331 protein-coding genes, 1 tRNA gene and 2 riboswitches (1 of these 334 running past the window's edge) are annotated in these 384,187 nt (G+C 39.2%); of the genes, 156 read left to right on the forward strand and 176 right to left on the reverse strand.

Annotated elements, in window-relative coordinates:
- Positions 1–402, forward strand: partial view of an anti-sigma factor family protein gene (locus tag ACTJKC_RS07910; RefSeq protein WP_440790969.1) — the 3' portion only. Its footprint begins 78 nt before the window's first position; 402 of the gene's 480 nt are visible here — the last part of the coding sequence; its start codon lies off the left edge, out of view; it ends in the stop codon at positions 400–402.
- 88 nt (positions 403–490) lie between these two features.
- On the opposite strand, the gene ACTJKC_RS07915 is transcribed toward ACTJKC_RS07910, so the two are convergent.
- The 6 genes from ACTJKC_RS07915 to ACTJKC_RS07940 all read right to left on the reverse strand — a co-directional run bounded on the left by ACTJKC_RS07915 (position 491) and on the right by ACTJKC_RS07940 (position 7,449).
- On the reverse strand, positions 491–1,018 hold the full coding sequence (locus tag ACTJKC_RS07915) for an RBBP9/YdeN family alpha/beta hydrolase (RefSeq protein ID WP_440790970.1): 528 nt from the start codon (positions 1,016–1,018) through the stop codon (positions 491–493).
- Positions 1,019–1,105: 87 nt separating this feature from the next.
- A complete protein-coding gene (locus ACTJKC_RS07920) occupies positions 1,106–1,297 on the reverse strand; it encodes a cold-shock protein (RefSeq protein WP_010599196.1) in 192 nt (63 codons plus the stop codon).
- A 105-nt stretch (positions 1,298–1,402) separates the two neighbouring features.
- Positions 1,403–2,329, reverse strand: coding sequence for a hypothetical protein (locus ACTJKC_RS07925; protein ID WP_440790971.1), 927 nt, complete (start codon positions 2,327–2,329; stop codon positions 1,403–1,405).
- Between the two features lie 61 nt (positions 2,330–2,390).
- A complete protein-coding gene (locus ACTJKC_RS07930; RefSeq protein WP_440790972.1) occupies positions 2,391–3,266 on the reverse strand; it encodes a phosphodiester glycosidase family protein in 876 nt (291 codons plus the stop codon).
- 326 nt (positions 3,267–3,592) lie between these two features.
- Positions 3,593–6,109: a zinc-dependent metalloprotease gene (locus tag ACTJKC_RS07935; protein WP_344853340.1), complete on the reverse strand. Its 2,517-nt coding sequence runs from the start codon at positions 6,107–6,109 to the stop codon at positions 3,593–3,595.
- 92 nt (positions 6,110–6,201) lie between these two features.
- Entirely contained in the window at positions 6,202–7,449 is a 1,248-nt protein-coding gene (locus tag ACTJKC_RS07940) for an aspartyl protease family protein (RefSeq protein WP_440790973.1), read from the reverse strand.
- A 50-nt stretch (positions 7,450–7,499) separates the two neighbouring features.
- Here ACTJKC_RS07940 and ACTJKC_RS07945 point away from each other — a divergent pair, with 50 nt between their 5' ends.
- From ACTJKC_RS07945 to ACTJKC_RS07955, 3 genes are read left to right on the forward strand one after another with little or no spacing between them, the layout of a single operon-like run.
- Entirely contained in the window at positions 7,500–8,828 is a 1,329-nt protein-coding gene (locus ACTJKC_RS07945; protein ID WP_440790974.1) for a D-alanyl-D-alanine carboxypeptidase, read from the forward strand.
- Positions 8,828–9,868, forward strand: a complete 1,041-nt coding sequence (locus tag ACTJKC_RS07950; RefSeq protein WP_440790975.1) for an aminotransferase class I/II-fold pyridoxal phosphate-dependent enzyme — start codon at positions 8,828–8,830, stop codon at positions 9,866–9,868. The genes ACTJKC_RS07945 and ACTJKC_RS07950 overlap by 1 nt, the downstream gene beginning before the upstream one ends.
- A gap of 37 nt (positions 9,869–9,905) precedes the next feature.
- Positions 9,906–10,406: a phosphoglycerate mutase family protein gene (locus tag ACTJKC_RS07955; RefSeq protein ID WP_440790976.1), complete on the forward strand. Its 501-nt coding sequence runs from the start codon at positions 9,906–9,908 to the stop codon at positions 10,404–10,406.
- 195 nt (positions 10,407–10,601) lie between these two features.
- On the opposite strand, the gene ACTJKC_RS07960 is transcribed toward ACTJKC_RS07955, so the two are convergent.
- The 4 genes from ACTJKC_RS07960 to ACTJKC_RS07975 all read right to left on the reverse strand — a co-directional run bounded on the left by ACTJKC_RS07960 (position 10,602) and on the right by ACTJKC_RS07975 (position 14,899).
- Positions 10,602–11,285 carry a M15 family metallopeptidase gene (locus tag ACTJKC_RS07960; protein WP_440790977.1) on the reverse strand — a complete coding sequence of 228 codons (684 nt, stop codon included), beginning with the start codon at positions 11,283–11,285 and terminating at the stop codon, positions 10,602–10,604.
- A 155-nt stretch (positions 11,286–11,440) separates the two neighbouring features.
- Positions 11,441–12,667, reverse strand: coding sequence for an alanine dehydrogenase (locus ACTJKC_RS07965; protein ID WP_344853346.1), 1,227 nt, complete (start codon positions 12,665–12,667; stop codon positions 11,441–11,443).
- 73 nt (positions 12,668–12,740) lie between these two features.
- A complete protein-coding gene (tsaE, locus tag ACTJKC_RS07970; RefSeq protein WP_344853347.1) occupies positions 12,741–13,157 on the reverse strand; it encodes a tRNA (adenosine(37)-N6)-threonylcarbamoyltransferase complex ATPase subunit type 1 TsaE in 417 nt (138 codons plus the stop codon).
- A gap of 188 nt (positions 13,158–13,345) precedes the next feature.
- Positions 13,346–14,899, reverse strand: coding sequence for a PglZ domain-containing protein (locus ACTJKC_RS07975; RefSeq protein ID WP_440790978.1), 1,554 nt, complete (start codon positions 14,897–14,899; stop codon positions 13,346–13,348).
- A 111-nt stretch (positions 14,900–15,010) separates the two neighbouring features.
- Between ACTJKC_RS07975 and ACTJKC_RS07980 the strand changes: the two genes are divergently transcribed.
- The 10 genes from ACTJKC_RS07980 to ACTJKC_RS08025 all read left to right on the forward strand — a co-directional run bounded on the left by ACTJKC_RS07980 (position 15,011) and on the right by ACTJKC_RS08025 (position 23,612).
- Positions 15,011–16,234 (forward strand): HD domain-containing protein, encoded by a 1,224-nt coding sequence (locus tag ACTJKC_RS07980; protein WP_440790979.1) that lies wholly within the window; start codon positions 15,011–15,013, stop codon positions 16,232–16,234.
- Between the two features lie 122 nt (positions 16,235–16,356).
- Positions 16,357–17,433 carry a UDP-3-O-(3-hydroxymyristoyl)glucosamine N-acyltransferase gene (gene lpxD / locus ACTJKC_RS07985; RefSeq protein WP_440790980.1) on the forward strand — a complete coding sequence of 359 codons (1,077 nt, stop codon included), beginning with the start codon at positions 16,357–16,359 and terminating at the stop codon, positions 17,431–17,433.
- Positions 17,423–18,835, forward strand: coding sequence for a bifunctional UDP-3-O-[3-hydroxymyristoyl] N-acetylglucosamine deacetylase/3-hydroxyacyl-ACP dehydratase (locus ACTJKC_RS07990; protein WP_025141732.1), 1,413 nt, complete (start codon positions 17,423–17,425; stop codon positions 18,833–18,835). The genes lpxD and ACTJKC_RS07990 overlap by 11 nt, the downstream gene beginning before the upstream one ends.
- On the forward strand, positions 18,835–19,620 hold the full coding sequence (gene lpxA, locus ACTJKC_RS07995; RefSeq protein ID WP_025141731.1) for an acyl-ACP--UDP-N-acetylglucosamine O-acyltransferase: 786 nt from the start codon (positions 18,835–18,837) through the stop codon (positions 19,618–19,620). The genes ACTJKC_RS07990 and lpxA overlap by 1 nt, the downstream gene beginning before the upstream one ends.
- 47 nt (positions 19,621–19,667) lie before the next feature.
- Positions 19,668–20,150, forward strand: coding sequence for a GNAT family N-acetyltransferase (locus ACTJKC_RS08000; protein WP_440790981.1), 483 nt, complete (start codon positions 19,668–19,670; stop codon positions 20,148–20,150).
- Between the two features lie 6 nt (positions 20,151–20,156).
- Positions 20,157–20,771, forward strand: a complete 615-nt coding sequence (locus tag ACTJKC_RS08005) for an ABC transporter ATP-binding protein (RefSeq protein ID WP_440790982.1) — start codon at positions 20,157–20,159, stop codon at positions 20,769–20,771.
- A gap of 522 nt (positions 20,772–21,293) precedes the next feature.
- The gene (gene efp / locus ACTJKC_RS08010) at positions 21,294–21,854 is read left to right on the forward strand and encodes an elongation factor P (protein ID WP_344853354.1); all 561 of its coding nucleotides are present in this window, start codon (positions 21,294–21,296) and stop codon (positions 21,852–21,854) included.
- Positions 21,855–21,986: 132 nt separating this feature from the next.
- Complete coding sequence (gene efp, locus ACTJKC_RS08015) at positions 21,987–22,547, forward strand: elongation factor P (RefSeq protein ID WP_344853355.1); 561 nt, start codon at positions 21,987–21,989, stop codon at positions 22,545–22,547.
- Positions 22,548–22,882: 335 nt separating this feature from the next.
- Complete coding sequence (locus tag ACTJKC_RS08020) at positions 22,883–23,443, forward strand: 5-formyltetrahydrofolate cyclo-ligase (RefSeq protein WP_440790983.1); 561 nt, start codon at positions 22,883–22,885, stop codon at positions 23,441–23,443.
- Positions 23,444–23,453: 10 nt separating this feature from the next.
- Positions 23,454–23,612: a hypothetical protein gene (locus ACTJKC_RS08025; RefSeq protein WP_440790984.1), complete on the forward strand. Its 159-nt coding sequence runs from the start codon at positions 23,454–23,456 to the stop codon at positions 23,610–23,612.
- 260 nt (positions 23,613–23,872) lie between these two features.
- Here the strand turns inward: ACTJKC_RS08025 and ACTJKC_RS08030 are convergent, their stop codons facing one another.
- The 3 genes from ACTJKC_RS08030 to ACTJKC_RS08040 all read right to left on the reverse strand — a co-directional run bounded on the left by ACTJKC_RS08030 (position 23,873) and on the right by ACTJKC_RS08040 (position 26,944).
- Positions 23,873–24,850, reverse strand: coding sequence for a formimidoylglutamase (locus ACTJKC_RS08030; RefSeq protein ID WP_440790985.1), 978 nt, complete (start codon positions 24,848–24,850; stop codon positions 23,873–23,875).
- Complete coding sequence (hutI, locus tag ACTJKC_RS08035; protein ID WP_440790986.1) at positions 24,843–26,081, reverse strand: imidazolonepropionase; 1,239 nt, start codon at positions 26,079–26,081, stop codon at positions 24,843–24,845. Before hutI ends, ACTJKC_RS08030 begins: the two co-directional genes overlap by 8 nt.
- 95 nt (positions 26,082–26,176) lie before the next feature.
- Complete coding sequence (locus ACTJKC_RS08040) at positions 26,177–26,944, reverse strand: exodeoxyribonuclease III (protein WP_440790987.1); 768 nt, start codon at positions 26,942–26,944, stop codon at positions 26,177–26,179.
- A gap of 170 nt (positions 26,945–27,114) precedes the next feature.
- Here ACTJKC_RS08040 and ACTJKC_RS08045 point away from each other — a divergent pair, with 170 nt between their 5' ends.
- Positions 27,115–27,360: a hypothetical protein gene (locus ACTJKC_RS08045; RefSeq protein ID WP_440790988.1), complete on the forward strand. Its 246-nt coding sequence runs from the start codon at positions 27,115–27,117 to the stop codon at positions 27,358–27,360.
- A complete protein-coding gene (locus ACTJKC_RS08050) occupies positions 27,335–27,625 on the forward strand; it encodes a type II toxin-antitoxin system RelE/ParE family toxin (protein ID WP_440790989.1) in 291 nt (96 codons plus the stop codon). Before ACTJKC_RS08045 ends, ACTJKC_RS08050 begins: the two co-directional genes overlap by 26 nt.
- On the opposite strand, the gene ACTJKC_RS08055 is transcribed toward ACTJKC_RS08050, so the two are convergent.
- Positions 27,618–28,340 (reverse strand): peptidylprolyl isomerase, encoded by a 723-nt coding sequence (locus ACTJKC_RS08055; protein WP_440790990.1) that lies wholly within the window; start codon positions 28,338–28,340, stop codon positions 27,618–27,620. The two genes, ACTJKC_RS08050 and ACTJKC_RS08055, sit on opposite strands and share 8 nt — an antisense overlap.
- A gap of 94 nt (positions 28,341–28,434) precedes the next feature.
- Between ACTJKC_RS08055 and ACTJKC_RS08060 the strand changes: the two genes are divergently transcribed.
- The 8 genes from ACTJKC_RS08060 (at position 28,435) to ACTJKC_RS08095 (ending at position 34,044) form a co-directional block, all read left to right on the forward strand.
- Positions 28,435–28,836, forward strand: a complete 402-nt coding sequence (locus tag ACTJKC_RS08060) for an HYC_CC_PP family protein (protein ID WP_440790991.1) — start codon at positions 28,435–28,437, stop codon at positions 28,834–28,836.
- An 84-nt stretch (positions 28,837–28,920) separates the two neighbouring features.
- Positions 28,921–29,457, forward strand: coding sequence for a heavy-metal-associated domain-containing protein (locus tag ACTJKC_RS08065; RefSeq protein WP_440790992.1), 537 nt, complete (start codon positions 28,921–28,923; stop codon positions 29,455–29,457).
- 1 nt (position 29,458) lies between these two features.
- Positions 29,459–30,271: a hypothetical protein gene (locus ACTJKC_RS08070; protein WP_440790993.1), complete on the forward strand. Its 813-nt coding sequence runs from the start codon at positions 29,459–29,461 to the stop codon at positions 30,269–30,271.
- An 11-nt stretch (positions 30,272–30,282) separates the two neighbouring features.
- Positions 30,283–30,786 carry a DUF3347 domain-containing protein gene (locus tag ACTJKC_RS08075; protein ID WP_440790994.1) on the forward strand — a complete coding sequence of 168 codons (504 nt, stop codon included), beginning with the start codon at positions 30,283–30,285 and terminating at the stop codon, positions 30,784–30,786.
- A complete protein-coding gene (locus ACTJKC_RS08080) occupies positions 30,786–31,346 on the forward strand; it encodes a helix-turn-helix domain-containing protein (protein ID WP_440790995.1) in 561 nt (186 codons plus the stop codon). The genes ACTJKC_RS08075 and ACTJKC_RS08080 overlap by 1 nt, the downstream gene beginning before the upstream one ends.
- A gap of 217 nt (positions 31,347–31,563) precedes the next feature.
- Positions 31,564–32,136, forward strand: a complete 573-nt coding sequence (locus ACTJKC_RS08085) for a YceI family protein (RefSeq protein ID WP_440790996.1) — start codon at positions 31,564–31,566, stop codon at positions 32,134–32,136.
- 124 nt (positions 32,137–32,260) lie between these two features.
- On the forward strand, positions 32,261–33,085 hold the full coding sequence (gene ygiD, locus ACTJKC_RS08090) for a 4,5-DOPA dioxygenase extradiol (protein ID WP_440790997.1): 825 nt from the start codon (positions 32,261–32,263) through the stop codon (positions 33,083–33,085).
- Positions 33,086–33,324: 239 nt separating this feature from the next.
- Positions 33,325–34,044 carry a heavy-metal-associated domain-containing protein gene (locus ACTJKC_RS08095; RefSeq protein ID WP_344853371.1) on the forward strand — a complete coding sequence of 240 codons (720 nt, stop codon included), beginning with the start codon at positions 33,325–33,327 and terminating at the stop codon, positions 34,042–34,044.
- A 110-nt stretch (positions 34,045–34,154) separates the two neighbouring features.
- Here ACTJKC_RS08095 and ACTJKC_RS08100 read toward each other — a convergent pair whose 3' ends face one another.
- The 3 genes from ACTJKC_RS08100 to ACTJKC_RS08110 all read right to left on the reverse strand — a co-directional run bounded on the left by ACTJKC_RS08100 (position 34,155) and on the right by ACTJKC_RS08110 (position 36,676).
- Complete coding sequence (locus tag ACTJKC_RS08100) at positions 34,155–34,631, reverse strand: DUF6265 family protein (protein WP_440790998.1); 477 nt, start codon at positions 34,629–34,631, stop codon at positions 34,155–34,157.
- Positions 34,628–35,152 carry a YfiT family bacillithiol transferase gene (locus ACTJKC_RS08105; RefSeq protein WP_440790999.1) on the reverse strand — a complete coding sequence of 175 codons (525 nt, stop codon included), beginning with the start codon at positions 35,150–35,152 and terminating at the stop codon, positions 34,628–34,630. Before ACTJKC_RS08105 ends, ACTJKC_RS08100 begins: the two co-directional genes overlap by 4 nt.
- A 126-nt stretch (positions 35,153–35,278) precedes the next feature.
- A complete protein-coding gene (locus ACTJKC_RS08110) occupies positions 35,279–36,676 on the reverse strand; it encodes an aldehyde dehydrogenase family protein (protein ID WP_440791000.1) in 1,398 nt (465 codons plus the stop codon).
- A gap of 131 nt (positions 36,677–36,807) precedes the next feature.
- Between ACTJKC_RS08110 and ACTJKC_RS08115 the strand changes: the two genes are divergently transcribed.
- The 5 genes from ACTJKC_RS08115 (at position 36,808) to ACTJKC_RS08135 (ending at position 42,745) form a co-directional block, all read left to right on the forward strand.
- Positions 36,808–37,986: a hypothetical protein gene (locus tag ACTJKC_RS08115; protein WP_440791001.1), complete on the forward strand. Its 1,179-nt coding sequence runs from the start codon at positions 36,808–36,810 to the stop codon at positions 37,984–37,986.
- Between the two features lie 828 nt (positions 37,987–38,814).
- Positions 38,815–41,199, forward strand: a complete 2,385-nt coding sequence (locus ACTJKC_RS08120) for a prolyl oligopeptidase family serine peptidase (protein ID WP_440791002.1) — start codon at positions 38,815–38,817, stop codon at positions 41,197–41,199.
- A 342-nt stretch (positions 41,200–41,541) separates the two neighbouring features.
- Positions 41,542–42,174 carry a peroxiredoxin gene (locus ACTJKC_RS08125; RefSeq protein ID WP_025141704.1) on the forward strand — a complete coding sequence of 211 codons (633 nt, stop codon included), beginning with the start codon at positions 41,542–41,544 and terminating at the stop codon, positions 42,172–42,174.
- A 14-nt stretch (positions 42,175–42,188) separates the two neighbouring features.
- Positions 42,189–42,497, forward strand: coding sequence for a thioredoxin family protein (locus tag ACTJKC_RS08130; RefSeq protein ID WP_109925589.1), 309 nt, complete (start codon positions 42,189–42,191; stop codon positions 42,495–42,497).
- Positions 42,497–42,745: a DUF6952 family protein gene (locus tag ACTJKC_RS08135; protein ID WP_010599336.1), complete on the forward strand. Its 249-nt coding sequence runs from the start codon at positions 42,497–42,499 to the stop codon at positions 42,743–42,745. The genes ACTJKC_RS08130 and ACTJKC_RS08135 overlap by 1 nt, the downstream gene beginning before the upstream one ends.
- A gap of 423 nt (positions 42,746–43,168) precedes the next feature.
- On the opposite strand, the gene ACTJKC_RS08140 is transcribed toward ACTJKC_RS08135, so the two are convergent.
- The 5 genes from ACTJKC_RS08140 to ACTJKC_RS08160 form a co-directional block, all read right to left on the reverse strand.
- Positions 43,169–45,754: a phosphoenolpyruvate carboxylase gene (locus ACTJKC_RS08140; protein ID WP_440791003.1), complete on the reverse strand. Its 2,586-nt coding sequence runs from the start codon at positions 45,752–45,754 to the stop codon at positions 43,169–43,171.
- Between the two features lie 262 nt (positions 45,755–46,016).
- Complete coding sequence (locus ACTJKC_RS08145) at positions 46,017–47,564, reverse strand: DHA2 family efflux MFS transporter permease subunit (RefSeq protein WP_344853381.1); 1,548 nt, start codon at positions 47,562–47,564, stop codon at positions 46,017–46,019.
- A gap of 7 nt (positions 47,565–47,571) precedes the next feature.
- Positions 47,572–48,651 (reverse strand): HlyD family secretion protein, encoded by a 1,080-nt coding sequence (locus ACTJKC_RS08150; RefSeq protein WP_344853382.1) that lies wholly within the window; start codon positions 48,649–48,651, stop codon positions 47,572–47,574.
- Between the two features lie 8 nt (positions 48,652–48,659).
- A complete protein-coding gene (locus ACTJKC_RS08155) occupies positions 48,660–49,979 on the reverse strand; it encodes a TolC family protein (protein WP_440791004.1) in 1,320 nt (439 codons plus the stop codon).
- Positions 49,976–50,602: a TetR/AcrR family transcriptional regulator gene (locus ACTJKC_RS08160; RefSeq protein WP_344853384.1), complete on the reverse strand. Its 627-nt coding sequence runs from the start codon at positions 50,600–50,602 to the stop codon at positions 49,976–49,978. The genes ACTJKC_RS08155 and ACTJKC_RS08160 overlap by 4 nt, the downstream gene beginning before the upstream one ends.
- A gap of 396 nt (positions 50,603–50,998) precedes the next feature.
- Between ACTJKC_RS08160 and ACTJKC_RS08165 the strand changes: the two genes are divergently transcribed.
- The gene (locus ACTJKC_RS08165; protein ID WP_010599342.1) at positions 50,999–51,184 is read left to right on the forward strand and encodes a hypothetical protein; all 186 of its coding nucleotides are present in this window, start codon (positions 50,999–51,001) and stop codon (positions 51,182–51,184) included.
- A 156-nt stretch (positions 51,185–51,340) separates the two neighbouring features.
- The gene (locus ACTJKC_RS08170) at positions 51,341–51,910 is read left to right on the forward strand and encodes a DUF2911 domain-containing protein (protein WP_440791005.1); all 570 of its coding nucleotides are present in this window, start codon (positions 51,341–51,343) and stop codon (positions 51,908–51,910) included.
- Positions 51,911–51,961: 51 nt separating this feature from the next.
- Here the strand turns inward: ACTJKC_RS08170 and ACTJKC_RS08175 are convergent, their stop codons facing one another.
- From ACTJKC_RS08175 to ACTJKC_RS08215, 9 genes are all read right to left on the reverse strand, one after another.
- Complete coding sequence (locus ACTJKC_RS08175; protein WP_440791006.1) at positions 51,962–52,432, reverse strand: hypothetical protein; 471 nt, start codon at positions 52,430–52,432, stop codon at positions 51,962–51,964.
- A gap of 156 nt (positions 52,433–52,588) precedes the next feature.
- Complete coding sequence (locus ACTJKC_RS08180) at positions 52,589–54,043, reverse strand: RagB/SusD family nutrient uptake outer membrane protein (RefSeq protein WP_440791007.1); 1,455 nt, start codon at positions 54,041–54,043, stop codon at positions 52,589–52,591.
- An 11-nt stretch (positions 54,044–54,054) separates the two neighbouring features.
- Positions 54,055–57,177, reverse strand: a complete 3,123-nt coding sequence (locus ACTJKC_RS08185; protein ID WP_440791008.1) for a SusC/RagA family TonB-linked outer membrane protein — start codon at positions 57,175–57,177, stop codon at positions 54,055–54,057.
- A gap of 289 nt (positions 57,178–57,466) precedes the next feature.
- Positions 57,467–58,333: an AraC family transcriptional regulator gene (locus tag ACTJKC_RS08190; protein WP_344853389.1), complete on the reverse strand. Its 867-nt coding sequence runs from the start codon at positions 58,331–58,333 to the stop codon at positions 57,467–57,469.
- A 4-nt stretch (positions 58,334–58,337) separates the two neighbouring features.
- Complete coding sequence (locus ACTJKC_RS08195; protein WP_440791009.1) at positions 58,338–58,703, reverse strand: VOC family protein; 366 nt, start codon at positions 58,701–58,703, stop codon at positions 58,338–58,340.
- A gap of 105 nt (positions 58,704–58,808) precedes the next feature.
- Complete coding sequence (locus ACTJKC_RS08200) at positions 58,809–59,435, reverse strand: response regulator transcription factor (RefSeq protein ID WP_440791010.1); 627 nt, start codon at positions 59,433–59,435, stop codon at positions 58,809–58,811.
- A 34-nt stretch (positions 59,436–59,469) separates the two neighbouring features.
- Positions 59,470–62,340 (reverse strand): ligand-binding sensor domain-containing protein, encoded by a 2,871-nt coding sequence (locus ACTJKC_RS08205; RefSeq protein WP_440791011.1) that lies wholly within the window; start codon positions 62,338–62,340, stop codon positions 59,470–59,472.
- A 108-nt stretch (positions 62,341–62,448) separates the two neighbouring features.
- A complete protein-coding gene (locus ACTJKC_RS08210) occupies positions 62,449–64,818 on the reverse strand; it encodes a phosphocholine-specific phospholipase C (protein WP_440791012.1) in 2,370 nt (789 codons plus the stop codon).
- 291 nt (positions 64,819–65,109) lie between these two features.
- Complete coding sequence (locus ACTJKC_RS08215) at positions 65,110–66,615, reverse strand: glycerophosphodiester phosphodiesterase family protein (RefSeq protein WP_440791013.1); 1,506 nt, start codon at positions 66,613–66,615, stop codon at positions 65,110–65,112.
- 282 nt (positions 66,616–66,897) lie between these two features.
- Here ACTJKC_RS08215 and ACTJKC_RS08220 point away from each other — a divergent pair, with 282 nt between their 5' ends.
- The 5 genes from ACTJKC_RS08220 to ACTJKC_RS08240 all read left to right on the forward strand — a co-directional run bounded on the left by ACTJKC_RS08220 (position 66,898) and on the right by ACTJKC_RS08240 (position 77,119).
- The gene (locus tag ACTJKC_RS08220) at positions 66,898–70,215 is read left to right on the forward strand and encodes a DUF4175 family protein (protein ID WP_440791014.1); all 3,318 of its coding nucleotides are present in this window, start codon (positions 66,898–66,900) and stop codon (positions 70,213–70,215) included.
- A gap of 174 nt (positions 70,216–70,389) precedes the next feature.
- Positions 70,390–70,827: an rRNA maturation RNase YbeY gene (ybeY, locus tag ACTJKC_RS08225; protein ID WP_440791015.1), complete on the forward strand. Its 438-nt coding sequence runs from the start codon at positions 70,390–70,392 to the stop codon at positions 70,825–70,827.
- A gap of 605 nt (positions 70,828–71,432) precedes the next feature.
- The gene (locus ACTJKC_RS08230) at positions 71,433–73,295 is read left to right on the forward strand and encodes an ABC-F family ATP-binding cassette domain-containing protein (protein WP_440791016.1); all 1,863 of its coding nucleotides are present in this window, start codon (positions 71,433–71,435) and stop codon (positions 73,293–73,295) included.
- 199 nt (positions 73,296–73,494) lie between these two features.
- Positions 73,495–75,357, forward strand: coding sequence for a tRNA uridine-5-carboxymethylaminomethyl(34) synthesis enzyme MnmG (gene mnmG, locus ACTJKC_RS08235; protein WP_440791017.1), 1,863 nt, complete (start codon positions 73,495–73,497; stop codon positions 75,355–75,357).
- 121 nt (positions 75,358–75,478) lie between these two features.
- Entirely contained in the window at positions 75,479–77,119 is a 1,641-nt protein-coding gene (locus ACTJKC_RS08240) for an Ig-like domain-containing protein (RefSeq protein ID WP_440791018.1), read from the forward strand.
- Between the two features lie 114 nt (positions 77,120–77,233).
- Here the strand turns inward: ACTJKC_RS08240 and ACTJKC_RS08245 are convergent, their stop codons facing one another.
- Both ACTJKC_RS08245 and nadB read right to left on the reverse strand, forming a co-directional pair.
- Positions 77,234–77,746 (reverse strand): gamma carbonic anhydrase family protein, encoded by a 513-nt coding sequence (locus tag ACTJKC_RS08245; protein ID WP_440791019.1) that lies wholly within the window; start codon positions 77,744–77,746, stop codon positions 77,234–77,236.
- A 71-nt stretch (positions 77,747–77,817) separates the two neighbouring features.
- Positions 77,818–79,404 carry an L-aspartate oxidase gene (nadB, locus tag ACTJKC_RS08250; protein ID WP_440791020.1) on the reverse strand — a complete coding sequence of 529 codons (1,587 nt, stop codon included), beginning with the start codon at positions 79,402–79,404 and terminating at the stop codon, positions 77,818–77,820.
- 408 nt (positions 79,405–79,812) lie between these two features.
- On the opposite strand from nadB, the gene nadA reads away from it, so the two are divergent.
- The 3 genes from nadA to thiL all read left to right on the forward strand — a co-directional run bounded on the left by nadA (position 79,813) and on the right by thiL (position 83,373).
- Positions 79,813–80,853, forward strand: coding sequence for a quinolinate synthase NadA (gene nadA / locus ACTJKC_RS08255; protein ID WP_425273488.1), 1,041 nt, complete (start codon positions 79,813–79,815; stop codon positions 80,851–80,853).
- A 108-nt stretch (positions 80,854–80,961) separates the two neighbouring features.
- A complete protein-coding gene (locus ACTJKC_RS08260; RefSeq protein WP_440791021.1) occupies positions 80,962–82,200 on the forward strand; it encodes a dicarboxylate/amino acid:cation symporter in 1,239 nt (412 codons plus the stop codon).
- Between the two features lie 132 nt (positions 82,201–82,332).
- On the forward strand, positions 82,333–83,373 hold the full coding sequence (thiL, locus tag ACTJKC_RS08265; RefSeq protein WP_440791022.1) for a thiamine-phosphate kinase: 1,041 nt from the start codon (positions 82,333–82,335) through the stop codon (positions 83,371–83,373).
- Between the two features lie 326 nt (positions 83,374–83,699).
- On the opposite strand, the gene ACTJKC_RS08270 is transcribed toward thiL, so the two are convergent.
- Entirely contained in the window at positions 83,700–85,085 is a 1,386-nt protein-coding gene (locus ACTJKC_RS08270; RefSeq protein ID WP_440791023.1) for a DNA recombination protein RmuC, read from the reverse strand.
- 118 nt (positions 85,086–85,203) lie between these two features.
- On the opposite strand from ACTJKC_RS08270, the gene purU reads away from it, so the two are divergent.
- Entirely contained in the window at positions 85,204–86,043 is an 840-nt protein-coding gene (gene purU / locus ACTJKC_RS08275; RefSeq protein ID WP_440791024.1) for a formyltetrahydrofolate deformylase, read from the forward strand.
- Between the two features lie 458 nt (positions 86,044–86,501).
- Here the strand turns inward: purU and ACTJKC_RS08280 are convergent, their stop codons facing one another.
- A complete protein-coding gene (locus tag ACTJKC_RS08280; RefSeq protein WP_440791025.1) occupies positions 86,502–86,816 on the reverse strand; it encodes a hypothetical protein in 315 nt (104 codons plus the stop codon).
- An 83-nt stretch (positions 86,817–86,899) separates the two neighbouring features.
- On the opposite strand from ACTJKC_RS08280, the gene ACTJKC_RS08285 reads away from it, so the two are divergent.
- Positions 86,900–87,595 carry a zinc metallopeptidase gene (locus ACTJKC_RS08285; protein ID WP_344851359.1) on the forward strand — a complete coding sequence of 232 codons (696 nt, stop codon included), beginning with the start codon at positions 86,900–86,902 and terminating at the stop codon, positions 87,593–87,595.
- Between the two features lie 558 nt (positions 87,596–88,153).
- Here ACTJKC_RS08285 and apaG read toward each other — a convergent pair.
- The gene (apaG, locus tag ACTJKC_RS08290; RefSeq protein WP_025141661.1) at positions 88,154–88,540 is read right to left on the reverse strand and encodes a Co2+/Mg2+ efflux protein ApaG; all 387 of its coding nucleotides are present in this window, start codon (positions 88,538–88,540) and stop codon (positions 88,154–88,156) included.
- A 35-nt stretch (positions 88,541–88,575) separates the two neighbouring features.
- The gene (gene dusB, locus ACTJKC_RS08295) at positions 88,576–89,583 is read right to left on the reverse strand and encodes a tRNA dihydrouridine synthase DusB (protein ID WP_440791026.1); all 1,008 of its coding nucleotides are present in this window, start codon (positions 89,581–89,583) and stop codon (positions 88,576–88,578) included.
- A gap of 43 nt (positions 89,584–89,626) precedes the next feature.
- On the opposite strand from dusB, the gene ACTJKC_RS08300 reads away from it, so the two are divergent.
- From ACTJKC_RS08300 to ACTJKC_RS08310, 3 genes are read left to right on the forward strand one after another with little or no spacing between them, the layout of a single operon-like run.
- Positions 89,627–90,553: a lysostaphin resistance A-like protein gene (locus ACTJKC_RS08300; RefSeq protein WP_440791027.1), complete on the forward strand. Its 927-nt coding sequence runs from the start codon at positions 89,627–89,629 to the stop codon at positions 90,551–90,553.
- Positions 90,534–90,740: a putative signal transducing protein gene (locus tag ACTJKC_RS08305; RefSeq protein WP_029274925.1), complete on the forward strand. Its 207-nt coding sequence runs from the start codon at positions 90,534–90,536 to the stop codon at positions 90,738–90,740. Before ACTJKC_RS08300 ends, ACTJKC_RS08305 begins: the two co-directional genes overlap by 20 nt.
- 47 nt (positions 90,741–90,787) lie before the next feature.
- Positions 90,788–91,597, forward strand: a complete 810-nt coding sequence (locus tag ACTJKC_RS08310) for a phosphatidate cytidylyltransferase (RefSeq protein WP_344851362.1) — start codon at positions 90,788–90,790, stop codon at positions 91,595–91,597.
- A gap of 111 nt (positions 91,598–91,708) precedes the next feature.
- Here the strand turns inward: ACTJKC_RS08310 and ACTJKC_RS08315 are convergent, their stop codons facing one another.
- From ACTJKC_RS08315 to metE, 3 genes are all read right to left on the reverse strand, one after another.
- On the reverse strand, positions 91,709–92,377 hold the full coding sequence (locus ACTJKC_RS08315; protein ID WP_440791028.1) for a class I SAM-dependent methyltransferase: 669 nt from the start codon (positions 92,375–92,377) through the stop codon (positions 91,709–91,711).
- 62 nt (positions 92,378–92,439) lie between these two features.
- Complete coding sequence (locus tag ACTJKC_RS08320) at positions 92,440–92,826, reverse strand: acyl-CoA thioesterase (protein ID WP_025141655.1); 387 nt, start codon at positions 92,824–92,826, stop codon at positions 92,440–92,442.
- A gap of 113 nt (positions 92,827–92,939) precedes the next feature.
- Positions 92,940–95,273 carry a 5-methyltetrahydropteroyltriglutamate--homocysteine S-methyltransferase gene (metE, locus tag ACTJKC_RS08325; protein ID WP_440791029.1) on the reverse strand — a complete coding sequence of 778 codons (2,334 nt, stop codon included), beginning with the start codon at positions 95,271–95,273 and terminating at the stop codon, positions 92,940–92,942.
- A 195-nt stretch (positions 95,274–95,468) separates the two neighbouring features.
- Positions 95,469–95,673: riboswitch (cobalamin riboswitch) on the reverse strand.
- 623 nt (positions 95,674–96,296) lie between these two features.
- Between metE and ACTJKC_RS08330 the strand changes: the two genes are divergently transcribed.
- Both ACTJKC_RS08330 and ACTJKC_RS08335 read left to right on the forward strand, forming a co-directional pair.
- Positions 96,297–98,993, forward strand: coding sequence for a M14 family metallopeptidase (locus ACTJKC_RS08330; RefSeq protein WP_440791031.1), 2,697 nt, complete (start codon positions 96,297–96,299; stop codon positions 98,991–98,993).
- A 95-nt stretch (positions 98,994–99,088) separates the two neighbouring features.
- The gene (locus ACTJKC_RS08335; protein ID WP_440791033.1) at positions 99,089–99,805 is read left to right on the forward strand and encodes a DsbA family oxidoreductase; all 717 of its coding nucleotides are present in this window, start codon (positions 99,089–99,091) and stop codon (positions 99,803–99,805) included.
- 175 nt (positions 99,806–99,980) lie between these two features.
- Here the strand turns inward: ACTJKC_RS08335 and ACTJKC_RS08340 are convergent, their stop codons facing one another.
- Together ACTJKC_RS08340 and mfd are read right to left on the reverse strand one after the other, a co-directional pair.
- Positions 99,981–100,199 (reverse strand): DUF3820 family protein, encoded by a 219-nt coding sequence (locus ACTJKC_RS08340; protein ID WP_025141651.1) that lies wholly within the window; start codon positions 100,197–100,199, stop codon positions 99,981–99,983.
- Positions 100,200–100,201: 2 nt separating this feature from the next.
- Entirely contained in the window at positions 100,202–103,540 is a 3,339-nt protein-coding gene (mfd, locus tag ACTJKC_RS08345; RefSeq protein WP_440791036.1) for a transcription-repair coupling factor, read from the reverse strand.
- Between the two features lie 230 nt (positions 103,541–103,770).
- Between mfd and ACTJKC_RS08350 the strand changes: the two genes are divergently transcribed.
- From ACTJKC_RS08350 to ACTJKC_RS08370, 5 genes are all read left to right on the forward strand, one after another.
- Positions 103,771–104,073, forward strand: coding sequence for a DUF2752 domain-containing protein (locus ACTJKC_RS08350; protein ID WP_440791038.1), 303 nt, complete (start codon positions 103,771–103,773; stop codon positions 104,071–104,073).
- A gap of 5 nt (positions 104,074–104,078) precedes the next feature.
- Positions 104,079–104,465, forward strand: coding sequence for a TM2 domain-containing protein (locus ACTJKC_RS08355; RefSeq protein ID WP_029985343.1), 387 nt, complete (start codon positions 104,079–104,081; stop codon positions 104,463–104,465).
- A gap of 168 nt (positions 104,466–104,633) precedes the next feature.
- On the forward strand, positions 104,634–105,731 hold the full coding sequence (locus ACTJKC_RS08360; RefSeq protein ID WP_440791041.1) for a Nif3-like dinuclear metal center hexameric protein: 1,098 nt from the start codon (positions 104,634–104,636) through the stop codon (positions 105,729–105,731).
- Positions 105,731–106,474 (forward strand): zinc ribbon domain-containing protein, encoded by a 744-nt coding sequence (locus ACTJKC_RS08365; protein ID WP_344851370.1) that lies wholly within the window; start codon positions 105,731–105,733, stop codon positions 106,472–106,474. Before ACTJKC_RS08360 ends, ACTJKC_RS08365 begins: the two co-directional genes overlap by 1 nt.
- 171 nt (positions 106,475–106,645) lie before the next feature.
- Positions 106,646–108,133 carry a tetratricopeptide repeat protein gene (locus tag ACTJKC_RS08370; protein ID WP_440791044.1) on the forward strand — a complete coding sequence of 496 codons (1,488 nt, stop codon included), beginning with the start codon at positions 106,646–106,648 and terminating at the stop codon, positions 108,131–108,133.
- On the opposite strand, the gene ACTJKC_RS08375 is transcribed toward ACTJKC_RS08370, so the two are convergent.
- The 4 genes from ACTJKC_RS08375 to rsfS form a co-directional block, all read right to left on the reverse strand.
- A complete protein-coding gene (locus tag ACTJKC_RS08375; protein WP_344851372.1) occupies positions 108,130–109,206 on the reverse strand; it encodes a 3-oxoacyl-ACP synthase III family protein in 1,077 nt (358 codons plus the stop codon). The genes ACTJKC_RS08370 and ACTJKC_RS08375 overlap by 4 nt on opposite strands.
- A gap of 249 nt (positions 109,207–109,455) precedes the next feature.
- The gene (locus ACTJKC_RS08380; protein WP_440791046.1) at positions 109,456–110,100 is read right to left on the reverse strand and encodes a LutC/YkgG family protein; all 645 of its coding nucleotides are present in this window, start codon (positions 110,098–110,100) and stop codon (positions 109,456–109,458) included.
- Between the two features lie 63 nt (positions 110,101–110,163).
- On the reverse strand, positions 110,164–112,173 hold the full coding sequence (ftsH, locus tag ACTJKC_RS08385) for an ATP-dependent zinc metalloprotease FtsH (RefSeq protein WP_344851374.1): 2,010 nt from the start codon (positions 112,171–112,173) through the stop codon (positions 110,164–110,166).
- Between the two features lie 27 nt (positions 112,174–112,200).
- Complete coding sequence (rsfS, locus tag ACTJKC_RS08390) at positions 112,201–112,575, reverse strand: ribosome silencing factor (RefSeq protein WP_440791049.1); 375 nt, start codon at positions 112,573–112,575, stop codon at positions 112,201–112,203.
- Between the two features lie 44 nt (positions 112,576–112,619).
- Between rsfS and ACTJKC_RS08395 the strand changes: the two genes are divergently transcribed.
- From ACTJKC_RS08395 to pfkA, 4 genes are all read left to right on the forward strand, one after another.
- Positions 112,620–113,396: a biotin--[acetyl-CoA-carboxylase] ligase gene (locus tag ACTJKC_RS08395; protein ID WP_440791051.1), complete on the forward strand. Its 777-nt coding sequence runs from the start codon at positions 112,620–112,622 to the stop codon at positions 113,394–113,396.
- 7 nt (positions 113,397–113,403) lie between these two features.
- Complete coding sequence (locus ACTJKC_RS08400; protein ID WP_440791053.1) at positions 113,404–113,853, forward strand: protein-disulfide reductase DsbD domain-containing protein; 450 nt, start codon at positions 113,404–113,406, stop codon at positions 113,851–113,853.
- A gap of 147 nt (positions 113,854–114,000) precedes the next feature.
- Positions 114,001–115,695 (forward strand): protein-disulfide reductase DsbD family protein, encoded by a 1,695-nt coding sequence (locus ACTJKC_RS08405; RefSeq protein ID WP_440791055.1) that lies wholly within the window; start codon positions 114,001–114,003, stop codon positions 115,693–115,695.
- Entirely contained in the window at positions 115,688–116,671 is a 984-nt protein-coding gene (pfkA, locus tag ACTJKC_RS08410) for a 6-phosphofructokinase (protein WP_440791058.1), read from the forward strand. The genes ACTJKC_RS08405 and pfkA overlap by 8 nt, the downstream gene beginning before the upstream one ends.
- 85 nt (positions 116,672–116,756) lie before the next feature.
- On the opposite strand, the gene ACTJKC_RS08415 is transcribed toward pfkA, so the two are convergent.
- Complete coding sequence (locus ACTJKC_RS08415) at positions 116,757–117,080, reverse strand: heavy metal-binding domain-containing protein (RefSeq protein ID WP_025141635.1); 324 nt, start codon at positions 117,078–117,080, stop codon at positions 116,757–116,759.
- Positions 117,081–117,258: 178 nt separating this feature from the next.
- On the opposite strand from ACTJKC_RS08415, the gene ACTJKC_RS08420 reads away from it, so the two are divergent.
- Positions 117,259–120,339 (forward strand): VIT domain-containing protein, encoded by a 3,081-nt coding sequence (locus ACTJKC_RS08420; RefSeq protein WP_440791060.1) that lies wholly within the window; start codon positions 117,259–117,261, stop codon positions 120,337–120,339.
- Positions 120,340–120,385: 46 nt separating this feature from the next.
- Here ACTJKC_RS08420 and ACTJKC_RS08425 read toward each other — a convergent pair whose 3' ends face one another.
- Positions 120,386–120,907, reverse strand: coding sequence for a 5' nucleotidase, NT5C type (locus ACTJKC_RS08425; protein ID WP_440791062.1), 522 nt, complete (start codon positions 120,905–120,907; stop codon positions 120,386–120,388).
- 144 nt (positions 120,908–121,051) lie between these two features.
- On the opposite strand from ACTJKC_RS08425, the gene ACTJKC_RS08430 reads away from it, so the two are divergent.
- Together ACTJKC_RS08430 and rimM are read left to right on the forward strand one after the other, a co-directional pair.
- Complete coding sequence (locus ACTJKC_RS08430; protein WP_344851381.1) at positions 121,052–121,624, forward strand: 30S ribosomal protein S16; 573 nt, start codon at positions 121,052–121,054, stop codon at positions 121,622–121,624.
- 140 nt (positions 121,625–121,764) lie between these two features.
- Positions 121,765–122,292: a ribosome maturation factor RimM gene (rimM, locus tag ACTJKC_RS08435; RefSeq protein ID WP_440791064.1), complete on the forward strand. Its 528-nt coding sequence runs from the start codon at positions 121,765–121,767 to the stop codon at positions 122,290–122,292.
- Here the strand turns inward: rimM and ACTJKC_RS08440 are convergent.
- Positions 122,289–123,353, reverse strand: coding sequence for a serine hydrolase domain-containing protein (locus ACTJKC_RS08440; RefSeq protein WP_440791066.1), 1,065 nt, complete (start codon positions 123,351–123,353; stop codon positions 122,289–122,291). The genes rimM and ACTJKC_RS08440 overlap by 4 nt on opposite strands.
- 138 nt (positions 123,354–123,491) lie before the next feature.
- Between ACTJKC_RS08440 and trmD the strand changes: the two genes are divergently transcribed.
- The 3 genes from trmD (at position 123,492) to ACTJKC_RS08455 (ending at position 125,898) form a co-directional block, all read left to right on the forward strand.
- The gene (gene trmD / locus ACTJKC_RS08445) at positions 123,492–124,166 is read left to right on the forward strand and encodes a tRNA (guanosine(37)-N1)-methyltransferase TrmD (protein WP_025141629.1); all 675 of its coding nucleotides are present in this window, start codon (positions 123,492–123,494) and stop codon (positions 124,164–124,166) included.
- 138 nt (positions 124,167–124,304) lie between these two features.
- A complete protein-coding gene (gene rplS / locus ACTJKC_RS08450; protein ID WP_057930964.1) occupies positions 124,305–124,652 on the forward strand; it encodes a 50S ribosomal protein L19 in 348 nt (115 codons plus the stop codon).
- Between the two features lie 70 nt (positions 124,653–124,722).
- Positions 124,723–125,898 carry a mechanosensitive ion channel family protein gene (locus ACTJKC_RS08455; protein ID WP_440791069.1) on the forward strand — a complete coding sequence of 392 codons (1,176 nt, stop codon included), beginning with the start codon at positions 124,723–124,725 and terminating at the stop codon, positions 125,896–125,898.
- A 608-nt stretch (positions 125,899–126,506) separates the two neighbouring features.
- Here the strand turns inward: ACTJKC_RS08455 and ACTJKC_RS08460 are convergent.
- The 3 genes from ACTJKC_RS08460 to ACTJKC_RS08470 form a co-directional block, all read right to left on the reverse strand.
- On the reverse strand, positions 126,507–127,166 hold the full coding sequence (locus ACTJKC_RS08460; protein ID WP_440791071.1) for a phosphatidylserine decarboxylase family protein: 660 nt from the start codon (positions 127,164–127,166) through the stop codon (positions 126,507–126,509).
- Between the two features lie 55 nt (positions 127,167–127,221).
- The gene (gene hpt, locus ACTJKC_RS08465) at positions 127,222–127,764 is read right to left on the reverse strand and encodes a hypoxanthine phosphoribosyltransferase (RefSeq protein ID WP_344851385.1); all 543 of its coding nucleotides are present in this window, start codon (positions 127,762–127,764) and stop codon (positions 127,222–127,224) included.
- Positions 127,765–127,956: 192 nt separating this feature from the next.
- Positions 127,957–130,119 carry a transglycosylase domain-containing protein gene (locus ACTJKC_RS08470; protein WP_440791073.1) on the reverse strand — a complete coding sequence of 721 codons (2,163 nt, stop codon included), beginning with the start codon at positions 130,117–130,119 and terminating at the stop codon, positions 127,957–127,959.
- A 131-nt stretch (positions 130,120–130,250) separates the two neighbouring features.
- On the opposite strand from ACTJKC_RS08470, the gene ACTJKC_RS08475 reads away from it, so the two are divergent.
- Genes ACTJKC_RS08475 through ACTJKC_RS08485 form a run of 3 tightly spaced genes read left to right on the forward strand, consistent with a single transcriptional unit; the run spans position 130,251 to position 132,297 of the window.
- Positions 130,251–131,327 (forward strand): Mrp/NBP35 family ATP-binding protein, encoded by a 1,077-nt coding sequence (locus ACTJKC_RS08475; protein WP_344851387.1) that lies wholly within the window; start codon positions 130,251–130,253, stop codon positions 131,325–131,327.
- Positions 131,328–131,362: 35 nt separating this feature from the next.
- Positions 131,363–131,608 carry a NifU family protein gene (locus ACTJKC_RS08480; RefSeq protein WP_025141622.1) on the forward strand — a complete coding sequence of 82 codons (246 nt, stop codon included), beginning with the start codon at positions 131,363–131,365 and terminating at the stop codon, positions 131,606–131,608.
- Positions 131,609–131,661: 53 nt separating this feature from the next.
- Positions 131,662–132,297 (forward strand): hypothetical protein, encoded by a 636-nt coding sequence (locus ACTJKC_RS08485; protein ID WP_440791076.1) that lies wholly within the window; start codon positions 131,662–131,664, stop codon positions 132,295–132,297.
- 445 nt (positions 132,298–132,742) lie between these two features.
- On the opposite strand, the gene def is transcribed toward ACTJKC_RS08485, so the two are convergent.
- From def to ACTJKC_RS08505, 4 genes are all read right to left on the reverse strand, one after another.
- Positions 132,743–133,303, reverse strand: coding sequence for a peptide deformylase (gene def / locus ACTJKC_RS08490; protein WP_025141620.1), 561 nt, complete (start codon positions 133,301–133,303; stop codon positions 132,743–132,745).
- A gap of 150 nt (positions 133,304–133,453) precedes the next feature.
- Complete coding sequence (locus ACTJKC_RS08495; protein WP_440791079.1) at positions 133,454–134,686, reverse strand: M16 family metallopeptidase; 1,233 nt, start codon at positions 134,684–134,686, stop codon at positions 133,454–133,456.
- Between the two features lie 26 nt (positions 134,687–134,712).
- Positions 134,713–135,165 (reverse strand): hypothetical protein, encoded by a 453-nt coding sequence (locus tag ACTJKC_RS08500; RefSeq protein WP_344851390.1) that lies wholly within the window; start codon positions 135,163–135,165, stop codon positions 134,713–134,715.
- Positions 135,166–135,281: 116 nt separating this feature from the next.
- Positions 135,282–137,432, reverse strand: coding sequence for a S9 family peptidase (locus ACTJKC_RS08505; protein ID WP_440791081.1), 2,151 nt, complete (start codon positions 137,430–137,432; stop codon positions 135,282–135,284).
- A 331-nt stretch (positions 137,433–137,763) separates the two neighbouring features.
- Here ACTJKC_RS08505 and proB point away from each other — a divergent pair, with 331 nt between their 5' ends.
- Together proB and ACTJKC_RS08515 are read left to right on the forward strand one after the other, a co-directional pair.
- Positions 137,764–138,843, forward strand: a complete 1,080-nt coding sequence (gene proB, locus ACTJKC_RS08510) for a glutamate 5-kinase (RefSeq protein ID WP_440791083.1) — start codon at positions 137,764–137,766, stop codon at positions 138,841–138,843.
- Between the two features lie 93 nt (positions 138,844–138,936).
- Positions 138,937–140,184 carry a glutamate-5-semialdehyde dehydrogenase gene (locus tag ACTJKC_RS08515; RefSeq protein ID WP_440791085.1) on the forward strand — a complete coding sequence of 416 codons (1,248 nt, stop codon included), beginning with the start codon at positions 138,937–138,939 and terminating at the stop codon, positions 140,182–140,184.
- Positions 140,185–140,312: 128 nt separating this feature from the next.
- Here ACTJKC_RS08515 and ACTJKC_RS08520 read toward each other — a convergent pair whose 3' ends face one another.
- Both ACTJKC_RS08520 and ACTJKC_RS08525 read right to left on the reverse strand, forming a co-directional pair.
- A complete protein-coding gene (locus ACTJKC_RS08520) occupies positions 140,313–141,695 on the reverse strand; it encodes an MBL fold metallo-hydrolase RNA specificity domain-containing protein (RefSeq protein WP_440791087.1) in 1,383 nt (460 codons plus the stop codon).
- An 82-nt stretch (positions 141,696–141,777) separates the two neighbouring features.
- On the reverse strand, positions 141,778–142,128 hold the full coding sequence (locus tag ACTJKC_RS08525; RefSeq protein ID WP_440791089.1) for a hypothetical protein: 351 nt from the start codon (positions 142,126–142,128) through the stop codon (positions 141,778–141,780).
- A gap of 93 nt (positions 142,129–142,221) precedes the next feature.
- On the opposite strand from ACTJKC_RS08525, the gene ACTJKC_RS08530 reads away from it, so the two are divergent.
- A complete protein-coding gene (locus tag ACTJKC_RS08530) occupies positions 142,222–142,473 on the forward strand; it encodes a hypothetical protein (protein ID WP_344851396.1) in 252 nt (83 codons plus the stop codon).
- A 50-nt stretch (positions 142,474–142,523) separates the two neighbouring features.
- Here ACTJKC_RS08530 and ACTJKC_RS08535 read toward each other — a convergent pair whose 3' ends face one another.
- From ACTJKC_RS08535 to ffh, 6 genes are all read right to left on the reverse strand, one after another.
- A complete protein-coding gene (locus ACTJKC_RS08535) occupies positions 142,524–142,898 on the reverse strand; it encodes a hypothetical protein (protein WP_440791091.1) in 375 nt (124 codons plus the stop codon).
- Positions 142,899–143,129: 231 nt separating this feature from the next.
- A complete protein-coding gene (locus tag ACTJKC_RS08540; RefSeq protein WP_440791093.1) occupies positions 143,130–143,744 on the reverse strand; it encodes an XAC2610-related protein in 615 nt (204 codons plus the stop codon).
- A gap of 25 nt (positions 143,745–143,769) precedes the next feature.
- Positions 143,770–144,489, reverse strand: coding sequence for a hypothetical protein (locus ACTJKC_RS08545; protein ID WP_440791095.1), 720 nt, complete (start codon positions 144,487–144,489; stop codon positions 143,770–143,772).
- 13 nt (positions 144,490–144,502) lie between these two features.
- On the reverse strand, positions 144,503–145,171 hold the full coding sequence (locus tag ACTJKC_RS08550) for a hypothetical protein (protein ID WP_440791097.1): 669 nt from the start codon (positions 145,169–145,171) through the stop codon (positions 144,503–144,505).
- 79 nt (positions 145,172–145,250) lie between these two features.
- Positions 145,251–146,789 carry a YifB family Mg chelatase-like AAA ATPase gene (locus ACTJKC_RS08555; RefSeq protein ID WP_440791099.1) on the reverse strand — a complete coding sequence of 513 codons (1,539 nt, stop codon included), beginning with the start codon at positions 146,787–146,789 and terminating at the stop codon, positions 145,251–145,253.
- A 393-nt stretch (positions 146,790–147,182) separates the two neighbouring features.
- Positions 147,183–148,520: a signal recognition particle protein gene (ffh, locus tag ACTJKC_RS08560; protein WP_344851429.1), complete on the reverse strand. Its 1,338-nt coding sequence runs from the start codon at positions 148,518–148,520 to the stop codon at positions 147,183–147,185.
- Positions 148,521–148,743: 223 nt separating this feature from the next.
- Between ffh and ACTJKC_RS08565 the strand changes: the two genes are divergently transcribed.
- Entirely contained in the window at positions 148,744–151,164 is a 2,421-nt protein-coding gene (locus ACTJKC_RS08565; protein WP_440791101.1) for a DUF5916 domain-containing protein, read from the forward strand.
- Positions 151,165–151,323: 159 nt separating this feature from the next.
- Here ACTJKC_RS08565 and ACTJKC_RS08570 read toward each other — a convergent pair whose 3' ends face one another.
- On the reverse strand, positions 151,324–152,313 hold the full coding sequence (locus ACTJKC_RS08570; RefSeq protein ID WP_440791103.1) for a helix-turn-helix domain-containing protein: 990 nt from the start codon (positions 152,311–152,313) through the stop codon (positions 151,324–151,326).
- 96 nt (positions 152,314–152,409) lie between these two features.
- On the opposite strand from ACTJKC_RS08570, the gene ACTJKC_RS08575 reads away from it, so the two are divergent.
- Positions 152,410–153,141, forward strand: coding sequence for a hypothetical protein (locus ACTJKC_RS08575; protein ID WP_440791105.1), 732 nt, complete (start codon positions 152,410–152,412; stop codon positions 153,139–153,141).
- Positions 153,142–153,143: 2 nt separating this feature from the next.
- Here the strand turns inward: ACTJKC_RS08575 and ACTJKC_RS08580 are convergent, their stop codons facing one another.
- From ACTJKC_RS08580 to ruvX, 7 genes are all read right to left on the reverse strand, one after another.
- Positions 153,144–154,148: a DUF3078 domain-containing protein gene (locus ACTJKC_RS08580; RefSeq protein ID WP_440791107.1), complete on the reverse strand. Its 1,005-nt coding sequence runs from the start codon at positions 154,146–154,148 to the stop codon at positions 153,144–153,146.
- A 93-nt stretch (positions 154,149–154,241) separates the two neighbouring features.
- Complete coding sequence (locus ACTJKC_RS08585) at positions 154,242–154,565, reverse strand: hypothetical protein (RefSeq protein WP_344851434.1); 324 nt, start codon at positions 154,563–154,565, stop codon at positions 154,242–154,244.
- Positions 154,562–155,314 (reverse strand): hypothetical protein, encoded by a 753-nt coding sequence (locus tag ACTJKC_RS08590; protein WP_440791110.1) that lies wholly within the window; start codon positions 155,312–155,314, stop codon positions 154,562–154,564. The genes ACTJKC_RS08585 and ACTJKC_RS08590 overlap by 4 nt, the downstream gene beginning before the upstream one ends.
- 48 nt (positions 155,315–155,362) lie before the next feature.
- Complete coding sequence (locus tag ACTJKC_RS08595) at positions 155,363–156,205, reverse strand: glucosaminidase domain-containing protein (protein WP_440791112.1); 843 nt, start codon at positions 156,203–156,205, stop codon at positions 155,363–155,365.
- Positions 156,206–156,380: 175 nt separating this feature from the next.
- Entirely contained in the window at positions 156,381–157,055 is a 675-nt protein-coding gene (locus tag ACTJKC_RS08600; RefSeq protein ID WP_440791114.1) for a glucosaminidase domain-containing protein, read from the reverse strand.
- Between the two features lie 160 nt (positions 157,056–157,215).
- Positions 157,216–157,854, reverse strand: coding sequence for an O-methyltransferase (locus ACTJKC_RS08605; RefSeq protein ID WP_440791116.1), 639 nt, complete (start codon positions 157,852–157,854; stop codon positions 157,216–157,218).
- A 7-nt stretch (positions 157,855–157,861) separates the two neighbouring features.
- Positions 157,862–158,278: a Holliday junction resolvase RuvX gene (gene ruvX / locus ACTJKC_RS08610; RefSeq protein ID WP_344851439.1), complete on the reverse strand. Its 417-nt coding sequence runs from the start codon at positions 158,276–158,278 to the stop codon at positions 157,862–157,864.
- A 534-nt stretch (positions 158,279–158,812) separates the two neighbouring features.
- Here ruvX and ACTJKC_RS08615 point away from each other — a divergent pair.
- From ACTJKC_RS08615 to ACTJKC_RS08635, 5 genes are all read left to right on the forward strand, one after another.
- Positions 158,813–159,961, forward strand: a complete 1,149-nt coding sequence (locus ACTJKC_RS08615; protein ID WP_440791118.1) for a DNA polymerase III subunit — start codon at positions 158,813–158,815, stop codon at positions 159,959–159,961.
- Position 159,962: 1 nt separating this feature from the next.
- Positions 159,963–161,492 carry a regulatory iron-sulfur-containing complex subunit RicT gene (gene ricT / locus ACTJKC_RS08620; RefSeq protein ID WP_440791120.1) on the forward strand — a complete coding sequence of 510 codons (1,530 nt, stop codon included), beginning with the start codon at positions 159,963–159,965 and terminating at the stop codon, positions 161,490–161,492.
- The gene (locus ACTJKC_RS08625) at positions 161,461–161,952 is read left to right on the forward strand and encodes a gliding motility lipoprotein GldH (protein ID WP_440791122.1); all 492 of its coding nucleotides are present in this window, start codon (positions 161,461–161,463) and stop codon (positions 161,950–161,952) included. The genes ricT and ACTJKC_RS08625 overlap by 32 nt, the downstream gene beginning before the upstream one ends.
- A 165-nt stretch (positions 161,953–162,117) precedes the next feature.
- The gene (locus ACTJKC_RS08630; protein WP_440791124.1) at positions 162,118–162,597 is read left to right on the forward strand and encodes a carboxypeptidase-like regulatory domain-containing protein; all 480 of its coding nucleotides are present in this window, start codon (positions 162,118–162,120) and stop codon (positions 162,595–162,597) included.
- Positions 162,598–162,621: 24 nt separating this feature from the next.
- Positions 162,622–164,976 (forward strand): TonB-dependent receptor plug domain-containing protein, encoded by a 2,355-nt coding sequence (locus tag ACTJKC_RS08635; protein ID WP_440791420.1) that lies wholly within the window; start codon positions 162,622–162,624, stop codon positions 164,974–164,976.
- Positions 164,977–165,098: 122 nt separating this feature from the next.
- Here ACTJKC_RS08635 and ACTJKC_RS08640 read toward each other — a convergent pair whose 3' ends face one another.
- Positions 165,099–166,400: a UDP-N-acetylmuramoyl-tripeptide--D-alanyl-D-alanine ligase gene (locus ACTJKC_RS08640; RefSeq protein WP_440791126.1), complete on the reverse strand. Its 1,302-nt coding sequence runs from the start codon at positions 166,398–166,400 to the stop codon at positions 165,099–165,101.
- Positions 166,401–166,484: 84 nt separating this feature from the next.
- Between ACTJKC_RS08640 and ACTJKC_RS08645 the strand changes: the two genes are divergently transcribed.
- The 6 genes from ACTJKC_RS08645 (at position 166,485) to ACTJKC_RS08670 (ending at position 179,712) form a co-directional block, all read left to right on the forward strand.
- On the forward strand, positions 166,485–168,980 hold the full coding sequence (locus ACTJKC_RS08645) for a M14 family metallopeptidase (protein ID WP_440791128.1): 2,496 nt from the start codon (positions 166,485–166,487) through the stop codon (positions 168,978–168,980).
- Positions 168,981–169,212: 232 nt separating this feature from the next.
- A complete protein-coding gene (locus ACTJKC_RS08650; protein ID WP_440791130.1) occupies positions 169,213–172,431 on the forward strand; it encodes a SusC/RagA family TonB-linked outer membrane protein in 3,219 nt (1,072 codons plus the stop codon).
- Positions 172,432–172,449: 18 nt separating this feature from the next.
- Complete coding sequence (locus ACTJKC_RS08655; protein ID WP_440791132.1) at positions 172,450–173,877, forward strand: SusD/RagB family nutrient-binding outer membrane lipoprotein; 1,428 nt, start codon at positions 172,450–172,452, stop codon at positions 173,875–173,877.
- A 502-nt stretch (positions 173,878–174,379) separates the two neighbouring features.
- A complete protein-coding gene (locus tag ACTJKC_RS08660; protein WP_440791134.1) occupies positions 174,380–177,574 on the forward strand; it encodes a SusC/RagA family TonB-linked outer membrane protein in 3,195 nt (1,064 codons plus the stop codon).
- 23 nt (positions 177,575–177,597) lie between these two features.
- Positions 177,598–179,103 (forward strand): SusD/RagB family nutrient-binding outer membrane lipoprotein, encoded by a 1,506-nt coding sequence (locus ACTJKC_RS08665; RefSeq protein WP_440791136.1) that lies wholly within the window; start codon positions 177,598–177,600, stop codon positions 179,101–179,103.
- 24 nt (positions 179,104–179,127) lie between these two features.
- A complete protein-coding gene (locus ACTJKC_RS08670) occupies positions 179,128–179,712 on the forward strand; it encodes a DUF1735 domain-containing protein (RefSeq protein ID WP_440791138.1) in 585 nt (194 codons plus the stop codon).
- A 136-nt stretch (positions 179,713–179,848) separates the two neighbouring features.
- On the opposite strand, the gene ACTJKC_RS08675 is transcribed toward ACTJKC_RS08670, so the two are convergent.
- Entirely contained in the window at positions 179,849–180,535 is a 687-nt protein-coding gene (locus ACTJKC_RS08675; RefSeq protein ID WP_440791140.1) for a hypothetical protein, read from the reverse strand.
- Between the two features lie 356 nt (positions 180,536–180,891).
- Here ACTJKC_RS08675 and ACTJKC_RS08680 point away from each other — a divergent pair, with 356 nt between their 5' ends.
- The 8 genes from ACTJKC_RS08680 (at position 180,892) to ACTJKC_RS08715 (ending at position 196,382) form a co-directional block, all read left to right on the forward strand.
- The gene (locus ACTJKC_RS08680) at positions 180,892–184,032 is read left to right on the forward strand and encodes a SusC/RagA family TonB-linked outer membrane protein (protein WP_344851453.1); all 3,141 of its coding nucleotides are present in this window, start codon (positions 180,892–180,894) and stop codon (positions 184,030–184,032) included.
- A 24-nt stretch (positions 184,033–184,056) separates the two neighbouring features.
- A complete protein-coding gene (locus ACTJKC_RS08685; protein ID WP_440791143.1) occupies positions 184,057–185,538 on the forward strand; it encodes a RagB/SusD family nutrient uptake outer membrane protein in 1,482 nt (493 codons plus the stop codon).
- A 483-nt stretch (positions 185,539–186,021) separates the two neighbouring features.
- Positions 186,022–186,210, forward strand: a complete 189-nt coding sequence (locus ACTJKC_RS08690) for a hypothetical protein (protein ID WP_440791145.1) — start codon at positions 186,022–186,024, stop codon at positions 186,208–186,210.
- A gap of 159 nt (positions 186,211–186,369) precedes the next feature.
- Positions 186,370–189,528 carry a SusC/RagA family TonB-linked outer membrane protein gene (locus tag ACTJKC_RS08695; protein ID WP_440791147.1) on the forward strand — a complete coding sequence of 1,053 codons (3,159 nt, stop codon included), beginning with the start codon at positions 186,370–186,372 and terminating at the stop codon, positions 189,526–189,528.
- Between the two features lie 18 nt (positions 189,529–189,546).
- Entirely contained in the window at positions 189,547–191,028 is a 1,482-nt protein-coding gene (locus tag ACTJKC_RS08700) for a RagB/SusD family nutrient uptake outer membrane protein (RefSeq protein WP_440791149.1), read from the forward strand.
- A 273-nt stretch (positions 191,029–191,301) separates the two neighbouring features.
- Positions 191,302–194,430: a SusC/RagA family TonB-linked outer membrane protein gene (locus tag ACTJKC_RS08705; protein WP_440791151.1), complete on the forward strand. Its 3,129-nt coding sequence runs from the start codon at positions 191,302–191,304 to the stop codon at positions 194,428–194,430.
- Positions 194,431–194,448: 18 nt separating this feature from the next.
- A complete protein-coding gene (locus ACTJKC_RS08710; RefSeq protein WP_344851459.1) occupies positions 194,449–195,924 on the forward strand; it encodes a SusD/RagB family nutrient-binding outer membrane lipoprotein in 1,476 nt (491 codons plus the stop codon).
- Between the two features lie 8 nt (positions 195,925–195,932).
- On the forward strand, positions 195,933–196,382 hold the full coding sequence (locus tag ACTJKC_RS08715) for a hypothetical protein (RefSeq protein ID WP_344851460.1): 450 nt from the start codon (positions 195,933–195,935) through the stop codon (positions 196,380–196,382).
- 64 nt (positions 196,383–196,446) lie between these two features.
- On the opposite strand, the gene ACTJKC_RS08720 is transcribed toward ACTJKC_RS08715, so the two are convergent.
- A complete protein-coding gene (locus ACTJKC_RS08720) occupies positions 196,447–196,854 on the reverse strand; it encodes a DoxX family protein (protein ID WP_440791153.1) in 408 nt (135 codons plus the stop codon).
- Between the two features lies 1 nt (position 196,855).
- A complete protein-coding gene (locus tag ACTJKC_RS08725) occupies positions 196,856–197,755 on the reverse strand; it encodes a S66 peptidase family protein (protein ID WP_440791155.1) in 900 nt (299 codons plus the stop codon).
- Between the two features lie 40 nt (positions 197,756–197,795).
- Between ACTJKC_RS08725 and metG the strand changes: the two genes are divergently transcribed.
- Entirely contained in the window at positions 197,796–199,904 is a 2,109-nt protein-coding gene (gene metG / locus ACTJKC_RS08730; RefSeq protein ID WP_440791157.1) for a methionine--tRNA ligase, read from the forward strand.
- Positions 199,905–199,968: 64 nt separating this feature from the next.
- Here metG and ACTJKC_RS08735 read toward each other — a convergent pair whose 3' ends face one another.
- Entirely contained in the window at positions 199,969–200,691 is a 723-nt protein-coding gene (locus tag ACTJKC_RS08735; RefSeq protein WP_440791159.1) for an SDR family oxidoreductase, read from the reverse strand.
- Positions 200,692–200,967: 276 nt separating this feature from the next.
- Here ACTJKC_RS08735 and ACTJKC_RS08740 point away from each other — a divergent pair, with 276 nt between their 5' ends.
- From ACTJKC_RS08740 to ACTJKC_RS08760, 5 genes are all read left to right on the forward strand, one after another.
- Complete coding sequence (locus ACTJKC_RS08740; protein WP_344851464.1) at positions 200,968–201,213, forward strand: GIY-YIG nuclease family protein; 246 nt, start codon at positions 200,968–200,970, stop codon at positions 201,211–201,213.
- Positions 201,204–201,275, forward strand: a tRNA-Arg gene (locus ACTJKC_RS08745). Before ACTJKC_RS08740 ends, ACTJKC_RS08745 begins: the two co-directional genes overlap by 10 nt.
- A 310-nt stretch (positions 201,276–201,585) precedes the next feature.
- The gene (locus ACTJKC_RS08750) at positions 201,586–202,632 is read left to right on the forward strand and encodes a sensor histidine kinase (RefSeq protein WP_440791162.1); all 1,047 of its coding nucleotides are present in this window, start codon (positions 201,586–201,588) and stop codon (positions 202,630–202,632) included.
- Positions 202,633–202,650: 18 nt separating this feature from the next.
- Complete coding sequence (locus ACTJKC_RS08755) at positions 202,651–203,376, forward strand: LytR/AlgR family response regulator transcription factor (protein ID WP_344851478.1); 726 nt, start codon at positions 202,651–202,653, stop codon at positions 203,374–203,376.
- A 115-nt stretch (positions 203,377–203,491) separates the two neighbouring features.
- Entirely contained in the window at positions 203,492–204,364 is an 873-nt protein-coding gene (locus tag ACTJKC_RS08760; RefSeq protein ID WP_440791164.1) for a S41 family peptidase, read from the forward strand.
- Here the strand turns inward: ACTJKC_RS08760 and ACTJKC_RS08765 are convergent, their stop codons facing one another.
- The 4 genes from ACTJKC_RS08765 to ACTJKC_RS08780 all read right to left on the reverse strand — a co-directional run bounded on the left by ACTJKC_RS08765 (position 204,365) and on the right by ACTJKC_RS08780 (position 207,084).
- A complete protein-coding gene (locus tag ACTJKC_RS08765) occupies positions 204,365–205,474 on the reverse strand; it encodes an alcohol dehydrogenase catalytic domain-containing protein (RefSeq protein ID WP_440791166.1) in 1,110 nt (369 codons plus the stop codon). It abuts the gene before it with no gap.
- Position 205,475: 1 nt separating this feature from the next.
- Positions 205,476–206,606, reverse strand: coding sequence for a lanthionine synthetase LanC family protein (locus tag ACTJKC_RS08770; protein WP_440791167.1), 1,131 nt, complete (start codon positions 206,604–206,606; stop codon positions 205,476–205,478).
- A 72-nt stretch (positions 206,607–206,678) separates the two neighbouring features.
- Positions 206,679–206,867, reverse strand: coding sequence for a class I lanthipeptide (locus ACTJKC_RS08775; RefSeq protein WP_344851482.1), 189 nt, complete (start codon positions 206,865–206,867; stop codon positions 206,679–206,681).
- 25 nt (positions 206,868–206,892) lie between these two features.
- A complete protein-coding gene (locus ACTJKC_RS08780) occupies positions 206,893–207,084 on the reverse strand; it encodes a class I lanthipeptide (protein WP_344851483.1) in 192 nt (63 codons plus the stop codon).
- Positions 207,085–207,317: 233 nt separating this feature from the next.
- Here ACTJKC_RS08780 and ACTJKC_RS08785 point away from each other — a divergent pair, with 233 nt between their 5' ends.
- Positions 207,318–210,467: a lantibiotic dehydratase gene (locus tag ACTJKC_RS08785; protein ID WP_440791170.1), complete on the forward strand. Its 3,150-nt coding sequence runs from the start codon at positions 207,318–207,320 to the stop codon at positions 210,465–210,467.
- Between the two features lie 105 nt (positions 210,468–210,572).
- Here ACTJKC_RS08785 and ACTJKC_RS08790 read toward each other — a convergent pair whose 3' ends face one another.
- From ACTJKC_RS08790 to pdhA, 8 genes are all read right to left on the reverse strand, one after another.
- Positions 210,573–211,250, reverse strand: coding sequence for a metal-dependent hydrolase (locus ACTJKC_RS08790; RefSeq protein ID WP_344851485.1), 678 nt, complete (start codon positions 211,248–211,250; stop codon positions 210,573–210,575).
- 92 nt (positions 211,251–211,342) lie between these two features.
- Positions 211,343–211,648 carry a YbaB/EbfC family nucleoid-associated protein gene (locus ACTJKC_RS08795; RefSeq protein WP_440791172.1) on the reverse strand — a complete coding sequence of 102 codons (306 nt, stop codon included), beginning with the start codon at positions 211,646–211,648 and terminating at the stop codon, positions 211,343–211,345.
- A gap of 23 nt (positions 211,649–211,671) precedes the next feature.
- A complete protein-coding gene (locus ACTJKC_RS08800) occupies positions 211,672–212,655 on the reverse strand; it encodes a hypothetical protein (RefSeq protein ID WP_440791174.1) in 984 nt (327 codons plus the stop codon).
- Positions 212,656–212,659: 4 nt separating this feature from the next.
- Entirely contained in the window at positions 212,660–213,889 is a 1,230-nt protein-coding gene (locus ACTJKC_RS08805; RefSeq protein WP_440791176.1) for a serine hydrolase domain-containing protein, read from the reverse strand.
- A gap of 68 nt (positions 213,890–213,957) precedes the next feature.
- Entirely contained in the window at positions 213,958–214,509 is a 552-nt protein-coding gene (locus ACTJKC_RS08810) for a cupin domain-containing protein (protein ID WP_440791178.1), read from the reverse strand.
- Positions 214,510–214,725: 216 nt separating this feature from the next.
- Positions 214,726–216,504 carry a DUF885 domain-containing protein gene (locus ACTJKC_RS08815; protein ID WP_440791180.1) on the reverse strand — a complete coding sequence of 593 codons (1,779 nt, stop codon included), beginning with the start codon at positions 216,502–216,504 and terminating at the stop codon, positions 214,726–214,728.
- A 140-nt stretch (positions 216,505–216,644) separates the two neighbouring features.
- Positions 216,645–218,324 carry a pyruvate dehydrogenase complex dihydrolipoamide acetyltransferase gene (locus ACTJKC_RS08820; protein WP_344851490.1) on the reverse strand — a complete coding sequence of 560 codons (1,680 nt, stop codon included), beginning with the start codon at positions 218,322–218,324 and terminating at the stop codon, positions 216,645–216,647.
- A 30-nt stretch (positions 218,325–218,354) separates the two neighbouring features.
- Positions 218,355–219,350 carry a pyruvate dehydrogenase (acetyl-transferring) E1 component subunit alpha gene (gene pdhA, locus ACTJKC_RS08825; protein ID WP_344851491.1) on the reverse strand — a complete coding sequence of 332 codons (996 nt, stop codon included), beginning with the start codon at positions 219,348–219,350 and terminating at the stop codon, positions 218,355–218,357.
- 495 nt (positions 219,351–219,845) lie between these two features.
- Between pdhA and ACTJKC_RS08830 the strand changes: the two genes are divergently transcribed.
- The 3 genes from ACTJKC_RS08830 (at position 219,846) to ACTJKC_RS08840 (ending at position 221,962) form a co-directional block, all read left to right on the forward strand.
- Positions 219,846–220,403 (forward strand): C40 family peptidase, encoded by a 558-nt coding sequence (locus ACTJKC_RS08830; protein ID WP_316844818.1) that lies wholly within the window; start codon positions 219,846–219,848, stop codon positions 220,401–220,403.
- A gap of 231 nt (positions 220,404–220,634) precedes the next feature.
- Positions 220,635–221,732, forward strand: a complete 1,098-nt coding sequence (locus ACTJKC_RS08835) for a CapA family protein (RefSeq protein ID WP_440791184.1) — start codon at positions 220,635–220,637, stop codon at positions 221,730–221,732.
- 44 nt (positions 221,733–221,776) lie between these two features.
- Positions 221,777–221,962, forward strand: a complete 186-nt coding sequence (locus ACTJKC_RS08840) for a hypothetical protein (RefSeq protein ID WP_440791186.1) — start codon at positions 221,777–221,779, stop codon at positions 221,960–221,962.
- Positions 221,963–222,084: 122 nt separating this feature from the next.
- Here ACTJKC_RS08840 and ACTJKC_RS08845 read toward each other — a convergent pair whose 3' ends face one another.
- Positions 222,085–222,270, reverse strand: coding sequence for a hypothetical protein (locus ACTJKC_RS08845; protein ID WP_113950816.1), 186 nt, complete (start codon positions 222,268–222,270; stop codon positions 222,085–222,087).
- A gap of 111 nt (positions 222,271–222,381) precedes the next feature.
- Here ACTJKC_RS08845 and ACTJKC_RS08850 point away from each other — a divergent pair, with 111 nt between their 5' ends.
- Entirely contained in the window at positions 222,382–223,320 is a 939-nt protein-coding gene (locus ACTJKC_RS08850) for an SPFH domain-containing protein (protein WP_440791188.1), read from the forward strand.
- 152 nt (positions 223,321–223,472) lie between these two features.
- Here ACTJKC_RS08850 and ACTJKC_RS08855 read toward each other — a convergent pair whose 3' ends face one another.
- The 4 genes from ACTJKC_RS08855 to ACTJKC_RS08870 form a co-directional block, all read right to left on the reverse strand.
- Positions 223,473–225,638 (reverse strand): carboxy terminal-processing peptidase, encoded by a 2,166-nt coding sequence (locus ACTJKC_RS08855; RefSeq protein ID WP_344851495.1) that lies wholly within the window; start codon positions 225,636–225,638, stop codon positions 223,473–223,475.
- A 288-nt stretch (positions 225,639–225,926) separates the two neighbouring features.
- Positions 225,927–226,610, reverse strand: coding sequence for a hypothetical protein (locus ACTJKC_RS08860; RefSeq protein ID WP_344851496.1), 684 nt, complete (start codon positions 226,608–226,610; stop codon positions 225,927–225,929).
- 29 nt (positions 226,611–226,639) lie between these two features.
- Positions 226,640–227,482, reverse strand: coding sequence for an isoaspartyl peptidase/L-asparaginase (locus ACTJKC_RS08865; RefSeq protein ID WP_440791191.1), 843 nt, complete (start codon positions 227,480–227,482; stop codon positions 226,640–226,642).
- 64 nt (positions 227,483–227,546) lie between these two features.
- Positions 227,547–228,446, reverse strand: coding sequence for a cyanophycinase (locus tag ACTJKC_RS08870; RefSeq protein ID WP_344851498.1), 900 nt, complete (start codon positions 228,444–228,446; stop codon positions 227,547–227,549).
- A gap of 269 nt (positions 228,447–228,715) precedes the next feature.
- Between ACTJKC_RS08870 and cphA the strand changes: the two genes are divergently transcribed.
- Positions 228,716–231,331 carry a cyanophycin synthetase gene (gene cphA, locus ACTJKC_RS08875; protein WP_440791193.1) on the forward strand — a complete coding sequence of 872 codons (2,616 nt, stop codon included), beginning with the start codon at positions 228,716–228,718 and terminating at the stop codon, positions 231,329–231,331.
- Between the two features lie 121 nt (positions 231,332–231,452).
- Here cphA and ACTJKC_RS08880 read toward each other — a convergent pair whose 3' ends face one another.
- The 15 genes from ACTJKC_RS08880 to ACTJKC_RS08950 all read right to left on the reverse strand — a co-directional run bounded on the left by ACTJKC_RS08880 (position 231,453) and on the right by ACTJKC_RS08950 (position 242,462).
- A complete protein-coding gene (locus ACTJKC_RS08880; protein WP_025141493.1) occupies positions 231,453–231,908 on the reverse strand; it encodes a ferritin-like domain-containing protein in 456 nt (151 codons plus the stop codon).
- 110 nt (positions 231,909–232,018) lie between these two features.
- Complete coding sequence (locus tag ACTJKC_RS08885) at positions 232,019–232,936, reverse strand: sugar transferase (RefSeq protein ID WP_440791195.1); 918 nt, start codon at positions 232,934–232,936, stop codon at positions 232,019–232,021.
- Positions 232,937–233,018: 82 nt separating this feature from the next.
- The gene (locus tag ACTJKC_RS08890; protein ID WP_440791197.1) at positions 233,019–233,429 is read right to left on the reverse strand and encodes a GxxExxY protein; all 411 of its coding nucleotides are present in this window, start codon (positions 233,427–233,429) and stop codon (positions 233,019–233,021) included.
- Between the two features lie 333 nt (positions 233,430–233,762).
- The gene (locus ACTJKC_RS08895) at positions 233,763–234,524 is read right to left on the reverse strand and encodes a class I SAM-dependent methyltransferase (RefSeq protein ID WP_440791199.1); all 762 of its coding nucleotides are present in this window, start codon (positions 234,522–234,524) and stop codon (positions 233,763–233,765) included.
- Between the two features lie 12 nt (positions 234,525–234,536).
- Complete coding sequence (locus ACTJKC_RS08900) at positions 234,537–235,184, reverse strand: FkbM family methyltransferase (RefSeq protein WP_440791201.1); 648 nt, start codon at positions 235,182–235,184, stop codon at positions 234,537–234,539.
- Positions 235,181–236,506, reverse strand: coding sequence for a flippase (locus ACTJKC_RS08905; RefSeq protein WP_344851503.1), 1,326 nt, complete (start codon positions 236,504–236,506; stop codon positions 235,181–235,183). Before ACTJKC_RS08905 ends, ACTJKC_RS08900 begins: the two co-directional genes overlap by 4 nt.
- A gap of 75 nt (positions 236,507–236,581) precedes the next feature.
- Complete coding sequence (locus ACTJKC_RS08910; protein WP_440791203.1) at positions 236,582–237,193, reverse strand: hypothetical protein; 612 nt, start codon at positions 237,191–237,193, stop codon at positions 236,582–236,584.
- A 41-nt stretch (positions 237,194–237,234) separates the two neighbouring features.
- On the reverse strand, positions 237,235–237,753 hold the full coding sequence (locus ACTJKC_RS08915; RefSeq protein WP_440791205.1) for a hypothetical protein: 519 nt from the start codon (positions 237,751–237,753) through the stop codon (positions 237,235–237,237).
- A gap of 31 nt (positions 237,754–237,784) precedes the next feature.
- Positions 237,785–238,474 (reverse strand): YjjG family noncanonical pyrimidine nucleotidase, encoded by a 690-nt coding sequence (locus ACTJKC_RS08920; RefSeq protein WP_440791207.1) that lies wholly within the window; start codon positions 238,472–238,474, stop codon positions 237,785–237,787.
- A gap of 155 nt (positions 238,475–238,629) precedes the next feature.
- Positions 238,630–238,794 carry a hypothetical protein gene (locus tag ACTJKC_RS08925; RefSeq protein ID WP_344851507.1) on the reverse strand — a complete coding sequence of 55 codons (165 nt, stop codon included), beginning with the start codon at positions 238,792–238,794 and terminating at the stop codon, positions 238,630–238,632.
- Positions 238,795–238,833: 39 nt separating this feature from the next.
- On the reverse strand, positions 238,834–239,301 hold the full coding sequence (locus tag ACTJKC_RS08930; protein WP_440791210.1) for a DUF6934 family protein: 468 nt from the start codon (positions 239,299–239,301) through the stop codon (positions 238,834–238,836).
- A gap of 83 nt (positions 239,302–239,384) precedes the next feature.
- A complete protein-coding gene (locus ACTJKC_RS08935; protein WP_440791212.1) occupies positions 239,385–239,702 on the reverse strand; it encodes a low molecular weight protein tyrosine phosphatase family protein in 318 nt (105 codons plus the stop codon).
- Between the two features lie 48 nt (positions 239,703–239,750).
- Positions 239,751–240,395 (reverse strand): uracil phosphoribosyltransferase, encoded by a 645-nt coding sequence (upp, locus tag ACTJKC_RS08940; protein WP_440791421.1) that lies wholly within the window; start codon positions 240,393–240,395, stop codon positions 239,751–239,753.
- A gap of 158 nt (positions 240,396–240,553) precedes the next feature.
- Complete coding sequence (locus ACTJKC_RS08945; protein ID WP_440791214.1) at positions 240,554–241,822, reverse strand: DUF7033 domain-containing protein; 1,269 nt, start codon at positions 241,820–241,822, stop codon at positions 240,554–240,556.
- Positions 241,823–241,955: 133 nt separating this feature from the next.
- A complete protein-coding gene (locus ACTJKC_RS08950) occupies positions 241,956–242,462 on the reverse strand; it encodes a DUF6702 family protein (RefSeq protein WP_440791216.1) in 507 nt (168 codons plus the stop codon).
- A 193-nt stretch (positions 242,463–242,655) separates the two neighbouring features.
- On the opposite strand from ACTJKC_RS08950, the gene ACTJKC_RS08955 reads away from it, so the two are divergent.
- From ACTJKC_RS08955 to uvrB, 3 genes are all read left to right on the forward strand, one after another.
- Complete coding sequence (locus ACTJKC_RS08955) at positions 242,656–243,240, forward strand: HupE/UreJ family protein (protein WP_344851512.1); 585 nt, start codon at positions 242,656–242,658, stop codon at positions 243,238–243,240.
- Between the two features lie 11 nt (positions 243,241–243,251).
- A complete protein-coding gene (locus ACTJKC_RS08960; RefSeq protein WP_440791218.1) occupies positions 243,252–245,624 on the forward strand; it encodes a M1 family metallopeptidase in 2,373 nt (790 codons plus the stop codon).
- Positions 245,625–246,043: 419 nt separating this feature from the next.
- Positions 246,044–248,086 carry an excinuclease ABC subunit UvrB gene (gene uvrB, locus ACTJKC_RS08965; protein ID WP_440791220.1) on the forward strand — a complete coding sequence of 681 codons (2,043 nt, stop codon included), beginning with the start codon at positions 246,044–246,046 and terminating at the stop codon, positions 248,084–248,086.
- Between the two features lies 1 nt (position 248,087).
- Here the strand turns inward: uvrB and ACTJKC_RS08970 are convergent, their stop codons facing one another.
- Complete coding sequence (locus ACTJKC_RS08970; RefSeq protein WP_440791222.1) at positions 248,088–248,987, reverse strand: RDD family protein; 900 nt, start codon at positions 248,985–248,987, stop codon at positions 248,088–248,090.
- 151 nt (positions 248,988–249,138) lie between these two features.
- On the opposite strand from ACTJKC_RS08970, the gene ACTJKC_RS08975 reads away from it, so the two are divergent.
- The 4 genes from ACTJKC_RS08975 (at position 249,139) to ACTJKC_RS08990 (ending at position 251,575) form a co-directional block, all read left to right on the forward strand.
- A complete protein-coding gene (locus tag ACTJKC_RS08975; protein WP_440791224.1) occupies positions 249,139–250,431 on the forward strand; it encodes a DUF3472 domain-containing protein in 1,293 nt (430 codons plus the stop codon).
- Between the two features lie 55 nt (positions 250,432–250,486).
- Positions 250,487–250,684 (forward strand): YwbE family protein, encoded by a 198-nt coding sequence (locus tag ACTJKC_RS08980; protein WP_183767082.1) that lies wholly within the window; start codon positions 250,487–250,489, stop codon positions 250,682–250,684.
- Positions 250,684–251,220 (forward strand): hypothetical protein, encoded by a 537-nt coding sequence (locus ACTJKC_RS08985; RefSeq protein ID WP_440791226.1) that lies wholly within the window; start codon positions 250,684–250,686, stop codon positions 251,218–251,220. The genes ACTJKC_RS08980 and ACTJKC_RS08985 overlap by 1 nt, the downstream gene beginning before the upstream one ends.
- 103 nt (positions 251,221–251,323) lie before the next feature.
- Positions 251,324–251,575 (forward strand): DUF4834 family protein, encoded by a 252-nt coding sequence (locus tag ACTJKC_RS08990; RefSeq protein WP_440791228.1) that lies wholly within the window; start codon positions 251,324–251,326, stop codon positions 251,573–251,575.
- Positions 251,576–251,660: 85 nt separating this feature from the next.
- On the opposite strand, the gene ACTJKC_RS08995 is transcribed toward ACTJKC_RS08990, so the two are convergent.
- Genes ACTJKC_RS08995 through ACTJKC_RS09005 form a run of 3 tightly spaced genes read right to left on the reverse strand, consistent with a single transcriptional unit; the run spans position 251,661 to position 254,507 of the window.
- Complete coding sequence (locus ACTJKC_RS08995) at positions 251,661–252,995, reverse strand: paraquat-inducible protein A (RefSeq protein ID WP_440791230.1); 1,335 nt, start codon at positions 252,993–252,995, stop codon at positions 251,661–251,663.
- 33 nt (positions 252,996–253,028) lie between these two features.
- Positions 253,029–254,354, reverse strand: a complete 1,326-nt coding sequence (locus ACTJKC_RS09000) for a paraquat-inducible protein A (protein WP_440791232.1) — start codon at positions 254,352–254,354, stop codon at positions 253,029–253,031.
- 18 nt (positions 254,355–254,372) lie between these two features.
- Complete coding sequence (locus ACTJKC_RS09005) at positions 254,373–254,507, reverse strand: hypothetical protein (protein WP_344851521.1); 135 nt, start codon at positions 254,505–254,507, stop codon at positions 254,373–254,375.
- A gap of 197 nt (positions 254,508–254,704) precedes the next feature.
- Here ACTJKC_RS09005 and ACTJKC_RS09010 point away from each other — a divergent pair, with 197 nt between their 5' ends.
- The 8 genes from ACTJKC_RS09010 to ACTJKC_RS09045 are packed head-to-tail and all read left to right on the forward strand — an operon-like array spanning position 254,705 to position 264,108.
- Positions 254,705–254,863, forward strand: a complete 159-nt coding sequence (locus ACTJKC_RS09010) for a hypothetical protein (protein WP_344851522.1) — start codon at positions 254,705–254,707, stop codon at positions 254,861–254,863.
- Between the two features lie 16 nt (positions 254,864–254,879).
- The gene (locus ACTJKC_RS09015; protein WP_025141471.1) at positions 254,880–255,572 is read left to right on the forward strand and encodes a helix-turn-helix transcriptional regulator; all 693 of its coding nucleotides are present in this window, start codon (positions 254,880–254,882) and stop codon (positions 255,570–255,572) included.
- Positions 255,569–256,636, forward strand: a complete 1,068-nt coding sequence (locus ACTJKC_RS09020; protein ID WP_440791235.1) for a hypothetical protein — start codon at positions 255,569–255,571, stop codon at positions 256,634–256,636. The genes ACTJKC_RS09015 and ACTJKC_RS09020 overlap by 4 nt, the downstream gene beginning before the upstream one ends.
- Positions 256,611–257,825, forward strand: a complete 1,215-nt coding sequence (locus ACTJKC_RS09025; RefSeq protein WP_440791237.1) for a lanthionine synthetase LanC family protein — start codon at positions 256,611–256,613, stop codon at positions 257,823–257,825. Before ACTJKC_RS09020 ends, ACTJKC_RS09025 begins: the two co-directional genes overlap by 26 nt.
- Before the next feature lie 10 nt (positions 257,826–257,835).
- Positions 257,836–260,217 (forward strand): TonB-dependent receptor domain-containing protein, encoded by a 2,382-nt coding sequence (locus tag ACTJKC_RS09030; RefSeq protein ID WP_440791239.1) that lies wholly within the window; start codon positions 257,836–257,838, stop codon positions 260,215–260,217.
- Between the two features lie 42 nt (positions 260,218–260,259).
- On the forward strand, positions 260,260–261,174 hold the full coding sequence (locus ACTJKC_RS09035; RefSeq protein ID WP_440791241.1) for an LLM class flavin-dependent oxidoreductase: 915 nt from the start codon (positions 260,260–260,262) through the stop codon (positions 261,172–261,174).
- On the forward strand, positions 261,167–263,395 hold the full coding sequence (locus tag ACTJKC_RS09040; RefSeq protein ID WP_440791243.1) for a peptidase domain-containing ABC transporter: 2,229 nt from the start codon (positions 261,167–261,169) through the stop codon (positions 263,393–263,395). The genes ACTJKC_RS09035 and ACTJKC_RS09040 overlap by 8 nt, the downstream gene beginning before the upstream one ends.
- Before the next feature lie 2 nt (positions 263,396–263,397).
- Positions 263,398–264,108, forward strand: a complete 711-nt coding sequence (locus ACTJKC_RS09045; RefSeq protein WP_440791245.1) for a hypothetical protein — start codon at positions 263,398–263,400, stop codon at positions 264,106–264,108.
- 176 nt (positions 264,109–264,284) lie between these two features.
- On the opposite strand, the gene ACTJKC_RS09050 is transcribed toward ACTJKC_RS09045, so the two are convergent.
- The 4 genes from ACTJKC_RS09050 to ACTJKC_RS09065 form a co-directional block, all read right to left on the reverse strand.
- The gene (locus ACTJKC_RS09050) at positions 264,285–264,623 is read right to left on the reverse strand and encodes a hypothetical protein (protein WP_113950801.1); all 339 of its coding nucleotides are present in this window, start codon (positions 264,621–264,623) and stop codon (positions 264,285–264,287) included.
- Between the two features lie 156 nt (positions 264,624–264,779).
- Positions 264,780–265,598, reverse strand: coding sequence for a TonB family protein (locus ACTJKC_RS09055; protein ID WP_440791247.1), 819 nt, complete (start codon positions 265,596–265,598; stop codon positions 264,780–264,782).
- Positions 265,599–265,650: 52 nt separating this feature from the next.
- On the reverse strand, positions 265,651–268,455 hold the full coding sequence (gene polA, locus ACTJKC_RS09060) for a DNA polymerase I (RefSeq protein ID WP_440791249.1): 2,805 nt from the start codon (positions 268,453–268,455) through the stop codon (positions 265,651–265,653).
- A gap of 105 nt (positions 268,456–268,560) precedes the next feature.
- Complete coding sequence (locus ACTJKC_RS09065; protein ID WP_440791251.1) at positions 268,561–269,259, reverse strand: CPBP family glutamic-type intramembrane protease; 699 nt, start codon at positions 269,257–269,259, stop codon at positions 268,561–268,563.
- A gap of 57 nt (positions 269,260–269,316) precedes the next feature.
- Between ACTJKC_RS09065 and ACTJKC_RS09070 the strand changes: the two genes are divergently transcribed.
- Positions 269,317–269,997: a hypothetical protein gene (locus ACTJKC_RS09070; RefSeq protein WP_344851531.1), complete on the forward strand. Its 681-nt coding sequence runs from the start codon at positions 269,317–269,319 to the stop codon at positions 269,995–269,997.
- A 48-nt stretch (positions 269,998–270,045) separates the two neighbouring features.
- Here the strand turns inward: ACTJKC_RS09070 and ACTJKC_RS09075 are convergent, their stop codons facing one another.
- From ACTJKC_RS09075 to trmB, 4 genes are all read right to left on the reverse strand, one after another.
- Positions 270,046–270,609: a DNA-3-methyladenine glycosylase I gene (locus ACTJKC_RS09075; RefSeq protein ID WP_440791254.1), complete on the reverse strand. Its 564-nt coding sequence runs from the start codon at positions 270,607–270,609 to the stop codon at positions 270,046–270,048.
- 195 nt (positions 270,610–270,804) lie between these two features.
- Positions 270,805–271,158, reverse strand: coding sequence for a carboxymuconolactone decarboxylase family protein (locus ACTJKC_RS09080; RefSeq protein ID WP_440791256.1), 354 nt, complete (start codon positions 271,156–271,158; stop codon positions 270,805–270,807).
- 60 nt (positions 271,159–271,218) lie between these two features.
- Positions 271,219–271,554, reverse strand: coding sequence for an MGMT family protein (locus ACTJKC_RS09085; protein WP_344851534.1), 336 nt, complete (start codon positions 271,552–271,554; stop codon positions 271,219–271,221).
- On the reverse strand, positions 271,554–272,204 hold the full coding sequence (gene trmB / locus ACTJKC_RS09090) for a tRNA (guanosine(46)-N7)-methyltransferase TrmB (protein ID WP_440791258.1): 651 nt from the start codon (positions 272,202–272,204) through the stop codon (positions 271,554–271,556). The genes ACTJKC_RS09085 and trmB overlap by 1 nt, the downstream gene beginning before the upstream one ends.
- Before the next feature lie 112 nt (positions 272,205–272,316).
- On the opposite strand from trmB, the gene fcl reads away from it, so the two are divergent.
- Positions 272,317–273,243, forward strand: coding sequence for a GDP-L-fucose synthase (gene fcl / locus ACTJKC_RS09095; RefSeq protein ID WP_440791260.1), 927 nt, complete (start codon positions 272,317–272,319; stop codon positions 273,241–273,243).
- Between the two features lie 53 nt (positions 273,244–273,296).
- On the opposite strand, the gene ACTJKC_RS09100 is transcribed toward fcl, so the two are convergent.
- Positions 273,297–274,424 carry a glycoside hydrolase family 130 protein gene (locus tag ACTJKC_RS09100; RefSeq protein ID WP_440791262.1) on the reverse strand — a complete coding sequence of 376 codons (1,128 nt, stop codon included), beginning with the start codon at positions 274,422–274,424 and terminating at the stop codon, positions 273,297–273,299.
- A 229-nt stretch (positions 274,425–274,653) separates the two neighbouring features.
- On the opposite strand from ACTJKC_RS09100, the gene ACTJKC_RS09105 reads away from it, so the two are divergent.
- The gene (locus ACTJKC_RS09105; protein ID WP_344851538.1) at positions 274,654–275,586 is read left to right on the forward strand and encodes a hydrogen peroxide-inducible genes activator; all 933 of its coding nucleotides are present in this window, start codon (positions 274,654–274,656) and stop codon (positions 275,584–275,586) included.
- 134 nt (positions 275,587–275,720) lie between these two features.
- Here ACTJKC_RS09105 and ACTJKC_RS09110 read toward each other — a convergent pair whose 3' ends face one another.
- The 5 genes from ACTJKC_RS09110 to ACTJKC_RS09130 all read right to left on the reverse strand — a co-directional run bounded on the left by ACTJKC_RS09110 (position 275,721) and on the right by ACTJKC_RS09130 (position 278,479).
- Positions 275,721–275,960 (reverse strand): hypothetical protein, encoded by a 240-nt coding sequence (locus tag ACTJKC_RS09110; RefSeq protein WP_440791264.1) that lies wholly within the window; start codon positions 275,958–275,960, stop codon positions 275,721–275,723.
- A gap of 15 nt (positions 275,961–275,975) precedes the next feature.
- Entirely contained in the window at positions 275,976–276,437 is a 462-nt protein-coding gene (locus tag ACTJKC_RS09115) for a hypothetical protein (protein WP_440791266.1), read from the reverse strand.
- A 99-nt stretch (positions 276,438–276,536) separates the two neighbouring features.
- Positions 276,537–277,145 carry a superoxide dismutase gene (locus ACTJKC_RS09120; protein ID WP_223191005.1) on the reverse strand — a complete coding sequence of 203 codons (609 nt, stop codon included), beginning with the start codon at positions 277,143–277,145 and terminating at the stop codon, positions 276,537–276,539.
- Positions 277,146–277,403: 258 nt separating this feature from the next.
- Positions 277,404–277,871, reverse strand: coding sequence for a nucleoside deaminase (locus tag ACTJKC_RS09125; protein ID WP_440791268.1), 468 nt, complete (start codon positions 277,869–277,871; stop codon positions 277,404–277,406).
- Positions 277,872–278,143: 272 nt separating this feature from the next.
- Positions 278,144–278,479, reverse strand: coding sequence for a tRNA-binding protein (locus tag ACTJKC_RS09130; protein WP_440791270.1), 336 nt, complete (start codon positions 278,477–278,479; stop codon positions 278,144–278,146).
- 182 nt (positions 278,480–278,661) lie between these two features.
- On the opposite strand from ACTJKC_RS09130, the gene ACTJKC_RS09135 reads away from it, so the two are divergent.
- From ACTJKC_RS09135 to ACTJKC_RS09145, 3 genes are all read left to right on the forward strand, one after another.
- Complete coding sequence (locus ACTJKC_RS09135; protein ID WP_440791272.1) at positions 278,662–280,143, forward strand: xylulokinase; 1,482 nt, start codon at positions 278,662–278,664, stop codon at positions 280,141–280,143.
- A 128-nt stretch (positions 280,144–280,271) separates the two neighbouring features.
- A complete protein-coding gene (xylA, locus tag ACTJKC_RS09140; RefSeq protein ID WP_440791274.1) occupies positions 280,272–281,603 on the forward strand; it encodes a xylose isomerase in 1,332 nt (443 codons plus the stop codon).
- A gap of 203 nt (positions 281,604–281,806) precedes the next feature.
- The gene (locus ACTJKC_RS09145) at positions 281,807–283,483 is read left to right on the forward strand and encodes a sodium/sugar symporter (protein WP_440791276.1); all 1,677 of its coding nucleotides are present in this window, start codon (positions 281,807–281,809) and stop codon (positions 283,481–283,483) included.
- A gap of 364 nt (positions 283,484–283,847) precedes the next feature.
- Here ACTJKC_RS09145 and ACTJKC_RS09150 read toward each other — a convergent pair whose 3' ends face one another.
- The 7 genes from ACTJKC_RS09150 to ACTJKC_RS09180 form a co-directional block, all read right to left on the reverse strand.
- The gene (locus ACTJKC_RS09150; protein ID WP_344851545.1) at positions 283,848–284,231 is read right to left on the reverse strand and encodes a hypothetical protein; all 384 of its coding nucleotides are present in this window, start codon (positions 284,229–284,231) and stop codon (positions 283,848–283,850) included.
- 1 nt (position 284,232) lies between these two features.
- Positions 284,233–285,465, reverse strand: a complete 1,233-nt coding sequence (locus tag ACTJKC_RS09155; RefSeq protein WP_440791278.1) for an ABC transporter permease — start codon at positions 285,463–285,465, stop codon at positions 284,233–284,235.
- Positions 285,466–285,606: 141 nt separating this feature from the next.
- Positions 285,607–286,245 (reverse strand): MBL fold metallo-hydrolase, encoded by a 639-nt coding sequence (locus ACTJKC_RS09160; RefSeq protein WP_440791280.1) that lies wholly within the window; start codon positions 286,243–286,245, stop codon positions 285,607–285,609.
- 36 nt (positions 286,246–286,281) lie between these two features.
- Positions 286,282–286,869, reverse strand: coding sequence for a gliding motility lipoprotein GldD (locus ACTJKC_RS09165; RefSeq protein ID WP_440791282.1), 588 nt, complete (start codon positions 286,867–286,869; stop codon positions 286,282–286,284).
- Positions 286,870–286,944: 75 nt separating this feature from the next.
- A complete protein-coding gene (locus ACTJKC_RS09170; protein WP_440791284.1) occupies positions 286,945–287,688 on the reverse strand; it encodes a shikimate dehydrogenase family protein in 744 nt (247 codons plus the stop codon).
- A gap of 210 nt (positions 287,689–287,898) precedes the next feature.
- Complete coding sequence (locus tag ACTJKC_RS09175; RefSeq protein ID WP_344851550.1) at positions 287,899–288,666, reverse strand: phosphosulfolactate synthase; 768 nt, start codon at positions 288,664–288,666, stop codon at positions 287,899–287,901.
- Between the two features lie 60 nt (positions 288,667–288,726).
- On the reverse strand, positions 288,727–290,130 hold the full coding sequence (locus tag ACTJKC_RS09180) for a tetratricopeptide repeat protein (RefSeq protein WP_344851551.1): 1,404 nt from the start codon (positions 290,128–290,130) through the stop codon (positions 288,727–288,729).
- Between the two features lie 250 nt (positions 290,131–290,380).
- Between ACTJKC_RS09180 and ACTJKC_RS09185 the strand changes: the two genes are divergently transcribed.
- Positions 290,381–290,836, forward strand: a complete 456-nt coding sequence (locus ACTJKC_RS09185; protein ID WP_440791287.1) for a nuclear transport factor 2 family protein — start codon at positions 290,381–290,383, stop codon at positions 290,834–290,836.
- Positions 290,837–290,854: 18 nt separating this feature from the next.
- On the opposite strand, the gene ACTJKC_RS09190 is transcribed toward ACTJKC_RS09185, so the two are convergent.
- Positions 290,855–291,502 (reverse strand): hypothetical protein, encoded by a 648-nt coding sequence (locus ACTJKC_RS09190; protein ID WP_440791289.1) that lies wholly within the window; start codon positions 291,500–291,502, stop codon positions 290,855–290,857.
- 281 nt (positions 291,503–291,783) lie between these two features.
- Between ACTJKC_RS09190 and ACTJKC_RS09195 the strand changes: the two genes are divergently transcribed.
- From ACTJKC_RS09195 to ACTJKC_RS09205, 3 genes are read left to right on the forward strand one after another with little or no spacing between them, the layout of a single operon-like run.
- Positions 291,784–294,894 carry a SusC/RagA family TonB-linked outer membrane protein gene (locus ACTJKC_RS09195; RefSeq protein ID WP_440791291.1) on the forward strand — a complete coding sequence of 1,037 codons (3,111 nt, stop codon included), beginning with the start codon at positions 291,784–291,786 and terminating at the stop codon, positions 294,892–294,894.
- A gap of 17 nt (positions 294,895–294,911) precedes the next feature.
- Complete coding sequence (locus ACTJKC_RS09200; protein WP_344851555.1) at positions 294,912–296,414, forward strand: SusD/RagB family nutrient-binding outer membrane lipoprotein; 1,503 nt, start codon at positions 294,912–294,914, stop codon at positions 296,412–296,414.
- Positions 296,415–296,427: 13 nt separating this feature from the next.
- A complete protein-coding gene (locus tag ACTJKC_RS09205) occupies positions 296,428–297,321 on the forward strand; it encodes a DUF1735 domain-containing protein (protein ID WP_440791293.1) in 894 nt (297 codons plus the stop codon).
- A 449-nt stretch (positions 297,322–297,770) separates the two neighbouring features.
- On the opposite strand, the gene ACTJKC_RS09210 is transcribed toward ACTJKC_RS09205, so the two are convergent.
- A complete protein-coding gene (locus tag ACTJKC_RS09210) occupies positions 297,771–300,281 on the reverse strand; it encodes a M1 family aminopeptidase (RefSeq protein ID WP_440791295.1) in 2,511 nt (836 codons plus the stop codon).
- A gap of 124 nt (positions 300,282–300,405) precedes the next feature.
- Here ACTJKC_RS09210 and amaB point away from each other — a divergent pair, with 124 nt between their 5' ends.
- Positions 300,406–301,947: an L-piperidine-6-carboxylate dehydrogenase gene (gene amaB, locus ACTJKC_RS09215; protein WP_440791297.1), complete on the forward strand. Its 1,542-nt coding sequence runs from the start codon at positions 300,406–300,408 to the stop codon at positions 301,945–301,947.
- Between the two features lie 136 nt (positions 301,948–302,083).
- Here the strand turns inward: amaB and ACTJKC_RS09220 are convergent, their stop codons facing one another.
- Together ACTJKC_RS09220 and ACTJKC_RS09225 are read right to left on the reverse strand one after the other, a co-directional pair.
- Positions 302,084–302,722: a GIN domain-containing protein gene (locus ACTJKC_RS09220; protein ID WP_440791298.1), complete on the reverse strand. Its 639-nt coding sequence runs from the start codon at positions 302,720–302,722 to the stop codon at positions 302,084–302,086.
- Between the two features lie 241 nt (positions 302,723–302,963).
- Positions 302,964–304,775 (reverse strand): DUF4153 domain-containing protein, encoded by a 1,812-nt coding sequence (locus ACTJKC_RS09225; RefSeq protein ID WP_440791300.1) that lies wholly within the window; start codon positions 304,773–304,775, stop codon positions 302,964–302,966.
- Between the two features lie 137 nt (positions 304,776–304,912).
- Here ACTJKC_RS09225 and ACTJKC_RS09230 point away from each other — a divergent pair, with 137 nt between their 5' ends.
- The 4 genes from ACTJKC_RS09230 (at position 304,913) to ACTJKC_RS09245 (ending at position 310,629) form a co-directional block, all read left to right on the forward strand.
- Entirely contained in the window at positions 304,913–307,717 is a 2,805-nt protein-coding gene (locus ACTJKC_RS09230; RefSeq protein ID WP_440791302.1) for an outer membrane beta-barrel protein, read from the forward strand.
- A 2-nt stretch (positions 307,718–307,719) separates the two neighbouring features.
- Positions 307,720–308,502, forward strand: coding sequence for a GLPGLI family protein (locus ACTJKC_RS09235; RefSeq protein ID WP_440791304.1), 783 nt, complete (start codon positions 307,720–307,722; stop codon positions 308,500–308,502).
- 51 nt (positions 308,503–308,553) lie between these two features.
- Positions 308,554–309,123, forward strand: coding sequence for a Crp/Fnr family transcriptional regulator (locus ACTJKC_RS09240; protein WP_440791306.1), 570 nt, complete (start codon positions 308,554–308,556; stop codon positions 309,121–309,123).
- Positions 309,124–310,194: 1,071 nt separating this feature from the next.
- Positions 310,195–310,629, forward strand: coding sequence for a carboxymuconolactone decarboxylase family protein (locus ACTJKC_RS09245; RefSeq protein WP_440791308.1), 435 nt, complete (start codon positions 310,195–310,197; stop codon positions 310,627–310,629).
- A gap of 256 nt (positions 310,630–310,885) precedes the next feature.
- Here ACTJKC_RS09245 and ACTJKC_RS09250 read toward each other — a convergent pair whose 3' ends face one another.
- Positions 310,886–311,680 carry a rhamnogalacturonan acetylesterase gene (locus ACTJKC_RS09250; protein ID WP_440791310.1) on the reverse strand — a complete coding sequence of 265 codons (795 nt, stop codon included), beginning with the start codon at positions 311,678–311,680 and terminating at the stop codon, positions 310,886–310,888.
- A gap of 3 nt (positions 311,681–311,683) precedes the next feature.
- Positions 311,684–313,324 (reverse strand): glycoside hydrolase family 43 protein, encoded by a 1,641-nt coding sequence (locus ACTJKC_RS09255; RefSeq protein ID WP_440791312.1) that lies wholly within the window; start codon positions 313,322–313,324, stop codon positions 311,684–311,686.
- Positions 313,325–313,633: 309 nt separating this feature from the next.
- Here ACTJKC_RS09255 and ACTJKC_RS09260 point away from each other — a divergent pair, with 309 nt between their 5' ends.
- The 11 genes from ACTJKC_RS09260 (at position 313,634) to ACTJKC_RS09310 (ending at position 329,609) form a co-directional block, all read left to right on the forward strand.
- Positions 313,634–314,590 carry a pectinesterase family protein gene (locus ACTJKC_RS09260; RefSeq protein ID WP_440791314.1) on the forward strand — a complete coding sequence of 319 codons (957 nt, stop codon included), beginning with the start codon at positions 313,634–313,636 and terminating at the stop codon, positions 314,588–314,590.
- Between the two features lie 158 nt (positions 314,591–314,748).
- Positions 314,749–316,419: a glycoside hydrolase family 28 protein gene (locus ACTJKC_RS09265; RefSeq protein ID WP_440791316.1), complete on the forward strand. Its 1,671-nt coding sequence runs from the start codon at positions 314,749–314,751 to the stop codon at positions 316,417–316,419.
- A gap of 6 nt (positions 316,420–316,425) precedes the next feature.
- Complete coding sequence (locus ACTJKC_RS09270; RefSeq protein WP_440791318.1) at positions 316,426–318,357, forward strand: glycoside hydrolase family 88 protein; 1,932 nt, start codon at positions 316,426–316,428, stop codon at positions 318,355–318,357.
- A gap of 320 nt (positions 318,358–318,677) precedes the next feature.
- Entirely contained in the window at positions 318,678–319,706 is a 1,029-nt protein-coding gene (gene pelA, locus ACTJKC_RS09275; RefSeq protein ID WP_440791320.1) for a pectate lyase, read from the forward strand.
- Between the two features lie 116 nt (positions 319,707–319,822).
- Complete coding sequence (locus tag ACTJKC_RS09280) at positions 319,823–321,334, forward strand: tagaturonate reductase (RefSeq protein WP_440791322.1); 1,512 nt, start codon at positions 319,823–319,825, stop codon at positions 321,332–321,334.
- 1 nt (position 321,335) lies between these two features.
- Complete coding sequence (locus tag ACTJKC_RS09285; protein ID WP_440791324.1) at positions 321,336–322,982, forward strand: UxaA family hydrolase; 1,647 nt, start codon at positions 321,336–321,338, stop codon at positions 322,980–322,982.
- A gap of 202 nt (positions 322,983–323,184) precedes the next feature.
- Positions 323,185–324,585 (forward strand): glucuronate isomerase, encoded by a 1,401-nt coding sequence (uxaC, locus tag ACTJKC_RS09290; RefSeq protein ID WP_440791326.1) that lies wholly within the window; start codon positions 323,185–323,187, stop codon positions 324,583–324,585.
- Positions 324,586–324,699: 114 nt separating this feature from the next.
- Positions 324,700–325,755 (forward strand): PfkB family carbohydrate kinase, encoded by a 1,056-nt coding sequence (locus tag ACTJKC_RS09295; protein ID WP_440791328.1) that lies wholly within the window; start codon positions 324,700–324,702, stop codon positions 325,753–325,755.
- Positions 325,748–326,410 carry a bifunctional 4-hydroxy-2-oxoglutarate aldolase/2-dehydro-3-deoxy-phosphogluconate aldolase gene (locus ACTJKC_RS09300; RefSeq protein ID WP_440791330.1) on the forward strand — a complete coding sequence of 221 codons (663 nt, stop codon included), beginning with the start codon at positions 325,748–325,750 and terminating at the stop codon, positions 326,408–326,410. The genes ACTJKC_RS09295 and ACTJKC_RS09300 overlap by 8 nt, the downstream gene beginning before the upstream one ends.
- 22 nt (positions 326,411–326,432) lie before the next feature.
- Positions 326,433–327,872 carry an MFS transporter gene (locus ACTJKC_RS09305; protein WP_344851576.1) on the forward strand — a complete coding sequence of 480 codons (1,440 nt, stop codon included), beginning with the start codon at positions 326,433–326,435 and terminating at the stop codon, positions 327,870–327,872.
- Positions 327,873–327,983: 111 nt separating this feature from the next.
- Entirely contained in the window at positions 327,984–329,609 is a 1,626-nt protein-coding gene (locus ACTJKC_RS09310) for an NADP-dependent glyceraldehyde-3-phosphate dehydrogenase (protein WP_440791332.1), read from the forward strand.
- 129 nt (positions 329,610–329,738) lie between these two features.
- Here ACTJKC_RS09310 and ACTJKC_RS09315 read toward each other — a convergent pair whose 3' ends face one another.
- The 5 genes from ACTJKC_RS09315 to ACTJKC_RS09335 all read right to left on the reverse strand — a co-directional run bounded on the left by ACTJKC_RS09315 (position 329,739) and on the right by ACTJKC_RS09335 (position 338,496).
- Entirely contained in the window at positions 329,739–330,479 is a 741-nt protein-coding gene (locus ACTJKC_RS09315) for a rhamnogalacturonan acetylesterase (protein ID WP_440791334.1), read from the reverse strand.
- 5 nt (positions 330,480–330,484) lie between these two features.
- Positions 330,485–331,507 carry a pectinesterase family protein gene (locus ACTJKC_RS09320; protein ID WP_440791336.1) on the reverse strand — a complete coding sequence of 341 codons (1,023 nt, stop codon included), beginning with the start codon at positions 331,505–331,507 and terminating at the stop codon, positions 330,485–330,487.
- 227 nt (positions 331,508–331,734) lie between these two features.
- Complete coding sequence (locus tag ACTJKC_RS09325) at positions 331,735–333,384, reverse strand: fibronectin type III domain-containing protein (protein WP_440791338.1); 1,650 nt, start codon at positions 333,382–333,384, stop codon at positions 331,735–331,737.
- 19 nt (positions 333,385–333,403) lie between these two features.
- Positions 333,404–335,248: a RagB/SusD family nutrient uptake outer membrane protein gene (locus ACTJKC_RS09330; protein WP_440791340.1), complete on the reverse strand. Its 1,845-nt coding sequence runs from the start codon at positions 335,246–335,248 to the stop codon at positions 333,404–333,406.
- 17 nt (positions 335,249–335,265) lie between these two features.
- Entirely contained in the window at positions 335,266–338,496 is a 3,231-nt protein-coding gene (locus ACTJKC_RS09335) for a SusC/RagA family TonB-linked outer membrane protein (protein WP_440791342.1), read from the reverse strand.
- 263 nt (positions 338,497–338,759) lie between these two features.
- Between ACTJKC_RS09335 and ACTJKC_RS09340 the strand changes: the two genes are divergently transcribed.
- Complete coding sequence (locus ACTJKC_RS09340) at positions 338,760–339,776, forward strand: LacI family DNA-binding transcriptional regulator (protein WP_344851583.1); 1,017 nt, start codon at positions 338,760–338,762, stop codon at positions 339,774–339,776.
- Positions 339,777–339,934: 158 nt separating this feature from the next.
- Complete coding sequence (locus ACTJKC_RS09345) at positions 339,935–341,119, forward strand: class I SAM-dependent rRNA methyltransferase (RefSeq protein WP_440791345.1); 1,185 nt, start codon at positions 339,935–339,937, stop codon at positions 341,117–341,119.
- An 835-nt stretch (positions 341,120–341,954) separates the two neighbouring features.
- Here the strand turns inward: ACTJKC_RS09345 and ACTJKC_RS09350 are convergent.
- On the reverse strand, positions 341,955–342,206 hold the full coding sequence (locus ACTJKC_RS09350; RefSeq protein ID WP_440791347.1) for a DUF6814 family protein: 252 nt from the start codon (positions 342,204–342,206) through the stop codon (positions 341,955–341,957).
- A gap of 10 nt (positions 342,207–342,216) precedes the next feature.
- A complete protein-coding gene (locus ACTJKC_RS09355) occupies positions 342,217–343,740 on the reverse strand; it encodes an MFS transporter (protein ID WP_440791349.1) in 1,524 nt (507 codons plus the stop codon).
- A 150-nt stretch (positions 343,741–343,890) separates the two neighbouring features.
- On the opposite strand from ACTJKC_RS09355, the gene ACTJKC_RS09360 reads away from it, so the two are divergent.
- On the forward strand, positions 343,891–344,781 hold the full coding sequence (locus ACTJKC_RS09360) for a bestrophin family protein (RefSeq protein WP_440791351.1): 891 nt from the start codon (positions 343,891–343,893) through the stop codon (positions 344,779–344,781).
- 303 nt (positions 344,782–345,084) lie between these two features.
- Here the strand turns inward: ACTJKC_RS09360 and ACTJKC_RS09365 are convergent, their stop codons facing one another.
- From ACTJKC_RS09365 to ACTJKC_RS09380, 4 genes are all read right to left on the reverse strand, one after another.
- On the reverse strand, positions 345,085–345,627 hold the full coding sequence (locus ACTJKC_RS09365) for a TlpA family protein disulfide reductase (protein WP_440791353.1): 543 nt from the start codon (positions 345,625–345,627) through the stop codon (positions 345,085–345,087).
- Positions 345,628–345,695: 68 nt separating this feature from the next.
- Positions 345,696–346,982, reverse strand: coding sequence for a hypothetical protein (locus ACTJKC_RS09370; protein ID WP_440791355.1), 1,287 nt, complete (start codon positions 346,980–346,982; stop codon positions 345,696–345,698).
- Between the two features lie 139 nt (positions 346,983–347,121).
- Positions 347,122–347,649, reverse strand: a complete 528-nt coding sequence (locus ACTJKC_RS09375) for a hypothetical protein (RefSeq protein WP_440791357.1) — start codon at positions 347,647–347,649, stop codon at positions 347,122–347,124.
- On the reverse strand, positions 347,642–348,199 hold the full coding sequence (locus ACTJKC_RS09380) for an RNA polymerase sigma factor (protein WP_344851591.1): 558 nt from the start codon (positions 348,197–348,199) through the stop codon (positions 347,642–347,644). Before ACTJKC_RS09380 ends, ACTJKC_RS09375 begins: the two co-directional genes overlap by 8 nt.
- 783 nt (positions 348,200–348,982) lie before the next feature.
- On the opposite strand from ACTJKC_RS09380, the gene ACTJKC_RS09385 reads away from it, so the two are divergent.
- From ACTJKC_RS09385 to aspS, 4 genes are all read left to right on the forward strand, one after another.
- Positions 348,983–349,387, forward strand: coding sequence for a hypothetical protein (locus ACTJKC_RS09385; RefSeq protein ID WP_440791359.1), 405 nt, complete (start codon positions 348,983–348,985; stop codon positions 349,385–349,387).
- 90 nt (positions 349,388–349,477) lie between these two features.
- The gene (locus ACTJKC_RS09390; protein ID WP_344851593.1) at positions 349,478–349,702 is read left to right on the forward strand and encodes a DUF2798 domain-containing protein; all 225 of its coding nucleotides are present in this window, start codon (positions 349,478–349,480) and stop codon (positions 349,700–349,702) included.
- A 13-nt stretch (positions 349,703–349,715) separates the two neighbouring features.
- Positions 349,716–350,285, forward strand: a complete 570-nt coding sequence (locus ACTJKC_RS09395; RefSeq protein ID WP_440791362.1) for a Crp/Fnr family transcriptional regulator — start codon at positions 349,716–349,718, stop codon at positions 350,283–350,285.
- 158 nt (positions 350,286–350,443) lie between these two features.
- On the forward strand, positions 350,444–352,189 hold the full coding sequence (gene aspS, locus ACTJKC_RS09400; RefSeq protein ID WP_440791363.1) for an aspartate--tRNA ligase: 1,746 nt from the start codon (positions 350,444–350,446) through the stop codon (positions 352,187–352,189).
- A gap of 156 nt (positions 352,190–352,345) precedes the next feature.
- Here aspS and ACTJKC_RS09405 read toward each other — a convergent pair whose 3' ends face one another.
- From ACTJKC_RS09405 to ACTJKC_RS09435, 7 genes are all read right to left on the reverse strand, one after another.
- Positions 352,346–352,783, reverse strand: coding sequence for a hypothetical protein (locus tag ACTJKC_RS09405; RefSeq protein ID WP_344851597.1), 438 nt, complete (start codon positions 352,781–352,783; stop codon positions 352,346–352,348).
- Positions 352,770–353,147, reverse strand: a complete 378-nt coding sequence (locus ACTJKC_RS09410) for a phage holin family protein (RefSeq protein ID WP_440791365.1) — start codon at positions 353,145–353,147, stop codon at positions 352,770–352,772. Before ACTJKC_RS09410 ends, ACTJKC_RS09405 begins: the two co-directional genes overlap by 14 nt.
- Before the next feature lie 54 nt (positions 353,148–353,201).
- Positions 353,202–353,468, reverse strand: coding sequence for a YtxH domain-containing protein (locus tag ACTJKC_RS09415; protein WP_025142262.1), 267 nt, complete (start codon positions 353,466–353,468; stop codon positions 353,202–353,204).
- Between the two features lie 74 nt (positions 353,469–353,542).
- On the reverse strand, positions 353,543–354,592 hold the full coding sequence (locus ACTJKC_RS09420; protein ID WP_344851599.1) for an AI-2E family transporter: 1,050 nt from the start codon (positions 354,590–354,592) through the stop codon (positions 353,543–353,545).
- 52 nt (positions 354,593–354,644) lie between these two features.
- Positions 354,645–356,063, reverse strand: coding sequence for a sigma-54-dependent transcriptional regulator (locus ACTJKC_RS09425; protein ID WP_440791368.1), 1,419 nt, complete (start codon positions 356,061–356,063; stop codon positions 354,645–354,647).
- 158 nt (positions 356,064–356,221) lie between these two features.
- Positions 356,222–357,001 carry an enoyl-CoA hydratase/isomerase family protein gene (locus tag ACTJKC_RS09430; protein ID WP_440791370.1) on the reverse strand — a complete coding sequence of 260 codons (780 nt, stop codon included), beginning with the start codon at positions 356,999–357,001 and terminating at the stop codon, positions 356,222–356,224.
- 3 nt (positions 357,002–357,004) lie between these two features.
- The gene (locus ACTJKC_RS09435; RefSeq protein WP_344851602.1) at positions 357,005–357,424 is read right to left on the reverse strand and encodes a cobalamin B12-binding domain-containing protein; all 420 of its coding nucleotides are present in this window, start codon (positions 357,422–357,424) and stop codon (positions 357,005–357,007) included.
- Positions 357,425–357,572: 148 nt separating this feature from the next.
- On the opposite strand from ACTJKC_RS09435, the gene ACTJKC_RS09440 reads away from it, so the two are divergent.
- The gene (locus ACTJKC_RS09440; protein WP_440791372.1) at positions 357,573–357,959 is read left to right on the forward strand and encodes an SRPBCC family protein; all 387 of its coding nucleotides are present in this window, start codon (positions 357,573–357,575) and stop codon (positions 357,957–357,959) included.
- A 920-nt stretch (positions 357,960–358,879) separates the two neighbouring features.
- Here the strand turns inward: ACTJKC_RS09440 and ACTJKC_RS09445 are convergent.
- The 6 genes from ACTJKC_RS09445 to ACTJKC_RS09470 all read right to left on the reverse strand — a co-directional run bounded on the left by ACTJKC_RS09445 (position 358,880) and on the right by ACTJKC_RS09470 (position 363,973).
- Complete coding sequence (locus tag ACTJKC_RS09445; protein WP_440791374.1) at positions 358,880–359,209, reverse strand: hypothetical protein; 330 nt, start codon at positions 359,207–359,209, stop codon at positions 358,880–358,882.
- A gap of 269 nt (positions 359,210–359,478) precedes the next feature.
- Positions 359,479–360,543: a type I restriction endonuclease gene (locus ACTJKC_RS09450; protein ID WP_440791376.1), complete on the reverse strand. Its 1,065-nt coding sequence runs from the start codon at positions 360,541–360,543 to the stop codon at positions 359,479–359,481.
- An 11-nt stretch (positions 360,544–360,554) separates the two neighbouring features.
- Positions 360,555–360,959, reverse strand: a complete 405-nt coding sequence (locus ACTJKC_RS09455) for a YegP family protein (protein WP_440791377.1) — start codon at positions 360,957–360,959, stop codon at positions 360,555–360,557.
- A gap of 345 nt (positions 360,960–361,304) precedes the next feature.
- Positions 361,305–361,970 carry a response regulator gene (locus tag ACTJKC_RS09460; RefSeq protein ID WP_344851642.1) on the reverse strand — a complete coding sequence of 222 codons (666 nt, stop codon included), beginning with the start codon at positions 361,968–361,970 and terminating at the stop codon, positions 361,305–361,307.
- An 11-nt stretch (positions 361,971–361,981) separates the two neighbouring features.
- Positions 361,982–363,625: an ATP-binding protein gene (locus ACTJKC_RS09465; protein WP_440791379.1), complete on the reverse strand. Its 1,644-nt coding sequence runs from the start codon at positions 363,623–363,625 to the stop codon at positions 361,982–361,984.
- A gap of 150 nt (positions 363,626–363,775) precedes the next feature.
- On the reverse strand, positions 363,776–363,973 hold the full coding sequence (locus tag ACTJKC_RS09470; RefSeq protein WP_440791381.1) for a hypothetical protein: 198 nt from the start codon (positions 363,971–363,973) through the stop codon (positions 363,776–363,778).
- A gap of 366 nt (positions 363,974–364,339) precedes the next feature.
- On the opposite strand from ACTJKC_RS09470, the gene ACTJKC_RS09475 reads away from it, so the two are divergent.
- Positions 364,340–365,377 (forward strand): hypothetical protein, encoded by a 1,038-nt coding sequence (locus ACTJKC_RS09475; RefSeq protein ID WP_440791383.1) that lies wholly within the window; start codon positions 364,340–364,342, stop codon positions 365,375–365,377.
- Positions 365,378–365,422: 45 nt separating this feature from the next.
- Here the strand turns inward: ACTJKC_RS09475 and ACTJKC_RS09480 are convergent, their stop codons facing one another.
- The 8 genes from ACTJKC_RS09480 to thiS all read right to left on the reverse strand — a co-directional run bounded on the left by ACTJKC_RS09480 (position 365,423) and on the right by thiS (position 372,912).
- Positions 365,423–365,974: a hypothetical protein gene (locus ACTJKC_RS09480; RefSeq protein ID WP_440791385.1), complete on the reverse strand. Its 552-nt coding sequence runs from the start codon at positions 365,972–365,974 to the stop codon at positions 365,423–365,425.
- A gap of 489 nt (positions 365,975–366,463) precedes the next feature.
- Positions 366,464–367,510, reverse strand: a complete 1,047-nt coding sequence (gene moeB / locus ACTJKC_RS09485) for a molybdopterin-synthase adenylyltransferase MoeB (protein WP_440791387.1) — start codon at positions 367,508–367,510, stop codon at positions 366,464–366,466.
- Positions 367,504–368,628 (reverse strand): 2-iminoacetate synthase ThiH, encoded by a 1,125-nt coding sequence (thiH, locus tag ACTJKC_RS09490; RefSeq protein WP_344851636.1) that lies wholly within the window; start codon positions 368,626–368,628, stop codon positions 367,504–367,506. Before thiH ends, moeB begins: the two co-directional genes overlap by 7 nt.
- Positions 368,615–369,385: a thiazole synthase gene (locus ACTJKC_RS09495; RefSeq protein ID WP_440791389.1), complete on the reverse strand. Its 771-nt coding sequence runs from the start codon at positions 369,383–369,385 to the stop codon at positions 368,615–368,617. The genes thiH and ACTJKC_RS09495 overlap by 14 nt, the downstream gene beginning before the upstream one ends.
- Before the next feature lie 11 nt (positions 369,386–369,396).
- Positions 369,397–370,032, reverse strand: a complete 636-nt coding sequence (locus tag ACTJKC_RS09500; protein WP_440791391.1) for a thiamine phosphate synthase — start codon at positions 370,030–370,032, stop codon at positions 369,397–369,399.
- Entirely contained in the window at positions 370,029–370,643 is a 615-nt protein-coding gene (locus ACTJKC_RS09505) for a thiamine phosphate synthase (RefSeq protein WP_440791393.1), read from the reverse strand. The genes ACTJKC_RS09500 and ACTJKC_RS09505 overlap by 4 nt, the downstream gene beginning before the upstream one ends.
- Positions 370,644–370,649: 6 nt before the next feature.
- Positions 370,650–372,533: a phosphomethylpyrimidine synthase ThiC gene (gene thiC, locus ACTJKC_RS09510; RefSeq protein ID WP_440791395.1), complete on the reverse strand. Its 1,884-nt coding sequence runs from the start codon at positions 372,531–372,533 to the stop codon at positions 370,650–370,652.
- A 175-nt stretch (positions 372,534–372,708) separates the two neighbouring features.
- Entirely contained in the window at positions 372,709–372,912 is a 204-nt protein-coding gene (gene thiS / locus ACTJKC_RS09515; RefSeq protein WP_440791397.1) for a sulfur carrier protein ThiS, read from the reverse strand.
- A 63-nt stretch (positions 372,913–372,975) separates the two neighbouring features.
- A riboswitch (TPP riboswitch) is annotated at positions 372,976–373,064 on the reverse strand.
- 391 nt (positions 373,065–373,455) lie between these two features.
- On the opposite strand from thiS, the gene ACTJKC_RS09520 reads away from it, so the two are divergent.
- The gene (locus tag ACTJKC_RS09520; RefSeq protein WP_440791399.1) at positions 373,456–375,042 is read left to right on the forward strand and encodes an ABC-F family ATP-binding cassette domain-containing protein; all 1,587 of its coding nucleotides are present in this window, start codon (positions 373,456–373,458) and stop codon (positions 375,040–375,042) included.
- A 48-nt stretch (positions 375,043–375,090) separates the two neighbouring features.
- Positions 375,091–376,383, forward strand: a complete 1,293-nt coding sequence (locus tag ACTJKC_RS09525) for a leucine-rich repeat-containing protein kinase family protein (protein ID WP_440791401.1) — start codon at positions 375,091–375,093, stop codon at positions 376,381–376,383.
- A 117-nt stretch (positions 376,384–376,500) separates the two neighbouring features.
- On the opposite strand, the gene ACTJKC_RS09530 is transcribed toward ACTJKC_RS09525, so the two are convergent.
- A complete protein-coding gene (locus tag ACTJKC_RS09530; protein WP_440791403.1) occupies positions 376,501–377,163 on the reverse strand; it encodes a DUF1349 domain-containing protein in 663 nt (220 codons plus the stop codon).
- 173 nt (positions 377,164–377,336) lie between these two features.
- Here ACTJKC_RS09530 and ACTJKC_RS09535 point away from each other — a divergent pair, with 173 nt between their 5' ends.
- Entirely contained in the window at positions 377,337–377,903 is a 567-nt protein-coding gene (locus ACTJKC_RS09535; RefSeq protein WP_316826460.1) for a Crp/Fnr family transcriptional regulator, read from the forward strand.
- Positions 377,904–378,037: 134 nt separating this feature from the next.
- Here the strand turns inward: ACTJKC_RS09535 and ACTJKC_RS09540 are convergent, their stop codons facing one another.
- The 3 genes from ACTJKC_RS09540 to pepT form a co-directional block, all read right to left on the reverse strand.
- Positions 378,038–378,469 carry a DoxX family membrane protein gene (locus ACTJKC_RS09540; protein ID WP_440791405.1) on the reverse strand — a complete coding sequence of 144 codons (432 nt, stop codon included), beginning with the start codon at positions 378,467–378,469 and terminating at the stop codon, positions 378,038–378,040.
- A 94-nt stretch (positions 378,470–378,563) separates the two neighbouring features.
- Positions 378,564–379,430, reverse strand: coding sequence for an aldose 1-epimerase family protein (locus ACTJKC_RS09545; protein ID WP_440791407.1), 867 nt, complete (start codon positions 379,428–379,430; stop codon positions 378,564–378,566).
- A gap of 195 nt (positions 379,431–379,625) precedes the next feature.
- Positions 379,626–380,879 carry a peptidase T gene (pepT, locus tag ACTJKC_RS09550; RefSeq protein ID WP_440791409.1) on the reverse strand — a complete coding sequence of 418 codons (1,254 nt, stop codon included), beginning with the start codon at positions 380,877–380,879 and terminating at the stop codon, positions 379,626–379,628.
- 149 nt (positions 380,880–381,028) lie between these two features.
- Here pepT and ACTJKC_RS09555 point away from each other — a divergent pair, with 149 nt between their 5' ends.
- Genes ACTJKC_RS09555 through ACTJKC_RS09565 form a run of 3 tightly spaced genes read left to right on the forward strand, consistent with a single transcriptional unit; the run spans position 381,029 to position 384,060 of the window.
- Entirely contained in the window at positions 381,029–381,670 is a 642-nt protein-coding gene (locus ACTJKC_RS09555) for a hypothetical protein (protein ID WP_440791411.1), read from the forward strand.
- A 30-nt stretch (positions 381,671–381,700) separates the two neighbouring features.
- Positions 381,701–383,440, forward strand: a complete 1,740-nt coding sequence (locus tag ACTJKC_RS09560) for a M14 family metallopeptidase (RefSeq protein WP_440791413.1) — start codon at positions 381,701–381,703, stop codon at positions 383,438–383,440.
- A gap of 5 nt (positions 383,441–383,445) precedes the next feature.
- Complete coding sequence (locus tag ACTJKC_RS09565; RefSeq protein ID WP_344851622.1) at positions 383,446–384,060, forward strand: rhomboid family intramembrane serine protease; 615 nt, start codon at positions 383,446–383,448, stop codon at positions 384,058–384,060.
- The last annotated feature ends 127 nt before the right edge of the window (positions 384,061–384,187 follow it).

Raw genomic sequence — 384,187 nt, forward strand, 5'->3', positions numbered from 1 at the left:
AAAATTGAGTCTGATACTGAAATTAAATCGCTTTATGAGGATCTGCTAAAGCTTAATTCGGCATTTGGTGAACTGGATCTTGATGAACCATCGATGTCTTTTACACGAAATGTAATGGAAAGCGTGGCTTCGGAGCCTGCACCTGTAGCCATGAAAACCCAGGTTGATAAAAAGATTATTTATGGTATTGGCGGCTTTTTTGTAATCTCTTTACTGATTTTGTTTGGTTATGTACTTTACAACTCGGACCTAAGCATGCCTGAATTTAATTTTAATACTCGTTTAAACTTAAATTTAGATAAATACATAACACCGACAGTGCTGTATAGCTTCTTATTTTTCGATTTGGTGATAGGATTGGTATTTCTTGATCAGTTTTTGAGGAAAAAGATGCATAAATAGGAAATTTATCTTTTATGTGCCCGCAGATCAAAATGATTTACGCTGATTGACTTTAATCTGCGTTTTCTGCGAAATCTGCGGGAAACTTTTAATCCAGTTTTTTCAAAATCTCCAGCCCTTCCGGCCATTCGCCAAAACCGGCATCAGTATTAATATGCCCTGCTGCCCCTATATTAATGAATTCGCTGCCCCAATGTTTGGCAAAAAACTCAGCCCTTTCTAAAGTTACCCATTCATCATTTGTACTGGCTACTACAATGGTTTTAAAGTTGATTTTATCTAATGGCACACGGTCAAAACCGACGGTTGGGAAAGTATATACCGGCGCTTCCAAATCACTTGGCGCAACGAGTAATGCTCCCTTAATTTTCTTTTGATATTGTTTTGCCCAGTTGGCAATAGCGGTACAGCCTAAACTATGGCCAATTAAAATCACTTCATCCAGATTATAACCATTTAGAGCAGATTCTATATTTTCAATCCAATCCTGATTAGCAGGCGCATCCCAATCTTTTTGATTGATGCGGATAAAATGATCTCCTGATTTTTCGAAATGGGTTTGCCAATGGTCTGGACCTGAATTGCCCAAACCCGGAACAATAAAATAATGAGTCATAAAGATTTTTAAAGGGGATTATTTAGACGACCAAAAACAAAAAAGCCCCGACTGTAATCGAGGCCATTTGTAAATATGATAAATAAATTAAATTACTTTCACATTAACGGCATTTAAGCCTTTTTTACCGTTAGCAACTTCGTACTGTACTTTGTCGTTTTCACGGATTTCGTCGATAAGACCTGTTGAATGAACAAAAATTTCGCTATCGCCATTCGCAGGGATGATAAAGCCAAAACCTTTAGTTACATTGAAGAATTTTACTGTGCCTTCTTGCATTGTATTAAATATTAAAATTAAGTACGCAAGGTAAGTTTTAATTTTTAAAATCAAAATAAAATTTTAACATTTTTTTAACGTTAAAATTTTGTAAATATCAGATTACTAAGGCTTTTTATTTGCCTTCCCAATCATGGTTAAGGTAATTTCGCTGTTGTGCGGAACGCCTAATGTTGTTCCGGGCGCCACGTTAAAAAGATTCCTGACATAGATATCGGCAATGCCCTGAGCCACCTTTTTTTTGGCCTCCACATTTTCTGGTAACACGTTATAAATGGTTTTTATATGTATGCCCCCCTGAAAATCTACAACGGCCGCAACCTGATAAGCAAAATCTTTATAAGCTTTATCAATCCTGATGATATATTGCGGAAACATGTAATCGTAAGCTTCTGTGCGGTTGTTGGTACGATCTACTGTGCTTATTTTTTCTACCCTTGCAATTTTACTTTTGGGTATAAACTGAACCGGATCTGTGGCAGCGAAAGCGCTATCGCTATTCAGGTTAACTTTGGCCGAACGTTTTTCGATAAAAGCAGTGTCGGCCTTGGTCGGTTTTTGTAAGTCTTCGGCTTTAGCCTTGAGCTTGTTTTTAATGTAATCCTGCGCATAAAAGGTCATGTTTACATCCGAGCGTACATCAGAGGCAATCACCTTTCCATCAACCTGGATCCGTTGAAAAACCAGACTGTCTTTACTGATGTGTTTTACCTTAAAAAATTCTGCTGCGAAATTATACACATTACCGTGATCGTATTGCAGGTAAAAATTCTGCATTCTATGTTTCTGAGGGCTCCAGGCCGACATGGTATCTTCTTTAACCACTTCGATTATCCACGATGGTTTTTGCATAAAACCTTCCTTATTAAAAGAATATCCATCTTTAAACCGGCGTTTTACTTCAACATAACGGATGCCTTTAACAGGTTCAAAAGTAAAATCCCGAAGTGTTGGATCGCTGGTTTTAGTACCCATTTTACAGGCACTGAGCAGGAGTACGAAGAAGGAAAGGTATATGGTATTTTTAATCATTTCAACAAAAATATTTGGCTAAAATAAGTTTTTTTTAAGGCTTGTTGCTGTTAAAGGAGTTTTATCTTTTAGCCTGTTTCTTCACTAAAATAACATTGGCTACTTTCCGCTGGCCTTCGTGGTCCCATTTTTTATTATCGGTTGGATAATTGATTACGCCGCCATCGGGCATTCCATTTACCCATAAAGTAGTAGAACCGCCACCATCAAAATTTATGGAAGAAGTGCAGCCCAGCCAGCGCATTAATTTGGTGAGCTCGAACAAACTCATCCCTGCCGAATTATCGTTTCTTCCATCAACGGTCAACAAAATTACCCTTCCGTTGGGCTTTATGCCGAGGCAGGTACGGGGATGACGCAAGCGGTTAAAACCAGCGGTATCTAAAGTTTCATCAATATTATTTAAGGTTAATAACGGTCCGTTAAGCAAAATGTTCTGTTCACTTAACTTTGTTTCCCAATCAGCTGATCCATCCCATTTTTTAATGGAGATTTTTCCATTATCAATTACGATTGCTGCTTCCTGATGCCTGGCTCTATTTCCGTTTTTATCTAAGCGGTTGGTATTGATTGTTTTTCCGTTTACACGCACAAAATCTACCGATCCTCCGTTTTTTACATCAAAAAAATTGCCATTTACCGCAGCAATCGCGGTATCTCTTAAGCCGAAATTACTGGTGGTAATCAGTTCCTTTTCTTCTGCACCAATGGCAAATACGGCTCTACGACCTGTATTTTTTATTTCCAGGAAAGAGATGTTTTCATTAGCGGCAAAAAGGTTTTTATGATCGAAATGATGCCTGAATAATACAACCTGTCTGGCCACCCGGTTTTTCTGCCATTTGGTTTTTAAAACCGTAATAGAATCGGCATTTTGGCCATATGCTGAGGAACCAAAAGTAAATAGTATAAGCGCAAAAAATAGTTTTTTAAGCATAACCGTGTTTTGCGATAAAATTAAAAAACTGTTGTGTGTTTAAGTTAAAGCATCAAGAATTATACAAAGAGTATTTAATAATAGATTCGTCATTTCGAGCGCAGCCGAGAAATCTTTGTTCAAAGATCTCTCCATTCCGTTGCTCTGCAGTCGAGATGACGAACCTTTGATTGAAAACCTGTTAGGTTTGTGCAAATAAAAAGCGGAGTAATCAATTTAATGATCTGCTCCGCTTTTTTGAATTTTGAATGAGTGAGTTTTGAATGATTGAATGGCGCATCACAATTCAATCATTCTCTAATTCAATCATTCACTAATTCTATCATTTATTTCTTCGGATCCAAAATATCTTTAATACGGATACTTAAATCTTCGTAATGTGCTTTTGTAATCGCATCGCCTGCAGCAGCCCTTGCTTTGGTGGTAGCCAATAAAGTTTTTAACTCTGCCCTAACCAATGGCCTGATATCTGATAAACCAACGTTAATTGGCGTTAAGCCATAACTTGCTGCATACTCTACAGGGAAACCTACCGGAAGTTCCGATTCTTTGGTCATTAAATCCTGCAAACGGTCTACATAGGCACGTTGTAAGTTGCGTTTAAAGGCATCTGCCCTTCCGGCTACAAATACTGATGATCTTAAATCTGTAAATAATTCTGGTAAGGTATAAGCTTTTGCCGAGCCATTTTTGGTTTCGTTATCCAATAAACGGGCAATACGTGGTGCTGATAAAAGGTTGCCCAACGTATTGGTTTGAACGCCTTTAATGCGGTTTAACAATACACCGTTATCAAATTTACTTAACTGTTCGTTACTGATTAACCACAATGGCGTAGTAAATAATTGCTGGTTAAAGAAAGTGATGGCTTCTTTTTGTTTTGCTTTAGGCAGGTAAGCGTAAACCGGACCGCTTTGCTCGTAAGTTTTAAAGTTTTCGCTTAAACCACCAACGTTTGTAGCTACATGGCCCATATAACGGTTAAACTGACCAACAATTTCGGTATATATTTCTTTTAAATCACTATAATCTTTTCCTTTTTGGTAAGTCCATTTTTCTACGTTAGGTAAAATGCGTTTTAAATTGGCAATACCGTAAGTACTGGCTTTCATTGCATTATCACCTAAATCTTCACTCTGTAAACGTGGGTCTAAGGAAGTACCCTGGCGGCCATAGAAATACAAAGGATTACCTGCGTTTTTCAAGGTCCACTGATCTAAAATTTCTTTTTCCTGCTCAGCGGTTTTGTTGCCCGGAATCCATGAATAGCCCCATTTTACCACCCATTTATCATACTCGCCAATTTGAGGGTGAAGTTTGGTTACCCCGTCACCTGGCTGTGCAATGTAATTGAAACGGGCATAATCCATAATAGATGGCGCCGTACCATGTTTATCGGTAAAGGTTTTAGAACGTAATGAATCAACAGGATAGGCATAACTAGAACCAAAGTTGTGCGGTAAACCTAAAGTATGGCCAATTTCATGCGATGATACAAAACGGATCAGTTCGCCCATTTGCTCATCTGTAAATTTAGCTTTGCGTACATCAGGATTAATGGCTGCAGTTTGTACAAAATACCAGTTGCGCAATAAATTCATTACGTTGTGGTACCAACCGATGTGTGTTTCCAAAATCTGTCCGGTACGCGGATCGCTGATGTGTGGTCCGTAAGCATTTGCAATATCAGAAGCAAAATAACGCACTACTGAATACCTTGAATCTTCTACACTGAACTGAGGATCTTGCTGCGCGGTAGGCGCTTCTTTACCCATAATCGCATTTTTGAAACCTGCAGCTTCAAAAGCTACCTGCCAGTCGTTAATCCCCTGGATCAAAAACGGCACCCATTTTTTTGGTGTTGCAGGATCGATGTAAATTACAATCGGTTTTACCGGTTCTACCAACTCACCACGTTTATAAGCGTTGGTATCTTTAGGGACCAGGTTCCAGCGGTGAATATATGCTGTACGCTCTGCTTTTTGGGCATTGGTTCCGTAATCAATCTGCGATTGACCGAAGAAACCTACCCTGCTGTCCATAATCCTTGCTTTTACCGGGATTTTTGGCAACAATAACATCGAAGTATTAAATTCAAAAGTTACCGCAGCATTGCTGTTATCGGTTGGAGATTCTGCCGCACGGTAAGTTTTAGCCGTCTTTACTTCAACATTGATCGGGAAAGTTTTTACGGTATCGATGTAAGAGCGGGTAGCATCGTACATGGTTACTTTATAGGCCTTACGGATCTGATCGGTAGCGCCGATGGCCATCACATCACCGTTATAAAAATCGGTAACATCAATTACTACACCAGTGGTATCTTTATTATAGGCTTTAATATCGAAACTGGCTAAAATCTGCGCCAGGTTAGAGTTTTGTACCGATTCGTACATATCGCTGTTTGGATCGGCCTTGGTTGAATAGCTTGGTACGCGGATGTACACCTGTTTCCCTCTACGTTCCCATTTCCAAACCTGTTCGTTTAATTCTTCACCGCCATATTGCTGGTTGCCCACCTTTACACCTGCAGGCACTTTTGCCAAACGGGTAACCACAAGCATTTCGCGGTTAATCATCGAATCAGGAATCTCAAAGTACCATTTATCATCTACCTTATGGGTTTTGAACAAACCGTTTGTAGTTCTTGCTTTTGAGGTAATTACTTCCGAAAATGGTTTAATGCCTTCTTTCTTTGGCGCTGCAGCCGGGGCCGCTGCTGGCGTTGCGGGAGTTGCGCCCTTTGTGGTTTTTGACTTCTTCTGAGCATATACCGAACCTGATCCGGCTACACCAAGTACTACGATACCTGCAAAAGCAAGTACCCTAAAGTTTTTCTTCATGTGTATATAAAAGTTAGTTTGCTTGATAATAAGAGGTTAAAGTTAGAGCCTTGTTACATAGCAATTGTTTTGTAACCGGAAAATTACGCTAATTAAATCCTTTTTTCAAGCCGTACTACTTTAAAAAACACTTCTTTACCCCTATAAATCTCAAAAATAACACTTCTTTCAGCCTTCGATTTAAACAAATCGGTAAGTTCGTTTAAGGTATAGCTCTCAACTCCTTTAAAATTGACGCCGATAATTTCGTCATCGGGGCATAATCCTGCCTTTTCTGCTGGACTGTTTTCGTCAATTTCTCCAACAAGGACCCTTTTATATTCCTTCTGATCGAGATAAATAACCATTCCCACCATATCGTGCTCAAAAGGTGCTTTGCTAAAGCCATTTGGTTTAACGTAAATAAAACCTTCTTCGTAATTAAACTGGATATTGAATTTCCGCAGCAAATCGGCACCTAAATTCCCGTTCCGTTTGGATAAATCTATTTTTTCTGCAATCGTTTTAAAATCCGGGAATCCGGCAACAACATCCTTAAAAACATAGTTTCCCAGGCTAAATTTACCCACCCGGCCAATGTAACCTTTTATCTGTCCGCTAAGGCTCATGCCCAAATTGGCTTTGATTTTTTTCTCCGGCATAGGAAATTCAGCGCCCTGCAACATTTCGAGCGATAAGGCATGGCTGGCACCGGTATCCATTAAAAACCGGGCATTAACCGAATTTCCATCCGGAAGCTCAACATTACCAATAACGTAAGGTTTCTGGTTTTCGATCTCAATCGGGATTTTCTTTCCGCGGTATTTAACCTTTGCATCCCGATCATAAATAATCAAGCGGTTTTCGCTGTAGCGGATATCTACAATAAAACTGTTAAAAAAGCTATAACCCAATAGACCGTAGATTTTGAGTCCCAAATGTCCGGATAAATTAAAAAGATCTTCTTTTAAAATGGCCGTCGGAATGTGTTCTATAGCAGCACTGCCCACCTTTACATCCAAACTTTGAGAAACATAGGCTTCAACCGTTTCGATGCCCAGCCCCGAAACTTTAATTTTACGGAGCATGTTAAAGTTTAACGAATCGATAATAGACGGATCGGTAATAATCATCGGTCCCACACCCGTATCCAGCACAAAATCAAAAGGCCCTTTTCCATCTACATAAACAGGAATAACAATCAGGTTTTTAATGCATTTAAAAGGAATGGATTGCTTTTGGCGGTTCCTTTTAAACAGGAATTCCTGCCCCGAAACAGAAAATACAAGAAATACCATCCCCATGCAAATGGTCAGTTTACGTAAACAGATTATTACACCGGAACTATATTTGGTTAACATTAAACTAAATTTAATAAATTAGTTGATAATTATATCCCTAAATTTAGAAGATGTTCCGGTTAAAAAATCAAAATCCTATTTTTCTTGTCTTCACACTATCCATTTGCTTATTAGCAGGCTGTTCTACCAATAAAATCATTTCCAGAAACGTAGCTAAGGAATTTAAAAACTCGCAGGTAATTAAACAATACCAGGTTGGTTTTGCACTTTACAACCCTACCGATAAAAAGATGATTTTTGAGAAAGATGCCGATAAATATTTCACCCCGGCCTCTAACACGAAACTTTACACTTTTTTTGCCAGTTTAAAAATGCTGCCAGATTTAATGCCGGCATTAAGATATATCGAACGGAACGACTCGCTGATTTTTTGGGGAACAGGCGACCCCTCATTTTTACAGGTTGCCGTGAAAGATAAATCGGCTTATAATTTTCTTCTCGAGTCCAATAAAAAACTGTTTTTTGCCCCGGGACGATATTCAGGCACTTTTTTTGGCGATGGCTGGGCCTGGGATGATTACGATTATTATTATCAGCCCGAAATTACCGAAATGCCGGTTATGGATAACATGGTAACTTCTACTTATGCCGGTCCGAATAAAATAAACATCGAACCCAGGGTTTTTGCTCCATGTTTTAAAGCAGATTCGACCAAAACCACAGGAAATTTTCAGGTTACCCGCGATTTTCTGACCAATAGCTTCCATTATCCTGCCGTTGCAGTAAAACCAGGTTACAACCAGCAAAATCCTTACAAAACCAGTGCTCAGGTTACCGTTGAAGTATTAGCTGATACCTTGCACAAGCCTGTTGGCCTTATTAATCTTAAAATCCCGGCAGATGCCAAAACTTTACAGGGTGCAAAACGCGATTCGGTTTTAAAACACATGATGCTGCCCAGCGATAATTTTATTGCCGAACATTTATTGCTGGTATGCTCCAACCAGATTGGCGATACCTTAAGTACCGTAAAAGCCATTAACTACATTACCAAAAACTACCTTTCTTTTCTGCCTGATAAAGTTAAATGGGTAGACGGATCGGGTTTATCGCGACAAGATTTATTTACGCCGCGTGATAATGTTTATTTGCTCGATTCTATTTATAAACTGGTTAATAATCCGGAAAAACTTTTTGATATGTTGCCTGCCGGAGGAAAAAGCGGCACTTTAAAAAGCGCCTATCCAAAAACCGACAAACCATTTGTTTATGGAAAAACAGGATCGCTTGGTGGTGTTCATAACCAGAGCGGTTATGTTTTGACCAAAAAAGGGAAAACTTATATCTATTCGTTTATGAATAATAATTTTGTAAAACCAACGGCAGAAGTAAGGGCCGAAATGGTGAGAATTGTAACTTATATACATGATAATTTTTAATGCCGGATTTTAAATCGATCAATCAGCCTTTTTCGAACACCATAAATATTGATGGAAATTCCTACCTGTATTTCGGCGGAACGGCCTATCTGGGGATTCCACAAAATCAGGATTTCATTAATCTTTATATTGAAGGAATCAAAAAATTTGGTTTAAATAACGGCACCAGCCGTACCAACAATATTCAATTGGGTATTTATGATGAAGCGGAAAGAGTGGCGGCAGTACGCTACGGAGCAGAAGCGGCACTGATTACCTCCAGCGGATATTTAGCGGCACAGCTTATGGTTAAGGCTTTATCTGTGTCAGGTAAGGTAATTTATGCCCCTGCTACGCACCCTGCACTCTGGTTAACTGATCAGCCGGCACATCAGCAAGCGTTTAATGATTGGAAAAAGGAAACGGTAAGCCTGATCAATGCTGCTGAAGAAAAAACCTGGGTTTTGGTCAGCAATTCGATGAATAATCTTATCCCAGAAATTTATGACTTCGATTTTGTAAAAGAAATCCGCAGCGATAAAAATATAATACTGGTTGTTGATGATTCGCATGGAATAGGCGTAAATAATAATGGAATGGGTGTCATTGTAAATCTTTCCAAACAAGAAAATATCGAAAATGTAGTGGTTGCCTCTATGGCAAAAGCATTAGGGGTAGATGCTGGTATTGTTTTGGCCTCCAGTAAAATTATCGATAAACTTAAAAGTACAAATACTTTTATTGGCGCTTCTCCACCTAGCCCCGCCGCACTTTATGCATTTATCCATGCAGAGGATATATATAACAAAGCATTAAACAAACTGAAAAACAACATGGCAGTGTTTGAAAAAGCATTAAATCTTACCTGGGAGTTCGAATGGGATTTCCCGGTGTATCTGCCGGGTGAGGCAAATTTTTCACAACGTCTTTTGCAAAAGCAAATCCTGATTTCGTCTTTCCCTTATCCAAACCCTACCGACGAAATTTTAAACCGCATAGTGCTTTCTGCCTGGCATGAAAAAGAAGATATCGAAAAGCTAATCGCTGCCATCAATTTTTAGCCTTTCCTTATCCAATTAATTTTTGAATATTTAAAACATGAAAAAACTGATTGTATTCCTGTCGTTAAGCCTGTTTTTTGTCAATGTAATTTCTGCACAAACCACTACCGTGTGGATTGTCAGGCATGCTGAAAAGGATAAATCAAATCCACAGGATACTGACCCAAGCCTATCAGATGAAGGGAAAATCCGTGTTGCCGATTTAGCAAAATATTTAAAAAAGGTAAAATTTGATGTTGCTTTTACCACGCCAACCAAAAGAACTCACCAGACGCTGGATTCATTGGTAATCCCAAAAGTAATCGATTATAAAGACATAAAATCGCTTGTTGACAGCATTAAAACCAATTATGCAGGCAAAACGGTGATGGTGGCTGGTCATTCTAATACCGTACTCGAAATTATTGAAGCCCTTGGCGGTAAAAGACCAAAAGAAGAATTAACCGATGATGATTACGATTATATTTTTGAATTATCAGTTAAAGAGGATAAAGCAAGGGTTAAAATGGATCAATACGGCAGGCCGCACCATTTGTAATTCAAGTGATGTCTGGTATTACCAGCTGACGCTTAACATATTAAAGATCTAATAAATAGTGTAGGATGGTACAGCTTACTCCACAGGTAGATAATTTAGTTTAGGCCGGTTATTATACTACGAATAGATTTCTCCGTTTCGCTGCGCTTCAGTCGGAATGACGCAACGAATTGTTATACTCCCAACAGCAATGAACTACAATTTCTCGAAAGGAATATCCATTAAATCATAGTTTTTCCAGTTTGAAAAATCATAATGCCACCATTCGTTTTCTAACACATTCATCTGGTATTTAGCCATAATCGCAATCAGGAAATCGCGGTTTTTCTTAGCCTCCGGAGATACCTTTTCATATTTTGCCGCCGCTGCAGCCGAAAAACTATCATAAGGCGTTGGCATTACCAATTCTTTACCTGTTTTCAGGTTAATCAGCGTTAAATCTACCGCACAGCCCCGGTTATGTTTAGATCCTTTTGCCGGGTTAGCCACAAAATTTTTGTCGCTCGCTTTTTTATAAAACTCAACGGTAATGGCATATGGACGGTATCCATCGAATATTTTTAAGCCATATCCTTTTTTATTTAATTCATTCTGGATTTTCTTTAAAGCCGCTACAACAGGTTTCCTGGCAAAAGCCCTCGCCTGTTTATACATTACCTGCTGCATAAAATTATTTTTGGTTGCGTAGCGGATATCGAGCTTAATGTTTGGAATTGCTTTTTTGATTTCAACCAGCTCATTATTTGGATTCGATTTTACATAGGCTTGATATTGAGTGTAAGATTTAACTACAACAAGTTTATTTGCTGCGATAGGTTTGTTTTGAGCAGAACCCGAAATAGAGATAAGGAGGAAAAACATCAATAAATTGAGTTTCATAAACGGCTATATTTAGATGGCTTATTATTTTTCTAACATCTACAGACTTAGATAAAAAGGGACGTCATCTCGACTGAAACGCAGTGGGATGGAGAGATCTGTTTATACAGATTTCTCGACTGCGTTGCACTCCGCTCGAAATGACGGATTATGAACTACTGATTCGAAACCACCAACAGTTCTAAATCTTTGAAAGGCAAATTAAACATATCGGCCAGATCTTTATTGGTACAATTTCCCTGGTAAATATACAGTGCTTCACGAATCCCCGGATTGTTCCAAACCATGTTCATCAAACCTCCGTATTCTCCAATATCTAGTAAAATAGGCGCAAAAATATTCGTTAATGCATAAGATGCCGTTCTTGGCACGCGCGAGGCGATATTGGGCACACAATAATGAATCACATCATATTTCCGGAACACCGGATTGGTGTGGTTGGTTACTTCAGAGGTTTCGAAACAGCCTCCCTGATCGATGCTCACATCGATTACCACCGAATGCGGTTTCATCCGCGCAACGGTTTCTTCCATCACCACACAAGGGCTACGGCCATGGCTGGCACGAATGGCACCTATTACCACATCGCAGGTTATAATGGCCTTATTTAATACGATTGGCTGCATTACCGAGGTAAAAACCCTGCTGCCCAAATTATTCTGTAAACGGCGTAAGCGGTAAATAGAACTGTCAAAAACCTTTACCTCAGCACCTAAGGCCAAAGCCGTCCTTGCGGCATATTCGCCAACCGTTCCTGCACCTAAAATCACAATTTCAGTGGGTGGAACACCGGTAAAACCGCCTAACATTAATCCCTTACCACCAGTTACATTGCTCAGGTATTCGGCAGCGATTAATATAGAGGTAGAGCCAACTATTTCGCTCATGGCCCGTACCACGCTTAAAATATTACCTTCGTCGCGGAGATTTTCAAAACATAACGCATTAATTTTTTTATGCATCAAAGCTTTAAGGTAATCCTGTTTTAAAGTTCCGGTTTGTAAAGAAGAAATCAGCGTTTGGCCTTTGTGCATCAGCTCAATTTCTTCTAACATGGGTGGTGCAATTTTCACCAGGATATCGGCGTCGAAAACTTCCTTTTTATCGTAGGCAATTTTGGCGCCTTGCTCCGCATATTCGCTATCAGAAAAATTGGCTGCTATACCCGCTCCGGTTTCCAAAACCACGCGGTGACCATTATTTACCAGTAAAGCTACTGATAGAGGCGTTAGCGCAATTCTATTTTCCTGGAAAGAAATTTCTTTGGGTATTCCTATATAAAGGCTGTTTTTCTTTTTGCTGGTTTCTAACTTCGCTTCTTGCGTTTGTAATAAACCCTGACGAGCTATATCGGCCATTCCTTCGCGTAATCCTGTAGCCATGTTGAATTAATATTTTGGTAGTTTTAGGTTGTTCAAGGTACGGAAAATCTGTTAATTTATTGATAACTAATTGTTATACCTTCAAAAGCCTGAATAATCTGCGGTTCTCGTCCACTACATTTATTTCTACTTTAATGTAGTTTTCTGGCAGTAGTTCCTCTACCCTTTCCGGCCATTCGATTAAACAAGTACCACCACCGTAAAAATATTCCTCATAGCCTAAATCATACGCCTCGCGGATATCTTTTATCCGGTAAAAATCGAAATGAAACACTGGTCCATTCGGACTTTCATATTCGTTAACGATAGAATAGGTTGGGCTCGAAACTACATCTTCGATTCCTAAATGCTTACAGAAATTTTTAATAAAAGTGGTTTTCCCGGCACCCATATCGCCTTCGAAAATGAAGACTTTCTCACTGCCTGCAAAATCTGAAAGTTGTTGCGCCACAACAGGTAAATCGGCTAAACTATTTACTTCGATATCCATTTTAAAAGAATAAAGGTAAAAGTAACACATAATTGCATTGCTTTTGCCTAATATACATCGTCATTTATCGACTGCGTACTATCCGTCCTCTCGACTGGAACGCAGTGGAACGGAGAGATCTACCTCGAGATAGATTTCTCGACTGCGCTGCTCTCCGCTCGAAATGACGAGATCATGAGCGGAGTAAACTACCTCGGAGAGTAAGTCACCACCGGAATAATCATTTCTTCTAACGAAATTCCGCCATGCTGAAAGGTTTCGTTGTAATAGTTTACAAACTGGTTGTAGTTGTTCGGATAAACAAAATAGCTATCCTCCCTTGCAAAAATATAACTGCTGCTGATGTTAATCTTAGGCAACAAGGCATCGTGTGGATTTTTGATTAAAAACACCTCTTTCGCATTAAAATTAAGGTTTCTGCCCTGTTTGTAACGTAAATTGGTGTTGGTACTTCTATCGCCGATTACTTTAACCGGTTTTTTAACACGAATGGTTCCATGATCTGTAGTAATGATCACCTTAACCTGCTTTTGAGAGATTTTTTTCAATAAATCCCAAAGCGGCGAGTGCTCAAACCATGATAAAGTTAACGAGCGGTAAGCTGCATCATCGTTTGCCAGCTCTCTAATCATTTGCATATCGGTACGTGCATGGCTCAGCATATCAACAAAGTTGAAAACAATGGCGTTAAAATCGTTCTGCAACAAGTTATTGGTCTGATCTAGCAGGTCTTTCCCCTGCTCAAAAGTTAAAATTTTATTGTAGCTGAATTTACAATCTTTTCTTAAGCTCCGTTTAATGTTATCGGCCAGAAATGCTTCTTCATGCATGTTTTTTCCACCTTCATCATCATCATTCTGCCAAAGCTGAGGAAAGCGTTTTTCCATGTCCAAAGGCATCATGCCAGAGAAAATTGAATTACGGGCATATTGCGTGGCCGTAGGCAAAATACTGGTGTACATATCTTCTTCATCAATCCTGAAATATTCAGAAATTAACGGATTGATGATTTTCCACTGATCGTAACGTAAATTATCAATCAGGATAAAAAATACAGGGGTGGTATCGTTAATATGCGGAAAAGCCTTTTTCTTCAACAGTTCATTCGAAAGTAAAGGTGCCTTATCCTTATTCTTAATCCAGTCGAGGTAATTTTCTTCAATAAATTTGGTAAACTGTGTATTGGCTTCCTGTTTCTGCATGGTTAAAATTTCATGCATCTGCGGATCATCTAATTTTTCTAATTCCAGTTCCCAGAAAACGATTTTTTTGTACACATCAACCCACTCTTCGTAATTAAGCCTGTCGCCTAAAGTCATGCCCAAACGGCGGAAATCCTGTTGATAAGCCATTGATGTTTTTTCGCTCACCAAACGTTTATTATCAATCAGCTTTTTTATGGTAAGCAAAACCTGTTTAGGGTTTACCGGTTTGATCAAATAGTCGTCAATTTTACTACCAATCGCATCTTCCATTAAATTTTCTTCCTCGCTTTTGGTAATCAAAACCACCGGCACATCAGGATTTAAATTTTTAATGGCCGAAAGTGTTTCGATACCACTCATCCCCGGCATATTTTCATCTAAAAAAACCAGGTCGAAATGGTCTTTTCCAAATGCTTCCAAAGCGTCGTTTCCATTGGTAAATGTGGTTACATTATAACCTTTATCATTCAACAATAATATATGTGGTTTCAACAGGTCGATTTCGTCATCGGCCCATAATATCTTAGTTTCTTGCATGTTTTTGTAAAAATAGGTATGTATTGCCCTTAAATTTTGGCAGGTAAATCAAACTGTGAATAAAAATAGCAATTTTTGTACCGTATCTATCTATTTAACTATTTTTAACGATTGAACAAGAAGAAAATAATAAATGATCCGGTTTACGGTTTCATCAGTATTCCATCAGAATTGGTTTATGATGTAATTTCGCATCCCTATTTCCAGCGTTTGCGTTACATTAAACAACTGGGGATGACGCATTTGGTATATCCGGGCGCTTTACACACCCGTTTTCATCATGCATTGGGTGCCATGCATTTAATGAGTCTGGCGATTAATCTTTTAAAAAGCAAGGGACATGTCATCACCGAGGGTGAAGAAGAAGCCGCCATTTTGGCCATTTTACTGCACGATATCGGCCACGGGCCTTTTTCGCATGCTTTAGAACATTCGTTGGTCACCGGAATCAGGCATGAAGATATTTCAGCAAAGCTGATGAACGATCTGAATGTTCATTTCGAAGGAAAATTGAGTCACGCCATTGAAGTTTTTAACGGCACTTACCATAAAAAATTTCTTCATCAGCTGATTTCAGGTCAGCTGGATTTAGATAGAATGGATTACCTCAACCGCGACAGTTTTTTTACAGGTGTTAGTGAAGGCGTAATCAGTTTCGACAGGATTATCAAGATGTTTAATGTTTATGATGACGACCTGGTTATTGAAGAAAAAGGCATTTATTCGATTGAGAAATTTTTAATTGCCAGAAGGCTGATGTACTGGCAGGTGTACCTGCATAAAACGGTAATATCGGGTGAAATGATCCTCGTAAAATTATTAGAACGGGCTAAAGAACTATCGGTTGCAGGAACAGATTTATTTGCTTCGCCCTCGTTAAACCATTTCTTAAAAAACGACATCAGCGAAGCCAACTTCTTTGCCCAGCACGAAAACCTGGAGCATTTTACCAATCTGGATGATCAGGATATTTATGCAGCAGTGAAGGTTTGGGTTAAACATCCCGATAAAATTTTGTCTACGCTGTGTAAAATGCTTACTTCAAGGAATCTTTACAAAGTAGAAATGGGCAATGAAAAAGCAAGTGATGACCGGGTGAGCTTTCTACAGGATGCAGCTGTTAATTTACTGGAGATTAAACCCGAAGAAGCCAGGTATTTTGTTTTTACCGATTCGATCCAGAACCGGGCCTACAACGCGGGTGTTGGAAATATCAAGATTCTGATGAAAAATAACGATATTGTAGATATTGCAAAGGCATCAGATTTATCCAATCTCGAGTCGCTGCAGAAAACTGTAGAAAAATATATCCTCTGTTACCCCAGGGGCATTTAAGCTTATTTAACAAAATATTTAACTTTTACTGCCGTTTTAAGTCTTATTATTGTGTAAAATATACACCACTTAACCCTAGCAGGTTTTTTTGTTCATATCAATTTAACATATACCTTTGTACGATGCAATTTACTGCCACGCAGATAAGTCAGTTTTTGAACGGTTCCATTGATGGCAACCCAGATGTAGCCGTTACCGAACTTTCTAAAATAGAAGACGGGAAAGAGGGCTCTTTGTCCTTTCTTTCTAATCCTAAGTACGAAAACTTTTTGTATTCTACTCAGGCGTCAGTTGTTATCGTATCAAAAAATTTCGCGCCTACACAGCCTTATACCAGCACTTTAATCCGTGTAGAAAATCCATATAGCGCCTTTACCATTTTACTGGATAAATATAACGAAGCCGTAAACGCACAGGCAGCGCAATCGGGCATCGACAAGCAGGCTTTTGTACACCCAACAGCAAAAATTGGTAAAAATGTATTTATAGATGCCTTTGCTTACGTTGCCGAAAATGTAGAAATTGGTGACGGATGTAAAGTAAATGCGCAAACTTTTATTGGCGCAAACTCTAAAATTGGTGAAAACAGCACCTTTTTTCCAGGTGTTAAAATTTATCACAATTCAGTAATTGGCAAAAGGGTTACCATCCACTCCAACACCGTTATTGGTAGCGATGGATTTGGTTTTGCCCCTCAAAAAGACGGTACTTACAATAAAATCCCGCAGATTGGAAACGTCATTATTGAAGATGATGTAGAAATTGGTGCAAATACCGCGGTTGATCGTGCTACGATGGGATCGACAATTGTGAAAAAAGGAGCCAAAATAGATAACCTGATCCAGATTGCCCACAATGTGGAAATTGGCGAAAACACCGTTTTAGCAGCACAATCTGGCATATCGGGCAGTACAAAAGTTGGCGCTAACAGCGTTGTTGGCGGTCAGGTGGGTATAGCAGGACATTTAACTTTGGCCAAAGGCACACAGATTGGTGCACAGGCCGGTATCAACTTTAACATTACAGAAGAAAATAAACAATGGCACGGAAGCCCGGCGCAGCCTTTGCGTAACTGGATGCGTGCCTCCGTAATTTTCAAACATCTCCCGGATGTAGAAAAAAGAATAAACGCGCTCGAAGAGGAACTGAAAAGGCTTACAGCTGAACTGGAAAAGAATACAATAAACAATGAACGTTAGACAAAAAACGATTAAACAGGAAATATCAGCATCTGGTGTAGGTTTACACACCGGCGCTAATGTGACTTTAACATTTTGCCCAGCCCCCGAAAATCATGGCTTTAAATTTCAGCGCATCGATTTAGACGGGCATCCGATTATCGAAGCCGATGCAGATAACGTAACTGATACTTCACGCGGAACAACCCTTACCCAAAACGGCGCCAGCGTAAGCACCGTAGAGCACGTAATGGCTTCACTGGTGGGTATGGACCTTGACAACGTGCTGATCAAACTAGACGGACCTGAAACCCCGATTATGGATGGTAGTTCTATCCAGTTTGTTGATTTACTGGAAGAAGTAGGCACGGTTGAACAAAATGCCGATCGCGAATACTTTACCATTCCCCATAACATTACCTATACCGAAGAAGACAGAAAAGTAGAAATTGTGGCCATGCCGTTAGACGATTATCGTTTTACGTGTATGATTGATTATAATTCTCCTGTTTTGGGTAGTCAGCATGCTGGTATTAATACCATTGCAGAGTTTAAAAAAGAAATTGCTTCCTGCCGTACTTTCTGTTTCTTACACGAATTAGAATACCAGTTATCGCACAATTTAATTAAAGGCGGCGATTTAAATAACGCCATTGTAATTGTAGATAAAGAAGTTACCAAAGATGAATTAAGCCATCTGGCTAAATTATTTAACCGCAAAGACATTGATGTTGCCCCACAGGGAATTTTGAACAACATGGAATTGCGTTACCAAAACGAACCCGCCCGCCATAAACTTCTGGATATGATTGGCGATTTAGCTTTGGTTGGTATGCACTTAAAAGGCCACATTATGGCCGCCCGCCCGGGCCACGCGGCAAACGTTGCTTTTGCAAAAAAGATTAAAGCAGCCATTAAAAAAGAGAAAAACAAAAAAATACAGAAGGTGTACGATCCAAGTGCAAAACCATTGTATGATGTGGTTCAGATTATGGATATTTTGCCTCACCGTCAGCCATTTTTATTTGTAGATAAAATATTAGAACTTTCTAAAAACCATGTGGTAGGCGTTAAAAACGTAACCATGAACGAAGAGTTTTTTAAAGGGCACTTTCCTGGCGCACCGGTTTTTCCAGGCGTAATCCAGATTGAGGCCATGGCACAGGTTGGTGGTATTTTAGTTCTAAGCACCGTTCCTGATCCGAGGAATTACTTAACGTATTTCTTAAAAATAGATAACGTACGATTTAGGGCACAGGTTTTACCTGGCGACACCATCGTTTTCCGCTGCGATTTACTTGAACCGATCAGAAGAGGCATTGCCCAGATGAAAGGTGTAGGTATGGTTGGCGAAAAAATCGTTGTAGAGGCCGAAATGATGGCCCAAATTTCAAAAATTAAACAAGCAGAACCCGCCCAATAATGATACAACCTTTAGCATATATACATCCTCAGGCAAAAATTGCCGAAAATGTGGTAATCGAACCCTTTGTAGTGATACATAAAGACGTTGTAATTGGCGAGGGCACGTGGATCGGATCGAACGTTACCATTATGGATGGTGCACGTATCGGTAAAAACTGCCGCATTTTTCCTGGCGCCGTTATTTCCGGCGAGCCTCAGGATTTAAAATTTGCCGGCGAAATCACTACTGCAGAAATTGGCGATAATACCACCATCCGCGAGTGTGTAACCATTAACCGTGGTACTAAAGATAAATGGAAAACCACCATAGGAAGTAATTGCCTTATCCAGGCTTATTCGCACATTGCGCACGATTGCGAGGTTGGCAATAACTGTATCTTCTCTAACAGCACTACTTTAGCTGGCCACATTACCATTGGTAACAATGTAGTACTGGCTGGTTTGGTTGCGATACATCAGTTTGTTAAGGTAGGCTCGTATGCTTTTGTAACCGGTGGTTCATTGGTACGTAAAGATGTACCTCCTTATGTTAAAGCAGCCCGCGAGCCACTTTCTTATGCCGGTATCAACTCCGTAGGTTTACGCAGAAGAGGTTTTACCAATGAGCAGATTGACGAAATACAGGAAATTTACCGCGTACTTTTTGTAAAACACAATAATGTAACCAAAGCTTTAGACATGATCGAAGCCGAATTTAAACCAACGGAAATCCGTGATGAAATTGTTGATTTTATCCGTAATTCTAACCGTGGGGTAATGAAGGGTTTTGGCATGGGCAGTTAAGCAGAAAGCTTAAAGACCAAAGCTGAAAGCTAAAATTTTGATTTTCAATGAGTGATTTAACGCTAATCAGAACAGATTCAGAAAATGCCGGTTTTAGACAACTGGTAACTTTGCTGGATCAGGATTTAGCTGTTAGAGATGGCGACGATCATGCTTTTTATGCTCAGTTTAACAAGGTTGATGCCATTAAAGAAGTGATTGTTGCCTGCCATAATGATGTACCCGTTGGTTGTGGTGCCATAAAACCTTTCTCTGCAACTGAGGCTGAAGTAAAAAGGATGTTTGTGCATCCTGATTACCGGAAACAGGGAATTGCAGCCAAAATTGTAACCGAACTGGAAAATTGGGCAGCTGAAACGGGCTTTACTGCAACTGTGTTAGAAACCGGCAAAAAACAACCTGAAGCCATTGCGCTCTACCAGAAAATAGGATACCGCATTACGCCAAATTATGGCCAATATATCGGAGTTGATAACAGCGTTTGCATGATTAAACTCCTTAACGCTGACCACCAAACGCCAAACGCTTAGCCCAAAATGAATATCTCTTTACAAAATGTTGGCAGAAGGTTTAATAAGGAATGGATTTTCAGGAACCTGAGCACCGAATTTACATCGGGTAATAGTTATGCCATACTGGGGCCAAATGGTTCGGGTAAATCGACTTTGTTAAGTGTTCTAAATGGTAGCCTCTCTCCTTCTGAAGGGAAAATTACATTTTCGGATACTGCAGAAATCCCTGTCGAAAATATTTACCGGTACATTAGTCTTGCTGCTCCTTACCTCGAACTGGTTGAAACCTTTACGCTAAAAGAGATCATTGATTTTCATTTTAAGTTTAAAAATTTTGCGCCTGGCCTCGATGCTAAAAAGCTGATCGGCGTATTGGGTTTAGAAAAAGCTGCAAATAAAGAAATTAAGTACTTCTCATCAGGCATGAAGCAAAGAACCAAACTAGCTTTGGCCTGTTGCACCGATACACCAATTTTATTTTTAGATGAACCGACCAGCAATTTAGACGTTCAGGGAATAAACTGGTACCGCGAACTGATTGAAAATTTTGGAAAAGACCGTTTAACAATAATTGGCTCTAACCAGATCCAGGAATACGATTTCTGCACCACACAGCTGCAAATATCAGATTACAAGTAGTTTACTGCTCCTGAAACCCATCTTCATAACGTCTGTTTTGTCATACATTTGTACTAAAAATAAATTTTTAAAAAAATATTTTGCAATTAAGAAATAGTTTGTACCTTTGCACCACCAAAAAGAGAAACAATTATTTAATTTATCTCTAAAGGAAACGTTAATATTTTCCGCAATGCGGAATCAAAAATATAGCCGTAAATGGCAAAGAGTTTTTCATAGTTTAGTTTGAGGTTTAGGTTGATTATGCCTTTGGAGTGGTTCCCAAAGGCATTTCTTTTATACGGAGGTTTTTTGTTGTGTAAGTGGCATTTATTGATGTACAAGCCCCTCGTTTCTAAACCCGATTGCACGAAAATACTTTTTGGTGGAGCCTCTTCTATAAACTTACAGATGCAATTGCAAAAAGATTGAAGGGAAAGCGGGACTGCGCTACCCGATTAATGCTGGTTTTGCTTTTCAAATCAATATGCATTTTTTAACTTTGATTTTTAATCATCAACAAAACAACATTTCATTTTAAAAATGGCAAAAGCATCAGAAATATGGACCGGAAGTGTTCTTCGTATTAACGGAGAGTTGGTATCAGTTGAAGAATACATCCACCGCACCCCAGGAAATTTAAGAGCCTTCTACCAGGCCCGTATGCGCAATATAAAAACAGGTAAGATTGTGGAATATCGTTTCCGCCCGGATGAAGAAGTTACCTTTGCCCGCGTAGAAACCAATGACTATCAATACCTTTATGAGGATGGCGATTATTTAGTGGTAATGGATAATGAGACTTTTGAGCAGCACAACATCCCTAAATTTCTTTTTGGAGATTCGATCAGGTTTTTAAAAGAAAGCATGACCTTAACGGTTGCCTTTGAAAGTGAAGAGCCGATTATTGCACGCCTGCCAAACAGTGTTGAGCTTATTGTAACCTATTCTGAACCTGCGGTTAAAGGCGATACGGCAACAAGTGCGCTTAAGCAGGCAACTGTAGAAACAGGAGCTGAAATCAGGGTTCCTTTATTTGTTAATGAAGGTGATAAAATTAAAATTGATACGCGTACCGGTGAGTATATGGAGAGGATAAGATAAACCTGGTTAATGGTTTAAATTTTCTTAAGCACTAAGCCTTATGCCTTAAACCTTTATAGGTTTTTATTAAAATAATTTTACCTTTGCCGTCACGAAAAACTAAAATAAACCCCCAATTTGGGATAACACAATATGGCAAAAGCATCAGAAATTAAAACAGGCAACATCCTTCGTATTAATAACGAACTGGTTACTGTTGACGAATGGAATCACCGTACGCCAGGAAAAGGTGGCGCATTTTATACAGGTAAATTCCGTAACATTAAATCGGGCAGAATTGTTGAAGCACGTATGAATACCGACGAGGCTGTAGAAATTTGCCGTGTTGAAACTAACGATTACCAATACCTGTATGAAGAAGGTGATTATTTAATCGTGATGGATAACAACACTTACGAGCAATTTAATGTTGACAAAGCTTTATTTGGTTCGGCGATAAAATTTTTAAAAGAAGGCATGAACATCATTGTTTCGATGGAGAGTGAAGAAGCCATTATGGCTCAATTACCAAACTTTGCAGAATTTGAAATTACGTATTCGGAGCCGGCTGTTAAAGGTGATACTTCTACCAATGCATTAAAAGCAGCAACATTAGAAAACGGTGTTGAGGTTAAGGTACCGATGTTTGTAAACCAGGGCGATAAAATTAAAATTGATACCCGTACCGGCGATTACGTGGAGCGTGTAAAATAATTTAAATTCAATATTCTGAAGCCTCTGAAATTAATTTTTCAGAGGCTTTTTTGTTTAAACAGGTTTCGGAAACCTGTGAGGTTTATACCCATAATGCTAAATAACCGTATTTTTTAAAATGTATCCAGGTAATTCAGGCGGTCATTTTTTTTAGAAAATCAGGGTTCGGTGTGCTTGGGCTACTACAGTCCCGCTATTCGCTTCAAATCCCTGGCTCGTGCCTCACCTTCGGATTTTACGCTACTATCGGGTTTATTTAACCAAAGCCTTTAGGTTTTGGGTCACAAAACTTTTCTCGAAAACCTGCGGGGTTTGAAAAATATTATCTTTGTTTTATGCTAAAAGCCGAAATCAGAAAACAAGCGTTAAAAGACAGGTTGCTACTAAACGACTCATTGTACCATGGGTTAAACGAATCGCTTTTAAAACAGTTTAAAACACTCGATTTTAGCCAGATTAAAACCATTCATATCTTTTTACCCATCACCGAAAAAAAAGAGCCGAATACTTTTTTATTGATCGAATGGCTGAGTAAAACCCATCCCGAAATTAAAATTATTGTGCCAAAAGCCGATTTCGAAACGGCTTTGATGACCCACCATGAATATCTGGGCGAAGATGACCTTAAAAAAAACCTTTACAACATTCTGGAACCACAAAAAGGAAGCCTCCATGAAGGAGAAATAGACTTGGTAATTATTCCGCTTTTGGCATTTGATAAGCAAGGCTACCGCGTAGGTTATGGCAAAGGTTTTTATGATCGTTTTCTACAGGATATAAATGCTCAAAAAATAGGCTTATCTTTGTACCCTGCTATCGAAAAAATAGATGATGTGAATGAACACGACATCAAATTAGATTTTTGCATAACACCAACAGAAATTATAAAACTTTAAGCTTACCGGCATGCCACAGGAAATCGTTATTAAAACAGAAAAACAATACGAAGACAACATGATTGCGGTATTCGAATTACAGGAAAAAGAAGAATTAACTGCCGAAGACCTTAAACAGATCGATTTAATGTTAAAGGCTGGTGAAAAATATGAAGCGGAGCACCTGTAAGGGTTCATTAGTTCAGTGACCATGGTTTGTTGGTATGGGCGCGCTTCATAAAAATGCCCTTATCCTATCTGATGGCAGATTAAACAAAAGCGTTGTCATCCCGATATCCCCATTTCGTCATCTCGACTGTAGCGTAGCGAAACGGAGAGATCTATCTCAAGACAGATTTAGCTTCGCTGAGCACTTACGTGGTTCCCGGCAATGTTACCGATGTTAAATCGGTACAAGTTTCACTCCGCCCGAAATGACGGCACGGGAGGCTAAACCTTAGCCACATGTGCTTTCACAAAATCACTCACCAAATAAGCAATCAATTTAGACGTGAGCTTACTCACCCTTCCATCAAGCATCCTTGTGGCACCTTCGCAAATGTGTAAATAAGAAAATTTCTTAGCGTTGGTTAAAATCAGCTTTCTGACATCATTGACGGCAAATCCCGATGGCGTTTCTGCACTCGAAAGCACATTTTGAATACAATCTAAGTCGATCTCTAAACCAGCAGCTTTCCCTAATTCATCAAAAAAGCCGCCGGCATCGTCACCCATTAAAATATCATCGAAAAATATAGCCTTTAGCCTGGCGTTGTTTTCAACCTGGCTTAAAATCGCTTCATTATTGTAATTCTGATGCAGACCATACATAAAATAATGATTAAGATAATTTTCTGTAAGTGCATAAGAAAACCCGTTTCCGCTATGTCTTCCTTCCAGTTCTCTTAAATCGGCATGCGCATCTATGTTTAATACATCAATTGGAGTTTTGTATGCCAGCGAAGTCCCTTTAATGATGCCATAAGCATTGTTGTGCCCACCGCCAATTACCACCGGGATTTTGCCTGCAGAAACAATTTTTTCGATGACCGGATAAACCAGTTCGTCAATTTCTGCTACTTTATTCCTTAAACCTTTAATAGAAGAATCTTCAGGTTCGTTGATTTCGAAATGGCCTAAAACCAAAATTTCTGCACCATTTAAAAAGCGGTTACTTTGAATATTGAGAAAAGCAGCTAAAGCAGGTTTCCATGCCGAAGCGGCGCCAGCAATACCAGCGTTTGCCCGTACCCCGATATCTTCCGGGATGCCCAACAATACAAATTTTGAGTGGTTCGCTTTTAATCCTTCAATTGATATTGCCTCATACTGGTATGTTTTAACCCTTTCGCCAAGTTTAATTTCGCCATTACGATGGATAATCAAATGGTTAATGTCGCTCTGCGAATATATTTTAAGGTTATCCATGATAAATTTCACCGTTTAAAATCACCGTATCAACCTGGTTTTCACCAAAACTATACGGCAAATAGGCAATTGAAGGCATTGGTTTGGTAATAAATAAATTTGCTTTTTTACCAATTGTAATGCTTCCATAATCTTTACTTATTTCCATTGCCGCTGCGCCATTTAAAGTGGCTGCATTGATGGCCTGCTCCGGAAACATCTTCATTTTAATACAACCAAGCGAAACCACAAAATTCATATTTCCTGAAGGTGTTGATCCCGGATTATAATCGGTAGCTAAAGCCACAGGCAAATCTGCTTTAAGAAAGCTTTTGGCATCTGCAAATGGAATACCCAGGTAAAACGAACAGGAAGGCAATAACGTTACAATGGTATTAGCATTTCTTAAGGTATTGATGGTTTCTTCGTTACTTTCTTCCAAATGATCAACCGAAACGGCCTTATTTTTTACGGCAACTTCGATAGCGCCTGAAACGGAAAGCTGATTGGCATGTAATTTTGGTTTCAAGCCATATTTTGCTCCGGCTTTGAGTATCTGATCTGTTTCTTCGACGGAGAAAAATCCTTTTTCGCAGAAAACATCAATATAATCGGCCAGGTTTTCTTTGGCAATTAGCGGCAACATTTCATTAATAATCAAGTTAATGTAACCCTGGTGATCATTTTTAAATTCGGCAGGGAAAGCATGAGCAGCCAGAAAAGTTGCTTTTATAGGTATCGGAAAGTGATCTTTTAACCTGCGGATTACCCGGAGCATTTTGATTTCACTTTCAGTAGTTAATCCGTACCCGCTTTTAATTTCAACCGCTCCTGTTCCCTGAAAAATCATCTGTTTTAACCTCACCGCAGCACTTTCAAACAATTCATCCTCTGATGCATTTTGGAGTTTACCCGCCGAATTTAAAATTCCGCCACCTGCCGCAGCAATTTCCTCGTAGGTTTTCCCCTGTATCTTCATGGCAAATTCTTCTTCGCGGGAAGCCGCAAAAACAATATGAGTATGGCTATCGCACCAGGAAGGGAAAACGTAGCGGCCTTCGGCATTGTATGTTGGAAGAGATGTAAGGGAAGATGGAAAACTATTCATTTTTCCAAAATCTTTAATCAGGCCATCTTCCAGCAAAAGCCAGGCATTTACGAGAACAGGCAATTCACCGAGTTCGCTACCACTGAGCACTAATTTATCTTTAGGATGCAGGCCAACAAGCCCTTTTATATTTATGATTAGCATTTATGGGATGGTTAATTGTTCAAACCGTATAAATTGATTAATTGAGTATTGCGGACAGTTAACCAGTTTAAACAATTAACCGATTAACCCAAAACCTAATCTATTTCCAATAGAACCGGACAATGATCAGAATGTATGGCATCGGGTAAAATCCTTACATTTTTAAGGCGGCTTTCCATTGGTCTTGTAGCCAGGTGGTAATCGATACGCCAACCCAGGTTCTTCCCCCTTGATCCTGCCCGATAACTCCACCAGGTGTAATGATGCGGGTCTTTATTAAAATGACGGAAGGTATCGATAAAACCATTATCTAAAAATAACTGCATCCACTCCCGTTCTTCGGGTAAAAAACCAGATGAATTGGCATTCGATTTTGGGTTATGGATATCAATGGCGGTATGGCAGATGTTATAGTCGCCACTTACAATTAAGTTTGGGAACTCTTTACGCAGTTCGCCGATATATTCATCAAAAAACCGCATAAATTCGTACTTTTTAACCTGTCTTTCATCTCCGCTCGAACCTGATGGCATATAAAGGCTCATTAATGAAAAATCTTCAAAATCAGCCCTCAAAATTCTTCCTTCTTTATCGATCCATTCTTCTCCGCATCCAAATGCTACATGGTTAGGTTTAATTTTCGATAAAATGGCCACGCCGCTATATCCTTTTTTCTCTGCCGGAAACCAATAATGATGATAGCCCAACTGCTCAATCAGCGCAATAATTTCCGGGATTTGTGAAGGCATGGCTTTTACTTCCTGCAAACAGACCATATCAGCATTTGTAGCCTGGAGCCAGCCAAAAAAGTTTTTGGTACTTGCCGCCCGGATTCCGTTTACATTATAGGAGATGATTTTCATCAGTTAAATATATTTATCAATGGCGATGAAGCGATCATGATTTTTATGCCCGCTCAGCAGGTAAATCATAATGGTTTCATTCAGTAAATTTCAATTGTTGTGGGCGGTAAATTTAGAAATTAATTGAATAAATGCTTAGTAATTGAGAATTGCTTTCGTTAAATTTGTTTATGAGCATCGAAGAATTAAAAATAGAAATCGCAAAAAAGGTTTTCGAAACAGATGATGAAAATCTTTTATCAGAGCTGGACATGCTTTTAAACTACAATGAAAAGGTTGTGTTGGACGAATTGCCTAAACATGTTCAGGAGGGAATTAAAAGAGGGTTACAACAAGCTAAAGAGGGAAAACTAATCCCATATGACGAAGTAAAAAAAGGCTTTCTGAAAAATGGCACTAACCGTTTCTTTTTCTGAAGAAGCATACGAAACACTACTTGGCATTGGGATTTTTATAGAAAAAACCTGGGGTTACGATTATGCTGAAAGTTTTATAGAAAGTGTTTATAAAAAAATTGATCTCATTGTCTTCTTGCCCTTTATCTACGATCCTATCTCATTAAATAGCCAAGTAAGAAAAGGCGTAATCTCAAAACATACTTCTTTTTATTATCAAGTTTATCAAGAAGAAATTAGAATTCTGTTCTTCTTTGATAACAGACAAGATCCTTTAATTACATAACTATTTTATCTTTCAAAGATCCCTGTAACAACTGTTTCTCCAACTTTTTCGCTTCTCTCCTCTTCAAAACCGTAATCTCCATTTTTGCATCCTGTTTTGGACGGTTGTTTTTATCGGTTTCGATTACTGCAATCTTATCTACCAGATCCAGGCCAGCTACAATTTCGCCATAAACGGTATAATTACGGTCTAAGTGCGGGGTGCCTCCAATTGTTTTGTACACCTCACGCTGCCATTCAGGAATTTTAAATTTCAGGCGTTTTTCTTCCACATTATTTAACTGCTGATCGGTAAAAACCTTTCCCTGAACCAGGTAAAACTGGCTTCCGCTTGATGCTTTTGCCGGATTAACGTCATCACCTTCCCTTGCTGCTGCCAAAACCCCTTTTTTATGGAATAAACTATCATTAAATTCTGCAGGAATCGTATATTTTGGTCCGCCGTTGCCTAACAACGAATCTGGTTTGGCATTCCTCGAATCCGGATCGCCCCCCTGGATCATAAAATCTTTAATCACCCGATGAAATAAAAGATCATTGTAATACCCTTTTTTAACCAGTTTCAAAAAGTTATCGCGGTGCAATGGCGTTTGATTGTACAATTTAACAATGCACTCGCCATATGCTGTTTTAATACGGACATATTGATTTTTAGGTTTCGCAGCGAAAGCGGAAAGCACTGAAAAAGCGCAAAGGAACAATAATATTTTCTTCATTTAGCCGGTGTTTGAGGCTAAAATAAACTAAAAAATGAAATTCAGTAAATATTTCCGCGCATTATTCGATAATTTTTGCTTTACCTTTGTGCTAATGAAGTTAAAACAAAAAATAGCACTTTCTTTGGCTGTATTTTATGCAGTTAGTGTTATGGGTTTGGCTTTAAGCCTCCATTTTTGTGGGGGTAAACTAGAAAATGTTAAACTCTTTAGCAACGAACTTTCCTGCAAATTCTGTAAGGAGATTCCTGCTGAGAAGAAAGATGATGGTTGCTGCAAAAACACACAGGTAACAGTTAAGGTTAAAGATAGTCACCAGGTGGAGGCACAGGTACAAATGCCTAAATTGTTTTCTATCCAACTTTTCCTGCATCCTCCGGTTTTAGAATTTCTGACCAACATCACTCCGAAGTTTTTTAGTAAAATCTCAAACAAAGCACCACCATTATCCTCGCGGGTTGCTTTGCATGTTTTCAATTGCATTTTCAGGAATTAGGATTAAACATCAGCTCGTAATGCACATTTCTTGTATTTGGACGGGCTCAATGTGACATTTTCTTAAATTCTAATTCAAAAAATCATGAAAACAATAAAAATTTTCAGCATCATTATGCTATTCTTTGCCGTTAATGTTTCGGCACAACAAATATCTACAGCCGATTTACAGGTAACCGGTTTAACTTGTTCCATGTGTTCAAACGCCACACAAAAATCTTTAGAAACCCTGGGCTTTATTAGTAACGTTAAACCAGATTTAAATAAAAACATCTTTGTTTTAACCTTTAAAAAAGACGCGAATGTTAATCTAGACCTGGTTCGTAAAAAAGTTCAGGATGCAGGTTTTTCTGTTGGCAGCTTAACTGCAAACTTCAATTTTAACGATGTTAAAGTAGACGACAAAGGTCAGGCGGTTGTTAATGGCAATGTGTACCGTTTTGTAAATGTAAAAGATAAAACGCTTAGTGGCACAATAAAGGCGAGTGTGGTTGATAAAGATTTTATTTCCGGTTCAGCATTCAAAAAACAAGCCTCAACTGCTAATTCCGACGCTTATGCAAGTGGCACCGGCGTAGTAAACGGCAAAAAAACGCGCATTTATCACTTGGTTCTTTCTTAGGATGAGGCGGATATTCATACTGGCGCTGATGCTTATCGGTGCTTATAAAAGTGTTTCTGCACAAGAACTATATGTGTTTACAGAGCCTGCGAGCAATATGCCGAAAAAATCGATCGGCGTAAGGATTACCAACGAAGGCATGTTCAACTATCCGGGTTATGTAAGCCGCACTATTCCGGAGGTGATGATCGGGTTCAGCAAAAACCTGATGATGCATGCCCAGGCTTTTCTTTCTGACATGGATGGTAAATATCGTTTAGAAGGTGGGAGTTTATATGCTAAATACCGGTTTTTATCGTTGGATGAAGCACACAGCCATTTCAGGGCATCGGCTTTTGGAAGGATTAGTACCAGCAGACGGCCAACTTATACGCGCGACATTAACCTTGAAGGCGACAATAGCGGCGTTCAGGGAGGATTGATTTTTACACAACTGCTGCATAAACTGGCGCTATCATCAACCTTAGGTTATGCCCACGCTTTCGAAAACAGCGACAGGCAAATTGCAGGGATGCCTCAACCAAAAAATATGCTGTCCTACAGCTTATCATCGGGTTATCTGGTTTTACCTGTCGTTTATAAGGATTACAAACAGCCCAACTTTAATGTATATTTAGAGTTACTGGGCAAAACCGATCCGGGCAGCGGCCAATCTTACCTGGATATAGCCCCAGCCCTACAGATGGTTTTAAACAGTACAACCCGAATCGATTTTGGCTATCGTTTTCAGGCAACGGGAAATATGGATAACCGGTACACCAAAAATATGTACCTGCTCAGGGCAGAATTTAATTTTTTTAACGTTTTAAAATAGAATATAATCACATGAAAAAAATATTAGGATTAGTTGCCATCATCACAATCGCAACAACAACATTCACTTACGCACAAAGCAAAACAGACGCAGCCTTAAATCAGGTATTAACAGCCTATTACGATGTAAAAAATGCCCTCGCAACCGACAAAAAAGACCTGGCGATAGAAAAAGTGAAAATTTTATCGGCAAATGTAAATGCAGTTAACCATAAAGATTTACCAACGGATCAGCATAAAATATTTATGGAACAAGCTGCGATTATCAAAAGCAAATCGGCTCAGCTTGCGGGTTCGAACGACATTAAAACACAAAGAAAAGCTTTTGAAGGGATTTCTTATGCGATGATTAAAACGCTGAAGGGTTTAAAATTTAACAGCCAAACCGTTTATGTTCAGCATTGCCCCATGGCGAAAGCGAGCTGGTTAAATGAAAAAGAAAACATCGAAAATCCATATTATGGAAGTATGATGTTCGATTGTGGTGATGTTTCCGAAACGATAAAACCGAACTAATGAAGCTGCATATCAAAAATATGGTATGCAACCGTTGTAAAATGGTGGTTAAGGCTGAGCTCGAAAAGCTTGGCTTTAAACCGCTATTGGTTGAGCTTGGCGAAGTTACTTTGGCTAAAAATATCACTCCCGAAGATAAAATCAGAATTTCAGATGGCCTTAACCATTTCGGATTCGAACTATTGGAAGATAAGAAAACCCAGATAGCCGAGCAGGTTAAAACGGCTATTGTTAATTTAGTACATTATACCAGGGAACCCTTAAAAATCAATCTTTCTGCCTATCTAAGCGATCAGTTAAAACAGGAATACGGCAGTTTAAGCGGTATTTTTTCGGAGGTGGAAAATCAAACGATTGAGAAATATTTCATTGCCCAAAAAATAGAGAAAGCAAAAGAAATGCTTACCTACGGCGAACTTACCCTGAGCGAAATTGCTTATCAGCTTAACTATAGCAGCGTAGCACACTTATCGGCACAGTTTAAAAAAGTAACTGGTATTACGCCTTCGGTTTATAAAGCAGGTTCTGCAGACAGCAGGAAAACACTGGATGAGGTATGAGGAGGATGTAAAATGGAAAAGGTAAGATGGAGGATTGGCTAAAATTTATGGTCAATGGTTAGATAGATCATGGTTGATAGCCAATGGGCCCATCGTCTATGGACCATGAACCAAAAAACCATTAATCGATTAACCCCCTCTGTCCAATTTCTTACCATAAGTCAAGACTGATCAACTGGTAATCAGCTAATTTTGTACCTAAATAAAATCACCAGGTATGAAAAAATTATTCTTATTTCTGATCGCTGCCTCAATCAGTGTAGCATCATTTGCACAAACAAGCTGGAAAATAGATCCAATGCACTCGTTTGTTAACTTTTCAGTTAAACACATGGGCATTTCTTTTGTTGATGGTTCATTTAAAAAATTCGACGGAACGGTTACGGCTTCTAAACCAGATTTAACTGATGCTAAAATTAGCTTTACGGTTGATGTAAACAGCATTACTACAGGTGTTGAGATGAGGGATGGCCATTTAAAAACAAACGATTTCTTTAATGCAGAGAAGTTCCCTACGATGAAATTTGAAGGTACATCTTTCAAAAAATTAAGTGGCAATAACTATGAATTGAATGGTAAACTGACCATCCGCGATGTAACCAAAGATGTAAAGTTTGCTGTGGTTTATGGTGGAACAGCTAAAGATCAGCAAGGCAATACTAAAGCCGGTTTTGGCGCTACTACGACCATTAACCGTTTAGATTATAACATTAAATATGATCCAACAGGTGCTGGTGTTGCAAAAGATGTTGCCATTAAATTGAACCTGGAGTTTGTTCAGGCGAAATAATTGATTAAGATCGTTATTAATCAATTTTGATGATCTAATAAACTTTTTAATTAAATCTGTCACATTGAGCTTGTCGAAATGCATATAGGTGCTTCGACAGGCTCAGCATGACAAAAACGATACCATGTCCACATTATCTCAATTCAGAAACTTTACTCAGCGTTTGCCTCAAACGGATTTAATGCCAACGCTTTTTATTGGACATGGCTCTCCAATGAATGGTATCGAAAATAACGAGTTTAGTCAGAGCTGGATTGATTTAGCCAAACATATACCTGTTCCAAAAGCCGTTTTAGTGGTATCAGCACATTGGTACACCCATGGCACTTTTGTTACCGCGATGGATTTCCCGACTACCATCCACGATTTTGGTGGGTTTCCGCAGGCACTTTTCGATGTGCAATACCCTGCTCCCGGCGATCCGAATTTGGCTGCAGAAATTCCCGGATTAATTCACGCTATACCAGTGGGCTTAGACCACGACTGGGGCCTGGACCATGGCACCTGGACAGTGGTAAGGCACATGTATCCTAATGCAGATATTCCGGTATTGCAATTGAGTATCGATTACACTAAATCTCCTGAACAGCATTACGAAATTGCCAAAGAAATTTATGCGCTCCGCAAAAAAGGCGTATTAGTTATCGGGAGCGGAAACATGGTACACAACCTCCGCATGTTAAGCTGGGAGATGATTAACGGTGGTGGTTACGATTGGGCAAATGAGATGAACGATAAGTTTAAAAACTTAATTGCCAACGGAGATCATCAGCCTTTAATTAACTACCGTAACCTTGGTACCGATGCGATGCTGGCCATCCCTACTCCGGAGCATTATTTACCGCTTATTTACACCCTCGGATTGAAAAACGATAAGGAAGAGATTGCGTTTTTTAATGACAAAGCCGTTGGCGGTTCGTTAACAATGACGTCTGTTTTGGTGGGGTAGTAGGTTTAGGGTTTATCAAAACTGCGTCATCTCGACCGTAACACAGTGGAGCGGAGAGATCTAACTCTAGATAGATTTAGCTTCGCTGAGCACCTGCGTGGTTCTCGATTGCATTACACTCCGCTCGAAATGACGGCATCTGGTGGAATCACAGAAACTAAAATTCTATAAAACATTATGATTATTCTGTAACGCTTTTGGCCCCTTAAGTTGGTAAATTTGCTTAAAAGAATTTCATCATGACACATACCTATCAACTCACGGGCATGACCTGTGGCGGTTGCGAAAATAAAGTTAAAAGTAACCTGCTCGTTTTACCAGATGTAACCTCGGTTGAGGTTTCGAAAGATACCAATTCTGCTACCATTAGCATGGATAAACATATTGGATTAGATACCCTTCAGCAAGCTTTGGGTGGCGCCGACAGCAAATATCAGATTTCAGCTGCGCATCATAGTGAAGCGCTGGAAGAAGCAAAATCATGGGCAGAAACCTATAAACCCATCTTATTGATCTTCGGATATGTTACCGCAATATCTTTAGTGGTTTCATGGCAAAATGACGCCATTAATTTTATGGTGTTTATGCGCATATTTATGGCAGGTTTTTTCCTCACCTTTTCTTTCTTTAAAATGCTCAACTTAAAAGCTTTTGCCGAAAGTTATGCCATGTACGATATTGTAGCAAAAAAATTCAGTGCGTGGGGTTTTATTTACGCTTTTATAGAATTGGGACTTGGTTTGTCATTTGCCTTAAACCTATCCCCTGTTGTTGTAAACTGGGTTACTCTCATCGTAATGACAGTAAGTATCCTTGGCGTTTTGGAAAGTGTTTTAAACAAAAAGAAAATTCAGTGTGCCTGTTTAGGTGCTGTTTTTAATTTGCCCATGAGCACCGTAACCATTGTTGAAGATGCGATTATGATTGCTATGAGCGCGGCGATGTTGGTTTTGATGTAGGTTAGATCCTCTCTTTTAACATGATCGTCACCCTGAATTTATCTCAGGGTCTTTCATGCTAGAAAGATGCTGACCCCCCGATGTAAAATCGGGACAGCATGACGAATCGTTTACTGCCGCTTATACCTAAACTCAGATTTTCGGCTTTTGCCATTTAGCTCACCATCAATCCAGGCGAGCATTTCTGTTTTACCCAGGTTTTGATAAACTATTCTCTGCGGAAAATCGTGATCCTTATTTTCGAAAATATAAATCTGGTTCTTTGTGGAGATAAGCTTAAAACAAACCTCTTTACCCTCATTCTGATTAGCGACAGTTGAGCAATAGAAAATATCTTTTCCTATTGTTCTAATTTGCAAAGTTTCGGTAAGTACACTATCGCCTTTTCCATTAATGCGGTAGCTCTTGCCCTTGAGCATTTTATCGGTGCCCTCGCTCCATTGCTCTATAATTTTACTTTTAGGCGTTTGCACTTCCCATGAACCCAAAACAAATGAAAAGACTTCTGATGAATTTTTTTGGGCTTTAACATCGCTAAAAAAGCCAACCATGAATAAGATCATGGAAAATGAATAGATTCTCTTCATTTTGCAACAGTATTGGTAATGTGCGCCAAATGATGTTTTCCATGCCAGGCGTACATGCCCAGCATATTGGCTAAAGTGAGCTCCTTATTATGTGCCGGATGGATATATTTTCTCTGGTAGTCTTCTACTTGCAATGTTTTTAAAAAAGCAACCCAGCGCTGATGCAACCCGGTTAATAAATCAATAGAGAAATTGATGTCACCATTTTTAGCTTCTTCAGTTTCAGCCCAGCGTTCCTCATAATACGGTCTGATTACCGGAATATCCTCTGTTATGGCCTGCTTAAAACGGATATAGGCATTGATGTGGCTATCGGGAATATGGTGAACAACCTGCCTTAATGTCCAGCCTTCGGGGCGATAGGTCTGATTTAATTCTTCATCCGTTAAATTTTCGGTAGCCTTTTTAAGCTGGCCGGGTAGTGCTTCAATTTCAGAAATCCAGGTATCAATCTGTTGCTGATCGAAAATATCAGGCATTGAAAACTGTCCGATCGGGTATTTTAACTGCTCTATATCCATGAACCCAAAATAAGATTTTTAAGGAGAATTATCTGTTTCTAAAAACTAATAAATAGTTGAAAGGCTGGAAAGTTGAAATCTAACCTTCAACCATGATAACATTCCAACATTAAAACAACCTCCCAATTACATCAGCTTCTTCAGCCATTTCAACAAACCCATTTTTTTGCCATAAGGAGGATAAATCATGCTGGTCATCCCCAATTTTGATTGAAAAACAACCGCTCTTTCGTGCGAAAAGGTTTTGAAGCCAAAAACCCCGTGACAACTTCCCATCCCGCTACTGTTTACACCGCCGAAAGGCAAATTAGGGTTACTGATGTGAACCAGTACATCGTTTACACAAGTCCCACCGGCACTGGTTTGGTTAATAATTTTATGCTGGTTCTGCTTGCTACCTGAAAAGATGTAAAGCGCCAGTGGTTTACTTTTACTATTCACTAAATCAATAGCCTCCTGTACATTTTTAAAAGTAATTACAGGTAAAACAGGTCCAAATATTTCTTCCTGCATGATGTCGCTTTTTTCATTTACAGAAGTTAAAAGCGCAGGCAACAGGGTCAGATTTTGCTCATCTTTTTCACCACCAAAAGCCAATACCGCTCCATCAGCAACAGCATCGTTCATTAATTTATTTAAACGTTTAAACTGTTTTTCACTGATGATTTTGGCATAATCCTTTTGGTTAATTTCAGCCCCTTCGAAAAACATTTTCTGAACTGCAGTTTTATAATCTCCAACAAAATCATTTAGCTTACTTTCTTCGATCAAGACATAATCGGGGGCAATACAAGTTTGGCCGGCATTAACCAATTTACCCCAGGCAATTTTTTCGGCAGCTTTTTTAATATCGCAGGTTTCATCTACAATCACTGGCGATTTCCCCCCAAGTTCCAAGGTTACTGAGGTCAGGTTTTTCGCAGCAGCTTCCATCACCACTTTGCCTATGGCGGTGCTTCCTGTAAAAAAAATGTGATCAAACGGGAGTTTTAAAAGTTCGGTAGAAACACCAGCATCGCCTTCAAAACAGGCGATTTCTTTCGGATCAAAAGTGGTTGTAATCATTTTATTAATTACACCCGCTGTTGCTTCGCTTAATTCGGACGGTTTAAGGATGACGCAATTCCCTGCTGCAATTGCAGAAACCAAAGGACTCATCATCAATTGTAGAGGATAATTCCAGGGGGCAATAATCAGGCAAACACCTTTAGGTTCGTAATAAATTTTATTACTTGCAAAAAGATTACTCATGGTTCTGCCGGCAGATTCAGGCTTCATCCAGCTCCTCAGTTTTTTGATGGCAAAATCTATTTCTGCATAGGTAAAATACAGTTCGGTTACGGCACTTTCGAAACGGTTTTTGCGAAGGTCCTTTTCTAAAGCAGCAAATATTTCCTCTTCGGCATTTTCCAGAGCCAGCTTAAGTAATTTTAGCTTCCCAATGCGGGTTTTAGCATCCGTTTTACGTAAATCGAATTTATGTTTTTGCTGTAAATCGAAAACCGGTTTTATCTGTTGTTCCATAATTATCTGACACTAATCTCTTTTACCCAAATCGATCTTGCCTGTTTATGCATTAAATTTAGTTAAAATGCAGCCGTTTCATTAAAAATTCATTCATTTAAAGCATATTGCAGCAAATTTTAATAATAAAGATGAAAAGGTTGTTTTTTGTTTTCGCATTCATAATTCCTCTGGTTATCCATGCCCAAACCATAAAAACAGATGTACTGGTTATTGGCAATGGCGATGCCGCTTATGCTGCGTCTTTTCAGTCCTTTAAGTCGGGTGTAAAAACCATCCTGCTCACCCAAAAAGAACAATTGGATTTAAATAAAATAGCCCCGACCAACAAGGCTTTTTATCAGAACTTTTTAAAGCGCGAAACCGAAAATGCGAAAAGCTTAGAAACCCCAAAGCCTAAGCCCGATAAGAAAAACCGGCCAAAAGTAACGGTGACAGATAGCACTTTACTTTTAAACGTGATCAATAACACACCCTACACCGAAATTAAACGATCTGGCAGTGGCTGGGAAGTAAAACTCACAAAAGATAAAAGTATTAAAGCAAGGATTCTTTTGCTGGCCGATAACCCTAAAAAATTGATTGCCGCATTAAAAATCACAACTTTAAATCCGGCGAAACCAAGCCCGTTAAATTATAACGAAAATACCTACCGAACCACAGTGGCAAGTATTGCTTCAACAGGTGCTAATTTTTTATCATTATATAGCTTGTTGATTCCCAACCAGGAAAATCTCTTATATATTCCTGCCGAACAATCCGAATTTGGGTCGGCAGCGGGAGCCACTGCAGCCTATGGTGCATTTTATGATATTAAAACCAGTTTATCAAATTTAAAAGGAATTCAGGGCGAACTATTAGCATATAAACATGCATTAATGCCCTTTGAAGATATAAAACCCACCGATTCGAATTGGCTGGCCATCCAAAAAGTAGGCATTACCGGAATTATCAAAGCAGAACTCAAACAGGATAAAGCTTATTTCAAACCTGAAAAAGAAGTAACTTATAACGAAATTAAAGAACCGGTTAAAGAATATTATTTCAAAGCTCAAATCTGGTTCGATGATCATCAGAATATCCCAATTAATTTAGAAAACACCATTTCTATGGTGTGTTATGTGGGCAATAAATCAGTTGATGCTACGAAAGATGCATTGCAGAAAAACTGGAATAAAAATTACAGGTTCAACTCCAGATACGACCTTAAAAAAGTGTTAACCAGACGCGAATTTGCCACCATCATTAACGAATTCCTCGAACCTTTTGATAAAGTTAACGTAGATAAAACCGGGAGAGTTATCCGTTAGTTTTTGCCACAGATTTGCTCAGATAAACACAGATTTTAACCTTAATGCAAAGGATTATCTGTGTTCATCCTTGTTATCTGTGGTTAATTGGTAAGACAGAAGTAGATAAAACCGGAAGGATGATCCGCTAGTTTTTTACCACAGATTTGCACAGATAAACACAGATTTTAACCTTAATACAAAGGATTATCTGTGTTCATCCTTTTATCTAGTTAATGCGTAAGGCAGAAGTAGATAAAACCGGAAGGGTGATCCTTTAGTTTTTGCCACAGATTTGCACAGATAAACACAGATTTTAACCTTAATGCAAAGGATTATCTGTGTTCATCCTTTTTATCTGTGGTTAATTCAGAAGGCAGAAATAAATAAAACCGGAAGGGTGATCCTTTAGTTTTTGCCACAGATTTGCACAGATAAACATAGATTTTAACCTTAAGGGAAAGGATTATCTGTGTTCATCCTTTTTATCTGTGGTTAATTGGTAAGACAGAAGTAGATAAAACCGGAAGGATGATCCGCTAGTCTTTTTTGCCACAGATTTGCACAGATAAACACAGATTTTAACCTTAATACAAAAGGATTATCTGTGTTCATCCTTTTTATCTGTGGTTAATTCAGAAGGCAGAAATAAATAAAACCGGAAGGGTGATCCTCTAGTCTTTGCCACAGATTTGCACAGATAAACATAGATTTAAGCATAATTGCAAAAAATGATCTATGTTCATCCTCTTTATCTGTGGTTAATTTATATGGCTGAGGTTGTAACATTTCCATTTCCTTCTAAAATTAGGTTGTGCTTTACCTAAATTGCATCCAAACCTAAAATTCATGAAGAAATATTTACTTTTCCTTTTGCTTTGCACAGGCGAATACACTTTTGCGCAACAACTGGCCCCTTTAACCGTTGAAAAAATTATGCGCGACCCAAAATGGATGGGTATTGCACCCACAAATTTCCGCTGGACGGCAGATAGCAAAACCCTTTATTTTAACTGGAACCCCGAAAATAAAACCAAAGAAGAATTATTTAAAGTTTCGGCAACTTCTGCAAAACCTGTAAAAGCGGTTGAAAAGGAAGATGAAAAACAATTGAGCTTAAACTATACCTATAATGCCGACCGCAGCCTGGGCCTGGTAGAAAAAAGCGGCGACATCTATCTGAAGAATTTTAAAACGAATAAAGAAACACGCCTAACCAACACACTCGAAAGAGAAAACAGTCCTGTTTTTTTGACCAATGGAAACGTTGTTTACCAGTTGGGCGATAATCTTTTCGACGTGGACTTAAAATCGGCCGAAACCAAACAGCTTACCAATTTTGTTAAAGGCAAAAAAGCAGGAAGACCAGAAGCCAAGCCCCTTACCGAACAAGACAAATGGTTAAAAGCAGAGCAAACGGAACTTTTCGATATCATTAAAAAGCGAAATGCAGAAGCCAAAAACGGTTCGCGTGGCGGAAGAGGCCGCTTTGGTGGTGCCTCCGGAGATACAAAAACTTTAAAAGAACTTTATACTGAAGATAAGTTTCTCAATGGGGTAGTTATCAGTCCGGACGGACATTTTATAACCTACAAACTCACCACCCCTGCTCAGAATAACCACAATACCATTGTTCCGAATTACGTAACCGGATCTGGTTATACCGAAGATATTCCTGGCCGGACCAAGGTTGGCGAAAACGAAAATACCTCACAGGGTTTTATTTATGATACGCAGCGCGATACAGTTTACGCCATCCAAACTTCTACCATTACCGGCATAAAAGATCTTCCTGATTACCTGAAAGATTACCCAAAAGAATTGGATACCTTAAAAAAGAAAAATGCCGACAGGCCTGTAAATTTCTTTGGCCCGATCTGGAACGACAACGCAAGTGCAGCCATTGTTGTAGCTACTTCCATAGACAATAAAGACCGCTGGATTTTGAAACTGGATGCTTTGACAGGTAAATTTTCTTTAATAGATCGCCAGCGCGATGAAGCCTGGATCGGCGGTCCTGGCATTAGCGGTTTTTACCAGGGCAGCACTGGGTGGATCGATAATAACCGTTTTTATTATCAAAGCGAGGCTACAGGCTATTCGCACTTATATGTGGCAAATGTAAATACGGGAGACAAAAAACAGCTCACTTCGGGTAAATGGGAAGTACAATCGGTACAGCTCTCAAAAGACAGAAGTACGTTTTACATCAAAGCAAATAAAGAGCACCCGGGCATTACCAATTTCTTTAAAATCGGTGTTAATGGAGGTGAACTTGTTCAGATTACCACCATGAAGGGTTTGAATGACATCACCCTTTCGCCCGACGAGAAATACATTGCCATCAATTATTCTTATATGGATAAACCCGGAGAATTATATCTCCAGCCAAATAAAGCCGGAGCTAAAGCCGTACAGGTTACGCAATCAACCTCTGCAGAATTTAATTCTTATAAATGGCGTCAACCCGATATGGTTACCTTTAAAAACCGCTACGGAGCCGATGTATATGCAAGGGTTTATAAATCGGATCATCCGCACCCGAACCATCCTGCTGTTGTGTTTGTGCATGGTGCTGGCTATTTACAGAACGTACATTTTGGCTGGAGCACCTATTTCCGTGAGTTTATGTTCAATAATTTACTGGCCGATAATGGTTATACGGTAATTGATATCGATTATACCGGAAGTTCTGGTTATGGCCGCGATCACCGTACGGGCATTTACCGCCACATGGGTGGAAAAGATTTAACCGACCAGGCCGATGGCGTTAAGTTTTTGGTAGAGAAATATGGCGTTAATCCAAAACATGTGGGTTTATATGGCGGCTCTTATGGTGGCTTCATCACGTTGATGGCCATGTTTAACGAATCGGACGTTTTTGCCAGTGGCGCTGCTTTACGTTCGGTTACCGATTGGGCGCATTACAACCATGGTTATACCTCTAATATTTTGAACGAACCATTTAATGATCCGATTGCCTATAAAAGAAGTTCACCGATTTACTTTGCGGATAAATTAAAAGGCAACCTGCTAATGGCACACGGCATGGTTGATGTAAATGTACACTTTCAGGATATTGTGCGCATTACACAGCGTTTTATTGAGTTGGGCAAAAACAACTGGGAACTTGCGGTTTATCCGGTAGAAGATCATGGTTTTGTTGAGCCAAGCAGCTGGACGGATGAGTATAAAAGGATATTTAAATTGTATGAAAATACGTTGAAGAATTAATTTTTTCACACAGCTCGTCATTGCGAGGAGGAACGACGAAGCAATCTTACAGCGATCGCTACTAGCGCGTGCTTTAGGATTGCTTCGTGCCTCGCAATGACGAGTTTTTTATAGAGCTTCTTGATGGTAGACATAAAAGTCTCCGCAACAGATTTCTCGGCTGCGTTGCACTCCGCTCGAAATGACGCAATCTATAAAATAGAACCCTGCTATATCTCCGGCAAACAATATAGTTTTCGTCTATATCGTTATCAATAAATACAATTAACAATTAGTGGATCGGGGTTGATTGGCTCCTCTTTTAGCCTTACCTTTGTGCCAACAAAATTAAAGACAAAAATTATGGCAATAGTAGGTAAAAAATTCCCGAGTGTTAGTATTGATGCAATGTCAGACATGGGTGATGACTTGAAAATCAACGTATTTGAAGAAGCTGTAAACAAAAATAGTAAAGTGTTATTATTCTGGTATCCAAAAGATTTTACTTTCGTTTGCCCTACAGAATTACACGCTTTCCAGGCTGCTTTACCAGAGTTTGAAAAAAGAAATACCATTGTAATCGGTGCATCTTGTGATACCAACGAAGTTCACTTCGCATGGTTAAATACGCCAAAAGATAATGGTGGTATTGAAGGTGTTACTTACCCGATTTTAGCTGATACCCACAGACAATTATCTGGTATCCTTGATATTTTAGATCAGGAAGTTAACTACGATGAAGAAGGAAACGAATCTTTCTCAGGTTCAAATGTTTCTTTCAGAGCTACTTATTTAATCGACGAAACCGGTAAAGTTTTCCACGAAAGTGTTAACGATATGCCACTAGGCAGAAACGTTAAAGAATATTTACGTTTAATTGATGCTTATGCTCACGTTCAGAAACATGGCGAAGTTTGTCCTGCAAACTGGGAAGAAGGAAAAGAAGCAATGAACGCAAACAGAACCGGTGTAGCTGAATATTTAGCCGCTAACTAATTAAACAAAACGTTATGTTTTTAGAATTAACAGAAGATAATCTTCAACAATACCTGGCCGATAACTCAAAGGTGATGGTTCAGTACGCTGCATCGTGGTGCGGAAACTGCAGGATCATGAAACCTAAGTTTAAAAAACTGGCTTCGGAAAATGAAGATGTAGCTTTCCTGATTGTTGATGCCGAAAAACTTCCAAACTCACGCAAATTTGCAAACGTTGATAATTTACCAACTTTCGCAGCTTTTGAAGGTGGCAATTTGGTAGATCAGGTGCAAACCAACAAGGCAGAAGGTTTAATTGAACTATTTAATAAGATAAAGTAATGAAGATTCCGGTTATAAGACAATTGTTTCAAAACACCACTCCGGCTCAACTGGAGACCACTTTAGAAGTTTTAGAAGCTTTCTGCGAATTTAGAGGTGTTAGTGAGCACGAGGTTGATGTAGCGGGCGAGATGATTACCAATATCTGCGGTGCGCTTGAAGTGCACCAGATGGTAAGCGAAGGTGCTGCCGAAAAAGATGCGCTAAATGCTTTTGGCCAAAAAGTGATGGGTTCGATTGATCGGTAATCGTCTTAAAGCTTAATCTCGCTTTTTCGAAATATAAAATCCCTTGCAGATGAAAAATCTGCAGGGGATTTTTGTTTATACGCGATTTCGTCATTGCCAAAACTTAAACTTCTATTGATTGCCCTAAACTAAAAACCGTCATCTCCGAAAACGCAGTGGAGCGGAGAGATCTATCTCGAGACAGATTTAGCTTCGCTGAGCACTGCGTGGTTCTCGACTTCGTTGTACTTCGCTCGAAATGACGAAGCTTTGAGAATGACAGCACAATAATAAAAAAGGTCTGTGCGGACACAGACCTTGGATAAAGAATGAGGTGCTAACGCTCATTTCTAACGAGCGTTGAATAGTTTATCGTTTACAAACGATAGAATCGTATTGCTATTTACGCACTCGTTTGGAAACGAGCGAAAACGTCTTTCAATACTAAGCTAAATTCCTTCCCGCATTTACGATACCGAATACCGTTCTTACCGCTAGCTTTTCTAAAGCGTGCTGGTCTTTCTCGCTCTGATCGTGCTGCAGTTTCTCTAAAGCGAAATGCTGGATTAAAACTAATGGCAGGATAATTCTCTCACGCGTAGCAATCGATTTTTTATCCACCGGATAGTTGGCCATTAAAGTTTGCTGTCCTGATAGTTTTAAGAGCATCTCTTTGGTTAATTTAAATTCTTCATGTAGTTGAGTCCAAAAGGCACCAAATTCTTTGTCGTTGGCTAAATGAGCCGTAATTACAAAGTCCGATTTGCTCATGCTCATCATACAATTATCTACAATGGTTTTCAGGTAATCAGAATCCTGATAAACCTTAACCACTTTATCCCAATTACCGGCTTTTTCCTGAGTGCTCAAGGCTGTTCCCATTCCATAGAAACCAGGTACATTTTGTTTCAGCATACTCCAGGCGGTTACAAAACTGATGGCCCTTAAATCTTCAAGCTTCATTTCGCCACCACCATTCCTTTTTACCGGGCGACTGCTAATATTAGCCTGCGATAACAGTTTTAAAGGAGATAATTTCTCTAAATAACTTACAAATAATGGGTGCTCACGCAAATCGACAAAGGCTTTATAACTTTCTTCAGCCATTTCATCAAGCAGGGCTTTATTTTCAGGATCCAACAGAATATTGTGCTTTTCTTTTAATCCAGAGGTTAATCCGGCATTAATTAATTGTTCGATATTAAATTCAGCACTTTCTACCGAACCATATTGCGAACTGATGGTTTGCCCCTGAACGGTTAACTGCATGTTTTTATTGGCAATTTCTTTACCCATTGAAGCATAAAAACGGTGTGTTTTACCTCCACCTCGTGCAGGCGGACCGCCACGGCCATCAAAAAATGCAAGCTGAATATTATGTTTGGCCGAAACTGCAGAAAGCGATGTTTTTCCGTTAAAAATAGACCAGTTGGCCATTAGGTAGCCACCATCTTTGGTACTGTCAGAATAGCCCAGCATAATATCCTGTTTATTGCCACGGCTGGCCAAATGTGCTTTATAAAATGGATTACTGTACAATGTATCCATAATATCCGCAGCGCCTTTTAAATCGTTAACGGTTTCGAAAAGCGGTACAAAATCAATCGTCAGCGATTCTTTACTCCAGCCATTCCAAAGGAAAAGCTCAATCAATTGAAGAATGTCGCTCGCCTGCTGGCAATTACTAATGATAAAACGGTGGCAGGCTTTTTCGCCGTTGCGTTTCTGAATACCTTTAATTTCTTTAATTACCTCAATGGTATCCTCAATTAAAGCATCAGGTTCACTTGCATAAACAATAGTTGCTTCTTTAAAAGAAATCAGGTTTAGTTTTTCTGCTTCTGATAACTTATCATAATTAGCAGGATATAAAGAAGAAATCGGTTTATTTTCACGGCAATACGCATGTACACTTCTCAACACACGGCTATCCTGGCGGATATCCAGCGAAGCAAAGTAATTGCCGTATAAATCTATTTTACGGATCAGGTCGTTAACTAAATCCACAAATAAACCATCGTGTTCTGCCAGTAATGTTTCTTTAATTTTATTGAGGTTATCCCTTAATTCATCAGAAATATCATGAAGTTCGCAGGTTTGATCGAAAGCATTTTGATAGAGTACATCATGCAGTTTGGCGATATTTTCTTCAACACCCCTAAAAGTGATACGACGTTTAATTACCCTGAAATCGCGGTAATAGCAGCGGAAGAGGATTTGTCGCAACATTTTAGAAACTTCCAGGGTTGTATCGGCATGTATATTCGGATTTCCATCCCTGTCACCTCCCGGCCAGAAACCGAGTTCCAAAATTTTCTTGGTTTCGAGGTTATATTCGTCCAGATTCTGGTCTATTTCTTCCTGAATATTGGCCGCAGCAAAATAAAAAGTATTTTCGAGGAACCAGGCCAGGTTTAAAGCCTCATCAACCGGTGTTGGCGATTTTTTATTAAAAAATGGTGTTTTACCCAGTTGCTGCAAAAGCGAGTTCATCGAGATAATATCATTATCCCTGATGGCCTTGGTTAAATCGGTAATGATGGCCAATACACTGCCCGGATAAAACTGGGTGGGGTGCGCGGTTAAAACCAAACGAAGTGAAAGCTCATCAATCAGTTTCTCAATTTTTGCCAGCACAGGCTTATTATCGGCATTTTTCTTTAAAATAAAGGCCAGTGTACTTTGCTCATCGGTAGTATTTAATTTGGTAAAAGAAGCGTCTTCTACGGCATCAAAAAGCACTACCTGACGTTCGATATACTGGATAAAACGGAAAAGAAGGTCAATAATATCCTTGCGCTCGGTATAGCTGGTGTACTTGGCAAAAAATTCTTCGATAATCTGTGCGGGTTTCTCTCCGTTAGCAATGCCTTCTTCACAGCTTTTAAAGAATAAGGGAAGCAATGTTCCGGTATCCTTAATTTTGTAAAAAGGCAAGGTGAGAAATAAACTGTTAAATAGTTCGAATTTTGAGATGACCTCATTATTAAAAATAGATTCTCGTTGCGTTGTTAAACGAAGTTTGGGCATAGCTTAGGCAGTAGTTTTGTTTACCGTAATACTACAAAAAATGCATAAGGTATTAAAATTCTAAGGCTTACAATTTGGAAAATTGTAGAATAAATTTTAATTTTAGAATCTTATTTGGCCACTATGTGGTTAAGTAAGAACATTTGCAATGTTTAAGGGCATTGCATTGATTGTTAATTTTTTGGGTTAAAACAGCCGATGTAATAAAATACACCGGCTGTTTTTGTTTTTTGCCATTATTTATGGCATTTCTTTGCAAATTTTAGTGCACATCGGCAGGAATGTTTGCATTTTTCTTAAACTTTTGAAGATAGAGCAGTGGGATCGAGAACAACATAATCAATCCGGCTACCCAGTAAGCATCATCATAAGTAAGCAACATGGTTTGTTTGGTTACAATTCCTTCCATCGCTTTTGCTGCCATAATTTTGGCATCGAACAAGGTTTGTCCTTTTGCCATAAAACCTTTAATCAAAATATTAAAGCGCTCTACAAATGGCTGGTTATAATCATTCACATTCGACAATAAAACGCTTCTGTGGAAACCCGAACGGATGTGTATTAAAGTAGTTAAAGCGGCAATACCAAATGAACCGCCTAACTGGCGCATCATGTTGTTTAAACCAGAACCCTGACCAATTTCCGGTCCCTTCAGGTCTTGGATAGCCAATGTGGTTAAAGGCACAAACAATAAGGCCATACCCACACCCCTGATTACCAAAGGCCAGAAGAAATCGCCTGTTCCTGATTGTAGTGTCGAATTACTTAACATCCAGCAGAACACGAAGAAGGCAAACATCCCGAAAGTGGCCATAATTTGCGCCGGAACACCTTTTTTAAGCATAATACCAATAAAAGGCATCATTACAATGGTACATAAACCACCCGGGAATAAGATTTCTCCGGTTTGCAACGGAGAAAATCCTAACAGGTTCTGACAAAATACCGGAAACACGAATACTGAGCCATATAAACCGAAACCTAAAATAAAGGAGGTAAACATACCCACAGAAAAACTCCTGTGCCTCATAATTTTAAAATTCACAATCGGGTGGTCAGTGGTCAGCTCCCGCCAGATAAACAGCAGCAAGCCAAATACCGAAGCAACGGCCAATGCAGTAATATATGGTGTAGAGAACCAGTCTTCACTCTCTCCTTTTTCTAATAATGTTTGTAAGCTACCTACTGCAATAGCCAGTAACGCGATACCCCACCAATCGACAGGTTGACCCTGCCCTTCTTTAGGGGTTGCCCGAACAAAGGTGTACGTACAGTAGGCCGCGAGTATTCCGACGGGAATATTCACATAAAAGATCCACGGCCATGAACTGATTTCCAGGATATACCCACCAATGGTTGGTCCTACTGTTGGTCCAACTACCGCACCCAAACCAAACAGGGCTGTTGCGATACCCACATCTTCACGTGGCCAGGTTTCGATAAGGATAGCCTGCGCTGTTGATATTAAACCACCACCGGCCAGTCCCTGAATAATCCTGAATAAAATAAGTTCATTTAACGAAGTGGCGTTTCCGCATAAAAAGGAAACGAGTGTAAAAACGATGATGGAGGTAAGAAAATAATTTTTCCTGCCGAACCGGTTACCCAACCAGCCCGACATTGGCAATACGATAACGTTTGCTACCGCATAGCCGGTGGAAAGCCAGGCCACATCCTCAAGGGTGGCGCCCAGGTTTCCCTGTATCTGTGGAATTGCCACGTTTACGATCGTTGTATCAATCAGCTCTAACAAAGAAGCTGTGATTACCGTAAATGTAATAATCCACTTTTTTAAACCTACTTCGGCCATTTTAATATTATTTAGTAGATACTGAAGCTTTAACGCTCATTCCGGGACGTAATTTAGCCAGCAGTTCTTTTGATGGATGGATTTTGATTTTTACCGGAACACGTTGAACAACTTTAACGAAGTTACCAGTAGCGTTATCAGGAGGCAATAAAGATCCTTTAGCACCGGTAATCGGAGAGAAATTATATACTTCACCTTCAATTTTTTCGTCAGGATAAGCATCAACTTCGATTTCTACTTTAGAACCTTCCCTGATTTTTTCTAATTGGGTTTCTTTAAAGTTTGCGGTTACATAAATACTTCCGTCGTTCACTACAGAGAATAAAGACTGACCAGCCTGAACCAATTGTCCTTTTTGAACATTCTTTTTAGAAACAATACCCGTTGCCGGAGCTTTGATATCGGTATATGATAATTGAAGTTTAGCAAAATCGATATCACTCTGGCGCTGGCTGATTACGTTGCTGCTTACTGCCAGTTGCGATTGTGTGGTACCAACTTGTTTAACCGCAGCATTGTATTGATCTTGCGCTGCCTGATAGGCTGCAATAGCAGATTGTCTTGCTGCTTCAGCAGATTCTTTGTTGGCTTTTGCCTGATCGAAAGCCTGTTGTGTTATCGAACCATCTTTAACCAGATTTTCATAACGGTTATAATCTTTCTGCGCTAAATTAACTTTAACGTTTGCAGCCGCAACATTTGATTTTGCAGCATCAACGTTTGCTTTTGCAGTACCTGTATTGGCCTGGGTAGCCGCAATTTGCGATTGTGCCACACCAACACCTGCATTTGCACCTTTCTGGCCAGATTGGGCCTGCTCTAATTTAACTTTGTAATCGTTATCATCAAGCTTCACTAAAATCTGCCCTTCGGTTACGTGCGTATTTTCTTCAAAATTAATATCCTTAACATAACCACCAACACGAGCAACAACAGGACTGATATCGCCATCAATCTGAGCATCATCCGTATCTACGTGTTTGCTATAATAACTCCATTCGGTAATTCCGAAGATTATACCGATTACTAGTAAAACACCTAAAATGATGGGTACTACTATGTTCTTTTTTTTCTTTTCAGTTGTCATTGCTGTATTTATTGCGTTATTTTTCCTGTTGATTTTAATAGTGTATAGTAAGCCAAACCTGCATCTGCCTTTGCTATCTCTAAGTTTATTTTTGCCTGGTATAATAAAGTTTCTGCATCGATTCTATCGGTAACAGAAGCCACATTGTTTTTATATTTAGATGCCAATAATTTATCGTTCTCTGTTGCCTGGGCTATTGAAGTTTCCAAAACCTGGATTTTGTTCATGGCCACCTGGTAACTTTGAAAGTTTTTATTGATATCGGTTTTTACCTGATCAGATAAAATATCTTTCTGAATGGTAATTTCGCTCTGTTCAATTTTAGCCTGGCTTACTTTGTTTTTGTTTGTCCAAAGGTTTCCGAAATTCCATGAAACCGTTGCGCCTAATGTAACCGGCATTAAGTACTGGTTTGTTGGCGGAATAAAATTGCCGCTTGGGTTAATGTAGTACAGGTTTGCACCAACACCAACGGTAGGTAAAGTATTTGCCTTAACCGTTTTGATGTTAAAATCGGCTACTTTGTTCTGTACATCGAGTTGTTTTAACTCCTGGCGGTTAGCCATGGCCTGACCAATGTATTCGTTTAAAGCGCCTGGTGTTTTTAAACCAAGGGTGGGATCAACAATTTTAACTTCAGTATCTTCAGGTAAGCCTAAAAGGATATCTAAATTGTAGTTGATTACCTTGCGGTTGCTCTCGATATCCATTTGAGTTAACGTAACGTTTGCCTGTTGCAACTGGAAACGCAGTACATCATTTTTGGTTACAATGCCCTGTTCGAAGAAACGTTGTGCCTGTTTAATCTGTGCAGCAATCGACTCTAAATTCTGATCAACCACTTTTCTGCTCTGTAAAACCTTGTATAAAGAATAATAAGTATTGATTACGGCATAAGTAATTTCTTCTTTGCTTTTATCGGCATCCAAACGTGCAACTTCGGCCAGTAACTTGGTCGATTCTTTTGCATATTTTAATTTACCGCCACCATATACCAGTTCCTGTACTGCTGCTGTACCTACAAAAGCATCTGCCCTTTTCGGTAATTGCAGGGTCGATCCTCCACCTGGCAGAGAAAACGTGCTGGTTGGGATTTCAGCGTGGTTGTACATAAAACTTGCAGTACCGGTAGGCAAAGCATTGTCTTTAACAACTGCCAGCTGAGCCACTGCCTGATCAATTTTGTTTTGGGAGAGTTTTAAGTTTTTACTATTGGCTATGCCAAGTTCTATTGCCTGATTGATATTTAATTCCTTACTGCTCTGTGCAAATAAAGCCGCCGGAACTAATGATGCCACAAGCATTAATCTAATTGATTTGGGTATCATCTTTTTGTTGTTAAATAAACTGTTGTTAGATCTTGTAAGTGAGCTACTGCCCTGTCTTTAATAATTTTTTTGTCTTTCGGATTACTCAGATCGAAGTTGGAGCATGATATAACCTTATGGGGAGCAATAACGATGTTGGTAATGGTGCCCATAATTGTAGCGATTACCATCCGCACATCTACTTTATTAAAAGTGCCATCTTCTATCCCGTCGGTAATAATGCGATCAATAAGCTGCATGTTATGGCTCATGGCATCTTTAATCTTATCGTACATTTCGGGCCTTTGGGTTAAAGACAGTTCGCGGTGCATCATTTTGTGAAATGCAGTGTTATTCAGAATTCTGTTTACATAGCCTTCAATAACTTTATGCAATTTTTCTAATGCAGAGATCTTATCCTCGTTGATGATTTTTAACTGAGAAGCAAAACCAGCAATACGCTCGTTCATGATCTCCACAAAAACGCCTTCTTTCGAACCGAAATAATAATTTATCATTGCCATGTTCGCTCCAGATTCTTTGGCAATCTGGCGGGTAGAAGTTCCCTCATACCCTGTTTCGCAAAACAGCTTTTCAGCTGCGTCGAGAATGGCCTGTTTTTTATCTACTTTTTCTGTTTTCATTTCTTTTTGACGGCACAAAATTAATCAAACGATTGATTAACTTCCAAATGTTTTGGTACTTCTTTTACATTATCCTGATAAAACACTGGCTTTTAATAAAATAATCGATTCTAAACTAAATACCGGCTATTCATATTAGGTGATATTCTTTATTTAGCCTTTATCATTTATAGGGCAACAACAGCAAAAAACTGAATATCTCTTATGTAGTGAAATCTATTAAGATTTCTTTCGTTTTTGATACCATTAAATTTTTATCAGATTATTCTGGCAGTTCACTTTTATAATTGTACCGTTTATAAATTAGCCCGAACTGATAATTAATTGGATAATTCGGCTGATTGTCAAATTAAAATTTAAAATAAATATTAACTTTGCCTCCAAATAACAAAAAACATGAGTGTACAAGAAAACAGCAACAATAATTTCAACTGGTTATATTATGCTTTAGGTTTATTCTTCGGAGTTTTAACAGGAGCAATTATTACACAAAACTATATTTTCGCTTTATTAGGCGGTGTTTTAGGTTTGTTAACTGCAGGCTTATTTTTAAACGCTATTGTAAAAGGAAGAAAGTACTAATTTCTTTTAGCTTTTTACCTTCACATCCTATTAAAATTTATGCCCTGTTTAAGGGCTAGATGATTTAATTTCAAAGTAAATGGAACCGTTAAGATTTTACCAATAAGCGTAAAACCATAATTGTTTTATTACTACAAGAAAACAAACTACACCTAAATGAAAAATATCTTCATTGTTGTTTTCGCTTTTATATGCTTTAGCGCAAAGGCACAACAGGCCGGCACCGCTGAGGTAAAATTCCCTGTTGCAGACCCAAGTCCGGCAGATATTGTGTATTTTCCGCTTAATGCCCCAAAGGTGAAAGCCGGAGATCCGACCAAACCTATTATCAAAATCGTTTATTCACGTCCGCAGAAAAAAGGGCGCGATATTTTTGGTGTTTTAGAGCAATACGGAACAGTATGGCGCTTTGGTGCTAACGAAAGTACAGAAATTCATTTCTTTAAAAAGGTGAGCATTGGTGGTAAAAAAATTAAAGCAGGTACTTACAGCTTATTTGCCATTCCTAACAAAGATACCTGGACCATTATAGTAAACAGCGAAACCGATAAATGGGGTGCTTTTACTTATAATCCATCAAAAGATATTGTACGTGTAAATGTGCCGGTTAAAACACTGGCTAAACCGATAGAATATTTCTCGTTAACTTTTACACCGGTTACGGAAGGTGCAAACCTGATTATTGGCTGGGACAGAACGCAGGTAGAATTACCGATTGGTTTTTAAGAAAAAACATAGAAAAATATAAAGTCCCGGTTTTGGCCAGGACTTTTTTGTTTAACGGGAAGTTGAAACCAGCTTTCTGGCTTCGCTTTCGCTGGAAATAAATACTTTATACACCTGGCTGATTTTCCATTCGCCATCTTTATTTTTTTCGATGATGACAAAGTTTTGCTGTGCACCATCAAATAATTCATAATTAATATCTACACGGGCAATTACCAGTGCGTCGCTTTCTGAAACGATGGTAGAGCTGATGTTGCAATCGCGCTGTACCACCCCCTCGTTTTTCTTCATCTCGCTTAAAATCTCACTGGCTTTATGTTTAATTACCCTTACATCTCTGTTTGAGGTAAAAACGGCATCCTCACTTAAAACAGCTTTCAGCTTCTTATAATCAGAGTTAATGTAACTGTCCATATAATAATTGATCACTGATTTATGACTCGCAGTAGGCTTTTCGGTAGCCAAAACCTGATTGGTGATTGTAGTACCTAGTAATAAAATCACTAAAGCTTTTAGTTTCATAACTATTGGTGTTTTTTTTTATTAAAGTTCGGCCAGATTGCAACAAAATAATATGCTGATAACACCTTAATGATGAGGTAACTAAAATATGATGTAAAGCAAAAAGCCCTCCTCAAAATAATTGAGAAGGGCTGGGGTTTATTAATTTTAAAGGTATTAATAGCCTGGGTTTTGTTGTGGTTTTAAAACCGGATTTGCATCCAATTCTGATTGTGGGATTGGAGAAACCAACCTGTTATCGCCAGACGGGAAGTTTACAATTTTCCAGTGTACGGTAGATCCGGTTCGGTTAACGCCCTTGTTTGTGCGTAGTAAATCGAAAAATTTATGTCCTTCGCCATATAACTCTTTGTTGCGTTCTAACAATATTTCTTCGATCAGGACATTGCCTGTATTGGCCGAAACAGCTGTTGCAACGCCGGCCCTTTGTTGTATCGCTAATAACGCTTGTTTTGCTGCCGGCTCGTTACCCAGGCGGGCCTCAGCTTCAGCCTCGATCAGGTACATTTCGGCAGAACGCATCAATACCTGGTTGTTAGCGGTAGTGGTGGTAAAATCGAACTTATTAATTAAGTAACCCTCACCTCTTCTTCTGTAAGCGCCGGTGCTGGGATCGGCGGTTATACTGCTTTTTACCAAAAATTGTTTTTTGCGTTCGTCGTTTGCGGCAAATGAGTTAAAAAAATCATCAGTAACCCTAAAACTGGAGTAACCCGAATTGTAAGGATCGTAAAATGATGAAACCGCTAAGAAACCCTGATTGTCATCTGTACGAACACTAATACCATAAATCCATTCGGTAGTGGGCGTATTAAAACCGGTTAATAATGCCGCAGCACTACTTAATGATTTTCCTGCGCGTGCCAGTTTAGCATAACGGCTTGCTTCGGCCCAGTTTCCCATATTCAGATATACCCTTGCCAGTATCCCCTGAATGGCTGCAGTGCTCATTCTATAAACATTGGTATTTTTTGCCGGTAAATTTATTTCTGCATATTTTAAATCATCAATAATAAAAGCGTAAACATCTTTTACTTTATCCCTGCCTGGTGTAGGATCGTTAGGGCCAAGTGGTGCCTTAACAATCGGCACGCCCAGTGCATCAGGATTAACGCTGTAAGGTTTTGCAAACCAGCGGATTAACCAGAAATAGGTATATGCCCTTAATGCCCTTGCTTCTGCCAGGAATTCGGTCTTTTGTGCGTCGGTTATCGGTGCAGTGGGGATATTGGCAACAAACTGATTGGCATTAGCAATCACTTTTCCGCTGTACTCCCACCAGGCACCCACATCTGAGTTGCTAGAGGTTTCTATAAACTGATATTGCGCTACAAAACGGTTATAATTTGATGCACCGCTCACAATCAGCACATCGTTACCTTTAACATCTGCGCTTAAAATCATATTATTGGTATAACCCGAAAAGGTGGTTAAATCGTAAATACCCGTCATGGCAGCCTGAATTTTGGCTAATGATGAAAACGTTTCTTTCGAGTTGATCTGTTGGGTAGGGCTTACCTCCAGAAAATCTTTTTTACAACCGGCAAGGTTTACCAATAACAACAGGCTACCGATGTAAAATGTGGTTTTATATATTTTTATATTTTTCATTTTTCTCTAAATTAAAATCCAACATTAAGGCCCAGCGTAAATGTTTTAACATTTGGAATATCATTATTTGTTAAACCGGTAAGCGCAGACTCCGGATCCATACCTTTATGTTTTGCAAGTGTAAACGGATTTTCTGCTGTTAAATAAAGCCTAAGCGTTGATAAATGGATGGTTTCTAACCAGTTTTTCTTTAATGTATATCCTAAGGTGATGTTTTTAACACGCATAAAAGATCCATCGTAAAGGAAACGGGTAGATTGGTTGTTTCCTAAATCGGTATTGGCAATTACAAATCTTGGTACATCTGTTACATCACCAGGTTTTTGCCAGCTGTTAAAATTATCAACCGACAATTGTTTACCAACATTGGCACCTCCGTGCATTAAATTGCCATAAAGGGTATCATAGATTTTTCCCCCGGTTGAGAAATAAGTATATACACTTAAATCGAACTGCTGATACTTAAAGTTGTTACTAAAACCGCCTGTAAATTTAGGCAATGCCGAACCGAAGTTATTGTACCTTGTGGCTGTAGACCATGTTTTAGTTGTAATTCTATTGCCTGTTGCCTGGCCATTTACCACTTCATCCATATACCACATCGGCCTTCCGTCAGCCTGGTCTACGCCTGCATACTCGCGTAAATACCAGTCGTATCTGCTTCCTCCTACAGTCCACCTTTTGGTCGCGTCATCAGCATCAATTACCTCAGCCTGTGTCATTTTATTGATCTTGTTTTTGTTCGAAGTAATGTTAAATGAAATATTCCAGTCGAAATCTTTTGTCTTTACCGGATTTGCATTTAATAACACCTCTACACCATAATTATCCATCGAGGCTAAATTGGTTGTTAAATTACGAAAGCCTGTGAGCTGAGAAACCGGCTGACTGAATAATATGCCTTTTGAACCGCGTTTGTAATAAGAAACCTCTCCACTTAATTTTCCTTTAAAAAGGGCAAATTCTAACCCTAAATCAAGTGTCGAATTTTCTTCCCAGCGTAAATCAGGGTTTGGCAATTGAAAATAATTGATTCCTGATTGCCCGTCGTAGTTTTTACCTAATGAATATAAACCTTGTGAGGCATATCTTTCAATCCTGTCGTTACCCGAAGTACCATAACTTCCCCTTAATTTTAACTCATCAAGCCAGGTTACATTTTTAAGGAAATCTTCTCTTCCGATTCTCCATGCACCACCTACTGAATAAAATGTTCCGTATTTATGATCTGCCCCAAAAACAGAAGAACCATCTCTTCTTAAACTTGCCGACAGGTAATATTTAGTGTCGTAATTATACTCTAAACGGGAGAAATAAGAAGATAATCTTTTTTGCGTATAGTAAGATTGTGTTGTATTAGGGGTTGATGCCGCAATTAATTCGCTGGTTCCGGGAAAAGGAAAGCCGGTTGCCTGTGCATAAGTGTAATCTTGTTTGGTACGGTAAGCCTCCTGACCCAACAATACATTAAAACTATGTAAGTTGAAAGATTTGTTATAGGTTAAGGTATTTTGAAAAGTTACGGTTACATCTTCTTTTGAATAACGGTACCCCCTGCCCTTTACACTAAATCCATCACCATGCTCCATGTTATAGAACTGGCGTTCGCGGTTATTGATATAATCAACAGCCACCATTGTTTTAGCGGTAAAATCTTTTAAAAATTTAACTTCTGCGTAAGGGCTCGATATTACCCTGTTGGTAATGGTATTGTACTCGTTTAATTTTGATAAGCCAACCGGGTTAAAATCGGGCGTAACCGGATTGACATAATTGTAAACCGGATTTCCAGCCAAATCGAATACTACATTACCATTCGCATCGCGTACATAAAGCGGATAAATATTTGCAGTTTGATCGGCAAAGTTTACCGGGTTATCAGAACCGGTGCTGCCAGCAGGCGTATTTTGTTGCGTACGGGCCAGGCTATTGTTTATGCCAATTTTCAAGAAATCTGTTACCTCGGTGTTAATGTTAAATTTGCTCGAGTAACGGTTAAAATCTGAACGGATTACAATACCATTTTGCTCGAAATAGCCACCGGAGACGAAGAATTTAGTTTTTTCGTTACCACCACTGGCCGATAAATCGATGTTTTTAGTTACCCCTCTGCGCTGTACCTCCTTACGCCAGTCTGTATCGTAAAGTAAGGCTGCCCCATTGGCCAGTACACCATTTGCCGCATAAGGATTAGCGGTATTATATGGGTTTACAACCAGTTTGCCATTGGTTAATCCATTTGCTGCTGTAGCTGCAGCATCAGGGGTTAAACCTGCCGCCAGGCGTTGTGCATAATATACATCCCAATAGGTTTTATAATATTGGGTGGCATCCATCACCTCAGGTTTATCAACTGCTTGGTAAGAATATCCTGTATAAGCACTCAGGTTTAATTTGGTTTGGCCTGCTTTACCTTGTTTTGTAGTGATTAATACCACTCCGTTAGCCGCTCTTGATCCGTAAATGGCTGCAGCCGTTGCATCTTTTAATACCGTTAATGAAGCAATATCATTAGGGTTGATTGACGAAAGCACATCAGATGTTTGCGCTACATTACTCAAATCTCCGTTGGTAATGGCAATACCATCTACCACATAAAGTGGCGTACTGGATGCGGTAAAGGAGCCAACGCCACGAATGCGTACGGTAGAGGTTGCACCCGGCTGACCAGATACGCTGGTAACCTGTACACCTGCTGCTGCACCTTGTAAGGCTTTTTCAAAAGAAGTAACCGGACGATCCTGTAAAACTTCGCTTTTAACTACCGCTGCTGATCCGGTAAAATTTTCCTTCTTCACCGTTCCGTAGCCGATAATCATTACATCCTGCAGGTTTTTAGAAGACGATACCAGGCGTACAGTTAATGTTTCGCCGGTTATGTTTACTTCCTGTTCGGTGTATCCTACGTAGCTTAACACCAAAGTTTTTGCGTTTGCAGGCACAGAGATCGAAAATGTTCCCTGCCCGGTGGTTTGGGTTAACTGTGCTGTTCCTTTTATTTTAATTGATACACCAGGCAATGGCAGGCCATCATCTGCATCAACCACTTTTCCGGTGATTGTTTTATTCTGCGCCAGTGCGTTGAAATAAGACAAAACCGTCACCATTAAAATCAATAGTAATTTTTGTTTCATGTTGAGAAATAAATAGTTAGTAATTAGTTTATCGTTTAGTTTTTAGCCGGGATGCATGAAACCAAATCAATAAGCAATTTAGGTGCTATCAAAACCTCAAAATGTGCGAAAATCACCATTTTTAATAATCAGGGGCCATAAACGCAAAAAAGCAAACTCCAATCCTGGCAGTTTGCTTTTTTAATCATTATTAACCTAAACAGGAAAAAACTTCTACAAATTGTCCTGCAAGAGCTTCAAAAATAGTTTCATCCTGATATAGAAAATATGCAGAAATCACTATTTATATTTAATTCAGCTTACTCTTTTTATACTTTAAAGGAGTAATATTGAACGTATTTTTAAATAACCTGATGAATGAACTCGGGCATTCAAAACCCACCAAACCCACTATTTCGTTTAACGAATAGCTTGTAGTTTGTAATAATCTTTTGGCCCGGTTTAACCTGAGCTGCATCAAAAACTGGTAAGGACTGATTTCGTACGCTTCCTTAAACGTCCTCAGTAAATGGTTAACCGATAAACAGGCCTGTTCGGCTATATTTTCAAGCGTGATATTCTGGTTATAATTACTGCTGATGTACTCTTTAGCCAATGTTAACCTTTTTAAAACCTCCTCACGCGTTTTGGTTTTAATAAAACTGAGTTTATCCAGTTTCTGCACCACCTCCCGATCATAAATTTTATAATAATTTAAAAGGCAGTGATACATGTATTCATTAATCAGCATTTCGTCTTTTAAACCTTTATCGAGCTGGTTTTTAAGGTGCTGTACGTTAAAGCGCATATCGCCGGTAAAGGGATATAAAGATTCTGTAAATGCCGGCCTGCTTTTAACCTCTTTCCCATCCAGTAAATTTTCGTGGCTGGCGGAGAGGGTATGATGAAAATCACTAAAAAAGTGCTCACCGAAAGAAACCGAAAATGTATTTACCGGGTTAATCGAATCTATTTTACTGCAAAAGTTTGTTCCGGCGTTTACCACCGCAAAAGTATCGGGGTAAATGCTAAATCTTCTTTTATTAATTTCGCAGTCTTCGGCACCGCTAAAAACGAATTTTATGGTATAGGCATCATTCTGTTGCTCATAAATGGCATCGCAGGTGCTTTCGCTTACAATTTTATTTCTGTTGCTCAGTTCTTTGACGTACCTCATGCCATTAATCCTCATTATAGTTACGTTGTTCCAAAATGATAAATTCGTTCCCATAGGGATCAGAAAATGCGGCACTTAAACCCTCAGTTAAATAAGACGGTGTTTTTTTAAAAATCACTCCCCTCGATTTTAACCTGCAATAATCTTCCAGGCAATCATCACTTTGCAATACAATTTTATTGGTCTGGTTTTGATGCTTATGCTCCGAAAGAAAAATACTGGTTTTATCATCAGCCTTAACCAATATCCCCTTTTCCTGTCCGGGAAATATGGTTGCTTCAGTAGGCATCCCTAAACAATTGGCATAAAAGGCATCTGCATCATTTAGCTGCTGTACTTGCACATAAAAGAATTTTGCAGATGGGCTCATTATTCCGTTCAATTGTATGGTGTAAAATTAAACTGAAATTGAACGGGAAGGATCACCCAAAAAGGGTGATTTTAGCATTATTTTTTCAAATGGTATTGTTATAACTTAAATAAAACGCTTTTCTTTCGCTGTTTTAATGGCTTCGGCCTTTGAGTTTACATCGAGTTTGATGTAGATATTTTTGACATGGCTCCGCACCGTTTCCTGGTCGATAAAAAGATCATTGGCAATTTGGGGCTTGGTTTGTCCGTTGGCTATCCGGTCTAATATTTCGGTTTCTCTTTTGGTTAAGGGCGAGTTCAGGTTTTTTTGGAAAGAATGCATCACAATCCGGGCAACATTGGTGCTCATGGCGCCACCACCCGTACTTACTTCCCTAACTGCATCGATAATTTTTGCCGCACTTGAGTTTTTGGTCAGGTAACCGCCCGCCCCCATGGTTAGGGCCTCGAAAACCAGTTCAGGCGAATCAAATACGGTTAAGATGATGATATGGGCATTTGGCAAAGTTTTTTTAATAAACGGCAATGCCTGTAAACCGTTTGTGCCTGGCATCTGGATATCAAGCAGGATTACATCGGGTTGGTCGATTTCCAAATGTTTTTTAGCCAAATCGTATGATGCGTAAGAATTTACCACAGCAAAGTCTTCAACATCATTCAACAGCGATTCGTAGCCCATTCTTAAAATATCATCGTCTTCTATTAAAACGATTCGTAAACTTTGGTTCATTTTAGGTGTGTTTAATGGTTAGACGGCTTTTATGCTATTTTGTGACAGGAATTCTTGTAGAAATTGTGGTGGTGGTACCTTTTCCCTTAATTGAAGAAATCTGGAAGGTAGATTTTATCCGTTTACAACGGGTTTGAATGTTGTTTAACCCCCTGCCCCGCTCTACCGATTCGAGGTCAAATCCTGTGCCATCATCTGTAGTTAAAATATTGATGGTGTGGTGGTCTGTTTCGATCACCATAATGAGTACCTGCGTGGCTTTTGCATGTTTTAGTACATTATTCAGCATTTCCTTAAAAATAAGCGTCAGGTTTCGGTTAAACTCCATCGATAAATGTAACTTTTGGTATTTAGCCAGCACGCCTTCCATTTTAAAATCGATCCCGGTATTCTGAAATAGATCGATCCCGAAATTTTTAATGTGTACCAAAATTTCGAAAAGGTTGTCGCTGTGCGGATCAAGCGCCCAAAGAATATCTTTTGTTCCGGTATAAAGCAGACCGGCATTTTCCCTGATCAGGCGGATCAGTTCTTTCTGCTCTTTCTCCGTTCCATCTACTTTTTTATCCAGAAGTTCCGATAAAACATTAATCCTGGTTAATTTATTGCCAATATCGTCGTGAAAATCTTCCGCCGTCTGTTTCCTGATTTTTTCCTGCTCTTTTAACTTTAATTTTTCGAACTGGTATTTCTTCCGTTCGCGGGTTTTAAAAATCAGGTAAAAAATAAGCCAGATCAGAAAAATCATCACCAGAAACGCAATAACCTTAAAAAGAACCGTATCGTAATAAGGCGGTACAATGATAAAACTGAACTGTTCGATACCGGATTGCTGACCGTTTGCAATGGCATATACCTGAAAAGTATAAGTACCGGGCCTGATGGCAGAATATTCGATCTCTGTATTGGGCACAGGTTTACTAAAATCGTTATCTATCCCAACCAGTTTGTACCGGTAAAGCACGCTTTCGGGATTGGTAAGGTAAACTCCTTTAAAACTTATTGCAATGTGGTTCTGACTATAGTTTAACTTGTAAAAACTATTTTTAGTGCTGTTGAGATCGATAGAAAGATCTTTAGAACGGTCATTTTTATGAAAAACATTAACCTGCTGAATATGGATAAATGGATTTTTTTTATTCTGACCGGGTGCTACAATTTTACATTGAATGATGCCACTGATGGTGCCCACCAGAATATTATTTTTGTAATTGATAATAGCGTTCTGATTACATTCTACAATTAAAGCATGATCCCTGAAAACCTCGTAGCGCTGTTCCTCCTCGTTAAAGGTTAATTTATTGATGCCACGGCCGGTACCGGCCCATAAATTTCCTTTATTATCTGTTGCCAGGCTGTAAATATCATTTGAGTTGAGCCCGTTAGCAGCTACATAACGTTTTATAGCTTTTGTTTTAAGGTTCCAGGTTACAATGCCATCTCCAAGTGTAGCAAAAACGAGGTTATCGCCATGTTTAATAATGCTTAGAATATGTATATGGTTGAGTGCTTTAATCTGAAAGCCGCGATCTATTTTTTTATTCCTGATGAGCGTAACACCGTTTGATGTGCCCAGCAACACGCTATCTTTACTTAAAGGATAAGGAAAAATGCAGGAAGAATAGCCATCAAAGCCGGTTATCTTTTCAATTTTCCCATCTTTTAAATAAGTGGAAGATTTTAATCCGTTGATCCAGATCCCACCTTCACTGTCTTCACCAATGCAGCTATTATCGAAACGCTCGGGCTTTAATACCTGCGAAAATTTTTGTCCGTCGTATTTCCAAACACCATTGCCATAGGTAGATATCCAGATATTTTTTGCCCTGTCAGCATAAACAAAATAGATTTTTTTATCCTTAAAAACCGGATAGCCGATCTGCTCTACCTTTTTACCATCGTACTTAAAAATGCCCTTGTTATAGGTTCCGAACCATAAATTATTGTTTTTATCTGCAGCCATCCCGCTGATCGGGTAGGCAATATTCTGACCTTTAAATTTATTGTAGCGGATAAAGGCATCACCCTCATATTTATAAATTCCATCACTGAAACAGGAAATCCAGATGTTATTTTCTGCATCCTTAAAAATCTCATTTACCTGATTGTCGCTCAGCCCATTCTCGGCATTGAAATAAATAAAAGAACCATCTTTGTGGATGAGGTATGCTCCTTTTTCGGAACCTGCCCACATATTGCCCTTATTATCCTGTTCTAAAGCATAATAAGTGTCGATTTTAGGATTTTTGAAAAACGGTTTCACCATTCCATTTTCGGACACGTAAATACCGCTCCGGTAGGTTAACAGGTAAAACTTGGTTCTTATCCTCTTGTCGAATAAGATTTTCCTAATAGATAATGCACTTAATTCGGCCGGCAATTCCTGATAAATTACCCATTTGTTATTTTTAAGCTGATAAATCCCTTTCTCTGCAACCACAGCAAAAAGATTACCGTACTGATCGGTATTAATGGCATTTACATACAAGCCGCCTATAGCATAAAAAACAAGCCTGCCCTTTTCAATTTTAAACAGTTTACGTTCGGTTATTCCCCAAATGGTGCCTTGTTTATCTTTCAGGAGATTATTTACGCTTTTTCCTGAAAATATGGTGGTTATTTTTCCTTTTTTCAGACTATTAATCCCGGCCTCAGTTCCAAAATAAATCTGCCCCTGGTTATCTTCAAGAATGCAATTTACCGAATTAGAACTCAATCCATCGGCTTTACTATAAGAGGTAAAAATTTTTCCGTCGAAATTACTAACGCCGCCAAAAGTACCGAGCCAGAGCGTTCTGTCTTTTGCCTGGTAAATAACCATTACCTGCGATTGCGGCAGGCCATCTTTTAAACTGTAATTGGTGAAGTTATAGCTTTGGGCCGATAGCTGAAGGCTACAGACCAAAATGAAAGAAATTATGAAACTTATTTTGACTATAGACAGTTTACTGCACATACAATACAAAATAAGCATAATTTCTTTCAAAAGCCATCCCCCTTTTTGGGGGATATTTTATGCGTTACCCATATATGGATCGGTTTGGGTAATTTCTCCGGTTTCTATTTTGCCGGCATAACGCTGTTTAAAAATGCTGTTGCCAGCCTGTACAACACTGAAATCGTACCAATTGGCATTTTTACTTACATTGAATGTAAAATTAGCACCCGATTTTGGCCTTAAGCTTACCGTTTTAACTCCGCTTTTATATTTGTTGTCGATAATTTGCAGGGTAATTACCGCAGCACTATTATTTTCTATCGCAAAAACCAGGTTTCCGTTAAGTTTTTTGCTTAACAAACCACTTTGTTCGGGATAAGCTTTAATCGAAACGGCAGGATTTTTTTTACTCCCCGCAAAATTCCGGTAAAAACCATTTGGTCCGCTGATGGCCAGGTCATACACTTCGCTATCGAAATCATCGATTTTGATGCTGTCTTTCAAGGTATCGCCAGCTTTTACTGCATAAGCCCAGATTTTTCCGGCCACGCCTTTAAATTTGGCAATGGTATTCATGTTGAATGGTGCACCAATACTTTCGGTTTCGTTGCCAAACAGGGTTTTTGCCGATTGGAAGGTAAGTTCGATTTCGTTATTCACCACATTGGCATCTACCATTAAATGATAAGGCAGCGCGCAGGCATGCTTAGTGCCATTTTCCTGTTTAGGTGCATGAACAGATGTTTCACGTGAAAAGGACTCAAATTTATTGATTTTGGCCACTTCAATTTTATTTAAAGCAGTTGGACCAACTTGTGCAGGTTTATTTTTGGCATTACCAATATTGGTAACAACCACATCGCGTTTTAGGGGTTCGGGAGATTTAATTTCTTCACCGTTATAAGGCCTGAATACCGAGGTTAAATCGCCACAGATATTCCTGCGCCAATCGCTGATGTTATTGCTTTTAATGCTTTTTCCCGTTTTTTTGGCCAGCCATTTCTCCATAAACATCAACGAAGAAGTATGATCGAAAACCTGCGAGTTTACAAAACCACCTTTGCTCCATGGCGAAGCAATAACCAAAGGTACACGATAACCTAAACCAATCGGACTTCCCTTCCGGGCTTCGAAATCGGTAGCAAAATTGATTCCTTGAGATACTTTTCCGCTGGTCGGATCATCAGGATTAGGAACCACAAAAGGTGGCTGGTGATCGAAATAACCATCATTTTCATCGTAGGTTAAAACAAATATGGTTTTTTTCCAAACTTCCGGGTTTTTGGTTAAAATATCTAAAGCTTCGCTTACGTACCAGGTTCCGTATAAAGGCGAACTGGTATGGTCAGAAAAACGTTGTGGCGCCACCAGCCACGAAACAGTTGGCAATTTTCCACTGTCAACATCTTTTCTGAACTGGTGAAAAATATCTCCTTTTGGAACATTTATCGTTTCAGATTGCCCCTGGTCGTTTTTAAAGGTAAAAGGCTCCAGTTCCAGGTAATCTTTTTGCGAAATATTGGTGGTAAAGGCTTTATCAACTAAATTTTTCTCCTTTTGAGATAATTTATCATATTTCTCCTGAACTTCTTTGGCTGTTAAGGCCGGTTTAACGGTATTGTCGCCGTTTTTTCTAAAATAAGCTGATAATTTAACATTGTGCCTGCTAATGTATTCAACAGGATTGTCGCCGTAATTTCCTAACCAATCATCAATTTCACCTTCAGAAAGTTTTGACGTCCAAAGTTCGTTCTGGTAAATACGCCAGTCGATTCCGTTATCTTCCAGGGTTTCCTGAAAAGTTGGCCAATCTACAAATACATTGTTCTGCGATTCGGCCTGATCGTTATTCACTACGGCCACACGGTTGGCGCTTTTCTCTCCCCGTATGGTACCGGTGAAAAAGAAAAGGCGGTTTGGTGTTGTTCCGGTTAGCGACGAGCAAAAATGCTGATCGCAAATGGTAAAAGCATCAGCCATAGCATAATAGAAAGGAATATCGTTCCGATCATAATAGGCTAAAGTCATAGGTGTTTTAACGGGCAACCATTTATCGTATCGACCACCGTTACGCGCTGCCACCTGATCGTTCCACGAGTGCGGCAATCCACCCTGCCAGGTAATTTTTGTTTTGTTAATGTCGACATGAAAAGGCGCATAAGTGTAACCCTGACCATCTTTCTGCAACCAAACTTTGTTTCCATCAGGCTGAATGTGTGGATGTGGATCGTTAAATCCGCGTACACCTTTCATTTTACCGAACATGTGATCGAACGACCTGTTTTCCTGCATTAAAAAAACAATGTGTTCTGCATCATAAAAAGTGCTGCCAGGTTCAGGATTAATCGACATGGCTTTTAACACCGAGCTGGGCAAAGTGTTAGCCATGCCCGTAGCCCCGGCAAACAAGGCCGCTTTTTTTAGAAATTCTCTACGTGAATCCATAAATTATACAATATAGCTTAGATACCGCAAGTTATGATTTTTAGTCCAAAGTCCTTAGCCTGCAGTCCATAGTCGGGTAAGCGATCTATCCCAACAATAGAGCAATCTAATTCATTACCAGTAATCGAATCACAATATCCAAAATGTAACGATCGGAAATCAATTTGCAGTAACAGTTAACCGATTTAAACGATTAAGCAGTTAACCCTAACAATGAAACAATCGGGCAATGTGACAATTTTCAGTTAACCGATTTCAACAATTAACCAGTTAACCTCAATAATGAAGCAATTACTTTTGGTACACCCTTACATAATCCACTTTCATGGTTGCAGGGAAAATAGCATCATCAACGCCTTTCTTTCCGCCCCAGCCGCCACCTACAGCAACGTTTAAAATCACATGGAAATTCTGATCGAAAGGCCAGTCGCCCGATCCTTTTTTGGTATTGTTAAAGGTGAGGTATTTTTGATCGTCAATAAAGAAATCGATGCGATCGGCAAACCATTCTATCGCATAAACATGGTATTCGGTATAAGGATTATTAACTTTCAAAGCCTTACCCACCTGCGTTTTAATGACGTGGTTAAATTTTTCGGTATGTACCGTTCCATGCACGCTATCCGGATCGTAACCTACATGCTCCATGATATCAATTTCGCCACTTTTAGGCCAGTTGCCATATTTCCAATCGGTTGGTAAAGCCCATATTGCAGGCCATAATCCCCTGCCCTTTGGCAACATGGCGCGTACTTCTACCCTGCCGTATTTAAAGTCGAATTTGTTTTTGGTTACCAACCTGGCCGAAGTATAATGGTTGGCATCTTTATCTGCCTTTATAGCGGTAATGTTCAGGTTTCCTTTTTTAACCACTGCATTTGCGCTATCAGCATCGGTATAATATTGCAGTTCGTTATTTCCCCAACCTTTGCCGCCTACGTCATAACTCCAGTTTTTGGTTAGCGGCAATCCGGCGTCATCAAATTCATCAGCCCATTTTAATTTCCACCCTTGCGCAACCGGAGTTTTTTTAATTTCTTCGAAAAGTAATTCGGGTTCGTTGGTGGTGATGTAATCTACTTTGTGCGCTAAAAGCCACTGCATTTCGGGTACAGCGTTTACCGTCCACGCATTTACAGTTAAGCCTAGTTTTTGCGCATTTTCGATCCAGTTATCTTTCTGGTACACACTATAATGATAATCAACCCCCGTTAATTTATCGGCTTTCATTTGCTCAGCACTAATTTCGCCCCTCAAATAAGCCACTTTTGCTTTTGGTAATAAAGCTAACACGCGTTTGCAATAATCGTAATCAAAACTGATGTACTCTACCCAGTCGGTTGCTTTTAGCTTTTGCACCATTTCAATGCTCTTATTGGTCACCTCTATTCCGCGTTCTTTACTAATCAACGATGGTTTTACCTCCAGAATCAGCTTGGTCGTTTTTTGTTTTTTACCTTCCAACAGGTAGGCTTCCAAAGTTGGGATTTTCTCGCCATTGGTCATAGTTTTGGTCAACAGTTCATTATAACTCACTTTCTCAATGGTTAAACCCTGAAATTCAGGATCGTGGTTAATCACCAAAACCCCATCTGCTGTCATCCATACATCGAATTCTGAACCATAACAACCCAGTTTTACGGCTTCGTTTAAAGACGCGATGGAATTTTGAGGAAAATTATTTTTCTTCCAGGCGCCACGGTGGGCAATTACCTGGTTTTTGTTCCAGTTAAATTTTTGGGCAAAAGAAGCAGTAAAAATGAACAACATCAGTGCAGAAATAAGTACTCGTTTCATGTTTGGTATAATTTATACAAAAAATCAAAAGTAGATTTTTATAAGAACACCTGTTTAAAATCTATGTAACCTTTGTATTAATAAAAACAAGTTAAAGATTTTACTTCGATATTTCTTACCACAGATTGTACAGATATAACTATACCATTTCATCTGTATCATCCTTTTATCTGTGCTTAAATAATTATTAAACAGGTGAACATAACCATTTTGTAATAAACACGTTATCCAATTACCCGTTTCCTTTTAATTGACTGGAACAATTTTTACATTTACGGTGATATGGTGAGCAATAACTACAACGAATTATTACGGAAGATAGATGAGTTTATCCGGAAATTTTACCTCAATAAAATTTTACGGGGTAGTATTTATGCTGCAGCAATACTTCTAGCCCTGTATTTAATTGTTTTTCTAAGCCTTTATTACCTTAACCCAACAGCGGGTTTCAAAACTTTTATTTTTTTCGCATATCTCCTGGTCGGGGTATTATTAGTGGGTTTTCTTATTGTAAAACCGCTTCTATCGATGCTAAAATTGGGCAAACACCTTACTTTCGATGAAGCATCGGTTATCATCGGAAATCACTTTTCCGATATTAAGGATAAATTACTCAATACCTTGCAACTTCACCGCTTGTCAAAAAATCAGCCCAATAATAATCACCTCATTATCGCCAGTATCGATCAAAAAATTCTCGAATTAAAACCCGTTCCCTTTTATACCGCAGTAAGGATAAATGATAACCGCAAGTATTTAAAGTATCTTTTTATTCCGCTTTCCATCATCCTGCTAATCGCCATTATTGCCCCTGCCATTTTACGCGAGGGTACCAGCAGTTTTTTCAAATATGATGAATACATTGCCCCTAAAGCCCCGTTCATTTTTACCGTTTTAAATAAGAATTTAACCGTTACACAGGGTGATGATGTAACCTTAAACCTGAAATTATCAGGCGATCAGCTCCCGGCCGAAGTTTATGTAGAAGACGGAAAAAATACCTACAAACTGCAAAAAGAGAACATCAGTAAATTTAATTATAGCATTAAAAACATCCAGAGCGATAAAAAACTGGTTTTTAAAGGTGGTGGCTTCAGTTCTTCGGTTTTTATCATTAGCGTTAAGCCCCGCCCAGAGTTACTAAACGCAACTGCAACTTTAAATTTTCCAGCCTATCTGGACAAAAAAGCTGAACAGGTAGTTAATGTTGGCGACATGCTCCTACCAGAAGGAACAAAGGTTACCTGGAATTTTAAAACCGGACAGAGCAATTCGATTTTGTTTATCCTGAACGGCACCGAAAATATTTTAAAAGTGGAAGATAATGAATCCAGGTTCAATGCCACCATAAGGAACAATTCCAAATATAGCGTTACCCCTAAAAATGAATATGTTACACTGCGCGATTCTTTATCGCATCAGATTACGGTAGTTAAAGATCAGTCGCCAGGAATTTCAGTAGAAGAAAAACCAGATTCGGTGAGCAATAAAGCCCTGTATTTCAGCGGTAATGTTACAGATGATTATGGTTTTAGCCGTTTAAGTTTTAAATATAACATCAAAGAAAATAACCGGATTATTGGCTCATTCACCAAAAATATCGCGATTAAAAGCAACGTCACCGAAAATACCTTTTTTTACTTCTGGGATTTAAAAACAGCCGCTGCCAAACCCGGACAGGAAATTGAATATTATTTCGAAGTAGCCGATAATGATGGCGTTAATGGCGCAAAAGTTACCCGATCGGAAGTTAAAACCTTTAAACAGCCTACCAAAAAAGAAACCGCTGAGCAGGTTAATGCGAGCAACCAGGCCTTAAAACAGAAGGTACAATCGGCTATCCGTTTGGCCAATACCATCGAAAAGGAAAGTAAAAAAGTGGCAGAAAGCCTGATCGATAAAAAACAGATTTCTTTCGAAGATAAAAAGCAGATTGAAGCCCTTTTAGATAAACAAAAACAGCTTGATGAAGCCGTTAAGGAAATTAAAGAGCAGAATGATAAAAATATTCAGCAACAGGAAGATCAAAAACAGACGGAAGAACTTTTAGAGAAACAAAAGCAAATTAAAGACCTGTTTGATAATGTGCTTGACGAAAAAACGAAAGAGCTTTTGCAAAAGCTGCAGAACCTGATGAATGAAAAAAACAAAGATCAGACACAGAATGAGCTTTCTAAAATGCAGCTGGATAATAAAACCCTTAAAAATGAACTCGACAGGATTTTAGAACTCTATAAACAGTTAGAATTTGAACAGAACCTTCAATCGGATATCGATCGCCTGAATGAGCTGGCCAAAGATCAAAAGGAACTTGCCGAGCAAACCAAAGATAAAAAACAGGACAACGAAGCCTTAAAACAAAAACAGGATGCCCTCAACAAAGAAATGAAGGACCTGAAAGATGACCTTAAAAAGCTGGAAGAAAAAAATAAATCGCTGGAAAGGCCAAATCCTTTCGAAAACCCAGAAAATGATGTTCAGGATATACAAAAAGAACAGCAGGACAGTAAAGATGCTTTAGATAAAAAAGATTCAAAAAATGCCAGTCAGAAACAGCAGAAAGCTGCAGATCAGATGGAAAAATTATCTAAAAAAATGAGCGATATGCAGCAACAGGGCGAAGAAATGGAAAACAACCTGAATGCCAAAGAGTTGCGCCGATTATTGGAAAATCTGCTAACCACCTCATTCGATCAGGAACAGGTAATGCTTGCTTTAAAGAAAATGAATGCTACTGATCCATCATACATCAGTAACGTACAAAAACAGCGGGCCATTAAAGATAACCTTAAAACCATTGCCGATAGTTTGTATAGCTTAAGCAAACGCGTTCCTCAAATAGAATCGACAGTAAACGAAGAAATGAATAAAATCAACTTCAACCTCGATAAAAGTTTGGAAAGTTTGGGAGACAGAAGAACGCCGGAAGCCAATCGCTTTCAGCAGTTTACCATGACTTCTATTAATAACCTCACCCTGATGTTGAGTGAGGCTTTAAGCCAGTTACAGAATATGCAGAAAAACGGCAAAGGCGGCAGCGGAAAGAAACAGAAACAGGGAATGAAACAGCTTTCGCAAATGCAGGATCAGCTGAATAAAAGCATGCAAAAAGCCCGGGAGCAGATGCAAAAATCAGGAGGTAACCAGGGCACCGTGGGTAAAGGACAAATGAGCCAGGAATTTGGTAAAATGGCCCAGCAGCAACAGATGATCCGTCAGGCACTGGAAAAAATCAACCGCGAAGAAAATAAAGATGGAAGCGGTAAAATGGGCAACCTGAACGAAGCCATTAAAGAAATGAAACAGACCGAGAGCGATCTGGTTAACAAGCGTTTACAACAGGAAACTTTAAACAGACAGAAAGACCTGTTAACCAAACTGTTAGAAGCAGAAAAAGCCGAACGTGATCAGGAGGAAGATTCGAAACGCGAAAGTAAAGCCGCTAAAGAATTTCCACCTTCTTACCAGAAAATGGTCGATCAGTTTAAAAAGCAGCAACAAAACGGTAATGATATGTTGCAAAAACTGCCTCCGAGTTTAAATTACTACTATAAAAATAAAATTGCTGAGTACTTAAAATCGTTGAATATAATCCAATAAAATCCACTCGTCATCTCGACCGAAACGCAGTGGAGCAGAGAGATCTATCTCGAGACAGATTTAGCTTTGCTGAGCCTTCGGGTTCTCGACTCCGTTGCACTCCGCTCGAAATGACGACATCTATAAATAGTACAAAATTATATTTCTTAAATTTGCACCATAAAAAACAACATTATGCCTGCAATTTCCTTTTTTACTGAATCCGTTAGCTATAACCTTCCGCAAAAACTTAAAATCAAAAAGTGGATTAAAGCTACTATCGAAAAAGAAGGTTATAAATTACAGGAACTCAATTTTATCTTCTGCAACGACGAATACTTGTTGGGCATCAACCAGCAATACTTAAACCACGATACTTACACCGATATTATCACATTCGATAACTCTGACGAGGAAAAACAGATTGTAAGTGATATTTTCATTAGCATTGAGCGTGTAAAAGAAAATGCCAAAACCTTTAAAACTTCTGAATTTGATGAAGTTTGCCGCATCATGATACACGGAACCCTGCACCTGTTGGGTTATAAAGACAAAGGAAAAGCCGCCAAAACCCTTATGACCCAAAAAGAAGATGAACATTTAGGCTATAGAGTTGAAGTTGGATTGGTTTAGCAATTAGCCACCACCATTTCTCTTTCCAGACCGTCCTCTCGACTGAAACGCAGTGTAATGCCCCCTGCTTCGGGCAGGGAGAAATGATCTATCTCGGGATAGATTTCTCGACTTCTCTGCACTCCGCTCGAAATAACGAATATGTTTTTCATGACATTGCTATTACCATAACTCCCTAATTAAAAGGAAAATACTCCTATCACCTTATATTTTTTATTCGCGTTCGTCTAAATGTTACGGGCGTTCGTCGACAATTACACTCTACTGGTATAATATAGCCAATCTTCCTGCAACTTTTCTGCCCCGTTACAGTCTTATATTCAAAAAACAACAATTACATAATGAGCTTGGATTCACATTCGCTACATTATTCAAGATAAAGTTTAGTTTTAGTTAATGATTGAAGCAGCGGTGGAGCGAGTCCAACCGCTGTTTTGTATTTATCTTGTATTTATCAATGATCCATCGAACATTTGGACTCTAAGCATCAACATTTTGCCATTTTTACCTGATACAGATTGCTTTCCAATTTCAATATGCCGTTGCAAGTAATTTATCCTTACCTTTGCAATAATTTTCCTTTATAAATCCGAAATACAAAAAAATTGAGCACACTAATTGCGGCAGAAGGCTTAGGACATGGTTATCATGACGAATGGCTATTTAAGAATTTAACCTTGGGTATAAACACTGGCCAGCGCGTAGCGTTGGTTGGTATTAATGGTGCAGGTAAGAGTACACTTTTGAAATTACTGGCAGAAAGATTCCCTCCGCTTGAAGGTAAAATTGTAAAAAATAAAGCCGTTAAAATTGGTTTTTTAGATCAGGAACCTCAGTTTACTGAAGGTTTTTCCATTAGCGATCATATTTTTTCGTTAGAGAATAAACAACAGCAGTTGATTAAGGAATATGAAGAACTAATTGAAGATCCTAACCCAGATGAGAAAACGCTTAACCGTTTGTATGAAGAGTTAAGCGAGCATAATGCCTGGGAATATGAGCATGAAATAAAGACCATTTTAAATAGAATGGGCATTACTCATCTTCAGCAAAAAATATCTACACTATCGGGCGGACAAAAGAAACGTTTGGCCCTCGCTAAACTTTTAATTGAAGATCCGGAAATTCTGGTGCTTGATGAGCCTACCAACCATTTGGATATTGATACCATTGAGTGGCTGGAAAAATTATTAACCACGGGACAAAAAACAATTTTACTCGTTACCCACGACAGGTATTTTCTGGATAACGTTTGTAATACCATAGTAGAATTAGATAGAGGAAAAATCTTCAACTACAATGGAAATTACGCTTATTACTTAGAAAAGAAATCTGAAAGGGAAGCTTTAGATGCAACAGTTCAGCACAAGAACCAACAGTTATTAAAGAAAGAATTGGATTGGATGAGACGCATGCCGCAGGCTCGTGGAACTAAATCTAATGCCAGGATCAATGCTTTTTATGATTTAGAGGAAAAAACGAAGAAAAAGTCTGACAATCAGAGCATTAGCCTGCAAATGAAGATGTCACGCCAAGGTGGAAAAATTATTGAGATAGAGCACATTGCAAAAGCATTTGATGGCCGCCCGATTATTAAAGATTTCAGCTATACCTTTAAAAAAGGTGATCGTATTGGTTTAGCTGGAAAAAATGGAACTGGCAAATCTACTCTGCTTAATATTATCACAAGTCAGTTAACACCTGATGCGGGCAAAGTGGACACCGGAGAAACTACTGTTTTTGGTTATTACAAACAGGGTGGTTTAACCTTCGATCCGAAAGAGCGGGTTATCGATATTGTGAAATCTGATGCCGAATATATTAAAATGGCTGATGGTTCAGTGATTACAGCTTCTGCCCTTTTAACCTTATTTCTCTTTCCACCAAAGAAACAACATGGCCTGGTTGAGAAGTTAAGCGGTGGTGAAAAGAAGCGTTTGAACCTGATGAAAGTATTGATGCAAAATCCAAATTTTTTAATTCTGGATGAGCCAACAAACGATTTGGATATTGATACTTTAAACGTTCTTGAAGAATTTTTAGAGAATTTCCCTGGCATATTAATGCTGGTTTCTCACGACAGATACTTGCTAGATAAAATGAGCGACCAGCTATTTATTATGGAAGGCGAAGGTGTGGTTAAAATTTATAACGGTAATTATTCAGAGTATCGTTTGAGTTTAGAACAACCAAAAGTTAAAGTTGAAACCAAGAAAGCTCCTTCCCCGGTTACTGAACAAACACCTGTTAAAGCTGTAAAAAAATTAAGTTTTAAAGAACAAAAAGAATTAGAAGATAGCGAAAAAGGCATGGAAGAAACTGAAGCTAAAATAGTCAGTCTTACTAATACCTTAAATAATGTTGATGCTACTGATTATATAAAAATTCAGGAAATCTCTAACGAGATAGAATCGCTCCAGTCAAAGCTTGACGAGCTTACTATGCGTTGGCTGGAATTATCAGAATAAATTAGGCAATTCAGAGATGTTTTCTACGTTATGTTCCACGTGGAACATACGTAAATTATAAGTTGATTTTAACCTTAGACGTAGTTGAAGAGTTACGGATAATATTAAATTAGAGAGCAGCTTATTATGATCCTGATGACCATAATAGGTTAATTAATATAATTGTTCCACGTGGAACATTAAAGAAATATATCATAAAATGTTTTCAAAATACGATTTGATTGTTGTTGGTGCCGGTCACGCAGGCTGTGAAGCTGCTGCTGCTGCCGCCAATTTAGGATCATCTGTTTTATTAATTACAATGAACATGGGTACCATCGCCCAAATGAGTTGTAACCCCGCAATGGGTGGTGTAGCCAAGGGACAGATTGTTCGTGAGATTGATGCGCTAGGTGGATACTCTGGTATTATATCAGATAAATCAACCATTCAATTTCGAATGCTGAATAAATCTAAGGGGCCTGCTATGTGGAGTCCCAGAGCCCAGATAGATAGAATGCGTTTTGCAGAAGAGTGGAGATTAGCGCTAGAGAATACTCCAAATGTAGATATATGGCAGGATAATGTTGTAGGTTTATTGGTAAAAGATAATACCGTATATGGCGTAAAAACTTCACTAGGTATTGAAATAGAAAGCACGGCAGTTGTACTTACCAATGGTACTTTCTTAAATGGAATCATTCACATTGGAGAGAAGAAATTTGGTGGAGGCAGAACTGCAGAAAGATCATCTACCGGAATTACTGAGCAATTGGTTGATTTGGGAATGGAATCAGGTAGGATGAAAACAGGTACTCCCCCACGTGTTGATGGTAGAAGTTTAGATTATTCTAAAATGGAAGAACAATGGGGCGATGAAGATCGAAGCAAATTTTCTTTCACTGATATACCTGTTATCACTGATCAACGTTGCTGCTGGATTACTTATACGAATAGTGATGTACACGAAACTTTGAAAGAAGGGTTCGAAAAATCACCGATGTTTACCGGCCGGATTAAAGGTTTAGGTCCGAGATACTGTCCTTCCATTGAAGATAAAATTAACCGTTTTGCAGAACGCGATCGTCACCAGATTTTTGTTGAACCTGAGGGATGGAATACCTGCGAAATTTATGTAAACGGATTCTCAACTTCACTCCCGGAAGATGTGCAATTTAAAGCACTAAGATTAATACCAGGTTTTGAGCAGGCTAAAATGTTCAGACCAGGTTATGCTATTGAATATGATTTCTTCCCGCCTACCCAGTTGTCTTTAACCCTGGAAACAAAATTAATTAGCAATTTATTTTTGGCCGGACAAATTAACGGAACTACAGGTTACGAGGAAGCGGCATGTCAGGGTTTCATGGCAGGCATAAATGCACACCAAAAAATTAATGATAAACATGAGCTGATCATGAAAAGATCTGATAGTTATATTGGTGTTTTAATTGATGACCTGGTTACCAAAGGAACTGAAGAACCCTACCGTATGTTCACTTCAAGAGCAGAACATCGTTTATTATTAAGACAAGATAATGCCGATATCCGCCTCTCTCCTATTGGCCACGAATTAGGCTTAATCTCTGACGAGCGTTTAGAAAAAGTAAATCAAAAAATCGCAAATGCTGAGGCACTTGTAAAGTTTACAAGAAACCAGGGAATTGAAATGGCTAATGCCAACCCGATGCTGGAAAGTTTAGGATCGAGTGCTTTAAATCAAAATGTAAAAATCCATAGTTTAGTAGGAAGACCGCACGTTGGTTTACAAGACCTTATTAAAGTGAGTAAACCTCTTGCTGAAGCAACTCAGCATTTAGATAATGAAACCATAGAGCAGGCTGAAATCAAAATTAAATATGAAAGTTATTTTGAGAAGGAAAATGAAATAGTAGCCAAAATGCTGAAAATGGAAGACAAAGAAATTAAGCCGGATTTTGACTATAATAAAATTGTATCCATTTCGAAAGAAGCACGTGAGAAGTTATTTAAGATCAAACCTCGTACTTTAGGTCAGGCTTCGAGAATTTCAGGTGTTTCCCCATCAGATATCTCGGTATTAATGGTTTATATCAATAAGTAGTTGATTATCAATATTTTAACTAAATAAAAATAGACTTTAAATAAATCGATATAAAGCCATAAAAAGATTTTTTAATGTTAGAGTTCCAAAAAGTATAAAAATTCGTCAGAACGTTTAAAATATGCCAAATTTAAAAGCTCAGTATTTTAACCTTAAAAATTTAGTAGTTGTAATAACCCTACTCCTGTTTTTTGGTTGTGCAAGTATCCAGACACCACAAGGTGGACCAAAAGATACCAAGCCACCAAAAGTTTTGAGCATGACTCCAAAAAATCAGACAAGGAATTTTAATGCTAAAAAAATTATTATTGAGTTTGATGAATATTTTAACATCAAAGATGAATTTAAAGAATTCTCAATTTCCCCTGATCAGGAAAAATTACCGGTTTTAAAAAAGAGATCGAAAAGATTGGAAATTGTTCTTCAGGATTCTTTAGAAAAAAATACAACCTATACTTTAAATTTTGGAAAATCGATTGCTGATGTGAACGAGGGAAATGTGGTTAAAAATTTATATTATGTTTTTTCAACCGGTCCGGAAATAGATTCGTTATCCATCAGTGGTAAGGTTATTAATTCGTTAAGTGATGAGCCGGAAAAAGATGCTACTGTATTTATTCTTCCTTTAGAACGGGATACCATTTTTGGAAAAAGGCGCCCGTCTATATATACCACTACCGATAGCGCCGGCACTTATAAATTAAATAACCTGAGAAAAGGTACTTATAAAGTTTATGCCATTAAAGAAAGTAGCGGTGGCGGAGATAAAATATACCAGCAGATTTCTGACGAAGTTGGTTTTATTAAAGAACCCCTTGTGATCGACAAAAATCTGGACAATATTAATCTACAGATTTTTAAAGAGCTGGCACCAGAATTTCGCGTGGTTGACCGCAAATTAAATAATGACGGAAGTATATCAATTATCTTCAATCAGCAGCTTAAAAGCCCTAAAATCACCATTACAGATCCACCTGCGGTTGATGTGGGTAAATATGTTCACTTTACAAAAAATAACGATACCGCCAAAATTTGGTTAAAAGACCTGAGTTTCGATTCGGTAAAAGTAGCCATCCAGGATCAGGATAAACTATTACAAACGCTTAACTTTACACGTGGTAAAAAGGATACTTATACCCGCGACGTAACCATAGCAGATAATTTATCCGGAGGTAAATTAAATCCGTTCCAGAACTTAACCCTCACCTTTCCATTTCCGATGACTGGCGCAGATCCTTCAAAGATTACACTATTGGAAGATTCAGTAAAACGTACCAATTTCGAACTGGTAAAAGACAGTGTAGATCAACAGAAATACTACGTTAAATATCCCTGGAAGACCAAAAGAACTTATGATTTAAAACTTGGCGCAGGTGCTTTTACAGCTATTTTTAATGCTAAAAACAAAGATATACCTAAAAGATTTACTTTAGAGAACCAGGATGCTTATACTACACTTGTATTGAATGTAACCGTGCCCGATACGAGTAAAAGTTATGTAGTGCAATTTTTAACGGAGAAAAAAGACATTGTAAAATCGTACCCAATAAGCAAAAATTCGAAAATTACTTTTTCTAAGTACCCGGCCGGAAAATACATGCTGAGGGTAGTTTACGATGATAATAAAAACGGAATCTGGGATACCGGAAGTGTTAAAGGTGGTTATCAGCCCGAAAAAGTCTGGTACTTAAAAGCTTTAATGGATTTAAAACCAAACTGGGAACGGGAAGATCCATTGGTAATACCGCCTCCAGCACCTTAAAAAAGCCGTCACCTCGACTGGAACACAGTGGAATGCCTGCCCGTACAGGCGGGGAGAGATCTATCTTGAGGTAGATTTCTCGACTCCGTTGTACTCCGCTCGAAATGACGCAAACTATTGGGTAAACCAACCCGAATACATAATATAATTATCAGGTAACTTATTTAATAAAGCCCTTTGCTCTTCGGTAATGGGCTTTATTTTTTTTGCAGGCGTACCGGCATATAAATAACCGGTTTCGCAGATGGTATTCTCTAGTACCACCGAACCAGCTGCAATAATGCAATACTCCTCTATTATCGCATGGTCCATTACAATAGCGCCCATACCGATTAAAACATGATCCTGAACAGTACAACCATGTACAATGGCATTGTGTCCTACAGATACACGATTACCGATCTGTGTTGAAGCTTTTAAATACGTAGCATGAATTACCGCTCCATCCTGAATATTCGATTCATTTCCAATAGTAATGGCATTTACATCGCCCCTGATCACGGCATTAAACCATACTGAACATTTATCTCCGATGACCACATCACCAACGATGGTGGCGTTTTCGGCAATGAAATTATCTTTCCCTATTTCAGGGTATTTATCTTTTACGGGTAGTATTAAAGGCATAATATAATGTAAAATGGTTGCTAGACAATGGACGACGTGTTAAAGTCCCCTTAAGGGGATTTAGGGGTGGGCTAAAAAACAGTATCTACCAGTTCTTTAGCATGCTCCGGATAATCGGTGGTATAGTGTAACCCCCTGCTCTCTTTTCGTTGCATGGCCGATTTAATAACTAAATAAGCCGTTTGGATGACATTTCTTAATTCGCAAAGTTTAACCGATACCTTATTCTTTTTATAAAATTCTTCTGTTTCCTGGTAAATCAAAAATAAACGGCGGTGTGCCCTTTCTAAACGAAAATCAGAGCGCACAATGCCTACATAATCGCCCATAACTTTTTGAAGCTCTCTTAAGTTATGGGTTACCAATACATCTTCATTACTTTGGGTAACCCCTTTAGAATCCCATTCCGGAATGTGATCGGAAATGATATTATTTTTAAAGTTTTCAATGGCATCCTGATAAATTCGGTGTGCAAAAACGGTAGCTTCAAGTAATGAGTTGGAAGCCAACCGGTTAGCGCCATGTAAACCCGTTGACGAACATTCTCCGCAGGCATATAAATTTTTGATCGAAGAACGTCCGTATTCATCCACCAGGATACCGCCACACATATAATGAGATGCAGGTGTAACCGGGATATAATCCTTCGTCATATCGATGCCTATCGATAAACACTTTGCATATATATTAGGAAAATGTTTCAAAATATCTGCTTTCTTACGCATTGTAATATCCAGGTACACAAAATCATCGCCCGATTTCTTCATTTCGTTATCTACCGCACGGGCCACAATATCACGCGGGGCAAGCGATTTACGCTCATCGTATTCATGCATAAATTCTTCGCCGTTCTTACGTCGTAAAACACCACCAAAACCTCTTACAGCTTCCGAAATTAAGAATGACGGATACTCTCCGGGATGGTATAAAGCCGTTGGATGGAACTGTATAAACTCCATATTCCTCACTTTTCCTTTCGCACGGTAAACCATCGCCATACCATCGCCTGTTGCAATAACCGGATTTGTTGTTGCCGAATACACATGACCCGCACCACCCGAAGCCATTACAGTCACATTTGCCACAATCTTTTCCACATCGTTAAGCTCTGTGTTAAAGGCATATATCCCATAACAGTTAATATCTTCTGTACGCTTATCAACAAATTCACCAAGGTGATGCTGTGTGATCAACTCCAGCGCGAAGTAATGTGTTAATATCTCTATGTTGTTATTCTCATGTATTTCATTTAGCAATACCCTTTCAATCTCGTATCCGGTGATGTCTTTATAGTGCAAAACGCGGTGTTCAGAGTGTCCACCTTCTTTAGCTAAATCGTAGAATCCTGAGTTATCTTTATCGAAATTTATACCATAGTCAATGATCTCCTGGATGCGCTGAGGCCCCTCTTTTACAACGATTTCCACAATTTTTTCGTCGCATAATCCATCGCCCGCAATCAGCGTATCTTCGATATGTTTCTCGAAAGAATCACCTTTATCTACTACAACTGCAACACCGCCCTGGGCGTATTTTGTGTTAGATTCGTCTTCATTCGACTTTGTAACAATTAAAACCTTACCGAACTTTGCAGCCTTAAGTGCAAAACTCAAACCCGCTATCCCTGAACCGATTACCAGAAAATCTACTTTTCTCATTAATAAAAACATTTACTTTATCCACGATGTTAACAACTAGTTAATAAATGTTAACTCCATGTCTAAATTATCCTAACAAATAAATTTGAATGTTTAAAGCTACTCTAAAAACACAATTTGCCACAATCTTTTGCGCAATTTTTAAGCACCTTTATACAAGTAATTAACTTTTTCCCCACTTATAAACAATTAACATTCCAGTATTGATAAAAATTGAACCGATTTTCGATAAGCCTGAAAATCAAACTCATGATATTACAAAAATGTAATCTAAATGTTAGTAAACGATTAACAACTTATATAAAAGAAAGAATTTTCTGAACTTGCCAACATTATTAACACACTAATAAACAAACAAGATTTATTTATTTAAAATAACTTATTAATTATTGAGACGTGGAAAGCTTTATCTTTGACCAACGTCAAAATTCAAAAAAGGAAAATTTTAAAATGAACATAGATGTCTTAGAAGAAATCAACAAAAAAGGTTTCGCAGAAGAAGAAATTGATCCTACGCTCGATCTTTTTGCAGAGATTGAGAAATTAAAAAAGGAAAAGAATGCCATTATCCTCGCTCATTATTACCAAGAACCTGACATACAGGATATTGCAGATTATATTGGTGATAGTTTGGGATTATCTCAGGAAGCTGCAAAAACGGATGCTGACGTAATTGTGTTTGCCGGTGTGCATTTTATGGCCGAAACTGCAAAGATTTTATCGCCAAATAAAACGGTTTTATTACCTGATGTAAAGGCAGGATGTTCATTAGCAGATAGTTGTCCGCCGCATTTGTTTAAAAAGTTTAAGGAAAAATATCCTGATCACCTGGTAATCACTTATGTAAACTGCACAGCCGAATTAAAAGCTTTAAGTGATATTGTTTGTACAAGTACCAACGCGGTGCAAATTGTGGAGAGTTTGCCGAAAGATCAAAAAATCATTTTTGGACCGGATCGTAACTTGGGTGCTTACGTGGCGAAAAAAACGGGCAGGGATCTGGTATTGTGGAATGGTGCCTGTATGGTACATGAAATTTTTTCGCAGGAGAAAATTACAAAACTGAAAGAACGCCATCCGAATGCCAAATTTATTGCACATCCTGAATGTGAAGAGGTGGTTTTAAAAATGGCTGATTACATTGGTTCTACCACCGGTTTGCTAAAGTACACCATCACTAATCCGGCTACCGAATTTATTGTGGCTACCGAAAGTGGAATTATCCACCAGATGGAAAAGGCAAATCCAACAAAAACGTTTATTCCGGCACCTCCAAACAACAGTTGTGCCTGTAACGATTGCCCGTATATGAAAAGAAATACTTTAGAAAAACTATATTTATGTATTAAAAATGGTTTGCCTGAAGTAACTGTGCCTCAACATATTATTGAACAGGCAGTTAAACCGATCCAACGCATGCTGGATATTTCGGCGGAGCTGGGGTTATAATAAATAAAAGTCATCATTGCGAGTAGATAAGAATAAGCAATAAAGCGCACGCTACCTGCAATCGCTGTAGGATTGCTTCGTGCCTCGCAATGATGGAAAAATAACTACATGGAAAAAAACAACATTCTTAAAAATTATGCTGGCTTATTATGGCTTTTGGCGGGTATAACCGTTGGGAGCATTGTAGGTTTAATTTTTGGGAAAAGTGTTGAAAGTATAAAACCTTTAGGTGATATATTTTTGAACCTGTTGTTTACCGCTGTTATTCCTCTGGTATTTTTTGCAGTTTCATCGGCCATTGCAAATATAGACAGGAATAAAAAATTAGGGAGATTATTAACCGTAATGGTTTTAGTTTTTCTGGCTACGATACTCATTTCAGCAGTTTTGACTTTGGTAGCCACCTGGATTTTTCCGATCCATCAGCAATTGGGAAATGCAACTTTACCAACCGAACCCGAAAAAATACAGTCATTTGGCGAACAAATGACCCAACTTCTAACCGTTGGAGAATTTTTTGAGATCGGCAGCAGAAAAAATATGCTTGCACTGATTATTTTTTCAGTTTTAGTTGGTTTTTCTACCCTATATTCCGAAAAAGAAGGCGAAGGATTTAAAAAATTCCTGGTTTCCGGTAATGAAGTGATGAAAAAACTCATCATTTTGATCATGAAACTTGGCCCGATAGGTTTAGGTGCCTATTTTGCTTACCAGGTTGGGGTTTTTGGTCCACAGCTCTTTGGAACTTACGCAAAGGCTTTAGGATTGTATTATGGTGTTGGCGCATTTTATTTTGTCGTTTTTTTTACGTTATATGCTTTTGTAGCAGGCGGATTTAAAGCCATAAAAGTGTTCTGGAAAAATAATATTGTACCTTCTTTAACCTCTATCGGAACCTGTAGCAGCATTGCCACCATTCCGGCAAATTTAGAAGGGACTACAAAAATGGGGGTACCGGCTTACATCACCAATGTGACCATTCCACTAGGATCTACATTGCATAAAGATGGCTCAAGCATTAGTTCCATTATAAAAATTGCTGTGGTTTTTGCCATTTTTGGTAAGGATTTGGTTCATGTTGATACCATTATTTTAGCGTTGGGTATTACGGTTTTAGTGAGTATAGTGGAGGGCGGAATACCAAACGGTGGTTATATTGGAGAATTGTTGATGATTTCAGCTTATCAGTTGCCACCGGAAGCTTTGCCACCGGCTATGATTATTGGAACGTTGGTTGATCCGATGGCTACCTTACTAAATGCTACTGGTGATAATGTTGCCGCGATGTTGATTGCCAGGTTTACCGAAGGCAAAAACTGGATGGAAAATAAAGATTTGTCATCCTGACGAAGGAAGGATCTTTTTAATTCTTCGCTAGGCTCAGCATGACAATTAATTTTTAAAAATAAAAAATAAGGGCTTAGCCCTTTATAAATATGTAATTATTAATAAAAGCCCATTAAGGGGTTTGGGGTGAATATGTTTGAAAATAAAGAGCGTACAGATATTAATGAATTAGGCGAGTTTGGGTTAATAAAACACCTGACTACCAATTTCAAAATTAAAAATGATTATTCGGTAAAAGGTGTTGGTGATGATGCAGCCGTTTTAGATGCAAAGGGAAAACAGACCTTAATCTCAACCGATTTATTGTTAGAAGGAATCCACTTCGATTTGGCTTATGTGCCCTTAATGCATCTGGGTTACAAAGCAGTGCAGGTAAATCTGAGTGATATTTATGCGATGAACGGAAAAGCCAGTCAGATTACGGTTTCGCTAGGTTTGTCGAGTAAATTTCCTTTAGAAGCTGTTGAAGAAATTTATAAAGGGATTGAGCTGGCCTGTAACAAATACAATATTGATTTAATTGGTGGCGATACTTCGTCGAGCAAACAAGGCCTGGTAATCAGTATTACCAGTATTGGTTATGCCGATGCTGATAAAGTAGTGTATAGAAACGGTGCACAGGAACACGATTTGCTCTGTGTTTCCGGTGATTTGGGTGGTGCTTATTTAGGTCTGCAGATTTTAGAGAGAGAAAAACTGATCTATCTGGAAAACCCTCAAATCCAACCCGATCTGGAAGGAAAGGATTATATCATAGAGCGACAGTTAAAACCTGAAGCAAGGATGGATATTGTTGCACTTTTAGAAGATTTGAATATCAAACCAACTTCTATGATTGATGTTTCAGATGGTTTGGCTTCAGAAATTTTGCATCTGGCCGAACAATCAGATAAAGGAATTACTATTTACGAAGAGAAAATTCCTTTAGACCCTATGACTTATGAAACTGCCCGTGAGTTAGGTTTAGACCCAACGGTTTGTGCTTTAAGTGGTGGTGAAGATTATGAATTGTTGTTTACCATTAGTCAGGAAGATTATAAAAAACTGAAACATGATGTAGATATCACTGTGATTGGCCATGTTACCGATAAAAATTCGGGCTGTAAAATGGTTTCGAAATCAGAAAAAGTACATGAGCTGAAAGCCCAGGGCTGGAATGCTTTTAATAAATAAACTTTAGTTAAAACTACACGTCGTCATCTCGACCGCAACGCAGTGAAGCGGAGAGATCTATCTTGAGATAGATTTCTCGACTTCGTTGCACTTCGCTCGAAATGACGACTTTTTTATAAATGCCATCTTAGAAAGGAGACCCTAAAATGAATTCAGGGTGATGACTATGAGTAAAATAACAGCTCTACATCCCGAAAAATAAAAAATAGTAAAAAAATCGTCCTAAGGGTGTCAGAAAAAATTACTAACTTTGTAAGTTTTGACTATTATTTTTAATAGCATAGATTTTCTAAAAATGCGAGGCTTCGCATCGTTTTTAATAAAAGCTACAAATCCTGCGTTTCATTAAAATCGAGATACTTGGTATCGATCTGTTTGGTAGCTTTCGCACCAAGTTTTTTAATCTTTTCAGAGGTGTTTGTTAAATTTCCGGCGCCTACTGATAGTTTATTTATGGCTTTATCGTAAGCATCCTGTCCATTTTTAATGTATTTGCCAATATTTTCCATATCGGCTACAAAACCTACAAACTTATCGTACATGCTGCCGCTTAAACGGGCAATTTCCATTACATTCCGGTTTTGGCGTTCCTGTTTCCACATGCTGGCGATGGTGCGTAATGTAGCGAGCAAAGTAGATGGACTCACGATGACCACTCTCCTGTCCCATGCAAAATTGAAAAGTTCTGCATCTTTTTGTACCGCAATACTAAAAGAAGATTCTATAGGAACAAATAAGAGAACAAAATCCGGAGAATTGATTTTATATAAATCCTGATAATTTTTTGAAGACAGCTCCTGAATGTGATTCTTTATTGAGGCCAGGTGTTGTTTTAAATAGCCTTCACGCTCTTCATCGGTCTCAGCTGATACAGATCGTTCATAAGCAACCAAACTAACCTTAGCATCAACAACAAGATGTTTATCATCAGGAAGATCTATTACCACATCGGGTTGGTAGCGACTGCCTTCGGCAGAAGTATGCGAAGCCTGGATGCGGTATTCCTGATCTCTAACTAAACCTGAGCGTTCCAATACCTTTTCCAGAATAATTTCTCCCCAGTTTCCCTGTTTTTTACTGTCGCCTTTTAATGCTTTGGTTAAATTATTGGCATCTTCCTGGATGAGTTTGCTTTGAATCTGCAGTTCAGAAATCACACCTTTTAAAATATTTCTTTCATCTGATTCTGCTTTATAAACCTTTTCTACCTTATCTTCAAAGGCTTTAATGTTTTCTTTCAAAGGATTAAGGATAATATCAAGATTGGTACGGTTCTGCTCAATAAATTTGGTTGATTTTTCTTCCAGTATTTTATTGGCAATTAATTCGAAATCTTTATTCAGCTTTTCTTGCGATTGCTCATAACTTAACTTTTGTTCGGCCAGTTTTTCTTTTTCGGCAAGGTAAAATGATCTTGTGCTTTCCAGTTCACGGTTGGCATCTGCCAGGCGATCGCGTTCGGCTTGTAATTCGTCAATTAAGCGTTGCTGCTCCTGTTTAAGCAAAGTGGTAATATGTTCTTTTTCTACCGTTAAATTGGAAACGCGTTCATCGGCTTTAGCCAAACTGATTTTTAAAGCTTCATTTTCGCTTTTCATCCGCTCAAACTCTTCAACTGAAATAATAGATAGCGCAGTCTGTGGTTTCTTTAGCAATAAAATGACCAGCACAATTAAAATAACGATTAGTAAAGCAATGCCGACGATCTCCATAATGATAAAAATTTTAGCAAAAATGGAAATTTAAAATAGATATACCAAAAAAAATTAGTCAAAATGAAATAGAAAAAACCGTAAAATTTTTCTATAATTGAGCATTAGTATTTTATAAATGAACGCATTAACAATCCTTATTTCCTGTCCCGATCAGGTTGGTTTAGTTACAAACATTACCCGCGTCCTGGCTGCAAATCAACTCAATATCATCGCCATGCGTGAGTTTGTGGATGAAGCCAATAAAGCGTTTTTTACCAGGATAGCCTGTACCGGAAACCTGGAAGATGCAGATAAACTGAAGGAAAAACTTTTAGAAAATCTTCCAAATGCGGCCGAAGTAAATTTAATTACAGAACAGGAAAAGCAGATTGCTGTTTTGGTAACGAAAGAGTACCACTGTTTGGCAGAAATACTAATCAAAAACCAGTTTAAAACTTTAGGGGCCAATGTTCAATGCGTAATAGGCAATTACGAAAGTTTAAGGGATTTTACCGAAAAACTGGGCATCCCTTATTTTTATGTTGATCATAGCAATAAAGATAAAAGTGTATTCGAAGCCGAAATAAAGGAAATCATAAATCAGTTTGATGTTGATTATCTGGTGCTGGCCAAATTTATGCGGATTTTATCTGCTGATTTTGTAAAAGATTATGCAGGTAAAATCATCAATATCCACCACTCTTTTTTACCGGCTTTTATTGGTGCAAATCCTTACCGGCAGGCTTTTGAGCGTGGTGTAAAAATTATCGGTGCTACAGCCCATTTTGTTACCGACAATTTAGATGAAGGCCCGATTATTACCCAGCACACCAATCATGTTGATCATAATTTTGGCGTAAAAGAAATGGTTAGGGCTGGTAAAGAAATAGAAAAAAAAGTGTTGTTAGAAGCTTTGGAACTTATTTTTGAAGACAGGGTTTTTGTGAGTGGGAATAAAACGGTTGTGTTTAAGTAGGACGCTTAGCTATAGGCGCTTGGCGGGTTTGCGTAAACTTCTTTCCCGCATATTCGTCATTTCGACTGTAACGCAGTGGAATGCCTGCCCGTACAGGCGGGGAGAAATCTACCTCGAGATAGATCTCTCGACTTCGTTGCACTCCGCTTGAGATGACGGAAATTAAAAATATAAAAACTCTCCCGTTCTTTTCAGTTAAAAATTACAAACTCTTCAACAACAGCTCTGCCACATCTTCTCGCGTTTGTGAGCCGATGGTAACTCTCATACCATTAAACCTCATAGTACAAAACACATTTGCACGGATTTCTTTAATTAAAGGGTCGAGTATTTTTCCAACCGGCAACATCGTTAGTATGACGGTTAAAATGTTCAATTTTGGATACACTTAAGGTGGCAAAAAAACTGTCATCATTTTTAAATAATTCGTAGCCGCCATGCATTAATAATCTATGGTATTATCGCCCAGCAAATTGCGAAGTTTGACTAGGCCCTTCCCAGCGTTTTCCGATAAGTGCTGCAAGCCGATGGGTGCCTGTTATTTCTTCTCGCTCAATTGGTTCAGAAATGCTTCCGAAACAAGTAAAACCCGCATTTTTGGTACTTGCATCTGTAGGTATAAATCCTTTTTCGGGTATCGCCAGTTTTAAGGATGGAACCAATTTTTGAAGGTGAATGGCTGCGTTTAAAACAACAATACCAGTACCGATAATAATGGCATCATGGTTATAAAAAAATGATTCTTTTTTCCAGTATGAAAGCCCGGTTGGCATAGTATAAATGAACTATTTTTTAACACCTAAATAATATGGGAACGCTTTTTGATATATGCTGATTGAAAAACATACATAAGAAAATGGGAGTTTATTTAATATTAATCATCCCGGTATTATTGTTGAGCATGTTTGTACAGTGGCGCTTTAGGAATAAATTTTCTAAGTATGCCGAAATGCAATTAAGTTCAGGTTTATCGGGCAAGGAGGTGGCAGAAAGAATGCTGCATGATAATGGGATATTCGACGTGAAAGTGATGAGTACCGAAGGGCAATTAACAGATCATTACAATCCAACAGATAAAACCGTTAATTTAAGTACTGATGTTTATTACAGCCGGAGCGTAGCAGCAGCAGCTGTGGCTGCACATGAGTGCGGGCATGCCGTACAGCACGCAAAATCGTACAGCTGGCTTAATTTAAGGAGTACAATGGTGCCTGTGGTAAGTATATCGTCAAATCTTTTACAATGGGTGTTATTGCTTGGTGTAATGTTGCTGGCATTTTCTGTTACACCAATTGTTTTGGCCATTGGCGTAGTGGGATTAGCGCTTGTAACGGTATTTAGTATTATAACATTACCTGTAGAGTTTGATGCAAGTAACCGTGCACTGGCCTGGCTAAAAAATAATAACGGCGTAATGCAAATGGGAGAAGAAAACAGACAGGCTAAAGATGCGCTATGGTGGGCAGCAATGACTTATGTTGTGGCGGCTGTAGGTGCCCTGGCTAATTTGCTTTACTATGCATCGATGCTTTTTGGAAGAATAAGGGATTAAGAAATACCTAATTATGAAAAACACAGTGCGGCCGGGATAATAATCCTGGCCGTTTTTTTGAAATTATTTTAATGAAGTTTTTTTGGAAAGCAGGTTTGGTGAGAATAGGCATGCTTCGGTCCCGCTCTACGTTTTTTCCGGTGAACCTGTGAAACAAGCAAGCACACAATAAAACAGCAAGAGCAAGTGCTTAAATCGGAACCACTTCGATCGCCTGCCTGCTGCAGGCAGGGGTTTAGGTGGCAAATCTAGTTGTGCTATTTGGGGTTGCAGGGTGCAGAAGAATGATTTATACGAGTGTTTTAAGCCGTTTGATATTAGCAGAGACACAGCAAATTAAACCTGATTGTAATGGAAAGCCCACAGCGAAGCGAGGACTTGAAATGAAAAGCAGGACTAACTTTAAAATGAAATGCTTAAATTGCTTTTCTAATAGATTTGTCGTCATTTGATCGGATCCAATACCAATCGGGTGCAAGTAATGCGGTCGAGAAATCTGTCTCGAGATAGAGCTCTCCGCTCCACTTCGTTTCGGTCGAGATGACGATTTTAACCTGATTAATTTAATTTATATGGTGCTACCAATTGAAATTCGGGAATATCTACATCGAATTCAGAACCATCAATGTCGCGTTTCATGAGGTAGGTACCTTTCATGCTGCCCATATCGGTTTTGAGGTTACAGCCAGAAACATATACATGCGTTTCGCCGGGTTGGATAATGGGCTGTAAACCTACAACACCCTCTCCTTCTACCTCTCTGCGGCTGCTGTTCGAATCGAAAATTAACCACTGGCGGCGCATTAACTGTACAGCATAATCAGAAAGATTAGAAATTTCTACGCGATAAGCAAACATAAAATGCTCGTTAGCCGGATTTGAATATTCTGGCTGGTAAACTGTTTCAACTGAAACTTTAACCCCGTCTGTAATAGCTGTAACCATGATAATAACGAATGTAAGAAAAAACCTTTCAAAAATCAAGCCAGTACGCTGGTGGCATCATAGTTGGCAAATTTTTCTGCCACTTCTTCTAAAATGCTGTAAATGTTATTGATATCGGGCTCTGCCACCAGGCGCATGCGGTAAGGTTTAAAATCAGGCAGGCCTTTAAAATAGTTTGCATAATGGCGGCGCATTTCGAAAATTCCGGTTTTAGGACCTTTCCATTCCAGTGATTTATCTAAATGGGTACGGCAAACTTCTATGCGTTCTTCAATGGTTGGTCCGGCAAGGTGTTCGCCGGTTTTGAAGAAATGTTTTACCTCGCGGAAAATCCAGGGGTAACCAATAGCTGCCCGACCGATCATAATGCCATCTACTTCATATTCCATGCGCCAGTTGGCCGCTTTTTCAGGACTATCTACATCACCATTGCCAAAAATCGGGATTTTGATGCGTGGATTGCGCTTAATTTCGCGGATAAGCGCCCAATCTGCTTCGCCTTTATATAATTGTGCCCTTGTACGGCCATGTATGGTAAGTGCCTGGATGCCCACATCCTGTAGTCGCTCGGCAACTTCGTAAACATTTTTAGTGTTATCGTCCCAGCCTAAGCGGGTTTTTACGGTAACGGGCAAATGCGAAGCTTTAACTACAGCATCTGTCATTTTTACCATTTTATCAATATCTTGAAGTAAACTGGAGCCCGCACCTTTACAAACCACATTTTTTACCGGGCAGCCGTAATTAATGTCGACAAGATCTGGTCCTGCGGCAGAAGCAATTTCAGAAGCTTCGCGCATGTGTTCGATATCGCCACCAAAAATCTGGATACCGATGGGTCTTTCATATTCGAAAATATCAAGTTTTTGTATGCTCTTTGCTGCATCGCGAATCAAGCCTTCCGAAGAAATAAACTCGGTATACATCATATCAGCCCCGTTTTTTTTGCATACATAACGGAAAGGCGGATCGCTTACATCCTCCATCGGGGCCAGCAATAACGGGAACTCACCTAAATCTATATTTCCTATCTTAACAGACATTTTCTATCTTCAACGATTAATAAAACATACAAAGGTACAAATAATGAATTTTGTAACACCCATCCGCAAAGGCAGTCACCCACTTTTACAAATATTTTTACTTTGCGTTTACTGGGCAGCCGGTGCGGTAATATGCACATTATTAGGCTTTATTGTGGTTGCAATGGTTTATGGCACCTCTATATTTGGTGAATTCGGGTCAATTATGAATGGCGATCCAAAGTTTATTACAGCTTTAAAAATAATCCAGATTTCGAGTTCGATAGGGATGTTTATTTTACCTCCTATCGTTTTAGCCTACACTGAAGGACAAAAACCGGATACTTTTTATGGTTTTAAAAAGCCTACATTTCTTCCTTTTGTTTTAGTTTTTGCCATCATGGTGGTGAGCATGCCCGTAATGGAATGGGTAGCAGTTTTAAATCAAAAAATGGTGTTGCCGGAGTTTTTAAAGGGACTGGAAAACTGGATGAAAATGAAGGAACAGGAAGCCATGAAAATGACCATACAATTGATTACGGTGAGGAGTAACTGGGATTTTGTGGTTAACCTGATGATGATCGCCGTATTACCTGCAATTGGCGAAGAATTATTTTTCAGGGCCGGGCTGCAAGGCTCGTTACAAAAAATGTTGGGCAATCATCATGTGGCCATTTGGAGTGCTGCTATTATTTTTAGTGCCATACACGTCCAGTTTTATGGTTTTATACCGCGTATGCTCCTGGGTGCAGGTTTTGGTTATTTATATTATTACAGCGGAAGCATCTGGTATGCCATGCTGGCCCATTTTATAAATAATGCTTATGCAGTTTGTGCAGCATTTTACATGCAAAAACACCACATGCCACTCGATAAAGCAGATGAACCGATCGGTTTTCCTTGGTATGGCTATTTAATTAGTGCAATAATTACCATAGCTTTGTTTAAATTTTTTAAAGATAGCGCAACACGTGAGCGAAAATTGGGTTAAAGTATATACCACCAGCGATGCCTTTGCGGCCGAGGTATTAAAACAGGGATTAACAGAAGCCGGTATCCCGGCGGTAACGATAAATAAACAGCTCTCGGCATATAATATTGGCGAAATAAATGTTTTGGTAAACAAGGTCGATTTTGATAAAGCCATAGAATACATCGTTGAAAATGAAATTGAATAACGTGTTAAACATCGTCCATTTTACATCTCCCATCTTACATTTTTAGCATGAAAACCAGGGCAATAACCGCTTTCTTTTTTACCATAGTAATGCTTGGCTCTATCTTTTTAGGGAGTTATACATTTTCCATATTCTATCTTATTTTAAGTGTTTTATCTTTATTTGAGTTTTATAAACTGATTAAAAATTCTGGGATCAGGCCACACCGAAATATTGGTTTGGTTGCGGGATCTTTAATTTTTTTGATGGCTGCAGGTTTGCATTACTTAAAGTATGATGTGAAATACCTGTTGCTTTGTATTCCTTTGATTTTTTCGGTTTTTATTACGGAACTGTATAAGAAAAACAAAATTCCATTTGCCAATATCTCTTACACCTTTGTTGGTTTTGTTTATGTAACTATTCCTTTCTGTTTTTTTCATGCTTTAGGATTTTTAAAAAACTGGAACGAATATAATTTTCATTTTCCGCTGGCTTTTTTGCTGATGCTTTGGGCAAATGATACGGGTGCCTATCTTTTTGGTGTAAAGTATGGTAAAAGCAAACTGTTTGAACGCCATTCGCCAAAGAAAAGCTGGGAAGGCTTTTTTGGTGGAATGTTTACAAGTGTTTTAGTTGCTTTTGGTTTATCTTTTTTATTTACCGAAAGTCCTGCCTGGGTTTGGGCGGGCATGGCGGTATTAATTGCAAGCTTTGGTACACTAGGCGATCTGGTAGAATCGATGCTTAAACGGAGCCTGGATACGAAAGATAGTGGTGGTTTGTTGCCTGGACATGGCGGTTTGCTGGATCGTTTTGATGGCTTGTTATTGGCTGCACCAGTGGTTTATGCATATTTGTATCTGATTTTGTATTAAGTAACCACAAAGAAATGAGGTTAATATGTATAGTGCAGTCGTGCTGTTAGCGATGCAATCACTATTCTCACTAACCCTCTTTACAAACGAGGACTATACTTTTTATGAAATCTATTCGGCAGAGGCAACAACAATGTGATATTCTCTCTCTATCTGTTCCCCTGTTTTGCTTTTTACCTGTTCGGTTTTGTTAAGGATATTTTTAATTGTAAAGTCAGCATTTTTCAATAATTCTTTTACTTTTTCTACTTCATAAAGGATAAAGCCGTACGGTGTAAAAGGAAGATTTTGCATAAAACTTTTATCGGCAAAGCATAAGGACAAAATACCGTTTGGCTTTAAAGTCCGCTTAATTTCAGAGAGATATGCACCGGGGTTTTCCCAAAAATAAATGGTATTTACAGTAAAAATTTTATTGAACAGACCATTTTCGAACGGTAACTTATTGCCATCGGTTAAAGTGAACTGAACAACTCCATTATCAATAAACTCCTGATTGATTTTCTTAGCTTCTGCAATAATGGTTTCTGAAATATCAGCTCCATAATAGCTCAGCTTTTCTGCTTTTGATAATAATCGGGCAATGTGCATACCATTACCATGACCAATTTCTAAAACGAAATCATTGTTTTGAAGATTCAATGCATCAATAGCCGAGGTCGTCATCCCAATATTACTGGCATGCATCATCTCCCCTGTTTTAATGCCGTGTTCGCCTTCAGGACAGCTTAGCTGCTTGGCAATATTTTTTAAATCTTCTTCCGAATGTTGATGGCTCATAAATCAAATTTAAAGAATTAAACCTGATGATTTTTACCTCGTTTTGCTTAGAGCTTATAAAATTATTTGATTACCTGTACCGGTTTTTTGTTCTCATCGATGGCCACAAAAGTAAAATCACCATGTACGGCCAGCTCCCTTCCTTCGGCATACATCTGCTCGATATAAATTTCTACGTTAACCTTTAAACTGGTATTTCCAACATGGTTAACCTTTCCAATCAGTTCTACAATAGTTCCTGCGGGAATCGGTTTTTTAAAATCGATCCGATCGCTGCTTACCGTTACCATAATCTGACGGCTAAAACGGGTTGCGGTAATAAAGGCAACCTCGTCCATTAAATGCATGGCGGTACCACCAAAAAGCGTATCGTAATGATTGGTTGTATTTGGGAAAACGGCTTTAAAAATGCTGGTTTTAGAGTTTTCTATTCTTTCTTCTAAGGTCATGGGGTAAATATATGAGGAGTAAAAAGCTTTGACAACTTTCTAATCAGAAAGTTGTCAAAGTAAGGATTTGCTTGAAAGAAAACGATTAGCTTTTTTAGCAAAAATGAGGCAAATTAATTTGCCTGAAGATCTGCTGATAGCACGTTTTCTGCTTTACGCATCTCTTTTGCAGCTTCTACCATTTCGATCAATGCTTTTTTGGTTTCGTCCCATCCGCGGGTTTTTAAGCCACAATCAGGGTTTACCCAAAGTTGTTCTGAAGGAATAACGGCTTTTGCTTTTTTAAGTAACTGAACCATTTCTTCCCGCTTTGGCACCCTTGGCGAATGAATATCGTACACACCGGGACCGATTTCGTTTGGATATTTAAAATCGGCAAAAGCATCCAATAGTTCCATCTGCGAACGAGAAGTTTCGATGGTGATCACATCTGCGTCCATATCGGCAATATTCTGAATGATATCGTTAAATTCGGAGTAGCACATGTGCGTATGGATCTGGGTATCGTCTTTCACGCCACTGGCCGAAATTTTAAAGGCTTTAACTGCCCAGTTCAGGTAGTTTTGCCAATCTGCCTTGCGCAAAGGTAAACCCTCTCTAATGGCCGGTTCATCAATCTGGATAATTTTAATACCGGCATTTTCCAGATCACAAACCTCATCACGGATGGCCAATGCAATTTGTGTACAGGTTTCGGAACGTGGCTGATCATTACGCACAAACGACCACTGTAAAATGGTAACCGGGCCGGTTAACATGCCTTTCATGTATTTTGAGGTAAGTGATTGCGCATAAGCCGTCCACTTCACCGTCATAGGTTCAGGGCGCGAAACATCACCAAAAATGATAGGTGGTTTTACACATCGCGAGCCATAGCTTTGTACCCATCCATTTTTAGAAAAAGCGAAACCATCCAGTTGCTCACCGAAATACTCAACCATGTCGTTACGCTCAAACTCTCCATGTACCAGTACATCAAGGTCGATTTCTTCCTGCCATTTTACCGCTTTTTCGGTTTCCTGGGCAATTAAATTATCATATTCTTCAACAGTTAAACTTCCGTTTTTAAGTTTTGCCCGCCAGCTTCTTACTTCTGCCGTTTGCGGAAACGATCCGATAGTGGTTGTAGCGTAATTTGGCAAATTAAGTTCCTGTTGTTTTATTTTTCTGGCCGAAAACGGACTTAAACGTTCAGCGTCCTGCTCTTTTAGTGCTGAAACACGCGCTTTTACAGCAGGATTATGAATGATTTTAGAAACTTTACGGTTACTGATTGCAATTTTATTTTCTTCGAGTTTTTGCAGGGTAGATGCAGGGCTTTCGTTGGTGATCAGTTTTTTTAAGGTAGCTACCTCGGCAATTTTTTGCTTTGCATAAGCCAGCCACTGTTTAATTTCTGCCGACAGGTTTTTCTCGTTGGTTTCGTTGTCTAAATCAACCGGTGAGTGGATTAATGAACAAGATGGTGCAATCCATACTTTAGCCAAGCCTCTTTTTTCTACTGCCTGATTGATGATAGAAAGGGATTTTTCAAAATCATTTTTCCAGATGTTTCTTCCGTCTACCAGACCTAATGAAAGGATGGTGTCCTCTTTTAACGAAGCTAAAACATCATTTAACTGATCTTCTGCACGTACCAGGTCGATATGTAAAACATCTACAGGCAATGACGTTGTTAAAGCTAAATTATTGCCCAAACCTTCGAAATAAGTCGCTAAAACAATCTTTAACCTCGGGAAAGCTTTTCTGATTTCTTTATAAACATGCTCGTAAGCTTTTTTATCTTTTTCGGTTAAATCTAAAGTCAAAAACGGCTCATCAAATTGAACGTATTCTACATCCAGCGCATTTAAACGTGATAAAATCTCGATATAAACCGGAAGCAGATTTTTAATCAGGTCTATCTTTTCAAAGCCAGCTTCTTTTTCCTTACCCAATAAAAGATAGGAAACCGGACCAATTAGAACAGGTTTGGTGGTAATGCCCAATTGTTTAGCCTCGTAAAATTCATCGATAATTTTGGTTGAGAAAAGTTTAAAAGGCTGGTCTTTATAAAACTCCGGCACAATATAATGGTAATTGGTATCAAACCATTTGGTCATTTCCATTGCCACCACATCCAATCCTTCTTTTTGGTAACCCCTTGCCATGGCGAAATAGAGATCAAGCTCTTCGTTCCCTTTTTTCAGGATCACTTCGTTATACCTTTTCGGGATGGCCCCAAAAGTTAAGGAATGATCGAGTACATGATCGTAAAAAGAAAAATCGTTTGATGGAATTACATCAATGCCGGCTTCTTTTTGAAGTTTCCAGTTTTCGTGGCGAATGTTTTTGCCCACCTGAAGTACATTTTTGTACCCCGTTTTATCTGCCCAGTAATTTTCGCAGATTTTCTTTAATTCCCGTTGACTACCTATTCGCGGATAGCCCAGATTTTGCGTTAGCATCTCTTTTAAAGATTAAGTAAATAAATCGTTTAAAAGCCCTCAAGCAATATTTTGTAATACTAGATGTTAAAAATTAAAAGGAAAGGTTATGGCACAGCCTGCCTACTCATCAGCCAAAAGCTTAAAGCAAGCCTATAAAATTTTAATTTTATCGTGTACAATCAGACCTGACCAATTACTTTATAACGCGAAAGTACCGTCAATTCAATATAGGCAGGTCTCCTGACTTATTCCCGATCTTATCGCCTTCCCATACCGAACGGCACAGTGGCATGAATGATAAGACCGTTGTCTTTTTAGTAAAAGACAGAATTTACAGTTGCGCGACAGCTCGTGATTTGCACACGATTCCCTATTAATCCCGGGTGTAATTCCGGGAACCTGTATCGGTTGATGAAAAATAAAGTTAAGAACTTACATCAACGCAAATGTATGGATTAGGATTTAAAGATTAAGGTATTTTTGTAAGCATTGATTTTACCGCCTTTATACAAATGCTCCTTAGTTAGAGATCATGTGGACGTATTATAGTAAATATTTTTCCGCTCTATGCCGCGGAGGCATGGTACTTTAGATCGCCAAAGTACTCAAAGCGCTTCGTCAATCCAACAAAGAGCCTCCACACGACTTCTCCCTCATCAAAAAAACAACGGCACTTTGTTTTGTTAGTTGGATGCTAATTGAATGTTTTTGCAGATCTGAACACAAAACCACTGCGTTAAGGTTTGGTTGTGCTAATGGGTTCTGTCCTGCATCTGTTTTTTGATTTCCCGCTCTTGGGATTGACGACGTTCTTCGGTATAACCTGTTCGTTTTTTCAAAGTAAGCCAGCATAGTGCCTTAAAATATTTCAACGACGCGTTACATAATAAATTAGATGAACTGGCATAAACACCTATATCTATGTACATCTTTTTTATCTGTGGTTAATAATGTTTATGGAATCACTTGTAACAAATTTACAGCAAGCTGTTTTTGGATCAGATTCTCTATTATATTTGATTACCAACTAAACTCCTTATTATGATAAAAAACTACTTTAAAGGGCTCTGCATTGCTTTTTTAATGGTAAATAGTGATGCAGTGCCGGCGCAGGAGGTACCCACGCCAAAATCTCATTTCGGTTTTGATATCGGCGACGATTATCAACTGGCCAATTACACCCAAACAGAAGCCTATTTTAAAAAACTTGCTACAAGCTCTAATCGTGTTAAACTGGTTGATATCGGTAAAACCGAAGAAGGCAGAAGCCAATATATGCTGATTGTTTCTTCACCAGAAAACCTGAAGAAATTAGACCGTTATAAAGAAATTTCGCAACAGCTGGCACACGCCGAAATTACCCCTGAGCAGGCCAAGGCTTTGGCTCAGGAAGGTAAAGCAGTAGTGTGGATTGATGGCGGCCTGCATGCAAATGAGGTGGTTGGCGCGCATCAACTGATCGAAACCGTATATGAATTTGCTTCGAGAAAAGATGCCGAAACCATGCGCATTTTAGACAATGTGATCATCTTGTTTACTCACGCAAACCCTGATGGGCAGGAATTGGTAAGCAATTGGTACATGAGGGATAAAGATCCGAAGAAAAGAACCACTTCCGGACTGCCTGTTTTGTATGAGAAATATGCCGGGCATGATAATAACCGCGATTTCTTTATGCTAAACCTCAAAGAAACGCAAAACATCGGCCGTCAGCTTTTTGTAGAATGGATTCCGCAGATCATGTACAACCACCATCAGGCTGGTCCGGCCGGAACGGTTGTGGCTGGTCCGCCTTACCGAGATCCATTTAATTATGTTTTCGACCCAACAATATTAACCAGCCTGGATGCTGTAGGTGCGGCCATGCACAACCGGATGAACGTAGAAAACAAACCAGGTTATACCCAGCGTGGCGGGTCGGTTTATTCTACCTGGTACAATGGAGGCCTGAGAACTACCACCTATTTCCACAATATGGTTGGGCTGTTGACCGAAATTATCGGGAATCCTACCCCATCTGAAATTCCATTGGTTCCATCCCGTTTATTGCCAAGTGGCGATTCGCCAAACCCGATTACGCCCAGAAAATGGTATTTTAAAAACTCGATCGATTATTCAGTTTCTTTAAACTACGCAGTTTTAGGTTATGCACAGCGTTACCGTGATGAGTTGCTGTTTAATATTTACCAGATGGGCCGGAATTCGATTGAACGAGGTAAAAAAGATACCTGGTCTTTCTCTCCAAAGAAAATTGAAGCCATTAACAATGCAGCTAAGGGTGAAAAAGGTGCTCCGGTTGCTGGTGGTGATGCTGATTTTGGACCAAGAAGGCAAATCAGCATGAAAGCTTTTGATACGGTGATGAAAGCGCCTGCAAACCGGGATCCACGCGGCTATATTTTAAGTGCCGATCAGCCCGATTTTAATTCTGCCATTAAATTTTTAAATGCATTGATCAGAACAGGAATTGTGGTTCAAAAAGCAACAGCTTCATTTACAGTTGCGGGTAAAAATTATCCGGCCGGAAGTTATGTGGTAAAAACCGATCAGGCTTTCCGTCCGCATGTTTTGGATATGTTCGAACCACAAGACCATCCAAATGATTTTAAATACGAAGGTGGTGCACCCATTCCGCCTTATGATGCCGCCGGCTGGACTTTGGCATACCTGATGGATGTGAAATTTGACCGCATTCTGGACGATTTTTCAGGTCCGTTTGAGAAAAATCCTTACGGAGAATTATTAAAACCAGAAAATAAATTACCAAATGGATCGGGTTATGTGTTAAGCGCTGCACAAAATGATTCTTACACCGCAATTAATGATTTATTGAAAAACAAAGTTGAGGTCTATCGTTCTTCCGAAAATGGCGATTTTTATGTTTCTTCAGCAGGAAAATCAGTATTGGAAAAAGCAAATATCAAATTAAAAACGGCGTCGGCTCCGAAAAATAAAATCAAGGTATCTACAGCCAGAATTGCCCTTTGGGATACTTATGGAGGCTCGATGGCGTCGGGTTGGGTTAGGTTTTTAATGGAGCAGTACCACTACAATGCCACAGTAATTTATCCGCAGGATATTGATGCCGGAAATTTAAAATCTAAATACGATGTAATTGTTTTTGTGGGAGGCGCCATACCATCGGTGCAGGGTGCAGGTGGAGGAAACCGTTCTTTCGGGCCAAAGGCAGACGAAATTCCCCAGGAATTCAGAAACCGTTTAGGAAGAATTAGCGCTGATAAATCGATCCCTGAATTAAAGAAATTTTTAGAAGCCGGGGGAAATATTGTAACCATAGGCAGCAGTACCAACCTGGCTTATCACTTAAATCTTCCGGTAAGAAATGCAATGGTTGAAATTATAAACGGTGAAGAAAAAAGATTGCCTGCCGAAAAATATTACGTTCCCGGAAGTGTGTTAAATGTAGGTGTAGATACCGCTTTACCAACAAACTGGGGAATGGAAAAAGAAGCCGATGTTTATTTTGACAACAGCCCGGTTTTTAAACTGACCGGAGATGCCATTGCTTCAGGCAAGATTAAACCTTTAATGTGGTTTGAAAATGCAACACCATTGCGCAGCGGCTGGGCCTGGGGACAGGCATACCTGCAGGATGGGGTAACGGCCTTTGAAGCAAAGGTTGGAAAAGGCAAGTTGCTTGCTTTCGGACCGGAAATAGCTTTCAGGGCGCAAACTCATGGTACTTTTAAACTGATATTTAATCAGTTATACAAGTAATAAAGTATTTGTAAATGAGAGCCGCTATCCTGAACGATAGCGGCTTTTTACTTTGCTCTTACCATAGCCAATTATAATCACCTTAATTTTGTGTTATGAAAGTAGAAATCTGGTCGGACGTAATGTGTCCGTTTTGCTATATCGGGAAAAGACATTTTGAACAGGCCATTGATAAATTGCCCTTCAAAAACGAAATCGAAATCGACTGGAAGAGTTTTCAGCTCAATCCTGAGTATCATAATACCACTAACGAAACGGTTTATGATTACCTTTCGAGAAGTAAAGGATTGCCAATAGAGCAAGCTAAACAAATGACTAAACAAGTGGTTGATATGGCTGCCAATGCCGGTTTAACTTTGGATTTTGATACCAATATCCCTGCAAATACTTTTAATGCGCATCGTTTAATCCATTTGGCAGCAAAACATAATCTTCAGGATTTAGCTGAAGAAAAATTGTTTGAAGCTCATTTTGTAAACAGCAAAAACATTGGCAAAACCGATGTTTTGGTAGATCTTGCCGTAGAAATTGGCTTGGATAAGGATGAAGCCGAAGCGGTTTTAATGGGCGATGAATTTGCAGAAGCTGTTCGTTATGATATTTATGAAAGCCAGAATTTAGGTATTAGAGGGGTTCCTTATTTCGTAATGGATCGTAAATATGGTGTTTCTGGTGCTCAGCCTGTTCAGGCTTTTACTGATGCGCTTACCCAAAGTTTTACCGAATGGAAATCCGCCCAACCTAAAACCACACTTACTTCATTAAATAAAAATGATGATGCGGTTTGTGATGAGAATGGCTGTGAGATATAGATTTGTTCCCCGAGGATTATAATAATACCGTTATCTCACCGAAACGTCCCGAATATTCGGGAGAGAGATCTGTCTAGATAGATTTAGCTTCGCTGAGCACTTACGTGGTTCTCGGCTTCGTTGCACTCCGTTCGAAATGACGCTATCTTAAAGGTTCTACTCCTTTGATAATGCATCACCGCTGATTTTTCAGCGGTGTTAACAAATACTCCAATCCATTAACCCGTATTTCGAACATCGTGGCCATTAAATCGCCCAGTTTACCTTTTGGGAAACCCTTGTCTTTATACCACAGCAAATAACTTTCAGGAATATTGCAGATCAGGTAACCTTTATACTTTCCATAAGGCATTTGCATTTTCACTAAATCGAGCAACAGGGTTGGATCTAACATTTTTAATCAATAAGCTCTAAGGTCTGGATTGCTTCTTCAACAGTACTAACATTGTCGAAAGCAATTCTAAGTGTATTTTTTACCTCTTTCAAGTTGCACATCCTTGGATGGTTCTGCGCAAAAGTTAAAATTTTGGTGAATGTATTCGAATCGAAATAGGCAGATTGCTTATCACTTAAAAAATATCCTCGCAAACTATTTTTCTTGAAACTAATTTTCTCAAAGCCCAATTTTTTGCCCAACCATTGCAAACGCACCACGCTGAGCATGGTTTTTACCTGCGGCGGAACCGGTCCGAAACGATCGGCCAGGTGTTTTTCAAAAATGGCCAGTTCGCCTTCGTTATCGAGTTTTGATAGCTCCGTGTATAAATTGTACCGTTCGGTAATATTAGTGATATAAGCATCAGGAATATACAGTTCAAGATCGGTATCTACCTGTGTAAAGCCAACAAACGGACGCGCAGGTTCATTTTCGAAAAGGCCTTTAAATTCAGCTTCTTTTAGCTCCTGTATGGCTTCATCCAATATTTTATGGTACATCTCAAAACCGATTTCGGCAATGAAACCACTTTGCTCGGCGCCTAATAGGTTTCCGCTTCCACGGATATCCAGATCGCGCATGGCTACGTTAAAGCCACTGCCAAGATCAGAAAACTCTTCAATGGCGCTTAAACGTTTACGCGCTTCGGAAGTTAAGGTAGATAAAGGCGGCGAAAGCAAATAACAAAATGCTTTTTTGTTGCTCCGGCCTACCCTGCCCCGCATCTGGTGCAGATCGCTCAAACCAAACATATGCGCATGGTTGATGATGATGGTATTGGCATTTGGAATGTCTAAACCGGCTTCAATAATCGTAGTAGCCACCAAAACATCTTTTTCACCGTTGATGAAATCGAGCATCACATCTTCCAGCTGGTCGCCATCTAACTGCCCGTGCGCAATACCAATTCTTGCCTTTGGAACCAGTTTTTGGATCATCCCGCCCAGCTGCATCAGGTCGTTTACGCGGTTATGGATAAAAAATACCTGTCCGCCCCGGTCTAATTCGAACTGAACGGCTTCCTGAATCAATTTATCGTTAAAAACATGCAATTCTGTACTTACCGGCTGGCGGTTTGGTGGTGGGGTACTGATGATCGATAAATCCCTTGCCCCCATTAAAGAGAAGTGCAGTGTTCTCGGTATTGGGGTTGCAGTAAGTGTTAAGGTATCAACATTTACACGGACGGCTTTTAAACGTTCCTTCGCCGTAACGCCAAATTTCTGTTCCTCATCAATAATCATGATGCCGAGGTCTTTAAACTTAACGTCCTTGCTGAGTAAACGATGTGTTCCGATTAAAATATCAACTTTACCTGCAGCTGCCTCCGCAAGTGTATCTTTAATCTGTTTATTGGTTTTAAAACGGTTGATATAATCTACCGTAACCGGAAAATCTTTTAAACGAGACGAAAAGGTTTTAAAATGTTGTAAGGCCAAAATGGTGGTAGGCACCAGAACAGCTGCCTGCTTGCCCTCTGCAACTGCTTTAAATGCCGCACGAACAGCGATCTCGGTTTTTCCAAAGCCTACATCTCCGCAAACCAAACGATCCATTGGATGTGGCGATTCCATATCTTTTTTCACATCCTGCGTAGCTTTTAACTGATCAGGAGTATCTTCATAGATAAAAGAAGCCTCTAATTCTGTTTGTAAGTAGCTATCCGGAGAAAATGCCGTTCCGGCCTGGGTTTTGCGCAAGGCATAAAGCTTGATCAGATCCCTGGCGATATCTTTAACTTTTTTTTTAGTAGTTTTTTTTAGCTTGTCCCATGCGTCTGTACCCAATTTATTCATTTTAGGTACGCCACTTTCCTTTCCGCTGTATTTTGCAATGCGGTTTAGCGAGTTGATGTTTACATAAAGCAGGTCGTTATCTGCGTAAATTAAACGGATCATTTCCTGGGTTTTGCCGTTTACCTCCACCTTTTCGAGCCCGGCGTATTTACCAATGCCGTGATCAATGTGGGTAACATAATCGCCTGATTTTAGCTCTCTTAAATCTTTCAGGGTAATGGCCTGACTTTTCTGATAGCCTTTTTTAAGCTTGTATTTATAATAACGGTCGAAAACCTGGTGATCGGTATAAAATGCCGTCTGGATCTGCGGATCAACAAAACCCTCGCGCAGCATGCTGTTGATTGGCGTAAATTTGGCCGTTTTGTCGATATCTTCTAAAATGGCGTACAAACGCTCGATCTGTTTTGGCGAATCGGTAAAAATAAAGTTAACAATCCCTGCTTTTTCATTCTCCTTCAGATTATGAATTAAGAGGTTAAAATCTTTATTGAAAGATGGCTGTGGCTTGGTTTCGAATTCAAACCGGTTATCAGTTTTATAAAAAAACTGTTTACCAAATTCAACCAATGGGAAATCCTGAAGATGATCGCCCAGTAACTTCTCGTCGCTAAAAGCAAACTTAGGGTCAATCCACTCCGGATTTTGAGCTTTATCTGCTGCGGGCAATGCTTTCCATAGCTCAACCGCTTTCTTATATCCTGCTTTAACAATGTCTAAAGTAAATTCTACATCTTTAAACCAGAGTTGGGTATCCTGATCAATATAATCAAGAATACTGATATTACTTTCCGTTAAAAACTTGGCTTGTACATTTGGTACAATGGTGAGCGATTTAACATCGGCAACTGAAAGCTGACTCTCAATTTCAAAACTTCTGATGCTTTCTACCTCATCGCCAAAAAACTCGATACGGTAAGGCAAATCAGAAGAGAATGAAAATATATCTACAATACCACCACGGATAGAAAACTGCCCCGGCTCGTAAACAAAATCCCTGCGGTCGAAATCGTAATCGATTAAAAATTCATTGATAAAATCGATTCCCAGTTTAGCACCCAGACTAATTTCCAGCGTATTTTTTTCCAGAGCAGAGCGGTCAATTACCTTTTCGGCGATGGCTTCCGGATAAGAAACCACAATTTTTCCATATTCAGAGTCATGGTTCAGTTCGTTCAGTACTTCAGCGCGGGCCAGTACATTGGCCGTATCTACCTGTGTAAAATCGAAAGATTTACGGTAGGATGAAGGAAACAACAAAACCTGTTTATCCAGTACGCTTTCCAGGTCAGACTGGAAATAAGCAGCTTCTTCCCTGTCAGGTAGAACGAATAATATGGGTTTGTGTAATAAGAAGTAAGAAGAAAGTGCAACAATAGCATCGGCCGAGCCCACCAATCCCTTTAATTGTATCTTTGGGTTTTTGGTAGCGTTCAACGCTTTGGTAAATTGTGTTACCCTATCGTCGGTTTTGTATCTGTTTATTAAATCGCGGATGTTCAAGGCACAAAAATAAGCTTATCTTTTAATATTAACCCGCAATTTGTGTAAAGGTTTTTTTAACTATTTTTGGCTGGGTTACGATTTGAGCTTCAGATACCGGAAGAGATGAAAACTTATTCTTAGATGCGATCGCTTATTTGGTCGAAATATATCCCCCTTTCGTCGATTAAGGGCAAATCGGTGTAACAAAGGTAGTTCTATAGCCTCTAAATTGTATAAAAAGTGAAACAATGAAGTACATTAAAAGCTTTCCGCTAGAACTTTTTTTCTGGTTAACAGCTTTAGTATTACTGGCAACAGCGAATGGCCACGAGCATCATTTTACGCTTTGTCCTTTAGCCAATTTGGGTTTTAAGGATTGGTGTCCGGGATGTGGTATAGGCAGGTCGATTAGTCATATTTTACATGGCGAGTTTACCGAAAGCTTTTCCGAACACTGGTTTGGGTTTCCGGCACTTTTAATCATCGTTTATAGAATTTATACATTGATAAAAAATAAAAAAAAGTTTAAAATTTCACCAGCAAATACATAGAAACCATGGATATATTTCAATCACCTCTAATGTCGTTACCAGGTATAACACCAGAGGAATACTCATATTTACAACAAGCAACAACAGGTTTAACCGAAGAGCAATTGCGTAATTTCTTAATGATTTACAGCAGCAAAAGAAAAAACCCCTCAGATATGTTGATTTTTTGCTTAATCGGACTGTTTGCTGTTCCGGGTTTGCAAAGGTTCATTATCGGCCAGATCGGCATGGGTATTTTATACCTTTTAACAGCAGGTTTATGCCTGATCGGATCGATAATCGACGTAGTAAATCATAAAACCCTTGCTTTTGAGCATAACCAGAAAATGGTTTTCGAAAGCCTGCAAATGGTTAGAATGAGCGGCGGATTTCAACAGCCCGGAAAATTCTAACCTAACTAAATCTTAATAGTTAAGTCCGGATCTAAATCAATTAGATGCGGATTTTTCTGTTAAATAAACTGTCAAGCTGAGGTACGAAGCATCTCTTTCATCGGTAGCGGCTGCTTCGTACCTCAGCATGACAGAAAAAGAAAACAATGAAATTTCTATATTTATCGAATGAAATTAGCTGAAATTACCAATTACTTAGAGAGCATTGCGCCGCTTAATTATCAGGAAGACTATGATAATTCGGGCTTAATTGTAGGCGATCCGAATATGGAAATCCGTGCTGCTCTGGTGGCTTTGGATTGCGTGGAGAAAATTGTAGATGAAGCCATTTCTACAGGCTGCAACCTGATTATTACCCATCATCCCATTGTTTTTAAAGGACTTAAGAAGCTGAACGGTAAAAATTACGTAGAGCGGGTGGTTTTAAAAGCCATTAAAAATAATATTGCACTTTATGCCATTCATACCAATTTAGACAGCATCCATACCGGTGTAAATGCCAGGATTTGCGAACGTTTGGGCTTAACCGGAACCAAGGTGCTTTCGCCAAAAGCCGGATTGTTAAAAAAGCTGGTTACCTACTGTCCGCAGGCACAGGCCGAGCAATTGCGCTCAGCTTTATTTTATGCCGGTGCCGGAAATATTGGCAATTATAGTGAGTGTAGTTTTAATGCCGATGGTATTGGCACTTTTAAGGGAAATGAAGATGCTGACCCTTTTGTGGGCGAAAAAGGCATTCGCCACCGCGAAGCTGAAGTAAGGATAGAAATGGTGTACCCAACGCAGGCTGAGCGCAAAATTTTAGTCGCCTTGTTCGAAAACCACCCTTACGAAGAAGTGGCATATGATATTTATAAAATCGAAAATAAACACCAGCTGGTTGGTTCGGGAATGGTGGGCTGGCTGGAATACGACATGGATGCCTACGATTTTTTACACCTGGTAAAAGACAGGATGCAGGCTAAAGTGGTTAGGCATACCGATGTAACTGGCAAAAGGATTAAAAAAGTGGCGGTTTGTGGCGGTTCGGGTAGTTTCCTTTTAAAAGAGGCCATTGCCGCTGGCGCAGACGCCTTTATCACTGCAGATTTTAAATATCACGAGTTTTTTGATGCAGAGGAAAAACTGATCATCGCCGACATCGGACACTTTGAAACTGAACAATTTACTTCAAATTTATTGCTTGAAATTATTCAGAAAAAATTTACTAACTTTGCAATCCGTTTAACGGAGCAAAATACAAACCCCATAAATTACTTGTTTTAATGGAACAAACCGTAGAACAAAAGCTAAAGGCTTTATACGAATTACAAAATATCCACACAAAAATTGATAAGATCCGCCAGGTACGTGGTGAATTACCAATGGAAGTTGCCGATCTTGAGGATGACGTTTTAGGATTAGAAACTAGAATTGCAAAAATCAAAGGCGAACTAGATGATCTTGAGGATTCGATCGTAACCCGTAAAAATACAATTAAAGATGCGCAAGCGGCCATCAAAAGATACGATACTCAATTAAAAGAAGTTAAAAATAACCGTGAATACGATGCTTTAACTAAAGAAATTGAGATTCAAGGTTTAGATATCCAGGTTTCTGAGAAAAAAATCAAGGAACATGGTTTCGAAATCAACTCTAAAACTGAAATCTATGAAGCTGCAAAAGCTGAACTGGATGGCAGAAAGAAAGATTTAGAAGTTAAAAAAGGCGAATTGGATGTAATTACTGCAGAAACTGAAAAAGAAGAGCAGGATTTACAAAAGAAAGCCGATAAAGCTGAGCCTCAGATTGAGGAACGTTTATTGGTTGCTTACAAACGTTTACGCAAAAATGCAATTAACGGTTTGGCTGTAGTAACCATCGACCGTGATTCTTGTTCAGGTTGTTTCAACCAGATTCCGCCTCAACGCCAGTTAGATATCCGTCAGCGTAAAAAAATTATCGTTTGCGAGCACTGCGGCCGTATTTTGGTTGATGAAGCTTTAACCCACGAGGTAGCCGAAGGTTAATCAAGAATATTAAAATAATTTAAACGTCCCGATCCTAATCGGGACGTTTTTTGTTTAGGCCTGTTTTTTGCTCACACAAAACAAGAATAAGATTTTAGCGTTTAATGTAGATATTTGTTAACATGTGAAGCTGTTGCAGCAGCACAGAACCAAACCGAAATAGAATCCCGAATGAATAAAAGCTTCCGTTTTTTTGTAACCTCTGCCCTGCTCCTCTCTCCTCTTTTTTCACTTGCAAACTTCGATTTTAACAACAATTGCTTAAACGCCTACAAAAGCATTTTCGAACTGAAACTGGGTAATGCCAGGGCATATATTTCGACCGAAAAGAAACAGCATCCAAATAATTCGATTATTCCGCTTCTCGAAAATTATGTTGATTACTTTACAGTACTTACTTCAGAGAGCAAAGCCGATTTCGACCGTTTAAAAGGTAATAAATCATCCCGGCTGGATCAGATCAGCGATGACGATAAAAACTCGCCTTATTACCTGTATGCACAGGCAGAGATCAATTTACAATGGGCACTGATCAGAGGCCGTTTTGGCGAATATTTTAACGCCGCCATGGAAGTTAAGAGAGCGAACAGCCTTTTACAGGAGAACAATAAAAAATTCCCGAATTTTCACCTTAATTTAAAAGGTTTAGGCCTGATTAATGCCGTTTTGGGCAATTTACCCGATGGTGCTTTAAAAACGGCACTTTCTACCTTTGGCATAAAAGGAAACCTGCAAAGCGGATTAAATATGTTCGAAAAGCTGGCCAATAACCTGCCAAAATCAACATATGAGCCGTTTTATGAAGAAGTGGTATTTTATTACGCCTATGTATTAACAGATGTGGCACACAGTCCGCAGGCTTACGCAAAAACCATGAAATATACCGAAAGAATTGCCGATACCAGTTTGCTTAAAAGTTATCTGCAAAGTTATGTATGCATTAAAAATTCGCATAGCGATGAGGCCATAGCCATTTTAGCCAAACGGCCTGAAGGTGGCGTTTATCAGCCCTTTCCTTATTTGGATTACCTTGAAGGGATTGCACACTTAAACAAACTAGATCTTAACGCTGCTACCTGTTTTAACCGCTTTTTACAGGCTACAAAAGGCGTAAACTTTGTTAAGGACGCTTACCTCCATTTAGGGTGGATCTCGCTGCTGAAAGGAGATAAGGCCGGTTATACTGCATTTGCCGCCAAAGCAATTAAAAACGGTTATACCTATATGGAAAAAGATAAACAGGCTAAAGGCGAAGCCGCTGCCGGAACACCCACAGTTGATCTTTTAAAAGCCAGGCTTTTGTTTGATGGAGGTTATTTAAACAGGGCATTGCAGCTGTTGGATGATAAAAAAGCCACAGATTATACCAATGATAAAGATAAAACGGAGTTTAATTACCGTTTGGGAAGGGTGTACGATGATTTAGGCAAAGATGAGCAAGCCCTGGCCGCTTATCAGGAAACGATTGATGAAGGTAAAAACCTGAAGTATTACTTTGCGGCCAATGCAGCTTTGCAAATGGGCAAACTTTACGAGAGAAAGAAGAATGATGCAAAAGCTAAAGAGGCTTTCAATACTGCTATTGCCATGAAAAACCATGAGTTTGAAAGCAGTATCGAAAGCCAGGCCAAAGCCGGATTAAGAAGATTGGCGAATTAAAAACGGTGTACAAAAGCATTAATATGCATGCCCGCCCCTACCGAGGCAAAAACAGCCACATCACCTGCTTTAACTTTATAGCCTTTAACTTCTCCTTTTAGTACCAGATCAAGTAAGGTTGGTACGGTAGCAACCGAACTGTTCCCCAACCACGAAATCGTCATGGGTACCAAATTCTCAGGTACTGTATCTTTATCGTAAAGTTTAAATAAACGCTTCATGATAGCGGTATCCATTTTACCATTGGCCTGATGCACAAACACAATATTGATGTCTTCTACGCTCAAGCCTGCTTTATCAATGGCTTTTTTAATCACCTGTGGTACCTGAACAACCGCAAATTCATATAGCTTACGTCCATTCATTTTCAGATAGAAATTACCGCTGGTCTCATCAGGATGTGATCCCTTGCCCATGGTTAGCAGGTTGCCATAGTTTACAGCATGTGTTTCTGTTTTATGGGCCAGTATTCCTTTTTTTTCGGTTGATTCTTCTGCTTCAAAAATCACCGCTCCGGCACCGTCAGAGAAAATCATGCTGTCGCGGTCGTGCGGATCGATAATTCGGCTCAGGGTTTCTGCACCAATAACCATCACACGTTTGGCATCGCCGCTTTTAATGTAATAATCAGCCTGTATTGCCCCCTGAACCCATCCCGGACAACCAAAAATAAGATCGTAAGCTACACAATCAGGGTTATGAATTCCCAGCTGCTGTTTTACCTTTGATGCCAGCGAGGGTAAGATATCGCTGCGGTTACTGTTTAAAGGAATATCTCCAAAATTATGGCAAAAGATAATATAGTCTAAAGTTTCTTTATCTATACCAGCATTTTCTATGGCCTTTTCTGCAGCTTTTGCGCCGATATGATTACTTAATTGTTCAGGGCATGCATAACGCCTTTCTACAATTTCAGTAATTTCAGAGAATTTATGAATAATCTCCGCGTTCTCTTTGTCTAAACGGGTTCCGTTCTCAAAAAACGTCGAATTTAAGAATTCGTTACCAGAAATAACATTCTGTGGAATATAACTTCCAGTACCGGCAATTACCGTATTTATCACTTTGCTCATAATTATAATACCGCATACTAAAACGGTATGTAGTATAAAAATATCAATTATATTCGATAATCGAAAATATATTTGTTTTTAGCAAAGTTTATTTTCCAAAAGCGGCTTTAATAACATTTCTGTTCTGGTCAGATTTAGTTTCCATACTACACATTTTATATGGTGTATTTTTACCATTTAAAGCTAAAAATATTTTTGGGTAATTTACGGAGTGGAGCAGTATGATGCTTAATTTTCAGTGAAAAACGTTTAACTAAAATCGTCAATCAAAAACACAAATAGTTCCTTGGGGCCATGTGCTCCTAAAACCAATGTTTTTTCAATATCGGCAGTTCTGCTCGGTCCGGTAATGTTGCTGATCATAGAGGGGATCTGGTTGCCGTATTTATTTTTTAACAGTTGAAAACCATCTTTAAGATCCAGAACCAATTGGCTTGTTTTTGCAATTACAATGTGGTGGTGTGGAAAAATGCTCAGCCTCCGGCCTGCAGCACCGCTGTTGCTCACCATTACACTTCCGTTGCGGGCAATCAGTGCTTCGCAAAGGGTAATGCCTACTTCTGCCTGCTCAAAATCTTTATCGGTTTGGTAAAACGGAAATTCGTATTTGCTTAAAAACTGTTGCAGTTCAGGTTCCCAGCAGTATATTTTACGCCATTTATATTTATCGGCCAGCTGGAGCATATTTTCAAAAAAGTCGATCCCATCTTCACAGAAAATAAAATTACCCGATATGGCAGTAAGCTGCTCGGCAAATAGTACTTCCAGCTCCTCTGTATTTTTTTTATACAAAGCGCTCTCCTCTAAATTAGGATAAGGATTTTCGCGCTTTTCCAAGAGGGCTTTTCTTATCTTTTTTAGTATTTGTTCTTTCGCTGTCGTATTATCCTTCATATAAAAAAAAGCTACCCTAATGATTAACCAGGGTAGCAAATGTAATTAATAGAAATTATTTATTTAAGCCTCAACCGGAGTAATATGTCCCGGCGTTCCGCTTTCGCCTTGATTTTCGAATAAACGTTTTCCGAAAATCTCTTCTAAATCGTCTTTAAATAAAACTTCTTTTTCGATTAAGATATCAGCCAGCTGAATCAGTTTATCTTTATTTTCTTCCAATAAATTGATTGCTCTCTGGTACTGACCTTCAATTAATGCTGAAATCTCTTTATCAATGGTTAAAGCAGTATCTTCTGAATATGGTTTAGAGAAATTATACTCGTTCTGACCAGATGAATCATAATAAGTAATGTTTCCTAATTTATCGTTCAAGCCATAAATGGTTACCATGGCTCTGGCCTGTTTGTTCACTTTTTCCAAATCGCTTAATGCACCGGTAGAAATGGTATCGAACATTACTTTTTCAGCAGCTCTGCCACCCATGGTTGCACACATTTCATCAAGCATTTGGTGTGGACGAACAATTAAACGTTCTTCTGGTAAATACCAGGCTGCACCTAAACTTTGTCCGCGTGGTACGATGGTAACTTTAACCAATGGCGCTGCGTGTTCCAATAACCAGCTTACAGTAGCGTGACCAGCTTCATGGATAGCAATAGCACGTTTTTCACTTGGAGTGATGATTTTGTTTTTCTTTTCTAAACCACCAACAATACGGTCAACCGCATCAAGGAAATCCTGTTTATCAACTGCTGATTTATTTTTACGGGCTGCAATTAAAGCGGCCTCGTTACAAACGTTTGCAATATCTGCCCCGGAGAAACCAGGAGTTTGTTTTGCTAAAAATTCGGTATCTAACTCCTCTGATTTTTTTAGTGGGGTAATGTGTACTTCAAAAATCTGTTTACGCTCAATAACATCCGGTAAATCAACATAAATCTGTCTGTCGAACCTTCCTGCCCTCAATAATGCTTTATCTAAAACATCAGCACGGTTGGTTGCCGCTAAAATAATAACGTGTGTATTGGTTCCGAAACCATCCATTTCAACCAAAAGTTGGTTTAAGGTGTTTTCGCGTTCATCGTTTCCGCCCATTACACCGTTTTTACCACGGGCACGGCCAATGGCATCAATCTCATCAATAAAGATGATACAAGGTGATTTATCTTTGGCTTGTTTAAACAGATCGCGTACACGTGATGCACCTACCCCAACAAACATCTCCACAAAATCAGATCCTGATAAAGAGAAGAAAGGAACCTGCGCCTCACCAGCAACAGCTTTGGCCAATAAAGTTTTACCCGTACCCGGCGAACCTACCAATAAGGCACCTTTCGGGATTTTACCACCCAGATCGGTATATTTTTTAGGGTTTTTAAGGAAATCTACAATTTCCATTACCTCTGTTTTGGCTTCTTCTAAACCGGCAACATCGTTAAAGGTAATGTTCACCTGGCTTTCTTTATCAAATAAAGTAGCTTTCGATTTTCCGATGCTGAAAATCTGACCGCCACCGCCGGCACCACCGCCCATTCTGCGCATCATAAAAATCCAGAAACCGATTAAAAGCAGTACTGGTAAGATGATGCTTAAAAACCAGCTTGCCAATGGATTGCTTCTGTTTTCTGATTGAAACGAAATTGGTTTTCTGCCTGCAGGCAATGCTTTTTGCGATTCGGCCAGCGCAGCCCTTAAATCAGCAAATTTACCACCATAAGTAAAAAATACAGTTGGTCCGTTTGATACATTAAAAGAACTGGTGCTTTTAAATGCTTTGTACTGAGGTTTGTTTAAACTGTCTTTTTTAATGTAAACCTCAGCTTTTACTAAATCTTCCGTTTGGTAAGCAACAATCCTGTCAACATCTCCTGTTAACAGCATTTTACTTTCGAAAGTATCATATTTTACTTCTTTACCACTATCTCCGGTAAATAAAAACTGCGCAGCAATAATCGCGATGATGATGGCGGCATAAACCCAGAAAATATTAAATTTTGATCCTTTTTGTGGTTTTTTCGGGATGTTCGGTATTCTTTTTCCCTGTTTTTCGGTATTTGGATTGTCGTTCATTTGTCTTTATCAAAATGGTTCTAAGGGTTATGCGCTCTGATAATTTGTGCTTTCAGCATCCCCCCAAAGTTCTTCTATGCCATAAAAGTGGCGCTTTTCGGTTTTAAAAATGTGCACAACCACATCAAAATAATCAAGAATAATCCAATCTGCAGATTCGAAACCTTCTCTATGACGTGGATCGGCCTGCGTGGCTTTATATATTTCTTTTTCTACACTATCGGCAATAGCTTTTACCTGCGTAGCAGAGTTTGCGCTCGCAATAATAAAGTAATCCGCTACTGAAGTATGAATATTTCTTAGATCTAACCGCACTATATCTTCTCCTTTTTTTTCTTGGATGCCATGTACAGCCAACTCAGAAAGGTATGTAGAAAGGGCTACTATTTTCTTTTTTACCATTAAAATGCTTTAATTTTGGAATTACAATAATATAAATTCAACACTTGCAAAATAACACTTTTTCGACACTATTTGTTGGTCAAAATTTAATCAAATTAAAAGAAGTTGATTCTACCAATAACTTTTTGAAAGATTTGGTGTCAAAATCCGAGCCATTAGCCGAAGGGACTGTAATTATGGCAGATAATCAGTTTGCGGGCAGAGGGCAGCAGGAAAGCGTTTGGCAAACCCAGGCAGGCAAAAACATCAGCACCAGTATTTATTTAAAGCCATCATTTCTGCCTTTAAATAAACAGTTTTACCTTAATATAGCGGTTAGTTTAGCTGTTAGCGACGCTTTATCGTATTTTATACCAGAGGGAATAAAAGTAAAGTGGCCTAATGACATGTACTATAAGAACAAGAAATTAGGTGGAATATTGATTGAAAATACCCTGACAGGCACTTCCATCAGATCATCGGTAATTGGCATTGGTTTAAATGTAAATCAATCAAAATTTTCTGAAAGCATCAGTGAGCGGGCCACTTCGGTGATTCAAATTTTACAAAGAAATGTTCCTTTAATGGATATTATGGCGAAAATATTCATGTTTATGGAAAAATACTACTTAATTTTGAGAGCAGGGAAATACAGTATTTTACAAAATGATTACCTTGCAAGGCTTTATAACTTCAATATTCCTGCGTTATATAAAAAAGATGGAGAACTTTTTGAAGGGATAATTAAAGGAGTTGAAGATGGTGGTAGGTTAGCTGTTGAGACCAATGAGGGATTAAAAACCTTTAACTTTAAAGAAATAGAATTTACACACACAAAATAAACACATAATGAAAAAAATCATCCTGGTGCTTTCGATGGTACTTTTTACCATTGCCGGAGCATTTGCCCAAATCGAAAAACCCGTTACCTGGGCTTATTTCGCAAAAAAAACAAGTAAAACAGAAGCGGTTATATATTTAAAAGCCACCATTGACGACCGATGGCATATTTATTCGCAAAACGTTAAAGACGGCGGGCCGGTAAAAACCACTTTTACTTTTACTCCTTCAAAAGATTTTAGCCTGGTTGGCAAAACCATCGAGCCTAAAGCCATTGTTAAATACGAAAGCACTTTTAAAATGAACGTAAGTTATTTTGAAAAAGCAGTAATTTTCCAGCAAAAAATAAAATTGAACAAAGCCACTACAGCTGTTAAAGGCAAAGTAGAATTTATGGTTTGTAACGATAAACAATGCCTTCCGCCAGAAGAAGTTGAATTTAGCGTTCCCGTTAAATAGTTGATCTCAAAATATTTACAAACAGTCCCGAATTTTCGGGACTGTTTCTTTTTAAAGTAAAATCTATCTCCCGCATAGGTTTATAAAGAGCCGTTTATAAAATTATTCTTAATTTCACAGGCTCAAATACACACACAAAACACACAAATGAAAAAGGTTTTATTATTGTTACTAATGGCTGGCATGTTTATCGCATCGCCTGCTGTTAAAAGTTACGCTATTGTAACACAAGATACCACAACAACCGCACCTCCAGATGATATTGTTTTTACCGAAGTAGGTTCTGCACAGGATAGTGCGGCTAATAGCCAGGTAAAAACGGAAAAAGACACCATTAAAAAAGATACAGCCAAAGTAGAAAAAGCTACGGTAGCTGGTAAAGATGCTCCAAAACAATCACTTTGGGTAACTTTTGGCTTAGGCTTATTGGCCGGTATTGCTGCTTTTTTTCTTCCATGTATTTTTCCGATGGTTCCGCTTACTGTTGGTTTTTTTACCAAAAGGGCCGAAAGCAGGGCAAAAGGAATCAGAAGTGCCATTATTTATGGTTTATCCATCATTGTAATTTATGTTGGTTTAGGCGTAATTATTACCTTAATCTGGGGAGCGAGTGCATTAAATGAAATATCGACCGATGGATTTTTTAACATTTTCATCTTCCTTATACTGATTGTTTTCGGCGTATCTTTTTTAGGTGCGTTCGAAATTACCCTGCCAAGTTCATTTGTAAATAAACTCGATGCAAAATCGGATGCTAAAGGCTTAAGTGGGATATTTTTTATGGCTGCAACCTTAGCAGTTGTTTCTTTTTCGTGTACCGGACCGTTAATTGGAACCTCGTTGGTAGCCATCAATACCGATCTGCTAACACCTGTTATTGTCATGTTTGGCTTTTCGCTATCATTAGCGTTAATTTTTACCATGTTTGCCATTTTCCCAAGTTTAATGACGGGCTTGCCAAAATCAGGCGGATGGTTAAACTCAATTAAAGTTTTTCTTGGTTTTCTGGAGTTGGGTTTATCATTAAAATTCCTATCAACAGCAGATCTGGCTTATCACTGGGGAATATTAGACCGTGAGATATTCCTGGCCATCTGGATTGTACTAGCCTTAATTTTGGGCGTTTATTTATTGGGAAAAATCAAATTCTCTCACGATAGCGACCTTCCTTACGTTTCGGTACCGAGGTTGTTTATTGCAACGGCAACTTTTGTATTTGCCATTTATCTAATCCCAGGTTTGTGGGGTGCCCCTTTAAAAGCTGTAAGTGCATTGGTACCCCCGCTTTCTACCCAGGATTTTGTAATCGGACAGGATAGTGGTGGTGGATCAAGCCAAACTGCAACACCTAACCACGCTAAGCGTAAATATGCTGAATTCTTACACATTCCGCATAATATTGATGGTTTTTTTGATTATCAGGAAGCATTGGCTTATGCCAAAGAAGTAAAAAAACCGTTATTTCTCGATTTTACCGGACATGGTTGTGTAAATTGCCGCGAAATGGAAGCCCGTGTTTGGTCGGACCCGAGAGTGCTTAAAAAGTTAAAAGAAGATTACATTGTGGTATCGCTTTATACAGATGACAAAACAGACCTTCCGGAAGCGGAACAGTTTGACTCGAAAATTTTAGGTACAAAAGTAAATACAGTTGGTAAAAAGTTTAAACATTTGCAGGCTGAAAGATTTAACACCATTTCGCAGCCATATTATGTACTTTTGGGTACCGATGAAAAAGAATTAGTTTCCCCTCCTATCGGAGTTGAATTTGATATAGATAAATATTTGCAATACCTGGATAATGGATTATCCGAATTTGCCAAGAAACAAACAAATGAATAAGATTAAGAAGATTGGTGTTTTAACCTCTGGCGGCGATTCGCCAGGCATGAATGCCGCAATTAGAGCTGTTGTTAGGGGCTCTATTTATTATGACATTGAAGTAACCGGGTTTATCCGGGGATACGAAGGGCTGATCAACAATGATTTTATCCCTATGGACAGAAAGTCGGTAGCCAACATCATTCAGCGCGGAGGTACCGTTTTAAAAACCGCACGTAGTGAAGCTTTCAGAACTGTTGAAGGGAGAAAAAAAGCCTACGAAAACCTAAAAGCACAAAATATTGATGCATTGGTTGTAATTGGTGGAGACGGAACGTTTACCGGAGCCAATATTTTTTCAAAAGAATTTGATTTCCCTATTGTTGGCCTTCCGGGCACAATAGATAATGATTTAGCTGGAACAGATTTTACCATCGGTTACGATTCTGCCATTAATACCGTTATTGATGCGGTAGACCGGATCAGGGATACAGCCGAATCGCACGATAGATTATTTATCGTTGAAGTGATGGGCCGTGATTCTGGTTTAATTGCTTTAAGAAGTGGAATTGGTGTTGGTGCAGAAGCGATCATGATCCCCGAGGCAAACATGAATGCAGATGATATTTTACACAAACTGGAGCACAGCCGTAAAGACAAAGCCTCGAAAATTATTATTGTTGCCGAAGGTGATGATACCGGTGGTGCATTTAAAGTTGGCGAAATTTTGCAGGAAAAATACCCGCATTACGATACCAAAGTTTCGGTTTTAGGCCACATTCAGCGCGGAGGTAAACCAACCTGTATGGACCGTGTACTGGCAAGCCGTTTAGGTGTTGCTGCGGTAGAAGGGCTAATTAGTGGCGAAAGCGGCGTAATGGCCGGACAGGTAAACCGCGAAATTATTTTTACCCCTTTCGATCATGCCATTAAACACATTAATGCCGAAAAAGTGAGTGCCAAATGGCTTAAACTCATCGATATACTTTCGTTTTAAAACGAAACAGGATATAAAAAGAAAAGTCTTTCCCGCATCGGAAAGACTTTCTTGTTTTTGCTTAGTTTTCGCAATAAGCAATTTCTTAATCTTCTAAAATTACGGCTGTGCCATTGGCGCTTACCATAAGCATGCTGCCGCCGCTACCAACTGTTTCGTAATCTAAATCTACACCAACAATTGCATTGGCGCCCAAAGCGGCCGCATATTGTTGCATTTCATTAACTGCGGTATCTTTTCCTTCGCGTAAAACACGCTCGTAAGAACTCGATCTTCCCCCTACTATATCCGTTATTCCTGCAAATAAATCCTTAAAAATATTTGCACCAATAATCGTTTCTCCGGTAACTAAACCGATATATTTTACAATTTTTCTGCCCTCAACTGTAGGCGTTGTGGTTACTAACATAGTTTTAGTTTTTATCATTAGAACATTTTTTTTTAGAAATGTTACAATTTTTAACAAATGCTCTTTTTAGTGTTTCTCAAAGGTTTTAAACGGTTAAAATCAGGTGTTTAAAACAGACTTACGAAAATAAATTTATGAAATCGCTTGTGCTTTTGCATCACTATTAAAAATCATTGCTATGAGCACATCTAAAACCTTACTCATCCTTCCTTTATTATTGATAACCCTTTTTGTGAAGGCACAAATGCCTGTATTAAAGGTACAACAGGCCGAAACTGCCGAACAGAAAGAAGCGGTTAAACTTAAAAAACTGAACATCGATGTACAGATAACAGGGAATATTGCCACAACGGTGATGACGATGACCTTTCACAATAGCAGTAACCGCATTTTAGAGGGAGAACTTACTTTCCCGATGCCAGATGGAGTGAGCATTAGCCGTTATGCTTTGGATATCAACGGGAAAATGCGTGAGGCTGTTCCGGTAGAAAAAGCAAAAGCAACCGAAGTTTTCGAAAGCATTGAACGCCGGCGTGTTGACCCGGGCCTGTTGGAAAAAGTTGAAGGCAATAATTTTCGCACAAGAATCTACCCTTTGCCGGCCAATGGCAGCCGAACTATTATTGTGGGTTACGAAGAAGAGTTGAGTTTTAACAGCGCAAATGTTTTAAGGTATCACCTGCCCCTGGATTATAACCAGGTCATTGAAAATTTCAGCTTAAAAACCACGGTTTTTGAAAGCATCATAAAACCAGAGCTTGGCGAACAGCCCGATGGTAGTTTTGACTTAAAAGCCAGCGGAAATACCTACGTTGGGGAAATAAACAAAAGCAATTACCAGCCTAAAAATGGCCTCACCATTAATTTGCCAAAGCGGAATAACCTGCCCGAGGTGCAAATGCAAAAAGCATCTTCAGGTTATTATTTTCTGGTAAATGTTTTTCCTAAAATGGAGAGCCGGGAGCGTCAGTGGGCCAATCACATCGGCTTAATCTGGGATGTATCGTTAAGCGGGCTTCAACGCAATACCGAAAAAGAAATAGAATTGCTGGATTTGATTATTAAACAAAAGCAAAACTTAACCATCCAATTGGGCCTGGTAAATAACGGCTTTAAAAATGCCGGAACTTTCGTTATCTCAAACGGCAACTGGGCAGCATTAAAAGATAAATTAAAGAACCTGGTTTACGATGGTGGTACAAATTTCAGTGCGATAAATGCAAAGTCGATTCTGGCAGATGAATATCTTTTATTTACTGATGGCTTATCTACCTTCGGAAAAAGCACCGTGAGTTTAAATAAGCCCGTTCATTGTATCAATACATCATTAAAGGCAGATTACAGCACCTTAAAATACATTACCTTAAAAACAGGCGGACAATTTGTAAACCTCAATTCTATTGCTGTTAATGATGCTTTTAAACAGTTAAATCAACAGAACCTTCAGTTTTTAGGAGTCAAAAATGGAAGCAGCATCCGGCAAACCTACCCTTCAATGAAAGTAAATGTAAACGGGCATTTTTCTTTGGCAGGCATTATGAGCGATTTTAATACGGAATTTACACTACAGTTTGGTTTTGGAAATACCGTGGTTGCCGAGCAGGTGGTTCGTTTAAATGCAACAGAACACACTTTGAGCAGTATCGATGTAAGCCGCGTTTGGGCACAGAAGAAAATTGCCGAAATGGATATCCGGTACGAAGAAAACAAAGAGGATATCAGCATTTTAAGTAAACAGTTTGGTATTGTTACCCGCAACACCAGTTTAATCGTACTGGAAAATTTAAATGATTATTTGCGTTATGATATTGTGCCACCTGCAGAATTGCAACAGGCTTATAATGCCGTTTTAAAGCAGCGCAGAGCAGATCTTTTAGAACACAGGCAAGACCTGATTAATGCTGCGGTAGCCATGACCAAAGAATTAAAAACCTGGTGGAATACTGATTTTAACTATAAAGAACCGGAAAAGAAGAGGGAAAGCTATCCTGATCCGGGACAAAGAGATGTAAAAGGCGATCCAACAGCAGATATTGTAATGAGCGAACCCACTGGTAACGCACCAAGACGGGAAGTTGCGAAAGCAGCCGAAGTAATCGTTCCTCCAATGCCGCAAGCTGTAGCTGCGGCCCCGCTTACCGGGGCCGCCAGCAGAGATAAAGAAACGAGTCAATTAAATGAGGTGGTGGTAGTAGGTTATGCCACACAGCGGAAAGCCTCTTTAACAGGATCAGTAACAACTATTAGGGGAAACGTTTCGAGTGCTCTAGAGGGCAGGGTTGCCGGAATGCAGGTAGGAAAAGCAGATGCCAAAAGAATTTCGCCCGTACCACCACCACAACAGCCAGCCATTATGATCCCCGAATTTAAAAGTGATAAAGATTATATGAAAAATCTGGTTGGCAAACCGGATAGCGCTTACCAGGCTTATTTAAAAATGCGTCCGAAATACATTTCTACTCCAATGTTTTATTTTGATGTAGCTAATTGGTTTTACCAACAGAAAGACAGTGTGAGGGCATTAACTATTTTAAGCAATATTGCCGATTTAGATTTGGAAAACGCCGATCTCTATAAAACACTTGCTTACAAATTAAAACAAACGGGCAATTTTAAAGAAGAAATTTTTATTACCCGAAAGGTGTTGCAATGGCGCCCGATGGATGCACAAAGTTACCGCGATTATGCTTTGGCCCTGGCCGATAACGGGCAGTACCAGGCTGCAATCGATAATTTATACAAAGTGCTTACCCAAAGTTATAACGCCCAGATTGCCGACAGAGACCAGGGGATTGAAGAGATTGTAATTTCAGAAATAAATAACCTTATTGCAAAACATGGCAATAACATTAATACTAAGGGAATAGATAAACGTTTAATCCAGCCTTTGCCGGTGGATGTACGCGTGGTACTTAACTGGAATAAAAATGATACCGACATCGATTTGTGGTTAACCGATCCTACTGGCGAAAAAGGCTTTTATGGTAACTCGAGAACCAAAATTGGTGGAAGGATCAGTAACGATTTTACCTCGGGTTATGGCCCGGAGCAGTTCATGATCAAAAAAGCGATTAAAGGGAAATATAAGATAGAAGTGAATTATTACGGCGACAGGCAGATCAACATCAGCGGACCCACAACGGTAACAGCTGAGATTTACACCCGTTATGCAACCGGCAAACAGCAAAGAAAAGTAATTGTACTGCCACTGGCTGCCGGAAGCAGCGGTGGAAATTTTGTTGGGGAGTTTAACTTTTAAATATATTCATAGGGGGTCGACTTAAGTCGACCCTATGAATACAATATTATAGCAACAAGCCCGCTACCTCTTCCCAGGTATTTACACGCTCATATTCTGTTATCAGTAAATTATGTGGCGAGGTAAACAATAATGGCCTGCCGTCAAAATTTACAAAGTTTTTGATTCGGTCGTCGATAATGATGTCGACGTTTACAATTTTATTTCCGCAGAACATAATGTGCTGCCAATCAATAAAAGGGAAATGTTCGGCCATCCAATCGTATTTATCCACCAGTGAGTTACGGAATTCCATTGCCGCGGAAACGATATAAACATCATATTTTTCCTGCAATGCCTTAATTACCCGCTGGCTATCTTCAATTACTTCAAGATCGCGGAAAAATCCGGGCTCATTAATGTACTCGAACCATTTTTGGTTTACCTCCTGAGGCACATGGTGATAAATTTCGTTTCCCGCATCAATCTTCAAATCAAGCGGAACATTAAAATCACGGTTATATAATTTAATAAACTTTCCAACGGCATCGGCAATCACCTCGTCCATGTCAATCGCAATTCTTTCCATTTTGTAGCTGCAAATATTTTGGTGCAAATATCCTTAAAACAAAGAATTTAAACTATGTTTTTAATTTCCAGTATTTTAGTTATCTTTGCAGCCCCGCAGCATGAAGCTCCGGGAACTATGTTGAATACATAAATACAAAAGAAAATGGCAACTAAAATCAGATTGCAAAGATTCGGTAAAAAAGGGAAACCTTTTTTCCACGTTGTGGTAGCAGATTCCCGCTCTCCACGTGATGGTAAATTTATTGAGCGTTTAGGTTCTTATAACCCAAATACCAATCCTGCAACCATCGAAATTAACTTCGAAAAAACTTTAGCCTGGGTTAACAATGGTGCAGAACCAACTGATACTGCCCGTGCTATCCTTTCTTACAAAGGTGTTTTATACAAAAAACACTTAGAAGGTGGTGTTAAAAAAGGCGCTTTAACTCAAGAACAGGCAGATGAAAAATTTGCAGCCTGGTTAGATGCTAAATCAGGTAAAATTTCTGGTAAATCAGAAGGTTTAGCAGCTTCTAAAGCTGACTTACGTAAAGCAGCTTTAGCCGCAGAAGCTAAGAAAAAAGAAGATAGAGCAGCAGCTATCGCAGCTAAAAATGCACCAGTTGCAGAAGAGGTTGTTGAAGAAGAAGCTACTGAAGAAGCACCAGCAGTTGAAGCTGAGGCAACTGAAGCAACTCCTGCAGCAGAAGCTACTAAAGAAGAAGGAGCAGAATAATTTTAATTATTCTGACTTATTAAATAGCGTTCCGGATATTCGGAACGCTATTTTTTTAACTAAAAATGTCATCCTGAGGTACGAAGGATCTGTTTCATCGCTATCAGATCCTTCGTGCCTCAGGATGACAATGTAATAATATGAAACACGAAGAAGCATTTTACATAGGGTACGTTACCAAAACACGGGGTTTAAAAGGAGAAGTTCAGGTATTTTTCGAATTCGACGATTATGAGCAGCTGGAGTTTGATGTTGTTTTTGCAGATATGAACGGTAAACTGGTTCCCTATTTCGTGGCATCAGCAAAATTGCAGGCCAATAAAACAGGCTATTTTAACTTTGATGATGTTGACCATATCGATAAGGTACAGCCCTTATTGAAAAAGAAACTTTACCTTCCGATTGCCCAAATGCCTGAGAGAGATGAATCTGAGTTCTTCTATACCGATCTTAAAGGTTTTATGGCTGTTGATGAGACGCTTGGTGAGCTGGGAGAAATCACTGAAGTAAATGAATATCCCCAACAGTTTGTCGCTACGGTTATTTATCAGGAAACGGAAGTCCTTTTTCCGTTAAATGAAGATTTTATTGTCGAAATTGATGATGAGGAAAAAATCCTGACGCTTGATCTGCCTGAGGGTTTATTGGATATCTATTTAGAAAATTAAAAGACTATTTTTCCAAGTTTAGAAGCAAAATCGCCAAGGTCGGTTAAGTTGGTATTCGATAATATAATAATGCTGACATTATAATTTAAGTAATGGAACCAGACACAGTTGGCACCTTGTATTCTTCCGTATCGTTCCATTCTTTTATATTTTTGATTACTTCCTTTGTAATCTCTTATCCAAACGCTGTATCCATAATCATCGAGGCCAGGGGTTAATAGTTGATTTAGGGTTTGCTGCTTGATAAGTTGATAACTAAAAAGAGCATCATTAAATTTTATCAAATCCGCTGTGCATGAGTACATTGCGCCTGCAGAAGAAAAATCTTCTATATAGATGGGTATATTTGGAATTAGTTTAAAATCTTTTCCTTTATAATAAGCTGTGGCAAGGTTCGGTATTAGTTTATAGTGATTAATTATACCAGAATTATTCATGTGTAAAGGAATCAGAATTTGTTCCTCTAAGATTTGTTCAAAAGGTTTTTTATATATTATTTCCAGAATTCTACCTAGAATCATGTATTCTCCATTGTTGTAATCAAACTTTTCTCCGGGTTCGTTAATAAGAGGATTTGAACAAAAATTATCTACGATCTCCTCTAAAGTATATGGCCTATGATAAAAACCAATCCCATATCTCATAAAATTAGCATCTGAGGCCGTATCTGTATTTTTCATTCCAGATGTGTGATTTAGCAATTGACGGATGGATACTTTTGAGCCGCTCTCACCCTTATAAGAGGGTAAATAGGTGTTTATTTTTTTATCAAGATCAATTTTTCCTTGTTCCATTAGTTGGAGAATCAAAACTGCTGTAAATGTTTTTGTAATAGAACAAATTTGATATTTTGTGTCATTTTTAACTGGTAAATTAAATGAACGTTCCGCCACTCCGAAACTTTGATGATAAATAATCTTTGCATCTTTTTTTATCAAAATGGTTCCATTGAACTGATGGTGATTTGCATAATCAACAGCGAAATTTTTAACGTTTTTAGATTGAGCTGGCAGATTATAGTTAAAAATAAAAATGGAAGAAAATAGCAGAAAATATTTCATCAAGGTTTGGATTAATTTCTACTATATGACGTGCAGCATCATTTTATGTTACAATTAAGGAAAAGCAATAAAATGCGCTTTCACGCTAAAATTCTACTTCAGGCTAAAGACTTCGCGCTAAAGGCTTACCTTTGCACCATGCGTTTCGATATCATAACAGTTCTGCCGGGTTTACTAGAAAGTCCGTTTGCCCATTCTATTTTACAGCGTGCCCAAAAAAAGGGTATTGCCGAAATTGTGGTGCATAATTTACGTGATTATGCCACCAATAAACAAAAAAGTGTAGACGATTATCAATATGGTGGCGGCAGCGGCATGGTAATGAGCATCGAACCCTTTGCGGCATGTATTGAAAAACTACAGGCTGAGCGAGAATACGACGAGATTATTTTTATGAGTCCGGATGGCGTTACCTTAAATCAAAGTACTGCCAACGAACTTTCCATCAAAAAGAACATCATTATTTTGTGCGGGCATTATAAGGGCATAGATCAGCGCATACGCGATATCTTTGTAACCAGGGAGATATCAGTTGGCGATTATGTTTTAAGCGGAGGTGAGCTTCCTGCTGCCATCGTGGTAGATGCTGTGGTGCGTTTAATCCCGGGTGTTTTAAATGATGAGACTTCTGCCCTGTCTGACAGTTTTCAGGGAGATTTGCTTGATGCTCCGGTTTATACCCGCCCGGCCGATTGGCGCGGACATAAAGTGCCCGATGTTTTATTAAGCGGCCATGAGGCGAAAGTGAACGAATGGAGACACGAACAGGCCTTAGAGCGGACTAAAACCCGCCGTCCTGACCTTTTGGAATAGAAGCATTTAACACAATCAAATGTGGAATTCATAAAGAATGTGGAAAAAATTAAAATAGGTTTTTTTTTCTCAAAAATAATCCCTAATATTGCAATCCGATTTTCACGGGATGAAATATCGATTTAATAGCTTAAAATCATGGATTTAGTAAAATTTGTTGAAGAGCAGGCCATCGCGAAAAAAGATTTTCCTGCGTTCAAGTCTGGCGATACAGTGAGCGTACACTATAAAATTCGCGAAGGTAATAAAGAACGTGTTCAAATTTACCAGGGTGTTGTAATACAACGTAACAGTGCAGGTGCTAACGAAACCTTCACCGTACGTAAAATGAGCAACGGCGTTGGTGTTGAGCGTATTTTTCCTTTTAGTTCTCCAAACATTGAGAAAGTAGAAGTAAATAGCTATGGTAAAGTTCGTAGAGCGAAATTGTTCTATTTACGTGCTTTAACTGGTAAAGCTGCTCGTATCAAATCATTGAGAAAATAATATTCTTTATTATAAGATATAGCCTTCACGATTAATTTCGTGGAGGTTTTTTTGTTTATACCTTTGTTAAATGTTAGATTCTACTTTTTTCGACCAGGTTTTTTGGGGCAATACTGTAAAAGCCTATTTTCTTTTCGGAGGGATATTATTTTTAGGCCTGGTATTTAAAAACATTGTTTCTAAGCTGTTAAGCAGGTTGCTGTTCAGGCTTTTCAGAAATTTCTCTAACCAATCGCATAACGATGCCTTCGTGGCTTTGCTGGTAAAGCCGATTGAGATTTTTATCCTGTTATCTACCCTTTACCTTTCCATTAACCAATTAAAACACCCTTTAGAAGTAGCTGTATTCCATTACAGTAAATTAATTGGCAAAACCAAGGAGTTAATCCCGGTAACCATTGGCGATTGTGTAGACCGGATTTTCCTGTTTATGATTATCCTGTCGTTTTTCTGGATTGTTTTAAGGATTATCGATTTTATCAGTCACGTGCTGCTGTACAAAGCTTCTCTAACCGAAAACAAGGCCGATGATCAACTGGTACCTTTTTTAAAGGAATTATTTAAAACCATTGTCATTTTTATAGGCTTTTTTACGCTTTTGGGCTTCGTTTTCGAAGTGAATGTACTCACGCTGATTACCGGCTTAGGTATTGGTGGTATTGCCATTGCCTTGGCCGCTAAAGAGAGTTTAGAAAACCTGATCGGATCATTCACCATCTTTTTAGATAAGCCTTTCACCGTTGGCGATCTGGTAAAGGTTGATGGTGTGGAAGGAACTGTAGAAAAGGTGGGTTTCAGGAGTACAAGGATCAGAACTTCCGAAAAAACGATGGCTACCTTACCCAACAGGGGTATGATAGATGGGGTATTGGAAAATCTTTCGTTAAGAAACTCACGCAAAGTATCTTTTGTTATCGGGCTTACTTACGAAACGAGTTCGGATTCGCTAAGAAAAATTATTTCCGAAATAGAAAGTTATATCAACAACCATCAGGGTACAAGTGACGATGGGAATGCCTCGTTTAAGAGTTTTGGTGATTCGGGCCTGAATGTAGAGGTTAATTATTTTGTAACGGAGCTTAATGCTACACAATTCCTTAAAATCAGGCAGGAAATTAACCTCGAGATTATGGATATCGTAGTTCGGAATAAATCAGATTTTGCCTACCCAACACAACGTTTAATCAGCGATAGACCCGTAGCTCCTGGTGATAAGGAAGAAGTGGGTAATGATGCTACGGATTAGATGGATTCCATGAATGACTTTCGTGACCTATGTCTTCGCAGACTGCTGCGGTAACTAGAAAAAGAAACATACAGCGCATGGATAAGTTTAATTTTTTGGAAAGCAGCGTCGGTGGCGATGATTAATGTTTGTTCCTGCTATTCACTTCAAGTCCTCTCCCGATGAAAAATCGGGATCCGGGCTTTCCGTTGCTATCAGGTTTAGGTGGCGGCTTTGGTGTTTCAAAATATGAACCTTTCCATTCACCATCGTAGCAAAATCCGTAGTCTGTGTCCTCACAGACCGCTGCGGTAGCTAGAAAAAGTAACTTACAGCGCATGGAAAAGTTTAATTTTTTTGGAAAGCAGCGTCAGTGGCGATGATTAAAGTTTGTTCCTGCTATCCACTCCAAGTCCTCCCCCGATGAAAAATCGGGATCCGGGCTTTCCGTTGCTATCAGGTTTAGGTGGCGGTTTTGGTGTTTCAAAATATGAGCCTTTCCATTTCACGATCGTAGCAAAATCCATGGTCTGTGTCCTCACAGACCACCGCGTTAACCAAATCGTAATAAAAACAAAAAGCCGGTTTAGCAATTAACTAAACCGGCTTTTTTATGCTTTTTAATGTCCTTAGTTTAAAGTTGCCAATGTGGTGATTCCACCTTTTACAACCTGATTAAGTTCTACGTTCACTTTGGTACCTACCGGAAGAAAAACATCAACCCTCGACCCGAATTTGATAAAGCCAAACTGTTCTGTTTGGATTACCTGATCGCCTTCTTTTACGTACCATACAATCCTGCGGGCCAAAGCACCTGCAATCTGGCGGAATAATACCGGCGTACCGTTTTTATGCTCTACAACTGTGGTTGTACGTTCGTTTTCGGTAGAAGATTTAGGGTTCCAGGCCGCAAGGTATTTCCCCGGGTGGTATTTGAAAAATTTAACCACTCCTGAAATAGGGTTACGGTTAATGTGCACATTTACCGGCGACATGAAAATAGATACCTGTAAACGTTTATCTTTAAAGTATTCGCCTTCTTCAGTTTCTTCAATTACCACAACTTTACCATCTGCAGGACAGATCACCAGGTTTTCTCCTGAAGAGAAACTTCGGCTTGGGTTACGGAAAAACTGCAGTACAATGATAAATAATGCAGCCGAAAAAATATAAATAAACCAGCGCAGCCAGGTAATGTCGTGATATTTATAATCAACAACCGCGTTGATGACGAAAATAAACAATACGCTCAGGGCAATGGTGGTGTAACCTTCTTTATGTATGGTCATTGTGTTAAAAATTATTGGGCAAAGGTGCGAAAAATAAATTAATCCAATCTAATAATTATGCCTCAGTTGCTCTATAAATGTCGGTTAAGTTCCGGCCCAGGCCATTATAATCTAAGCCATAACCTACAACAAATTCGTTAGGTATTTCAAAACCAACATATTCCAGTTCTTCAATTTCGTACTTCAGGGCACTTGGTTTTAGCAAAAGAGAGCTTACTTTAACCGATGCCGGATTTTTTTCTTTAATTGTTTTTAAAATGTGGGTTAAAGTTAAGCCGGTATCAACAATATCTTCTACAATAATGATGTCCCTTCCCTCAATATTTTCGGGCAGTCCGATCAGTTCTTTCACATTTCCAGAACTTGATGTGCCTTCATAAGAGGCTACACGCATAAAAGCAACTTCGCAGGGTACGTTGATTTCTTTGATCAGATCGGCCATAAATAAAAAGCTGCCGTTCAGTACGCCAATAAATAAAGGGCATTTGCCTTCATAATCAACATTCATCTGGATACCCATCAAACGGATCCGTTTATTTAAGGTGTCGTTTTCTAAAAATATCTCGAACTCTTTATCCTCTACTTTTATTTTGTGCATGCTGCATTAGATGGTTAATTGTATAAATTGGTTAACTGGTTAATTGTTGTGGCAACCGCAAACTGAAAATTGTGAACTACAAACTGATCTTGGTTAATCATTTACCCTTCTACTGCGCTCAGTGGGTTAACTGGTTAATTGTGGCGTTAACTAAAAACTGACAATTGCCAATTGTAAACTGAGAACTGGCTACTACTGCTCACTCTTTTCCAGTTCCTTTTGTCGTCTGCGTTCTTCCCTGCGCTCCTGCCTTAACTGTTTTTTGGTTTTAGTGGTATCGGCAGGGGTGCCTGCTGGTTTGGCTACAGTAGTATCTTTTTTAGATCCGCCACCAAATAAGCGTTCAAAGAAACTTTTATTTTTATCGTGTACAATTACAACCGGCAAACCATCACCATCATCATCAAACGCGGTGGTATCTACCACAGCGGTATCTGGTGCCAAATAGCGGCGTAGTCCTTCTCTCAGGCGAACGTTATAAAAACCATAACCTGAGGTATCACTTGGTGTTAAACCTTTTCTGGCCATAATATTTCCCATAAACCTGAAATAATTAAACATATAAGGTTTCAGGCTGCCGTCGGCCATAAATTTATACATCGATGCTTTTGGTTTAGGTACAATACTGGCCAAAAACAATCCATCGCCGATGGTTAAATCGGCTGGTTGTTTCCCGAAATAATATCTTGATGCCTCTCCTATCCCATAAATGTTCTGGCCAAGCTCCATAATGTTGAAATACACTTCAAGCATGCGTTGTTTACTAATCAGGTGGTTATGTTCGATAAGCCAAACGATTAAAATCTCTTCGGCTTTACGGGCCAAAGTTTTCTGACGGCTTAAATAAACGTTTTTAACCAGCTGCATGCTGATGGTACTACCGCCACGTTTAAATTTCTTTTCTTTAAAGTTTACCGCAATTGATTTCCGGATTGATTCTTCCACAAAGCCATTGTGTGTAAAAAAAGATGGATCTTCTGCCGTTAAAACCGCATTGATGAAGTTTTTAGATATGGCAGATAATGGTGTAAAGTTCGGGTTAGATGGGCCAATGGTAATATCACGCATCGGTTTGCCGTATTCGTAGGGCGTGTAAACAAAGGTATTGTTGATTTTTTGCAGATTTGTTTTTCCCCACTGCACAATTTTAAAATCAACGGGCGTTAAGGTCGAATTAAAACGGACACTATCAGGTATTTTGGTATCCAGGTAAAAATTGAGGTTGTATTTTACCTTTCCCTGTACTTTTAATCCTTCCAGCGATTCGAACAAACCTTGCGGAAAAGCATCTAAAATACTTTGTGCATCCTGTTCTTCGGCCCTTAACTTTAACTCGTAAATCTTATTTTTGCCTAAGGTATATTTAACAAAAGGGTGGATCTGCGCATTTTTCAGGTAAGCAGTAGATGAACTGTCTAACGCAATATAATTTGGGCCAACCAAAATATCGGCATCCAGTTTTGCGCTTTGTACAATGATGTCGTTTGAAGCGATACGTGGCTGGTTGATCAGCATGTTTTTTACCGACCAGGAACCAGATATTTTGTAATCATCGCCACTGTATTTTGCATTTTTAAGTTCCGTTTGCAGGGTGTCGAAACTGAGTTTTGCGTGCAGCTTATTGTTTAAATAGGGTAATTCGAGTTTTTTGCCGTCAGCGTAAGCCATAAAGCGTAACTCTTTACTTCCCGGATTTACATAACCATCCACATGCCAGGTAGCTTCGCCATTGTTCACATTTATGGCCGATTTTAAATCCCCACCATCGATTGTAGCCATCGTGGCAAAGCTTAATTTCGCAGTATCATGATCATTTAGTTTAAAAATCATGTTTTGCACATCCATGTCATCAGGGATTTTATACAAAACCTGGTTAAGGATGTTACTGGCTATTTCTGATAAATTTACTTTCCCTTTAGTTTCGGTGCTATCTTTTTTCCTCCTTTTTAAGATAAAATCGATGTTGGTAGTCGAATCTTTAAGCACTACACTTACAAAACCTTCCTTCAGTTTTACTTCCGAAAACTTCACATTGCCAAAAATGAGTGGAAAAAGTTTTACACCAACACTTAGCTCTCCGATGTTGGAAAGCGTATCGCGCTCTTTAGGAACGACAGAAATATTGGTCATTTTTACGGTGCTTAAGCCTGTAAATCCGGCTGATCCGATTTTAACTTCCAGACCGTAATCTTTATCGGCTTTGGCAATTGCCTTTGCGACCATTTTTTTAAGAAGGGCTTCCCTTTTGCTATAAGCTACGGCACCCAAAGCAATACAAACAACTAAAAAAACACCTAAAACCCAGGCTCCGATTTTTAAATATTTTTTGGGGATCTTAATTTTTGGTATTCGCATATAGTCGTTAAAATGGTTAATTGCTTAAACGTAACAATTAAATGTTTATTTCGTGTTAAAATTACAGTTAAAAAGCCTAAATAAAAGTATTTATGGCTATGTTTTGTTAATTTTGAATTTAAATTAATACAATGCAGATTAGCCCGCAACAAGTTTTAGATGCGCTTAAAAATGTTGAAGATCCGGATCTTAAGAAAGACCTGGTAACCCTGAACATGATTAAGGATTTACAGATAGCAGATAACCACGTCAATTTTACATTAGAGCTTACTACGCCGGCATGCCCGATGAAGGAAATGCTGAAAAATGCCTGTACAAATGCCATTAAACATTTTGTATCGCCAACGGCAGAAATAACAATCAATGTAACATCCAGGGTTACCCAGCCAACCAACTCATCTTCACTAGATAACATCAAAAACATCATTTTGGTTTCATCAGGTAAAGGCGGTGTGGGTAAATCTACCGTATCAAGCAATCTGGCTGTGGTATTGGCCAGGGATGGTGCAAAAGTTGGTTTGATTGATGCCGATATTTATGGTCCATCGGTACCTACCATGTTCGATCTTGTTGATGCAAAACCAGGTGCTGAGGAAACTGCAGATGGCAAAACGAAAATTTTACCGATCGAAAAATACGGGATCAAACTATTATCCTTAGGCTTTTTTGCTGATCCCGGTCAACCGGTGCCCTGGCGTGGCCCCATGGCTTCTAACGCAGTAAAACAATTATTTAATGATACGAACTGGGGAGAACTGGATTATCTGATCGTAGATCTTCCTCCAGGTACCGGCGATATCCACATTACCATTACGCAAAGTTTCCCGATTTCGGGAGCGGTTGTGGTTACCACGCCGCAACAGGTTGCTTTGGCCGATACGCATAAGGGATTGGCCATGTTCAGAATGCCGGGAATTAATATCCCGATTTTAGGTGTTATTGAAAACATGTCGTATTTTACACCTGCAGAACTGCCGGATAATAAATATTACATTTTTGGTAAAGGTGGTGGTACGGAACTTGCAGCACGTTTTGATGTGCCGTTTTTGGGCGAAATTCCGATTATCCAGAGCATTTCTGAAGCAGGCGACAAAGGAAAACCGGTGGCATTGAACCAAAATCCTTTGCTGGATGGCATATTTGGCGATATTGCAAGTAAGATTGCACAGCAGATTTCCATCAATAACGCGCAAATGGTGAATTGCTAAAAAATTACTATTTTTATAACCTTAAAAAATATATAATGAATTTAACAGAACAAGTAGAACAGGCATTGGAAACCATCAGGCCATATTTAAAGGCCGACGGAGGTGATGTTTCTGTTGAAGAAATTACATCAGAAGGAACGGTAAAACTTAAGCTTTTGGGTAACTGCGGGTCATGCCCGATGAGTTTTATGACCATGAAATCGGGTATAGAACAGGCAATTATGAAAGCTGTTCCTCAGATCACTTCGGTAGTTGCCGTAAATATGGCAGAGCAAGAGTAAGCTTTAACACTATTTAACTAGAAAGTTTTATTTTAAAAATTACTTTTGTCTTAATGAGATATTGTATTACCCTGATTTGCCTAATTTTTTCCATAACCGCTTTTGCACAACAGAAGCCGGTACAGGATAAACTCATCCAGTTTTCAGGGATTATTACCGATATCGATAGCTCAAATGTAATACCTTACGTAACCATCACCAATCTTTCTGCAAAGAGTAAAAGGGTTGGCGCCGATTACAGGGGATACTTTACTTTTATTGTTAACCCGGGCGATACGATCCTGTTTACCGCTATCGGTTACAAAAAATTCTCTACTGTAATACCACAAAGTACGCCGGATAGCAAATACACCATTATGGTGAAACTGAAAGCAAATGTGATTGATTTACCTTCGGTACGTGTTTTTCCATGGGCTACTACAGAAGAATTTACCCGCGAGTTTTTATCGATGAAACTGGCGGATGATGATATGGCCATTGCCAAAAAGAACCTTTCGCGTTCATCAATCGATGGGTTGATCCAAACGCTTCCACGTGACGGACAGGAAATCGGCAGCCAGAATTATCGATATAATTTCGACAGGATGATCAACAAAAATATGGTTCAAACCAATCCCCTGCTTAATCCTTTTGCCTGGGGCAAGCTGATGCAGCAGATTTTTGATGGCGATAAGAGCAGGACGAATTAGTCTGCAGTCATAAGTCCGGAGTCCTTAGTATTGGATGCAGCGGACAGTTTTAATTAGCAATTACATTTTATTCTTGATTCAGATTTTTGCGCATTCCGGAAAGATTTGAAAGCTGTTTTTTTTAAGTCTTAAAGATAAAACTGTTGGTTCGTGGAGACACGAACCAAGGCGCGTGATAATTCTGTTTACTTCCACAAGTCCGTCATCTCGACTGAAGCGTAGCGGAATGGAGAGATCTATTTGGTTAGATTTCTCGACGTCATTGCATTTTTTGTCATTGCTAATTTCAATAGAAAAGTCGTCATTGCGAGTCGGCTGAAAAGCCTTCTCGCAATGACGAGACCTCACAGCTGAAATAAATTAAGTATGATGATATGGCAGAGAATCATTCAAATTAAAAAAGGGAAAACGTTTCCATTTTCCCTCTTACATCTTCCTTCAAAACCTATCTTTTCTTGCTCTTGTTCGGAAACTTCATTTTGTAATCTGTTTTGATATTTCCTTTCGAAATCGCATCCAGTTTACTTTTTAGCATTGTTTTGCGGAGTACGCTCACCTTATCCGTAAATAGTTTACCTTCAATGTGGTCATATTCGTGCTGGATTACGCGTGCCGGCATTCCGTCAACATCATCGGTATGTTCTACCCAATTTTCGTCGAAATAGGTAATTTTGATATTTGGTTTACGCATGATGTTTTCACGGATATCGGGAATGCTTAAGCAACCTTCGTTAAAGCTCCAGGCTTCGCCGGTTTCTTCCAGAATCTCTGCATTGATAAATACTTTTTTGTAACCAGGTTTGCCATCTTCATCTTCACCGGTATCTACAATAAACAAACGGATCGGTAAACCGATCTGTGGGGCAGCAAGGCCCACACCATTGGCGTAATACATAGTGTCGAACATATCGCTGATCAATTGTTTTAATTCAGGATAATCTTTATCGATATCGGTTCCTACCTTTTTTAAAACAGGATCTCCGTAAGCTACTATTGGTAATTTCATTGTATTGTATTTTATGTCGTCCGTCATTGCCAGGCACGAAGCAATCTTAAAGCGCTGGGTGAACTAGCGATTGTTGTAGGATTGCTTCTTGCCTCGCAATGACGAAAAAAGTCAAGCAATGCAAATTGCATTTTTTTACAAAAATAACAATTATTCCTCTATTGGGCAGAAAGTAAAGATATTCAGTTGATCAATATCTAAAACTTCGTGTACCACATCAGCCATTTGCGTGGTGGTAACGGCATTAATTTTCTCAAAAACTGTCTCCAGCGGATCTATTTTATCATGATCGATCAGACTTTTGGCCATCGAAATGATTAAACCGATCCTGTTTTCTTCTCCTAAGGCAATCTGTCCGATAAATTTATTTTTGGCTTTTTGCAGTTGCAATTCATTTAAAGGTTTTTCTTTAAGTTTTTTAATTTCTTTAAAAATCAAAGAAAGTGCTTTGTTCTGTTTTTCTTTATCGGTGCCAAAGTAAATGGAAAAAATGCCGGTATCGTGTAACGGCGAGAAATTAGATTCGATGGTATAAGCAATTCCATATTTCTCCCTGATTTGTAAGTTTAAAACCGAGCTCATTCCATTACCGCCAAAGTAATTGTTAAGCAGCATTAAAGGAACTTTTTGCGATTGGTACGTAGAATATGCCTGTGTACCCAAAATGCAGTGTACCTGCATAATCGGTTTGTAAATGGTGGTGTTGCTTTGTGGAAGAATGCCTGGTTTAATCCTTTTTTTATCCGGATTATTCTCTTCAACATCAGCAAAATATTTGCTTCCTTTGGTTATAACACTGTTTAAAGTATAATTGCCTAAAACGGCCACAACAATTTCGTTGGTGCGGTAATTCGCCTTTCTGAAATTGATCACATCCTCACGGGTAAAATTTTGAACAGATTCTGTTGTGCCTAAAATATTGTTCCCCAATGCATGACCAGCAAAAAGCATATCTTCAAAATCATCATTAATGGCTTCTTCGGGCTGATCGAGGTAAGAAGAAATTTCATCCAGGATAACGCTTTTTTCTTTATCCATTTCTTCTTCTGGAAAAGTAGAATGGAACATGATATCGTTAAAAAGATCTAATGTTCTATCCAGATATGGATTTAAAAATGAAGCATGTACACAGGTATATTCTTTTGTGGTATAGGCATTTAAATCGGCCCCAACACTTTCCAGACGGTTTAAAATCTGGTTAGTGCTGCGTTTTTCGGTCCTTTTGAAAATTAAATGCTCAATAAAATGAGCTAAACCCGCCTTATTTTCGGGTTCATCGCGAGACCCGGTATTGATAATGATGCAGGCGTGAGATATGGCTGAAGCCGAAGGCACATGCAGTAAGCGTATGCCGTTTGGCAGGGTGTGAACATTGTATTCCATTGAAGGGCAAAGATAAGGCTAATTGCTTACAAAGCCTCTGTATCGGGGTATTGCAATTGTAAAGCGGAAATCAATTTATCCTTAGTTGGCCTTTTTAGTACTAGAAAAACAAAATTAGCGAGGCCAAAAATTAGGAAGAACGAATTATGTGTCATAAAAAAACCTACGATATTAAAAAGTGCACCGCCTTCTAAAAGTGCTGAACTGATGATAAAGGCACTTTGGTACATGTTGATTTTGGTATCGGCGGTGGCAGATTTATCAATTTTGGTAATGAGATTTCTGTAAAAGAATATGCTTCCGGATATGGTAATCAGCCCCATAATTGGAAATATCGGGTTAAAAGGCGAAGTAGTTTTTGGATTGGCATCAAAAAACATGATTTCGCGGTTAAGAAAAATGGTTACCAACGCGAAGAGGAAAACGCCAGAGCATAAAGCAAGGTGGATAATTTGGAGTGTTTTTAGTTTGGTGTTCATGATATTGTTTAAGGTTTTTTAATTAGATCCCGTCATCTCGACCGTAGCGGAGAGATCTATCTAGACAGATTTCTCGACTCCATTGCATTCCGCTCGAAATGACGAGGTTAATGTATTTACTTCTCTATCCCTTCCAGCGAGAATAAAAAGGCCCAGCGTAATGCCACATCTTTTAAATAATCGAAACGGCCAGAGGCACCGCCATGGCCAAATTCCATATTGGTTTTAAGTAGCAGTACATTTTTATCGGTTTTGGTTGCCCTTAATTTGGCTACCCATTTTGCCGGCTCAAAATATTGTACCTGACTATCGTGCAGCCCGGTTGTAACGAGCATGTTCGGATAGGCTTTTTTCTCAACATTTTCGTAAGGCGAATAACTTTTCATATAATCATAAGCCGCTTTTTGCTTCGGGTTTCCCCATTCATCAAATTCGTTTGTGGTGAGCGGAATGCTTTCATCCAACATGGTATTAACTACATCCACGAAAGGAACATCGGCAATTACACCATTCCATAAATCAGGTGCCAGGTTTACAACGGCACCCATTAATAAGCCACCGGCGCTACCACCATGGGCATATAAATGGCCTTTCGAGGTATATTTCTGATCAATCAAATATTCTCCTGCCGCAATAAAATCGGTGAAGGTGTTTTTCTTTTTCATTAGTTTTCCGTCTTCGTACCACTGGCGACCCATTTCCTGTCCGCCACGGATATTGGCAATGGCAAATACAAAGCCCCTATCCAGCAAACTTAAACGAGGCGAAGAGAAATAAACATCAGAATTTGCACCATAAGATCCATAACCGTACAGCAACAAAGGCGAATTACCATTCTTTTCAAAACCCTTTTTATAAACCAAAGCAATCGGAACTTTAGTGCCATCTTTCGCCTTTGCAAAAACACGCTCGGTTACATAATCTTTAGGGTTATATCCGCCCAAAACTTCCTGTTGTTTCATTAATTTCTGGTCTTTTTTGATCAGGTCGTAATCGTAGGTAGAATTTGGCGTTGTTAATGAGGTATAAGCATAGCGCAAAGTAGTGCTGTTATATTCAGGATTAGCACCAACACCGGCATCGTAAACAGGCTCATTAAACTTGATGTAATAATCGCTTTTGTCTTTTTTAAGTACACGAAGCTCGGTCAGGCCGTTTTTGCGTCCGGATAAAACAGTAAAATCTTTAAATTCTTCAACACTTTCCAATAAAACATCAGTACGGTGCGGAATTACCTCTGTCCAGTTTTCCTTCTCCGTTTTATCCAGCGGACATTCCATCAAGCGGAAATTCCTGGCATTCCAGTTGGTCCGAATCAAAAATTTGCCATCAACAGGCATTACATCATACAATACATCTTTTGATCGTGCCGCAAAAATTTTAAAAGGATTTTCAGGATGGTCGGCATCTACTATTTTATATTCTGAAGTAAGCGTTCCCTGCGAAGCAATAAAAATATACCTGCCGTTTTTCGATTTGCCTACGCCTATGTAGTTGGTATTATCTTTCTCATCGTAAACTACAACATCGCTTTTAGCATCTGCTCCAAGGACATGTTTCTTGATTTTTTCGCTTAAGAGCGTAACCGGATTTTTTGAAGTGTAAAAAAACGTTTTATTATCGTTGGCCCAGGCAACACTGCCTTCGGTATTGGTGATGGCATCTTTTAAAATTTCGCCCGTTTCTAAATTTTTAATGTTTATGGTGTACTGACGGCGTGAAACCTGATCAACCCCAAAGGCTAAAAGTTTATTGTCAGGGCTGATGCTAAAACCGGTTGCGCTGTAATAGGTATGTCCTTTTGCAAGCTGATCTACATCCAATAAAATTTCTTCAGCTGCTGATAAATTTCCTTTTTTGCGACAGTATTTAAAATATTGTTGTCCGTCTTCGGTGCGGGAATAATAATAATAGCCATTTTTAAAAACGGGAACCGATTCGTCTTTTTCTTTGATGCGGGCTTTCATTTCCTTAAATAAACCGGCCTGAAACTTACCGGTACTTTTCATCATGGTATCCAGATAAGCATTTTCGTCCTTCAGGTAATTTACAACCTTGGCACTATCCGGTCCTTTTTTAAAATAATCGATCATCCAATAGTAATTATCTACTACGGTATCGCCATGTATAACCCTTTGGTGCGGAATAACCTCCGCGATGGGTGCCTTTGCATCAGGCCACTTTATTGCTTTCATTTCTTGTTTTTGTGGATGGTTACAAGCCGTAATTGCACTGAGCAATATAAGGCCCGGTAAGATACGTTTCATAGTGTTTTGATTTAGGTTCAATTGCAATTTAATAATTTTTTAGTTCAGTAGTTCATTGGGTTAACTGGTTAATTGTTTAAATCGGTTAACTGTAGGGCAGATTGTTTATTGTTGAGTGGCTAAATTATTAACTGTAAACCGCCCACTGAAAACTGGTTAATTGTCTTGCTTGCTCAAAACCTCGGACCTCGGTCTTCGGACTTGCACCAACCGCATAGCGCCATACGCCAACCGTTGCCATTTTCGTAAAAATCCACCAAGCCTATAGATATTCCTCCGATTTAAAAAAAATGATGTTAAATTGCCACATCCAAACGGTTTGAAGATCATAATGAAATTAGGCTACAAAAAAATAGTTGTTAAAGTTGGTTCAAATGTAATTACGCAAGCGAATGGTTTGCCGGATGAATTGCGGATTAAGCACCTTGTAAATCAATTGGCCGACATTAAAAAGCAGGGTATTGAAGTGATTCTGGTTTCTTCGGGAGCAGTGGCTTCGGGAAGAAGTTTAATCAAGGTCTCCGAAAAACAGGATGCAGTAACTACCCGTCAGCTATTGGCGGCCATTGGTCAGGTAAAACTGATTAATACCTATTCCAGTTTCTTTGCAACCCACAAAATACAATGTGCCCAGGTTTTGGTTACTAAAGAAGATTTCCGCGACCGTGCACATTATTTAAATATGAAAAACTGCTTGCAGATTTTACTTCAAAACGAGGTAATCCCGGTGGTAAATGAAAATGATGTGGTTTCGGTAACCGAGCTGATGTTTACCGATAACGATGAACTCGCCGGGTTAATAGCCTCAATGCTGAATGCTGATGCACTGATTATTTTATCGAACGTAAACGGCATTTACAATGGCGACCCGAAAATTGAAGGATCAGAAGTGATTCAGGAAATTAATGGTTCGGTTGCCAACCTGGCTTCGTTTATCCAAACCGGTAAATCGCAATTTGGCCGCGGCGGAATGATTACCAAATCAACCATGGCGCAAAAAGTGGCTAAATTGGGTATTTCTGTGCATATCGCCAATGGAACAAAAGATGATGTATTGATTTCTTTATTAAATAATGAACTGGTGCATACCCGTTTTGTACCCGAAAAAAGTAAATCGGGCAAGAAAAAATGGATCGCCCATTCAGAAACCGCAGCAACTGGGGTAGTTAAGCTAAATGATGGCGCCAAAACCGTATTAACTTCTGGTAAAGCAACCAGTTTATTGCCTGTGGGGATTATCGAAATCCAGACCGACTTTTTAAAGGGTGATATTATTAAAATTATTGATGAAAAAAATAACCTGATCGGGCTGGGCATTGCAGAATACGGATCGGATAAAGCCAGGGAACGTATCGGACAGAAAAAACAGAAAGCGCTGGTACATTACGATTATTTTTACTCGGCTATTTAATAAATAAACTCGTCATCCTGAACTTGTTTCAGGATCTTAATTAATAGATCTGATCGCCAAGTATTGGGACAGCATGACGAACATTAGATAAAAATGGATTACAAACAATACTTCGAAAAAGCAAAACAAGCTAGTCGCAATTTAATTAGCTTAAGCAAAGACATAACAGATGCTGTTTTAAATGATCTGGCCGAAGCTTTAGTGGCCAATACAGCTGAAATTCTTACTGAAAATGAAAAGGATTTAGCTAAAATGTCCATCGAAGATCCCAAATACGACAGGTTAAAGTTAAGCGCATCACGTATTGCAGATATTGCTAATGACCTTAAAAATGTTGCGGATTTAAATAGTCCGTTGGGTAAAATACTTTCTGATAAAACACTGGATAATCAGCTGCATATCCAAAAAGTAAGTGTGCCACTGGGTGTTGTTGGTGTAATTTACGAGGCCCGCCCGAATGTTACTGCCGATGTATTTTCCCTTTGTTTTAAAACCGGAAACGTTGCTGTGCTTAAAGGCGGTAGTGATGCTGAGTTTTCAAATCTCGCTATTGCAAAAGTAATTCATGGAGTGTTAGACAAAAACGGAATCAGTACTGATGTTTTGACGCTTTTACCTGCAGAACGAGCAGCAACCGAAGCTTTATTAAATGCAAGGGGTTTTGTTGATGTTTTAATTCCGAGAGGAAGCCAGTCGTTAATTAATTACGTCCGCGAAAACAGTAAAATACCTGTAATCGAAACCGGCGCTGGCATTGTACATACTTATTTTGATGAATCGGGCGATTTAGAGAAAGGCAAGGCGATCATTTTTAACGCCAAAACCAGACGGGTAAGCGTTTGTAATTCGTTGGATTGTGTGCTGATTAACGAAAACAGATTAAATGATCTGCCTGCACTTTTATCTCCTTTGGCTGAAGGAAATGTGGAATTATTTGCAGATGAAAAAAGCTATGAAGTATTAAAATCTTTCTATCCGGAGAATCTGTTGAACCAGGCAACTCCTGAACACTTTGGTACAGAGTTTTTATCGCTAAAATTAGCGGTTAAAGTGGTTGAAAATTTAAGCGCTGCTTTGAGCCATATTGCCGATTATAGTTCCAAACATAGCGAAGCCATTATTTCGGAAGATTCAGCTAACATCGCCAAATTTTTAAATGAAGTAGATGCAGCTGCGGTTTACGCCAATGCCTCTACCGGTTTTACAGATGGTGCACAATTTGGTCTTGGTGCCGAAATCGGAATCAGTACGCAAAAACTTCATGCCCGCGGACCAATGGGATTAGAAGAATTAACGAGCTACAAATGGGTGGTACGTGGTGATGGGCAAGTGAGGAAGTGATACATTTATTGTCATTCTGAGCGCAGCGAAGAATCTGCAGGCGATAAAAAACTGCCAATGAATTTCTTGTAATCGGTGGTGCAGATAATTAAGAGATTCTTCGCTGCGCTCAGAATGACAGCGAAGTATTACATTTCAAAAACTGCTCCCCTTTCAGGTACTTCAACATTAAAACCTTCTTCCTGTAATGCCAATGATAAACTTTGAAGGCTCTTATCTTCACCATGCACCAGGAAAACTTTTTTCGGCTGTCCGGTTTGTTTAATGGTTTTTACAAGGTCGTTATGATCGCCGTGACCACTCAGTAAATCGGTTTGGCGGATGGTGGCATAAACCATCATTTCTCGGTCTTTAATCCGCACAATTGGTGCGCCACTTAATAATTTGTAGCCGAGCGTTCCTTTTGCACAGTAACCGATAAAAAGAATGGTACAGTAGTAGTTCTGGATGTTGTAATACAAGTGATCCTGAATCCGTCCGCCTTCTAACATACCTGCAGACGAAATGATAATGCAGGGATCGAAATAATTGGAAACATCCTTACTTTCTTTCATGGTTTGCACATAGGCCAGGTGCTCAAATTCGAACTCGTCACCCATGGTCTGGTAAAAATCCTTTGCTTCCTGATTTACCAGGTTATGGTGTTTGCGATAAACCTCTGTTGCCTGAATAGCCATCGGACTATCTACAAAAATCTGGATTGGTGGTAATAGCTTTTTGGTAAAAATCTGGTTGAGTGCGAATACAAGCGATTGCGTTCTGCCAATGCTAAATGCAGGAATGATTAATCTTCCGGGGCTTTTAATGCAGGCTTCTGTAATTTCCTGTACCAGGCGTTCTTCAAGCGTTTGGTCTTTGGTATGCATCCTGCCACCATAGGTAGCTTCGCTTACCACATAATCTACTTCAGGCAGTGGTTCAGGATTTACCAGAACCGGATAGTTTTCTCTGCCGATGTCGCCGGTAAAAGCTATTTTTTTCTCAATACCGTTATCATTTATGGTTAAAATAGCCGCTGCGGCACCCAACAAATGGCCAACAGGCACAAATGTCAGGCTGATATCGCCATTTATTTTGAAAGGTTTTTTAAAAGCAATGGTTACAAAACGATCGATTGTATCCATCACATGTTTGTGCAGATACAAAGGTTTTGGCCCGCTGAAATTGCCCCGTTTGGTACGGGGTTTTCGCCCGGCTTTTCTTAAAAAAAGTTCAACAGAATCGAACAGCAATATCGAAGTTAAATCGGCAGTTGGTGGTGTACAAAGCACCTGACCATCAAAACCCATGCGTACCAATGTTGGCAAATTACCAGAATGGTCGATGTGTGCATGGGTTAAAATTACCAGGTTAATACTTGCCGGATCGAAGGGGAATTGCTGGTTTTCTTCCTGGTAGGTTTCCTTTTCGTAATCTAATCCGCAATCTATCAGTATTTTATAATGCCCGATTTCGAGTAAGTGCATACTCCCTGTTACCTGTTGCGCTGCGCCCCAAAACGTTAACTTCATCTTCTTATCTTTCGCGTAAATTCTTTTGCCGTAAAGTAGTATAAATGATGGGATTTTTAAACAATCAGGCGTAATTTTTTAATTATAGTCCGTTAACTTCTCTGAACTTAAGGCTCTTCAGTATTTCGCTTTTTCCCTCTTCCGAAAAATCTTCTAAATCAGCTGTTGTAATGATTTTCTCTACGAGAAGAGCAGTTACAGTACCTAAAAACCATGAATTTCTAAGTCCGTCGTACCTTCTGGCAATGTGTTTATCAAAATCTTTTACAGCAGTAAAAATTTTATAATAATCATCTCTGTTGTCTTCAGGTTGTTGCGTTTTCCATTGGTCTAAAATTTCGGAGAATAACTGCATTTCCTTTTTTAATTCCCGTTGTAAAGCTACTTCGAATAATTTTCGGGCAACTTTATTGTCTGCTTTTGAAAAATCCATAGGTTAAATTTATGAGGATAAAGATAGCAAAGTCTCGTTTATAGCTAGTTACCTCAACAAAAAGATTTTTATCTTTGTCAAAAAATATCAGTTATGCAAGAACCTTTCGATATCGAAATCGGCCCGATCAATTATTCAGTTTTTCCGGAAGGAAATGATTCGTACACCATATTTAAAGATGGAAAAGAATATATCCAGATTCAGAAAGATACTTCATCAATCTGGTTGAAAATGGATTACAAAACAGAACTTCCAATTTTTGAGGAAGATGAAGAGGTTAATGCCATTGGACAGGCGATTGAAAAATACGTGCCTGAAGAAGATGATGAGGAAGAAGAATTATAGGTAAAAAAAGGCCCAATTTCTTTAAATCGGGCCTTTAACTTGTTTAATGGTTATCTTGTACAATTTGCCGTCCAGGTTTGGCCATCTTTTACAACCAGAATTTTAAGGTTGCTGGCATCAATACTAATGCCTGTTAAGCCCGAGCCTACACTTACATAACTGTTATCGCCGGTTTTTTCAAACTTTACACCTGTAATATCAGGAATGTTGCTGCCAAAGTAAAAGTTATACGTTTCGCCAACTTTGCTTACGGTTACTTTACCATCAGAACTGTTAATAGTTGTTTCGCCATTTCGGTAAGAAACCGTTCCCTTGTAAGTACCCACGAAGAAATCTTTATCTGCCGGATCAGTATCTTTTTTACACGATACCATTATTGTTAATGCTACTAAAAGCATACTGAAAATTTGCACTGTCTTTTTCATCTCTTTCACTTTTTTGTTTTAAATAAGGTTGATAATGTAACAGCCCTATGACAATGACTATGCCAAAGAAGAATGTGAACCCCTCAAATGAAGGTGATTAGCCTCTTGATTATAATTTTAATTACCTGATAGATAAGTGGTTGTTATGCTTTCTGATTTTTATAACCAGGCTTTTTAGAGACGGGAAAGAAAGGGAGCTGAATAGCGTATTCTTTTTTAGAATAATCGTTGTTAATGGACAGATTTTTTTAAAATCTTTCTGATTCTTTTATCCAGTTCAGTGGGGTCGCTATCAAAAGTGTCTTCAAAACTTTCGCCGATCTGATAAGCTTTGTTAGCTTTAGAAATTTTATAAATGCTGTAATTATTTGTACCAGACAAACCATAAGATACAACAACATGATGTTTGCGTTTATATTCGGGATTGACAATGTTTTCGAAGTTTTTAACCTTACTAATCTTTTTGTTTTTAGGATCAAGCAGAAATAAATAATAAAACGCATTGCCGCCTCTTGCGCCTGTTTCTGAAAAGATGAGTACATCTTTAATGCCATCGCTGTTATAGTCTTCGTAGGAAACATTACCGGTTATCAGCTTTGTATAAACTTTTTCTTTCCAAAATAGCTGATCTGTTTTTAAACCAATTTTACCAAAATAAATAGTGGTATTTATATCCTCTCCTACTTGTTCTTCTTTTACTCCATATTGTATGGCAAGTACATAGCTTTTATCTTTAAATGGAGAGATGTATTGCCACGTTCCTATTGCATCAGGTTGTTTAAATATCTTTTGCGCAAACGAATGACCGGAAATAAATATGAGGCATAGAAATAATATCCTTTTCATGTTTGGTATTTACAAATGGTTTACATTACATTTCTGAAAGTTTTTGGCTAAGTTCTTTTGTCATTTCTTCAAGTGTAAATAGCTTGCCCCAGTTAAATTTCTTCCAAACTGTTTTTGGTTTATTGGTTTTGTCGCTAAACATATTGCCGCCAGAGGTTTCACTTTTTTTTCGTGTAGAGAAATTGAGGCTCGTAATGGTTTCTTCTCCCGAAGAACGGCTGTAACTTGAAATGTCAAAACCAATCAGTTCCATTTTTTGGTTTTGAAACCTGAAAGTATAATCGAGGTTGCTTACTTCGTAGGAGCCGCAACTTAACCAATATTGATAGCTTAAAATGAGTGTGCCATTCTTAATCATAATTGCGCCCGTTTCTTGTAAGGGATCGGCCAGGCAGGTACTTACCGTATCATTTTCCGTAGGTATAAACCTGGTGTTTTGAGCCTGTAACTGGTATTGACCGGGTGTTTTAAAAAGGACCAGAAGCATACGGGGATTAACATTCAGTTTATTTCCGCCCATACTGCCGTTTTTGATGATGTTTTTTGGATTGGTATTCTGGATAATGATTGCTTCATCAGGTACATTGTCTTTATTTAAATCGCCTTTGACCTTATAAATTACTTTCCAACCTTTTGGAATAAAGGAATTGATATTGGCGCCTGTTTTTGGGATTTGTGGATGATCTGCCTGTGCAAATAGATGAATGGAAATTAGCGATAACAGTACTACTAAAATGATTTTCATGGTAGATGGAGGGTTAATAATAAAAGTATTTGCTCGTAGCGGGGATTTTTAGTTCGGCTTTACCAGGCGCAAAACCATCCATTTTGGGGATGGCTTTAAACGGATATTTAAAATTATAAAAACGATCTTTTGGTATTTTTTTGTCGTCATCGCAACTGCCGTAAGTGTAAGCTACGCTCACCTTTTTGGTAGAGAAATTAATGTCATATTGGTAATTAAAATCACAGGTATCGTAATCGTTAAGGGTAGAGCCAATTAAAAACCAATCGTTATTTTGATATCGGTAAATGTTCTTCCAGGTACTGTAATGCCTGCTGTTATGGTTAAATGTTTGCCCGGTAATCAGCGTATTATTGCTGATTTTTATGGAGAGATTTACGCCGGCATCTACACAAAAACCGCAGTCTTTATTGCTGCGTAAAATAGTACTGCTGCTTTTCCATAATTTGATTTTACCATCAAGCTGTTTACAGATATAGAGAATCCTTTTAAGTCCGTTATTTCCATCGGGTTTGTCTGTGTCAAATGCATATACCACTTCGTTAATGCCATCTTTATCTAAATCGCCTTTGGTTTCGATGACCAATTTGTAATTTTTTGGCGGGTTGAAATCGGGTAGTGTCTGGCTGCTACAATTAAGGGTTATAAATAAGCTGAAAAAAGTAAGGGATATTTTTTGCATAGCGGATATTTGTAGATCAATAAACATAGTGCTTATTATGATAACAAATAAATTTTAACAGCAACTTTTTACCATATGCTTACCCGGCCCATCCATCCCGATCTAAACTCCGGTAATTAATGGATTCGGCCAGGTGCTCAAGCTCAACATTTTCGCTTCCTGCTAAATCGGCAATGGTACGGGCCACTTTTAAAATCCTGTCGTAAGCCCGCGCCGACAGACCTAAACGTTCCATCGCGGTTTTTAAGAGCATGATCCCATCGGGGTTAATCTGGCAGACTTTACGTACCATTTTAGGGCTCATTTGTGCGTTATAGTGCAATTCTGGTTTATCTGCAAAACGTTTATCCTGAATTTCCCTTGCTTTAATTACACGATTTCTGATGATGTCGCTTTTTTCAGCATCGTCTGATGATGCCAAAGAAGTAAAATTAACAGGTGTAACTTCTACATGCAGATCGATACGGTCTAAAAGCGGGCCTGAAATTTTACTCAGGTATTTTTGCACCACACCGGGAGCACAAACGCAATCTTTTTCGGGGTGGTTATAAAAACCACAAGGGCAAGGATTCATAGAAGCCACCAGCATAAAACTGGCAGGGTATTCTACCGAAAACCTGGCCCTCGAAATGGCAACTTTACGATCTTCTAAAGGTTGGCGCATTACTTCTAAAACGGTACGTTTAAATTCGGGCAGTTCATCCAAAAAAAGCACACCGTTGTGCGCCAGCGATATTTCTCCCGGCTGCGGGTTAATTCCGCCGCCAACAAGGGCCACATCGCTAATGGTATGATGGGGAGAACGGTAAGGACGTGAGGTCATTAAAGCATCTGCGGCAGAAAGTTTTCCGGCAACAGAATGGATTTTTGTAGTTTCCAGTGCTTCGTTTAAATTTAAGGGTGGCAAAATGGTAGGCAGGCGTTTGGCGAGCATGGTCTTTCCGGCGCCCGGCGGACCGATCAATATCACGTTATGTCCGCCAGCAGCGGCAATTTCGAGGGCGCGTTTAATGTTTTCCTGTCCTTTAACATCTGCAAAATCGTGTTCGTAATTGTTGATGTTTTTTAAAAACTCTTCTTTGGTATCTACCTTAACCTCTTCTAACGCCGCTGTTTTATTAAAAAATGCGGCTACCTGTGCCAGATTTTCTACGCCATAAGCCGTTAAGCCATCAACAATAGCTGCTTCGCGTACGTTTTGTTTGGGTAGGATAAAGCCCTTAAAACCATCCTGTTGTGCCTGTATGGCAATGGGTAAAGCGCCCTTTACAGGCTGGATACTTCCATCTAAGGAAAGTTCGCCCATAATAAAGTAGTTTTCCAGTTCATCATTGGGGATTTGCCCTGATGCAGCTAAAATGCCGATGGCAATGGGTAGATCATAGGACGAGCCTTCCTTTTTAATATCAGCAGGTGCCAGGTTGACCACGATTTTTTGCTTAGGCATGCGCAAACCCGAGATATTAATGGCGCTGGCCACGCGTTGCAGACTTTCTTTTACCGCATTATCCGGCAAACCTACCATGTAATATTTGGTGCCGGCACTGATATTCACTTCGATGGTTATGGTTAGTGCATTTACACCATAAACAGCACTCCCGTATGTTTTTACAAGCATTAAATTTTTAATTAAATAAAAGCAGGATGTAAATTATTCGGGATGAATATTGATTTGTACTAAGATAGTAATTGTTTAAATAAAAGCAATGTTTAGGTATTAACTTATATGCTTATCTAAATATCTTTGGTTGAAACCAAAGACAATGGTAGCTGAGCGAATAATATTTTTGTCTCGCTTGCAGCAAACTTCGTTAAATAAACCTGATTGGACGAATGCCGATTCCTTCTATCGGCAGCAGGGAAAGCAGGGCTGTATTTACCTATGGAATACAGCATATTCATTTCCAAAACCTTTAAACAAGAAAATCCCAATCATTACTGATCGGGATTTCAATACTTGCAATCTGTTATTTTCGCTGTAAGCTTTGGTCTTTAACCTTTCAGCTAAAACCTATCTTCCAAACGGCATTTTAGGCATACCTTTCATCATGGCTGCCGCAGCTGCAGGGTTAGAAAACTGCTTCATCATTTTGCGCATATCCTCAAACTGTTTAATCAGCTTGGTTACTTCTTCAACTTTACTGCCCGATCCTTTTGCGATACGTAAACGGCGACTTTGCTGGATGGCATCAGGGTTTTCCTTTTCAAACGGCGTCATCGAATTAATAATGGCTTCGATTGATTTAAAAGCATCATCCTGGATATCTACATTTTTCATCATTTTGCCTACACCAGGAATCATTCCCATCAAGTCTTTCATGTTACCCATTTTCTTGATCTGCTGAATCTGGTTATAGAAATCGTTGAAATCGAATTTATTTTTACGGATTTTTTTCTGAAGTTCTGCTGCCTCTTTCTCATCAAATTGCATCTGTGCACGCTCAACAAGTGAAACCACATCACCCATGCCCAAAATACGCGATGCCATACGATCCGGATAGAAAACATCCAATGCTTCCATTTTCTCGCCGGTACCAATAAATTTAATGGGTTTGTTAACTACCGATTTAATCGAAAGGGCCGCACCACCACGCGTATCGCCATCTAATTTGGTTAAAACAACACCGGTAAAATCTAAACGATCGTTAAATACTTTTGCCGTATTTACCGCATCCTGACCGGTCATAGAATCTACTACGAATAAGATCTCATGAGGCTGAGTTTTAGCTTTTACCTCAGAAATTTCGTTCATTAAAGATTCATCAATGGCTAAACGACCAGCGGTATCGATAATGATTACGTTATTTCCGTTTTGTTTACCGTGCGCAATACCTTCCAAAGCAATACCCACAGGATCTTTAGAATCGCGGTTGGCATAAACCGATACCCCGACTGAAGTTCCTAAAACCTCCAACTGGTCTACCGCTGCAGGGCGGTACATATCGCCGGCAACCAATAAAGGTTTTTTGCCCTTGCCTTTTAAATGTAATGCCAGTTTACCCGCAAAAGTGGTTTTACCTGCACCATTTAAACCTGCAATTAATATAATGGTAGGGTTTGCTTTAGTTTCTAACTCCGTAACTTCGCCGCCCATTAAGGCCGCAAGTTCATCGTTCATGATTTTGGTAAGCAACTGCCCTGGCGAAACCGCTGTAAGTACATTTTGCCCTAAAGCTTTCTGCCTAACCTCATCGGTAAATGCTTTTGCTGTTTTATAGTTAACATCGGCATCCAATAACGCTTTGCGGATCTCTTTCATGGTTTCTGCCACGTTGATTTCCGTAATGCTGCCTTGTCCTTTTAATACTTTAAACGCTCTGTCTAGCTTGTCCTGTAAATTATCAAACATCTTTTTTTAAGCTAAAGCCTCATGCCGCGGGGCAAAAAGCTACTTGGTTTTTAATAAAAGGCAAATGTATCAAATTTTGCTTGTAAATCGCTGCACCTCAAAGTCAAAAATCTTTTTTTGAAAGTGAGCGGTTAAATTACTGAGTGACTTAAATTTTATGTTTTTTTCTTTAGGTGCAACATTTTGTTCCCGGTATAGTCTTATACCTGATTAACCTAAACAAATGAAACGCTGTATCCTCCCTGTTTTAATATTTTTATGTACTTTCTGTAAGGCGCAGGATATTTCTAAACAAAAGCATTTAGATGCTAAAAGGACACTACAGACTCCTAAAATTGATGGTGTTTTGGATGATGAATGCTGGAATAATGTACCTGTTGCCACTGATTTTATACAAATAAGGCCAAATCCCGGAAAAATTGAAACGCAGGATAGGCGCACCGAAATGAAAGTGCTTTATGATGATGTTGCCATTTACGTGTACGCCCGGATGTACGATCATCCTGATAGTGTTTCGCACGAGTTGGTTTCGAGGGATAACATTGGCAATGCTGATTTTATTTCAATCATTGTAGATCCTTTTTACGATAAAATGAACGGAAACGGATTTTTTGTTACCGCTGCGGGTGTTCAGTTTGATGCTAAATACTCGCAGGTAGGTGATGAAGATGCCAACTGGAACGCGGTGTGGGAAAGTGCAGTTAAACTGGATGATAAAGGCTGGACCTGCGAAATGAAAATCCCCTACTCCGCATTGCGTTTCTCTGGCAAAGATATTCAAAACTGGGGCCTTAATTTTAGCCGAAGGATACAGCGGAGCAATACCCAAACCTTTTGGAACTTTGTTGATCCTAAAGTGAATGGTTTTATCAATCAGGAAGGGCTTTGGACGGGTATAAAAGATATCAAGCCACCTTTAAGGTTATCTTTTTCGCCCTATATTTCGGCCTACGTAAACCATTATCCTGCTAATTTACCGGGAGTAAAAAATACAACCTCGCGCTTTAACGGCGGGATGGATGTAAAATACGGCATTAACAACAGTTTTACCCTCGATATGACTTTGGTGCCCGATTTCGGTCAGGTACAATCTGATAACCGGATCCTTAACCTTACCCCTTTTGAGGTAAAATTTAACGAAAACCGTCAGTTTTTTACCGAAGGAACCGAACTTTTTAACAAAGGCGATCTTTTTTATTCCAAGCGGATCGGTTCTATCCCATCTTATTACGATTACAGCGGAGTGGGCAGCGATAAAATTATAAAAGATCAAACCGAAGCTAAAGTACTAAATGCCACCAAAATTTCTGGCCGGACGGCAAAGGGCCTGGGTATCGGGATTTTTAACGCCGTTACCAATAGCATGGAAACCGAAGTGGAAGATGCTCAGGGTAACCTCCGTATGGTAGAAACCCAGCCGCTTACCAATTATAACATTTTGGTTTTCGATCAGTCGTTAAAAAATAACAGTTCGGCAACATTTATCAATACCAATGTTTTAAGGCGGGGTTCGGCTTATGATGCCAATGTAACGGCCCTGCTGTTTAACTTAAACAATAAAGGCAATGAATATTTTGTTAACGGCGCGGCCAAAATGAGCTATTTACAAGGTAAAGAAAGCAGTACCGGATATAGTTACGGGCTTAAGTTTGGCAAGCAGAGCGGTAATTTCCTCTGGAGTTATTCGCAGCAATACGCTGATGATAAATTCGATCCGTCTGATTTAGGCTTTTTTACCAACAACAATTTTTTAGATCAGGTAGCAGAATTACATTACAATATCTATAAACCAGGCAGCTGGTACAATCAGCTGTTAAGCTATTTTAGCGTTTTATACTCGCGCAGGGCCATGCCGGGCAGCTTTCAAACTTTTTCGGTAGAAGGCGGACCTTACGTTCAATTCAAAAACCTGTGGTCGGCAGAAGTAAACGGTATTTATACCGCAGCAAAAAACGATTTCTACGAATCGAGAAACGGGCAGGTATATAAAGCACCCGAAAGCTATAGTTTCGTTTTATATATTAACCCTAACCGTGCAAAAGCCTATAATTTTGGCGGCAACATCCGTTACAGGGAACAGGAACTTTTTAAGGGCAGGGAATATAATTTTTACTTTTTCCAAAACCTGCGGTTAAATGATAAAATCGCCTTTGGTTTAGACCTTAATTTTAATCCCAATTACAATTATGTAAACTGGGTAACGGCACAGGGCGATAAAGCCATTTTTTCTAAATACGACCGCCGGACGGTTGAAAACTCCTTCGATGCTAAATATACTTTTACTAATTTAATGGGCTTTACGGTGGTATTGAGGCACTATTGGAGCGATAGAAGGAATAAAGAGTATTTTATGCTCAAACCTGATGGCAATTTAACAGATTATACCGGAGCGCCGCTAAACGGACTGGACAGAAATTACAACGTGTTCAACATCGATTTAATTTATACCTGGCAGTTTGCCCCTGGCAGCACACTATCTGTTTCTTATAAAGATGCTGCAGAAACTTACGATACCTATTACACGCAACGTTATAATAAAAACCTGAGCGGGATTTTAAATGCGCCACAAAATAACAGCCTTTCGGTTAAGGTTTTGTATTATGTAGATTATCTTGATCTGAAAAAGAAAAGAAAAAAGGTTTAAATAGATTTAACTCCATTTCCTGGCCCTGGGTTTAAACCCAACGCCAGGAATAACGTTCAAAGACTAAAGACTAAAGACTAAAGACTAAAGACTAAAGACTAAAAACTAAAGACTAAAGACTAAAGCCTGGGGACTCCAAACTTTAAACTCCCAACTAAATCAACGCGCTTTCCCCGGACTTATCCCAAATTTCTTGCTAAAAGCATTACTGAAATGTTGTACCGAAGAATAACCCAGCTCGTCTGAAATGTTTTTAATGTCTTTACTGCTATCAGCGAGGAGTTCTTTGGCTTTCATCAGTTTATAATCGCTCAGATAACCAAAAACGGTATTTTTAAACACTTCCTTAAAGCCATGTTTCAGTTTAAACTCATTTATACCTGCAGTTTTGGCCAGTTCGGTTAAAGATGGAGGATGATTTGCATTGGCCAGCAGGTATTCTCTTGCATAATAGATGCGATCTTTATCGTAAGCCGATTTTATTGCCGGGTTTACTGTTTTTTTAGCAGCCTCCTCAAAAGCCTGTGCCTGTAAGGCCAAAAGCTCCAGGCATTTAGATTGAAGGAATAATAATTTTAATCCACCCGTAAACTGGCAGTTCATAATATCATTAATGCAGCTATGCATGGCCAGGCTGATCGGCAGGTTTTCTGATGAAATTTCTACCGAACGGTTGTTCATAATGTTTTCGGCAAAATTCTTTAACAGTGTGCTGCTTTCGCTGGTTAAATCAATAAAACGTGCCCTTTCAAAATTTACTTCGAAAAATTTATGCCGGCCTCCGGTATCAAACTCGGCCATGCCATCAAAATCAGGGCTGTAAATAATGTTATGCTGGTTCGCTTTAATATCCAGTCGTTTATTGGTGAGGTAATTCTCCATGATGCCACCGCCAGTGAGCGCAAAGTGGAGTTCTACCATATCGGGTTCATCAAAAGATTTAATGCGCAGGCGGCTCTGTTTCACCACCATATCGCCGTAAACAATGTAAATACCCGAAAAAGCGATCTGTACGATCTCTGCATCACCAAAAGGAAAACTGTATTTATCTCTCCTTTCGGTTACCAGTGGCTGATTAAATTGAGAAATGTCGAACTTACTTCCTACAACATAATATTTATCATCGCTATCGTAAATGTTTAAGGCCATAAAATCCTTTTGATATAAACTTTAATCCTTTTGATATAAAAAGATGCGTTTGTTAGACAACTACTTTTGTTCAAAGTTACTAAACAAAAGAATACGATGCCTAAATTACCTTCATGGCTGGCCAACACAATGGAAAAAGTGATCAGCAATAAAATATATCAAGTAGAAGTTGCAGAAACCAAAATGTTAAGCAGCAACTTAAAGTGTGTTACTTTTAAAGGCGATTTTTTTGATGCCAAATTTATTCCGGGAAACGAAGTGTTGTTAAGGGTGAATGCGAATGAATACAGGCATTACACTTTATCGGGCTTTGATGAAGCGCACGAAACCTGTGAGGTGATTTTTTACCTGAACAGACAGGGGCCGGGCCATCATTTGGCCGTAAATATTCAAAAAGGCGACCGTTTAAAACTGATTGTAGACCGTGCGAAGGTAAAATATAACGAAGCCTCTAATCAGCATTTCTTTTTTGGCGATGAAACCAGCCTTGGCTTATACGAATCGCTGGGTAAAAAAGTGATGGAAGAAGATGTAGAATATTTTGGCGTGCTGGAGCTTCAGGAAGAAAACCTGAATTCGGTTGAACACCTTAAATTATTAATTGATACCGTACCATCTGATGTGAATGCCCCGGCAAAAAATGCCATCACCTGGATGGATAATATGCATCCGCTGTGTTGGGAAATGTGGCAAAACGCTACGTTTTATCTCACAGGCAGGGCGAAATCGGTGCAGCAGTTTAAACGCTATCTAAAACAAAGAGGCGTAGGTTTCAGGCAGATTATTACCATGCCCTACTGGGAAATTGGCAAGGTTGGCGGCGGTTAACGCTACCTCGGGAAGGTAAACCCAAAACCGAGCGCCAGCGTTTGGTTGGCCTGGATTTTATTGGTGCCTGTATCATCATCAAATAACAATACGCCCGTTAAACTGGTATTCATAAAACGGTTAATTTTTGCCGTTAAAGCAATATCCAGCCTGTGATCGATTTTACTGGCCTTAAAGTCCTTATAAGGTATAAACATGGCATACCTGGCCTTCAGGTTGGTATTGGTGAAAATATCTTTGTCAAAAGCACTTACAACCTGAAAAGCCAGTTCGTTTTTAAACTTTTTGCCTTTTTCTACCGCATAAACCTCGTTTTTACTGTCGTAAACCGCAGTATCAAGAACAAAAGTTTGTCGCGCTGTACCTGTACCAATACGGGTTGAGAAATATTTAACTGGTTTATACTCAAAACCGATTGATTCTGTTAAATAGCCTGGTGCCATAAATTTTGAGATCAAAACCTGCTGTTCATCTCCATTACCATCCCTATAATACCTGAAACCTTTATCAAACTGAGATTCGAAACTTACCGATCCGAAAAAATACCAGCTTTTAGAAAGTTGAAAAGAAGCCTTGTTATCCCAAAAAATACGGTCGTTGGTTTTCTTTTGCAGCTGATCTTTGTTTTTAATCTTGCCGTACTGCAAAACCACCTCGCTCACGTAGCTATAACTGTTTTTATTATATTCTGCTTTCCAGTTAACCAAACCGCCAACGGCTACCGAGTTGGTACCTCCACCCTTCCAGTTATTGCTAAACTGTGCCTGGTTTACATTAATACCGATACTGGTTTTGGTTTTCCAGTAATTAATCTTTGCATTAACCACCAAAGGTTTAATTTTTACCGGTTCAAAGTTTAACGGGCCCTGTCTGCTTGGCAGCGGACTGCGTTTCAACTTTATGTTCAGGTCTTTGGTATTGATAGGAATAGTATCAATTTCCTGTGCATGTAATTGGATAGAGCAGAAACTTATAATCAGGATAATAGCAGCTAAACAGTTCTTCATTATTACAAAGAAAAAGAAAAATTTTAGAGATAAAAAGCATTTAACGAAATGATTGTCTGATTGCCAATTGAACCTGAAGCATAAACAGTCCCATCAGATCGATCTGATCCAGCCATACCAATTGCCTTTTTTAAGGTAGTGGAGGTCGGTTTCATGATCGTAGGCTTCCTTTTCAAAAATGATGTTCCGGTAAGCTAAATCGTGGTTTTGGTACCTGAAAAGGTTAATGAGGTAGTTAAAAAAATACAGGAGATAAAAAGGGAAAATGAGTAGTTCTAATTGCTGGCGCAGGTGGATTGTTTCATGGTTAATAATCTCCGGATCATTTTTAAGCCTTTCTGATTTTAGCAGAATAAACGGAAATATGGCCATGCCGGCTGCCGGAAGTTTTTTAACGATGATGATGGGCGCCCTCACAGCTTATCGATGGTTATTTTAGGTAATGGGGGCAATTGCAGTGCCTTAGGGTTTAATCTGTAGCTTTTATAAGCATTTCTGATGAACTGATTAAAAGAATAATCTGTCGCATCGAGCACAAACTGATAAGTGGGGCGGTATTGCTGCATAAAATCCGTCAGTTCGTCTCCCTGTATGCCCAATACCTGGCGCACTAAATTGGCATTAAAACGGTAATCGATTAAATCTTCCCGGTAGTCTTTTTCGAGGATTTTCTGCAGGTGACGGGCATTTCTTCCCTGCCTGCTTAACAGGTTGTAAATGGCATCAATACCCAAACCTACACCACCATTGCCCAGGTTTAGTAAATCTTTACTGCTGCCTTTCATGGTTTGGTAGCGGTATTCCTGTACATTTTTTTCATACAGTTGCTGCGGGGTTAAGCGTTTACGTTGAATTACAACATCGCGCAGCCTGATCCCTAAGGTTTTAAGCTGAAAATACATGGCGGTTTGCCCCTTAAAAAGCATGGTATCTACCCCATAACCCGATAATGCAGCCACTAAAGTATCACCAGGTATAGCGAAAGTGCTAAATTCTCCTTTTGTATTGTTGTATAAACCATCTCCGGTGCGGATATTGTAAATGTACACTTTGGCCAAACGCTGCTTGGTTTCTTTGTCAATTACGATTCCCTGCACAGGTTTTGTTTGTGCAAAAAGCAGCTTCGAGAGGCCTAAAAGGAGAATAAGGGTGAAAAAAAACTTCATCAGACTACAAAACTACAAATATCCGGCAGGCAATGTTTGTACTTAACATTATTTAACCTTAAGCACCTGCCCCAACTTGATTCCATCTGTAGTCATCTCGTTCAGCATTTTTAACTGATCTACCGTTAAGTTGAAGCGTTTTGCAATATTGTACAAAGTATCGCCCTTAACAACCGTATAGGTGCCATCTGCAAGAATTGGCTTTGCACCCGGAGGGGGCGTATCAACAGGTGTAAACTTAGCCTTTTCCTGCGGGATATTCTGGTTAATTTCTGTAAAAACCCTGTCCTCACGGGCAATTTTCTGCTTTTCGCTTTCAGGCTGATCGTATTGGTAAAGCTGGTATTTCTCTATGGTATTGATTAGCAAATCCGGGTATTTTGGGTTAGTGGCATATCCGGCTGTTTTTAGGCCCTGTGCCCAGCTTTTGTAGTCGTTTTTATCCAGCTGGAAAAGAAAACCATAACGTTTACGCTTTAAAAATTCAGAATGATCCCTGAACGATTCGCGTGCATCTTTATATACCCTGAAGCAATCGTTTTTCTGGTCGTCATCGCGGAAATAATTTTTTCCCTTCCATTCTGAAGTACATTTAATGCCGAAATGGTTGTTGGCATATTTGGCTAAATCGCTGTTACCGCTCCCCGATTCTAAAATGCCCTGTGCAAGGGTAATACTTGCCGGAATACCCGCCGAGTTCATTTCTTCTATTGCTACACCTTTAAACTCGTCGATATAACTTAAAGTATTATAGCTTTTGTACGAGTTGTTATTGGCTTTATCGGCTGCTTTTTCGATCTGTTTATTGTTTTTCGAAAATTTCCTTGAACCACATGAGCTCAAAAAAACAAGGATTGCCGCTAATAGAATAAAATGGTTGGATGAACGCATATGGGGTTTAATTGTTTAAATCGGTTGTTAAATATGGTTAACTGTTTAAATTGGTTAATTGGTTAACTGTGGAATGCAAATTGGATAAGGGTTAACTGTTTAAATTGGTTAATCGGTTAACTGGTTAACTGTGAGCTGCAAATTAGACTTAAGACTCATGACTATGGACTTAAGACTAAAATTTAATCTTCTGTCCTGGTTTTAAATTGGCCTTTTTAATGCCGTTTTTCTGCATCAGTTTTTTTACCGTTGTACCTTTCTTTTTGGCGATGATACTTAAATTATCGCCTGATTTTACAGTATAGGTTTTTGTTCTTCTGCTCCTCGTGCGGTGACGTACCGGGGTGGCGTAAACAGGCTCCTCGTATCCTTCAGGCCTTTCGTCGTATTGGTAAAGCTCGTATTTTTTAATGAGCCCGATAACCTGACTGGCCCAGCTTCTGCTGCTGGCGTAACCGCAGCGGCGGATGCCATAAGTCCAGCCTTTATAATCGTATTGATCGTATTTGGCAAAAAGGTTATTGAAAGGCTCCCGCGTTTCCATAATCTCTACAAAATGGCTGTAAGATTCGTCTGCATTTAAATAATCGCGGTACGAAGAACGGATTTCTGCATTATTGTTTGGCCCTTTTACACCAAAATGGTTATTGAGGTGCTGAGCAATTTTACTGTTTCCGGCACCCGATTCGTGTATGGCAACAGCTAAAATAACACTTGCCGGAATTTTATGATCATGCATTAAACCCTGGGCATATTCTGCATGCTCTGCAATATATTCTTCTGTGTCTTGCGCCCTGGCGATAATGCCAGATAGGAGCAGCAGACAAAAAGTAAAAATCTTCTTAGTCATGGTTAACTGTACAAATTGTTTAATTGGTTAACTTTACGATTAACCGGTTAAATAATTTAGCCGATCAATCTTTATATACTAAACGCTCTTTATTTCATTTTTTGGTTAATTGCTTACCGGCGTTCATTAATCAATTAACCGGTTAAAACAGTTTCTACAATTAACTCAGCTTCCTGATCACAAACAAACCATCGCGAACAGGCAATATCAATTTCTCAACCCGCTCATCTGCAGCTATTTTGTCATTAAAACTAGTAATATTTCTGGTGTCTTTGTCTTGTTTCTCCTGAAGTACTTTTCCACTCCACAGTACATTATCCACAATGATAATTCCGCCCGGGCGTACGCGGTCAAAAATCAGGTCGTAATAAGTGCCGTTATTTTTCTTATCCGCATCAATAAAAACAATGTCGAAAACTTCGTCTAAACCGGCTATTGTTTTGGTGGCATCGCCAAGGATATAATTAATCTGATCGTTATATGTTGATTTTGCAAAGTTGCTACGCACCATATCTTCCAGCTCCTCATTAATATCGAGGGTGTAAAGCAATCCGTCTTTAGTTAAACCTTCTGCCAGGCATAATGTAGCATATCCGGTAAAAGTGCCGATTTCTAAAATCCTTTTAGGGGAAACCATTTTGCTGAGCATGCTTAAAACCCTGCCCTGGTAATGGCCGGAGAGCATCCGTGGCATTAAAACTTTAAGGTTGGTTTCGCGGTCTATTTGTTGCAATAGTTCGCTTTCTGGCTCGCAGTAGGCAATTAATAAATCTTGTAAATCGTCGGTTATCAGGCTCATTTGTTGGTTATAAACGGTTACTTTCCATAAAATATTGTAAAATGATGGTTGCAGCAATAGTATCAACCCGGTCTTTGTCTCTTCGGTCCATCTTTTTTAAACCACTTTGCATAATGGCCTGATGGGCAAGTTTAGAGGTAAAACGCTCGTCAACCCAGTGCCTGGGGATATCAGGGAATGATTTTTTTAACAGCGTGGCAAAACCCTTTACATGTTGTGCAGAATCAGAAGGCGAACCATCCATTTGTTTAGGGTCGCCGAGTACAAAAGCTTCTACCTGCTCGGTAAGCATATATTTTTTAACGTATTCAATCGCATCTTTCGGGTGTACCGTATCCAGTCCTGTTGCAATAATCTGCAAAGGATCGGTTACCGCAATACCGATGCGTTTTGTTCCGTAATCAAATGCGAGGATCCGTGCCATACAAGTTAAGCGTTGGGTGTTTGGCGTAAAGCGTTACCACCGTTAAAAAAATAAAAGCACAAAGGTAAGGTTTTTGAAATAATCGGTAAATTTACAGGTAATATGCTGTTAGCGTGTGTGTTATTGTCTTAAAAAGTTGTTATGTTTATTTTTTTGGAAAACCAAAACCTGTAGTACTTGGGTATGTTGGTCCTGCTTTATGCTTTAGCTCTCATGCTTCGGGGCTGCCGCTTCCATCAGGTTTAGTTGATGCAGGCCGGTGCAGTTTGTGTAAAGTTACAGCGTGCACTATTTGATGTTCCCTAAGAATCACCAGCTTTGTTAAATAAACCTGATAGGACGGAAAGCCCGGAGCGAAGTATGAGTGAGGACTTGGAGGGATAGCAGGGCTGAACCTGCCATTAAAACGGAACCTTTCATTTCCAAAAAATATGTTGCTGATGATTCGTCTAAGCCTCACCGTTTTTGTACTCAAAACGTAAGATCATGATCACGAATGTGTGAATATCATATCTATTTCTTATTTTGCACCAAATGCAGTTTAAAGAAATCATAGGACAGGAAAGAGTAAAGCAACAATTGGTGCAAACGGTTAAAGAAAACCGGATTAGCCATGCGCAGCTGTTTTTGTCGCCTGCCGGTTCGGGTGCGGTGCCGCTGGCCATTGCCTATGCGCAGTACATCAATTGCCTCGATAAAGGTGGAAATGATAGCTGCGGCGAATGCTCGAGCTGCAGAAAATACGAGCGTTTAATACATCCCGACCTGCATTTCTCTTATCCGTTTTTTGCTTCCGCCAGTGTAAAAACCGCGGTAGATGTACTGGAAGAATGGCGCGCTATGTTAATGCAGGATCCTTATTTTGATATGGATATCTGGCGTTCCAAACTCGATGCCGCCAATAAACAGGCTAATATCAACATCGCCGAATGCCACGACATTATTAAAAAACTGAGTTATAAAGCTTTTGAAGCAGAAACCAAGGTTTTAATTATGTGGTTGCCCGAATATTTGGATAAGGCTGGTAACGCTTTGCTTAAATTAATCGAAGAACCACCAGCAAACACGCTGTTTATTTTAATCGCCCAAAGTCAGGACCAGATTTTAACCACCATATTATCCAGAACACAGATTGTGAAGATCCCGAAATTATCTTCAGAAGAAGTAACAGGATATTTATTAAACAGCAGTGGATTAAACGAAAACCAGGCCATTGATTATTCATTTTTGGCCGACGGAAATTTAATCGAGGCCAAAGCCTTGGCTGCCGATACGCAAAGTGATAGTTCGGGTACCTTTACGGCCTGGTTAAGGATGGGTTTCGGAAATAAAGTGCCGGATCTGATCGATTTTACCGACGATGCTGCGAAGTGGGGAAGAGAAAACCAAAAGAATTTTTTAAAGTATGGCGTAAATTATTTACGCGAATGCTGTTTAATTATAAGCGGTGCAGAAGAATTGGTGAAATTACCGCCTCTTACCTTCGAAACGGCGAAAAAGCTCAGTACACACGTGCTTACCTTGCCAATGGCTGAGGCCATAATAGGCGAGCTGGAGAAGGCACATTACCACATTGAAAGAAACGCGAACCCGAAAATTCTGTTTTTAGATGTATCTTTACAATTGGTAAAAATTATCAAGTTTAAAACGCTCCCCGCGGGGACTCAATATATATACAATTAATATGGGATGTGGAAGTTGTTCAACAGGTGGTGGTTGCACCCCTAATGGATGCAAAAGTAATGGCTCATGTGGCACCGGTGGTTGCCAGACAATGGAAGTTCACGATTGGCTGTCTAATTTAGATATGCCTTCTAATTATAAACCTTTTCAGGTTACCGAAATCAAGTTTAAAGGCTCACGCAAAGAGTTTTTCCTTAATAACGACAACATTTACCTCGAAATCGGGGAACTTGTAGCCGTTGAGGGACCAACAGGTGGTTTCGATGTAGGGCACGTTTCGCTTACCGGCGAGCTGGTACGTATCCAGATGAAACGCCGCAAAACGGCACTCGATCAGGTTACTAAAAAAATCTACCGTAAAGCTACTGAAGCCGATGTAGAAAAATGGAATGCCGCAAAAGGGATGGAATGGGAAACCATGCACAAAGCCCGTAAACTGGCATTGGATTTACGTTTGCAGATGAAAATCAGCGATGTAGATTATCAGGCCGATAAAACAAAAGCCACTTTCTTTTATACTGCCGATGGACGTGTAGATTTCCGCGAGCTGATTAAAAAAATGGCTGAGAGTTTCCGTATCCGTATTGAAATGCGCCAGATCGGGATGCGCCAGGAAGCTGGTCGCTTAGGCGGAATTGGTTCATGCGGGCGCGAATTATGCTGCTCTACCTGGCTAACCAACTTTAAAACGGTTTCTACAGCTGCGGCGCGTTATCAAAACTTATCTTTAAATACTTTAAAGCTTGCCGGCCAGTGCGGTAAATTAAAATGCTGCTTAAACTACGAGCTTGATACCTATCTGGATGCCTTAAAAGATATTCCCGATAGAATTGAAAACCTGGATACGGAGGCTGGTTACGCCCGTCACCAGAAGACCGATATTTTCAAAAAAATCATGTGGTTCAGTTACCAGGGCGATGAAAACTGGATTCCGGTTAAAGCTGCCCGCGTAAAAGAAATCATGGCGATGAACAAGGCTGGCAAAAAAGCGCCTAACCTGAAAGAGGAAGCCGTTCAGATTGCTGCGCCGGTTGTGGTAGAAAAATCGTTCGATTACGAAAATGTGGTGGGTCAGGATAGTTTAACCCGTTTGGACGAACGTTCACGCGGAAAAAATAACCAGAACAAAAACCAGAAAAATAACAGAAACAATCAGAACAGACGGGATAGAGTGCCCGCCGGAGAGAAGAATACGGGGCCTAATAACAGGCCACAGCCTCAACAAGGTGCACAGAAAGCTCAGCAAGGTGGAAAACCACAGCCTAACGGACCAAAACCACAACAAAATGGCGGTCAGCGTCCTCAACAAGCCGTGCCAAAACCTCAGCATGTTAATGGACCAAAACCTCAAAATAACAAACCAAAGCAGCAGCTACAGGCGCAAAAACCTGTTGTAAACGTAGAAGGAAGTGTTGCTGCAGAGGGAGCTAAGCCAGAACAGAGCAAAAATAAGAACAGAAATAATCGTAGGAAAAACAATAACCGCCGAAACAATAATAATGGCTCAGAAAATAAACCTGCTGCTGAATAAGAGACAAGTATTTTTGCTTGGTTTTTTATTGATTACTTCGCTATTTATTGGCTGTACTTCAAGCATAATAGATAGTAATGTAGAAATTGCCGACCGCAGGTGGACCTACCGTAACCATATTTCGACCCCCTTTGAGATTATGGATAATACCAAAGCCTATAATATTTATTTTAAGCTTAGGCATACTGCAGATTATAAATACGCTAATATTTTCATCCTTGCCCATTTTAAAGATGGCAAAAAGATGGAAACTAAGCGTTACCAATACAAACTGGCCAAAAACGATGGTGAATGGCTGGGCAGTGGATCAGGAAATGTGTTTAGTTATACCCTACCCTTATTAACTAACCATCGTTTCCCTCATAATGGTAAGTTTGAGATAGAAATTGAACAAAATATGCGCGACAACCCGCTTTTAGAGGTTAGCGATGTTGGTATTTTGGTTAATGCAGCCGAATAACTGTTTATTTTCTTGTTTAGAGTTTAATTTTCGCAATATTTTAGTCTTTTGTCTTAAATTACCTACATAAAAATTTTGTTTATGTAATATTCTGTTCTTTATCAGGCACTTGTTGTGTGAAACTTTGTAATAAATTTGTTATTATTGTTTATAAACCTATGAACTATGATAAAAATATTATTCAAAAACTCCCTGATCATCCTCCTTCTGTTCTTTTCTAATCATTTACTTGCCCAGGGCTTAAAGGGGAAAGTTACAGATTCTGCAGGATTAGCTATTCCAGGCGCTACCGTACAGGTAGTCGGCTCAAAAGTGGGTACCTCTTCGGATGGAAATGGCCTTTATGTCTTAAAATTTCCTTCGGCCGGAGCTTATAAAGTCCGGATTTCTTTTACCGGTTATCAGACAGCTGAAGTAGCGGTTCAGATTGATAATACCGTTAAAACAATGGATTTTGCTTTGCAGGATACCAAGGAACTGTTAAGTGATGTTGTTGTGGTAGGATCGAGGTCAACGCCGCGAACAAATATCGAAAGCGTGGTCCCTGTCGATCTGATTTCTACAAAAGACGTTAAAGTATTTGCACAGACCGATTTAACGCAGATTTTAAACTTTGTAGCACCATCTTTTAGTTCTAACCGGTAAACCGTTTCTGACGGTACCGATCATATCGATCCGGCATCTTTACGTGGTTTGGGGCCAGATCAGGTTTTGGTGCTGGTAAACGGAAAACGCAGGCATACCACCGCATTGGTAAACATTAACGGTACATTCGGTCGTGGTTCTGTTGGTACAGATTTAAACTCCATTCCGGTTTCGGCAATCGAACGGATCGAGGTTCTACGTGATGGTGCTGCGGCACAATATGGTTCTGATGCCATTGCCGGGGTAATTAACATTGTGTTAAAAAAGGTAACACCATATAGTTTCTCTACCTCTTTTGGTCAATCTTCATCAAATGCCCTGGGCCGCGATTTTAGCGACGGAAGGACTTTTCAGGTTGATTTTAGCAAAGGATGGGCATTTAAGAACGATAAAGGTTTTATCAATTTTGCAGCGCAGTACCTTCAACGCGGATATACCAATCGTGGTGGTTTAGATACCCGACCATTATTATATTCTGCAAGCCCAACCAAAGGCCCGACAGAAACCGAAGCTGCTTTTCAGGCCCGTTTTGCCAGTTTAAAAGCCGCTGATGATGCAAGGGCGGCCGCAAATGGTTTAGACAGAAATAATATGCGCGTGGGTAATTCTGATTCTAAAAACGGCGGCGGTTTCCTAAACGGACAGTTTAATTTTGGGAAAACCACCCAGTTGTACTATGCAGCAGGTTTTACCCATAAAACAGGAAGTGCTGCGGGTTTTTACCGCTTGCCAACGCAAACCACCCAGATAGATTTATCCATCTATCCTAACGGATTTTTGCCATTTATTGATACCAAAATCAACGATTATTCGTTTTCTGCTGGTTTAAGAGGTAAAATAGGCACATGGGATTACGACATCAGTAATACCAGTGGAGAAAATACCATAGCATTTAATATTAATAACACGGTAAACGCCTCTCTGCCAACCGGAACAAGCCCTACTTCGTTTTATGCCGGCGAGTTGCTGTTCAGGCAAAACACCAGTAACCTTGATATCAATAAAAAGCACACCTTTGATGGTGGTTTTTTAACTTCATTGAATACGGCCTTTGGTGGAGAATTCAGGATAGATAACTATCAGATCAAAGAAGGTGAGCTGTTATCCTATTCAAATGGCGGAAGATTAATCGGGACATCGCCTACCGCTTCCGGCGCACAGGTATTCCCTGGTTTTAAACCCAGCAATGCTTTGGATAAATCGCGACATAACGTTGGTGCTTATGCCGATTTTGAAGCTGAATTCGGACCAAGGGTAACTTTAGAAGCGGCAGGCCGGTATGAAAACTATAGCGATTTCGGATCGAATTTCTCTTACAAATTTACAGGTAAGGTTAAACTTTTTGGCGATGTTTCCATTCGCGGGGCTTATGCTACTGGCTTTAGGGCCCCATCCCTGCATCAGCAATATTTTAACAACGAAAGTACCCAGTTTGTAGGTACCAATGCTACGCAGGTTTTAACGGTAAATAATGCGAACCCTATTGTTGCACAGTTTGGTGTTGGCGCATTAAAACCTGAAATTTCCAGATCAGGAAGTTTAGGTTTGGCCGGTAAAATTGCCAAAACCTTTACGTTTACCATCGATGCTTATAACATTGATATCAGCGACCGGATTGTTTTCTCCAGTCAGTATGCGCGCGAGCGTTCAGGAGGCGTTTTAGTACCCACAGGTGTAGTAAACCAGATTTTAAATACCGTAGATCCATTGGCACAGATTAACAGTGTACAGTTTTTCACTAACGCCATTACGACCAATACCGCAGGAATCGATGTGGTATTGACCAATAGATTTAACCTGGGCGCAAAAAGCAGCCTGATTTTAAGTGTGGCGGGCAACGTAAATAAAACCGTGGTGAGAAGTATTCAGGGATCTGATAAAATTGAAAGCGACCCAACCTTAAAAGCGAAATTATTCGATCGTTTGGAGCGCTCGCGTTTCGAAAGTTCTGTGCCTAAAAATAAATTGAACATCACCGCAACATATAATGTGAATAAACTGTCGTTTGTTGCCAGAACGGTTCGTTTTGGTGAGGTTACCTATTTAAATGCCATCGACCCAAATATTCCTGCCAATGGTTTACCAACCCAGCTTGATCAAACTTTTGCTCCTAAATGGGTAACAGATTTCTCGGTGAGTTATGCAGCAGGTAAAAACTGGTCGGTTACTGTTGGTGCGAATAATATTTTTGATGTTTATCCGGATAAATTATACATCGATCCACGCGATAACCAAAATAACCTCAGCGGCAATCCTGCAAGCAATTATTCTGGAGGATTAGATAACACTTCCAACGGCAGGTTCTTATACCCAAGGGCAGTTAGCCAGTTTGGTTTTAGCGGCAGGTATGTTTATGGTAAAATTGCCTGTACATTTTAATGTTATCAGGCATTTTAGCCACAGGTGCACACAGATAAAGACGGATTTTATATCTGTGTGCATCCTTTTTATCTGTGGTAATTAATACCGGGCTTAAATCATTTCAGGCTAAAAGATTGACACTATAAGTACTGCAGCAAATTTTCCAGTTTCATTCCTCTTGATCCTTTTAACAATACCAAATGATTCTGAACCGGATTTTCCTGTAAAAAAGTAGCTGCTTCAGTTGGGGTTTCAAAGAAAATGCCTTTCACATTGTTTTTGTAGTGAAAAAAGTCTTTCCCGATGAAAATGATCTGATCTAAACCGCTTTTAGCTGCCTGTTTTGCAATTAATTCGTGCTGACCGGGAGATTCTGGCCCTAATTCGAACATGTCGCCCAAAATAGCGGTCTTTTTATCTGCAGATATCACGGAAATATTTTTTATGGCAGCGGCCATACTACTTGGATTGGCATTATAAAAATCGCAGATGACCGTGTTTTTTTCAGTTTTGGTGAGTTGCGAGCGGTTGTTTTTCGGCTGGTAGTTCGATAAACCTGTATTGATCTCTTCAGGGCTCATGTCAAAAAAATCTCCAATACAGATTGCCGCCAATATATTTTCGAAATTATAACTGCCCGTTAAATTGGTTTTTACAGACGATGAAACTTCATGATTGGTCCAGTGTATTTCGATAAAAGGATCGCTGCTTTTCAGTTCCCCTTTTATGGTATTGCCGTTTTCTGTTCCGTAATAAATCAGTTTGCTTAATCCGGCAATGGCACTCATTTCGAGTAAATTTGCATTATCGCGGTTAATAAAGGTATAGCCATTCGTTTGTTTCAGGTAGGCATAAAGTTCTGCCTTGCCTTTTTTTACACCTTCAAAGCCCCCGAAGCCATCTAAATGGGCCATACCCACATTGGTAATAATACCATGGGTGGGCTGTGCGATGGTGCAAAGCAACTCTATCTCCTTTTGGTGGTTGGCTCCCATTTCTATTACCGCAATCTGCACATCATTGGTGATGGATAAGATTGATAATGGAACACCGATGTGGTTATTTAAATTGCCAAAAGTGGCAAAGGTTTTATAACGTTCTGCTAAAACCGCATTTACCAGCTCTTTACTGGTGGTTTTACCATTACTGCCGGTTAAACCGATAACCGGGATATTAAGCTGTTTACGATGGTGGCGTGCCAGATCCTGTAAAGTACCAAGTACATCTTCAACCAGCAAACACTGAGCATTAACCGCATATTTTTCTTCGTCGATTATAGCATAGGCGGCTCCTTTTTCAATGGCCTGGGCAGCAAATTCATTAGCATTAAAAAGATCGCCTTTAAGCGCAAAAAATATACAACCTGGCGTAATGTTTCTCGTATCGGTAGAAATAACAGGGTTTTCCAGGTAGTAATCGTATAGTTTTTCGGTTGTAATCATGCTTATCGTAAAAAATATGATGTAAAATTAAGCTTTAGCAACAACAAAAAACAAAATTAGTACATTAGGTAAAAATATTTTAACATGAAGAGACTGTTAACGTTCTGCATAATCTCCCTTACCTCTGTTTTTTTTGTACAGGCACAGCTTAAATCTCCCGATGATTTTTTAGGTTATTCGCTTGGTTCACATTTTACACCACACCATAAAGTAGCCGAATATTTTAGGCAGATTGCTGCGGCAGCACCAAAAAACGTAAAACTGATAGAATATGGCAAAACCAACGAAGGCAGGCCTTTAATGGTGGCTATAGTTTCTGCTGCAGAAAATATAGATCAACTGGAACAGATCAGAAATAATAACCTGGCTTTAACAACAGGGACCAATACCAGTGTAAATTTAACTAAACAGCCTGGCCTGCTTTGGCTAAGTTATAATGTGCATGGCAACGAAGCAAACTCTACTGAAACTTCGATGAAAATGCTTTATACACTAGCTTCGGGCACAAATAAACCGGCTACAGAGTGGTTAAAAAATACCGTTGTGGTAATCGATCCCTGTTTAAACCCCGATGGAAGGGACCGTTATGTAAATTATTTTAACAGTGTGGTTGGAAAGATGCCTAATTCCGATCCTTCATCAAGAGAGCATATCGAACCCTGGCCGGGCGGAAGGCCAAACCATTATTATTTTGATTTAAACCGCGACTGGGCCTGGCAAACGCAAATTGAAAGCCAGCAAAGGCTGGCTTTATATAACCAGTGGATGCCACAGGTACATGTCGATTTTCATGAGCAGGGATATAACGAGCCTTATTATTTTGCACCTGCGGCAGAGCCTGTACATCAGGATATTACGCCATGGCAAAAAAGCTTTCAGGTGGTTGTGGGTAAAAACAATGCAAAATATTTTGATGCCGAAGGCTGGCAATACTTTACCAAAGAACGTTTCGATCTGCTTTACCCATCTTACGGCGATACTTATCCTTTATATAACGGATCAATTGGTATGACTTATGAGCAGGGCGGAATCAGGGCCGGATTATCGGTAGTAACCAACGATGGCGATACCTTAACCTTAAAAGATCGTATTGCGCATCATTTCACTACTGGAATGTCGACGCTCGAAGTAACCTCTTTAAACCATAATAAGCTTTTAGAAGAATACAAAAAATATTTCCAGCAGGAACTGGCCAATGCACCTGGTATTTATAAAAGTTATATTATTAAACCGACTAACCTGTCGCGGTTAAAAAAACTGGCTGAACTGTTAACGAAAAACAAGATCGAATTTGCCTATGGAGGCGATAAAGCCGGCCGGGCTTATGATTATGATACACAAAAGGAAGAAAATTATACCCTTGGCAGGAACGATCTGATCGTAAATGTTCAGCAATCAAGGGCTGTTTTGGCCAATGTTTTATTGGAGCCGCAAACATTTGTAACCGATTCTAATACTTATGATATTACGGCCTGGGCGCTCCCTTATGTATATGGATTAAAGGGTTATGCCAGTAAAGAGAGCATTAAAGGAAAATATGCTTCATTAGAAGAACCAAAAACGGTAAATACAGAAGTAGAGAAGCCATTGGCCTGGTTATTTACCTGGGGAACAAGTGAAGATGCCCATGTTTTAATCGCCCTGCAGAAAGAAAATATAAAAGTAAGGCAGGCAGATCAGCCTTTTTCGGTAAGCGGCAAAGATTATCCTGCCGGGACACTAATTGTGCTGCGTGCTGAAAATGAACGATCGGTTAAAGGTGTAAAAGATAAAGTTACTTTTATTGCCAAAATGCTCGATAAACCCGTTCAGGCGGTAAGCAGTGGCTTTGTAGAAAAAGGAAAGGATTTTGGTTCTAATGTTTATCCTTTACTAAAACAACCTAAAATTGCCATCGTATCAGGCATGGAGGTTTCTTCTTTGGCATTTGGAGAAGCCTGGTTTTACCTGGAGCATGACTTAAACCTTTCGCCGAGTATTATTAACGCTAAAGACATCAACAATTTAGACATTAATAAAATCAATACACTTATCCTGCCCGATGGAAGCTACAGTCCGTTTATTGGTGATGGCTTAACCGCCTGGTTAAATAAAGGAGGTAAGTTGATTTTAATGGAAGATGCCATTGAAAGTGTGCTGGAGAAAAAAGGATTTGATATTAAAAAGAAGGAAGCGGTTGTTAAAAAAGACGAAAAACCGGAAGCCAATAAACTTCTTTTTAAAGATAAGGACAGGGATGATTTCGAAACCACCATACCCGGGGCCATTTATAAAATTAACCTCGATGCCACTCACCCATTCTCTTATGGCCTGGGCAAAACTTATTATAGTTTAAAAACCGACCGCAAAATTTACGAACCTTTTGCTAAAGGCTGGAATGTTGGTTTAATTAATGATAAAAGCTTAATGGCAGGTGTAGTGGGTAAAAAAGCCCGCGAAGAACTTAAAACCGGATTACTCATCGGCGTGCAGGATTTTGGCCGCGGACAGGTGGTTTACCTCGCAAACGACCCCTTATTCAGAAATTTTTGGGAAGGTGGCAAAACGCTCTATGGCAATATTTTATTTTGTAGTTATTAGGATTTCACCTCAATAAAAACCGAAACGGCCTTGCAATTTGTAAGGCCGTTTTCTTTTTAACAAAAAATTAAAGGCTAAAAGTTTTCCAATAATTTCTAAACGTAATAAAATAACGTATCTTCGTGATTATTCACCCCTGAATTATTAGTTAATTCCGGAGATTATACTCCGGAAAGATCACATCCTCCAAATGCGCAACGCATTTAATTAATCTTTACTAATCTATTTAAGAATGAAAAAACTTTTACAAAGTTTGTTCATCCTCGTGCTGTTTGCATATTCTGCAATGGCCCAGGAGCGGACAATTACTGGTACAGTTACTTCAGGGGATGACAAGCAAGCTATACCTGGGGTAAGTGTTAAAATTATCGGAGCCCAGGGTGCTACCGTTACAGGGGCTGATGGAAAATTTTCCATAAAAGTGCCTTCTACAGCAAAAGAATTGGAGTTTTCGTACATTGGTTATGCCCGTCAAACCAAAACCATTGCGGCCGGGGCAATCAATGTGGTGTTGATGCCCGATGCTAAATCGCTGGATGAAGTAGTGGTAACTGCTTTAGGGCAAACAAGAAAAAAGAATACACTTTCTTATGCCGCACAACAGGTTAAGGGCGAAGAGCTGAGTCAAACACGCTCTGCCAATGCTGCTTCAGCATTATCTGGTAAAGTTTCTGGTCTGCAAATTATTCAGGGCAATGCAATAGGTGGCTCAACCAATGTGGTTATACGTGGTAGTAAATCGCTAACAGGGAACAACCAGGCGCTATTTGTGGTAGATGGTGTGCCGGTAGATAATTCGAACAACAATTCAAGTGATCAAAAAACAGGGAGGGGCGGTTATGACTACGGTAATGCTGCTGCGGATATTAATCCCGATGATATTGAATCTGTAAACGTATTAAAAGGTGCTGCCGCAAGTGCATTGTATGGTTCAAGAGGTGCTAATGGTGTAATTATGATCACTACCAAAAGTAGAAAAGCGAATGGCATGGGCATCACCATTAACAGTGGCCTTACCATTGGGCACATTGATCGGTCTACTTTTCCAAAATATCAAAAAGAGTATGGGGCAGGTTATTCTGATGGCTACGACAGTGGGGATGGCTTTTACCTGATCGATGTTTTAGGCAATGGCATAAAAGAGAAGGTTGCCCCTACCGGTGAGGATGCTTCTTATGGTGCAAAGTTTGACCCTAACTTATTGGTGTATCAATGGGATGCTTTTGATCCCAGCTCGCCAACCTACCATCAAAAAACGCCCTGGGTTGCAGCAAAAAACGATCCCTCTACTTTTTATGAAACTTCCATTTCAAATAGTAACAGCATCACCCTTGATGGTGCTTCAGATAAAGGAACATTTAAACTGGGCTATTCCAGAAATGATGAACGTGGTACTTTACCCAACAGTAAAGTGCTTAAAAACATCATTAATTTTGGTGGAAGCTACAAAATTACAGAACGCTTAACCGCATCGGCCTTAGCCAATTTTTCTAAAGTAGACGGGCTTGGCAGGTATGGCTCCGGTTATAGTGGCCTGAACGTAAATCAGAATTTCAGGCAATGGTATCAAACCAATGTCGATATCCAGGAACAAAAAGAAGCTTATTTTAGAAATGAACGGAATATTAGCTGGAACTGGAAATATCCTTCCGATCAAATGGCTTTAGTTCCGAGGTTTACAGATAACTACTATTGGACCAGGTATCAAAACTATGAAAATGATACCCGGAGCAGGATTTTTGGTAATGCATCATTAAACTATAAAGTGACAGATTACCTGAATATCTTGGGCCGTGTTACCTTAGATTCATACAATGAACTTCAGGAAGAACGTATTGCCAGTGGCAGTAAAGATCCGGGCATGTACAGCCGGACAGACAGAACTTTTCATGAAACCAATTTTGATCTGATCGCAAATTTGGATAAAAATCTTAACGATGATTTTAATCTTAAAGCACTGGCTGGTGTAAACATCAGGCAAAGCCTTTTAAATGATACCTACTCTACCACTAACGGAGGCTTAATTGTACCCGGCTGGTATAGTATTGCCAATTCTGTTGGTACAGTAGATGCGCCTGTAGAAAATTATGAGCCAAGGGAAGTAGATGGTATTTTTGGAGGGGCAACTTTAGGTTATAAAGAATTTTTAACCCTTGAGGGGACTTTTAGGAGAGATAAATCATCAACACTCCCTGTCGGAAACAATGCTTACAATTATTATTCTATCGCAGGAAGCTGGTTGTTTTCCAAACATTTAGAGAAAGAACTTAGCTGGCTGTCATCCGGAAAAATCAGGGTAAATTATGCTACTGTTGGTAACGACGCACCCTGGGGAAGTATTAAAAATGTGTACACTCCTCAAAGGCCGTTTGGCAAAACTAAACTTTTTGCCTTTCCGATAACCGTAAAAAATCCTGACTTAAAACCCGAACAAACCGAAAGTAGTGAAGTAGGCCTGGAAATGGCTTTTTTAAAGAATAGAATCGGCTTTGATGCATCCTACTATCTGGCAAAATCCAAAAATCAGATTTTTGCCTTAGCCACTTCAGCAGCCGTTGGCTTTACCAATAAATTTGTAAATGCAGGGATAATCAGAAATAATGGTGTAGAACTATCGCTGTATGGCAGTCCGGTTAAAACCAAAGATTTTTCCTGGAACATTAATGTAAACTGGACAAAGAACAACAGTAAAGTACTAGAGCTTTATAACGGGAGTACTAATTTGCAACTGGGCAGTTTTCAGGGTGGCGTAAGTATAAATGCTACACTTGGTCAGCCTTATGGAACAATCCAGGGGAAAGATTTTGTTTATGATGGAAATGGGAATAAAGTTATTGGAGCCAATGGCTATTATTTGGTTACCAATACCACTACCAATGTAATTGGTAACATTAATCCAAAATGGACTGGTGGTATTCAAAATACGTTTAAATATAAAAATGTATCGCTTGGCTTCCTGGTTGATTTTCGCCATGGTGGTAATGTTTGGTCGCTCGATCAGTATTATGCCACTTATTCCGGAGTGTTAGCCAACACTGCGGGTTTAAATGACTTGGGTAATCCGTTAAGAAATCCCCTTACCAATGATAGTAAAAGCGGAGGCGTAATTTTAGATGGCGTTACAGCTGATGGAAAGCCCAATACAAAACGTGTGGTAATCGATGCGAGCTCGCCAACACCTCCGCCGGCTGCTTTTTCGTATGATGCCAGTTATATTAAACTGAGGGAGGCTACATTAACCTATGCGCTGCCTAAGAATATTGTTTCGAAGTTAGGGCCTCTTAAAGCGGTAGATTTATCTGTTTTTGGCCGTAACTTATGGATTATTCATAAAAACCTTCCGGATGCCGATCCCGAAGAAAACCTTTCTTCTGGTAATATACAAGGTGTTCAAAGTGGGGCTTATCCAACCACCAGAACATTTGGGTTTAACGCAAAAATTTCATTCTAAACGTTTAAGAAAATTCCAATGAAAAAACTTAAAATATTTTTTGTTGCCCTGTTGGCCTTGGGGGCATGTAAAAAAGACATCACCTCATTAAATGATCCAACAAAAAGGCCGGCAGTTGCACCGGCAGGTACATTATTTGCCTATGCAACAAAATCATACAGCGATGCGATTACCAGCGCCAGTGTAAATACAAATGTATTCAGGTTTGTGGTTGGCCATTGGGCCATGACCACTTATCAGGATGAATTACAGTACGATTTTAATACCCGCGAAATTCCTAAAACATGGTGGACCATTATGTACCGCGATGTGCTTCAAAATTTAACTAAATCTGCTGATTTTGTGCGTGCAGATCCATTAATGGATCCGGCGGTTAAGGTTAATAAACTTGCTATTTTAGATATTATGCAGGTGGTGGCTTACAGTACAGTGATAAATACATTTGGAAATGCACCCTACAGCAAAGCATTAGACGAAAATAATCTGTTCCCGGTTTATGATGATGCCAAAACCATTTCACTCGATCTGATTAAAAGGTTAAATACTGATATTTCAAAATTAAATACCAGTAATAATGGCTTTAGTGATACAGAAGACCTGATTTATAAAGGCGATATTGCCAAATGGATTAAATTTGCAAACTCTCTGCGCATGCAACAAGCCATGATTTTGGCTGATGTTGATAATGACGCAGCTAAAGCAAGTGTTGAAGCGTCTGATGCTGGTGCTATTTCTGCTGCTGCTGATAATGCTTCCTTTATTTATCTGGATGGATCGCCAAATCAAAATCCGCTATTTGTTGATATCGTAACAGGTAACAGGGGCGATTATGTGGCAGCTAGTGATCTTCTTAATAAATTAAAAACATTATCCGATCCGCGCCTGGGTTTATTTTATTCCCCTAATAAGGATGGTTTATTTGTGGGTGGCATTTCTGGTTCAGGCAATTCATTAAATGCAATATCCAACCCCAATCCAAGGCTTTACGCTGCTAATGCGCCAACTTTGTTTATGGATTATGTAGAAACAGAATTTTTCAGGGCAGAAGCAAAAGAAAGAGGGTATGCCGTAAGCGGAACTGCTGCAGAGCATTATAATAATGCCATTACTGCCTCTATTATTTATTGGGGAGGAACAGCGGCCGATGCTGCAGCCTATTTAACAAATCCCGAGGTGGCCTATCAAACCGCGTCGGGTACTTGGAGAGAAAAAATTGGCCTGCAAAAATGGATTGCGCTTTATAACAGGCCGTTTAACGGCTGGACAGAGTTAAGAAGGTTTGATTATCCTAAAATTACACCTCCGGTTGGAGCTAAATCAGGTTTCCCTGTTAGGTTAAACTACCCAACTAATGAACAACAGTTGAATGGCGCCAACTATACAGCTGCTGCTGCCGCAATTGGCGGTGATTTGGTAACAACAAAATTGTTCTGGGATAAGTTCTAGATGAGCTATTTGGCTTCACCCCCTGTTAGTGCCTGCTTTGTCCGTCACTAACAGGGGTTTTTCTATAGTAATCATCTTAAAGGCGCTCCACTTTAACCACATAATTAAGTTACTATTTTATTTGCTATATATTTCCCAGCCCCGGGGCTTATTCAATGCCTGCCGGTTAATAAAAATGTGGGTTTAACTGCTGTTTTAGTTCTTTTTAGGGTATAGATTAGAATTTTGGCACAATTTTTTTATACAATTTAGTTGCCCTATGCAGTCGTTTTAATGTTAAATTAATGCTATTTTGATCTTGTTTCTGCACAATTTGTTTAAATGCATATAATTTAATGTCTTTTTGTAGAAAAATACCCCCAATTAGTCTTTTTTGTAATACAGCTTAATTGTCAAATAAAAGTCATTATATTTCTTTGTTTTGTTAAAGTTTGTTAAAATGTTGGGTATCTCTGCTATATTTAGCTTTTAAAATAATCATTAACTAACCTATTTTCAAATTATGAAAAAACTTCTACAAAGTTTGTTCATACTTATGTTTGTTGCTGTAACGGCAATGGCACAAGATAGAACAATCACTGGTACAGTTACATCAAAGGATGATGGATTACCAATTCCTGGTGTAAGTGTTACGATTACTGGAGCTAAAAGCGGAACCCAAACATCTGCTGATGGTAAATTCAGTCTTAGTGTGCCATCTGGTACTTCAAGCTTAAAATTTTCGTTTTTGGGGTTTCAGACTCAAACCGTTGCCATTCCTTCTAGTGGTGTTTTAAGAGTTTCTTTAGCATCAGATCAACAACAACTTGGTGAAGTTGTGATTACTGGTGCATTGGGAATTCAAAGACAGAAAAAAGAACTTGGATATGCTGCTACCTCGGTTAACAACGAAACAATTACAGCTGGAAATGCAGTAAACGTTGCAAACGGTTTACAGGGAAAAGTTTCGGGTTTGAACATTACTACAACAAATAGTGGTGTATTCGAAAACGTTAAAATTAACTTACGTGGTATCCGTTCATTAACCGGAAACAACAACCCGTTATTGTTATTGGATGGTGTTCAGTCTGATATCAATTACCTTTCTTCATTAAATCCTAATGATATTGAAGATGTAACCGTTTTAAAAGGTTCTGCTGGTGCGGCTGTTTATGGATCTGATGCAAGAAACGGTGTAATCATCGTAACTACTAAAAAAGGAACAAAAGATGGAAAGCCTGTTGTTACAGTTAGTAATTCAACTCAATTTCAGGATATCAGCTTTTTTCCTAAATTTCAGGAAAAATTTGGTTTAGGCGGTGGTGGTAACAATGCAGTTGGCGGTCAGTACACACCTATCGAAAACTGGTCATGGGGTCCTGCATATGATGGTTCAACAATTGATATCGGTCCGGATTTAACGGGCGTTGTAGATCCTCGTTTCGGTCCTTTAACTACCCAGACAGAAACTTATAGCAACAAAAACTCTAGAAAAGACTTCTTTAATACTGGTTCTGTTATTCAGAATGATGTTTCTTATGGAGATAAAAACTTTTACTTAAGCTTACAGGATGCGAATATTAAAGGTATTGTTCCAGATGATAAAAACCGTAGAACAGGTATCCGTTTAAATGCATCTAGAGAATATGGAAGATTGAAGGTTGCTTTAAACACGAATTATGTTCAGCAGAACTATAATCTGTTTGATTCAGAAGGTATGTCTGATTTTAACTCTTCTCAGAATGTAGGATTAAATCAGGGTTTAATGAACTTATTGTTTAATACTGCTGGATACATCGATTTGCAGAAATATAAAGATTTTGAAAACAATCCTTATGCTTCTTACAACTACTATTATACTGATTATGGTTTAAATCCATATTTTGCAATTGATAATTTTAGAAAAACAGGAAGAAGAGCAGATTTTCTTGCTAACTTAAACTTAGAATTTAAAGTTGCTGACTGGATGTCGTTAAACTATAGAGCTGGTATAACTTCTCAATCAACTGATGAGCGCAGGATTTCTAAAGGTGAAACACCTAATTCTTACGGTACTGCCACCAGGGGATTTAACCCTATTGCTTCTAATTTAGAAGAACGTTCTTTCAGATCTCAAAGATTATCGTCGGAGCTGTTTGCAAATTTCAACAAACAAATTAATGATGATTTCAAAATTACAGGTGTTTTAGGTACTTACCTTCGTGGCGATAATGGTCGTGATACCCGTGTTGGAGCTGTATCTTTAGTTGTACCTGATTTAAATAATATTTCTCAGCGTACAGGTAATTTAACTGGTTCTTCTCCTTTCAGACAAAGCAGGTTATTTGCTTTATATGGTAGTGCTGCATTAAGCTACAAAGGATGGGCAAACGTAGAGGTTACCGGACGTAATGAAAAAACATCGGTATTAAGTGACGATAATAACTCATACTTCTACCCAGGAGTAAGTGCATCATTCGTATTAACAGATGCTATAGATGCATTAAAAAACAGTAATATCCTTTCTTACTTAAAGCTTAGGGGTGGTTGGAATAAAACAGCAAATGCTGATTTAGCAGCTTACTCTTTAGCTGCAACATTCTCTCAAGGTGGTGGTTTCCCTTATGGTACCGTACCTGGTTACGCTGCAGACAATACTGTTTACGATCCACTTTTAAGGCCAGAATTTATTCAGAATACTGAAGTTGGTTTGGAAGCTGGATTTTTAAAGAACAGGATTAATATTGAGGCTACTTATTTCCGTCAAAGCATGACAGACCAGATTGTTCCGATTAATTTATCATCTGCAACTGGTTACACTACTGCAAACGTAAATGCGGCTTCATTTATTAATAAAGGTTTCGAATTAGATTTAGGATTAACACCTTTGGTAAATTTAGGTCAGGTTCGCATTAACTTTAAAGCAAATGCAACCTACAATACTAGTGATGTTACTCAAATTTATCCTGGTTTAGATCAGATCTCAATTGGAGGTTATACTTATGCAGGTAACTACGCAATTAAAGGTTATCCGGCATTCGTAATCAGAGCAACGGATTACGTTAGAGATTCAGAAGGAAGAGTAATCGTGAATTCACTTACCGGAGCACCTACTGCCGATCCGAACACAAAAATTTACGGCAATACACTTCCAAAATGGATTGTTGGTTTAAATCCATCTATCCGTTGGAAAGGCCTAAGTGTTTCTGCATTGTTTGAATATAAAGGAGGTTACATGAACTATAATGATATTGGTAATGCAATGTCTTGGACAGGTGTTTCAGCACTATCTGGAATTAATAACCGTGAAAGATTTATTTTCCCTAATTCTTCTGTGTTAGTTAATGGACAATATGTTGCCAATACCAATGTAACTCTTAATAACCCGGAAACATTTTTTACTGGTGTAGCTAGAAGTGTTGCTACTAACTATATTACAAGTGCAGCTTCATGGAGATTCCGTGAGTTATCTATAGGTTATGATATCCCGGTATCTGTTTTTGGCAGTCAAAAGGTTATTAAAGCACTAAACATTGCGTTAACCGGAAGAAATTTAGCGTTATGGTTACCTAAGTCAAATCAATACACAGATCCTGATTTTACATTTAGCCCTGCTGCTGCAAATTTTGGAAACGGCAGTACAACTGGTGTTACTACGGGTAATCAAGCAGGTATAAGTAACTCGTCAATTAATCCTCCAACAAGAACTTTTGGTGGAAACATTACGATTACATTTTAATAACAATATTAAATAGGACAGAAATGAAAAAAATTATATATCCATTTTTTGCAGCGGTGTTGTTATTTACTGCAAGTTGTAAAAAAGAGTTTTTCGATATTAATGAGAATCCTAATTCTCCAACTGATCAATCGATTACTCCTAAGGTACTTTTACCGAGAGCACTACATAACGTAGGGGTAAGGGTTGGTACTACTTTTGATTACGCAGCGTTTTGGATGAGCTATTGGGGTCACTCAGGTTCATATGGCCAATCAATTGAAATTGAATCTTATGCCATTACGAATTCTTTCCAAAGCGGGCAGTGGACAGGTTGGTTCGATATCCTTAATGATATCAATACCATGGAGAAAAAGGCTAAACAAGGTGGGCAACCTTTCTATGAAGGAGCTGCAAAAACTTTAAAAGCAATTGGTTATATGTACTTGGTTGATCAATACAACAATGTGCCATATTCCAAAGCTTTTGATTTTGTTGGGAATATTACTCCTGCTTATGATAAAGGTGAAGATATCTACGCTGATTTATTTGTTCAGTTAGATGCTGCAGGAAAACTTTTTGTACAGGCAGAAGCTAACGGTGTAGATGCGGCAACCAAAGCATCTGACGTTATGTATGCTGGTAATACCGCAGCCTGGAGAAGATTAGTCAACACAATGCGCTTAAAACTATTAATTCATGAATCTCAAGTGGTAACCGCTGCTACACGTACAGCTGTTGTTGCTCAGATTACTGCAGATGGAGCTGGTTATATCAATCAAGGATCGCAAGCAGCACTAGTTAACCCAGGTTATGCTGTGGTAGACGGGCAGCAAAACCCATTCTGGAATACATATAAAATAACAGCATTAGGTGTTACAGATCAATATAACAGAGCGAATAACTATATCCTTAATAAATTCACTTCTACAAATGATATCCGTTATCAATATGTATTCAGCCCAGCTGTTACGCCATTGAATGGAAATACATATAAAGGAGTTAATTTTGGTGAAGTAGTTCCAAATAATGATCCTTACAAGCAACAAAATCAATCAGACGTTGCTGGTCCTGGTTTAGCAAAACTTGCAACACAGTCACAACCTGTTTTCACAGCAATTGAAAGTTTATTCTTACAAGCTGAGGCTGCTGAGAGAGGATGGATTTCCGGAAGTGCACAAACTTTATATGAAAATGCTGTTAAAGAATCATTCACATATTTAGGAGCCGGGGCTGCTGCTGGCCAGGCTTATTTAACTGCCGGAGCTGCAAATACCTCTATTGGTTATGCTGCTGCAACAAATAAAATCCAATTAATTGTTGAGCAGAAATATTTAGGGTTAATTGGTTTAGCAAACTTTGAAAGCTATGTTGATTATAGAAGATTAGGTTTCCCTAATGTTCCGCTATCATTAAATCCTAATAGACTTACCAATGTTATTCCTCTTAGATTGCCATATCCACAAGCAGAATATAATTATAACGCTGCAAACGTTGCTGCTCAGGGAACAATAAATACACAAACTTCAGCAATTTTTTGGGATAAATAAATTTAACTACTTAAGGAAATTGAAATGAAAAGATTTATAAAATTATTATTATTAACAGGCGTTACCATGAGCTTAAGCTCTTGTCTTAAAGACAAAGGTTACGAAAGTAACTTATACGGAATTAACGACTCGTTGGAAGACAACAAGGTTGTAAATATTCCAACTACGGGTACTACATTTACTGTAGCTGGAACATACCCGTTAGCGGTTACACCGGCAACTACCCCTGCAACATTTTTGCCTGCTACCACTCCGGTAACCATTACTATTCCTGTGCATCTTTCGGCAAAAGACCCGGCTTCAGAAGAACTAAATGTTACATTAGCTGGAGATGCAACTGATGCAAAAATTACTGCATACAATGCAACAATAACCACTACTCCTAAGTTCATCAGACTTCCGGCTGATAAATATACTTTATCAAACGGTGGTGTAGCAAAAATTGCGGCAGGAGGAAGAGATGCATCTGTTACTTTAACATTTGTACCCTCTACATTAACTTCAGGTGTTCGCTATGCATTACCTGTAGTGATATCTGCTGTAGATAAATCAGGTTATATCATTAGTGGAAACCAAGGATATCGTATGTTCTTGATTACAATAAGATAGAATTTAGTCTTCATTTAGAAGATTAAAAATTTTTAAAAAGAATGACCTCTTGTATTTACACAAGAGGTCATTCTTTTTTATAAGGTTATTTTGTTATTAATAGTTATTTCTGTCTAGAAGATAGGCCTTATTAATATTATAAGGTATTAAAGTGATCAAATAAGACAGAAAGATCACTATCCTTTTTTATGTTTAATTTATTGCTGGATATATAGCTGTCAACTTCAGCTTTATTTTGAGATAGAAGAGGATATATGGCACTTCTCTCCCTTTTAATTTTCTCCAGTTTCCCCGCCTTTTCAATAAAATAGGTATCTACAGGTTTCATTTTTTTAACAGAATAAAGCATTCCTGCTTCTCTTTCATCTACCCTTTTCATCTGTACTCTCTTTAATAAGGTGATTTTCCCTTCCGATAGAATTTCGTAAAAAGTTTTTTCATTTCCGCCGTCTATTGAAGGGTACCCAGATTTAAATTTTTTGCTTGCTCCGCCATTTTCTGAAGATGTAATGGTAAATTCCTTTACTGCAAGCTTAAATAATTGTGGTAAATCATTATCTGCTTTAAATATTAAACGGTCGTTGCTTAAATCGTACATAAGGTTCATCCCTTTATACAAACTATCATTAGATAATTTTACCGATCCTTTATTCCATGTTTCGTATAGATAAGAAACATCATTATTTCCTTTGGTCGTGTTTCCTGAATAATTTACATCATTATTTGCCAGTTGCAGGTTTACCCCTAATTGGGCATGACCGGCTAAATAAGGCAATACAAAAACTGATGACAATACGATTGTTTTTTGAAAGAGATTTTTCATGTTAATATGATTATTTATATAAACTTACAAATAATCATGGCCTTTTACTATTAAGCATAGGTTGTAATTAAAAAAAAGAAAAGACTTATCGTGAAGATTCAAATCAGAATAACCTTTATCTGAATTATGTTTCATTGAATTTAAAGGTAAACCAAAAAAAAATTGCTTAAACGCAAACAAACCGTTAACTAAATAGTTAGTACTAAAATTTAATTGAAATATCGTAATCAAAATGTCATAATTTAGTTAAAGTCACGCTCTTTGTAAATTTCGGGACTTAAAATTTGAACTACGCTTCAATTATTTTATAAATTCGAACCTCATTAATTCAATTATCCCTAACTAACTTAAATTTCATGAAAAAACTTCTACAAAGTTTGTTCGTGCTTTTGTTAATCGCATCGTCTGCAATTGCACAAAACCGAACAGTCTCAGGTACAGTTACTTCAAAAGAAGATGGTTTACCTCTTCCAGGAGTAAGTGTAAAAGCGGGTGGCACAAGCGCTGTTACTCAAACAAATGTTGACGGTAAATACACAATTAGTGTTCCTTCTACGGCAAAAACATTAGAATTCTCTTACATTGGTTATACTAAACGAACGCTTGCCATTACAAGTGTACTAAATGTTACTTTAGTTGCTGATAACCAATCACTTCAGGATGTTGTAGTAACCGCATATGGTACGGTTAAAAGACAAAATTTTACAGGTACTGCTGCAACTGTAGGTAGTACGCAGATTAAAGATCAATTGGTTAGTAACATTGGTAACGTATTACAAGGTCAGGCAAGCGGTGTTGTTGCCGTTAACAGTACTGGCCAGCCTGGTGCGAACCCAACTATCCGTGTACGTGGTATTGCTTCGGCAAATGCTTCTTCAGATCCTTTAATTGTTTTAGATGGAGCAATATACGGCGGTCATTTAAATAACATTAATCCTAATGATATCGAAAGCATTACCATTGGTAAAGACGCAACCGCAACATCATTATACGGATCGAGAGCAGCCGCCGGTGTTTTGTTTATTACCTCAAAAACAGGATCGGGCAAGCCTAAAATTGATATAAATATTAACAGTGGTTTTTCTAACAGAGCTGTTAAGGATTATGAATACCTGGGCTCTCAGGGGCTTTACGAAACTACCTGGGAAGGTCTTCGTAATCAGGCATTAATTACTCCGGCTTTGGTTACTTCTTCTGGTTCTGCATCTGCAGCAGATTATGCCAGCAAAACTGTTGCCCCTACATTAGTGTATAACCCATATAACCTTGCTCAGCCGGTTGGTTTAGATGGTAAACTGGTTGCAGGTGCAAATGCACTATGGAATCAGGATTGGGCTGATGCGTTATTAAGAACCGGAAAAAGAACAGACGTTAATGGAGCTGTTTCAGGCGCTTCTGATAAAACACGCTATTATATTGGTGGTGGTTATCTGTCAGATCAAGGTTTAGCAACAGAATCTCAGTTTAAAAGATACAGTGGCCGCGTTAAATTAGATAACCAAACTACTAACTGGTTAAAAGTTGGCGCAAACGTAAGCGGGTCTTTTTCTACTCAAAACTATCCAAACCAGGCGGGTTCTGGTTACTCTAACGTAATCTCCTGGATCCGTACGGTATCAAGCATTTATCCTGAATACCTTTTGGCTCCAACAACTGGTCAGCCAATTTTAGATGCTAACGGTAATAAACAATACGATTTTGGTAACAACGGACCATTGCTTCGTCCGGTATTAAGACCAGGTAACCCAGCGGCTACTACCTCAATGAACCCTACTACTTACGATCGTTATTTAACTTCACTTAACGGTTATGCAGAAGCTAAAATCATTGATGGCTTAACAATCCGTTCTCAGTATGCTTTAGATTACTATCAATACGCATTTGACCAGTATTATAACCCATTTGTAGGTGATGGTGCTGCATATAGTGGCAGAAGTGAAAAGTACAGAGAAACAACAATTACGCAAACGTTAACAAACACTGCCACATATGATAAAACATTTGGTGTTCACCATCTTAACTTATTGGCTGGTTGGGAAGTTTATAAATACAAAGATAACTATACTGATGCAGAAGCAAGAGGTTTTACCTTCCCTGGTACTACCGAGCTTTCTTATGGTGCAACGCCATATACGGCAAGTTCTAATACTTACCTAAACAGACAGACCAGTTTCTTTGGTAGAGCAAGCTATGATTATAAAGATAAATATCACGTAACGGGTTCGGTTCGTGGTGATGGAAACAGTCGTTTTGCTGAAAATGTTCGTTGGGCAACCTTCTATTCAGTTGGTGCTTCCTGGAATGTTAACCGCGAAAGCTTCCTTTCGGATGTTAAAGCGCTGAGCGACTTAAAATTAAGGGCAAGTTATGGTACAACTGGTAATCAGGCATTATTAAACAGTGCTGGTAGCCAAAGTTATTTCCCGTATCTAGGCGTTTATACCGGCGGTGCAAACATTGCAGGATATAGCGGTTCTTACATTTTAAGTGCAGCAAACGACGTTCTTACCTGGGAGAAACAAACGGATTTAGATCTGGGTATTGATTTCGGTGTTTTGAAAAATAGAATTTCAGGATCATTTACCTACTTCAACAAAAAATCAAAAGGATTATTGTTTAACAGGCCATTAGCTCCTTCAAGTGGTTTAAATGGTGTTAACGATAATATTGGTCAGTTATCGAACAAAGGTATTGAGGTTGAGTTAACTACAAGAAACTTTGCCGGTAAAGATTTCCAATGGACAACCTCGATCAACTTTACACACATCAGAAATAAAATTACATCACTTCCTCAACCTACCATTACAGGAAGCAACTTTTCTCAGCTTTCTGTTGGAGAATCATTATATAATTTCTACTTAAGAGATTATGCTGGTGTTGATCCTGCTGATGGTCGCCCGATGTGGTATCTGGATCAAACAGATGCTAATGGAAATATCACACAAACAACCACAAAAACCTACAGTGCGGCAACCCGTTATTATAAAGGAACAGCGTTGCCAAATGCTACTGGCGGTATTAACAACACATTCAGCTACAAAAACTTTGATTTGAATGTGCTGGCTTCATTTAGTTTCGGTGGAAAAATTTATGATTCTGATTATGCCGGCTTAATGCACGCGGCAATTGGTACAAACCCAGGTTACAACTGGAGTGTTGATATATTAAACAGATGGCAAAGTGCAAGTAATCCTGGTGATGGCGTAACTCCTCGCTTAACCGGTACAACAGATGATCAGGCAACTTCGGCTTCAACACGTTTCTTATATGATGCAAGCTATGGCCGTATCCGTAACATTACTTTAGGTTACCGTTTGCCTCAACGTTGGTTAGATAAGGTTAAATTTGCCCATGCCAGAATTTTTGCAGATTACCAAAACCCATTCACCATTTTCGGTCGTAAAGGTTTAGATCCGGAGCAAGGTATCGCTGGTGTTACCAATAACGCTTCTGTTGTTTACAAAACCTTATCGTTCGGCGTTAACTTCGGATTTTAGTAGGCCTATTTAAAAAAGATTATTATGAAATTTAAAAAATATTTATTGATTGGTTTAAGTGCTATAGCGCTTTCATCATGCACCAAAGATTACCTTAACGAGCCTCAGCCTGCTGATGGCAGCGTTTCGGATGTATTGGTTTTTAATTCTAAAGTGGGTGTAGATAATGCTCTGACAGGTATTTATTACCTGATGCGTAATTACCAGGGTTCTGCGCAAAATATGTACGGTTGGAAAACGGTACAGTTGAACTTTGATTTGAGGGGTAATGATATGATCTCTGATGCGAGTAACTGGTGGTTATACGAAAACAACTGGAGTGATAATACTTATGGAAGAATTGCTACAGCATCACGTAATGCCCAGATCTGGAACCTTTGCTATAAAGTAATTAACAATGCAAATGCCATTGTAACCAACATTAATAAGTTGCCAGAATCAGATGCTGTAAAAAATGCTTTTGTTGCAGAAGCCAGGGCCTTAAGAGGTTGGGCTTACTTTCAACTGGCAAGAGTGTATCAGTTTACTTATGCCAAAGATATAAATGCAGCAGGTGTGCCGATTATGTTAGAAGCTACTACAGCAACTACTACAGGTAAACCTCGTTCATCAATGAAAGATGTTTATGCGCAAGTAGTGTCTGATTTAGAGTACGCAACTGCAACATTAACCACAACCCGTGTTGATAAATACCGCATTAACAAAAGTGTAGCTCAGGGTATTTTGGCTGAGGTTTATCAGGAAATGGGAATGGCAGATGCTTCATTATGGACAAAAGCGGTTTCTAATGCACAGGCAGCCAGAACTGGTTTTACTTTAATGAGTGCCGCAGATTATAAAGCTGGTTTTAATACTGTTTCTAATGCAGAATGGATGTGGGGCTTACAATTTAATGCATCACAGTCGTTATCGTATGCATCTTTCTTCGGTTATATCGAACCTTTAAATACACCAAATACCTCTTTCAAAGCGAGGTATAACGATTTATACATCAATAATACTTTCGTAAGTTTATTTACTGCTACTGATATTAGAAATACTTTCTTGGCTGCACCTGGACAATCTAGTGCTTTAACCTGGAAAAAATTTGTAACCTACAAATTTCAGGATAATGCAACTCAAACAGGCGATTTTGTAATGATGCGTGCTGCTGAAATGTACCTGATTGAGGCAGAAGGCGATGCGCAGCAAGGTTTATTGGAGCCTGCTAAAGATGTGCTTTTTGTATTGCAGAAACAAAGAGATCCTAATGCCGTTCGCTCAACAGCTACAAGTAAAGATGCATTAATTAATGAGATTCTGGTAGAACGCAGAAAGGAATTATACGCAGAGATGGGAGTTGAATATTTCGATTTAAAACGCTACCAGAGAGGTTTAGTTCGCAATGGTATCCAGTGGAGTTTATTGAATATCGCTGCAACCGACAACCGTTGGAGGTGGCAGATTCCACAAACAGAAATGGACAACAATAAGAGCCTAACCAGCGCTGATCAAAATCCATTATAGATTTATAATATAATTTCAGGCCCTGTAACCAAAAGTTACAGGGCTTTTTTTAAGTAACTTTGATGTTGTTTTTTTTAATACCTATGTTATTTTGATGTTATCCCTCTATGGCTAATTATTTCTAAATTGGCTATTCACATTTAGCTGATTTATTTCCTCACCTCTACCTGATTTTGACTGGTTATTTTAATCGTGATGTTTTTGCCAGGTTTTTCTGCTCAATCGATATCGCCTCATAATCATAATTTTTCTAACCCTGTTTTAATGTAATTGTATCTTTTTAAATAGATAATTAGCAGTTAATAGTTTAATTATATTGCTTTTTTGGTGTTTCTAGCTGTTTTTGACAGATTTTACTGATGATTTTTAGCTTCTTTTTGAATAATCACAAAAAAAATAAATTAATTTTTATTTTGTAAAATTTGCATGACGTTTTTCTAAATCCTATATTGGATTATTAAACGGAAACTAAACTAATTATTTATGAAACAACTCGCCCAGAGTTTGTTCTCATTGTTGTTCATTGCAACCGGAGCAATAGCACAAGAAAGAACAATCAAAAGCGCTGATGTGGCCAGAGAAGGCTACAAAGATCCCCCGGAAATAAGTGTTAAAATTCAAAATGCGACCTATAGAACCACCATCACTGGCGCAATTGAAAATTTAACTTAAATAACCCTGGTCGTTAACTCAAAAATAACTCAATCATTAACTTCTAATATTTAATCTTTAAACCGGCAATAAAAACAGGTGCAGTTCTTATTGTTGAATTTGTGTTGCAGAATACAAACCAATTGCACGATTATTAACTAAACTAAACTAAATTTTTTTATGAAAAAACTTCTACAAAGTTTGTTCATATTGCTGTTTATTGCCTCTTCGGCAATAGCGCAAGAAAGAACAATCACTGGTACAGTTACGGGTAAGGAAGACGGAATGCCGCTTCCTGGTGTAAGTGTTAAAATTAAAGGCGCAACCGGCGGAACCACAACTGGTGCAGATGGTAAATACACAGTCCGTGTAACATCAAGAGCAACAACATTAGAATTTTCGTACATAGGTTACAGTACTCAATCAAGAACGATCGGAGGAGGATCAGTAATCAACGTGGCTTTAGAAAGCGATTCGAAAACGTTAACAGATGTAGTGGTTACAGGTTATGGCGTAACCAAGAAAAAAGATTTTACCGGATCGGCAGCAAGCGTTAAGGGTGACGATTTAAAAGATAAACCCGTACAAAGTTTTGTACAAGGCTTAACTGGTCAGGCTGCTGGTGTGAGTATTATCCAGCCGAACGGCTTGTTAAACAATCCTCCGGTAATCCGCGTAAGGGGCGTAAGTTCAATATCACTAAGTTCTTTTCCTTTGGTAATAGTAGATGGTATTCCTTTTCCAACCGGCGATGCTTCGGCTAACTCTGCAGCAAATAACCCATTGGGCGATATTAACCCGTCGGATATTGAATCTATCGACATTTTAAAAGATGCGGCCTCAACCGCATTATATGGTTCCAGAGCTGCAGCAGGTGTATTGGTAATTACCACTAAAAAAGGAAAAACCGGCGATGCCAAAGTTACCTACGATGGTTGGGTGGGTGTAAATAACGCCGTACGTTTACCAGAAGTATTAAATGCACAACAATATATCGATTCGAAAAATGCTGCTGTTAAAAATGCATTGGCAATCAATCCTAGTGCCCTTACTGCTGCTCAGAGAGATGCAAACGGACTAAGTTTCTTCCCGAGCTACAATGCAGATGGTTCATTAGTAGATACCAAATGGTATGATGAGGTTTACAGAACGGCTTATTCGCAAAACCATAACGTAACCATAAGCGGAGGAACAGCTAAAACAACTTATTATATTTCAGGCGGTATTTCTGATCAGGACGGTTTCTTGAAAGCGAATTCTTTTCAAAGAAACTCTGCGCGTGCCAATTTAACGCACAAAGCCACAGATTGGTTAGAGTTAAACTTAAACCTGAATTACAACAACAGTTTTAATAAATCGCCACAAAGTGGATCTGCTCCGGGTTCAGCATTTGCGTCTTCAGGTTTAGGTCGTATTGCCATTGCTGCTGCGCCAAACGTTTCTGTATATAAACCAGATGGCAGCTACAACTTAAGCGGTCAGTACATTGGTAACAATGCCAACCTTATTGCAGGTACCTGGGCACACCCAACTGTATTGGTAGAAAAAGATTTAAATACATCAGAAAATACCCGTTTTTTAACTAATCTGGGTGCAACTTTCAAAATTGTAGATGGATTAACCTTTAGGTCAAACTACTCATGGGACAGAAGTAATACCGAAAATATCCAATTCTGGAATCCTTTATCAGGAGATGGTTTTACTTATACTGGTTATGCATACAATAATACTGCACGCCGTAACAACTGGAACTGGATTAATACCGTACAGTATAACAAAACTTTTGGTGGCGACCATAATTTAAACTTAACCTTAGGCTCGGATGTTCAAAAAACAAGAACAGTAAACTGGGGAGCTATCCGCCAGGGCTTAGGTGATCCAACTTTCTTCAATCAGTTTCAAGGTACTTATGTAACCAATGTTCCTGGAGGAAACAGCATAAACCAAATTTCTTTCGAAGCTTATTTGGCAAGCGTTAGCTATAACTATAAGGGTAAATATTTCTTAAGTGGTAATTTTAGAAGAGATGGTAATTCTGGTTTGGCTCAAGAAAACAAATGGGGTAATTTTGGTGGCGGATCAATCGGATGGTCTATCTCTCAGGAAGATTTCTTCAAAAATTCATCGTTAGCAAATACCATCAGCAATTTACGTATCCGCGCAAGTTATGGCAGGGTTGGAAATGCAAACGTAGGTTCGTACAATGAATACACCACTTATAGTCCTGCTTTATATGGTGCTATTCCTTTTGCCTGGTTATATGGACAAGCTGGAAACAAGGATTTGAAATGGGAAACCAGTAACCAGACCGATATCGGTTTAAATATCGGGTTCCTGAAAGACAGACTTACCTTTGAAGCCGACTACTTCCATAAAGATATCAATAACTTAATTTTAGATGTTCCTCAGGCGCCATCAAAAGGTATCCCGGGCGGAAGTATCCTTGCCAACGTAGGTTCGATGTATAACAAAGGATTTGAATTTGCAATTTCAGGTGTTCCTGTAAAAACAACAAACTTCACCTGGACCACAAACCTAAACTTTACCACAATTAAAAATGAGGTAACTGCATTAGATCCAAACGTGAAACAAATTATCGGTACTACGAGTTCTTTAGAATCGGCAAGTGTTACCACAGTTGGCCAGTCTATCGGAAGTATATATGCGGTTAAAACGAATGGTGTTAACCCGGCTAACGGACGCAGGATTTTTATTAATGCGGCAGGCCGTGAAGTACAGTATTTACACCTTGGCGGTGCAAACGCATGGACATACCTAGATGGTACCCCAGCTCCGTCTCCGGCAGGTGATGCTCAGGTAATTGGTGGTACCCTGCCTAAATGGTATGGTGGATTTAACAATACGTTTGCTTATAAAAACTTCGATCTAAACATCATGTTTACTTATTCCGGCGGAAATTACATCTATAATGGTTCTCGTGCAGGATTATTAGATCAACGTTTCTGGAACAACTCAACAGAGGTATTAAACGCCTGGACTACACCTGGTCAGGAAACCAATATTCCAAGAGTAGTTTACGGAGATAACGTTTCTAACGGATCATCATTCCCTATCGATGCCAATGTTGAAAAAGGAGACTTTCTTCGCTTACAGGCAGCAACTTTAGGGTATAAAATTCCAAAATCTGTATTTGGTAAGATCGGCATCAATAGTGCCAGGGTTTATGCTTCTGTAAACAATGCTTTTATTATTACAGGCTATACAGGTGTTGACCCCGAGATATCTACTAACGGTAACTCAAACCTTGCAAGTGGTATCGAACGTAACAGTATTCCTCAGGGAAGATCTTTCACCTTCGGAATTAGTTTAGGATTATAATTTTAACTACAAATCAACATGAAAATTTTTCATATCAATTCATACAAACAGAAGGTTGCTATATTGGCAGTAACAGCATTGCCATTAATAGGTTTTGTGTCTTCTTGTAAAAAAGATTTTCTGGTGGCAGCACCAGAACTTACCCTTCCTGATCAGGATGCATTTGCTAATCCAACAAGGATTTTAGGTCAGGTGAACGGCTTATACGTATCGCTAAAATCAGGCTCATTTCTTGGTGGCAGGTATCAGATTTACAATGATATCAGGGCCGAAGAATTTACCAATAGATTAAGTAATAACGTTACCGGTTACGATGTTTATGGCGGTACAAATAACTCTACCAATACCTATATCGCCAGTTTCTGGTCGCAGGGATACTTAACTATTAACAGGGTAAATCTGTTTTTAAAAGGAATAGAAACCAATTCTACTGTTTTAACTCCCGCTTTAAACGCCAATTACATTGGCGAAGCTAAGTTTATCAGGGCATTGAGCTATTTTTCTTTAATACAGGTTTTCGCTAAACCTTATGTTCAAAATAACGGAGCATCACGTGGTTTGCCATTGCGTTTGCAGCCAGAAACATCTCTGGCCAATAATGCTTTAAAAAGCAGTACTGTTGCAGCAGTGTACGCACAGATTTTAAAAGATCTGGATGATGCAGAAGCTGGTTTACCTGATGGTCAGGGTACTGCTTTGGCTAATACAACCAGGGCGCACAAAAACACGGCAATTGCATTAAAAACGCGTGTTTATCTGGCGATGGGAAATTATGCAAAAGTAATTGAAGAAGGCAATAAACTGGTTCCGCTGGTTGCTCCTTTTATCAACACAGCCAGAACCCCTCATGCTTTACAGGCCAATGTGGCTAGTGTTTTCGCCGCGCCATACACCACTTCTGAATCTATTTTCTCTTTACCCATGGCTGATACCAATGCACCTGGAACACAGAATCAGCTTGGGTATTATTATAATAGTAACGTAGAATACTTCCTGAATCAAACAGGTGCAGGTATATATGCAGATGCCGCATGGCCGGCAACAGATGCCAGAAAATCCAGTTTAACCGGAAACGTGGCACTATCTTCTACCAGTACCGTACGCAGGGTAATTAAATTCTCAGGAACTTCACCATTTATAGATTTTGTTCCAATTATTCGTTATGCAGAAGTATTGCTGAATGTTGCCGAGGCAGAAGCTTTGGTAACTGGTGGTAATTTAGTTCGCTCAAGAGCCATATTACAGGCTGTACGAACACGTTCTGATGCTACTTATGTATTTGGTGTGTTTGCTACTCCGGCCGATCAGGTAAATGCAATTCTGAAAGAAAGACGAATTGAGTTACTGGCTGAAGGATTCAGGTATAACGATTTGGCCAGAAAAGCCACTCCTCTTCCTTCTTTTGGTATCGGCGCAGCTATTCCTGTTACAGATGACCGCTACACTTTCGCTATACCGCTTGCAGAAATTAATACTAACTCGGAAGTTAATAACTTCTAATTAAACAATATTGCCGGGGCTATCTTTTTAGATAGCCTCTTTTTTTACTATCTCTTTCCGATCAGAAAAATAGCTTATCAAAGCTAAATGTATAATCATTTCAGCCTTTAACTACAACCGGCTTGCCTTGGTCCTTTAGTTGCTGATCCTCAATTTATTCCATGTTTTAAGGTTTTTAAAAAAGTAGAAGAAATTTTTATTTTGTAAAATTTGTATTACAAAATACTAAGCCTTATATTGTACTATTATTAACTAAACTAAACTATTTTTTTTATGAAAAAACTTCTACAAAGTTTGTTCATATTGCTATTTATTGCCTCCTCAGCAATAGCGCAAGAAAGAACAATCACTGGGACAGTTACGGGCTCGGAAGACGGAATGCCGCTTCCTGGTGTAAGTGTTAAAATTAAAGGAATATCCGGTACTGGTGTTTCTACTAATGCAACAGGTAAATTTTCGATTAAAGTAAGTGCAGATGCTAAAACTTTAACTTTTTCTTCTGTAGGATATTCGACACAGGAAATTGCTATCGGGGGAAGCATAATCAATGTTTCTTTGGAAGTCGATTCAAAATCCTTATCAGAAGTTGTAGTAACGGCATTAGGTCAAAAAAGAGAAGCAAAATCTTTAGGCTATGCAGCTACTACCGTTGATGCTTCAAAATTAACCGCTGGTCGTTCAACTAATGTGGTAAATGCATTAGCAGGTAAGGTAGCGGGTGTAAAAATTCTATCAACAGGCGGTGCAACAGGTGCTTCTTCAAATATCAATATCAGGCAGGCCACAACCTTTACCGGATCGAACCAACCGTTATGGGTATTGGATGGCATTCCAATTGATAATGGCGGAGGAGACCAATCAGTAAATACGGGAAGTACGAATTCGAACAGGGGTATTGATTTAAACCAGGACGATATTGAGTCGGTAACGATTTTGAAGGGGCCAGCTGCAGCCGTACTCTACGGATCAAGGGCTGTTGCCGGGGCAGTTATCGTAACCACTAAAAAAGGAAGTAAAGGTCAGGCCGGAAGAGTAGAATTAAGTAGTAATTACAATTATATAGAAGTTAACCGTTTACCGGATTATCAGAATCAATATTCTCAGGGCGCCAATGGATTATATGATTCCTTTTCGCAAATGTCGTGGGGAGCTAAAATAACAGGCCAAACGGTTACCAATTACCTTGGTAATCCGGAAACCCTAACGGCTTATCCTGATAATGTTAAGGATATATTCAAAGGTGGGTATAACCTGCAGAATAACGTTACTTTTTCTGGTGGCACAGAAAAAACAGCCTACTATTTTAATTATGGTAATTTTAAAGAAAGTGGATATATCGATAATAATACTTTGGCTAAAAATAACTTTACTGTTAACGCCAGTACACAATTGAGTAAAAATTTAACCATTAGTTCTTCAATTCAGTACATCCATAATAATTCTGTGGGTACCCCTACCGGTAATGCAAGGTCAAATCCCTTATTTGATGGTATGACTTTACCCAGGACCTATAATCTTGCTAATTATCCATTTGAAACGGCTGCAGGTTTAAATAATATACCAAGCAACCGTGTTAACAATCCAGGTTATACTTATTATAATGTTTTAGGTACGGATAACCCACTATGGTCAATTAAATATGTATTATTTAAACAAAAAATAGATCGGGCCATTGGTAATGTGGGTTTAGATTATAAAATAGCTGATTGGTTAAGTGCCAATTACAAAATCGGGATTGATCAATATACTAATGTGTCCAAAACAATCAACGAAAAATCAGCAAACAATAATCAATCTGCCAGTAGGACAGGTTCCATTATAGATAATACCACCAACAGGCGTGAGGTGAGTTCATATTTCAATTTAGTGGCCAATAAAAGGTTTTTAAAAGACTTTGGTGCCAGATTTTTATTGGGTAACGAGATTAATTATAGAAGAACAGATCAATTGCAGGTAACTGGTAATGGCATACAGGCAGCGCATAACTACAATATCTCCAATACCCTAACTTATGTTCCGCTTCAAACCATAAGAGAACAAAGTTTGGTAGGGGTATATGCCGATATTAGTTTAGATTATAAATCTTTTGCATATCTTTCATTTACAGGTCGTAGAGATGTTTCTTCAACTTTTGCTCCTGATAAAAGAAGTTATTTTTACCCTAAAGTAGATGCCAGTTTTATTGCTACAGAGGCTTTTCCGGAGTTAAAACAAAACGATATTTTAACCTACCTGAAAATCAGGGCTAACTATGCAAAAGTAGGTAGAGAAGCACCAATTTATAGTACCGGCACTTATTTTAGTACTGCGGGTCCTTCTGATGGTTTCGGGCCAAATCTTATTTTTCCATTTAATGGAGTAAATGGTCAAACTTTTTCAAATGCAGCAGGCAATATTAATATCAAGCCCGAATTTACAGCTTCAAGAGAAGTTGGTTTAGAGGCTAAACTTTTAAAAGACAGGTTAAGTATTGATGTTGCGTACTATAGCACTAAAAGCACCGACATTATATTTTCTGTGCCTAGTGCACCTTCTTCAGGTTATACCAGCACCCTGTTAAATGCCGGAACATTAAAAGCTCACGGTATTGAGTTGTTGATTAGTGGAACACCAATAAAATCTACAAACTTTAACTGGGATTTATCTGTAAACTTTACCAAAGGCAGAAATGAAGTAGTAGAACTGGCACCGGGTGTACCCTTTATTGGCAACGGTGGCTTTACCAATCCGCAGGGACGGATTGTTACCGGATATCAGTATGGAACACTATTCGGTCAGGTATTTAAAAAACTTAATGGTAAGGATGTGGTTGATGCGAATGGCAGGTTAAGTTCTGGTCAGATCAACACTGCAGAATTACAACCCATTGGCGATCCAAACCCAAAATGGACGGGCGGTGTAAATACCACCTTCTCTTATAAAGGCTTATCATTAAGTTTATTTGCAGATATACGTTACGGGGGCGATATTTATTCGAGAACAATTACCGATTTAAGAAGATATGGTGTGGCTGCAGAAACAGGCAACAGAGATCGTTTATATATGCACAACGCAGTATATGCCGATGGTACGCCAAACAATACCTTAATTACAGCCGAACAATATTATAGCGATTTGTATTCTTCTGCAGCCCAGGAATACGCTGTTTTTGACGGTTCCTGGATCAGGTTACGGGAGGCCACAATCTCTTATCGTATCCCGGGCAAATTATTAAACAAATTAAGCTTTATAAAAGGAATTAATGTTGGTTTAACCGGAAGAAACCTTTTGATGTATGCGCCCAATTTCCCTCACTTAGATCCCGAGAATAACCTTTTAGGTGTGGGGAACGGACAGGGGATTGAGTATAATGGCCAACCTCAAACAAGAACCTATGGTGGATTTTTAAAATTATCATTTTAGCATTAGGAGAGTTTAAATATGAAAATTAATATAAAGAAAGTAGCTTTTGGATTGGCATTAGCCATAACAGGACTGAGCTCGTGCAAGAAATTTGTAGACATTAATGATGATCCTACACGATTAAAAGATCCCGATGCAAGTTTGGTTTTACCTGCTGCACAAGGTAATCTTGGCTTTACAATGGGTTCTGATATACACCGTTTTACAGCTTTATGGGTGCAGCAGTTTGCTGCACAGGGTGGTGGTGCAGCCCAGCCTACGCAATATGATAAATATGCCATAGGTGAAGGTGATATTAATAATACCTGGGCAGCAACTTTTGCAGGTACCCTGACCGATTTACAGAAAGTGATCGAAAAAACTAAAGCAACAAGCCCCAAATATGCAGGTGTTGCAGAATTGGTAAAAGCGTATGTTTATCAGACCCATGTTGATGCATTTGGAGATTTGCCTTATACAGAAGCTATAGGCTATGAAGCGAATTTAAAACCTAAGTTTGATGGATCTTCTGCCATATATGACAATGTGTTTAATTTAATTGACGAGGGTATTGCAGATATCAAAAAAGCATCTTTGTTGGCCCCTGCAACTGATGACTTGTTTTATGGAGGCGATATGGATAAGTGGGAACGTTTTGGAAATGCTTTAAAACTTAGAATGTATATCCACTACTTTTCTACCAACGGAACTGCTGCAGATGCAACGAGAGCTAAAACGGGTATAACCACTATATTAGCTGGCAATAAACTGTTACGGGCGAATACCGACAATTTTCAAATGCGGTTTTTAACTTCTGCCAATCAAACCAACCCTATTCACCAATTTGAAGGCTCAAGACCGAACCAGTTTTTTCCAAGTAAAACTTTGGTAGACATTATGAATGCCAAGAGCGATAGCAGGAGAAATTCATTTTTTACATTACAGGCGGGTTCATATATTGGTGCTACTAATGGAAATGGCGATATAGTGGTAAGTACTTCCTTTTCGCGCATGAGCACTTACCTTAGAGGAAAGCTTTCAGCAGGTGCATATTCTGGCGAAGCACCAATAAGAATGTTAACATTTGCTGAGCAAAATCAGATTTTAGCTGAATATTTCGCCAGAACAAACGGTGGAAATGATTTAACCACGGCAGATACTTATTATAAAGCAGGCATAAACGCTTCATTTGCAAGTGCAATTGAGTTTTCAGATGTAACAGAAGCTGGGGCTGTAACCGCCGGTTTAGCTACTTATCTGGCTTCAGCAAATGGAACGCTGCTAACTGGTAATGCGCTGCAAAAAATCATCGAAGAAAAATTTGTGGCTAACTTTGGGGTTGCTATAGAGCCATGGACGGACTGGAGAAGAACAGGATTTCCTGTATTATCGCCGGTATCTCCTTCAACAGCCATTCCTCGCATATTACCATATTCATTTAACGAAAGAAGCTACAATCCTAACACACCAGCCCGACCTTCAGTATTTGTAAAATCTGTATTCTGGGATAAATAATTATAACTATGAAAAGAATTTTAATCATATTATTTGCATCAATTTTAGGCCTGGCCTCATGCAAAAAAGATCCAAAGCAACCTGAAACACTTGATACAGTTGCAACCATTACTTTTGATGGTAACTTAAATACGGTATCAGGCACCTACTCAAGCTATGCCACAGCTACTCCTACTACAAAAGGAACAGGAACTGTAAATATTGTAATTACCTATAGTGGAGATGTAAAAACACTTTCATTTACCACGCCAACAGGTACGGTAATCAACAATCTGGGCACCGCAACAGTAAGCGGAGGCAGTTATACCTTTACCAAATTGGTAAAAGATTTACGTGGCGCGGCTGATGCGCCGCTCCCAACCTCTGGTACAAGCGGCGCAGTTATTTTAACGGTTACGGCCACCCTCGGCAATGGCCAGACGGTGAAACGCTTTTTTACCATTAACATTACCGGATAATTTGCTAAAATAAAGGCCTGGAAATTTTCCAGGCCTTTATTTCTTAATTGAAAGAATAGTTAAGCTATTTCTTATCCACACTATATTTCCCCGGGCCGATAAAAATCAAGCCAAAAAATACAATGCCTAATTCTATTGCATGGCTGGCTCCGCCTAATCCATCTCCTTTGCCAAAATGTACCAAAGCGGCAATAATCATGGTAAAGATTAATAAAATTAAGGCCGGTCTAAAAAACAAGCCTACAATTAGAAGAAAACCACCAAAGGTTTCAGTCGCTGCGGCCATAAAGCCCCAAAATATCGGAAAAAAATCTATGCCGATTACTTTCATGCTTCCGCCTAAGTTTGTCCAGCCGTTTGGCCCGCCGGCAAGTTTTGGAAAGCCGTGGATAATGAACATTACTCCTATGCCCAATCGCAAAAGTAACAATCCGGTATTGCGGTATTTTCCTAAATTATCTAAAATCGCCATCTTATAAATATTTAAATTGAACGTTATTGGTTTCTACATTTAGTGCTACTTCGGCGCCCAAAGTCATACATAGGTTGTTTTCAATATGCCCTGTAGGGAAATTGAAACAAACCGGGTAGTCGTATTCCTTAACAATCTCCCAGATTACCTCATCGGCTGTTTGCCCGAATGAAATTTTTTCTTCTGCAATCTCATTAAAAGCACCAACAATTAAGCCTTTTAAATGCTTGAGTTTGCCAGCCCTTTTCAGCATCCGCAACATCCGGTCGATGCTGTATTCATGTTCGCCAACATCTTCCAGAAATAAAATTTTATCTGTAAAATCCATTTCCGAAACCGAACCCTGCATCATGGCCAGTAAAGTAAGGTTACCGCCAATTAAAATGCCATTGGTTTCTCCAACCCTATTTTTAAACGTGCTCTGGTAATTATATTCCTGTTTTTCGCCAAATAAGGCATTTTGTAAAGATATTAAAGCTTCAGCCGTAGATTCATCAAAAGTGTAAGGCATTTGTGCATGGAGGCACTGTGTATGGCTTTGTGCAATCAGGTGCGATAGAAGCACCGTAATATCGCTGAAACCTACAAACCATTTCGGGTTTTTGTTAAATTCGGTAAAATCAAGGTTATCAATGATACGGATGGCACCATAACCTCCGCGACCAGAAATAATGGCTTTTATTGATGGATCATCTAAAAAGCGCTGAATGTCTTTTGTCCTTAAATGGTCGCTTCCGGCAAATTGGTGGTGACTGGCATACACACTATCGCCTATAATAACCTCTAAACCCCAGCTTTTTAATATTTCAATGGCATGGTCTATCGGTTTGGGTAATTTTTTTGCCGGACATACGAGGGCAATTTTATCTCCTTTTTTTAAATACGGGGGCTGCTTAATCATCTTCAAAACACTTATCTTTGCCAAATTAATAAAAATTGTTTTGGATAATAGTAAAATAAAAAGATATACCGTAACTGCGGCCCTTCCATATACCAATGGACCGGTTCATATTGGGCACCTTGCTGGTGTTTACATCCCTGCAGATATTTATGCCCGTTACTTAAGATCGAATAAACGTGATGTGAAATTCATCTGCGGATCTGACGAAAATGGCGTTCCGATTACTTTAAAGGCCAAAAGAGAGGGAATTACTCCTCAGGAAGTGGTAGATAAGTACCACAAAATTATTGGCGATTCTTTTAAAGAATTCGGGGTTTCTTTTGATATTTACCACCGTACTTCTTCACAAACCCATCACCAGACAGCAGCCGATTTCTTCGAAACGCTCTATGATAAAGGTGTTTTTACCGAAGAAATTACCGAACAATATTACGATGCTACGGCGAAACAGTTTTTGGCCGATCGTTACATCACCGGTACCTGCCCGAAATGTGGCAACGAAAATGCTTATGGCGATCAGTGCGAAAACTGTGGCTCTACGCTTAATGCTACCGATTTAATTAATCCAAAATCTACCCTGTCTGGCGATAAACCGATTCTGAAAGAAACCAAAAACTGGTTTTTACCGCTCGATAAATACGAAGACCGTTTAAGAGCCTATATCGAAAGCCATAAAGAGTGGCGCCCTAATGTTTACGGCCAATGCCAAAGCTGGTTAAATGCCGGTTTACAACCAAGGGCAATGACCAGAGATTTAGATTGGGGGGTACGCGTTCCCCTTCGCGATGCTGAAGGAAAAGTACTTTACGTATGGTTTGATGCGCCGATTGGTTATATTTCCGCCACGAAAGAACTTTGTAACTACGCAAAACTGGATGTCTGGAACCCGAAAGCGGAAGAATATTATATCAGCAGTTACGAAAGTGATAAATGTGGCTGGGAAGAATATTGGAAAAGCGACGAAACCAAATTAGTCCACTTTATTGGTAAAGATAACATCGTTTTCCACTGCATTATTTTCCCTGCAATGTTAATGGCGCATGGCGAATATACTTTGGCCGATAACGTGCCTGCTAACGAGTTTTTAAATCTCGAAGGACAAAAAATATCCACTTCTAAAAACTGGGCAGTTTGGCTGAACGAATATTTAAGGGAATTTGAAGGTAAACAAGATGTTTTACGTTATGTATTAACCGCAACTGCGCCCGAAACGAAAGATAACGATTTTACCTGGAAAGATTTTCAGGCGAGGAACAATAATGAATTGGTTGCTATCCTGGGCAATTTTGTAAACCGTGTAGTGGTACTTACCCATAAATATTTTGGCGGTTCGGTTCCTACCTGTATGGAAATTACCGAAGTAGATCAGGCTGTTATTGATGAACTGGCTGGCTATCCTGCAAAAATTTCTGCCTCTATCGAGAACTACCGTTTTAGAGAAGCCTTATCAGAAGTAATGAATGTGGCGCGTTTGGGTAATAAGTACCTGGCAGAAACAGAACCATGGAAACTGATTAAAACCGACGAAGACCGGGTAAGAACGATACTGCATATTGCACTTCAAATTGCTGGCAATATTCAGATCCTGATTGAGCCTTTCTTGCCATTTACAGCAGAAAAATTAATGAAAATGCTTAAAAATGGCGGACATGATTGGGAAAATGCAGGTACAATCAACCTGTTAAAACGCGGTCATGAAATTGGCGAAGCTGTTCTTCTGTTCGAAAAAATAGAAGATGCTGAAATTGATTTCCAGATTGAGAAATTAAACCAGAGCAAAGCCAGCAATGCCGCCAGTACAGCGGTTGCTGTTCCTGCAAAAGAAAACATCCAGTTTGATGATTTCTCGGCCATGGATATCCGTGTAGCCACCATTATTGCTGCAGAAAAGGTAGAGAAAACCAAAAAACTATTAAAACTGACCGTAAATACTGGTATTGATGAAAGAACAGTAGTTTCTGGTATCGCCGAATATTATAAACCTGAAGATATTGTTGGTAAACAAGTAAGTATGATTGTAAACCTGGCTCCACGCGAAATTAAAGGGATATTATCACAGGGAATGATCCTGATGGCAGAAAATGCTGAAGGAAAACTTACTTTTGTGGCTCCTGCAGAGAAGTTTCAGGAAGGTAGCGTAATCCGGTAATATCACAGATAAATAATAAAAAAAGCCATTTGATCATAGATCAAATGGCTTTTTGCTTAAAATATTAAGGATTCATCCGGTTAAAATATTCGCTTATAGAATCATTATTCGCTTTTGCCCTGTCTTCACTCGTGCCAAAGGTTAATTCGGTTTTTCCTTCTTTCATCTGTTCAAATACTGATGTTACAAAGTCACTTACTGCAGGGTGTGCATCATGGATTCCTTTTCCACCCAAATCAGTATTCAAAGCCGGCGGAATCATTTCGATCACCACTATCTTCGAATCTTTCAGGCTGTGGCGTAATGAAAGCGTGAAAGAACGCATAAAGGCTTTTGTTCCACAATAAACAGGTACCTGAGAAAACGGCACAAATGCCAAACCTGAAGTAACATTAATAATCGTATCTAAAGAATCCAGCTCGGTGAAAAGTTTTGTTAAATGAATCGGCGCCAAAACGTTGGTGGTGATTTCATCATTTGCTTTTTCATAGAAATCATCATCACCAATATTCATCCAGTTTTGGATACCGGCATTATTTACCAATACATTTAAATCGCTATGATTTTCGGCAATCCATTTGTATAATTCAATTCTATCTGTTTCGTTTGATAGATCGCAAGCTTTAGTAATTACCGATGGTAGTTTGTCTTTTGCCTCTTGTAAAGCCGATTCACGTCGGCCACAGATAATTACCGTATTGTTTTCTTTTATAAATCTTTCGGCCAGCCCGAAGCCTATGCCACTTGCGCCGCCTGTAATCAGGATTTTATTATTTGCTAATTTCATGTTCTAATAAATTGATAGGTCAAAGATGAAGCTATTAAAAAGATTTATTATGGTGAGTAGTACAGTTTTTTCATAGTTCTTAAAAGATGTGTTCATTAAATAAATCAGATTTTAGTCCCCCGGTAATAAACCATTAATGCATGATAAAATGAATTCTCTTGAGAGAAAACTTTTGTTATATTTGCGCAATCAAAATAAAATGGTCCCGTAGTTCAACGGATACCCGCCTGAACGACTTTAGTCGGGCAGGGAATAGAAGTTTTCTAAACTTTAGCAATGAGTTACTTTGCCTATGTAATTAAAAGTTTGCATTTTGATTATTTTTACAAAGGGCATTGTGAAGATTTAGATAAACGATTAAAAGAACACAACGCTGGTAAGACGAAGTCAAATAAGGCTTACCTCCCCTTCATAATTTTTTATTATGAAGAATTCCCAACAAGGGATGAAGCAATTAAAAGAGAAAAATATTTTAAATCTGCTTCAGGAAGGCGATATTTGAAAAATAAAATGGTCCCGTAGTTCAACGGATAGAATAGAAGTTTCCTAAACTTTAGATATGAGTTCGATTCTCGTCGGGACCACAACTGTTAAGCCTTTGGATAAAATCTGAAGGCTTTATCATTTCATCACTTTTACAGCTTTAAGTCGTCCTTTGGCAAATCATTAACCATTCTGCAATGATTTTTTGTATCTAATTAAATAGCGCTGCAATTTCTATCAATTTAGTCTATCTAAATTTACAGTTTCTATAAAATAATGCCTGATTTTGGTTGCAATAAGCATTAATTTAAACTTTTTGTTAAAATTATTGGCAAATATCATTTGTTTTACTACACGAATGATGTTAGATTTGATAATCAACCATCCCAAATAGAAACCAAATAAAAGAAATTGGCAACTACAATATTCAGGTCTGCAATTGCAAAACATTCGATATTTTGGATATTATACTGGCTATACGAAATAGCCATCGTTTTAGTATTGGATGCTACAAAGCTTCTGTGGCAGGAAACCATTTTAATGGCCATTTTAAATACTTCAGTATTTTATTCCAGTGCCTACTGGGTAATGCCACAAAGAGGAAAGCAAATTTCCTATTTTAAATCGGTTTACAAGATTCTTTTGGTGCTTTGTAGTTATTTGGCTTTTAAAACGGCAATAACAGTATCCTTATTACACTTCAATATAATAGAACATACAAACCTATATCAAAACTCTTTCGCCTATGTTATATCGGCAATATGGCGGAGCAGTTACTTTATTTTTCTAGGAATAGCATTTTGGTTTTCCCGGATGTCGATTTTAAGCGAGCAGGAATTAAGAAAAAAAGAGTTAGAAGAGCAGAAATTAAAAATGAGTATTCTTGATATGAAAATCGCCTACTTTAAATCGCGGATCAATCCACATGTGCTTTTTAACGCGCTAAACTTTCTGTATTCTGAATCGCTTGATTTATCTAAAGAACTTTCCAAAGGAATATTAACATTATCAGAAATCCTGCGATACTCTTTAAGGGACATAGAGGATGACGGAAAATCGTTATTGGTTGAAGAAATAGCGCAGATCAAAAATTTGATTCTCTTAAATCAGTTTAGATTTGGAAAGGAAATCCACTTTATACATCATGAAAAAGGAGTTACCAAAACACATAAAATAGTGCCGCTCATTTTAATAACGCTTGTAGAAAATGCGTTAAAGTTTGGAGAAATGACAGATGAGCATAACCCTATTAAGCTTAATATTGAAGTAAATAACGGGAAGCTAAGGGTTTCTTTAGAAAACAAGAAAAAAACGGAAACTTTACTAAGTGTTGAAGGATACGGAATTGGCCTTAAATTTATAACTTACCAACTTGACCGATATTATCAAAAAGATTATATCCTGAAAATTGATGATAAAGAAGAGTTTTATACTGTTACACTGGAAATAAATATTTAACATAATCAATGTCCCACCATGATAAAATGTTTAATTGTTGATGATGAACCGCATGCAATAGAAGTACTCAAAAAATTTTGCCAGCGAACGCCATACCTCGAAATTGCTGGCACCTTTAATAACGCCATTGAACCGATAGCGCTCATCGAAAGTGAAAAAATAGACCTGATTTTTTTGGATATCAATATGCCAAATTTTACCGGTCTGGATTTTGTGAAGAGCTTTGGCAATAAAGTAAATATTGTTTTAACAAGTGCATATTCCAATTATGCTATAAATGCATTTGATAACGATGTGATAGATTACCTGTTAAAACCTTTTTCTTTCGAAAGATTCCTGATCGCCACACAAAAGGTAATTAACAGGCTATCAAAGCCCGTTGCAGGTGTAGAGCATGCCAAGCCTGAAAAAAGAGAGCATATTTTTGTAAAAACGGATAAGAGTAAAATTGTAAAAATTAATTACGACGAAATCGTTTATATTGAAGGACTTAAAAATTATATTTCGCTTTATTTAACTGGTAACAGAAGGGTAATTACACTTTTAAATATGAAAACACTCGAAGAAAAACTCCAGCTCCATGGCGTATTGAGGGTTCATAAATCCTACCTGATCGCTCTTGATAAAATCATTTCATTAGATGGTGGTGTGGTTAATTTATCCGGTGCCGAAAAGCCTATCCCGATAGGAAGCACTTTCCGTACTTCGTTCCTGGATAGTTTAAAAGGAAGGATGTTAACATAATAACTATTTCATGATCCGATCCTTATCTTTTTTATTTACCATATTTTTGAGTACATATTCTTTGGCCCAATCTGTTTCTGCCCCCAGAGCCTATCTAAATTCGGCGCTGGCACTGATGAAATCGAATTCCATTCGCAAGAACGAACTTAACTGGACTTCTATTTACGAGTTTGCTTACAAGCAATCTGAAAAATGTACTACTATAGCTGAGTTATACCCGGTTATTGATAGCACTCTGACCATGTTGAACGATCAGCATTCTAGTTTTTATGCACCAGAAAAAGTAGCCGGATTATTTAAGGGATACAGGGCAAATGAGGAAGAACTGCCAATGGTAAGCGCAAAAACCCTCAAAAATGGATATGGTTATTTAAAAGTTCCCCATTTTTATTTTGCCAATAATGAAGAATGGGAAGAATTTGTAACAGATGCCTACAATAAGCTAAAAAAGCTGGATGTTTTAAAGCCCAAAGGCTGGATTATTGATTTACGTGATAATGACGGTGGAATGCTTGTGCCTATTTTGGGTGCAATAGCGCCATTTATAGAAGGATCGAAAGCCATAGGGATAAAAGATGCAGACGGTATCATTAAACATTATTACTATTCGGCAAATGCTGTTAAATATGGCGATTCGGTTGTTTATCAGTTTAAAACACCTTTAATTAAACTTGGCAGTAAAACAAAGCCTGTTGTTGTGCTGATTAACAAGCATACAGGTAGTTCGGGAGAATTTGCTGCTGCGGCTTTTATTGGTAGACCGGATACAAAACTCATGGGGTCAGAAACCAATGGCTTAACGTCTTCCAATACAGAATTCAAGCTTGCTGACGGGGCGTATCTTGTCATTACCAATGGTACATTGATAGATCGTAACAATTACGAGTACAAGGAAGTGGGCGCGGGTATAAAGCCCAGCATCAAAATATCAAAAAAGGATCTGGAGAGCGATAAAATATTTGATATAGCAATAAAAGCAATGAAGTAGTCAGGCATATTTTAATACCACTTTACCCATACGGTTTTTATCGTTAAAAGCCATTTCTATAAACGGGCCTAAATTATCCAGTTGGTAAATGTTTTCGATGTTTACTTTTATCCTGCCACTCTTTAAATCTTCAATTCCGTTTAAAAGATCTTTTGTGTTGCCCAGGCAGTTGCCTATTAACTGCACATTTTTCATAATCATGTGGGCAAGCAGATAACCAAGAGACGCATTACCCGGCTGATTTAAGGCTATAAATTCGGGCTTTTGTTTATACAAGCCACAGGTGATGTACTTTCCGTTTACATTAACAAAAGGAAGTAATTTCTCAAAGAACACATCAGAAAACGGATCAAACACAGTGTCAAAACCATTATTTAATCCATTAAATTTTCTGAGCGCCGTTTCAATGTCTTCAAGTTGATTGTATAAAATCACCTCATTTCCATCCTTTTTCAATGCTTCAAATGTATTCGGGCTGCTTGTAAGGATTGTAGGTAAATATCCTTTCATTTTAAGCGTTTCGACAATAAAAAGGGAGGTGTTTGAACTTCCTGAAGTAACCAATATCCTGCTGTTCTTTTTTAATTTTGCCTTTCTGATCATGGCGTAAGAGGTTTGAAGTCCGATAGATATGGAAGCCGCAACTTCATCACTTAAATCATCATCAATTTTAATTAATTTATCTTCAAGCAGAAATTCATAGGCCATTGAAGCCCGGTTTGATGGAATGCCTTTGCGCGAAACACCCCGCATTGGTTTAATAAAATAATCACAATTTGGAATTACCCTGTCTCCTATCTTAATCGATCGTACTTTTTTACCTATGCCTACAACTTCTGCAACAAAATCAGACCCAAAAAAATGATGGCCCGATGGAGATTTTTTTAAATTGTTGTTAAGCGTAAATAACATGGATAAATCCCTGAAATTTATGGATATTGCTTTTTTTAAAACGAGAACCTTATAATCTCCAAGACTATCTTCGCCATCAGGAACTGGTTCAGGCGTTTTTAAGATTCCAAAATTGAATGGTTGATGATGGATCTGGGTCGAATACTTAAATTCAGGGCGTTCGGGGCCATTTGGGGGAAGCAATGCAAGTGATTTCATATTACATCAGGAATATTTTGGTCCATGAAGTTTCTTTGGGCGTTAACCGTTCGTTAAGCCTGATGGCAACTGCCCCGAGGCCGGCTTCAAAAACAAAAGGAGACTGGTAGGGATTAATTTCTTCGTATTTTGTATAAAAAAGCGAAAACTGTTGCTTTGTAAATTCTTCGCACCAGGTATTTTTACTAATTGCTGAAAGCTTTTGTAAAAGCAATAACTGTCCGGCAAGTCCATGCCTCAATCCAATTTCTATTTTATCGGTTTTATTGTTTTTTGTTTTTTCGGTTGCAATTTCGAATAGTTTTCCGCAAAGGGTGTGTAAAGCGTTATCTTTAAATAAGGCAGCGAGTGTATATAGTAGGCATAATACACCAAAATCGCCATAACTCCAGCTTTGGCTGGCTGAGTAAGTGGGTATTGCCCCTGTTTTTTCAATTTTAATAGGAAATATAGATTGCTCTGATAAGTTAATTTGCTCTTTTAAATATTTTAGGGTTTGATCAAGTAAATCCCAGATCTGATCTTTTTGCTTAACCCGTTCATCGGTTACTGCTTTACTAAGTACAAGTGCCGTACCTGTTATGCCATGGGCAATACCCAGGTTAACATGTGAAAAAAAGCGGTTCGGTTCGATAATCCGTTGCCGTGTGATCTGGTTTTTTTCTACGCCATTAATTAATGCTAAGAGGATACCATTAATGTATCCGGTATTTGCCATATCGGCTTTTTGATTTAAAAAATAAGATAGCGGGCCAGAACACCCAAATAAAAAATCGGTGTGCCCTAAATTGGCCTGAAGTGTTGCTCCCTTGAATATAATCTGATCAATATCCGTTAATTCTGCTAAAACCGAATCATCAAAAACTTCCTGTTCGATTAAATAGGCAATTACAGAGGTAAAACCCGAAAGCCCGGTACCCATTGAGGTATTGGTAAGTGAAGAACTGCTGGAAGATAGTCTATCAAATACATCTGCAACAATATCGAACGTCCTGTCTGTATTCAACAGGTCTTTGTTAAGCTGAGAAATAAGGTGCTGACAAATGCAATGCCCCATTGAGCCAGCCAATAGAGAATCGCCCGAATAATCGCTTTTTTGGAGCGAATCGGAAAATAATTTAGGGTTAAACATATAGGAAGAGGTGATCGGATGAATAAAAAAGGGTATCCGGTTTTCTTTCGAATACCCTTTTAGAAGTTCGAATTAGCTACAAGAATAGTGGATACTATCGCTTTCAAGCGCTTCTTCTTTTGGTTTAGGCTCGATGGTTACTTTAGTGCAGCAAGTGAAAGTAACACCACCTTGAATCTGGTCAAGATTTGAATCGTCTAATTTAGAGATTGATTTTTTGTTCAATGACAATTTTCTGTCTGTTAAGTTTTTCTTTTTCATGTTGTTGTTTTTTAAGTGGTTCTAATTATTTACCGCAAGAATAGTGTACACTGGTATCTTCAGCTAACTCTTCTGAAGCCTTTGTTTTGATTACAACTTCTGTGCAACAAGTAAAAGTTGCGCCACCTTGAATTTGGTCAAGATTTGAATCATCCAGGTTAGAGATCGCTTTTTTGTTCAGTGACAATTTTCTGTCTGTTAAATTTTTCTTTTTCATGTTTTTTGATTTTTATGGTTATAGATTTAATTGTTTTTAACTTTATTAATTCCCCGTAAGCCGGGTTTCTTTATCGTTTTGACAAGGGTAAAATTATGGCGATTGCAGCCTGGTATTTATAGTTAGAATTAATCATTTTGAGCAATCAAAATAGTAACTGCCGAAAACTGTGGCTACCGCTCTTATGCTTATCTTGCATGATGTAATTCGCTAACAGCCTAAACCTTAAAAACATGTCAAACTTTAAAAACAACTATTCATTTACCGATAATTTTGTAGTCAGGCTCCCTGTGTTTCCTTACCAAACGGCTTATACGGGAGAAGAAGTGAAGACTTATTTTAAAACCTCCGAATTGTTTAGAGAAGCTGTTTTTCTGGCTTCGCCTATTCTTTATGCCGAGGCAGATAAATGGATAAATAACCAGATAGAATCAAAACAGGAGGCCGATAAAATTTTGGTATCCTTAACCAAATACCTGATCAGGATGAGTACGAGATGTACACCTTTTGGACTATTTGCTACCTGTTCTTCGGCAAAATGGGAAAACCGGAGCGACTTAACCATCAGTGATAAACTATCCCGGAAAACAAGGTTCGATATGCTCTATCTGTGCGAACTGGCCAAAAGTTTAGAGCAGCACGATAATATCAGACATGCTTTAAAATATTATCCAAACAGTTCAATTTATCATCTTGGTGATGAAGTAAGGTATGTAGAATACCATGTTACCAACGCTAAAAGGTTTCATCAGATCAGTTCCGTTTTACGGTCGGAGGAGTTGCTTGCCCTTTTAAATGCATCAATAGACGGAAGCACAATTAAAGTACTGGCTGATGTGATCCAACAATTGGGTTATAGCCTTGAAGAAGCACAGGAGTTTGTAGAAAGCTGTATCTCATCGCAGGTTTTAACCAGTGAACTGGAGCCCGAGATAACCAATGAAGATGTACTGCAACAGATTATCAATATTTTAGAAAAAATTGCTGCACAAGGCGTAGATATTGCTTTCGAATTGAAAACATTACAGCTATTGCAGGAAAACTTACAGGAGCTTGATGGAGCAGGGATTAACCAACCCGGAGCTTATCTTTCCATTATCGAAAATGCAAAAAAACTGAATGTGCCCATCAACGAAAAATTTTTCTTTCAAACAGATGCTTTCCGCGCAGAAAACCAGTTTAGCCTTGATAAAGCGGTGCAGGAAGATATTATGGAGGCACTTCACGTGCTTTCTGCAATTAATCCGGTAAAGGAAAATAATAACCTTCAGCAATTTGCAAAGAAATTTTATCAGCGGTACGAAGAAAGAGAAGTGCCCATTCTTGAAGTACTTGATACCGAATCGGGCATAGGTTATCTTGCAAAACAAAAAAATGGTTATTCGCCCTTAATCGATGGACTAACATTAAACAAAAGATATGCTGATGCCCTTGGGATGGATATTTACCAGCAGGAACTTTTTTTGATAGCCAAACTGGAAGATGCCATGAGAAAGGGACTTAAAGAAATTGAAATTACCCGCGATGATTTAAAGGCCGCCGGAATTGATGTGATCAATAACGACCTCCCCAACAGCATGTCGGGTATAATTTATCATTTAGGCGGGCAGAAAATTCATATAGAATCTTTTGCAGGTAGTAGCGCGATAAATGTACTTGGCAGGTTTGGACATGCAGATGAACAGATAAAGGAGACCATCCTCGACATTACCAGGCATGAATCTGAATTAGAAACTGACTCGGTTATTGCAGAAATTGTCCACTTACCCGAAAGCAGGGTTGGAAATATCCTGCTGCACCCTAAATACAGGAAATATGAAATTCCATATCTGGCTAAAAGCTCAGCCAGCCCGGAAGATACCATTAATCTGCAGGATATTTTGGTGTCGGTAAGCAGGGGAAGGGTTGTTTTAAGGTCAAAAAGACTTAAAAAAGAAATACTTCCCAGGTTAAGCAATGCACATAATTATGTATATAATGCGCAACCGGTATATCAGTTTTTGTGCGATATGCAACAACAAACAGGAAGAAGGGGCTTATCGTTTAATTGGTTCGATTTGGCTAAAAAGTACAGGTTTTTACCCAGGGTAACGGTTGGTAACTCGATTGTTTCGCTGGCAACATGGACGCTTAACAAACAACATATGGCTGATTTTTCAAAGGCCTCTAAAAGCACAACCGACCTGGAATTGTGGTTGAAACAGCTCGGGCTGCCCGAAGTTGTAACACTTGTAGATGGCGACAATACTCTTTTAGTGGATTTTAGAGAGCAAAACTCCATTCAGTTGTTTTTAGACCTGATCAAAAAGCGAGAAACTTGTATCTTAAAAGAGCATCTGGCTGCTAACGGAGATTATCCGTTTAGGGATGCCAAAAACCAGACGTATCTTAATCAGCTTATTGTTCCAATTGTTAAAAAACAGCAAGCGAAAACTGCATCTGCCAGACGTAATGAAGCCGATGTACCGAAAGCCCAAAGAACATTCTCTATCGGTTCTGAATGGTTATATTTTAAATTTTATTGCGGTGCCCAGATTATTGAAAGAGTTGTGGCAGAAATCCTTGCGCCTTTAACACAGTTGTTAAAAGAAAAAGGCTTGATTAAAGAATGGTTCTTTCTAAGGTTTGCAGATCCGGACCTGCACCTCAGGGTAAGGTTTAAGTTAGCTGCAGTTGAGCGGATTGGTGAGGTAATCGCTATAGTAAACGAAAATTTATTACATTTTACCAGCAAAAAACTGATCTATAAGGTAACAACAGATACTTACGAAAGGGAAATTGAACGCTACGGGGATGAATATATTGAAAGGGCTGAGGAGATTTTTCATCATGACAGCGAGAGCGTAGTGCAGGTTTTAGGAAATATTGAAGGCAGTGAGGGCGAAACCATCCGGTGGTTATGGGGAATGAAATCGGTAGATGCCCTTTTAAATGATTTTAACCTGTCAACTGAAGAAAAGCTTATTTTCTTAACCCCCTTGAAAAGTGGTTTTGCAAATGAATTTAATGCCGATAAAAGCACAAATATGCAGATCAATAAAAAATACCGCGATTTTCGTAATGAAATTTATGATATTATGGGGAGCAAAAAGGAAAATGAACATCCTTATCAGCCATTGTTCGAAATTATAGAAAATCGTTCTGCACAGATAGGCGAAACCATTATTCCAAAAATGCGTGCTTTGACAGATGTGAAAGAAAATCAGAGGAAATTATTCGATCTGTTGGCCAGTTTTACCCATATGCACATTATCCGCCTTTTCCCTTTTCAGCAGAGGTTGCACGAAATGATTATATATGAGTTTCTTTATACTTATTATAAAACGCAATTGGCGATAAAAAATGGCAAAACAAAAGAAAGTACATTGAGCCTGGCCCAGTAAATCAGGTCATATTATAATTACTTTACTAATCAAAAAAGGGCCAATTGCCCTTTTTTATAATTATTGCTTGCAATCACGACTGCTACGTTTCGGATTTACCTGGAATTATAAGTTTATTGTTTCACCAATTTCTGGTAATAGTAACGTTTTCTTTTCGCGCTCAAATTTATCTACAGCAACTTTGGTATCAATTTCAATTACGGGGAAAGTGTTATAGTGCACGCCGATTACTTTATCGCAATCAAAATATTTGGTGGCAATTAATGCGTCATCAACATCCATGGTGTAGTTTCCACCGATTGGTAAAATAGCATAGTCGAGGTTATAAATATCAGCTAAAACCTTCATCTCAATGGTTAAACCAGTATCACCTGCAAAGTAAATCTGCTTACCATCTACTTCAAGCACAAAACCTGCAGGGTTACCGCCATAACTTCCATCAGGTAAACCCGACGAATGTGTGGCAGGTACCATACGTACTGCGCCCCAATCGAAAGTAAATTTACCAAAGTTCATTCCGTGTACTTTTTCTACACCTTGTTTCGAAGCCCAGTCGGTAATTTCTGGCATTGCAATAACGGTTGCCTGAGTTTGTTTAGCCAGTTCAACTAAATCGGCCACATGATCTCCATGACCATGACTCACTAAAATATAATCAGCTTCAATTGATTTAATATTAATATGTTTAGCTAATGGATTGTGTGATATAAAAGGATCGAACAATAATTTTTTGCCGGCAGCTTCAAGCAGGAAGCAAGATTGGCCATAATAAGTGTATTTCATAATTGTAGTATCAGTTAAGGAATTTGAGTATCAAGTATTGAAATCTGAATATTAAGTATCAAGCTTGGAGCAGCAAGATTGATTTAACAATATTACTGGCCAAACATACCGCCTAAACCGCCCAGCATATCCTGCGCAGAGGCCTGCATTTCTGCAGCACTAACCTGCTCGGCACTTGCCATGGCTTTGTTAATTGCGGTTAACAACAGCTCTTCTAATTCTTCTTTATTGGCGCCTTTTAAAAATTCTTCATCAATAGCTACTCCGGTAATGGCCTTATTTGCTGTTGCAGTAATTTTTATCGCACCATTTTCAACTTCGCCATATACCGATATGGTATCTAAGCGCTTTTTAATTTCTTCGGCTTTTTGTTGAGCCGCAAATAATTTATCGAACATAATCGTTTTGTTTTATTATAAAACTAAATCCGGCCCAAAATCGTATTCGCTTCATCAAGAAAACGCTCAATTTTTTTAGTGCCTATAAAGCTTTTAAGGTTTAAAATGGTTGTTTTGTTTTTGGCAGGCAATAAAATTTCTGCCCTTACCTCAGTACCCGAATAAATAAGGTTAGTTGTTTTACGGATTACCTGAAAGCGGATGAGGTCTTCAAAAGGATATTCTTTTTTAAAACGGCCGGCAAAAGTAGAACGGATAATTTTTCTCTGGCTTTTATCAAAACGGATATTCGAAGTTGCCGCAAAAAGAAGTGCCAGGCCAATCGCCGCCGGAAAATAGGTTAAGAGTACTTTTTGAATAGGCCCTTCGTTTGCCAAAAAATCCGGACTAAACAATATCGCAATGGTAGCGCCGATAAAAATCAATCCAAAAACAAAACTTCCTATCTTATTATCGCGCAAGAGGTAAACGCCTCCTTCTTCTTTAAAAAACCTGAAATCGTATATGGTCTGTTTAGGAATTACAGGTGCATTGGCGAATACTAGCTCATCAATTTTTGGTAGCACTTCCTGCTGAAAAGAAATCAGATTCACATCATTGGCTTTGCCATATCCGGACGAAACAAGAATACCTCTACCATGCCGGTTACTTTTTTTGAACAGTTTATAATTCAAACCGCTTCCGAGTATCTGGTAGGGTTCTACTGAGGCAATATCATCAAACGGAACTGATCCCGTTGGTAAAAAAGCAATTCTTTTATATAAAACCCTGCTGTTGCCATCAAAAATAACTTTGGTTTCGGCAACAAAAATTAATAGTAATGGAATCAGTAGAAGGAAGCCATAATAGCCTATGGTGAGGCCGGCAGAATAACCTTGTACCGATCTTGATAAATAGAAAATTAATGCCGCAATTAATACAAAAAATATAAGCCCAACTATCCTTAAATTTCTTTTAGGATAGATGGTTAATGTACCGGGGCTGATAATCCATTTTGTTTTTGCCATAAATTTAATCTTCGTCAGAACCTGGCAAACTGCCGTTGCCGTGATAAGCCCCCTTACGGATAATTGGCATATCGAAGTGCTTGTAAAGATCGTCGAGATGCATTAAACTTCCGTTGGTCAGGTTGCCTAAAAACACAATAACAATGTTTTTGTTTAAATCTCTTACATAAATGTGGCGGAAACCATGCCACCAGCCCGTATGGTACACTACTTTATCCATTTTTTCGCCATCGAACATTCTCCAGCCATAACCGTAGTTAAAGTGTCCGTTTACAGGCTTATTGTGACCAGTATAGGCAGAATCGAGACTTTTTTGGGTCAATAGTCTGCCATTTTTCAGGTATTTATCAAACAGGACCAAATCATGTACGGTACTGTAAATGCCTTTATCTCCAACGGGGCCATCCAGAAAGTTTTGCGCAACAGAATAACGCCAGGTACGATCATGACCAACCACATCAACCGGGATTTTTTCGTATTCAGTTGTGCTATATACGTGGGTATGTTTTAATCCGGCGGGTTTAAAAACGTGCTCCATCATGTATTGCGAATAACGCTGTCCGGTTACTTTTTCTATAATCGCACCCAAAACCATAAAGTTTGAGTTATTATAATGGAAACGGTTATCGGGCTTGGTATAAGGATTGGGTTTACGCTCGGCAATTACATCCATTACTTCCTGGTTGGTTACGCCTTTTTTCATCGGGCGCTTTTCTTTACGCCAGATATCGTCGATAAAGTAAACGTAATTCATCATGCCGCTGCGGTGCGAAAGCAATAACTTAACAGTTATCCCATCGTAAGGGAAATTAGGATAAAACTTTTTAACGTTATCATTTAATGATAGTTTACCGGCCTCAACCAGTTGCATAATAGCAGTACCTGTAAAAGTTTTGGTAATTGAGGCGAGTTCAAATTCAGAATTGATGTTTAAGCTATCGCGGTGCAGGTAATCGGCCCATCCAATGGCTTTTTCATAAAGGATTTTGCCATCTTTGGCCACCAGCATATTTCCGTTGAAACCATATTTTTTATGCAGGTTATCTACAAAATCAGCGATCCATTTATCGCCTTTTTGTGGGTTGTAAACTAATAGCAGGCTGTCGGCTTTATCATCTTCTTTGGTGCGGATTTTTCTATCAGCGGCTTTTTTCTCTTCAGATTTTTTACCTGAACAGGCGGTTAATAGAGTTGCGGAGAGGGCTAATGCTGAACATATATATCGAAAATTCATTTATATCAGGGATAGTATATTTAAAACCCGAAAATTAAAGAATTTTAGACGGTAAAAACGAAAGAGTTTTACACATTTTCGCATTTTTGATTGTACCAGCATTCAAATAAATGGCCTTTGCTTCCATAAACAGGATCGCTGTCAGGATTTTTTACTTTGGCAATATCTTCATCCGCTGCAGCACGCTCTTCGGGCTTACCATATTTGATATTATATTCTGCTCCATTCGGGTAGGCACCCACTACCGTAAAATCATCGGTGGAGTTTAATTTCTTATGTGCTACACCTGCCGGAATGATGATTACATCGCCTTTATCCAGTTCGATACAAACCCCGTGATCGCCGCCAAACTGTACATCGGCCTTGCCACAGAAAACACCCATCACTTCATGTGTATTGCTATGGTAATGGTGATAATCAAAAATACTGTCAACCCACGAATTAGTATAGCCGTTTTGCGCAAAAACCTTTCTGATCACGTCTTCGGTATCATCAGGATGCAACCTGAAAGTACCTTTATAAATCATTAATGGCAAATTGGGATTATTAGGGAAATTGCCATTCTCTTCTATCTTGTGCGCAACCAGGTAAGCTTCTTGTATCAATTTTTCTTTGTCCATGATTTGGGTGTTTTAATAATTAACAAAGGAATTGGAAAAGGGTTTAGCGATATGGTTAGTTTCCCGCAGATTTATATCAAAAGGGGTCGTCATTGCGAGAAGGCTTTTTCAGCCGGCGAAGCAATCTTAATGCGGATGTTCGTAGCGATCGTTTTAAGATTGCTTCCCCGAAAAGTCGGGGCAGGCTGTCGTACCTCCCCGCAATGACGATTATCTCTACTTCTGGCTTGCTGCCCAGGTATCCATCTTAGCTTCAAAAACCGATAAAGGGAATGATCCGTCTTTTAACACTGCGGTATGAAAAGCAGCAAGTTTAAATTTCGGGCCCAGTTCTTTTTCGTATTTAGTTCTTAGCTCGCGTATTTTCATGGCGCCGGTTTTGTAGCCTAAGGCCTGTGCGGGCATCCCCATATAACGTTCAATTTCAGCAGTAGCACCTTCGGTACTGATGGCTTCGTTATCCGTCATGTATTTAATGGCATCTTCCCTGCTCATGTTCTTGCTATGGATGGCCACATCAACCACTAAACGGATGGCACGGTGCATTTCATCGCCGAGCGCGCCCATGTGCTGGTAAGGATCCTGATAAAGGCCCAGTTCTTTGCCAAGCGATTCGCAGTAAAGTGCCCAGCCTTCTACATAAGCATTGTGCCCGCCAAAACGGCGAAAATTTGGTAGTGATTTATTCTCCTGGGTTAAAGAAATCTGGTAATGGTGACCAGGGATTGCCTCATGAAGAAATAACGATTCCATGCCCGAAGTGGTGTTGAATTTTTTGGCATCTAGAATCGGCACATAAAATATTCCCGGACGAGAGCCATCTGCAGAACCCTGATTATACTCTGCACTGGCCGATGCTGCCCTGAAAGCCTCTGTTTGACGGATTTCGAAAGGGGTTTTCGGTTCCACTTCAAACATCTTTTTTAAATTGGGTTTCATGCGCTGGTGAATATCCTCAAAAGCAGCTAAAATTTCCTGAGGTGTTTTATAGGGCATGAATTTTTTATCCGTTTTCATGTATTCAAAAAAGGCTTTTAAATCGCCCTTAAAACCAACCAGGTTTTTAATGCTGTCCATTTGGCCTTTAATGCGGGCTACTTCTTTTAAACCGGTCTGATAAATTTCTTCGGGAGTTTTATTGGTGGTAGTTTGTTGCTTTACCAGATAAGTGTACCAGGCTAAGCCACCCGGCATAGCAGAATATCCTGAAGTGGCGCGGCTTTTGGGCAGGTATTCATTTTGTAAATAATCGCCAAGTTTTTTATAGGTTGGAATAATCACATTGGTGATCGAATTGAGGTATGCTGCTGTTAATCGCTGTTTATCTGCCGCAGAAAAACTGTTTGGAATTGATTTTATGGGGCCGTAAAATAAACTTTCTTCCGGTTTGGCCACCACCATGCTCTGCATCTGTGGGATCATTTTTACCACCAACGCTTTAGGCAATACAATGCCTGCTGCCACACCTTTTTTGAAGTTTCCAATGGCGGTATCGGCCCATACCGAAAATGCATCAGCACGTTTTAACCAATCTTCATAATTTTTTACGGTTTTAAAAGGCTGAGCTCCTGTGCCAGAACCCAATTGCCCAATGGTTAGGGGCAAGGCAGTCATTTGGTTAAATGGCAGGTATTCTGAATGGTATTTCAAGCCTTCTAAATTGATTTCCAGCTGATCTTTCAGATAATCGAAAGATAGTTTATCATTTGCATTAAGGCTCTCGCGGTCGTATTTGCCCAGGCTATCCAAATAACGCTGATTGTAACTTTTAAATTCTTTTAAATAGGCCTGCGATCCATCGTTGGCCAAAAGATCGTTATAACGCTCATCGCCAATGTAAGTAGCATTAAGGGGATTTATTTTTAATCCATCCTGATAATATTGTTCGCATAGTGCCGAAAAAGCTTTATTTTCTGTACCATTATCAGAATTGTTTTTTTGCTTACAGGCAAGCATGGCAGTAATGCATGCAGCAAAAAGAAGTGTTTTTTTCATTTGGGTTTTAAGTTAGTATCTAATCAAAAATGCAAATTAAGTCGCTATTTACGAAAAGCCTTAAACGCAAAAAGCCATCTTGAAAGGATGGCTTTAAATATGCAGTCAGTATAAACTGAAAACTGTGAATTGCTAACTGATTAAGCCAATAACCTGATCGGCTCTTCTAATAAACCTTTTAATGTTTGTAAGAATTGTGCTCCTGTTGCGCCATCAACCACACGGTGATCGCAACCTAAAGTTAATTTCATTACGTTACCAGGAACAACAGCACCGTTTTTAACAACAGGAATTTGCTGAATGGCACCTACTGATAAAATTGCACCATCAGGAGAGTTAATGATTGAGGTAAATTCATCAATACCAAACATACCCAGGTTAGATACGGTGAAAGTAGAACCTTCCCAATCTGCTGGTTGTAATTTTTTAGCTTTTGCTTTTCCACCGAAATCTTTCACTTCAGCAGAAATGTGCGATAATGATTTGCCATCAGCAAAACGTACAACCGGTACCAACAAACCGTCTTCAACAGCCATGGCTACACCAATGTTGGTGTGTTCGTTAAACCTGATTTTATCGCCACCCCATGATGAATTAACTGCCGGGTGTTTTTTCAATGCAACAGCTACCGCTTTAATTACGATATCGTTGAAAGAAACTTTAACCGGAGCAACAGCGTTGATTGCCGTACGGGCAGCCATTGCGTTATCCATATCAATGCTGATGGTTAAATAGAAGTGTGGAGCGGTAAATAAACTTTCGGCCAAACGTTTTGCAATTACTTTACGCATTTGCGAAACCGGAGCTTCTGTATATTTAACCTCACCAACAAATGTTGGGATAACCGGTGCCGGTGCTGCAGCTTTGTCAGCAGCAGGAGCTGAAGCAGATTCTGCTTTAGCCGGAGCGGCCGATGGTTTGAAGTTTTCGATATCTTTTTTAATGATACGGCCACCTTCTGCACTACCTGCAACCTGGGCTAAATCGATTCCTTTATCTTTAGCAATTTTTTTAGCTAAAGGAGATGCTTTAACACGGCTATCTGAAGAACTTTCCGCAACAGGAGCAGATGTATTTGCATCAGCAGTTGCAGCTTGTTTTTCTTCTTTTGGTGCTTCAGTACTTTCAGCTTTAGGTGCCGGAGCAGATCCACCAGCTAAAATTCCACTAACGTCAGTTCCTTCCGGGCCAACAATTGCGATAATTCCGTTTACTTTAGCAGCCTGGCCTTTTTCTACACCAATGTGTAATAAAGTTCCGGTTGCATAACCCATTACTTCCATAGTTGCCTTATCGGTTTCTACATCAGCAAGAACATCATCATCCTTCACTTTATCGCCCACTTTTTTATGCCATTCGGCAATTACGCCTTCTGTCATGGTATCGCTTAATAAAGGCATGCGGATAACCGTAACACCTTTAGCAGCCAATTCTTCTTCGCTTAAACCACCGCCTTGAGCAGGGGCAGCTTCTTCTTTTTTATCTTCAGCTTTAGGCGCTTCATCTTTGCTTTCAGACTTCGGACTTGCCGACTCCTGACTTCCTGATTGTTCTGCCTCTAAAGCTGCTTTATAATCTTCGCCTTCTTTACCAATAACGGCCATGATGGCATCAACCGGAACAGCTGATCCTTCTTCTACACCTACGTACAAAAGGGTACCATCCCAATAAGATTCCATATCCATTGTTGCTTTGTCAGTTTCTACTTCTGCCAAAACATCACCGCTTTTCACTTTATCGCCCACTTTTTTGTGCCACTTCGCCAAAACCCCTTCGGTCATGGTGTCGCTCATTTTGGGCATTTTAATTACATCAGCCATTATATCTAATTAATTGAAATCTTATTAATATTAGTCCATTACGTAAGGGTAGTTCTCGGTCATGTACACATCTTTGTATAACTCAGATGCTTCCGGCCATGGAGATTCTTCAGCAAATTTCACTGCCTGATCAACAGTTGCTTTTACTTTAGCCTCTACTTCTTCAATCCATGCTTCGTCTGCATACTTTTCTTTTAAGATAGTTTCTCTTGCAAGTTCAACCGGATCTTTTGCTTTATAATCTTCTAATTCTTCTTTGGTACGGTATTTAGCCGGATCGGACATTGAGTGACCGCGGTAACGGTAAGTTCTCATTTCTAAGAAAGTTGGTCCTTCACCTTTACGTGCACGTTGAATAGCCTCATCCATTGCATTATGAACTGCAACAGGATCCATACCATCAACCGGTGCGCATGGCATATCAAAACCTAAACCAATTTTATAAATATCGGTCATGTTGGTGGTACGTTGTACTGAGGTACCCATTGCATAACCATTGTTTTCGCAAACAAAAACAACAGGCAATTTCCACAGCATGGCCATGTTAAAAGTTTCGTTTAATGCACCCTGGCGCACCGCACCATCGCCCATATAACAAATGTTAACATTATCGGTTCCTTTATATTTTTCTGCAAAAGCAACGCCAGCGCCTAATGGAATCTGACCGCCAACAATTGCATGTCCTCCGTAGAAGTTATGCTCTTTACTGAACATGTGCATTGAACCACCTTTACCTTTAGAGCAACCTGTAGCTTTACCGTACATTTCTGCCATAATACTATCGGCACTTACTCCTAAAGCTAAGGCATGGGCATGATCACGATAAGTGGTAATCATTGAATCGCCTTTTTGCATTGCAGATATTGCTCCTGCAACTACAGCTTCTTGTCCAATGTATAAATGACAAAAGCCACGTATTTTTTGTTGTCCGTATAACTGGCCGGTTTTCTCTTCGAATTTGCGCATCAGCAACATCGACTCAAACCACTTTAACCAGGTATCTTTATTTATTTCTACTGCACTCATTTTAGGGTATTTGTTTTTTGCGACAGCAAATCTAATTTTTTTATTGTAATTTTTGGCACTTTTAAGTGTAAAAACATCATGGTATTGGGGCTAAAATAAGATTTAACAGTTGTTTTACAATTAAATACGAATCTCCGGCACATTTGTTAATTTAATAACGATTTCTCATAATTAAATCATTGCCCTTTATCATAATATGGATTCAATTTATTCTGAAATTTAATTCTGCATAAGTGCCTGTTTACATAATTTAAAAACCAGCTGTTTTTTCAACCTGCTCTCGTTACTGAAATAAAATCCTTTTGAAAAAAAGATATTTTTAGGGCTGAAACTGCCAGTGAAATAGTGGATAAAAAATAAAAATGTTAATAACTTTCATTTTTTATAACATTACATTTGGATAACATTTGTATAATCAATACTTTTGACAACCAACAATAAGCCCATGTGGTGTACGTTAATGTGTAAGTGAATACCCAAACATAACTGTATAACATGATTAAAAAATTTTTGTTTTCTACCCTAATCGCTATCTGCACGCTCTCAACCGCATTTGCGCAAACAAAAACAAAAGAATCTGGTAAAGAATTAAATGACCCTGATAACCTTGCATCGCAATATTTTTCGCAGGTAATGGGTGTTGCGGTAGATGCGACCTCGAATTTAAAACTCTATAAATTTATATATGAGTGGATCGGAACACCATACAGCTATGGCGGAAACAGTAAAAGAGGCATCGATTGCTCGGCTTTTACTAAAGCGATTTACGACAAAGTTTTCAACACTACCATCAGAAGAAATTCGCGTGATATTTTCAGCATGGTAGATCCGCTATCCAAAGAAGATTTAAAAGAAGGCGATCTGGTTTTCTTCAAAATTAAAAGCAGAAGCATTTCACACGTAGGTATCTACCTTGGCGACAACAGATTTGCACATGCATCAAGTTCTCGCGGTGTAGTAATCAGCAACCTGAATGAACCATATTATAGTCGTTACTTTTATAAAGGCGGGCGTGTGTTAGAATCGTTTAAGAAAGAATTTGAAGTAGAATAATTCAGCTGGCAGTTAACAGTTCACAATTTCGGTTAACGGTTGCCTGAATAAAGAATACAATCCTCCTAAAGAAATTTCGGAGGATTTTTTGTTTAACACAACTCAAGCCGTCATTTCGCGCGGAGTGAAACGGAGTCGGGACCCCAAAGGCTCTGCGAAGCAAAATCTATCGGGATAGATCTCTCCATTCCACTACGTTCCAGTCGAGATAACGAGTATAATAAATACCTAATGAAGCTCATCAACACCATCCTAATCTTACCCTTCGTTGTTATAATCCTGATCAGCTGCACCAGCAATAATGCCCAGGTTGCTGCACCGATAGCTAAACAGGATACCGTAATCCGGAAAATAAAAGATACAATATCGATTACCGCAGTAGGCGACATTATGCTTGGCTCTGCTTTTCCATCCAAAACCAATCTTCCACCTGATGATGCCGTTAACAGTTTCCAGGCGGTTGATAGTTTGTTAAAAGGAGATGTCGTATTTGGAAATCTGGAGGGCTGTTTTCTTAATTCAGGTAATTCGAACAAATGCAATGGTATAAACCCGAACAATTGTTATGCTTTCAGAATGCCTGAACGTTATGCCGGAATTTACAAAAATGCAGGCTTTAATGTATTGAGCATTGCCAATAACCACGTTGGCGATTTTGAGGCGAAAGGAAGAAAAAATACGGCAAGGATTTTAGATTCGCTACAGATCCATTACGCCGGACAGGTAAATAAACCATTTGAAGTTTTTGAGAAAGACAGCATAAAATATGCTTTCTGTGCTTTTGCGCCAAACGAAAACACTGTTTCTATTAATAAGATCGATAGCGCAAAGGCCCTGGTTGCCCGTTTAAAAACCATAGCTGATATTGTAATCGTATCTTTCCATGGTGGTGGTGAAGGTGCCAGGTTTGAGCATGTTCCCCGCAAAAATGAAATTTTTTACAAAGAAAACAGGGGCAACGTTTATGCTTTTGCACATGCCGTGATTGATGCCGGTGCCGATGTAGTGCTGGGCCATGGGCCGCACGTAACCAGGGCTGTTGAAGTTTATAAGAATAAATTTATCGCTTACAGTCTGGGCAATTTCTGTACCTATGGCATGTTCAGTTTAAAAGGCAACAATGGCATTGCCCCTTTGCTTCAGCTAAAAATAAATGCCAAAGGCGATTTTCTCTACGCAAATGTAGTATCCGTTAAGCAGGATAAAATTAACCGTTTAACCCTCGATGATAATCATGGAGCTTTTAAACGGATAAAAGAACTTACCGATATTGATTTCGTTGGTCACCAGCTTAAGTTCACCGATAATAAAATTAGCTTAAAAGATTAATTTTCTGCGACACCAATCTCAATTTAATTCAGAATATTTGCCTTATGAAAACGGGATTAATACTTCATTATATTATTGGTGTCGCAGCGGCTATTTTAGTCCTGGCAGCAGCTTACTACATTCAGCAAAATCCAAAAAACTTATTATCTGCCGGCATTATTATACTGGCGGGTTGTTTGGTTGCTTTTAGTCAGTACCAGATTATTAAGCACAAAAAGAGACAAAAATGATTGCTGTTGTTATAGAAGTAACAAATGCCTCAAACTTTAAGATGGTATTTACCTTGGTTTAGCTATCGGTGCAGCAGTAGTACTTTTTCTTTTATCAAGAAAGTTCGGGAGGAAGAGATAGTTTAGCTCTCATCTTTCGTATTCTTTACCAAACCAATCCCTGAAACAAAGAATATCAGTCCGATGATGCCATAAACCATTAATCCTCTTGTATTTTGATTATGGTTTACAAAGCCATATCCGGCATAAATTAAGCCGATAATTCCCAGTATTGTTAAAATGGTTCCAAAAGTGCGTTTTACGTTCATGATCTATTTTTTAAGATAAGACAAAAATTTAAGGCTTTTGTTTGAGCACCTGAGAATGGAGTATTAATCGTTTGTATTTATTTTTTTATAACTTCATAAAAAAATCTAATTATGCAATACACCATTTATGTTATAGCTATTGTAGCGTTCATTGTCCTACTCAGCTCATTTGTTACCGTTAAACAGGGAACCATTGCTGTGGTAACGGTTTTCGGTAAGTACCGCCGTCAGTTAAGACCAGGTTTAAATTTTAAAATTCCATTAATAGAGCAGATTTATTCGCGCATTTCGATCCAGAACCGTTCGGTTGAATTATCTTTCCAGGCGGTAACACAAGATCAGGCTAATGTGTATTTTAAAGCGATGCTTTTATATTCTGTGGTAAACCAGGATGAAGAAACCATTAAAAATGTAGCGTTTAAATTCGTTGATGCCACCAACCTGATGCAAGCCTTAATCAGGACCATAGAAGGTTCGATCCGTGCTTATGTAGCCACGCAAAAACAGGCAAACGTATTGGCACAACGTAATGAAATTGTACTTCATGTTAAAGAACAGATTGATCAGGTTTTAGATGGCTGGGGATATCACCTGCAAGACCTTCAATTGAATGATATTACTTTTGATGAAGAAATTATGCGCTCGATGAGTCGTGTAGTAGCGTCGAATAACTTAAAAGCAGCGGCTGAAAATGAAGGTCAGGCTTTATTGATTACGAAAACCAAGGCCGCTGAGGCTGATGGTAATGCCATCAAGATTGCTGCAACAGCCGAACGTGAGGCAGCTCAATTACGCGGACAGGGTATTGCTTTATTTCGTGCAGAGGTTGCGCATGGTATGAGCAAAGCCGCACAGGAAATGGAACAGGCTAACCTGGATATTTCAGTGATTTTATTCACCATGTGGACGGAATCGATTAAACATTTTGCCGAGAATGGCGATGGCAATGTTATCTTTTTGGATGGCAGTACCGAAGGCATGAACAAAACCATGAAAGAAATGATGGCCATGCAATTAAGTAAACAAAATGAGCCTAATGGTAAAAGATAAGTTAATTCAATTTTCGTAATTTAGGCCTCTTGGGTTTAATAAAGCACATTACAAATCAAACCTAACGGGAAGTCTTATCAAAACTCCAAAGTAAATAATAAAGCCTCTTTAGCTAAAACTAAAGAGGCTTTATTATTTAAAAGATATTTATTTTAGTTATTCTTTGGCATCAGGCCTAAGTTCATTACATAACTACCTGATTGCTGCATAAAATCGCCCATTACCCTTAACGATTCATCTTCAATAAAATCGAAAGCATCTTGTTTGGTTACTTTGTCTCCTTTTTTAATGGCCGGTAAACCTCTCAATGCCCTTAATTCATTTTGTCTGGTCAGGGTTTTGGCTTCCTGTGCTTCGCGTTCTGCTTTAAGTTTAGCCTCATTTAATGTTACAGAAACTTCGTTATCACGTTTTTTAAGATCAGCGATATCCTGTTTAAGGTATTTAAAATCTAAAGAGTTTGCAATACGTTGTTCACTGTTTTTAGTCAATTGAGCTTTCACTGCAGCTAAATTAGCAACGGCTTTAAAATTAGAGCTTGGAATCACATCCCATGGTAAAGCAGATGGCTCTGTATCTTCGCCAATTTTATCCATTGGGTAAATAGAAGGGAAAACAACATCAGGTGTTACGCCTTTATGCTGTGTACTGCTACCAGCCACACGGTAAAATTTAGCCATGGTTAGATTAATCTGACCTAAATTGATATCTGCAGGATTTGCACTATTTGGAGAAGTTCCAACAGTTTTATCTTTCGAAATTAAACCTGCCACCCTTTGCAACATGCTCGGATTTACCAGTTTATTCAAATCTATAGAAGATTGAACGGTACCTTTACCATAGGTTTGGCTACCCATAATAATACCGCGGCCGTAATCCTGAATTGCTCCGGCAAAAATTTCAGATGCTGATGCGCTTAAACGATCAACCATAACACCGAACGGGCCATCCCATGCTACACCGCTGTTCTCGTCTTCATCTACCTCAATTTTACCGCGTAAATCTTTTACCTGCACTACAGGGCCTTTATCAATAAATAAACCTGTTAACGAAATGGCTTCAACTAAAGAGCCACCGCCGTTTCCGCGTAAATCCATCACAATGGCATTTACTTTATCGTAAGTTTTTAATGAATCGATCAGTTTTCTTACATCGCGGGTGGTACTTTTATAATTTTTATCACCAGCATTGGCAGCTTTAAAATCAGCATAAAAAGCAGGCAAAGTAATAATACCTACTTTAATGTCTTTACCATTGCTGTTAATGGTTTTTACCTTTTTCTTGGCAGAAGTTTCTTCCAGTACAATTTTATCGCGCACCAGTTCAATAATTACTGGTTTAGATGACATTTCTTTTCCAACAGGAATTACTTTTAAACGCACTTTAGTGCCTTTAGGGCCTTTAATTTTCGATACGGTGTTATCCAGTCTCCATCCAACTACATCAACAAACTCACCGTCGCCTTGCGCTACAGCAATAATACGATCGCCAGCACTTAACTGTTTGCCTTTAAAAGCAGGTCCGCCGGCGATGATTTCTGAAATTTTAACTACCTCATTTTCCAGTTGTAAACGTGCACCTATACCCTCAAAAGAGCGCGACATGTCTTCGTTAAAAGCAGCGGCATTGCTAGGGTTGAAATAATTGGTATGTGGATCAATAGATTCGGTAAATGCATCCATTAAAATCTGGAAAACATCCTGATTATTCATTTTTGAGGTTTGCGACTGTAGATTCTGATAACGTTTGGTTAAAGTTTCTACATTTTTTGCTTCAGCTGTTCCGGCTAAATTAAGGTTAATCAACTCATATTTAACACGTTTTTTCCAGGTATCGTTTAAGGCAGTTGTAGAAACCGGCCATGGTAATTTTTCCCTGTCGTACACATAAGTATCGGTTTGGTTAAAATCGAATTTGGTTTTAATCTGTGCCAGCGAATAATTAAAATATTCGTTAAGCCTTTTAGCGTAAACGTTATAGATAAAGAAGGGACCACTTAAATCGCCGTTTTTAAAATCGTCGTCTAAGGTGTATCTGTATTTTTCAAATTCCTTAATATCAGATGCAAGGAAATAATTTTTACCCTGATCTAATGATTTGATATACTTATCTAAAATAATGGAAGATATAGAATCGTTGACCTGAATTTTCTTGTAATTATAACTCTCAATCAAATTCACAACCTCCTTAATCACAAGCTGTTGCTGCTGATCCGGCTTTATATTGGTAATTCCCTCAACAATCGGCTGAGTTTTGGGCGCAGCATGGCAGGCAAGTACGGCTCCGGTAAAAATTACAAAAAATATTCTCTTTAACATCTCTTTAAATGATTTAAAATCCATTTCCAATTCTATATAGCCAATATGATACCATTTTAGCAAAAAAACAAAAAAGAGACAGCATTATTACCGTCTCTTGTTAAAACTTTATCAAATCTAACTAAAAGCTTTTTATTTAACAATTTCTTATAGCACAACGCTAAGAGATATTTTTTGTTTTAAGCAATATTTAAAATTTGACCGAATAAAGACGTATAATCGCTTATAAAGCAATGTTTTAGTATTTGTGGGAATAATTTTTCCGGATGATTAGAGGTTACAGGTTGATTAACCTTTTTTAGTAGCAGTTTTGCTGGCAATTATTTCCCTGGCATCCTTAATCTGCGCTTTATACTGCGTGGTTTTGATGGAATTGGCCAGCCATTCTGCCGATTTTAAATCCCTGAGCGCAAGGGTAAAATCTTTCTTTTTAATTTTCACCTGAACAATGCCCAAAATAGATTCGATATAGGCGTTATTGCTTTTTAACTGTTTAGCCAGTATGCCCTGCTGGGTGTAAAACCACATCGATTGCGTGTATTTGGTATTGGCGAGGTACACTTTGCCCAAAAGGCTGTAGGTATTCATAATTCCGGCACGGTTACCGGTTTTAGAATAATTTTTTAAAGCAACATTTAAAAGGATCTGTTCTGCATCGGTAAAACGGCCCAGTTGGTAATGCATGCTGCTCATCTTAATGATGGCCTGCCCGTACCTGTTGAAGTTTTTTACAGAATTATATTCGAAAGCAGCTTTGCCAAATAATGTTAAGGCTTCGTTATAATCGCCTTTTCGCTCTAAATCTTCCGCTTCTTCAAAAAAAGAATTCCCGTCTTCCAGGTCGAATTTAGATACCGCTATATTAATAGCGCTACCTCCATTGGGTTCCTGGATGTCTGTTTTGTCTATGTTTTGAGCCTGAAGTTGTAACGATGCAAAAAGGCCGATTAAAGCCAGTACAATTTTGGTCATGCAACAAAAATAATACTTTAATTCTAATTTTAGCTAAATACCTGTAAATTAACATCAAAAGATGCCCAAACCATATAGGGGTGAGAATCGCAATGATATATTTCGCCTTTAGCGGTGATGCCAACTATACCTGCAAAGCCATCAAAAGCCTTTAATTCGGCGAAAGATTTATCAGCAGCATCCTTTAAAGTAAAGCCATCGGTAACACGTGTAACGATTTTGGCGGCCAGTGCACCACTTACAATATCTTCGCCAACACCAGTACAAGAGATTCCTGCAAACTGGTTAGCATAATTGCCGGCAACGGTGGCCGAATCGCTTACGCGGCAGGGAATTTCGAAGCCTTTACCGCCTGTAGAAGTTGCGGCTGCTAAATTTCCATCGTCATCAAGCGCTACACAACCTACGGTTCCTTTATTGTTTTTCTGGTTTAATTTTGCTGCGTACTCAGATTGACGCTGTGGCGTGATGGGATTAAAATATTCAAATCCGTTATCGCGGGCAAATTGCTGTGCACCTTCGCCACTTAATACACGATCATCATAGGTCAAAAGGTTTTGGGCTATCTGGATCGGATTTTTCACATCCTCCACATTGATTATACCACTAAATTTTTCGGTTTTACCATCCATTAAAGCAGCGCTTAACCTTACTTTTCCATCACTTTGAATCTGCGAACCAATTCCTGCATTAAATAATTCGTTATCTTCTAACAAAGCAACGGTATAAACCACAGTTTCTAAAGCGGTATGTGTTTTCAGGTATTCGTGGCCCAGCGTAACAATAGAAGCTAAAGCATCTTGTTTTGCCTTTTTTGTTTCCTGGTTGGTGGATGATTCGCTGAAAAAGCCGCCGTGTATAATTAGTTTCATTTTTGTAGTATCGAGATGTAAGTTACTTAAACTGATAACCGCCCACTGTTAATTGCTAACTGAACTACCCTATTGGGATAACTTTAGGATGATGGATTACTAAACTATGATCATTTAAATCATAAACGTCGCCATCGCACATAACGTGTACCACCATGTTTTTTATCGAAACCGGTTGTCCCATTTCTACATCTGTTAAATTGGTATCAGCCATGTTGCGGCCATCAACCAAAATTACCATACCTGAGCCAATGGCTTCCATGGTATGCCCGTCTGATATAAAAAGCCCGGTATCTTCACCTAAACCAATACCCAAAATACCAGGGTTACTGGCTGCAGCATATAATAAACGGCCGATTCTGCCACGCTGAACAAAGTGTGTATCTACAATAACATCATCAATAAAGCCTAAGCCACCGGTAATTTTAACTTCACCTTTAAGTAAAGCATCTTTACTGCTGCCCTGGTAAATCATGTTTTTAGAACTTGCGGCTGCTCCGGCCGAAGTACCAGCAATTACAACAGGTTCATTTCTGTATTTTTCTAACAGGATCTGATGGATTTTCGTGCCGCCAAAAATAGATGAAAGGCGAAGCTGATCGCCACCGGTAAAAATAATTACCTCAGCGGCTTTGATACGCTCATAATTTTCGTCAGAATTGGCTTCTTCACGGTTGGTAATATTTAACACACCAACATTATGTACATCCAGTTGCGCATAAGCTTTAATGTATTCTTCACCAACTTTTTCGGGCATTAATGATGCGGTGGTGATGATCTCGAAACGTGATTGGGTATCTTTAATTGATTCGGTAGTAATCCTTTTTAAAATTCCACGCTCAAAAAAATTCATGTTTTCTGGTAGTCCAAATTGCGTTTCTGCGAAGCTACCGGTGTTAATTGCGCCACCAATGATGATGAGTTTACCTTTCGGAACCATTCTTTGTGTATATAATTGTATCAAAAAACCCAAATATATAGGCTTAAGATAAAAAACACGACTTTTTTTGTCAATAATATTCAATTTATTAACAAACGTTAAAATAATCTAACCTAAAATTAACGTAATAGTGCTTGAAAATAAAACAAATACGTATTAAAATTGATTTACGTAAATGGAACGCCTAATTTCAAAATAAATGCATATTTTACAGTCATCAATTTCATTCTCAAAATTGAATTAAAAAGGCCGTCCCAAAACCTTGTTAAATTAAAAAACGAACAAAACATTACATGAAGATATTAAACATACAAGTATTAAGAGGACCGAATATATGGTCGATTAGCCGGAAGAAATTGATCCAGATGCGGTTGGATTTAGAAGATCTGGAACAAAAACCAACCAATGTGATAGACGGTTTTAGCGAGAGGATTGAGAAACTGTTGCCAAGCATGTTTACCCACCGTTGTTCTAAAGGGGTTGAAGGCGGTTTTTTTACCCGGGTGAAAGAAGGAACCTGGATGGGCCATGTAATTGAGCATATTGCACTTGAAATTCAGACCCTGGCAGGCATGGATACCGGTTTTGGCAGAACCCGAATGACCAAAACCGAAGGTATTTACAATGTGGTTTTTAGTTACCTGGAAGAAAAAGTAGGTATTTATTCGGCGGAAGCTGCAGTAAGAATTGCCGAGGCTTTAATTAACAATGAAGAGTACGATTTAGAACATGATATCCGCAGGATGAAAGAAATCCGCGAGCTGGAAGCATTGGGCCCTAGTACGGGCTCCATTGTGGAGGAAGCGGTGAAACGCAGTATCCCGTGGATCAGGCTGAACAAAAGTTCGCTGGTGCAATTGGGTTATGGCAAAAACCAGGTGCGTTTTAGGGCCACCATGACCGAAAAAACCAGCAGCATTGCAGTAGATATTGCCAGTAATAAAGAAGAAACCAAACGTTTGCTTACCGAAGCTGCCATTCCTGTAGCATCAGGTGTAACCATTTCAAATGTTGATGACCTCGAAGCGTCAGTTAAAAAAGTTGGATTTCCTTTGGTTTTTAAACCGCTGGATGGCAATCACGGTAAGGGTGCAACCATCAACGTAAAAACCATGGAAGATGCTTTGGCAGCTTTCGAATATGCCAAAACCTATTCGAGAAGGGTAATTATAGAAAAATTTATTACCGGCTACGATTTTCGTGTATTGGTAATCGATCATAAAGTTATTGCAGCGGCACAACGCGATCCGGCACACGTAAGAGGAAATGGAATTCACACCATTCAGGAACTTATTGATAAAGAAAATGAGGACCCGCGCCGTGGTTATGGACATGAAAATGTATTAACTGAAATAGCTGTAGACCGCGATACGCTGGATCTGCTGGCGAAAAAAGAATATACTTTAGAAACCATTCCGGAAAAGGGAGAAGTAGTTTATTTAAAATCGACTGCAAATTTAAGCACAGGAGGAACATCGATTGATGTAACCGATATCGTACACCCACAGAATATTTTTATTTGTGAAAGGATTTCGAGGGTAATCGGACTGGATATTTGCGGTATAGATATTATGGCGCAGAACCTTACGCAGCCTTTAACCGAAAATGGTGGTGTGGTGTTAGAGGTTAATGCTGCGCCTGGATTCAGGATGCACCTGGCGCCAAGCGAAGGTTTGCCAAGAAATGTTGCTGCATCGGTTATCGATATGCTTTATCCGCAGGGAAAATTATCGCAGATCCCGATTATTGCCGTAACCGGAACAAACGGAAAAACCACAACCACGCGTTTAATTGCACACATTATCCGCAGCAACGGTAAACGTGTAGGTTTTACCACCAGCGATGGGGTGTATGTACACAACACCATGTTAATGAAGGGCGATACCACCGGACCGGTAAGTGCCGAATTTATTTTAAAAGACCCGACTGTTGAATTTGCCGTTTTAGAAACTGCCCGTGGCGGAATTTTAAGGGCAGGATTAGGCTTTAATGCCTGCGACATTGGTGTAGTAACCAATATTCAGGAAGATCACCTCGGGATTTCCGACATTCACAACCTCGACGATTTAACCCGTGTTAAAGCGGTTGTAATTGGCGCGGTTCGCCGTAAAGGCTGGGCAGTATTAAATGCTGATAATGGTTATTGCGTACGCATAGGTAAAGATGCCAGGTGTAATGTGGCTTATTTTAGTATGGATGAAAACAATCCGGTAATTAAAGAGCATTGCAGAAAAGGTGGTATTGCGGCTATTTACGAAAACGGATTTATTACCATTAAAACAGGCGACTGGAAATTAAGGGTTGATAAAGCCACTCATATTCCTTTAACATTTGGTGGTTCGGTAAATTTTATGATCCAGAACGTACTTGCGGCAACACTGGCTACCTATTTATGGGGCTATAAACCAGAGGATATCCGTTTATCGTTAGAAACCTTTATCCCCTCGGCAGCACATACGCCAGGAAGGATGAACATTTTCAGGTTTAAAGACTTTAAAGTTCTGGTAGACTTTGCGCACAATCCGGATGGGTTTAACGGCGTGAAAAGTTTCTTGCAGGGAGTAGAAGCTACAGAACATGTGGGTATTATTTCGGCAACCGGTGACAGAAGAGATGAGGATATCCTCGAAACAGCCCGGATTTCTGCACAGATGTTTGATAAAATTTACATTTGTCAGGAGAAATACTTACGCGGAAGGCAACAGGATGAACTGGTTGGTTTATTATTGAAGGGCATTAAGGAGGTTGATCCGAATAAAGAGGTCATCATTAATAACAAAAGTACCGAGTGTTTAAAAATCGCGATTGAAACAGCTCAAAAAGGTTCTTATCTGACTATATTAAGCAATACGATTGACAATACAATTCAGCGTGTTACTGAGCATTTGGATAGGGAACTGGAGGCGTAGTTTTCATCTATAAAAACCGTCATTTCGAGCGGAGTTCAGCGCAGTCGAGATGAAGGCCCTAAATAAAAAAGCTCCTTCAATTTAATTGAAGGAGCTTTTTTCGTTTTTATATATTGTTCACTTATGCCTGGGCATCACGCAATCTTTTGATTTCGTCGTGTGATGTTCTCAATGATGCTTTTTGATCAGAGATTAATTCTCTGATATTTGCAGGAATTTCTTCTTCTTCCAGGGCCATTTTATAACCATTTTGAGCTGCATCTTCGCCGAATTCGCAATTGTTTAAAACGGTTTTGCGATCGTGACCGGTAAATATAGCTTTAACATCCATCCATGCCCTGTAAATTTTACCTGAATTGGTTGTTCCTGTTTCAATATCTTCGCCTAATGCACTTACTTCTGTTGCTAATGCCATTTTATATTTCTGGCTTTCGGCAATCATATTTAAAAATAGCGTTTTCAGATCTGCATCACCGTCTTTTAATTCCTGACGGGCTTTTTCATAACCTTCAATACGGTCGTTATTGATCTGGATCAGGTCATTCAATACCTCTGCTGTTGCTGTTGTAGTTTTCATGTTGTTATTTTTTATAGTTTCGATGTATAAAAGCAACACAATCAATCAAAAAAAGGTTTGTCATTTTTTCAATTGATTAAAAATACAGAGGTAAAATGTTGTTTGTCAGGTTATTTCTTCGAAAAGTATTGCGCCAGTTTTTCTTTTACAAAACGCCTTACCCGCGTTACCATATTCCCCTTACGTTTAGTTAAAAAGGATTTAATGGCTTTATATGCAGTTGCATCCTCAGCAATTACGGTCGGAAATTCGACGATAGGTTTGGGATTGATAATAACATTATAGATGTCATTTATTCCTGAATGGACACCGGTACCATCATGTCCGATGTTATTTACCAGCGACTGTGATGGATTGAGGGTTAAACCACCTTTTAAGAAAATAGAGGCATACCACCTGATGGCCCAGCTGTTGTTTTTTCCTTTTTTGAACTCCTGCATCTGTTTCCAGAAATTCATTTTGTTATCAATGGAAAAAGCCGCTTTTTTCCTTTTATCAAACTGTTTTAAAAGTACATCGATATTGGGTTCAAAATTTTTCCAGGCCCTCCCCCATGTGGCCCAGCCCCAGCTTGTGGCTGCCCTGTAAAAAAATGATTGTGGCAGTTCTTCAGCTTTTAAAGGATACATATAAGCACCAATGTGCATCACTTTTTCTTCTTCGCTATAGCGGGTTAGTGCCTCGTTAAAATAGTGCAAAGTGTGCGGAGAAGTAACCAGGTCATCCTCAAAAACAATTACCTGATCGTATTCTTCTATTAGCCGGGTAACTCCCGCAATTACGGAATTGGCCAATCCGGCGTTATCCTTTCTCTCGATTACTTTAACGGATTTAAAGCCCTTCGTTTTATTGATAATTTTCCTTACAGCAGCCACATTCTCCTCCTCACGAACGGTCTTTGCGCCATCAGAAAAGATGTACAGATGGCTTTCGGCAGCCAGATCGTTCTGTTGCAAAAATTTTAACGTACGCTCGGTATGCTGCGGACGGTTATATACGAAAAGTGCTATGGGAGCAAGGTTTTGCATTTTTGTTTTTATCAATTAAGCGTACTAAGCATTTTAACCATATAAGAAATTTAAGTTTCATATAAGTTATGGCAAAAGTATATCAATAAATTGATTCATACATTTCGTTTACATAAGTTTTTTGGCCTTCTGTAAATATATGGGTGCAGTTAAAGTTAATCATTAAGCCTATTGGTAGCTGTAATAACTTCATATAAGTTAAAAGTTGCGCAATATGAACAGGTGAAATGTTTTCTACAGATTTAAATTCGACTACTAATGCATTTTCGACTAATAAATCACAACGAAGATCTGCATTGATCATTAAACCTTTATAATCGATCGGAATACTAAGCTCTGATTTGAAATTAATATTTCTTATTCTTAATTCATGGACCATACATTGATGATACGTACACTCTAAGAGCCCGGGCCCTAGTGTTTTATGTACTTCAATAGCTGCTCCGTTTACTTTATAAACTAAGTCTTTTAAATAGGTTCTAGTTAATAACATTCCTTTACTATTAAAATTTATTCAGGATGTATTTTTAACAGGGATGCTAATCTTTAACACAATATATTCATTTTATTACTTTGTATTAATATGTTTCGCACAATTTTTCTCGTCTTAACAGAAAGAGGTTAAAGCCAGGCTATCAATTATGATTGAAAGTTTACTTTTATCTATAAGGGGCATATACGCTGGGAAATGGTTACGTAAGGTTAAACCTTATATTTTCTTATGTTACTTATATGGTGAACAATAACACAGGTAATTATGGTTTTTAATCATATAAGTTGGCTCGCTTATATTGAAATAAGGGCTACTCAAAAAAAAAGGGTACAACTAAAATATCTGCAGGTTATGCTCTGATTTTTTAGTTAGTACAGTATATGCATTGGCAAACTGTTCTTGTTTTTTCCTTCCGAATAAATTGCCTAATGTTTTTTTAATGCGGTATTCCAATTCAATTTTTAAGTTTTTAGAAAATGTTTTTGGCGCTTTCCTATTAATAAACTCATTAAATTTTACGGTTTCAGGAGCAGTCATCGAAACTTTATCTTCCAAAATCTCCAGACCCTCACTCTGCAGTAAAAACCTTAAAGAAGTTGGGGTGTACATATTGATGTGCCCATAATCCAAAAAGTGTTTCATCCTTTGGTCTACACCGAAACGGTAATCTTTTGGCACCTCTACTACAATATATTTAGCCACCCGCTTTAATTCCCGGATCAGGATCCTCTCGTGCTCTACGTGTTCTAAAACATGTGCAAGAATAATCAGATCAAAAGTCTCATCTCCATAAGGAATTTTATAGCCATCAAAAGTTTGCGCTTCTTTTAAGGCCGAAAGATTACGGTCTTTTATAATATCAACACCACTTTGTGCAATTTCCAAAGCATACAGTTCTGGTGCGAAATGCCATTCATTTAAAAAATGCAGAATACTGCCATCACCCGCACCAACTTCAAGTACTTTTTTAGGTTTAAGTCCTTTGCAAACATCAACAATATTCCGGGCTTTATATTTGGCTCCCAGCATTCGCCAGGCCACATCGCTATTGGTATAAAAATTATCGTAGGCGGTTTTTACTTCTTCGCTTAACATGGTTTTGACCGATTAAATACCTAAACAATTATCCTGCTTGTAAAAAACTGAAGTTGCCTTTTCGTAAAAAAGTCCGGGAGAAATGCCACTAAAGCTGATTTCTTTAAAACCCTGTGCTTTTAGCAATACCCGTGCAGGATGGTAAACTTCGCGTTCGCTATCATCCAAAACCAATACCCCATCCGGAGAAAGTGCTTCAACACTGTATTTACAGCAGTTTACGCGGTCGCGGCCATCAACAATAATAATGTCGAATTTTTTATTCAGCAAAGTTGCTTTTTTAGCATACTCACCATCTTTTTCCAGTTGACAAAAGATCATTTCTGCGTTGGCAGGACTTGTATTTTTAACCTTATCGTGCCATCCTTTATCATGCTCAACAGACGTTACAGCGCCAGCTCTTTCCGCATAAAATATGGTAGAATTGCCTGAGCCATATTCGAAAATATGCTGGTTTTTGTTTATCCGTTCTTTTATAAAATCGATAAACGAATAAGTTACCCATGGAAGTGCCTTTCCATTGCCATCTACGGCCTGTTTTTTGTCAAAAGCTGTAAACCAACCAATGCTGTTCAGGTAGCCTTTATGTCCGTATGATAACAATGCTTTAAGCCTGTTTGGCTTTGCAATTAATGTGCTTAATGCTTTAAGAGTACTCAACGTTTAAATATTTTTTGAAATGCTGTGACCAAAAATAATGATTTTAACATCATTATACCTTGTTTACGAAGTTTCGGTATAAATAGTATAAAAAATGCGGAAATAAAGTATGCAACTACTGTAGCTACTGCTGTACCCATCATGCCCATTCTTGGGATGAGTATAATGTTTAAAATGATATTTACAACTGCACCTATCCCTGTTCGAATAAAAGTTAAGCGGCCAAAGTTTTCGGCAATTAAATACTGGCCACTTGCTACACCAAGAAATATGAAAGCAGAGCCCCAAACATGAACAGACAAAACTGGTGCAGCATCTGCAAATTCTGGTTTAAAATAGCTGTAAATAAATGGTGAAGCAAAAGTTATAAAAATTGCGAAACTTAAACTTAACCACACCATTAAATCGTATAAATTCTGAAGTCTTTTTTGATAACGCTCCTGATCATCTCTTCTTGCATTTAAAATTGCCGGGAAAAGCGACGAAACGATTGCAACAGGAACAAAATTTAATGCCTCACTAAAGTTAACTACAGTTGCATAAGCACCTGCTTCGGCTGTTCCCCTTTCTCCTAAAATTTGTTTAAGCATAATTTGATCAATTTTCATGTATATAGAGACCATTATGCCTGAGATGATTAAAGGCCAAGAAAGCGCACAAAGTTTTTTTGCTAATGTTTTTTCAAATTTCCAGCTAAAAATACTTCTGCCTTTACGGCTATAAGTAATAATATAGCCTACTGAAAGTAAAACAGTGTCAAATAGAAATGCGAAAAAGAAATAACTAATCGGCGAATGTGTATAAATCAGGATAATTTTTATAGCAGCTGAAATCAAATTTCCAATAATCTGAACCTGCATGATGTATTTCGATTTTACTTCTGATTGGAAATAAGAATCTATAACCGTAAAAGATTGAAAAACGCCTATAAATGAAAGCAGAAGTATAAAGGAATATTGAATGTCCTGTAATGGATAAATAAGCCACGCTAACGAAATTAAAGGGATACATAAAAATCCTGCAAAAGTTTTAAGTCCGAATGCGGTACCTAAAATCTGATCTCTCCTTTGCGGAAACTGGTGAAGTTCTTTAACGATAAATTGATCCAAACCAAGTCCTGCCAGCGCTGCAAATAAAAATACATAAGCAATCGACGTCGTGAGAATACCATTGCCATAAGAAAGGAGATAGTTTGCAACAGCAATGTTGGTTAACATTTTAATTCCTAAGCTGCCAACTTTCCCTATTAGAAGCATCCCTGTATTTTTAAAATACTTTTTTAGTGCTTCTTCGTCAAAACCTTTTATGGCGGGTAATTTCATTAACGCAAAGATGTAAAAAAATGTGCGTTAAGTAAGGTACCCTAAATTCAAAATATTTTTATTGCATAATGGCGGTTAGCCTTCACTTTTTGTTTCCGGCACTTTTGCTTCGGTATTTTTAGTTTCGGGTGCTGAAACCGGGTTTACAACCGGAGCAGGTTTGCTGTTTAACGGTGCACCAACGGCGAGGTCGCACCTGTGGTTTGGCTGACCATGTGGTGGATTCAGACCTTTACCCACTTTTACACCCGATACTTGTGTAACCGCAGGTTGCGAAGTTGTAGCTACCTGGGTCGGCTTACTATCTAAAGGCACACCAACCGCTAAATCACATCTATGGCCAGGCTCACCGTGTTTAGGATTTAGCTTCTTTCCGGAAGCATTTACAACAGGAGCAGCCGGGGAAGGTGCAGGCTGTGGCGTTACATTTTGCTGAGGCTGTGCTCTTGCCGTCGGGTTTAGAGGCGCACCAACGGCCAGGGCACAGGTATGGCCGGCTTCGCCATGCGGCGGATTAAAAATCAGGTTACTTTGGGTATTCTGCGCTGCAGGTTGAGTGGCATTGCTTTTTTGTAATCCCTGGAGCCCTGTTGGCGTTGGGATAACCGCCTGAGCAGTTTCTTTCTTTCCGCTGGTATTACAGGCACAAAGTACAGTAAGTGTTAACAGGTAAAAAGCGTATTTCATGAGCAAGAGGTTTAGGATTAACCAAATATGGCGAAATTAATTTAAGCCTGAAAGCTCTTTTCTATTCTTTCCAACTGTTTCAGGTGGTGTTTTAGATGAATTTCGATAAACCTAAGCCATTGTTTAGCATTTAAATAGCCTAAACGCGGATGTTTTGTTTTGCAATTGGCTTTTGCATTTACAATTAACGGGTAATTATCATCCAAAGCTTTTTCGAATTCTAAAATAAAATCAAGGGCTTCTGTTTTACTAATTTTTTTTACACGATCTGCCAACCGTTTTGGCACCTTATATTTTTTTGCCGGAGGTAACGAACCCAGTAATAAAATCAGCTTTACAATAAAATGTGTAGGTCTATTTTCGCCTTTACCATTTGCTGCGTGTACAAAGGCAATTATTGAAAGTAAACTCGAATCAAAAATATGCGAATATACCTCACTGTAACTCCAGCCCGAAATTGGTGGAGTGATTTGGAAAATATCTTCGGGATAATGTGATAATTTAGATTTATAGGCATCGACCACCTGATGTATCGATGCCTTTACTTTTGCGGCCGTCATTTAATAAAGATAAGCCGAAAAAGGGGTACAACTAAAAAAGTTTCAATAATTCTTCCAAATGAGTAATTTCCTGTTTTACATCTTCAGGTTTTTCTTTTTGTAAAGGATTGAAAAAGATGGCCTCCATACCAAAATTTAACGCACCATAAATATCGGCTTCCAAACTATCACCAATCATGATACTTTCTTCTTTCATGGCTTTTGCTTTATTCAATGCATATTCAAAAATGATTGGATTTGGTTTATTTACGCCTACATCTTCCGAAATAATCACGTTTTCGAAATAGGGATTAAGGTTAGAGAGATTCATTTTGGTTAAGGTAGTTTCCTTAAACCCGTTGGAAATGATATGCAGGGTATATTTTTGCTGCAAATAAGCCAGCACATTTTCAGCTCCTTCAAACAGGTTGGTTTTAGTTGGCGAAATATTTACATAATCATCCTCAAATTGATGCGGTACAGCATCGGGATGGATGCCCAGCTGAATAAATGTTTTGCTAAAACGCTCCGACCTTAAAAAATCTTTCGTGATTTTTCCTAAATGATAATCGGCCCATAACTGGTGGTTATTTTCTGTATAAGTACTGATGAAGTCGGCACAGGATTTAAGGCCAAGTTCCTCTAATTTATAGGTATGATAAAGCTCGTTTAATGTTTCTTCGGCATTGCGGTCAAAATCCCATATGGTATGGTCGAGGTCGAAGAAGATGTGTTTTTTCATTTGTGATGATTTTTCACAAAGGTAACCTAATGATCTTTGATTTATAAATTTTGAGGGAAGCTTTGAATGACTTTAATTTAAATTGTTATAAATCGATTGTTAGGATATCATTTCCATCTTAAACGAAAAATGCCTGAAGATCTCAGGCATTAAATTTATTTTTTCTTTACAACAGGTAGACCGAACTTCTCAAGTACTTCTATTGCTTTCTCTGCTTTTTTCACAAAATACAGATCATTTTCATAATCTTTAACATGTTTGCTAACTACAGCATTACCTTGATCAGTATGTTGGGCACTTTTTTTAATTGTAGTAGGCATATCTCTCTCCTTTCTGTATGGCTAATCAAATATACTTGTTTATTTTTTCTTTATCAAGAAAGCTTTGTACTCCTCTGTACCTGTAAATTCTACCCATCCTGCTTTCTCTAATCCATACACTTCAAATTCTGTGCTAATTATTTGCAGCATCTGCGATATTTTCCGTTGATACAATTTTGTTCTGATGGGCGTGCTTCCGTGAGCAAAAATAAATTGGTTAGGATAATGCGCTATAAAATCGTAAATAGTGTTAGCAACGGTAGAAAGAACTTTTTCCATATCTCCGTTATTGCTATTTACAACATCATTAATACGACCATCACTGGTAAGGTCACCAAAACCAAGGTTATATACTGTTCCAACGCCTGGGATAGTTAATTTTGAGTACTGAACAATTTTTTCAATTGCCCCGTTTTTTCCCTTGCTGGTAAATTGATAGGTTAAGAAGTTGTTTTTAGCAAAATATTCATATTGATCCAGGAACATAGCATCATTTAGTCTCTTCAAAAATAACAAATTTCAGCCCAAAATTTAGCAGCTTTTTCCAATTAGTTAACTCAAAAAACTATAATCTATATTATTTAGCAATTTCACAAATACCCATCCACTTTCGCTCTAATTTCACAGATAAGCTCTTCATCCATATACTGGTAATCGTCAGGAATATCTAACGTAACGATTTCTTTTTCATAAACTTCTGCCGGAAAACGTTCGGTAATTCTTTGTTTATGTTTTTTTTCCATTACGAAGATGAGATCGGCCCAGATAATCAGTTTAGCATTGATTTTAATCCTTGCCGAAGGCTCCGTACCCGCTGAACGTACCTGATGAAGGGGATGGTTTTTATAAATAGTTTCTGCAGTGGCACTGCGCCATTTATTTCTACTGCACACAAAGAGGATATTCATTTATATTGAGCGTTAAAAGACTCCGTACTAAAGACTTCAGACTAAGGACTAAACCTTCTCTCCATAAGCTAAATCGCCGGCATCTCCTAATCCTGGAACAATGTACGATTTGCTGGTCATTTCTTCATCAACAGCTCCAACCCAAATTTTCGCCTTAGGCAAATTGGCACGTACATGGGCAATGCCTTCGGTACTGGCTATTGCTGCAACGATATGAAGTTCTTCAATTTTGTAACGGTTAATCAGTTCTTTACAGCACATTACCATACTTTGTCCGGTTGCCAGCATTGGGTCGGCCATGATCAGCACTTTACCATCTAAATCAGGTGTAGAAATATAATCCATCTGGATTACGAAGTCGCCACTTTTTTCTACTTTCCTGTAAGCCGAAATAAAACAGCATTCGGCCCTGTCGAAAATGTTGAGTAAACCTTGTTGCAAGGGTAGTCCGGCCCGCAGAATAGTGGCCAAAACGGGTTGTTGTGCTAAAATTTCGCAAGGTGATACACCTAAAGGAGTGGTGATATCTTTAGTGGCATATTTTAACGATTTACTGATTTCGTAAGCGAAAAACTCACCAAGCCTCTCCAGGTTTTTGCGGAAACGCATCGAATCTTTCTGGATATTCTCATCCCGAAGTTCGGCAATAAAGGTATTGGCAATCGATTTTATTTTGCTGATATCAAAAATCATCATTCTCGTTTTATAGGGCTATTTTTTAGCCACGGATATTCACAGATAGCCACAGATTTTATATCTATGTGTATGCTTTATGTCCGTGGTTAGTTTTACTAAATCCACTCCGGTTTAATGGTTAAATTTAGCGATTTCATGCGAATAATTTAAAAAAATCAATTTCCTGCGTAATTGAGCATTTCGATAAACAATAACTTCAATTTTTTATATTTAGGATGATCTGATAAACTCCTTAAACTCCAGCTGCTATAAAAGGTACCATCTACAACCTTAACTGCATCGATATATTGATGTAAGGTTTTTGTTGCCGATTCGTTTGTTAAATATTGCAGGATATAATCGGTTAAACAATACGAATTTACCACTAAAGGTGTTACTTTTTCGAGCTGAAGATCGTACCAGTTAAAAGGTGTACAGGTTCCGGCCCTAAAGCCCGGCACATTGCTGTAGCCCATAGAATAATCTGCCGTAATACCCGAATTGAGGATGTTTAAATAACAGATTGGAAATTTTAGTACGTCTAATTGCTGACTGGTAAAAGGAATAACTACCGGATGGATTTTCCTGAGTTTAATCAGACCTTCTTTAATTTCGGTCATTTTTTGCTTGTCGCTGGCGCAAGGCCTGAGTAAACCAACAGATTGATTGTTAAGATGTTGATTGATACCATTGATTTTAATATAATCCATAGGTACTTCAGGAAAATCGACAAAATAAAGTGGTGTATTTTTTTTAGCTGCAAAAATTTTATTTACCTCTTCCAGTACCTGTTCATTGTTGATGCCTACTCCGGTAAGCCTATCGAATTTGGAGCTCAGGTAATTATTTTCTTTTTTGAAAAGTGCACTAAAAACAAATTTAGTTCGGTTTAAAAAACCTTCGGGCAAGCCAGGCAAAATGTTGAAGTTAATGGTAGGCTGGTGCTGAAACTTCTTTTCGTGAAACTTAAAAGCCGGATGTTTCTTTTTGATGATGCTTTTAATCATCAGGGCCCATTCATCAATTACCGGCTTATCTAAAACCTTCCATTTATGCTGGTAACTTTTTGAGGGTTTAAATTCTTCTTCGGTATTTTTCTGGTGCAGGTATTCCTCGTAACGGCTTACCATTAAAAAAGACGCTGCAAAAACATCGAATGGTAAAGCCGATTGCTCAACCGGAAAAGGAACCAGATACCCGCCAAACGTAATGGTTTTTGGTTTAAATTCTTCCAGTTTATTGGAAAAGAGTAAGGCTGTGCTTTTAAAAAAAAGCTCATCACCCAGCGGTTGGTCACCATAGCTTATTTTAACCTGTTCGCTCTGTAAAAAATACTGGCTGTTGCCTGTAAATTCTATTTCAGCTTTAAGGATATCTTTAAAAATAAAATTGAAGATATATTTTATGCGGGGCGTTAATATATTGGAGAAGATGATTAGATGCATAACTTATTTTAACAACACAGGATTTAAAAAAAGATGACAAGAAATATTCCTCAGCTAATATTAACACATAATATTGCCAATTAAATTTAACGGTAATTTAACATTGAACCATTATCTAATACAAAAATTACAATTAAAAGTTTGCAGCGAACTTCTTCTCGGGGTAAAGTATTTTGGTGCTTTTGCGGGTGTTACTCTTCACTATGTGTACGATACTCATCTGATCATCAAACATATCGTATAAAATGGTATCGTTAACTTCTACAGATTTAACAGCAGTTATTTTTTCAACCTCAAGGTAGATATTCGTCGCTTCATGATCAATCTCAAAGCCTATATAGTTCATGGCAACAGTTTTTCCATTGGCTTTCAACTGTAAATGGCTAAGCAGGTATTTTTTTACCAGTCCATCCATTGCGGCTTTCAGGTTCGTATTGCTTAAATCAGTTTTCTGCTTGTATAATTTAGCTAAAATGGCTTCAAAATCATCTGAAAAAATCCGACAGCTTATTTCTAAAGTCTTATCCCTGGCATTAAAATTTATTTCGGTGGTGCTTACATGCAAAGGGTGTTTCATCCCGGCACTGGCAGAGAAGAAGATACAGCACAATAGCAAAAGGAGATATTTTAATTTATGCATCAATATTCAGGTATTACGGTAAGCAAAGTTAAGATTTAAAGCTTAAACCAAACAATCGCCATAAATCACTTAAAAATCAGTAACAAATTTGGTATTTATGGTTTTGTTTGAAGGATATTTGGACTTTTTGCAATTAAAAACATAATTTTAGCTTTATAAACTATTTTAACTCCAATAGTTAGCTTATTATTTCATGCCGTTACAAGATTTTATCTTTTATTTTAAATTAGGATGGGAGCATATTATAAGCGCCGATGCTTTAGATCATCAACTTTTTATTTTAGCATTGGTAGCCATTTATAGTTACCACAACCTAAAACAGGTGCTGATATTAGTTACGGCTTTTACCATTGGCCATTCGCTTACCTTGCTGCTGAGTGTTTTAGATATCATCAGGTTTGAAAGTAAATGGGTAGAATTTTTAATTCCCTGCACCATTGTAATTACCGCGATAAGTAACCTGTTCAGAAAAAATTTCTCGATGAAATCTGTAAAGATCAATTACTTTCTGGCATTGGGTTTTGGACTGATCCACGGCATGGGCTTCGCTAATTCGATCAGGATTATGCTGGCAAAAGACCAGAACATTGGCTGGGGATTATTTGGTTTTAACGTAGGGCTTGAGGCAGGGCAGATATTTATGGTGATTATTATTTTATTGATTACCTTTTTAATTTTTAACTATACCCGCATTAAACGCCTCAGCTGGGTGTTATTTGTATCGGCAGCCGTATTTAGCCTGGCTTTAAAAATGGCTTTGGAAAGAATTCCCTTTTAATAAAACATAACATGAATAAACTGTTTACTTTAACCGGTCTTTTACTCTTTTCGGGTAGTTTGGCCATGGCCCAAAACATTCAGAACAACCCTGGCAGCAACCACGGGAACAAGTTTGAGCAGCTGGGCACTATTTTACCTACACCGAACGAACAACGTACGGCCAGTGGAGCACCCGGTGTTAAATATTGGCAGCAACGTGCCGATTATAATATTAAGTGTGAGCTGGATGAAAAAAACCTTTTACTTACGGGATCTGAAACGGTAACTTATACCAACAATTCTCCTGATCCATTAACGTATATCTGGTTACAGCTTGATGAAAATGAGCACAGTACCGATAAAAATGCAAACTATCAGGATGCAACTAAAATGCCCCCTATCGGCACAACCAAAACTTTAGATCAGTTAAGTGCAACCGCAAATAATGGCGATGGAATCAACATTACGAAATTGACGGATGCCATGGGCAAAAACCTTAAATATACGGTAAACAAAACCATGATGAGGATTGATTTGCCTGTAGCTTTAAGAACCGGTCAGAAATTTGTTTTCAATATAGACTGGAACTATAAAATTACCGACAGGATGAGTGTTGGTGGTCGTGGCGGTTACGAGTTTTTTCCGGCAGATGGCAATTACCTGTTTACCATGACGCAGTGGTACCCACGTTTGTGTGTATATAGCGATTTTCAGGGCTGGCAGAACCACCAGTTTACAGGAAGAGGCGAATTTGCCTTAACTTTTGGCGATTTTAAAGTGCAAATGACGGTACCTGCCGATCACCTGATTGGGGCAACAGGAGAGTGTATCAACTATAGCGCGGTGTTAAACCCAGCACAGTTAAGCAGGTACAACTCGGCAAAAACCGCAGCTGCTCCGGTAGAAATACAGACTTTAGCCGAAGCAAAAACTGCTGAAACCAAAAAATCTACCGCTAAAAAAACCTGGGTTTTCAACGCTAATAATGTGCGTGATTTTGCCTGGACTTCTTCACGTAAATTCATCTGGGATGCCATGCCGCAAAAAATCCAGGCCAACAACAATACCGTTATGTGTATGAGTTTTTATGGTAAAGAAGCCTATAACCTGTACAGCAAGTTTTCTACCCGTGCCGTAGCACATACCATTAAAACCTATTCAGATTTTACCATTCCTTATCCTTATCCGGTTGCGCAGAGTATCGAGGCCGCTAATGGAATGGAATACCCGATGATTTGTTTCAACTATGGCCGTACAGATGCCGATGGAACTTACAGCGAAAGCACTAAAAATGGGATGCTTGGCGTAATTATTCATGAAGTAGGGCACAACTTTTTCCCAATGATTGTAAACAGTGATGAACGCCAGTGGACCTGGATGGACGAAGGTTTAAACTCTTTTGTTGAGTATTTAACCGAGGAACTTTGGGACAATAAATTTCCAAGCAAAAAAGGACCTGCTTACACCATTGTTGATTACATGAAATTGCCAAAAGATGAGCTGGAGCCAATTATGACCAACTCTGAAAATATTGCACGTTTCGGTCCAAATGCTTATTCAAAACCGGCAACAGGCTTAAATATCCTTCGCGAAACCATTATGGGCAGAGAATTATTTGATTATGCCTTTAAAGAATATGCCAGAAGATGGGCTTTTAAACACCCTGAACCTGCAGATCTTTTCCGTACCATGGAAGATGCCAGTGGCGAAGATTTAGACTGGTTTTGGAGAGGCTGGTTTTATGGAACAGATCCATGTGATATTTCGTTGGACAGTGTGAAATTTGCCAAAGCCGATTTCCCTAAAGAAGTTCCGGCGGCCAGATCAAGAATGGTGAAAATTGATAAACCTGCTGTAAACGCTTTTGAAGATATTTCGAAAATCAGAAACCGTGAGGATAAAAAAATTGGTTTCTACGTAGATAAAAATACTGCTGCACAGGATTTCTATTATAAATATGATAGAGGCCTTGTTACCGTTGATACTACGGTAGCAACTAAAATGGATGCTTCGGCACCTTTAGAGGTTGTTGCTGATGCCGATCAGAGTAAATATGCCAACCAGTTTTTATATGAATTAAGCTTTAGCAATAAAGGTGGCCTGGTGATGCCTATTATTGTGGAATTTACCTATAAAGATGGCACCAAAGAAATCGACCGTATTCCGGCGCAGATCTGGAGACATAACGAACTGAAAACTTCTAAATTTTATGTAAAAAATAAAGAAGTAGCTTCAATTTTAGTAGATCCATTGCGCGAAACTGCTGATATTGATACCTCAAACAATACCTGGGGCGGTAAAGCAAAAGAAAGCAAATTTAAAGTTTACAAAATGAAAGCCGGCGGAGCCGTAAGAGGCCAGTCGGTTGGTAAAAACCCAATGCAGGCAGCTGCAGGGAAATAAATAACCCTATCGTCATTTCTACCGTAGTGAAGAAATCTACCTCGAGTTAGATCTCTCTCCCGAATATTCGGGACTGCGCTTCAGTCGAGACGACAAAATGTTCTAAAAATCCCCGTTGAAGAAAAATTCAGCGGGGATTTTTATTTTCAACCTAGTAAATCGAAAGTTAAACTTTCGATTTACTAGGTTGATACTCATTTAAGTGCTTTAAAAGCACTTTTCGTTTTTATCGTAAATTCATCGCTATGTGTTAAAGCCCATTATAAATCCGATTAATTAACAACTTTCCTGACTTTCGCCTGTTTTACTCTTTGCGGCTTAAACCGTATATTTCCTCCCAGCCGTTTATGTTTTTATAAGCGGAGGAGAGAACATTAAAATTGATTTAGAGATCAATTTTAACTAAGTTTGATATACTCATGAAATTTAAAATCACCTCAGAATATAAACCTACCGGAGATCAGCCAAATGCCATTAAACAGCTGGTGGATGGTGTAAATGCTAACGAACATTACCAAACCTTATTGGGCGTAACGGGATCGGGAAAAACCTTTACGGTAGCCAATGTAATTGAGCAGACGCAAAAGCCAACCCTGATTTTAAGTCACAATAAAACTTTGGCCGCACAGCTTTACGGCGAGTTTAAAAATTTCTTTCCCGAAAATTCGGTGAACTATTTTGTATCCTACTACGATTATTACCAGCCAGAAGCTTTTATCGCTTCCAGTAATACCTATATTGAGAAAGATTTAAGCATTAACGAGGAAATTGAAAAACTGCGTTTGCGTACCACCTCTTCATTGATGAGTGGCAGACGTGACATTATCGTGGTTTCATCCATTTCCTGCATTTATGGTATGGGAAATCCTGAAGATTTTTCGCGCATGGTTTTCCGCTTTGGCGTAGGCCTGCGGATTTCCAGAAATGCTTTTTTGCATAGCCTGGTAGAGATTTTATATTCGCGTACCACAACAGATTTTAAACGCGGAACTTTTAGGGTTAAAGGTGATACGGTTGATATTTTTCCGGCTTATCTGGATCATGCCTATCGCATTTCATTTTTCGGAGATGATATTGAAGAACTTTCTGCCATCGATCCGGTTTCGGGTAAAACCCTGGAAAAACTCGAAGATATGGCCATTTATCCGGCAAACCTTTTTGTTACCCCTAAAGACCGTTTCAACCAATCCATTTGGGGGATTCAGGAAGAGCTGGAAATCCGTAAGAATCAATTAATTGCCGACAGGCATTTATTAGAGGCCAAAAGATTAGAAGAACGGACCAATTTTGATATCGAAATGATGAAAGAATTAGGGTATTGCTCAGGTATCGAAAATTATTCGCGTTTTTTTGATGGAAGGCAACCGGGGATGCGTCCTTTCTGTTTACTGGATTATTTTCCTGAAGATTATTTAATGGTGATTGACGAAAGTCACGTTACCGTTCCGCAGATCAGGGCCATGTACGGTGGAGACAGGTCGAGAAAATTGTCGCTGGTAGAATACGGTTTCCGTTTACCCGCCGCGCTTGATAACCGGCCATTAAACTTTAACGAGTTTGAGGCACTTGCTCCACAAACCATTTATGTAAGTGCAACACCAGCCGAATACGAACTCGAAAAATCAGAAGGTGTAGTGGTAGAACAGGTAATCAGACCAACCGGTTTGTTGGATCCTGTGATCGAAATCAGACCGGCTATTAACCAGGTAGATGATCTTTTGGATGAAATAGACATCACGATAAAAGATGGTGGACGTATCCTGGTAACCACTTTAACTAAGCGAATGGCCGAAGAGCTGACCAAATACCTCGACCGGTTAAATATCAAAACCAGGTATATCCACTCCGAGATTAAAACCCTGGAGCGGGTAGAAATCCTCCGTGGTTTGCGTTTAGGAGAATTTGATGTTTTGGTTGGGATTAACCTTTTACGAGAGGGTTTGGATTTACCCGAAGTAACGCTGGTTGCTATTTTAGATGCCGATAAAGAAGGTTTTTTACGATCTGAAAAGTCATTGATACAAACTATTGGCCGTGCCGCCCGTAATGATAGGGGCCGCGTAATTATGTACGCGGATGGCATTACCGAAAGTATGGAAAAAACCATTTCCGAAACCAATAGACGTAGAGATATACAGATTGCCTATAACCTGGAGAACGGAATTACACCAAAAACTGTTGGAAAATCGAGAGAGGCTATTTTAGAACAGACATCGGTGCTGGATTTCTCACAAAAAGCGAGCGACAACAAAGCAAGGGCTTATGTAGAAAATGCCGAAATTAGCATTGCAGCCGATCCGATTGTACAATATATGGGTAAGGGCGAATTGCAAAGAGCGATTGACAATACCCGGAAAGATATGCAGAAAGCAGCAAAAGATATGGACTTTTTACAGGCAGCAAAACTCCGCGACGAAATGTTTGCCTTAGAGAAAATGTTTAACGAAAAGTTTTCAAAATAATTTAATCGTTTTCGTTTTTTAAAAACTTCTCGGATTTTACGATATAGGTTTGGGTTAAACTATCATGCCAGCCTCTGTAAAGAAAAATAAATGAAAATGCTTCAAAAGGTATCAGCCGGGCAAATGTTCGGCCGATTCTTTGTCCTAAATTTGGTCTTCCCGCATTATTGTCTACAATTAAATTACCTAAAATTGTTTTTCCAATGGAGGTGTTAAATACGCCCTCTGTAACCAAATAATAAAGGGTAATGAAAAAATAAGCAAGGATATAATGAGATCGATCTAGTTCTAAAAGCCGACCAACAGTTGATGCTAAAAAATTAGAATGTTCAAGAATGCTAACCAAGAATCGTCCAATATAATCAAATGATGGGTAAATGGTTACGGAGATGATTATGAGATCGAAGATCCTGTGAAAAAATCTTTGCCATTTATTTACCTCATCAAATGTCATGCTTCCATCGCCAAATGGAATTAGTTGAGGTGTGATGGTTGAAACCAGATAACGGAGTGAGAAGACATTGAAAGCAGCAATTAAAAAACTCAGCACATATCTGGCAATAAAAAGAGCATCATATAATTGCGGTCGGTCAGGGTCGATAATAAAAAAACTATTTGTAGTCCATATTGGAAAAAAAATAACGAATGAAAAAATGCCTTGGAGCAAGCTAATCCTCAACAAGGTCGATTTTCTGAATTTACTGATGATGAATTGAAATAGTGCAATTAAATTAAATATATATATTGCTGGAGTAAAATAAAAGGTAAAAGAAAACGATATACTTGCAAAATCATTGTCTTTTATAGCGCGATAATAATCCAACATGCTCAAGCCATAAAGACATAATCCATATATGAGTATGATGGAGAGAACAAGAGCGATAATTTTATTTTTTTTCATTTGAGTAACGTTTAGACGAACCCTAAGATAAGTTTTAATTTTATTTGCCCCTAACAAAATATTCATTAGGTAACGATTTAGTTTTAAAAAGTGGTTTTTAGATAAATTTGGATTACTATTGCGGCTCAATAAGTTATCTAAAAATCATTCAATGAAATCTTTTAAACTCGTAGCGCTGATCGTACTCGGCCTTATCGGTCTGAAAAGTCAGGCCCAAAATTCTGCGGCAATATCCCTGCCGCTTGCAGGCAACGCCTACAGCTCCCTGCATCAGGATTCGGAAAGAACCTTGTCTAATAAAGGTATTGTAAACTGGACCAATCCAAAAGAGTATTTTACCGCTTATTTCAGGGTTTCCAAACCAGGAACAGTTGTGATTTCGCTGGTCGACAATCCTCTTGTAGAAGGGCAATCCACATTAGAATTTACCATTAATAATCAACCCAAAAAAGTAAGTTTCGATGAAAACAAAGTTTTCGATGGTAAAATTGGCGAATGGACGGTTAAAGATACCGGTTATGTGTCTGTCAGTATTAAAGGGATCAGCAAAAGCGGTGCAAAATTCCCTTCCATTCAAACTTTAACCATTGGTGGAACAGCTACCGAAGGAAAAACAGCCTATGTTAAAAATAATGAAGGTAATTTCTTCCATTGGGGAAGGCGTGGTCCGTCCGTACATTTAAATTATCAACAGCCCGAAAATTTTAATGCAGAATGGTATTATAATGAAGTAACCGTTCCAAAGGGCGAAGATATTTTGGGTTCCTATTTTATGTCCTGTGGCTTTGGAGAGGGTTATTTTGGCATGCAGGTAAACAGCCCGACAGAAAGGCACATCCTGTTTTCGGTATGGAGTCCGTTTAATACTGATGATCCTAAAAGCATCCCTGAATCGCACAAAATTAAAATGTTAAAGAAGGGTGAAGGCGTACATACCGGAGAATTTGGCAATGAAGGATCTGGGGGACAGAGTTATTTAAATTATCTGTGGAAAGCAGGAAATACCTATAAGTTTTTGCTTCATGGCGTTCCCGGAAAAGATAGCGTTACCACCTACACCGCCTATTTCTTTGCGCCTGAAATTAATAAGTGGCAATTGATTGCCAGTTTCACCAGACCACAAACCAAAACCTACCTTAAACGTTTCCATTCCTTTTTAGAAAATTTCTCTCCGGTACAAGGCGATTTATCGAGAAAAGTATTGTTCGATAATCAATGGATCTGTGATGATAAAGGCATCTGGAGTGAGTTAAAATCAGCACGTTTTACCACCGATAATACCGGAACAAAAGGATACCGGATGGATTATCAGGGAGGAACTGAAAAAGGAGCATTCTATTTAAAAAACGGTGGTTTCTTTAATGATTATACCACACCAGGAAAAATCTTCACCAGAAGCTCTGCAGGTAAGAAACCAGAAATAGATTTTAGCAAATTACCTTAACATTCAAATTAATTATGGAATTTTGAGGCTTTTATCATCAACTTATTAAAGCACAATGGACGGGCAAAACAGAAAAGACATTTATCCGGGATTAGAAGTCGGAATTATTTTGAAGAAAGATCAACGGTCAGGAAATATTACTTATGGAGTAGTTAAAGACCTGCTTACTTCTTCAGCATTTCATTCGAGAGGGATAAAGGTGCGGCTCGAAGATGGCCAGGTTGGCCGCGTAGCTGAAATAGTTGGAGACTAATGAAACAAACTTACTTTATCCTTTTATTTTTTCTGTTTACTGGCAGCGCATCTGCTCAGATAACCGATGCGCTTAACAGAAATCTTGAAGAGTATAAAGCCATTCCCGATCAAAAAATCAGGATCTGTGCACCTTCAAGGGCAGGTATAATTACAAATCAACCACTTTATGTTGTAAATAAAGTCGCCATTAAAAACACCGGTGCATTTGAATATTTAAGCCCCCTGGATATAGTATCGATAAAAGTACTCAAATCTGAAGAAGAAGTTAAAGCATACGGCCCAAACGCAAAGAACGGTGTAATTGAAATTACACTAAATAATAATATTGAATTATTAAGTTTAGCCGAACTTTTTAAAAACTATAAGATCAAAAAGAAATATCGGAACCTGCCTGTTTTTATTGGAGAGAAAAAAGTAACCGACACCCATGATTTTTATCTTGCAAACAACATTGTTATGGCTATAGAAGTTATAAAAACGAATAATACGCTTGAAAAAGACCGCTTTATAAAAATTTGGTTAAAACCATTATAGGCTTATTTGCGTATTATATTGTAATCAAATTGCAATTAAAGGCTCAAAAAGTAACAAAATAAATTTTATGACGTCTATATTTGTAATAACAGTAATTTAAAGAATGGTATTAATAAAATTCATTTTCATCACGATATTGGTGCTTTGGCTGATCAGAATGTTGATCAGGCTGATTTTGCCAATGCTGTTTAATAACCTGGCCAGCAAAATGCAAAGTCAGGCAAGCGGGCAGCAACAACAACAAAGACGATCTAAACCTGAAGGTTCTATTTCTATAGATTATATGCCTCCAAAACCCGATCAAAGTAAAACAGATAAACTCGGCGATTTCGTAGATTACGAAGAAATAAAATAAAAAAGACCCTGAACTTGTTTCAGGGTTTTTGTTTAAAATCAAATCTTTTTTCTCCTGCAAACTTTCTTCAAAGTCTATTATATCATTAACAAGGTCCGTTTTGTTCATCGATACGCTTCAGTATCGACGAGAGCACTATGGTGTAGATCACATAAGCTACAAATATGAAAAAGCCAAGTTGCAAGGCAGAATTATTTGCTGTAACCGTTTTTAGGGTGTCATTTTGCATGTTCAGTCCGGAAAGCTGACTCTTTAGGATTCCGTTAAGACCAATATAAGTCATCGCAACACCAACCACCATTACATCAGCCATATCCCATTTCCCAAGGTCAAACGCCAGAAACCGCAACACTTTTTGGCTGCCAAAAAGGTGGCCGCAGGATACATGAACACCTCTGGCTATAATTCTTAGAAGTGGAAGAATTACCACAAAAATCAGCAGCAGTGCCCCAACCAAAACGGCATCAGGCTTCGGTTGTTCAATGAGCGTTCCAATAATCCCCAATATGCTCTTGCTCTGAAAGAAAAGTACCTGGTTGGTAAAGGCAATTTTATCTCCAAGCAGTGCAAACTCCAGAGACTGAATCCTTGCATCAACTTCTATAATCGGAGAGGTAACTCCTACGGCAAGCAGGATAACGGCAAACAACAGCGACATGATAAATAATGGCACATGCAGCTGTACTTTTTTCCTCAAAAATAACCACAATATCAGTGCAATGGCCACGCAGCCAAGCATTCCAAGTGCAAACTGAAAGCTGGCTTTTTTTATTTCTGCCAATCTTGTATTCACTAAACGGTCGAAAGCATTGGCATTCGTTACATGGTATTTATGATAAATGTTTTGCTCAACAGTAGTAATGGTTGTATCTGTACTATCGTAGGTTTGTGCTTCAAGTTCGTCCACTTTACTGGTTGCAATCCCTTTTAATCTTTTTAAACTTGTAGGGCTCGTAATTTTTGCTACAATCGTTTTAGCGAAAGAAGGTACCTGCGCATGAAGTTCACCCACATCTACAAAACTTTTAAAGGCTAATTTTTTAAGCTTTCCTCCGAGGCTTTTCTGCGGTTTGGTTACTTCAGCTACTGCTTTGTTTACCAGGCCGTGCAGTTCTTTCTCCACCTCTTTCCGCATTTCTGTTTTTTGTTTCGCTGTGAGGTTAAAACCTTTCACCCTGCGATCAACAACGGCCGAAATTTTCTCTCCCCACCTGTCAACAGAAAATATACCAAAAGTAATGTTGTTCGATAGGCTGTAATCTTCTTTGATATGCTTCTGCTCTACAGATAGCTGATGGAAGCGGTAGCCAAAATAGGCTTCTCCCAGCAAAAGGATGCTGAGGGCAGCGATAAGCAATATAGGAGCTACCCTGTTTTTCCTTACCGGAGTATCTGGAGTGGTATTTATTGTTGTTGCCATAATAATTTATCAAACAGCTGAAATAAAAATGGTTTAGTGGGCATCATGTGGCGTAATGAACTTTAATATAGTGGATAAGATAAGGCCATAAAGTACAAAACTGATAAATATGATATATCCCGGCTGCAGGGCTGTATTGTTGGTGGTTAAGATGGTGAGTGAATCGTTTTTAATATTCAGTGCCTGAAGTTGTCCTTCAAGCAGTCCGTTTAGCCCGATATAGGCCATCAGGATGGCAATTACAATCACATCGGCCATACTCCACTTACCCGACTGGAAAGCAAAATATTTAATCACTCCGTTTTCAGCCAAACGTTTATTACCCAAAAGATGGATGCCCGTTGAGCTGAGCTTTACCACAGGAAAAAGGATGCTAAAAACCAATATCAGTACCCCAACGAGTATCGAATCGATCCCGGGCTGACTGATCAGTACCCGAACTACATCCATAATGCTCTTGCTCTGAAAAAACAGTACCTGATCTTTAAACATCACATGTTCGCCCAATAACACAAAATCGAGTGAACGGATCCGTGCATCTACCTCGATCATAGAGGCCGTAAGGCCTACGGCTAAGAGGATAAAAGCAAAAAACAGCGACATTACAAAAAGCGTAACATGCAAATCTCTACGTTTACGAAGCCCCCACCAAAAGCCAAGCACCACCACTACACAAGCCAGCATACCAAAAGAATAGCCGTAGGTTTTTGTGCGGATTTCAGCAAGCGAGGCTACTAATTTTTTGTTCAGCACGTCAGTGGAAGATACCTGATATTTCTGGTACATCGTTTTAATCGCCGCTGCATTTGCAACAAACGCGCTATCTTTTTTCTCCTCATTGGCAATTTCATTAAATTCACCAATAGCCATTTTACTCAATTGCTTTTTGTTTTTTGGGTTATCCACCTCGGCAATGATCTTTTTGGCAAAACCAGGTACCTGAGCTTTTATGCTATCAGAGTTCACAAAATTCTTAATGGCGAATTTCTGTATCTTCCCGCTTAAGGTTTTTTTCGGTTTATTTACGAGGGCTTCTGCCTTATTAATCAGAGCCAGCAATACCTGTTCAACTTCGGTTTGCAATACCTTTTTCTGCTTTTTGGTCATCTTCAGGTTACCTACCTGGTGATGCACAATTTTTGATACATTATCTTTCCACTGCTGTACCGAAAACAGCCCGTAAGTAATGTTGTTGATGCCCGAATAATCTTTCTTAATCTGCTCCTGCTGATCAGAAAGTTCATGTAGCCTAAATCCAAAGTACCCTTCTGCTCCAAGCAGCAGGGCAAGGGCAAGTATAAGCAGCAATTTAGGAAGAAAAGACTTCCGCTCCTTTGTATGTTTTTCTTGTGTTTCCAAGCCGGTTAATTTAAGTGGTTATGCCAATTGACGGCAATATTTGGTCTGGTATTGCCAGATAAAACCATCAACACGTAAAAAGGTTTTAAAAGCGCGATAAAATTGTGCCGGTACGGCTAAGTGCGGAAAAATCAGGCTGATAACTTTGATCACTGATGCGCCGTATATCCCCTACTTTTGTTTAATGGATCATGATAACTCTGCGCTTACCAAAGCTTCAATATCCTAAATCATTTTTCAGGTCGTCCTTAAATTTCGATAGTTGGACATTTTTCCAGCACAGTTGGTGTATATCTTTTTTTTATTTCTGAGCAACTTCTCACATTAGATTAAACAAAAAAACAAATCCCATGAAGAACGCTAAAAACACAATCAAATTAAAAAAGAGAATCATTGAATACCTGAACAATGATGAAATGAAATCGCTAAACGGTGGAGGTGGAAATTTTGACACCATGGATACCACGCTTACGATTACCGTTACCAACCTGCCTCCAATGAACAAATAAGATAATTCATCTACCTATGGAAAAACATCTCAACTTTAAAAGCATTGGACCTATTTGTATCGCATCAGAAAACAATATTTTGTGCGAAGCATTATTTGAATACCTGGGAAAAAGAAATTTCGAAAATATAGGTATTGCAGGTTCGGAAAAAGAAACCATTAACTTTTTGTGTGCAAACACTTCTTCCATCCTGATCATTAGTTCGAGCCTGCTCGACAGCACTATTTTTCAGACGATGGATGCCTTAAAAAAAATAAGATCAGATTTTAAAGTTATCTTATTAAGCAATGATGTAGAAATATTAAGGTATTACAGTGAAGGGAAGAATAACCTGGTGAAGGGATTGCTTTCTAACCACGAGAGTATGAGTGATTTGTACTACTGCATTATGGAAGTTGCTTACGGACTGGATTATCAATCGAACCATGTAAAAAGATTACTCCAGACCAAAAACTCGTTGGTTAAAGAAAACTTACTTTTTATCTCTTATTTCAACAAGATAAAAGAACTGACCAAAAGGGAGATGGAGATTTTTATTGCACTATCTACTTCCTTGTCTACTAAAAACATTGCCGAAAAACTTTACATCAGTCCCGCAACTGTAAATAACCATAAAGCCAGTATTACCTGCAAATTAAGCTTAAGGGGCAAAAATCAATTGTTATCGCTTGCGCTGTGGTACCGTACAACTATAATTAAATCGGCATGATCGAACCATCGGACATACTAAAGTTTCTGCTACGCCAGATTGATGGGAAGGGCAAACCGTATGAAAATACTGTGCGCTATAGTGTGGTGCGATTTTTATTGGCTGTAATAGAGGGTAGTCCGGTGAAAACTGAAGACAAGGCACTTTTAAGGGGCGCAGAATCTTTTGATAAAAAGATATTTATAGAACCTTTTTTAGGTGCGGTAAATGTACTCTTTATCATAGAGCCAGAAATTGAGAAACGCATTTTTGAAGACGAGTATTTATTGCCCGAACTCAACACTTACATTGCAGAAAGTGCCAATATAGCTATAAGCAGTAATATTTTTGATTTTGCCCATGGTGCATCGGGAATGTTGTTCTACCTGAAATCGGTAAACAGCAGCGAAATACTATGCCTTAAAAGCAGGTTTGTTAGCGGTGTAAGAAATTATGTTGATAAAAGGGCATACACACTTACCGAGAACCCTCAATATCTGTTGTCGAAATTAACCGATACTCTGATCGGAATATATTTAAATAAACCAGACGAACTCGAAGAAACAGAGCTTATTGATACCATTGATACCTGCTTTAACGCCATGTTTTCATTTTGGCAGGAAGTAAACCATGAGGATCAGAAGTACCTCTTTTTAGGTAGAAACCTGGAATACCCTACGTTAAAGGGATTACTTACCTGGTGTGAAGGCGATATCCAGAAAGCAATAGTTACCATCGTGTACTCGGTTTTAAAAAACAACAAGCCTCTGTATAAGACCGGGCTTTTGCTTGGACTGCATACCTTAATATTACCCGATTTGTTTGAGGATAATATTGATGGCGTTGATTTTTATTCGGGCGCACTGGGGCCGTATTATGGCTATAAACTGCTGTACGATTTTACGGACGACATTAATTTTTTGGAAGCTTCGGATCTCTGGATGTCGAGGTTAGAAGCCAATCTCTCCAGAATTATTTACGCCCAAAAAGAATTAAGCTTTCAGGAAATCATGATGATAGCCACCTGTTATGCATTCGTTAACCAAAAAAGCCAATACAATGACTACACCAGAGAAATCTTTTGATTATATGAACTCCAGTTCTTCCGAGATTGTTGAAAAGCTAATTTTTAATGGTGTTAAAACCCTGAACAATTCGCTTTTTTCTGGTCAGTTGGGTTATATTCTATATTTATTTGAAAGCAGCAGGCTTACTGGTGATGATGCAAGAGAAGAAGCTGAAACTTTACTCTACGGGCTGTTTGAAAAAATAAATGGCTCCACGCCTGCTTTTGGCGATTACTCTCTTGCCAATGGCTATGCAGGCTTTTCTTTATTGGTTAATTACCTGGAAAAACAGGGTTTTATTGAGATAGATGTAGAAGATGAATTGCATCAGTTTGATCTGGCCATCGCTAATAAGGCAATTGCCGATGTTAAACTTAACAATACCGATTTCCTTTATGGTGCTACAGGGTACCTGCACTATTTTGCCGAAAGAAATTTTAGTCCCTTTATAAAACAACATATAGAAACATTATTAAAAAGAATTTTTGAAAATAAAATCCTTGACGAAGAAGGGCTAAGGTTTAGAAATGCCTTCTACCATAAAGAACCCGGCGAAAATAACCACATTAACTTAGGTCTGGCCCACGGAAACCTGGCTTTAGGAATGGTTTTTTTGAATTTGGCAGATAAAGACCCGGCGCTCCATTGGTTGAGAAAAAAAGCCGAATTGCTTGCAGATTATATGATTAAAAATCTTGAGCTGCGAACCGGCGATGATGCAGTAATCAGGTCTTTATTTCCGTCAATTATACGAACCGACGGGGTAAAATGCTTTAACAAAATCCCCGTGGCCTGGTGTTATGGCGATCTGGCGATTTGTATCTTTTTATACAGGATAGGGCAGTTTTCAGAAAATAACCAATACCATAAAGTTGCCGGTCAGATTGGTCATTTATCGATGAAAGATACCTTTAAGCAGCTGGATTTTGTTAATGATCCGTTTTTTTGCCACGGAAGCGCCGGTATTGCTCAATTATATAAATCATTGTATCAATTATCAAACGACGAAAATTACCTCAATCATTATGAGTTCTGGATCGACAGGACAAATAAGATCATCGCTACAAAATACAGATCGAAAGATATCAACGATGCTATCGAAAAACCAGAACATGCATCACTTCTGGAAGGATTAATTGGAACCGCTTTAGTGCTTAACAGTTATAAAAGCAATATCGATCCCTGGAAATCTATTTTTTTACTTTAAAATCTACCAAATGAAAAAGTTAATCTTATTACTCGCACTAATTGTTGCCATAACCACCACCGTAAGTGCACAAACAGATATCCAGATCAAAGGAAAGGTTTTGGATGCCAAAAAAGAACCGGTAATTTTCGCTACCATATCATTAATTGATAGTTTGGGCAAAGCGGTCAATTTCGCAATATCCGATGAACAGGGAAACTACCTCTTTAATTTAAAGCAGGGTAAAGGTGCCTATAAATTATCGGGATCATCAATGGGGTATTCGGGCGCTGCCGTTTCGATTAATATTTCTGCTATTCCTGAAACAGTTACGGCACCTGATATTATATTCCTGGCCGATACCAAAATGCTGGCCGAGGTAAACATTAAGGGGAAAAAGGCATTAATAGAGCAAAAAATCGACAAACTGATTTTTAATGTTTCGCAAAGCCCCATGACGGCCGGAAGTTCGGCTTTGGATTTGCTTAAAAGGGCACCCGGGGTTTTTGTTGATCAATCAGACGCGATCAAACTGCGTGGTAAAAGTGTTCTGGTTTTGGTAGACAATAAGCAGATATATTTATCAGGAGATCAGGTAGCACAATATTTAAAGAGTCTGCAGGGCGATAATATCGATAAAATAGAAATCATCAGTAATCCATCTGCCAAATATGATGCACAGGGCGTTGGTGGGATAATTAATGTAATTTCTAAAAAAGATAAGAAAATAGGTGTTAACGGCAACCTTACAGCCGGCGGGGGCTACGGCAGAAATGGAAAATACAATAGCAGTGGTTTACTTAACTACAGGCAAAAAATGTTTGCAGTTTCGGGCAATATTGGCTACAATCATGATAAAAGCCCTACATCCGGAGAACTTAACAGAACCTTATCGGGAACAAGCTTTTCGCAAAACAGCTCCAGCATTAAAACCATTAACTCTAGCCTTGCCAAACTATCTGTAGATTTTTTTCCAAATGAAAAAAATACATTAGGTTTTGGTTTTATTGGTAACAGAGCGAGTAATGATCTCGCAAACAACAGTTTAACTTCGTTAAGTGAAAGTGGCGCCATTAACCAGCTTAATCTTTTTAGTGCCAACCAGACCGAGTGGAACAGCCTCACCTATAGTTTAAATTATAAACTGGCACTGAGTAAAGATGAAAACCTATCTTTTGATGCCGATCTTTCTAATTATGAAAATGACGGGGATATTAATTACACTTCCAATAATGTAAACAATCAGCTTTCGCAGCCAAATACCCTCAACATCAATAAAACCATGATTAAGATTGCTTCGGCAAAGCTTGACTATGAACGTGTGCTCTTAAAAAAGCTTAATCTGGAAACAGGTGCAAAGGTAAGCCGCGTAACTACTGATAACATGACCCAGTTTAACCAACAGATTGATGGCAATTGGGAAAATGATGTAAAAAGAAGCAATGTTTTTAACTACGATGAAACCATAGTATCGGGTTATGTAAACCTGAATACCAAATTAGGTAAAAAACTATCCTTGCAATTGGGTTTAAGGGGCGAGCAAACACGATCAGACGGTGATTCGAAAACGCTTGATTCAGTTTTCAGGCTTAATTATTTCAAGCTTTTTCCAAGTGCCTATATTACTTATGATTTTAACCAGAACAATCAGCTCGGTATTTCTTATAGCAGGCGGATTGGGAGACCAGGCTATAAAGATCTGAACCCGTTTACCTATTACACCGATCAATACACGGCAAGTCAGGGTAATCCGTTTTTGAGACCAAGTTTTACCAATTCATTCGAACTAAATTATACCCTGCTCCAGCAGTTTAATATATCGGCAGGTTTTCAGCATACAAAGGATGAATTTGAAAAAATTGCCGTGCAGGAAGCCGATACCAAACTGGTAAAAGAAATCTATCAAAACTTTGATCAATTTTATGGCTACTATATCGGGGCTAACATTCCGGTAAAAGTGCTTAAGATATGGGAGATTAGTAACTACGCCAACTTCTACTATACCGATTATACCATGGGCCAGATCAGATCGAAAGGCTCGGCGCTGCAGCTTAACAGTACTTCATCTTTCACGCTGCCAAAAAGCATAACAGCCGAACTGGACATGATTTATTTTTACAACAATGCCTATGGTATTTACCGGGTAAAGCCCAACCTGTATTTTAATCTGGGCATAGCCAAAAGCCTGTCAGACAAAAGATCTACGTTTAAGCTGAGCATTTTCGACTTATTCAATACAAACAGGTCTTCTATAACGGCCAACCTGGGTACACTAAACCTGGCTTCGAACTACAGGTGGGAAGGCACGAGGGCGAATTTAAGCTATAGCTACAAATTTGGTAAAAGCACAGTTAAGGGGGCCTCTACCAAGAGAAAATCTTCGGGCGAGGAACAGGGCCGGATTAAAAACTAATAGCACAGGCAGTAAATTATTATTCACTTTTTAACTGTAGATATGAAAATCGGAATTCTGGAGTTTGGCGCCATTGATGGACATTCAGGGGCTGAAATATTGGAAAATGTTTTGGAATATGCTCAAATTGCTGATGCAGCTGGTTTTAACCGTTTCTGGCTAACCGAACATCATCCTTTAAGCCTGGCATGGAACAGCCCCGAAATGTTGATTCCAACACTAGCCTGTTATACCGATCGCATTAAGATTGGCATTGCAGGCACATTATCTGCTGTTCACTCACCGTATCGCGTGGCCTGCGATTTTAAGCTTTTAGCTACACTTTTTCCGGGCCGGATAGATTTGGGCTTTGCAAATGGCAAGCCAAACTTAACAGCTGCGGGATATTTATTAAACCGCTCTGATGTAACCGATGAAATTTATAAAACCTTTAACGATAATGTTAGATTAACCTATGATTTTCTGAAAGGAGAAGCACAATCTATAGCCCCCGTACATGGAGATTTACCCGAAATGTGGCTTTTAGGGGCTTCGTATAATCAATTACCTTTTGCGCGCGAAATGGGAATAGGTTTTTCAAGGTCTTTGTTCCACACAACCGATCCGGCTGGTAAAAATGCAGATTTATTATTTAGTCACATGGGATTATTTGAGGCCCGGCATAAGGCCCCGCCACCACTTAACCTGGCATTTGCGGGGATTTGTGATGCGGATAGCCAAAGGGCCGAAAAACGCTTTTACGATACCTATAAAACAGCATATGACCCGCTGAGCAATTTCATAGTCGGATCGCCTGCTTATTTTTCTGATCGTCTGGAAGCCCTCTATGAAGAAACTGGCATCAGTGAATTTATTTTCAAAGACCTAGATACGGATAACAGCAGGCGGCTGGAAACACTATCAACATTAAGCAATTTAATTAGCGACCGGATTCCAATACTCAAAAGCCATGATTAACCCAAGTTTAAAAAAATTCCCGCATTTTACGCAGCTAGATCATATGGATTGTGGTCCAACCTGCCTGAGGATTGTGAGCAAATTTTATGGTAAATTCTTCAACCTGCAAAGTTTAAGGAACCTCAGTAAAACTACACGGGCCGGCAGTACCATGCTCGGGCTGCTCCGTGCATCCGAAAAACTGGGTTACAATAGTTTTGGTGCAAAAGTAAACCTGGAAATGCTCCAAAACGAGGTAGACCTGCCTTGTGTTTTACACTGGAACCAGAATCACTTTAATGTGCTTTATAAGATTACCAAAACAAAAGCTTATATATCAGATCCGGCAAGGGGATTATTGGTGTACAGCATAAAAGATTTCTTAAAAGGTTGGGCATCCGGCGGAGATATTGGCTTTGTACTGATGCTGGAACCTACACCAGCCTTTTATGCTCAGGAAGATGAGGAAAACGGGATATATAAAGGAATAGGTTTCCTTTTGCCTTTTTTGAAAAAATACAGGAGCTATGGCGTACACCTGCTGGCTGGGCTGGTAATTGGAGGCGCCTTACAGCTTGCCTTTCCTTACCTCACACAATCTATAGTTGATAATGGAATCAAAAACAAAAATGTAAACATCATTTATATGATCCTGGCTGCTCAGTTGTTCTTGTTTTTAGGCAAAATAAGCGTAGAGATACTGCGCAGCTGGATCCTGGTACATATCGGTGCGCGTTTTAACATTTCCATGCTTTCTAATTTCTTTGTAAAGCTGATGAAATTGCCTCTATCATTTTTCGATGTGAAAATGACAGGTGACCTTTTGCAAAGAATTAACGACCATAAAAGAATAGAACAAACACTTACGTCCAACTCCATTAGTACCTTAATTTCATTTTTTAACCTTTTCCTTTTCAGTATTGTATTGGTAAATTATAACCTGTCGATTTTCTTAATCTTTATGTTTGGCAGTTCCTTAAATTTTATATGGATTTATTGTTTTATCAAAAAACGTGGAGATCTCGATTATAAAAGGTTTAACCAGTTGAGCGCAAACCAGAGTAAAACCATAGAACTGATAAATGGCATACAGGAAATTAAATTAAACAATGCAGAACGGGAAAAAAGGTGGCAATGGGAAAAATTCCAGACGAAACTGTTCAGGACGAATATCCAGAGTTTAGCGCTTGATCAGGTGCAGAATATCGGTTCACTTTTTATTAACGAGCTCAAAAATATTATTATTACGGTTATTGCAGCACAGCTTGTAATTAAAGGAGAACTCACGCTGGGTATGCTTTTGTCCATCAGTTATATTATTGGCCAGTTAAATTCGCCTATTACGCAGCTTGTATCATTTGTACAATCTTTTCAGGATGCTAAACTGAGTTTGGAACGGATTGCAGAAATACATGGCAAGGAAGAAGAAAACAACCATTACAATGTAGAAATACCAGACACTACAGATGGGGTTGAAATTAAACTGCAAAATCTTACATTTTGCTATTCCGGGGCGCCCGATCAGATTATTTTAAACAATATTTCCCTTACCATTCCACGCAATAAAGTAACGGCAATTGTAGGCTCGAGTGGCAGTGGTAAAACCACCCTGATGAAACTGCTGTTAAATTTTTATAAACCAACGGTTGGCGAGATATTGGTGAACGAAAAAAGATTAGCCTCTATTTCTGATGAATTTTGGAGGCATATCTGTGGTTCAGTACTTCAGGAGGGGTTTATATTTTCGGATACGATTGAAAAAAATATTGCTGTTGGGGTTGAATATGTTGAACACGACAAGCTGCGGAATGCACTTAGGGTGGCCAATATTGAAGGTTTGGTAAATTCTTTACCGCTGGGTTTATCAACAAAAATCGGTCAGGAAGGTGTTGGTTTAAGTACCGGCCAAAAACAACGGTTATTAATTGCACGGGCAATCTACAAGGCTCCTCAGGTACTGTTTTTTGATGAGGCTACAAGCGCGCTCGACAGTAAAAATGAAAAAGAGATCGTTTCTAATTTAGACCGTTTCTTTAACGAAAAAACAGTTGTTGTAATTGCACACCGGCTTAGTACCATTAAATCGGCAGATCAGATTGTTTTACTAAATGAGGGCCGTGTAGAAGAAATTGGTACACATGAAGAACTGATCCGGAAAAACGGTTTCTACTTTGATCTGGTTAAAAATCAGTTATCAATGGATGAAATTAATCAAAATCTAATTCAATTTAAAACAGCCTAACCATGCCAGTTAACCAACCAATTGCCGAACCTGCTGCAAATGATTATTCAGAAGAAGTTGATCATATTTTAAGTAGTTTGCCTAAATGGCTCAAACAATGGAACATCTATATCATCGTTATCGTGATATCAGGCAGCCTGCTGATTTATCAGTTATTTGAAAAGAAACTTCAGTTTACGCCAATTTATACCACACTCAATATATCCCCTGCACCTCAGTATATAGAAGTGAAAAACCTTTCGAAGATCAGCCGGGTTTATGCCATAACGAATAAAAAGGTTGTGAAAGGAGATACTATAGCGAAATTGTCAGAAATCGGATCTCCTTCAAAATATCAGTTTTTAATTGCCCCAATAACCGGGGTATTAAATATTAAAGGCGATTTAAAAGCTGGGAGTATTCTTCGGAAAAATCAGGCAATGATAGAAATTTCGGCAGAAGAAGAGAAAACCATTTATGGCGAATTAAGGGTAAACAAAACTCAGGCAGATAAATTTAAGCCGGGAAATCTGATAAAGATAGAACTGGATGAACAAGGAAAAGAGCAGTTTTTACAAGCCAGTATCCAGCAGGTTGATGATACTGCAGATTCGGTAATTATCTACTACCAGGTTGCTAATCCCGGCAAATACAATATTAATCCCAGGCTTAAACAGGTAAGGGGAAAATTAGTACAGGAGAAAACAAAATTCTCTTTCAGTTCGCTTTTGTAGGCGGTTAAGTTTCAGATCAATGTGGTAAAAATACCCATAGCTGGATTAAAGAAATGGTCAAATAGAAATAAGAGGTCTTTGTAATGCTCTGGTTGAAAAAAATGGATCAACGGTTTTTAAAACAAAAAAGGGCCTCCAATTTTCATTAGAGACCCTTTCAAATTATAAACCTGAACCTAATTCTTTTTTGCAGCTTCTTTATTGGCTTTGTAGCGCATATCAGCTGTACCGTCTTTTTTTGTTGGACCAGCAACTTTAGTTACTGCTTTTGCTTTATTTTCTTTAAAACGCATATCCGGAGTGCCATCTGCTTTTACTTTAGCAGCTGTAGTAGTGGTTTTAGTTTCTACTTTTTTGGCCTCTTGTTTTACACCTGCTTTTACTGGGGCAGTGGTAGTTTTTACTTCTTTTTTAGCAACTGTTTTAGCCTTTGCAGGAGTTGTTGCCGGTGTTTGAGCAAATGCTGTGGTTAAACCAAATGCTGCGATTGCGATTAAACTCAATAACTTTTTCATAATTTTTAGATTTGTTTTTAATTGTTATGAAGCTTCTTCGTTTCACTCCAAGGTTTCATAACTTCTGTTTTACTCGTTTATTTTGTTGATATAAAATTCATAAATCGATATGAAGTTTTAATGAAGATAACGAATATTTTTATTTAACTGAAAAAACTATTTAATGGAAAAATTAATGTTGATGTTGTAGGGTACGGCTATTGTTTTACCGAATAAGGTAGCCGGAATCCAGTCTGCTGATTGTTCCAGTACCTTGATGGCTTCCTCCGCCAAACTAATGTGTGGTGCCGAAATAACTTTAATATCTTCTATTTTGCCTGTGCGGGATACTAAAAATGATAAGTAAACCTTTCCCTGCGCCCTGCTGTTCCGGGCATCTGCCGGATACCTGATGCTTTTGGCCAGGAACATATAAAATTTCTTCATGCCGCCAGGAAATGAGGGCTCTGTTGTAATTTCGGCTTTGCTTACTGGTTTTCCATCAATATCTAAATAAGTGCTGTCCGTTACCTTGCTTTTACTGTCATAAAGCTCTCTAAGTGCAGGTTTACCATCTTCGTAACTAATTTTCCATTCTCCAGTTTTCTTATCCTCAGTGTAGTTTCCCGTGGTTTTAGGCGCACCATTTTTCCAATAAGCAGTATAAGGGCCATTAAGTTTGTCCTGATCGTACACCTTGGTTTCCTTTGTTTTACCATCAGCATCGAAGCTTGTCCACAAGCCCGTTTTTTTATTATCGTGGTAAAAACCCTTCAACGAAACTTTTCCATCCTCATACTCCAGGTATTCGCCGTTTAACGTTTTTAATTTACGGTCGGTAAATGTCTCAGATTTGGTTAATGCCTGTTTCGAATTAAAAGTTGTTCTGATCCAGACACTGTCTTTTTTGTAAACTTTATAGGTTTCAGCCGATTTGGCTTTATCATAATTACCTCCAAAATTGTAAGTAATCAGCGTATCGCTTTTCTGGGCCATACATCCAATGTATATAAAGCAGCCTAAAATAAATATGGAGAGCGTTTTCATATTAGTGTGCAGCCAGCCAGTTATCTCCCTCTCCAATTTCTACCACAATAGGCACGGTTAATTTTATGGCATTGGCCATTTTATCCTGGATGATGGCTTTCATCACCTCTTTTTCCGATCGTACCACATCAAAAACCAACTCATCATGCACCTGCATGGTCATAGTTGATTGTAAGTTTTGTGCCTTCATTTCTTTATGGATATTGATCATCGCAATCTTGATCATATCGGCTGCTGAACCCTGAATCGGTGCGTTGATTGCATTTCGTTCTGCAAAGCCACGTACGGTTTGATTGGCCGAGTTAATGTCTCTTAAATAGCGTCTTCTGCCCATTATCGTTTCCACAAATCCGTTCTCACGTGCAAAATTCATGGTATCGCTCATGTAACGTTTAATACCCGGATATTGCGCAAAATATTGTTCGATAATTTCTGCTGCTTCTTTACGCGGGATACCTAAGTTCTGAGATAAACCAAAAGCCGACTGACCATAAATGATCCCGAAGTTTACAGCTTTGGCATTTCTACGCTGAGTTCCATCTACCTCCTCGATGCTTACGCCATATACTTTGGCTGCTGTAGCGGTATGGATATCAATCCCTTTGCTGAAAGCATCCAGCATATTTTCTTCTTTACTAATTTCGGCAATAATGCGCAATTCTATCTGCGAATAATCGGCAGATAAAAGGATGTGATTTTCATCTCGGGCAATAAAAGCTTTACGAACTTCCCTGCCCCTTTCGGTACGGATAGGGATGTTTTGCAGGTTCGGATTATTAGAACTTAACCTGCCCGTAGCAGCTACGGCCTGGTTATACGAAGTATGTACCCTGCCCGTTTTCGGGTTAACCATTAAAGGCAAAGCATCAACATAAGTTGATTTAAGCTTCTGTAACTGGCGGAAATCTAAAATATCCTGTACAATATCACTTTTACTTGCTAAAGCTGTTAAAACGTCTTCTCCGGTCTGGTACTGACCGGTTTTGGTCTTTTTAGCTTTCGGATCGAGCTGGAGTTTATCAAAGAGCACCTCTCCCAGTTGTTTTGGCGAAGCCAGGTTAAACTTAATCCCTGCTTTATCGTACACATTCTGCTCGAACTTAATGATCTCAGTTTCGAGTTCTTTAGAATAAGCCTTTAAGGTTTCAATATCAATGCGTACACCTTCTTTTTCAATATCTGCCAATACATAAACCAAAGGATTTTCAATTTCTTCGGCCAGTTTGGCTGCATTTAATTCTTTTAATTTGGGCTCGAAAATGTGCGCCAGCTGTAAAGTTACATCAGCGTCTTCTGCGGCATAATCTACCACATCTATCACCGGAACATCGCGCATGGTACCCTGGTTTTTGCCTTTTGCACCAATTAATTTGGTGATCGAAATTGGTGAATAACCCAGGTAATTTTCTGATAATACATCCATGCCATGGCGGGTATCTGGATCAATCAGGTAATGGGCCAGCATGGTATCGAACAGTTTTCCTTTTACTTCAACGCCGTACCATTTCAGCACTAAAATATCGTATTTGGTATTCTGACCAATCTTCTCGATATTTTCGTTTTCCAATACCACCCTAAATTCATCAACAATAGCCTGGGCTTCTTCCCTTTCTGCCGGAACGGGAATGTAATAACCTGTGCCTGGTTTTATAGAGAATGATAAGCCAACCAAATCGGCCATATTTGCATCGGTGCCTGTAGTTTCGGTATCAAATGAAATGCGTTTTTCGGCAAGCAAGAGTTTAATTAAACCGGCACGTTGCTCAACAGTATCTATTAATTGATAATCGTGTTCTGTATTTTCGATGGTTTTGGCCGGAAGTTTTTCTGCCGGTTCTTCTTCAAGCGTATTGGTATATTGTATGGTCTCGCCCGATTGATTGCCGAATAAATCAGTTTGTGTACCTTCCTGAAAACGTGCCGTAGTAACCGAAAATTCGTCGCCGAATACCCTTCGGCCTAAAGTCCTGAATTCTAATTCGGTAAATAAAGGCTCTAATAAATCGCGGCTTGGATCGCAAAGTTCTAAACTGGCTTCATCCAGTTCTACAGGCACATCTAATAAAATGGTAGCCAGTTTTTTGGAAATCAGCCCTTGTTCTGCAAAATTTTCTACGTTTTCGCGCTGTTTTCCTTTCAATTCGTGTGAGTTGGCAATAATGTTCTCCATCGAACCGTATTGTTTGATTAAAGCTTTAGCAGTTTTCTCGCCAATCCCCGGAATGCCAGGGATATTATCTACTGCATCGCCCCACAAGCCCAAAATATCGATTACCTGTAATACATTTTCGATTTCCCATTTGGCCAATACTTCTTTTACGCCCAATATTTCCATATCGTTACCCATACGGGCCGGCTTGTAGATGAAAATATTTTCAGAAACCAGTTGCGCGAAATCCTTATCCGGCGTCATGCAGTAAACCTGAAAACCTTTTAGTTCTGCTTTTTTGGCCAGTGTACCAATAATATCATCAGCCTCATAACCATCAGAAGTTATTACAGGAATATTAAAACCTGTAATTAATTTAATTACATAAGGCATTGCGGCAGCCAGATCTTCGGGCATGGCCTGGCGGTGCGCCTTATAGGCTTCGAAAGAAGTATGCCTTTCTGTTGGTGCCTCGGTATCAAAAACAACCGCAATATGTGTCGGTTTTTCTTTCTTCAGTACATCTAATAAGGTATTGGTAAAGCCCATTACTGCCGATGTATTGATGCCTGTTGACGTAAAACGAGGGTTTTTACTTAATGCAAAATGCGCCCTGTACATTAGCGCCATACCGTCTAGGAGAAAGAGTTTTTTCATATTATGATTACACCGGTTTAATGATTACTCCGATAAGCCGTTTAAATGAACTTATTGGTGATAAATTAACCAAAGTTAAAGGTTTAGAAGAGATATACATCCAATTTAACGGAAAAAGAACTCCAATAATATCATTATAAAATTCATGAGACTATGAAATATGATGGAGTAGATTAAACCATATTTAATTCGAAGATATCCCATTGATAGTCCATCAAAGAATTGTGAGATGACAAATATAATAAATACAGGGTCGCTAAGGGTCAAGTCTTTTATGTTAGTTAAATGGATTAAACCAAATATAATGGCTGAATAGTAAAATATATATCCGAACGATTGACGTTGGAAAACAATTTTTCTGAGGATATCCATTCTTTTAAAGTATCCGCGCAAAATGAGAGATATAACGAAGAAAATTATATAAATTGGCAATTTGAGATAAGTGCTGTTTATGAAATAATCAGTTATCAAGGCAAGGGTAAAGCATATAAAGTATATGGAAAGATACTTTCCTCTTAAATGCCACCTGAATATAGATTCTTCTAATAGTGGAGCTAGAATACAGGCGATTAATAGTGCTGCTAATAGACCAAATTTTTTTAGGATATCGATTTTTTCTACATATTCATCAATAATTTTGAATTGTACCAGGATATAATAAATACCCATTATAATACCTGCAAATATTATGTCGAGTAGGAGTAGCCAAAAGATATCTCTCCAAAGAGATTTCTTATCTTTACTGAGTTTTAGAAGTTTTGGCTTTTTTAAGAAATGCCAAAATGCAGAGAGCGTTTCAATCATTACTGTTTTTGGATGTTATTTTTAAATAATTACGTTATACCCCGATATTGCTAACTTATGAAGATTTTTAACCTTTTTATTTTATTTTTATCAATAACCATTACTACTTCTGCCCAGGATTTTATCGTTAAAAACAATGATGATGTGATTCGCGGAACCATAAAAGGCACCGATTATTTTTCTGTTTTTATCAGTGCCAATGATGAAGCGGATGTAATTTTACCGGCAAAGGATGTTAAAAACTTCTTCTGGAATGGCGACAGCTTTGTAAGCAAGGGATTTGCAAACGGCCGTAATTTCGAATACCGTTTTGTAAAGGTGATTGAAATGGGAACGGTTAACCTTTATTCGTTTGGTGGAGGAACTTTGGTGCCCCAGGTGAAAGAGAAAAAAGTAAGATTCAGGCCTTCAGTGGGTATCGGAACCGGAACCGGTGGTTACGGCGGTATGGGCATGGGCGGAGGAATCAGCATTGGTGGCGGACGTAGTTCGGCTCCGGAAAGGCCTGCAGGAGCGCCCGCTGTCCGTTATTTTATTGAGAAACCCGGTGCTGGTCCGCTGCAGGAAGTACCCATGAAAGCCATCACCGAGGATGCCAGGAAGCCAGAGGTTAAAAATATTCTGTTGCAGAAAATGGGCGATCAGCCATTATTAAAAGCCAAAATAGAGGCTGGTGCAGAATTTAATACCCGTGATGTGACGGAGTGGGTAAAGGAGTATAACGCGACTAAAAAATAAAGCCAGGATTTAATAGATTTAGGATTGCAGGATCATTTTGGTGAAAAATTATCTCGCACAGCAGTTTAACAGGTGATCGTTAACCATTCCGGTGGCCTGCATGTGCGCGTAGCAGATGGTGGTGCCGAAAAACTTAAAGCCACGTTTTTTCATGTCTTTGCTAATGCGGTCAGAAAGTTCGGTGCGTGGCGGAACATCACTCATTTTTTCAATACGGTTTTGGATCGGTTTGCCATCAGGAACGAAACTCCACATGTATTTAGAGAAACTGCCAAATTCTTTCTGGATTTCGATAAACAGTTTGGCGTTGGTGATCGCCCCATTCACTTTTAAACGGTTGCGGATAATGCCTTCATCATTCATTAACCGCTCTACATCTTTTTCATTAAAAGCAGCCACCTTTTTTACATCGAAACCTGCAAAGGCCTTGCGGTAATTTTCGCGCCTGCGAAGGATCGTAATCCAGCTCAAACCCGCCTGCGCACCTTCGAGGATTAAAAATTCGAATAAAATCTTATCATCGTAAACAGGCTTTCCCCATTCTTCATCATGGTATTTAATGTAGAGGGGATCGGAAGTGGCCCAGGAACAGCGGATTAGTGAGTCTTGCATATGGTATATGTGAGATTTTATTTAATTACTTTTCGATAAGACGCTGAAATAAGTTAATAAGGAATGATTTACATAATGGCATCGTCATCTCGACTGAAGCGTAGCGAAATGGAGAGATCTACAATAGATTTCTCGGCTGCGTTGCACTCCGCTCGAAATGACGACTGTATTGTGCTTATTCTTGGAAATAGCACTCTAAACTCCCAACTCCGAACTTAGTTCATCCCAATACTCTACAGCTCTTCTATAATGCGGAATTACAATGCTGCCACCTACGAGGTTGGCGATCATGAAGATTTCATTCATTTCATCGCTGTTTATGCCGGCATCGAAACATTTACCCAGATGGTATTTAATACAATCGTCGCAACGCAAAACCATTGATGCCACCAGGCCCAGCATTTCTTTCGTTTTAACATCCAGGGCGCCATCTGCATAGGAAGTGGTATCTAAAGCGAAAAAACGTTTAATGTTTGTATTCGCCGTTTCCATAATCCTATCGTTCATTTTTTCGCGATAGCCATTAAATTCTTCTACTAATTTTCCCATGTATAATTAATTATTGAATGAATGATTTTTTAGTGAGAGAATGGCGTTAATATTATTTGTTCAATCGAGGTTGATTTCTTCCAGCGGGTTCCAGAATACTTTTTTAAAGTTAACCACCTTATCATTTTTAACTTCAACGCCTTCCTGCCTTAACAGTTCTTCCATTAATTCAGGTGGTTTAAAATGAAATTTCCCGGTAAGGAGGCCGCTGCTGTTTACCACACGGTGAGCAGGTACCCGGGGATGCGCCGTGCCGGCATAAAGCATGGCATGCCCAACCATCCGCGATGATTTTGCCGCGCCTAAACTTTTGGCAATTGCCCCATAGGATGTTACCCTTCCTTTCGGAATTAAACGGGCAATCTCATAAACCTGTTCGTAAAAATTGGTATCCATTATTCAAAAGAAAATTGAATATAGTTAATATTTTTATCGTGTAATAGGTATTTTTTCTCATAGTAGGTTTTGATCGACAGCACTTCGTCAACAAGATCCGAAGTATATAAATGATCGGTATTTTTATGAACCTTTAAGCCTAATTCTGCAACCTTTTCGCAGGTGTATGCATACAACTGATCGTTATCCGTTTTTAGATTAACGTTTCCACCTGGTTTTAAAACAACTTTATACCTGTTCAAAAATGCAGGAAAAGTTAAGCGTTTTTTCTCACGGCTATCCTGTGGCTGCGGATCAGGGAAGGTGATCCAGATCTCATCAATTTCTCCTTCGCTAAAATAATCAAGGATATTTTCAATCTGTATCCTTAAAAATGCAACATTATCAATCCCGTCTTCAATGGCTGTTTTGGCTCCACGCCAGATGCGGTTACCTTTATAATCAACGCCGATAAAATTCTTCTCAGGAAATAACCTGGCCAGGTTTACCGAATATTCGCCCTTTCCACATGCCAGTTCGAGCACAATAGGGTTTTCATTTTTAAAATGTGCTGAAGCCCAGTTTCCTTTTAAAGCTTTTCCTGCGTCTAATTGATATACGTTTGCAAATGTTTCGATTTCTGCAAAACGCCTAAGTTTATCTTTACCCAAAAGTTTTTTTCTGCAAAAATACAATTAAATCAATAACCCATGTTTCTTTTGCTATAAAGATTCATGTCAATCTTGTTTAGGAATCGTATTTTTGTAACCTATAAAATTTACTGTGAAAAAAGAAGCTAAAATATACATTGCAGGCCATCGTGGGATGGTGGGTTCGGCCATTTACCGTAAACTGCAGAAAGAAGGTTACGAAAATATCATCACCAGAACTTCAGATGAACTTGATTTGCGCAACCAACAGGCGGTTACCGGTTTCTTTGCTGAAGAAAAGCCTGAATATGTGTTTCTTGCTGCAGCAAAAGTTGGTGGTATAGTGGCAAACAATACTTACAGGGCCGATTTCCTTTATGAAAATTTAGCCATTCAGAATAACGTAATCCATAATGCTTATGTAACTGGCGTTAAGAAACTAATGTTTCTGGGCTCGAGTTGTATTTACCCGAAAATGGCACCACAACCTTTAAAAGAAGATTACCTTTTAACCGGAACTTTAGAGCACACCAATGAGCCTTATGCCATTGCAAAAATTGCGGGAATTAAAATGTGCGATGCTTATCGCGATCAGTACGGATGTAATTTTATTTCAGTAATGCCAACCAACCTGTATGGTTATAACGATAATTACCACCCCCAGAATTCGCATGTTTTACCGGCCCTGATCCGTAAGGTACATGAGGCAAAAGCAAACAACGAAAAAGAGGTGGTGGTTTGGGGATCTGGCTCGCCAATGCGCGAATTTTTATTTGCAGATGACCTGGCAGATGCCTGTTATTTTTTGATGCAACATTATAATGAGCCTAATCTGATCAACATTGGTACCGGACACGATTTGACCATTAAAGACCTGGCTTTACTCATTAAAGACGTGCTGGGTTTTGAAGGTGAATTGGTATTCGATGCCGGCAAACCCGACGGAACACCGCGTAAATTAATGGATGTGAGCAAACTGCATAATTTAGGCTGGAAACATAAAGTCGAATTGAGAGAAGGAATTGCCCTGGCTTATCAGGATTTCGAAAGCCGGTACTAAATAAATTTTACAATGGTGCGCAGGATAAAATCCTGCGCATTTTTATTTACATTTTATTTTTTAGCAGCAGAATCATATATTGCTACTGCCACCTGGCTATCGGCACAGCCGTAATATAAAAACCATTTCTTTTTGAAATAAACCAGTCCTTCGATAAAAACTGTACCCGACGGGTATTGACCACTTTTTTCAAAAGATGCAGTAGGCACGAAAAAGGGTTGATCGAGCCGTGCTATCACTTTTGAGGGATTTTTCAGATCGAACAATACCTGCCCCGCCGAATAGGTATTGGCCACGTAATTGGTATCTCTTTCGGCATCGCCCCTGTTTTTACCATTGTATAAAACTAAAATACCTTTGTCGGTAACAATTGCCGGTGGACCGCATTCGGTCAGGTCGCTATCAAAATAATTTTTCCGGGGTTGCACAATTAAATCCAAATCACCTTTTGCATTTAAGGCGGGCTTCCAGTTAACAAGATCAACCGAAGTAGCAATATTCATGAAACGTTCTCCCCAGTACATCATGTATTTACCGTTTATTTTGGCAATTACCTGTTTCCCGTTTTCTACCTTGGTTACAATAGAACCGGATTTACATTTGAGCTCCTGAAATTTACCATTATAAGCCTTATTAAACGCAGCACCGTGTTTAGTCCAGTGTTTTAAATCTTTAGATGTAGCTACAGCCAAACGAAATATATTGCGGTTCCACTGCGTATAAAGCATTACATACAATCCTTCTGCCGTTACTGCAATTCGTGGGTCTTCACAACCACCCGGACATTCGGCTGCTTTCTGACTGTCTTCATCAGGATAAAGCACCGGTTCGGGATTTCTTTTCATTGTAATCCCATCACTACTTTCGGCAATGCCTATTCTCGAAGTACGCTTGCCGATACCAATGCCTGAGCGGTCTTCTCCGCGATAAAGTACATATATTTTATTTTTGTATTCGGCAGCCGCCGGATTAAATACATCACCCGCTTCCCAGGCAATTTTTTGTTTGCTCATCGGGTCGAAGAAAAGACTTTCGGTTTTTGGCGAAAGAATGGGATTAACATTTTCCGGTCGGATAAACGGTCCTAGTGCCCATTCAGGAAATATAACCTGGGCATTTGTTGCAGAGGCCAGCGGAAGAAAAACGACAAGAAGAAATAAGCGTAAAGCGATTTTGTTCATAAAGCTAATATACCCAATTAATCTGGTAAGTATTGAGGGTTAGATAATTGCTAATTAAATCAATAGCACCTACATATTCTATTCAATTTTTTGTTTAAACGTCTCATATACATGAAGAATTTCATCATTTGATTATCCGGAAAACAGCCTTTTATTTCTGGCCCGCTCAGATCGTTTTTTATTATAGTTAAAATTGATATCTTTGAGATTATAAATCAATTTTACCTATATGACTTTAGTTCAGCTTGAATATATTGTTGCTGTTGATACTTACAGAAGTTTTGTAACCGCTGCTGATAAATGTTTTGTTACCCAGCCAACCTTAAGTATGCAGGTGCAAAAACTGGAAGAATTGATCAGCGTTAAAATTTTCGACAGGAGCAAACAGCCAGTAAGTCCGACGGAGATCGGAGCACAGATTATTGCGCAGGCCAGGATTATTTTGCAGGAAAGTGGTAAAATAAAAGAACTCATCAGCAGCCAGCAGCAGGATGTTTTAGGCGAATTGCGGATTGGGGTTATTCCAACGGTTGCGCCTTATTTACTGCCAGAAGTAATTTCGGCCATGCTCGAAAAATATCCTGAATTAAAGCTTTTAATCTGGGAATATACCACCGAAGATATCATCCACCATTTAAAAACAGGTGTGTTGGATTGCGGGATACTGGCTACTCCACTAACCGATCAAAACATTACAGAGACACCGCTGTACTACGAAAACTTTGTAAGCTACATCAGCAAAAACAGCAAGCTTTATAAAAAGAAAGCGGTAGATGCCGAAGACCTGAACGACGAAAATATCTGGCTGTTAAACGAAGGCCATTGCATGCGGAACCAGGTATTAAATATCTGCCGTTCTACAAAAAACAATCGTTTACAAGGCTTGGAATATAATACCGGTAGTGTAGAAACCTTGGTGCGCATGGTTGATTTAAATGGTGGTGCAACCTTGCTACCCGAACTGGCCATTGCAGAATTGAACGCCAAACAAACCAGTAAAATCCGTCATTTTAAATCTCCTGAACCCGTGCGTGAGATCAGTTTGGTAACCCATAAAAACTTCATCAAGAAACGGATGCTGAATGCTTTAAAAGACGAGATTTTAGAAATCATCCCAAAAGCCATGAAGCAGAAAAAGAAAAAAGATATTGTAGGGATTTAGCCTTCTTGCCCCGCGATCGTCATTTCGAGCGGAGTACAACGTAGTCGAGAACCACGTAAGTGCTCAGCGAAGCTAAATCTGACGCGATAGATCTCTCTCCCGAATATTCGGGACGTTCCGGAGATGACGACTTTTTATAGCTCAGCGGCTAACCCCTTATCCTTATCCACGTGATCTGCCAGTTTATAACTTTGGGCTTCAGGATTTTTATCTTCTAAAAAAATCAGTATAATCAGTGAAATTATCGGGATTAAAAGAGAAATAAAAAACCAGAACCAAAAATTTCGTCCGGTTCTTTTCGCTAAAAAGCCAGCCAGTAACTGCGGAGATAATAACAACCCGAGTACTATAGATCCGAGGATTATTTCCGGCATTTCTTAATTTAACTATTATTGGTTTTGTTTTTCAACCGGAGGGGCAGAAAGCAGGCCTTTAATATCGCTTTCCACTTCTTCTTCCTCGCCTTTTTTCTTTTTCTTGTTTTTGCCTTTCAGGCCTTTACCGCTTAAGCGTTCTTCTATAACTTTATCGTATTCAGTCTGTTGCTCGGGTCTTAACACATTGCGGATGTTTTTGGTGGTTTCGTTCTGCAGTTTATAAAATTTATCTACATCCTCCTCACGCGAGTTTCCGGCTTGCTGTCTTTTAATTAAATCGGCCTGTTCTTTTGCCTGGTTAAAAGTAAAGCTATAGATTACGCTTTTTTGCGTAGCATTCAGTTTTAACCTTTTATCCAGATCATCTACATTTTTTTGTGCAATTTCTGTAGGTGTAGGCATTTTGTTCTGCTGTGCACTTACCATCCCATTTACACCAACAACAATTAAAAATAAAATTACAAGCCTTTTCATTTCGAATATTTTAATTGGTGCGAAGTTACTTAATTATCTTAAAACTAGAAAGTCCCGATTTTTTAACCGGGACTTTCTTTTAATTTTATTGGAATTAGCTTACAAAGCTTTTTTGTAAAGTTCTGCAACTGCATCCCAGTTCACTACATTCCAGATGGCCGCTAAGTAATCCGGACGCTTGTTCTGGTATTTTAAGTAATATGCGTGTTCCCAAACATCGATACCTAAAATTGGCGTACCTTTTACTTCAGCAATATCCATTAAAGGGTTATCCTGGTTTGGAGTAGAAGAAACCTGAAGTTTTTTATCAGCACCAACTGATAACCAGGCCCAGCCTGAACCGAAACGGGTAGCACCAGCTTCCTGTAATTTAGTTTTAAGCTCAGCAAACGATCCGAAAGTTTCGTTAATTGCTTTAGCTAAATCGCCGGTTGGCTCACCACCTTTATTTGGACCTAAAATGTTCCAGAACAAAGAGTGGTTATAGTGACCGCCACCATTGTTTCTAACAGCAGCAGGGAATTTTGAAATGTTTTTAACAATTTCTTCGATGCTTGAAGTCGCCTCTGGTTTACCTTCCAACGCTTTGTTTAAGTTGGTAACGTAAGCCTGATGGTGTTTATCATGGTGGATTTCCATGGTAGTTTTATCAATATGCGGTTCTAATGCATCGGTTGCGTAGTGTAACGCAGGTAATTCAAAAGCCATAATGTTTATGTTTTAAGATTTAAAAATGTTTCTTGTAGCAAATATAACATTAGAACGTTAAGATTTGTTCATGTTATTATCATCAAATCGTTTTCCGGGGTAACGTTATGTTGTTCAAGGTTTTAATGTTGGAAGGTTTAAGGAGGAAATCGTTTTTCTTTGGTTCATGGTTCATGGTTTTTTGAATCAGAGAAGAAGTTTTGGCTATAAGGCTATCAGCCATAATACCATGAGCCATTAACGAATAAGCCTAAGCATCTATCGTTTCCTCGCAAAAAATCCCTTCATCAGCGCACCGCATTCTTCTGCCATTACGCCGCCCTTTAATACCGTTTTAGGATGGAGCAGAGTTGCATTTTTCGAAATAAAGCCTCTTTTTTCCTCACGTGCACCGTAAACAATGCGGCCAATTTGCGTCCAATAGCTGGCGCCGGCACACATCACGCAGGGTTCGATGGTTACATATAAAGTGCAATCCCTTAGATATTTGCCGCCAATGGTTTGGGCTGCCGAGGTAAAAGCCTGCATTTCGGCATGGGCAGTTACATCGTTAAATCGTTCGGTGAGGTTATAACCCCTGCCAATGATCCGGTTTTTACTTACCACAATGGCACCAATCGGGATTTCATCTGCTGCTAAAGCTTTTTGGGCTTCTTCCAAAGCAAGCTTCATATAATGGATGTCTTCCTCCTCAGGGTCGGTATTTTCGAAATTGTAAAAACTCATAAGGCAAATATAGGGTTTTAAGCAGCCAGAATCTGGAATTTCTGATAGGTAGGGCGCAGGCGAATTTCGGAAATCTAAAGATAATTTTTTGAAGCGCGTTTTCAGTGCTTATCGGTTATTGCAGTCCTGCTTTGCGCTTCAAGTACGCACTCGTACCTCGTTTACGTGCTTTCCGCTGCAATCAGGGCTATTTTACAAAGGTTTGTGCGAAGACTTCCGAAGTTTTCAAAGGCCTAAACGCTAACCAACTTCGGAAGTCGGGCCTAAAGCTCCTAAACCAGCTTACTACCATTCGGTACCTTGCTTTGCACTGCAGCCAATACGATATCGTCGTTTTCATCGGCAAAACCGGTAACCAGAAATTCAGACATGAACTTGCCAATCTGCTTTTTGGGGAAATTAATTACCCCAACAATTTGTTTCCCCGGTAATTCTTCCAGGGTATAATGTTTGGTAATCTGTGCACTGCTCATTTTTATGCCGAATTCTCCAAAATCTACTTTCACTTTATAGGCTGGTCTGCGGGCTTCAGGAAATTCAAAGGCTTCTAAAATAGTGCCCACTCTTAATTCTACTCTTTCAAAATCATCCCAGGTAATCTGTTCCATAACTTAATTTAACGTATGTCTCAAAAATATAAATTATTCACCATTCGAATGGTTAAAACAAGTAATTGTGGTAATAGATAGCTTTCATTTTAACTCGATTTTATAAAAAATTTGCGTTTTATATTTTTACATCTATCTTTATGCAACCGTTTGCATAACCGAATATAAAATAATTTTGAATCATGTATTTATTAGGAATTGATTTAGGTACCTCATCCATAAAAGTTGCAGTTGTTGATGTTGCCACTCAAAAAAAAGTAGCCACTGCTCAATACCCCGAAGAGGAAACCGCAATCAAATCACTGCAACCGGGTTGGGCAGAGCAATCGCCAAATGAGTGGTGGCAAAATGTTCAGCAGGCCATACTTAAATTAAATTCGGCAGGCTTATTTGATCCGAAAGAAATTAAAGCCATTGGTATTGCCTACCAGATGCATGGTTTGGTGGTGGTCGATCAAAATCAGGAGGTTTTGCGCGATAGCATTATCTGGTGCGATAGCAGGGCTGTAGCACTCGGCAATGATGCTTTTGATTCCATCGGTCACGATAAATCGTTAAAACACCTGTTAAATTCACCGGGCAATTTTACCGCTTCGAAACTGGCCTGGGTAAAAACAAACGAGTATGATACCTATAAAAAAATTGATAAAATGATGCTGCCCGGCGATTTCATTGCCATGAAGTTAACCGGCGAAATTACCACCAGTATCTCTGCGCTTTCGGAAGGGATTTTCTGGGATTTTGAAAACCACGAAATTTCTAAAGATGTATTAAACAATTATGGCATTAATGAACAGCTTATCCCCACAATAAAACCATTATTTTCTGCACATGGTTATTTAAAAACCGATATCGCTTCGTTATTAGGCTTAACTGCAGGCATTCCTGTTGCTTACAAATCCGGCGATCAGCCTAATAATGCACTTTCTTTAAATGTATTAAAACCGGGTGAAGTGGCTGCAACTGCCGGTACCTCCGGAGTAATTTATGGTGTAAGCAGCGATCTTACCTGCGATAAACAATCACGGGTAAATACCTTTGCACATGTAACCTATACAGCAGAAAAAAAACATACCGGCGTGCTCCTTTGCATTAACGGCACGGGAAGTATGTACCGCTGGGCCAAACATACTTTTGCACCTCAATCTACTTACGCCGAATTGAACGGCCTGGCGGCTGAAGCACCAATAGGCAGTAACGGATTAAAAGTACTTCCATTTGGTAACGGTGCCGAAAGGATGCTGAACAACAAATATACAGGCGCACAGTTATTAGGCATCGATTTAAACACCCATAACCAGGCTGATATTTTTAGGGCCGTGCAGGAAGGTATTGCCTTTGCTTTTCGTTATGGTTTGGATATTATGCGCGAGAACGGTATGGAACCTAAGGTAATCCGCGCCGGACTGGCAAATTTGTTTTTAAGTGAGGTTTTCGCCCAGACTTTTGTGGATGTTACCGGAATCCCTGTCGAGTTATACGAAAACGACGGAAGTGTTGGTGCTGCTTTGGGTGCAGGCATTGGCGCCGGTATTTTTAGCAGTGCCGAAGAGGCTTTTAATAATCATGGAGTGATTAAAACGTTAAACCCCAAAAATTCAGCAGCATACGAGCCAGTTTATCAGGATTGGAAAGTAATATTAGAAAAAGAATTAGCAAAATAAACGGGTTCATGGCTCATGTTTTAATGGTTCATAGATAAGTTTATTATAAGCTATCAGCTAACAAACCATGATCCAATAAACTATCGGCCATGAACCATCAACGAAAAGATCAACCAAAAACAAAACACATGACAAAAGTAGTAACAGGAGCAAAAGAATTTTTTAAAGGCATCGAACAAATTCAGTTTGAAGGCTTAACCAGTGATAATCCTTTAGCCTTTAGGTGGTACGATGCCAATAAAGTGGTAGCAGGTAAAACCATGAGCGAGCACTTTAAATTTGCCTGTGCGTATTGGCACTCGTTTAACGGCAATGGCTCCGATCCCTTTGGTGGTGCCACACATGTTTTTCCCTGGGATGAAAAGAAAGATGCCATAGAAAGGGCTAAAGATAAAATGGATGCCGCTTTCGAGTTTATAACCAAAATGCAGATCCCTTATTACTGTTTCCATGATGTAGATGTGGTAGATTATACCGATGATGTGGCCGAAAACGAACGTAGGCTGCAAACCTTAGTAGAGTACGCTAAACAAAAACAGGCCGATAGTGGTGTAAAATTACTTTGGGGAACAGCTAATCTGTTCAGCCATAAACGTTACATGAATGGTGCCTCTACAAACCCCGATTTCCACGTACTGGCTCATGGTGCCGCACAGGTTAAAGCCGCTTTAGATGCTACAATTGCCTTGGGTGGCGAAAATTATGTTTTCTGGGGCGGAAGAGAAGGTTATATGAGCCTTTTAAACACCAATATGAAACGCGAGCAGGAGCATTTGGCAAAATTTTTACATACTGCTAAAGATTATGCGCGCAAACAGGGCTTTAAAGGAACTTTCTTCATCGAACCGAAACCATGCGAGCCATCAAAACACCAGTACGATTATGATGCAGCAACCGTTAAAGGCTTTTTGCAGCAATACGATCTGCTGGCCGATTTCAAATTAAATCTGGAGGTTAACCACGCTACGCTGGCCGGTCATACTTTTCAGCATGAACTACAGGTGGCGGTTGATAATGGCTTATTAGGATCTATCGATGCCAACCGCGGCGATTACCAGAACGGCTGGGATACCGATCAGTTTCCGAACGATATTAACGAATTAACTGAAACCATGCTGATCATTTTAGAAGGTGGCGGACTGCAAGGTGGTGGTGTAAACTTTGATGCAAAAATCCGCCGTAATTCTACCGACCCCAAAGATTTATTTTATGCGCATGTAGGTGGAATGGACATATTCGCCAGAGCCTTGATTACGGCAGATGCCATTCTTCAAAAATCAGATTACAAAAAAATCAGATCCGACCGTTACGCTTCTTTTGATAGTGGTAAAGGAGCCGAATTTGAACAGGGTAAATTAAGTTTAGAAGATTTGAGAAATTACGCTGCAGAAAACGGCGAACCCGAAGTACGCAGCGGAAAACAGGAATACCTGGAAAACCTGATCAATAGGTATATTTAAAAGATTTGTTAGTCTGAGCGTAGTCGAAAACCTTTATACCCGTGGTCTGTGTCCTCACAGACCACTTGCATTTTATGACCTTTTTCAAAGCTCCGCAAAATAATAAACGTCACATTAACATTTTTTAATTTAAAAAAAAGCGGATATTATTTCCTGATTTTATTACATTTAACTTTCTAAACCAAATAACCACTATTACTTTAATGAAACAAAATTTATTGGACACGAAGGATTACATTGTATTTGCAATCTACTTCGTCATTGTGGCTGCTTACGGTCTGTACATCTACAATAAGAAAAAATCCGCATCCACAGGCTCAAAAGATTATTTTCTGGCAGAAGGTTCACTTACCTGGTGGGCAATTGGTGCATCTTTAATCGCATCAAATATTTCGGCCGAGCAATTTATCGGCATGAGCGGATCGGGCTTTAAGATGGGACTGGCAATTGCAACTTACGAGTGGATGGCTGCCCTTACGCTGGTAATTGTTGCTGTTTTCTTTATTCCGGTGTACCTGAAAAATAAGATTGCTACAATGCCCCAGTTTTTGCACCAGCGTTACAATGGAACCGTAGCCATGATTATGGCGGTGTTCTGGTTATTGCTGTATGTAGTGGTAAACTTAACTTCAATTCTTTATTTAGGCGCATTGGCGGTAAGCAGTATCTCTGGTTTTGATCTCAGTTTCTGTATGTATGCCATTGCTGCTTTTGCCATCGTGATTACGCTGGGTGGAATGAAAGTGATTGGTTATACTGATGTAATTCAGGTGTTTTTCCTGATTTTAGGTGGATTAGCTACAACTTATCTGGCTTTAAACCTGGTTTCTACCCACTATGGTACCTCAGGTATTTTTGAAGGTTATAGTTTAATGACTTCAAAAGCATCTGAGCATTTCCACATGATTTTGAAACCTGATAATGAAAACTATATCGATTTGCCGGGTTTAAGCGTGCTTGTAGGTGGTATGTGGATAGTAAACCTGAACTATTGGGGCTGTAACCAGTACATTACCCAGCGTGCTTTAGGTGCCGATTTAAAAACGGCCCGAGGGGGTATTTTATTCGCTGCATTTTTAAAGTTATTAATGCCGATTATTGTGGTTTTACCCGGTATTGCGGCTTATGTATTGTATAAAGATGGTGCTTTCCAATCTGAAATGTTGCAGGGCGGATCTGTGAATCCAGACCGTGCCTATCCTGTATTGTTAAATTTATTGCCTGCAGGTTTAAAAGGTTTATCTTTCGCTGCTTTAACCGCTGCGGTTGTGGCCTCTTTAGCGGGTAAGGCAAACAGTATTGCAACCATTTTTACTTTAGATATTTATAAAAAAGTATTAAAAACTGATGCTTCTGAAAAGAACCTCGTTTTTATAGGTAAAATTGCTGTGGTAGTAGCCATGGTGCTGGGTGTTTTAATTGCGCCTCACTTAGGTATCGATAAAAAAGGAGGCTTCCAATACATTCAGGAGTACACAGGCTTTGTATCGCCTGGTATCTTTGCCATGTTCATCCTGGGTTTCTTCTGGAAAAGAGCCACATCAAATGCAGCACTTTTTGCTACCATTGGTGGTTTCGGATTATCCTTGCTGTTAAAATTCCTTCCGGGCTGGACTGATCTTTCCTGGTTATCTGGAATGAACTTTTCGGTTAAAAACAGTGCGGGCATTTACGAAATCCCTTTCTTAGACAGGATGGGTTTTGTATTCGTATTCTGTATCATCGGTATGGTGATTATTAGTTTATTCGAGAATAAAAATGGTGTTAACCCTAAAGGATTGGAAATCGATTCGAAAATGTTTAAAACCACCACCAGTTTTGCGGTTGGCGCATTAATTATTATAGGATTATTGGTAGCCCTTTACGGTATTTACTGGTAAAATTCCTTTTTAAATATTTTAAAGCTTTCTGGGGATACCGGAAAGCTTTTTTTTGTTTAGCAGAGACCGATAATATAGTATTGTTTTTTGGAAAGCAGATGTGGTATCGTTTAGGTGAGGTTTAGGTGGCAAAGAAGGTGCTGCTATTTGTGGTTGCAGGGTGTGGAGAAGTTTTGGCAATAGACCTCGGTTCATTAGCCCTGATTGAAGTGTAAAGCCCACAGCGCAGCGAGGACTTGAAACGAAAAGCAGGACTACCTTATCCGATTAGCAATGCAACTGCGCTGCAAAAAACAATTGGAATTGGATCAGTAAAATTGGTTCGTGAGGACACGAACCAAGGGAATGGAGGGCTTTTTGCGAATTACTGCGCGCAAGGCCCGTCAGGAATTTCTTTGCTGATTTTAATTACTTTAGTAACCACCAGGGTAGAATCGAAATCGGCAGAAACAGTAGCGGTATCGGTTTTTTTAAAATAACCTTCTAACTCTACATATACCGGCTCGTAGGGCTTTTCGAAACCTAAATTGCTATAAGCCAGCTCTAAATTTTTTACGCTGTCGGTAACCCAATAATCGCGGGTATCTTCGCAAAGGGTAAAAGATTTCATTTCTGGTCCAAAGCTATATAAACCTTTAACAATTTTAAGGTTACTTTTTTCTCCCTCGGCTTTATCGTTTCTATTACAAGCTGTAATGGCCACGCCAAGGAGCACAACGAATACAATTGCTTGTTTAACTAACTTCATTTTATATGGATTGATTAATTTGATCGATCTTTTTAACACTTAAATTGGAGGACAAAGCCGATGCCAAAAATGAGAAGATTCCTACGGTAAAGAAAACTAAAATGAAATCTTTCCATTTTAAGCCTATAGGGTAAGAACTTACCAGGGTTTTATTTTCTTCGCCCATTTTGATCAGGCCGTAAGTGTGCTGAAAATAGTAAAAAATGAGGCCAATAATTAAACCCAATACGCAGCCCGACATGGTAATCATCATGCCCTCAAATAAGAATATACGTTTGATTAATTTTTTACCGGCACCTAAACTGCTCAGAATGGCAACATCCTTCACTTTATCGATTACTAACATGGTTAACGACCCTATGATGTTAAATATAGCAATTATCAGGATAAAAGTGAGAATGATATAAACTGCCCATTTTTCGGTATTTAAAATGTGGTAAAGTGATTTATTCTGCTCGGCCTGGTTCTTTACCTCATAATCTTGTCCGGCTTTTTCAATTACCTCTTTTTGAAAGGCATCAACATCCGTACCTGGTTGTAAATTGATCTCAATTGCAGACACATTTTTTTCTTCACCGAGCAATGCCCGGGCAAAATCAAGGGGGACAATAATTCCATTATCAAAATCCTGCTGTACTTCAAAAACGCCACTAACCCGGATGCTTTTTACTACAAAATCATCAGCAGGATTTAAGCTGTTTGGCACGATATCTTTTTTAGGCGAATAAATTTCCAGTTCGGTAAAAGGATCTACCGTATTTACGGCCAGGTAACTTTGTAGCGCCGAACCAATTACGGCGTTATTGCCGCTTTTGTTATGAAGGATAAAATGGCCCTCTTTTATAGTGCTGTCTAATTTGGTGTTTTTTAAATAATCGGCACTTACCCCTTTAACCATTCCAACAGCCTGTTTATTGTTGTACTTTAACAAGGCGTTTTCTTGCAGTACCTCTGTAAAAGCGGCAATAGCTTTGTTTTTTCTGAGCTGGTTAAAGTAAGGGGTGTTCGGATCGAAAGTTTTGCCTTTAGCTGGTGTAATGGCAATTTGCGGGGTAATGGTATCGAACATGTTCAAAACCACCGTTTCTAAACCGTTAAATACCGAAAGGATGATAATTAATGCTGCACTGCCCACCATTACGCCCACCATAGATATGCCCGATATCAGGTTAATGGCATTGGTAGATTTTTTAGCAAAAAGATATCTTTTGGCAATATAAAACGATGTATTCACAGCGGTAAAGATAGGTAAAATGTACTATGTAAGATGGAAGAGGTATGATGGACACTTAATATAGCAGATGTAAAATGAAAGATCAATATTCCATTATCCATTTAACATCTTACATTTACCATCTTCATTATCCATCATACCTTAAAAAAACGGGTTATGTTGTTTTTCGAAACCGATGGTGGTAGCTGGTCCGTGGCCAGGGTACACTTTGGTTTCATCAGGTAATACAAAAAGTTTATCCGAAATGTTTTGAATTAATTGATGATGGTTGCCGCCCGGAAGATCAGTACGGCCAATACTGCCATAAAAAAGGACATCGCCTCCCATTAAAATATGATCGGCAGCGCTGTAAAAGCATAAATGTGCAGGTGAGTGGCCGGGTGCAAAAATTAAGCTTAAAGTGCTGTTGCCAAAAGATATGGTTCCGGTTTCAGGCAAAAAAGTGTCTGGCTGCGGCGAAACCTCGTATCGGGTAAAGCCCATTGAAGGAGCATAACCGGGAATTGCATTTAAAATCGGTAATTCGCCTTGATGAAACTGTGGTTTTAAACCGTAAGTATCAAAAACGAACTTATTGCCAAAAACATGGTCGAGGTGGCAGTGCGTGTTTAATAACAATACAGGTTTAAGGTTTTCCTGGTTAATAAATGCCGTCAGTTCATTTTGCTCATAACCTTCGTACATGCCAGGGTCGATAATGACACATTCTTTGGTTTCATCGTAAAGCAGATAGGTATTTTCGCTGTAAGCGTTAAAGGTGAAGGTTTTTACTGTAATCATATATTTTTAGAAAGATCTGGTAGCCATCAGGTGAAGTTAATTTTTCCACTTAAAGGTGGCAATTAAGGTGTCGATATCTTTTTTAATAAAGTTAACAACGGGTGCTATCGAATCGTATTGTGGTCGCTCGTTAAAATACAGTGCACCCCTAAAATAATGTTTGGCACTATCGGTTAAAAAAAACTGTACGGATGATGCGGTATTACCCTCAATAGCATAATAAATGCCATATACCTTGCGGCTGGGATAATTAATTATTTTTTGATCGATGGCACTTGCCTTTATGGTATGTTTAAAAGCAAGTTTGCGGGCATCTTCCACCATTTCATCGTATTCGCCCTTGCCTGATACATCGTAATAGGTTAAGTGCAAAAAGCCGTTAAACTGTTTAAAATGAAGGTTATACCAGTTCTTTCTGGCGTCGCGGCTCTGATCCTGCTCTACTGTTGCGTAAGTTGGATATTCAAAGCTAAAGGGAACGGGCTCGGTAAAATTGGTATATTTTTTTTCAGGGAAAACAATCCTGAAATAAGCTTTAGGTTTAGGGCTGTAATCGTGGTTTTGGCAGGCCGTTATAAATAAAAGCAATACAAAGGGTAAAAAAATCAGTTGTTTTAATTTCATAACATTCAATCAAAGATTGCTTACCCCAAATTCGGGACTGGCTGTCGTTCCTCCCTGCAATAACGATCAGTTAAACTATTTATTCCATATTGCCCAGGCTTTTTCGGCCTGTTTGTATAACATTTCCAGGCCATTTTTGATCGCTGCGCCCTGTGCTGCTGCTTTGGCCAGAAATGTAGTTTCTAACGGATTGTAAACCAGATCATAAGCCAGGTGTTCAGGCCCGAGCTGCGAATAATCAATTTCAGGAAAGGTATCAATATTTGGCGACATTCCCAACGGCGTGGTGTTGATCAATAATTTGTGCGAAGCCAAAATTTCAGGTGTAACCTCTGCATATAAAATAGCACCATCAACCGCTTTGCGTACCACCACCTGGTATCCGATATTCAGTTTTTCTAAAACGTATTTTACCGCTTTGGCTGCTCCCCCATCACCAAAAACCAATGCTTTGGTATGTTGTGGCCCTAACAAGGGGGTTAGTGATGCTTCAAAACCATAGGCGTCGGTATTGTAACCTTTTAAATAATTTTCGCCTTCAAAACTTTTAATAGAAATGCAGTTTACCGCACCAATTTTTTCTGCAGCCTCATCTACTTCGTTTAAGTAGCAAAGCACATTTACCTTATGCGGTATGGTTACGTTTAAGCCACAAAGTGATGGGTTTTCGCTTAAAAGATCGGGCAGCGATTTGATATCTTCAATGGGGAAAAGCTCGTATTGATGACCGGCGATGCCTTCATTTAAAAACTTTTCGGTAAAATATTTTTTAGAGAAAGAATGTGATAAAGGATATCCGATTAAGCCGTATGTTTTCATATTGATGTAAATAAGCAAAACCTTACAGGTTTATTTAAATATGCCCTGCTGTGCAATGTTATTAAGTAAGCCATTGGCGGCACAGGTAAAAATAATTTAACCACAGATAAAGAGGATGCACACAGATATAAAATCCGTGTTTATCTGTGTGCATCTGTGGTTAAAAAATCTTAACTTAATAATATTGCCTCGCAATAACAATTTTTGTCTTTATTTTACCTGGTTAAGGAAATAATCGAAAGTATCTCCGCGCAAACCCAAACGGATGGTTTCTAAAGGAATTACTTCGGCTGGAGCAATATTACCAAGGTTTACATTACTGCCGATTAATTTAATAAACCAAACCTGTTGTTCTTTTTGCGGGGCTTCCCAAATAATGGTTTCTTCGGGGATTTGGGTTAAAATCTCATCAACCAAGCCTTCGCGTACCTCGCCGCTTCCACGGTAAATACCTACGTTACCACCTTCGCGGGCTTCAGCAATAACTTTCCACGAGCCGGCTTCGATTTCGGCCTGCATTAATTTAATCCACTTGTATGGTGCAAATATTTTAGCCGCATCTTTACTGCCCACTTCAGAAATTACCGTTACCTGTTTAGAAAGTTCACGGATAAATTCACATTTTTTATCATGCTCAATTTCGATAGATCCATCAGAAACTTCTGCATATTCCATTCCGTACTGGTCTAAAACGCGCTGATAATCTGCAAACTGGTTGCGGATGATAAAGGCTTCAAATAAGGTTCCTCCGAAATAGGTTGGGATGCCGGCACTTTTATATAAAGCTAATTTTTCTTTAAGGTTTGGTGTTACGTGTGAGGTAGCCCAGCCCAATTTTACGATATCTGTATGTACACCGGCAACTTCAATAAAATCTTCTACCTGGCGTAGGCTCAATCCCTTATCCATAACCATTGTTAAGCCTTTTTGGCGTGGTTTAGCTGGACGTTCGGGAACGTTTAATAATGGATAATTCATATGCGTACAAAAGTGAAAAAAATTTTGAGATTTATTTGTTAAATTTTTCTCACAAGGTCATTACCTTATATATCTGTTTATAACGTTCAAAATGGCACTATTATCCTGCAATTGCGGTAAATATTCAAACAAAATATAATGTTTGTCAGGGTCGGTTGTTAAAGCTGTTTCCAGGTATCCCAGCGCATCGCTATAATTGCCCATGGCAAAAAGATAGGCCACCATGCGGTAGTAAAGCTCGGCAGCCTCAGGGTTATTTTTGATTGCCTCGGCCATTGTTTCTGATGCCTCAAGCAGTTTTCCCTGCTCATAAAGCACGGTACTAAAATCCAGCCAGGCCTCAATGTCCATTGGATTAAACTCCAGTACTTTTTCGTAGGCTTCAATCGATTCATCAATCTGGCCTAATTTATAATAAGCATCGGCCATGGCAAACCAGAAATCAGGATTTTCAGCCTCTAAATCAATTGCTTTTTTATAAAAATGTAAGGATTCGAAATAACGTTCTTCAAAATTCAGCGTAACCCCGATCCCAAACCAGGCATCAGCCATTTTGGGGTCCATTTTTACCGATTTTTTATAATAAGAACGGGCTTCGTCCATTTTTTCCAGCTTTTCGTAACACTCCCCAATGGCACAATAGGTATCGGCATTAGGTGGTTCATATTCGAAAGTCTGTTTATAAACTTCAATGGCCTCATCGTATTTATCCAGCTGCACCAAAGCATTCCCTTTATTGAAATAAGCCGAACTGAAATCTTCTTTAATTAAAATGGCATAATCGTAAGCATCAATTGCTTTTTCGAAAAGATTCAGTTTGTGGAAACTATTGCCCAGGTTATACCATGCCGCATACGAATAGGGGTCGGTATCGATATATTGCTGGTAAAACTTAATGCTTTCTTCCTGCTTGTCTAAAACATCGTAGCAAAAAGCCAGTTCGTATAAACCATCCTGGTTTTCCATATTCTGCTCTAAACTGAGTTTAATATAGGTAATGGCACTTTCATAATCGCCCATGCTTTGATATACATAAGCCATCTGCAATAAAATTTCATCAGTACTTTCGGCCAGGCCTAAAGCTTTTTCATAATTTTCCAAAGCCTCGTCATATCGTTCGGTGTTCTGAAAAATATTACCGCGAAGCAGGTAAATATCCGGTTCTGACGGTTCTAAAAGTTCAGCCTTTTGTAAAGCAATAAAAGCCTGTTCGTGGTTGTTGGTTAAAATGTAAAGATGAGCCTGTTTAATTAAAAAAACAGTTGCATAAGGGTGCTGACTGATTGCAAAATCAACTACCTGCAAAGCTTTGACCGGATCATTTTTCTCGATGTAAAAATCTACAATGTATTCAAAAGCGCCTGCATCGAAAAAATACTGGTCCTGATTGCGGAGCATTTCTTCGTAACGTTCTACCGAGCGTTGTGCGTCTTCGTTGGATTCAAAAAAGAATTCTTCTTCCATATATTATACTATTAAAGAACCGTGCCAATTAGCAGAAAAACACATTATAAGTTTACCAATTTAAATAATCCGTTTTTAAAATAATTATTAACATCAATAAGCTTAAACAGCGTAAATGGCTGAATATAAAGTGTATTAACTGTGGTTAAGATGTGTGGATAATCGACAGATTTTTTGCAACATCGCGGTTCCTTTTCCCTTCTTTTACAAAAATACTATAAATTTATGGGATATACGTAATTAAGAAGTCATGAAAGGATTGATCACTTTTGCCCTGTTTTTATTGGGTTTTACTACACATGTTCTGGCACAAAATAACGAAGAAAGCGCCGTTAAGGAAGCTATAAACCATTTGTTTGCCGGTATGAAAACAGGCGACAGCACTTTAACCAGATCGGCCTTTGCAACCGGCGCGGTGATGCAAACCATTGTAAGCAAGGATGGAAAAGTAAGTGTTAGGACAGAATCGGTCGATGATTTTGTTAAACTGACCGGCACGCCGCACAAAGAAGTGTATGATGAGCGTATTGTATTCAGCAAAATATTAATTGATGGGCCACTGGCTGCAGTATGGACAGATTATAAATTTTATGTAGGTGAAAAATTTAGCCATTGCGGGGTTAATTCCTTTCAGTTGGTAAAGGGAGATAAAGGCTGGCAGATTGTTTACATTATTGATACGCGGAGAAAGGATAACTGCAATTAATTTATTTCCTTTTTTCACTTAATTTGATTTATTGTAAAAGTTGAATACTTTAATCAAATCCTCCTCTTGTTTCAGATCAAGCTGTTCATTTTTGATAAAAGTGGATATTTCGTCTTTTTTATCGCCTAAAACGGTTGTAATATTTTTTGCTGATGGCGTAAATTTCTGAACCACTCCACCTTTATTGGTAAAATAATTGCTTTGCTGAACCATTTTATTAGCCTTTTTTTTGGTGTACCAATCTTCTGTTGCCTCTTTTTTCACTGAGTATTGTTTAAGCAGCGCAACGCTTCCATCGGCCACTGTTTCGTAGAAATTGTTGGTATGATCAGCACCTGATTTAGTAAATGTATGAGATTTGCCAAGCGAATCGACCAGGGTGAATGACTGAACCGAATCCTGAATGGCATAAATATTATTATTCTCAGTATATTCTAGTTGCTGCGTTTCTAAATTATAGCGTAAATCTTTTACATTAAATTCCTTCTGGCTCACGGTTTTTATTTTGCCGTTAGCATACCTGTTGTTAAAGTATGGACTGCCTTCTGTTGGATTTTTTGTTACTGACTTTAACAGCGGCTTGGCGCTTGGACCAACTGTTACATTTTGTGCAAAAGCAAAAATTGCCTGAGTGGTTAGAAAAAAAAGGAAAATGAGGTTTTTCATATTGTTTTTTTTAGTTAAAATTTAGAAAATAGAAAGCTTTATTGCGCAATTAAGGCTTTAAAATTAATAACGTATCAGGATTTCTGTTTTTCATTTATTTTTTATCAAAAATCTACTGTTTTTTTAGTTTGAAATTGTAATTATTAAGAATTACTAAAACAATTTAGCTATATTTCAAATGCAATTTATACTATTTTTAATATAAATGATGTTTTTTTTGATTTATTGATAAAAATAACTGTAATTCGGGGATTATTAACTTAAACTAACTTCTAAAAACTATGAAAAAACTCGTACTGTGTTTATTCATGTTTTTATTTTGCGGCATTATAGAAACCAATGCTCAAAGTAAAAATATTACTGGTAAAGTAGTTGCATCTAATGATGGCCTTCCGCTTCCAGGGGTAACTATCCGTGTAAAGGATACAAAAAAAGCCACCACAACAGGCTCCGATGGTAAATTTACCATCAACGTTAGTCCGAATGATGTTCTCCAGTTCGCCTACCTTGGGTCTTTGCCTAAAGAAATTACAGTTGGTACACAATCTAACCTCGTTGTTAGTTTAGAGCCCGATTCAAAAACTTTAAGTGAGGTTACCATTTCTACCGCATTGGGTATTAAACGTAAGCCAAAAGAAATCGGTTATGCAACGCAGCAGGTAACCGGTAAAGCATTAACCGCAAGCAGGCCAACCAACCTTGCCACCGGTTTATCAGGAAAGGTTGCCGGTTTACAGATTAACCAGGCAAACAACCAGATTGATGCCGGCGATCAGGTAAGGGTTGTATTGCGTGGTAACCGCTCATTTACAGGGAACAACCAGGCCCTTTTGGTATTGGATGGTATTATTGTGCCTTTGAGTCAGTTAAATTCGATTAACCCGAACGATATTGACAATGTAAACATTTTAAAAGGTGCAAATGCTGCGGCGCTTTATGGTTCTGATGCTTCGAACGGTGTAATTATTGTGAGCACCAAGAGGGGATCTTCTGACGGAGGAGGCATTACCTATACTAATTCCACTTTACTAAATCGTTTAAGCTACTTTCCAAAGCTGCAAACGGAGTTTGGAGGGGGAACAAATCAGGATGATTTTGGATTTGGTTTGTACACGCCTTTCGAAAACCAGACTTTCGGCGATCGCTTTGATGGAAGCCTCAGGCCACTGGGCCGGGTATTAGAAGATGGTACCTACCAGATGGTTCCTTATTCCTATAAAGATGGTGAGAAAGAAAATTTCTTCGAAACCGGTATTGATGAGCAGAACGACCTTACCTATTCTGGCGGAAATGAAAGCGGAACCACGTATATCAATTTACAGCGCGTAAACAGTAAGGGTTATGTTCCTGGCGATAAATCGAACAGAACGGCAATCCGCATTAACGGAACCCGTAAGCTGAATAAATTTTTAGCCGATTACTCGTTCAACTACACACAAAGAAATTATGATAAAAGTAACAACCAGGTGTATAATAATGTAATTAATACGCCGGGTAACGTACCATTAACAGAGTATAGTGATGTAACCTCTAAATATGGCAACCCGAACGATTATTATAACGATTATTACAACAATCCGTATTTTGGTTTACAACAAAACCGTAATAATGAGAGAAGAGACGATTTGCTGGGTAATATTTCTTTTACTTATAAGCCGGTTGATTGGCTGAGCTTATTGGCCAGGGGTGGTTTCAGCAGCAAGAATACGCAGGGAAAAAATAAAAATTATGCCTATACCTATTCAGATTTTGCTCACAACTCAGGAAAGGCAGCAGCTGCAACGCAATACACTAAATCATCAGTAACCGATTACAATGAATTTGAAAGCAGGTACACGGGAGATTTTCTTGCAACAGCCACTAAAACGTTTAACCAATTTAAATTTACTTTAATTGGCGGTGCCCAGGTGATTCAGAAAAATTATAAGTACATGTCGCAATCGGGTTCTAACCTGGTGGTAGATAACCTTTTCAATATCAATAACCGTACTGGCGAGATTGTAGGTTCGGAAACGGAGCGAAACTCCAGACAACTGGGTGTTTTTGGTGATTTCACCGCTACGTATAACGATTTTTTAACCATCCACGTATCGGGCCGAAACGACTGGGATTCAAGGCTAGCGGCAAGCAACCGTTCATTTTTTTACCCGGCAATTGATGCTGCCATAACGCTTACCGATGCTATACCAGCTTTAAAAGAGAGTAAGGTAATCAGCAATTTGAAACTCCGCGGAGGTATTTCTAAAGTATATGCGGTACAGGTTGATCCTTACAACATCATTTCTACGATTAGTCCTGCAGGAAACTTCCCTTATGGTGGTACGGCAGGTTATTCGATAGATAACAAATTATTTGATCCAAACCTGAAACCGGAACACACAATTTCGAAAGAGATTGGTGTTGATATCGGTTTCCTGAATAACCGGATTACTTTAGAAACTTCTGCATACCTTCAGAATACAAAAGATCAGGAGATTATTAACGGTATCGATTTATCAGGCACAACCGGTTATACCAGTGCAGTTATCAATACTGGTGAGGGACAGAATAAAGGGATTGAGTTCAGTTTAAACGCTGCTCCTGTTATTGGTTTGGCCAATGGATTTAGGTGGAACGTTGGTGTAAACTATTCTTATAACACCAATAAAGTTTTATCATTATATCAAGGCCAAAATCAATTGGGAATTGGCGATAACAACTATATTGTGGTTGGCCAGAGTTTCCCTTCTTTACAGGTTAGTACTTATCAAACAGATCCGCAGGGCCGTGTTATTGTTGATGCCAATACCGGACTGCCACTTTCTAATCCGATCAATAAAGATTTCGGACAAACCAACCCCAGTCATGTTTTAGGTATCAATACCAGTTTCACCTTTAAAAACTTTACCTTATCAGGCGTAGCCGAATACCGCAGCGGTAACGTGTTTTACAATAGTTTTGCCGGAACACTTGATTTTGCCGGTATCAGTTACACTTCAGGAGAGGCCGGACGTGAGCGTTTTATTTATCCAAATTCAGTTATAGAAACATCGCCAGGGGTATTTGTGCCTAACACCAATACCACAACTATACAGGGCAATGGCTCTTTCTGGTCGGATGGTATCCGTACAAACACGGCTTCTAACTATGTAATGAGTGCTGCATTCTGGAAAATCAGAGAGCTTTCTTTGGCTTACCAGGTGCCAGGCCAGTGGTTACAGAGCAAGGCTAAATTTATTAAAAATGCGAGTATAGCGCTCATCGGAAGAAACTTGTTTATGTTCCGTCCGAGCGATAATATTTACACCGATCCGGAAATTAACGTAGGCACAGGAAATGCGCAGGGTGTTAATAACCTTAATCAAACGCCTCCAACCCGTATTTATGGTTTTACCGCAACAATTGGCTTTTAACGATTAACGAAAAAAACATGAAAAAGAAATTAATATATGTGTTTACAGTATCAGCAGTATTACTGTTGGGTGCCTGTAAAAAGGGGTTTTTGGATATTAACGATAATCCGAACAATGCAACTACGGTTAAACCGGCCCTGGTTTTAACCGGTGCATTAAATAATACTGCTGCCTATACAACCGGCGGTTCTATTTTTTACAGCTTTGCAGCACTATGGATGAATTACTGGATGACACCAGGGGGCGTTTCGGGATGGTATGAAGAACGTTCGTATAATTTTACCACCAACTGGAGCGGTTCTACAACACTTTGGGCCAATCTTTACGATAATTTAAATGATTACCAATATTTGGAAACACAGGGTAAAGCATCCGGACAGAATTTCTATGTTGCTGTTGCCAAAACAATGAGAGCATGGGATTTTCAGTACCTGGTAGATTTTTATGGTAACGTACCTTATACGCAGGCATCAAAATCTGTAACTTTCCTTAACCCAAAATACGATAAAGCGCAAAGCATTTATGAGGATTTAGCGAAACAGCTTGATACTGCTGCCAATTTGTTCAAAACCATTACGGTATCTCCTGCAGATGCCGCTGCTGATATTTATGCCAAAGGAAACCTGCAAAAATGGGGCAAGTTTGCCAACACCTTAAAACTGAGGATTCTTTTGCGTCAATCAGAAATGCCTGGTCGCGAACAATACATTAAAGATGAAATTGCCAAAATTACGGCCAATGGTTTTGGATATATCGGAACCGGAGATGGGATATTCAATAATCCGGGGTATTTAAATACGGCAGGAAAGCAAAATCCGTTTTGGGCCGTTTATGGTTATGGTGTTGATGGTACCAGAACTGCTTCGCATGGTTACATGTTGGCGAGTTCTTACGGTCTTAATTTCCTTCAGGATAATGATGACCCGAGATTGGGCCGGTTATATAATACCATTAACGATGGTGCGGGTACTACCTATGAAAGCTTAATTTGGGGACAGGACGTTGATGCTCCTTTTACCATTGCGAGGGTTTCGAGTATCGGTAAAGGTGTGTTGAAATCATTCGATCAGCCACAGCCGATTATTACCGATTTTGAAAGCTTGTTTATTCAGGCAGAAGCTGCACAAAGGGGTTATATTTCTGGCAGTGCACAAGCAGATTATGAAGCTGCTGTAACCGCAAACTTTGTTTACCTGGGGCTAACTGCAGCTGATGCAGCAACTTATCTTGCTGATCAGTCTGTTGCAACATGGGATGCGAATGCCGATAAAATTGCATTGATTATTAAACAGAAATGGGCGGCAATGAACGGCACAAATGCAATTGAACCATGGACGGATTACAGGCGCTTGGAGCTTCCGGCAGATATGCCAATTTCTATTGCTTCAACCGTAACCACTAAAAAAATCCCGGTAAGAATGTTATATCCACAGAGAGAATATAACACCAACTCTGCCAATGTAATTGCAGAAGGTACTATTAACCAGTTTACTTCAAGAATTTTCTGGGACGTTAAATAAATCAGTTAAAACGATGAAAAATAAAAATATATTCAGCGGACTTGCCGCAATGTTATGCATTGTAAGTCTTTCGTCTTGTTTAAAAAACAAAAACGAACAACCCGATTTTTCGGCTACAACACCCGTTGTAGAAATCCCGGTTGGCTCTCCGGTTGGTGATGGCAGTGTAAATTCGTTAACAACTTCGCTTATCCAGCAGGATGCACCCAGCGATTACATTTATTATATCAATTATGCAGCATCCAGTACAAAATCTACAGATATTAAAGTAACTTTATCTATCGATCCTGCCACACTTGATAAGTACAATGCTGCACATACTGATGCCCCATTAACCATGGTGCCAACAAATGCTTTCAGCACTTCTACAACCATTACCATTCCGGCCAATACCCGTAGGGTACAGGTTCCGGTAAAATTTGTGAGTACAGCTCTGGATCCTGCACTTAGTTATGGGTTGCCGATAAAAATTACCGATGCATCGGGAGAAGTGATCAGCAAAAATTTTGGGGCAGTTGTTATAAAGGTTGCAGTAAGAAACCGCTACGATGGAAAATATAGCTTAAAAGGTTATATTTTCAGAGAAGGTGATACTGATGGGCTTATGGGCTATTTTAAAGGTTTAAGTCAGGATTTATCGAGTAACGGTGCCACGGCATTAAACTTCTCTCAGGTTTGGAAAACTGGTGCCGGTGCTGGTGGTATTGATGGTTTAACCATTAATGTTAATCCGACAACCAATAAGGTAACGATGAAAAGTACAGCAAATGCAACTTTAGTAAACGATCCGGCTTACGATAGCCGTTACGATCCGGCTACTAAAACTTTTTATATTTCTTTTAAATGGGGCGCAAGTCCGGCCAGCAGGGCAGCTACCGATACACTTACTTATGTATCAGCTCGTTAAGAAATAAAACATTTTATCAAAGCCCCAAGGATGATTCTTTGGGGCTTTTTTATTATTAAGGTAGATGAAATTTTCAACCACGGATAGGCACAGATCAACACAGATTTTATATTCCTTTCGCATCAATAATCTGGTCTTAGCGTTTCGCTAATACACCAAAATATACTTTATTGTATGTCCGTAACAAAACGCTACAGACTAGATTGGTTCATAAAAAAGTCGTCATCTCGACTGAAACAGCCCTAATATTCGGAAGAGAGATCTATCTTGAGGTAGATCTCTCGGCTACATTGCACTCCGCTCGAGATGACGATCTGTTGGAGGTTGGCACAAGGCAATCTTAAAGCGCATGCTAATAGCGATCGTTTTAAGATTGCTTCCCCGAAATCGGGGCAGGCTGTCCGCTGAAAAAGCCTTTTAGCAATGACGACCTAGTGGAGGAATAAAAATTATTCCTTTTCTAAATCTGCAGCACCTTTTTTAAACAGTTCGGCCTGTTTGTTCAGGTTTGTTTTAGCTTCACCACTGGTTGCGGCGGCCTGTTTTGTTTTGGCCTGAGCAGTGGCCGCATAAGCGCTACTCAGCTGCTTGTTTAAGTACGATTGCAGTTTTAATCTTTCTATTGCACTGCTGATGTTGTTTATCCCTTTTTCGGTAATTGCAGGGTTTGTATTTGCCCTTAAATACTGAAAATACTGACCGATTACGCCAAAAATTTTATTGCGGTCGCCGGTTAGCATAATGTTTTCGTAAAATGCCTGATGCTCATCTTTAGGATCGCTGATGTACAACGATGCAATAGATGGCGCGATGTGGTCTTTCGTATCTGCATCTAAAGCCGATAGAGCCGTAATACTTTCTTGCGGAGCCAGTTTAGCCAAACCACCAATACCGGCAGCAAGCACTTTGTACGATCTGTCTTTCAGGCTTTCCTGCATCAACGTTTTATAAGCCTGATCGCCGGTTTCTGATAATTTTACTATCGCAGCCGATCTTACTTCAGTGTCTTTATCACTTTTTGCCATTTGAAGCAGGATTGGTAAAGCTGCGGCTTTAATTTTTGCATCTTCCAGGTTAATCCCGTCAATACTTAAAGCACGTAAATCTCCCGATTTATCTTTTAGTCCTTCAAGCAATACCTGCTGACCGCTGTTGGCTTTGCTTTGCATAATAAATTGTAAAGCTTCGATCCTGTTGGCATAACTTGGTGCATTTTTATATTGGAAATAATAATTTTCGGCTGTTTTATTATCGTTTGTTTCGCCCACAATGATTTTATCCACGTCGAAATCGATCAGATCGGGTTTAGCGCTTACGTCAAAACTAAAATTCTGCTCACGGCTATTGATCAGGATCTCTTTCCTGATTTTTTTACCACCAGCATAGATATCGATTTTAACCGGTAAGGTAAAAGTTTGCACGCCCGAATCCTGAGTTTGTTTCACCTTAATGGTTGCTTTGCCATTTTCGTAACCATAATCGATGCTTAAGATTGGGTGACCGCCATTGTAGTACCACTGGTTAAAATACGGGCTCCAGTCTTTACCGGTTACATCTTCCATGGCCAAACGCAATTGGTGTGTTTCGCCATTTTTGAAAGCATTGGTGGTTAAGTAGCGGTTAAGCGATTTGTAAAAAGCTGCATCGCCCATCTGGTTTTTAAGGGCATATAAAATGATCGATCCTTTGGCATAACTCACATTATCGAACATATCTTCCTTGTCGTTATAATAAAAACGGGCCAAAACAGGGCTCTCACCTTTCTTGGTCGATCCTAAATACGATTGCAGTTTTTCGTAACGCGATTTATCTTCCGCATCCTGACCAGCGTCGTGCCCGTGCCAGATTACCTCTCCAAAAGTAGCAAACGATTCGTTCATGGTTAAGTTAGACCACGATTCGGCAGTAACATAGTCGCCAAACCATTGGTGAAAAAGCTCGTGCGCAATGGTTCCTTCTTCATTGCCATCCAATAATTCGCGGTCTGTTTTTTGTACCTGCTCGCCATGTAAGGTTGCCGTGGTATTTTCCATCGCACCCGAAACATAATCCCTGGCCACCACCTGCGAATATTTGTTCCATGGATAATCTACACCCAAAATATTGCTGTAAAACTGGATCATATCGGGGGTTTTTCCAAATATCTGTTTGGCATAAGGCGCAAATTTTGGTTCCAGGTAATAATTCACTTCTTTGCCTTTATAAGTATCCTTTGTCACCTTAAACTCGCCAATGGCCATCATGAATAAGTAAGGTGAGTGTGGCAGATCCATTTTCCAGGTATCGGTTCTGGTTCCATCGGCGTTGGCTTTCTGACTGACCAGTTTACCGTTAGAAAGTGTGGTGTACTTTGATTTAACCGTCATCGAAATTTCTTCGGTGGTTTTCTGGTCCGGTTTATCTATTGTAGGAAACCATGCTGATGATGATTCCGTTTCGCCCTGCGTCCAGATTTGGGTTGGTTTATTTTTATCCGTACCATCAGGGTTGATAAAATAAAGGCCTTTGGCATCGGTTATGGCCGCACTTCCCTTTACTTTCAGTTCGTCAGGTTTGGCAGTGTAAGCAATGTAAACCGTATATTTTTCGGTATTGGTGTACTTTTTATTTAATGTGATGTATAGTTTATTGTCATTATACACATATTTAAGCGGTGTATTTCCATTAGCACCAACTAAAGCAACGGTTTTAATGTCCATGCCCTGCGCATCGAGGGTTAAAGAATCTGTAGGGTAAAAATGAGGCTTTAGAGTTACCCATTCTTTACCATATAAATATCGTTTAGCATAATCAAAAGATACATCGAGTTTGGTATGTACCAGATCGTTAACCTTGGTTGCGGTAACGCGGTAAACGCTGAGGTTATTTGATTTTTCGGCAGGTTGTTCCTGTGCGAAAAGTGGATTAGCCATAAAAGCTGAAACCAATATTACCCCACAGGCAATAAATTTTTTATTCATTTTTTAAGATTTTATAAGTCAGTTATCTTTAAAGCAAGATATTAAGAATTGTGGTAAAAGTAAAGCGTCAAATGTAACCTGCTTTAACTTAATTTTTTGTTTTTTTGTGTAAATCGTTAGATATATGACTACAGATATTCAATCTATTTTAAATAAACTGGGCGTACAGGCAGACAATGCGGCCTATAGTACAGGGAGCAGCTGGGGCGGTGCATCGAACACAGAAAGGTTGGAAAGCTATTCTCCTGTTGACGGTAAACTGATTGCTTCGGCGAGAGTTGCAAGTGCTACTGATTACGATGCCATTGTGGTAAAAGCACAAGCTGCATTTAAGGATTGGCGTACTGTTCCGGCTCCGAAAAGAGGCGAAATTGTACGTCAGTTTGGTGATGCCCTGCGCGAAAATAAAGAGGCTTTGGGCACGCTGGTTTCGTACGAAATGGGGAAAAGTTTGCAGGAAGGATTTGGTGAAGTACAGGAAATGATCGATATCTGCGATTTTGCAGTAGGTTTATCGCGGCAGCTTTACGGTTTAACCATGCACAGTGAACGCCCGAGCCACCGCATGTACGAACAGTGGCATCCGCTTGGGGTTGTAGGCATAATTTCTGCCTTTAATTTCCCCGTTGCAGTTTGGAGCTGGAATGCCGCGCTGGCCCTGGTTTGTGGTAATGTTTGCATCTGGAAACCATCAGAAAAAACACCTTTAACAGCTATTGCCTGTCAGCATATTATTGCAAAGGTTTTTAAAGCTAACGATGTTGCCGAAGGCGTTTGTAGCCTGGTATTAGGTGATAGAATTGTAGGCGAATTAATGACAAATGATAGCCGTATTCCATTGGTTTCTGCAACCGGATCAACCCGTATGGGGAAAGCGGTTGGTGCTGCTGTTGGTGCCCGTTTAGGTAAAAGTTTGCTCGAACTTGGGGGTAATAATGCCATCATTATTTCCGAACATGCCGATCTGGATATGAGTTTAATCGGAGCAGTATTTGGTGCAGTTGGTACGGCCGGTCAGCGCTGTACGTCAACCCGTAGGTTGATTATCCACGAAAGTGTGTACGATGCTTTTACCGCCAAACTGGTTAAAGCTTACGGGCAACTGCGCATTGGCGATCCGTTAGATCAAAATAACCACGTTGGTCCACTGATTGATACCGATGCCGTTGCAGCTTATTTAGATTCTATTGAAAAATGTAAAGCCGAAGGAGGTGATTTCATAGTAGAAGGAGGTGTTTTATCAGGCGATGCTTATGCCAGTGGCTGTTATGTAAAACCTTGCATCGCCGAGGTTCAGAATGATTATAAAATTGTTCAGCACGAAACTTTTGCACCAATTTTATACCTGATTAAATATAAAACATTAGAAGAGGCCATTGCGCGGCAAAATGGTGTGCCACAAGGCTTATCGTCAGCAATTATGACCTTAAATTTAAGAGAAGCCGAACAGTTTTTATCAGCTAAAGGATCTGATTGTGGCATTGCCAATGTAAATATCGGTACTTCGGGTGCCGAAATTGGGGGAGCTTTTGGAGGCGAAAAAGAAACCGGTGGCGGCAGAGAAAGCGGGTCGGACGCCTGGAGAGCCTACATGCGCAGACAAACCAATACGATCAATTATTCGAATACTTTGCCACTGGCGCAGGGCATTAAATTTGATTTGTAAAGAAGAATTGTCATTGCAAGAAGGAACGACGAAGCAATCTATATTGGCCAGGGTTTATAATCCGGACCATCTTTTAAAGCAAAAAAAGGCGCTGAAATCTTAATTCAGCGCCTTTATGGTAAAATATATGATAGGGTTAGAATAGTTTTTCTAATAAATCAACCCGGATATCATCGTAACGGGATTTGTTGTTTGCTAAAAGTGATTTTCCGGTTAATCGGATACTGGTTTCCTGAGCGGTAAAACCGGCCATATTTATTTTAGATGCTATACCCAAAACTGCCTGGTGAGAATCGGTTGTGCCTTCTAATTTTAAGGATGCATCATCTTTCACATTTGTTGATAAATTAACGGTATTGGCTTTAATGTCTGCCGATGCCTCATCATTTAAAACCACGTTCAGGTTTAACAGATTGAAAGTTCCGGCAGTGCTTACAGTTGCAGTATTTGAAGCTTCGATATCGGTTAAATTATTTACATGCGCTATAACCGTTAAGGCATTTTTATCAAATGAACTGATTCTCAATTCTGCTCCCTGTTGTTGTACCAAAGCATTTTTGGTGTAATATTGATCGTAAACCTCAACACTTTCCTTGGCATCCTGAACCAGGATCAGTTTCACATTGCCTGATACCACAATTTTGCTGATGTTTTTAACTTTGGTTATAGCAGTGTAGTTCGCATTGTTTTCTGTTGCGTTTGCTACAACTGTTGCGCTGCTTAAAGTAACCATTACTAATACTGCTGCGAATAAATTTTTGATAGAGTTTTTCATGACCTTAATATTTTATGTTTATAAATCTTAATTTTAAATCCCTAATAATTAGGTGTTTTTGTAGTTAAGACTGCGATCTGGTAAAAACGTTTCAGCCAATTTTGGGCTATTATACCATGCGCTTGTATTTATAGACGAACGCCAAAATAACCTATACGAAAACCTGCTTGTTTTTTGAAACTTCGATAAACAAAAAAGCCGATTTGGTTAAAGACCGGCCATTTATTAAAAGTGATTTGGCTTAAAGCTTTTTAATGAGCAGATAACTCTTTGTCTCACTCCAAAAATAATCCTTGCTATCGTTTTCGTAATAAGTGCTTTGTAAAGACGTAACGATGATGGTATATTGGTATCCGTTAATACTTTTAGAAACACCCATTAGCTTCGCTGGGTAAAGGTATTCCTGTTTTTTATTAGTGGTTTTTAAGGCACCTTTTTTATAGGCATTAACGGCTTGCTTAAATACTTCTTTTAAATCAAGCTGAAGTGCTGGTTGATTATTAACCAATAGCAGGAGTTTTGAACCGATTTTATTTGTTGTTAAATCTGTACCGTAAAGCCGTGTTATTTTTTTTTCCTGATATCCGTTCATTTCGATCAGGTAATCATAACCCTTAACATTTAAAACCTGGTTTTCATCATTTTGGAGTGTAATGCTCACACCGTGATCATATTCCAAATCACCTTTAACTTTAAAAATAGCCAATGCGGTATCAACCTTGTTCATGCGCATGCTGTACCGATAGCTATTGGTAGCATCTATTTTTTCTTCTATTTTACTAAGATCTCTTTTGGTAAAGGGTTGAAGGGTTTTTAATCCGTGGGTGTACACCAGATATCTGATTACCGCTGGTTTTTCTTTAATATCGTCTTTTTTCTTACTGCCCATGATCCGCTTTAACCGGCTCAACTGCGAGTATTTTGATACAGAAAAGGCACTTTGCGGGCCATAGGTAGCCAATAGCGAAATGATGCACAAGCTTATCGGGATTACTTTGATATTCTGCTTTTTACTGAAGAGAAAATAGATGGTTACCCCAGCCAGCCATAAAGCCAGTGCAGTTAAAATATACCTGCTTTCTGTAATGCCATAATGCCCCACCCTTTTCCATACGGCAAGCAATAAAAGCACCACTAAGGGGATCATCATGACATAAAAGAATTTGGAAAATAATTTAATCCAGCTGTTACCTGCAGTTTCTTTAACCGGAAAAACCAGGAGCAATGACAGGATTCCAAAAACAGCGTAACCCAAAATCAAGCTGGAAACCAAACCCTTTGGCAATTCCCATAACACCGCGATTTTGAGTTCATAAACGAGTAAAATTGCTAAATAAATAGTCACCAGTGGAATAAGTACAAACTGGGCAAATATTTTCAAGCCTTTCGGGTAACTATGATCTTCTTCCAGTAATTTATAATCGGTAGGAATTCCTGCCAAAAAGAATGTGGTGTTAAATCCTGCGCTAATGATGGCAAATAGGGTCATATATGTTTGCCATTTAATTTCGGCATTAAACAATCCGTTAATGGCAACCAGGGCAATAGCCAAACCAGCATATAGTACCGCAGAATAAAGTGCAGAAGTAAGAAACCGAAGAAAAAGGGCTTTGTTAAACTGCCAGAAGCCGTTTACATTGTCCTGGCCGATAAATGGGGCAAATGCAACAAGCAAATGGAAGGCAAAAGCAAATAAGAAAATGCGGTAAAGATCTGCTGAATAGTTGGTCGGATCGAGGCTGAAATAAAGTAAAACACAGATGAGTAATCCACCCAAACGAAATAACCACTTTTTCTTTAATGCGTATTGGTTCCGTTCTGAAATTAAATCGAGGGCCAATAAGAGTGTGAGCGCCAGATTTAAAATGGCAATGGCCTTTATTAAATGATCTTTTAAATTTTCGTTCTGTTCTGAGTAGTCCCGATAATCTGAAATATGGATATAATAGCACCAGCACAATGTTGCAGCAACTGCAAAAATAAATTGTAAGGGAAAACGCTTAATTACATTTACAAACCCATTGTAGAGCTGTTGGAGAGAAGGTAATTTCATCTGATTTTTTTATTAAAGATATAACGTTTTAAGCTTAATGATTAAGGCTCAGGATTTAATTTGTTAAAAAAGGTTAAAGCATTGCACGCAACTAATATATTAGTTTTATATTCGGGCAACAAAACCAAACCTTATCTATGACACGTCTATTCCTCTCGTTGTGTTTTTTAGTATTGATTAGCTCATACTCAAAAGCACAGGGCCTTCACACCATTAAAGGCCGAACGATTGACACCGCATCTACCACCCTTTTGTCCGGAACTTCCGTTGCAATTTTAAATGCAAAAGATTCTACACTGGTAAAATTTACCCGAACAGCCGAAAACGGCTCTTTCGAAATTAATGGCATTAAAAACGGAAAGTTTATCCTGTTGGTATCTTATCCAAAATATGCCGATTTTGTTGATCATTTTACCTTAGATTCTACCACTCAGGTTAAGGATTATGGAAAGATCAATCTTACCGGAATGGCTAAAATCCTTTCTGATGTAATTATTAAAGGAAACCGTACCGCTATAAAAATTAAAGGCGATACCACCGAGTTCGATCCCAAAGCTTATAATATTGAGCCAAACTCGAAAGTAGAAGACCTGATTAAACAATTTCCAGGCTTTCAGGTAGATAAGGACGGAAAAATTACCGCCCAGGGCAAAACTGTTCCAAAGGTACTGGTAGATGGTGAAGAGTTTTTCGGCGATGACCCAACTTTGGTAACCAAAAACCTCAGGGCAGATATGGTAGAATCGGTTCAGCTGTATGATAAAGCCAGCGATCAGGCCAGTTTTACCGGTATTGATGATGGCGAGAAAACCAAAACGCTGAATATCAAACTAAAAGAAGATAAAAAGAACGGTTATTTCGGTAAAGTGCAGGGTGGTTACGGAACGAAAGATTTTTATCAGGGACAGGCGATGTTCAACAAATTCTGGGGTAAAAAGAAATTCTCTGCCTACGGTATTCTGGGCAATAACGGAACAGTAGGTTTAGGCTGGGATGACCGCGATAAATACAGCGGATCGAGCGGTTTAACGATGACCGATGATGGCGGAATGTATTTTAGCTATGGCGGTGGCGATGATTTCGATTCGTACGATGGCAGGTATAACGGGGTGGGTTTGCCGGTGGCCAGAACGGGTGGCTTGCATTTCGATAATAAGTGGAACAAAGACAAAGAATCGATCAATACCAATTATAAAATCGGATCGATCAGGGTAAAAGGCAGCCGGAATTCCATCAGCCAGAATAATTTAGCATCAGGTACGCAGTTTAGCACTTCAGATGAAGATTTTGATAACGACATGTTCAGGCAAAAACTGGATGCGACTTACGAAATAAAAATAGATACCACCTTAACCATGAAAGTGAGTGTTGATGGCGCCCTGAAAAAAAGCAACACTTCAAATCATTATGTAACAACTACAAACGGAGAAAACGAGTATTTCTTAAATTCATCAGATAGAACGGTCACCAATGAGGCAGATGATCAGAATTTCAATATGAATGTGTTGTTAACCAAAAAACTGAAGAAAAAAGGGCGTACATTATCCTTAAATCTTAATCAGTCGATCAATAAAAACAGTACTGAAGGTTATTTGAACTCTGAAAATAAACGACGTATTATAGAAACAGGTGCAATCGTAGACAGCCTTACCAATCAGTTTAAGGTAAACGATATCACAAACAATTCGTTTAAGTTAAATACAGCTTATACCGAACCGCTCTCTAAAACCTTAACGGTAATTGTGAACTATGGTTTGACGTTAATGAATGGGAAATCAGACCGCAGGTCCTTCAATCAATCTGGTAGCGGCAGGTATGATATTTTAGATACATTATTCAGCAATAACTTCGAACTGAACCAGACCATTAATCAGGGAGGTGCCATTTTCAACTATAAAAAAGGTAAAACGGTAATCAATTTCGGATCTAAATTTAGTGGTGTAAACTTTAAACAGGATGATGTTTACCACAACAGAACGTACATCCGGAATTTTGTAAATTATATGCCTCAGGCATCTTATCAGTATCGTTTCTCTCAGCAAAAATCGCTTAGAATTAATTATAATGGTAATACCAATCAGCCTTCGCTTGATCAGTTGCAACCGGTTAGGGTAAACAACGACCCTTTTAATGTGGTTAAAGGAAATCAGGATTTAAGGCCTTCCTTCAGAAGCAATGTGAATGCAAGTTATAACTCCTATAAAGTGTTAACCAATCAATCCATTTGGTTAAGCGGTTCTTATAGTTTTACCTCAAATCCGATCATTAGCGATGTGAATACCGATGGTGCTGGTAAGAGTACTTACAGTTATATCAATTTCTCGGATAAAATGCAGACCAACTTTTACCTGTACGGGCAGGTTGGCCGGAAAATTAAGCTTCTGGACATGAACATTGGTTTAAACCTGGATGCGAATGGAAATTCTAATTATAACTACATTACCACTAACCAGGGCAGGACATTAAACAACACTAAAAACTATAATTATGGCGGAGGATTAAATATTTCGAAATATGTAGAAAAGAAGTATAGTTTTTATGGCCGTTTTGGTCCGACTTATAACATGTCGAGGGTAAGTATTGGCACAAACAGTGATGGATGGGGATTAAGCGGCTATTTCTCCGGAAATGTGCAGTTACCGGTTAAATTCGAAATCTCAACTGACGGAGAATACCAGTATAACGGAAAAACACAGGTGCTGAACAAGAGTTTTGAGCGCTTTATCTGGAATGCCTCACTGGGTAAAAAATTCTTCAAATCTGAAAATTTAAAATTTGCGGTAACCGTAAATGATATTTTAAATCAGAATGTTGGGTTCGATCGTTCGGCAACCAATACCACCATCAGAGAAACCCGTAATACCACCATTCAACGGTATTTTATGTTCTCGGTTTCATGGGATTTCAACAAAATGGGCGGCGGTATTAAAACACAGAAATAATTATGAAAACTACACTAAAATATATTATCCTTTTTGCTGTTATTTTCATCAGCAGCGATCTTTTTGCCCAAAATATCCACTTCGTGCAAAATGGTGTAATCGAATTCGAAAAAAGATCGAATATATATGCGTTGATTAAAAAGAAAATCGATAAAGACAATGAAAGTTATATGAATGAAGCTTTCGAGTTGTACAAAAAAAATAATCCCCAGTTTAAGGTTGCCAAAAGTACCTTAAGTTTTACCCGCGATAAAAGTTTATATAAATGGCCACCGGTAGAAGAAACGGCAAATAACAACTGGATCTCATCTGATGCGCTGGCTGATTTAAAAAATACAATTGCCACAAATTTCGATCAGCAAACCAGTATCACGCAAAAAAATGTGTATGAAGAGGTGTACCTGGTTAAAGATAGCGTGCGTAAAATAAACTGGAAAATTACGGATGAAACCCGTGAAATTGCCGGTTACGAATGCCGCAGGGCAAATGCCATTATTATGGATTCGGTTTATGTAGTGGCTTATTACAGCAACCAGATCGCGGTTTCCGGCGGACCAGAATCTTTTACCGGCTTACCCGGGATGATTTTAGGTTTAGCCTTGCCGCACGAAAATGTAACCTGGTTTGCAACTAAAGTAACAGAGGTCACCGTGCCCGAAAAAGACCTGCTGGCACCCACAAAAGGAAAACCAACCGATAATAAAGGATTAAAAGCAATATTACTTTCGGCAATGAAAAACTGGGGCCAATATGCACACCCTATTTTTAAAGCCTTTTCGCTTTAGCGCCATGAGGTTCTTATAATTATGCTATTTTAGCATAATCAATAAGATAACATGTACAGCGCACTTTATAACCACATTAATAGATTTATAGATTTGAGTAGCGATGAGCAGGAGATTCTTGCACCGATGCTCAAATCTTTTTCCGTTAAAAAGAAAGCCTTTTTGTTAACCGAAGGACAAACCTGCAGGGCCAATTATTTTGTGGCGAAAGGTTGCCTGAGGCTTTATTTTATTGATATTAAAGGTGCAGAGCAAACTACCCAGTTCGCCATTGAAAACTGGTGGATTACCGATCTCACCAGCTTCCTTTTTCAAACCCCTTCCGAATTTTATATTCAGGCAGCAGAAGCCACCGATGTAATTGCCATTGAGCACCATCATTATGATGAAATGTTTCATAAACTGCCCAAGCTGGAAAGATATTTTAGGTTAATTTTACAAAAGAACCACCAGGCCTCGCAACGGAGGATCAAATTCCTTTATAGCCAGACTGCAGAAGAAAGGTACCGCCATTTTAACAGTTTGTTCCCCGAATTTGTACAACGGGTACCGCAATATATGCTGGCATCTTACCTGGGCTTTACACCTGAATTTTTGAGTAAGATCAGAGCAAAGAAATAGTGCCTTGTTAACCCCCGCAAAGTACTTAAGACGGATTTGGGCTTATTGATTCGTCATTTCGACTAAAGCGAAGCGAAACGGAGAAATCTGTAAGTTCTAATTCCGTGGTTCGTGTCTCCACGAACCATTAAGTTATTATATGCGATATGTTATCCGTGGCTAGAATAAGATATTTTTTGTGCAATCTGGTGATTCGTGGAGACACGAACCACTGCAGCAGCAGATTTGAGCTTATTGATTCGTCATTTCGACTGAAGCGAAGCGAAACGGAGAAATCTGTAAGTTCTAATTCCGTGGTTCGTGTCTCCACGAACCACTAAGTTATTATATGCGATATGTTATCCGTGGCTAGAATAAGATATTTTTTGTGCAATCTGGTGATTCGTGGAGACACGAACTATTAAGCTATTATATGCGATATGTTATCCGTGGCTAGAATAAGATATTTTTTGTGCAATCTGGTGATTCGTGGAGACACGAACCACTGCAGCAGCAGATTTGAGCTTATTGATTCGTCATTTCGACTGAAGCGAAGCGAAACGGAGAAATCTGTAAGTTTTAACTCCGTAATTCGTGTCTCCACGAACTATTAAGCTATTATATGCGATATGTTATCCGTGTTTCCGTGCATCCGTGGCTAGAATAAGATATTTTTGTACAATCTGGTGGTTCGTGGAGACACGAACCACTGCAGCAGCAGATTTGGGCTTATCGATTCGTCATTTCGACTGAAGCGAAGCGGAACGGAGAAATCTGTAAGTTTTAACTCCGTAATTCGTGTTTCCACGAACTATTAAGCTATTATATGCGATATGTTATCCGTGGCTAGAATAAGATATTTTTTGTGCAATCTGGTGATTCGTGGAGACACGAACCAGGGCAAGGAAATGACGGATCGCATAAATTTGTCGCATAGTTTAAATGGCAAACTAACAGGACTTTTAAGCTTACTAACGCAATTTGCGAAGAAATTTACGTGTTTTCCGGTTAGAAAATTCATTTCTTAAACTACATTAAGTTTTTTGTTTTTTATGATGCCGACCTTTACATCGTAATCAAAAAACAAATAAAATGGAAAACAGAATTGATATCCCAAAAGTAGAGCCTGCAGCTTATCAGGCTATGTATGGTTTAGAAAAATATTTATCAACCAGCAAACTGGATCCGATCCTTTTAGAGCTGATCAAAATGCGTGCTTCTCAAATTAACGGCTGTGCATTTTGTTTAAACATGCACTCAACCGATGCACGTAAAATCGGCGAAACCGAACAACGTTTATACCTGTTAAACGCCTGGAAAGAAACCACTTTGTTTACCGAAAAAGAAAAAGCTGTTTTGGCTTTAACAGAAGAAGTAACTTTAATTAGCCACCACGTTGCCGATGCCACTTACCAGAAAGTAGCAAGCTTTTTTAACGAGCAGGAGGTAGCGCAGATTATCATGGCCATTGTAACCATTAACGCCTGGAACAGGCTCGCTATTACTGCAAAAGTAATGGTTGGGTAAATATTTTCAGACCTCGCAGGTTTCTCAGAACTGCGAGGTCTGAACCTAACAGAGATACTCTCAGGTGGCTCAGGTGGTCGATATTTTTTTGGAAAACAATGGTTCAGTACCTTTTGGTTACTGTAGTCCTGCTATCCCTTCAAGTCCTCGCTCATGCTTCGCTCCGGGCTTTCCGTCCTATCAGGTTTATTTAACAAAAGTCAGTTGTTTTAATACTAACTATCAAGACTTCGCAGGTTTCTGAAACCTCTGAGGTCTAATTTTGTCCTCCGTTAATCTTCTTCAATTCCTCATATACCAACCTCGCAACTTCTTTAGCTCCCTCTGGCTGGAAATGCGTGTTATCTTTCTGCCCTTTCGGGTAAGCTTCATATTTCGCCGAATCTAAATTCATGAAATAATGTTTGCTTACAAATTCGTTTCCTTTGGTGGTGAAAAAATCTGCTGAAAGCGAAGTAAGATCAATAATGGGTACGTTGAATTCCTTTGCTACATCCTTTACAGCCTGTGGATATTCGCCATGTGCACTGCCCAGTTTACCGTCTTTCCAGGGATAATTTCTGGTAACAGGAGTAATAATGATGGGTAAAGCACCTTTAGCCCTCGTTTCTTTTACATACATCCTTAAAAATTCTTTATAACCGGCAATAGCTACATAACGTTCGGGTTTATCTTTGGCTGCATCATTATGCCCAAACTGGATCAATACCAGATCATTTTTGTCTAAAGTGGATAAAACATCTTTCCATCTGCCCTCTTCAAAAAAAGTCCGGGTGCTTCTGCCGCCTTTTGCTTTATCAATAACCAATGCACTATCACTTTTAATTAGTTTGTTTAATTTTTTTAAACTGTCTTTTGTTAAAAACTGTTGAAAAACCTGCCCCCAACCCGTAATCGGATATTTTTTCTGCATATATCCATCTTCCAAAGTATAATCAGCAACCGTAGAATCGCCTATCAAATAAACTTTAACAGGTTTAGGTTTCATGATGAAAGACATGAATAAAATAGCACCAAATGCTGCGATCAGAAATTTGTATTTTTTCATCATATTTTATTTTAAAGTTTCTAAACGGAACCAATCATACTCAGCAATTCCCGAATCATTCGTTTGTGTATCCCTGATCGCAAATATTCCCATTTTTGCTCCAATCCATTGGCCGGCGGTTGCCTGAAATTCATCACCCGCATTGCTGAAATTTATTCCATCTTCGCTATAACTGAACTGGCATTTTGCACCGGCAGAGACTTTTAGGCGAAGATAAACCAGGCTCGATTTCAATTTCGTAATCTCTTTTTCATTCTCTGCTTTTCCCTTATCCGCATTCTGGCAAACACCATACATGAGGTATAATCCGTCTTTTTTACTTTTGATGCTCATCTCCGCATAACTTCTTCCCATAACCACTAAGCCCGTTTTTTCGTTTTCCAATTTAGGGTTAGGTTTAAACAAAAGTTTTGTGGTTGCCATAAACTCATCAGCAGGGAATTTCTGCATCAACAAATTTGGAACATCCCAGAGGTTTTTCGCTTCATCAGGAATTTTCGCAGTATATATTTTTAATATACCTTTAGCGGCATCGGTAAATAGCCAGGTGGGCTGCGGATTGGCCTGCCATTGCCACTGCAAACCTAATTTCGCAGCATTAAATTCATCACTTTCTGCCGGAGTTTCAATCGGGTACACCTTGCCCACATTTGGTTTTTTATAAGTAGCCACAGGCTCGCCTTTTCCGTCGCCATCTTTATCAATACCGATAACCGGCCAGTTATTTACCCATTTCATAGGCTGTAAATGCACCACTCGTCCGTAGGCATCTTTATCCTGAAAATGCAAAAACCAGTCTTCACCGGTTTGTGTGTTTACCCAAGCGCCCTGATGCGGCCCGTTAACAGCAGATTTTCCCTGATCCATCACCACTTTTCTTTCATACGGACCGTAAACATTTTTACTCCTTAAAACGAGTTGCCAGCCTGTAGAAACTCCTCCGGCAGGTGCAAATAAATAATAATAACCATTGCGCTTGTAAAATTTTGGCCCTTCAATGGTCGGGTCTGGCTCGTGTCCATCGTACACAATTCTACCGGTTTCCGTTGCCTGTGAACCATCGTTGTTGAGCGGCATAACAGCTAATACACTTTTAATCCCCGCACGGCTGCCGGCGTATGCATAGGCCAGATAAGCCCTGCCATCTTCATCCCACAGCGGGCAGGGATCGATCAAACCTTTACCTGCTGCTACTAATTTAGGGACACTCCACTCGCCTGTAATGGTTTTGGCTTTCGTTAAATAAATGCCAAAATCGGGATCGGGGTAATAAATGTAAAATTCGCCATTATGGTAACGGATAGCAGGGGCCCAAACACCGTTGCCATGTTGTGTTTTTTCAAAATGTTCGAAAGGAGGCTGACGTTTTAATGCATGACCAATTATTTTCCAGTTCACCAGGTCTTTCGAATGTAAAATCGGTAACCCCGGAATGGCATCGAAACTGGAGGCGATCATATAAAAATCATCACCTACGCGGATGGCATCCGGATCAGAATAATCGGCATTGATTACCGGATTTTTATAGGTTCCGTTCCCCTGATCGGCAACCCAAACTTTAGAAACATATCTTTTATCCGGCGTTTGCTGGGCAAATGCATTTATAGTAAAACTTAAAATTAAGATTGAACAGTATAGATATTTCATTTTACAATGATGTTTTTAATATTTGGTTATTGCAGCGTTCCGTTTTTCCTGCGAAGGCGGAATCTTAACGTGGCTAGATCGCTTAATTGTCAATTAGCCTGCCAACAAGATTAAGTTTTTTTTTATTTTAAGGCAAGCTGATATTGTGCAATCGTTCCCGACATCGTTTGCGATGTTTAATGTTTGAAAAATTTCTTTCTGATGAATATTAATGTTTAAAATTGTTCATCATATATTTTAAAACACGGCTGCGTTACGAAGTTTATACTTTTACGTGGCCGATTTTAATTTAAGCCTAACCAAATTAATATGAAAGCAATCATCCTATTTTTTCTAGTAGCTGTTTCTTCTGCGGTTTACGCCCTGGATATTAAACCCGATTTCGTGGTGGCAGCAGATGGCAGCGGAAACTTTAAAACCGTACAGGAAGCCATCCACGCGGTACCTGATTTCAGAAATAAAACCACCATAATTTTCATTAAAAAAGGCATTTACAAAGAAAAGCTGGTACTGGCGGCTTCTAAAAAGAATGTAAAGTTTATCGGCGAGAGCCTGAATGAAACCATTTTAACCTACGATGATTATGCCCAGAAGAAAAATGCTTTTGGAGAAGAAAAAGGCACTTCGGGTTCATCAAGTTTTTACATTTATGGCGAAGGTTTTTCTGCAGAGAACATCACTTTCGAAAATTCTTCTGGTCCGGTAGGGCAGGCTGTAGCCGTTTGGGCCGGCGGTGATAAACTGATTTTTATCAATTGCAGGTTTTTGGGCTTTCAGGATACACTTTATACTTATGGAGGCAATAACCGCCAGTACTATAAAAACTGCTACATCGAAGGAACAGTCGATTTTATTTTCGGCGCCTCTACGGCCTGGTTCGAAAGTTGTACCATTTTTTGCAAAAAAGCGGGCTACATCACGGCTGCTTCAACAGCTGATACCACAAAATTTGGCTACGTTCTGAACAAATGTAAAATCAAGGGAGATGCTCCTGCCAATAGTTTTTACCTGGGTCGCCCCTGGAGGCCTTATGCCAAAGTTGCCTACCTCAATTGCGAACTACCCAATTTTATCCGTCCCGAAGGCTGGAATAACTGGGGTAAAGAAAGCAACGAAAAAACGGCTTATTACGCTGAATATAAAAGCGCTGGCAAAGGTGCCGATCCTAAAAACAGGGCCAATTGGTCGCACCAGTTAACGGATAATGAGTATAAGGCTTACATTTTGGAAAACGTTTTCCGTGGGTGGAATCCGGAAGCTAAATAACGGGTGTAACTATCTGTTTTGCAGCTGTTAATGAGTTTTTTGAATTGTTTTTTTGTCCGGGTTTCCGGTAACGATTGCATAGATTTCTCTTCTGTTTTAACTGCAAACAACGTACACTTGTTATTACAATAACCAAGTATAATTTAACAACGCGAATAATGAAACATATTTCTGGTCGTTTATGCCATATTAAAATAGCGCTCGCATGCTTAATTTTATCTTCTGCAACCGCTATGGCTCAACAAAAGCAAAGCTTACCCGTTATTCAGCAGGTTAAATTTAAAAAAGATACTACGAGCATTGTAAGTTTTGGTGCAAAAGGCGATGGCATTACCTTAAATACCCAAAGCATTAATAAAACCATTGCCAGCGTGAGCCAAAAAGGCGGTGGTGTGGTGTTAATTCCATCCGGACTATGGTTAACCGGACCTATCGAATTGAAAAGCAATGTAAATTTACACTTAAAACGCGACGCGATTCTTCAGTTCACTGCCGATTTTAATCAGTATAAACTTGTTCAGGGAAATTGGGAAGGCCAGCCTGCATGGCGCAACCAGAGCCCGATTTCGGGTGTAAACCTCGAAAATATTGCCATTACCGGTAGCGGGATTATTGATGGTAACGGTGGTGCCTGGCGCATGGTTAAAAAAGATAAACTCACCGAAACACAGTGGAAAAACCTGGTTGCATCGGGCGGTGTGGTTAAAGCTGACGGGAAAATGTGGTATCCGTCAGAGAAAACCGTTAAAGGTTCGAATACCAAAAATGCCGGCGTAATTGAAGCAGGAAAAACTGCGGCAGATTATGAGGATATTAAAGATTTTCTCCGTCCCAATTTATTGGTATTAACGGGCTGTAAAAAAGTGCTTTTAGAAGGCGTTACCTTTCAGAATTCGCCGGCGTGGAATTTACACCCATTGCTCTGCGAAGATTTAACTTTAAGAAATTTACAGGTAAAAAACCCGTGGTTTGCACAAAATGGTGATGGTGTTGATGTAGAATCGTGCAAAAATGTACTGATTGAAGGCAGCACTTTTGATGTTGGCGACGATGGGATCTGCATTAAATCTGGCCGCGATGAGGCCGGACGTAAACGCGGTGTGCCAACCGAAAATGTAATTGTAAGAAATAATATCGTTTATCATGCCCATGGCGGTTTCGTAATCGGTAGCGAAATGAGCGGTGGTGCTAAAAATATCTGGGTGTACGATTGCTCCTTTATTGGTACCGATATTGGTTTGCGTTTTAAAACCACCCGCGGTCGTGGCGGTGTGGTAGAAAATATCTTTATCAATAACATCAACATGATCGATATCCCCGGCGAAGCCATTTTATTCGATATGTATTATGCTGCAGTTGATCCGGTTCCGCTGGCCGGCGAAAAACGCGAAGCTGTTAAAACGGTTACTGTTCCGGTTACCGAAGCAACCCCTCAGTTCAGGAATTTTTACATTAAAGATGTAGTAGCCAATGGTGCCGAAAAAGCAATCTTTTTCAGGGGGTTACCCGAGATGAATATCAAAGATGTACATCTGGAAAATGTAACCATAAAAGCAAAAAAAGGCATCGAGATTATTGAGGCGGCAGGAATTTTCCTTAAAAACGTAAATGTAATTACAGAAGATACCAGTCCGGTAGTGATGATCCAGAATGGCTCGAATATTAACATCAGCAACCTTAGTTATCCGGCTAACAGCAAAGTTTTATTTGATGTTTCAGGCGAAAAATCAAAAGGTGTAAAAATTAGCGGAACCGATGTTTCCAAAGCAAAAACAGCATCTGTTTTAAGTACAGAAGTAGATAAAAAAGCACTGGAAATTTCAAAATAATTGAAAATGAAGAGATCAATCTTATATACAGCAGCTGCATTTATCGGTTTTTCCATTTTAACACAAAGTGGATTCGCCCAAAAGAAACTCTCGGAACAGTTAACCCTAACGGCCATGGAGCAACTATGGCAGGATACAACGGTTTTAAAAGGTCCTAAAGGACCGAGATGGAGCTACGATATGGGTGTGGTTTTAGAGGGTGCTGCAGCAGTTTGGCGCAATACAGGCGATGGAAAATATTTTAAATACATCCAGAGCTCGATGGATGCATATCTGGATAAAGAAGGCAATATCACCACCTATAAACCGGATGATTTTAACATTGATAACATCAAAAACGGTCGGTCATTATTATTACTGTATAAAGTTACCGGACAACAGAAATACCTTTTAGCGGCAACCAAACTGTATGATCAGTTGCAAAAACAACCACGTACCAAAGAAGGTGGTTTTTGGCACAAGAAAATTTATCCAAACCAGATGTGGCTGGATGGTTTATACATGGGCGAACCTTTTTACGCAGAATATGCTAAACTGATGAAAAAAGATGCAGCTTTTGATGACATTGCCAAACAGTTTATCCTGATGGAAAAAAACTCTCGGGATGCTAAAACAGGTTTACTTTATCACGGTTACGATGAAAGCCGGACCGAACAATGGGCTGATAAAACCACTGGTCGCTCGCCAAATTTCTGGGGAAGGGCAATGGGCTGGTACATTATGGCCCTGGTTGATGTGCTGGATAATTTCCCGGCCAATCATCCACAACGAAAAGAATTACTGGCCATTTTAAACCGTACAGCAACTGCTGCCGTAAAATACCAGGATCCGAAATCAGGGGTTTGGTTTGATATTTTAGATATGCCAGCCCGTAAAGGGAATTACCTCGAAAGTTCGGCATCGAGCATGTTTGTATATGGACTGGCCAAAGGCGTGCGTAAAGGCTGGTTAGCACCATCATTTATGGCTGCTGCAAATAAAGGTTATGCCGGTTTAAAGAAAGAATTTGTCGAAAAAGCAGGCGATGAAAGGGTAAATCTCACTAAAACCGTTTCAGTATCAGGTTTGGGCGGAAAACCGAAATACCGCGATGGCAGTTTCGATTATTACATCAGCGAAAAGGTAATTACGAACGATCCGAAAGGAATGGGCGCATTTGTTTGCGCAGCCGCCGAAATGGAAGTAGATCAGTTACCGAAACCGGGCAAAGGTTTAACCGTAACCGTTGATAATTTCTTTAACAACGAATACATGACAGGGCCAACCGGCGATAAAATCCCTTTCCATTACCTTTGGGAAGAAGATGACAACAACGGTTTCTCTTTATTCGGAAAAGTATTTAACGATGCCGGCGTAAAAACCACTACACTTAAAACTGCACCAACCACTTCAAATTTAAAAGGAAGCAATATTTACATTATTGTTGATCCTGATACGGAAAAAGAAACCGCGAACCCAAATTTCATGAATGCCGCACATGCCAAACAGATCAGCGAGTGGGTAAAAACAGGTGGTGTTTTGGTATTGCTGTTAAACGATGCAGGCAACTGCGAAATTTCAAAATTTAATGTACTGCCCGAAACTTTTGGTATCCATTTTAATGAAGATAGCCGCAATAAAGTACAGGGTGCAAACTTTGAACAGGGCGCAATAAAAATCCCAGCCGGAAACTCCATTTTTAAAACCACTAAAAAAGTGTACATCAAAGAAATTTCGACTATTGTGGCGAAAAATCCAGCCGTTTCTGCTTTAACCGATAATGGAGATGTGATTGTAGCAACATCAAAATACGGCAAAGGAACAGTGTTCGCGGTAGGTGATCCCTGGTTTTACAATGAATATATCGACGGAAGAAAATTACCTGCAGAATTTGAAAATTTTAAAGCCACCAATGATTTAGTGAACTGGCTGATTAAACAGGTGCCGGGTAAGAAATAACCACAGATGAAAAGGATGAACACAGATAAATAAATATTAGCCGCGGAAAAAGAATTAAATGGTGATCTGTGGGGACACAGACCACGGATGAGTGAACTGGCTGATTAAACAGGTGCCGGGTAAGAAATAACCACAGATGAAAAGGATGAACACAGATAAATAATATTAGCCAGGGAAGACGCAGGCAGAGCGATGGAAAAAATATCTAATGGTCTGTGGAGACACAGACCTCGAAATGGAGACACGAACCATGGCGAATAAAAGAGAAAAGTCCTCCGTGTTAATCCGTGTCTCCGTGGCAAAAACTAACAAACCAAACGATGAAAATAAAAATATTGTTCACCCTTATCTGCAGCACTTTATTACTATCGTGTTATGCGCAGCAACCAACCGATGCTACAGCAGATAAAATGCTCGTGTACCAATTGGGCAATGGTGGCTGGCCAAAACAACTGGAAGATAAAAGTGTGGTTAATTACGGTGCGGCTTTAACCCCTGAGCTAATGGCAAAGATAAAAGCCACTAAAGATCTCCATGCTACTTTCGATAATAAAGCTACCAGCAGAGAAGTAGTGTATCTGGTAAAAGCCTATAAAAAAACACAAAACAAAACTTATTTAACCGCTGCCGAAAAAGGGTTAGATTATATTCTGTCTGCTCAGTATGCCAATGGAGGCTGGCCGCAATATTATCCTGATAAGGCCTTGTACCGATCAGAAATTACTTACAATGATGATGCAATGATTAATGTGCTGAACATTTTGCAGGATATTGCCACGCAAACAAACGATTTTGAAGTGGTAAATCCTGCTTACATCAAAAAAGCGGAAAAAGCAGTTGCAAAAGGTATCGATTGCATCTTAAAAACCCAGGTAAAACAGAATGGTGTTTTAACCATCTGGGCCGCGCAATACGATAAAGATACCATGTTGCCTGCAAAAGCCAGAAATTTCGAGCCGGCATCGTTAAGTACTAGTGAATCAGCCGGGATTGTCAGGTTTTTAATGCGGATGAAAAATCCTTCTCAGGCAGAAAAAAAAGCAATAACAGCAGCAATTAAATGGTTTGATACCTATAAAATTGCCGGATACCGCTTCGACAGGCCGAGTGATCCAAAAACCAATATCAAAACAGCTGCTTTGATCGCCGATAATACCGCCAGTACCTGGGCACGTTTTTACGACCTTGAAAAAAACACCCCGATTTTCGGCGATCGTGATAATACCATCAAAACAAAATTAGAAGAACTAAGTCCTGAAAGGCGCAACGGTTATGCCTGGTATGGCAACTGGGGACAAAAATTAATTGAAAAAGAATACCCGAAGTGGTTAGCCACAAACGGGAAATAAACATCATATAACTCGTCATTGCGAGGCACGAAGCAATCCTACTACTACTATAGGTGGGTATCACTACCGCTTTAAGATTGCTTCGTTTCCCAGCAATGACGGAAACAGGAAGACCAATGATTTTAAACAAAGAAAATTTAAAAAACATTAACGGCGATAAGGTTACAAAACCCACTGCCGGAATTTTAACCTTACCCGAAAAAGTAATCCAGTTTGGAACAGGTGTTTTATTACGTGGATTGCCAGATTATTTTATCGATAAAGCCAATCAAAAAGGCATTTTTAACGGTCGGGTTTTGGTGGTTAAATCAACTTCAAGAGGTGGCGCTGACGAATTTTCGAAACAGAATAATTTATATACCCTTTGCGTAAAAGGGATTGAAGATGGCGTGAGTGTGGAGGAAAATTCAATCAATGCTTCAATCAGCAGAGTTTTATCAGCATCGCAGGATTGGTCAGAGATTTTAAAAGCAGCACACCAGCCCGAAATGCAGGTGGTAATTTCGAATACAACTGAAGTTGGTATTGTGAAGAGTGAAGATAAAATTACCGATACCCCACCACAATCTTACCCTGGCAAATTACTGGCTTTTCTTTATGAAAGATACCAAGCCTTTAATGGTTCAGCTGAAAGTGGAATGGTGATCGTCCCTACAGAGCTCATCAGCGATAATGCCGATAAACTAAAAGAAATCGTACTGGATCTTGCCATTCAGAACAAACTGGGCTGGGATTTCGAAAACTGGTTAAAAACAGCTAACCATTTCTGCAAAACTCTGGTTGATCGCATCGTACCAGGAAAACTCCCTGAAGCCGAACAAAAAGCCATCGAAAATGAATTGGGTTATGAAGACGAACTCATGATCATGGCCGAGCCTTTCAGGCTGTGGGCCATTGAATCATCCAGCGAAAAAGTAAAAGAGGTTCTATCTTTCGCAAAGGCCGACAAGGGTGTTTTCATTGTTCCTTCGATCGATAAATTTAAAGAGTTAAAACTGCGTTTACTTAACGGTACGCATACCATTAGCTGCGGATTGGCCATTTTAGCGGGTTTTAATACCGTAAAAGAGGCAATGGCCGATAACGATTTCGCCAACCATGTGTTAAAACTGATGAAAGAGGAAATTGCTCCTGTGGTAGTAAGTGAAGATATTACTGAAGATGAAGCCCTTGCCTTTGCCGAAAGTGTAGTCGATCGTTTCAGTAATCCTTTTTTAGAGCATCAATGGCAGGCGATTACACTAAATTTCACCTCAAAAATGCAGATGCGCAACATGCCGCTCATCAGAAGGTATTATGCCTTAAAAAATGAAGTGCCACAACTTACCGCTTTGGGTGTTGCCGCATATATTCTTTTTATGAATGTAAATAAAGATGGCGGTACTTACACGGCCAGCGCTCATGGAAAAACCTTTCCTGTGCAGGATGAATTTGCGGAAGTGTTATACGAATACTGGAAAGATCCTGAAACCGTTGTAGATAATACCCTTGGCGACAGGCGCCTTTGGGACAAAAACCTGAACAATTACCCCGGCTTTAACGCGGCCGTAAAATCATACGTTGAATTATTACAAAATAAGGGTGCAAAAGAAACTTTAAGTAACTTGCATTCAGAAAGAACAATTTAAAATGGTTACTAGAATTTTAAAAATCCATCCTAACGACAACGTTCTTGTTGCCCTGCAAAACCTGGCAAAAGGCGAAACCGTTATTTACGATGGGCACGAATATATTTTACAGGATGATATTCAGGCCAAGCATAAGTTTTTTATGCAGGATATGAATCCGGGCGATCACATCATTATGTATGGCGTACTGGTAGGAAAAGCGCAGCATTTCATTCTCAAGGGCGGTTTAATGGATACTGAAAATACCAAACACGCCTCCGATCCTTACGAATTCCGTCCGTACCATTACGAATGGCATGCTCCGGATGTTTCTAAATTTGAAGGCCGTACTTTTAACGGATATATTCGTAGCGATGGTCGTGTGGGAACCGCCAATTACTGGTTGTTCATCCCGACTGTTTTTTGCGAAAACCGCAATCTGGACGTCATCCGTGAGGCTTTGCACAATGAGTTGGGTTATGCCGTAACCGATAAATACAAATCGTACGCGCACCAGCTGGTAGAAGCTTATAAAAATGGCGAGATTTTAGAAGAAGCTGATCCAAATTCCATCGGATTGGCCAATCCGTCGGCCAACCGCGTTTTTAAAAACGTAGATGGCATTAAATTCCTGAACCATCAGGGTGGTTGCGGTGGTACCCGTCAGGATGCTGCTGTATTGAGCAAGCTTTTAGCTGCTTATGCCGATCATCCCAATGTGGCTGGTGTAACCGTGTTAAGCCTGGGTTGCCAGAATTTACAGGTGAAAGATTTTGTGGATGATTTAAAACAACGCAGTCCGAATTTCGATAAACCATTATTTATTTTTGAGCAGCAACAGTCGCAGAGCGAAGAACAGTTGGTTAAAGAAGCCATCCGTAAAACCTTTATCGGTTTAACCGAAATCAATAAAATCGAACGTCAGCCTGCACCATTGAGCAAACTGGTTTTAGGCGTTAAATGTGGCGGTAGCGATGGTTTTAGCGGCATCAGTGCCAATCCTGCCGTAGGTTATACTTCCGATTTATTGGTTGCTTTAGGCGGAACGGTGCTTCTTGCTGAGTTCCCCGAACTTTGCGGTGCCGAACAACAACTTATCGACCGCACTAAAGATGAAACTGCTGCACGTAAGTTTATCCAGTTGATGACAGCTTATAACCAGGCTGCTGAAAATGTGGGTTCTGGATTTTTTATGAACCCATCTCCGGGCAATATTAAAGATGGTTTAATTACCGATGCCATTAAAAGTACCGGTGCAGCAAAAAAAGGTGGAACCTCACCAGTAGAAGATGTTTTAGATTATACCGAACCCGCCACTAAACCAGGTTTAAATCTGGTTTGTACCCCAGGAAACGATGTAGAAGCCACTACCGGAAAAGCGGCATCGGGCGCAACATTAATTTTGTTCACTACAGGTTTGGGTACGCCAACAGGAAACCCGGTTTGCCCGACCATTAAGGTCTCAACCAATAATGCTTTAACCAAACGCATGGGTGATATCATCGATATCAACTGCGGACCGGTAATCGAGGGGGAAAAAACCATTGAGCAAATGGGTGAAGATATTCTGGAATACTGCATTAAAGCGGCCAGCGGCGAAGTAATCCCTAAGGCAGTGTTGCTTAACCAGGATGATTTTATTCCTTGGAAAAGGGGAGTGAGTTTGTAGTTCGGAGTCATGAGTCCGAAGTCGTGAGTCTTAGACCCATTCCCGTGGTCTGTGTCCCCACAGACCATTGAGAGAATAAAATATAAATTGATTTCCGGTTTGTGTCCTCACAAACCGGTGACAACATTACATAAATAAAAAAATAATAGATACTCGTTTCGATCATCTCAAACAGGGTATCTAATGTCTCAAATCACATAGCATGAAACCTTTTTTAGACGAAAATTTTCTTTTGCAAAGCAAAACAGCAGAAAAGCTTTACCACAACTTTGCAAAACCACTACCCATTATCGATTACCATAATCACCTTATACCGGAGCAGATTGCCAATAACACCCAATTTGCCAACATGAGCCAGGTTTGGTTGTATGGCGATCATTATAAATGGCGTGCCATGCGTGCCAATGGTGTTGATGAAAAATACATTACCGGCGTAGGATCAGATTATGAAAAATTTGAGAAATGGGCAGAAACCGTTCCTTATACTTTGCGTAATCCGCTCTACCACTGGACGCACTTGGAACTTCAGCGTTATTTCGGTGTAACCGATTTACTTTCGGGCAAAACCGCTCAGAAAATTTACGACGAATGTTCTGCAAAACTGCAAACCCCGGAGTATTCTGTACGTGGTTTATTGGCCAAAATGAATGTAGAAGCGGTTTGTACCACTGATGATCCACTGGATAGCTTAAATTTTCACCAGCAACTGGCAAGAGAAGGTGCAAACCTGAAAATGTTGCCCGCTTTCCGTCCGGATAAGGCGATGAACAGCAATGATATCGAAGGTTTAAACGAATATATTGATAAGCTGGAAAGTGTGGCCGATAAAACCATCAACAGTTTTCAGGATTATATCGATGCTTTAAAAAGCCGCCACGATTACTTTGCCGATAATGGCTGTTCGGTTTCCGATCATGGTTTAGAGCAGATTTATGCAGAGGATTATACCGAAGCCGAAATCTCGTCTATTTTTGATAAAATCCGCAGTAAACAAAATATTTCTTACGAGGAAAACCTGAAATTTAAATCGGCGATGCTGGTTTATTTTGCAGAGTGGGATCACGAAAAAGGCTGGGTGCAGCAATACCACCTCGGGGCTTTGCGTAACAACAATGCCCGGATGTTAAGGCAGTTAGGTCCGGATACCGGTTGGGATTCAATCGGCGATTTTAGTCAGGCCCGTATGCTTTCTAAATTTTTGAACCGTTTGGATAACCAGGACAAACTGGCAAAAACCATTATTTACAACCTCAACCCTGCCGATAACGAATTAATTGCCACCATGATCGGTAATTTTAATGATGGCTCGGTTGCCGGTAAAGTTCAGTTTGGTTCGGCCTGGTGGTTTCTGGACCAGAAAGACGGCATGATCAAACAATTAAATGCACTATCGAACATGGGGCTTTTAAGTCGCCTGGTGGGTATGCTTACCGATTCCCGCAGTTTCCTTTCTTTTCCTCGTCACGAATATTTCAGAAGGATTGTTTGTAACCTGTTTGGAGAAGATATCGAGAACGGCGAATTGCCTAACGATTTGGAGTGGGTTGGCAAAATTGTTCAGGATATTTCGTACTTTAACGCAAAAAATTACTTTAAATTTTAACCAAAATCAGGCTTTAGGAAGGTATTTCATTGGAATTAAATCATTTCAATCGTTTTCCTTCCATTTTCATACCGTTGCAGAAAACAGCATGAAATACGCCGGTGAGACACAAAAATGAGCACCCAAATATTCGCTTCATCAAAAAAAGGAAAAAAAGTTTTAAGCTTTGGTGAAATACTTTTGCGCATCTGTCCTGATATGGATGGTGCCTGGTTAAAAGAAAACAAACTTCCGTTTTATGTTGGCGGTGCAGAGCTGAATGTGGCCACTGCACTGGCGCTTTGGAATGTTCCGTCCGCCTATTTATCGGCTGTGCCCGATAATTCGGTTACCCGCGAAATTGTAGATTACCTTGATGCCCGTAATATTGATACTACACCCATGGTTTATCATGGTGAGCGTTTGGGTTTATACTATCTCCCAAAGGGAAAAGACCTTAAAAATGCCGGCGTAATTTACGATCGTGCAAATTCTGCTTATGCTGATTTAAAGGTTGGCCAGATCAACTGGGATGAGGTTTTTGAAGAGGTAAGCTGGTTCCATTTCAGTGCAATATGCCCTGCAATCAATCAATCTGTTGCCGATGTTTGCCTGGAAGCCTTAAAAGCAGCAACAGAGAGAAACATCACCATTTCACTGGACCTGAACTACCGCGCTAAACTTTGGAAATACGGTAAAGATCCGATTGACGTGCTACCAGAACTCGCTCAATATTGTACGCTGATTATGGGTAATGTGTGGGCGGCTAATAAAATGCTGGGTACCGCGCTTCATGAAGATTTAACACCAACTGAGGGTTATGCAAAAGAAACGTTACTACAGCAGGCAACCGATACTTCTAAAGAAATATTAAGTTTGTTTCCGGCATGTAAGGCGGTGGCCAATACCTTCAGGTTCGATCATGGCAAAGGCATCAGGTATTATACCGCTATTTATACCGAGGGTGAATTAACCGTATCGGAAGAATATGTTTCGGACGAAATTTTAGATAAAGTGGGTAGTGGCGATTGTTTTATGGCGGGTTTGATTTATGGCTTTTACAACCAGTTACCGGCCAACGAAACCTTAAATTTTGCCACAGCAGCAGCTTACGATAAATTATACATTCCAAGTGATGCTACAACCAGTACCGTAGCTGATATAGAAAAAAGAATAATACGCAATGATTAGCAACAAGCACAAAATTTTAGATGCCATTTTAGAGCAGGGTATGTTACCGCTTTTTTATCAGGATAGCGAAGCAGGTAGCGTAGAAATATTACGCACGCTGTATAAAGCTGGTGTCCGCGTTTTCGAATATACCAACCGTGGTAAATCAGCACTGCCGAACTTTAAAAAACTAAAGGAAGTACGCGATGCCGAAATGCCTGATCTTTATCTGGGGATCGGAACCATAAAAACCCCTGCTGATGCAAATGCTTTTATTGAAGCCGGAACGGATTTTATCGTGGCACCGATTGTAAATCCAGCTGTTGCCGAAATAACCAACAAAATTGGTATGCTATGGATTCCGGGTTGTATGACGCCGACTGAAATCAGCGTTGCTCAGGAACACAAAGCCATGTTGATTAAAATTTTTCCTGCCAATATTTTAGGCCCTGAATTTATTTCATCCATTAAAGATCTTTTCGCCGGACAGTTATTTATGCCAACCGGCGGGGTAGAAATTAATGCCGATAACTTAAAAACCTGGTTTAAATCTGGTGTTTGTGCAGTTGGTATGGGCAGTAAATTAATCAGTAAGGATGTGATGAGCAAAGGCCTTTACGAGGAATTATTCGACAATACTAAATTAGCCCTCGATCTAATTCAGCAGAGCAAATAAAAAATTTAACATACCTAACCAAATGAACCAACCCAAAACAAGCAAATATAGATGGACCATCTGTTTGCTGTTATTCTTAGCCACTACGATAAATTATTTAGACAGACAGGTCCTTTCGTTAACCTGGACGGATTTTATTAAACCGGAATTTCATTGGGACAATAACGACTATGGAAATATAACGGCGCTTTTCTCTATTTTTTATGCCATATCGATGCTTTTTGCAGGTCGTTTAGTTGATAAACTGGATACCAAAAAAGGCTTTTTATGGGCCATCGGTGTTTGGTCGGTTGGAGCCTGTTTACATGCTTTCTGTGGTATAGCAACTGCAGGTATTGTTAATGGAAACTGGTTTGTAGGTTTTGAAGGGGCTAAAGAAATTATTGCCCGCGTTAACGATACTGGTTTGGTGGTTTCAGTAAGTGTTACCCTCTTTATTTTTGCCCGTTTCGTACTGGCGGTTGGAGAAGCAGGAAACTTCCCTGCGGCAATTAAGGCCACTGCTGAGTATTTCCCTAAAAAAGACAGGGCATTTGCAACCAGTATTTTTAATGCCGGTGCTACGGTTGGTGCATTGGCTGCCCCGATTACCATTCCTTTTATTGCGAAAGCTTATGGCTGGGAAATGTCGTTCATCATTATCGGTGCCCTGGGCTTTGTGTGGATGGGCTTATGGATTTTTGTGTACAACAAACCAGAGCTTCACAAGCGGGTGAGCCCTGAAGAACTGGCTTATATCCAGCAGGATGTGATTAACGATAGAAAACTGGCCGATTACGTAGAAGAAACCAAAGAAAAAGTTTCGTTTATTGATTGCTTTAAATACAAACAAACCTGGGCTTTTGCCTTTGGTAAATTTATGACAGATGGCGTTTGGTGGTTCTTTTTATTCTGGACTCCTGCCTACCTGAAATCGGTTTACGGAATGGATTCTACCCAAAGTGCGTTGCCGTTATTTGTACTTTATATGATTACCCTGCTTTCGATTATCGGAGGATGGTTGCCCACTTATTTCGTTGATAAAAAAGGCATGAACCCTTACGAAGGCCGCATGAGGGCCATGTTAATTTTTGCATTTTTCCCATTATTGGCTTTGGCAGCGCAACCTCTGGGGCACATTACTTACTGGATACCGGTCATTATTATCGGTATTGCGGGTGCGGCTCACCAGGCATGGTCGGCAAATATTTTTTCTACTGTGGGCGATATGTTCCCTAAAAAAGCCATTGCAACCATTACCGGTATTGGCGGTATGGCCGGTGGCTTAGGCTCTTTCATCATCAATAAAGGCTCTGGTTTACTGTTCGATTATACGGGCAAAAACGAGATTGTTTTTATGGGGTTTAAAGGTGAAGAGGCCGGTTATTTCATTATCTTTTCCATCTGTGCGGTTTGTTATTTAATCGGCTGGACGGTGATGAAAACCTTAGTGCCAAAATATAAAGTGATTGAACTAAAATAAACCAAAGGCTGATGTTAAGGAAAGCTTTCTGAACAATCAGCCTTTTTATACAAACGAATCTATACTTAAACGATAGATTTAACATTAATTTAACCCTAACAACAACTTAAATTGAGTACAACGCTAAACCTCGAAAGTATTTTCGTTGAAGAGAGCCAGATTCCAGATGAATTTAGGCTCACGGAAGAAATCAATCAAAAGGAGTTTCTATCAAATGGAGAGATGAAACCATGGAACGGACCGTTTAATGAAGTGTTTTCTCCGGTATGCGTAAAAACCCCTGAAGGTTTGAAACGAAAGCGTATTGGTAGTTTTCCGGTATGTACGGAGAAAGAATCGACCGAAGCTTTGGATGCCGCTGTAGCCGCTTATGATAACGGTCGCGGGCAGTGGCCAACCATGAGCGTTGCCGATCGCATTGCCTGTGTAGAAAACTTTACCCATAAAATGATCGAGCAAAAAGAAATTGTTGCGAAATTGATTATGTGGGAAATCGGTAAATCTTATGCCGATTCGGTAAAAGAATTCGACCGGACAGTTGAATATATCTATGCAACCATTGATGCATTGAAAGATATCGACAGACAGTCATCACGTTTCGAAATAGAGCAGGGAATTGTGGCCCAGGTACGCCGTTCTCCGCTTGGGGTGGTACTTTGTATGGGGCCGTTCAACTATCCTTTAAATGAGACTTTTACTACGTTGATCCCGGCTTTGATTATGGGCAACACACTTTTATTCAAACCACCTAAACACGGTACTTTATTACACTACCCTTTGCTTGAAGCCTTCCGTGCCAGTTTCCCTAAAGGTGTGGTAAATACAATCTATGGTCGTGGTAATACCATTGTTCCGGGATTAATGAAATCAGGAAAAATCAATGTGCTTACTTTAATCGGTTCGAGTAAAGTAGCCAACGAACTTAAAAAACTGCACCCTAAAGTAAACCGCTTAAGGGCAATTCTAGGTTTGGATGCCAAAAATGCTGCGATCATCACTAAAGATGCCGATTTGGATTTAGCCGTTTCTGAAACAGTTTTAGGTTCGCTTTCTTTTAACGGACAACGTTGTACTGCGATAAAAATCGTTTATGTACACCGCAGTCTGGCACAGGAATTTTTAAAGCGTTTATCTGCAGAAGTAGAAAAACTGAAATTCGGTATGCCATGGGAAAAAGGCGTAAACCTTACGCCGCTGCCAGAGTTAAACAAACCGGAATATTTAAAAGAATGTATTGATGATGCGGTTTCGCACGGGGCGAAAGTGGTAAACAAAAACGGTGGACAAACTTTAGAAACTTTTGTTTATCCTGCCATTGTTTATCCGGTAAACAGCAACATGAAATTATACCGCGAAGAGCAGTTTGGCCCGATTGTACCTGTTGTGCCTTTTGATGATCTGGAAGAACCTATTGAGTATTTAATCGGCTCGCCACATGGCCAGCAGGTGAGTATTTTTAGTAACAATGCTGCGGTAATTTCTTCACTGATTGATCCTTTGGTGAACCAGGTGAGCCGTGTAAATATTAACTGCCAATGTCAGCGTGGACCAGATGTTTTCCCTTTCACGGGTCGTAAAGACAGTGCCGAAGGAACGCTTTCTGTAGTGGATGCCCTGCGTTCATTCTCAATCCGCTCGTTGGTAGCTACCAAATTTACCGATGATAATAAAAAGTTATTGAACGAAATTGTGAGGGGAGATGATTCGAACTTCTTAAGTACGAAGTATATTTTCTAGTTGCTAATTAACTAGCGCAGATCGTCATTGCGAGGAGGAACGACAAAGCAATCTTAAACGATGAATTAATCATCAGTTCTAGGGAGATTGCTTCGTCGGCTGAAAAAGCCTTCTCGCAATGACGATTTTTTATTTTAAACTCTTTGCTAAACTCAATTTCAACTCCTTAATTCCTTTCACTACCAAACCCGCCACCTGTTTAGCGCCTTCCGGACTTAAATGCGTATCATCTTTTTTGCCGTTTGGGTAATTTACATTTCCTGAATCGACGTAATTGAATAATTTTATTGAAGGTTCATCTCCCAAACGGGTTAATAAACTTTCTGTTTTTGCCAGCATATCAATTAATGGCACATTTAACGAATCGGCCACCTGACGGGTAATCCTAGGATAATCGCCATGCGAATCGATTAAAACCCCATTTTTGAAACTTCTGCGGGAGATTGGCGTCAATAAAACCGGGAAAGCTTTTTTGCTTCGGGTTTCTTTTACATAGTTCACCAGATTAATTTTAAAATCAGCCAGTGAAACCCCAACTGTTGGTTTGTCGACTTTCTCATCATTATGCCCAAATTCGATAAAAACATAATCGCCAGGCTTTAATTGCCCTAAAATTGGATCCCAGCGTTTTTCTGCGCGAAACGATTTTGTACTGCGTCCGTTCAGTGCCCGGTTATCAACCGTAACATCAGGTTTAAAATACGATTGCAATGCCATGCCCCAACCCGTTTCCGGATAAGCTTTTTCTTGTTTATTGGCTGCGGTAGAATCGCCGATGATGTACAATTTTGTTTTCTTTTGAACAAAAGTAAAAGAGAATAAAACGGCTAATGTTCCTGCCGCAAAAATCTTAAAGAAATTCGTTTTCATTTTAATTAATTTGTGATTGGGTTCCATTGGTCTGGTCCACCCAGTATATTTTTTAAAGTATAATTTTTTGCTTCTTTATCTGTGAGCTGTTTCGTCCAGGGTAACCTTGTTTTTGGCGATGCACCTGCGCCTGTATTTTTATATTCCGCGTAAAAAACAGTTTGTTCTTTATCAGGAAACATTTTATCACCTTTCCAGGGGTTCCAGCCTTCTGCTACAATGTGTTTGCCTAAATCACAGTTAATAAATACTGTTTTCGCATACGGTCGCCACGGCCGGCCTAAAAAAGCTTTCGTTACTGATGCATCCGCAATGAGCTTACAATTTAGAAAAACGAATCCGAATTTTTGCTGTGCAGAAGTTGAGGCTGCTGTAACATAAGAGTCGCTTAAATTTTTGATCGTACAATCCTGGAAAACGACTGTGGCCTTGCCGAAAATGAAATCGGTTGTACCTTCGACATAACAGTTTTGATAATATTGACGGCTATTTTCAACAGCAGCATAAAGGGTATCCTGATTGCCTAGAAATCTACATTTTTTGGCTACAAAACGATCACCTTCTACATGTAAGGCAACCGCCTGTCCGACACGGCCGGCTGAATTAATAATGGTTAAATTCTCGAGGTGGATATCGTTGCCCTGAACCAACACGGTAAAAGAGGTATAAGTGCTGAATTTAGCATTGCCATAAACATCTTTACCAGCCGGATTTGGTTTGCCCGAATAATCGTCAAAAGTAATGATGGTATTTTCTGCATCTTCTCCTGTAATTGAAATCCGGATTTTCCAGGAGGGAATAATCAACTTTTCCTTATAAATTCCTTTTTTAACATAAATCTTAACTTCTTTTTCGCCCAAATCTCTTATCGAGTTTACTGCTTCCTGAATGGTTTTATAGTTTGCACTGCCATCTTTTGAAACGGTTATTGTTGATGGATATTTAGGATCCTGTGCGTTGGCGTAAATAAAGGATAAGGTATTTAAAAAGAGTAGCGTAATCAGTTTAAAATAAGGTATTCTTCTCATTATGGCTAAGTTTGTAAAAATCAATGACAGTATATTCTTCGCAATTTGATAGTCCGAGGAGAATCGTCATTGCGAGAAGGCTTTTTCAGCCGACGAAGCAATCTTGCCACAATCGCTACCAGCGTTTGCATTAGGATTGCTTCGTTCCTCGCAATGACGATATTTTTAATTAGTAGTTAAATTTCATTAAAAAAGGGCAGATTAAAACCTGCCCTTCATAAAATAAATTAATATGCCCATCTGGGGTCGCCAATTGGCCCTCCTGTACTTCCTGCGCTTCTTAATGGTGATGCAGCAGGCAAAGTAAAATCAGTTGTAGTGGCTGTCCAGCCTGTATTAATGTTTTGGTTGCTGGCTAAAGTTGCCGTTCCAAAGGTTAAGGCTGTTCCACCGGTTAATGCACTGAACAAATTAAAATAGTTGCTGTTCGAAATTCTTAATGTGCTTCCCGCTCCTGTACCCCTAATGGCGGCAGCATTTACAGTGCCTGATTTTGGCGTGTTGGCCAAAATACTGTTCTGAATCGTAAAGTTGATCGGGTTAGTATTGGCATCTAATAAGGCATATTTCGCATTGCCACCAAAGCCGTTAAAAGTTGAATTGGTAATCGAAACGGTTGGAATAACATCACCGGTATAGGTGGTACTTGCGGTAACCAAACCCGGACCAGCGTTATAAAAGGTAGATTTCGAAACGGTTAGGGTATTAAACTGCATTTTGTTTACATGGAAGGTGTAATAAGCCGAAGAACCGTTCGCGCCCATATCGTACACAATTGAATTATTTACCGTAATACCGGTTATTTTGAAATCGCGGGCAGCTGTTCCCCTGTCGCCCCGTAAAAATGCGGTTGTAGCACCATGAGCAATGCAATTATCCACCACCACATTGGTAAAGGTTGCTGCAGCACCATTTGATGCCTGTGTACCAATAAAATTGATAAAATAAAGGGCTGCAGCCGAAGTTCCATCAAACTCAATGCCCGATAGTGTTACTCCTGCGCCCGTTCCTTCTAAATCAATCTCTTTAAAGTTAACCTTCGTATCTGTTGGGTTGCCTGAAGTTGATTTAATGGTAATGGTTTTTTGGGTAATAAAAGTGGACAATGCGGTTATATTGTAAGTGCCCGGATTTAAACCAATAATTGCGCCGTTGGCTGCTGAAGTAATAGCCGCCGCAAGGTCATCGCCCGGATTTAATTTTACGGTGTAAGTGGTTGGCGCAAGAGTGGTAAATGTGGTAATACCCTTACTCTTGGTACCTGCAAAAAGTTCGGCGGTATATTTTGTTCCTGCCGTTAATCCTGTAATGGCTTTTAAGCCTGCAGATGCATCACCTGCACTCAAAGTTGTGGTAGTAGCAGCGCCTGTTGCAGGGGTTAATACAATAGAAGTTAAACCAACAGTTGGCGTGTAACGCAAAGTAATGCTGTTTTCTTTAATTTCGTTATCCCTGATCAGTAAAAAAAGCTGGATACCTGTTAACTGAAATGCACTGCTTCTTACATACTTCGATTCAGGCTGACTTTCGGTTGCGTTGGCTTTAACCCTGGCATAATATTTTGTTCTAACGGCCAAATTATCTTCCGTTACCGTTACGCCAGCTGTATCGGCAGTAGTGCTGTAATTCACTGTTGCAAACAACGAATCGGTAGAAAAATCGATACTGTATTTAAAGGTTTTTCCTGTCGACATTAAAGGCGTAGTCCAGGTTAGTTTAGCCGAAGTTTCTCCCGACGTAATTTTTATATCGCTGGGCTTAAAAATCCTGGCCGGATCTGTGGGTGCATCATCCTCTTTTTTACAAGAAGAAACTACCGCAACCATTAACGATAAAATGATCAGTTTAAGCCCTAATTGATTTATAATTCTTTTCATGATTGATAATATAAATGCGTTAATAACCAAAATTTTGAACCATGCCTGGGTTTTCGATCAATGTAGTTTTTGGATATGGGAAAAGCTCTTTTTTGTTGGCTTCGAAGTAAAATGCAAGGCCGGTAGAAGTGCTGGTGATCGAATTATCTTCGGTTACGGCTTTTCTCCAGTTTTTAACCGTATAACCTGTTGGTGCTGTTGAGCTGTTTAAACCCGGAGAAGCAAATACATTGTTAGGCACACCGCCATAAAGATCGAGCGTGGCCACTTCGTTAACACTGGTGCCCAATAAATAATTACTTTCTTTAGCGTAAATATAGTTTGGCACGTTTACATAATCGCCTGTTCCGGCAATTAAAGCACGTATTTTAGTACGTGTTTCGTCAAACTTGCTCGCCAGTAAATTCCAGCGGATCAAATCATATTTACGGATGCCCTCACCACCAAATTCCAATAAACGCTCTTTAACAAGCGCATTAAAAAATCCGGTTTTATCCATTGGCGTTACCGGGATCTGGGTTTCGAAGCCGGCATAAGCACGTTTCTGAACCTCTTGCAGGGCACTAACTGCTGTAGCAGATGGCGCACCATTAATTTCGTTATCGGCTTCAGCATACATCAGCAGAACATCCGAGAAACGTAACATAGGCCAGTTTACCCCAAAAGTTTGCGAAGCAGATGAATTGTTAAAAGCCGTCCACGATTTACGGAACTTTCCGTCCGTCATGTTAAACAGCGTATTAACGATTTTTTTAGATGAGGCCACAATTTCGAAAACACCAATGGTTACATCCCTGCGGCAATCTTTACTTGCATCAAATTCATAAAAATAAGTTGGAATGGCATTCATACCGCCACCGCCTGAGCCAAAAGTAGAAGCTGAGTTAAAACGGATACCGTTGTAATAACCCAATTTACTATCAGTAGAAGCATTGCCACCAAAAGCAGCCACTTCGAACATCAGTTCATGGGCATCATCATAGCGCGTGGTGGTGTGCAGGCTTTTAAATACATTTTCGTAAACCGGATTTAAATTATGTTCCGAACGGTGGTTCATAATATCCAGGCACTCATCAAAGGCAATTTTATAATAGGTTAAATAATCAGCACTGCGCTCCATGGTGTGGCTTCCTGATCTTAACGAGTAACCGCCCCTGGCCAGGGCAATCCTCGCCCTTAAACCTTTAATTGCTCCTTTAGTATAACGGAAACTGCCGTATTCGGTAATTCCGCTTCTCCACGGAACCAGGTCTTCAGCCATTTTTAAATCGGCAATAATCTGATCGTAGGTTTTATTACGGTCTACATTTGGGCCGTATAATGTTTCTGCATCAGCCGATGGCACAAAAGATGCCGGAACATCTCCCCAGTTGCGGATCAGCTCATATAAAAATTGTGCCCTTAAAGTAAGCGCTTCACCATAATAGCGTTTCATGATGGTTTTCTCGGCATCAGATCCATTGGCATATAATTTTGAAGCCGGAATGTATTTGATACAGATATTTGCACGCTCCACACCTGAATACAATTGCAGAAATGGGTTAATCAGGTCGGTATTGTCAGAGCTTGCCCCGTACATGCTAATCCCCCTGCGATCTGATGAGCTATAACTCCCCGAAGTTTTAAAATCATCAGCAGTTAAGCCAAATAAGGTAGAAATACGGCTTCCGTAGCCATTATCGCCGCAAAGACGGTTATAAATGGCAATAACTGCGGCATTGGTATTATCGGTACTTTCGAAAACTACATCAGGCGAAGAAGTTGACGGCGATTGTACATCTAAATATTTTTTACAGGAAGTGGTGATACTCAATGCTCCAACAGCAATTACCATTAAAGCCGATTTAATAAATTTATTGTTCATTTTCTTTAATGTTGAGGTTAAAATACCATGTTAATACCAGCTAGAATGTACCTGCTGCGCGGATAAGCAGCATAATCTATACCTGGCGTAAGCGGGTTCGACCGGCGGGTATTTGCTTCAGGATCATAACCCGTGTAACCTGTAATGGTATAAAGGTTGTTCACTGTTCCATATACCCTTAGTTTAGAGATGAAACCTGTTTTTTTGATCAAACTTTGTGGTAAACTATAACCCAGGGTTACATTGCTGATCCTTAAAAAAGATCCGTTTTCGATGGCATAAGAAGTTAAGGCATAATTTCCGGTGGTTGGTGTCCACAGGGTGGTATTTGCATTCATCGCTGTCAACACAGCCGGATCGGTTACTTTCACCCCGTTGGCATCAAAGTTCTGCCACCTGTCGTTCATCACTGCCAGTAAATTATTGTCCTTTACATTGTATTGCGAAGTAAATTCGAGTTTATTGGCATTATAAACCTTACTGCCATAACTGAAGTTTACAAATACCGTCAGGTCGAAATTTTTATAGGCAAACTGGTTGTTGAAACCGCCGGTAAATTTTGGCTGTGCTGTACCTAAAACCGTTCTGTCGTCATCACCGATCATCATGCTCGATGAAGAAGAAAGTTTCTGTACTTTCATATCGCCCGGCTGCGGATCGCGGTTGCCCAATAATACCCTGCTGTTTGCCACATTTGGTTTAAGCGTGTAGGTATAAACTCCGGTGGTGGCATTTTGTACGTAGGTAAAATCATCAACGGTATAACGCCCGTCAGAAACGAAACCGTAAAACTGACCGACAGGTTTTCCTACTTCAACTTTAAAATCGCCCAAACTGTTTACCCAGCCCGATTGCGTGATGTAAGAACTTACGCCGTTCTGCAGTTCGACAATTTTATTTTTATTAAAGGAGATGTTAAAACTGGTATTATAACTAAAGTTTCTGGTTTTTACCGCCTGATAATTTAACTGCAGCTCGAAACCTGTATTTTGAGTTTTACCAACATTTTGCTGTTGGGTAGAATAACCCGTAGTTTGTGGCACGTTTGCATTTAACAACAGGTTTTTGGTTCGGTTGTCGTAATAATCTAAATTAAGCGACAATTTGTTTTTGAACAGGTCGATATCGATACCCAGGTTTTTTGAAATATTGGTTTCCCAAGTAATATTCGGGTTAGATAAAATATTTCCGGTGGCTGTACCCGAAATCAGTCCGGTTGATATTGCGCCATCCGTTGCTGCATAACCACCAGTGGTAGAGCTCAGGTAAAACAAGGTTCTGAATAAATCCTGACCGATCCGGTTATTTCCGGCAGCACCATAACTAAACCTCACTTTAAAGTTATCAAGCCAGGTTAACTGCATGTCTTTAATAAATTTCTCCTCCGTAACCCTCCAGGCAACCTGTGCGGATGGAAAATAGCCCCATTGTTTGCCCGCGGCGAATAATGATGAAGCATCTGTTCTGAAATTGACCGTAGCCAGGTATTTATTTTGAAAACCATATGATGCCCTTCCAAAAATCGAAAACTGCCTGGTTCCCGAAATTAATGAAGTTGGCCTGTCCTGGATCGTATTTGCCGGGGCACTGCTTACAAAAGCATCTTCAGCAGAAATGTTGACCGGTAAAAATTTGAGCACCGTTGTTCTCGAATCGATATCTACCATATTGATTTCCTGTCCTACCAATAAATCTAAACTGTGGTCTTTACCCAGGTTTGGTTTATAATTGATGGTATTGGTGTTGATAAACGATTTTTGAGCTACTGTATCCAATTGGATGGCCGGCAAACCCGCATTGTTTCTGGCCACATTACTCACCGGGCCGTTAAAGGTATTAGTGTGCCTGCTGGTTCTGTTGTATCCAACGGTACTTTTTATCGTCAGGTTTTTAAGGATTGAATATTGTACATAACCACTTGAAATTAAATCGTTGCGGTAATCGTATTTTAGTTCCTGGTTTGCTAAAGTGATCGGGTTGGTTAATCCGGTGGTCAAATAATCGGCATCGAACAGATCTCCGGAATCACTTCCGCCTGAATAGGGCTGGTAACGCACTGAGTTTCTTAAACGGTTGGTGCCCTGCGAGCCGGTAGAGCTCGTGCCCACACCATCAACACGCTGACGGCTGTAACGTGCGTTTAAACCAACCCTGAATTTGTCTGAAAATTTATGGTCTAAACGCATCGAAGCAAATGTTCTCCTGTAACCTGAATTAAGCATAATGCCGTCTTCTTTGGTATTGTTTACCGAAACATTGTAAGTGGTTTTAGAAGTACCGCCCGATAGATTTAACACTTCGGTATTGCTCCATGCCTGGCGACCAAAAACTTTATCCTGCCAATCGATATTCTGAATATTTTTGTAAATGTCAAGATCTTCAAAAGTGCCGTATTTCTTGGTAAAAGTATCTTTAACATCCTGGTTGGTGTTGTTGTTATACAGTTCATACTGGTATTTGATAAATTCATAAGGATTCATCACATCCAGCTCATTTACAATCTGTCGCGCACCCGCATAAGCATCAAACGAAACAACCGGTCTTCCTTTTTTACCGCTTTTTGTGGTAATGATTACCACCCCATTGGCCCCGCGGCTACCATAAATTGAAGTGGAGGCCACATCTTTCAGCACATCGATAGATTGGATTTCATTTGGCGATAAAATAGATAAAGCATTTTCAACCTGGATACCATCTACAATGTATAAAGGAGAATTATCGCCCGTAAGGGAGCTTCCGCCACGTACTTTAATTACAATATCTGCACCCGGACTTCCCTCAGTTGTAGTAACCGATACCCCTGCAAGTTTACCCGCAAGTGCCTGTGCAGCCGTACTCACCGGAAACTGATCGATATCTTTCCCCGTAACGGAAGAAACTGAGCCCGTTAAAGCTTCTTTACGTACCGAGCCATAACCGATATTTACCGTAACCTCTTGTAAAGTATTGGCATCTTCTTCCAGGCTGATATCAAGTTTAGTCTGATCGGTAATGGTTACATTTTTGGTTTTGTAACCTACGTAGGTAAACGTTACCACAGCACCTTTGGCGGGCACACTGATTTTGTAAACTCCGTTTGCATCGGTACTGGCACCTGATTTCGAGTCTTTAACGTTTACACTAACCCCAACAAGTACCTGTCCGTCAGTTTTATCCTTTACCGTTCCGGTAACCTGCCTGGTTTGTGCCGAGGCTACAGATAATCCAAAAAAAGCGAAAAATGCTAAAAAGAGTAGAACTCTGCTCATAAATTATTTATTTGAAGTGATTTGGTTATTTTTAAGATGCTGCAATCGCTTGCATGTAGAATTAAATTCTATTTCGGGATGTTATTATTTGTTTATATTTGGTTACGTTGATGTAACAATTTTACAAACTAAAAACCGTTTGAAACCATTTTTAACTAAAAAAGTGTGCAAACGTTCCCAAAAACGTTGTTATAACGTTTATTAATCTTGCTGATCCCATCCCCTTAAAGAGATATTTTTTGTAACTTGTACGCACTACGAAAATGAGATTTGAAACATCTACCATAAAGGATATTGCTAAAGCATTAGGACTGTCAACTTCAACAGTTTCAAGGGCTTTAAGAGACCGTTACGAAATTAGTGAGGAGACGAAAAAACTGGTTTTGGCCTATGCCGAAAAGGTTAATTATCGTGCCAATCCCATTGCCCGGAGCCTGAAAGAACGCCGTAGTTATTCTATTGGTATTATTGTGAGCGAAATTGCCAACAATTTTTTTTCGCAGGTGATAAACGGCATTGAATCAATTGCTTATGATCGTGATTACCACGTAATCATCTCTCAGAGTCATGAATCTTACAAACAGGAAAAACTAAATGTTGAGCACCTCGCCTCGCGCTCTATAGACGGTTTGCTGATTGCACTCTCATCTGAAACGCAGGATATCGATTATTTACGCAGCCTGTATGCCAAAGGTTTACCTATTGTTTTTTTTGACCGTGTACCCAAAGATTTTGAAACCCATAAGGTAATCGCCAATAATTTTAAAGGCTCTTTTGATGCAACCGAACACCTCATTTTATCAGGAAAAAGGACTATTGCACACTTAACCAATTCAGAAAACCTTTCGATAACGAAAGAAAGACTGGAAGGTTATAAAGCCGCCCTGGTTAAATACCATATCGAATTTAAACCCGAACTGGTTAAATATTGCCAGCATGGTGGCATGCACAGTGCAGAACTGGAGCAGGCCGTTAAAGAACTTTTACCTTTAAACCCTGATGGGATTTTTATTTCGAGCGATCGTTTAACCACCGGCTGCATTATGGCACTTAAAAAAACCAATCCCGAGGTGGCGCATAAAATCGCCATTGCAGGTTTTACAAATTCTAATCTGGTCGAATTGTTTAATCCGTCATTAACTTCCGTTAAGCAGCCCGCTTTTGAAATGGGCCAGGTAGCTACCGAGTTATTAATTTCGATGATTGAAGCTAAAAGACCTATTACCGAATTCGAAACCAAAGTTTTAGATACGGAGCTGGTAAAGATGGCGAAGCGATAAGCGGTTTGTGTTTAGCGCTTAGCGGAGGGCGATAGGCGTTTAACTTTACTCCCTCCTCCAGCCCTTCAACTACCAAATTTATCTTTCAACGCTTAACTCCAACTGCTCTACTCCAAACTCCCATCTCTCAACTCCAAACTAATTATTACCTTTGCACCATGGTAGAAATCATATTAAAAAAGGGCAAAGAAAAAGCAGCATTGCAACGACATCCATGGGTATTTTCTGGCGCACTGGAAAAAGTTAAAGGAAAACCTGAAGATGGTGATGTGGTAAAAGTTTTTGCTTTTGATCATGAATTTCTGGCCTATGGTTATTTCAACAGCAATTCGCGGGTTGCGGTTCGTTTGTTGGAATGGGATGAAACACAAAACATTGATAATAACTGGTATCAAAACCGGTTAAAACAAGCCATTGCTTCACGCCAGTTTATTTTAAATGAAAATACCAATACCTGTAGACTGGTTTTTAGCGAGGCCGATTTCCTGCCGGGTTTAATTGTTGATCAATATGCAGATTTCCTTTCCCTGCAGATTTTAAGTTCCGGAATCGAAAAAGTGAAAGAACAGATTGTCGACATTTTAAGAACAGAATTAAAACCGAAAGGAATATTCGATAAAAGTGATGCCACTGCCCGTACCCACGAAGGTTTACCTGTTGAAAACGGTTTGCTTTGGGGCGAAAATCCACCTGAATTTTTAGAAGTAAAAGAAAACGGGATTATTTATAACATCAATATTGCCGAAGGACAGAAATCTGGTTTTTATTGCGATCAGCGTGATAACAGAAGTATTTTGGCAAGCTATACCAAAGGCAAAAAAGTGCTGGATTGCTTTAGTTACAGCGGTGGTTTCAGTTTAAACAGCCTTGCCAACGGAGCCAATAGTGTAATCAGTGTTGATAGTTCTGGTTTAGCGGTTGAAACCTTAAAACAAAATGTAGCTTTAAATAAATTCGATATAAATCAAGTAACAGCCATCCAATCAGACGTAAACAAACAATTGCGTGCTTTTAAAGAATCAGGAGAACTGTTTGATGTAATTGTACTCGATCCACCTAAATATGCTCCATCACGCTCTGCATTAGATCGTGCTGCAAGAGCTTATAAAGATTTAAACCGTCTGGGCATGTTATTGCTTGAAAAAGGTGGTTTATTGGCTACTTTTTCTTGTTCAGGGGCTGTTGATATCGAAACCTTTAAACAAATTATTGCCTGGGCAGCGCTCGATGCCGGTAAAGAAGTGCAGATCATCAAACAGTTCTGCCAGCCGGAAGATCATCCGGTTAGGATTTCTTTCCCCGAGGGAGAGTATTTGAAGGGGTTGTTACTGAGGGTTTTGTAAGGGTTCACTAGTTCATTTGTCATTCGTTTATTAGTTAGCACGTTACACAACCCACTTACCCTGGTCTGTGTCCTCACAGATCAGTATTCTATAATTTTAGCCACGGATTCATAGATTAACACGGATTCAGTCTGTCATCCTGAGCGTAGTCGAAGGATCTTTATAATAGCGTCATTTCGAGCGGAGTGCAACGAAGTCGAGAAATCTGCTTTGAGATAGATCTCTCCATTCCGCTTTGCTTCAGTCGAGATGACGATACCCACTTACCCTGGTCTGTGTCCTCACAGATCAGTATTCTATAATTTTAGCCACGGATTCACAGATTAACACGGATTCAGTCTGTCATCCTGAGCGTAGTCGAAGGATCTTTATAATAACGTCATTTCGAGCGGAGTGCAACGAAGTCGAGAAATCTGCTTCGAGATAGATCTCTTCCTGCCCGAAGCAGGCGGGCGTTCTGCTATGCTCCAATCGAGATGACGATGCTTTTTTCGAAAAGTCTTTCAATCCTTGGTCTGTGTCTCCACAGACCAATAATCTTATAATTTCAGGCCACAGATGCGCAGATTGACGCGGAATTTAACTCGATTTGTCCTCTTGAGCGTAGTCGAAGGATCTTTGTGCATTTGTGGTTCATCAGTTCATTTGTCATTCGTTTATTGGTTAGCATGGTTCAGAAATCTGATGGCGTAGATTGATTCGTCATTGCGAGAAGGCTTTTTCAGCCGACGAAGCAATCTTTCTGGCAAAGATCGCTAGCAGGAAAGATTGATTCGTCGTTCCACCTCGCAATGGCGCCAACTGAAAACTCATCTTTCTTGTTCAAAAAACTTCGCTACAGCTCCTCCGAATTTTCCGGCAGTTGCTCATACTCACCTTTCCAGGCATAAAAACCGAAAATCATCAATCCCAAACTGATTGGCAGAAAAATAAACAGGATAATTCCCCATTGTAAAATCGTATTGGTACGTTCGATATCAGTATGCGTTAAACCTACTTTATCAATCGCCTGTAAAAACAGAAAAGTCATGGTTAACGGACCCAAAACCATCCAAACCAAACCTAAAATTTTCTTTAACGTATTCATCCTTTTTGTATTAATCGTTAATGTTTTCGTCTCTTTTATTCGATAAATAAATCGTTCCGATAATTAAACTAAGTGCGGCAATGCCTATCGGGTACCACAAACCGGATAACGGGGTAGAACCCGAAAAACTCGCAATTAAGGTGGCGATAAACGGAACAAGTCCACCAAAAACACCGTTACCGATATGGTAGGGTAACGACATCGAAGTGTACCTGATCTTAGTTGGGAACAACTCTACCAGAAACGCGGCAATTGGTCCATAAACCATCGTTACCAATAAAATCTGGAAGAAAATTAGACCTACAAATTTCCAGAAAACCGGTGTAGGCAAAACTTTGTCTTTAATCACTTCTTTACCCAAAAGAATACCTCTTGTTGCAGAAATAGTATCTATCTGAACTTTATTAAATGCTGCTCCATTTTTGAGGAGTACTTTAACAGATGTTGTTCTTAAACTATCTGGCGAATCTGCAATTAAAACTGAGGTTATTGGTGCAGGGGTAGATGACAAAATATCCGTCTGTTCAATTTTTGTATAATCTGTATCGTTCAAAAATATTTGATAAATGGGGCGGTAAAAAAGGATTCCCAGCAACATTCCGCTCAACATAATCCACTTTCTTCCCACCTTATCACTCCAGGCACCAAAAACCACAAAAAATGGTGTGGCAAAGGCAATTCCCCAGAGTAAAATATACCTCGAATCATTAAAATCCAGTTTGCAGGTATTCTCTAAAAAAGATTGTGCATAAAACTGGCCTGTGTACCAGATTACACCCTGGCCCATGGTAGCCCCAAAAAGTGCGAGCAGCACCATTTTAAAATTTGCCTTATTGTTAAAACTTTCTTTGAGCGGATTTTTAGAAACATTACCTTCAGCTTTTAGTTTAGTAAACATAGGCGATTCATGCATCTTCATGCGGATATATATCGAAACCACCACCAGTACAATCGATAACAGAAAAGGAATCCGCCAGCCCCAGTCGCTAAACGTTTCGGCACCCAAAATATTCTTGGTAATGACGATAATTCCCAACGAAAGAAAAAGTCCTAAAGTAGCCGTAGTCTGGATCCAGCTGGTAAAAAAGCCCCGTTTATTTTTCGGCGCATGTTCTGCCACATAAGTTGCTGCACCACCATATTCACCGCCCAAAGCCAGGCCCTGAATCAATCTCAATACCAGTACCAGAATAGGCGCTGCATAACCAATACTTTTATAAGAAGGAATTAAACCGATAAAAAATGTCGATCCGCCCATCAGTACCAGTGTGAGCAAAAAGGTATATTTCCGGCCGATTAAATCGCCTAATCTGCCAAAAACCAATGCACCAAAAGGGCGAACAATAAATCCGGCAGCAAATATGGCCAGGGTATTAATTAAAGCCGAAGCACCGGCATCTTCAGGGAATAATTGATGGCCAATGATGACCGCGAGGCTACCAAAAATGTAAAAATCGTACCATTCTATCAGTGTGCCCAGTGATGATGCACCAATAACTTTAAAAATGTTGTTTTTGGGTAACGTTTCGCTCATAAGAAAAAGAATATTTGGTTCTCCAAGATAAACATTTGAATAACAATCGGCAACCTGTACTGTCTGTCAATTAATTTGTTACATAATCAAACATTTCGGCTTTAGTTTTGTATTTTCATCCGTAACTATTTTATTTTCCATTCAGATTATATGCTTTTAATACAGAACATCAGGTTAAGCAGGATTTTAAGAAATACGTGGCACGTTGATCTGATTATGATCGCTTCCTGTACGGCAGCGTATCTTGTGCGCGAATATTTAATTGCCCACCATTTCTCCATTCCATCCATTATTCCAACCGTTTTAGGTACAGCCATTGCCTTTTTTATCGGTTTTAACAATAACCAGGCTTACGATAGGTGGTGGGAAGCCCGGAAAGTATGGGGAGCATTGGTAAACGATTCTCGTTCTTACGCACGGGCTTTGATTAATTATGTTGATGAGGACGAAGAAAGTGTGAAACGCATGGTGTACAGGCATATCGCTTTTTTATATGCGCTAAAAGCTAATTTAAGAAACACGGTTGATGAAATTTATACTAAATATCTACCGGAAGCCGATTTAAATGAAATTAAAAAACACAATAATGCACACAATGCCCTGCTTAACATCCAGTCGCGGGATTTGCAAAAATTAGTAAAAGCAAATAAAATTGATGGTTTCCGTTTTATAGAAATTAATGAAATGCTTACCCGTTTTTCGGATTCGATGGGAATGAGCGAAAGGATAAAAAATACGATATTTCCAACCACCTACACCTATTTAACTAAAGTATTTATCTGGTTGTTTGTGGTAACTTTTACCCTTGTAATTAGTCAGGATGCCGGACCTGCAGCCATATTTTTAGGCTGGCTGATTGGTTTCGTATTTGTTTCTACACAGATTAACGGGATGAGTCTGGTAAATCCTTTCGAAAATAACTCGGCGGGTGTTCCGCTTAACCAGATTACCAGGACCATCGAAATTAACCTGTTACAAATGCTGGAAGAAGAAGAAATTCCAGAACCCGTTAAACCAATCAATGACGAATATATTCTTTAAATTTTAGCAACTTTCTTGCTGACAAAATCAAAAATTAAGATAAGCATTTCAATTATTCTGTTGGATCTTAGCGAGACGCTAAGAACAGAGGATATTTTAATAGATTTTTCGTCATGGCGAGGCACGAAGCAATCTTACAACGACCGCTTGCCCAAACGCAATATTTAAGATGCCTTATCCAATGAAAATTGGCTTCATAATGTCCAGCAAAGATCATCCTTTCCAAATTTTTTTATTTAATTAAGTATTAGCGTCTCACTAAGAACAATAGGGGGATAATGCTTCACAGATTCTTCACGGCGTTCAGAATGACAGAGCGGTTTTTAACTTCTCTTCGAACAAAACCGACTTAGCTTTAAACTGAGGATCTGTAAATGAAATATTTGCTGTAGCATAAATAATCTTTCCATCCTTGCCTACCAGAACATTTGATGGAAAACCATGATTGATGTTCAACCTGCGGATTTCATCTTTGCTCAGCGAAACGATTTCATATTGATAACCGCTTCGTTTTTGAAAACGTTTGGCGCTTGCTGGGGCATCGTGGGTAATACCAATAAACCTCACACCATTTTTGCCATATTTTGTTACCAGTTTATTTAATTCGGGCATTTCGGCAATACAGGGCGGGCATTTTTCGAACCAGAAATTAATTACCGTTACCTGGTTTTTTAAATCAGCATTACTGAATGGTTTTTTATCAACCGTTAATCCTTCAAAAGGCGGCAAAGGTTTTCCTGCTAAATCTTCGAAAAAGGTTTCCTGTGTAGCCCATTTAACCGGAGCATCTTGCGCCAGCACTTTTAGCGAAAAAACAGAAAGCAGGGTAATCAGTAAAAATTTCATCGTCGATAAATATAAAAAAAGTCCTGCCAATGCGGCAGGACTTTATAGTTTGTTTGGTTTTAAAATTCTTATTTAAAAGTAACCGACCCGTACTCGGTTTTAACAGATACGTTTGAAGCACCACCGCTGCCAATCTTACCCGAATATTTTTTAGTTTCATCATCTTTGCTTACCATGCTCGAGGTTACGTTCGAACCATATTTAAAGCCGGCATAAGAGGTAGAAACATTAAAAGTACCATTATAACGGTCGGCAAAGCCAAGGCTTACGCTTACATATTCGCCACCAAAACTGAAGTTTCTGCAGGCGGCTGTAATTTCATTTACGCTCAAACGGTTATAGTCCATGTTAATATTCGCATCGCCATTTAAGGTACCCAAAGTAACGTTAGAATATTCTGCATTTACTGCTATTTTACCTGCTGAAGCGATATTTAAGTCGCCATAAGCCTGTTTGGCAACCGTATTGCCCCGCACCGTATTGATATTTACCTTGGCATATTCTGAATTTAAAAGCAGGTTACCACCAATGGTGCCAATGGTTAGGCCCTTGCCATATTGTACCTTAATATCAGCCGATTTTCTGATGGTATTAATGTTTACCGCAACGTATTCTGCATCAAGTTCTAAGGTGCCAACAGCACCGATTGTTACCGGGCCATTGTATTCGTGCTTTACCACGGCAGCATTTAAATCCTGAATATCACATTTACCATACTGCACGTTAATGTAATTATTAGCGTTGCTTAAATTACCTGCAACCAGATTGCCATACTCAACTTTTAAAGATGTAGGACCGGCAAAATTGCCCATTTCTACACTGCCATACTGTTGCAAAACCGTTAAAGGATTTACAGCCGGCATGTAAACCGTATAAATTACCTTAACTTCCCTCCTCCAGGTGGTTACCCCGTTTTTAACACCGCGGCCATAACGTCCGTTCCTGTCGCCCATATTGGTTTTAACAGAAACCACATCTCCGTTTTTAGAAGCGTCGATATTTACACCGTCGATCAACCTTTGTACATCACTGTCCGAATTGCTGTAAGCTTTAATGTCTATATCTACTTTTACTTCCTTCTTGTCCCAGGTTTTAATGGTGATGGCTCCGTATTGGTTGTTTAAATTAATCTTATCATTATTATCCACACTAAAACTCTTGCTAAAAGATTTAGAACGTTCGGCATCACTCCCTGTTTGGGTGCTTTTTGAGTAACTCACCATAGCCAGCGAAGTCGACTTATCGGAAGCTTCTGCAACTGCTTTTTCAGTTGGGTTATTCACCGCAATTTCTTGCGCATTGGTTTTTACGGCGATTAAAGCCATAAAGGCTAAAAATATTTTTATCGTTTTCATGTGTTTGTTAATTGTTAAACATTTAAAGGCTTAAAACCTGCCGGCTGGTAATAAGCAATGTAAATGTGGTGAGCGTTCTCCTCCTGGTATCAGGTAGTGTAAATCAGGTATCAAGACTGATTTCGGCTACTGTTTTAATTTATATCTGGTTAACCCTTTTATAATCGTCAACCTGGTTAATAATCAATAATTGTTGTTTTAATAACTGTAACTGTATTTCGCGGTTTTTAACCATGGCCTTTACCACAAAAGTTTGGTTGGGCGAGGTTGGCAGTTCTGCCTTTAACCTTTCGTAATCTTCATCAAGCTTTCTCAGGTCGGCAGTAAATTTTTTATATAATTCAGGGTTTGCCGAGGCGAAAATGGCCAAACTATCTCTTTTTTCGGTAATTAAGCCCGCAAAGTGGACTTCTTTTTTTGCATACGAAGCACTAACGTCGGCTATCTCTAAATCTTTGTTTTGTAACCTTCCGGCGTACAGCCAAACTAAACCGAAAACCACTACAATAGCTGCTGCTGCACTCACCCATAAATACAGCTTTACCGGCTTTTTTTTCTTTTTAGCATCTAAACCCTGTTCAATCTTTGCCCAAAGATCGGCCGATGGCTCCATGATATCAAAAGCTTTACGGTTATCCTTTACAAAGGTTTCTAATCTGTTATTCATCTCTCATCCCTTTCTGTTCTAAAATACTTTTTAACTTCTTTTTTGCCCTCATGTACTGTGTACGACTGGTATTTTCACTTATTTTTAAAATGTGTGCAATCTCTTCATGGTCGTAACCTTCTAACAGGTACAAGCTCAGTACCACGCGGTAACCATCGGGTAACTGGGTAATGGCCTGTCTGATCTCTTCTGCCTGTAACTGCACTTCACTGTCGTCAAAACTATCTTCATCCGGCACTTCCGATATTTCTTCCGTACCTACAAATTCCATCTTGCGTTTACGCAGGTAATTGATGGATTTGTTGATTACAATCTGTTTTAGCCAAAGTCCGAAGGTGGTTTCCTGCCTAAAATCAACAATTCTGGTAAAAGCATCCAAAAATGCTTCCTGTAAAACATCCTCAGCCTCTTCCTCATAATTTAAAATGCGCAGCGCCACATTATACATGGCCTTGGCATACAGCTTGTACAATTCAAACTGTGCTGCGCGGCTGCCCTGCATGCATTTTTTTACGAGGTCCAGGTTTTTATCGATGTAAACGGCTTCCAAAATTTCGAATATTCTGATTATAAGACATAAGGGATTTTAAAACGTTGCATCAAGGTATAAAAAAAGTTTAAAATATGTTAATTCAGTATTAAGATTAAAATCAAATGTGTTGGGAGGTTCAGGAAAGGAATAAGATAAGCGCTTCGGTTTGTAAAAAATGTTTTATTATAAATTGGAAATGAGCAGTTCTGTGCTTTTGGCATTTTCAGTCCCGCTTTTTGGTACGAGTTCCGATGAAGGATCGGAAGCTCTCCCCTGCAATCGGGTTTAGATACAAAGTTTTATGCCTTGAAACAAACCTTTGTTAAATAAACCCGACAGGAGCAGGCATCCCGATTTTTCATCGGGATAAAGCGGATGGCGGGACTACAGTGCCTATGAAAGGCTGATCTTTCATTTCCTAAAAAAGAAAAAATATTAAGATTATTAGGAAATGGTTGGTTCTGTGCTTTTGGCATGTTCAGTCCCGCTTTTTGGTACGAGTTCCGATGAAGGATCGGAAGCTCTTCCCGGCAATCGGGTTTAGATACAAAGTTTTATGCCTTGAAACGAACCTTTGTTAAATAAACCCGACAGGAGCAGGCATCCCGATTTTTCATCGGGATAAAGCGGATGGCGGGACTACAGCACCTATGAAATGCTATCCTTTCATTTCCATAATATGAAAAACATTTTATAACTATTCAAAAATTCACGATTTCAATTTTTTTGACATTTGTGGAAAATCAGCTCCCTCATCATCATAAATTTGAAAACCCTGCTACAAACCATTAACTTCATGCCATGGAAACCGATTTAATTATTTCTGCAATTAACGAGCTACACCAAAAAGCAAACCTTGCTTTAGAAAATAAAGATATAACGGCTTATGCAGCCATGTTTGATGATGCTTTTAGTTTTGCCCCTTTCGAAAAATCAGCTATAAATAAACGCGATTATACCATCGATATAAAAAAACATTTCAACAATGCTAAAGAAATCCATACCAGTTATTACCGGATAAAATCTTCTATTGAAGATGATGTTTTTACTGAGAAAATTGCCCGAAAATCAATCATTTTAAAACCTAAGCTGCTGGTTTTTTCCAAAAAACAGACCATCCAGACGGAAGAAATTTACCATTGGAAAAATATTAATGGCGACTGGAAAGTGATTGCGCTCGAAATTGTGTTAGAAGAAAAGTATTAGGCTAAATGTATAGCTCTTTCATTTTTTGACCTACATCAAAGGTTAGGCCTGTTAATACCCGCACTTTTGGGGTGTTAGAAAAAATATAAAATGAAAAAAGAATACTTTAGGTACATCAATACTTTATTTGTGGTAATACCCATGACATTAATTATGGCCTTTGTTGGTTTAATGCGCAATTACGGTTTTGGTGAAGACTGGATAATTAAATTTTTAAAAGCGTGGAGCGTTATGCTGCCCGTAGCTTATTTTGCAGCATTTATCATTATTCCGAACGCCCGTAAGCTTGCTGAAAAAATTGCAGGTAAACCTTAAATTATTTATAAATATGTACAAACTGCTTCCGGATTATATTAAGGAAAAAATCACGATCAGCGATCCGGATCTGGAAACAGTATTGTCATATTTTAAACCACAAAAGTTTAGAAAAAGTGAAATCCTGGTTAATCCTGGCGAAAAACCACAAAGGATTTATTTTGTTGTAAGTGGCTGTTTGAGGATTTTTTTTCTTACCGAAGGCGGTGCTGAAGCCACCAGGCATTTTGCGTTCGAAAATCAGTTTGCAACCGCTTTGGTTAGTTTTATTACCGGCGAAATTTCTAAAGAATATGTTCAGGCTATAGAAGATACCGAGGTATATTTTATCTGGCAAAGCGATTTTTACGAATTACTTAAAATTATTCCTCAATGGGAAAAACTCTACCGCCATTACCTGGAATATGCCTATGTAACCAATACCAACCGCTTAATGTCGTTTATTACGCTCGATGCAACCGAACGTTACCGCCAGTTGCTGGCGCAAAATCCAGGTGTGGTAATGCGGATGCCGAACAAAATGGTGGCCTCTTATTTAAATATTTCTCAGGAAACGCTGAGCAGATTGAAATCAAAAGCATAAATTTAAGCAAGGCATTAAATAGTGTTACTTTTTCTTTGGGTTCTTCGTGCCTCCGCGGTCAACAAAGGCAAATCTTCTATCGCAAAATTTCCTTAAATCTTCTGCGCTGAACTTTAAAACAAAATCGGTATTTTTGCCGCTCAATTTAGATTATATATATGTTAAGAACAGTAACTTGTGGTGCATTAAACCTAAATAGCCTAGGCGAAAGTGTTACGTTATGTGGTTGGGTACAAAAATCAAGAGATTTGGGCGGTATGACTTTTATCGATATCCGCGATCGTTATGGTATTACCCAGTTGGTTTTTAACATGGACGACAATAAAGCGCTTTGTGAAACTGCACGTTCTTTAGGCCGTGAGTTTGTAATTAAAGCGATTGGTACGGTTGTAGAAAGAAGCAACAAAAACCCAAAAATGTCAACAGGTGATGTTGAAATTAAAGTTTCTGCTCTGGAGATTTTAAATGCTGCAAAATTACCTCCTTTCATGATCGATGATGAAACAGACGGTGGTGATGAGTTGCGTATGAAATACCGCTATCTGGATTTACGCCGTAACCCGGTTCGTAATAACTTGGTTTTGCGTCATAAAATGGCACAATCGGTTCGCCGTTATTTAGATGCATTAGATTTTATTGAGGTAGAAACACCTGTATTGATCAAATCAACACCGGAGGGAGCCAGGGATTTTGTGGTGCCTAGCCGCATGAACGAAGGTGAGTTTTATGCTTTGCCTCAATCGCCGCAAACCTTTAAACAATTGTTAATGGTTTCGGGTTTCGACCGTTATTTCCAGATTGTAAAATGTTTCAGGGATGAAGATTTAAGGGCCGATCGTCAGCCCGAATTTACACAGATCGACTGCGAAATGTCGTTTATTGAGCAGGAAGATATTTTAAATACTTTTGAAGGTTTAATCCGTACTTTATTTAAAGAAGTGCGTAATTACGATTTACCGGAGGTTCCGCGTATGCAATATGCCGATGCGATGCGTTTATACGGTTCTGATAAACCCGATACCCGCTTTGCAATGAAGTTTGTAGAGCTCAACGATCTGGTAAAAGGAAAAGGTTTCCCTGTTTTCGATAATGCTGAACTGGTTGTGGGTATTAACGCTAAAGGCGCTGCAAGCTATACACGTAAGCAATTAGATGAACTGACTGATTTTATTAAACGTCCGCAAATTGGTGCTACCGGCCTGATTTATGCCCGTCATAACGAAGATGGAACCATTAAATCATCAGTAGATAAGTTCTTTAACGAAGAAGACCTGAAACAATGGAGTGAGGCTTTCGCAACAGAAAAAGGCGATTTATTGCTGATTTTAGCAGGTTCTACTGATAAAGTGCGTAAACAACTAAACGAGCTTCGTTTAGAAATGGGTAACCGTTTGGGTTTACGCGATAAAAATACTTTTTCTGCCCTGTGGGTACTTGATTTCCCGCTTTTAGAATGGGATGAAGAAACAGAACGTTACCATGCCATGCACCACCCGTTTACTTCGCCTAAGCCTGAAGATATTGCCTTGCTGGATACTAAACCTGGTGAAGTAAGGGCCAATGCTTACGATATGGTTATTAACGGAACCGAAGTTGGCGGCGGATCTATCCGTATCCACGACCGTGCATTACAGGCTTTAATGTTTAAACATTTAGGTTTCAGTGCAGAAGAAGCACAGAAACAATTTGGTTTCTTAATGGATGCTTTCGAATTTGGCGCACCTCCACACGGCGGTATTGCTTTTGGTTTCGATCGTTTAACTTCAATTTTCGCAGGTTTAGATTCAATCCGTGATGTAATTGCATTCCCTAAAAATAACTCAGGCAGGGATGTAATGATTGATAGTCCGAGTACTATTGATGAGAAGCAATTGAAAGAATTAAAAATTAAGACGGATTTGTAGATTTATTAGTTTACCAGCCATTGGCCATTAGTTTATTGGTTCGGGAGCATAAAGCAATTCCACAAAAAAAGCCTCAGAATTAAATTCTGAGGCTTTTTTTTAAGATCATTTAGGCACCATGCTCATTAACGAACTAATGACTAATGAACCATTAAACTAGTAAGTTTCACTATCAGGCGGGATGCCATAATCAATAAACTTCTTGTCCTTTTTTTCTTTCTTTTTGCCAAACCAGCCTTTAACCGAGTTAAAAATGGCCGACAAATGTTCAGCGTCCAGCGATTTGCCTACTTTGCCCGAAATTAAACCAACGGCTGCCTTTGTTAAAAAGCCTGCACCTCTGAATATCGTTTTATTCATTACCATGGGTAAAAGTAACGACATGGCAGTGCCGCTGATGTTTAACTTTTCGTCGGCTTTAAATAGGTTATTCGGCGTGGCGTACCTTTTAATCAGAGCACCTAACGTAAACTGTTTAAGAAACGTTTTGGTATCCGTTTTAAGCATATTCTGCTTAAGTGTGTACTCAACCTTAAGTTCTAATTTTCTAGCCTGCAGGTCGTTCAGGTTGCGGATGTCTTTATAGCTTCTCATCTTCCTCCTTATCTGCAAGTTTATCGAAGTATTTTCTAATGGCTATATTGATAATTGCTTTTTCGATGTATTTATCCTTGGTTAAATAAACAATGATGGCCAATAAAATATAGAACAAGGAAACACAGCCAAAACCACCCGCATAACTGCCCAAAAGATCGGATACGTACAGCGCCAGGGTTACAGAGCCAAATAAAAAGGCTAATATAAAGCAAACAATAACGGCAGTACTGGTTACCAGATCGGCAAAAATTTTCGATGCTTTTTCTACGATATAAAGTCTGGTGTACTCTACCCGGGCCTCTAAAAAGCCTTTAGCATCGTCTACAAGATCTTCTATACTTTTATCTTTATTCTCCTGCATAATTCAGATGAGATTTAACCGGGCAAAATACCCGGCTATGCAATATTTTATTTATTAAGCGTGCTCTACGTCGTCGCTGTATTCTTCTTCTACACTTCTCAATTTGGTTTTGATAGAGCTCACCACTTTATCTTTCAAGCTCGCCAGGTTGTTAATTTCATCAGCAGCTTTATCTTTGATAGAGTCGCCCAGATCTTTTAACGATTGACTTAATTTATCACGTGTTTCATCACCTTTATCTGGTGCGAACAAAATTCCTAGGGCTGCACCGGCAGCTAATCCAGCTAAAAGCGCAACTACAACTTTTGAGTTATCATTCATAATTAATTTATTTTAAGGGTTTAACAATTATTTACAATATAAAACTACTACATTATTTTATTGTTAAGCTATATTTATAACTCACTATGCTCATTATTTGTTTTAATTCTTTCCAATCTTTCTGATGCAAGCGTACTGGTTTCGTAAATTTTAATGAGCAAAATAAAATAAGACAATAGCAAGGGGCCAAAAACAAGGCCTAATATTCCGAATAAAGGAATACCAATAATTACGCCAATTACTGTAATTATGGGATGAATGTTGCCAACTTTTTTTGCAATGATGAAACGCAGCACGTTATCGATGTTAATAATTACTACAAAACCAAAAATAAGCATGGCCCAGCCGGCAAAATTATTTCCATTGGCAATTTGCAAAATGGCAGCGGGCACAAAAACAACAGGAGGGCCCAAAACCGGGACAAATGAAATAAATGTGGTGATAACGCCCCAGAAAACAGGGTCTTTATACCCCAAAACATAAAATGAAAGGCTTACTAACGATCCTTGTACCAAACAGATTAATCCCTGTCCTAATACATTGGCATAAGTGGTATTCCGCATTTCATCACCAAACCGGAGCGCATTCTGTTCTCTGAAAGGAGCATATTTTATTAATGAAAATTCGAATTTTTTCCGTTCAATCAGCATAAAATAGAGTAAAAAGTACATCACCAGCAAACTCAGTATAATATTTACTGCACTCGAAATAAGCGAGGGAAAAAGCTGTGTGGCCCAGTTGCCTAAGCGGTTCATACCGTCCTGAATCAGTTCCTGGTTAATTTTTATTGGTATAAGATGCTGTAATTTAACCAAAAGGTTTTTAAAAAAGATTTCGTTGCTGCGTAGCTCTGAAATTTTACTGATTACCATGCTGCTTAGCGCATAAAAAGGCAATACAATTAAAATAATGCTGATGGTGATGAGTAAAATAGCCACAAACCTTTTATTCCATCCTTTATTTTCTGCGAGGTGAATGTAGGCGGGCCGCATCATGGTGTACAAAACCAGGGTGCTCAGGATGGCGCTAAAAATACTCTGTAAAGAATAAGCAATTAAAATTCCAAGCGCAATAATGATAACAAGGTTAATGTTGTTACGCTGTTTATAAGAAAATACTGACATAATTTAGGACGCTTGGATTATTCTTTAAAATACCAAATGAGCCTGTTTTGTTTTATCGATTTTCAATTTCTTCTTCATTGAGATTAATCACCTTTATTTTATTATACAGTGTCTTTCTGTCGATCTGAAGTATTTTGGCCGCCTTGGTTTTATTAAAGTTAACTTCTTTTAAAACATTTAAAATGGCAGTATATTCTGCTTCTTTAGTTAGTTTCTTCAAATCCTGGGCGGTATTGCCTGATTTTTTTAAGGCGGTAAGTCTTTTTTCGCGCTGCTGACTTTTAGCAGAACTGACCTTTTCGAATTCCAGCGGCAAAGCACTCATTTCGATCTGGTGTCCGTTAGTTAGTAAAGCCACGCGCCTGATAACATTTTTAAGTTCGCGAACATTACCGGGCCAGTTGTAGGTTAAAAAGCAATTTTTAACTTCTTTAGAAAAAGAAACAATGTTTTTATTAAGCTCTTCGTTTGCTTCTGCCAGAAAACAATCTGCAAAAACAAGTATGTCTTCACTTCTGTCTTTTAAAGATGGAACGTTGATGGAAAATTCGTTAAAGCGGTGGTATAAATCCTCTCTGAATGTTCCTTTTTGAATACAGTTTTCGAGATTTTCATTTGTGGCAATAATAATCCTCACATCGAGGTCTATTTCTTTTGTACTGCCTATGCGTTTAATTTTTCGTTCCTGCACGGCCCTTAGTAAGATAGCCTGGGTTTCGTACGATAGGTTGGCTACCTCATCAAGAAACAAGGTTCCGCCGTTGGCCTGTTCAAAATGCCCTACTTTAGTAGATAATGCACCTGTAAACGAGCCTTTTTCATGCCCGAAAAACTCACTTGCAGCCAGTTCTTTGCTTAAAGAACCACAGTCCATGGCCACAAAGGGTTCATTTTTGCGTAAGCTGTTCAGGTGAATGGTTTTGGCTACACATTCTTTTCCTGTGCCACTTTTTCCGTGCAAAATAATGCTGTAATTGGTTGGTGCAACCAGATTAATCTGCTCTAAAAGCTTTAATGAAGGTTTGCTTTTACCTTCAACATATTTAGGAAAATTAAGTATTTCTGCCTTATTTTCGTTTTTATTGCTGCTGTGTTTTTTTAATGCTTTTTTAGTCTCCAGCGATTTGTTTACGGTATTTAAGATCTCATCGGGGTAGAGCGGCTTAACGATGTAATCATAAGCGCCCATTTTAATCAGCTCTACAGCAAGCCTGATGTCTGAGTAACCTGTAATAATAATAACACCGGTGGCAGGATAATTTTCCTTTACGTGTTTTAAAATTTCTCTGCCATCTGTATCGTCAAGGCGATAGTCGCATAAAATCAGGTCGAACTTTTCATTTTCCAGCATCTCTATTGCTGAAGTACCTGTTGTGGTATTTGAAACCTCAAAGCCGTTTTTAGTTAGATACCTGGATAATAATAGCCCTACATTTATTTCATCGTCGATTATAAGTATTTTATTTTTCATTAATAGGATTTTTTATTGATTAAAGAACCCCAAATAATTAAGTAGGATGAGTCAAAAATATTTAGATTATATCACACATAATTACTCAAAAATTATGACAGTGGGAAATATTTTCTACACTTTTGATTTTTGCGAATAGATTTAATACTACACGGTTGTTAATGTCCTGTAAAACTGGCTTTTCTTTTTTCTAAAAATGCAGTAACCCCTTCTTTAAAATCAGCAGTTTCAAAGCATTTGCCGAAAGATTCTATTTCTGTTGTATAGCCATTATCATCATTTAAAGAAGCAATTACCGATTTTATGGCAGCAGAAATGGCTAAAGGCGCGCGTTGTTTAACCACATTGAGGATTTCTTCTGCCTTGCCGGTTAAACCTGCTTGCGGAACAACATGGTTTACCAGGCCAATTTTTCCCGCTTCTTCGGCAGTAATCATATTAGCAGTTGCAATAAGTTCAATCGCTTTGCCTTTTCCAACCAGCTGTGTAAGTCGCTGGGTACCTCCATAACCTGGTATTAGTCCCAAAGTAACTTCAGGAAGCCCTAATTTGGCGTTTTCGGATGCAATACGGATGTGACAGGCCATCGCAAGTTCCAGTCCGCCGCCTAGTGCAAATCCATTAATTGCAGCAATAAATAATTTTGGCGAATTTTCGATGGCATTAAATACTTCATCTTGTCCGCGTTTGGCCAGTTCTTCTCCCTGTTTGCCACTGTAATCTGCAAACTCCTTAATATCAGCGCCTGCAACGAAAGCTTTTTCTCCCGCCCCGGTTAAAATAACGCCCCTCACTTCATCGGTTTTGCCTGCATAAGCAATTACTTCGGCGAGTTCGGCTAAAGTATCCTTATTTAATGCGTTAAGCGATTTTTCGCGGTTTATGGTAATGTATAAAATGTTTTCTTTTACTTCTGTAATTAAATTCTGGTATGCCATAGCTTAAAAATTTCTGTTTTCAGTAACCCAATTTTGAATATATTCTACAATACTTGCCATTGTTGTGCCTGGCGGAAATAGTTCTCCAACGCCGAGGCTGGCAAGTTTTAACCGGTCAGCCTCCGGGATAATTCCTCCACCGGTTAATAACACATCATCCATCTGTTTTTCTTTCATAAAATGGATAATTTTTGGAAAAACGGTCATATGCGCACCAGAAAGTATCGAAATCCCGATGGCATCAACATCCTCCTGGAGTGCCGTATTTACCACCATTTCTGGTGTTTGGCGGAGGCCCGTATAAATTACTTCCATGCCGGCATCGCGTAAAGAAGTGGCGATTACCTTGGCGCCCCTGTCGTGACCATCCAGGCCAACTTTAGCCACCAGAACGCGTATAGGCCGGTTTAATATTTTGCTCATAAATGAATATTAAGTTGATGTAAATGTATTGATTTTATTAACGAATAGAGAAACAGGCCGTATAGATTATGGCTGATGCTTCATAGCCATTGCCTGTAAGAGCAAACCGGCACATCTATTCAGAAATATCGATCTTCATATACAATCAATGCAGCATTTGGGAGAGCAGGCCATAAAAGGAAAGATAAGCGGGTTAATCAACTTAGATGAATCGGTTACCTGGAGGGCCAAACATTTTGGCATTTATTTCGAAATGACCAATAAAATTACAACCCTGGAATATCCAAACTCATTCATTGACGAAATGATTAGGGGGCCATTTAAAAAACTTCACCATCAACACTTATTTAAAACCATAAATACCCAAACCGAAATGACCGATATCTTTGAGTTTAAAGCACCTTTGGATATTTTAGGATGGATGGCTGAAAATCTTTTCTTAACCCGGTATATGAAGCAATTACTGGTAGAAAGGAATGAAGTAATAAAGCGTGAGGCAGAGGGCGGAAGCATAAAGACCAAACCAAAAGACTAAAAATCAGTTTTTACCATATAAGACATTTAAGGACAATATAAGCTTATCTGTTCTTATATTCCTTATATGGTAAAACCTCTCACAGCTTAAATGTTTTAAGATAGCTATAGTGGTGAATTATACCCGAATGCTTTTTCAACCATGTAAGACATTTAAGTTCCATATAAGCTCACATGCCATCATATTACTTATATAGTAAAACCTCTTATACACAATGTGCAATTGTTCAACAGCTTAAATCTTCTAAGGTAACTAAGGTGGTATATCATACCGCGCAATCTTTATTTTTATAACCACCTGAGTCACCAAAGATCACCTGCGTTTTACAAAATTAAACGATAACCTGATAAACTAAAATCAATGCATTTTTTTCACCATGTAAGATATTTTAAGGACCATATAAACTTACATGATCTTATATTTCTTATATGGTAAAACCTCTTACAGCTTAAATGTTTAAGATAGCTATAGTGGTATATTATACCCGAATCCTTTTTCAACCATGTAAGACATTTAAGTTCCATATAAGCTCACATGCCATTATCTTACTTATATGGTAAAACACTTGTACGATTGGCTAATGCCATTTACAGCTTAGATGTTCTAAGGCGACTAAGGTGGTAAATTAAACCACGCTATCTTAATTTTTTATAACCATAATCCCAGCTTTACGGTTTTCCGTAAACGCGAAAAACTATTCTTATGTTGCTGAAAATGTAAACACGCTACAAATCAAAGAATTAGATAAAACTTAGATCATAACGCACAATAAAAGAAGTAGCGCTATATTTTCTCAACAGATTTCTCCACTGCGGTCGAAATGACGATCTTGTTAAACCTGTCGTTTAAGATTGCCCACCTGCAGCAGACAGGCTTTGTCGGCTGAAAAAGCCTCCTCAGCAATGACGAATCATCGCAAATTATTCCTTCGGCTTAATATAATCTTCTGATTTTTCCTTCTTCCACCAGTTGTTATCAAGGCGCTTAATTGATAAAAATGTTCGGGTGATGCCTGGTTTCATAGTGGCAGTATCGAGATGCCTGGGCCAAACGTGGATAATGGTATCACGGCCAATGCGCACCCACCAGAATGTTTTTCCATATCGTTTAGTAGTATAAACTTCGCTGATGGTTCCGTTAATTACTTTATTGTTAAAACCGGGTTCCATTAACTGGTAGGTTAAAATTTTCTGCGCCCGCGCAGTTTTTAACATTACGGTGAATACGAGCAATATAAATAGGTATTTCATATCGCTAAGGTATTCAGGCTAAAAACGGATTTCTTACGGCTAACCTTAGGGGTGGGAAAAAAGAATGAATGAATGAATGAGAGAGGGATGGAGTGATTGAATGAATGAGAGAGGGATGGAGTGATTGAATGAATGGGAAAGGGATGGAGTGATTGAATGATGGATTAGGTCTCCTGGGTTTGTGCTTAAAAAATGAGAGGCTGCCCTGTCTGCTCCCAATACAGGCCATGAAGCAACCCCTACATTTTTCGTGAGAGATGAGCGTTTAATTAATAATTCGCTATGGTTTGATGCAGCCGATCTCTATAATCGTAAAGTTCATCGAGGTTAAACAACTGTTTTTTCTCTCCTGCGTCTTTTCCATTATGAAAAGTTTCAAGGTATTTATTGGCAGTATTAAAATGGAACCTGCAAATCGGTTTACGGTTATTGTCATCCAGTAATACACCAAAATAAGATTGCGTATCGCGTGCGGCAATACGTGCCGAAGGAATTTTTTCGCGCAATATTGCCTTCACAATCTGGAAAGCTTCCAGCTCTTCTTCGGTGGTTACAATTTTCGAAGCTTCAGGATCTTCGGTCACGGAAATTACTTTCTCCTCATCTTTTATCTCTATTTTCTCATTGATATTCAGCGCTGATTTTAAACGGTCGCTGATGGATTCGTTGATGGAAATGGTCAAAGCTTTTTTGGCGTATTCTTTAAAAGCAATCATCCGGTTGGCAGTGAGGGGCTTATCAAAAAAGCGGTTCACCAATAACTTTACGATTTCGTCTGAAGGGTTGTCGATTTCCTTCTCAAATTCCTTTCTAATGGCTTTGATGTATTTTAAACCTTCGGCCGAATCGAGAATGGTTTCTAGATTATATTCGTTTTTGGTAAAACTTTCGAGGATTTTAATGGCATTATCTTTCAGGTCTTCGATATCAATGGTGAGGAAAGGTTTCTCGTCCATAATATTCGGTTTTTCAAGGTCTGCATAGAAATTGTACACTGTACCATTGGTTAATACGCCAAACCTTGCTTTTGAAACATGGTAATAGCGGTGCAACTGCGAATTATGGGCATCGGCACTTTCTTTCCAGTGTTTGCATTCGAAAATAAGGATGGGCTGGTCGTTTTTACGGATCACATAATCTACTTTTTCTCCTTTTTTGGTGCCGATATCGCAGATGTGTTCGGGGATTACCTCCGTTGGATTAAAAATATCATAGCCTAGAATCTGGATAAAAGGCATTACAAACGCATTTTTGGTGGCCTCTTCGGTATTGATCTGATCTTTTAACCCGACCACGCGCTGATGAAGCTGCTCTAATTTTAATTTAAGGTCCATAACTTTTTGCATTAAATGGTTTGATCCGTAACTGATGCATCAGGTGCATTTTCTTTAACCGATTCTATTCCGTTTTCGCATCCATCGGTAGTGGAATACATTTGACTTGTACCGATAATTTCGCCGTTTCCGGCTTTTAAATTGAAATAGTGCGAACCGTTTTTAGCAGTTTTTCTGTCGTACCTGGTATCGGTTGGCGCATTATTTTTTACAGATTCGATGCCTTTAATGCATGATGCTTTTGTAGTATAACCCTCGCTGGCGAGGATAGCCCTGCCGTTTGATGCCTCAAGATTAAACTGAAATTGGCCATTGGTTCTTTTGGTAATGATAAATTTCCCCATAGTTGTTTTTGTTTGTTCAAAAGTATGAGGGGAATGTGGTGGATCCTTACGGGAAACCGTATATTGGTTCATTTGTCAATATTTTATTGGTCATTAATGCATAGCCGTTTTCCTCATTGCGAGGCCGGAATGAAGGAGCCGAAGCAATCTTTTTCGATAGGTTGATAGCTTGGCGATTATCCATACTAAGCACTAAACGTTAGCTTTTTTTAACCACAGAGAAATGTCACAGCGCACACTGAGATTGTTAAAATTAACAAAATCCAATAGACTGGTCGTCCTCTCGACCGGAGCAACGCGAAGTGGAGAGATCTATAATAGATTTCTCGACTGCGCTGAGCTACGCTCGAAATGACGTAACTTGAGGGGATTTTTAAGCATAGATCAATTAACTACGGACTAAAGACTTAGGACTAATCAAATAATCCCTACATCCTTGCAATAAGCAATCAGTTGTTCATTTTTGGAGAAACCCAGTACTTCCTTCATCAAATTCAGACGCTTTTCTACGCTGCTAAGTCCAGATGGTTTAATGTTATTTTCCTGTAAATAATAGGGAATGTTTTTTTGGGGGGTTCCATCAACCAGTTGAGAAATGATGGCAATATCGAGATCGGTAAAATCGTGCGAGTTATTTTCTTTTCTGGCCTGCTTTAAATCAGGCGAAAGGTATTTTTTATGATTGTGGATGGCATTGATAGCCAGTTTGAGGTATTGGCCATCGTGACGGGCTTTTCGAACATAACCATCAATATTCATCTCTTTAAACAGCATATCGATAACAGCCGTTTTACTTTCTCCGGAAAATACCAGTGTTTTTAAATCAGGCTGCACTTCTTTTGCAGCTTTGATGAGTTCGGCACCTCCAGCTATTTTTTGCCGGTTATGGTCTTCCTCAAAGTAGAGGTCGGTAATTAACAGATCGTAAGGGCGCTCTGCTTTAATGGCGTTTTTTATCCAGGTAAGTGCATCGTCGCAATAATAAACATATTCGGGTTTTTCTGTCCCCAGATCGGCTAATGTTTTCTGTAGCGAAATATTCTGTGTTTCTTGATCTTCGGCAATAAGTATTCTTTTAAACATATTTAATACAATTAGGAAACCGGAAAAGAGATTTGGATTTTAAGCCCCTTTTCAACTTTGGTATCAAAGGTAATTGTACCGCCAATTGCATCAATACGGGTTCCCGTATTTGTGAGTCCGTTATTAGGCTCCACCTTACCCGCAATGCCGATGCCGTTATCGGTATATTGGATATTTATTTTTTGCTGTACCTGCTCAAACTTGATCACCACATCACTTGCCCTGCTGTGCTTACCCATATTTACCATTAGCTCCTGAAGGATATGTTCTATTTCATCTCTGGTCTGCCCGGGTACTTTTTCCCATAACGGGGCTGAATTTCCGACAAGTATCACCCTGATATTTTCGGAAGCGAAGGATTTTAACAGCCCGGATATTTTTTCGTTAAAGGGCTGGTTTTTCGATTTTGGTTTTTCATAGGAGAGATCACGCGATTGCTCATAAAGTTCCTCGATCTCATTAACAATAGGATTATCTTTTAAGCTTTCCTGATTATCGAGTTTATTCATGATCCTGTACAGTCCGTTTGCTACCACATCGTGTACTTTTTGCGAGGTTTTAAGTTTGTTTTCGCGGATGGTATTCTGAGCTTCGAGTTCTAATCTTTGTTTTCTTTTTTTATACCACAGCGTACCGGCAATTGCTAGCAATAATATACCGATGCTGAGGATGATGATCTGATACCTTTTGCCTTCGTTGTCTTTTTGCAGCACAAGGTTATCTGCCTTGCTTTTCTCCGTATCGTAACGGATCAGTGCAAATTGGTTTTTAGCAGCACTGCGGGCGGTTTGCAAACTGTCATCAATTTTTTGGTATTTTTGAAAATACTGTTTAGTTGCCGCAGCCGGACTAAGTTTAATTAATTTTTGGAGTGCTTCCAGCCGATCGTCAGGGCTATTAAGTCTTGTTGCAATTAAATACATCTTTTGTGCGTAATTAAATGCTGAATCAGGTTTTTTCTTTTCGTAATAATCAGCAAGATGTGCATAGCTGGCATTTTGCCCCCATTCATCCTTTTCTGAATAGCGCATCTGCAATGCCTTTGATAAATCTGCAATTGGATTATAATTTGGATTTTGAAGCCATTTAGCTTTAGCCGCGTTAGAAAGTACTCTTGCGTATTCTTTCTTGTCGCGGATTTTTCTCAAAACTTCATTGTAAATATCGATTGCGTTTGAATAGGCACCACTTTTTTGATAAGCTAATGCTTTATTATTAAGAAACCGTAATCTATACGCCTCGTTTCGGCAAAACCTTAGTGCCAGATTGTAGTAATTTATGGCATCGGTATATTTCTTGAAATAGGTACTATTTAATCCTAACTCATTATAATTAGAAGCAATACAAGCAAGATCTGTTTCTTTTTGTTCATTTAAGAACCTTAATGATAATGTCAGGCTCTCCTGTCCTCCAAAATAATCTCCGGCATCTGATTGGATCACTGCCATATAGTTATAAGACATAGCCACCAGCAAGCTATCCTGAGCAGTTGTAGTTACTTTGTTGAAATAATAAAATGCAGAGTCGTTATTTTTAAAATAAAATGATTCAGCCTTCTCAAAATTTTGGTTTTTAACAATTGCCTGGGTACTGCTTTTTTTCTTACAAGCAAATACAGTCAAAACAAAAAATAAGAGAATGTATGTTTTTTTCAAGATTGAGAGTGATTATTTATTCAAATATAAAAAAAGAGGATAGTTTTTGCTAGATATTCCTGAATAGTTTAATAAACAAAAAAGTAAGGCAACATTTGCTGCCTTACTTGTAGTTATTGAGATAGTTTCTGATCTCAGATTAATTAACAGTTATGGATTTTTTGGTGGAACATGTGAGCCCTCACCACCTGTATCATCACCACCTGGGTCGTTGCCTGGGTCATTACCCGGATCACCAGGTGTGTTACTGTTGGTACTTACGGTAGTACCTCCGTGGGTACAGTTGCTACTTGTATTCGATGGGCTTACCAAGCCTAATAATATGGCAATAAACATTGGAAAAAACATGATTCAAAAATTTTAGAATGTGAAATACTTGGAGAGTTTCCGCGACCGCTCGCGGACCTTTCTCCGGTTTGTAAATCAGAAGGCCTTCTGCAATTTTTGGGAAGTGGTGAGTGTCTGTCGCGGGAGCTAATAACTGCTTCCCAAACCGGCTAATAACGACCGCGATTTCTACTCTTTTATTAATCAGTTTTTTATTTTAGCTTTGATAATGAATCGCCGCCTGTGCTGATCAACGATACAAATATGGGGGCTTCAAATCGCTAGTTATCAAAAGATTCCGTTCGTTCCTGTCATTCCGTTAGAATTCCGGTTAACCGTAAAAATTCCGGAAATTCCGCCCTATTTTTACGCTAAATTTTTAATAAAATGTTTGAGGATTATAAAAAAGCAATACTTGATTTTTACAGAATTAAGAAGGAAAATCATCTTCTTACTGAGAATTTGGAGTTTCTTGGGCGAGAAAAATTAAAGAAAGAATGTATTAAGGTATTTAAACTAAAAAATACTCAAAAAGATAAAGATTTTATCCAATCAGTTTTTGATCCAGAAAAAGAATATGAGGATCAGATAAGAAGTATTGAAAAGTTTGACTTAGATAAGTTTCGACCCTTAATAAGTTTTTTGACGATAGAAGGAAGGAATATCAGGGATGAGAAACTTGTTAAGCTTTTTGCCTGGTTATTGGATTTTCCACCCTTTAGTGAATGGAGAGAGCTTAGTGAGGAAGAACAAAAACTTATTCTTTTAGAAGCAAATAAAGTACCTGCTCCAACCCCTCACAAACCCAAACCAATTCCTCCTAGACCTGATGTGCCCGAAGAACTGATTCAATTACCCCGATTCTCTACACGCTATATTATTGCTACCTGTATCCTCCTACTTTTTATTGGCACCACTTCTTTTGTGGCCTGGGAGAATAGTGCTACAGTAATTAGAAATCCTACCACAGATGAGAAATGCATGTATTGGGATGATGATCATTACGAGCCGGTTAACTGTAATGCACAAATAAATGGTGTGACCATAATTCCATTAGATCTAAAAAAATTACAGCATCAAAGAAAAATTAATTTACCCGATACTTTAACCACCTATTCATTAGGTAAAGTATGGTATAAAGGATTTGTAAAAGACCATGAGTTTTTTACCGACAGCGGTGCCTATCCTCAGGATATACAAAGGGTATTAAAACCACTTACTAACACGATTTTAACTAAATACACTTCCAATTACAGGTACATGCTCACCCGTTTAGTATGGTTTTTATGTGCAGCTCTTTTTGTAAGCCTTTGCGGCATCGGGGCGAGTAAGACTAAAAAGAAGATAAAAATTAGCAATCAGAATGAAACAAGCAACAGTCGTATTGAGGATTTTAGTAAAACAAATAGCCCAATAATAACATAATTACTATTGGGCTATAAAGGTGTATTTTAATGATTATGACGGGTTTTATTGTCCCCAGTTTACCTGGATATTGTGTTTTTGGGCATAAACTTTGCCTTTTTCCATTAATGCGTTAAAATGTTGTTCGAAACGTGCACCGTATTTCTCATCAATACTTTTAATAATCTCATCTTTAGCTGTTTGGCTGCCTTTACTGTCGCACAATTTAGCGTAGGCCAGGTATTCGTTTTTATAAACAGGGATAACGAGTTCGTATAATTGCTGGGAAAGGGCCTTAATTTCTTTCTCTTCTTCACCAGAGGCTGAAAGCTTTTTCACTTTATCGAGCGATTGTTCGAGGTATAATATTTTGTTATTGAGGCTAACCGCGGCTTCGTCACCTTTCTTTTTACTGGATGGAATATCGGGATATTCTTTGGTTTCATCGTTAATATGCCGGGCCAGATCTGCGCTGGCAAAATCGTTGATCATGTTGGTGTTCAGGATGGCGATGTCGAAGAAACGTTCAGGGGTTTCGGAGCAGGCGGAGAAAAAAAGTGTTGTGATAATTAAAATTGAGAATCTTGATTTTTGGGATAGTGCTTGTAATTTGTTCATGATCTAAATGGGTTTTCCTTATTAAATTTAAGCTTCGGTAGGAGCAAAGATTGAGCCGTTTTTTGAGCTTGGGGCGGGGTGTTTGGCGTTGGTTTACAAAAGATGTTTTTACCATCAAGAGGTTAAGAATATTAAGATAACCATCTAGCCTGGTTTTCTCTGTGACCAGAAGCTGCAAAATTGGGGTAAATGATAAGGGTTTAGCTTGGGGCGCAAGGCAATTTAACTGATCAATCTGTCAGGCAATCATGATTCACCAATAAACCAAACTTAATCATCATGAGAGTGGATTAATCGATTAGTCAATCTGGAGGCAGAATTTACAAAAGATGTTTTTACCATTAAGAGGTTAAGAATATTAAGATAATCGACTAACCTGGTGTCCTCTGTGATAAGAAGTTGCAAAATTGATAAGCGTATAGCTTGAGGCGCAAGGCAATTTAACCGATTAATCTGTCAGGCAATCAACAATGACCAATAAACCAATGACTAATGAACAATTGAACTCACCCCTCCTTTTAAACTATACACTTTCCCTTTATAAACTCCGTTCAATAATTGCACCGCCATTTTACTGCGCTGTCCGGTTTGGCAATAACAAACTACTTTTTTGGCTTGTGGGATGTTTTCAATGGCATTTGTTAATTCATATAAAGAAATATTCACTCCACCTATGTTATTTTCCTCGTGTTCATAATCCTCACGTACATCGATCAGGAAAACTTCATCAGCAGATTTTGAAAGCCATTGATCTAACGTTGCCTGATCGATTTCTTTTGTGGTTTCAATTATAACTTCTTTTTTAACTATTTCCGGTTGTTTTTCCTGCGCAATTTTGAATACGAGTACTGTGTTATCTAATGCATTAATGGTCATCAGTTTACCTGAAAGGGTTTCACCGATGCTACAAATCAGCTTAATGGCTTCATTGGCCATATATATCCCGATAATTCCGGGCAAAATTCCGATTACGCCGCCTTCTACGCAATTGATATTTTCGGTAGGTGGTGTGGGATAAAGATCCCGGTAATTTGGTCCGCCCTGATGATTAAACACTGCGACCTGACCTTCGAACTGCAAAATAGAACCAAATATGAGTGTTTTACCTAAACTTACACAAGTATCGTTCACCAGGTAACGGGTGGTAAAATTATCGGAACAATCGATTAACAGGTCATATTCCCGGCAAATATTGACAGCATTATGGGGATTAAAACGTTCATCATAAGCAGTGAAATTTACATGCGGATTAAGTAATTTAAGTTTTGCTGCGGCAGTTTTTGCTTTGGGCAGCCCAATATCGGTATGGTTGTATAAGATCTGCCGGTGCAGGTTGCTCAACTCCACCACGTCATCATCTATAATTCCGATTGTTCCGACCCCGGCTGCGGCCAGATATTGCAATATGGGGCAGCCCAATCCACCCGCACCGATAACCAATACTTTGGCGGCTTTTAGTTTTTCCTGTCCGGTGAGGCCCAGTTCAGGCAAAATCATCTGCCTGTTGTAGCGGTTCAGTTCTTCTTTTATTAACATGATTTACTAATCAAACTCCTATCCCAATCTTTCCAGATGGGTTCGTAACCCTGTTTTCTAATCATCGCTGCAATTTCCTGTGCCGAACGCTCGTCGGATATTTCGAACTGCTCTAACGATTGTGGTTCTACTTCATACCCACCGGGATTGGTTTTGGAACCGGCACTAATCGCGGTAATTCCCAGTTTAATGACCTGATTTCTGAAGGCCTGTGTTTCGCGGGTAGAAATGGAGAGTTCTACTTCACTGTTAAACAAGCGGTAAGCACAGATCAGTTGCACCAGTTCCTTATCGTTCATCACCACTTTGGGTTCCAAACCGCCACTAAAAGGCCGTAACCTGGGGAAAGAGATACTGAATTTACTCTGCCAATATTGTTTTTCGAGATAGGATAGGTGCAGGGCCGTAAAAAAAGAATCGGTACGCCAGTCTTCCAGACCAATGAGCACGCCCAATCCCATTTTATGGATTCCGGCTTGCCCCAAACGATCGGGGGTTTCTAAACGGTACAAAAAGTTTGATTTTTTACCTTTAGGATGGTGTTTGCGGTAATCGTCCTGGTGGTAGGTTTCCTGATAAACCAGTACGGTATTTAAGCCATGCGGAATCAGCGTTTCATAATCAGCTACATCCAAGGGCTGTACTTCCATAGAAATATGGGCAAAATGCGGACTAATCAGATCCAATACTTTTTTAAAGTAATCGGTATGCACCGTCTGGTTAGCTTCGCCGGTTACCAGCAGCACATGATCATAACCCATGCCTTTAATTACGGCCACTTCCTGCATAATCTCCATCGGGTTAAGCGTTCTGCGCCTTACTTTATTATCATAGCTGAAGCCACAATAGGTACAGATATTATTACATTCGTTGGAGAGATAAAGCGGAATGTACATCTGGATCACCCGGCCAAAGCGGTCTAAGGTTAACCGCTGACTGATCTGCGCCATATCTTCAAGAAAGGGCAATGCCGCCGGGGAAATGAGCGCTTTAAAATCTTCAAGCGTCCGTTGCGGATTGTTTAGTGCCCGCTCTACATCTGCGGCTGTTTTATCGTAAATACTGGCTTTGGTATCGTCCCAGTTGTAAGATTCGAATACTTCGTTAAAACTCTTCATCCAAAAATGCGGTTAATGGGCTGCTTGCTGCGGCATAATGCTGCTGGCTACCCAGTTTAGATTCGAAAGCCATTCTGCCGGCTTCTACAGCCAGTTTAAAGGCAATGGCCATATTGGTTGGGTCTTTGGCAATAGCAATAGCGGTGTTTACCAAAACGGCATCTGCTCCTATTTCCATTGCTTTTGCTGCATCAGAAGGTGCGCCGATTCCTGCATCTACAATTACCGGAACCCTGCTCTGGCTAATGATAATTTCTAAAAAATCAATGGTGCGGAGACCTTTATTGCTACCAATCGGAGAGCCCAAAGGCATTACCGCAGCGGTACCCACATCCTCTAAACGTTTACATAAAACCGGGTCGGCATGGATATAAGGCAGCACCACAAAGCCGAGTTTCGCCAGTTCTTCTGTTGCTTTTAAGGTCTCAATCGGATCGGGCATGAGATACTTTGGATCGGGGTGGATTTCGAGTTTGATCCAATTGGTTTCCAATGCTTCGCGTGCCAGTTGAGCAGCAAAAACGGCTTCTTTTGCATTGCGCACACCAGAGGTATTGGGCAATAAATTAATGTGCGGATATTTAAGGTGATGAAGGATATCATCGTCTTTTCCTTTTAAATCAACACGTTTAAGGGCCACGGTAACCAGTTCGGAGGCCGAGGCAATTAAGGCGCTTTCCATCTCTCTGGCCGAATTGAATTTTCCGGTACCGGTAAAGAGGCGGGAGCTAAAAGTTTGATCTGCTATGGTTAACATATCTGTAATTTTTAAATCGAATGAATGTTGAATTTGCTGTTGATCTCTTCCAAAACCGCAGCCGTTTGTGTTTGATTGGTGAGCGCTGCGGATATGGCAATTCCGTAAATTCCGGTTTCGAGAATTGCCAGAATATCTGCTGCTTCGATGCCGCCAATGGCGATAATCGGCGTTTTAATACCGGCTTTTTTTACCTGTTCCATTAATTTCCCGTAACCTTCCAAGCCTACAATCGGACTCAGGTTTTCTTTTGTCCGCGTGAACCTGAATGGTCCTAAACCAATATAATCGGCTCCTTCGGCTACCCTTTGCTGAATATGTGCAAAAGTATTGGCGGTACCCCCGATAATCTGGTGTTTTCCGATAATTTTCCGGGCTTCCGGGATAGGCATGTCCTGCAAACCCAGGTGCACACCATAGCTGTTTACCGCTTTGGCGAGGTGCGGATAATCGTTGATAATCAGTTTGGCACCATAACTTTCGCATAAGGCCTGTGCGGCTTTTGCAAATGGAAGGATTTCGGCTTCGGCCTGGTTTTTAATGCGGAGCTGAATCCACTTTCCGCCAGCCCGGAGCACCTGCTCAATGGCGTCGATATGGGTACCGGCTTTAGGGGCTTGTGAGATATATTGTAAAGGCTGAATCATGGTTGTATTGTTAAATTTTGAGCATAAGCCCGGCATTTTGCCTGTGCTTTTTTAAAAGTGATGATGGCTTGCGACGGATCGTTCCAGATGCTGCCCAGGAGTGCTAGACCATCGAAATTCATCGCTTTTATCCGATCAATTTGGTTTAGTCCAATGCCGCCAAGGGCAATGATTTTCGGATTGTCGTGTTGTTTTTCCAAACGGAAATCTGCCGGAATTACTCCCTGATAACCTGGTTTGGAGAAGCTGTTAAACACCGGACTGAAAAAACTGTAATCATATTGCCCGATCTGCTCCAAATCAGTTAAACTATGGATAGAAGTGCTGCAGATTTTATTTTCAGGTAATGATCCATTATTAATTTCTTTCCTGAAACTTTCGGTATGGTGGATCCGGTTAATATCGTAATCGTTGGCCAGCGAATGGAAATGATGCAAAGCGATCTGCGGGTGGTATTCGGGTGAAATCCCTTCAATTGTTTTCCGGTAAGCTGCCTCATCAGCATTTTCTTTCCGCAGGTGAAATATCTGTAAACCAGCTTCGAAAAGCTGATTCACAAGATTACTTTCTTCCTTAAAAACAGTTGGCTTGGCAATTACGATCAGTTCCATTGCAGGTTAAGAATAAATTTCACTTCCTTTTTCGGTAAACTCTTTCGATTTTTCCTGCATGCCTTTGGCTAAGGCTTCGTCTGCTTCTACCCCTTGCTGCGCAGCATATTCGCGCACATCCTGCGTTATTTTCATCGAACAGAAATTTGGTCCGCACATTGAACAGAAATGCGCAATCTTAGCACCTTCTGCAGGCAGGGTTTCATCATGGAATTCTTTTGCCGTATCCGGATCGAGTGATAAATTGAACTGGTCTTCCCACCTGAATTCGAACCTTGCCTTGCTTAAGGCATTATCACGGTATTGTGCACCGGGATGGCCTTTAGCCAGATCGGCTGCATGTGCAGCAATTTTATAGGTAATTACCCCATCTTTTACATCTTTTTTGTTTGGTAAACCCAGGTGTTCTTTAGGTGTAACATAACAGAGCATCGCTGTTCCGAACCAGCCAATCATCGCAGCACCAATGGCTGAGGTAATGTGGTCGTAACCCGGGGCAATATCGGTGGTTAAAGGACCTAAGGTATAAAAAGGCGCTTCCGAACAATGTTCGAGCTGTTTTTCCATATTGGCTTTAATCAGGTGCATAGGTAAATGCCCCGGACCTTCGATGATGGTTTGCACATCGTGTTTCCAGGCTATTTTGGTCAGTTCGCCAAGGGTTTCGAGTTCCGAAAACTGTGCGGCATCGTTGGCATCGGCAATACAACCAGGCCGTAAACCATCGCCTAAAGAAAAAGCTACATCATAAGCTTTCATGATCTCACAGATTTCTGCAAAATGGGTATAAAGGAAGTTTTCTTTATGATGCGCCAAACACCATTTCGCCATGATCGATCCGCCACGCGAAACAATTCCGGTTATTCTTTTAGCGGTTAAAGGCACATAACGAAGCAGTACGCCGGCATGGATGGTAAAATAATCTACGCCTTGTTCGGCTTGCTCAATCAGGGTATCGCGAAAGATTTCCCAGGTCAGGTCTTCGGCTTTTCCGTTCACTTTTTCTAAAGCCTGATAAATGGGAACGGTACCAATAGGCACAGGCGAATTGCGGATAATCCATTCGCGGGTTTCGTGGATATTTTTCCCTGTAGAAAGATCCATAATGGTATCGGCACCCCAACGGCAGGCCCAAACGGCTTTTTCTACTTCTTCTTCAATGGTAGAGGTAACGGCCGAGTTACCAATGTTGGCGTTGATTTTTACCAGGAAATTGCGCCCGATAATCATCGGTTCCAGTTCAGGGTGATTAATGTTGCAGGGGATTACCGCACGTCCGGCCGCAACCTCTGCCCGTACAAATTCTGGTGTAATGTAGCCCTTTGGCGTATTGGCACCAAAACTATTGCCGTTGTGCTGGTGGTTCATTACCTCATGCTGATCGCCCAATTGTGCATTTAAAAGTTCAATCTGCTGGTTTTCCCTGATGGCAATGTATTCCATCTCGGCTGTAATGATGCCTTTTTTTGCATAATGCATCTGCGATACATTGGCACCCGGCTGGGCTTTATAGGGTTTATTGGTGTAGTTAAAACGTAAAACATCGAGTTTGGTATCGGCCAGGCGCTGTTGCCCATAAGCAGAAGATAACTGATCAAGCTGGGTTACATCCTGCCTGTCTTTAATCCATTGCTCCCTTAACCGCGGAAGCCCTTTTCTTACATCAATAACCGCATTTGGATCGGTGTAAGGTCCGCTGGTATCATACACGGTTACGGGTGGGTTAGGCTCAGTGAGGCCAAATCCATTGTGGATTTTCGTCTCTGTTAAACTGATTTCGCGCATCGCCACCTGGATATCGTGGATTTTTCCGGGTACAAATATTTTTCGCGAAGCCGGAAATGGACTGCGGCTGATGACTTCCTGGTTTGGTGTTTTTTCTTGTTTCATATTTTGAATGATAGAATGGCTAATGAGTGATTGACAGAGTGAGGGAATTATTGATTGATTGAATGAGAGAATGACCCAGTGAGCGAATGACCCAATGAGAGAAGGATTGAATGAGTGGTTGATTAGACAGCATCTTCCATTTCATCATTCAAAATTCTCCCATTCAATCCTTTCATTACCCCCCCTGTGTGGCTTTAATGAGTATAATCTGATCGCCTGGGTTTAACAGGTAGGTATCCCAAACAGATTTGGAAATGATGGTTTGATTAACGGCTATGGCCAGGCCATCTGTACCAGTTGAAATGACAGCAGCGAGCATTTGTTCGATGGAACAGGCTTCGTTGAGTTGATGGTTTTGATTGTTGATAGTTACTTCCATATTTTAAAAAATTGGAAAAACTATAGAGATTGCCCCAAAATGGAGATCGAAAAGACAGCAATTGTAATTGCTTTCACTTTTCCCTTCGGCAGTACTAACTGCATCAGGTTCAAAGGGTATTTCTCAGCACGTAGGCACCCCTAAAGTTTTTTGTAAATATATGCGATTAAATTTCTAATGCAAATAAAAATCGATATAGATAAAATCTATAGTTTATTACTAACAGTATTGTTGTCATTCTGAACGCAGTGAAGAATCTTTCGCAAATGAAACACAGAACTAAAATTGTATAAGAAAGATCCTTCGTTGCACTCAGGATGACAGACTTAAGGGGATGAACGACTAATTCTTCGTTCTGCAGACTGACGACTTCGGACTAAAGACTATGGACTAACCACCCCCTTTTTGCAAAACACAAAATTTCCTTATCTTTGCATCATCACCAAATCACCCGATAAATGTAAGATTCATTTCTTTTCAGAAAATAGATAACAGGCAGAACGGTTCCGTTACTGCAATTATTTACCGGTAAAAAAGAAATTTATGCTTAATCTACAAGGGGCTGGCTATATCCATGCTAACGGAGATTTACTGTTTTCAGATTTAAATCTCACCATCAACAAATACGAAAAAATTGCACTTATTGGCCATAACGGCGCAGGAAAATCGACACTTTTAAAAATTTTGGCAGGCAACCTCATGCCAACTTCCGGACATGTTAAAGCAGAATCGACGCCTTATTACGTGCCACAGCTTTTTGGTCAGTTTAATGATTTTACCATTGCGCAGGCCCTTAAAATTGAAGATAAACTAAAAGCTTTGAATGAAATCCTTAATGGAGAAGTAAGTGAAGAAAACATGGGCATCCTGAATGATGACTGGACCATCGAAGAGCGTTGCGCAGAAGCTTTAAGTTATTGGCGCCTGGACGATTTAGATTTAAACCAAAAGATGGAAAGTTTAAGCGGCGGACAAAAAACCAGTGTATTTTTGGCTGGCATCACCATCCACCGCCCGGAAATTGTTTTACTGGATGAACCGACCAATCATCTGGACCTGGAAGGCAGGAATCAATTATACGATTATATCCAATCGACCAGAAATACTTTGGTTGTGGTAAGTCACGACCGTATGTTATTGAACCTGATCGATAAAGTTTGCGAACTCACCCCACGGGGAATAACCGTTTATGGTGGTAATTACGATTTCTACGCTGAACAGAAAAAGATTGAAAACGATGCGTTAAACAACGACTTAAAAGCCAAAGAAAAGGCACTCCGCAAGGCGAAAGAAGTAGAACGGGAATCAATAGAGCGTCAGCAAAAACTCGATGCGCGGGGAAAAAAGAAGCAGGAAAAAGCCGGTTTGCCGACCATCTCGATGAATACGTTAAAAAACAATGCAGAAAAAAGCACGGCAAAACTGAAGGGTGTGCATGCGGAGAAACTTGGTCATATTTCTTCTGAGTTAAGCCAGCTTCGGTCTGCATTGCCAGATACGGATAAAATGAAAATCGGTTTCAATCAGGCTACATTACACAAGGGCAAAAGTATTGTTGAAGCTAAGGAGCTCAATTTTGCTTTTTACGATCAGTTACTTTGGAAGGAGCCCATCAGCTTTCAGGTGTTTAGTGGCGGGCGTTATGTGATCAAAGGCCGGAACGGATCGGGCAAAACTACGCTGACCAGGATTATTTTAGGCGAACTAAAGCCGTTAACAGGAATTTTAAACAAAGCCGACATCAGCTCAATGTACATTGATCAGGATTATTCGTTGATTGACAATCACCTTACGGTTTACGAACAGGCACAGCAATATAACTCAGGCGCACTGCAGGAACATGAGGTAAAAATCCGTTTAAACCGGTTTTTATTTGGCAAAACCGACTGGAACAAACCCTGTTCGGCCTTAAGCGGCGGCGAAAAAATGCGGCTGATCCTTTGTTCGTTAACGATCAGCAACCAATCGCCCGATCTGATCATCCTCGATGAGCCGACCAATAACCTTGATATTCAAAATGTTGAGATTTTGACTAACGCCATTAACGAATACCTGGGAACACTTTTGGTGGTATCGCACGATGAATATTTCCTGGATCAAATTCATATAGCACATACGATTCATCTTTAAAACAAAATATATAGCCTTATCTTCGTTTCAAATTAAAATCAGTACCCTATGCAAAGCTTGTTAGCACTTCAAAATGGCGAACTCAATGGATCAGTATCGTTAAAACTTTCTGAAAACCTGAGTGAGTTTCCAAAAGAAATATTCGGGCTTGCGGATACTTTGGAAGTGCTGGATTTATCATTTAACAAATTAAGTGCACTACCTGAAGATTTTGGTCGTTTAAAGAAGCTGAAAATTTTCTTTTGCTCGGAAAACCTTTTTACAGTTTTACCGGAGGTCTTAGCCGATTGCCCTTTACTGGATATCGTTGGTTTTAAATCCAATCAGATTAAAACGGTACCGTCAAAGTCGATCAACCCGAATCTGCGCTGGTTAATTTTAACCAATAATAACATTACCGAACTTCCTGAGGAAATCGGTCTTTGTAAACAGATGCAAAAGCTGATGTTGTCGGGAAACCGCTTATCAGCCCTGCCCGAAGAATTGGCTAATTGCCGAAATTTGGCATTATTGCGGATTGCGGCGAATAAATTGCATGAGTTGCCGCAATGGATTACAGAAATGCCAAAACTATCGTGGATTGCATTTTCGGGAAACAATTTTAGTAAAACGCCAGCTGTTGAAACACTTTCATTAATCAACTGGCATGATTTAGAAATCAGCCATTTATTGGGCGAAGGCGCTTCGGGCGTGATTTCGAAAGCAAACAGAAACATCGGAGACGAAACGAGTGAGGTGGCGGTTAAAATATTTAAGGGCGATGTTACCAGCGATGGCCTGCCGGAAGATGAAATGACGGCTTATATTGCTGCAGGTTATCATCCGGGTTTGGTAAATCTGATCGGTCAGATTGCCCACCATCCGGAAGATAAAAAAGGATTGGTGATGGACCTGATTCCGCATCATTTTTATAATCTTGGCCATCCGCCCAGCTTAGAAAGCTGCACCAGAGATGTTTTCCCTGCCGACAGGAAACTTTCAGAAAAACAAATAGTTAGTATAGCAAAAACCATCGCCTCATTAGCAGCCCAATTACATGAGGCTGGCATCATGCATGGCGATTTATATGCGCACAACACTTTAATTGATGAGGAAGGCAGCACGCTGTTCGGTGATTTTGGTGCAGCAAGTTTTTACGATAAAACAGCTCAACCAGCCATGGCGCTCGAAAGGATAGAGGTAAGTGCTTATGGCTATTTACTTGATGACTTACTTTCTTTAAAAGATGATGAAGTGAATGAAGAGGTTTATGCAACCATCAGCAAACTTAGAGATGCTTGTTTGGATACCTTACCGTTAAACAGGCCAGGTTTTAAGGATTTAGTTGAGGCGTTGCAATAGAAAAATCGTCATCACGACTGTAGCGCAGTCCCGAAGGTTCGGGAGAGAGATCTATCTAGACAGATTTCTCGACTACGTTGCACTTCGCTCGAAATGACGGTACGTATAAGAACACTATTAATTCTCTTGTTTCCTGGCCCAATCCAATCTGCGCTGATCGGGTGTAGTTGTGACCTTAAAATTTTCGAAAGTAGCATTAAAACCTTTTCCATCCGGGCAGGCAGCTACCAGACCTACCATTACCGGGGCATTATCTTTAAAATAACAGGTACGGAGCATGGTATATTTCTTATCATCTAATGAATAGAAAATCTCTACTGCATCGAGTTTTCTAACGGCTTTCATCCAGATTGATGCCGGTGCTTTTTCCAGTTCAACCACGCTCCAGTCGCTGGTTTTGTGTGTTACCACAGCACTTACATTTTGTTTTCCATTAACAAATTCCACTCCGGCTTTAATCCATTCTTCTTCATTAATGCGGAGCATCAATCCCATCTGGTCGAAAGTAGTTACATAATTTCCGGTAATTTTTACTTTCACTTCAAATTCTCCGCCATATGTGGCATAATAAAAAGGTGCGTCATCAACCGTAAAACCATAATGCGAAATGCGCCAGTAATCGGTTTTGGCCGGAACAAACATGCTAAAGGTATTTTTATCTTTAATTTCCCATTTCCCGGGTTCATTAAACCAGTTCATTTTAGCCAGGCTCTGGGCATTTGCTTTCTGAGTAATTAAATAGGCCAATATGACCATCACGGCTGATAATTTAAGTTTCATTTGTGTGTTTAGGTTGGTTTTGTGTGTTTGTGTTCTGCAAACATAATGCAAGGCATAACTTTGGAAAAGGACATACATCACTATTTTATTGTGATGATTGTCACGTTTATGTTGAGCGGCAATTTTACCAGGATTATAAATCTTCAAGAAATATTACCTTTGGTATCAGAAACATGGAAACAAATTTTTTAAGGGCGCACATTCATCAGATCGTTTGTTTAACAGATGAGGAATTTGAGTATGCAGAATCTTTTTTTACAAAGCGGAAATACAAAAAACACCAGTATATCATCCAGGCAGGTGATGTTGCCAGTCAGGAACATTTTGTAGTAAAAGGTATTGTAAAATCTTCTTATACCGACCATGAGGGCAAAGAATATATTTTACAGCTGGCCATGGAAGAATGGTGGTTTTCTGATCCGAATGCTTTTAATACAGGAATGCCCGCTACCTTAAACGTAGATTGTATTGAAGATACAGAAACCCTTTCGATCTCTTTTGAAAATAAAGAAAAGCTCTGCGCTTCTTCCCGTAAAATGGAATACTTTTTCAGGAAAAAATATACTACAGGCAACATGGCTCTGCAAAAAAGAGTACTGGCTTTATTGAGCAATAACGCGGGTGAGCGCTATAAGCAGTGGCGCAACCAGTATCCGTCTTTACAGAAAAGGATTTCGAAAACCCTTATTGCATCCTATCTTGGGGTAACCAGAGAAACTTTGAGCAGGTTATCGCTTTAAATTTTCTGTCTTTTTTTTACTACGAAGGTCACAGAGGAAAGGCTTGACGTACACAGAGCCGGGAGCATATTATATGGTTTCCGGGCTCGCTATTACAAATCTGTGTTTATCTGTGCACATCTGTGTCAAAACCCTTATTTAATGCCGTCCACACTCCACTTATAGCCTGGCAAAGTTGCCAGCACCAAACTCGAAGCACTTACCACGAAAACCGAATAATTAAATGGTGCCCTGTAATTCGCAAAAATAAACATCGATAAGGCAAAGGCCAGCGTAAGTAAAAAACTGCCGATGGCTGCCAGTTTAATTTTATAACCGATAATGAGCAACAACCCGAAAAGCAATTCGCCAGCGGTGGCAATAATGCCCATAACATTGGCCAATGGACGGCTTAAATAAGGCATAAGTGAATTTGTATAATCTACAAATACAGCCCAGCTACCCCAGCCCACAGTTGGCGAGCCTGGCGCACCCAGCCAGCCAAAGCGATCCATTACAGGCAATATAAAACCAATGCCCAAAGCGAGCCTAAGAAATAACTGAGCCAAATGTGGCGTGTTTTTCATCGTGTTTAAGTGAATAGAATATGCGCAATTTAGCGCCTGTATGTCATAACTTTCTTAAACCAGATTAAGAAATGAGCAGCTTCTGAAAATCAGCCTAAAAGCATTCTACTTCCCAAAACCTCGACCATTTTTCGCCAGCCGCTAACTTAATAATGCCTTCTTTATGTTCCAGTTCCTGGTCGTGGTTAACGCCATCGGCCACACCGCACCAGGGTTCCAGGCACACAAAAGGAGCATCTGTTGCCGCCCATACCCCAAAGAAAGGAAAGTCTTCGAAATGGAAGTGAAGACCATAATCGTTTTTGGTATTCAATAAACTAATGCAGTTGCTTTGCAAAGTTTTAAACACCAGTGCATCGTTATAAAACAGCTCGTGTTTAAGGTTTAATTTATGATAACTCAGCTCAATGTTTTCGGTTTCATCAGCCACTAAACCATCATCCAGCTTCCAATAAGTTAACTTTTCATCTGTATTAAATGCGAGGTAATAATCTTCGTAAACCGTGTTTGGTGTATTGGGAACGGCAAACGCGGGATGTGCACCCAATGAAAATAAAAGTTCTTCAGTACCTGTATTAATTACCTCATAAGTTAAATTTAACTTCCTGTCTATCAATTGATATTTAAGTTTAAGCCCAAAATAAAAAGGATAAATTTTTAAGGTTTCATCTGTTTGGGTTAAAGTAAACACAGCTTCGGTTTCACTTATTTTTTCGAAATTAAAAACATGATCGCGGGCAAAGCCATGCCGTGGTAATTCGTAATTTTTACCCTGATAATTAAAACTGTTGTTTTTTAATGAGCCAACAATAGGAAATAAAACAGGACTATGCTTTGCCCAATATTTGGGATTCGCATTCCATAAATATTCCAATCCGGTTTCTTTGCTAAATAAGCCTTGCAATTCTGCGCCTTTAGCCGCCAGGCTAACTTTTATATAGTCGTTTTCGAGAGTAATCATTTGCAATCTAAATTAGGGAAAAGATGTTCAGAAAGATATGTTTTTTATTAAAAAATAAATCCTGTTCAGTTGGGAGCTCGGAGTTGGGCGTTTGGAGTCATTACGCCCTAGAACTGTATCCTTATTTAGTAAACATCCTATAAATCGAACATTTTGATTTTTAAGTGAATGTGACTCCAAACGCCCTACTCCAAACTAACTACGTTCTTCCCAGATACACGCAATATTAATAATGGTTTGCACAGCTTTCTCCATATCCTGTACGCTTACCCATTCCTGTTTGCTATGAAAAGCATGTTCGCCGGCAAAAATATTCGGACAAGGCAAACCCATGTAAGATAACCTCGACCCATCGGTTCCGCCACGGATACTTTGTTGTTTGGCTACTACGCCGGCACGCTCAATGGCCTCAATACCATACTGTACAATTTTTGGATGTTTGTCCAGCACCTCTTTCATGTTGCGATATTGTGCCTTGATCTCTAAAGTGTAACTCGATTTTGGATATTTCGCCATCACCTGCTTTACCGTTTCTTCCAAAAACTGACCGTGAGCAGCAAGTTTTTCATTGGTAAAATCGCGGATGATAAACTGCGCCTCGGCTTCCTCTACCTGCCCGTGCATGCTTACGGGGTGGATAAAACCTTCTTTTTGGTGTGTTGTTTCAGGCGTTAGTTTATCTTTTGGTAAGGTGTCTAAAATTTCCGCAAGGATTTTAATTGCACTTTCCATTTTTCCTTTTGCAAAGCCAGGGTGTGTACTTACGCCATAAATTTTAAGGGTGGCACCATCAGCCGAAAAAGTTTCATCTTCAATAGAGCCCAGGGTTTCGCCATCTATAGTATAGCCGAAATCGGCACCCAGTTTTTTTAAATCAGCTTTATCTACCCCCCTGCCTATTTCTTCATCAGGTGTAAAAAGAACTTTAATGGTTCCGTGTTTTACATCCGGGTTTTTCATAAAAAAGGCCGCAGCTTCCATAATTTCGGCTAAACCAGCTTTATTATCTGCGCCCAGCAGAGTAGTACCACTGGCGGTAATAATATCGTTTCCGATTTGGTGCTTCAAATCTTTATGATCTGCCATCCTGATTACGATTTTAGGATCATCAGGCAAAACCAGGTCCTGCCCTTGATATTTGTCATGAATAATCGGCTTTACATTTTCGCCACTGCAATCCGGCGAAGTATCCATATGCGAGCAGAAAAAAATTACAGGTAAATCTTTATGTGTATTGGAAGGAATGGTGCCATATACATAGCCATTTTCATCCATTTCTGCATCAGAAACACCGATTTCTAACAGTTCCTGCATCAATTCCCTTCCTAAATTCTTTTGTTTTGAGGTTGATGGACAAGTTGGAGAATTGGGATCAGATTGCGTATCAATCTTTGCATATTTGATAAAACGCGCTTCTAAAGTTTTGTTAAAGTTGCTGTATGTGCTCATAATTCAAAGGTAAAAGTTATAGATATTCGATAAACATATTATTTTTGTAAAAAAACGATATGATTTTTAATTTGCTGAGAGCTACTTATATAACCCTTTTGCTTGTTTTTATTGGAAGTTTTTCTTTTGCCCAATCCAACTATTTTAAAATGTCGTACGGTTTTGGTGGTGGAGTGAACAAATCTTATACCGACGTTTACAAAGGAGGGTTTGGCTACACAGCCTATGGTGTATTCGATTATCATATTACCCCGTTTGTAACATTTGGCCTCGAAGGGCAGTATGGAATGGTTCAGGGCGGCGACATTGAAACCGATCCGCACAACCGTCAGTTTGTAAACAAATATAAAACCCTCTCCGTTAACGTTAAATTGATGCTTGGTGAAGTGGTTGACTATGATAAAAGCGAGTTTTTATATAATATAAGAGGCCTGTATTTAGGGCTCGGTGTTGGTGTTGTAAACAACAATATTACTGATATTGTAAGGTACAAACCAAGCTGGGCAGCTTATGATCCCGGTTATGGTCCTTTCCCCGGACAAGATAAAAGCAATAACCTGCTGGTGCCTATAAACTTCGGATTTAACTATTTCATTAATGATGGTTACGGTTACATGAGGTATATCATCAATATCAATGCGCAATCGAATTTTACTTTTGGAGAGGGATTAGATGGCTATAACGATTCGAGTACCAAATTTAAAAACTACTCTCCCGACGTGTACAACACTTATACCATCGGTTTTAAGTACATGCTGGGCAGTATTAAATCTTATCGTAAAACACTTTAATAACAGCATTTCATTTCTTAGCTTTAAGGCATGAGAAAATTCTTTGTGTTATGTTTGCTATCGATGAGGCTAAAAGCCATCGCACAAAAAACACCTTTCGAATTAAGCGGAAAAACCGAAACCACAACCTACACTGCAGCAATATCTTATTACGAAAACCTGGCTAAAAATTATCCTGAAGCAAAATTACTTGTCTATGGAAATACAGATTTTGGAAAGCCCCTGCATGTACTGGTTTTATCCCGCGACCGGATTTTTGATCCTGCACAGATCAGGCAACAAAATAAAAGAATCTTATTAATCAATAACGGGATCCACCCGGGTGAGCCCGAAGGAGTAGATGCTTCGATGATGCTTGCACGCGATCTGCTCAAAGCCGGCAAACTCCCTAAAGATGTAGTGATCTGCATTATTCCGCTTTACAACATAGACGGAAGTTTTAACCGCACAGGTACTTCGAGGGCCAACCAGAACGGACCTCTTGCCTACGGCTTTAGGGGCAATAGTAAAAACCTCGATCTGAACCGCGATTTTATTAAAACAGACTCAAAGAACTCGGCTGCATTTCAACTTATTTTTAACACCTGGCAGCCCGAAATATTTGTAGATACTCATACCAGCAATGGTGCCGACTATCAATATGTGATGACGCTTATCCCCACCCAAAAGGATAAGCTAAATCCCATACTTTCCGGTTATTTAACCCAAACTTTGGTGCCCGATTTGTACACCGCAATGGAGAAAATGGGTTATCCGATGATTCCTTATGTAAATTCGATCGGCGAAACTCCGGAAACGGGAATAACCGGATTTATTGATCCTCCGCGTTACTCAACAGGTTATACCACGCTACATAATACCATTGGTTTTATGCCAGAAACGCACATGCTAAAATCATACGATTTACGCGTGGATGCCACTTATAAGCTTTTGGAAAGCTATATTCAGATTGTAGAACGTGATGCCAGGGTAATCGGGGAGAATAAACGCAAGGCCGATGAAGCTGTTGCAATGCAAAAGGATTTTCCCTTAGATTGGAAGCTAAATAAAACGGAAGTAAATGATTTAACATTTAAAGGCTTTGAGGCCGGACAGAAACCCAGTACAGTAAGTGGTGCCGACCGTTTATATTACGACCGCACCAAACCTTATACCAAAACCATAAAAGAATGGAATAAGTTCGAGCCGGCAATTTCTGTTCAAAAGCCGGTGGCTTATATCATTCCAAAAGCCTGGGACCGCGTAATCGCGCTGCTTAAACTGAATAATGTTAAAATCAGGGAACTAAAATCTGATCAGAAAATTGCGGTAGAAAGTTATTACATCGGTGATTTTAAAACAGGAACCAGGCCTTACGAAGGGCATTACCTGCATTCGGCCGTAAAATTGAATACCGTAAAACAGAACCTGCAGTATTATGCCGGCGATTTTGCAGTGTACGCTAACCAGCCAGTTAACCGTTACATTATTGAAACCTTAGAACCGCAGGCTACCGATTCTTATTTCAACTGGAATTTTTTCGATTCTATCCTGGATATGAAAGAGCATTATTCGGCTTATGTGTTTGAAGATACCGCAACAGAATTGCTGAAAAACAACCCGGAACTGAGAAGTGCTCTGGAAGCCAAAAAATCAGCAGATCCTGAATTTGCCAAGAATGGTGCTGCACAACTTGATTTTGTGTATAAAAATTCTGATTATTACGAAAAAACACATAACAGATATCCGGTTGCCCGTTTGCTAACAGACGTAAAACTTGATTTAAAATAACCCCAATGGAATATTTCAATATGGCACCAGTTGCCTCGTTAATTTTTGTTTTTACCATCATTACCAGTCTGTATGCTTTTTACGATCATTCGATTTACGGAAAGTTTATGCTGCACCCATACAGTGTTTCAAAAGGACAGAATGTATATACATTAATTACCAGCGGACTTGTGCACGCCGATTGGATGCACTTATTTTTTAACATGTTTACATTTTACGCTTTCGCTTTTACACTCGAAAGTTTAATGGGAAGCTGGCGCTTTGGAATACTTTACTTTTTGGGTTTGGTGTTAAGCGATCTGCCTACGGTTTTTAAACATAAAGATCATTTTAACTATAATAGTTTAGGGGCATCAGGCGCCATTAGTGCAGTACTTTTCAGTTATATTTTATTTAATCCAATGTCTAAAATTTACATCATGTTTATTCCCATCGGAATTCCTGCCGTAGTTTTTGGGATTTTATATTTAATTTATTGTGCTTACGCTTCACGTAATTCCAGAGATCACATCAACCACGATGCACACTTTTTCGGGGCGCTAACCGGATTGATTTTTACCATTATTTGCGTTCCGGGTATTTTGCAGAACTTTATTACCATGCTAACTGGCGGGAGGTAGTTTAACTTCGTCATCTCCTTTGGTTTATCAAACTGATTTTTTTGTTGCAAATCTTATTACAAGAAGAAAGCTTAGTAAGCGTTTAAATAAAAGGCAGGGTGAATTTTCGTCATCTCTAGTTTTAAAG

Origin of the sequence: Pedobacter sp. 22226 (genome assembly GCF_052045455.1) — a bacterium.
GTDB classification, from domain to species: Bacteria; Bacteroidota; Bacteroidia; order Sphingobacteriales; family Sphingobacteriaceae; genus Pedobacter; species Pedobacter jeongneungensis.

Excerpts from the sequence above, each read along its gene's own strand:
- ACTJKC_RS07915 (WP_440790970.1), bottom strand. The coding sequence starts at position 1,018 with ATGACTCATTATTTTATTGTTCCGGGTTTGGGCAATTCAGGTCCAGAC.
- ACTJKC_RS07920 (WP_010599196.1), bottom strand. The coding sequence starts at position 1,297 with ATGCAAGAAGGCACAGTAAAATTCTTCAATGTAACTAAAGGTTTTGGC.
- ACTJKC_RS07925 (WP_440790971.1), bottom strand. The coding sequence starts at position 2,329 with ATGATTAAAAATACCATATACCTTTCCTTCTTCGTACTCCTGCTCAGT.
- ACTJKC_RS07930 (WP_440790972.1), bottom strand. The coding sequence starts at position 3,266 with ATGCTTAAAAAACTATTTTTTGCGCTTATACTATTTACTTTTGGTTCC.
- ACTJKC_RS07935 (WP_344853340.1), bottom strand. The coding sequence starts at position 6,109 with ATGAAGAAAAACTTTAGGGTACTTGCTTTTGCAGGTATCGTAGTACTT.
- ACTJKC_RS07940 (WP_440790973.1), bottom strand. The coding sequence starts at position 7,449 with ATGTTAACCAAATATAGTTCCGGTGTAATAATCTGTTTACGTAAACTG.
- ACTJKC_RS07945 (WP_440790974.1), top strand. The coding sequence starts at position 7,500 with ATGTTCCGGTTAAAAAATCAAAATCCTATTTTTCTTGTCTTCACACTA.
- ACTJKC_RS07950 (WP_440790975.1), top strand. The coding sequence starts at position 8,828 with ATGCCGGATTTTAAATCGATCAATCAGCCTTTTTCGAACACCATAAAT.
- ACTJKC_RS07955 (WP_440790976.1), top strand. The coding sequence starts at position 9,906 with ATGAAAAAACTGATTGTATTCCTGTCGTTAAGCCTGTTTTTTGTCAAT.
- ACTJKC_RS07960 (WP_440790977.1), bottom strand. The coding sequence starts at position 11,285 with ATGAAACTCAATTTATTGATGTTTTTCCTCCTTATCTCTATTTCGGGT.
- ACTJKC_RS07965 (WP_344853346.1), bottom strand. The coding sequence starts at position 12,667 with ATGGCTACAGGATTACGCGAAGGAATGGCCGATATAGCTCGTCAGGGT.
- tsaE (WP_344853347.1), bottom strand. The coding sequence starts at position 13,157 with ATGGATATCGAAGTAAATAGTTTAGCCGATTTACCTGTTGTGGCGCAA.
- ACTJKC_RS07975 (WP_440790978.1), bottom strand. The coding sequence starts at position 14,899 with ATGCAAGAAACTAAGATATTATGGGCCGATGACGAAATCGACCTGTTG.
- lpxD (WP_440790980.1), top strand. The coding sequence starts at position 16,357 with ATGCAATTTACTGCCACGCAGATAAGTCAGTTTTTGAACGGTTCCATT.
- ACTJKC_RS07990 (WP_025141732.1), top strand. The coding sequence starts at position 17,423 with ATGAACGTTAGACAAAAAACGATTAAACAGGAAATATCAGCATCTGGT.
- lpxA (WP_025141731.1), top strand. The coding sequence starts at position 18,835 with ATGATACAACCTTTAGCATATATACATCCTCAGGCAAAAATTGCCGAA.
- ACTJKC_RS08000 (WP_440790981.1), top strand. The coding sequence starts at position 19,668 with ATGAGTGATTTAACGCTAATCAGAACAGATTCAGAAAATGCCGGTTTT.
- ACTJKC_RS08005 (WP_440790982.1), top strand. The coding sequence starts at position 20,157 with ATGAATATCTCTTTACAAAATGTTGGCAGAAGGTTTAATAAGGAATGG.
- efp (WP_344853354.1), top strand. The coding sequence starts at position 21,294 with ATGGCAAAAGCATCAGAAATATGGACCGGAAGTGTTCTTCGTATTAAC.
- efp (WP_344853355.1), top strand. The coding sequence starts at position 21,987 with ATGGCAAAAGCATCAGAAATTAAAACAGGCAACATCCTTCGTATTAAT.
- ACTJKC_RS08020 (WP_440790983.1), top strand. The coding sequence starts at position 22,883 with ATGCTAAAAGCCGAAATCAGAAAACAAGCGTTAAAAGACAGGTTGCTA.
- ACTJKC_RS08025 (WP_440790984.1), top strand. The coding sequence starts at position 23,454 with ATGCCACAGGAAATCGTTATTAAAACAGAAAAACAATACGAAGACAAC.
- ACTJKC_RS08030 (WP_440790985.1), bottom strand. The coding sequence starts at position 24,850 with ATGGATAACCTTAAAATATATTCGCAGAGCGACATTAACCATTTGATT.
- hutI (WP_440790986.1), bottom strand. The coding sequence starts at position 26,081 with ATGCTAATCATAAATATAAAAGGGCTTGTTGGCCTGCATCCTAAAGAT.
- ACTJKC_RS08040 (WP_440790987.1), bottom strand. The coding sequence starts at position 26,944 with ATGAAAATCATCTCCTATAATGTAAACGGAATCCGGGCGGCAAGTACC.
- ACTJKC_RS08045 (WP_440790988.1), top strand. The coding sequence starts at position 27,115 with ATGAGCATCGAAGAATTAAAAATAGAAATCGCAAAAAAGGTTTTCGAA.
- ACTJKC_RS08050 (WP_440790989.1), top strand. The coding sequence starts at position 27,335 with ATGGCACTAACCGTTTCTTTTTCTGAAGAAGCATACGAAACACTACTT.
- ACTJKC_RS08055 (WP_440790990.1), bottom strand. The coding sequence starts at position 28,340 with ATGAAGAAAATATTATTGTTCCTTTGCGCTTTTTCAGTGCTTTCCGCT.
- ACTJKC_RS08060 (WP_440790991.1), top strand. The coding sequence starts at position 28,435 with ATGAAGTTAAAACAAAAAATAGCACTTTCTTTGGCTGTATTTTATGCA.
- ACTJKC_RS08065 (WP_440790992.1), top strand. The coding sequence starts at position 28,921 with ATGAAAACAATAAAAATTTTCAGCATCATTATGCTATTCTTTGCCGTT.
- ACTJKC_RS08070 (WP_440790993.1), top strand. The coding sequence starts at position 29,459 with ATGAGGCGGATATTCATACTGGCGCTGATGCTTATCGGTGCTTATAAA.
- ACTJKC_RS08075 (WP_440790994.1), top strand. The coding sequence starts at position 30,283 with ATGAAAAAAATATTAGGATTAGTTGCCATCATCACAATCGCAACAACA.
- ACTJKC_RS08080 (WP_440790995.1), top strand. The coding sequence starts at position 30,786 with ATGAAGCTGCATATCAAAAATATGGTATGCAACCGTTGTAAAATGGTG.
- ACTJKC_RS08085 (WP_440790996.1), top strand. The coding sequence starts at position 31,564 with ATGAAAAAATTATTCTTATTTCTGATCGCTGCCTCAATCAGTGTAGCA.
- ygiD (WP_440790997.1), top strand. The coding sequence starts at position 32,261 with ATGTCCACATTATCTCAATTCAGAAACTTTACTCAGCGTTTGCCTCAA.
- ACTJKC_RS08095 (WP_344853371.1), top strand. The coding sequence starts at position 33,325 with ATGACACATACCTATCAACTCACGGGCATGACCTGTGGCGGTTGCGAA.
- ACTJKC_RS08100 (WP_440790998.1), bottom strand. The coding sequence starts at position 34,631 with ATGAAGAGAATCTATTCATTTTCCATGATCTTATTCATGGTTGGCTTT.
- ACTJKC_RS08105 (WP_440790999.1), bottom strand. The coding sequence starts at position 35,152 with ATGGATATAGAGCAGTTAAAATACCCGATCGGACAGTTTTCAATGCCT.
- ACTJKC_RS08110 (WP_440791000.1), bottom strand. The coding sequence starts at position 36,676 with ATGGAACAACAGATAAAACCGGTTTTCGATTTACAGCAAAAACATAAA.
- ACTJKC_RS08115 (WP_440791001.1), top strand. The coding sequence starts at position 36,808 with ATGAAAAGGTTGTTTTTTGTTTTCGCATTCATAATTCCTCTGGTTATC.
- ACTJKC_RS08120 (WP_440791002.1), top strand. The coding sequence starts at position 38,815 with ATGAAGAAATATTTACTTTTCCTTTTGCTTTGCACAGGCGAATACACT.
- ACTJKC_RS08125 (WP_025141704.1), top strand. The coding sequence starts at position 41,542 with ATGGCAATAGTAGGTAAAAAATTCCCGAGTGTTAGTATTGATGCAATG.
- ACTJKC_RS08130 (WP_109925589.1), top strand. The coding sequence starts at position 42,189 with ATGTTTTTAGAATTAACAGAAGATAATCTTCAACAATACCTGGCCGAT.
- ACTJKC_RS08135 (WP_010599336.1), top strand. The coding sequence starts at position 42,497 with ATGAAGATTCCGGTTATAAGACAATTGTTTCAAAACACCACTCCGGCT.
- ACTJKC_RS08140 (WP_440791003.1), bottom strand. The coding sequence starts at position 45,754 with ATGCCCAAACTTCGTTTAACAACGCAACGAGAATCTATTTTTAATAAT.
- ACTJKC_RS08145 (WP_344853381.1), bottom strand. The coding sequence starts at position 47,564 with ATGGCCGAAGTAGGTTTAAAAAAGTGGATTATTACATTTACGGTAATC.
- ACTJKC_RS08150 (WP_344853382.1), bottom strand. The coding sequence starts at position 48,651 with ATGACAACTGAAAAGAAAAAAAAGAACATAGTAGTACCCATCATTTTA.
- ACTJKC_RS08155 (WP_440791004.1), bottom strand. The coding sequence starts at position 49,979 with ATGATACCCAAATCAATTAGATTAATGCTTGTGGCATCATTAGTTCCG.
- ACTJKC_RS08160 (WP_344853384.1), bottom strand. The coding sequence starts at position 50,602 with ATGAAAACAGAAAAAGTAGATAAAAAACAGGCCATTCTCGACGCAGCT.
- ACTJKC_RS08165 (WP_010599342.1), top strand. The coding sequence starts at position 50,999 with ATGAGTGTACAAGAAAACAGCAACAATAATTTCAACTGGTTATATTAT.
- ACTJKC_RS08170 (WP_440791005.1), top strand. The coding sequence starts at position 51,341 with ATGAAAAATATCTTCATTGTTGTTTTCGCTTTTATATGCTTTAGCGCA.
- ACTJKC_RS08175 (WP_440791006.1), bottom strand. The coding sequence starts at position 52,432 with ATGAAACTAAAAGCTTTAGTGATTTTATTACTAGGTACTACAATCACC.
- ACTJKC_RS08180 (WP_440791007.1), bottom strand. The coding sequence starts at position 54,043 with ATGAAAAATATAAAAATATATAAAACCACATTTTACATCGGTAGCCTG.
- ACTJKC_RS08185 (WP_440791008.1), bottom strand. The coding sequence starts at position 57,177 with ATGAAACAAAAATTACTATTGATTTTAATGGTGACGGTTTTGTCTTAT.
- ACTJKC_RS08190 (WP_344853389.1), bottom strand. The coding sequence starts at position 58,333 with ATGAGGTACGTCAAAGAACTGAGCAACAGAAATAAAATTGTAAGCGAA.
- ACTJKC_RS08195 (WP_440791009.1), bottom strand. The coding sequence starts at position 58,703 with ATGAGCCCATCTGCAAAATTCTTTTATGTGCAAGTACAGCAGCTAAAT.
- ACTJKC_RS08200 (WP_440791010.1), bottom strand. The coding sequence starts at position 59,435 with ATGAACCAAAGTTTACGAATCGTTTTAATAGAAGACGATGATATTTTA.
- ACTJKC_RS08210 (WP_440791012.1), bottom strand. The coding sequence starts at position 64,818 with ATGGATTCACGTAGAGAATTTCTAAAAAAAGCGGCCTTGTTTGCCGGG.
- ACTJKC_RS08215 (WP_440791013.1), bottom strand. The coding sequence starts at position 66,615 with ATGAAACGAGTACTTATTTCTGCACTGATGTTGTTCATTTTTACTGCT.
- ACTJKC_RS08220 (WP_440791014.1), top strand. The coding sequence starts at position 66,898 with ATGGTGAGCAATAACTACAACGAATTATTACGGAAGATAGATGAGTTT.
- ybeY (WP_440791015.1), top strand. The coding sequence starts at position 70,390 with ATGCCTGCAATTTCCTTTTTTACTGAATCCGTTAGCTATAACCTTCCG.
- mnmG (WP_440791017.1), top strand. The coding sequence starts at position 73,495 with ATGTTTTCAAAATACGATTTGATTGTTGTTGGTGCCGGTCACGCAGGC.
- ACTJKC_RS08240 (WP_440791018.1), top strand. The coding sequence starts at position 75,479 with ATGCCAAATTTAAAAGCTCAGTATTTTAACCTTAAAAATTTAGTAGTT.
- ACTJKC_RS08245 (WP_440791019.1), bottom strand. The coding sequence starts at position 77,746 with ATGCCTTTAATACTACCCGTAAAAGATAAATACCCTGAAATAGGGAAA.
- nadB (WP_440791020.1), bottom strand. The coding sequence starts at position 79,404 with ATGAGAAAAGTAGATTTTCTGGTAATCGGTTCAGGGATAGCGGGTTTG.
- ACTJKC_RS08260 (WP_440791021.1), top strand. The coding sequence starts at position 80,962 with ATGGAAAAAAACAACATTCTTAAAAATTATGCTGGCTTATTATGGCTT.
- thiL (WP_440791022.1), top strand. The coding sequence starts at position 82,333 with ATGTTTGAAAATAAAGAGCGTACAGATATTAATGAATTAGGCGAGTTT.
- ACTJKC_RS08270 (WP_440791023.1), bottom strand. The coding sequence starts at position 85,085 with ATGGAGATCGTCGGCATTGCTTTACTAATCGTTATTTTAATTGTGCTG.
- purU (WP_440791024.1), top strand. The coding sequence starts at position 85,204 with ATGAACGCATTAACAATCCTTATTTCCTGTCCCGATCAGGTTGGTTTA.
- ACTJKC_RS08280 (WP_440791025.1), bottom strand. The coding sequence starts at position 86,816 with ATGCCAACCGGGCTTTCATACTGGAAAAAAGAATCATTTTTTTATAAC.
- ACTJKC_RS08285 (WP_344851359.1), top strand. The coding sequence starts at position 86,900 with ATGGGAGTTTATTTAATATTAATCATCCCGGTATTATTGTTGAGCATG.
- apaG (WP_025141661.1), bottom strand. The coding sequence starts at position 88,540 with ATGGTTACAGCTATTACAGACGGGGTTAAAGTTTCAGTTGAAACAGTT.
- dusB (WP_440791026.1), bottom strand. The coding sequence starts at position 89,583 with ATGTCTGTTAAGATAGGAAATATAGATTTAGGTGAGTTCCCGTTATTG.
- ACTJKC_RS08300 (WP_440791027.1), top strand. The coding sequence starts at position 89,627 with ATGAATTTTGTAACACCCATCCGCAAAGGCAGTCACCCACTTTTACAA.
- ACTJKC_RS08310 (WP_344851362.1), top strand. The coding sequence starts at position 90,788 with ATGAAAACCAGGGCAATAACCGCTTTCTTTTTTACCATAGTAATGCTT.
- ACTJKC_RS08315 (WP_440791028.1), bottom strand. The coding sequence starts at position 92,377 with ATGAGCCATCAACATTCGGAAGAAGATTTAAAAAATATTGCCAAGCAG.
- ACTJKC_RS08320 (WP_025141655.1), bottom strand. The coding sequence starts at position 92,826 with ATGACCTTAGAAGAAAGAATAGAAAACTCTAAAACCAGCATTTTTAAA.
- metE (WP_440791029.1), bottom strand. The coding sequence starts at position 95,273 with ATGCTAACGCAAAATCTGGGCTATCCGCGAATAGGTAGTCAACGGGAA.
- ACTJKC_RS08330 (WP_440791031.1), top strand. The coding sequence starts at position 96,297 with ATGATAAAAAACTACTTTAAAGGGCTCTGCATTGCTTTTTTAATGGTA.
- ACTJKC_RS08335 (WP_440791033.1), top strand. The coding sequence starts at position 99,089 with ATGAAAGTAGAAATCTGGTCGGACGTAATGTGTCCGTTTTGCTATATC.
- ACTJKC_RS08340 (WP_025141651.1), bottom strand. The coding sequence starts at position 100,199 with ATGTTAGATCCAACCCTGTTGCTCGATTTAGTGAAAATGCAAATGCCT.
- ACTJKC_RS08350 (WP_440791038.1), top strand. The coding sequence starts at position 103,771 with ATGAAGTACATTAAAAGCTTTCCGCTAGAACTTTTTTTCTGGTTAACA.
- ACTJKC_RS08355 (WP_029985343.1), top strand. The coding sequence starts at position 104,079 with ATGGATATATTTCAATCACCTCTAATGTCGTTACCAGGTATAACACCA.
- ACTJKC_RS08360 (WP_440791041.1), top strand. The coding sequence starts at position 104,634 with ATGAAATTAGCTGAAATTACCAATTACTTAGAGAGCATTGCGCCGCTT.
- ACTJKC_RS08365 (WP_344851370.1), top strand. The coding sequence starts at position 105,731 with ATGGAACAAACCGTAGAACAAAAGCTAAAGGCTTTATACGAATTACAA.
- ACTJKC_RS08370 (WP_440791044.1), top strand. The coding sequence starts at position 106,646 with ATGAATAAAAGCTTCCGTTTTTTTGTAACCTCTGCCCTGCTCCTCTCT.
- ACTJKC_RS08375 (WP_344851372.1), bottom strand. The coding sequence starts at position 109,206 with ATGAGCAAAGTGATAAATACGGTAATTGCCGGTACTGGAAGTTATATT.
- ACTJKC_RS08380 (WP_440791046.1), bottom strand. The coding sequence starts at position 110,100 with ATGAAGGATAATACGACAGCGAAAGAACAAATACTAAAAAAGATAAGA.
- ftsH (WP_344851374.1), bottom strand. The coding sequence starts at position 112,173 with ATGAACGACAATCCAAATACCGAAAAACAGGGAAAAAGAATACCGAAC.
- rsfS (WP_440791049.1), bottom strand. The coding sequence starts at position 112,575 with ATGGTAAAAAAGAAAATAGTAGCCCTTTCTACATACCTTTCTGAGTTG.
- ACTJKC_RS08400 (WP_440791053.1), top strand. The coding sequence starts at position 113,404 with ATGAAAAAAATCATCCTGGTGCTTTCGATGGTACTTTTTACCATTGCC.
- ACTJKC_RS08405 (WP_440791055.1), top strand. The coding sequence starts at position 114,001 with ATGAAAAAGGTTTTATTATTGTTACTAATGGCTGGCATGTTTATCGCA.
- pfkA (WP_440791058.1), top strand. The coding sequence starts at position 115,688 with ATGAATAAGATTAAGAAGATTGGTGTTTTAACCTCTGGCGGCGATTCG.
- ACTJKC_RS08415 (WP_025141635.1), bottom strand. The coding sequence starts at position 117,080 with ATGTTAGTAACCACAACGCCTACAGTTGAGGGCAGAAAAATTGTAAAA.
- ACTJKC_RS08420 (WP_440791060.1), top strand. The coding sequence starts at position 117,259 with ATGAGCACATCTAAAACCTTACTCATCCTTCCTTTATTATTGATAACC.
- ACTJKC_RS08425 (WP_440791062.1), bottom strand. The coding sequence starts at position 120,907 with ATGGAAAGAATTGCGATTGACATGGACGAGGTGATTGCCGATGCCGTT.
- ACTJKC_RS08430 (WP_344851381.1), top strand. The coding sequence starts at position 121,052 with ATGGCAACTAAAATCAGATTGCAAAGATTCGGTAAAAAAGGGAAACCT.
- rimM (WP_440791064.1), top strand. The coding sequence starts at position 121,765 with ATGAAACACGAAGAAGCATTTTACATAGGGTACGTTACCAAAACACGG.
- ACTJKC_RS08440 (WP_440791066.1), bottom strand. The coding sequence starts at position 123,353 with ATGAAATATTTTCTGCTATTTTCTTCCATTTTTATTTTTAACTATAAT.
- trmD (WP_025141629.1), top strand. The coding sequence starts at position 123,492 with ATGCGTTTCGATATCATAACAGTTCTGCCGGGTTTACTAGAAAGTCCG.
- rplS (WP_057930964.1), top strand. The coding sequence starts at position 124,305 with ATGGATTTAGTAAAATTTGTTGAAGAGCAGGCCATCGCGAAAAAAGAT.
- ACTJKC_RS08455 (WP_440791069.1), top strand. The coding sequence starts at position 124,723 with ATGTTAGATTCTACTTTTTTCGACCAGGTTTTTTGGGGCAATACTGTA.
- ACTJKC_RS08460 (WP_440791071.1), bottom strand. The coding sequence starts at position 127,166 with ATGACCATACATAAAGAAGGTTACACCACCATTGCCCTGAGCGTATTG.
- hpt (WP_344851385.1), bottom strand. The coding sequence starts at position 127,764 with ATGCACAAAATAAAAGTAGAGGATAAAGAGTTCGAGATATTTTTAGAA.
- ACTJKC_RS08470 (WP_440791073.1), bottom strand. The coding sequence starts at position 130,119 with ATGCGAATACCAAAAATTAAGATCCCCAAAAAATATTTAAAAATCGGA.
- ACTJKC_RS08475 (WP_344851387.1), top strand. The coding sequence starts at position 130,251 with ATGCAGATTAGCCCGCAACAAGTTTTAGATGCGCTTAAAAATGTTGAA.
- ACTJKC_RS08480 (WP_025141622.1), top strand. The coding sequence starts at position 131,363 with ATGAATTTAACAGAACAAGTAGAACAGGCATTGGAAACCATCAGGCCA.
- ACTJKC_RS08485 (WP_440791076.1), top strand. The coding sequence starts at position 131,662 with ATGAGATATTGTATTACCCTGATTTGCCTAATTTTTTCCATAACCGCT.
- def (WP_025141620.1), bottom strand. The coding sequence starts at position 133,303 with ATGAAATTACCAATAGTAGCTTACGGAGATCCTGTTTTAAAAAAGGTA.
- ACTJKC_RS08495 (WP_440791079.1), bottom strand. The coding sequence starts at position 134,686 with ATGGAATACAATGTTCACACCCTGCCAAACGGCATACGCTTACTGCAT.
- ACTJKC_RS08500 (WP_344851390.1), bottom strand. The coding sequence starts at position 135,165 with ATGAACACCAAACTAAAAACACTCCAAATTATCCACCTTGCTTTATGC.
- ACTJKC_RS08505 (WP_440791081.1), bottom strand. The coding sequence starts at position 137,432 with ATGAAACGTATCTTACCGGGCCTTATATTGCTCAGTGCAATTACGGCT.
- proB (WP_440791083.1), top strand. The coding sequence starts at position 137,764 with ATGAAATTAGGCTACAAAAAAATAGTTGTTAAAGTTGGTTCAAATGTA.
- ACTJKC_RS08515 (WP_440791085.1), top strand. The coding sequence starts at position 138,937 with ATGGATTACAAACAATACTTCGAAAAAGCAAAACAAGCTAGTCGCAAT.
- ACTJKC_RS08520 (WP_440791087.1), bottom strand. The coding sequence starts at position 141,695 with ATGAAGTTAACGTTTTGGGGCGCAGCGCAACAGGTAACAGGGAGTATG.
- ACTJKC_RS08525 (WP_440791089.1), bottom strand. The coding sequence starts at position 142,128 with ATGGATTTTTCAAAAGCAGACAATAAAGTTGCCCGAAAATTATTCGAA.
- ACTJKC_RS08530 (WP_344851396.1), top strand. The coding sequence starts at position 142,222 with ATGCAAGAACCTTTCGATATCGAAATCGGCCCGATCAATTATTCAGTT.
- ACTJKC_RS08535 (WP_440791091.1), bottom strand. The coding sequence starts at position 142,898 with ATGAAAAAGACAGTGCAAATTTTCAGTATGCTTTTAGTAGCATTAACA.
- ACTJKC_RS08540 (WP_440791093.1), bottom strand. The coding sequence starts at position 143,744 with ATGAAAAGGATATTATTTCTATGCCTCATATTTATTTCCGGTCATTCG.
- ACTJKC_RS08545 (WP_440791095.1), bottom strand. The coding sequence starts at position 144,489 with ATGAAAATCATTTTAGTAGTACTGTTATCGCTAATTTCCATTCATCTA.
- ACTJKC_RS08550 (WP_440791097.1), bottom strand. The coding sequence starts at position 145,171 with ATGCAAAAAATATCCCTTACTTTTTTCAGCTTATTTATAACCCTTAAT.
- ACTJKC_RS08555 (WP_440791099.1), bottom strand. The coding sequence starts at position 146,789 with ATGCTTGTAAAAACATACGGGAGTGCTGTTTATGGTGTAAATGCACTA.
- ffh (WP_344851429.1), bottom strand. The coding sequence starts at position 148,520 with ATGTTTGATAATTTACAGGACAAGCTAGACAGAGCGTTTAAAGTATTA.
- ACTJKC_RS08565 (WP_440791101.1), top strand. The coding sequence starts at position 148,744 with ATGAAACGCTGTATCCTCCCTGTTTTAATATTTTTATGTACTTTCTGT.
- ACTJKC_RS08570 (WP_440791103.1), bottom strand. The coding sequence starts at position 152,313 with ATGGCCTTAAACATTTACGATAGCGATGATAAATATTATGTTGTAGGA.
- ACTJKC_RS08575 (WP_440791105.1), top strand. The coding sequence starts at position 152,410 with ATGCCTAAATTACCTTCATGGCTGGCCAACACAATGGAAAAAGTGATC.
- ACTJKC_RS08580 (WP_440791107.1), bottom strand. The coding sequence starts at position 154,148 with ATGAAGAACTGTTTAGCTGCTATTATCCTGATTATAAGTTTCTGCTCT.
- ACTJKC_RS08590 (WP_440791110.1), bottom strand. The coding sequence starts at position 155,314 with ATGAAGTTTTTTTTCACCCTTATTCTCCTTTTAGGCCTCTCGAAGCTG.
- ACTJKC_RS08595 (WP_440791112.1), bottom strand. The coding sequence starts at position 156,205 with ATGCGTTCATCCAACCATTTTATTCTATTAGCGGCAATCCTTGTTTTT.
- ACTJKC_RS08600 (WP_440791114.1), bottom strand. The coding sequence starts at position 157,055 with ATGACTAAGAAGATTTTTACTTTTTGTCTGCTGCTCCTATCTGGCATT.
- ACTJKC_RS08605 (WP_440791116.1), bottom strand. The coding sequence starts at position 157,854 with ATGAGCCTGATAACCGACGATTTACAAGATTTATTAATTGCCTACTGC.
- ruvX (WP_344851439.1), bottom strand. The coding sequence starts at position 158,278 with ATGGCACGGATCCTCGCATTTGATTACGGAACAAAACGCATCGGTATT.
- ACTJKC_RS08615 (WP_440791118.1), top strand. The coding sequence starts at position 158,813 with ATGCAGTTTAAAGAAATCATAGGACAGGAAAGAGTAAAGCAACAATTG.
- ricT (WP_440791120.1), top strand. The coding sequence starts at position 159,963 with ATGGGATGTGGAAGTTGTTCAACAGGTGGTGGTTGCACCCCTAATGGA.
- ACTJKC_RS08625 (WP_440791122.1), top strand. The coding sequence starts at position 161,461 with ATGGCTCAGAAAATAAACCTGCTGCTGAATAAGAGACAAGTATTTTTG.
- ACTJKC_RS08630 (WP_440791124.1), top strand. The coding sequence starts at position 162,118 with ATGATAAAAATATTATTCAAAAACTCCCTGATCATCCTCCTTCTGTTC.
- ACTJKC_RS08640 (WP_440791126.1), bottom strand. The coding sequence starts at position 166,400 with ATGATTACAACCGAAAAACTATACGATTACTACCTGGAAAACCCTGTT.
- ACTJKC_RS08645 (WP_440791128.1), top strand. The coding sequence starts at position 166,485 with ATGAAGAGACTGTTAACGTTCTGCATAATCTCCCTTACCTCTGTTTTT.
- ACTJKC_RS08650 (WP_440791130.1), top strand. The coding sequence starts at position 169,213 with ATGAAAAAACTTTTACAAAGTTTGTTCATCCTCGTGCTGTTTGCATAT.
- ACTJKC_RS08655 (WP_440791132.1), top strand. The coding sequence starts at position 172,450 with ATGAAAAAACTTAAAATATTTTTTGTTGCCCTGTTGGCCTTGGGGGCA.
- ACTJKC_RS08660 (WP_440791134.1), top strand. The coding sequence starts at position 174,380 with ATGAAAAAACTTCTACAAAGTTTGTTCATACTTATGTTTGTTGCTGTA.
- ACTJKC_RS08665 (WP_440791136.1), top strand. The coding sequence starts at position 177,598 with ATGAAAAAAATTATATATCCATTTTTTGCAGCGGTGTTGTTATTTACT.
- ACTJKC_RS08670 (WP_440791138.1), top strand. The coding sequence starts at position 179,128 with ATGAAAAGATTTATAAAATTATTATTATTAACAGGCGTTACCATGAGC.
- ACTJKC_RS08675 (WP_440791140.1), bottom strand. The coding sequence starts at position 180,535 with ATGAAAAATCTCTTTCAAAAAACAATCGTATTGTCATCAGTTTTTGTA.
- ACTJKC_RS08680 (WP_344851453.1), top strand. The coding sequence starts at position 180,892 with ATGAAAAAACTTCTACAAAGTTTGTTCGTGCTTTTGTTAATCGCATCG.
- ACTJKC_RS08685 (WP_440791143.1), top strand. The coding sequence starts at position 184,057 with ATGAAATTTAAAAAATATTTATTGATTGGTTTAAGTGCTATAGCGCTT.
- ACTJKC_RS08690 (WP_440791145.1), top strand. The coding sequence starts at position 186,022 with ATGAAACAACTCGCCCAGAGTTTGTTCTCATTGTTGTTCATTGCAACC.
- ACTJKC_RS08695 (WP_440791147.1), top strand. The coding sequence starts at position 186,370 with ATGAAAAAACTTCTACAAAGTTTGTTCATATTGCTGTTTATTGCCTCT.
- ACTJKC_RS08700 (WP_440791149.1), top strand. The coding sequence starts at position 189,547 with ATGAAAATTTTTCATATCAATTCATACAAACAGAAGGTTGCTATATTG.
- ACTJKC_RS08705 (WP_440791151.1), top strand. The coding sequence starts at position 191,302 with ATGAAAAAACTTCTACAAAGTTTGTTCATATTGCTATTTATTGCCTCC.
- ACTJKC_RS08710 (WP_344851459.1), top strand. The coding sequence starts at position 194,449 with ATGAAAATTAATATAAAGAAAGTAGCTTTTGGATTGGCATTAGCCATA.
- ACTJKC_RS08715 (WP_344851460.1), top strand. The coding sequence starts at position 195,933 with ATGAAAAGAATTTTAATCATATTATTTGCATCAATTTTAGGCCTGGCC.
- ACTJKC_RS08720 (WP_440791153.1), bottom strand. The coding sequence starts at position 196,854 with ATGGCGATTTTAGATAATTTAGGAAAATACCGCAATACCGGATTGTTA.
- ACTJKC_RS08725 (WP_440791155.1), bottom strand. The coding sequence starts at position 197,755 with ATGATTAAGCAGCCCCCGTATTTAAAAAAAGGAGATAAAATTGCCCTC.
- ACTJKC_RS08735 (WP_440791159.1), bottom strand. The coding sequence starts at position 200,691 with ATGAAATTAGCAAATAATAAAATCCTGATTACAGGCGGCGCAAGTGGC.
- ACTJKC_RS08740 (WP_344851464.1), top strand. The coding sequence starts at position 200,968 with ATGAGTTACTTTGCCTATGTAATTAAAAGTTTGCATTTTGATTATTTT.
- ACTJKC_RS08755 (WP_344851478.1), top strand. The coding sequence starts at position 202,651 with ATGATAAAATGTTTAATTGTTGATGATGAACCGCATGCAATAGAAGTA.
- ACTJKC_RS08760 (WP_440791164.1), top strand. The coding sequence starts at position 203,492 with ATGAAATCGAATTCCATTCGCAAGAACGAACTTAACTGGACTTCTATT.
- ACTJKC_RS08765 (WP_440791166.1), bottom strand. The coding sequence starts at position 205,474 with ATGAAATCACTTGCATTGCTTCCCCCAAATGGCCCCGAACGCCCTGAA.
- ACTJKC_RS08770 (WP_440791167.1), bottom strand. The coding sequence starts at position 206,606 with ATGTTTAACCCTAAATTATTTTCCGATTCGCTCCAAAAAAGCGATTAT.
- ACTJKC_RS08775 (WP_344851482.1), bottom strand. The coding sequence starts at position 206,867 with ATGAAAAAGAAAAACTTAACAGACAGAAAATTGTCATTGAACAAAAAA.
- ACTJKC_RS08780 (WP_344851483.1), bottom strand. The coding sequence starts at position 207,084 with ATGAAAAAGAAAAATTTAACAGACAGAAAATTGTCACTGAACAAAAAA.
- ACTJKC_RS08785 (WP_440791170.1), top strand. The coding sequence starts at position 207,318 with ATGTCAAACTTTAAAAACAACTATTCATTTACCGATAATTTTGTAGTC.
- ACTJKC_RS08790 (WP_344851485.1), bottom strand. The coding sequence starts at position 211,250 with ATGAAATACACTTATTATGGCCAATCTTGCTTCCTGCTTGAAGCTGCC.
- ACTJKC_RS08795 (WP_440791172.1), bottom strand. The coding sequence starts at position 211,648 with ATGTTCGATAAATTATTTGCGGCTCAACAAAAAGCCGAAGAAATTAAA.
- ACTJKC_RS08800 (WP_440791174.1), bottom strand. The coding sequence starts at position 212,655 with ATGGCAAAAACAAAATGGATTATCAGCCCCGGTACATTAACCATCTAT.
- ACTJKC_RS08805 (WP_440791176.1), bottom strand. The coding sequence starts at position 213,889 with ATGAATTTTCGATATATATGTTCAGCATTAGCCCTCTCCGCAACTCTA.
- ACTJKC_RS08810 (WP_440791178.1), bottom strand. The coding sequence starts at position 214,509 with ATGGACAAAGAAAAATTGATACAAGAAGCTTACCTGGTTGCGCACAAG.
- ACTJKC_RS08815 (WP_440791180.1), bottom strand. The coding sequence starts at position 216,504 with ATGAAAAAAACACTTCTTTTTGCTGCATGCATTACTGCCATGCTTGCC.
- ACTJKC_RS08820 (WP_344851490.1), bottom strand. The coding sequence starts at position 218,324 with ATGGCTGATGTAATTAAAATGCCCAAAATGAGCGACACCATGACCGAA.
- pdhA (WP_344851491.1), bottom strand. The coding sequence starts at position 219,350 with ATGAGTGCAGTAGAAATAAATAAAGATACCTGGTTAAAGTGGTTTGAG.
- ACTJKC_RS08830 (WP_316844818.1), top strand. The coding sequence starts at position 219,846 with ATGATTAAAAAATTTTTGTTTTCTACCCTAATCGCTATCTGCACGCTC.
- ACTJKC_RS08835 (WP_440791184.1), top strand. The coding sequence starts at position 220,635 with ATGAAGCTCATCAACACCATCCTAATCTTACCCTTCGTTGTTATAATC.
- ACTJKC_RS08840 (WP_440791186.1), top strand. The coding sequence starts at position 221,777 with ATGAAAACGGGATTAATACTTCATTATATTATTGGTGTCGCAGCGGCT.
- ACTJKC_RS08845 (WP_113950816.1), bottom strand. The coding sequence starts at position 222,270 with ATGAACGTAAAACGCACTTTTGGAACCATTTTAACAATACTGGGAATT.
- ACTJKC_RS08850 (WP_440791188.1), top strand. The coding sequence starts at position 222,382 with ATGCAATACACCATTTATGTTATAGCTATTGTAGCGTTCATTGTCCTA.
- ACTJKC_RS08855 (WP_344851495.1), bottom strand. The coding sequence starts at position 225,638 with ATGTTAAAGAGAATATTTTTTGTAATTTTTACCGGAGCCGTACTTGCC.
- ACTJKC_RS08860 (WP_344851496.1), bottom strand. The coding sequence starts at position 226,610 with ATGACCAAAATTGTACTGGCTTTAATCGGCCTTTTTGCATCGTTACAA.
- ACTJKC_RS08865 (WP_440791191.1), bottom strand. The coding sequence starts at position 227,482 with ATGAAACTAATTATACACGGCGGCTTTTTCAGCGAATCATCCACCAAC.
- cphA (WP_440791193.1), top strand. The coding sequence starts at position 228,716 with ATGAAGATATTAAACATACAAGTATTAAGAGGACCGAATATATGGTCG.
- ACTJKC_RS08880 (WP_025141493.1), bottom strand. The coding sequence starts at position 231,908 with ATGAAAACTACAACAGCAACAGCAGAGGTATTGAATGACCTGATCCAG.
- ACTJKC_RS08885 (WP_440791195.1), bottom strand. The coding sequence starts at position 232,936 with ATGCAAAACCTTGCTCCCATAGCACTTTTCGTATATAACCGTCCGCAG.
- ACTJKC_RS08890 (WP_440791197.1), bottom strand. The coding sequence starts at position 233,429 with ATGTTATTAACTAGAACCTATTTAAAAGACTTAGTTTATAAAGTAAAC.
- ACTJKC_RS08895 (WP_440791199.1), bottom strand. The coding sequence starts at position 234,524 with ATGTTAAGCGAAGAAGTAAAAACCGCCTACGATAATTTTTATACCAAT.
- ACTJKC_RS08905 (WP_344851503.1), bottom strand. The coding sequence starts at position 236,506 with ATGAAATTACCCGCCATAAAAGGTTTTGACGAAGAAGCACTAAAAAAG.
- ACTJKC_RS08910 (WP_440791203.1), bottom strand. The coding sequence starts at position 237,193 with ATGAAATACGCTTTTTACCTGTTAACACTTACTGTACTTTGTGCCTGT.
- ACTJKC_RS08915 (WP_440791205.1), bottom strand. The coding sequence starts at position 237,753 with ATGACGGCCGCAAAAGTAAAGGCATCGATACATCAGGTGGTCGATGCC.
- ACTJKC_RS08920 (WP_440791207.1), bottom strand. The coding sequence starts at position 238,474 with ATGAAAAAACACATCTTCTTCGACCTCGACCATACCATATGGGATTTT.
- ACTJKC_RS08925 (WP_344851507.1), bottom strand. The coding sequence starts at position 238,794 with ATGCCTACTACAATTAAAAAAAGTGCCCAACATACTGATCAAGGTAAT.
- ACTJKC_RS08935 (WP_440791212.1), bottom strand. The coding sequence starts at position 239,702 with ATGAATATCCTCTTTGTGTGCAGTAGAAATAAATGGCGCAGTGCCACT.
- upp (WP_440791421.1), bottom strand. The coding sequence starts at position 240,395 with ATGATTTTTGATATCAGCAAAATAAAATCGATTGCCAATACCTTTATT.
- ACTJKC_RS08945 (WP_440791214.1), bottom strand. The coding sequence starts at position 241,822 with ATGCATCTAATCATCTTCTCCAATATATTAACGCCCCGCATAAAATAT.
- ACTJKC_RS08950 (WP_440791216.1), bottom strand. The coding sequence starts at position 242,462 with ATGCATAAATTAAAATATCTCCTTTTGCTATTGTGCTGTATCTTCTTC.
- ACTJKC_RS08955 (WP_344851512.1), top strand. The coding sequence starts at position 242,656 with ATGCCGTTACAAGATTTTATCTTTTATTTTAAATTAGGATGGGAGCAT.
- ACTJKC_RS08960 (WP_440791218.1), top strand. The coding sequence starts at position 243,252 with ATGAATAAACTGTTTACTTTAACCGGTCTTTTACTCTTTTCGGGTAGT.
- uvrB (WP_440791220.1), top strand. The coding sequence starts at position 246,044 with ATGAAATTTAAAATCACCTCAGAATATAAACCTACCGGAGATCAGCCA.
- ACTJKC_RS08970 (WP_440791222.1), bottom strand. The coding sequence starts at position 248,987 with ATGAAAAAAAATAAAATTATCGCTCTTGTTCTCTCCATCATACTCATA.
- ACTJKC_RS08975 (WP_440791224.1), top strand. The coding sequence starts at position 249,139 with ATGAAATCTTTTAAACTCGTAGCGCTGATCGTACTCGGCCTTATCGGT.
- ACTJKC_RS08980 (WP_183767082.1), top strand. The coding sequence starts at position 250,487 with ATGGACGGGCAAAACAGAAAAGACATTTATCCGGGATTAGAAGTCGGA.
- ACTJKC_RS08985 (WP_440791226.1), top strand. The coding sequence starts at position 250,684 with ATGAAACAAACTTACTTTATCCTTTTATTTTTTCTGTTTACTGGCAGC.
- ACTJKC_RS08990 (WP_440791228.1), top strand. The coding sequence starts at position 251,324 with ATGGTATTAATAAAATTCATTTTCATCACGATATTGGTGCTTTGGCTG.
- ACTJKC_RS08995 (WP_440791230.1), bottom strand. The coding sequence starts at position 252,995 with ATGGCAACAACAATAAATACCACTCCAGATACTCCGGTAAGGAAAAAC.
- ACTJKC_RS09010 (WP_344851522.1), top strand. The coding sequence starts at position 254,705 with ATGAAGAACGCTAAAAACACAATCAAATTAAAAAAGAGAATCATTGAA.
- ACTJKC_RS09015 (WP_025141471.1), top strand. The coding sequence starts at position 254,880 with ATGGAAAAACATCTCAACTTTAAAAGCATTGGACCTATTTGTATCGCA.
- ACTJKC_RS09020 (WP_440791235.1), top strand. The coding sequence starts at position 255,569 with ATGATCGAACCATCGGACATACTAAAGTTTCTGCTACGCCAGATTGAT.
- ACTJKC_RS09025 (WP_440791237.1), top strand. The coding sequence starts at position 256,611 with ATGACTACACCAGAGAAATCTTTTGATTATATGAACTCCAGTTCTTCC.
- ACTJKC_RS09030 (WP_440791239.1), top strand. The coding sequence starts at position 257,836 with ATGAAAAAGTTAATCTTATTACTCGCACTAATTGTTGCCATAACCACC.
- ACTJKC_RS09035 (WP_440791241.1), top strand. The coding sequence starts at position 260,260 with ATGAAAATCGGAATTCTGGAGTTTGGCGCCATTGATGGACATTCAGGG.
- ACTJKC_RS09040 (WP_440791243.1), top strand. The coding sequence starts at position 261,167 with ATGATTAACCCAAGTTTAAAAAAATTCCCGCATTTTACGCAGCTAGAT.
- ACTJKC_RS09045 (WP_440791245.1), top strand. The coding sequence starts at position 263,398 with ATGCCAGTTAACCAACCAATTGCCGAACCTGCTGCAAATGATTATTCA.
- ACTJKC_RS09050 (WP_113950801.1), bottom strand. The coding sequence starts at position 264,623 with ATGAAAAAGTTATTGAGTTTAATCGCAATCGCAGCATTTGGTTTAACC.
- ACTJKC_RS09055 (WP_440791247.1), bottom strand. The coding sequence starts at position 265,598 with ATGGCCCAGAAAAGCGATACGCTGATTACTTACAATTTTGGAGGTAAT.
- polA (WP_440791249.1), bottom strand. The coding sequence starts at position 268,455 with ATGAAAAAACTCTTTCTCCTAGACGGTATGGCGCTAATGTACAGGGCG.
- ACTJKC_RS09065 (WP_440791251.1), bottom strand. The coding sequence starts at position 269,259 with ATGATTGAAACGCTCTCTGCATTTTGGCATTTCTTAAAAAAGCCAAAA.
- ACTJKC_RS09070 (WP_344851531.1), top strand. The coding sequence starts at position 269,317 with ATGAAGATTTTTAACCTTTTTATTTTATTTTTATCAATAACCATTACT.
- ACTJKC_RS09075 (WP_440791254.1), bottom strand. The coding sequence starts at position 270,609 with ATGCAAGACTCACTAATCCGCTGTTCCTGGGCCACTTCCGATCCCCTC.
- ACTJKC_RS09080 (WP_440791256.1), bottom strand. The coding sequence starts at position 271,158 with ATGGGAAAATTAGTAGAAGAATTTAATGGCTATCGCGAAAAAATGAAC.
- ACTJKC_RS09085 (WP_344851534.1), bottom strand. The coding sequence starts at position 271,554 with ATGGATACCAATTTTTACGAACAGGTTTATGAGATTGCCCGTTTAATT.
- ACTJKC_RS09100 (WP_440791262.1), bottom strand. The coding sequence starts at position 274,424 with ATGAACAAAATCGCTTTACGCTTATTTCTTCTTGTCGTTTTTCTTCCG.
- ACTJKC_RS09105 (WP_344851538.1), top strand. The coding sequence starts at position 274,654 with ATGACTTTAGTTCAGCTTGAATATATTGTTGCTGTTGATACTTACAGA.
- ACTJKC_RS09110 (WP_440791264.1), bottom strand. The coding sequence starts at position 275,960 with ATGCCGGAAATAATCCTCGGATCTATAGTACTCGGGTTGTTATTATCT.
- ACTJKC_RS09115 (WP_440791266.1), bottom strand. The coding sequence starts at position 276,437 with ATGAAAAGGCTTGTAATTTTATTTTTAATTGTTGTTGGTGTAAATGGG.
- ACTJKC_RS09120 (WP_223191005.1), bottom strand. The coding sequence starts at position 277,145 with ATGGCTTTTGAATTACCTGCGTTACACTACGCAACCGATGCATTAGAA.
- ACTJKC_RS09125 (WP_440791268.1), bottom strand. The coding sequence starts at position 277,871 with ATGAGTTTTTACAATTTCGAAAATACCGACCCTGAGGAGGAAGACATC.
- ACTJKC_RS09130 (WP_440791270.1), bottom strand. The coding sequence starts at position 278,479 with ATGGAACAGATTACCTGGGATGATTTTGAAAGAGTAGAATTAAGAGTG.
- ACTJKC_RS09135 (WP_440791272.1), top strand. The coding sequence starts at position 278,662 with ATGTATTTATTAGGAATTGATTTAGGTACCTCATCCATAAAAGTTGCA.
- xylA (WP_440791274.1), top strand. The coding sequence starts at position 280,272 with ATGACAAAAGTAGTAACAGGAGCAAAAGAATTTTTTAAAGGCATCGAA.
- ACTJKC_RS09145 (WP_440791276.1), top strand. The coding sequence starts at position 281,807 with ATGAAACAAAATTTATTGGACACGAAGGATTACATTGTATTTGCAATC.
- ACTJKC_RS09150 (WP_344851545.1), bottom strand. The coding sequence starts at position 284,231 with ATGAAGTTAGTTAAACAAGCAATTGTATTCGTTGTGCTCCTTGGCGTG.
- ACTJKC_RS09160 (WP_440791280.1), bottom strand. The coding sequence starts at position 286,245 with ATGATTACAGTAAAAACCTTCACCTTTAACGCTTACAGCGAAAATACC.
- ACTJKC_RS09165 (WP_440791282.1), bottom strand. The coding sequence starts at position 286,869 with ATGAAATTAAAACAACTGATTTTTTTACCCTTTGTATTGCTTTTATTT.
- ACTJKC_RS09170 (WP_440791284.1), bottom strand. The coding sequence starts at position 287,688 with ATGAAAACATACGGCTTAATCGGATATCCTTTATCACATTCTTTCTCT.
- ACTJKC_RS09175 (WP_344851550.1), bottom strand. The coding sequence starts at position 288,666 with ATGAATTATCCATTATTAAACGTTCCCGAACGTCCAGCTAAACCACGC.
- ACTJKC_RS09180 (WP_344851551.1), bottom strand. The coding sequence starts at position 290,130 with ATGGAAGAAGAATTCTTTTTTGAATCCAACGAAGACGCACAACGCTCG.
- ACTJKC_RS09185 (WP_440791287.1), top strand. The coding sequence starts at position 290,381 with ATGAAAGGATTGATCACTTTTGCCCTGTTTTTATTGGGTTTTACTACA.
- ACTJKC_RS09190 (WP_440791289.1), bottom strand. The coding sequence starts at position 291,502 with ATGAAAAACCTCATTTTCCTTTTTTTTCTAACCACTCAGGCAATTTTT.
- ACTJKC_RS09195 (WP_440791291.1), top strand. The coding sequence starts at position 291,784 with ATGAAAAAACTCGTACTGTGTTTATTCATGTTTTTATTTTGCGGCATT.
- ACTJKC_RS09200 (WP_344851555.1), top strand. The coding sequence starts at position 294,912 with ATGAAAAAGAAATTAATATATGTGTTTACAGTATCAGCAGTATTACTG.
- ACTJKC_RS09205 (WP_440791293.1), top strand. The coding sequence starts at position 296,428 with ATGAAAAATAAAAATATATTCAGCGGACTTGCCGCAATGTTATGCATT.
- ACTJKC_RS09210 (WP_440791295.1), bottom strand. The coding sequence starts at position 300,281 with ATGAATAAAAAATTTATTGCCTGTGGGGTAATATTGGTTTCAGCTTTT.
- amaB (WP_440791297.1), top strand. The coding sequence starts at position 300,406 with ATGACTACAGATATTCAATCTATTTTAAATAAACTGGGCGTACAGGCA.
- ACTJKC_RS09220 (WP_440791298.1), bottom strand. The coding sequence starts at position 302,722 with ATGAAAAACTCTATCAAAAATTTATTCGCAGCAGTATTAGTAATGGTT.
- ACTJKC_RS09225 (WP_440791300.1), bottom strand. The coding sequence starts at position 304,775 with ATGAAATTACCTTCTCTCCAACAGCTCTACAATGGGTTTGTAAATGTA.
- ACTJKC_RS09230 (WP_440791302.1), top strand. The coding sequence starts at position 304,913 with ATGACACGTCTATTCCTCTCGTTGTGTTTTTTAGTATTGATTAGCTCA.
- ACTJKC_RS09235 (WP_440791304.1), top strand. The coding sequence starts at position 307,720 with ATGAAAACTACACTAAAATATATTATCCTTTTTGCTGTTATTTTCATC.
- ACTJKC_RS09240 (WP_440791306.1), top strand. The coding sequence starts at position 308,554 with ATGTACAGCGCACTTTATAACCACATTAATAGATTTATAGATTTGAGT.
- ACTJKC_RS09245 (WP_440791308.1), top strand. The coding sequence starts at position 310,195 with ATGGAAAACAGAATTGATATCCCAAAAGTAGAGCCTGCAGCTTATCAG.
- ACTJKC_RS09250 (WP_440791310.1), bottom strand. The coding sequence starts at position 311,680 with ATGATGAAAAAATACAAATTTCTGATCGCAGCATTTGGTGCTATTTTA.
- ACTJKC_RS09255 (WP_440791312.1), bottom strand. The coding sequence starts at position 313,324 with ATGAAATATCTATACTGTTCAATCTTAATTTTAAGTTTTACTATAAAT.
- ACTJKC_RS09260 (WP_440791314.1), top strand. The coding sequence starts at position 313,634 with ATGAAAGCAATCATCCTATTTTTTCTAGTAGCTGTTTCTTCTGCGGTT.
- ACTJKC_RS09265 (WP_440791316.1), top strand. The coding sequence starts at position 314,749 with ATGAAACATATTTCTGGTCGTTTATGCCATATTAAAATAGCGCTCGCA.
- ACTJKC_RS09270 (WP_440791318.1), top strand. The coding sequence starts at position 316,426 with ATGAAGAGATCAATCTTATATACAGCAGCTGCATTTATCGGTTTTTCC.
- pelA (WP_440791320.1), top strand. The coding sequence starts at position 318,678 with ATGAAAATAAAAATATTGTTCACCCTTATCTGCAGCACTTTATTACTA.
- ACTJKC_RS09280 (WP_440791322.1), top strand. The coding sequence starts at position 319,823 with ATGATTTTAAACAAAGAAAATTTAAAAAACATTAACGGCGATAAGGTT.
- ACTJKC_RS09285 (WP_440791324.1), top strand. The coding sequence starts at position 321,336 with ATGGTTACTAGAATTTTAAAAATCCATCCTAACGACAACGTTCTTGTT.
- uxaC (WP_440791326.1), top strand. The coding sequence starts at position 323,185 with ATGAAACCTTTTTTAGACGAAAATTTTCTTTTGCAAAGCAAAACAGCA.
- ACTJKC_RS09295 (WP_440791328.1), top strand. The coding sequence starts at position 324,700 with ATGAGCACCCAAATATTCGCTTCATCAAAAAAAGGAAAAAAAGTTTTA.
- ACTJKC_RS09300 (WP_440791330.1), top strand. The coding sequence starts at position 325,748 with ATGATTAGCAACAAGCACAAAATTTTAGATGCCATTTTAGAGCAGGGT.
- ACTJKC_RS09305 (WP_344851576.1), top strand. The coding sequence starts at position 326,433 with ATGAACCAACCCAAAACAAGCAAATATAGATGGACCATCTGTTTGCTG.
- ACTJKC_RS09315 (WP_440791334.1), bottom strand. The coding sequence starts at position 330,479 with ATGAAAACGAATTTCTTTAAGATTTTTGCGGCAGGAACATTAGCCGTT.
- ACTJKC_RS09320 (WP_440791336.1), bottom strand. The coding sequence starts at position 331,507 with ATGAGAAGAATACCTTATTTTAAACTGATTACGCTACTCTTTTTAAAT.
- ACTJKC_RS09325 (WP_440791338.1), bottom strand. The coding sequence starts at position 333,384 with ATGAAAAGAATTATAAATCAATTAGGGCTTAAACTGATCATTTTATCG.
- ACTJKC_RS09330 (WP_440791340.1), bottom strand. The coding sequence starts at position 335,248 with ATGAACAATAAATTTATTAAATCGGCTTTAATGGTAATTGCTGTTGGA.
- ACTJKC_RS09335 (WP_440791342.1), bottom strand. The coding sequence starts at position 338,496 with ATGAGCAGAGTTCTACTCTTTTTAGCATTTTTCGCTTTTTTTGGATTA.
- ACTJKC_RS09340 (WP_344851583.1), top strand. The coding sequence starts at position 338,760 with ATGAGATTTGAAACATCTACCATAAAGGATATTGCTAAAGCATTAGGA.
- ACTJKC_RS09345 (WP_440791345.1), top strand. The coding sequence starts at position 339,935 with ATGGTAGAAATCATATTAAAAAAGGGCAAAGAAAAAGCAGCATTGCAA.
- ACTJKC_RS09350 (WP_440791347.1), bottom strand. The coding sequence starts at position 342,206 with ATGAATACGTTAAAGAAAATTTTAGGTTTGGTTTGGATGGTTTTGGGT.
- ACTJKC_RS09355 (WP_440791349.1), bottom strand. The coding sequence starts at position 343,740 with ATGAGCGAAACGTTACCCAAAAACAACATTTTTAAAGTTATTGGTGCA.
- ACTJKC_RS09360 (WP_440791351.1), top strand. The coding sequence starts at position 343,891 with ATGCTTTTAATACAGAACATCAGGTTAAGCAGGATTTTAAGAAATACG.
- ACTJKC_RS09365 (WP_440791353.1), bottom strand. The coding sequence starts at position 345,627 with ATGAAATTTTTACTGATTACCCTGCTTTCTGTTTTTTCGCTAAAAGTG.
- ACTJKC_RS09370 (WP_440791355.1), bottom strand. The coding sequence starts at position 346,982 with ATGAAAACGATAAAAATATTTTTAGCCTTTATGGCTTTAATCGCCGTA.
- ACTJKC_RS09375 (WP_440791357.1), bottom strand. The coding sequence starts at position 347,649 with ATGAATAACAGATTAGAAACCTTTGTAAAGGATAACCGTAAAGCTTTT.
- ACTJKC_RS09385 (WP_440791359.1), top strand. The coding sequence starts at position 348,983 with ATGGAAACCGATTTAATTATTTCTGCAATTAACGAGCTACACCAAAAA.
- ACTJKC_RS09390 (WP_344851593.1), top strand. The coding sequence starts at position 349,478 with ATGAAAAAAGAATACTTTAGGTACATCAATACTTTATTTGTGGTAATA.
- ACTJKC_RS09395 (WP_440791362.1), top strand. The coding sequence starts at position 349,716 with ATGTACAAACTGCTTCCGGATTATATTAAGGAAAAAATCACGATCAGC.
- aspS (WP_440791363.1), top strand. The coding sequence starts at position 350,444 with ATGTTAAGAACAGTAACTTGTGGTGCATTAAACCTAAATAGCCTAGGC.
- ACTJKC_RS09405 (WP_344851597.1), bottom strand. The coding sequence starts at position 352,783 with ATGAGAAGCTATAAAGACATCCGCAACCTGAACGACCTGCAGGCTAGA.
- ACTJKC_RS09410 (WP_440791365.1), bottom strand. The coding sequence starts at position 353,147 with ATGCAGGAGAATAAAGATAAAAGTATAGAAGATCTTGTAGACGATGCT.
- ACTJKC_RS09415 (WP_025142262.1), bottom strand. The coding sequence starts at position 353,468 with ATGAATGATAACTCAAAAGTTGTAGTTGCGCTTTTAGCTGGATTAGCT.
- ACTJKC_RS09420 (WP_344851599.1), bottom strand. The coding sequence starts at position 354,592 with ATGTCAGTATTTTCTTATAAACAGCGTAACAACATTAACCTTGTTATC.
- ACTJKC_RS09425 (WP_440791368.1), bottom strand. The coding sequence starts at position 356,063 with ATGAAAAATAAAATACTTATAATCGACGATGAAATAAATGTAGGGCTA.
- ACTJKC_RS09430 (WP_440791370.1), bottom strand. The coding sequence starts at position 357,001 with ATGGCATACCAGAATTTAATTACAGAAGTAAAAGAAAACATTTTATAC.
- ACTJKC_RS09435 (WP_344851602.1), bottom strand. The coding sequence starts at position 357,424 with ATGAGCAAAATATTAAACCGGCCTATACGCGTTCTGGTGGCTAAAGTT.
- ACTJKC_RS09440 (WP_440791372.1), top strand. The coding sequence starts at position 357,573 with ATGCAGCATTTGGGAGAGCAGGCCATAAAAGGAAAGATAAGCGGGTTA.
- ACTJKC_RS09445 (WP_440791374.1), bottom strand. The coding sequence starts at position 359,209 with ATGAAATACCTATTTATATTGCTCGTATTCACCGTAATGTTAAAAACT.
- ACTJKC_RS09450 (WP_440791376.1), bottom strand. The coding sequence starts at position 360,543 with ATGGACCTTAAATTAAAATTAGAGCAGCTTCATCAGCGCGTGGTCGGG.
- ACTJKC_RS09455 (WP_440791377.1), bottom strand. The coding sequence starts at position 360,959 with ATGAACCAATATACGGTTTCCCGTAAGGATCCACCACATTCCCCTCAT.
- ACTJKC_RS09460 (WP_344851642.1), bottom strand. The coding sequence starts at position 361,970 with ATGTTTAAAAGAATACTTATTGCCGAAGATCAAGAAACACAGAATATT.
- ACTJKC_RS09470 (WP_440791381.1), bottom strand. The coding sequence starts at position 363,973 with ATGTTTTTTCCAATGTTTATTGCCATATTATTAGGCTTGGTAAGCCCA.
- ACTJKC_RS09475 (WP_440791383.1), top strand. The coding sequence starts at position 364,340 with ATGTTTGAGGATTATAAAAAAGCAATACTTGATTTTTACAGAATTAAG.
- ACTJKC_RS09480 (WP_440791385.1), bottom strand. The coding sequence starts at position 365,974 with ATGAACAAATTACAAGCACTATCCCAAAAATCAAGATTCTCAATTTTA.
- moeB (WP_440791387.1), bottom strand. The coding sequence starts at position 367,510 with ATGTTAATAAAAGAAGAACTGAACCGCTACAACAGGCAGATGATTTTG.
- thiH (WP_344851636.1), bottom strand. The coding sequence starts at position 368,628 with ATGAAGAGTTTTAACGAAGTATTCGAATCTTACAACTGGGACGATACC.
- ACTJKC_RS09495 (WP_440791389.1), bottom strand. The coding sequence starts at position 369,385 with ATGTTAACCATAGCAGATCAAACTTTTAGCTCCCGCCTCTTTACCGGT.
- ACTJKC_RS09500 (WP_440791391.1), bottom strand. The coding sequence starts at position 370,032 with ATGATTCAGCCTTTACAATATATCTCACAAGCCCCTAAAGCCGGTACC.
- ACTJKC_RS09505 (WP_440791393.1), bottom strand. The coding sequence starts at position 370,643 with ATGGAACTGATCGTAATTGCCAAGCCAACTGTTTTTAAGGAAGAAAGT.
- thiC (WP_440791395.1), bottom strand. The coding sequence starts at position 372,533 with ATGAAACAAGAAAAAACACCAAACCAGGAAGTCATCAGCCGCAGTCCA.
- thiS (WP_440791397.1), bottom strand. The coding sequence starts at position 372,912 with ATGGAAGTAACTATCAACAATCAAAACCATCAACTCAACGAAGCCTGT.
- ACTJKC_RS09520 (WP_440791399.1), top strand. The coding sequence starts at position 373,456 with ATGCTTAATCTACAAGGGGCTGGCTATATCCATGCTAACGGAGATTTA.
- ACTJKC_RS09525 (WP_440791401.1), top strand. The coding sequence starts at position 375,091 with ATGCAAAGCTTGTTAGCACTTCAAAATGGCGAACTCAATGGATCAGTA.
- ACTJKC_RS09530 (WP_440791403.1), bottom strand. The coding sequence starts at position 377,163 with ATGAAACTTAAATTATCAGCCGTGATGGTCATATTGGCCTATTTAATT.
- ACTJKC_RS09535 (WP_316826460.1), top strand. The coding sequence starts at position 377,337 with ATGGAAACAAATTTTTTAAGGGCGCACATTCATCAGATCGTTTGTTTA.
- ACTJKC_RS09540 (WP_440791405.1), bottom strand. The coding sequence starts at position 378,469 with ATGAAAAACACGCCACATTTGGCTCAGTTATTTCTTAGGCTCGCTTTG.
- ACTJKC_RS09545 (WP_440791407.1), bottom strand. The coding sequence starts at position 379,430 with ATGATTACTCTCGAAAACGACTATATAAAAGTTAGCCTGGCGGCTAAA.
- pepT (WP_440791409.1), bottom strand. The coding sequence starts at position 380,879 with ATGAGCACATACAGCAACTTTAACAAAACTTTAGAAGCGCGTTTTATC.
- ACTJKC_RS09555 (WP_440791411.1), top strand. The coding sequence starts at position 381,029 with ATGTCGTACGGTTTTGGTGGTGGAGTGAACAAATCTTATACCGACGTT.
- ACTJKC_RS09560 (WP_440791413.1), top strand. The coding sequence starts at position 381,701 with ATGAGAAAATTCTTTGTGTTATGTTTGCTATCGATGAGGCTAAAAGCC.
- ACTJKC_RS09565 (WP_344851622.1), top strand. The coding sequence starts at position 383,446 with ATGGAATATTTCAATATGGCACCAGTTGCCTCGTTAATTTTTGTTTTT.